The sequence below is a fragment of the Mycolicibacterium gilvum genome, assembly GCF_900454025.1.
Taxonomy (GTDB): Bacteria; Actinomycetota; Actinomycetes; order Mycobacteriales; family Mycobacteriaceae; genus Mycobacterium; species Mycobacterium gilvum.
In genome coordinates, this window is record NZ_UGQM01000001.1 from 1036693 (window position 1) to 1498065 (window position 461373).

General features: G+C 68.3%; 429 protein-coding genes, 3 tRNA genes, 10 pseudogenes and 3 riboswitches (1 of these 445 only partly in view). Of the genes and pseudogenes, 252 read left to right on the forward strand and 190 right to left on the reverse strand.

Going from position 1 to position 461373, the window contains the following annotated elements; translation table 11 throughout:
- Positions 1 to 26: 26 nt before the first annotated feature.
- Together DYE23_RS04885 and DYE23_RS04890 are read left to right on the forward strand one after the other, a co-directional pair.
- Positions 27 to 266, forward strand: coding sequence for an AbrB/MazE/SpoVT family DNA-binding domain-containing protein (locus DYE23_RS04885; RefSeq protein WP_115326654.1), 240 nt, complete (start codon positions 27 to 29; stop codon positions 264 to 266).
- Between the two features lie 6 nt (positions 267 to 272).
- A complete protein-coding gene (locus DYE23_RS04890) occupies positions 273 to 683 on the forward strand; it encodes a type II toxin-antitoxin system VapC family toxin (RefSeq protein WP_115326655.1) in 411 nt (136 codons plus the stop codon).
- A gap of 21 nt (positions 684 to 704) precedes the next feature.
- On the opposite strand, the gene DYE23_RS04895 is transcribed toward DYE23_RS04890, so the two are convergent.
- Positions 705 to 3227: an SEC-C domain-containing protein gene (locus DYE23_RS04895; protein WP_115326656.1), complete on the reverse strand. Its 2523-nt coding sequence runs from the start codon at positions 3225 to 3227 to the stop codon at positions 705 to 707.
- Between the two features lie 216 nt (positions 3228 to 3443).
- Here DYE23_RS04895 and DYE23_RS04900 point away from each other — a divergent pair, with 216 nt between their 5' ends.
- On the forward strand, positions 3444 to 4268 hold the full coding sequence (locus DYE23_RS04900) for a hypothetical protein (protein WP_115326657.1): 825 nt from the start codon (positions 3444 to 3446) through the stop codon (positions 4266 to 4268).
- 352 nt (positions 4269 to 4620) lie between these two features.
- Here DYE23_RS04900 and DYE23_RS04905 read toward each other — a convergent pair.
- Positions 4621 to 6048: pseudogene (locus DYE23_RS04905) on the reverse strand (ADP-ribosylglycohydrolase family protein); the annotation flags it as partial.
- 132 nt (positions 6049 to 6180) lie between these two features.
- Between DYE23_RS04905 and DYE23_RS04910 the strand changes: the two are divergent.
- The gene (locus DYE23_RS04910; RefSeq protein WP_235660331.1) at positions 6181 to 6483 is read left to right on the forward strand and encodes a hypothetical protein; all 303 of its coding nucleotides are present in this window, start codon (positions 6181 to 6183) and stop codon (positions 6481 to 6483) included.
- A 17-nt stretch (positions 6484 to 6500) separates the two neighbouring features.
- Here DYE23_RS04910 and DYE23_RS04915 read toward each other — a convergent pair whose 3' ends face one another.
- Positions 6501 to 7094, reverse strand: coding sequence for a hypothetical protein (locus DYE23_RS04915; RefSeq protein ID WP_235660332.1), 594 nt, complete (start codon positions 7092 to 7094; stop codon positions 6501 to 6503).
- A gap of 48 nt (positions 7095 to 7142) precedes the next feature.
- Positions 7143 to 7254, reverse strand: a riboswitch (SAM riboswitch).
- 45 nt (positions 7255 to 7299) lie between these two features.
- The gene (locus DYE23_RS04920; RefSeq protein ID WP_235660333.1) at positions 7300 to 8628 is read right to left on the reverse strand and encodes a plasmid pRiA4b ORF-3 family protein; all 1329 of its coding nucleotides are present in this window, start codon (positions 8626 to 8628) and stop codon (positions 7300 to 7302) included.
- 93 nt (positions 8629 to 8721) lie between these two features.
- Here DYE23_RS04920 and DYE23_RS04925 point away from each other — a divergent pair, with 93 nt between their 5' ends.
- Positions 8722 to 10374 carry an SWIM zinc finger family protein gene (locus tag DYE23_RS04925; protein WP_147292265.1) on the forward strand — a complete coding sequence of 551 codons (1653 nt, stop codon included), beginning with the start codon at positions 8722 to 8724 and terminating at the stop codon, positions 10372 to 10374.
- A gap of 28 nt (positions 10375 to 10402) precedes the next feature.
- On the opposite strand, the gene DYE23_RS04930 is transcribed toward DYE23_RS04925, so the two are convergent.
- Together DYE23_RS04930 and DYE23_RS04935 are read right to left on the reverse strand one after the other, a co-directional pair.
- Positions 10403 to 10984, reverse strand: a complete 582-nt coding sequence (locus tag DYE23_RS04930; RefSeq protein WP_115326660.1) for an ATPase — start codon at positions 10982 to 10984, stop codon at positions 10403 to 10405.
- A gap of 34 nt (positions 10985 to 11018) precedes the next feature.
- Entirely contained in the window at positions 11019 to 11408 is a 390-nt protein-coding gene (locus DYE23_RS04935; protein WP_115326661.1) for a TA system antitoxin ParD family protein, read from the reverse strand.
- Between the two features lie 260 nt (positions 11409 to 11668).
- Here DYE23_RS04935 and DYE23_RS04940 point away from each other — a divergent pair, with 260 nt between their 5' ends.
- The 6 genes and pseudogenes from DYE23_RS04940 to DYE23_RS04965 all read left to right on the forward strand — a co-directional run bounded on the left by DYE23_RS04940 (position 11669) and on the right by DYE23_RS04965 (position 17329).
- Complete coding sequence (locus DYE23_RS04940) at positions 11669 to 12472, forward strand: hypothetical protein (protein WP_115326662.1); 804 nt, start codon at positions 11669 to 11671, stop codon at positions 12470 to 12472.
- Between the two features lie 70 nt (positions 12473 to 12542).
- Entirely contained in the window at positions 12543 to 13400 is an 858-nt protein-coding gene (locus DYE23_RS31245) for a hypothetical protein (protein WP_235660334.1), read from the forward strand.
- Positions 13401 to 13482: 82 nt separating this feature from the next.
- Complete coding sequence (locus DYE23_RS04950; RefSeq protein ID WP_115326663.1) at positions 13483 to 13722, forward strand: AbrB/MazE/SpoVT family DNA-binding domain-containing protein; 240 nt, start codon at positions 13483 to 13485, stop codon at positions 13720 to 13722.
- Positions 13719 to 14153, forward strand: coding sequence for a PIN domain-containing protein (locus DYE23_RS04955; RefSeq protein WP_115326664.1), 435 nt, complete (start codon positions 13719 to 13721; stop codon positions 14151 to 14153). The genes DYE23_RS04950 and DYE23_RS04955 overlap by 4 nt, the downstream gene beginning before the upstream one ends.
- Before the next feature lie 64 nt (positions 14154 to 14217).
- Positions 14218 to 16442 (forward strand): annotated as a pseudogene (locus DYE23_RS04960) (S15 peptidase family protein).
- A 77-nt stretch (positions 16443 to 16519) separates the two neighbouring features.
- A complete protein-coding gene (locus DYE23_RS04965) occupies positions 16520 to 17329 on the forward strand; it encodes a DUF1206 domain-containing protein (RefSeq protein WP_115326665.1) in 810 nt (269 codons plus the stop codon).
- A gap of 8 nt (positions 17330 to 17337) precedes the next feature.
- On the opposite strand, the gene DYE23_RS04970 is transcribed toward DYE23_RS04965, so the two are convergent.
- The 4 genes from DYE23_RS04970 to DYE23_RS04985 form a co-directional block, all read right to left on the reverse strand.
- Entirely contained in the window at positions 17338 to 17751 is a 414-nt protein-coding gene (locus DYE23_RS04970; protein ID WP_115326666.1) for a PIN domain nuclease, read from the reverse strand.
- Complete coding sequence (gene vapB, locus DYE23_RS04975; protein WP_041800407.1) at positions 17742 to 17969, reverse strand: type II toxin-antitoxin system VapB family antitoxin; 228 nt, start codon at positions 17967 to 17969, stop codon at positions 17742 to 17744. Before vapB ends, DYE23_RS04970 begins: the two co-directional genes overlap by 10 nt.
- An 89-nt stretch (positions 17970 to 18058) precedes the next feature.
- Positions 18059 to 19036, reverse strand: coding sequence for an ERCC4 domain-containing protein (locus DYE23_RS04980; RefSeq protein ID WP_115326667.1), 978 nt, complete (start codon positions 19034 to 19036; stop codon positions 18059 to 18061).
- Between the two features lie 103 nt (positions 19037 to 19139).
- Positions 19140 to 19685, reverse strand: coding sequence for a hypothetical protein (locus DYE23_RS04985; protein WP_235660335.1), 546 nt, complete (start codon positions 19683 to 19685; stop codon positions 19140 to 19142).
- Positions 19686 to 19748: 63 nt separating this feature from the next.
- A riboswitch (SAM riboswitch) is annotated at positions 19749 to 19860 on the reverse strand.
- Between the two features lie 344 nt (positions 19861 to 20204).
- Here DYE23_RS04985 and DYE23_RS04990 point away from each other — a divergent pair.
- The gene (locus tag DYE23_RS04990) at positions 20205 to 21935 is read left to right on the forward strand and encodes a VanW family protein (protein WP_115326668.1); all 1731 of its coding nucleotides are present in this window, start codon (positions 20205 to 20207) and stop codon (positions 21933 to 21935) included.
- 127 nt (positions 21936 to 22062) lie between these two features.
- Positions 22063 to 23214: a CaiB/BaiF CoA transferase family protein gene (locus DYE23_RS04995; RefSeq protein ID WP_099962498.1), complete on the forward strand. Its 1152-nt coding sequence runs from the start codon at positions 22063 to 22065 to the stop codon at positions 23212 to 23214.
- Positions 23215 to 23220: 6 nt separating this feature from the next.
- Here the strand turns inward: DYE23_RS04995 and DYE23_RS05000 are convergent, their stop codons facing one another.
- Positions 23221 to 23523: a DUF732 domain-containing protein gene (locus DYE23_RS05000; protein WP_099962499.1), complete on the reverse strand. Its 303-nt coding sequence runs from the start codon at positions 23521 to 23523 to the stop codon at positions 23221 to 23223.
- A gap of 509 nt (positions 23524 to 24032) precedes the next feature.
- Here DYE23_RS05000 and DYE23_RS05010 point away from each other — a divergent pair.
- Both DYE23_RS05010 and DYE23_RS05015 read left to right on the forward strand, forming a co-directional pair.
- Complete coding sequence (locus tag DYE23_RS05010; protein WP_115326669.1) at positions 24033 to 25127, forward strand: hypothetical protein; 1095 nt, start codon at positions 24033 to 24035, stop codon at positions 25125 to 25127.
- 9 nt (positions 25128 to 25136) lie between these two features.
- Positions 25137 to 26057: a DUF732 domain-containing protein gene (locus DYE23_RS05015; RefSeq protein WP_115326670.1), complete on the forward strand. Its 921-nt coding sequence runs from the start codon at positions 25137 to 25139 to the stop codon at positions 26055 to 26057.
- Here the strand turns inward: DYE23_RS05015 and DYE23_RS05020 are convergent.
- Positions 26006 to 27064, reverse strand: coding sequence for a metallophosphoesterase (locus tag DYE23_RS05020; RefSeq protein WP_011896004.1), 1059 nt, complete (start codon positions 27062 to 27064; stop codon positions 26006 to 26008). The two genes, DYE23_RS05015 and DYE23_RS05020, sit on opposite strands and share 52 nt — an antisense overlap.
- Positions 27065 to 27084: 20 nt before the next feature.
- Entirely contained in the window at positions 27085 to 28041 is a 957-nt protein-coding gene (locus tag DYE23_RS05025) for an ADP-ribosylglycohydrolase family protein (protein WP_115326671.1), read from the reverse strand.
- Between the two features lie 69 nt (positions 28042 to 28110).
- On the opposite strand from DYE23_RS05025, the gene DYE23_RS05030 reads away from it, so the two are divergent.
- Both DYE23_RS05030 and DYE23_RS05035 read left to right on the forward strand, forming a co-directional pair.
- Positions 28111 to 28761 carry an NUDIX hydrolase gene (locus DYE23_RS05030; RefSeq protein WP_115326672.1) on the forward strand — a complete coding sequence of 217 codons (651 nt, stop codon included), beginning with the start codon at positions 28111 to 28113 and terminating at the stop codon, positions 28759 to 28761.
- Between the two features lie 170 nt (positions 28762 to 28931).
- Complete coding sequence (locus DYE23_RS05035) at positions 28932 to 30116, forward strand: PE-PPE domain-containing protein (RefSeq protein ID WP_115328869.1); 1185 nt, start codon at positions 28932 to 28934, stop codon at positions 30114 to 30116.
- Here the strand turns inward: DYE23_RS05035 and DYE23_RS05040 are convergent.
- On the reverse strand, positions 30113 to 31102 hold the full coding sequence (locus tag DYE23_RS05040; RefSeq protein WP_115326673.1) for a hypothetical protein: 990 nt from the start codon (positions 31100 to 31102) through the stop codon (positions 30113 to 30115). The two genes, DYE23_RS05035 and DYE23_RS05040, sit on opposite strands and share 4 nt — an antisense overlap.
- 15 nt (positions 31103 to 31117) lie before the next feature.
- Positions 31118 to 32038 carry a ribonuclease HI gene (locus DYE23_RS05045; RefSeq protein ID WP_115326674.1) on the reverse strand — a complete coding sequence of 307 codons (921 nt, stop codon included), beginning with the start codon at positions 32036 to 32038 and terminating at the stop codon, positions 31118 to 31120.
- Between the two features lie 114 nt (positions 32039 to 32152).
- On the opposite strand from DYE23_RS05045, the gene DYE23_RS05050 reads away from it, so the two are divergent.
- The 4 genes from DYE23_RS05050 (at position 32153) to DYE23_RS05065 (ending at position 38305) form a co-directional block, all read left to right on the forward strand.
- A complete protein-coding gene (locus DYE23_RS05050) occupies positions 32153 to 33808 on the forward strand; it encodes an NERD domain-containing protein (protein ID WP_115326675.1) in 1656 nt (551 codons plus the stop codon).
- Between the two features lie 152 nt (positions 33809 to 33960).
- On the forward strand, positions 33961 to 34383 hold the full coding sequence (locus tag DYE23_RS05055) for an organic hydroperoxide resistance protein (protein WP_115326676.1): 423 nt from the start codon (positions 33961 to 33963) through the stop codon (positions 34381 to 34383).
- 159 nt (positions 34384 to 34542) lie between these two features.
- Complete coding sequence (locus tag DYE23_RS05060; RefSeq protein WP_115326677.1) at positions 34543 to 36684, forward strand: EAL domain-containing protein; 2142 nt, start codon at positions 34543 to 34545, stop codon at positions 36682 to 36684.
- A 73-nt stretch (positions 36685 to 36757) separates the two neighbouring features.
- Positions 36758 to 38305: an IS1182-like element ISMgi3 family transposase gene (locus DYE23_RS05065; RefSeq protein WP_011892097.1), complete on the forward strand. Its 1548-nt coding sequence runs from the start codon at positions 36758 to 36760 to the stop codon at positions 38303 to 38305.
- Positions 38306 to 38461: 156 nt separating this feature from the next.
- On the opposite strand, the gene DYE23_RS05070 is transcribed toward DYE23_RS05065, so the two are convergent.
- The 3 genes from DYE23_RS05070 to ilvD all read right to left on the reverse strand — a co-directional run bounded on the left by DYE23_RS05070 (position 38462) and on the right by ilvD (position 41839).
- On the reverse strand, positions 38462 to 39046 hold the full coding sequence (locus DYE23_RS05070; protein WP_011895995.1) for a TetR/AcrR family transcriptional regulator: 585 nt from the start codon (positions 39044 to 39046) through the stop codon (positions 38462 to 38464).
- A gap of 74 nt (positions 39047 to 39120) precedes the next feature.
- On the reverse strand, positions 39121 to 39726 hold the full coding sequence (locus tag DYE23_RS05075) for a TetR/AcrR family transcriptional regulator (RefSeq protein WP_115326678.1): 606 nt from the start codon (positions 39724 to 39726) through the stop codon (positions 39121 to 39123).
- A gap of 271 nt (positions 39727 to 39997) precedes the next feature.
- Positions 39998 to 41839 (reverse strand): dihydroxy-acid dehydratase, encoded by a 1842-nt coding sequence (gene ilvD / locus DYE23_RS05080; RefSeq protein WP_115326679.1) that lies wholly within the window; start codon positions 41837 to 41839, stop codon positions 39998 to 40000.
- A gap of 78 nt (positions 41840 to 41917) precedes the next feature.
- On the opposite strand from ilvD, the gene DYE23_RS05085 reads away from it, so the two are divergent.
- Positions 41918 to 42760 carry a helix-turn-helix transcriptional regulator gene (locus DYE23_RS05085; RefSeq protein WP_115326680.1) on the forward strand — a complete coding sequence of 281 codons (843 nt, stop codon included), beginning with the start codon at positions 41918 to 41920 and terminating at the stop codon, positions 42758 to 42760.
- Here the strand turns inward: DYE23_RS05085 and DYE23_RS05090 are convergent.
- Positions 42739 to 43305, reverse strand: a complete 567-nt coding sequence (locus tag DYE23_RS05090) for a TetR-like C-terminal domain-containing protein (RefSeq protein WP_115326681.1) — start codon at positions 43303 to 43305, stop codon at positions 42739 to 42741. The two genes, DYE23_RS05085 and DYE23_RS05090, sit on opposite strands and share 22 nt — an antisense overlap.
- Before the next feature lie 99 nt (positions 43306 to 43404).
- Positions 43405 to 44421, reverse strand: coding sequence for a TerC family protein (locus DYE23_RS05095; RefSeq protein ID WP_115326682.1), 1017 nt, complete (start codon positions 44419 to 44421; stop codon positions 43405 to 43407).
- Positions 44422 to 44530: 109 nt separating this feature from the next.
- On the opposite strand from DYE23_RS05095, the gene DYE23_RS30775 reads away from it, so the two are divergent.
- Positions 44531 to 44677 (forward strand): hypothetical protein, encoded by a 147-nt coding sequence (locus DYE23_RS30775; protein ID WP_158022100.1) that lies wholly within the window; start codon positions 44531 to 44533, stop codon positions 44675 to 44677.
- Positions 44678 to 44703: 26 nt separating this feature from the next.
- On the opposite strand, the gene DYE23_RS05100 is transcribed toward DYE23_RS30775, so the two are convergent.
- A complete protein-coding gene (locus DYE23_RS05100; protein ID WP_011895989.1) occupies positions 44704 to 45729 on the reverse strand; it encodes an acyl-CoA dehydrogenase family protein in 1026 nt (341 codons plus the stop codon).
- Positions 45729 to 46877 carry an acyl-CoA dehydrogenase family protein gene (locus DYE23_RS05105; RefSeq protein ID WP_011895988.1) on the reverse strand — a complete coding sequence of 383 codons (1149 nt, stop codon included), beginning with the start codon at positions 46875 to 46877 and terminating at the stop codon, positions 45729 to 45731. The genes DYE23_RS05100 and DYE23_RS05105 overlap by 1 nt, the downstream gene beginning before the upstream one ends.
- 89 nt (positions 46878 to 46966) lie before the next feature.
- On the opposite strand from DYE23_RS05105, the gene DYE23_RS05110 reads away from it, so the two are divergent.
- Entirely contained in the window at positions 46967 to 47935 is a 969-nt protein-coding gene (locus DYE23_RS05110) for an NAD(P)/FAD-dependent oxidoreductase (protein ID WP_115328870.1), read from the forward strand.
- Between the two features lie 22 nt (positions 47936 to 47957).
- A complete protein-coding gene (locus tag DYE23_RS05115) occupies positions 47958 to 48494 on the forward strand; it encodes a YceI family protein (protein ID WP_115326683.1) in 537 nt (178 codons plus the stop codon).
- A gap of 1 nt (position 48495) precedes the next feature.
- Here the strand turns inward: DYE23_RS05115 and DYE23_RS05120 are convergent, their stop codons facing one another.
- Entirely contained in the window at positions 48496 to 50088 is a 1593-nt protein-coding gene (locus DYE23_RS05120; protein ID WP_115326684.1) for an MFS transporter, read from the reverse strand.
- Between the two features lie 55 nt (positions 50089 to 50143).
- Positions 50144 to 51169, reverse strand: a complete 1026-nt coding sequence (locus tag DYE23_RS05125; RefSeq protein ID WP_115326685.1) for a TIGR03617 family F420-dependent LLM class oxidoreductase — start codon at positions 51167 to 51169, stop codon at positions 50144 to 50146.
- Positions 51170 to 51364: 195 nt separating this feature from the next.
- Here DYE23_RS05125 and DYE23_RS05130 point away from each other — a divergent pair, with 195 nt between their 5' ends.
- The gene (locus tag DYE23_RS05130) at positions 51365 to 53539 is read left to right on the forward strand and encodes a molybdopterin-containing oxidoreductase family protein (protein WP_115326686.1); all 2175 of its coding nucleotides are present in this window, start codon (positions 51365 to 51367) and stop codon (positions 53537 to 53539) included.
- 197 nt (positions 53540 to 53736) lie between these two features.
- Positions 53737 to 56064, forward strand: a complete 2328-nt coding sequence (locus DYE23_RS05135; RefSeq protein WP_115326687.1) for an esterase-like activity of phytase family protein — start codon at positions 53737 to 53739, stop codon at positions 56062 to 56064.
- 77 nt (positions 56065 to 56141) lie between these two features.
- Here DYE23_RS05135 and DYE23_RS05140 read toward each other — a convergent pair whose 3' ends face one another.
- The 4 genes from DYE23_RS05140 to DYE23_RS05155 form a co-directional block, all read right to left on the reverse strand.
- Positions 56142 to 59564, reverse strand: coding sequence for an ATP-binding protein (locus DYE23_RS05140; RefSeq protein WP_115326688.1), 3423 nt, complete (start codon positions 59562 to 59564; stop codon positions 56142 to 56144).
- Positions 59557 to 60246: a DUF4194 domain-containing protein gene (locus DYE23_RS05145; RefSeq protein WP_013472784.1), complete on the reverse strand. Its 690-nt coding sequence runs from the start codon at positions 60244 to 60246 to the stop codon at positions 59557 to 59559. Before DYE23_RS05145 ends, DYE23_RS05140 begins: the two co-directional genes overlap by 8 nt.
- Positions 60243 to 61679 (reverse strand): DUF3375 domain-containing protein, encoded by a 1437-nt coding sequence (locus DYE23_RS05150; RefSeq protein ID WP_099962521.1) that lies wholly within the window; start codon positions 61677 to 61679, stop codon positions 60243 to 60245. Before DYE23_RS05150 ends, DYE23_RS05145 begins: the two co-directional genes overlap by 4 nt.
- A gap of 201 nt (positions 61680 to 61880) precedes the next feature.
- A complete protein-coding gene (locus tag DYE23_RS05155) occupies positions 61881 to 62834 on the reverse strand; it encodes an NAD(P)H-dependent flavin oxidoreductase (RefSeq protein ID WP_115328871.1) in 954 nt (317 codons plus the stop codon).
- 39 nt (positions 62835 to 62873) lie between these two features.
- Here DYE23_RS05155 and DYE23_RS05160 point away from each other — a divergent pair, with 39 nt between their 5' ends.
- Positions 62874 to 63617 carry an alpha/beta fold hydrolase gene (locus DYE23_RS05160; RefSeq protein ID WP_115326689.1) on the forward strand — a complete coding sequence of 248 codons (744 nt, stop codon included), beginning with the start codon at positions 62874 to 62876 and terminating at the stop codon, positions 63615 to 63617.
- Between the two features lie 13 nt (positions 63618 to 63630).
- On the opposite strand, the gene DYE23_RS05165 is transcribed toward DYE23_RS05160, so the two are convergent.
- The 5 genes from DYE23_RS05165 to DYE23_RS05180 form a co-directional block, all read right to left on the reverse strand.
- Complete coding sequence (locus DYE23_RS05165; RefSeq protein WP_115326690.1) at positions 63631 to 64539, reverse strand: quinone oxidoreductase family protein; 909 nt, start codon at positions 64537 to 64539, stop codon at positions 63631 to 63633.
- 95 nt (positions 64540 to 64634) lie between these two features.
- The gene (locus tag DYE23_RS30780; protein WP_013472780.1) at positions 64635 to 64799 is read right to left on the reverse strand and encodes a hypothetical protein; all 165 of its coding nucleotides are present in this window, start codon (positions 64797 to 64799) and stop codon (positions 64635 to 64637) included.
- Positions 64800 to 65096: 297 nt separating this feature from the next.
- Positions 65097 to 66110, reverse strand: coding sequence for a threonine aldolase family protein (locus DYE23_RS05170; protein ID WP_115326691.1), 1014 nt, complete (start codon positions 66108 to 66110; stop codon positions 65097 to 65099).
- Between the two features lie 77 nt (positions 66111 to 66187).
- Positions 66188 to 68527 carry an AAA family ATPase gene (locus tag DYE23_RS05175; protein WP_115328872.1) on the reverse strand — a complete coding sequence of 780 codons (2340 nt, stop codon included), beginning with the start codon at positions 68525 to 68527 and terminating at the stop codon, positions 66188 to 66190.
- A complete protein-coding gene (locus tag DYE23_RS05180; RefSeq protein WP_115326692.1) occupies positions 68524 to 69207 on the reverse strand; it encodes a TVP38/TMEM64 family protein in 684 nt (227 codons plus the stop codon). Before DYE23_RS05180 ends, DYE23_RS05175 begins: the two co-directional genes overlap by 4 nt.
- Before the next feature lie 39 nt (positions 69208 to 69246).
- Here DYE23_RS05180 and DYE23_RS05185 point away from each other — a divergent pair, with 39 nt between their 5' ends.
- Positions 69247 to 69867 (forward strand): hypothetical protein, encoded by a 621-nt coding sequence (locus tag DYE23_RS05185; RefSeq protein WP_115326693.1) that lies wholly within the window; start codon positions 69247 to 69249, stop codon positions 69865 to 69867.
- On the forward strand, positions 69867 to 72962 hold the full coding sequence (locus DYE23_RS05190; RefSeq protein WP_115326694.1) for a helicase HerA domain-containing protein: 3096 nt from the start codon (positions 69867 to 69869) through the stop codon (positions 72960 to 72962). Before DYE23_RS05185 ends, DYE23_RS05190 begins: the two co-directional genes overlap by 1 nt.
- Before the next feature lie 41 nt (positions 72963 to 73003).
- On the opposite strand, the gene DYE23_RS05195 is transcribed toward DYE23_RS05190, so the two are convergent.
- The 4 genes from DYE23_RS05195 to DYE23_RS05210 form a co-directional block, all read right to left on the reverse strand.
- Positions 73004 to 73765 (reverse strand): SDR family NAD(P)-dependent oxidoreductase, encoded by a 762-nt coding sequence (locus DYE23_RS05195; protein ID WP_013472774.1) that lies wholly within the window; start codon positions 73763 to 73765, stop codon positions 73004 to 73006.
- A 10-nt stretch (positions 73766 to 73775) separates the two neighbouring features.
- Entirely contained in the window at positions 73776 to 74789 is a 1014-nt protein-coding gene (locus DYE23_RS05200) for an acetamidase/formamidase family protein (protein WP_115326695.1), read from the reverse strand.
- Between the two features lie 123 nt (positions 74790 to 74912).
- Positions 74913 to 75953 carry an esterase family protein gene (locus DYE23_RS05205; protein WP_013472772.1) on the reverse strand — a complete coding sequence of 347 codons (1041 nt, stop codon included), beginning with the start codon at positions 75951 to 75953 and terminating at the stop codon, positions 74913 to 74915.
- Between the two features lie 63 nt (positions 75954 to 76016).
- Positions 76017 to 76709 (reverse strand): phytanoyl-CoA dioxygenase family protein, encoded by a 693-nt coding sequence (locus DYE23_RS05210; protein WP_115326696.1) that lies wholly within the window; start codon positions 76707 to 76709, stop codon positions 76017 to 76019.
- A 100-nt stretch (positions 76710 to 76809) separates the two neighbouring features.
- Between DYE23_RS05210 and DYE23_RS05215 the strand changes: the two genes are divergently transcribed.
- Positions 76810 to 77184, forward strand: coding sequence for a hypothetical protein (locus tag DYE23_RS05215; RefSeq protein ID WP_011895967.1), 375 nt, complete (start codon positions 76810 to 76812; stop codon positions 77182 to 77184).
- Positions 77185 to 77229: 45 nt separating this feature from the next.
- Here the strand turns inward: DYE23_RS05215 and DYE23_RS05220 are convergent, their stop codons facing one another.
- Positions 77230 to 79755, reverse strand: coding sequence for a glycogen/starch/alpha-glucan phosphorylase (locus DYE23_RS05220; RefSeq protein ID WP_115326697.1), 2526 nt, complete (start codon positions 79753 to 79755; stop codon positions 77230 to 77232).
- A 153-nt stretch (positions 79756 to 79908) separates the two neighbouring features.
- Between DYE23_RS05220 and DYE23_RS05225 the strand changes: the two genes are divergently transcribed.
- Complete coding sequence (locus tag DYE23_RS05225; RefSeq protein WP_099962529.1) at positions 79909 to 81837, forward strand: sensor domain-containing diguanylate cyclase; 1929 nt, start codon at positions 79909 to 79911, stop codon at positions 81835 to 81837.
- Here DYE23_RS05225 and DYE23_RS05230 read toward each other — a convergent pair.
- The 5 genes from DYE23_RS05230 to DYE23_RS05250 form a co-directional block, all read right to left on the reverse strand.
- Positions 81766 to 82788, reverse strand: a complete 1023-nt coding sequence (locus tag DYE23_RS05230) for an NAD(P)/FAD-dependent oxidoreductase (RefSeq protein WP_099962530.1) — start codon at positions 82786 to 82788, stop codon at positions 81766 to 81768. The genes DYE23_RS05225 and DYE23_RS05230 overlap by 72 nt on opposite strands.
- A complete protein-coding gene (locus DYE23_RS05235) occupies positions 82785 to 83297 on the reverse strand; it encodes an isoprenylcysteine carboxyl methyltransferase family protein (RefSeq protein ID WP_011895963.1) in 513 nt (170 codons plus the stop codon). The genes DYE23_RS05230 and DYE23_RS05235 overlap by 4 nt, the downstream gene beginning before the upstream one ends.
- Before the next feature lie 12 nt (positions 83298 to 83309).
- Positions 83310 to 84392, reverse strand: a complete 1083-nt coding sequence (locus DYE23_RS05240) for a type III polyketide synthase (protein ID WP_013472768.1) — start codon at positions 84390 to 84392, stop codon at positions 83310 to 83312.
- A complete protein-coding gene (locus DYE23_RS05245; RefSeq protein ID WP_115326698.1) occupies positions 84389 to 86644 on the reverse strand; it encodes an MMPL family transporter in 2256 nt (751 codons plus the stop codon). Before DYE23_RS05245 ends, DYE23_RS05240 begins: the two co-directional genes overlap by 4 nt.
- A 99-nt stretch (positions 86645 to 86743) precedes the next feature.
- Positions 86744 to 87427, reverse strand: coding sequence for a M15 family metallopeptidase (locus tag DYE23_RS05250; RefSeq protein WP_041788843.1), 684 nt, complete (start codon positions 87425 to 87427; stop codon positions 86744 to 86746).
- Positions 87428 to 87621: 194 nt separating this feature from the next.
- On the opposite strand from DYE23_RS05250, the gene DYE23_RS05255 reads away from it, so the two are divergent.
- Positions 87622 to 87843 (forward strand): hypothetical protein, encoded by a 222-nt coding sequence (locus DYE23_RS05255; RefSeq protein ID WP_013472765.1) that lies wholly within the window; start codon positions 87622 to 87624, stop codon positions 87841 to 87843.
- Here DYE23_RS05255 and DYE23_RS05260 read toward each other — a convergent pair.
- The 9 genes from DYE23_RS05260 to DYE23_RS05300 all read right to left on the reverse strand — a co-directional run bounded on the left by DYE23_RS05260 (position 87840) and on the right by DYE23_RS05300 (position 104882).
- Entirely contained in the window at positions 87840 to 89027 is a 1188-nt protein-coding gene (locus DYE23_RS05260; protein ID WP_172527711.1) for an LLM class flavin-dependent oxidoreductase, read from the reverse strand. The two genes, DYE23_RS05255 and DYE23_RS05260, sit on opposite strands and share 4 nt — an antisense overlap.
- 67 nt (positions 89028 to 89094) lie before the next feature.
- The gene (locus tag DYE23_RS05265; RefSeq protein WP_115326699.1) at positions 89095 to 90438 is read right to left on the reverse strand and encodes a trimethylamine monooxygenase; all 1344 of its coding nucleotides are present in this window, start codon (positions 90436 to 90438) and stop codon (positions 89095 to 89097) included.
- Positions 90439 to 90467: 29 nt separating this feature from the next.
- Complete coding sequence (locus DYE23_RS05270; protein ID WP_443678368.1) at positions 90468 to 92756, reverse strand: trimethylamine N-oxide demethylase; 2289 nt, start codon at positions 92754 to 92756, stop codon at positions 90468 to 90470.
- Between the two features lie 11 nt (positions 92757 to 92767).
- On the reverse strand, positions 92768 to 93142 hold the full coding sequence (locus DYE23_RS05275) for a cupin domain-containing protein (protein WP_011895955.1): 375 nt from the start codon (positions 93140 to 93142) through the stop codon (positions 92768 to 92770).
- Between the two features lie 178 nt (positions 93143 to 93320).
- A complete protein-coding gene (locus tag DYE23_RS05280) occupies positions 93321 to 95720 on the reverse strand; it encodes a lysylphosphatidylglycerol synthase transmembrane domain-containing protein (RefSeq protein ID WP_115326701.1) in 2400 nt (799 codons plus the stop codon).
- 181 nt (positions 95721 to 95901) lie between these two features.
- Complete coding sequence (gene recD / locus DYE23_RS05285; protein WP_011895953.1) at positions 95902 to 97569, reverse strand: exodeoxyribonuclease V subunit alpha; 1668 nt, start codon at positions 97567 to 97569, stop codon at positions 95902 to 95904.
- Complete coding sequence (gene recB, locus DYE23_RS05290) at positions 97566 to 100895, reverse strand: exodeoxyribonuclease V subunit beta (RefSeq protein WP_115326702.1); 3330 nt, start codon at positions 100893 to 100895, stop codon at positions 97566 to 97568. The genes recD and recB overlap by 4 nt, the downstream gene beginning before the upstream one ends.
- Positions 100895 to 104146: an exodeoxyribonuclease V subunit gamma gene (gene recC / locus DYE23_RS05295; protein WP_115326703.1), complete on the reverse strand. Its 3252-nt coding sequence runs from the start codon at positions 104144 to 104146 to the stop codon at positions 100895 to 100897. Before recC ends, recB begins: the two co-directional genes overlap by 1 nt.
- Positions 104147 to 104183: 37 nt before the next feature.
- On the reverse strand, positions 104184 to 104882 hold the full coding sequence (locus DYE23_RS05300) for a DUF3060 domain-containing protein (protein WP_013472758.1): 699 nt from the start codon (positions 104880 to 104882) through the stop codon (positions 104184 to 104186).
- 133 nt (positions 104883 to 105015) lie between these two features.
- Here DYE23_RS05300 and DYE23_RS05305 point away from each other — a divergent pair, with 133 nt between their 5' ends.
- Entirely contained in the window at positions 105016 to 106119 is a 1104-nt protein-coding gene (locus DYE23_RS05305) for an NAD(P)/FAD-dependent oxidoreductase (RefSeq protein WP_099962535.1), read from the forward strand.
- Here DYE23_RS05305 and DYE23_RS05310 read toward each other — a convergent pair.
- From DYE23_RS05310 to DYE23_RS05325, 4 genes are all read right to left on the reverse strand, one after another.
- Complete coding sequence (locus tag DYE23_RS05310) at positions 106097 to 107089, reverse strand: magnesium transporter CorA family protein (RefSeq protein WP_099962536.1); 993 nt, start codon at positions 107087 to 107089, stop codon at positions 106097 to 106099. The genes DYE23_RS05305 and DYE23_RS05310 overlap by 23 nt on opposite strands.
- 35 nt (positions 107090 to 107124) lie before the next feature.
- Positions 107125 to 107826 carry a crotonase/enoyl-CoA hydratase family protein gene (locus DYE23_RS05315; protein ID WP_013472755.1) on the reverse strand — a complete coding sequence of 234 codons (702 nt, stop codon included), beginning with the start codon at positions 107824 to 107826 and terminating at the stop codon, positions 107125 to 107127.
- A 148-nt stretch (positions 107827 to 107974) separates the two neighbouring features.
- Complete coding sequence (locus DYE23_RS05320; RefSeq protein ID WP_013472754.1) at positions 107975 to 109003, reverse strand: phospholipase effector Tle1 domain-containing protein; 1029 nt, start codon at positions 109001 to 109003, stop codon at positions 107975 to 107977.
- A 113-nt stretch (positions 109004 to 109116) separates the two neighbouring features.
- Positions 109117 to 109833 carry an MBL fold metallo-hydrolase gene (locus tag DYE23_RS05325; protein WP_011895945.1) on the reverse strand — a complete coding sequence of 239 codons (717 nt, stop codon included), beginning with the start codon at positions 109831 to 109833 and terminating at the stop codon, positions 109117 to 109119.
- A 145-nt stretch (positions 109834 to 109978) separates the two neighbouring features.
- Here DYE23_RS05325 and DYE23_RS05330 point away from each other — a divergent pair.
- From DYE23_RS05330 to rplA, 11 genes are all read left to right on the forward strand, one after another.
- Positions 109979 to 110051: transfer RNA gene (locus DYE23_RS05330), tRNA-Thr, on the forward strand.
- A 49-nt stretch (positions 110052 to 110100) separates the two neighbouring features.
- A tRNA-Met gene (locus tag DYE23_RS05335) sits at positions 110101 to 110174 on the forward strand.
- 36 nt (positions 110175 to 110210) lie between these two features.
- The gene (gene rpmG, locus DYE23_RS05340; protein WP_003929651.1) at positions 110211 to 110378 is read left to right on the forward strand and encodes a 50S ribosomal protein L33; all 168 of its coding nucleotides are present in this window, start codon (positions 110211 to 110213) and stop codon (positions 110376 to 110378) included.
- 67 nt (positions 110379 to 110445) lie between these two features.
- Positions 110446 to 110925, forward strand: coding sequence for a (3R)-hydroxyacyl-ACP dehydratase subunit HadA (gene hadA, locus DYE23_RS05345; RefSeq protein WP_011895944.1), 480 nt, complete (start codon positions 110446 to 110448; stop codon positions 110923 to 110925).
- Entirely contained in the window at positions 110912 to 111340 is a 429-nt protein-coding gene (gene hadB / locus DYE23_RS05350; protein WP_011895943.1) for a (3R)-hydroxyacyl-ACP dehydratase subunit HadB, read from the forward strand. Before hadA ends, hadB begins: the two co-directional genes overlap by 14 nt.
- Positions 111341 to 111349: 9 nt before the next feature.
- Positions 111350 to 111898: a (3R)-hydroxyacyl-ACP dehydratase subunit HadC gene (hadC, locus tag DYE23_RS05355; protein WP_115326704.1), complete on the forward strand. Its 549-nt coding sequence runs from the start codon at positions 111350 to 111352 to the stop codon at positions 111896 to 111898.
- 136 nt (positions 111899 to 112034) lie between these two features.
- Positions 112035 to 112107 (forward strand) — tRNA-Trp (locus DYE23_RS05360).
- A gap of 88 nt (positions 112108 to 112195) precedes the next feature.
- Positions 112196 to 112645, forward strand: a complete 450-nt coding sequence (secE, locus tag DYE23_RS05365) for a preprotein translocase subunit SecE (protein ID WP_172527712.1) — start codon at positions 112196 to 112198, stop codon at positions 112643 to 112645.
- A 61-nt stretch (positions 112646 to 112706) separates the two neighbouring features.
- Positions 112707 to 113531: a transcription termination/antitermination protein NusG gene (gene nusG, locus DYE23_RS05370; protein ID WP_115326706.1), complete on the forward strand. Its 825-nt coding sequence runs from the start codon at positions 112707 to 112709 to the stop codon at positions 113529 to 113531.
- A 34-nt stretch (positions 113532 to 113565) separates the two neighbouring features.
- The gene (rplK, locus tag DYE23_RS05375; RefSeq protein WP_011895939.1) at positions 113566 to 113994 is read left to right on the forward strand and encodes a 50S ribosomal protein L11; all 429 of its coding nucleotides are present in this window, start codon (positions 113566 to 113568) and stop codon (positions 113992 to 113994) included.
- A gap of 95 nt (positions 113995 to 114089) precedes the next feature.
- Positions 114090 to 114809 (forward strand): 50S ribosomal protein L1, encoded by a 720-nt coding sequence (rplA, locus tag DYE23_RS05380; protein WP_115326707.1) that lies wholly within the window; start codon positions 114090 to 114092, stop codon positions 114807 to 114809.
- A 248-nt stretch (positions 114810 to 115057) separates the two neighbouring features.
- Here the strand turns inward: rplA and DYE23_RS05385 are convergent, their stop codons facing one another.
- From DYE23_RS05385 to DYE23_RS05400, 4 genes are all read right to left on the reverse strand, one after another.
- On the reverse strand, positions 115058 to 115354 hold the full coding sequence (locus tag DYE23_RS05385; protein WP_115326708.1) for a hypothetical protein: 297 nt from the start codon (positions 115352 to 115354) through the stop codon (positions 115058 to 115060).
- A 189-nt stretch (positions 115355 to 115543) separates the two neighbouring features.
- On the reverse strand, positions 115544 to 116440 hold the full coding sequence (locus DYE23_RS05390; RefSeq protein ID WP_115326709.1) for a cyclopropane mycolic acid synthase family methyltransferase: 897 nt from the start codon (positions 116438 to 116440) through the stop codon (positions 115544 to 115546).
- 144 nt (positions 116441 to 116584) lie between these two features.
- Positions 116585 to 117487, reverse strand: coding sequence for an alpha/beta fold hydrolase (locus DYE23_RS05395; protein ID WP_115326710.1), 903 nt, complete (start codon positions 117485 to 117487; stop codon positions 116585 to 116587).
- The gene (locus tag DYE23_RS05400; RefSeq protein WP_115326711.1) at positions 117487 to 118851 is read right to left on the reverse strand and encodes an ABC1 kinase family protein; all 1365 of its coding nucleotides are present in this window, start codon (positions 118849 to 118851) and stop codon (positions 117487 to 117489) included. The genes DYE23_RS05395 and DYE23_RS05400 overlap by 1 nt, the downstream gene beginning before the upstream one ends.
- A gap of 125 nt (positions 118852 to 118976) precedes the next feature.
- Here DYE23_RS05400 and DYE23_RS05405 point away from each other — a divergent pair, with 125 nt between their 5' ends.
- Positions 118977 to 119582 (forward strand): TetR/AcrR family transcriptional regulator, encoded by a 606-nt coding sequence (locus tag DYE23_RS05405; RefSeq protein WP_115326712.1) that lies wholly within the window; start codon positions 118977 to 118979, stop codon positions 119580 to 119582.
- 9 nt (positions 119583 to 119591) lie between these two features.
- Here the strand turns inward: DYE23_RS05405 and DYE23_RS05410 are convergent, their stop codons facing one another.
- Positions 119592 to 120191, reverse strand: coding sequence for a DinB family protein (locus DYE23_RS05410; RefSeq protein WP_115326713.1), 600 nt, complete (start codon positions 120189 to 120191; stop codon positions 119592 to 119594).
- 31 nt (positions 120192 to 120222) lie between these two features.
- Entirely contained in the window at positions 120223 to 120747 is a 525-nt protein-coding gene (locus DYE23_RS05415) for a DinB family protein (protein WP_115326714.1), read from the reverse strand.
- Positions 120748 to 120808: 61 nt separating this feature from the next.
- On the opposite strand from DYE23_RS05415, the gene DYE23_RS05420 reads away from it, so the two are divergent.
- Entirely contained in the window at positions 120809 to 121762 is a 954-nt protein-coding gene (locus DYE23_RS05420; protein ID WP_115326715.1) for a helix-turn-helix transcriptional regulator, read from the forward strand.
- 12 nt (positions 121763 to 121774) lie between these two features.
- On the opposite strand, the gene DYE23_RS05425 is transcribed toward DYE23_RS05420, so the two are convergent.
- A complete protein-coding gene (locus DYE23_RS05425; RefSeq protein WP_115326716.1) occupies positions 121775 to 122128 on the reverse strand; it encodes a hypothetical protein in 354 nt (117 codons plus the stop codon).
- 166 nt (positions 122129 to 122294) lie between these two features.
- Between DYE23_RS05425 and DYE23_RS05430 the strand changes: the two genes are divergently transcribed.
- The 14 genes and pseudogenes from DYE23_RS05430 to DYE23_RS05495 all read left to right on the forward strand — a co-directional run.
- Complete coding sequence (locus tag DYE23_RS05430) at positions 122295 to 126419, forward strand: glycoside hydrolase family 38 N-terminal domain-containing protein (protein ID WP_115326717.1); 4125 nt, start codon at positions 122295 to 122297, stop codon at positions 126417 to 126419.
- Positions 126416 to 127012: a DUF7158 domain-containing protein gene (locus DYE23_RS05435; protein ID WP_115326718.1), complete on the forward strand. Its 597-nt coding sequence runs from the start codon at positions 126416 to 126418 to the stop codon at positions 127010 to 127012. The genes DYE23_RS05430 and DYE23_RS05435 overlap by 4 nt, the downstream gene beginning before the upstream one ends.
- A gap of 5 nt (positions 127013 to 127017) precedes the next feature.
- Complete coding sequence (locus DYE23_RS05440; protein WP_115326719.1) at positions 127018 to 127929, forward strand: ROK family protein; 912 nt, start codon at positions 127018 to 127020, stop codon at positions 127927 to 127929.
- Positions 127930 to 128208: 279 nt separating this feature from the next.
- Positions 128209 to 128745, forward strand: a complete 537-nt coding sequence (rplJ, locus tag DYE23_RS05445) for a 50S ribosomal protein L10 (RefSeq protein WP_013472734.1) — start codon at positions 128209 to 128211, stop codon at positions 128743 to 128745.
- 35 nt (positions 128746 to 128780) lie between these two features.
- Positions 128781 to 129173: a 50S ribosomal protein L7/L12 gene (gene rplL, locus DYE23_RS05450; RefSeq protein WP_011895923.1), complete on the forward strand. Its 393-nt coding sequence runs from the start codon at positions 128781 to 128783 to the stop codon at positions 129171 to 129173.
- Between the two features lie 170 nt (positions 129174 to 129343).
- Positions 129344 to 130432 carry an ABC transporter ATP-binding protein gene (locus DYE23_RS05455; RefSeq protein ID WP_011895922.1) on the forward strand — a complete coding sequence of 363 codons (1089 nt, stop codon included), beginning with the start codon at positions 129344 to 129346 and terminating at the stop codon, positions 130430 to 130432.
- Positions 130433 to 130527: 95 nt separating this feature from the next.
- A complete protein-coding gene (locus DYE23_RS05460; protein ID WP_115326720.1) occupies positions 130528 to 132252 on the forward strand; it encodes a hypothetical protein in 1725 nt (574 codons plus the stop codon).
- A 287-nt stretch (positions 132253 to 132539) separates the two neighbouring features.
- Positions 132540 to 136064, forward strand: a complete 3525-nt coding sequence (rpoB, locus tag DYE23_RS05465; RefSeq protein ID WP_011895920.1) for a DNA-directed RNA polymerase subunit beta — start codon at positions 132540 to 132542, stop codon at positions 136062 to 136064.
- A gap of 59 nt (positions 136065 to 136123) precedes the next feature.
- Positions 136124 to 140074, forward strand: a complete 3951-nt coding sequence (locus tag DYE23_RS05470; protein ID WP_011895919.1) for a DNA-directed RNA polymerase subunit beta' — start codon at positions 136124 to 136126, stop codon at positions 140072 to 140074.
- A gap of 113 nt (positions 140075 to 140187) precedes the next feature.
- Positions 140188 to 141171 carry a calcium/sodium antiporter gene (locus DYE23_RS05475; RefSeq protein ID WP_041788159.1) on the forward strand — a complete coding sequence of 328 codons (984 nt, stop codon included), beginning with the start codon at positions 140188 to 140190 and terminating at the stop codon, positions 141169 to 141171.
- 21 nt (positions 141172 to 141192) lie between these two features.
- Positions 141193 to 141945 carry a deoxyribonuclease IV gene (locus DYE23_RS05480; RefSeq protein WP_013472731.1) on the forward strand — a complete coding sequence of 251 codons (753 nt, stop codon included), beginning with the start codon at positions 141193 to 141195 and terminating at the stop codon, positions 141943 to 141945.
- Positions 141946 to 142762: 817 nt separating this feature from the next.
- Positions 142763 to 143224, forward strand: coding sequence for a PGRS repeat-containing protein (locus DYE23_RS31710; protein WP_264033008.1), 462 nt, complete (start codon positions 142763 to 142765; stop codon positions 143222 to 143224).
- 80 nt (positions 143225 to 143304) lie between these two features.
- Complete coding sequence (locus tag DYE23_RS05490) at positions 143305 to 144711, forward strand: IS1380 family transposase (RefSeq protein WP_016341434.1); 1407 nt, start codon at positions 143305 to 143307, stop codon at positions 144709 to 144711.
- A 211-nt stretch (positions 144712 to 144922) separates the two neighbouring features.
- Positions 144923 to 146485 (forward strand): annotated as a pseudogene (locus DYE23_RS05495) (PGRS repeat-containing protein); the annotation flags it as partial.
- Between the two features lie 102 nt (positions 146486 to 146587).
- Here DYE23_RS05495 and purU read toward each other — a convergent pair.
- The 3 genes from purU to DYE23_RS05510 form a co-directional block, all read right to left on the reverse strand.
- Complete coding sequence (gene purU, locus DYE23_RS05500; RefSeq protein ID WP_013472729.1) at positions 146588 to 147475, reverse strand: formyltetrahydrofolate deformylase; 888 nt, start codon at positions 147473 to 147475, stop codon at positions 146588 to 146590.
- A gap of 24 nt (positions 147476 to 147499) precedes the next feature.
- Complete coding sequence (locus tag DYE23_RS05505) at positions 147500 to 149140, reverse strand: glycosyltransferase (protein WP_235660337.1); 1641 nt, start codon at positions 149138 to 149140, stop codon at positions 147500 to 147502.
- 116 nt (positions 149141 to 149256) lie between these two features.
- On the reverse strand, positions 149257 to 150282 hold the full coding sequence (locus tag DYE23_RS05510; protein ID WP_081460750.1) for a class I SAM-dependent methyltransferase: 1026 nt from the start codon (positions 150280 to 150282) through the stop codon (positions 149257 to 149259).
- Positions 150283 to 150460: 178 nt separating this feature from the next.
- Between DYE23_RS05510 and DYE23_RS05515 the strand changes: the two genes are divergently transcribed.
- The 4 genes from DYE23_RS05515 to DYE23_RS05530 are packed head-to-tail and all read left to right on the forward strand — an operon-like array spanning position 150461 to position 154194.
- Positions 150461 to 151000, forward strand: a complete 540-nt coding sequence (locus tag DYE23_RS05515; RefSeq protein WP_013472726.1) for a DUF1090 domain-containing protein — start codon at positions 150461 to 150463, stop codon at positions 150998 to 151000.
- Positions 151001 to 151050: 50 nt separating this feature from the next.
- Positions 151051 to 152679, forward strand: a complete 1629-nt coding sequence (locus tag DYE23_RS05520) for an acyl-CoA dehydrogenase family protein (RefSeq protein WP_172527713.1) — start codon at positions 151051 to 151053, stop codon at positions 152677 to 152679.
- Between the two features lie 25 nt (positions 152680 to 152704).
- Entirely contained in the window at positions 152705 to 153427 is a 723-nt protein-coding gene (locus DYE23_RS05525; RefSeq protein ID WP_099962840.1) for a PaaX family transcriptional regulator C-terminal domain-containing protein, read from the forward strand.
- On the forward strand, positions 153424 to 154194 hold the full coding sequence (locus DYE23_RS05530; RefSeq protein WP_013472723.1) for a crotonase/enoyl-CoA hydratase family protein: 771 nt from the start codon (positions 153424 to 153426) through the stop codon (positions 154192 to 154194). The genes DYE23_RS05525 and DYE23_RS05530 overlap by 4 nt, the downstream gene beginning before the upstream one ends.
- 4 nt (positions 154195 to 154198) lie before the next feature.
- Here DYE23_RS05530 and DYE23_RS05535 read toward each other — a convergent pair whose 3' ends face one another.
- The 3 genes from DYE23_RS05535 to DYE23_RS05545 all read right to left on the reverse strand — a co-directional run bounded on the left by DYE23_RS05535 (position 154199) and on the right by DYE23_RS05545 (position 155819).
- Positions 154199 to 154891, reverse strand: coding sequence for a class I SAM-dependent methyltransferase (locus DYE23_RS05535; RefSeq protein ID WP_216701222.1), 693 nt, complete (start codon positions 154889 to 154891; stop codon positions 154199 to 154201).
- 212 nt (positions 154892 to 155103) lie between these two features.
- Positions 155104 to 155502, reverse strand: coding sequence for a DUF3060 domain-containing protein (locus tag DYE23_RS05540; RefSeq protein ID WP_099962558.1), 399 nt, complete (start codon positions 155500 to 155502; stop codon positions 155104 to 155106).
- A gap of 2 nt (positions 155503 to 155504) precedes the next feature.
- Positions 155505 to 155819 carry a DUF3060 domain-containing protein gene (locus tag DYE23_RS05545; protein WP_099962841.1) on the reverse strand — a complete coding sequence of 105 codons (315 nt, stop codon included), beginning with the start codon at positions 155817 to 155819 and terminating at the stop codon, positions 155505 to 155507.
- A gap of 130 nt (positions 155820 to 155949) precedes the next feature.
- Here DYE23_RS05545 and DYE23_RS05550 point away from each other — a divergent pair, with 130 nt between their 5' ends.
- The 10 genes from DYE23_RS05550 (at position 155950) to DYE23_RS05595 (ending at position 165180) form a co-directional block, all read left to right on the forward strand.
- Positions 155950 to 156507, forward strand: coding sequence for a DUF3558 domain-containing protein (locus DYE23_RS05550; protein ID WP_115326721.1), 558 nt, complete (start codon positions 155950 to 155952; stop codon positions 156505 to 156507).
- Position 156508: 1 nt separating this feature from the next.
- Complete coding sequence (locus DYE23_RS05555; RefSeq protein ID WP_011895903.1) at positions 156509 to 157039, forward strand: DUF3558 domain-containing protein; 531 nt, start codon at positions 156509 to 156511, stop codon at positions 157037 to 157039.
- Between the two features lie 57 nt (positions 157040 to 157096).
- Positions 157097 to 157675: a TetR/AcrR family transcriptional regulator gene (locus tag DYE23_RS05560; RefSeq protein WP_011895902.1), complete on the forward strand. Its 579-nt coding sequence runs from the start codon at positions 157097 to 157099 to the stop codon at positions 157673 to 157675.
- Positions 157676 to 157962: 287 nt separating this feature from the next.
- Positions 157963 to 158337 (forward strand): 30S ribosomal protein S12, encoded by a 375-nt coding sequence (gene rpsL, locus DYE23_RS05565; protein ID WP_003929602.1) that lies wholly within the window; start codon positions 157963 to 157965, stop codon positions 158335 to 158337.
- Positions 158337 to 158807: a 30S ribosomal protein S7 gene (gene rpsG / locus DYE23_RS05570; RefSeq protein ID WP_011895901.1), complete on the forward strand. Its 471-nt coding sequence runs from the start codon at positions 158337 to 158339 to the stop codon at positions 158805 to 158807. Before rpsL ends, rpsG begins: the two co-directional genes overlap by 1 nt.
- A 70-nt stretch (positions 158808 to 158877) precedes the next feature.
- The gene (gene fusA, locus DYE23_RS05575; RefSeq protein WP_011895900.1) at positions 158878 to 160980 is read left to right on the forward strand and encodes an elongation factor G; all 2103 of its coding nucleotides are present in this window, start codon (positions 158878 to 158880) and stop codon (positions 160978 to 160980) included.
- A gap of 164 nt (positions 160981 to 161144) precedes the next feature.
- A complete protein-coding gene (gene tuf, locus DYE23_RS05580; RefSeq protein WP_011895899.1) occupies positions 161145 to 162335 on the forward strand; it encodes an elongation factor Tu in 1191 nt (396 codons plus the stop codon).
- A gap of 299 nt (positions 162336 to 162634) precedes the next feature.
- Positions 162635 to 163426 (forward strand): cutinase family protein, encoded by a 792-nt coding sequence (locus DYE23_RS05585; protein WP_011895898.1) that lies wholly within the window; start codon positions 162635 to 162637, stop codon positions 163424 to 163426.
- A 26-nt stretch (positions 163427 to 163452) separates the two neighbouring features.
- On the forward strand, positions 163453 to 164280 hold the full coding sequence (locus DYE23_RS05590; RefSeq protein WP_115326722.1) for an SHOCT domain-containing protein: 828 nt from the start codon (positions 163453 to 163455) through the stop codon (positions 164278 to 164280).
- Between the two features lie 42 nt (positions 164281 to 164322).
- Positions 164323 to 165180: a mycofactocin-coupled SDR family oxidoreductase gene (locus tag DYE23_RS05595; protein ID WP_011895896.1), complete on the forward strand. Its 858-nt coding sequence runs from the start codon at positions 164323 to 164325 to the stop codon at positions 165178 to 165180.
- Here the strand turns inward: DYE23_RS05595 and rocD are convergent.
- A complete protein-coding gene (gene rocD / locus DYE23_RS05600) occupies positions 165177 to 166406 on the reverse strand; it encodes an ornithine--oxo-acid transaminase (RefSeq protein ID WP_272940048.1) in 1230 nt (409 codons plus the stop codon). The genes DYE23_RS05595 and rocD overlap by 4 nt on opposite strands.
- A complete protein-coding gene (gene ddaH / locus DYE23_RS05605) occupies positions 166379 to 167224 on the reverse strand; it encodes a dimethylargininase (protein ID WP_115328875.1) in 846 nt (281 codons plus the stop codon). The genes rocD and ddaH overlap by 28 nt, the downstream gene beginning before the upstream one ends.
- Positions 167225 to 167344: 120 nt before the next feature.
- On the opposite strand from ddaH, the gene DYE23_RS05610 reads away from it, so the two are divergent.
- Positions 167345 to 167791, forward strand: a complete 447-nt coding sequence (locus DYE23_RS05610) for an Rv2324 family transcriptional regulator (protein WP_013472714.1) — start codon at positions 167345 to 167347, stop codon at positions 167789 to 167791.
- 62 nt (positions 167792 to 167853) lie between these two features.
- Entirely contained in the window at positions 167854 to 169047 is a 1194-nt protein-coding gene (locus tag DYE23_RS05615; protein WP_011895892.1) for an NAD(P)/FAD-dependent oxidoreductase, read from the forward strand.
- A 65-nt stretch (positions 169048 to 169112) separates the two neighbouring features.
- Here the strand turns inward: DYE23_RS05615 and DYE23_RS05620 are convergent, their stop codons facing one another.
- Entirely contained in the window at positions 169113 to 169412 is a 300-nt protein-coding gene (locus DYE23_RS05620) for a hypothetical protein (protein ID WP_013472712.1), read from the reverse strand.
- A 156-nt stretch (positions 169413 to 169568) separates the two neighbouring features.
- Between DYE23_RS05620 and DYE23_RS05625 the strand changes: the two genes are divergently transcribed.
- Positions 169569 to 171089, forward strand: a complete 1521-nt coding sequence (locus tag DYE23_RS05625) for an HNH endonuclease signature motif containing protein (protein WP_115326724.1) — start codon at positions 169569 to 169571, stop codon at positions 171087 to 171089.
- A gap of 14 nt (positions 171090 to 171103) precedes the next feature.
- On the opposite strand, the gene DYE23_RS05630 is transcribed toward DYE23_RS05625, so the two are convergent.
- From DYE23_RS05630 to mftR, 3 genes are read right to left on the reverse strand one after another with little or no spacing between them, the layout of a single operon-like run.
- Entirely contained in the window at positions 171104 to 172369 is a 1266-nt protein-coding gene (locus tag DYE23_RS05630; protein WP_115326725.1) for a VOC family protein, read from the reverse strand.
- Complete coding sequence (locus DYE23_RS05635; RefSeq protein WP_115326726.1) at positions 172366 to 172920, reverse strand: RNA polymerase sigma factor; 555 nt, start codon at positions 172918 to 172920, stop codon at positions 172366 to 172368. Before DYE23_RS05635 ends, DYE23_RS05630 begins: the two co-directional genes overlap by 4 nt.
- Before the next feature lie 4 nt (positions 172921 to 172924).
- Entirely contained in the window at positions 172925 to 173551 is a 627-nt protein-coding gene (mftR, locus tag DYE23_RS05640) for a mycofactocin system transcriptional regulator MftR (protein ID WP_011895887.1), read from the reverse strand.
- Positions 173552 to 173655: 104 nt separating this feature from the next.
- On the opposite strand from mftR, the gene mftA reads away from it, so the two are divergent.
- The 7 genes from mftA to mftG all read left to right on the forward strand — a co-directional run bounded on the left by mftA (position 173656) and on the right by mftG (position 180093).
- On the forward strand, positions 173656 to 173748 hold the full coding sequence (gene mftA, locus DYE23_RS05645; protein WP_013472708.1) for a mycofactocin precursor MftA: 93 nt from the start codon (positions 173656 to 173658) through the stop codon (positions 173746 to 173748).
- 2 nt (positions 173749 to 173750) lie between these two features.
- Positions 173751 to 174041, forward strand: coding sequence for a mycofactocin biosynthesis chaperone MftB (gene mftB / locus DYE23_RS05650; RefSeq protein WP_011895886.1), 291 nt, complete (start codon positions 173751 to 173753; stop codon positions 174039 to 174041).
- Complete coding sequence (gene mftC / locus DYE23_RS05655) at positions 174038 to 175228, forward strand: mycofactocin radical SAM maturase (protein WP_011895885.1); 1191 nt, start codon at positions 174038 to 174040, stop codon at positions 175226 to 175228. Before mftB ends, mftC begins: the two co-directional genes overlap by 4 nt.
- 7 nt (positions 175229 to 175235) lie before the next feature.
- Positions 175236 to 176411, forward strand: coding sequence for a pre-mycofactocin synthase MftD (gene mftD, locus DYE23_RS05660; protein WP_099962567.1), 1176 nt, complete (start codon positions 175236 to 175238; stop codon positions 176409 to 176411).
- A 102-nt stretch (positions 176412 to 176513) separates the two neighbouring features.
- On the forward strand, positions 176514 to 177269 hold the full coding sequence (gene mftE, locus DYE23_RS05665; RefSeq protein ID WP_099962568.1) for a mycofactocin biosynthesis peptidyl-dipeptidase MftE: 756 nt from the start codon (positions 176514 to 176516) through the stop codon (positions 177267 to 177269).
- Positions 177266 to 178678 carry a mycofactocin biosynthesis glycosyltransferase MftF gene (gene mftF, locus DYE23_RS05670; protein ID WP_011895882.1) on the forward strand — a complete coding sequence of 471 codons (1413 nt, stop codon included), beginning with the start codon at positions 177266 to 177268 and terminating at the stop codon, positions 178676 to 178678. The genes mftE and mftF overlap by 4 nt, the downstream gene beginning before the upstream one ends.
- Positions 178675 to 180093: a mycofactocin dehydrogenase MftG gene (mftG, locus tag DYE23_RS05675; RefSeq protein WP_115326727.1), complete on the forward strand. Its 1419-nt coding sequence runs from the start codon at positions 178675 to 178677 to the stop codon at positions 180091 to 180093. The genes mftF and mftG overlap by 4 nt, the downstream gene beginning before the upstream one ends.
- Here mftG and DYE23_RS05680 read toward each other — a convergent pair.
- Complete coding sequence (locus tag DYE23_RS05680; RefSeq protein ID WP_011895880.1) at positions 180071 to 181645, reverse strand: MFS transporter; 1575 nt, start codon at positions 181643 to 181645, stop codon at positions 180071 to 180073. The genes mftG and DYE23_RS05680 overlap by 23 nt on opposite strands.
- Positions 181646 to 181741: 96 nt before the next feature.
- On the opposite strand from DYE23_RS05680, the gene DYE23_RS05685 reads away from it, so the two are divergent.
- Positions 181742 to 182365, forward strand: coding sequence for a TetR/AcrR family transcriptional regulator (locus tag DYE23_RS05685; protein ID WP_011895879.1), 624 nt, complete (start codon positions 181742 to 181744; stop codon positions 182363 to 182365).
- Here DYE23_RS05685 and DYE23_RS05690 read toward each other — a convergent pair.
- Together DYE23_RS05690 and DYE23_RS05695 are read right to left on the reverse strand one after the other, a co-directional pair.
- Positions 182331 to 183593: a cytochrome P450 gene (locus DYE23_RS05690; RefSeq protein ID WP_013472704.1), complete on the reverse strand. Its 1263-nt coding sequence runs from the start codon at positions 183591 to 183593 to the stop codon at positions 182331 to 182333. The two genes, DYE23_RS05685 and DYE23_RS05690, sit on opposite strands and share 35 nt — an antisense overlap.
- Before the next feature lie 74 nt (positions 183594 to 183667).
- The gene (locus tag DYE23_RS05695; protein ID WP_115326728.1) at positions 183668 to 184918 is read right to left on the reverse strand and encodes a cytochrome P450; all 1251 of its coding nucleotides are present in this window, start codon (positions 184916 to 184918) and stop codon (positions 183668 to 183670) included.
- Positions 184919 to 184991: 73 nt separating this feature from the next.
- Here DYE23_RS05695 and DYE23_RS05700 point away from each other — a divergent pair, with 73 nt between their 5' ends.
- The 26 genes from DYE23_RS05700 to sppA all read left to right on the forward strand — a co-directional run bounded on the left by DYE23_RS05700 (position 184992) and on the right by sppA (position 202299).
- Positions 184992 to 186536 carry a carboxylesterase/lipase family protein gene (locus tag DYE23_RS05700; protein WP_041800383.1) on the forward strand — a complete coding sequence of 515 codons (1545 nt, stop codon included), beginning with the start codon at positions 184992 to 184994 and terminating at the stop codon, positions 186534 to 186536.
- A 318-nt stretch (positions 186537 to 186854) separates the two neighbouring features.
- Positions 186855 to 187160 (forward strand): 30S ribosomal protein S10, encoded by a 306-nt coding sequence (rpsJ, locus tag DYE23_RS05705; protein WP_003883485.1) that lies wholly within the window; start codon positions 186855 to 186857, stop codon positions 187158 to 187160.
- A 27-nt stretch (positions 187161 to 187187) separates the two neighbouring features.
- A complete protein-coding gene (gene rplC / locus DYE23_RS05710; RefSeq protein ID WP_011895875.1) occupies positions 187188 to 187844 on the forward strand; it encodes a 50S ribosomal protein L3 in 657 nt (218 codons plus the stop codon).
- Positions 187844 to 188500, forward strand: a complete 657-nt coding sequence (gene rplD / locus DYE23_RS05715; protein WP_011895874.1) for a 50S ribosomal protein L4 — start codon at positions 187844 to 187846, stop codon at positions 188498 to 188500. The genes rplC and rplD overlap by 1 nt, the downstream gene beginning before the upstream one ends.
- Complete coding sequence (gene rplW, locus DYE23_RS05720; protein ID WP_011895873.1) at positions 188500 to 188802, forward strand: 50S ribosomal protein L23; 303 nt, start codon at positions 188500 to 188502, stop codon at positions 188800 to 188802. The genes rplD and rplW overlap by 1 nt, the downstream gene beginning before the upstream one ends.
- 36 nt (positions 188803 to 188838) lie before the next feature.
- Positions 188839 to 189678, forward strand: coding sequence for a 50S ribosomal protein L2 (gene rplB, locus DYE23_RS05725; RefSeq protein WP_011895872.1), 840 nt, complete (start codon positions 188839 to 188841; stop codon positions 189676 to 189678).
- Positions 189679 to 189690: 12 nt separating this feature from the next.
- Entirely contained in the window at positions 189691 to 189972 is a 282-nt protein-coding gene (rpsS, locus tag DYE23_RS05730; RefSeq protein ID WP_010908582.1) for a 30S ribosomal protein S19, read from the forward strand.
- 2 nt (positions 189973 to 189974) lie between these two features.
- Positions 189975 to 190418 (forward strand): 50S ribosomal protein L22, encoded by a 444-nt coding sequence (rplV, locus tag DYE23_RS05735; RefSeq protein ID WP_011895871.1) that lies wholly within the window; start codon positions 189975 to 189977, stop codon positions 190416 to 190418.
- Positions 190418 to 191254, forward strand: coding sequence for a 30S ribosomal protein S3 (rpsC, locus tag DYE23_RS05740; protein ID WP_011895870.1), 837 nt, complete (start codon positions 190418 to 190420; stop codon positions 191252 to 191254). The genes rplV and rpsC overlap by 1 nt, the downstream gene beginning before the upstream one ends.
- A gap of 2 nt (positions 191255 to 191256) precedes the next feature.
- Positions 191257 to 191673 carry a 50S ribosomal protein L16 gene (gene rplP, locus DYE23_RS05745; RefSeq protein WP_011895869.1) on the forward strand — a complete coding sequence of 139 codons (417 nt, stop codon included), beginning with the start codon at positions 191257 to 191259 and terminating at the stop codon, positions 191671 to 191673.
- Positions 191673 to 191906 carry a 50S ribosomal protein L29 gene (rpmC, locus tag DYE23_RS05750; protein ID WP_011895868.1) on the forward strand — a complete coding sequence of 78 codons (234 nt, stop codon included), beginning with the start codon at positions 191673 to 191675 and terminating at the stop codon, positions 191904 to 191906. The genes rplP and rpmC overlap by 1 nt, the downstream gene beginning before the upstream one ends.
- Positions 191906 to 192202: a 30S ribosomal protein S17 gene (rpsQ, locus tag DYE23_RS05755; protein ID WP_011895867.1), complete on the forward strand. Its 297-nt coding sequence runs from the start codon at positions 191906 to 191908 to the stop codon at positions 192200 to 192202. The genes rpmC and rpsQ overlap by 1 nt, the downstream gene beginning before the upstream one ends.
- A 124-nt stretch (positions 192203 to 192326) precedes the next feature.
- Positions 192327 to 194678 carry an arylsulfatase gene (locus tag DYE23_RS05760; RefSeq protein WP_115326729.1) on the forward strand — a complete coding sequence of 784 codons (2352 nt, stop codon included), beginning with the start codon at positions 192327 to 192329 and terminating at the stop codon, positions 194676 to 194678.
- A 13-nt stretch (positions 194679 to 194691) separates the two neighbouring features.
- Positions 194692 to 195576, forward strand: coding sequence for a formylglycine-generating enzyme family protein (locus DYE23_RS05765; protein ID WP_013472702.1), 885 nt, complete (start codon positions 194692 to 194694; stop codon positions 195574 to 195576).
- Between the two features lie 172 nt (positions 195577 to 195748).
- Positions 195749 to 196117 (forward strand): 50S ribosomal protein L14, encoded by a 369-nt coding sequence (gene rplN, locus DYE23_RS05770; protein WP_011895864.1) that lies wholly within the window; start codon positions 195749 to 195751, stop codon positions 196115 to 196117.
- Entirely contained in the window at positions 196117 to 196434 is a 318-nt protein-coding gene (gene rplX, locus DYE23_RS05775) for a 50S ribosomal protein L24 (RefSeq protein WP_011895863.1), read from the forward strand. The genes rplN and rplX overlap by 1 nt, the downstream gene beginning before the upstream one ends.
- On the forward strand, positions 196434 to 197000 hold the full coding sequence (gene rplE, locus DYE23_RS05780) for a 50S ribosomal protein L5 (protein ID WP_011895862.1): 567 nt from the start codon (positions 196434 to 196436) through the stop codon (positions 196998 to 197000). The genes rplX and rplE overlap by 1 nt, the downstream gene beginning before the upstream one ends.
- A 3-nt stretch (positions 197001 to 197003) precedes the next feature.
- Positions 197004 to 197189: a type Z 30S ribosomal protein S14 gene (locus tag DYE23_RS05785; RefSeq protein ID WP_011778599.1), complete on the forward strand. Its 186-nt coding sequence runs from the start codon at positions 197004 to 197006 to the stop codon at positions 197187 to 197189.
- 108 nt (positions 197190 to 197297) lie between these two features.
- On the forward strand, positions 197298 to 197696 hold the full coding sequence (gene rpsH, locus DYE23_RS05790; protein WP_011895861.1) for a 30S ribosomal protein S8: 399 nt from the start codon (positions 197298 to 197300) through the stop codon (positions 197694 to 197696).
- 13 nt (positions 197697 to 197709) lie between these two features.
- Positions 197710 to 198249 (forward strand): 50S ribosomal protein L6, encoded by a 540-nt coding sequence (gene rplF, locus DYE23_RS05795; RefSeq protein ID WP_011895860.1) that lies wholly within the window; start codon positions 197710 to 197712, stop codon positions 198247 to 198249.
- Between the two features lie 3 nt (positions 198250 to 198252).
- Positions 198253 to 198663, forward strand: coding sequence for a 50S ribosomal protein L18 (rplR, locus tag DYE23_RS05800; RefSeq protein WP_011895859.1), 411 nt, complete (start codon positions 198253 to 198255; stop codon positions 198661 to 198663).
- 25 nt (positions 198664 to 198688) lie between these two features.
- Positions 198689 to 199357: a 30S ribosomal protein S5 gene (gene rpsE, locus DYE23_RS05805; RefSeq protein WP_011895858.1), complete on the forward strand. Its 669-nt coding sequence runs from the start codon at positions 198689 to 198691 to the stop codon at positions 199355 to 199357.
- A gap of 3 nt (positions 199358 to 199360) precedes the next feature.
- A complete protein-coding gene (rpmD, locus tag DYE23_RS05810) occupies positions 199361 to 199546 on the forward strand; it encodes a 50S ribosomal protein L30 (RefSeq protein ID WP_011895857.1) in 186 nt (61 codons plus the stop codon).
- Positions 199543 to 199989, forward strand: coding sequence for a 50S ribosomal protein L15 (gene rplO / locus DYE23_RS05815; protein ID WP_011895856.1), 447 nt, complete (start codon positions 199543 to 199545; stop codon positions 199987 to 199989). The genes rpmD and rplO overlap by 4 nt, the downstream gene beginning before the upstream one ends.
- 145 nt (positions 199990 to 200134) lie before the next feature.
- The gene (locus DYE23_RS05820) at positions 200135 to 200482 is read left to right on the forward strand and encodes a DUF732 domain-containing protein (RefSeq protein ID WP_011895855.1); all 348 of its coding nucleotides are present in this window, start codon (positions 200135 to 200137) and stop codon (positions 200480 to 200482) included.
- A gap of 29 nt (positions 200483 to 200511) precedes the next feature.
- Positions 200512 to 202299 (forward strand): signal peptide peptidase SppA, encoded by a 1788-nt coding sequence (gene sppA, locus DYE23_RS05825; protein WP_115326730.1) that lies wholly within the window; start codon positions 200512 to 200514, stop codon positions 202297 to 202299.
- Here sppA and DYE23_RS05830 read toward each other — a convergent pair.
- From DYE23_RS05830 to DYE23_RS05840, 3 genes are read right to left on the reverse strand one after another with little or no spacing between them, the layout of a single operon-like run.
- Positions 202296 to 203219: a class I SAM-dependent methyltransferase gene (locus DYE23_RS05830; protein ID WP_011895853.1), complete on the reverse strand. Its 924-nt coding sequence runs from the start codon at positions 203217 to 203219 to the stop codon at positions 202296 to 202298. The two genes, sppA and DYE23_RS05830, sit on opposite strands and share 4 nt — an antisense overlap.
- Before the next feature lie 2 nt (positions 203220 to 203221).
- Positions 203222 to 204127 carry a class I SAM-dependent methyltransferase gene (locus DYE23_RS05835; protein WP_011895852.1) on the reverse strand — a complete coding sequence of 302 codons (906 nt, stop codon included), beginning with the start codon at positions 204125 to 204127 and terminating at the stop codon, positions 203222 to 203224.
- Positions 204128 to 204158: 31 nt separating this feature from the next.
- Positions 204159 to 205082: a class I SAM-dependent methyltransferase gene (locus DYE23_RS05840; protein ID WP_011895851.1), complete on the reverse strand. Its 924-nt coding sequence runs from the start codon at positions 205080 to 205082 to the stop codon at positions 204159 to 204161.
- A gap of 296 nt (positions 205083 to 205378) precedes the next feature.
- Here DYE23_RS05840 and secY point away from each other — a divergent pair, with 296 nt between their 5' ends.
- Genes secY through DYE23_RS05870 form a run of 6 tightly spaced genes read left to right on the forward strand, consistent with a single transcriptional unit; the run spans position 205379 to position 209871 of the window.
- A complete protein-coding gene (secY, locus tag DYE23_RS05845; RefSeq protein ID WP_011895850.1) occupies positions 205379 to 206716 on the forward strand; it encodes a preprotein translocase subunit SecY in 1338 nt (445 codons plus the stop codon).
- A gap of 14 nt (positions 206717 to 206730) precedes the next feature.
- Complete coding sequence (locus tag DYE23_RS05850; protein ID WP_013472699.1) at positions 206731 to 207276, forward strand: adenylate kinase; 546 nt, start codon at positions 206731 to 206733, stop codon at positions 207274 to 207276.
- Complete coding sequence (gene map / locus DYE23_RS05855; protein ID WP_011895848.1) at positions 207277 to 208077, forward strand: type I methionyl aminopeptidase; 801 nt, start codon at positions 207277 to 207279, stop codon at positions 208075 to 208077.
- 41 nt (positions 208078 to 208118) lie between these two features.
- Positions 208119 to 208634: a sigma-70 family RNA polymerase sigma factor gene (locus DYE23_RS05860; protein WP_115328876.1), complete on the forward strand. Its 516-nt coding sequence runs from the start codon at positions 208119 to 208121 to the stop codon at positions 208632 to 208634.
- Positions 208631 to 209335, forward strand: coding sequence for an anti-sigma factor family protein (locus tag DYE23_RS05865; protein ID WP_011895846.1), 705 nt, complete (start codon positions 208631 to 208633; stop codon positions 209333 to 209335). Before DYE23_RS05860 ends, DYE23_RS05865 begins: the two co-directional genes overlap by 4 nt.
- A gap of 38 nt (positions 209336 to 209373) precedes the next feature.
- Positions 209374 to 209871 (forward strand): MarR family transcriptional regulator, encoded by a 498-nt coding sequence (locus tag DYE23_RS05870; protein ID WP_041788141.1) that lies wholly within the window; start codon positions 209374 to 209376, stop codon positions 209869 to 209871.
- On the opposite strand, the gene DYE23_RS05875 is transcribed toward DYE23_RS05870, so the two are convergent.
- From DYE23_RS05875 to DYE23_RS05885, 3 genes are read right to left on the reverse strand one after another with little or no spacing between them, the layout of a single operon-like run.
- A complete protein-coding gene (locus DYE23_RS05875) occupies positions 209868 to 210938 on the reverse strand; it encodes a cytochrome P450 (protein WP_011895844.1) in 1071 nt (356 codons plus the stop codon). The genes DYE23_RS05870 and DYE23_RS05875 overlap by 4 nt on opposite strands.
- Positions 210935 to 212134 carry a GAF domain-containing sensor histidine kinase gene (locus DYE23_RS05880; protein WP_011895843.1) on the reverse strand — a complete coding sequence of 400 codons (1200 nt, stop codon included), beginning with the start codon at positions 212132 to 212134 and terminating at the stop codon, positions 210935 to 210937. The genes DYE23_RS05875 and DYE23_RS05880 overlap by 4 nt, the downstream gene beginning before the upstream one ends.
- Entirely contained in the window at positions 212131 to 212760 is a 630-nt protein-coding gene (locus tag DYE23_RS05885; protein ID WP_011895842.1) for a response regulator, read from the reverse strand. The genes DYE23_RS05880 and DYE23_RS05885 overlap by 4 nt, the downstream gene beginning before the upstream one ends.
- A 96-nt stretch (positions 212761 to 212856) precedes the next feature.
- Between DYE23_RS05885 and DYE23_RS05890 the strand changes: the two genes are divergently transcribed.
- The gene (locus DYE23_RS05890; protein ID WP_115326731.1) at positions 212857 to 213624 is read left to right on the forward strand and encodes an HAD family hydrolase; all 768 of its coding nucleotides are present in this window, start codon (positions 212857 to 212859) and stop codon (positions 213622 to 213624) included.
- Positions 213625 to 213639: 15 nt separating this feature from the next.
- Here DYE23_RS05890 and mmsB read toward each other — a convergent pair whose 3' ends face one another.
- Genes mmsB through DYE23_RS05905 form a run of 3 tightly spaced genes read right to left on the reverse strand, consistent with a single transcriptional unit; the run spans position 213640 to position 217219 of the window.
- The gene (gene mmsB, locus DYE23_RS05895) at positions 213640 to 214512 is read right to left on the reverse strand and encodes a 3-hydroxyisobutyrate dehydrogenase (RefSeq protein WP_115326732.1); all 873 of its coding nucleotides are present in this window, start codon (positions 214510 to 214512) and stop codon (positions 213640 to 213642) included.
- Positions 214513 to 214526: 14 nt separating this feature from the next.
- Positions 214527 to 215690: an acyl-CoA dehydrogenase family protein gene (locus tag DYE23_RS05900; RefSeq protein WP_115326733.1), complete on the reverse strand. Its 1164-nt coding sequence runs from the start codon at positions 215688 to 215690 to the stop codon at positions 214527 to 214529.
- An 8-nt stretch (positions 215691 to 215698) separates the two neighbouring features.
- A complete protein-coding gene (locus DYE23_RS05905) occupies positions 215699 to 217219 on the reverse strand; it encodes a CoA-acylating methylmalonate-semialdehyde dehydrogenase (protein ID WP_011895838.1) in 1521 nt (506 codons plus the stop codon).
- A 126-nt stretch (positions 217220 to 217345) separates the two neighbouring features.
- Between DYE23_RS05905 and DYE23_RS05910 the strand changes: the two genes are divergently transcribed.
- Both DYE23_RS05910 and DYE23_RS05915 read left to right on the forward strand, forming a co-directional pair.
- The gene (locus DYE23_RS05910; RefSeq protein ID WP_115326734.1) at positions 217346 to 218866 is read left to right on the forward strand and encodes an FAD-dependent oxidoreductase; all 1521 of its coding nucleotides are present in this window, start codon (positions 217346 to 217348) and stop codon (positions 218864 to 218866) included.
- Positions 218863 to 219468 (forward strand): TetR/AcrR family transcriptional regulator, encoded by a 606-nt coding sequence (locus DYE23_RS05915; protein ID WP_115326735.1) that lies wholly within the window; start codon positions 218863 to 218865, stop codon positions 219466 to 219468. Before DYE23_RS05910 ends, DYE23_RS05915 begins: the two co-directional genes overlap by 4 nt.
- Before the next feature lie 30 nt (positions 219469 to 219498).
- Here DYE23_RS05915 and rfbB read toward each other — a convergent pair whose 3' ends face one another.
- The 5 genes from rfbB to DYE23_RS05940 form a co-directional block, all read right to left on the reverse strand.
- On the reverse strand, positions 219499 to 220506 hold the full coding sequence (gene rfbB / locus DYE23_RS05920; protein WP_115326736.1) for a dTDP-glucose 4,6-dehydratase: 1008 nt from the start codon (positions 220504 to 220506) through the stop codon (positions 219499 to 219501).
- Between the two features lie 44 nt (positions 220507 to 220550).
- Positions 220551 to 221414 carry an LLM class F420-dependent oxidoreductase gene (locus DYE23_RS05925; protein WP_115326737.1) on the reverse strand — a complete coding sequence of 288 codons (864 nt, stop codon included), beginning with the start codon at positions 221412 to 221414 and terminating at the stop codon, positions 220551 to 220553.
- Positions 221411 to 222295: an LLM class F420-dependent oxidoreductase gene (locus DYE23_RS05930; RefSeq protein WP_115326738.1), complete on the reverse strand. Its 885-nt coding sequence runs from the start codon at positions 222293 to 222295 to the stop codon at positions 221411 to 221413. The genes DYE23_RS05925 and DYE23_RS05930 overlap by 4 nt, the downstream gene beginning before the upstream one ends.
- Entirely contained in the window at positions 222288 to 223748 is a 1461-nt protein-coding gene (locus DYE23_RS05935; RefSeq protein ID WP_115326739.1) for an ATP-binding protein, read from the reverse strand. The genes DYE23_RS05930 and DYE23_RS05935 overlap by 8 nt, the downstream gene beginning before the upstream one ends.
- Positions 223749 to 223835: 87 nt before the next feature.
- Positions 223836 to 225500, reverse strand: a complete 1665-nt coding sequence (locus DYE23_RS05940; RefSeq protein ID WP_011895831.1) for an NAD(P)/FAD-dependent oxidoreductase — start codon at positions 225498 to 225500, stop codon at positions 223836 to 223838.
- A 141-nt stretch (positions 225501 to 225641) separates the two neighbouring features.
- Between DYE23_RS05940 and DYE23_RS05945 the strand changes: the two genes are divergently transcribed.
- From DYE23_RS05945 to DYE23_RS05975, 7 genes are all read left to right on the forward strand, one after another.
- A complete protein-coding gene (locus tag DYE23_RS05945) occupies positions 225642 to 226493 on the forward strand; it encodes a universal stress protein (protein WP_115326740.1) in 852 nt (283 codons plus the stop codon).
- 345 nt (positions 226494 to 226838) lie between these two features.
- Complete coding sequence (locus DYE23_RS05950) at positions 226839 to 227522, forward strand: hypothetical protein (RefSeq protein WP_013472686.1); 684 nt, start codon at positions 226839 to 226841, stop codon at positions 227520 to 227522.
- Between the two features lie 32 nt (positions 227523 to 227554).
- On the forward strand, positions 227555 to 228364 hold the full coding sequence (locus DYE23_RS05955) for a ribosome hibernation promotion factor (RefSeq protein WP_115326741.1): 810 nt from the start codon (positions 227555 to 227557) through the stop codon (positions 228362 to 228364).
- A gap of 4 nt (positions 228365 to 228368) precedes the next feature.
- On the forward strand, positions 228369 to 229259 hold the full coding sequence (locus DYE23_RS05960) for a universal stress protein (protein WP_115326742.1): 891 nt from the start codon (positions 228369 to 228371) through the stop codon (positions 229257 to 229259).
- Positions 229260 to 229289: 30 nt separating this feature from the next.
- Entirely contained in the window at positions 229290 to 229877 is a 588-nt protein-coding gene (locus tag DYE23_RS05965) for an Rv1733c family protein (RefSeq protein ID WP_115326743.1), read from the forward strand.
- A gap of 27 nt (positions 229878 to 229904) precedes the next feature.
- On the forward strand, positions 229905 to 230951 hold the full coding sequence (locus tag DYE23_RS05970; RefSeq protein WP_115326744.1) for a zinc-dependent alcohol dehydrogenase family protein: 1047 nt from the start codon (positions 229905 to 229907) through the stop codon (positions 230949 to 230951).
- A complete protein-coding gene (locus DYE23_RS05975) occupies positions 230951 to 231691 on the forward strand; it encodes a universal stress protein (RefSeq protein WP_011895824.1) in 741 nt (246 codons plus the stop codon). Before DYE23_RS05970 ends, DYE23_RS05975 begins: the two co-directional genes overlap by 1 nt.
- Here the strand turns inward: DYE23_RS05975 and DYE23_RS05980 are convergent.
- The 6 genes and pseudogenes from DYE23_RS05980 to ppsA all read right to left on the reverse strand — a co-directional run bounded on the left by DYE23_RS05980 (position 231655) and on the right by ppsA (position 238316).
- Positions 231655 to 232521 (reverse strand): universal stress protein, encoded by an 867-nt coding sequence (locus tag DYE23_RS05980; RefSeq protein ID WP_115326745.1) that lies wholly within the window; start codon positions 232519 to 232521, stop codon positions 231655 to 231657. The genes DYE23_RS05975 and DYE23_RS05980 overlap by 37 nt on opposite strands.
- 4 nt (positions 232522 to 232525) lie before the next feature.
- Positions 232526 to 233509 carry an Acg family FMN-binding oxidoreductase gene (locus DYE23_RS05985; RefSeq protein WP_011895822.1) on the reverse strand — a complete coding sequence of 328 codons (984 nt, stop codon included), beginning with the start codon at positions 233507 to 233509 and terminating at the stop codon, positions 232526 to 232528.
- A 229-nt stretch (positions 233510 to 233738) separates the two neighbouring features.
- Positions 233739 to 234248: pseudogene (locus tag DYE23_RS05990) on the reverse strand (P-type ATPase actuator domain-containing protein); the annotation flags it as partial.
- Position 234249: 1 nt separating this feature from the next.
- Positions 234250 to 235131, reverse strand: a complete 882-nt coding sequence (locus tag DYE23_RS05995; protein ID WP_013472681.1) for a universal stress protein — start codon at positions 235129 to 235131, stop codon at positions 234250 to 234252.
- Positions 235132 to 235155: 24 nt separating this feature from the next.
- Positions 235156 to 235956, reverse strand: a complete 801-nt coding sequence (locus DYE23_RS06000) for a universal stress protein (RefSeq protein WP_115326746.1) — start codon at positions 235954 to 235956, stop codon at positions 235156 to 235158.
- Between the two features lie 77 nt (positions 235957 to 236033).
- Complete coding sequence (gene ppsA / locus DYE23_RS06005) at positions 236034 to 238316, reverse strand: phosphoenolpyruvate synthase (protein ID WP_115326747.1); 2283 nt, start codon at positions 238314 to 238316, stop codon at positions 236034 to 236036.
- A gap of 174 nt (positions 238317 to 238490) precedes the next feature.
- On the opposite strand from ppsA, the gene otsB reads away from it, so the two are divergent.
- The 3 genes from otsB (at position 238491) to DYE23_RS06020 (ending at position 245121) form a co-directional block, all read left to right on the forward strand.
- The gene (gene otsB, locus DYE23_RS06010) at positions 238491 to 242051 is read left to right on the forward strand and encodes a trehalose-phosphatase (RefSeq protein ID WP_115326748.1); all 3561 of its coding nucleotides are present in this window, start codon (positions 238491 to 238493) and stop codon (positions 242049 to 242051) included.
- An 80-nt stretch (positions 242052 to 242131) separates the two neighbouring features.
- Positions 242132 to 244177, forward strand: a complete 2046-nt coding sequence (locus DYE23_RS06015; RefSeq protein ID WP_172527715.1) for an erythromycin esterase family protein — start codon at positions 242132 to 242134, stop codon at positions 244175 to 244177.
- A complete protein-coding gene (locus tag DYE23_RS06020) occupies positions 244174 to 245121 on the forward strand; it encodes a 1-phosphofructokinase family hexose kinase (RefSeq protein WP_011895815.1) in 948 nt (315 codons plus the stop codon). Before DYE23_RS06015 ends, DYE23_RS06020 begins: the two co-directional genes overlap by 4 nt.
- Before the next feature lie 34 nt (positions 245122 to 245155).
- On the opposite strand, the gene DYE23_RS06025 is transcribed toward DYE23_RS06020, so the two are convergent.
- Positions 245156 to 245584 (reverse strand): DUF5709 domain-containing protein, encoded by a 429-nt coding sequence (locus DYE23_RS06025; protein WP_115328877.1) that lies wholly within the window; start codon positions 245582 to 245584, stop codon positions 245156 to 245158.
- Between the two features lie 188 nt (positions 245585 to 245772).
- Here DYE23_RS06025 and DYE23_RS06030 point away from each other — a divergent pair, with 188 nt between their 5' ends.
- From DYE23_RS06030 to DYE23_RS06055, 7 genes and pseudogenes are all read left to right on the forward strand, one after another.
- Positions 245773 to 246600 (forward strand): universal stress protein, encoded by an 828-nt coding sequence (locus DYE23_RS06030; protein ID WP_011895813.1) that lies wholly within the window; start codon positions 245773 to 245775, stop codon positions 246598 to 246600.
- 124 nt (positions 246601 to 246724) lie between these two features.
- Positions 246725 to 246997: a hypothetical protein gene (locus DYE23_RS06035; protein ID WP_011895812.1), complete on the forward strand. Its 273-nt coding sequence runs from the start codon at positions 246725 to 246727 to the stop codon at positions 246995 to 246997.
- Positions 246998 to 247195: 198 nt separating this feature from the next.
- A pseudogene (locus DYE23_RS31255) lies at positions 247196 to 247615 on the forward strand (AMP-binding protein); the annotation flags it as partial.
- Positions 247613 to 247813 (forward strand): annotated as a pseudogene (locus tag DYE23_RS31260) (acyl carrier protein); the annotation flags it as partial. The pseudogenes DYE23_RS31255 and DYE23_RS31260, both read left to right, overlap by 3 nt.
- 317 nt (positions 247814 to 248130) lie before the next feature.
- Positions 248131 to 249330, forward strand: coding sequence for an alpha/beta hydrolase family protein (locus DYE23_RS06045; protein WP_013472674.1), 1200 nt, complete (start codon positions 248131 to 248133; stop codon positions 249328 to 249330).
- A gap of 2 nt (positions 249331 to 249332) precedes the next feature.
- Positions 249333 to 250061, forward strand: coding sequence for a ZIP family metal transporter (locus DYE23_RS06050; RefSeq protein ID WP_011895808.1), 729 nt, complete (start codon positions 249333 to 249335; stop codon positions 250059 to 250061).
- Between the two features lie 31 nt (positions 250062 to 250092).
- Positions 250093 to 251364, forward strand: coding sequence for a hemolysin family protein (locus DYE23_RS06055; protein WP_115326750.1), 1272 nt, complete (start codon positions 250093 to 250095; stop codon positions 251362 to 251364).
- Position 251365: 1 nt separating this feature from the next.
- On the opposite strand, the gene DYE23_RS06060 is transcribed toward DYE23_RS06055, so the two are convergent.
- Positions 251366 to 252247: a universal stress protein gene (locus DYE23_RS06060; RefSeq protein WP_115326751.1), complete on the reverse strand. Its 882-nt coding sequence runs from the start codon at positions 252245 to 252247 to the stop codon at positions 251366 to 251368.
- A 77-nt stretch (positions 252248 to 252324) separates the two neighbouring features.
- Positions 252325 to 253689: a WS/DGAT/MGAT family O-acyltransferase gene (locus DYE23_RS06065; protein WP_172527716.1), complete on the reverse strand. Its 1365-nt coding sequence runs from the start codon at positions 253687 to 253689 to the stop codon at positions 252325 to 252327.
- Positions 253690 to 253871: 182 nt separating this feature from the next.
- Here DYE23_RS06065 and DYE23_RS06070 point away from each other — a divergent pair, with 182 nt between their 5' ends.
- The 10 genes from DYE23_RS06070 (at position 253872) to truA (ending at position 260707) form a co-directional block, all read left to right on the forward strand.
- A complete protein-coding gene (locus tag DYE23_RS06070) occupies positions 253872 to 254096 on the forward strand; it encodes a three-helix bundle dimerization domain-containing protein (RefSeq protein WP_011895804.1) in 225 nt (74 codons plus the stop codon).
- Between the two features lie 6 nt (positions 254097 to 254102).
- The gene (locus DYE23_RS06075) at positions 254103 to 255782 is read left to right on the forward strand and encodes a SulP family inorganic anion transporter (RefSeq protein ID WP_115326753.1); all 1680 of its coding nucleotides are present in this window, start codon (positions 254103 to 254105) and stop codon (positions 255780 to 255782) included.
- A gap of 223 nt (positions 255783 to 256005) precedes the next feature.
- Complete coding sequence (gene infA / locus DYE23_RS06080; protein ID WP_005140011.1) at positions 256006 to 256227, forward strand: translation initiation factor IF-1; 222 nt, start codon at positions 256006 to 256008, stop codon at positions 256225 to 256227.
- 71 nt (positions 256228 to 256298) lie between these two features.
- Positions 256299 to 256412, forward strand: a complete 114-nt coding sequence (gene rpmJ / locus DYE23_RS06085) for a 50S ribosomal protein L36 (protein ID WP_003879483.1) — start codon at positions 256299 to 256301, stop codon at positions 256410 to 256412.
- A 187-nt stretch (positions 256413 to 256599) separates the two neighbouring features.
- Positions 256600 to 256974: a 30S ribosomal protein S13 gene (gene rpsM / locus DYE23_RS06090; RefSeq protein WP_011895802.1), complete on the forward strand. Its 375-nt coding sequence runs from the start codon at positions 256600 to 256602 to the stop codon at positions 256972 to 256974.
- Positions 256975 to 256980: 6 nt separating this feature from the next.
- Positions 256981 to 257391 (forward strand): 30S ribosomal protein S11, encoded by a 411-nt coding sequence (gene rpsK / locus DYE23_RS06095; RefSeq protein ID WP_011895801.1) that lies wholly within the window; start codon positions 256981 to 256983, stop codon positions 257389 to 257391.
- Between the two features lie 20 nt (positions 257392 to 257411).
- Complete coding sequence (gene rpsD, locus DYE23_RS06100) at positions 257412 to 258017, forward strand: 30S ribosomal protein S4 (RefSeq protein ID WP_011778695.1); 606 nt, start codon at positions 257412 to 257414, stop codon at positions 258015 to 258017.
- Between the two features lie 83 nt (positions 258018 to 258100).
- Positions 258101 to 259165 carry a DNA-directed RNA polymerase subunit alpha gene (locus DYE23_RS06105; RefSeq protein ID WP_011895800.1) on the forward strand — a complete coding sequence of 355 codons (1065 nt, stop codon included), beginning with the start codon at positions 258101 to 258103 and terminating at the stop codon, positions 259163 to 259165.
- Positions 259166 to 259224: 59 nt separating this feature from the next.
- On the forward strand, positions 259225 to 259824 hold the full coding sequence (gene rplQ, locus DYE23_RS06110; RefSeq protein WP_011895799.1) for a 50S ribosomal protein L17: 600 nt from the start codon (positions 259225 to 259227) through the stop codon (positions 259822 to 259824).
- Positions 259825 to 259831: 7 nt separating this feature from the next.
- Positions 259832 to 260707: a tRNA pseudouridine(38-40) synthase TruA gene (gene truA, locus DYE23_RS06115; protein ID WP_115326754.1), complete on the forward strand. Its 876-nt coding sequence runs from the start codon at positions 259832 to 259834 to the stop codon at positions 260705 to 260707.
- Between the two features lie 5 nt (positions 260708 to 260712).
- Here the strand turns inward: truA and DYE23_RS06120 are convergent, their stop codons facing one another.
- From DYE23_RS06120 to DYE23_RS06135, 4 genes are all read right to left on the reverse strand, one after another.
- Positions 260713 to 261375 carry a cutinase family protein gene (locus DYE23_RS06120; RefSeq protein ID WP_011895797.1) on the reverse strand — a complete coding sequence of 221 codons (663 nt, stop codon included), beginning with the start codon at positions 261373 to 261375 and terminating at the stop codon, positions 260713 to 260715.
- Between the two features lie 28 nt (positions 261376 to 261403).
- Positions 261404 to 262021 carry a cutinase family protein gene (locus DYE23_RS06125; protein WP_115326755.1) on the reverse strand — a complete coding sequence of 206 codons (618 nt, stop codon included), beginning with the start codon at positions 262019 to 262021 and terminating at the stop codon, positions 261404 to 261406.
- Between the two features lie 75 nt (positions 262022 to 262096).
- Positions 262097 to 262774, reverse strand: a complete 678-nt coding sequence (locus DYE23_RS06130; RefSeq protein ID WP_011895795.1) for a cutinase family protein — start codon at positions 262772 to 262774, stop codon at positions 262097 to 262099.
- Positions 262771 to 263868: an EamA family transporter gene (locus DYE23_RS06135; RefSeq protein ID WP_115326756.1), complete on the reverse strand. Its 1098-nt coding sequence runs from the start codon at positions 263866 to 263868 to the stop codon at positions 262771 to 262773. Before DYE23_RS06135 ends, DYE23_RS06130 begins: the two co-directional genes overlap by 4 nt.
- Before the next feature lie 84 nt (positions 263869 to 263952).
- Here DYE23_RS06135 and DYE23_RS06140 point away from each other — a divergent pair, with 84 nt between their 5' ends.
- Both DYE23_RS06140 and eccB read left to right on the forward strand, forming a co-directional pair.
- Positions 263953 to 264504 carry a CGNR zinc finger domain-containing protein gene (locus DYE23_RS06140; RefSeq protein ID WP_011895793.1) on the forward strand — a complete coding sequence of 184 codons (552 nt, stop codon included), beginning with the start codon at positions 263953 to 263955 and terminating at the stop codon, positions 264502 to 264504.
- Between the two features lie 44 nt (positions 264505 to 264548).
- Positions 264549 to 265910 (forward strand): type VII secretion protein EccB, encoded by a 1362-nt coding sequence (gene eccB, locus DYE23_RS06145; protein ID WP_115326757.1) that lies wholly within the window; start codon positions 264549 to 264551, stop codon positions 265908 to 265910.
- Here the strand turns inward: eccB and mycP are convergent.
- Both mycP and eccD read right to left on the reverse strand, forming a co-directional pair.
- The gene (gene mycP / locus DYE23_RS06150) at positions 265882 to 267150 is read right to left on the reverse strand and encodes a type VII secretion-associated serine protease mycosin (RefSeq protein WP_235660555.1); all 1269 of its coding nucleotides are present in this window, start codon (positions 267148 to 267150) and stop codon (positions 265882 to 265884) included. The two genes, eccB and mycP, sit on opposite strands and share 29 nt — an antisense overlap.
- A 41-nt stretch (positions 267151 to 267191) precedes the next feature.
- Entirely contained in the window at positions 267192 to 268496 is a 1305-nt protein-coding gene (gene eccD, locus DYE23_RS06155) for a type VII secretion integral membrane protein EccD (RefSeq protein ID WP_115326759.1), read from the reverse strand.
- Positions 268497 to 268515: 19 nt separating this feature from the next.
- Between eccD and eccCa the strand changes: the two genes are divergently transcribed.
- The 6 genes from eccCa to DYE23_RS06185 all read left to right on the forward strand — a co-directional run bounded on the left by eccCa (position 268516) and on the right by DYE23_RS06185 (position 276371).
- Positions 268516 to 272067, forward strand: a complete 3552-nt coding sequence (gene eccCa / locus DYE23_RS06160) for a type VII secretion protein EccCa (protein WP_115326760.1) — start codon at positions 268516 to 268518, stop codon at positions 272065 to 272067.
- On the forward strand, positions 272064 to 273194 hold the full coding sequence (locus DYE23_RS06165; protein WP_115326761.1) for a type VII secretion-associated protein: 1131 nt from the start codon (positions 272064 to 272066) through the stop codon (positions 273192 to 273194). Before eccCa ends, DYE23_RS06165 begins: the two co-directional genes overlap by 4 nt.
- Before the next feature lie 90 nt (positions 273195 to 273284).
- Complete coding sequence (locus DYE23_RS06170) at positions 273285 to 273617, forward strand: WXG100 family type VII secretion target (RefSeq protein ID WP_011895787.1); 333 nt, start codon at positions 273285 to 273287, stop codon at positions 273615 to 273617.
- Between the two features lie 15 nt (positions 273618 to 273632).
- Positions 273633 to 273929 (forward strand): WXG100 family type VII secretion target, encoded by a 297-nt coding sequence (locus DYE23_RS06175; RefSeq protein ID WP_011895786.1) that lies wholly within the window; start codon positions 273633 to 273635, stop codon positions 273927 to 273929.
- A gap of 125 nt (positions 273930 to 274054) precedes the next feature.
- A complete protein-coding gene (locus DYE23_RS06180) occupies positions 274055 to 275374 on the forward strand; it encodes a helix-turn-helix domain-containing protein (RefSeq protein ID WP_011895785.1) in 1320 nt (439 codons plus the stop codon).
- 85 nt (positions 275375 to 275459) lie between these two features.
- Entirely contained in the window at positions 275460 to 276371 is a 912-nt protein-coding gene (locus DYE23_RS06185; RefSeq protein WP_115326762.1) for an alpha/beta hydrolase, read from the forward strand.
- On the opposite strand, the gene DYE23_RS06190 is transcribed toward DYE23_RS06185, so the two are convergent.
- A complete protein-coding gene (locus tag DYE23_RS06190; protein WP_115326763.1) occupies positions 276337 to 276885 on the reverse strand; it encodes a TetR/AcrR family transcriptional regulator in 549 nt (182 codons plus the stop codon). The genes DYE23_RS06185 and DYE23_RS06190 overlap by 35 nt on opposite strands.
- Positions 276886 to 277028: 143 nt before the next feature.
- On the opposite strand from DYE23_RS06190, the gene adh reads away from it, so the two are divergent.
- From adh to DYE23_RS06235, 9 genes are all read left to right on the forward strand, one after another.
- Positions 277029 to 278552 carry an aldehyde dehydrogenase gene (adh, locus tag DYE23_RS06195; RefSeq protein WP_013472656.1) on the forward strand — a complete coding sequence of 508 codons (1524 nt, stop codon included), beginning with the start codon at positions 277029 to 277031 and terminating at the stop codon, positions 278550 to 278552.
- A gap of 4 nt (positions 278553 to 278556) precedes the next feature.
- Positions 278557 to 279585: an alcohol dehydrogenase AdhP gene (adhP, locus tag DYE23_RS06200; protein ID WP_172527717.1), complete on the forward strand. Its 1029-nt coding sequence runs from the start codon at positions 278557 to 278559 to the stop codon at positions 279583 to 279585.
- Between the two features lie 172 nt (positions 279586 to 279757).
- A complete protein-coding gene (gene rplM / locus DYE23_RS06205) occupies positions 279758 to 280201 on the forward strand; it encodes a 50S ribosomal protein L13 (protein ID WP_011895780.1) in 444 nt (147 codons plus the stop codon).
- A 35-nt stretch (positions 280202 to 280236) separates the two neighbouring features.
- Complete coding sequence (gene rpsI, locus DYE23_RS06210; protein ID WP_041788828.1) at positions 280237 to 280713, forward strand: 30S ribosomal protein S9; 477 nt, start codon at positions 280237 to 280239, stop codon at positions 280711 to 280713.
- 293 nt (positions 280714 to 281006) lie between these two features.
- Positions 281007 to 281468 carry a hypothetical protein gene (locus DYE23_RS06215; RefSeq protein WP_115326764.1) on the forward strand — a complete coding sequence of 154 codons (462 nt, stop codon included), beginning with the start codon at positions 281007 to 281009 and terminating at the stop codon, positions 281466 to 281468.
- 128 nt (positions 281469 to 281596) lie between these two features.
- A complete protein-coding gene (gene glmM, locus DYE23_RS06220; RefSeq protein WP_011895777.1) occupies positions 281597 to 282934 on the forward strand; it encodes a phosphoglucosamine mutase in 1338 nt (445 codons plus the stop codon).
- A 42-nt stretch (positions 282935 to 282976) separates the two neighbouring features.
- Positions 282977 to 283282, forward strand: a complete 306-nt coding sequence (locus DYE23_RS06225; protein WP_011895776.1) for a type VII secretion target — start codon at positions 282977 to 282979, stop codon at positions 283280 to 283282.
- Between the two features lie 4 nt (positions 283283 to 283286).
- Positions 283287 to 284684 (forward strand): hypothetical protein, encoded by a 1398-nt coding sequence (locus tag DYE23_RS06230; protein ID WP_115326765.1) that lies wholly within the window; start codon positions 283287 to 283289, stop codon positions 284682 to 284684.
- A gap of 11 nt (positions 284685 to 284695) precedes the next feature.
- A complete protein-coding gene (locus tag DYE23_RS06235; RefSeq protein WP_099962594.1) occupies positions 284696 to 285310 on the forward strand; it encodes a diacylglycerol-binding protein in 615 nt (204 codons plus the stop codon).
- On the opposite strand, the gene DYE23_RS06240 is transcribed toward DYE23_RS06235, so the two are convergent.
- Positions 285285 to 286427 carry an acyl-CoA dehydrogenase family protein gene (locus DYE23_RS06240; RefSeq protein WP_115326766.1) on the reverse strand — a complete coding sequence of 381 codons (1143 nt, stop codon included), beginning with the start codon at positions 286425 to 286427 and terminating at the stop codon, positions 285285 to 285287. The genes DYE23_RS06235 and DYE23_RS06240 overlap by 26 nt on opposite strands.
- 35 nt (positions 286428 to 286462) lie before the next feature.
- On the opposite strand from DYE23_RS06240, the gene DYE23_RS06245 reads away from it, so the two are divergent.
- Positions 286463 to 287047 carry a TetR/AcrR family transcriptional regulator gene (locus tag DYE23_RS06245; RefSeq protein WP_172527888.1) on the forward strand — a complete coding sequence of 195 codons (585 nt, stop codon included), beginning with the start codon at positions 286463 to 286465 and terminating at the stop codon, positions 287045 to 287047.
- A 13-nt stretch (positions 287048 to 287060) separates the two neighbouring features.
- Here the strand turns inward: DYE23_RS06245 and DYE23_RS06250 are convergent, their stop codons facing one another.
- Together DYE23_RS06250 and DYE23_RS06255 are read right to left on the reverse strand one after the other, a co-directional pair.
- On the reverse strand, positions 287061 to 288098 hold the full coding sequence (locus DYE23_RS06250; RefSeq protein WP_011895771.1) for an LLM class F420-dependent oxidoreductase: 1038 nt from the start codon (positions 288096 to 288098) through the stop codon (positions 287061 to 287063).
- 81 nt (positions 288099 to 288179) lie between these two features.
- A complete protein-coding gene (locus tag DYE23_RS06255) occupies positions 288180 to 289034 on the reverse strand; it encodes a dienelactone hydrolase family protein (RefSeq protein WP_115326768.1) in 855 nt (284 codons plus the stop codon).
- A 56-nt stretch (positions 289035 to 289090) separates the two neighbouring features.
- Between DYE23_RS06255 and glmS the strand changes: the two genes are divergently transcribed.
- A complete protein-coding gene (gene glmS / locus DYE23_RS06260; RefSeq protein ID WP_115326769.1) occupies positions 289091 to 290959 on the forward strand; it encodes a glutamine--fructose-6-phosphate transaminase (isomerizing) in 1869 nt (622 codons plus the stop codon).
- 231 nt (positions 290960 to 291190) lie between these two features.
- On the forward strand, positions 291191 to 291565 hold the full coding sequence (locus tag DYE23_RS06265) for an STAS domain-containing protein (RefSeq protein ID WP_372516242.1): 375 nt from the start codon (positions 291191 to 291193) through the stop codon (positions 291563 to 291565).
- Positions 291566 to 291572: 7 nt separating this feature from the next.
- Here DYE23_RS06265 and DYE23_RS06270 read toward each other — a convergent pair whose 3' ends face one another.
- Entirely contained in the window at positions 291573 to 291938 is a 366-nt protein-coding gene (locus tag DYE23_RS06270) for a nuclear transport factor 2 family protein (RefSeq protein ID WP_115326770.1), read from the reverse strand.
- Positions 291939 to 291969: 31 nt separating this feature from the next.
- Here DYE23_RS06270 and DYE23_RS06275 point away from each other — a divergent pair, with 31 nt between their 5' ends.
- The 9 genes from DYE23_RS06275 to DYE23_RS06315 are packed head-to-tail and all read left to right on the forward strand — an operon-like array spanning position 291970 to position 300058.
- A complete protein-coding gene (locus DYE23_RS06275) occupies positions 291970 to 293382 on the forward strand; it encodes an NAD(P)H-hydrate dehydratase (RefSeq protein ID WP_013472651.1) in 1413 nt (470 codons plus the stop codon).
- A gap of 9 nt (positions 293383 to 293391) precedes the next feature.
- The gene (gad, locus tag DYE23_RS06280) at positions 293392 to 294798 is read left to right on the forward strand and encodes a glutamate decarboxylase (protein WP_099962597.1); all 1407 of its coding nucleotides are present in this window, start codon (positions 293392 to 293394) and stop codon (positions 294796 to 294798) included.
- A gap of 50 nt (positions 294799 to 294848) precedes the next feature.
- On the forward strand, positions 294849 to 295976 hold the full coding sequence (alr, locus tag DYE23_RS06285; protein ID WP_218566980.1) for an alanine racemase: 1128 nt from the start codon (positions 294849 to 294851) through the stop codon (positions 295974 to 295976).
- Positions 295973 to 297061: an alpha/beta fold hydrolase gene (locus DYE23_RS06290; RefSeq protein ID WP_011895763.1), complete on the forward strand. Its 1089-nt coding sequence runs from the start codon at positions 295973 to 295975 to the stop codon at positions 297059 to 297061. Before alr ends, DYE23_RS06290 begins: the two co-directional genes overlap by 4 nt.
- The gene (gene tsaE, locus DYE23_RS06295; protein ID WP_115326772.1) at positions 297054 to 297518 is read left to right on the forward strand and encodes a tRNA (adenosine(37)-N6)-threonylcarbamoyltransferase complex ATPase subunit type 1 TsaE; all 465 of its coding nucleotides are present in this window, start codon (positions 297054 to 297056) and stop codon (positions 297516 to 297518) included. The genes DYE23_RS06290 and tsaE overlap by 8 nt, the downstream gene beginning before the upstream one ends.
- Positions 297515 to 298147: a tRNA (adenosine(37)-N6)-threonylcarbamoyltransferase complex dimerization subunit type 1 TsaB gene (gene tsaB / locus DYE23_RS06300; RefSeq protein WP_099962845.1), complete on the forward strand. Its 633-nt coding sequence runs from the start codon at positions 297515 to 297517 to the stop codon at positions 298145 to 298147. Before tsaE ends, tsaB begins: the two co-directional genes overlap by 4 nt.
- Complete coding sequence (gene rimI, locus DYE23_RS06305; RefSeq protein WP_011895760.1) at positions 298144 to 298605, forward strand: ribosomal protein S18-alanine N-acetyltransferase; 462 nt, start codon at positions 298144 to 298146, stop codon at positions 298603 to 298605. The genes tsaB and rimI overlap by 4 nt, the downstream gene beginning before the upstream one ends.
- Positions 298602 to 299624: a tRNA (adenosine(37)-N6)-threonylcarbamoyltransferase complex transferase subunit TsaD gene (tsaD, locus tag DYE23_RS06310; RefSeq protein ID WP_011895759.1), complete on the forward strand. Its 1023-nt coding sequence runs from the start codon at positions 298602 to 298604 to the stop codon at positions 299622 to 299624. Before rimI ends, tsaD begins: the two co-directional genes overlap by 4 nt.
- Positions 299621 to 300058: a nuclear transport factor 2 family protein gene (locus DYE23_RS06315; protein ID WP_115326773.1), complete on the forward strand. Its 438-nt coding sequence runs from the start codon at positions 299621 to 299623 to the stop codon at positions 300056 to 300058. Before tsaD ends, DYE23_RS06315 begins: the two co-directional genes overlap by 4 nt.
- Here DYE23_RS06315 and DYE23_RS06320 read toward each other — a convergent pair.
- The gene (locus DYE23_RS06320) at positions 300055 to 301695 is read right to left on the reverse strand and encodes an HNH endonuclease signature motif containing protein (RefSeq protein ID WP_115326774.1); all 1641 of its coding nucleotides are present in this window, start codon (positions 301693 to 301695) and stop codon (positions 300055 to 300057) included. The two genes, DYE23_RS06315 and DYE23_RS06320, sit on opposite strands and share 4 nt — an antisense overlap.
- A 156-nt stretch (positions 301696 to 301851) precedes the next feature.
- On the opposite strand from DYE23_RS06320, the gene DYE23_RS06325 reads away from it, so the two are divergent.
- The 3 genes from DYE23_RS06325 to groL all read left to right on the forward strand — a co-directional run bounded on the left by DYE23_RS06325 (position 301852) and on the right by groL (position 304410).
- Positions 301852 to 302151 (forward strand): hypothetical protein, encoded by a 300-nt coding sequence (locus tag DYE23_RS06325; RefSeq protein ID WP_115326775.1) that lies wholly within the window; start codon positions 301852 to 301854, stop codon positions 302149 to 302151.
- Between the two features lie 243 nt (positions 302152 to 302394).
- A complete protein-coding gene (groES, locus tag DYE23_RS06330; protein WP_003929249.1) occupies positions 302395 to 302697 on the forward strand; it encodes a co-chaperone GroES in 303 nt (100 codons plus the stop codon).
- An 87-nt stretch (positions 302698 to 302784) separates the two neighbouring features.
- The gene (gene groL / locus DYE23_RS06335; RefSeq protein WP_115326776.1) at positions 302785 to 304410 is read left to right on the forward strand and encodes a chaperonin GroEL; all 1626 of its coding nucleotides are present in this window, start codon (positions 302785 to 302787) and stop codon (positions 304408 to 304410) included.
- A 260-nt stretch (positions 304411 to 304670) separates the two neighbouring features.
- Here groL and DYE23_RS06340 read toward each other — a convergent pair.
- Together DYE23_RS06340 and DYE23_RS31925 are read right to left on the reverse strand one after the other, a co-directional pair.
- Positions 304671 to 305661 (reverse strand): annotated as a pseudogene (locus DYE23_RS06340) (IS1380 family transposase); the annotation flags it as partial.
- A 76-nt stretch (positions 305662 to 305737) separates the two neighbouring features.
- A complete protein-coding gene (locus DYE23_RS31925) occupies positions 305738 to 305995 on the reverse strand; it encodes a PASTA domain-containing protein (RefSeq protein ID WP_353961823.1) in 258 nt (85 codons plus the stop codon).
- A 729-nt stretch (positions 305996 to 306724) separates the two neighbouring features.
- Here DYE23_RS31925 and DYE23_RS30560 point away from each other — a divergent pair.
- Positions 306725 to 306922 carry a hypothetical protein gene (locus DYE23_RS30560; RefSeq protein WP_147292266.1) on the forward strand — a complete coding sequence of 66 codons (198 nt, stop codon included), beginning with the start codon at positions 306725 to 306727 and terminating at the stop codon, positions 306920 to 306922.
- A 21-nt stretch (positions 306923 to 306943) separates the two neighbouring features.
- Here DYE23_RS30560 and DYE23_RS06350 read toward each other — a convergent pair whose 3' ends face one another.
- Positions 306944 to 307195 (reverse strand): hypothetical protein, encoded by a 252-nt coding sequence (locus tag DYE23_RS06350; protein WP_235660338.1) that lies wholly within the window; start codon positions 307193 to 307195, stop codon positions 306944 to 306946.
- Positions 307196 to 307440: 245 nt separating this feature from the next.
- On the opposite strand from DYE23_RS06350, the gene DYE23_RS06355 reads away from it, so the two are divergent.
- Positions 307441 to 308496, forward strand: coding sequence for a 3-deoxy-7-phosphoheptulonate synthase (locus DYE23_RS06355; protein WP_115326779.1), 1056 nt, complete (start codon positions 307441 to 307443; stop codon positions 308494 to 308496).
- Between the two features lie 41 nt (positions 308497 to 308537).
- Positions 308538 to 309488 carry a DUF4349 domain-containing protein gene (locus DYE23_RS06360; protein WP_011895749.1) on the forward strand — a complete coding sequence of 317 codons (951 nt, stop codon included), beginning with the start codon at positions 308538 to 308540 and terminating at the stop codon, positions 309486 to 309488.
- Here the strand turns inward: DYE23_RS06360 and DYE23_RS06365 are convergent.
- The 4 genes from DYE23_RS06365 to DYE23_RS06380 form a co-directional block, all read right to left on the reverse strand.
- Complete coding sequence (locus DYE23_RS06365) at positions 309427 to 309708, reverse strand: thiocyanate hydrolase (RefSeq protein WP_085978076.1); 282 nt, start codon at positions 309706 to 309708, stop codon at positions 309427 to 309429. The genes DYE23_RS06360 and DYE23_RS06365 overlap by 62 nt on opposite strands.
- 65 nt (positions 309709 to 309773) lie before the next feature.
- Positions 309774 to 310472: a thiocyanate hydrolase subunit gamma gene (gene scnC / locus DYE23_RS06370; protein ID WP_115326780.1), complete on the reverse strand. Its 699-nt coding sequence runs from the start codon at positions 310470 to 310472 to the stop codon at positions 309774 to 309776.
- A 25-nt stretch (positions 310473 to 310497) separates the two neighbouring features.
- Positions 310498 to 311337: an SH3-like domain-containing protein gene (locus DYE23_RS06375; RefSeq protein WP_011895746.1), complete on the reverse strand. Its 840-nt coding sequence runs from the start codon at positions 311335 to 311337 to the stop codon at positions 310498 to 310500.
- Between the two features lie 125 nt (positions 311338 to 311462).
- Positions 311463 to 311753 (reverse strand): WhiB family transcriptional regulator, encoded by a 291-nt coding sequence (locus tag DYE23_RS06380; RefSeq protein ID WP_011895745.1) that lies wholly within the window; start codon positions 311751 to 311753, stop codon positions 311463 to 311465.
- Positions 311754 to 312145: 392 nt separating this feature from the next.
- Between DYE23_RS06380 and DYE23_RS06385 the strand changes: the two genes are divergently transcribed.
- The 3 genes from DYE23_RS06385 to DYE23_RS06395 all read left to right on the forward strand — a co-directional run bounded on the left by DYE23_RS06385 (position 312146) and on the right by DYE23_RS06395 (position 314834).
- Complete coding sequence (locus DYE23_RS06385) at positions 312146 to 312964, forward strand: hypothetical protein (RefSeq protein ID WP_115326781.1); 819 nt, start codon at positions 312146 to 312148, stop codon at positions 312962 to 312964.
- A gap of 144 nt (positions 312965 to 313108) precedes the next feature.
- The gene (locus DYE23_RS06390) at positions 313109 to 313693 is read left to right on the forward strand and encodes a sigma-70 family RNA polymerase sigma factor (protein ID WP_011895743.1); all 585 of its coding nucleotides are present in this window, start codon (positions 313109 to 313111) and stop codon (positions 313691 to 313693) included.
- Positions 313686 to 314834, forward strand: coding sequence for an anti-sigma-D factor RsdA (locus DYE23_RS06395; protein WP_115326782.1), 1149 nt, complete (start codon positions 313686 to 313688; stop codon positions 314832 to 314834). Before DYE23_RS06390 ends, DYE23_RS06395 begins: the two co-directional genes overlap by 8 nt.
- A gap of 16 nt (positions 314835 to 314850) precedes the next feature.
- Here DYE23_RS06395 and DYE23_RS06400 read toward each other — a convergent pair whose 3' ends face one another.
- Positions 314851 to 315255 carry a DUF5319 domain-containing protein gene (locus DYE23_RS06400; protein ID WP_011895741.1) on the reverse strand — a complete coding sequence of 135 codons (405 nt, stop codon included), beginning with the start codon at positions 315253 to 315255 and terminating at the stop codon, positions 314851 to 314853.
- A 136-nt stretch (positions 315256 to 315391) separates the two neighbouring features.
- Between DYE23_RS06400 and guaB the strand changes: the two genes are divergently transcribed.
- On the forward strand, positions 315392 to 316945 hold the full coding sequence (gene guaB, locus DYE23_RS06405; RefSeq protein ID WP_115326783.1) for an IMP dehydrogenase: 1554 nt from the start codon (positions 315392 to 315394) through the stop codon (positions 316943 to 316945).
- Between the two features lie 29 nt (positions 316946 to 316974).
- Positions 316975 to 318123 carry a GuaB3 family IMP dehydrogenase-related protein gene (locus DYE23_RS06410; protein WP_011895739.1) on the forward strand — a complete coding sequence of 383 codons (1149 nt, stop codon included), beginning with the start codon at positions 316975 to 316977 and terminating at the stop codon, positions 318121 to 318123.
- Between the two features lie 4 nt (positions 318124 to 318127).
- On the opposite strand, the gene DYE23_RS06415 is transcribed toward DYE23_RS06410, so the two are convergent.
- On the reverse strand, positions 318128 to 318718 hold the full coding sequence (locus DYE23_RS06415) for a TetR/AcrR family transcriptional regulator (protein WP_115326784.1): 591 nt from the start codon (positions 318716 to 318718) through the stop codon (positions 318128 to 318130).
- Between the two features lie 84 nt (positions 318719 to 318802).
- Here DYE23_RS06415 and DYE23_RS06420 point away from each other — a divergent pair, with 84 nt between their 5' ends.
- On the forward strand, positions 318803 to 320539 hold the full coding sequence (locus tag DYE23_RS06420) for a GMC oxidoreductase (RefSeq protein WP_115326785.1): 1737 nt from the start codon (positions 318803 to 318805) through the stop codon (positions 320537 to 320539).
- Here DYE23_RS06420 and DYE23_RS06425 read toward each other — a convergent pair.
- Positions 320536 to 322725 (reverse strand): sensor histidine kinase, encoded by a 2190-nt coding sequence (locus DYE23_RS06425; protein WP_235660339.1) that lies wholly within the window; start codon positions 322723 to 322725, stop codon positions 320536 to 320538. The genes DYE23_RS06420 and DYE23_RS06425 overlap by 4 nt on opposite strands.
- 306 nt (positions 322726 to 323031) lie before the next feature.
- On the opposite strand from DYE23_RS06425, the gene DYE23_RS06430 reads away from it, so the two are divergent.
- Both DYE23_RS06430 and guaA read left to right on the forward strand, forming a co-directional pair.
- Positions 323032 to 323712 carry a response regulator gene (locus tag DYE23_RS06430; RefSeq protein ID WP_011895735.1) on the forward strand — a complete coding sequence of 227 codons (681 nt, stop codon included), beginning with the start codon at positions 323032 to 323034 and terminating at the stop codon, positions 323710 to 323712.
- Between the two features lie 178 nt (positions 323713 to 323890).
- Positions 323891 to 325459 carry a glutamine-hydrolyzing GMP synthase gene (gene guaA / locus DYE23_RS06435; protein WP_011895734.1) on the forward strand — a complete coding sequence of 523 codons (1569 nt, stop codon included), beginning with the start codon at positions 323891 to 323893 and terminating at the stop codon, positions 325457 to 325459.
- Here the strand turns inward: guaA and DYE23_RS06440 are convergent, their stop codons facing one another.
- From DYE23_RS06440 to DYE23_RS06450, 3 genes and pseudogenes are all read right to left on the reverse strand, one after another.
- Positions 325460 to 326323, reverse strand: a complete 864-nt coding sequence (locus DYE23_RS06440; RefSeq protein ID WP_013472641.1) for a MerR family transcriptional regulator — start codon at positions 326321 to 326323, stop codon at positions 325460 to 325462.
- A gap of 61 nt (positions 326324 to 326384) precedes the next feature.
- Positions 326385 to 326861 (reverse strand): annotated as a pseudogene (locus DYE23_RS06445) (NAD(P)/FAD-dependent oxidoreductase); the annotation flags it as partial.
- Entirely contained in the window at positions 326860 to 327786 is a 927-nt protein-coding gene (locus tag DYE23_RS06450; RefSeq protein WP_011895731.1) for a hypothetical protein, read from the reverse strand. The gene DYE23_RS06450 and the pseudogene DYE23_RS06445, both read right to left, overlap by 2 nt.
- Positions 327787 to 327953: 167 nt before the next feature.
- On the opposite strand from DYE23_RS06450, the gene imuA' reads away from it, so the two are divergent.
- Both imuA' and DYE23_RS06460 read left to right on the forward strand, forming a co-directional pair.
- Complete coding sequence (gene imuA' / locus DYE23_RS06455) at positions 327954 to 328661, forward strand: DnaE2-dependent mutagenesis accessory factor ImuA' (protein WP_013472640.1); 708 nt, start codon at positions 327954 to 327956, stop codon at positions 328659 to 328661.
- 1 nt (position 328662) lies between these two features.
- A complete protein-coding gene (locus DYE23_RS06460) occupies positions 328663 to 330258 on the forward strand; it encodes a DNA polymerase Y family protein (RefSeq protein WP_115326787.1) in 1596 nt (531 codons plus the stop codon).
- Here the strand turns inward: DYE23_RS06460 and DYE23_RS06465 are convergent.
- Positions 330249 to 331289: a nucleoside hydrolase gene (locus DYE23_RS06465; protein WP_099962609.1), complete on the reverse strand. Its 1041-nt coding sequence runs from the start codon at positions 331287 to 331289 to the stop codon at positions 330249 to 330251. The genes DYE23_RS06460 and DYE23_RS06465 overlap by 10 nt on opposite strands.
- Positions 331286 to 333301, reverse strand: coding sequence for an SDR family oxidoreductase (locus DYE23_RS06470; protein WP_218566995.1), 2016 nt, complete (start codon positions 333299 to 333301; stop codon positions 331286 to 331288). Before DYE23_RS06470 ends, DYE23_RS06465 begins: the two co-directional genes overlap by 4 nt.
- A gap of 54 nt (positions 333302 to 333355) precedes the next feature.
- Between DYE23_RS06470 and DYE23_RS06475 the strand changes: the two genes are divergently transcribed.
- The 4 genes from DYE23_RS06475 to DYE23_RS06490 all read left to right on the forward strand — a co-directional run bounded on the left by DYE23_RS06475 (position 333356) and on the right by DYE23_RS06490 (position 339483).
- Positions 333356 to 334231 carry a MaoC/PaaZ C-terminal domain-containing protein gene (locus tag DYE23_RS06475; RefSeq protein WP_011895726.1) on the forward strand — a complete coding sequence of 292 codons (876 nt, stop codon included), beginning with the start codon at positions 333356 to 333358 and terminating at the stop codon, positions 334229 to 334231.
- A 104-nt stretch (positions 334232 to 334335) separates the two neighbouring features.
- Entirely contained in the window at positions 334336 to 335496 is a 1161-nt protein-coding gene (locus DYE23_RS06480; protein ID WP_115326788.1) for a GGDEF domain-containing protein, read from the forward strand.
- Positions 335497 to 335527: 31 nt separating this feature from the next.
- Positions 335528 to 338827: an error-prone DNA polymerase gene (locus DYE23_RS06485; protein ID WP_115326789.1), complete on the forward strand. Its 3300-nt coding sequence runs from the start codon at positions 335528 to 335530 to the stop codon at positions 338825 to 338827.
- A gap of 14 nt (positions 338828 to 338841) precedes the next feature.
- A complete protein-coding gene (locus DYE23_RS06490) occupies positions 338842 to 339483 on the forward strand; it encodes a nitroreductase family protein (protein ID WP_115326790.1) in 642 nt (213 codons plus the stop codon).
- 9 nt (positions 339484 to 339492) lie between these two features.
- Here the strand turns inward: DYE23_RS06490 and DYE23_RS06495 are convergent, their stop codons facing one another.
- The gene (locus DYE23_RS06495) at positions 339493 to 339957 is read right to left on the reverse strand and encodes a tRNA (cytidine(34)-2'-O)-methyltransferase (protein WP_115326791.1); all 465 of its coding nucleotides are present in this window, start codon (positions 339955 to 339957) and stop codon (positions 339493 to 339495) included.
- A gap of 17 nt (positions 339958 to 339974) precedes the next feature.
- Here DYE23_RS06495 and DYE23_RS06500 point away from each other — a divergent pair, with 17 nt between their 5' ends.
- Positions 339975 to 340580 (forward strand): class I SAM-dependent methyltransferase, encoded by a 606-nt coding sequence (locus DYE23_RS06500; RefSeq protein ID WP_115326792.1) that lies wholly within the window; start codon positions 339975 to 339977, stop codon positions 340578 to 340580.
- Positions 340581 to 340621: 41 nt separating this feature from the next.
- On the opposite strand, the gene DYE23_RS30785 is transcribed toward DYE23_RS06500, so the two are convergent.
- Entirely contained in the window at positions 340622 to 340774 is a 153-nt protein-coding gene (locus DYE23_RS30785) for a hypothetical protein (protein ID WP_013472632.1), read from the reverse strand.
- A gap of 304 nt (positions 340775 to 341078) precedes the next feature.
- Between DYE23_RS30785 and DYE23_RS06505 the strand changes: the two genes are divergently transcribed.
- From DYE23_RS06505 to DYE23_RS06530, 6 genes are all read left to right on the forward strand, one after another.
- Positions 341079 to 343466, forward strand: a complete 2388-nt coding sequence (locus DYE23_RS06505; protein WP_115326793.1) for a HAMP domain-containing sensor histidine kinase — start codon at positions 341079 to 341081, stop codon at positions 343464 to 343466.
- Positions 343466 to 343879, forward strand: coding sequence for a roadblock/LC7 domain-containing protein (locus DYE23_RS06510; protein WP_115326794.1), 414 nt, complete (start codon positions 343466 to 343468; stop codon positions 343877 to 343879). Before DYE23_RS06505 ends, DYE23_RS06510 begins: the two co-directional genes overlap by 1 nt.
- A gap of 6 nt (positions 343880 to 343885) precedes the next feature.
- On the forward strand, positions 343886 to 344254 hold the full coding sequence (locus tag DYE23_RS06515; protein WP_115326795.1) for a DUF742 domain-containing protein: 369 nt from the start codon (positions 343886 to 343888) through the stop codon (positions 344252 to 344254).
- Complete coding sequence (locus DYE23_RS06520; RefSeq protein WP_099962616.1) at positions 344235 to 344813, forward strand: GTP-binding protein; 579 nt, start codon at positions 344235 to 344237, stop codon at positions 344811 to 344813. The genes DYE23_RS06515 and DYE23_RS06520 overlap by 20 nt, the downstream gene beginning before the upstream one ends.
- A gap of 3 nt (positions 344814 to 344816) precedes the next feature.
- Entirely contained in the window at positions 344817 to 345377 is a 561-nt protein-coding gene (locus DYE23_RS06525) for a pentapeptide repeat-containing protein (RefSeq protein WP_099962617.1), read from the forward strand.
- 122 nt (positions 345378 to 345499) lie between these two features.
- A complete protein-coding gene (locus DYE23_RS06530; protein ID WP_115326796.1) occupies positions 345500 to 346729 on the forward strand; it encodes a globin domain-containing protein in 1230 nt (409 codons plus the stop codon).
- On the opposite strand, the gene DYE23_RS06535 is transcribed toward DYE23_RS06530, so the two are convergent.
- Positions 346730 to 347293 (reverse strand): TetR-like C-terminal domain-containing protein, encoded by a 564-nt coding sequence (locus tag DYE23_RS06535; RefSeq protein ID WP_115326797.1) that lies wholly within the window; start codon positions 347291 to 347293, stop codon positions 346730 to 346732. It abuts the gene before it with no gap.
- A 70-nt stretch (positions 347294 to 347363) separates the two neighbouring features.
- Positions 347364 to 349973, reverse strand: coding sequence for an FHA domain-containing protein (locus DYE23_RS06540; RefSeq protein WP_115326798.1), 2610 nt, complete (start codon positions 349971 to 349973; stop codon positions 347364 to 347366).
- 337 nt (positions 349974 to 350310) lie between these two features.
- Between DYE23_RS06540 and DYE23_RS06545 the strand changes: the two genes are divergently transcribed.
- A complete protein-coding gene (locus DYE23_RS06545; protein WP_115326799.1) occupies positions 350311 to 350874 on the forward strand; it encodes a TetR/AcrR family transcriptional regulator in 564 nt (187 codons plus the stop codon).
- On the opposite strand, the gene DYE23_RS06550 is transcribed toward DYE23_RS06545, so the two are convergent.
- Positions 350858 to 352054 carry an NADH:flavin oxidoreductase gene (locus DYE23_RS06550; protein WP_115326800.1) on the reverse strand — a complete coding sequence of 399 codons (1197 nt, stop codon included), beginning with the start codon at positions 352052 to 352054 and terminating at the stop codon, positions 350858 to 350860. The two genes, DYE23_RS06545 and DYE23_RS06550, sit on opposite strands and share 17 nt — an antisense overlap.
- Before the next feature lie 59 nt (positions 352055 to 352113).
- On the opposite strand from DYE23_RS06550, the gene DYE23_RS06555 reads away from it, so the two are divergent.
- Together DYE23_RS06555 and DYE23_RS06560 are read left to right on the forward strand one after the other, a co-directional pair.
- Positions 352114 to 352968 carry a bifunctional methylenetetrahydrofolate dehydrogenase/methenyltetrahydrofolate cyclohydrolase gene (locus DYE23_RS06555; RefSeq protein WP_218566981.1) on the forward strand — a complete coding sequence of 285 codons (855 nt, stop codon included), beginning with the start codon at positions 352114 to 352116 and terminating at the stop codon, positions 352966 to 352968.
- A 14-nt stretch (positions 352969 to 352982) separates the two neighbouring features.
- A complete protein-coding gene (locus DYE23_RS06560; RefSeq protein ID WP_235660340.1) occupies positions 352983 to 353249 on the forward strand; it encodes a DUF3017 domain-containing protein in 267 nt (88 codons plus the stop codon).
- 91 nt (positions 353250 to 353340) lie between these two features.
- Here the strand turns inward: DYE23_RS06560 and DYE23_RS06565 are convergent, their stop codons facing one another.
- The 4 genes from DYE23_RS06565 to DYE23_RS06580 form a co-directional block, all read right to left on the reverse strand.
- Positions 353341 to 354081 carry a class I SAM-dependent methyltransferase gene (locus DYE23_RS06565; protein ID WP_115326803.1) on the reverse strand — a complete coding sequence of 247 codons (741 nt, stop codon included), beginning with the start codon at positions 354079 to 354081 and terminating at the stop codon, positions 353341 to 353343.
- A 7-nt stretch (positions 354082 to 354088) separates the two neighbouring features.
- Positions 354089 to 355216: a homoserine O-acetyltransferase MetX gene (gene metX / locus DYE23_RS06570; RefSeq protein ID WP_011895707.1), complete on the reverse strand. Its 1128-nt coding sequence runs from the start codon at positions 355214 to 355216 to the stop codon at positions 354089 to 354091.
- 10 nt (positions 355217 to 355226) lie between these two features.
- Complete coding sequence (locus DYE23_RS06575; protein WP_115326804.1) at positions 355227 to 356567, reverse strand: bifunctional o-acetylhomoserine/o-acetylserine sulfhydrylase; 1341 nt, start codon at positions 356565 to 356567, stop codon at positions 355227 to 355229.
- A gap of 40 nt (positions 356568 to 356607) precedes the next feature.
- A riboswitch (SAM riboswitch) is annotated at positions 356608 to 356727 on the reverse strand.
- A gap of 63 nt (positions 356728 to 356790) precedes the next feature.
- Positions 356791 to 357624: an epoxide hydrolase EphH gene (locus DYE23_RS06580; RefSeq protein ID WP_115326805.1), complete on the reverse strand. Its 834-nt coding sequence runs from the start codon at positions 357622 to 357624 to the stop codon at positions 356791 to 356793.
- A 71-nt stretch (positions 357625 to 357695) separates the two neighbouring features.
- Here DYE23_RS06580 and DYE23_RS06585 point away from each other — a divergent pair, with 71 nt between their 5' ends.
- A complete protein-coding gene (locus DYE23_RS06585; protein WP_115326806.1) occupies positions 357696 to 358520 on the forward strand; it encodes an exodeoxyribonuclease III in 825 nt (274 codons plus the stop codon).
- A 15-nt stretch (positions 358521 to 358535) separates the two neighbouring features.
- Here the strand turns inward: DYE23_RS06585 and DYE23_RS06590 are convergent, their stop codons facing one another.
- Positions 358536 to 359579 carry an esterase/lipase family protein gene (locus DYE23_RS06590; protein WP_115326807.1) on the reverse strand — a complete coding sequence of 348 codons (1044 nt, stop codon included), beginning with the start codon at positions 359577 to 359579 and terminating at the stop codon, positions 358536 to 358538.
- Positions 359580 to 359672: 93 nt separating this feature from the next.
- Between DYE23_RS06590 and trpS the strand changes: the two genes are divergently transcribed.
- A complete protein-coding gene (gene trpS / locus DYE23_RS06595; protein WP_011895702.1) occupies positions 359673 to 360686 on the forward strand; it encodes a tryptophan--tRNA ligase in 1014 nt (337 codons plus the stop codon).
- 28 nt (positions 360687 to 360714) lie between these two features.
- Positions 360715 to 361755 carry an inner membrane protein YhjD gene (yhjD, locus tag DYE23_RS06600; protein ID WP_011895701.1) on the forward strand — a complete coding sequence of 347 codons (1041 nt, stop codon included), beginning with the start codon at positions 360715 to 360717 and terminating at the stop codon, positions 361753 to 361755.
- A 5-nt stretch (positions 361756 to 361760) separates the two neighbouring features.
- Here yhjD and DYE23_RS06605 read toward each other — a convergent pair whose 3' ends face one another.
- A complete protein-coding gene (locus tag DYE23_RS06605; protein WP_115326808.1) occupies positions 361761 to 362984 on the reverse strand; it encodes a D-alanyl-D-alanine carboxypeptidase family protein in 1224 nt (407 codons plus the stop codon).
- Between the two features lie 142 nt (positions 362985 to 363126).
- On the opposite strand from DYE23_RS06605, the gene DYE23_RS06610 reads away from it, so the two are divergent.
- Both DYE23_RS06610 and DYE23_RS30790 read left to right on the forward strand, forming a co-directional pair.
- The gene (locus DYE23_RS06610) at positions 363127 to 364311 is read left to right on the forward strand and encodes a metallophosphoesterase (RefSeq protein ID WP_115328880.1); all 1185 of its coding nucleotides are present in this window, start codon (positions 363127 to 363129) and stop codon (positions 364309 to 364311) included.
- Positions 364312 to 364432: 121 nt separating this feature from the next.
- The gene (locus DYE23_RS30790) at positions 364433 to 364585 is read left to right on the forward strand and encodes a hypothetical protein (protein WP_172527718.1); all 153 of its coding nucleotides are present in this window, start codon (positions 364433 to 364435) and stop codon (positions 364583 to 364585) included.
- 52 nt (positions 364586 to 364637) lie between these two features.
- Here DYE23_RS30790 and DYE23_RS06615 read toward each other — a convergent pair whose 3' ends face one another.
- Positions 364638 to 366254, reverse strand: coding sequence for an AMP-binding protein (locus DYE23_RS06615; RefSeq protein WP_115326809.1), 1617 nt, complete (start codon positions 366252 to 366254; stop codon positions 364638 to 364640).
- On the reverse strand, positions 366254 to 367951 hold the full coding sequence (locus tag DYE23_RS06620; protein ID WP_115326810.1) for an AMP-binding protein: 1698 nt from the start codon (positions 367949 to 367951) through the stop codon (positions 366254 to 366256). The genes DYE23_RS06615 and DYE23_RS06620 overlap by 1 nt, the downstream gene beginning before the upstream one ends.
- Before the next feature lie 59 nt (positions 367952 to 368010).
- Here DYE23_RS06620 and DYE23_RS06625 point away from each other — a divergent pair, with 59 nt between their 5' ends.
- Positions 368011 to 368856, forward strand: a complete 846-nt coding sequence (locus DYE23_RS06625) for a LuxR C-terminal-related transcriptional regulator (protein WP_013472624.1) — start codon at positions 368011 to 368013, stop codon at positions 368854 to 368856.
- A gap of 168 nt (positions 368857 to 369024) precedes the next feature.
- Here DYE23_RS06625 and DYE23_RS06630 read toward each other — a convergent pair whose 3' ends face one another.
- From DYE23_RS06630 to DYE23_RS06645, 4 genes are all read right to left on the reverse strand, one after another.
- The gene (locus tag DYE23_RS06630; RefSeq protein ID WP_115326811.1) at positions 369025 to 369324 is read right to left on the reverse strand and encodes a hypothetical protein; all 300 of its coding nucleotides are present in this window, start codon (positions 369322 to 369324) and stop codon (positions 369025 to 369027) included.
- A 180-nt stretch (positions 369325 to 369504) separates the two neighbouring features.
- A complete protein-coding gene (locus DYE23_RS06635; RefSeq protein ID WP_115326812.1) occupies positions 369505 to 370512 on the reverse strand; it encodes an SMP-30/gluconolactonase/LRE family protein in 1008 nt (335 codons plus the stop codon).
- Positions 370513 to 370541: 29 nt separating this feature from the next.
- A complete protein-coding gene (locus DYE23_RS06640) occupies positions 370542 to 371930 on the reverse strand; it encodes an aspartate aminotransferase family protein (protein ID WP_115326813.1) in 1389 nt (462 codons plus the stop codon).
- Complete coding sequence (locus DYE23_RS06645; RefSeq protein WP_011895692.1) at positions 371927 to 372448, reverse strand: Lrp/AsnC family transcriptional regulator; 522 nt, start codon at positions 372446 to 372448, stop codon at positions 371927 to 371929. Before DYE23_RS06645 ends, DYE23_RS06640 begins: the two co-directional genes overlap by 4 nt.
- Positions 372449 to 372571: 123 nt before the next feature.
- On the opposite strand from DYE23_RS06645, the gene DYE23_RS06650 reads away from it, so the two are divergent.
- Complete coding sequence (locus DYE23_RS06650) at positions 372572 to 374047, forward strand: gamma-aminobutyraldehyde dehydrogenase (protein WP_115326814.1); 1476 nt, start codon at positions 372572 to 372574, stop codon at positions 374045 to 374047.
- A gap of 155 nt (positions 374048 to 374202) precedes the next feature.
- Here DYE23_RS06650 and DYE23_RS06655 read toward each other — a convergent pair whose 3' ends face one another.
- Complete coding sequence (locus tag DYE23_RS06655) at positions 374203 to 376818, reverse strand: helix-turn-helix transcriptional regulator (RefSeq protein WP_115326815.1); 2616 nt, start codon at positions 376816 to 376818, stop codon at positions 374203 to 374205.
- 133 nt (positions 376819 to 376951) lie between these two features.
- On the opposite strand from DYE23_RS06655, the pseudogene DYE23_RS06660 reads away from it, so the two are divergent.
- A pseudogene (locus DYE23_RS06660) lies at positions 376952 to 377422 on the forward strand (aldehyde dehydrogenase family protein); the annotation flags it as partial.
- Positions 377423 to 377557: 135 nt separating this feature from the next.
- On the opposite strand, the gene DYE23_RS30565 reads toward DYE23_RS06660, so the two are convergent.
- Positions 377558 to 378496 carry a M4 family metallopeptidase gene (locus tag DYE23_RS30565; protein ID WP_172527719.1) on the reverse strand — a complete coding sequence of 313 codons (939 nt, stop codon included), beginning with the start codon at positions 378494 to 378496 and terminating at the stop codon, positions 377558 to 377560.
- Positions 378497 to 378619: 123 nt separating this feature from the next.
- Here DYE23_RS30565 and DYE23_RS06670 point away from each other — a divergent pair.
- Positions 378620 to 379848, forward strand: a protein-coding gene (locus DYE23_RS06670; protein WP_109536170.1) for an IS3 family transposase whose coding sequence is annotated in 2 segments (ribosomal slippage) — positions 378620 to 378932 and positions 378932 to 379848 — 1230 coding nt in all. Because the reading frame shifts where the segments join, the coding sequence is not laid out codon by codon here.
- On the opposite strand, the gene DYE23_RS06675 is transcribed toward DYE23_RS06670, so the two are convergent.
- From DYE23_RS06675 to DYE23_RS06700, 5 genes are all read right to left on the reverse strand, one after another.
- Positions 379826 to 380707 carry a gluzincin family metallopeptidase gene (locus DYE23_RS06675; RefSeq protein WP_115326816.1) on the reverse strand — a complete coding sequence of 294 codons (882 nt, stop codon included), beginning with the start codon at positions 380705 to 380707 and terminating at the stop codon, positions 379826 to 379828. The genes DYE23_RS06670 and DYE23_RS06675 overlap by 23 nt on opposite strands.
- Positions 380708 to 380900: 193 nt before the next feature.
- Entirely contained in the window at positions 380901 to 382307 is a 1407-nt protein-coding gene (locus DYE23_RS06680) for an IS1380 family transposase (RefSeq protein WP_016341434.1), read from the reverse strand.
- An 80-nt stretch (positions 382308 to 382387) separates the two neighbouring features.
- A complete protein-coding gene (locus tag DYE23_RS06685) occupies positions 382388 to 385057 on the reverse strand; it encodes an Ig-like domain-containing protein (RefSeq protein WP_147292268.1) in 2670 nt (889 codons plus the stop codon).
- A 214-nt stretch (positions 385058 to 385271) separates the two neighbouring features.
- Positions 385272 to 386132: a universal stress protein gene (locus tag DYE23_RS06695; protein WP_115326819.1), complete on the reverse strand. Its 861-nt coding sequence runs from the start codon at positions 386130 to 386132 to the stop codon at positions 385272 to 385274.
- A 15-nt stretch (positions 386133 to 386147) separates the two neighbouring features.
- Positions 386148 to 387659 (reverse strand): APC family permease, encoded by a 1512-nt coding sequence (locus DYE23_RS06700; protein ID WP_013472616.1) that lies wholly within the window; start codon positions 387657 to 387659, stop codon positions 386148 to 386150.
- A gap of 122 nt (positions 387660 to 387781) precedes the next feature.
- Here DYE23_RS06700 and DYE23_RS06705 point away from each other — a divergent pair, with 122 nt between their 5' ends.
- The gene (locus tag DYE23_RS06705; RefSeq protein WP_115326820.1) at positions 387782 to 388678 is read left to right on the forward strand and encodes a sigma-70 family RNA polymerase sigma factor; all 897 of its coding nucleotides are present in this window, start codon (positions 387782 to 387784) and stop codon (positions 388676 to 388678) included.
- 17 nt (positions 388679 to 388695) lie between these two features.
- Here DYE23_RS06705 and DYE23_RS06710 read toward each other — a convergent pair whose 3' ends face one another.
- Positions 388696 to 389271 (reverse strand): carboxymuconolactone decarboxylase family protein, encoded by a 576-nt coding sequence (locus DYE23_RS06710; protein WP_115326821.1) that lies wholly within the window; start codon positions 389269 to 389271, stop codon positions 388696 to 388698.
- Positions 389272 to 389348: 77 nt separating this feature from the next.
- Between DYE23_RS06710 and DYE23_RS06715 the strand changes: the two genes are divergently transcribed.
- Positions 389349 to 390518: an AI-2E family transporter gene (locus DYE23_RS06715; RefSeq protein WP_013472613.1), complete on the forward strand. Its 1170-nt coding sequence runs from the start codon at positions 389349 to 389351 to the stop codon at positions 390516 to 390518.
- Here the strand turns inward: DYE23_RS06715 and DYE23_RS06720 are convergent.
- Positions 390515 to 391018: a CGNR zinc finger domain-containing protein gene (locus DYE23_RS06720; protein WP_115326822.1), complete on the reverse strand. Its 504-nt coding sequence runs from the start codon at positions 391016 to 391018 to the stop codon at positions 390515 to 390517. The genes DYE23_RS06715 and DYE23_RS06720 overlap by 4 nt on opposite strands.
- Before the next feature lie 85 nt (positions 391019 to 391103).
- On the opposite strand from DYE23_RS06720, the gene DYE23_RS06725 reads away from it, so the two are divergent.
- A complete protein-coding gene (locus DYE23_RS06725) occupies positions 391104 to 391967 on the forward strand; it encodes an alpha/beta fold hydrolase (RefSeq protein WP_099962629.1) in 864 nt (287 codons plus the stop codon).
- Positions 391968 to 392029: 62 nt separating this feature from the next.
- Here DYE23_RS06725 and DYE23_RS06730 read toward each other — a convergent pair whose 3' ends face one another.
- The 4 genes from DYE23_RS06730 to sdhC form a co-directional block, all read right to left on the reverse strand.
- Positions 392030 to 392800, reverse strand: a complete 771-nt coding sequence (locus DYE23_RS06730) for a succinate dehydrogenase iron-sulfur subunit (protein WP_011895680.1) — start codon at positions 392798 to 392800, stop codon at positions 392030 to 392032.
- A 31-nt stretch (positions 392801 to 392831) separates the two neighbouring features.
- On the reverse strand, positions 392832 to 394586 hold the full coding sequence (sdhA, locus tag DYE23_RS06735) for a succinate dehydrogenase flavoprotein subunit (protein WP_011895679.1): 1755 nt from the start codon (positions 394584 to 394586) through the stop codon (positions 392832 to 392834).
- Positions 394587 to 394600: 14 nt separating this feature from the next.
- Positions 394601 to 395020: a succinate dehydrogenase hydrophobic membrane anchor subunit gene (locus DYE23_RS06740; RefSeq protein ID WP_235660558.1), complete on the reverse strand. Its 420-nt coding sequence runs from the start codon at positions 395018 to 395020 to the stop codon at positions 394601 to 394603.
- 80 nt (positions 395021 to 395100) lie between these two features.
- A complete protein-coding gene (gene sdhC / locus DYE23_RS06745) occupies positions 395101 to 395529 on the reverse strand; it encodes a succinate dehydrogenase, cytochrome b556 subunit (protein WP_011895677.1) in 429 nt (142 codons plus the stop codon).
- Positions 395530 to 395746: 217 nt separating this feature from the next.
- Between sdhC and DYE23_RS06750 the strand changes: the two genes are divergently transcribed.
- From DYE23_RS06750 to DYE23_RS06760, 3 genes are read left to right on the forward strand one after another with little or no spacing between them, the layout of a single operon-like run.
- Entirely contained in the window at positions 395747 to 396169 is a 423-nt protein-coding gene (locus DYE23_RS06750) for a cytidine deaminase (RefSeq protein WP_115326823.1), read from the forward strand.
- Positions 396166 to 397497, forward strand: a complete 1332-nt coding sequence (locus DYE23_RS06755; RefSeq protein ID WP_115326824.1) for a thymidine phosphorylase — start codon at positions 396166 to 396168, stop codon at positions 397495 to 397497. Before DYE23_RS06750 ends, DYE23_RS06755 begins: the two co-directional genes overlap by 4 nt.
- A 10-nt stretch (positions 397498 to 397507) precedes the next feature.
- Positions 397508 to 398596, forward strand: coding sequence for an adenosine deaminase (locus DYE23_RS06760; protein WP_011895674.1), 1089 nt, complete (start codon positions 397508 to 397510; stop codon positions 398594 to 398596).
- Positions 398597 to 398606: 10 nt separating this feature from the next.
- Here the strand turns inward: DYE23_RS06760 and satS are convergent, their stop codons facing one another.
- The gene (satS, locus tag DYE23_RS06765) at positions 398607 to 399857 is read right to left on the reverse strand and encodes a protein export chaperone SatS (protein ID WP_115326825.1); all 1251 of its coding nucleotides are present in this window, start codon (positions 399855 to 399857) and stop codon (positions 398607 to 398609) included.
- A gap of 100 nt (positions 399858 to 399957) precedes the next feature.
- Here satS and DYE23_RS06770 point away from each other — a divergent pair, with 100 nt between their 5' ends.
- Complete coding sequence (locus tag DYE23_RS06770) at positions 399958 to 400827, forward strand: LLM class F420-dependent oxidoreductase (RefSeq protein WP_115328882.1); 870 nt, start codon at positions 399958 to 399960, stop codon at positions 400825 to 400827.
- A gap of 74 nt (positions 400828 to 400901) precedes the next feature.
- On the opposite strand, the gene DYE23_RS06775 is transcribed toward DYE23_RS06770, so the two are convergent.
- Both DYE23_RS06775 and DYE23_RS06780 read right to left on the reverse strand, forming a co-directional pair.
- A complete protein-coding gene (locus DYE23_RS06775; protein ID WP_115326826.1) occupies positions 400902 to 401990 on the reverse strand; it encodes a C40 family peptidase in 1089 nt (362 codons plus the stop codon).
- Complete coding sequence (locus DYE23_RS06780; RefSeq protein ID WP_115326827.1) at positions 401990 to 402298, reverse strand: type VII secretion target; 309 nt, start codon at positions 402296 to 402298, stop codon at positions 401990 to 401992. Before DYE23_RS06780 ends, DYE23_RS06775 begins: the two co-directional genes overlap by 1 nt.
- 51 nt (positions 402299 to 402349) lie before the next feature.
- Between DYE23_RS06780 and upp the strand changes: the two genes are divergently transcribed.
- On the forward strand, positions 402350 to 402973 hold the full coding sequence (gene upp / locus DYE23_RS06785) for a uracil phosphoribosyltransferase (RefSeq protein WP_013472606.1): 624 nt from the start codon (positions 402350 to 402352) through the stop codon (positions 402971 to 402973).
- A 12-nt stretch (positions 402974 to 402985) separates the two neighbouring features.
- On the opposite strand, the gene thpD is transcribed toward upp, so the two are convergent.
- From thpD to DYE23_RS06815, 6 genes are all read right to left on the reverse strand, one after another.
- Positions 402986 to 403834, reverse strand: a complete 849-nt coding sequence (gene thpD / locus DYE23_RS06790; protein WP_235660559.1) for an ectoine hydroxylase — start codon at positions 403832 to 403834, stop codon at positions 402986 to 402988.
- 56 nt (positions 403835 to 403890) lie between these two features.
- Positions 403891 to 404283, reverse strand: coding sequence for an ectoine synthase (locus DYE23_RS06795; RefSeq protein WP_115326829.1), 393 nt, complete (start codon positions 404281 to 404283; stop codon positions 403891 to 403893).
- A gap of 29 nt (positions 404284 to 404312) precedes the next feature.
- Complete coding sequence (gene ectB / locus DYE23_RS06800; protein WP_115326830.1) at positions 404313 to 405614, reverse strand: diaminobutyrate--2-oxoglutarate transaminase; 1302 nt, start codon at positions 405612 to 405614, stop codon at positions 404313 to 404315.
- Between the two features lie 24 nt (positions 405615 to 405638).
- Positions 405639 to 406235: a diaminobutyrate acetyltransferase gene (gene ectA / locus DYE23_RS06805; protein ID WP_115326831.1), complete on the reverse strand. Its 597-nt coding sequence runs from the start codon at positions 406233 to 406235 to the stop codon at positions 405639 to 405641.
- Between the two features lie 229 nt (positions 406236 to 406464).
- Positions 406465 to 408063, reverse strand: a complete 1599-nt coding sequence (locus DYE23_RS06810) for a phospho-sugar mutase (protein WP_115326832.1) — start codon at positions 408061 to 408063, stop codon at positions 406465 to 406467.
- Between the two features lie 115 nt (positions 408064 to 408178).
- Positions 408179 to 408568, reverse strand: a complete 390-nt coding sequence (locus DYE23_RS06815; protein ID WP_049777354.1) for a MarR family winged helix-turn-helix transcriptional regulator — start codon at positions 408566 to 408568, stop codon at positions 408179 to 408181.
- A 129-nt stretch (positions 408569 to 408697) separates the two neighbouring features.
- Between DYE23_RS06815 and DYE23_RS06820 the strand changes: the two genes are divergently transcribed.
- Positions 408698 to 409822 carry an AbrB family protein gene (locus DYE23_RS06820; protein ID WP_011895662.1) on the forward strand — a complete coding sequence of 375 codons (1125 nt, stop codon included), beginning with the start codon at positions 408698 to 408700 and terminating at the stop codon, positions 409820 to 409822.
- Here the strand turns inward: DYE23_RS06820 and DYE23_RS06825 are convergent.
- Entirely contained in the window at positions 409768 to 410562 is a 795-nt protein-coding gene (locus DYE23_RS06825; protein WP_115326833.1) for a purine-nucleoside phosphorylase, read from the reverse strand. The two genes, DYE23_RS06820 and DYE23_RS06825, sit on opposite strands and share 55 nt — an antisense overlap.
- Positions 410563 to 410606: 44 nt before the next feature.
- Here DYE23_RS06825 and DYE23_RS06830 point away from each other — a divergent pair, with 44 nt between their 5' ends.
- The 4 genes from DYE23_RS06830 (at position 410607) to DYE23_RS06845 (ending at position 417097) form a co-directional block, all read left to right on the forward strand.
- A complete protein-coding gene (locus DYE23_RS06830; RefSeq protein ID WP_115326834.1) occupies positions 410607 to 411785 on the forward strand; it encodes a M20 family metallopeptidase in 1179 nt (392 codons plus the stop codon).
- Positions 411782 to 412957, forward strand: a complete 1176-nt coding sequence (locus tag DYE23_RS06835; RefSeq protein WP_115328883.1) for an amidohydrolase — start codon at positions 411782 to 411784, stop codon at positions 412955 to 412957. Before DYE23_RS06830 ends, DYE23_RS06835 begins: the two co-directional genes overlap by 4 nt.
- Before the next feature lie 112 nt (positions 412958 to 413069).
- Positions 413070 to 416084 carry an MMPL/RND family transporter gene (locus tag DYE23_RS06840; RefSeq protein WP_115326835.1) on the forward strand — a complete coding sequence of 1005 codons (3015 nt, stop codon included), beginning with the start codon at positions 413070 to 413072 and terminating at the stop codon, positions 416082 to 416084.
- 125 nt (positions 416085 to 416209) lie between these two features.
- Entirely contained in the window at positions 416210 to 417097 is an 888-nt protein-coding gene (locus DYE23_RS06845; protein WP_115326836.1) for a type IV toxin-antitoxin system AbiEi family antitoxin, read from the forward strand.
- A gap of 103 nt (positions 417098 to 417200) precedes the next feature.
- Here DYE23_RS06845 and DYE23_RS06850 read toward each other — a convergent pair whose 3' ends face one another.
- On the reverse strand, positions 417201 to 417674 hold the full coding sequence (locus DYE23_RS06850) for a gamma-glutamylcyclotransferase family protein (RefSeq protein WP_115326837.1): 474 nt from the start codon (positions 417672 to 417674) through the stop codon (positions 417201 to 417203).
- A 94-nt stretch (positions 417675 to 417768) separates the two neighbouring features.
- Here DYE23_RS06850 and DYE23_RS06855 point away from each other — a divergent pair, with 94 nt between their 5' ends.
- From DYE23_RS06855 to DYE23_RS06875, 5 genes are all read left to right on the forward strand, one after another.
- A complete protein-coding gene (locus DYE23_RS06855) occupies positions 417769 to 419184 on the forward strand; it encodes an NAD(P)H-quinone dehydrogenase (protein WP_115326838.1) in 1416 nt (471 codons plus the stop codon).
- 118 nt (positions 419185 to 419302) lie between these two features.
- The gene (gene glpD / locus DYE23_RS06860) at positions 419303 to 421048 is read left to right on the forward strand and encodes a glycerol-3-phosphate dehydrogenase (protein WP_115326839.1); all 1746 of its coding nucleotides are present in this window, start codon (positions 419303 to 419305) and stop codon (positions 421046 to 421048) included.
- A complete protein-coding gene (locus DYE23_RS06865) occupies positions 421045 to 421905 on the forward strand; it encodes a pseudouridine synthase (RefSeq protein WP_115326840.1) in 861 nt (286 codons plus the stop codon). Before glpD ends, DYE23_RS06865 begins: the two co-directional genes overlap by 4 nt.
- A 462-nt stretch (positions 421906 to 422367) precedes the next feature.
- A complete protein-coding gene (locus DYE23_RS06870) occupies positions 422368 to 422661 on the forward strand; it encodes a hypothetical protein (RefSeq protein WP_235660561.1) in 294 nt (97 codons plus the stop codon).
- Positions 422661 to 423431, forward strand: a complete 771-nt coding sequence (locus tag DYE23_RS06875; RefSeq protein WP_011895651.1) for an SDR family NAD(P)-dependent oxidoreductase — start codon at positions 422661 to 422663, stop codon at positions 423429 to 423431. The genes DYE23_RS06870 and DYE23_RS06875 overlap by 1 nt, the downstream gene beginning before the upstream one ends.
- A gap of 72 nt (positions 423432 to 423503) precedes the next feature.
- On the opposite strand, the gene DYE23_RS06880 is transcribed toward DYE23_RS06875, so the two are convergent.
- The 3 genes from DYE23_RS06880 to DYE23_RS06890 form a co-directional block, all read right to left on the reverse strand.
- On the reverse strand, positions 423504 to 424709 hold the full coding sequence (locus tag DYE23_RS06880; RefSeq protein WP_011891383.1) for an IS30 family transposase: 1206 nt from the start codon (positions 424707 to 424709) through the stop codon (positions 423504 to 423506).
- A gap of 96 nt (positions 424710 to 424805) precedes the next feature.
- Positions 424806 to 425585, reverse strand: a complete 780-nt coding sequence (locus DYE23_RS06885) for an enoyl-CoA hydratase/isomerase family protein (protein ID WP_115326842.1) — start codon at positions 425583 to 425585, stop codon at positions 424806 to 424808.
- Between the two features lie 9 nt (positions 425586 to 425594).
- Complete coding sequence (locus tag DYE23_RS06890; protein WP_013472594.1) at positions 425595 to 426281, reverse strand: TetR family transcriptional regulator; 687 nt, start codon at positions 426279 to 426281, stop codon at positions 425595 to 425597.
- A gap of 69 nt (positions 426282 to 426350) precedes the next feature.
- On the opposite strand from DYE23_RS06890, the gene DYE23_RS06895 reads away from it, so the two are divergent.
- From DYE23_RS06895 to DYE23_RS06905, 3 genes and pseudogenes are all read left to right on the forward strand, one after another.
- Positions 426351 to 427415, forward strand: coding sequence for a ferredoxin reductase (locus DYE23_RS06895; protein ID WP_011895648.1), 1065 nt, complete (start codon positions 426351 to 426353; stop codon positions 427413 to 427415).
- A gap of 92 nt (positions 427416 to 427507) precedes the next feature.
- Positions 427508 to 428614, forward strand: a complete 1107-nt coding sequence (locus DYE23_RS06900; RefSeq protein WP_013472593.1) for a fatty acid desaturase family protein — start codon at positions 427508 to 427510, stop codon at positions 428612 to 428614.
- 86 nt (positions 428615 to 428700) lie between these two features.
- Positions 428701 to 429891: pseudogene (locus DYE23_RS06905) on the forward strand (IS30 family transposase); the annotation flags it as partial.
- Positions 429892 to 430050: 159 nt separating this feature from the next.
- Here the strand turns inward: DYE23_RS06905 and DYE23_RS06910 are convergent.
- Positions 430051 to 431445, reverse strand: a complete 1395-nt coding sequence (locus DYE23_RS06910) for an IS1380 family transposase (RefSeq protein WP_115326321.1) — start codon at positions 431443 to 431445, stop codon at positions 430051 to 430053.
- 289 nt (positions 431446 to 431734) lie between these two features.
- Here DYE23_RS06910 and DYE23_RS06915 point away from each other — a divergent pair, with 289 nt between their 5' ends.
- On the forward strand, positions 431735 to 432160 hold the full coding sequence (locus DYE23_RS06915; protein ID WP_013472592.1) for an MTB12 C-terminal domain-containing protein: 426 nt from the start codon (positions 431735 to 431737) through the stop codon (positions 432158 to 432160).
- A gap of 34 nt (positions 432161 to 432194) precedes the next feature.
- Here the strand turns inward: DYE23_RS06915 and DYE23_RS06920 are convergent, their stop codons facing one another.
- The 3 genes from DYE23_RS06920 to DYE23_RS06930 form a co-directional block, all read right to left on the reverse strand.
- Positions 432195 to 433118 carry a type IV toxin-antitoxin system AbiEi family antitoxin gene (locus tag DYE23_RS06920; protein WP_115326843.1) on the reverse strand — a complete coding sequence of 308 codons (924 nt, stop codon included), beginning with the start codon at positions 433116 to 433118 and terminating at the stop codon, positions 432195 to 432197.
- Between the two features lie 153 nt (positions 433119 to 433271).
- Positions 433272 to 434024 carry an endonuclease VIII Nei2 gene (gene nei2 / locus DYE23_RS06925; RefSeq protein WP_013472591.1) on the reverse strand — a complete coding sequence of 251 codons (753 nt, stop codon included), beginning with the start codon at positions 434022 to 434024 and terminating at the stop codon, positions 433272 to 433274.
- Positions 434024 to 438580, reverse strand: coding sequence for an ATP-dependent helicase (locus DYE23_RS06930; RefSeq protein WP_115326844.1), 4557 nt, complete (start codon positions 438578 to 438580; stop codon positions 434024 to 434026). The genes nei2 and DYE23_RS06930 overlap by 1 nt, the downstream gene beginning before the upstream one ends.
- A 142-nt stretch (positions 438581 to 438722) precedes the next feature.
- On the opposite strand from DYE23_RS06930, the gene DYE23_RS06935 reads away from it, so the two are divergent.
- Positions 438723 to 440876: a winged helix-turn-helix domain-containing protein gene (locus tag DYE23_RS06935; RefSeq protein WP_235660342.1), complete on the forward strand. Its 2154-nt coding sequence runs from the start codon at positions 438723 to 438725 to the stop codon at positions 440874 to 440876.
- A 21-nt stretch (positions 440877 to 440897) separates the two neighbouring features.
- Here the strand turns inward: DYE23_RS06935 and DYE23_RS06940 are convergent, their stop codons facing one another.
- Genes DYE23_RS06940 through DYE23_RS06950 form a run of 3 tightly spaced genes read right to left on the reverse strand, consistent with a single transcriptional unit; the run spans position 440898 to position 443799 of the window.
- Positions 440898 to 441917: a hypothetical protein gene (locus tag DYE23_RS06940; protein WP_115326846.1), complete on the reverse strand. Its 1020-nt coding sequence runs from the start codon at positions 441915 to 441917 to the stop codon at positions 440898 to 440900.
- Positions 441914 to 443236 carry a Dyp-type peroxidase gene (locus tag DYE23_RS06945; RefSeq protein ID WP_115326847.1) on the reverse strand — a complete coding sequence of 441 codons (1323 nt, stop codon included), beginning with the start codon at positions 443234 to 443236 and terminating at the stop codon, positions 441914 to 441916. The genes DYE23_RS06940 and DYE23_RS06945 overlap by 4 nt, the downstream gene beginning before the upstream one ends.
- Positions 443237 to 443244: 8 nt before the next feature.
- A complete protein-coding gene (locus tag DYE23_RS06950) occupies positions 443245 to 443799 on the reverse strand; it encodes a hypothetical protein (RefSeq protein WP_013472586.1) in 555 nt (184 codons plus the stop codon).
- A gap of 332 nt (positions 443800 to 444131) precedes the next feature.
- Here DYE23_RS06950 and DYE23_RS06955 point away from each other — a divergent pair, with 332 nt between their 5' ends.
- From DYE23_RS06955 to DYE23_RS06965, 3 genes are read left to right on the forward strand one after another with little or no spacing between them, the layout of a single operon-like run.
- On the forward strand, positions 444132 to 444500 hold the full coding sequence (locus DYE23_RS06955; protein ID WP_013472585.1) for a hypothetical protein: 369 nt from the start codon (positions 444132 to 444134) through the stop codon (positions 444498 to 444500).
- A gap of 23 nt (positions 444501 to 444523) precedes the next feature.
- Complete coding sequence (locus DYE23_RS06960; protein WP_115328884.1) at positions 444524 to 444844, forward strand: heme-binding protein; 321 nt, start codon at positions 444524 to 444526, stop codon at positions 444842 to 444844.
- A 34-nt stretch (positions 444845 to 444878) separates the two neighbouring features.
- The gene (locus DYE23_RS06965) at positions 444879 to 445220 is read left to right on the forward strand and encodes a heme-binding protein (protein ID WP_115326848.1); all 342 of its coding nucleotides are present in this window, start codon (positions 444879 to 444881) and stop codon (positions 445218 to 445220) included.
- Position 445221: 1 nt separating this feature from the next.
- Here DYE23_RS06965 and DYE23_RS06970 read toward each other — a convergent pair whose 3' ends face one another.
- A complete protein-coding gene (locus tag DYE23_RS06970) occupies positions 445222 to 445869 on the reverse strand; it encodes a TetR/AcrR family transcriptional regulator (RefSeq protein WP_115326849.1) in 648 nt (215 codons plus the stop codon).
- 48 nt (positions 445870 to 445917) lie between these two features.
- Between DYE23_RS06970 and DYE23_RS06975 the strand changes: the two genes are divergently transcribed.
- A complete protein-coding gene (locus DYE23_RS06975) occupies positions 445918 to 447300 on the forward strand; it encodes a cytochrome P450 (protein WP_172527720.1) in 1383 nt (460 codons plus the stop codon).
- On the opposite strand, the gene DYE23_RS06980 is transcribed toward DYE23_RS06975, so the two are convergent.
- The 3 genes from DYE23_RS06980 to hglS form a co-directional block, all read right to left on the reverse strand.
- On the reverse strand, positions 447292 to 448101 hold the full coding sequence (locus DYE23_RS06980; RefSeq protein WP_115326850.1) for an SDR family NAD(P)-dependent oxidoreductase: 810 nt from the start codon (positions 448099 to 448101) through the stop codon (positions 447292 to 447294). The genes DYE23_RS06975 and DYE23_RS06980 overlap by 9 nt on opposite strands.
- 89 nt (positions 448102 to 448190) lie before the next feature.
- Positions 448191 to 449732, reverse strand: coding sequence for an L-piperidine-6-carboxylate dehydrogenase (amaB, locus tag DYE23_RS06985; RefSeq protein WP_115326851.1), 1542 nt, complete (start codon positions 449730 to 449732; stop codon positions 448191 to 448193).
- Entirely contained in the window at positions 449729 to 450949 is a 1221-nt protein-coding gene (gene hglS, locus DYE23_RS06990; RefSeq protein ID WP_115326852.1) for a 2-oxoadipate dioxygenase/decarboxylase, read from the reverse strand. Before hglS ends, amaB begins: the two co-directional genes overlap by 4 nt.
- Before the next feature lie 23 nt (positions 450950 to 450972).
- On the opposite strand from hglS, the gene DYE23_RS06995 reads away from it, so the two are divergent.
- The gene (locus DYE23_RS06995) at positions 450973 to 451452 is read left to right on the forward strand and encodes an Lrp/AsnC family transcriptional regulator (protein WP_115326853.1); all 480 of its coding nucleotides are present in this window, start codon (positions 450973 to 450975) and stop codon (positions 451450 to 451452) included.
- Between the two features lie 49 nt (positions 451453 to 451501).
- Positions 451502 to 452854, forward strand: coding sequence for an L-lysine 6-transaminase (gene lat, locus DYE23_RS07000; RefSeq protein ID WP_011895629.1), 1353 nt, complete (start codon positions 451502 to 451504; stop codon positions 452852 to 452854).
- On the opposite strand, the gene DYE23_RS07005 is transcribed toward lat, so the two are convergent.
- Positions 452802 to 453395: a restriction endonuclease gene (locus tag DYE23_RS07005; RefSeq protein WP_011895628.1), complete on the reverse strand. Its 594-nt coding sequence runs from the start codon at positions 453393 to 453395 to the stop codon at positions 452802 to 452804. The genes lat and DYE23_RS07005 overlap by 53 nt on opposite strands.
- 110 nt (positions 453396 to 453505) lie before the next feature.
- Here DYE23_RS07005 and DYE23_RS07010 point away from each other — a divergent pair, with 110 nt between their 5' ends.
- From DYE23_RS07010 to DYE23_RS07020, 3 genes are all read left to right on the forward strand, one after another.
- A complete protein-coding gene (locus DYE23_RS07010) occupies positions 453506 to 453877 on the forward strand; it encodes a hypothetical protein (RefSeq protein ID WP_011895627.1) in 372 nt (123 codons plus the stop codon).
- A gap of 32 nt (positions 453878 to 453909) precedes the next feature.
- The gene (gene usfY, locus DYE23_RS07015) at positions 453910 to 454218 is read left to right on the forward strand and encodes a protein UsfY (RefSeq protein ID WP_011895626.1); all 309 of its coding nucleotides are present in this window, start codon (positions 453910 to 453912) and stop codon (positions 454216 to 454218) included.
- A 112-nt stretch (positions 454219 to 454330) separates the two neighbouring features.
- Positions 454331 to 455215, forward strand: coding sequence for a type IV toxin-antitoxin system AbiEi family antitoxin (locus DYE23_RS07020; protein WP_115326854.1), 885 nt, complete (start codon positions 454331 to 454333; stop codon positions 455213 to 455215).
- A 75-nt stretch (positions 455216 to 455290) separates the two neighbouring features.
- Here DYE23_RS07020 and mbp1 read toward each other — a convergent pair whose 3' ends face one another.
- Both mbp1 and DYE23_RS31715 read right to left on the reverse strand, forming a co-directional pair.
- Positions 455291 to 455527: a microaggregate-binding protein 1 gene (mbp1, locus tag DYE23_RS07025; protein ID WP_011895624.1), complete on the reverse strand. Its 237-nt coding sequence runs from the start codon at positions 455525 to 455527 to the stop codon at positions 455291 to 455293.
- A gap of 247 nt (positions 455528 to 455774) precedes the next feature.
- Entirely contained in the window at positions 455775 to 455903 is a 129-nt protein-coding gene (locus tag DYE23_RS31715) for a hypothetical protein (protein ID WP_013472573.1), read from the reverse strand.
- A 121-nt stretch (positions 455904 to 456024) separates the two neighbouring features.
- Here DYE23_RS31715 and DYE23_RS07030 point away from each other — a divergent pair, with 121 nt between their 5' ends.
- Together DYE23_RS07030 and DYE23_RS07035 are read left to right on the forward strand one after the other, a co-directional pair.
- On the forward strand, positions 456025 to 456459 hold the full coding sequence (locus tag DYE23_RS07030) for an ATP-binding protein (protein ID WP_099961034.1): 435 nt from the start codon (positions 456025 to 456027) through the stop codon (positions 456457 to 456459).
- Positions 456460 to 456518: 59 nt separating this feature from the next.
- Positions 456519 to 457244: an RNA polymerase sigma factor SigF gene (locus DYE23_RS07035; RefSeq protein WP_276051711.1), complete on the forward strand. Its 726-nt coding sequence runs from the start codon at positions 456519 to 456521 to the stop codon at positions 457242 to 457244.
- Here DYE23_RS07035 and DYE23_RS07040 read toward each other — a convergent pair.
- Positions 457215 to 457649 carry an STAS domain-containing protein gene (locus DYE23_RS07040; RefSeq protein ID WP_099962632.1) on the reverse strand — a complete coding sequence of 145 codons (435 nt, stop codon included), beginning with the start codon at positions 457647 to 457649 and terminating at the stop codon, positions 457215 to 457217. The two genes, DYE23_RS07035 and DYE23_RS07040, sit on opposite strands and share 30 nt — an antisense overlap.
- 252 nt (positions 457650 to 457901) lie before the next feature.
- On the opposite strand from DYE23_RS07040, the gene DYE23_RS07045 reads away from it, so the two are divergent.
- Both DYE23_RS07045 and DYE23_RS30795 read left to right on the forward strand, forming a co-directional pair.
- Positions 457902 to 458447 carry a nucleotidyltransferase family protein gene (locus tag DYE23_RS07045; RefSeq protein ID WP_115326855.1) on the forward strand — a complete coding sequence of 182 codons (546 nt, stop codon included), beginning with the start codon at positions 457902 to 457904 and terminating at the stop codon, positions 458445 to 458447.
- Positions 458448 to 458580: 133 nt separating this feature from the next.
- On the forward strand, positions 458581 to 458757 hold the full coding sequence (locus tag DYE23_RS30795; RefSeq protein ID WP_011895619.1) for a hypothetical protein: 177 nt from the start codon (positions 458581 to 458583) through the stop codon (positions 458755 to 458757).
- Between the two features lie 123 nt (positions 458758 to 458880).
- Here the strand turns inward: DYE23_RS30795 and DYE23_RS07050 are convergent, their stop codons facing one another.
- The 3 genes from DYE23_RS07050 to DYE23_RS07060 form a co-directional block, all read right to left on the reverse strand.
- On the reverse strand, positions 458881 to 459198 hold the full coding sequence (locus DYE23_RS07050; RefSeq protein ID WP_115326856.1) for a hypothetical protein: 318 nt from the start codon (positions 459196 to 459198) through the stop codon (positions 458881 to 458883).
- 7 nt (positions 459199 to 459205) lie between these two features.
- A complete protein-coding gene (locus DYE23_RS07055; protein WP_013472567.1) occupies positions 459206 to 461005 on the reverse strand; it encodes an acetyl/propionyl/methylcrotonyl-CoA carboxylase subunit alpha in 1800 nt (599 codons plus the stop codon).
- A gap of 67 nt (positions 461006 to 461072) precedes the next feature.
- Positions 461073 to 461373: the 3' portion of a GGDEF domain-containing protein gene (locus tag DYE23_RS07060; RefSeq protein ID WP_115326857.1), read on the reverse strand. It continues 866 nt past the right edge of the window; the window shows 301 of its 1167 coding nt (coding positions 867–1167); its start codon lies beyond the right edge, outside the window; it ends in the stop codon at positions 461073 to 461075.

Here is a 461373-nt window from a genome sequence, read left to right on the forward strand (position 1 = left end):
TGGGATTTCACTGGTAGCGTGGCCCCATGGAGGCTGTGATCGATTCCGGTGGTCGAGTGGTATTACCGAAGCAACTGCGGGACGCCTTAGGTTTGACCCCCGGCATGAAAGTGGACATTTCTGCCTACGGCGTTGGGCTGCAGATCGTTCCGGGCGGGCGAACCGCTCGACTGGAACGCGACGACGATGGTCGTCTCGTGGCGCAAGCCGACACCGTCGTCACCGACGAAATGATGTTCGCCATCATCGACTCCGGTCGGCGCTGATAAACGATGCCTGTCACAGCGGTTGATACGAGTGTCGCTGTACCGCTGCTCGTCGGCTCCCACCGGGAACACGCCGCCGTGGCGAGATGGGCAAAAGGCAAGACGCTGGGACTGAGCGGGCATGCGCTGACCGAGACGTACTCGGTGCTGACACGGCTACCCGGTGATGCGCGACTGCTCCCGCGGGATGCGGTCGCACTGATCGACGCCAACTTCACCGCATCCCTCACACTCGGCGCCCGCGTCGCACGTAGTGCGCATCGCGAGTTGGCTCGACGAGGAATCGGCGGCGGTGCGACTTACGACGGACTCGTTGCGCTGGCGGCGCGAGAACACGGGGTGGCGCTGGCAACTCGTGATGCCCGCGCCAGGGCGACTTACGAAGCCCTGGGTGTGGACACCGAAGTCGTTGCATGATGACGCCGAGCCGCTAGCCACTCACTCCAACCCCAACGCCGCCCGCAGCCGGTCCGCATTCATCCCGTGCCGGCCCGCGTCGGTGGGGAAGGAATCGAGAAGCCGGATCAGGTCAGGCCGACGGGTCGGGTCGTCGGCTGCCTGGCGCGGAGTGTGCCCGTCGAGCGCCGGGATCGATTCGTCGAGCCACTTCGCCTCGTAGTCCAGGATCATCGCGTCCAGCAGTGCGGCCACTTGCGGGTCGTCCGGGTCCACCGCGCCCTTCGCCGTTGCCGGCATCTGCGCAGCCATGTCGCGCGGGTCGTCCATCGGTGTGCGCGTGTCATCGACAACCTGCATCCCCGGGTCGAGCCGTTCCAGGGTCTCCAGCACCCGGTCCATCCGTTCCTCGCTGTTGGTCTCCACCCGCAACGTGTCACCGTCGAGCACCACCGTCGCGCGGATGCGCTCCGCGCCGTGGGTGGTGACATGCTCGAACCACTGCGGCAACTCCGCGTCCTCGACTCGGTCATAGGTGTCGTCGAGAGCCGCTTCGATGCGCGCCGAATCACTCACGCGGACAACCGCTTCGCAGATGATCAGCGGGTCGCCCTCGGTGTTGGTCAGCGTCGGCGGAGCGAACCGACGGCTCAGAAATGCCACGACCTCCACAGGGTCAGGTCCCTCGTCGAGTAATGCGATCAGCGCGCTGCGGTCATGCAGCCCCACGGGTTCCAACCCTCCGAAGAACTGTGCGGTGCCGTCACCGGCGGGCAGCACCCGGGTGCAGATCAGCTGTCCCGCCTTGAGCTGCCGGCTGGCAGTGCGCTCCTGAACCTCGTGGACGTCACCGGTGCGCACGTCGCGCACCGTCAGCCCGTGGCCGGGCCGCACCTGCCCGACCTCGAACAGCGATCGGTCGATCAGCAGCCACTGCTGGGCCAGGGACCGCTCGTCGTCGGGCAGCAGCGGCCCGCGGACGGCCAGGAAGTCCGCGAACGCCTCTCCCTCGAACAGCGCCGCATCGATCACCAGCGGGTCGATCATTTCATCGGGCGCATCCTGATGCCGGTGACGTTCAAAGTGCAGCTCGGCGACCAGGCCGCGCCACTCGCCGGCCAGCGTGTGCTGCGCGGCCTTGGCGTACAGCCACCCCACCCGCTCCGGCAGCGACAACTGCTCCCTGCCGAGATGGCACTTCTTGTATTTGCGACCCGAACCGCACCAGCACGGTTCGTTGCGACCCACGTCGGGGCGCGCCTCGGCCCGATGGCTGCGCAGCATCGTGAGCATCGGATCGTCCGGTGCGGCACCCGCACGGTGGAGCAGTGCCAACCCGCGCTCGACGTCTCCGCGGTCCGACGCGATCCGGGCCAGGTCATACAGCGGCAACGGCCAGTCGGTGTCCATGGTTTCAGCGGCCAGCAGCTCCCGCTCGGCGGCCTCGATGTCGCCGATACGCTCCAGCGCCACCGCGCGCAGCCAGCGGAATGCGACCCGGGCCCGGCGCGGCACCTGCGGCTCCAGTGTCTCGGCGAACAACCCCAGTGCCGCGGCGCCGTCGGGATTGCGACCCACCGTCTCCGCAAGCAACACCTCGGCCAGACGGGGATCGGCCAGCCCCGCCCCGAACTCGGCGACCAACTCTCGGTAACCCTCGACCGCCGGTGTCGGCGCGTCCCCGTCGGGCACCTCCTCGTCATCGGTTAGGGGCATCATGACCAGCTGCGACATCTGCTCATAGATCGACACCAGCGTGCGCAAGGCGAGCGCGGCATCCTCATCGATGTCGTACCGCCTGCTCAGCACCTCGCAGTCCAGGTCGAAGCGCCACCGGTCGTAGTCGAAGTCTGCGGGGGCGAGCAGGTCGAGCCGGCGCACCAGGTTGTGGTCGTCGGCGATCTCCGACAGCGGCGGCACCGGCTCGGTGAACAGCGACGGATCCGCCGAACACGCGCTCCACACCGCGGAATCGAACGGCGTGGGTTCGTCAGGGTCCAAGGTGGCCGCCAGCGCGGCCCCAACCTGCGGCGCCGGGCCCGCGGTCGCTTTCGACAGGGTGAGTCCCGCAGGCGCCAATCGCAGACCGACCAGGTCACCGGCCTCGAGGCCGAGGCCGCGCAGCGTGCCAGGCGGCAGGACCAGCGCGCCGCCGTCGTCGACCATGTCCAGCGGGACGTCCCGCTCGTCGAACACCTCGTCGAACGCTGGTAACGCCACGCTGACCGGGGTGCCGTCGGCCAGCTGCGCGTACTGCTCGAACTCGCAGAGGTGGGTGATCGGGTCGAGGTCCGGGGTGACGACCAGGATGTCGTGAGCCATCTCCTGGGCGTCGACCCGGTGTGTGAATATCCGACCGGCCAGCAGGGCGGGCAGCCATACCCAGCTCTCATCTGCTAAAGGAACTGCAGCACAATTGATCTCGTTCAACAACTGCGGCAGCACATCCTCCGCATCCGGGATGCCCGCCTCGTGCAGCCGTTGCGCGATGTCGTCCTCGTGCAGCGGGCCGTGTTCGACCAGGATTCGCGCAAGGACGTCGGTGGGGTCACGCTTCGCAGCCACCTGGCCACGGTAGGTGATCGAGCAGCCTCTCGGCGAGGGCCCCAGATGGTATTGGCGAATGACCTAGCAATGTGTCGGATGGTCCGATTAGCCTTCGGTGGGAGTGGCATGTTGGGGGACCGGTATGGGGTATTGGCCGATGAGGGGAAGCGGTTGGGTGTCGGGTGGCACGCAACGATCTGAAGTCGTGCGCGCCGAGTACGACTGGGCGTCGCGATGAGCAAGAAGAGCGCCGACGGCTCGAGCGCCATCGGCGCTCTCATTTTCTTCGCGGTCGTCCTGATCGCGATGGTCCCGAAACCGGTGTGGATCACCCTGGGCGTCATCGTCGGCGCCATCATCGTGACCTGGGTTGTATATCGCATCGTCGGGGCCGTGGAAGCGGGTCGTGCCGCCGAAGAGGAACGGCAACGGGTCGAGCGGGCACAGCGGGCTGCTGCCGAGAAACGCGAGCGCGACGAACGTCTACGCAGAGAGAAGCAACGGCGCATCGACACTCTCGGTAAGCAGAACGCTGCCCGGGTCGAATCCGCGCTGACAGCCATAAGGCAGGTCACGTCCTCCGAAGCAGCCCGCGCGGGATGGTTGGGCGACATCGACTTCGGCGCCGACCTCAAGAGCATCTCGGAGAACTTCGCGAAGGCGCACGCGCTGCAAGGTGTGACGAGCAAGCTCTCGGCTCTGGACAAGCCGAATGCCGACGACAAGAGAATCCTCGCCGAGGCCAAGGCGACGATCACCTCCCTCGAACGGACGGCGATCGAGCGGGTGACACTGATCGAAAGGTGCGCCACCGAAGCGAAACTCATCGACAAGTCACTCCAGGCGGAACGCGACGATGCCCGCGTCGCCGAACAGCGCGCCGAGTTGCACGGCGAGTTAAGTGCGATGCTGTACGGCATCGAGGCGGCACCGACCGCCACTCCGAGCGAATCGGCCGCCGACGCGATCATGGCCCGCGTACAGGCTTACCGCGAGATCAAGAACCAGATTCAACTGGCGCGGGACAACGGCCCTGACGGTGGGGTTACGCGCGCATGATCTTCCACAGGGTGCACGACTACGGCCGCGATGGCCTCAGATGACGCTCACTCTCCGCGCGACCTCCGTGCCGTTCGATGAGAACGTCAAACGGTGTCCGCCCCTTCGCATCTCGTAACGACCTCACCGCGCCGCGCCGAATCAACTCCGAGACGATGCCGGCAGGTGCGCCGTGCCACGCCGCCTGGTGCAGCGCGGTGAACCGCGCCGAGCCATCCGGACGCACCCCGTTGACGTCGACCTGCGTTCGCGGGTCGTCGAGCATCGCGAACACGGTCGCCCAGTCACCGACCTTCGCCGCGTCCGCGAACCGGTGCTGGGCCGCCTCTGCAAACGCAGAAGGCGGGCTGGGATGCAAGCGCTGCAACGCCTTTCGGAAAGCGGGGTTGGGGTGCGCGCCCGGCAGTGCTTTCTGGATGTCGGCCAGCGCCCGATCGACACCGACACCCCGAAGCCGTGCTCCGTACAGCGCGCCCACCGTGGGTGTGCGGCTGTACGCGCCGACGCAATGCACCAGCACGGTGCGTCCCTCGCGGCGTAGGCGCTCCACAGCGCGCACCGCATCGAGCAGGACGAAGTCGAGGTGCGGGTTCTCGTCGTCGGCGACCCGGTCGATCAGACGCACTTCGACGTGCGGCATAACCGCGGGGACGTCGTCGTCGGCCAGTCGGCACAGCGACATCACCGCGTCGACATCCGCCGGGAGTCGGCGCAGCACCCCGATACCGCCGAGCATCACACCGTCGTCGTACGGATGACGCGCGACCGCGTCGACCGAGGAACCGGGATAGGTGAAGTCGAACTGGTCCGGTTCACCACCACGGTGGATCGCCGACGCCACGCCAACGAGGTTGCGCGCCGTGACCCCTGGCCATCCGTGCAGCAATTCTCGCCACTGCACGGGCACCGCGGATGCCCCGTACGCCGCGCCGAGCAGTCCTCCCGCGATCGCGGCGACGGTGTCGGTGTCGTGGCCCGCCCGCACCGCGGCGTCGAGCGACAGCCGGAGATGATCAGCGTGAAACACCCCCGACGCCGGGTCGTCGACGGGCACGGGCGTGGTGCTGATCGCCGACCACGCCGCCTGCAGCGCGGCCACCACCCAGCCGTTGTGCGCGAACGACGACGGGCGTCCTGCCTCGGCCGCATCCAGCCGCTCCTGCCACACCTTGCGGCGGCTCCAGTCGATGTGGCGCAACCCGATTCGGACGTCGATCTGCGCGGTGAGCACTGCGTGCCGGATTGCGCAGCACCACAGCACGCACGCATCGCCGGCGTCGGGATCGAAATGGGTGAGCTCGCTCAAAGCCCGTGCCGCCTCGACCATCGCGTCCTCGTCGTCGAGGTAGGCGAGCGCCACCGGCGCGGTCCGCATCAGCGAACCGTTGCCCGCTGTGCGACCGGTGCGCGCGTGCAGTCTGGCTGCTGCTTCACGGGCGCGCGCTGCTGTGACGACACCCTCCTGCGCGGCGGCGGTGAGCACCGAGCGGGTCTGAACACCCACGTCCTTCGCCCGCCGCGACCATTCGTGCCAGCGCGCGACGACCGCGTCCTGGGCATCCTGCGTACGCAGGTCGGCACCGGTCGCGGCCACCTCGGCGACGGCGATCGCCATCGAGGTGTCGTCGGTCCACTCGCCGCGCTCCCAGATACCACCCCCGACCATCGCGACCTCGAGTTCGGGGCCACGCGGCGAGCCGAACTCGTACGGCGCGCCGAGCGCGTCACCGGCCGCGGTGGCCAGCAGGACACCCTCGATGCGGTCATGCAAAGACGTCATGACATCCCCCTCTACCCCGTTAGCGCATATTTGCGCTAATTACTTCTCACTGTACGCCGAGGTTCCGACAATGACTACACACCGTCCCGAGATGGCGGCGGGCAGAGGCTACGGATCACCCGAATGTTGTCGATGGGGGCACAGTCGTCAGCCCAGGGCGCGCGCATCCTGGAGATCTTTCTGGACCGAATGGTGTGGACCGCCGCCACGCAAAGCGCACTCGCGAGCGAGTACCTGTTGGACAAGCGTTATTCGAGCGGACTGTCCGATCCAGACGCTGCACTCCGGGACCTCGTGATCGCGATGACCGAAAAGGCAAGTGCCGAAGCGAAGTCGAGCAGCGGATGGACGCGAGTTGCCGACTGCTTGCGCAGCCTCGGAGCCGACGATGCGCTGATCACTGGCGTCGACTCGGATCGGTCGCACAGAAGTTGATCGTCGCCGGAGTCGGCCTACGGCAGTGGCAGCGGATACTCCGGGCCGATCAGCCGAGCGAAGGCGTCCCGCGAGGCACGTGGGCCAGGCGGAAGCTCCTGCTGCCATACCCGCAGAGGAACGTCGGCCTGCGGATCGAAGTGGCCCGCCAGCCGGCGGTACTCGTGCTTGCGCCATTTCAGTAGACGGCCGATACCGTCCGCGAAGTCTGTCAACCGCTCGATCTGCCGCTGTTGGACTTCCGGCGGGGCACCGGCCCGCACCCCGAACCCGTTCATCACGCTGTGCCGGCCCAGGGCGAAGGGACGAAAACCCCACGCGGCCTCCACCGCGGAGTTGACGGCCCGGCAGTCCTGGCACGCCAGCCACGACCAGCGTGAACGGCCGCCGGCCGTTGCCCGGAGGCAGATGATGCACAGGTCGCGTTCCCGCGAGACGTCGGCGTCTCCCCAGACAACTGGGTGGTTCTCATGTCGGCAGGACTGCCACCGCACCCCTCGGTCCGAAGGTGATCGTGTGGGCAGCTGAACCGGTCCGCGCAGCCCGCCGCACGGAATGTGCACGGACAGTTCGGTAATACGTTCGCGCAGAGCCGCATCGGCGGCGCTCACCTTTCGCTGGTACATCGTTCGCCGTTTCTCGCGACGCCGCACTCGGGCGTCCACCGCTTGCACGCAGGGCGTGCCCGCTCTTCCCCTGGGGCACCGTGCGGTGGTCGCGCGGTTGCCGGGACGACGGGCCAGGTACCCGAACAGTCGTCCGCTCGTGAGCTGAAGTCAGACTAAACCAACGCACCGACAAGATGGCGTACTGTCCTCAACCGCCGAGCGCCCTCCGTGCCAACGCGGCCGCTATCGGACTGACGATGTCACGCCGACGCCAGGTGGCGGGCTGATCGGTGACGTTGATCAGAACCTCGTATGCGGGGAGGTCGCGCACGACGGATCCGGTGACGGGAGTTCCGTTCGCGTGGCGCCACCCGAGTTCGGTGAGGATCGCGGCGATTGTGCTCAGCGGAAGTTGCTTATCCGGGGACGCCGCGGCGTAGGCGAGCATCACCAGGCTGGCCTGCACCTGGAACCTGTCGCCGGGCTTGGGGTTCGACCGACTGGCCAGGTGCTCCCATAACGCGTTGACATCGCGCTGGGCGGCTCGGCCGGCTTTCGTGAGCACCAGTGTGCCCTTGACCTTGCGGAGCAGTCCCAGATCCTGCACTGCCTCGCGGAATTGCAGCAGCGGGTAACAGTGCGCCTCGCGGTTCTTCGCTCCGATCCAATCCGCCATCACCGGAACCACTTTCGACGCCTCCACCACGTCTGCCGGTTTGAGGTAGCCCGCCCCGGTCAGCGGGATGCCGCCGTCTGCCGCCCGATCCAAGAACCACTGGAAGCCGCGCAGGTGGCCGACCAGATCCGCCGCCTCAAGCGAGATGGGTTCCCCGGTCAGCGCGAGCGCCGCCTGAGACAGGCTGTCGCCATGCGCGGTGTAGGCGAGCTGGTGAACCAGGTCGACCAGACGCGGGTCGACCTTCGCGTCGCGCAACACGAAGTACGGGCCGCGCAGCGCGTCGTTGATCCGATCCTGCTCGAAACGGGCGGGGTCGGGAAGCACCTCGGCGAGGCCTACCGCGTCGACCAGGTGCCCGCAGTCCTCCGGCGGGGCGGCCCGTTCACCGCCGACGACCAGCGCCACCGCGTACTCACCCTCGGCGGGCAGCACCTGCTCCAGGTGCAGCGTCAGCTCCCAGTTGTCGCCGTAGTCGTAGAGGTAGTGCAGCGCATCGCCAGGAGTAGTGAGGGTTTCGTCCAGACGGGTCTCGGCGGCAGGAACGCCGTCGTCCTCGAAGTCGGCCTCCTCGACGTCGTACGGGCACAGAAACAGTTGGCTGTCTCGGTCGAAGGCCCCGCCGCCGAGCGAGAAGCGGTGCAGATGGGAGTCGGTCCAGTCGAACGCCACCTGCAGGACCTGATGTACCACGTCCAACGTCAGATCCGAGCGAAAATCGATACACCGCCAGATCGGCGGATCGGCGTCGTCGATGTCCACCCTGACCCGGTACACGACGACATCACGTCGCCGCGGGTGCCGCAGATCGGGCCGCGACTCCAGGTCGGTCACCACACGCAGGTGCGAGCGGGTCGTCATCGGACCCGCATCGCAAGGCTCGCCGTGTTCATCCTGATCACTGTAGAGCCGTGCCGGTCGCGGGTGAATGTGCTCGTCGGGCACCATGACGCTATGCCGTTATCGGAGGCGATGCTGCTCAATGTGGCCGGCGAACGGGTCTTTGCCCGCGGTGGAGACTACGTCCGCTATGTCCGTGGTCTGCGGGTCGCCACCGACAAGGCACATGCGTCGGTCCAGGCCAAGAGTGTCTACACCGTCGAACTGGACTGGTCAGGTCCACTACCCGCCGGCTCCTGTACCTGCCTTCATCACGCCGACGGTCACTTCTGCAAGCATCTGGTCGCGGTCGGGCTCGCGGCGATCGCCCGCGGCGAAGGCAGCTTCGACATCACACCCGAATCTGCGGTGCGGGCAGCGGTGGACGCGATGGACGTCCATGAGCTCCGCGACCTCGTCATGACGCTCGCACGGCGTGACGGCGAAGTTCGCCGCATGCTGGAGGTACGTGCGACGGCTGAGTCCGGGGACGACGCCGCCGCCAAAGCCGACTTCGAGGACTACGTGCGAAATGCATTGCAATCCTACGGCTTCACCGACTATCGGGAATCCTTCGTGGCGGCCGAAACGGCGGGTCGGGTGCTCGACGAGCTGGAGAATCACCTCAACGATGGGGCCGCCGAGATCGTGCGGCCGGCCCTGTTGTCTGCGTTGACGCTGCTGCGCTCGATCACCGAGCATGCCGACGACTCGTCCGGAGCCATCGGGGGTGAATGCCAGCGGGCTGCCGAGCTGTACGCGCGGGCCTGTCGGGAGGGTGCGCCCGATCCGGTGGACCTCGCACTCTGGCTGGTGAAGTTCCGTGCGGACTCGCCAGGTTGGCCGGATGTGGCGTTGGCGGACTTTGTCGACGCGTTCGACGACCACGCGCTCGCTGCCTACCGTCGGGCGGTATCCGAACTCGACCACGAACTCGCAGAAGGCGATCGCTGGAGTCGCTTCCACGTCGACACCATGCTGCTGGAGCTCGCCGACCACGACGGCGACGTCGATCGGGCGGTCCAGCTGCTGAACGAGCGCGAACACCCTCAGTACGGGGCGATCATCGCCCGGTTGCGGGCAGCCGGGCGTGACGAAGAGATTCTCACGTGGATCGATCGCGCCGTGGCGGAGGGGCGCGTCAGCGGGCAGGGTGGCGGCACCGCGTACTGGCTCAGTCCCGTCGACGTCGCGCGAACCTACCAAGCACACGGCCGCGTCGTGGACGCGATCGGCGTCTTGCGCACCGACTTCGTCAGGCAGCCCTCGGTTCGTTCCTATCAGGCGCTGTGCGGCTTCGCCGCAGGCATCAAAAGCGCTGACACTGAACGCGAATGGGCGTTCGATCATGCGCGGCAGCTGGCGTCGGACCGTCCGGGTGGCGGTGCGGTTCTGGTTCTACTGTTGTTGAGCGAAGGTGACCTCGACGCGGCCTGGGAGGCCGCCGACCGGTATGGCCCCGGCGGGGCGTGGAAGGAGCTCGCCGACCGCGGCGCCGAGGCGCGGCCGGTGGCCGCTGCCGAGCTGTATCGGCCCCAACTCGAGGAGGATCTTCGATACGCCAACACCAGGCTCTATCCCGGTATCGCCGCGACCTTGGTGACCATGGCCGAGCTCTACGAACGTGGCGGGCGCAGCGACGATTTCGCGGTTCTCCTGGCGCAGATCCGCCAGGACTACGGTCGGCGACCGTCGCTGATGAAGGCGCTCAAGGCAAAAGGCCTCTGATGGCCAGATGTGCGGGACGGGTCCTCCGTCACCCGCCTGGCCAACGGTTGGCGAGCGGGGCCGGTGTCCAGTCGGGCCACAAGACCGAACCCACTGCGATGCCGGCAGTGAGCTGAGCGACGATGCGTGGACCCCGGATCGCGCTGTTGTCGTAGAACGTTGCCTCGTCCGCACGGTCGGCCGCGGTGGCGACCAGATCCCAGAGCCGTTGATAGCGCTGCCGGATCTTGGATTCGGGGACGTCATGGCCACCGGCCCGCACGCGATGTCGGACACGTTGCACGGCAAGGTCTTCCGGGATCAACACCGCGTGCAAGACGATCGTGTAGTCCGCGGCGTGGGCGATGTCGAGAAGTTCCAGTTTCGAGGGGTGGGAGAACACGGTCTCGGCGATGAAGGACTCGCCGAGTTCGATGAGCCGTGCGCGAGTGTTGGCGGCAATCCGCGCTGCCTCGTAGCTGTGCCCGGCGGGATCGTCGGGCCAGCGTCGCTTGGCGATCTCATCGGCGTTCACGAAGAAGCTGCGCGGCAGCAGCGGCGCGAGGGTCAGCTCGATGAACGTGGATTTGCCCGCGCCGTTGGATCCGACGACGAGGTCGAGGCGCTTCACGGTGCCGACGTCATGGCCGCAGCGAGAAGTTGCCTCACACGCCGCGGCCCAGCCGTACCGAACTGCCGTCCGGTGCGTACTGAACGATCTCGCCATCCTCGTCGAGCGCCACCGTGGTGACTCCTCGCGCGGCCAATACCGCGCCGTAATCGGCGCTCACGAGCCGTTCCTGGATCGCCGCGGAGATCTCGGCGTTGAAGACGACACCTTCCTCGTCGGTCAGATCCCGGAGGGGAACATCGCCGGCAAGGGCAGCTTCGACCTTGCGGCGCGCCACGCTGTGCTGAGTGGAGACCGCGCGTCCGACCCGCGCCCAGTGGTCCAGCTGCTGTTTCGCCGACCTGCTCTGACGTGCGCCTTCGGCGGCGGCGCTGTCCATCAGATCCGCGGCGACCCTGGTCACACGGTCGGCCGTGTTGGACATGGAACCCTCCGCTGTAGCAATGTGATACACCTGCAGCAGAATGCTACACCCTGGCCCGGCTGGCCGAGGCTAACCCGATCTCAGCGCCGCCGGTAGCCGCATGTGCCGACAATGTGTCGTAGGCGCCGTTTAGCCTTGGCAGAAAGCGCCGTCAGGGGGCGGCGCCGTAGGGCGGGGTGGGGACCTATGGCCAGGTATGAAGCTGACTGTCTGAGGTGTGTCGAGGAACGACGAGTCACCGAAGGCACGGTGATCTGCTGATGAGCAAGAAAGGCTCGTCGGACGGCTCGAGCGTCGTCGGCGGCTTCATCTTCGTCGTGATCGTCCTCATCGCGATGGTCCCGAAGCCGGTCTGGATCACCCTGGGTATCGTCGCCGCGGCGGTGCTCGTGACCTGGATCGTCTATCGCATCGTCGTGGCAGTGGAGGCACACCGCGCCGCCGAAGAAGAACGTGAACGCGTCGAACGCGCACAGCAGGCTGCCGCTCAGAAACGTGAGCGTGAAGAACGCGCGCGCAAGGCAAAGCAACGGCGCATCGACACCCTCGGCAAACAGAACGCAGCACGCGTGGAATCCACATTGAGCGCGGTCCAAAGGGTCAAGGCGTCCGAAGCAGCCCGCACGGGATGGCTCGGTGAGGTCGACTTCAGCGCCGACATCAAGAGCATCACGGAGAACTTCGAGAAAGCACACGCACTCCGGGCGGTGACGAGCAAGCTTTCGGCCCTGGACAAGCCCAACGCCGATGACAAGAAGATCTTGGACGAGGCGAAGACAGCGATAGCGGCCCTCGAAGGCGCCGCGATCGAGCGAGTAACACTGATCGAGAAGTGCGCCACCGAAGCGCAACTCATCGACAAAACGCTTCGGACGGAACGAGACGATGCGCGTATTGCCGCACAGCGCGCCGAGCTGCACGGAAAGTTGAGCGGAATGCTGTACGGCATCGAGGCGGCACCTCCCGCCGCTCCGAGCGATTCAGCGGCGGCCGCAGTAATGGCGCGGGTGCAGGCATACCGGGAGATCAAGAGCCAGATCGAACGGGCCCGAGAGGACGGATGAGCGCGCGAGAGCGCCGCCAATCGACGCTTCGCCGACCGTGAATTGTCATACCCCACTGAGATAATGGCTTGTGTCGCAAACGATCCACCACCGCCTCCACGTCCTGGAAGCCGCCGACTGGAAGGCCGGCGTCATCACGATCCTGGAGTCGGACTCGCCCTACCTGCCGTGGCGGTACGCCTTTGGTGAAGCCCGCCCGGGCGACTACGCGATGCTTGTGCTCGGCACCGACCCGGTCTCCGTCCTCACTGTGCTGGCCCGCATCGGCGACGACGGCGGCCTCGACACCGCCTTGCTGGACACGCGCCGGCATCGCGCCGACGTGGTCGACCTGGTCACCCTGGCGATGCTGCTCGACCTCGACGACGCCTTCACGACCTGGCGACTCGACGGCGCCGCCGCCGAACGGGTAATCCTTGCGTTGCACGAAAGCCCGGTCCACGGCCGACCCCGGAATCGGTGGGGCCACTCCTCGATGGTGGCGGCACGGAACCTGTTGGCCTTCAACGGGTACTGCCACGCCTGCGGAGACCCGATCGACCTGCGCGGCGACGACGCCCGCGACAACATTCATGTCCACACTGCGGATCCGCTACTGCGCCCCGATCCGCCCTCGCCGTTTCGCGCCCCGGACGGTCCCGGCCGTCGACGACCCCACATGTCGTTGACCCGCGAGTCGGCCACCGACTGGCCGGCCCTGCTGTGCCGCTTCTGCCATCACGGCATGCGCGACGGCGGGTTCACCTCATTCGTCGCATTCCAGTTCGCCCAACACCCAGAATGCCCGCAGTGCGGGGGCGGACGCACCCAGCACATCGGGTACGGCATGCCCAACGACCCCGAGGAATGGGGGCCCTGGTCTTACTTGGGTGGTTGTTGCCTGAAGGACGAGAAGTGGCACTGCACCTATTGCGGACACCGGTGGTGATCGCACCCGTTCGTGCCCTGCGAAGGCCAGGGTGGTCAGCACGCCGCACCGATGAATGGGATTAGATTGGTACCATAATCCCATGGAAGCTGTCATCGACTCGGGCGGTCGCATCGTCCTGCCCAAGCAACTACGAGATGCGTTGGGCTTAGTGCCTGGTTCGAAGGTTGACATCTCTGCTTACGGTGGCGGTCTGCAGGTGCTACCTGGTGGTCGGACCGCCCGGGTGGAGCGGGATGAGGACGGACGCCTGGTTGCCCGCGCGGAGACCGCTGTCACCGACGAGATGATGTTCTCCATCATCGATTCCGGTCGGCGGTGACGACCGCGTCCGTCGCGGCAGTCGATACGAGCGTCGCGGTGCCACTGCTCGTCGCTTCGCATCAGAACCACGGCCCGGTCGCGAGGTGGGCGAAGGGGCGGGTACTCGGACTCAGCGGGCATGCGCTGGCCGAGACGTATGCGGTTCTCACGCGACTGCCCGGTGATGCCCGTGTCGCACCCGCCGACGCCGCGATGCTGATCGACGAGAATTTCGCCGAGTCGTTCCCGCTCGGAGTTCGTGCTGCACGCGCCGCTCATCGCGAGTTCGCTCGACTGGGTATCGCCGGTGGCGCTACCTACGACGCATTGGTGGCGGTCGCAGCGCGCGAACGTGGCGCCGTCTTGTTCACCCGCGACGCACGTGCGCGGTGGACCTATGAAGCACTCGGTGTCCGCACCGCGATTTTGGCCGACGACCTGCACTCCTGATCAATCCGCATTCTCGCGCTCGATTTCCCGAACACCTCAAGCCGCCACCTCGAAGCCGGTAAGCATGATCCCTGTGCGCGCAGGTACATATGTGGGTCGGGTCGGCGGTCTCGCGGTCGCACTGGGAATCGGTGCCGCTGTCCTGGTCGGGGCAGGTGCGTCCGCGGCCGACGACGACACCGGGTCGTCGCAGTCCGAGACGTCCCAGTCCTTGAAGTCCGCGACCCAAGACTCGGACCCGGCACCAACCGGCAATACCGCCGACGATTCGTCCGAGGAAGCCTCAGAGGCAGACTCCACCGCCGCGTCATCTGATGATGACACCGCTGCCGAGGAAACCACCGAGGAGGACACCGTCGTCGACGACTCCGACGCTGAGCTGGTCACCGAAGATGATGCGGCAGAGCAGGATCCGGACGAACCGAAGCCCTCCAAGGTCACCACCGCGCGGCTCACCCGCACCACGGCCGTCGCCGAGGACACCGACCCCGAAGTCCCTGCCGCCCCCGCGGTCACCTCACTGCTCACCTCTGTCGCCGCCGCGGGCCGAGAGGCCACCCAGGAACCGTCCAGTGACCAGGCCGCCACCGCCGACGCCTCGCAGTACGAGATCCCGACCGACGTCGTCGTCACCGAATGGACCCCGCCGCTGGAATGGCTCCAGCAGATCCCGCTGTTCGGCCGCTTCGTGATGACCCCACTGGTCGGTCTGCTGCACAACATCCCGCTCATCGGCGACGTCCTTCACCCCGTGTTCGGCTTCCCGATCGACCATGACGCCCCACCCGGAACACCGCGGGCGCGCAGCTTCCGCGTCACCTCCTTCGACGGCACCCGCATCTTCGTCAACTTCATGCCCGCCAAGGGACTACAGGCCGGCGAGAGCGCGCCGACCATCCTCAACGGCCCCGGGGTGTCGCTGCCCGGATCCACCACGCTCGAACTCGACGTCGACAGCCTGCTGCCCGACGACGTCATCGGCATCGGCGCGCACGCACCGCAGGCTACAACGTCGTCACCTGGGACCCGCGCGGCGAATGGCGCTCCGAAGGCCGGATGCAACTGCAGTCCCCGGACTTCGAGGGCCGCGACGTCTCGCACATCATCAGCTACCTCGCCACCCTCGACGAGGTGCAGACCGTCGGCGGCGACCCGAAGATCGGCATGGTCGGCGCCTCCTACGGCGGTGGCATCCAATTGTCCACCGCGACAATCGATCACCGTATCGATGCGATCGTTCCGACCATCGCGTGGAACAGCCTGGCCCACTCCCTGTTCCCGAACGGCGCGGTCCGCAACGGGTGGGGGACCATCCTGAGCACGGCGCTGATCCTGACCTTGTCGCGGCCCAACGAGCGGGTGCTGCCGGCCACCATCGCCGGCGTACTGACCGGCAAGGTGCAGCAGTCCGACCTCGACATGTTCGAATCGCTGAACTTCGCCGACCGTCTCGCCAACATCACCGCGCCGACCCTGCTCGTCCAGGGCACCGTCGACACGCTGCTGCCGCTGTCGCAGGCCGACCTGAACGCCCGGGCGCTCCTCGCGGCCGGCACCACGACGAAGGTGGTCTGGTACTGCGGCGGCCACGGCGCCTGCCTGAGCAGCGTCAACAACGGCGACCTCGTCGTCGACCGCACTTTGGACTGGCTCGACCGCCACGTCAAGGGCGAGGACATCGACACCGGCGCCCAGTTCGAGTGGGTCGACCAGCACGGCGACTGGTACTCCTCGGACACCTACCCGGCGGCGCAGGACCCGACGCCGATCACCGCGCAGCGCTCCGAGGACCAGTCGATGCTGTACTTCCCGTTCGTCGGCGGCTCGGGGCCCAACCCGTCGATCATCACCCGCGGTCTGATCGCCACGCTGCTCGGCCTGCCGTCCGGGGCGCCCGCCGTCAACGCGGTGAACCTGACGGTGACCGCGCCCGACGACGCCGAGACCACGCACGTCGTCGGCGCCCCGGAGGTGACGCTGACCTATTCGGGCACCGGCACCGCCAAGCACGTCTGGGCGCAGATCGTCGACGACGAGACCGGACTCGTGCTCGGCAATCACACCACGCCCATTCCCGTCCAGCTCGACGGGCAGACCCACACCGTGACCGTCCCGCTGGAGCAGGTCGCGCACACGCTCGCGCCGGGGCAGACGCTGACGGTGCAGATCGTGACATCGTCCTTCGCTTTCCTGAACTTCTACTCCGGGGGCGCGATCACCATCGACGAGCTCAGCGTGCGACTGCCGACGCTGGCGGCCGGCGAGGCGTCGCAGACCGTCGCGGCGTAGAACGGGGCTCCCGGTTTCGGGAGCAGGGACGCGGGGTAACTGACGTCGGTGTTGCGGCGGGACCTGGTCACCAGGACATGAGTTTCAAGGGCGCGGTCAACCGGGCCACCGGTAGCCGCACCGTGGAATGGATCGCGCGCGCCGGCTACCCCGTCAACGGTCTGCTGCATCTGCTGATCGCCTACATCATCGCGAGGATCGCGTTCGGCTTCGCCGGCGAAGCCGACCAGACCGGCGCGCTGGCCACCCTCGCCGAGCAGCGGGGCGGAGCGACGTCGCTGTGGGTCGTCGCTCTCGGACTCGTCGCACTCGCGATGTGGCGGCTCGCCGAGACGGTGGTGGGTCTGCATCCCGGCGAGCACAGCTACGCCCACTTGCGCGACGCTCCACTCATCAACCGGCTCAAGGCCTTCGGGCTGGCACTGGTGTATCTGGCGCTGGCGTTCACCGCCGCGCAGTTCGCGCTCGGCGTGGGGAGAAAGGGCACCGAGCGGGCCGAGGGTCTGAGCGCCCGATTGATGCAGACCGGCGAGGGCAAGGCCGTCCTGGTGGCCATCGGCCTCGCCATCGGCGCGTTCGGCGCCTACTTCGTCTACAAGGGTGCGTGGCGGAAGTTCTACGGCGACCTCACGGTGCCGGGTGGACGGCTGCTCACCGTCCTCGGTGTGTGTGGACACGTCGCCGAGGGCGTGGTGCTGATCGCGGCCGGACTGTCGGTGATCGGCGCGTCGTTCCTGCGTGACCCGAGCCGGGCCACCGGTCTGGACGCCGCCGTCGAGGCGGTCGGGAGGGCGCAGTTCGGGCAGGTACTGCTGCTCGTGGCGGCGGCGGGGTTCGCCGCCTACGGGCTCTACCAGTTCGCGTTGACGCGGTACTCGCGGATGTGAGTGCGGGGTCACCCCATTCGCAGCGCCTCGACTGGTTGTCCGGTGGTGCCGGCAATCAGGTCGAAGTCCTTGTCGAGGTGGAGGACGGTCAATCCGGCCTGCTCTGCTGTGGCGGCGACGAGTAGGTCGGGAATCGATGGTGCGCGGTGCTTGCCGCGGTCGGCGAGGGTGAGTTGTACTTCCCGGGCGCGATCTTCGACGGTCGGTGTCATGTACTCGATGGGCATGAGTGTCAACGGCGGCGAAGCGACCTCGGAACGTGCCTGCTCCGCTGTGCGAAACGAATAGCCGATCTCAAGACGCGTGACCGTGCTGATGCGCACCAGCCCGCGGTCGATGCGCTCCATCCAGAGTTCGACGTCAGGTGACACAGCGAGCCGCGTGTATGCCGACTTGTCGATCAGCCATGGCCTCAGTGCCACGCGCCGTCCATCGCCTCGGGGTCGTCGAGGTCGGAGGCCGCAGCCGACGCGCGACGCAAATCGTCGATCGTCAACCGACCGCCGGAGTCGCTGCGCGGACGTTCGGCCTCGAAGCGCCGCCGGAGGTACTCCTGTCGCGATAAGCCCTGCGCCGCTGCGGCGGCATCGATATGCGCCACCGCTGCCTCCGACAGCCCTCGGATCAACACGTCAGCCATCCTATTGACCTCCTGATATCACAGATATCGTACGCCGTGACAGGAGTGGCCGGGAGCGGCAATCGCCCGGATGGCGCACTGGGCCGAGCTCACTCCGGGTGAGCGTCGCGCCATGCCTGCCAGACCTCAGGGCGCAGCCGGCCGCGACCGGGAACCGGTAACCCTGCGGAGCGGGCCCAGGCGCGCACGTCGGCGGTGCTTGGGCTGTCCGTCGGAGCCTGCACGGCGACGTCGATGCGTACCGGCGAAATACGCTGCAGCGCAGCAGCTTCAGTGACCGCCCAGGCATGGGCGGCGGCCAGGAAGCGGTAGGTCCACTCTTCGGCCAGGGGGCGGGTCTCGCAGAACACGATCGGTACGCTGTGCCACCGGACCTGCAATTCGGCCAGCCCGTCGGCGACCACGGCGGGACGGACCCGGTCGAGTTTGAACAGTTGCGAGTAGCGGTCCTCGACAACGATCGCCGCCCGCGGCAGTGCCGCCAGATCGGCGACCTGATAGCGCAGCCGGCCGGTGGTCAGGCTGGTCACCAGATCGGCCAGGGATTTGCGTTCGACGCTGGCGACCAGCGCACCGTCGACCTCCAGGCCGTAATCACCGCACGGCAGGGGCCTGGGCACGGTGATGCTCTGCTGGGTGGCGAACCGGTAGGCGTACCGCTCGTGGGTGTCGACGAGGATGTGCAACTGCTCCAGGCCTTGAGCGCGCGCGGTGGGCGTGCGCACATTCGGGCGGGCCTGCTTACGGGTGCGCGGTGACTGCCAGAACACCGCGTCGCGGCCCCGTGCGGTGGTGAACACCACTTGGGAGCGGTTCTCGCGGCCCCGCTGGGCGATCACGTCGATCGAGGCGCCCCGGCGTTGGCAGGACCGCAGCGGGATCCGTTCGACGATCTCCGGATCATCGGGCCATTCGTCAAGACCGACCGGGTGGCAGTACAGGGCCTTGACCCGCGGCCAGGTGTCCGACGTGCGAAACAGCAGGTCGCCGCCGGGCTGCGGCAGGCGCATCAAATAGTGCAGCCGGGATCCGTCGTCGGGGTTCCGCGCGATCAGCAACTCCACCACGCCCCGAGTGTGCCCGGTGCGGCGGGGTGTGGCACGCGGTTCCCGACGGCTTTCTGGCGGGCGAGGGGCCTCGCAGCCGCTGCGCTGATCGGCAGCCTTGTCGCTACAGCGGTGGCGGCACGAATTCCGGGCCGATCACGCGGGCGAAGGCATCCCGCGAGGCGCGCGGACCCGGCGGCCACTCCTGCTGCCATAACCGCAGCGGAACATCGGCCTCGGGATCGAATCTGCGTGCCAACCGCGCGAACTCGTCGTTGCGCCATTCCCGCAGCCGGCCGAAACCGTCCGCGAACCACGCCACCCGCTCGATCTGCTGCTGTCGGATATGGCGCGGGGCGCCGCACCGCACGGTGATCCCGTTCATGACGCTGTGCCGGCCTAGGGCGAACGGGCGGATTCCCCAGCCGGTCTCGACTGCTGAGTTGACGGCCCGGCAGTTCTCGCAGGCCAGCCACGACCAGCGCGACCGGCCGCCGGCTGTCGCCCGGAGGCAGATGACGCACAGGTCGCACTCCCGGGAGACGTCGGAGTCCGCCCATCGGACGGGACGCACCTCATCGCTGCAGGACTGCCACCGCACCTCCCCGGGTGCGTAGCGTCGCCCGCGCAGTTGAACGGGCCCGCGCAGCCCGCCGCACGGAATGTGCACGGACAGTTCGGTAATAGGTTGCTCTGACATCGTTCGCCGTTTCTGGCGACGCCGCATTCGGGCGTCCACCGCTTGCACGCACCGCGTGCCCGCTCTTCCCCTGGGGCACCGTGCGGTGGTCGCGCGGTTGCCGGGACGACGGGCCAGGTACCCGAACAGTCGTCCGCTCGTGAGCTGAAGCCAGAGTAATCCCGTGCTCCGACACGTTCGTCACTCACGCGACACCATCGACGCGCGGACCCCGAACGTCATCGCCAGATCCCACGGTGGGACACCCCACGTCGACGTCGACAGGGCCCCGCGGTCTGGGGTGCTCCTGCAATACCGATGCGGGTATACCCGCCCCAGGCTGCACCGACTCGCTCAGCAAAGGGGCGCACGCGAGCGACCGAGGGCCTTGGAGACGCCTGTAGCCAGGTCGCGGCCCGGCACCGTCGAGGACGAATCGGTACCCTGGCGAAGTGCGCTGTATGCCGTCGAGGGCAGGCAGCTCCATCGATGTGTTAAGGAACGAATGCCATGCGCGCCGACCGAGCGCAACCAAAGGTCATCACGGCGACCGCACCCGCCGGGCCGGCACGTCCCCGTCGCCGGCGGCTTCTGTGGACCCTGATCGCCGCGCCGTTCGCGCTGCTGGCCGTCGCCTACATCGGTGATCTGCTGTACAGCAAAGACCGGGTCGTCCGAGGCGTTACGGCCGCCGGTGTCCCGATCGGCGGGCTCACCCTGACCGACGCCGAGGACCGCCTGCGCGCTGAGGTCAGCCCGCGCGCGACGCGTCCGATCCCCGTCACCGCCGGTCCGGCCCGCGACGAGATCGATCCGGCATCAGCCGGTCTGACCGTCGACTGGCGCGCGACCGTCGAACAATCCGGCGCCCAACCGGTGAACCCGATCACCCGGCTCACGTCACTGTTCGAGACCCGCGAGATCGGCGTCGTCTCCACCGCCGACGACGACGCGCTCACCGCCGCCCTCGACCGACTCGACGAGACCATCGCGAAGGATCCGGTCGAAGGAACCGTGCGGTTCGACGGGCGCGAACCCGTCGCGGTCGACCCCGAGAACGGACTCCGCCTCGACGTCGACACCTCCGCAGACCTGCTCAAACGCGACTGGGCCACCGGCCGCACCATCGACCTGCCGATCGTCGAACCCGAGCCCGCCACAACGGCGTCCGACGTCCAGGAGGCCATCGACGACGTCGCCGCCCCGGCGGTCTCGGCACCGCTGGTCATCACCGGCGACGACGACACCCGCGCGACCGTCGACGAGGACGTCATCGCCGCGGCCATGACCTTCGACGTCGAGGACGGCGACATCCTGGCCACCGTCGACGAGAACGTCATCGTCGACGCCGCACGGCCCCAACTCGCCGACTCCGAGACACCGCGGCGCGACGCCACCCTCGACTTCGCCGTGTCCCCGCCGGCGAAGGTGCCGTCCGAAGACGGCCGTCGCATCGACTACGGCGAGACCCTCAACGACGTCATGGATGTGCTCACCAGCACCGACGACCGTGAGATCGCGGCGGTCTACGTCGACGACGCCGCGACGTTCACCACCGAGGACATCGCGAAGCTCGGCCCTGTCGAGGTCATCGGCGAGTTCCAGACCTCCGGATTCTCCGGTGCCTCCGGACGCAACATCAAACGTGCCGCCGAGGCGATCGACGGCATCGTCGTCGCGCCGGGGGAGACGTTCAGCCTCAACGGCGCCACCAACCCGCGCACCGCGGCCAACGGATACGTCGAGTCCGGCATCATCCTCAACGGCCGCCCGGACACCGGCGTCGGCGGTGGGGTGTCCCAGGTCGCCACCACCCTGTTCAACGCCGCGTACTTCGCGGGCATGGATCTCGTCGAGCACCAGGAGCACAGCTACTACATCAGCCGCTATCCGGCAGGCCGCGAGGCCACCGTGTTCGGCGACGAGATCGACGTGAAATTCCGCAACGACGGGCCGACGCCGGTGCAGATCCAGACCACATGGACGTCGTCGGCGATCACCGTGCAGCTGGTGGGGATCAAACGCTACGAGGTGTCCTCGGCACAGAGTCCCCGCTCGAAGCCGACCAGCCCCCGCACCATCACGATCCCCGCCGGTGAATCCTGCAGCGCCAGCGGCGGCGCGCCCGGTTTCACCATCACCGACACCCGCACGCTGCGCGACATCGTCACCGGGGACATCCGCACCGAATCCCACACCGTGCGCTACGACCCGATCCCCAAGGTGGTGTGCGGGGGCTGAGTACCCCTCGGGTGGCCGTCAACAAATGATGACGCAAGAAAAAGAAGACACCCCATGTTCTCCGGCGTTCCACTGAGCGCGCGACGCCCGTTTCGCTGCCAGACCGACCGTGCGTAAGGTTCCCGCCATGCCATCTGCGGGACCGCTGTCCGGAGTGAAAGTCGTCGACCTGACCGCCGTCGTCGCGGGGCCGTACTGCACCCAGATCATGGCCGACATGGGCGCCGACGTCGTCAAAGTCGAGGCGCCACAGGGGGATAACGCCCGCTACATCTCCGTCGGGCCGGAACCTGGCCTGAGTGGCGTGTTCACCAACGTCAACCGCGGCAAGCGCAGCGTCGTGCTCGACCTGCAGACCGACGCCGGAAAGGACGCCCTGCGTACGCTTGTCGCGCGCGCCGACGTGTTCATCCATTCGATGCGCGCCGCTGCGATCGCCAAGCTCGGCTTCGACTACGCGGCGGTCGCCGACCTCAACCCGTCGATCGTCTACACCAACTGTTACGGCTACGGCCGCACCGGACCCTATGCCGCCCGGCCCGCCTACGACGACACCATCCAGGCCGAGTGCGGACTGGCCGCGGTGCAGGAAGAGCTCACGGGCACAGCGGGTTACGTCGGTTCGATCATGGCCGACAAGATCTGCGGGCTGACCGCGGTGAACGCGACCATGATGGCGCTGTTCCACCGCGAGCGCACCGGCGAGGGCCAGGAGGTCGAAGTGCCGATGTTCGAGACCATGGCGGCGTTCATGTTGGTCGAACACGCCAACGGCGCCATGTTCGACCCGCCCCTGGGCCCTGCGCTGTACCCCCGCACCGTCGCGCGCAACCGCCGGCCCTACCAGACCAGCGACGGGCACCTCGCCGCGCTGATCTACAACGACAAGCAGTGGCAGGCGTTCATCGACGCGGTGAAGCCCGCCTGGGCCACCGACCGGTACGCGACCATGGCGGGCCGCGCCGCCGACATCGACACCGTCTACGGCCTGATCGGCGACGCACTGCGCGAGCGGACCACCGCCGAGTGGCTGGCGCTGTTCGACGAACTCGGCATCCCGGCCTCACCGCTGCGCAGCACCGGCGACCTGTTCACCGATCCGCACCTCGACGCGGTCGGATTCTTCGAGACCGTGCAGACCGGGCACGGCCCGGTGCGCTTTCCCGGTGTGCCCACCGGCTTTTCGCGCACACCCGGTCGGGTCCGCGGCGGCGCGCCCCGGCTCGGGGAGCACACCGCCGAAGTCCTCGCGGACTGGGGGCAGGAGCCGGTCAAGTAGGTCGGCTCACACGGGCGGGCAGTACGTCATGTTCGCGAGCACGACGTAGTCCGCGGCGGCTTCCCAGTCGAGGTCGGGATTGTCGCCCAACACGAAGCCGACGACCTGAGTGGGCGAGGTGCCGCGATCAAGTTCGCGGCACACGGCGTAGGCGTCATAGATCGTCGCGTACGGGTTGGAACTGGTGATTCCCACCTTCTGCAGCCGGTCGAGGAACACGGCATCCTCCGGCGAAGCCGAGGCGGGTGCGGCGAGTCCGACGGCAGCGACAGCCGCGATCCCCGCGGAGGCGGCACGTCGTGCGAACATCGCTCTGCCTTCCTCGTCGCGGACCTGAGGTCGACGGCCGGTAGCAAACGAACCTGCCGACCGAGGACCCTGCCTGTGCTGGGCATCCTAGCGCCGTCGGCCGACAGTGCCCAACCATGGCCGAGTGACTGACACAGCTAATTTTGCGGACGCAAGTATCCGGGAACGAATTTCGGCGCGGCCGTAACGTCGCGGACCTCGCCGACGACAGTAGTGATTGCAGTGACAATGCGGTTGTCCTGCGCCAGGGGGAATCGGGGATTCTCGGCCCGGTCGCCGTCTTCGTCGCGCTGACGGGGGTTGAGCGTGACGAATGTGGCTGAAGTGGCTGACCGGGCAACTGATGTTCGGTCGCCGGGCCAACGCGGGGTATCCCCGATTCCCTTTGTCGGTGGGCGAGCGCATCATCGTGACATGGGGTCGAAGCGACTGCCGTCAGGCAAATGTCGTGCAGACGCGGGGGAGCGCCGGGATCGCGGCGCGAGTGTTCGGCCGGTGGGGAATGAACGATGAGTGATGGATTCGACGGCGCGCCGATGGTGGTCTGCCCGCAAGGGCACCTCAACGCGTGGCACTACAAATTCTGCGGGCAGTGCGGGTCCCCGATCGGCGCTGTGGCCTTTCCCGACGACGACCCCGTGGAGGTCGAGCGTCGCCCACGACGTCGCGGTCTGCTGATCGGCGGGGCCGTCGCGACGGTCGTGGTGATCGCGGCGGCCGTGGCCGTCACCGTCTTGATGGCAGGGTCGTCCGGCGACGACGTCGCCGTCCCGCAACCCGGGGGTTTCGGTGCGGGGACGGTGGATCCGGCCGGCATGGTGCCCTCCTGCACGACGCCGCCGCTGGTTCAGGCCGAGTCGGTGGACATGACCGGCGACGGGATGACCGTCGACGCCGCGTTCATATCGCGCTGCGCGGGAGGCGACACCGAGGCCGCACCGTCAGCGAGGATCACCGTCGCCGACGGCGAACGGGATATCGCGGCCGGGATCTTCGACTTCTCCGCGGCGCCGCTGACCATGAAGCCGGGCGAGACCGCGCGGCGCACGCTGGTGTTCCCGGCGGGCATGTACTGGCGCACCACCGAGATGTTCTCCGGCGCTCCGCAACTGGTGTTCCACCCCGGTGAACAGGCTGACGCCACCACGGCGACGGTGTCCTCAGGCTCGGACCGGTTGGTCGCCCACGCAGTCGCCGAACCCGAGCACGGCAGCATCGACGGTGTCGCCGAGGCGGTGCTGCGTGAGTTGCGCGATGCCGACTACGGGTATGTGTCCGCATCGATCGCGAACCGATGGGTGCCCCAGATCAGTGCGAAGAAGGCCGGTCTGGTCGTCGACGGGGCGACGATCACCAGCGCCGACGTACTGCGCGATCACTACGACCTGAGGGCGAAGTACAGCGGCGCGCGCCTGGTGTCCTCGGCGCAGTGGAGTACCTTCGACTCGGACGACTTCTGGGTGACGGTGGTGGGGACGCCGAAACTGTCGCCCGCGGAGGCGAATGGGTGGTGCGATGCGAACGGGTTGGGCGTCGACGACTGTTTCGCGAAGTTCGTGAGCACGCTGTTCGGTGTTGAAGGCACCACGGCGTACCGGAAGTAGGTGGGACGGATGGGCTTCTGTGTGTTCTGCGGCGGTGCACTCACCGACGCGATGCGATGCCACTCCTGCGGTGCGGTGAACATCGCGGGCACCTGGCACGAATCCGCCTACTCCGGCGGGACGGGAGGCGGCTGGCAGCCCGACCCGACGGGTCGGCACGAGGGTCGCTACTTCGTCGGTGGCCAACCCACCGACCTCATTCGCGACGGCGGTGTCGAGGCGTTGGACCCGATGGGCAGGCACCAGCTGGAACCGGCCGGCGTTGACCATCTCCCGGTGTCGGCAGGCCGCCGCGGGCGGCGCGGCTGGATCGTGGCCGCCGCGGTGCTGGCCGTGCTGGCGATCGCCGGCGCCGGGGTGGGCGCGTACGCGTACGTCAACCGCGACCGCACGACCGTCGACGACCGCTACCTCGTGGCGCTCGAACAGTCGGGTTTCGCGGGGGAGTTCAACTCCGATGCGAACGCCGTCGCCCACGGCAAGCAGGTGTGCCGGGCGCTGGAGGGCGGCGGCCCGCAGCAGGGAATGCCGGCCGACGAGGTTGCGGTGCAGTACTTCTGCCCGCAGTTCGTCGAGGGCTTCCACGTGCTGGAGACGGCGACCATCACGGGCAGTTTCACGCTCAACGACGAGGATCCGAACCGGTACTCGCCGGCCATCGAGGTCGACGGCTCGTCGTGTGTGGGGGCGGGCGGCTACTCCGACGTCAACCCCGGAACGCCGGTGACGGTGAAGAACGGCAAGGGCGAAATCCTCACCACCACATACCTGGAGGACGGTCGAGGTGGTCGATTCCGGTGCACCTTCGGATTCACCTTCGAGGTGACCGAAGGCCAGGACCGCTACGTCGTCGCGGTCGGACGCCGCGGTGAGCTGAGCTATTCGTTCGACGAATTGCGGGCCGGCGGCGTGTCGTTGGTGCTGGGGTGAGCGGAGCCTGACCGCGGCGGGACCCCGACGTAGTGCTCCGGACGGATCGTCGGTTCACCCGACCAGCGGTACGCCGTCAGCGAGCCGCCCATCACCGCGCTGAAGTCCACGCACGCGGTGTAATCGGTCCAGTCGCCTCCGCGTTCGGGCTCACCGGAGCGCCAGTAGTGGCCGTAGAACACGGGAACCTGTGCGGTGTAGAGGTGCGGTGCACTCACAGCCGACACATCCAGGTCGGGCAGCGGCGGATAGGGCTTGTCGTCGACGGTGGTGTAGTTGCCCGCAACCTCCGACAGCTCGCGCAACGTGCGGGCGTCCCCGTTCCACCACCGCAACCGGGCGCTCTTTCGCGGGTGGCCGCCCTTGTCCTTGAACGGCTGCTGGCCGTGCGCCACCAAGCTGATCTCCGGACCCTTCAACAGCGTCTCCACCGCCGTGTAGAGCGGATCGCCCGGGGTGCTCGCCGCGATGAGATGCCGGACATCCGAAAACGGTGCGCTGGAACCGCATTCACGTTCCACCACCGCGATCGAGTCATCGTGCCAGCATGCGTGGACGATGCGCAGGCCACCGAGATCCAGCCACAATGGCAGGGTGGCGAACCACCGCAGGTAATGACTGCGCTCGGCGCCTCTGACCTGTTCCAGGAACGCCTGATGCTGGTCGGTGTTCTTCGCCGATCGCGGGTCGTCCGGGTCGTCGTGCGCCCGCAGGTACTTGCCGCTGCCGGGCGGCGACTCGGTGTGGTAGGCCAGGGCGTTGAATTCGTGGTTGCCCATCACGGCGTACGCACTGCCGCCGTCCACCATCGCCTTGACCACCTCAAGCGTGCGCACCTGCCCGGCGCCACGGTCGATGAGGTCGCCGACGAACACCGCCCGGCGCTGCGGATGGCGGTACTCGCCGCCTCGGCCGTCCTGTCGATAACCCAAGGTATGCAACAGCTTTTCCAGTTGTTCGGCACATCCGTGGATGTCACCGATGATGTCGTAGCCGCCGTCGGTCATGCGTCTCCCTTCGTTGATGTTCAGCGCGCCGCCGCGTGGGCGAGCTCCGCCAGTGCCGCCGCGTCGAGGCCGGGCCAGCCGTGCAACAGCTCGCGCCATGCCCGGGGTACCGCCGACGCGCCATGGACGGCGCCGAGCAGGCCACCCGCGATCGCCGCGACGGTGTCGGTGTCGAAGCCGGCGCGCACCGCGGCGTCGAGGCCACGGGGTAGATGGCCCGTCCCCGCCGCATCCGGATCTGCCTCGGAGCCGGCCGTTGTCGCGATCGCCGACCACGCGGCCTGCAATGCCGACACCACCCAGCCGTTTTTCGGAAAGTCGCGCGGGCGTGACGTCTCGGCGATGTCGAGCCGTTCCGACCACGTCACCCGGCTCTCGTCGCCGAGATGCCGCAGCCCGACCCGCACGTCGAGGTCGCCGGTCAGCACGCCGTGGCGGATGGCGCTGCACCACAGCACGCAGGCGTCACCCGCCTCGGGGTCGAAGTGGGTGAGCGCACTGATCGCGCGCGCCGCCTCCACCATCGCATCCTCGTCGTCCAGATAGGCCAGTGCCACCGGTGCCGTGCGCATCAGTGAGCCGTTGCCGCCGCTGCGACCGGACCTCGCGTGGTGCGCCCGGGACGCGTCCCGCGCCCGCGCCGCGGTGATCGCCGCCCCACGCGATGCCGCACGCAGCACCGAACTCGTCTGCACGCCAATGTCCTTCGTGTGGTGCGACCATTCGCGCCAGCGCGTGAGGATCGCATCCTGTGCCCGCTCGTCACACAGGTCGGCGCCGGTGGCCGCCACCTCCGCGATCGCGATGGCCATCGCGGTGTCGTCGGTCCACTCCCCGGGCTCCCACACGCCGCCGCCAGCCATCCTTACGTCGAGGTCCGGCCCGCGCGGCGGCTGGAATTCGTACGGCGCACCGAGTGCGTCCCCTGCTGCGGTACCGAGCAGCACCCCTGCGATCCGATCATCATGTGACGTCATCGTCCACCCCCTACGAACTAATTAGAGCATATCTGAGCTAATACGGCTAATGTAGCCTGTGCCACTGACATGAACGCGCGCGAGTACCGAGACAGCAGCCGCAAGAGGCTCACCGACTACCCCCGGCCATCGGTGGCGGTCGACTCGGCCGTGCTCACCCTCGACGAGCAGGGCGGCCTGGTCGTGCTTCAGGTGCGACGCGAGAACCGGCGCGGCTGGGGACTTCCCGGCACGTTCCTGCACCCGGGGGAGCGGCTGTCCGATGCGGTCAAGCGCTCGCTGCGGGTCAAGGCCAACGTCGAGGGTCTCGACCCCCGGCAGTTGTATGTGTTCGACGACCCCGACCGCGACGACCGCGGGTGGGTGCTGTCGGTGGCTCATGTCGACGTCGTCCGGCCGGAGCGCCTCGCCGACCGGTTCGCGGACTCGACGCGGCTGATGCCCGTCGGCAGCCCCGGACGGCTGAGCTTCGACCACGCCGACATCGTCGCGCGCGCGCTCAGCTACCTGCGCGACCGGTACGCGCGCAGCCCCGACCCCGACCATCTCCTCGACGACGAGTTCACCTTCCGGGAATTGCGCCTCGCGCACGAAGCCGTCGCCGGCGAGCCGTTGCAGCGCGACTGGTTCCGCCGCGCGATGGAACCGCAACTCGTCGCCACCGGGGTGATGACCAGCCGCGGGCGGGGCCGCCCCGCAGAACTCTTCCGCCGGCCCTAGGGGCGTGTCGCGCGATGCCACGCTGAAAGTGCAGTTCAGAGGCGGTCAAGGTCACGATAGTTTTACAGTCTTGATAATTTCTGGGGAAACCCCCGATTTCTATTGACGGAGCCGAAAATATGTTTCCTAGGTGGCCACGGGGGTGGTCCGCAATGGGGGGAGACATTTTCATGGGTTCTGCACGACATGTCGGACGGATCGGCGCGCTGGCACTTGCGCTGGGCATCGGTATCGGGCTGGGGAGTGCGGCGGGGACGGCGAATGCCGACGACTCCGCCGTCAGCAACTCGCGACGGGCCGCCGCGTCGGCGGACGCCGCCGGCGGCCCGTCCCGGGGACCCGCCACGAACAGCCCGGATCGCGACGAACCTGCCACGGCGCCGGCGGCGCGCACCAGGGCGCAGGCCAAGCCGTCCTCGTTGCGCGTCTCCGAGGCGCGCGCCCGCAAGTCCGACAAGCTCGACGACATCTCCGACGACGCAGCGGAGGAGTGGACGCCCGATGCCGATGCCGATGTCCCGGTGACGTCCGCCGCGAACAGTCCCGAACCACCTGCCCGGTCGACCTCCCTGTGGACGGTCCTGACGGCCGCGTGGCGCCAGCCCGGCCGATCCGGCACGGATGCGACGGCCGGAAGCCAGGTGACCGACCCTCGTAAGCCCACTGTCGACGATCCCGACACGCCGGCGACCGCCCCTCCCGAGGAGCCGGACAGCAGCCCGCTTCCGGTGCACAGTCCGACAGCCCCCGACGTCCCGTCCGAGACGCGGACCGTCGTCACGATCGGAGGGTTGGGATCCACGCCCGAGGAGGCGGGCGACTATCTGCAGGGCTACCCGAAATCCCCGGGGAACACCTGGATTCCGCTGGTCTACCCGGCGGCCGCGCGGCAGAGCTCGATCACGCAGGGCGCCGCCAACCTCGACCGGCTGCTGCGGTCGACCACGGGATTCGTCGACGTGATCGGGATGTCGCAGGGTGCCCAGGTCGTCGGGGAGTGGCTGTCGAGCTTCGCGCTGCACGCCGATGCTCCCGCGCCGGATCGGATCCGGTTCACGCTGCTGGGCAACCCTTCTCGCCGGCTCGGCTCCAACACGGACCTGATGGGGTGGGATTTCCGCCGCATTGCGTTGACCCCGGAGGACACCGCATACACCGTCCGCGACATCGCCAAGCGCTGGGACGGCTGGGCGAACTGGGAGAACTGGCCCAACGTCACCCGCGAAAGCGCCGCCGAACTGGTCCGGCTCTTCCTCGGGATGTTCACCGACCACCGGGGGTACGACGACGTCGACGTCAACTCCCTCGTGGTGCGTGCGGTCGTCGGGAACACGACGTATTACGTTGCGCCCTAGGCTCGTCGCGGAGCGGTGATCTCGTCGAGGCGACGCAGGATCCGTGAATGCAGCGTGTTGTCGATCGATATGTACAGCCCCAGACTGCCCAGATCGACGGGTCCGGACGCGTGGGGTAGCACCCGTGGAAGAGCCCTGATGACGGCGGCGAACTCGTCGATGAACTCCCGGTAGCTGCGCAGGGGAGCGTCGAGCATCCGAGCGCAGTCGGCCAGGATGTCGTCGTAATACGCCGGTGCGGATATGCCGCGGCATCGTTCCGAGAGTTCCAGCAGCCGTTCGTGATAATCCATGACGCGGTGGGCGATGTGCGCGATCGCCTCCGGGTCGGCGCCGTCTTCGTCCACGTCGTCCACGCCGCTGAACGCCGCCATGAACGCCGGCGCCATCATGAAGCGGTCCAGCTGCTGGATCGTTCTCATCATCTCGTCGAGCATGTGCACGACCGTGCTCGCGAGCTCGCCCGCCGACATGAGCCCGGAGGCGCCGGCCTCGGTGTAGCCGAGCTCGCTGTCCCGGAGCCGCGACGCCAGCGGAGCGGCCCGTTGCATCAGGATCGACGCGAACAGCGCCTGCTCCCAACCCTGTGGTCTGTCGCGTATCAGTGCGTCGAGCTCGGCCTTGGTGGCGGCCAGGGTCGCGATCGGCTCATCGGTGTCGGGCCCGCTGTCGGTGCCGGTGATGTCAGCCGTTGGGGCAGAACCCTTTTCACCGTAGACCGCGCGACTGTCGCCGATCATCGTCCAGCGGTGCTGCCGTTCCGCGAGGCGCGCCCGCTCGAACTCCCGCTCGGCCGCCAACTTCTCGTCGCACAACCGCCTCTCCTCGGCCTTGCGCGTCAGCACGACACAGAGGTAGACCACCCCCGCCAGCGCCGCAGCGCCGACCACCCACCAGATGTATTTGACGACCAGGCCGGCGATGATCACCAGGACGAAGATCGCGGCCGGCACCGACCCGTCGCCCGGAGAGGAATGGTCAGCCATCGGACACCGGACCCGTCAGGCGCTGCGTGCGCGCGTGAACTCGCGCGAGAACGTCACCGCGAGGTCGGATGCCCGACGGTGGTATTCGGTAGCATCAAGTGCGCTGTCGCCCAACGCATATCGTGAGGCCAGCCGGGCCAGCGCATCGGCGCCCTCGTTGAGCGGCTCACCCCGGTGACCTTTGACCCACAGCGGGGTGATCCGGGCGCGGTCCTCGAAGATCATCTGCCGGGCCCGCACCAGCCCGGGGGTCTTGCCGCTCTCGCGGTAGGCCAGGTATCCCTCAGGAAGCACGTCCTCGCCGTCCATCCAGCGCTTCACCATCCCGATGGCCGGCCTGCTGTCGCTGAGCACCGTGATGTCGCGGCCGCGCAGCCGCTGCACCGCGGCGCCGATGGCCCGCAGCTCGGCGACCAGCACCACCTGCGGGCCGATGAGCTTCGTCGAATGCCGAAATCCCTGCAGTCCGTACTCACCCGTGGACGCGAGCCACCCGTAGCCGGTGATCTTTCCCCGCACCGAACCGTCGGTGGCCACGCACACCGGAGCGGCCGCCATCACCTCCCGCAGACCCGACAGGGCGCCGCGCACCAGCGCCTCATCGGAGAACCTCGGCCGCTCGATCCACACCCCGGGCATCAGCAGCGCCACCTCGTCGCGCAGCGCCCACAGCGTGCTGCGCGCCGGCAGCTGCACCACGAACCGGATGCGCTCGGCGTCTGCCGCCGCATGGATCCGGCGGATCACGTCGAGGGTCGCGGTATCGGCCGACTCGGCATCGACGGTGCCGGACCAGCACTGCTGAGCCGAATTCGCCGAGTACGCGAACACCGACCTCGAGCGGGGTCGGACGGCGAGCGCCACCGACAGCATCGGACGCGAGCGTGCCGTGACGATGTCGAGCGGTCGTGTGCCGGCTACAGGTTTCGGTGCCATCGGTCCTCCCCAGCTGAAAGCGTGTGACGGCACTGTACGAAGACGGTCCGACAAGTTCGGTCCGCCGGCCGGGACCGCCGCTAGCATCGCGGTGACGAAGGGGAGGACGTCGACATGGCCATCACGCCCGACGAGACGCCGCGCTTGGCCAACAACGCCGAGCGCAAGGTCTACCAACTGCTGCTCGACCAGCTCGGCGACGGCGACCTCGTCATCCCCGGCAAGCGCGTCACCGACCACCTCAAGGACCACGAGATCGACTTCTGCGTCGCCCTCGAGGGCGCCGGCGTGCTGTGCCTGGAGGTTAAGGGCGGTGAGGTGTGGCACGACGGGAAGGGCTGGCGACAGCTGCGCGGCGGCCGCGAGGTCAGCATCGAGCCCGTCCGTCAGGCGCGGGAAGCGTGCTACGCGCTGCGCGACTTCGTCGAGAAAGACCCCCGCTGGAGTCAGCACCGACTTCGGTGGGACCACGTCGTCGTGCTGCCCAACACCGAACTGCCGCAGGACTTCGCGCTGCCCGAATGCCCGCGCTGGAAGGTCGTCGACCGCACCGATCTGGCGGACCTCGCCGCCAGACTGCGCCGCATCCTGCTGGACCAGGAACTCGACCGGCCGCTGCTGAGCGCCGCCGGAATCGGCCAACTCATCCGGGTGCTGGACGGGCGCGGGCTGCCGCAACGCAGCGTGGTGGCCCGCGCGCTGGAAAACGAGGACGCCGCAGACGTTCTCACCGAACAGCAGTCGGTGATCCTCGACGCCATCAAGCTGCTCCACCGCGTCGAGATCCGCGGCGGCGCGGGCAGCGGCAAAACCTTCCTCGCGATGGAGCAGGCCCGTCGGCTCGCCCGCGCCGGGCGGCGCGTCGCGCTGGTCTGCTACTCACACGGACTGGCGTCCTACCTGGAACGCATCACCGCCACCTGGAACCGGCGCCACCGCCCCGCCTACGTCGGTGAGTTCCACGACCTGGGCAAGCAGTGGGGTGCCCCCGCGGGGCCCGACGAATCGGTCCGCAACGACGAGACAGTCAGGTTCTGGGAGCACGACCTGCCGTCGCAGATGACCAGGCTCGCAACGCAACTCGACCCCGGCCACCGCTTCGACGCGATCGTCGTCGACGAAGCGCAGGACTTCGCCGACGCGTGGTGGGATCCGCTGCTCGCCGCGCTGAAGGACGACGAGACCGGCGGACTGTACGTGTTCAGCGACGAAGGGCAGCGGGTGTTCGACCGCTTCGGCGCACCCCCGGTGCCGCTGGTGCCGTTACTCCTGGACCACAACCTGCGCAACACCCGCCAGATTGCCGACGCGTTCCAGCCTCTCGTCGATCACCCGATGCGTGCGCTCGGCGCGGACGGCCCCGCCGTCAAGTACGTCCCCTGCTCGCGGGAGGACGCCATGGACACCGGCGACGACGAGGTCGAACTGCTGCTCGACCAGGGTTGGCGGCCCGAGGACGTCGCGCTGCTGACCACCGGGAGCCGCCACCCTGAACAGCGGGAACGCCAGGCCGCCGGCAGCGCCGCGTACTGGGACAGCTTCTGGGACGCCGAGCAGGTGTTCTACGGTCACGTGCTCGGCTTCAAGGGACTCGAACGACGGGTCGTCGTGCTGGTGGTCAACGAGGAGTCCGCGTTCGAGCGGTCCCGGGAGCGTCTCTACGTCGGGCTGTCCCGAGCCCGCGACCAGCTCGTGGTCTGCGGCGACCCGGAATTCCTCCGCACCGTCGGCGGGCCGGATCTCGCGCGGCGGCTCGACATCCCGCAATGACGCCTCGAACGTACGAATTCTGACGAGAAATCGCCGGAATCCGGTCATAAATCGTGCGTTCGGCGCTACCCGGCTAGATTGTGCACAATTAAATTGTGAGCTACTGTTGACCCCCATGTCCGCTGCCCGTCTCGACGACGAAGGGAACAACAATGAAGGCTCTCTACACCGCTGAAGCGCTGGCCACCGGCGAAGGACGCGACGGCCACGGCCGCACCTCCGACGGCAAGGTCGACGTCGAACTGAGCATCCCGAAGGAGATGGGCGGCTCCGGGACCGGCACCAACCCCGAGCAGCTCTTCGCCGTCGGCTACGCCGCGTGCTTCCACTCCGCGCTGCGGGTCGTCGCGCGCCAGCAGAAGGCCGACGTGTCCGACTCGGCCGTCGGCGCCAAGGTGGAACTCGGCTCGCTCGACGACGGCGGTTTCGGCCTGGCGGTCGAGCTCGAAGTCACGCTGCCCAACGTCGATCACGAGACCGCGCAGAAGCTCACCGAGGCCGCGCATCAGGTGTGCCCGTACTCGAACGCGACGCGCGGCAACATCGAGGTCACGCTGACAGTTACTGACGATTGAGTTCCGAATTTGCCCCGACCAAAGGTAGGCGTCATCCTGCGCGCCGTGAGCTGACGGAGCCGTCGGTGGCTGTGGGTGAATTTTTGCAGGCTGTGCCAAGTCCTGCGGCACGGACCAAAGTTGGGCACAGCCTGCACCCCGCGGTTTACTATCTTTGCTATGCACGTCGATGAGGTGACGGGACACCTCATGGAGGACCAGCCCGGCATACCTGCCGACCTGGTGCGCACGTTGCTGGGTGTGCTCAGGCAACGTCTCGGCCTCGATACCGCCTGGTTGTCGTCGTTCCAGGATGACACGCAGACCATCGAGGTCCTCGACGGAGACGCCGCCTCGTTCGGGCTGTCCCCGGGACTGCGGACACCGCTGTCGGAGTCCTACTGCGTGCGTGTCATCGACGGCCGCCTGCCCTCGGTCGTGCCCGATACGTCGCAGAACCAGACCACCCACGCGCTGGCCGCCACCGACGAGATGGGACTGGGCGCCTACGTCGGCGTGCCGGTGCCGGGCCACGCCGGGGCCACCTCGGGAATGGTCTGTCTGGTCAGCCAGGAACCCAAGCCCTATCTGGGAGACGACGACCTGCGCCTGGTCAAGCAGGCGGCCGAGCTCATCGGCACGCTCATCGAGTCGCCGGTCCGCCAGGCCGATTCGGTCGACCGTCGCAGCGCAATCCGGCGGGTGGTCTCGGAGCTCGACTTCGAGGTGGTCTTCCAGGCCATCCACGACGTCACCAGCGGCAGGGTCGTCGGAGTCGAGGCGCTCGCACGGTTCCCCTGCGAACCGTTTCGACCCGACGCGTTCTTCGCCGAGGCCGCGCAGCTGGGGATCGGCATCCAGCTCGAGACGGCCATCGTGCGCCGAGTGCTGTCGCTGTTGCCGCAACTGCCCGACGACGTGTTCGTCTCCATCAACATCTCACCCGCTGCGGCACTGGTGGCGCCGTGGAGCGAGCTGCTCGCCGACGTCGAACCGTCCCGGATCGTCCTGGAGATCACCGAGCACGACGCCGTGCCGAACTACGGTGCGCTCGACGACGTGCTCGAGGGGTGCCGTGCGCAGGGCGTGCGGGTGGCCGTCGACGACGTCGGCGCGGGCTTCGCGTCGTTCTCCCACGTCCTGGAGCTGGCCCCGGAGTTCGTCAAGATCGACCACTCGATCATCCGCCACATCGACGTCGACGACGCTCGACGGCGCCTGGCCCAGGCGATCGCCGAGTTCGCCGGTCAGTTCGGTGCGATGGTGATCGCCGAAGGTGTGGAGAGCCAGCGTGAACTCGACGCGGTGCGGGCCGCGGGCATCGGCTGTGCGCAGGGCTTCTTCCTGAGCCGGCCGAAGGCCCACGGGCACGGTTTCCCCGCCGCCACCGCGACCGCCGATCCGAGCGAGCCCCTACCGGCGGCCGTCGACCTGCTGGGGGAGCGGCGGTTCGAGCTCGCGCTGGCGCATTCGCCCATCGGCATGGCCGTCGTCGGCCTGGACGGCTCGTTCCTGCGCACCAACCGCGCGCTGCGCGCGATGCTCGGCTACAGCCGACGAGCCATGTCGGAGCTGACCTTTCAGGACATCACCCACCCCGACGACCTCGACCTCGACCTCGCCCTGGTCAACGAGTGCCTAGAGGGGCGCCGCCGTTCCTACCGCATCGACAAGCGCTACATCGCCGCCGACGGCAGCATCGTGTGGTGCGCGCTCACCGCGGTCATCGTGCATGCGCCCCGGGACCAGCCGCGCTGCTTCGTCTCTCAGATCGTCGACGTCACCGCCGACCGTCTGCGTGAGGCCGAACTGGTGCGCCGCGCCAGCACCGACCCCCTGACCTCGATCGCCAACCGGTCCGCGGCCTGGACCCGGCTGGAGCAACTCGACCAGAGCGGCGAAGGGTACGGCGTCCTGTTCTGCGACATCGAGAGGTTCAAGTCGGTCAACGACCGGCACGGTCACCACGCCGGAGATCAGCTCCTCGTCGAGGTGGCGCAACGGCTCCACGACACCCTGGACCCCTTCGACCTCGCCGCCCGCTGGGGAGGCGACGAGTTCCTGGTGATCACGCGCTGCGTCGAGGAACCGGCGCTGGCCTGCCTGGCCGACCGGATCATCGACCGGATGGACGGAACCCCGATCACCCTGCCCGGTGGCGCCGAGGAATCGGTCGCGATGACGATCGGCTTCGCCGCGCACCGGCCTGGCGACGGCCGATCCGTCGACGACGTCCTCGACCTCGCCGACCACCAGATGTGCGAGCAGCGACGACGCCGCCCACGGGTCCGCCGGCGGCTGGGTGTCTCGCGTCCCCGCTGAGCGCTAGGAGACTGCTGAATTATTCCCGCGTGGCGGGTGGGGTTGTCCTGGGGTTTTTGGGGATGATTGATGGGTGCAGGGTCGCTCTGATGATCAGCGTGAGTTCTTGGATGCGGAGTCGGTTGCCGGGCATCTTCTGAAGTCTGACAGCGTGTTTGCCTTCCTGGCGGCGTACCGCAGGCAGTTGTTTCCCGAGGAGATGTTCGCCGATCTGTTCCCGTCGCGGCGGGGCCGTCCCAGCGTGCCTGCCGAAGTGATGGCTTCGGTGATCACATTGCAGGCCTTGCACGGGCTCTCGGATAACGAGACCGTCGATGCAGTCACCTTCGACCTGCGGTGGAAAGCCGCCTGTGGGCTCCCGATCACCGCTGGAGCGTTTCATTCCACGACGCTGACGTACTGGCGGCGCCGGTTGGCTGCCTCGGATCGCCCGAACCGGATCTTCGAGGCGGTCAAGACGGTCGTGGCCGCCACCGGGGCACTGACCGGCAAGACGCGGCGGGCCTTGGACTCCACGATCCTCGACGACGCCGTAGCTACCCAAGACACCGTGACCCAGTTGATCGGCGCGATCCGCAGAGTGCGACGAGAGGTCCCCGGAGCGGGCGAGGTGGTGGCGTCCCAGTGCAGCGCCCACGACTACGACGACCCGGGTAAACCGGCCATCACCTGGGATGACGCTGCGGCCCGGGAAATGTTGGTCAACGCTTTGGTCACCGATGCCCATCGGCTGCTGGGTCATCTGCCTGACCAGGAACTCGGCGTCCGCGCCGCTGAGGCGGTGGCGTTGTTGGCGTTGATCGCCGGCCAAGACGTCGAACCTGTTGACGATTCTGATGGCACCGATGGGCGGTGGCGTATCGCCCAGCGAGTCGCCCAGGATCGGGTGATTTCCACCGTCGATCCCGATGCCCGCCACGCGCATAAAAGCGTGCACCGCCGCCAAGACGGATTCAAAGCCCATATTGCGGTCGAGCCCGATACTGGCCTGATTACCGACTGCGCCTTGACCAAAGCCGGTGGTGCCGGCACCCACGACGCGGCAGTGGCTCCGCAGTTGCTGGCTGGTGAAAGTGCACCAGTGACAGTGCTGGCTGATTCGGCCTATGGCAGTGGGGATTTCCGCGCTCAACTCAGGAAGTCACGTCATCGCGATCGGGTCAAACCCGCACCCCTGCGCGCCGCTGTGCCCGGCGGGTTCACCATCGATGACTTCACTGTTGATCACCGCGGCCATCGCGTGACCTGCCCAGCGGGAGTGGCTCGGAGCATCAGCGCACGCGGCAACGCCACCTTCGGGGCCGCGTGCCGGGGCTGCGCGCTACGCCCACAGTGCACCACCAGCATCGACGGCAGAAGCCTGAAAATCGGGCCCCACGACGCACTTCAACGCGCTGCCCGTAAGAGGTCACAAAAACCACGGTGGCTCAACGAATATCGTCAACACCGCCCGATGGTGGAACGCACCATCGCCTGGCTGACACGCGGCAACCGCAAAGTCCGCTACCGCGGGGTCACCCGCAACGATCAATGGCTGCATCATCGCGCCGCCGCGGTGAACTTACATCGCCTAATCACCCTGGGATTGACCCACACCGGCGCTGGCTGGGCCATCGCCTGACCCCGGCACAGCCGGGTCTTGGCTCACCGGGCACCACATGCACCCTCAACACGGCCGCGGTGACACTCGTAACTGTCGACTCCCGGGTTTGACTCAACCACGGCCCACAGAGCGCTCTGAGGCACCCGCCCCCAACACACCTAATTCAGCAGTCTCCTAGCGCGCCATCCGTTTGCTCAGGATCGTCAGCGAGTTCTCCAGCTCGGTATCCGGCATCGGGGTCTCGTGTGACGTCGCGATCAGCACACCGACGATCGCCCCGGCGATCACCCGTCGTTCCTCTGCGGCGGCGGGCGCATCCGGACGCGACACCATCGCCTCGGCGATCATCTCGATCAACCGGATGTACTCCGAGTAGATCAGCCCGCGGGCTTCCGGGATCCCGTACATCATGCGCTGGCCTGCGGCGGCGTCCTCGCGTTCCTCGGGGGTCAGGTCGGCGAACACCGTGGCGACGGCATGACGGTAGGCGTCCACGATCGGAAGATCCGGGGGAGCGTCGGCGAAGGCCTCGACGATCGGCGAGATCTGGTCATCGGAGATCAGCAGCGCTTCCTTCACCCCGAAATAGCGGTACAACGTGCGAGGTGAGACGTCGGCCGCTTCGGCGATCTGGTCGACGGTGGTGTTCGCATATCCCTGGGTGTCGAAGAGTTCGAACGCCGCTCGTCTGATGGCCAGCCGCGTCTGAACCTTCTTGCGCTCCCGCAGGCCGTGCGGTTGCGATTCGGACTCGGGCATCGACCCAGTTTGTCTGAGATCCGGCGGGTTCGCCAAAAAGTTCGCCGGGTGGCGTGGCGCCGATGCCGGGCCGATCAGCCCGGGCCGGCCCGCAGCGCGCGCTCGGCGAACGTCAGCACCGGGGCCTTCAGCGCGAGGATCGCCGCCGGATCGCCGTCGATCAGCGCGGTGGTGACCAGTGCGGAAATGGCCGCGACCAACGCCTTGCAGGCGAACTTGTCGGCTTTGCTGCGTGCCTTGAAGATCTTTGCGACGCCGTCGACGAACTGCTGCTGCAACTCGGCGCGACGGTGCATCGCGTCGGGCCCGGCGGAATAGACCTCCACCAGATAGAGCCTCGCGGTCGGTGGATCCAGCGCCATGAACCCCAGGTACCTGTCGAGCATGACGCCGAAGCGTTCCAGCGGGGTGGCGCCGGCCGGTGCGGCGAGGATCGCGTCGATGACGTGGCCCTGCATGCCGGCGAAACCGGCCATGAAGCAGTCCTGCTTAGAGTCGAACAACTCGTAGAACGTCGCGCGGGACACCCCGGCGTGCTTGATCAGATCGTCAACGCTGGAGTTGTTGTAGCCCTTGGTTCCCATCACGACGGCGAGCGCCTTGAACAATCGCTGCTTCTGGTGCGCGGCGACCTCGTCGCGGCTGAGGCGGTGCCGCCCGGCCGCGAGTCGCTCGGCCATGTTGGTCCCCTTCGATCACCTGCCCGAAGTATAAGGCGGGCCCGATATCCAGTTCAGGAAACCCTGAGCCACCAAACGAAACGGGGCCGGTCCCGAAATTCACGAACATGGGTGTTTGCGTACTATAAGTCCGGTTACGCGGTCGTCATCGCGGCCGGTGCGCTCATCGAGGGGTTGAGCGGTCACTCGGCCCGTACGCCCGGTTTCCGGCGATTCCCCAGGGGGGTGGAGCGCCGGAAGCCGGCGCGAGCGCCCGGGCCGCAGGCGATGCTCAGACCGCGCCGACATCACGTACCGCGCCCTTGTCCGCCGACAGCGCCAACGCGGCATAGGCGCGCAGCGCCGCTGACACCGGTCGCTCCCGGTGGCGGGGCCGATATCCGCCGCCCTCCAATGCCGCACGGCGCCGGTCCAATTCGTCGTCGGCAACGTCGAGCCCGATCGTGCGGCGCGGGATGTCGATGGTGATCCGGTCGCCGTCCTCGACGAGTGCGATGGTGCCACCAGCCGCCGCCTCGGGGGACACGTGGCCGACCGCGAGTCCCGACGACCCGCCCGAGAACCTGCCGTCGGTCACCAGCGCGCACACCTTGCCCAGCCCGCGGCCCTTCAAATATGAGGTGGGGTACAGCATCTCCTGCATGCCCGGACCGCCCTTGGGGCCCTCGAAGCGCACCACGACGACGTCGCCGGGCTGCACCCGTCCGTTCAGGATCGCGTCGACGGCGTCCTCCTGGGATTCGACCACCACCGCGGGGCCGGAGAATGTCCAGATCGATTCGTCGACGCCCGCGGTCTTGACGATGCAGCCGTCGCGGGACAGGTTGCCGCGCAGGATCGCCAGCCCGCCGTCCTCCGAATAGGCATGGCGCACATCGCGGATGCAACCCGTGGACGCGTCGGTGTCCAGCGACTCCCACCGCTCGGACTGGCTGAACGCCGACGCCGAACGGACACAACCCGGCGCGGCATGGAACAGTTCGATCGCCTCCTCGCACGCCTGCCCGCCGCGAACATCCCAGCGGCGCAACCATTCCGGAAGCGAGCCCGCATGCACCGAGTGGACAGTCTCGTGCAGGTGCCCCCCGCGCCACAGCTCACCCAGGATCGCCGGGATGCCGCCGGCGCGGTGCACGTCTTCCATCAGATAGTGGCCGTTCGGGGCGACCTTGCACAGACACGGGATCTGGCGGCTGCGCTTCTCGATGTCTTCGAGCGTGTAGTCCAGCTCCGCCTCCCGTGCGGCGGCCAGCAGATGAAGAATCGTGTTCGTCGAGCCACCCATCGCCATGTCCATCGCCATCGCGTTGTCGAACGCCTCGCGGTTCGCGATCGCGCGCGGCAGCACGCTGGTGTCGTCCTCGTCGTAGTAGCGGCGACACAGGTCCATCACCGTCGCGCCGGCGTTCTCGTACAGCGCGCGACGCGCAGTGTGGGTGGCCAGCACCGACCCGTTGCCGGGCAGCGCCAGCCCGAGTGCCTCGGTCAGGCAGTTCATCGAGTTCGCGGTGAACATGCCCGAGCACGACCCGCACGTCGGGCACGCCGACTCCTCGATCCGGGCCAGGTCCGGATCCGACACCCCGCTGTCGACCGCGTCGGCGATCGCACTGACCAGATTCAGCCGGGTGCGCACCGTGCCGTCGACCAGAACCGCGGTGCCACCCTCCATCGGGCCGCCCGAGACGAACACCGTCGGGATGTCCAGGCGCAGCGCGGCCATCACCATGCCCGGAGTGATCTTGTCGCAGTTGGAGATACACACCATCGCGTCGGCGCAGTGCGCATTGATCATGTACTCCACAGAGTCGGCGATGAGCTCCCGGCTGGGCAGGGAGTAGAGCATGCCGCCGTGGCCCATCGCGATGCCGTCGTCGACGGCGATCGTGTTGAACTCGCGCGGCACCCCGCCGGCCGCCCTGATCGCCTCCGACACGATCCGGCCCACCGGTTGAAGATGCGTGTGCCCGGGGACGAACTCGGTGAAGCTGTTGGCGACGGCGACGATCGGCTTGCCGATGTCGGCGCCGTCCACCCCCGCGGCACGCAGCAACGCGCGCGCTCCCGCCATGTTCCGACCGTGCGTGACCGTCCGCGACCTCAGCTCAGGCATGGTCTCCAGGGTCCGGTGAACCGGGGCCGGACGGAAGACGGCCTCGATACCAGTACTGGCAGTACTACTCTCGGCGGCGTGGACACACGCGCACAACGGCGTCTTGCCCTCGGGGAGTTCCTGCGGGCGCGCCGTGAGGCGATCCGTCGCGCGGATGTCGGACTGCCGGAGTTGCCGCGGGCCCGCACCGGCGGTCTGCGCCGCGAGGAGGTCGCCGTGACCGCCGGCGTCAGCGTTACCTGGTACACGTGGCTGGAGCAGGGCCGCGACATCAACCCGTCCAAGCAGGTGCTCGACGCGGTCGCCGACGCTCTGCGGTTGTCGCCGGCCGAGCACGAGTACGTGCTCGCCCTGGGCGGCTACGCCGTCGACGCGGCCGTCTCGCGAGGACCGATGCCGCCGCACATCCAGCACTTCCTCGATGCGCTGGAAGGGTATCCGGCGTTCGCGATCACACCGGACTGGGGGATCGCCGCCTGGAACACGACCTATGCGGCGCTGTACCCGAACGTCGAACGGGTACCGGAGACCGACCGGAACCTGCTGTGGCTGGTGTTCACCGATCCGTACATCCACGAGCTGCTACCGAACTGGGACACCGACAGCCGCCGCTTCCTCGCCGAGTTCCGTGCCGATGCGGGCCCGCGGGTGGGTGAGCCGTCCTACACCGCGCTGGTGTCGAGACTGTCCTCGGAGAGCCCGCATTTCGCCGCGGCATGGCAGGCGACGAGCATCGAACGGTTCACCTCGCGGGAACGGCTGTTCCGGCATCCGGCGGCGGGCGAACTACGACTCGAACACCACCAGGTGGCGCCGGTCGACGTGCCCGACATCCAGATAGTGGCGTACCTTCCGGTGCCCGACTCCGGTGCGTCCGAACGCCTTCGGATGTTGACGGGTCAGGCCGACACCGCGCGGTAGACCATGTCGGCGATCTGTTCGCAGTAGGCGTCGTCGATGTCCTCGCCGGTGTAGAGCGCTCGCATGTTGATCGGCGCGAACAGCATCTCCAGCGCCGTGATGTGATCGACCCCGGCGCGCAGTTCGCCGCGCTCGCGCGCCCGCTCGAACACGCCCGCCAGACTCGCCGCGCGCGCTCGCCAGGCCGAGCGCCGTACATCCATGCTGGCGACGAACGTGTCTGCGATCAGGTGCCCGCCGTGGAGCTTGCGGCCCTCGTCGGAGGTGATCAACGCGACCATCCGCTGGGCGAGGGCGATCAGATCGGTGCGCAGCGATCCGGTGTCGGGAAGAGACCCGTCGTCGCCGGGGCGCAGGGCCAGGGCGTGCAGCAGTAGGGATTCCGGATCGGGCCAGTGCCGGCGGATGGACGGCTCGTCGAGACCGTGCCGATGCGCCATCGCTCCGACGTCGAAGCGGTCGATACCCCACCGGGCGACCTCGTCGTGGACGGCCGCGACGATGCGGTCGTGGTCGTCAGCGGCAAGCGGACGCTCGGCCTGCATGTGTGTCCTCCCCCCGGAATTCCCTGGACAACCATGCCACAGCGGGCGGTGGATGATTCACACGAAAATGTGACGGTGCGGTCCTCAGTGCGCCACCGCTCACCCGGTGGCGTCGCGCTGCTCCTCGGGTCGCTTGCGGCTGGCGCGCAGCGAACCGGGATGGGCCTTCGCCGTCGGATCCTTGCGGGTCTTGATCAGGCTGGCAACCGTCACGATCGTCAGGATCCCGATGATCACCACCAGGCTCAGATACGTGTTGATCTCCGGGATCTGGGGGTTGATGTCCACATGACCCCAGTGCAGGATCAGCTTCACCCCGATGAACGCCAGGATGATCGACAACCCCGTCGACAAGTACACCAGGCGGTCCAGCAGCCCCTTCACGAGGAAGAACAACGCGCGCAAACCCAGCAGCGCGAACGCATTCGCGGTGAACACGATGTACGGCTCATTCGTCACCCCGAAGACCGCCGGGATCGAGTCGAGCGCGAAGAGCAGGTCGACGCTGCCGATCGCGATCAGCACCGCGAGCAGCGGGGTGGCCATCCGCCGACCCTCGCGGCGGGTCAGCAGCTTGCCCCCGTCGTAGTCGTCGCTGATCGGCAGGACCTTGCGGGTGGCCCGGATCATGATGTTGTTCTCGACGTCGGGATCCTCGTCGCGGTGCCGGAACAGCTGGATCGCGGTGTAGATCAGCAACAGCCCGAACAGCAGGAACATGAACGAGAACAACGACAACAGGGTCGCGCCGACGGCGATGAAGATCGCCCGCATGATCAGGGCGAGGATGATGCCGAACGTCAGCACCTTGTGTTGATGCTCCTCGGGCACCGCGAACGTCGTCATGATGATGACGAACACGAACAGGTTGTCGACCGACAGGCTCTTCTCGACGATGTAGCCGGCGAAGTACTCGGTGCCGAAGTCCCCGCCGTGCGTCATCGCGAACCACACGCCGAACCCGATCGCGACCGCGATGTAGAACACCGACCAGACGGTCGCCTCCCGGAACCCGACCCTGTGTGGCCGCAGCGCGGCCAGGATCAGGTCTATCGCGAGCAGGCCGACGATCACGCCGATCGTCACACCCCACGTCAACCCGCTGATCTCGAGCATGCGTCGGCGACTCCCAACTGTGTGGCGGTTGTGTTTGATTCCTTTGTACCGATAGTCCGCGGCGGCGAGTGGGTATGCCGACCTCGACCCATCGGATGAAGGAGACGTCGTGACCCAGCCCGACCACGCGGAGAACACCGGAGACAACCTGCGCCACGCCGCCGAGGTGCAGGAGCAGGCCCGCGAGGATCCGCGCACCGACGTCACCGACGAGAAGTCGGCACCGGTCGACGGTCTGCCGGACTTCAACACGTAGGCCGATCCCGCCGGGGGCAGGTCCCGTCAGGCGGTGATCAACGGCCAGAGGCCGTCGCGGCCCGCGGCGAGCGCCGCGGTCGTCAGCAGCTCATCCCAGTAGTGGACCGAGCCGAACTCCGACCGCCACGCCAACGCGGGCTGGGTGAACTCGTGGAGCCTGTGTTCCCGGGTGGTGCCGATCGCCCCGTGCACTTGATGGGCATTGCGCACCACCACCGACGTCGCATGTCCGGTGCACGAACGCGCCACGGCGACAAGGAATTCGAGATTGGTGCCCGACCATCCGGTGCGCACCGCCTCGGTGAGGGCGGCTTCGGTGGCCGCACGCGCCAGCGCGGCCTCGGCGGCGCTGTCGGAGACCAGGTTCTGGACGGACTGGAACTTCGCCAGCGGCCGGCCGAACTGTGTGCGATCGGTCGTGTGCGCGATCGACAGGGCCACGATCCGGTCCAGCGCCGCGCACACCTGCAGGCCGCGCACCAGAGCGCCCCGCAGCAACAACTGATCGATCAGCGCGTTCGGCACCGTGGTGCCGGTCAGTGCTGCGGGATCGGCGGCGACGGTGTCACGTGGTTCGCCGGCGAGGTTGGCCCCTGAGGTGACGGCGAGGTCGCCGGCGGCGACGTCGGCGACCTGAGCGGTCCCGTTCGTGCGCCAGACCACGACGATCCTGTCCGCCTCGGACGCCCACGGGACGCCGTGTGCGACACCGTCGTCGAGGACGCACACCGTACGGCGTGCGTCGTCGACGGGTAGACCGGCCGACTCGAGCAGCCAGCACGCCAGCAGGTCGTGCTCGGCCAGGGGAACCTGAACTCCGTTCTGGACCGCCGCGCGAAGCAGTTCGGCGCCTTCGCGCCAACCGGCGCCACTGCCGCCGGACTCCTCGCTGCCGGTCAGCCGCGTCAATCCCAGCTGGCCGAGGCGATCCCACAGCCCCGCGTCCCAGGTCGCGGCGGGCCGCTGGGCTCCGAGCTGTTCACGGTGGTCGGCGAACACCGCATCCAACATCTCGACGAGGTCGGGATCGACCGAGGTGGGTCCGGTCATCAGCGCATCCCCAATCCGCGGGCGATCACGCCGCGCAGGATCTCGTTGGTACCGCCCCGCAGCGTGAACCCGGGACGCTGGACGACCGCGTCGTCGAGCATCGCGCGGTACCCGCCGTGATCGGGTGCGCAGGCGTCGGTGAGCAGGTCGGCGAAGTCGGCGATGTCGCCCTCGGTGCTGGTGCCCAGAACCTTGACCACGGCCGCTGCGGTGTCGGCCGGTTCGTGCCGTTCCAGGGCCCCGGCGACCGCGGTGGACATCTGGTGCAGTCCGGCCACGCGTGCGACGTAACGGCCGAGATCGTTGTGCCGCGGCAGCCCGTCGTTCATCAGCGCGGCCAACTCGGCCAGCAGAGGGAACGTCGACAGGAAGCGCTCGGGCCCGCTGCGCTCGAACGCCAGCTCGGAGGTCACCTGCTGCCACCCGTCGCCGATGGCGCCGAACACCATGTCGTCGGCGACGAAGACGTCGTCGAGCAGGACCTCGTTGAAGTGGTGCCGGCCGTCCATCGACACGATCGGACGGATGTCGACCCCCGGCGAGCGCAGGTCGACGATGAACTGGCTCAGCCCGGCGTGGCGGTGCGCGGGGTCGACCGGTTCGGTGCGGGCCAGGCAGATGAAGGCGTCCGCCCTATGCGCCCCCGACGTCCACACCTTGGCTCCCGTGACCGACCATCCGCCGTCGACGGGTGAGGCCTTGGTGCGCACGCTGGCGAGATCGGAACCCGAGTCCGGTTCGCTCATGCCGATGCCGAAATAGCAACGGCCGGCGGCGATCTCGGGAAGGTAGCGGCGCTTCTGCGTTTCGGTGCCGTACTTGAGCAGGGACGGGACGATCTGGCGATCGGCGATCCAGTGGGCGCCCACGGGCGCGCCGGCGGCGAGCAGCTCCTCGGTGACGACGAACCGCTCCAGGAAACTCCGGCCGTGGCCGCCGTACTCCTCGGGGACCGTCATGCCCAGCCATCCCCGGGCGGCCAGCGCACGGGAGAAGTCCTCGTCCCAGCCCGTCAGCCAGGAGTCGACCTGACGGCCGATGCGGCCGGCGTCGCGCTGTTCGGCGACGAACTGCCGCACCTCGTCGCGCAACCCGTCCATGGCGTGCGGATCGTCCGCCACCGGCGGAACCAGTCTGGAAGTGTTCACGAGATGTGTCCTTCGGTTCGACGCCGTTGGGTTGTGCGAAGAATAGGACGCTGATCCGCCCGTCGAACCGCTGGGTGCTGCCGACCGGGATGCCTAACCGCGCCGATTCGGGGAACAGACCGTCGGTGGATTACGAATGTGCAGTGGTGGGCGCCGGCGCCGCCGGACTGAGCGCGGCCCTGGTGCTGGGCAGGGCGCGGCGCAGCACCGTCGTCGTCGACACCGCAGACCCGAGCAACCGGGCCGCGCCCGTGATCGGCGGGCTGCTCGGCTTCGACCAGCGGCCCCCCGACGAGTTGTACGAGACCGGCCGCGCCCAACTGCGGGCCTACCCGAGCGTCGAGTACCGGCACGGCGAAGTGCTCGCGGGCCGGGCGAGCGACCACGGGTTCGAACTCGACATCGACGACGGCCGGCAGATCCGCGCCAAACGGGTACTGCTGGCGACGGGGATGTCGTACTGCCCGCCACAACTGCCCGGTCTGGCCGAGCTGTGGGGCACCGCCGTCTTCCACTGCCCTTTCTGCCACGGCTGGGAGATGCGGGACCGGAAGCTGGCGGCGCTGGCCGCGGGGGACGCCAGCCTGCACGCGGCGTTGATGCTGCGCGGCTGGACCGATGACGTCGTGCTGCTGACCGACGGGAAGACCGACCTCACCCCCGACGACGAACGGGTCCTCACCGCCGCCGGCGTCCGGATCGACGACCGGCGCGTCGTCGAATTGCACGGTGACGACGGCGAATTGGAGAGCATCGCGTTCGCCGACGGTGACACGCTGGCCCGCGACGGGCTGCTGGTCGAGGCGCCGGTGCGGCAGCGCTCCGCACTGGCCGAACAACTCGGCGCGACCTGCACCCCCGGGCCGCTGGGCACCGAACCGCTCAGCGTGGACGAGATGGCCCGCACCAGCACCGGTGGGGTCTTCGCCGCCGGCGACGTGTGCACCGAACAACCACACATCTCCGGCGCGATCGCCGCGGGCTCGGAGGCGGCGATGATCATCGTGCAGAGCCTGCTGGCCGACGACTTCGGGCTGCCTTACCCTCCGGGGTCTTAGCCCGTCTGGATACGCTCGGCCGGTGACGACGTGGGAACTGGATCCGTCGGACGGTGAGCTCCTGCTGACCACCGGCGTGACGGGACCGGCGGCCAAGATGGGCCACCGGCTGACCATCGCGGTGCAGTGGCGAGCCACCGTGGAGTGGGACGGCGACCGGCCGGTGTCGGTGGAGATGACCGTCGACGTCGGCAGCCTCGAGGTGCTCGGCGGCGAGGGCGGTGTGACCGGGCTGTCCGCCCCGGAGAAGGCGCTGGCGCGCGCGAACGCCCTGAAAACCCTGCAGGCCAAACGGTTTCCGCAGATCGTGTTCCGGACGTCGTCGATCGAGCCCGCGGATCACGGCTACCTGCTGCACGGCACGCTGGACCTGCACGGCCGCAGCCGCGACCGCGTGCTCGAGGTGGAGGTCGAGGACCTCGGCGAGCAGTGGCAGATGGCCTGCCGCGCGTCGGTGAGCCACGCCGACCACGGCCTCAAGCCCTACTCGATGATGATGGGCGCGATGAAGGTCGCCGACGAGGTCGCGGTGTCGTTCACCGCGCGGCACCCGAAATAGGTCAGCGCGCGTCGCGCACCGCGAGATAGTGCTCGGCGACGGCGTCGCCTTCGGTGTACCGCTCGACGTCCTGCTCGATCAGCTGATCCTGCCCCGTGAGCCGGGTGTAGTGCTGGTGCATGTGCTCACCCCAGGAACGCACGATGAACGTCTCCACGAACGTCGACTCCTGCTCGATGCTGCGGAACAGCTGCCACATCGAGGCCCCGGTGCGCTGCCGCGACCGTCCCAGGCGGGCCATCGCGGCCATGAACGGCTCCTCGTTCTCCGGCAGCACCCGGTAGGCGGTGATCACCAGGACGGGCCCGTCGAGCGGCTCGGGCTCGAACAGCAACGTCGGCTCCGGCCAGTGTGAGGACGGGGTGAGGTCGAGGGTTCCGGTGCCGGCGTGCAGCGGCCACCACCACAGCGACAGCGCGCAGAAAATCAGCAGCGCGGCACTGACCAGCAGGCTGGTGACGCTGCTGGTGCCGCCCGCGAGAAGCCCCCACAGCAGCGAGCCGACGGCCTGACCGCCCATGAAGATCAGCTGGTACACCGACAGGCCGCGGGCCCGCACCCAACTCGGCAGGCTCAGCTGCATCGACGCGTTCAGCGTCGACAGCGTCAGCAGCCACGCGGCGCCCCCGATCACCAGCGCCGCCGCGACGACCGCGACGTTGTGGACGAGCGCGAGCACGGCCGTGGCCATCCCGAAGCCGGCCGCACCGGCGATCAGCAGCTTGTTCTGGCCGAACCGGGCCCGCAGCCGCGACAACGCGAACGCGCCGAGCACCGCCCCGACACCCAGTGCGCCGAGCAGTGCGCCGTAGCCGGCCGATCCCAGGCCCAGCTGGTCCCTCGCGATGACCGGGAGTAACCCCCACACCGCGCTGCCGGGCGCGATGAACAACACCGTGCGCAGCAGGATGCGCCGCACGATGGGGGAGCTGCGGATGTAGCGGCCGCCGGCACTGAGCGCGGCCAGCGCCCGCTCGGGCGGGTAGTCGCTGCGCACGGGCGGGCGCCGCCACCACACGAGCACCAGCACGATGCCCACGAACGACACCGCGTTGAGTGCGAACACGATCGTCGGGCCGGTCAGCGACACCAGAGCACCGGCGATCGCGGGTCCGATCGCCCTGGCCCCGTTCATGCTCATGCTGCCCAGCGCCGCGGCGGCGGGAATCTGATCCGACGGCACGAGATCCGGCTGGATCGCCTGCCAGGCCGGCGCGGTCAGCGCCTGCCCGCAGCCGATCACGAACAACAGCGTCAGCAGGACCGTCGGGGTGGTCAGCCCGGCACCGGTCAGCGTGGCGAGAAGACCCACGCCGGCGGCCATCGCGCCCTGCGTCGCGATCAGCAACCGGCGGCGGTCGACGAGATCGGCCAGCACACCCGACGGCAACGCCAGCAGCATCACCGGCAACGTGGTGGCCGTCTGCACCAGCGGCACCAGAACCGCGGCGGCCGGGTCGTCGACCAGCATCCACTGGGCGCCGACGGTCTGCATCCAGGTGCCGAGATTCGAGACGAACTGCGCGATCCACAGCGCGCGGAACACCGGCGACTGCAGCGGAGCCCAGGTGGAGGTCGATACCGGCGATGTCATCTGCCTCCCCTGTTCGGCTGTCGGGCCCCGGGTGCGTACCCGGTGCGGGGGTCGGCTAAGCCTGCTGTGCGTTCGAGAGACGCTGCGCGACAATGCCGTAGCGTTCGAACCGCTCCGGGTCGGCCAGCGCGTTGTACAGCACGATGCGGGTGGCGGTGCCGCCGTACCTGGCGCTCAGGGCGTCGGCCAGCCCGTCCCAGGTGGATTCGGTCGCGAACACGGCGATGTGCTCGTCGGTGATCTGCGCGGCCATGCCCTTGATGTCGCCGGCCTTCTGCTTCTCCCGGATCCGCGCCGTGGTCCCCTCGAAGCCGGCCTCGTCCCAGATGAACGCATAGTTGGGCGTGCTTCCGTAGAAGCTCATGCTGGCGCGGACCAGTTCGCGCTCGCGGTGGCGTTCCTCATCGGTGTCCCCCACGACCGTCATCACCGGCACGATCAGGGCGATCTCGGACGGGGAGCGTCCCGATTTCTGCGCTCCCTCGGCCACTTTCGGGATGACGTGGCGGGCGATGTAGCCGGGCTCGCCGAGCGGGTGCACGTGGACCCCGTCGGCGACCTCGCCGGCCATCCGCAGCATCCAGGGGTTGACCGCGGCGACGTCGACCTTCGGGTCGGGGGCGTCGATCGGTCCGGCGCTCCACTGCGGGGTGATGAAGTCCAGGTTGTAGAAGTCGCCGTGGTGGTCGAGGGTTCCGGTGCGGAACGCGCCGAAGCAGGCTTTGACCGCGAGCACGTAGTCCCGAAGTCGGGGGCCGGGGTGCTCGAACTCGACGCCGTAGCGGCGCACCACATGGGTGCGGACCTGGGTGCCGAGACCGAGCCGGAAGTTCCCGCCGGAGGCCTCCTGCAGTTCCCACGCCGAGGCTGCCGTGACGAACGGGCTGCGCGGAAACGCGACCGCCACTCCCGTCGACAACTGCAGTCCGGGCGCGGCCAGCGCCGCCGCGGCCGCGTTGAGGTACGCGGTACGGCCGGTCTCGGTGAACAACATGCCGTCGAAGCCCGCCTCCCGGGTGCGGCGGGCGAGATCGCCGGTCGAGCGCAGGGGTTGCGGGGTCGTCATCACGTCGACGTACATCGATCGCACCTTACGCCGCGCCCTATTCTCGCCGAACTTGCATTCCAGCAGGCGTCTTCTCGCACTTTGTCTGCGCGGACGCAATCTTGGCGAGGGGCGGCGCCGTCACGTCGCGTTAATGACGGCGAAATTGGGATGCCACACCCGCGTCGTTCACTGGGTACATCCTCCGCCGCCGTCGAAAAGGACCACCCCATGACCCTCGACGCCACACCGAAACCACTCACCATCGTGCGGGGGGCCTGCCCCCACGACTGTCCCGACACCTGCGCGATGCTCTACCACGTCGAGGACGGCAAACTCGTTGACGTCCAGGGAGATCCGAACCATCCGATGACCCGCGGCGGTCTGTGCGTGAAGGTCAAGAACTTCCACGAGCACCACTACCAGCCCGACCGCCTGCTCTACCCGATGCGCCGGGTGGGCGCGAAGGGCTCCGGCGAGTTCGAACGGATCACGTGGGACGAGGCGCTCGCAGAGATCAAGTCGCGGTGGACCGAGATCATCGACACCTACGGCAGCCAGGCGATCATGCCGCACGCCTACCTCGGCCACCAGGGAGTGCTCAACGGGCTCACGTCGGGCGACGCGTTCTTCAACCGGCTCGGGTCGACCGTCGCCGAGAAGACCTACTGCGAATCGGGGTCGTCGACCGCCTGGCACATGACCGTCGGCGGCTCCGGGGGCCTGGACGTCGAGTCGATGGCGCACTCGAAGTACATCATCGTGTGGGGCATGAACATGACCAGCACCAACCTGCACGGCTGGCCGTTCCTGCTCGAAGCCCGCAAGAACAACGGCGCGAAGATCGTCGTCATCGACCCCGTGAAGAATCGCACTGCGCGGCAGGCGGATTGGCACATCCCGATCCGGCCGGGCACCGACGGGGCGCTCGCGATGGGCATGATCCAGCAGATCATCGCCCAGGGCCTGGTCGACACCGACTACGTCGAGCGCTACACCGTCGGCTACGACGAACTCGCCGAACGCGCCGCGCAGTACCCGCCGGAACGGGTCGAGGAGATCACCGGCATCCCCGCCGACGACATCCGAAAATTGGCCTACGAGTACGCCACGTCGCAGCCCGCCGCGATCCGGCAGGGCGTCGCGCTGGAGCGCAGCCGCGGCGGTGGCCAGGCGATCCGGGCCATCACCTGCCTGCCCGCGCTCGTCGGCGCGTGGCGCCACGTCGGCGGCGGCACGATGGAGATGCCGATCTGGGAGTTCCCGACGAAGTTCGACGCGATCTGCAAGCCGGAGTGGATCCCCGAGGGCACCCGGGTTGTCAACGAACTCGACCTCGGCATGGCGCTGACCGGCGAGATGGAGCTCGACCCGCCGATCAAGTCGCTGTTCGTCTACAACTCCAACCCCGTGTCGCAGGGCCCGGCGCAGGAGAAGACCATGCGCGGCCTGATGCGCGACGACCTGTTCACCGTCGTCAGCGAGCACTTCGTCACCGACACAGCGAAATTCGCGGACCTGCTGCTGCCGGCGACCATGCAGGCCGAACAACTCGACATCATGGTCACCTGGGGACACCTCTACATCTCGCTGAACCAGCCGGCCATCGCGCCGCCCGGCGAATGCGTGCCCAACGTCGAGTTGTTCCGGCGGCTGGCGCATGTCATGGAGTTCGACGACGAATCCATGGCCTACTGGAACCGCACCGACCGTGAAATGCTCATCGACTTCCACGACTGGGACGCACCCGCCTTGGCCGGTATCACCTACGAGAAGCTCGAAGAGGTCGGCTGGATGCGGCTGGCCGTCGGCACTCCCGATGTGCGGGCGCCGCACGCGGAGGGGAACTTCCCGACCCCGTCGGGCAAATGCGAGTTCAAGTCCAGCCTGGCCGAGGGCGGCAACTTCGTCGTCCCGGTGTGGCGCTCGATGTACGAGGGTATGCAGCCCGGCGGCTACGTCGACCCGGTGCCCGACTACGTCCCGCCGTTCGAGTCGCCACAGTCCAATCCCGAACTGGCACAGCAGTACCCGCTGTCGATCATCTCACCCAAACCGCATGCGTTCCTCAACAGTCAGTACGGCAATGCCGCGGACAAGCAGAAGGTGCAGGGCGGGCAGCGGGTGTTCATCCACCCCGCCGATGCGGCCGAACGCGGTATCGCCGAGGGCGACGTGGTCCGCGTGTTCAACGATCGCGGATCGTTCCAGGGGCCGGCGGCCTACGACGACGGACTGATGGCCGGCCTGGTGATGGCCAACGTCGGGCACTGGCAGGGCAAGACGTCGGGGACGACGGTCAACGCGATCACCGCCGACCGGCACTGCGGTCTGGGCAACGCCGGCGTGTACGGGGACAACCTCGTCGAGGTTGAGAAGGTCGCCGAGGAGGCCTTCGCGAGCTGAGAGGCGCGGGCGCGCGGGGCGCGTTCGGCGGGCGCGAGCGCGCGCCGTTGTACGCGAGGGGCGGCGTGTCGCTGTGCAGACCCGCGCGCTCGGCCGGCTACCGAGCCGTCATCTGACATTCACGTGGTGATCGTGATCCGGTCACCTCGGCGCGCCAAGCTCAGCCGTCCCGCGACCACAACTGAAGAGGGTGACGGATGGCTGTCCACTGGACACCGAACTGGACGTGCGCGACGGCGACCGGCCTGACCGCGACACTGCTGCTGGCGGGGTGCTCCCGCGGTCCGGACGACGAGGGTGCGACGCCGATCCGCGAACGGGCGACGGCAGCCGTCGACTTCACCCTCCCCGACGCGCAGCGCTACCACCGCCTCGCCACCTACCCGGTGCACCTGAACAAGCCGGCCACTGACCCCGTCGACGCCGAGACCGTCGCCGAGATCTCCACCGTCACCCCGGACGGCAACACCGTGATCTACACTGATGCCGCCGGCAAGCGCATCGGCTTCCTCGACATCCGCGACCCCGCCAATCCCGTTGGGCTGGGCACACTCTCGCTGGCTGAACTCGGCCACGCCGACGACCAGCCCACCTCCGTCGCTGCCGTTGGCGAGTACGTGCTGGTCGTCGTCGACACCACCGGCGGCGACTTCGCGAACCCGTCCGGCCGGGTCGACGTCGTCCGGGTGGCCGACCGCACCCGCGTGCACAGCGTCGACCTCGGCGGCCAGCCCGACTCGATCGCCGTCGCGCACGACGGTTCGTTCGCCGCGATCGCGATCGAGAACCAGCGCGACGAGGAGTTCACCCCGCCCGGCGCCGAAGAAGGCGACCTGCCGCAGCCGCCGACCGGGTTCGTGCAGCTGCTCGACCTCGCGGGCGCACCCGACACCTGGGTACCCCGGCGGGTCGACTTCGACGTCGACGCCGCCCGTGCGGCGGGCCTGGACACCCCCGAGGACCTGGAGCCCGAGTACGTCAGTGTGAACGCTCGCGGCCAGGTCGCGGTGACGCTGCAGGAGAACAACGGCATCGCGATCATCGACGGCCGCACCGGCGCAGTGCAGAAGATCTTCAGTGCCGGAACGGAATCCGTCACCGGGATAGACACCGCCGAGGACGGCCGGGTCGAGCAGACCGGTTCGATCACCGACACCCCGCGCGAACCCGACGCCATCGGCTGGATCGACGACACCCACGTCGCCACCGCCAACGAAGGCGACTGGAAGGGCGGTACCCGCGGCTGGAGCATCTTCGACGCCGGCACCGGCGAGGTGGTCTGGGACGCCGGCAACAGCGTTGAACAGCTGGCGGTCCGGACCGGTCTGCACATCGAAAGTCGCGCCGAGTCCAAGGGTCCCGAACCCGAAGGTTTGGCGATCACCGAGATCGGCGGCCGTCCCGTCGCACTCGTGGCGTCCGAGCGGAGCAATTTCGTCGCCGTCTACGACGTCAGCGACGCCACCAACCCGCAGTTCCGGCAAATGCTGCCGGCCACACCCGGCCCCGAGGGCATCCTGCCCGTCCCGGCGCGCGACCTGCTCGTCATCTCCTCGGAGAGCGATGACGCCGAGGCACGGGTCCGCGCCACGGTCACCGTCTACGGCTTCGGCGAGCGCTACGCCGGGGCTCCGCCATTCCCGTCGATCGTGTCCGGTGACGTGGACGGCACCCCTATCGCGTGGGGTGCGCTCGGTGCGCTGAGCGCCGATCCGGCCGACGAGAACCGGCTCTACACCGCGCCCGACGTCGCCTACGGACCCTCGCGCATTCTCGGCGTCGACCTCACCCAGACCCCGGCGCTGATCGACACCGAGCTGCCCGTCACCGAGGCCGGTGAAGCGGTCACCCTCGACGTCGAGGGCGTCGCGGCGCGTCCCGACGGCGGGTTCGTGCTCGCCGTCGAGGGCGAGGAAGGCCCGGGCAACCAGCTGGTGTTCGTCGGTGCCGACGGGGCGATCGAGCGCCGGGTGTCGTTGCCTTCCGAGGTCGCCGCCGGACTCGGTGGGCAGGGATTCGAAGGCGTCGCGCTCGACGGGGACGCGGTGTGGGTCGCGGTGCAGCGGGAGGTGAAGACCGATCCGAGCGGAGTGGCCCGCCTCGGCCGCTACTTGCCGGACTCCGACACCTGGGAGTGGTTCGGCTATCCGCTGGAGTCGACCGACGTCGACGGCGACTGGATCGGACTGTCCGAGATCCAGGTGCACGACGGCGCACTGTTGGTGCTGGAGCGCGACAAGCTGAACGGGCCCGACGCCCGGGTGAAGGCGATCTACCGGGTGGCGCTGCCGACCGGTGCCGGGGCGACGGGTGCTGCGGCGCCGCCGCTGTTGCCGAAAGCGCTTGCCCGCGATCTGCTTCCGGACCTGCAGGCCACCCGCGGCTACACCCAGGAGAAGGTCGAGGGCTTTGCGATCGCCGGCAACGGGTCGCTCTATGTGGTGACCGACAACGACGGACTCGACGACGCCAACGGCGAGACGGTGTTCCTCGACCTCGGACCGGCAGGCGACGCGCTGCGGTAGCCCGCGAGCGCGCGGCGCTGCACGGCCCGACACGGAGTGTCGCCGTGCAGACGCGCGCGCTCGGCCGGCACGCTGAGTCAGACGCCCGCCGGGACCTTCGCCTCGGCGCGCATCGCGTGCCGCAGATCGGTGAACTCCGAGATGGTGCGGGTCGACACCGTCGCGACGGGGCGGGCGTTGCGTCCCGTCGCCTCGGTCTTGGACACCATCACCACGCTGTCGATGTAGGGCTGGATGGTCGTCGCGTTCTGCACGGTCGCGACGATCACCAGCTGGAACCCGAACTTGCGGAACGCCTGCAGCGCCTGCTGGGCGAACTGCGGGTCCGACTTCGAGAACGCCTCGTCGAGCATCAACTGCGCGAAAACCGGTCTGTTGTCCGAACTCTCGGGGGCCGCGAGGTTGAAGCTGAGCGCACCGGCGAGGCAGAACGCCATCAGCTTCTCCTGCTCGCCGCCGGAGTTGTCGCCGGCGTTGCTGTGCGTGCGGATCAACTCCTCGGTCGCCACATCCCATTCGGCGCAGTCGAACGTGAACCGGTTGCGCACATCGAGCGCGTCGCGCGTCCACGCCTTGTCCTCCGGCGCCGTCGACGCCAGCCGGTTGCGCAGCCGCAGGATGTCGGCGTACTGGTCCAGGATCGCCTGCTTGTCGCCGAGCCCGACCTCGGCGATGCGCCGCGAGATCGCCCGCACGATCTCGGTCAGCTCCGACACCGCCGTCAGGCTGCGCGGCGTCGCGCGCAGCGTCAGGCGGGTGCCGCGGTTGAACTCCACCGCCCCCAAACCCGTGTTGACACGGTCGATCTGGTCGCTGATCCGCCGCGCCTCCTGCTCGGCGACCCGGTGCAGCGTCAGGATCGCATCCGGTGCCTGCTCGGTGACCAGCCGCATCATCCGCTCGTAGGCCTCCGGCAGCTCGCGCTCGTCGATGTGACGGCACAGCGCGACGTAGTCGTGGACCCGCTCGTCGAAGTTCTCGGAGTCGTTCGGGATCGCGTCGGGGAACGACGTGTCGAAGGTATTGAGAATGCGGGCCAGTTCGTCATACGAGCGGCGGCGGCTCTCGCGCAGCTGCTCGCGCTCCTTCTTGATCGCGTTGAACAGCGCGTCGCGATGCGGTTCGGGCTCAAGGAGTTCCAGGCTGACCGGCAGCTGTCCGGCGTACCGGTGCAGCAGCTCGGTCAGCGGCTCCGACACGAACGCGGGCTGGAGCCGTTCGGCGAGTTCCAGCAGCCGGGTCCTGCGGTCGTCGAGCGCGTCGCGCCGGGTCTGGACCGCGCCGCGTCGCGTCATCAACTTCTGGATCTGCGACCAGCATTCGTCGGCGCGCGCATTGAGCGCCTCGATGTCGGGATGCTCGGCCAGCAGCAGCTCGTACTGCTCGCGCAGCCGGTCGGCGTGCCCGTCGGCGGTCTCGGTGTCGATCTGGCTCCACTGCGGGTACTGCTCGCAGATCGCCTTGCACGCCGCGGCCCGGTCACGCCACTGCTGGCGCTGCGCGGCGATGTCGTCGGCGACGCGGCGCGCCTTCTGGTAAGCCTCCTCGGCCGCCGCGAGATCGACGGTCAGCGCGTTGATCTTGGCCGACACGTCGCCCTGGTACAGATACTCGGACTGCTTGAGCGGGCGCCGGTCGTCCTTGATCGCCAGCCGGTCGGAATCCTTGTACAGGCCGGTGTCGGTGACCGCGCGGCGGAACCGGGCGAACACCTCGGGGGTGTCGACACAGATGTGGTCACCCGCGGCGGTCACGACGTCGACGGCCTCGGCCGCACACGGGTGCTCCGGATCGACCGCGAACAGCTTACCCGCCAACGTGTTCGGTTCCGGATCGACCGGGGTGGCGCCGAGGAACTTCGCGCGCACATGGTGCAGCTGCAGCCGTCCGCGCATATTGGTCTCGTTGACGAAGCGCAGCACCTCCGTCCAGTGCTGGTCGGGCACCATCAACCGCAAGCCGACCCCGCGCAGCACCTTCTCCACCGCGGTGCGCCAACGGGTCTGTTCGGCCTTGAGGTCCATCAGCTCGGCGACATACGGCAGGTCGGTGGCGTCCACCCCGACCGCCGCGCAGATCTGATCGCGCATCGTCAGCGCGAACTCGGGCAGCGCGGAGCCGACGTGCTCGACGCGTTTGAGTTCCTTGGCGGCCTCGTCGCGGACGAGCCGGGCGGACTTCTGCGCGTACTCCGCGTCGGTGGACGCCTCCCGGTTGCGTTCGACCTTGGCGAGCAGATCGGTGGCCTGCGCGAGAAGTTCCTCGCGCAGGTTCCAGAACGCGTCGGCGGTCTCCGGCGCGTCGAGACCCTGCGCGGCGAGCAAGTCCTCGTAGGCGTTGCGGCGCCGCGACACCTGCTCGGCCTCGGTCTCGGCGGCGGTCACCTGCGACTGCAGCGGACCGATGCTCGCACTCGAGCCGCTGATCTGCGCGTTGAGTGAATCTGCTTCCGCCTTGGCCAGATTCAGGCTCCGCGTGATGTCCTCGTGCTCGTTGTCGAGCTGATCGATGGTGGTGTCGAGCTGGCTGACCTGGGCCGGGCACTGGGCCAGCCGGACGTGGTCGGTGTAGGCCCGCACCATCGGCAGATCCACCAGGTCGATGATGCCCAGATCGGTGGACTCCGAGGCATACCGCTGCTGGATCTTCTCGATGTCACCGAGGATCTTGCGCTTCTTCTGCGCGACCGCGAGCAACTCGCGGGCTTCCACCAGCGGGTCGATCTGCTTGAGTGCCTCCGGCAGCCGGGTCACGCTCTCGGGTTCGTCGAGCATGAACTCCCGGACGAACTGCTCCAGCCCGCCAACGCTTTTCAGCGACTTCGCCTTGCCGAGCAGCTGCTGGGCCGCGTCCGAGGCGCGGATGCCGATGGTCGCATACAGCTGCGCCAGATACTGCGACTCGACCTTGGTCGTGAACCGCCAGCCTTGACTTCTCCCGTCGCTGCGCTCGCCCCGGTGACTTCTCCCGTCGCTCCGCTCGCCCTGGCCTTCCTTGAACACCCCGGTGTCGAAACGTCCTGCCGCCCAACGGTTGCAGACGTCCTCGATGTCGAGGTCACCGTCGCCGAGCACGAAGCGGCTCGACGAATCGTTGCGCGATTCGCCCGTCAGCCACTTCAGCACCAGGCCCGTCACGGTGCGTCCGGAATCGCTGGAGTAGGTGACCGCCACCGCCGACCAGGCGGTGCCGTCACCGCGCAGGTACATCACCCGGCTCGTGCCGCCGTCGCTGCGCTGCCCCCACGCACCGCGCACATACTTGTCGACGGTGCGCCGGCCCGCGCTCGACCCCGCGGCGGTGTTGTCGCCCGAGGCGTTGAAGTTACGCCGGTTGAACGGCAGGAAGCCCAGCGAGATCGCATCCAGCAGAGACGATTTGCCGCTGCCGGAGGCGCCGGCGATCAGCGCGCCGCCTTCACTGAACGGGATGTCGTGATAGCCGTCGAAGACACCCCAGTTGATGACCTGCAGCCGGGACAGGTGGAATTGCTCAGTCAAGATCGGTCTCTGCTTCCGCGGTCGCGCCGTTGATCAACAGTTCGAACTGCTGCTGCAATTCGCTGATCACGCTGGCCGTCATCACTGCCGTGATCACGGGGGAAATGGTGTAGCTGTCCTCGTCGTCGCGGCTCTTGCGCAGGATCTCCAGACCCGCGAGACGCGCGATCGCGGCATCGATGCGGCCCGCGAACGTGACCGCGTCGCGGTCGGTGTCGTTGAGCACGCCGGAGAAGAGCCCGTGCATCTCCTCGCGGCTGATCAACACGCTCTGCCCGCCCGCGGCGCGCATCATCTGCGCCAGGTGCAGCGCAAGGATCGAGTCGTAGGTGCCCAGCGGCTCGCGGCGCAGAAGCTTGATGCCCTTGGCGGATTCGTAGCGGGCCTGCTCGACGAACGCGACGTCGGTTCCGTCCACCACCCGCAGGATCAGGTCCAGCTCCGACAGCCGCGTCGAGAGCTGACTTCGGTACTCCAGAACCCACGCGTAGATGTCGGCGTCGGACTCGGCGCTGATGTAGCGGCGCGTCAGCAGATGTTGCAAGGCCCAGCAGGCCCGATCGGGTAGCTCGGAGACGTCGCCGTCGAAACGCGGCCGCCGCTGGTGCGGCGGTCGGGCGGTCTGGTCGACCTCGGGCAGCGCGGAGAACGCCGCGAAATCGGCTTCGGATTCGGTGGTCACTGCGCAACTCCGACACTGATCGGTTCGGTGAACATCAAACGGGGAACGGCCATTTCGCGATCCTTGCCGTCGAGCGAGCGGAACCGGACGGTCGCCGACCCGGGGGATGCCTCGTTGGGTTGTTTGAGCGCCCACGACCACAGCACGATCACGTGACCGAGGTAGGCGTTATCGACCATCGCCACCGCCTCGGGCAGGGACACCGCCCCGCGCGCGACCGCGGAGTTGAGCATGTCCGACATCGCGGGCGCATCGACCTGGGTGGTCAGTGCCGCGAAGCTGGCGAGATCCACGTCGCCCTCGGCGGGTTTCGCCGGCTTCGGGTTGGACAGGTCGCCGATCTTGAAGCTCAGCGCGCCGACGGAGCTGATCGCATGGCGGGCCAGCGGGAGTTCGAGGTCCAGGCGTGAGTCGATGAGGCTGGACTTCAGCAGGTTGCGGGCTGCGCCGATGGCCTCGTTGAGCTGACGCGCCACACCGCGGCTCTGCTCCAGCGTGCCGAACGCGGTGAACCGTTTGACCCGCTGTGCGCACCGCTGCTGGATGCGCTCGACCTCGTCGATCTGATGGCCGACGAGCTCGAAGAACCCGGCCATCACCTTGCGCAGCGCGGGGTCCAGCGCGGGCAGCGCATCGGCGACCGCGGCCACGTCGGCCTCGAACTCGGCGCGCTGGTCGGGGTCGTTGATCATCCGCAGGAACGCGCGGTGGCTGTCGCGGCCCTGCGAATCCCAGGCGGCCTGGTAGTCGGCGTACATCTGGCGCTGCCGGTCGCGGTAGGCGACATTGCTGTCGATCGGCTCGTCGAGCGCCGCGGTGGCCTGCTCGATCATCGAGCCGTACTGGCCGATGTCGGTGATGAGGCGTTCCATCTGCATCGCGATCGCCCGCGCCTCGTCGTAGGCGTCGGTCACATCGGGCTCCGGCCGCGCACCGTTGTCGAGCTCGTCGAGCTCCTCGTGCAGTGCGGCGATCTCGGCTTCGATGCTCTTGCGGATGCGCGCGGGGTCGTTGCCGACGCGGATCGCGACCTGCTTGAGCCGCGACGCGATGCCGTTGATGGAACCACCCGTGGCGAGGGTGTCCTGGCGGCGCATCCCGCGCAGGAAGTCCAGCGCTCGGCGCGCGTCCTGCGTCAGATAGCAGACGTTCTGATCGCTGCGGGGATCGACGATGCGGTGCAGCCAGCCCTGGGCGGCCCACGACTTGATCAGCGCGAGGCCGGACTGCGGATCGCCGAGGTCGTCGAGGTCGCGCTCGAGGCGCACCACCAGCTCGGTCTCGGGGACCACGCCGTCGGCGCAGTGGCGTTCCATCAGCGTCGCGTAGAGGCTCAGGTTGGTGGCGGCCAGCAGTCGGATCGCACGGGAACTCTGCAGCTCACGGTTGCGCTCGAGCAGGTCGGCGGCCGACAGTGTCGCGTTGTCGTCCACCGGGCTCCTGTTCTGTGTGTCGTCGCGTCCGTGCGGTCGCCGGAGGCCCCAACATAGGGCACGCCGGCGCCCCGGCTTCGGTGCGGGAGGGGAGTGTCGCGGGGTTTCCCGGCAAGCCTGTGACGCATGTGACCAGCGGGATTGCAGTGCGTTCTGGGGTTTCGCGAAACCGCCGCCACGGTAGTGGTGCGGGCGAGATCACTACCGTGTGGGCGGTCTCGCGAGGAGGCGGCGGGCGTCGTCGCACAGTCGGGCGATCACCACGGCCGCCGGCTCGACGGCGGTGATGTCGTCGACACCCTGACCGGCGTTGACCGGCGCCACCCGGAAGTCGTCGTCGGCGATCGCCTCGGCCAGCCGGGCGCGCGCGTCGTCGTCCGGGGTCCGGCCGTCCCAGGCGGCGGTGAACGCGTTGCGCAGCACGCGCTCGGGGAAGTGCGCGGGCCACGGGTAGCCCAGCGCGACGTCGAACACCCGGGTGGTCAGGGTGTCGGTCGCGTCGGCGGTGAGCAGCGCCCGGCGCGCCTCGTCGGGAAACAGCGACTCGGGGCACGTCGCGAACGCGGTCCCGATCCACGCCCCCGCCGCACCGGCTGCCAGCACCGCCGCCAGCGCGCGTCCGGACGCGATTCCGCCCGCCGCGAGCACCGGCACCTCGACGCGGTCGAGGATCGCGGTCAGCAACGGCAGCGTGGCGACGGCGGGGGTGCCGTGCCCGCCGGCTTCGGCGCCGCGGGCGACCAGCACCTGCACCCCGGCGTCGACAGCGCGCAGCGCGGCCTCCACGTCGGCGACCTGCGTCACCGACACGCACCCGGCGTCGCGGGCGCGCGCCACCCAGTCCCACTCCGTGCCGAAGCTGACCGACAGCACCGTCGGACGCGCGTCCAGCGCGGTCGTCAGCAGTTCGGGCTCCTTGCGGATCACCCAGTCGATCACGCCGATACCGAAGGGCCGCTTGAGTTCTCCGAGTTCGGCCAGCTGGGCGCGGAGTTGCGCGGCGGACGCGGAGCTGCCCATGCCGACCATCCCGAGACCGCCGGCGCGGCTGACCGCCGCCGCCAGCGTCCCGCCCGCGGCTCCGCCCATCGGCGCGTTCACGATCGGGACGTCGAGGCCCAGCTCGGCCGACCACGGTGTCGATAAGGTGTCCATCTCGCCGGCCATTATCGTCGCCCGTGCCAGGATGAGGTCATGACGGTCGTCTTCGTGCACGGTAACCCCGAAACCGCGGCGATCTGGGGTCCGCTGACCGCGGTGCTCGGAAGCGATGACGTCGTGCTGCTCTCACCGCCCGGATTCGGTGCGCCGCTGCCCGACGGCTTCGGGGCGACGTTCGTCGAATACCGCGACTGGCTCGAAGCCGAACTGGAACAGATCGACGGGCCCATCGACCTGGTGGGTCACGACTGGGGCGGCGGGCACGTCGTCAACGCGGTGATGCACCGTCCCGAACTGGTCCGCAGCTGGGCCTCCGACGTCGTCGGCCTGTTCGACCCCGACTATCAGTGGCACGACATGGCGCAGGTGTGGCAGACGCCCGGCGCGGGTGAGGAACTCATCGCGAACATGATGGGCGGCGGCCTCGAAGCGCGCACGGAACTCATGTCCTCCCTTGGCATTCCGGTCGATATCGCGGCCGCCATCGCCGAGCAGCAGAACGACGACATGGGCAGGGCGATCCTCGCGCTGTACCGGTCGGCGACCCAACCGGCGATGGCCGAGGCCGGACGGTCGCTGGAGGCGGCCGCCGCGCGCCCCGGACTGTCGCTGATGGCCACCGAGGATCCCTATGTCGGGGTCAACGACAACCGCCGCCGCGCGGCCGACCGGGCCGGGGCGCGCACCACCGTGCTCGATGGACTCGGGCACTGGTGGATGGTCGAGGACCCGCAGCGGGGCGCGGCCGCGCTGACCGAGTTCTGGGACAGCCTGTAGCGCCCGGCGCGTACTACGGCGCGATACCGATCTTGACGTGCGGGCTGTCAGCCTGTGCGTCCCAAGCCTTTTCGGCGTCGTCGAGGCTGTAGCGGGTGGTCTCGACGGTGAGGCGCTTTTCCGAGGCCAACCCGACGAGTTCCGCGTACGCCTGGCGCATCACACTGGCCGGCAGCAGGTTGTTCATGTGCCCGACGTGGGTGCGGCCCATCAACTTCGCGAACGGGATCGCGGGGGTGCCTGCCCCCTGCCCGACGGTGATGAGCGTCGCCCCGACGGTCGTCGCGTCCAGTGCCGCGAGGAACGGATCACCGTAGATCAGGTCGACGACGACGTCGTAGCCGTCCTTCACCTCGGACTTCAGCGCGGCCGCGTCGTCGTCGGTGCCCAGTTGCACCACAGCGTCGGCACCCAGCTCCCGCGCCTTCTGCAGTGCGGCCGCGTCGCGGCCCGCGCCGACCACCCGGCCGGCGCCGAGGATCTTGGCCGCCTGGATCGCGATGTTGCCGACGATTCCGGTGGCGCCGAGGATCAGCACCGACTGGCCCGCGGAGACATCGGCGTGACGGGTCAACGGCAGCCAGGCGGCCAGCCCGGCGATGCCGAGCGCGACGGCGAGATCGTCGTCGACATCGTCGGGGACCTCGAAGGCCAGATCGGGATCCAACTGCGCGAGCTCGGCCCACGAGCCGAAAGGTGAGACCGGGGAATCGAAGTACACGCGGGTGCCGTCGGCGGTGCGGCCGATGCCCTCCTTGCCGACGACGCTCGGTATCACGGGGTCACCCATCTCCCCGGACGCCAGGGCGAGATCGACCGGGTTGCAGCCGGCCAGGCTGACCCGCACCACGTCCCGGGTGGGTTCGTCGAATTCTCTGACCGTCGGCGCCTGTCCCACCGCTTCCAACACCGCTGCGCGCATGGCAGTCCTTCCGATTCGTCGGTGCCGTGCGGCTTACCCGAGGGGGTCCGATCGAAACAACAGGACCTCGCGGCGACGGGCTGTGGGACTCTGGTTCAGGCCGCTCCGATCGTGGCCCTCTGGGGTGGGCCCGGGTCGGGCGTGGTCGCGGGCTCCGGTGGGGTTTCGGGAACGTCGTCGGGGACGAGCCGTTCCGGCACCTCCACCGGGGCGAGCCGTTCAGGGGGTTCGGTGGGCGCAGTGTTGCGGTGCGTGGTCATGGGAGACGCGTACCCGGGGTCGATGCCCGGCAACCGTCACGCACCGCCGCGGTCTCGTGGTCGATGACTTCGGTGGCGGCCCAGTGGCGAGGGCGGGCCGGGCTCGACGGGCTCGACGGGCGCAAAAAGATTGCGCGGAAACATATCTGGTGACAGGAGGGACTGTGCCTCACAGCGCCCTCCTTGCCCATGGGGTCACTATCGGCGCTGTCGTGCCGCGCCGAGCGTGCGGAGAATCCGTACGACACGCCGGTGGGGAGTGTGCAGGCACGCGCGCTCGCGGTGCCCCGACCCGGGCTACCTCGTCAACGCGGCCAGGGCGTCGTCGACCTCGGCCTCGGTGGTGGCCCAGGACGTCACGAACCGCACCACAGGCTCGTTGTGGTCAGGCTGGTGGACAAGATAGGCCCGCGTCAGGTGCCCGAGCGCGTCGCCGTCGATCCGCACGAACACCTCATTGGACTCCGCAGGCGACGCCAGCTGATACCCGAGGCCCTGCAGACCCGCGCTGAGGCGACGGGCCATCGCGTTGGCGTGTTCCGCGTTGCGCAGCCACAGACCGTCGGTGAACAGCGCGACGAATTGCGCCGCGATGAACCTGTGCTTGCTGGCCAGGTGGCCGATCTGCTTCTGCACCCAGTGGATCCCGTCGAAATGCTCGGGACGCCGCACCAGGATCGCATCACCGAACAGCAGGCCGTTCTTGGTGCCTCCGACGCTGACGATGTCGGCATCGGCGATCGCCTCCACCGGTGAGATACCCAGAGCAGCAACGGCATTGGCGATACGGGCGCCGTCGACGTGGACGAGCAGGCCCAGCGCGTGAGCGTGGTCGACGAACTCCGCGATCGCGTCGGCCGTCCAGACGCGGCCGCTCTCCGTCGACTGCGTGATCGACACGATCCGCGGCTGAGAATGATGCACGGCGCCGCGTCCGCGCACCCTGCGCTCAAGGTCCTCCGGTGCGATGACGCCGTCGACGCTGGGCAGCCGGGTCAGCTGTGCGCCCGAGAGCCGAACCGGGCCGCCGGCCTCGTCGACCAGGACATGCGCGACGTCGCTGCAGAAGATCTCATGCCAGGGCCGGGTCGCCGACGCGAGGGCGATGGTGTTGGCCGCCGTGCCGGTGAACGCGAACAACACGTCGGCCCCGGGCGAGTCGAACGCCGTCCGGATCGCGTCGGCGGCCTGCGCGGTGACGGCGTCGTCGCCGTAGGACGGGGCGGACCCGTCGTTGGCGTGGTGCAGGGCGTCGAGGACCGACGGATGCGCGGGGGCGGCGTTGTCGGAGGCGAAGGCGGCGGACGGCACGCTGCCATTGTGCGCCCAGCGTGAAGCCAGGGCTGTGGATGGGGCGTTGATCGAAGCCCGGAATGATATTTCGCGGGTCAGGGTCCGTGCGCGGCGAGCCAGGCGAAGAAGTCGTCGGCGCACAGCACCGGCTTGCCGTACTCCAGCGCCTTGCGGGCCTTACCCGACTGCGTGCCCGCCTCCGCGGTCACCAGCACGTCGCAGCGGGTCTTCGTCACCGACTTCACCGGTACCAGACCCGCGGCGGTGGCCAGGCGTTCCATCTCATCGCGTTCAACCACCCGGCCGTCGGGATCCTGCGCCGTGCCGGTGAAACAGATGCGTGCGCCCGGGGCCAGGATCCCGTCGACATCAGGACGATCCAGAAGTTCGGTGCCCGAGAGTATTTCGACGCCGAGCAGCTCCTCGGCGGCGTGCAGGCGGGACAGCACCTCGTCGGTCAGCTGCACGCGGTTCGCCGCGACGCGCAGCTGATCGGCGACCGACTGCCGGGCACCGGCCTCCCAGCCGGTCGCATCGTCGCGCGGCGGCGCGGTGCCGCCCAACAGCACCGACCCGACGTCGCGGCTGATCCGCAGCAGCGCCGACAGACCCGGCAGATGATCGGCCACCGGCGTCGGCACCGACGCATCACGGCTCACCAGAAGTCCTGACAGTTCAACGGTTTCGGGATCGTCGAACGTCGAGGAACCGTCCTCGGCGTCGGCGGCGCGGTGTGCCTGCAATGCGGAGCGGGCGCGTTCCAGCGCGGTACGGCCCTGCGCCCGCGTGCCGCGCACCTCGACACCCAGCGGCATCGGCGTCACGAAACCCAGCCGCTTCAGCTCGAAGTCCAGCAGGCCGAGCGTCTCGTCCACGCCGGGGCCCACCGGGGTGGCGCCGGCCAGCATCGGCGCGATCACCGCCCACGCCTCACGCAGTGTCGGTGCCAACAGCACATCGGACACCGTGATACCGAACGCCGTTCGCGCATCGGCCAGATCGCGCTGCGGGTTCACCAGCGTGGTGACCGCAGTGCCGTCGTCGAACGCCACCGCGAGCTCGACGGGCCGCGGACGTGACATCCGTCCCTCGTCGCCGACGGTCAGCATGCCGATCGCGCAGTACCGCCGAGCCCCGGCAGCGCCGGAGGAGGTCCGCAGATAGCGGGTGACACGACGATCGGTTTTCAAATCCTTCGGCAGCACAGGGCGTTTCAGCACCAGGCCGGCCAGCGAGGTGCAGCGGCTCAGCGCCACATACAGCTGACCCGTCGAGAACATACCCCCGGTCAGGTCGACGACCACCCGCTCCAGCGTCTGTCCCTGGCTCTTGTGGATCGTGATCGCCCACGCCAGCTTGAACGGCAACTGCGTATACGCGCCGACGACCTCACGACTCAGCGACGACCCCGACATCACCGGGCGCGTCACCTCCCACGTGAACGGGGAGACGTCCGCACTGGTGCCGTCGGGAAACTCGACCTCGACGACCGCGCCGTACCGGTCGTAGCCGACCCCGACGACGCGCGCGACGGTGCCGTTGACCCACCGGTTGCCCTGGTCGTTGTTCAGCATCATCACCTGCGCGCCGACCTTGAACCGCAGCGTCTCCTCGACCGGCGCCTCGAACATCGCCAGGTCACCGGAAGCCTTGGCGTGGTGGGTGAATTCCTCACCAGGAAGGCGTTCCAGCTGCTGTCGGTTGCGTGCGGTGACGAGCCGGTTCGTCGGGGCCAGCGTCAGCCAGAACTCGTCCTCGGGTGGTACGAAGTCCTTGTCGGCGCGCGCGTTGAGCTGCTCCTGGGCATGCCCGAGGAGCACACCCTCGCGAATCTCGTTGAGAATGGCCGTCATCCGGTCGTCACCGAGTTGGCGGAACACCGTCGTCAACGACACCGTCGGGAAGTCATCGCGGTGAAACGCGTTCGCGGAGAAGAAGTACGGCGTCCCATACGTCGTAGAAAAATAGGTGGCCTCGTCCTCGCGGACCACCGGCGGGAGCTGGTACAGATCGCCGACCAGCACGATCTGCACCCCGCCGAACGGGGTGCCCGGCTCGGGCCCGAAGCGTTCCAGCGCCGCGGCCACCATGTCGAACACGTCGGCGCGCACCATCGACGCCTCGTCGATGATCAGCGTCTGCAACGCCGCCAGCGTCTTGGTGAACCGCCCCGGGCGATACTCGCCGGAGCGGACGTCGTCGAGCGTCGTCGTCGAGCGGAGGCCGAACATGCGGTGGATCGTGTAGCCGTCGACGTTGAGCGCGGCGATCCCCGTCGGCGCGACCACCACCACGTTGCGGTCGGTGTCCGCCATGAAGCGACGGATCAGCGTCGACTTACCGGTGCCCGCCTTGCCCGTCAGGAACACGTGCCGTCCCCCGGCGAGCAGGGCCAGCGCCTCACGGAACTCCTCGGTGAGGACCAGCGCGGTCATTGCCGCGCCCGCCACCGCCGCCAGCCGCGGTGCGCGGCGAACGCGCCGATCACCGCGGTCACGCACCACACCGCTGCCGCCGCGAACGCCAACGGGGCCGAGAACTCCCCGATCGAGGACCCCACCACCGTGTACACGAACGCCCGCGGCATCGACCCGATGAACGCGCCCGCCGCCATCTGCCACAGCGGAACACCGAACGCGCCGAACGCGTAGGACGCCAGTGAATCGGAGATCCCGGGTACGAAGCGCTGCCCGACGACGGCCCACAGGCCGCCACGCTCGATGAGCCGGTCGACCTGCTCGGCACGGGACGCGCCGAGCAGCGTGCGGGCGCTCTGCCTACCCGCGCGCCGGCCCACGTAGGCCGAGATCAGCGCATTGACGACCGTCGCGCCGAGCGTGACGACGGTGCCCACCACCGGGCCGAACAGGAACCCGCTGCCCGCTGCCAACAACGGGCCCGGCACCAGCAGCGCGCCCAGCACCGCCGAGACACCCACATAGGTCAGCGGCGCCAGCGGGCCCGTCGACTCGATCAGATCCCGCACCGCCTCGACATCGATGACACGCGCGATCGCGGTGAGATAAAACAGCACCGCCAAAACCGCGACGACCAGCGCGAGCCGGACGAGCGCGCGCCGTTTCGAGGTTTCGGGGGCGTCGGTGGGGTCGGTCATGTCGAACGCAATCCTGCCGCACCCCGTTAAGTTGGCAACGTGAGTGTGACGGCGGGGGAGCTGACGGGGACCGAACGTGCGGTGCTGCTCGTCCTGATGGCCGCGTCGCGCCCGGTGCCGAATCGGGAACTGGCGGTCATGGGCCCTGCGCTGGACAAAACCGGCCGTGACAAGCTCAATCGCCTGGGCCTGATCGAATCCGAGCGCGTCGGAAGCAGGTTCGTCCACGAGCTCACCGACCGGGGCTGGCGACTGTGCCGGGAGCTGATCGACGCAGGTCCGCCGCCCCGCTCCACCGGTCCGGCAAAAACTCTGTACACCGTGCTGGGTGCACTCGGGCGATACCTGGACGGTGCGGGCCTGAGTCTGGCCGACGTGTTCGGAGCCTCGCACGGCGGCCCTGCGCGCACCGAGGACCGCATCCGGACGGTCTACACCCGCCTCGCGGGCCGGCCCGGGGGCTGGGTGTCGCTGACCGCGCTGCGGGCCGAGCTGGACGCCCCCCGCGCCGAGGTGGACGCCGCGCTGGCCGTGCTGCACCGCACCCCCGGGGTCAGCGTGATCCCGCAGGAGGACCAGAAGCTCCTGACCCCCGAGGACCGCGACGCCGCGGTGATCATCGGGGACCGCCCCAAGCATCTGATCGCGATCGAGGACTGATGGACACACTGCAGCGCGAGGCACTGGCCTCGCTGAGGCTGACGTGGGCGCCGACGTCGGACGACCTGTGGCGCCCGCAGGCCGCGACCCACGTCACCGGGCTCAACGAGCACGCTGTCGACGACGTCATGGACGCGTTCGGCGACGCGCTGCGCGACGAGGCCTCCTCCCCGATGGGGGTGGTGATCCGGGGATCGGCCGGGTCCGGCAAGACCCATTTGCTCGGTCAGGTCCGCGAGCGCGTCCAGGCCGGCGGGGGCTACTTTTTCGTCGTCGAACTCCTCGATGCGGCCAGTTTCTGGCAGTCGGTGCGCAGCGGTGTGCTGGAGAGCCTCGGCCGGCCGGGCACGCAGCGGGAGACCCAGCTCAAAGATCTGCTGTGGGAGCTGTCGTCGCTCGCGCACGTGTCGCGGGCCGACCGGCGCGCGATCATCGGCGACGACGACCTGGACGCCGAGACGCTGTACCGGTTCATCAAGGCGTTGTCCGGGGTGGCGAAAGAGACTGTGCGGCAATGCCATCAGGTGCTGCGCGCACTGGTGCTGCTCGCCTCCAACGACTTCATCGCCCACGACATCGGCGAGGGGTTCCTGCAGGGCAGCGACGAGTTCAGCATCGCCGAACGCGGGCCGTGGGGGCTGCGCTCGGCGCCGGAGTCGGCGCAGATGTGCGTCCGCGACATCGTGCGGCTGGTCGCGCTCGCCGGACCGGCGGTGCTCGCGGTGGACCAGATCGACACGCTGCTGGCGCAATCGCTGGCGGGCACCGATGGCGACGGCGTGCTCGAACAGGTCGCCCACGGGCTGATGGCGCTGCGCCAGACGACGCGGCGCACCGTTCCCGTGGTCGCGTGCCTTCCCGCGGTGTGGGAGCACATCCAGGACCGGGCCGCGGCCAGCGTTGCCGACCGGTTCCGCGTCACGGGCATGCTGACACCACTGCCCAGCGCAGACATCGGCCGCGCGATCCTGGAGCGGCGATTCGCGGCCAGTTACCGCGCCGTCGGGTTCGACCCGCCGTACCCGAGCTGGCCGCTGGCGCCGTCCGCTTTCGAGGAAGCACCGTCCTACACGCCGCGGCAGCTGCTGATCCGCGCCGACACCCACGTCCGGGAGTGCCTCAAACGGGGCGAGGTCGTCGAGCTGGCACACCTGCGCGCCGATGCGCAGCCCGACTGGGACACGGTTTCCACCAACGGGAGTGGCGCGGTGTCGACCGCACTGGACCGCCGGTTCGCCGAGTACCGGCGGCGCGCCGTGCCCGCGGCGGCCGTGGCGCACGACGGCGAGGACGTCACGGTGCCCGAGCTGCTGTCGGCCGCGCTGACGGCATGGATCGCCGAGCGGGACGGCGAAGCGACGTTCGTCTGCGATCCGCCACCCGGAACCCATGTGATGCTGCACGCGCGACTGCGCGAGACGCTGGACAGCGCGACCGACGACGAGCGGCACTGGGCGTTCCGGGCGGTCGCGGGGACCAATGCCAGCGCCGTGCTGAGCCGGGTGCGGAAAGCGTTGACCGCCAGTGGTTTCGGATCCGGTGGTGATCGCAGGAGGCTGTTTCTGCTACGGAACTCGCCGTGGCCGAGCGGGAAGAAGACGACCGAGGAGATCGAGCTGTTCCACTCGGCCGGCGGGCGCACGCTCCCGCTGTCGGACGACGACATCCGGACGATGACCGCGCTGCGGGACCTGTTCGCCGACGACGACCCCGAGCTTGCGGCGTGGCTGCGGGCGCGCCGCCCGGCCCACGGGCTGACGCTGCTGCGCGAGGCGCTCGGCGGCGACTCGGAGTCTGCCGAACCCGCGGCGCCCGAGCCGGAACCCGATCCCGAGGACGAGGTCGTCGCCGACTACGACGTCTCGGCCGACGAGATCCCGCTCGGATTGGATCTTCAGGACGAAAAGCCGGTGACAGTGCAGCTTTCGGCGTTGCGCAAACACGTCGCCATCTTCGCCGGGTCCGGGTCGGGCAAGACGGTGCTGATTCGCCGACTGGTCGAGGAGTGCGCGCTGCGCGGCGTCTCGTCCATCGTGCTCGACCCGAACAACGACCTGTCGCGGCTCGGCACCGCATGGCCGCAGACCCCGGCCGGGTGGCGCCGCGGCGACGACGCACGCGCCGACGACTATCTGACCAACACCGAGGTCACGGTCTGGACTCCGCGGCGCACCAACGGCAGACCGCTGGCGTTCGCCCCGCTGCCCGACTTTGCCGGTGTGCTCGACGATCCCGACGAGTTCACCGAAGCGGTGGAGGCCGCCTGCTCGGCGCTGGAACCGCAGGCGCTGATCACCGGGAAGACGCAGAAGGCCACCCGGTCGCGCGCTGTGCTGCGGGAAGCGTTGCAGCACTACGGGAAAACGGAGTCGCCGACGCTGGGCGGGTTCATCAGACTCCTGGCCGACCTGCCCGAGGACGTCAGCGACATCGCCGGGGCGCACGCGATCGCCGGCGATCTGTCGCAGAACCTGCGCGCGGCGATGGTCAACGACCCGATGTTCGGCGGCGCGGGAACCCCCGTCGACCCGGGAGTGCTGTTGACCCCGTCCGACGGATACCGGGCCCGGGTGTCGGTGATCAGCATGATCGGACTGCCGTCGGACGACCAGCGGCAGAGCTTCGTCAACCAGCTGCAGATGGCGTTGTTCGCCTGGATCAAGCGCAATCCCGCCGGCGACCGGCCGCTGGGCGGTCTCCTGGTGATGGACGAGGCCCAGAACTTCGCTCCGGCACGGGGATTCACCGCGTGTACGCGCAGCACGCTGGCTCTGTCGTCGCAGGCCCGCAAGTACGGGCTCGGCCTGGTGTTCGCCACCCAGGCGCCCAAGGGGCTGAACCTGAACATCCCGGGCAACGCCGCGACCCAGTTCTACGGACTGCTCAACGCGCCCGCACAGATCGAGACCGCACGCGAGATGGCCCGCGCCAAAGGCGGTCTGGTGGACGACATCAGCCGACTGCGTGCCGGCAACTTCTACGTCGCGACCGAGGGCGAATCGTTCCACCGCATCGTCGCGCCGTGGTGTCTGTCCCATCACCCCGCCAGCCCGCCGTCTGCCGAAGAGGTGCTGAACCTGGCGACTTCGGTGTAGTTGGTCACGCTGAGGTTGACGAACTACACCGAAATCGCGGGTCAGAACTGCACGCCGCGGGTCAGGGCGCCGTCGACGAGCAGGTTGGTGCCGGTGATGAAGCTCGCCGCCGGGCTGGACAGGAACACCACCGCGTTGGCCACCTCCTGAGGTGTGGCCATCCGCCCGGTCGGGTTCAGTGCGAGCGCCGCGGCGAACAGCTGGGGGTCGTTCTCCTCGATCGACGTCCACACCCCGCCCGGGAAATACGTGTTGCCGGGGCTGACGGAGTTGGCGCGCACCCCCTGTCCGGCGTACTTGAAGGCCAGCCCCTGGGTGTAGTGGATGATCGCGGCCTTCATCGTGCCGTAGGGACCCGCGGCGAAGTCGACCTCGCGGCCGGACACACTCGAGACCGTCACGATCGATCCGGCGTCGGACTCCAGCAGGTACGGCATCGCCGCATCGACCATGCCGACCGTGCCCATCAGATCGACCTCGAAGGTGGTGCGCCAGTTCTCGTGCGTCTCCGGGATGGCCAGCGCGCTGACGTTGGCGACGACCCCGTCGAGGCCGCTGAACATGCCGGCGGCCTGGGTCACCCACGCTTCGACCGCCGCGGCGTCGCCGACGTCGACCACAGCCCCCGCGACGGCGGCACCGTTCGCGCTCAGCTCGGCCTGCGCCTGCTCGACTGCCGCCGGGGTGCGCGCGCAGAACGCGACCGACGCGCCCTCGGCGAGCAACCCCTCGACGACCGCGCGGCCGATGCCCCGGGTACCGCCGCTGACGACGAACCGCTTGCCGGAAAGTCCGAGATCCATACCTGTCTCCTCAGTAGTTGACTGTGCCCAGTGCGGCTGCAGCAGAGCGTAATTCGGAGTGCAGGCCACCGTATGCGGGCGCGGTGGGCAGCAGTCGTTTGTCGATCTTGGTGACCGTGCTGTAGTTGGTGTCGACGACGTTGGCGATCGGGCACAGCGAGATCTGGGTGAGAAGCTGATAGGCGTCGTGGCGGTCGAGGCCGTACAGCTCGCCCAGCCAGGTGATCATCTCCACCTGACTCGCGCGCCAGGCCTCCTCCATCGGGCGTCCGGAACCGACACACATCAGGTGGGTGTCGGTCTCCAGCCGCGGCCATGCCGAGTTCCCGCCCTTGATCAGGTCGACGATCGCCGTCACATGCATGGCGCCCTCGACAGCGGTGCCGCAGGACTCGCCCTCGCCCTGCCGGTAGTGCCCGTCGCCGAGGGAGAACAACGCACCCGGGACGTTGACACGGAGATAACACGTTGCCCCGGCTGCCATCTCGGGAGTGTCCATGTTGCCGCCGAAGATGTCGGGCACCAGTGCCGTGCGGACTTCGCGTCGGTCGGGGGCGACGCCCACCGTGCCCAGCATCGGGTTGGCCGGCAGCGCCACGCTGAAATCGCTGCCGTGCGCGTTGAACGCCAATGTCTCTGCTGCCGAGTCGTATTCGTAGATCCAGGTGCGCTCGGGAAGCGGGTCCTGCAGCGTCGGGCTGACCGGCACGCTGGTGAGCCCGCCGAAGAACGGGATCAGGGTGGACGCACCCCAGGTGCGGGCCGGAGTCAGGTCGACCAGGTGGATCGCCAGCGTGTCACCGGGCTCGGCGCCCTCGACGTGGAACGGTCCCGTCTGCGGGTTCAGATCCGGGGTGTCGAGCACCGCTGAGGCGACGTCGTCGGCGCTCGTGATCCGCCCGCCGTAGGCGTCCTCGGCCCACAGCGTCAGCACCGTCTGCGGCTTGATGCGCATCACGGGTTCCGCGCCACCGAAGGTGTACCGGTACTGATCGGGCGTGGGGATGAAGGTGACGTGCTCCATCCCGCCATCCTCGTCCTGTCGCGCCGCGTCCGCAGCGCGTTCCGGTCGCGAGCAGACGCGAAATCGCACGACGCGCCCGCGACACGCACGAGTATGCGTCTGCTCGCGGGAAAGGGGGCCGGGTCAGCGCGGAGCGGGCGGAGCGGGCGGCGGCGGCAGGGGTGCGCCCGGCGGCAGCGGTGCGCCCGGCGGCAGGGGCGCGGGCGGCGGGGGCGGCGGGGGATTGAGCAGCCGGACGATGTCGGGCTTCATCGCCTGCAACTGCGCACCCCAGTACCCCCAGCTGTGGGTGCCGTTGGGCGGGAAGTTGAAGATCGCGTTGCGTCCGCCCGCGGCGAGGTACTTGTCGCGGAACTCCTTGTTGGTCGCGATCGTGATGGTCTCCAGCGAACCGGCGCTGATGTTGACGCCCAGGTCCGTCCCGGTGTCGAGGTCGGAGGCGACCCCGTTGCCGCAGTACACCCACAGCGCGGTGCGGTTGGCCACCAGCCGGTTGATGTTGAGCATCGGGTCGGCGCGCAGCCACGCCGGCGAACCCGGCTTACCCCACATGTCGAACGAGTCGAAACCGCCCGCGTCCTGCATCGCGATGTCGATCAGCGACGGCCAGAACTTCTGCGACGGCGCGAGATACCCCGACAGCGACGCCGCGAACTTGTACTGACGCGGGTACCACGCCGCGAGTGTGAGCGCGGCGCTGCCCGACATCGACAGGCCCACAACGGCGTTGCCGAACGGGTCCTGGCCGCGGTGGGTCGCCAGCCACGTCGGCAGCTCGTTGGTCAGGAACGTCTCCCACTTGTAGGTCAGGGTCCCGTTGTTGTTCCTGGCCGGCCGGTACCAGTCGGCGTAGAAACTCGACTGCCCGCCGACGGGCATGATCACCGAGACGCCGGACTCGTAGAACCACTCGAAGGCCGAGGTGTTGATGTCCCAGCCGTTGAAATCGTCCTGCGCGCGCAGACCGTCGAGCAGCAACACCGAATGCGGTCCGCCGCCCTGGAATTCGACGCGGATGGTGCGGCCCATCGACGGCGACGGCACGTCGAGTTGCTCGATCGGCAGGCCGGGTCGCGAGAATGCCGCGGCCTGCGGCGACGGGGCCACCGTCAGCAGTCCGGCGGCCAGGAGCACCGCGACGGCGATGCGCGCGAAGAACGTCACGCGCGCGAAGTTACAAGCCCGACGCGCGACCGTACGGGGGCGCGCGCGGCGGTGACCGCGTTGTTATCGAGACGTTGCCCGGTGGACGCGGCCGGCATCGCGCAGCAGCACAGGCGTCTGGGCCATGAATCGCGGTGTCGAGCCCCGATGCTCGTCGGCGGCGTGCACGGTCAACGGGTGCACGAGGTACATGTCGCCGGGCTCCCCGGTCGCGTACCGCACCGGCCGGGCCCTGCTCACCTCATCGACCAGCGTGCCCGCCTCGACCGCGTCGAGATGCCCGTCACCGAGGACCGCGGCGGCATCGCGGTGCGAACCCGCCCGGATCCGTGTCGGGGCGTCGTCACGGGTCACCTCCGAGAGCAGTGTCAGGAGCAGCACCGTGTGCGGCCGTCGGCTGACCGCCCACGAACCGTCGGGCAGCGGGGTGTTCAGATCGACGTGCCAGCCGCGGTCGTCGGCCGGCGGTGACACCGGGAAGCGCACCGGGATGTTGCCCAGCGCCCCCGGGCGCACCCACGTGCCCTCACCGCAGATGTGGTCCAGCGCCGCGGCCAGTGCGGGACTGCCGCAGATCTCGCCGAACGGACCCTCGCCCGTCAGGTCCGCCGTCCAGCGCACCGGCTCGGTCCACGCCGCGCGATCCGCCGGGACGCCGAGTCGGGTCCACAGCGCTGCGCGTGCGGCGTCGGCGACATGACGCGGCACTGCGCGGGGGAGCCGGAGGAATCCGTCGGCGACGAAGGTTGCGAGCACATTGCGAGCGTGACACGGAGACGTCACTGCCCGCCAACGGTTTTCGACCGGACCGCGCCGAGAGCCCGCGCAAGTGCCGATCGTGCGTCATCGTTGACCCATGGCGAAACAGAAAGTGCCCAAACCCGGCGACATCATGGCCGCCGCGCAGGAAGCCGCCGAGGCCGCTCAGGCCGCCGCGACCAGCGCGCTGCGGATCCCGCCCGCGTCGCTCAAACTCGTGGCCGAAGTGCCCGACCTGATCGAGAACCTGGCCGTCGCCACCGAACGGTTGAACGTGGCGGTCGACCGGATGGAGCGGTATCTCGCGCTGGCCTCGCCGATGCTGCGGACCATGGACGCGCTGCTGCCCCAACTGGAAGCGCTCGTCGCGACCGGCAACGACGTCTACCGGGCGGTGTCGTCGGTGCCGGGAGTCTCGACCCTGGGTCGGTTCACCGGCCGCGGCCGCACCGAGGAGCCCGGCGAGAAGTGATTTCGGTGTAGTTGGTCAACCTGACATTGACGAACTACACCGAAATCACTCGAGGTCGACCGACATCGGGCGCACACCCCAGATCTCGTCGCAGTACTCCCTGATCGCGCGGTCGGACGAGAACTTGCCGCTGCGGGCGGTGTTACGGATCGACATCCGCGACCACGCGTCGCGATCCAGCCACGCGCGCGACACCTCGTCCTGGCAGTCGACGTAGGAGCGGTAATCGGCCAGCACCAGGAACGGGTCGTGGTGCACCAGGTTGTCGACGACCGGCCGCAGCACCTCCGTGTCGCCGTGGGTGAACTCGCCGTTGGCGATCAACTCCAGGACCCCGGCGAGCTCGGCGTCGTTCTCGACATGGCTCAACGGCCGGTAGCCGTCCGCCTTGACCTTCTCGACCTGACTCTCGGTGAGACCGAACAGGAAGAAGTTCTCCGCGCCCGCCTCCTGGCGGATCTCGACGTTGGCGCCGTCGAGCGTCCCGATCGTCACCGCGCCGTTGATCATGAACTTCATGTTCCCGGTGCCCGAGGCCTCCTTGCCCGCCGTCGAGATCTGCTCCGACAGGTTCGCCGCCGGATACACCAGATGGGCGTTCTTGACGTTGAAGTTCGGCAGGAACACCAGCTTCATACAGCGGTTCACCTCGGGGTCGGCGTTGATGGTGTCCCCGACCGCCGTGATCAATTTGATGATGCGCTTGGCCATGAAATAGCCCGGCGCGGCCTTGCCACCGAAGATGAACGCCCGCGGAGGGATCGTCAGCCCCGGGTTGTTCTTCAGCCGCTGATACAGCGCGATGATGTGCAGCACCATCAGGTGCTGACGTTTGTACTCGTGGATCCGTTTGACCTGCACATCGAACATCCATGTCGGGTCCAGCTCGATGCCGGTGATCGAATGCACGTACTCGGCCAGCCGGGACTTGTTGGCCCGCTTGACCTCCCGCCAGCGCAACCGGAACGCCGGATCGTCGACGAAGGACTCCAGGCCGTGCAGACGCTCCAGATCGGTCAGCCACCCGGGGCCGATGGTGTCGTCGATCAGCGCGCGCAGGCCCGGGTTGGACAGCGCCAGGAACCGTCGCGGCGTCACGCCGTTAGTGACATTGCCGAACCGCTCCGGCCACATCTCGTAGAAATCCTTGAGCACGCTCTGCTTGAGCAACTCCGAGTGCAGCGCCGCCACCCCGTTGACCGCGTGGCTGCCGACCGTCGCCAGATGGGCCATCCGCACGCTCTTGCCGCCGTCCTCACCGATCAGCGACATCCGACTCACCCGCTCCTCGTCCCCGGGGAAGCGGGCCCGCACCTCGTCGAGGAAACGGTCGTTGATCTCGTAGATCAACTCCAGATGCCGCGGCAGCGCCTCGCCGAAGATCCGCAGCGGCCACGTCTCCAGCGCCTCGGGCAGCAGCGTGTGGTTGGTGTAGCCGAACGTGCGCACCGTCAGATCCCACGCGTCGTCCCACGCCAGGTGGTGCTCGTCGATCAGCAGCCGCATCAGCTCGGCCACCGCGATCGACGGGTGGGTGTCGTTGAGCTGGATCGCCCACTTGTCGGGCAGCCGGTGCAGCGGCAGATGCGCCCGCTTCAGATGGATCGAGAGGATGTCCTGCAGCGAGCACGTGACGAAGAAGTACTGCTGCAGCAGTCGCAGCCGCTTGCCCGCCTCCGGCTCGTCGTTGGGATAGAGCACCTTGGACACCGTCTCGGAGACGACCTCCTCGTCGACCGCCTTGTAGAAGTCGCCGGTGTTGAACGCCTCGAGCGCGAACGACTCGACCGCCCGCGCGCTCCACAACGTCAGCGTGTTGCACGTGTTGACGCCGTAACCCTGCACCGGCGTGTCGTAGGAGACCCCCTGCAGCACGCGCTGCGGCACCCACCGCACCCGCAGCCTGCCGGTCACGTCCTCGTACTGCTCGGTGTGGCCGCCCCAGTTCACGACGTAGCTCGCGTCGGGCTTGTCGATCTCCCACGGGTTGCCGCGCACCAGCCAGTTGTCGGTCTTCTCCACCTGCCAGCCGTCGCTGATCTCCTGGCGGAAGATGCCGAACTCGTAGCGGATGCCGTAGCCGATCGACGGACGCTCGTGGGTGGCCAGCGAGTCGAGGTAGCACGCGGCGAGCCGACCGAGGCCGCCGTTGCCCAGGCCCGGCTCGCCTTCGCACGCCAGCACCTCGTCGAGGTCCTGGCCCAGATCGGAGAGGGCCTCCCGCGCCTGCTTCTCGATGCCGAGGTTGAGCAGGTTGTTGCCCAGCTGCGGACCCATCAGGAATTCCGCCGACAGGTAACAGGTCACCTTCGCCGACAGATCCAGCCAGTCCTGCGTCGTGGCCATCCACCGCTTCTGCATCCGGTCGCGCACCGCCAGCGACAGTGCGCGGTAGTAGTGCTCCGGCGTCAGCACGGCAGCCGGCCGGGCGATCGAGTACACCAGGTGATCGCGGACCGCGGCGCGCAGCGCGTCGGCGCTCATCCCCGACCGGGTCTGCCCCGTCGGTCCCACCGCCGAACCGTTCACCCCAAGGGATTCACCGGAGGTGGGATTCGCGAGATCGGTCACGGGCTCTCCTGCGTGGGGCAGCGGTCGAAAGGCATCGGACGGGTCATTCTGACGTCCGCGCGTTTCACGCCGGGGTCCGGTATGTGAACGGCGCGATGCCTTCGTCGGCGCGGCCTGGTTGCCACGACAATATTGACGGGGTTGACTGTCCGAATGGCGACGGGTGGGGACCACGGGGAAACGGTGCGCCCGTCCGACGCCGACTGGATGCCGCCGCTGTCCCGACTGCTCGCCTGGACGCTGGCCGTCGGCGTGGTGTGCTTCGTGGTCCGCGGCCTCGTGCATGCCGACAGCTGGTCCTACGCGATGGCGTGGCCGGCCATCGCGCCGCAACTGGTCGCGCTGCTGACCTCGCCGCGACGCCAGTGGCCGGTGTATCTGGCGTCGTTCGCGGCGGTCCAGATCATCCCGGCCCGGCTCGTGCTGGACTTCGCACCCGAGCTCGGCCTCCTGGCGACGATGACGACGGTCGTGGCCGCGGCGCTGCTGCTGCACCGCGATCAGGACTGGGTGCGCGGCCGCAGCGATTCGCTGCGCAGCTGGCTGCGGTTCCTCGTGCTCGCGTCGGCGGCGCCGCTGGCGGGCGCTCCCCTCGGTGTCGCCAGCCTGGTGCTCAACGGCGAGGTCGGCACCACCGGGTCGGAGCTGCTGAATGCGGCGATGGCGTGGTACCTCAGCGAGGCCGTCGGCATCGCGTTCCTCGTACCGCTGATGCTGCGGTGGGACCACTACCTGCGGCGGGGTCACAGCAGACGCGAGGTGCTGTGGTTCGCCGCGATGACCGCGCTGACCGCCGGGCTGTGCGCCGCCGCGATCACCGAGTCCAGTTTCGTCCTGATGTTCCTCAGCGGCCTGCCGTCGATGGCGGTGCTGATCCGGTCCGGGATCGCCGGGGCGTTCGCCGCCATGATCGTCGGCCCGGCGACCGTCCTCGGCGCCACCTTCGCCGGATACGGACCGTTCGCCGCGTCGCTGCCCACCCCCGGGCAGGCCATGATCTCGGCTCAGGTCTTCGTGCTCGGCGCGTTCACGATGGTCGTCATGGTCGCGGCCGCGCTCGAGGACCGCACGCGGCTCGCCGCGCTCGACAACGCGAGCTACAAAGCCTACGAACTGGTCGCCGAGCTGACCGGTGACGTCGTGATCCTGGTCGACGCCGAGGGCAACGTGCTGCGCAGGGCCTCGCCAGGCCACGAGATCCTCAGCCTCCCCGACGGCCCGCTCACCAAGGAGGCATGGCTGGATCAGGTCCACCCCGACGACCGGGCCAGCCGCGCCGACTTCCCGAAGATCAGCGGGCCCGGACCGTCGGACCCGTTCCGGATCCGCAAGAGCGACGGGACATGGGGGTGGTACGTCGTGCACAGCCGGCGCACCGAGGACGGGTTGACCGTCGCGGTGCTGCGCGACGTGACGCTGGAACGCGAAGTGCAGGAGTCGCTGACCGACATGGCGAACACCGACCCGCTGACCGGGCTGGCCAACCGGCGCGGCCTCGCCCAGCACGCCGCCGACCTGTGGTCGCGCGCCCGCGCCGCCGGCGAACAGGTCACCGCGCTGTTCATCGACCTGGACCACTTCAAGTCGTTCAACGATCTCTACGGGCATCAGGCCGGGGACGAGTGTCTGCGCCGGGTCGCCGACGTGCTCGCGCACCTGGCCGACGACAGCGTCTGTGTGGCCGCCCGTTACGGCGGCGAGGAATTCGCCGTCGTGCTGGTCGGCTGTGACGCGCCACAGGAGTTCGCCGACGGGCTGGCCGCGGCGATCCGCGCGCTGAGGATCCCGCACCTCGGGACGGACTCGGGAATGGTCACGATCAGCGTCGGCGTCGCGACACTGCGGCCCTGGCACACCACCGACTCCGACGCCGAGGCGGTCGTCGCCGAACTGCTCGACCGCGCCGACAAGGCCCTCTACGTCGCCAAGTCGAGGGGACGCAACGCGATCTCGATCTACGGCGACGACACCGCGCTCAGGGACGGCGCCGCGCTCAGGGACGGCGTCGTTTTACTCGGCGAGCAGGTTCACCACACCGCGAAACACCCGCGGGAGGCGGCAGGCGGCCGGCACGATGACTGACCGCAGCGGCGAGGTCCCCGCGCGCAGCACACCGGCCGTCATCACCCGGTACCGCCGCGTCGCCCGGCGCCACCGCGCCTCGTAGTCGCCGGGCCGGTCGGCGGCCACGCTGTCGACGAGCAGACGTGCCGCCGCGAACGCCAGGCCCAGACCCTCTCCGGTGAGCGCGTCGACGTAGCCGGCGGCGTCACCGACCAGCAGCACGCGGCCCGCGACACGGCGGCGCACCCGCTGGCGCAACGGCCCCGCGGCGCGGTCCGGTTCGTGGGCGAAACCCGCGATGCGGTCGCGCAACTCCGGGAACGCCGCCATGTGCTCGTCGAAGCCGCCCTGCCGCGACGTCAGCAGCGCGATGCCGACGCAGTCGGGCGCCACCGGCGTCACATAGGCCTCGCCGGAGCCGGGGTCGTCCGACCAGTACACCTCGACCATGTCACTCCATGGGGCCACCGCGATGTGGCGTTTGAGCCCCCAGCGCTTCGTCCCCGCCGTCGGCAGCTCCAGGCCGAGGCGGGCCCGGATCGGGGAGTGCAGTCCGTCCGCCGCGGCCAGATAGCGGGCACGAAAGCCGTTGACGCTGACCGAGTCCGCATCCTGGGTGAGCGGCCCGGCCTTCGCGTGCACCAGCTTCACCCCGGCCCTGTCCGCTTCGGTCAGCAGCGCCGCGTGCAGGGTCTTGCGGCGCACCCCGAGCCCGTGGCCGGAATCGAAGAGCGCGGTGACGGCGTGGTCGGCATCGAAGTAGGAGATGCCGCGAAACGCGATACCGGCGGGCTGCGCGCCGAGAAGCGCGAGCTGGCGCACCGCGTGGGGCATCAGTCCCTCGCCGCAGGCCTTGTCGATCGGTCCGGTGCGCTGCTCGATGACGACGGTCTCCAGCCCCGCCCGCGCCGCGTGGATGGCGGTGGCCAGACCCGCGGGCCCCCCTCCGGCCACCACCAGGTCGATCACCGGGCGGCTGTCAGGGTGCGAAGGGCCTTGTTCTCCACCGAGATCCGGGTCCACAGCAGTGCGGCATTGAGGACCGTGAACACCAGCGCGGTGATCCACGCGGTGTGCACCAGCGGCAGCGCGATGCCCTCGACGACCACCGCGACGTAGTTCGGGTGCGACATGAACCGGTACGGCCCGCCGGTCACGCGCCCGGCGTTCGGGACGACCACCACGCGCGTATTCCATTGCGGCCCCAGCGTCGTGATGCACCACCAGCGCAACGCCTGGGCGGCGATCGCGACCGCGAACATCGTCCAGCCGAGCGCCGGGATGAACTCGCGGTGCGACGCCTCGACGAGGCATCCCACCAGAAGCGCGGTATGCAGCACCACCATGACGGGATAGTGCCCGGCGCCGAACTCGACGCCGCCGCGGGCCTTGCTCCACTTCAGATTTCGTTGTGAGACGACGAGTTCGGCGAGGCGCTCCACCGCGACGGCGGCGATCAGCAGGGTGTAGGCGAACACGGGGTCGTCCTCTCAGTGCCAACGCAGCAGGACGAGCTCGGAGCAGAAGCCCGGACCCATCGCCATCAGGAGGCCGGGGGTGGCGGCCGGGGGTTTCTTGGCGATCGTGTCGCGCAGAATGTGCAGCACCGACGACGAGGACAGGTTGCCGATCTCGGCCAGTGAGCGCCACGACAATTCGAGGGCGTCGTCGGGCAGATCGAGCGCCGACGCGATCGCCTCCAGCACTTTGGGGCCGCCCGGATGTGAGACCCACGTGGCGATGTCGCCGATACCGAGATCGTGCTCACCGAGGAAACCGGCCATGTCGTCGGGCAGGTAGCGCTCGATGAGCGCGGGCAGCTCCGGGGACAGGACGAGCTGAAAACCGTTGTGATTCACCGACCATCCCATGATGTCGAGCGAATCGGGGTACATCCTGCTGCGCGAATCGAGCACGTCGGGACCCGAGGCCCGGATATGCCCGGCCCGCTCTTCGCCGACCGCGACCACCGCTGCGGCACCGTCGCCGAACAGCGCGCTGCCCACCAGGCTGCCGATGGTCGGCGCGAGCGCCGGGCGGGTCAGCGAGCACAACTCGACCGAGATCAACGCGGCGACGTGTCCCGGCGCCCCGCGCAGGTAGTCGTGCATGCGGGCGATGCCCGCCGCGCCGGCCACGCAGCCCAGGCCGAACAGCGGGACCCGGCGCACGTCGGGCCGCAGGCCCAGCTTCGCCGCGATGCGGGCGTCCAGGGAGGGCACCGCGATGCCGGTCACCGTGGTGGACATGATCACGTCGAGATCGGAGGGTGCCAGGCCCGCCTCATCCAACGCGGCGGTCAACGCCTGACAGCCGAGCTCGACCGCATGGTGGATGTAGAGGTCGTTGGCGTCCCCGAAGTCGAGCAGATCGGGGTACTGCTCCAGCGGTAACACCAGATGGCGGGCGTCGACCTTGGCGTTCGTGTGGAGGCTGCGCAGCAGATCGCCGACCTCGGCGAAAGCGGGTGCGGCAAGGAACGCGTCGGTGACCTCGGCCTGGCTGTAGCGGTGCGGTGGCAGGGCGCCCTGGACGCCTGCGATCACGCTGACGGGGGTGTGCACGTCGGTCATGACGGGACCTGCTCTGTCTGCTCGGTGGGGTGTGCGCGCTGGTGTGTCGGCGGGTCATCGCTGAAGCCGAGGCGCCGGTGGATCCGGGTGAGAAAGCGTGGCGCCCACCAGTTCACGCCGCCCATCAGGTGCATGAACGCCGGCACCAGCACCATCCGGACCAGGGTGGCGTCGACCAGGACCGCGAGTGTGAGGCCGAGGCCGAACATGCGCATGAACGACACGTTCGCGGCGATCAGCGCCGCGAACGAGATCGACATGATCAGCGCCGCCGCGGTGATGACGCGGCCGGTGTGGGCGATACCGAGTGCGACCGACTCGTCGTTACCGTGACCCTGCAGTCGGAACTCGCGGATGCGCGACACGAGGAACACCTCGTAATCCATCGACAGCCCGAACGCGATGCAGAACAACAACACCGGCATGTTCGCCACGAGTGTGCCGGTCGGGGTGGTCCCGAGCCCGGACAGGTGACCGTCCTGAAAGATCCACACCAGCGCGCCGAACGCGGCGGTCAACGAAAGCATGTTCAGCACAAGCGCTTTCAGAGGCACCACCACGCTGCCGGTGAGCAGGAACAGCAGCGCGAACATGATGATGGCGATAAGGCCGAGCACCAGCGGCAGCCGGGAGGTGATCGCGTCGACGCTGTCGCGGTTGATCTGGGCGGTGCCGGTCATCTGGACGTCCCGGCCGCCCGGGCCCGGTACCTCGTGCAGACGATCCAGCTGCGTCTCGGACGCGTCGGAGAACAACGGCGCCGTGCTCGTCACCGTCAGGAACGTGCTGCCGTCGCGTTCCCCGGCGGGCGCCGACGGGGGCCCGGCCTGCGCGCCGTCGACGAACGTCCCCGTCGGTGCGGAGACCGCGGGCACGTCGGGCACCTGGGAGAGTGCGGCCGCGTAGGCCGACAGGTCGGCCGGGCTCAGGCCGGCGCTGTCGGGCACGACGACCGCCACCCCGGTATCGGTGTTGTCGGCGAACTCGGTGCGCAGCTGGTCACCCACCTGGTGCGCCGACGCCGACCGCGGCAGCACACGTTCGTCGGGGAAACCCCACTTGACCCCGAGGAACGGCGCGCCCAGCACGAGCAGCAGCACGACGACCACCGTCCCGAGCGGCAGCGCCCGCCGCATCACCGTCGTCGCACACCGGTACCAGAACCGTTGCTCGACGGGTACCGGCACCGGTTCGGGACGCCGTAGGACGCGCCGCGCGAGCCGGTGCACGTCCAGCGAATCCAGCCGGTCGCCGAGCAGCGCGAGCGCCGCGGGGGTGACGATCACCGCCGCCGCGGCCGCGAACGCGACGGTGGCCACGCCGGCGTAGGCGAACGATTTCAGGAAGTGCATCGGGAACAGCACCATCACCGCCATCGACAGCGCCACCGTCGTCGCCGAGAAGATCACGGTGCGCCCGGCCGTCGCCATGGTGCGGGCGATGGCGTCGGGGCGGGACGCGCCCGCGGCCAGCTCGTCGCGATAGCGCGACAGGATCAGCAGCGTGTAGTCGATGGCCAACGCCAGCCCCATCGCGGTGGCCAGGTTCAGCGCGAAGATCGACACGTCGGTCGTGAACGTGACCAGCCGCAACACCGCCAGCGCCCCGACGATCGCCATGCCGCCGATCGCGACCGGCAGCGCGGCCGCGACCAGGCCGCCGAAGACCCATACCAGGACCAGGAAGCTCAACGGGATGGCCAGGCCCTCCATCATCAGCAGGTCGCGCTGGGACTGCTCGGTGATCTGGACGTTGACCATCGCGGTGCCGCCGGTGCGCACGGTGATGCCGTCCCGGTCACGGGTGACCCGGTCCGAGATGTCCTTGGCGTAGGTCTGCTGTTCGGCCTCGTCGCCGGTGATCCCCGCGACCACCAGCCCTGCGGTGCGGTCACGGCTCACCAGGTCGGCGGCGGCGCCGGGCGGGGACGTCCACGGAGACGACACCTCGGCGACGTGCGGGTCGGCGGTGAGGAGGTCGACGATGTCGGTGCCGACGTCGCGCACCCGCGGATCGTCGATCCCGTCAGGCGAAGACACCACGATGAGCATCTGCACGTCGCCCTGGCCGAACGTGTCGGTGAGCAACGCCGCGGCGTGGGCGGACTGCGAACCCGGGTCGGAGAAGCCACTGGGCGACAGGCTCTGGGCGACCGGAATGCCGAACACACCCAGGGCGACCGTCAGCACCGCCGCCGCCGCGAGGATGCGGCGGGGCGCGGCAATGGCCCACAGAGCGATTCGGTGAAGCAGCGGAGTCTCCGGTCCGAGAAGGAAGCGCCTTAATTTACGACACGGAAAACAGCCCTGTGGGGTTCACGTACGAAATTCGTTGTGTCTACACCGGGGCACTCAGCCGATTTCGAAATGCTGGTAATCCAGCGGAGATCGCCAGTGACCGCCCCACCGCCACCCGCGGTCGGTGAAGGCGAGCACCGCGGCGTCGCCGTCGTGCAGCATGCCGGGTTCGGAGCGGCTGCGGTCGACCCACGGCCCGGCGTTCGCGGGTTCGTGGACGCCGCTGCGCGGGACGTACGGGTTCAGCTTCGGGTTGACGTCGATCGCGCGGCCGTAGGCGTGCAACGACCAGCTGTCCGACCCCGGGATGCCACGGCAGTTGAACGCCGAGGTGTTGTTGTCGCGCATCGACAGCTCGTCGTCGGCGCCGGGATAGTTCTCGACGGTGCGCATCTTCTCGATCGGGTAGCGCATCTCCAGCAATCGGGCGAACACGTCGACCACGGCCTCGGCCACATCCCGGTGGACGACGAGCCGGCCGCGGTGGGTCTGCCCGTCGAAGCCCCAGTGGTCGAGCTCGACGAGCCGCAGTTCCTCCGGCCCCGCGGGACAGCCGGGCCGCCACGTCGCGCCGAGCTCGGCGGCGGTGACGGGACGGATCTCGGTGGGCGGGGGTGGCGGCGGCGCGACGGTGCGGAACGTCTCCGGCGGGAGTTGTCGGACAGGGGGCGGCGGGGGTTCCGGCGGCGGTGGGGCAGGACTCGATGCCGGTGCGCACTGCACCAGCACCGCTGTCATCGCCGCCGCCACGGCAGGCACCGCCACCCTCACCGACGCCAACGTACCAATGCCGATATCGCGGTTAGGCGCGCTAATCAGTTCTGTTAGTTGAGCTTTCGAAATTGACGGATAGATCACAAACTCGACGCCAATGATGTGATTCACATCATGGCCGGGTTATATTGTGGTCGTCATCACAGAGAGGACGTGTCATGGTTGGAATCGGTGACGGTGCGATGATGCCGCAGGCCGTCGATTCTCCCCGTTCGGCCCATGCCTCCGGGCAGGTCAACTGGATGCTGGCGCTGTTGATGCTGATGATCCTGGTCGGCGCGATCGCCGGCGTCGCGGTGGCGCTGTTCTCCGGAATGCCGACCATCGCGCTGGTCATCGCGCTGATCGCCGGCGCGATCTTCGCCGGGGTCGCCTGCTAGATCCGGCCGCGTCCCGTCCCTCCGACGAACGGGATGGACGCCGACGCAGCCTGTTTCGGGCCCGCCTCGAACAGCCCACGCTCGCGCAGCAGCGGCACCACTCCTTCGCCGAGCCAGTACAGCTCCTCGAGGTGCGGGTAGCCGGAGAAGATGAACTCGTCGATACCGACCTCCGCGTACTCGGCGATGCGATCGGCGACCTCGCTGTGGCTGCCCACCAACGCGGTGCCGGCGCCGCCGCGCACCAGACCCACCCCCGCCCACAGGTTGGGCGCCACCTCCAACGTGCGGGCGTCGTGCCAGCTTCCGTTCGCACGGTGTGCCTGATGCAACGCCGACATCCGCCTCTGCCCCTCGGACTGACTCCGGCCCAACCCTTCCTGCGCGTTCCGCACGGTCTCGTCGTCGAGCGCGCCGACCAGCCGGTCGGCTTCGGCCCAGGCCGCACCGGCGGTGTCGCGGGTGATGACGTGCAGCCGGATGCCGAACCGCAACTGCCTGCCCTGCTCGGCCGCCGCGCGCCGGATCCACTCCACCTTCTTCGCAACCGCGGCCGGGGGCTCACCCCAGGTCAGGTACACGTCGGCGTGACGCGCCGCGACGGGCCCCGCGGCGGCCGAGCTACCGCCGAAGTACAGCGGCGGCACCGGAGCGGGCACCGTGGGCAGCGACGCGTTCTCGACCCGGATGTGCTCGCCGTCCAGCGACACCGTCTGCCCGTCCCACAGCCGGCGCACCACGTCGAGGAACTCGTCGGCACGCGCGTAGCGGCCGTCCTTGTCGAGGTGGTCGCCGAACGAGCGCTGCTCGTGGGCCTCACCGCCGACGACGACGTTGAGCAGAAGCCGTCCCGGCGCGTGGCGGGCGAACGTCGCCGCCATCTGCGCCGACAGGGTGGGGCTGACGAGCCCGGGACGGAACGCGACGAGGAAGCCCAGCGTCGACGTCTCGCGTGCGAGAAGCGCGGCGGTGATGAACGCGTCCTCGCACCACGCCCCGGTCGGGACCAGGGCGCCGGTGAAGCCGAACGTCTCAGCCGCCCGCACGATCGAGGCCAGGTAGTCGATGGACGCGTCGCGGTCGCTGTGGGCAGACCCGGCCGGTGTGCCGTGCCCGCCGCCGACGATGTGGCGGCTGTCGCCGTAGGTCGGAAGGAACCAGTGCAGCTTGATCGCGTGGGTCACCGCGGGATAGTGCCCGTTTGTGCGGGCCGCTTCACGGGTTCGGATCAGCGCGATTCTTTGGCGGGTGTCAGCGCTGCAGGAAGCGAGCCAGGCCGTCGTCGAGTTCGTCCCACCACGTGGTGTGCGGCGCCGGGCCGACGGTCCCGGTGCACGGCGACGCGAACGACCTGTCGCGATAACCGGTGATGCTGTCCTCCTTGTCGTGTTCCCAGGTGACGAAGTGCTGCCGGACCATGTCCAGGTCGAAGCCCGGATAGTCCGTCATCGACATCAGGTCGCGCACGTAGTCGGTCTGGAAGTCGATCTGGCCCGGGACGTCCTCGACCGCCGCGTACCTGGCGAGCCATGCGTCGACATCCACCGCCATCGCGTCGGCACCGGGCAGCGGCACCCGGCCGAGCACCACGTCGCGGGCGACGAACGCCTGCGCGTCGAACATGGTGAACGTATAGAACTGGTCCTGCATCCCGAGGTAGATCAGCTTCGGGTTCGCCGTCCACACCACGCCCTTGTACAGCCCGGCCGGATACAGGTTGTTGGTGGTCGTCAGCCGCAATTCGGGGTCGATGAACGGGAAGTGGTGCTGATAGCCCGTGCACAGGATGATCGCGTCGACGTCGCGGCTGGTGCCGTCGGCGAAGTGGGCCGTGCGACCCGCGATGTGCTGCAGCGCAGGCACTTCGTCGATCCCATCCGGCCAGCCGAATCCCATCGGCGCGTTGCGGTAGGCGATGGTCACCGACCTCGCGCCGTACTTGCGTGACTGCAGCGCGATGTCCTCGGCCGAGTAGCTGCTGCCGAGGATGAGCAGGTTCTTCCCGGCGAACTCGACCGCGTCGCGGAAGTCGTGGGAGTGCAGGATGCGGCCCGGAAACGACGCGAAGCCGGGATACTCGGGCATGTTCGGGGTGGAGAAGTGCCCCGTCGCGACGAGCACGTAGTCGAAAGTCTCGGTGCGCACGGCACTCTCACCGGTCTCCCAGGACTCCAGCGCGAGACTGAACATCTGGGTCCGGTCGTCGAAGCTCACCCGCCGCACCGCGGTGTCGAAGGCGATGAACTGGCGCACGTTGCTCTTCTTCGCCCGCCCGGTGATGTAGTCGTAGAGCACCTCCCGCGGCGGGAACGACGGGATCGGACCGCCGAAATGCTCGTCGAAGGTGTAGTCCGAGAACTCCAGACACTCCTTCGGGCCGTTGGACCACAGATAGCGATACATGCTGCCGTGCACCGGATCACCGTGTTCGTCCAGTCCGGTGCGCCAGGTGTAGTTCCACAGCCCGCCCCAGTCGCTCTGCTTCTCGAAGCACACCACCTCGCCGACGTCGACGCCGTCGAGGCGAGCCTGTTCGAACGCGTGCAGCGCGGCCAGGCCGCACGGTCCGGCGCCGATCACTGCGATGCGGGTCATGGGTTTCTCCTCTGCTTGCGGGGCCGGTGTCATGAGCGCGGCCGGGTCTTGTCGGGGTCGTAGAACGGGATCGTGGTGACGGTCGCGGGGATGCGCTTGAGGTGACCGTCGAGCTTGCCGATCTCGACTCGTGTACCGGGTTCGCTGTGCTGAACAGCGATGCGGCACAACGCGATACTCGCACCGAGCAGCGGCGAGCGGGTGGCGCTGGTGACCACACCGACCTGTGTGCGTCCGAGGTGGACGCAGTCGCCGTGTGCCGTGGTCTCGTTGCTGTCCAGGCGCAGGCCCACCAGGGTGCGTTGCGGATGCGCCTTGCGTTCGACCAGCGCGGCCCGCCCGACGAAATCATCGGTCTTGGTCTTCAGCGGCACGGTGAATCCGATGCCCGCCTCGAAAGGGTCTGTCTGGTCGTCGAACTCGTGACCGCCGGCCACCAGGCCCGCCTCGATGCGCACCATCTCCAGCGCTTCGAGACCCAACGGCGTCAACCCGTGCGGGCGCCCCGCGTCCCACAGTCGGTCCCACAGCGTCTCGGCGTCGCCAGGATGCACCCATACCTCGTAACCCAACTCACCGGTGTACCCGGTCCGGGAGACGAGCAGTGGTGCGCCGTCCGGCCCGTCGAGGCGTCCTGTCAGGAAACGGAACCAGCCGAGGTCGCGCAGCGCCGGCTGCCCGGGCGGTGTCCAGATCAACCCGTCGAGCACGGCTCTGCTGGCCGGTCCCTGGACGGCGAGATTGTGCATCTGGTCGGTGGAGTCCTTGATCCACACCTGGTGAAGACCGAGTCGCTCGGCCTGCGTGCGCAACCACACACCGCCGTGAGGATCACCACCGATGAAACGGAAGTTGTTGTCGCCCAACCTGAGTACTGTGCAGTCGTCCACCACACCACCGGACTCGCCGCACATCGCCGAGTAGACGACCTGGCCGCGGGACAGTCGGCGGATGTCGCGGGTGAGCGTCGCCTGCAGCAGGGCTTCGGCGTCGGGTCCGAGTACCTCGAACTTGCGCAGCGCCGAGAGGTCCATCACCGCGACGCGTTCCCGGCACGCCCAGTACTCGTCGTGCGGACCGTGGTTCGCGTAGCTGTTGGGCAGCCAGTAGCCGTTGTATTCGGTGAAGTCGGTGGTCAGCGCTCCCGTGCGCCGGGCGAACGCGGTGGATTTGGTCAACACCGGCTCGGAATCCGGCGTCAGCCGATGTCCCACCGCCACAGAGAACCTCCTCGAGGAGTCATAGACCCGGACATGGATGTCGGTGGGCACCCAGCCGTTGGCGGGGTCGATGTCGTCCGGGCAGGCCGACGACGCGCACACCAGGTCCGCGCTGGCGCGGAACAGCACGTAGTCGCCGGCGCGCGACCACGGCTCGTCGGATATCAGCTGGTGTGCCGCGTCGAATGCGGTGTTGTAGAACAGGTTCAGTGCGGGCCAACCTTGGCGGCGGTCGACCCCGAACCGGGCCAGCGCCCCGTTGAAGTTGTCGGTGCAGTTGACGTGGCCGAGATAGCCGAGGTCGGCGTAGTACTTGGCCGTGCAGGCGAGCGCGAAGGTGTCGTGGCGGCCGACGGTGTCGCGGACGACCTCCACGAGCGGGCGGGCACGGGCGTCGAAGAACTTCCCGAACAGGCCCGGGCGGGGGTAGGCGGCACCGCCGATGGTGCGGGTGGTGGTGGCGTCGAGCCCGTACTCCCTGCCGTCGGCGAGCCCACGGGCGTCGAAGGCCAGGAAGTCCGAACACTGTCGGCCGGCAACGTCGATGATCTGGATGAACTGGCCCTCGCGCACCTCGTACGACGCGGCCGTCTCCGCATCGATGCGCAGGTCGAGCAGCGGTTCGGCCAGCGGCGGCGGCAGTTCCGGGGTGGCGGGGCGGCCGGGGTCGGCGCGGTACACCGCGACGCGCACCTCCGAGGGTGGATTCGGATCGTCGCTGTGCGGGTGCATCGGCGAGGCCGGGGCGGCGACCAGGACGACCGCGTCGGCATCGACGGTGAACGTGGCCCGGGACCCGGCGGGGGAGTGGTGCCCGAACAGTCGCGTCGCGACCGCCTCCTGCTGGTCGACGAGATGACCGGCCAGCAGCGACAGAATTCGTTGTGCCGCATAACCGTTCTCATCTGATCCGGGTATTAGGCTGCGCAGTACCGTCGCCGCGGTGTCGGGGGGTGCGTCGGCCACGGCGCGGGGATCGGCGGCGAGCACCGTCAACTCGGCGGGCTGACGTCCGTACTGGTCGACGATGTCGAACCGGTCGCCGCCGAACACCGGGACTGCGGTGACCGAACCGGGTGCCACGCGGAAGCGTTGCACCACAGGCGATGTCAGGGTGCGAATGAGCGGTAGCCGACGTAGAAGGCCAGTGCGCGGGTGGGCGTGGAGAACAGGATGCGCGATCCCTTCGGGAAGAAGATCGCGTCCTTCTCGCGGGCGATCTCGACCTGGCCGGTGTCGACGTTCTCCAACCGGAACTCACCTTCGAGGACGACCTTCATCTCGTCGTAATCGTAGTAATAGTCCAGCGGCGCATCGGTATTGCGCAACTCGAAATAGCCCGACGACATCGGCACACCGCTCGGGTTGGCGTAGACGTCGTCGATGAATCCTTCCGTTCCCGGGTACTGCTCGAGCGACATCTGCGGAAGCTTCTGCCAGAAGCCGGATGTCACCAGAAACGTCGGGGCGGCAATGCTCGTCATGGAGCCTCCAAGGCAATCTCTTAGTGTGAAACCGAGTCTGTTGTGAGGAAACCATGGCGGGGTTTCGGCCAGATTACTGCTGCGTTTCTCTTGGCCGGCGGCCGCGAGCGTGCGTGAAATGCCGAAAACGTGCGGCGTGTCGGCCGCGGACACGCACGCTCGCGGAAAAAAAGGGGGGTCAGACCATCTCGTTGCGCGTCAGCCACCGCATGATCGGCCAGCCGACGAACACCGGGAGCCAGCATGTCAGGATCCGGTAGAGCAGCACCGCGGGGACCGCGACCGCGGCCGGCACACCGAACGCCGCGAGACCGCCGATCAACGCCGCCTCCACCGCGCCGACACCGCCGGGCGTGGGTGCGGCCGCCGCGAGCGTGCCGCCGACCATCGTGACGATCGTGACGGTGATGAAGCTGGCGTCCCCGCCGAACGCCTCGATGCTCGCCCACAGCGCCAGTGCCGCGCCCAGAGTCGTTGTCGCACAACCCAATATGATGACAGCCAGACGCTTGGGTTCGCGGGCGAGCAGCTTGAGATCGTCGAGCACCTCTTTGAGCCGCGGACGCACCGCCGTCGCCAGCCAGTGCCGCAGCTTCGGCACGAACAAAGACACCCCGATCGCCCCCAGCACCACCCCGGCGATCAGGTACAGCACCGTCGTACTCGGCACGAACCGCCCCAGGTCCGCCGACGCGCCCGCCGCCGCGCTGAACAGGATCAGCAACGTGATGTGCGTGATCACCTGCACCGACTGCTGCAGCGCCACCGCGGTGGTCGCCCGCAGCGCGCCCAGACCCCCCTTCTGCAGGAAACGGGTGCTCAACGCCAGCCCGCCGACACCGGCCGGCGTCGTCGTCGCGGCGAACGTGTTGGCCACCTGCATGACCGTCAGGCTGCGGAACGTGACCATGCCGTCGGCGCAGGCCCACAGCGCCGCGGCCGCGCCCAGGTACTTCAACCCCGACACAGCCAGCCCGACGAGCGCCCACCACCAGTTCGCCGACCGCAGCTCCGAGAAGAACACCGGCGCCGAGCTGATGAACGGGTACGCGACATAGACGAGCGCGACCAGCAGCACCATCTGGATCACCTGGTTGCGGGTGAACCGGGTGATCGTCTCGGTCTTGATCTGGTCGGCGCCGGTCTGATACTTGACCTCGTCGCGCAGCTTCGCCATCGTCGCGCCCGCGTCGCGCACCGAATCGCGGACCGCCTTCGGCACCGCCGCCTTCGTGAGGCGTCGTGAGGCCGCGAGCACCGCGTCGTTGCCGAAGACGGTGATCGCCGCCGCGACCGCTTTCGGCGGACCGTACAGATCGGCGGTCGTCACCAGCAACTGCGCGATGTCGGTGTGCAGATGAGCGTCGGACGCACCGAACTCGGCGCGGCTGAACCCGCCGAACAGCGGCCTGCCGTCGACGACGGTGATCTCGCCGCGACGCAGATCGCCGTGGGAGATCTGCTGGCTGTGCAGCACGCCCAGCGAGTCCCACACCCGGGCGACGGGAGTCTCGTCGGCGCAGTCGGCCAGCGGGATGCCGCGCGCGGGCTTGTGCGCGTAGACCGTCCAGCCGCGGTCCAGCGTGGCGACCGCGATCGGCTGGGTGTTCGCCATGCCGAGGTTCCCGACCGCCAGCGCCATCAGTGCGCGGTGTTCGACGGCCCGGCGCATGGACGTCTGCAGCGGAGCGGTCTCGTCGTCGCGCAGCCGCAGCTTCCCCCAGAACTGCCGGAGGAACCCGACGCCGCGCTGATGCGGCCCGTACAGCTCGACCAGCGCGGTCTCGGGCCCGGAATCGGAGTCGGCCTCGGAATCGGACGAGGCCGTCGCGTCGAGCACCAGGGGACCCTCTCCGGCGGGCCGGAGCACCCGCAGCGCCGCAGGAGGGAAACCACGCCGCATCAACGCCCGCACCGCGCCGTCCAGCGGAACCTCGAGGGCGGGGGTACCGCTGACGAGGACCACCAGCGCCCCGACGAACCAGCCGACCGCCAACCCGAGCAGCGAGCGCGCCGGCACGACCGCGCTGACGACCAGATGGATCGGGACGAACGCGAGCAGCAGCGCCCACCACCAGCGTCGCCACCGGGCAGGCAGCCACGGCCCCGACACGGTCAGCACGGCGGCGAGCATCGCGATCCACCGCGGATCGTCGAGGAACTGCGACAGGACCGTGTCGAGGCGCACGGTCAGGTCGAAATGCCACTGCGGGGCGGCGATGCCGTTGCCGGTGATCGACAGCGCCAGGATCGCGATCACCCCGGCCGCGCCGTAGGCGCCGAGCAGCTTCCACTGCCGGGCCAGGATCAAACCGATCAGGATGAAGAACGGCAGCCCGAGGATCGCGACGCCGTAGATCAGGTACACCGTGTTGGACTGCGTCGGGCTCAGCACCCCGACGATCCCGGAGATCGACTTCTCCAGCGCCTCCCACTCGTACCGGGTGATCAGCGAACTGGTCACGACCACGACGAGGAAGATCCCGGCGAGCGACAACCGGAAGATGTCGTTGGTGCGCCGGGTCAGCGGCTGGAGCAGGCTGCCCGAAACAGCGACGTCCTGCCCGTCAACACGCATGAAGCCACGATCTCTTTCGATTGGTCGTTTCCGGCTACCGGCTCACCGACAAAATAGCGACTGTTCGGTGACGATCGGTATACACGGCTGCGCGGAGCGATCTCGGCGAGATTGCGTCGGCGCAGGGGAATGCCGAGTGGGGGCCTGCTGGAATGCAATTTCGGCGGGATCCGCGGGCGGGTCAGCGGGCGGTGCTCAAGCGCCGCGCCAGCCCCGATGCGCGCACCGCGCGGCGTCCGACCGCCGCCCGCACCGAGGCCTCGGTCCCGACGACCTGCACCCGTTCCTTGGCGCGGGTGACGGCGGTGTAGAACAACTCGCGGGTCAGCAGCCGGGAGTCCTGCGGAGGCATCAGCACCGTGACCTCGTCGGCCTGGCTGCCCTGACTCTTGTGGATCGTCATCGCGAACATCGTCTCGACCTCACCGAGGCGGCCCACCGCCAGCTCCCGCGACGACGCCGGCGTGCCGATGTGGGCGCGCAGCCCCTCCGGCGCGGCGACGACGACGCCCGTGTCGCCGTTGTAGACGCCCAGCCCGTAGTCGTTCGCCGTCACCAGCAGCGGACGCCCGGCGTAGGGCTGCGACCAGATCGACTGCCCGGTCCGCTCCGCGAGCCACCGCTCGATCTGCCGGTTCCAGTGGGCGACCCCGAACGGTCCCCGGCGGTGCGCGCACAGCAACCGGTGCCCGTCGAGAATGCGCAACGCGGTCTCCCCGTCGCCGAGAAGCGCCGCCTCGCGCAGGTCCGCGGCGCGGTCGACGAGCGGGCCGCGCAGCGCGTCGGCCGCGTCGTCGGTGTCGAGCCAGCCGATCGCGTCCCCGCCGGCGCGCAGCACCTCGACGGTCGCATCGGCGTCGCCGCTGCGGATCGCGAGCGCCAGCGCGCCGATCCGCTCGCCGAACCGGTGCGAGGTGGTCAACTCGACGACCCCGGCCTCACCGAGACCGTCGACCAGGTCGGCGAGCACGGCGCCGGCGTCCACCGACGCGAGCTGGTCGGGATCGCCGACGAACAACAGCCGGGTGTCGGGGCGCACCGCCTCCAGCAGCCGCGCCATCATCGTCAGCGACACCATCGAGGTCTCGTCGACGACGATCACGTCGTGCGGCAGCCGGTTGCCGCGGTGGTGGCGGAACCGCGACGACGTGTCCGGCCGGCTGCCGAGCAACCGGTGCATCGTCGTCGCGCGCAGCCCCGCGAGCCGGGCGCGATCGACCGCCGAGAGCCGGTCCACCTCGGCCTGCACCGCATCCTGCAGCCGCGCCGCGGCCTTGCCGGTCGGGGCGGCCAGCGCCATCCGCGGCGGTGGACCCCCGGCGAGCTCGGCCTGCTCGGCGAACGCGGCCAGCAGCCGGGCCACGGTCGTCGTCTTGCCGGTGCCCGGACCTCCGGTCAGCACGGTCAGCGACCGCGTCAGCGCCGCCTCGGCAGCCGCGCGTTGCTCCTCCCAGCCGGCCGGGAACAACCGTTCCAGGCCGGGCACCGCCGTCCGCGGCGGCGACGACAGCAGCGCCACCACGTCGTCGCGCACCTGCTCCTCCTCGCGCCAGTACCGGTCGAGGTAGAGCAGATCACCGTCGAGGCGCACCACCTTGTGCTCGGCGAGGGGACTGGCCCCGACGGTCGAGAGCCAGCCGTCCGGGTCCGGCCAGGGCAACTCGGGAACGCCGACCTGAGCGGCCACGGTCCGCAGATCCACGCACACCGAACCGCTGCGCACGGCCCGCACCGCCAGCGCCACCGCGAGCGCGACGGTCGGGTCGGAGTCCCGGCCGAGCTCGGTGAGACGTTGCGCCACATGGATATCGGCCGGCTCGAACACCTCGGCGAACGCGTCGAGGCTCATGCCGGCACCGCTCCCGCGTCGAGCAGATCCGACAGCTCCTCGATCAGCGCCGCCGGGGGCTGCCAGCTGAACACCCCGGCGGGATGTCCGTCGAGGACCGGGGTGTCGGGTCCGCACATGCCACGCACGAACAGGTACAGCACACCCGCGATGTGTCGCCGCGCGGAGTAGCCCGGCTGGCGCCAGCGCAGGAACCGGTGCAGCACAACGCAGTACAGCAGCGCCTGCAGCGGGTAGTCGGAGTGCAGCATGGCCTCGGCCAGCCGTGCCGGCGCGTAGTCCGCAGCGGTGAGCTCGCCGGCCGGATCGCCGAGCCAGTTCGTCTTGTAGTCGACCACGAGGTAGCGGCCGTCGACGCGCAGCACCGCGTCCAGCGACCCGTTCAGATACCCCTTCAGCGGCTGGCCGGCGAGCGCGCCCGTGGTGAGCCGGGCGGCGTACGGGGCGAGCGGATCGTCTGCGGGCAGGTGCGCGCGCAGCAGGCGCCCGACGTCGGCGAGCGTGATGTCGGGCGTGTCGTCGCGGCGGTCGCCCCCGGCGAGGGGGAACTCGAACTCCATCTCCCGCAACCGGTCCCGCAATCCGATGTCGCGCAGGGTGACCCCGGGAGCCAACGGGCCCAGCGGGGTGTCGTGCATGGGCACCAGTGCGGCGGCGAGCTCGGCCGGCGGCACGTCGACGGGCCACCACAGGGAGTGCTCCACGACGGCGGCCTCGAGTTCGGCCGCCAGGTCGACCGCGAACGGGTCCGCGGTCTCCAGGACGGCGTGCACCAGCGTCCCGAACTTCGCGCCCATCGGAAGCCCGGCCATCGGGGACGCCATGTCGACATCCGGTGTGGCAGGCTCGGTGTCAGGCCCCCGGAGCTCGGCGACCTCGTCGTCGAGCTCCACCACCTCCGGCTCGCTGCCGACCCCGGACTCCTGCTCGGCCGCCCGGATCAGCCCGGAGTACGAGGTGCGCCGCCACAACGGGTCGATGCGCCGGTGGAAGTGGCGGACCGCGAGAGTGTCCGGCGGAGCGGGCAATTCGACCTCGACCCGCTCGGCGATGATCGACTCCTCCAGCACGGGCCCGCCTTCGTCGTCCCACGCGCGCAGCCGCGCCATCGCCTCGGCGTCGTCGATGCGGGCCGGGTCGCAGCGATCCGGCACCACCGGGTCGCCGGGCGCCCGGCCGCGCAGCAGCCTGGACAGCCCGCCGTTGAGCTCGTCGCGCGACGGCGCCCACCACGCCACCACCTGCGACTGGGCGCGTGTCATCGCGACATAGGTGAGCCGGACATCGTCACCGGCGGCCTCGAGCCGTGCCTGCTGCGCGACCGCGGCGAAATCGGGGCTGGACTCACCGCCGATGTGCAGACAGCGGATGTCGCCGGCCCCGTCGGATGTCGCGGGTTCGTGGAAGACGACGACGTCGCGCGGCTGGACGTTGCGGTTGAACGCGAACGGCAGGTACACCACCGGGAACTGCAGACCCTTGCTGACCCACACCGTCATGATCTGCACCGCGGCGGCGTCGCTGTCGAGGCGACGGTTGCGTTCGACCGTGCCGCGCAGACCGCCCCGGTCGTCACGCTGGGCGCGCAGCCAGTCGCGCAGCGCGGGCAGGCTGTACTGCTCGCGGTGGGCGGTGTCGTGCAGCAGCTGGGTCAGGTGGGCCAGATCGGTCATGTGGCGTTCGCCGTCCACCCACCGCAGGACACGTGCGCCCATGCCGCGCAACTGGGCGGCCTCGAACACCGCCGCCACCCCCCGCTCACGCGCGAAGTCGGCCCACTGCCGCAGTGTCTCGGCGATCCGGTCGGTCAGCGAATCACCCTGCAGGGCCAGCGCTTCCGCGGTCTCGCCGAAGAACATCGTGGTGGCCGCCGCGCGCACCAGGCCCGACCGGTGCGGCTGGTCGAAGGCCTCCAGCAGGCACATCCAGTCGTCGGCGGCGGGGGAGGAGAACACATCCGAGTCGCCGGTGTAGACCGCGGGGATCCCGGCGTCGGCGAGCGCGGCGAAGCACGCGTGCCCGTCGCGGTGGCTCTCGACGATGACCGCGATGTGGCCGGGCGCAAGCTTCTCACCGCAGTGGGTGGCACCGGAGTTCAGCAGCGCGGCGATGTCGGCGGCCATGTCCTTCGGAATGTGGTTGCGCAGCACGTCGATCGGGATCATGCGGTCGGGCCGGACGCGGAACTGGTCGCGTGTGCACACCCGCAGGCGGAACGGCTCGTTGTGTGGTGCGCCCTGCAGCCGGTGCTCGCGGTGATGCGCGTCGACCCTGCGCACCACGATGCGGGGATCGCCGAGCTGTGCGTCGCGCATGACCGCCTGCAGGCCCTCGACCAGCGGTGCGTCGCTGCGGTAGTTGGTGCCCAGCGTCCTCTGCACGCCCGCCGTCGCCGCGGCGTGCAGATACGTCACGATGTCGCCGCCGCGGAACGCGTAGATGGCCTGCTTCGGGTCGCCGATCAGGATGAGGGTGGCGTGTCCGCGGAACGCGCGGTCGATCACCTGCCACTGCACCGGGTCGGTGTCCTGGAACTCGTCGACCATCACGATCGACCACCGGCGCTGCATCCGTGCCCGGGCCGGGGAGTCCGGCGCCTCCAGCGCGTCGGCCAGTCGCGAGAGCAGGTCGTCGTAGTGCAGGATGCCGAGTTTGCGCTTGCGCGTTTCCAGTTCGGCACAGACGGCTTTGGCGAACTCGACCCGGACCGCGGCATCCGAACCCGGCGCGGGGTCGCGCGGCCGCAGCTCGGTGTGCGCATTGCCGACGACCGCATGGGCGAGCCGCAGCGCGGACTCGTGGGTCAGCAACGGCTCGTCGCGGTCCTGTCCGAAGTGGGCGAGGTACAGATCGTCGACGATCTCGGCGACCAGGTCGTCGAGGCTCTCCACCAGCTCCACACCGGAATCGGTGTCGCCGGCCACCCCGAGCGAGCGCAGCACCAGCTGGCAGAACTGGTGGGTGGTCGCGATCGTCGCGGCGTCGAAGCCGGCCAGCGCGTCGCGCAACCGCCGCCGGCGGGCGTCGCACTCTTCGGCGTCGCCCGTCACCAGGTGGCGGACGACCTCGTTGTCACCGATGGCGGCCGGATCGTCGAAAGCCCGGAGTGCATCCACGATCTGTGAGCGCACCCGCTCCCGCAGCTCCTGGCTGGCGGCGCGGCCGAAGGTGATCAGCAGCATCCGGTCCAGGGTGGCCACCCCCTCGGCGACATACCGGGTGACCAGACCGGCCAGCGCGAACGTCTTGCCCGTCCCCGCGCTGGCCTCCAGCACCGTCGTGGTGCGCGGCTCGGGCAGGGCGCCCAGCAGATCGAACGGCTCCATCAGTGTGCACTCCTCTCGGCGCGCAGCATCGGCAGCCACAACCGCGCCGCGAAGTCGGGGAGTCCGGCGGCGACGAGATCCTCCAGCGGAAGGTGCGGTCCCCACACGCGGACGTGCGCGGGGTCCTGGTCCTCACCCGGGTACCGGCCCGTCTTCCACTTCCAGCCGGCCTCCCGCAGCGGCTGGCCGCGGTGGAAGTCCGTCTCGGCCCACGCGTAGGACGTCTTGAGCGGCAACGGGATCGGTGCGCGGCGGCCCGCGTCGTACATCGCGATCAGGTCGGCCAGGACCTCGGCGGCGGAGTCCGGCGGCCCCAGCAGCCGCTCCCTGGTGGGTCTGCCGCGGTCGCCGCGGCCGATGCACACCGCGGTCCAGTCGGTGCCGGGTCGGTGAGCGGTCAACGCCACCAGGCGAATCCACGATTCCAGCAGATGCCGGCCGGCCAGCTTCGAATAGGTGACCGCGACCATCCGCTCGCCGTACAGTCGCGGGACGGTGCCGGTGAGCCGTCGCGCGGGACCAACCGCGACGTCGATGTCGACGGCGTGCGGGTCGGGTGTGCGGTATTGCTGCGCGGCCGCCGCGAGCGCGGCCGAACGCGTGGTGATCTCCTGGGCCCTGCGCCAGCCCAGCCGTCCCGGCGGCAGCGAACCGCGGCGCCACTCGGCCTGCTGCGCCTGCGCCGGGGACATCCCGCGCTGCATGTCATCGAGCAACCGCTGGCCGATCTTCCACTCCTGCAACGCATCGACGTCGACGGGGATCGCATCGTCGAGGCCGTCGACGTCCCACGGCAACGTGAAATCGAGCGCCCGGAAGAATCCCTTCACCGGATCCCGGAAGAACCCGATCAGGTCGTCGAGGGCGACGTCGTCGGCAGGCGGTGCGGGCAGCGGTTCGGCCAGTAGCGGCCGGTGCTCCTCGCGGTCGCCGGTGGTGGCCCGTGCCGCGGTCAGTGTCGTGGGGTCGAAGGTGAAGGGTGTGCCCACCGGCATGCCGAGTTCACCGGGGGTGACGTTGGCGATGTCGAACGGCTGCAACGGATGTGAGGTGTGGACACGGTCGCGGACCGGAGAGGAGGTGGTCACGTCGAGGGTGTCGAGCAACTCGACGACAGGGACCGCCGGCGGCCTGCGCTGCCCGCTGTACTCGTTGGCGCCGGTATAGGTGATCACCAACTTCTCGGTGGCGGCCCCGATCGCGTCGAGCAGCAACTGCCGGTCCTCGGAACGGATGTCGCGTTCCCCGGTCATCGGATCCCGCGCCAGCGCGTCGTCCCCGTCGACGACACCCACCCGCGGGAACACGCCGTCGTCGAGGCCGACCAGGCACACCACCCGGTGCGGCACCGAGCGCATCGGCACCATCGTGCACACCGTCAGCGTGCCCGTCCGGAAGTTGGCGCGGGTCGGCCGTCCGGCGAGATGCCGGTCCAGCAGCGACCGGACGTCCGACAGGCGCAGTTCGGTGCCGGCGTGCACCCCCGCCGCGGCAGCGATGTCGGCGAGTTCGCGCTCCAACTGGCTGTGCTGCCACAGGTCGCTGTCGGGCACCGCGGTCAACTCCGACACCCCGGTGCGGATCCGCGCCAGCCAGTCGGCCAACATCGCTGTGCCGGTGAGGGATTCGACGGCATCGCGGAGCCGGTCGACGAACTCGGCGAGCCGGCCGGCGAGCTCGACCCGGTTGCTGCTGACGTCGTCGAGCGGGAGTGTGGTGTCGAGCCAGGCGCGCGAGTCGTCACTCATCGCGACCCCGGCGAGCACCCGGTCGATGCCGAAACGCCAGGTGTTCTGGACGAAGTCCACCCCGTAGGGACGGCGGTGGTCACGGTCGAAACCCCAGCGGATGTTCGACTCCCGCACCCAGGTGCCGACCGCGTCGAGGTCGTCGTCGGAGAAGCCGAACCGTGCCCGCACCGGTGCCGCCTCCGCGACGTCGAGCACCTCGCCGGCGGTGGCCCGGCTCCCCGCCAGCTCCAGCAGCCGGCGCGCGACCCCGAGCAGCGGATTGGTCTGGGTCAGCGCACGATCGGCGAGCTTGACCCGCAGCCGGTGCGCGGGATGCGCACCGGAGACGACATCCCCGAGGCCGAAGCCCGCGACGATCAGCGGTGCGTAGGCCTCGATGTCGGGGCACATGACGAGGATGTCGCGGGGCTCCAGCGTCGGATCGTCCTCGAGCATGCCCAGCAGCACTTCGCGCAGCACGTCCACTTGACGGGCCGGACCGTGGCAGCTGTGCACCTGCACGGATCGGTCACCGGCATCGTGGGTACGGCCCTCGGCGCGCACGCGATCGGCGCCGATGTCGGACTGCAGCCAACCCAGCAGCGTGTCGGGGCGGGCGACCGATCCCAGAGACTCGTCGGACACGGTGTCGGTCGGCAGGCAGCGCTGCAGCTCGCGCAGGTCGCGACCGAGGGTGGCCAGCAGCGGATGCCCGACCCGGCGGTGGGACGTGTCGTCGCGACGCGGGATCACGTCCCGCACGTCGCGCAGCGAGGTCCACAGCGCATCGCTGGGGTGGGGCAGCCACAGGTGCAGGTCGTGGTGTGTGGCCACCGCGGCCAGCAGCTCGATCTCGGTGACCGGCAACCGGGTGTGCCCGAACAACGACAGCCGTTCCGGGAGGTCCGTCGGCGAGTCGACAAGCCGCGCAACGGTTTCGGCGTGCCGGACGTGAGGCGGATCGGCCTGTACCCGATCGACGAGCGCACGGTACAGCTCGGGCTGCCACCGCAGGTCGGCATCGAGACCGTCGGTGCGGCCGGCCAGCCAGTCCTCGAGCAGCCGCGGCCGTTGCGTCGCATAGGAGGCGAACAGTCCGGCCAGGCGCCGCGCCACCGCGTACCGCCTGCCCTGCCGGAGCTCCCTCTCCTCACCGTCGGCGAAGTGGCCGAGGTGCGCGCCCAGCGTCGAGCACCACGGCTCGGCGAGGCAGTCGTCGATGACGGCCAGCAGCGGCCACACCATCGCGTCCGGTGACCACGGATCGTGCTCGCGGGTTCCGGTGAGCTCGGCGATCAGCGACCGCGGATGGCGGAACGTCACCCCCGCGCAGATCCCGTCCTGCCCCGACCCTCGCCCGAGCACATGCGACAGGCGTTGGCTCAGCCAGCGTTCGGTGCCGCGGGCCGACACCAGGACGAGGTCCTCGGCGAACGGATCGGCGGGCGGATCCGACAGCATCGCGCCGAGGCCGTCGGCGAGCAGATCGGTGCGGTCGGCCCGATGGAGGTGCAGGGCCATCGGCGCCCAGACTACGGCGTGCGCCGCGTCCCGGTGGTCACTGCCGTTCGATCACGTTGCCGCTGCCCGACGTCGAGGTCTGCGGATCGCCGGCCAGGAACGTCACCCGGTTGTGAAAACCGGACGCGCTGATCGTGCCCGCCGACTCGACGGTGACGGTGTTGTCGACGCCCGACACGGTCACCGACCCGCAGCGGCCCGTGACCTCGATCGTGTTGTTCACGCCGCTGATGCTGACCGTCCCCTCGTCGCAGACGATGGTCTGGTTCTTCTCGACACCGCCGATGCTGACGAACCCGCCGGAGTCGACGGTGATGACCTGTTCGGTGGAGTCGGTGCGGGTCTGCACCTGCGGCGGCAGCGGCGCATCGAGCGGGCCGCCGCCGCCCGAGACCGGCGGGGTGTAGGTGTAGCTGTCCGGGGTGCCCGAGCTGAAATACGCGACGATGCCGATGATGCCGGCGGCCAGCACCACGACGACCACGACCGGGATCAGCCACAGTGCGGTGTTCGAGCGCTTGTGCACGACCCGCTGCGGTGGGGCGTAGTACGGCGACCCGTACACCGGTGCCGGATGCTCGACGCCCGGCGGCATCGGCGGAAGGGCAACGTCCTGATACGGCGGGACAGGCGGCGCGCCGTAGGGGTGCGTACCGAGCTCGCTGGCCCTCGCGCGGTCGGCCAGCGGACGCTCGAGGTCCCTGATGCGGGCCTCAGGATCCCCGTTCGGTTCCATGCGCAGATGTTGACACACCGGCCACCGCCGCTCAACGGAACTCGACGAGGCCGTCCCAGCGAATCTGACCGAACGCTGACCACTGAGCCGAGGCCGCGATTGGCCGCCCTGTGAAGGTGGTACTCACGACGACATGGCGGCACCGGGATTCATCGCCGTCGGCAGTGGTCCGGCGGGGGTCAGCGCGGCGGAGACATTCCGTCGGCGCCACCCCCGCATCCCCGTGCGGATCCTGTCGGCAGACCCCGCGCTGCCGTACTCCAAACCTCCGCTCAGCAAGGAATTTCTCGGCGGCGGGCACACCAACCTCGAACTGCACAGCGTCGGCTGGTTCGCACGAAACGACATCGACCTGCACCTCGGCGTCACGGTCGACCACATCGACGTCGACACCCAGGAGGTCGTCACCGTCGGCGGCGCCCGCTACCGGTACTGGCACCTGGTCCTCGCCCCCGGGTCGGCCGCGGTGCCGCTGTCGGTGCCCGGCGGCGACTCGGCGCAGCCGCTGCGATCCTTCAGCGACGCCGTCGCCCTGAAGATGGCGGCGCGGTTCGCCGACACCGCCGCGGTGATCGGCGGCGGACTGGTCGGGTGCGAGACCGCGGCCCGCCTGGCCGGGATGGGTCTGTCCACGACGCTGGTGGTTCCGGAGCCGGCGCCGCTGTGCCGGCGCTTCGGCCCCGACGTGGGCGAGCGGGTGCACGAGATGCTCACCGAGGCGGGGGTGCGGGTGGTGACCTCGGCGACCGTGATCGAGGTGGGCTCGGACGGTGTCACCGTGGCGACGGGCGAGCGGATCGCCGGTGAGGTCGTGGTCGCCGCCACCGGGGTACGGCCCGACATCAGGCTGGCCGCCGAGGCGGGCCTGGCGACCGAGCGCGGGCGGGTCGTCGTCGACGCACACATGCGCACCTCGGCGCGCAACGTGTACGCCGCCGGCGACGTGACGCTGGCCCACAACGTCGCCGCCGGCCGCCCGGTGGTCGCCGAACACTGGCGCGATGCCGCCCAGCAGGGTCTCGTCGCCGGTCTGACCGCGGCCGGGGCGCCGGCGGTGTGGGACAAGGTGCCCGGATTCAGCGCCACGATAGGGACATTCACGCTGAAATACCGCGGATGGGGAGGCCGGCACGACACATCGGACCTGAGCGAGCGCGCCGGCGGTTTCACCGTGGCCTACCGGGCCGGCGGCCGTGTCGTCGGAACCCTGGACGTCACAGCCAATCCCGCGCCTTGAACGTCCAATACAGCACGATGACGAGCACGACGATGATCGACGTGCTGGTCACGAAGCCGCCGACGGTGTCGATCCCCGGGTAGTCCACGTTCTGGCCGTAGAAACCGGTGATCGCCGTCGGCACGGCGATGATCGCGGCCCAGCCGGTCAGCTTCTTCATCACGATGTTCAACCGCGCGTCCTGCAGGGACAGGTTCGTCTCGAACACGGTGGTGACCATGTCGCGCAACGACTCCGTCCACTCCGAGGCCCGCAGCACATGGTCGTACAGGTCGGCGTACACCGCGTCGAGTTCGACCGCGTTCCTGGCGTCCAGGCGGCGGTGCTGGAGCGCCGTGACGACCTCCCGCATCGGCAGCACCACACGGCGCAGCGAGACCAGGTCCTTGCGCAGCTGAAAAGTCCTGCGCTGCAGTCGACCTCGCAGTGGACGCTCGGCGAAGAGGTCGTCCTCAAGTGATTCGATCCCGTCGTCGAGCGACTGGACCGCGGCGAAGTGGCCGTCGACCACCACGTCGAGAAGGGCGTGCACCAGCGAACCGACCCCGTGCTCCTGCCCGCCGAGATCGTCGTAACGCCGGGACACCTTCTCCATGTCGACGTGCGGGGAGATCCGCACGGTGATCAGCCCGCGAGGCAGCACGAACCCGGAGATGCGGTGGATCTCCAGGGTGGACTCCGAGTTGTCCTCCGGCGCAGGGTCCTTCACCCAGACGTCGTACACGGTGAAGAACGTGTGCGTCTTGTAGACCACGGCCTTGGTCCGCTCGGCGTCGGCGATCGCGTCCTCGACCGCCCACTCGTTGAGGCCGATCTCCTCGGCGAGGCTCTTGAGCGTCGCGTGGTCCGGGTCGTAGATGTCACACCACAGCAGCGTGCCCTCGGTGGCGAGGTACTCCGAGATCGCCGAGAACTCGAAGTCGTCGGCGGTCTTTCCGTCCCGCCAGATCCTGCCGTGGACATGGGTCACCGGGCCATCATGGCACCGCGACGGCGCCGTCGGCGTCAGCCGAGCGTGAACTCCGTCGCGAGCCCGTCGATTCCGGCCCGGATCGCGTCGAGGGCGTACTTGCGCGCCTTGAGCTTGGTCGCGAGGTGTGCACCGGCGTGCAGCGTGGTCGCGGCCTCGGCCGCCACCTGCTGCGCGCGGGTGAGTACCTGATCGGCCTCGACGATCTCGTCGAGCCAGCCGGCTGCGACGGCGTCGTCACCGACGTAGGTCGAGGCCAGCGCGGCGCTGCGCTCGAATGCCGCGGGGGTCAGCCGGGCGCGCATGATCTCCAGCGCGGCGATCGGGATCGTCATGCCGATCGCGACCTCGATGGCCTGGCACCGGGTCTTCGGTTGCCCCACCCGGTGATCGCCCGACAGCAGCAGGAACGAACCCATCGCGATCGCCGGCCCCGTCGCGGCGATGATCACCGGCACCGGGAAGGTCAGCGTCCGCACCGACAGCTCGAAGCCGCCCGACAGCATGCCCAGCGCCGCGGCGGCGTCGCCGGACTGGAAGACCCCGAGATCGAAACCGCCGCTGAACACCCGCGAATTGCCCGCGAGGACGACGGCCTTGGCCTTGTCGGCCTCGGCCCGGTCGAGCGCGTCGTTGATCGCGGCCTGCATCGCGGGGCCGAGGACGTTCACCTTGCCGTCGTCGAGGGTGACGGTGGCGACGGAGTCAGCGAGGTCATAGGACACGGTGCCGGTCATGGGGACGAACGTAACAGCGGCGGGGTTCGGCCCGCGAAACGCGTAGTGGACTACGCGCGACTGCCGGCGCCACGGTTCCTACCGTGAGATCTGCGCGGTGTCACGAGGGGTTACCGCGCCTCGCTGCCGGCTTCCTTGCTGTGGGGGTTCAGGAAGCCGCGACGAGTGCCGGGATCTCCGCGGCGGGCGGGGGCGCCGCGGAGCCCGGCACCAGACGTTCCGAGCGGGCGTCCCAGTCCGGGTCCGCCCACACCACGCGCGACGGTAGGCGCCGCCAGTACGACGGATGCGCCCGCAGAAAACACTGCACGCTCGCGTGCACCGTCGCCTCCTCCGGAACTTTGCGGAAGGTCACCGCCGGGACGCCGCCGGCGAGCGCGTCGGCACCCCGGGTGGCGTACCGCTCGGGGCACTGCCGCAGCGCCGCACCGGCCCGCACCGCGCCGTCGAGCACCCAGTCCAGCGCGACGCCGGCCAGCCATGGTCGCGCGCCCCGACCGCCCGTGATATCGCCGTGGGTGCCGCGGAACCACACCTCCTCCACGCCGCCGCCCGCTGCGCCACCCAGCAACTGCGGCCCGGGATGCGGGTACCCGCCGTCGATCGCGACCGCATGGCGGGCCGAGCGCACCGTGGGCAACCGTCCCACCGCCCCCGCCCGCGCGAACCCCGCCGGCGCGACGCAGTCCCACAGACCCAGGAACGCCACCTCGACCGCCACGTCGTCACGATCCGACAGGCCCGCGACGACCCCGGCGATACGCCGCCAGTCAGCGGCGTCTCGCGGGGTTCGCGGCAACGCGTAGGTGGACAGCGCGTACTCACGGAAATCGTCGGTCGTCCATCCGGGGACGTCACCGTTGAGGACACCGACCGTTCCCAGCAGCCGGGCGAGCGCGTACGCCGACACCGCACCGCGGCCTGCACCGAACAGGAAGAGGCGGTCGCCCGGCGCCCATTCGTCGACCAGGAATCCGTAGGCCCCGGCAACGGCCGCGCGGGCCGCGTCGAGGGCGGTGTGTCCGGCACCGAACGCGCCCCGGCGGTGTCCGGGACACGTGGGGGACCACACGATCTGATCGGCCGACCTCTGGAGCAGCACCGCCGACACCGAGGCGTTGGTGGACTCCGCGACACCGTCGCGGTCACGGTCGAAGCACAGCGCGATGTTCTTCACGAAGACCCCCGACACGGGTTGCCGACAGCGCCGGGGTCGAGTTTGCCAGAATCGCCGACGACGAGGGCCTCTTTGCCGATAGTCGGGCCGACGGTCGGCCGGGGACTAGCGCGTCAGCCGCCCATCAGCATGCGCCACTGATCCAGGTTGCTCGCCCGGTACACGTAGTTGCTGCCGCGAACGTCGGACAGCGGTGCGCTCGGTTCGGCGGAGTACCAGTGACCGGGGAACACCGTCGGATCGCCGGGCAGCTGTGCCAGCGCCTGCAGGCTGCGGAACATGTCGTCGACGTCGCCGCCGGGGAAGTCGGTGCGCCCGCACCCCTCGAGGAACAACGTGTCGCCGGCGACCAGACGGCCGTCCAGCAGGAAGCACTGACTTCCCGGGGTGTGGCCCGGCGTGTGCAGCAGCTCGATGTCGATGTCGCCGATCGAGACCGTGTCGCCGTGCTGATGCGTGGTCAGCTCACTCGGCGCGATCCCGGTGACCTTCGAGACCCAGTCGGCCTCGTGAGCGTTGACATGGACCGGGACACTCACCCGTTCCAGCAGCTCGGCCAGCCCCTTGAGGGTGAAACCCATCATCGAACCGCCGACGTGGTCGGGGTGGTGATGGGTGACCAGCACCCCCGACAGGTGCATGCCGTCGGCCTCCAGCGCGTCCACCAGCTCGCCCGCCGCGTACGCCGGGTCCACCACGACGGCGTCGCCGGTCTCACGGTCGCCGATCAGATAGGCGAAGTTGCGCATCTGCTGGGCGATCATGTCTCCGGCGGCGAAGTCACGGCCCGAGAGCAGCTGTCGGAAGTAGAGACGGTCGGTGTCGGCCATGCGATTCAGAGTAGGCACTGCACGAGCGGTCGACGGGGCCGCGGTCGCCTTTTCGGCGGCGAACGGCCGGAATGACCAGCGGTTTGGCGCCGCAAACGGTGAGAATGTACCCTCTTTAAGGCTCGTGCCGGTTGCGCGAGAGAAGGCCCCCTTAGCTCAGTCGGTAGAGCGTTTCCATGGTAAGGAAAAGGTCAACGGTTCGATTCCGTTAGGGGGCTCGGTGGAAACCGGGGTGGCGGTTGCACGCTGCAGACCGGATCCGTCCGGGGCGGTGTAGCTCAGCTGGTTAGAGCGCACGACTCATAATCGTGAGGTCGGGAGATCGAGCCTCCCCACCGCTACAGAAACGCGAACGCAAAGAACGAAGGACGACTGACGTGGCCTCCAGTACCGACGTACGGCCCAAGATCACCTTGGCCTGCGAGGTGTGCAAGCACCGCAACTACATCACGAAGAAGAACCGCCGCAACGATCCCGACCGCCTCGAGATCAAGAAGTTCTGCCCCAACTGCGGCAAGCACCAGGCTCACAAAGAGTCGCGCTGAGCGACCCCCGACGAGGGCCGGCGCCGTCGATACACCGGCTGAGGTCGACCAGGTAGGTTCAATACTCGTGTCTTTTCTGGACGGATTCGTCGGGACGCACTTTCGTTATCCCGACCACTACGTCGTGGGACGCGAGAAGATCCGCGAGTACGCCGTCGCGGTCAAGAACTCCGACCCCGCATTCTTCGACGAGGACGCCGCCGCCGAGCTCGGACATGATGCGCTGCTGGCCCCGCTGACGTTCATCTCGGTGTTCGGCTACCAGGCGCAGTGGGCGATGTTCGCCGCGAACAACATCGGCATCTCCGACGCCAAGATCGTCCAGGTCGACCAGTCTCTGCGGTTCGTCCGCCCCATCAAGGCCGGCGACGAACTGTACTGCGACGTGTGGATCGATTCGATCCGCAAGGCCCACGGCACCGACATCATCGTCACCAAGAACATCGTCAGCAACGGAAACGGCGACGTCGTCCAGGAGAGCTACACCACCCTGGCGGGACGTAGCGAAGAAGACGGAGAGAGCGGCTTTTCAGATGGCATTGCGTGAGTTCAGTTCGGTCAAGGTCGGCGATCTGCTGCCCGAGAAGGTCATCCCGCTGACGCGGGCCGACCTCGTCAACTACGCGGGCGTGTCCGGCGACCTGAACCCCATCCACTGGGACGACGAGATCGCCAAGCAGGTCGGCCTCGACACCGCGATCGCGCACGGCATGCTCACGATGGGCCTCGGTGGCGGGTACGTCACCGAGTGGGTCGGGGACCCCGCCGCCGTCACCGAGTACAACGTGCGGTTCACCGCCGTCGTGCCCGTGCCCAACGACGGCAAGGGCGCGGAGATCGTGTTCAACGGACGCGTGAAGTCCGTCGACCCCGAGTCCCGGTCCGTGACCATCGCGCTGAGCGCCACGTCCGGAGGTAAGAAGATCTTCGGTCGCGCCGTCGCCATCGCGAAGCTCGCGTAAGGCACCTCGATGGCACTCAAAACCGATATCCGCGGAATGGTCTGGGAGTACCCGGACGTCTTCGTCGTCGCCCGCGAGCAGATCCGCCAGTACGCCAACGCCGTCAAGGCCAAGGATCCGGCCAGCCACGACGAGGCCGCGGCCGCCGAGCTCGGCCACAGCGCGATCATCGCGCCGCCGACCTTCATGTCGATCTTCGCGGTGATGATCCAGAACCACTTCTTCCAGCATGTCGACGTGGGTCTGGAGACGCTGCAGATCGTCCAGGTCGACCAGCGGTTCCTGTTCCGCCGTCCCATCAAGGACGGCGATCGCCTCCGTGGCGCACTGACCATCCTGACCGTCGACGAGCGGTTCGGCGCCGACATCGTCACCACCCGCAACGTGCTGACCGACGACGCAGGCGAGGTCGTGATGGAGTCCTTCACCACGCTGATGGGCCACGAGGGCGACAACTCGATCTCGGCCGGCTGGGATCCCGAGACGGGGCAGGTCGTGCGCAAGCCCGTCAAGCACGACACCGACGAGGACACCGCCGACACCGAAGCCGCCGGGTAGATCCGGATTAGTAACTCGGACCCGCGGCGCGCTACACTCGGGCTTCGGGGTTTTCCCAGTTAAGCGCGCTGTCCGTCGGCTCTGATCGACCGAACGGGGAGCGCGCAAATTGTGTGGGCCCTGCAGGGACCCCTGAAGGGGCGTAGCTCAACTGGCAGAGCAGCGGTCTCCAAAACCGCAGGTTGCAGGTTCAAGTCCTGTCGCCCCTGCGCAACTGAATACTCGACAAGTGTGGACACTCTTCAGTCTTGGATACTGGAGGGCGGACCACAAAGGACGAACAGACGGGAACATGCGGTGAGCGACGAGCGCGACGGTGTCAGCTCCGCGGACACCGACCACGGCACAGAGACCGACGACGGTGACAACCGCGGCCAGACCGCGGTGGTGACGCGGCCCCTGCGGCCGACCGGGAAGCGGTCACGACGTGCCGTGGAGGCCGACGACACCGACGACGAGTCACCCGAGACCGAGGCCTCCGGTTCCAAGGACGACGACGGCCGCGGCCCCAAAGCCAAGAAGAAGACGGCCAAGAAGCCCAAGGACCAGCCGTCGCGCAATCCGATCGCCTTCGTCGTCAACTACCTCAAGGAAGTTCTCGGCGAGCTGCGCAAGGTCATCTGGCCGAACCGCAAGGAAATGGTCGCGTACACGACGACCGTGCTGTTCTTCCTGATCTTCATGGTGGCGTTGATCGGTGGGGTGGATCTGGGCCTGGCGAAGCTCATCACCTGGATCTTCGCCTGACCTGCGCGCAAGGCCCAGAGGCGACGAGAGCCGCCGGAAAGTATTGAGAGAGGACTGACACGTGACTAGCTTCGACGGCGAGGCGCCTTCGGGCGACACCGTCGACACCATCGACGTCGACGACACCAACGCCGAGGCCGGTTCCGACGCTGTGCGCAGCGACGAGGATGCCGTGCCCGCCGAGGTCGCCGATGTCATCGAGGGTGCCGACGCCGGCGAGAGTGCCGACGAGACAGCTCCGGAAGAGCCCGAGGACGAAGACCCCGCGGTCGCGCTCAAGAAGGAGCTGCGTCTGAAGCCGGGTGACTGGTATGTCATCCACTCGTACGCCGGATACGAGAACAAGGTGAAGGCCAACCTCGAGACCCGCGTGCAGAACCTCGACGTCGGCGACTACATCTTCCAGGTCGAGGTGCCGACCGAAGAGGTCACCGAGATCAAGAACGGTCAGCGCAAGCAGGTCAACCGCAAGGTGCTGCCGGGCTACATCCTGGTCCGCATGGAGCTCAACGACGAGTCGTGGGGCGCGGTGCGCAACACCCCCGGTGTGACCGGGTTCGTCGGTGCGACCTCGCGTCCGTCGCCGCTGTCGCTCGACGACGTGGTCAAGTTCCTGCTGCCGCCCGCTGCGGCGAAGAAGCCCGGCAAGGCCGCTGCGTCGACTGCGGCAGCCACGTCCTCGGAGGCCGGCGGCATCGAGCGGCCCGTCATCGAGGTCGACTTCGAGGTCGGCGAATCGGTCACCGTCATGGACGGCCCGTTCGCGACGCTGCCCGCGTCGATCAGCGAGGTCAACGCCGAGCAGCAGAAGCTCAAGGTGCTGGTGTCGATCTTCGGTCGTGAGACACCGGTCGAACTGACCTTCAACCAGGTCGCCAAGATTTAAGTCTTCGTAGAGGAAAGAAAAGGAACGCACGACTATGCCCCCGAAGAAGAAGGTCACCGGGCTGATCAAGCTGCAGATCCAGGCCGGGCAGGCCAACCCCGCCCCGCCGGTCGGTCCCGCGCTCGGCCAGCACGGCGTCAACATCATGGAGTTCTGCAAGGCGTACAACGCCGCGACCGAGTCGCAGCGCGGCAACGTCATCCCCGTGGAGATCACCGTCTACGAGGACCGCAGCTTCACGTTCGCGCTGAAGACCCCGCCCGCCGCCAAGCTGCTGCTCAAGGCAGCCGGTGTGCCCAAGGGTTCCGGTGAGCCGCACAAGACCAAGGTCGCCAAGGTGACGTGGGATCAGGTGCGCGAGATCGCCGAGACCAAGAAGGAAGACCTGAACGCCAACGACATCGACCAGGCCGCGAAGATCATCGCCGGCACGGCGCGGTCCATGGGCATCACAGTCGAGTAGCTTGCGGATCGACCAGACCGCGGTCGAATAAGACCGATCACGTGGGAGAGCTGGCATCGGCTCGCAACCACAACTTCTGAACCGAGGAGACAACAATGAGCAAGAACAGCAAGGCCTACAAAGAGGCCGCCGAGAAGATCGACAGGGACCGCGTCTACACGCCGCTCGAGGCCGCCAAGCTGGCCAAGGAGACGTCGTCGAAGAAGCAGGACGCCACCGTCGAGGTCGCGATCCGGCTGGGTGTCGACCCCCGCAAGGCCGACCAGATGGTGCGCGGCACCGTCAACCTGCCCCACGGCACCGGTAAGACCGCCCGCGTCGCCGTGTTCGCCGTCGGTGAGAAGGCCGAGCAGGCCCTCGCCGCGGGCGCCGACGTGGTCGGCAGCGACGACCTGATCGAGAAGATCCAGGGCGGCTTCCTCGACTTCGACGCCGCGATCGCCACCCCGGACCAGATGGCCAAGGTCGGCCGCATCGCCCGCATCCTCGGCCCGCGTGGCCTGATGCCGAACCCGAAGACCGGCACCGTGACCCCCGACGTCACCAAGGCCGTCAACGACATCAAGGGCGGCAAGATCAACTTCCGCGTCGACAAGCAGGCCAACCTGCACTTCGTGATCGGCAAGGCGTCGTTCGACGAGAAGGCGCTGGCGGAGAACTACGGCGCCGCGCTCGACGAGATCCTGCGCGCCAAGCCGTCGTCGTCGAAGGGCCGCTACCTGAAGAAGGTCGTCGTCTCGACCACGACGGGCCCGGGCATCCCGGTGGATCCGACCGTGACCCGCAACTTCACGGAAGAGCCGGCGCAGAGCTGACCCGACCGACGAAAAACCCCGCCCATCGGGCGGGGTTTTTTGTGTCGGAAAGCTTTTGAGAGTGCTCCTCGGTCGCCGACTCTGACCCCGCCGGACCACCGTCCCCCACGAACGGTAGGTCAGACGCGCCGGTCAGAGGTCTACGGTATCCCCCTGGCGAACCGTGACGCGACGGCCGAAGAGCACCCTCGCGCAGCAACATAACACCGGCCGGTCGGCTTTTTCCGAAGATTCGCAGCACACGTCTGTCAGGCAGCGCCGGACGCGAAGCGGGTGAGGACATCGCAGGATAGCCGCTGCTGCGGGAAGCCTGCCCGCAGGCATGCCGCGATGACGGCCTCCGAGGACGCCGCGTCGAAGACACCGTAGAGCACCTCGTCCGACGGCACGGCCAGCGTCGCGACGAGCCGGATGGGCGCCCCCTCGGCGGTCGTCACCTCGGTCGCCGTCCGGATCCGGGTGGTGATGTCGTCGACGGTCGCCTCCGCCAGATCGGCCAGATACCACTCGGCGAGGAAGTTCGTCGCGCTGCGCCCGTCGCCCATGCCTCGACCGTATCGGCGCCGACGTGACGACGAATCGGGTGTTTCCCTATGAAATCCACGTGCGGTGACGGTCCGGGCAGCGATAATCGCCGCAGAGCCTCGTTCAGGCTTTGGCCTCAGGGCCATCATGGAGAATCCCCCGCATTCAGGCGTGCGGGGGATTCTTCGTCGATCGGGTGTCGATCGGGGTCAGGCGGCGACGGCCGGCTTCAGGTAGGTGACCAGGCTGACGTCGATGGACTCGTCGATGAAGTAGTACTGGCACCCCTTGAGGTAGCGCATGTACCGCTCGTAGTTCTCCTCATCGGTGGCGGCGATCGCCTCGTCCTTGCTGGCCTCGAGGCGGTCGGCCCAGATGCCGAGGGTCTTGATGTAGTGGTTGCGCAGCGACAGCGGCGGCGGCACCACGAAGCCGGCCTTCTCGCCGTGCTCGACCATCATCTGGGTGGTCGGGATGCGGCCGCCGGGGAAGATCTCGGTGATCATGAACTTCACGAACCGGGCCAGCTCGAAGGTCAGCTTCTTCCCGCGTTCTGCGAGGTCGTAAGGGTGGTAGCCGACGCTGCTCTGGATCGTCATCCGGCCGTCCTCGGGCAGCACGTCGAAGCACATCTTGAAAAAGTCGTCGTAGCGCTCGAATCCGAAGTGCTCGAACGCCTCGATGGAGACGATGCGGTCCACGGGGGAGTGGAACTGCTCCCAGCCCTCCAGCCGGACGTCGAAGGTGCGCTCGGAGTCGAGCTTGCCCAGCAGCTGGTCGCAGTACGCCTTCTGGTTCTTCGACAGCGTCAGGCCGATGACGTTGACGTCGTACTTCTCCATCGCGCGCTGCAGCGTCAGGCCCCAGCCGCAACCCACCTCCAGCAGCGTCATCCCGGGCTTGAGGTCCAGCGCGTCGAGATGCTGGTCGACGTTGGCGATCTGGGCTTCCGACAGCGTCGCGTTCGGTCCGGTGAAGAACGCGCAGCTGTACTTGCGGGTCGGATCCTGGAACACGCCGAAGAAGTCGTCCGACAGATCGTAGTGAGCCTGGATGTCCTCGAAATGAGGAGTCATATCCTTCGTGCCGGTGGAGTTGTCAGACATAGTTTCCCTGCTTCGCGCTGGTAGTCGTGGACCGTCGTTGTCAGATGTGGATGACGGTACCGAAGACGCCGCTCGCCCTTCTGCAAACACGCGTCCTGAAAGCCTCAGACTAGCGTCCGCCCGGTCGAACGATCCAATCCGCCGTCAGGGCGCTTCGGCGAATGTGGTCTTGAGCTCGCCGACGATGTCGTCCCACAGCGGTTCGGGCAGGTCGTGCCCCATCCCGTCGAACAGCACCAACCGGGCCCCGGGAATGGCCCGCGCGATCGCCCGGCCGCCGGACGGCCGCATCAGCTTGTCTGCCTTGCCGTGGATCACGACCGTCGGAGCGGTGATCTGGCGGTCGTAGCGGCGCAGACTGCCGCTGCCGAGGATCGCCGCGAAGTGCCTGCCGACCCCGGCGGGGTAGTAGCTGCGGTCGAAACCCTCGATCGCGTCGGTGCGCAGACGCTCCATCGGTGCGGGGTAGCCGGGGCTGCCGATGATCCGCGAGACACGGACCGCGTTGTCGACGATCGCGTCCCGGGTCGACCCTTTGGGCCGCTGCAGGATTGCGGCGAGTTGACGCGGTCCGGGCGGAGGCAGTGCGGCCTGGTTGTTGCTGGAGAAGATCACCCCGAGGGTCCTGGTGCGGGGGTGATGGCGCGCCGCGAACACCTGGGCGATCATCCCGCCCATCGAACCGCCGACGATGTGCGCCCGGTCGATCTCGAGATGGTCGAGCAGGGCGGCGGCGTCGTCTGCCATGTCTTCGAGCGTGTAGGGCGCGGGGCTGGGCAGGCCGGCGAGTGAGCGCGCCATCCGCGGTAGCAGCGGAGCCCCCGCGTGGTGGCCGGTGAGCTTGCTCGACAGGCCGACGTCGCGGTTGTCGAACCTGATGACGCGCAGACCCTGGTCGATGAGCTTCTCGCAGAAACCCTTGCGCCACAACAACAATTGCGCACCGAGGCCCATGATCAACAGGACGGCGGGATCGTTGCGGTCGCCCATGTCCTCGTAGTGGATCTCCAGTTCACCCGAGGGTGCGGTGCCCGTGCGGATCTGCACTAGGTGTCCAACTCTCCGTCGTGCTCGCGCGAGACCTCCACCATGAAGTTCGCGAAGTACCCGGTCAGCGCCGGATCGCTCATCATCTGCCACTTCGGGGCGAGCAGTTTCATGTAGCGCTCCACGTAGAGGAACTGCTTGCCGATCAGCACGAGCTCGCGGGGCAGCTTCACGTCGTAGGCGTCGGCCAGGGCCGACAGTTGCTTGCCGATCTCGGCATAACTCAAGTCGCCCAACGACTTCAGCGTCAACGGGGTGGCGAACCTCTCCAGGTCCCGGGCCGCCTCGGCCTCCGGGCGCACCGTGCCGACCGCCCCCATCAACACCACGATCTTGCCCGCGGCGGCGTGATCCTTCTTGACCAGCAGGGCGTAGACGAGTTCGCGCAGCAGCCAGCGCGTCCGAGGGTCGATGCGGCCCATGATCCCGAAGTCGAAGAACACGACCTTGCCGTCATCGTCGACGTACAGGTTGCCCGCGTGCAGGTCCCCGTGGAACAGGCCGTGCCGCAGACCGCCCTCGAACACGCTGAACAGCAGCGCCTTGACCAGCGTCTCGCCGTCGAAGCCCTTCTTGCGGATCGCGGCGACGTCGTCGATGCGCACACCGGTGATGCGTTCCATCGTCAGCACCCGCTCGCTGGTCAGATCCCAGTACACCTGTGGCACCCGGATGTTCTGTCCCAGCGGGGACGCGTGCATGTGGGCGACCCAGGCGTCCATCGACTGAGCTTCCAACCGGAAATCGAGCTCTTCGGCGAGGTTGTCGGCGAAATCGGCGACGACGTCCTGTGCGGAGAGGCGCTGTCCGAGCTTGGCGAACTCCACCAGGCGGGCGCCGCGCTTGAGGATCTGCAGGTCGGCGGCGACACGGCGGCGGATCCCGGGACGCTGGATCTTGACGACGACCTCTTCACCGGAGTGCAGCGTCGCGTAGTGCACCTGGGCGATCGACGCGGACGCGAAGGGCTTCTCGTCGAACGACTTGAACAGGTTCTGCGGCTCGTCGCCGAGGTCCTCACGGAACAGTTTGTGGACGGCGTCGGTGTCGGCGGGCGGAACCCGGTCGAGCAGCCCGCGGAACTCCCTGCTGAGCGGTTCGCCGAAGGCCCCGGGGCTCGAGGCGATGATCTGGCCGAACTTCACGTAGGTGGGCCCGAGGTCGGCGAAGGCCTTCGGGATCTGCCTGACGACCTTCTGCTGCAGATTTCCGCGGGTGGTCAGCGACGACAGAACGCGACCACCGGTGCGGGTGATCTGCCAGCCGGTGACTCCGATGCGGGCCGCCTCCATGGGCAGCGGGACACGGTCCAACCTGGCAACCGCGCGGTGTGGTGTTCGCTGGTTTTTCTGGGTGGAACTCATGTGTTGCAGTGTCTCAAAAGCCGCGCGCAAGGGAAAAAGTGTGTGCAGTGGCTCACAGCGTGCGCGAGGCGAACGCTGGCTACAGATGTGGCCAGATCTGCATCGGCACGGCTTACGCTGTAGCGATGACCAGTGCGGCCAATCCGACCCGGTGGGCGGGCGTGCCGCTGACCGACCGCCGGGCCGAGCGTCGCGCGCTCCTGGTCGACGCCGCGTACCGGCTCTTCGGCGACGGCGGCGAGTCCGCGGTGTCGGTGCGGTCGGTGTCGCGGGAGTGCGGTCTGAACACGCGTTACTTCTACGAGAGCTTCGGCGACACCGACGACCTGCTCGGTGCGGTCTACGACCGGGTGAGCGCGGAGCTCGCGGAGGTGGTCGCCGACGCGATGGACCACGCCGACGACTCACTGCGGGCCCGCACCCGCGCCGGTATGGCCGCGGTGCTGCACTTCAGCTCCGCTGACCCGCGCCGCGGCAGGGTGCTGTTCACCGACGCGCGGTCCAACCCGGTGCTGATTGCGCGGCGCGCCGCCACCCAGGATCTACTCCGCGAGGCCGTGCTGACCGAGGGCTGGCGGCTGCAACCCGACAGCGACCCGGTGGCCGCGACCATTGGCGCCGCGATGTACACCGGCGCGATGGCCGAACTGGCCCAGCAGTGGCTGGCCGGCAATCTCGGCGACGATCTCGACGTCGTGGTCGACCACGCGCTGCGCCTCGTGCTGCGCTGACCGGCGGGGTCAGGGCTGCGCCGGCGTGAACGGCGTGAGCCACTCCGTCGCGGGCCAACCCTCCAGGCCGGCCACCAGCTCGTACAGCGTTGCGCCGTCGATGCTCTCGCGGACGATGTCGCCCTGACCCGCGTGCCGGGCCAGTTCCTCGATCATGTGGAAGAACACCCAGCGCACCGACCAGGCGGGCACGTCCTTGGGAAACCACGGCACGTGCTGTGGAATCGGCACTGCCGCACCGAGATCGGCCGACTCCAGGAGTCGGATCGTCTCGTCGTTCTGGCGCTGGAACGCCGTGAGGATGTCGGTCAGCGTCTCGTCCGCACGCATCACGAACTGGTCGCCGTACTCGTCGGCCTGATCCTCCATCGGGCGGCGATCGCTCTCGCACAGCTCCGGTGCGGCGGCGACCCGCTCCATCCAGCCGCGCTGGCAGTGGGTGACGTGTTTGATCAGTCCGCCGATCGACAGGGCGCTGACCGACGGTGTCGAGCGGGCCTGCTCGTCGGTGAGCCCGAACGCGATGGCATGGAACGCATACTGCTGTGCGGCGAGGTACTCCCTGAGGCCGGCGCGCTCGTCGGCGACGGGTGGTGGCATGGCGGGCATGGTGTCGGGTTCCTTTCGGGTGGGTTTCCGGTCAGCGGTGGCTGGTGTGGGCGAAAAGGTCACGCAGCAGGGCGATCTCGGCTCCGTGGTGGATCATCTCCCGGTTGATGTGCAGAACCAGGGCGGTCATCGGCTCGGCGGCGTAAGGGCCCTCCGCGGGGCCGCAGGGTCTGGCCAGGTCGGCGTCGTCGAGCCCGCGCACCCCGGTCATCCAGCCCGCATACGCGTCGTCGAGCTGGCGCATCGCCGAGTCCGCGTCGGACGCGTAGTTCCACGTCTCGTAGTCCGCGGGCGGCCCGCCGAAATGTGAGTGCGTGCGCGCACCCAGGACGCCGACGATCAGATGCGCCAGCCGCCACGCGATCGTCGTCACCGGTTCGGGCTTCGGTGGCGGATAGGCGAAGTCGACGGTGCCGTCGCGGTGCACCGTCCAGCAGCCGGGCACCGGCTCCCAGAAGTATTCGTCGTCGGTCAGCCCGGCCAGGCGGGGGCGCAGTTGGTGCGTCCAGTGCCAGTCGAGTTGATCGGTGAGGAGGGAGACGAGGTTGTTGCCCATGTGCCCACCTTCGCACCCCTTTAGGACAGTTTCCGTCCTACAAGTGCGGCAGACTTGCGGCATGTCCGAGACGACCGGCCGGGTGCTCCAACTGCTCGGCCTCCTGCAGTCGCGGCGGGTGTGGAGCGGTGACGAGCTCGCCGCACGGCTCGGGGTGACCACCCGCAGCGTGCGCCGCGACATCGACCGGCTGCGCGAACTCGGCTATCCCGTGCACGCCAGCACCGGCCACGGTGGGGGATATCAGCTCGGCGCCGGCGCAGCGCTCCCGCCGCTGCTGCTCGATCCGGACGAAGCGGTGGCGATGGCGGTGTGCCTGCGGGTCGCGGCGGGTGGCAGCGTCGCCGGCGTCGGCGAGTCGGCGCTGCGCGCACTGAGCAAGCTCGACCAGGTGATGCCGTCGCGGTTGCGTTCGCAGGTGGCCGCGGTGCATGACACCACGGTGACCCTCGCCGGCGCCACCGACACCCCGGTCGAGCCCGAGGTGCTGATGACGCTGGCCCGGGCCAGCGGCGACCACGAGCACGTCACCGCCGGCTACACCGACGTGCGCGGCAACGTCACCGCACGCCGACTGGAGCCCTACCAGCTCGTCACGACCGGACGGCGCTGGTATCTGATGTGCTTCGACCGCGACCGCGACGACTGGCGCAGCCTGCGGCTGGACCGGATGGCGGACGTTCAGGCGGTCGGCACGACCTTCACCTCGCGCGAGGCGCCCGACGCCGCGTCCTATGTGCGCCGGGCCATCTCGTCGTCGCCGTACCCGTATGTCGCGCGCGTGCGCTACCGCGCCCCGGCCGACGTCGTCGCGCAGGTGTTCCCGGCGGCGTCGGTGGACGTCGAACCGGACGGACCCGACGCGTGCATCGTCACCGTCGGAGCCGACGATCCGCAGCGGATGGTGCCGTGGCTGGCGATGCCCGGCTGTGACTTCGAGGTACTCGAACCGCGCGAGGTCGTGGACGCGGTGCGCGTGGTGGCCGGGCGCATCGCGCGCGCGGCCGGGGATTGAGCGCGGCTCAGCTCACCACTCGCCGATCTTCGGCCCCAACGGGAAAATGCCCCGGAACGGCCTGGACTTCGAACCCTGAACCGCCTTGACGCTGTCGCGGACCTCGCCCTGGGCGTGCACCACCCCATGGGTGTCGCTGAGGCGCGCCTCCGAGATGCCCCGTGCGGCGCCCATGTCGTTGATCCGGACCACGGAGTTCTCCGATGCCTGGCGGCTCGTCACGATGGGCCGGGGCGGCATAGTCTTGACGTCCGCACCTGCGGTGCCTGCGCCGACACTGATGAACGCGACGGCGCCGACAGCGCCGACACTTGCGATTCCGAGCATCGCCGCAGATCGCGCGAGGATGCGGGAGGGGGCGGCCATAAGGTGTCTCCGTTCATCGACAGGGTTCCTCACTGGTTCCCTTGTCAAGATCTTATCACAGCCGGTGCGCCCGATGCCGCGAAGCTGGGAAATCGCTGTGAACATGCAGGCTCGCACCGGTTCCGATCCGCGACACGGCCGGGGGTGCGCGCCGTAGGGTGCTGGCGTGGACGTCCTCTCCGCCGCGTCGACGGAGCTGTTCACCGGACCGCCGGAAGCGCCGACGCAGGTGGTGCGGGTGACCTACCGTGACTGCGCACTGCCGACACCGGTGCGCGTGGAGGGGCCCGGACTGCGCACCGTCACCGAGTCCATGGCCGAACCCGGCGGCGTCTCGGTCGAGGTGTCCGTTCAGGTGGCCGACGCCGTCCCGGGGCGGCGTCGGGACGCGACCGTGGTCGCCGGAGACCGTTCGGCGGCGTTCGCGTTCGTCGACGCCGAACCGGGCTGGACCATGTTCATGGTCAGCCATTTCCACTACGACCCGGTGTGGTGGAACACCCAGGCCGCGTACACGAGCGCGTGGACCGAGGACCCACCCGGCCGGTGCCGCCAGACCAACGGCTTCGAACTGGTCAGCGCCCACCTCGACATGGCGCGGCGGGAACCCGAGTACAAGTTCGTGCTGGCCGAGGTCGACTACCTCAAACCGTTCTGGGACACCCACCCGTGGGAGCGCGCAGACCTCCGCAGGATGATCGCCGAGGGCCGCGTCGAGATCATGGGCGGTACCTACAACGAGCCGAACACGAACCTCACCAGCCCGGAGACCGCGATCCGGAACTTCGTGCACGGCATCGGTTTCCAGCGCGACGTACTCGGCGCGGCACCGGCGACCGCATGGCAGCTCGACGTGTTCGGCCACGACCCGCAGTTCCCCGGGATGGCCGCCGAGGCCGGGCTGACGTCGAGTTCGTGGGCGCGTGGCCCACACCATCAGTGGGGACCCATGGCCGACGGGGGAGATCCGCGGCGCATGCAATTCGCCAGCGAGTTCGAGTGGATCGCGCCGTCGGGCCGCGGACTGCTGACCCATTACATGCCCGCGCACTACGCCGCGGGGTGGTGGATGGACTCCTCGGCCACCCTGCAGGACGCCGAGGACGCGACCTTCGAGCTCTTCACGCAACTCAAGAAGGTCGCACTGACCCGCAACGTGCTGTTGCCCGTCGGCACCGACTACACGCCCCCGAACAAGTGGGTCACCGACATCCACCGGGACTGGAACGCCCGCTACACGTGGCCCCGCTTCCTCTGCGCGCTGCCCCGGGAGTTTTTCGGCGCGGTGCGCGCCGAACTCGACGCCCGCGGGGGCGCGGCATCGCCGCAGACGCGGGACATGAACCCGATCTACACCGGCAAGGACGTCTCCTACATCGACACCAAACAGGCCAACCGGGCCGCCGAGAACGCCACGCTGGAGGCCGAACAGTTCTCGGTGTTCGTCGGGGCGCTGACCGGGGCCACGTATCCGGAGGCGGCACTGGCCAAGGCTTGGGTTCAGCTGGCCTACGGCGCCCACCACGACGCCATCACCGGATCGGAGTCCGACCAGGTCTACCTCGACCTGCTCACCGGGTGGCGTGACGCGTGGCAGCTCGGCACGACAGCCCGCGACCAGGCCCTGACGCTGTTGTCCGATGCGGTGGACGCGTCGGTGGTGGTGTGGAACCCGTTGTCGCACAGTCGTTCCGACATCGTGACCGTACGACTCGAAGAGCCGTGGCCCGGAGGGGTGGTCGACAGGGACGGCAACGCCGTGCCGGTGCTGACCGAACACGACGGCCGGACGCTGACATGGCGGGCTCGCGACGTCCCGTCGCTGGGATGGCAGTCCTACACCTTCGTGCCGGGCGGCCACGACAGTGGTTGGGAGCCGTCGGAGGGCGACGCGATCGCCGGCGGCCGGTACCGCGTGCAGGTGGATCCGGCCCGCGGCGGCGGGGTCTGTTCGTTCCAGGCCGACGGTCGGGAGCTCATCGCAGAAGGCAGGGTGGGCAACGAACTCGCCGTCTACGACGAGTACCCGGCCCACCCGGTGGCCGGCGAGGGGCCCTGGCACCTGCTGCCCACGGGGCCGGTGACGTCGTCCTCGCAACACTCGGCCCTCTCCGTGCGCGGGTACCGCAGCGCGCTCGGGGAACGGCTCGTCATCGAGGGCGAGATCCCCGGAGTGCTCTCCTACACCCAGACATTGACGCTCTGGCACGGCGTCGACCGGCTGGACTGCCGCACCACCGTCGACGGCTTCACCGCATCGGACCGGCTCGTGAGGTTGTGCTGGCCGTGCCCGGTCGCCGGCGCGATGCCCGTCAGCGAGGTCGGCGACGCGGTGATCGGGCGCGGGTTCGCGCTCCTGCGCCACCCGGAGTCGGGCGAGTCCGTCGATGCCGCTGTGCATCCCCACACCCTTGACAATCCCGCCTTCGGATGGTTCGGCCTGTCCAGTGCGCTGCGGGTGAGGTTCCGCGGTGACGCGGTGCGCGCGGTGTCGGTGGTCGAGGTGATCTCGCCCACCGGCACGGAATCCGCGGTCCGCGACCTCGTCGCCGCGCTGGCCCGCGCCGGGGTCACCGCCACCTGCACCGCGGCCGATGCGCCGCGGTACGGCGACCTCTCCTTCGACTCAAACCTGCCCGATCTGCGGATCAGCATCGGGGGTGTCAACGAGAATTCTTTCACTGCAACGGTTCTGGGCGACGGCGAACACGATCGGCGGAGATGGATACCGGCCGCGCGTCCGCTACGGGACGTCTGGGTGCCCGGTGCCGATCTGCGCGCACCGACCGCGCTACCGGTGTTGGTGGTCGGCGCCGGCGGCGACGTCGACGAGGCCGTCGCCGCACTGGTCGACGATCTCGCCGACGCGGAGATCTTCGTCGACCAGGAGGTCGACGAAGACTTCGAGTCCTACAGCGTCGCCGTGATCAACCGCGGGGTACCGGGTTTCGCGGTCGAGGTCGACGGCACCCTGAACGCGTCGTTGATGAGGTCCTGCACCGGCTGGCCGTCCGGCACCTGGATCGACCCGCCGCGGCGCACCGCCCCCGACGGCTCCAACTTCCAGTTGCAGCACTGGACCCACACTTTCGACTACGCCGTCGTCGCCGGCGAGGGCGACTGGCGGGACCTCCGGATGCCCTCTCGCGCAGCCGAATTCAACCAACCGTTGCTGCCGGTGCTCGCCAGGCACGACCCCTCCCGCGGCGGACTGCCGGCGTGGGGCTCCCTGCTCGATGTGGCGCCCGAACGCGACGTGCGGGTGGCGGCACTCAAGGCGAACGGCAATCCGACCGCCCGCGGCAGCGCTCGCCGCGCCGGCCCCGACGACGGGATCACCGTGCGTGTCGTGGAGACCCTCGGACGGGACGCGCACGTGTCCGTGCAATCAGGGCTACGGCACATCGCGGCGCCGCAGCGGCTGAACCTGATCGAAGAACCCCTCCGCGGGCCCCACCGCAGCGCGCACCTGACGGGTTACGACATCGCCACGCTGCGAACGGAATTGAACTTCCCGCGGATACGCAACGCCGAGCAGGTGGCGCTGGCTCCCGACGCCGAACCCGTGCAGCCGCTCTACGCCCGCTACTGGTTGCACAACCGGGGCCCGGCACCGTTGGGCGGGCTGCCCGCCGTCGCCCACCTGCACCCGCATCGGCTCCGGGCCGTCGGCAGCGAGGTCGTGACGCTGCGGCTGACGGTCGCGAGCGACGCGACCGACACCGCACTGCACGGACGGGTCCGGCTCGTCGCGCCGCCCGGATGGGACCTCGGTGTCGGCGAACTGCCGTTCGTGGTGCCGCCGGGGGAGTACCTGGAGTCGGCGGTCGAGGTGCGCGTGCCTGCCGACGTGGCGCCCGGCCACTATCCGGTGCGTGCCGAACTGGCGCTGGCCGGCGGCGAGATCCCGGCGTCCTGGCACCAGACCGTCGAGGACGTCGCCGTGATCTCGATCGGTGAACAGGACGACCCGCTCGTGCACTGGGTCGCCGAACCGCGCGCGGTGCAGGTCGCTGCCGGAGAGGTCGCTCCGCTCGGCGTGGTCGTGGGCAGCGCCGCCCATGCCGATCTGACCGTCGAGGCGCACCTGATCTCACCGTGGGGGACATGGGAGTGGTTGCGGCCCAACATCCTCGGCGGGGCTCTGCCGGCGCAGGGGAGTCTCCCTCTCGATTTCGAGGTCGCCCCGCCCGCCGGCACCCCGCCCGGCCGGTGGTGGGCCCTGATCCGGGTCGCGTGCGCCGGGGAACTGCTGTACTCGCCGTCGGTGCCCGTGGTGGTGCGACCGTGACCGCGTGGGCCGCCACCGTCGGGGCGGACGTGATCACGGTCGCCGAGGTCGACGCCCGCGAGGACCGACTCAGGGCGGGCGACCGAGCGCACGCGCTCCCGAGACCCGGAACCGCCGAGGCGAGGCAGTTGCGCCGCTGGCTCACCCAGGTGCTCGTCGCCGAGCGGATCGTCGCTGCGTCCCCGGGCACCGACCCGGCCCCGTCCGCGCAGGACCTGCTGCTCGACGAGGTCGGCTACCGCGAACTCGGCAGCGTCGCGGCCGCCACCCTGGCCACCCCGCACGGCCGCGCCGTCTATGCCGGCGTCACCTCCGAGGTACAGGTCGGCGACGACGCCGTCGCCGACTACCACCACCGCAACCCCTACCGATTCGCCCGCGGGGACGCGCGCCCCGGCACGTGGCGCGGTCCGTCGTCGCCTCCCCAGTTCGACGACGTGCTCCCGCTGATCCGCGCGCATCTGCTGGCCGCCGCCCGTCGGCGCGAATACCGGCGGTGGCTGGACGCACGGTGCGCCGCGCTGGTCACGCTCGCCGGCGGGTACGAGCATCCGGGGGATCCGCGGCAGCCCGACAACACCCACCGGCACTGATCGGCATGAGCGCACTCACCTTGGCTCTCGACATCGGCGGAACCAAGCTCGCCGCGGGTCTCGTCGACGCCGACGGCAACCTCGTGCACCGCGCGCAGACCCCGACCCCCGACGGGGACCCCGAAATTCTCTGGGCCGCCGTCGCGTCATTGTTGACCGACGTCCGGTCGGCCGCCGAGGCGACCATCGGCGCGGTGGGCATCGCGTCGGCCGGCCCCGTCGACGTTCCCGCCGGAACCGTCAGCCCGATCAACATCACCGAGTGGCACCGGTTCCCGATCGTCGAGCGCGTCGAGACGGCGACCGGCCTGCCGGCGTACCTCGGCGGGGACGGCCTGTGCATGGCGATGGGCGAGTGGTGGCGCGGCGCGGGCAGAGGCCGACGATCCCTGCTGAGGATGGTGGTGTCGACCGGTATCGGCGGCGGACTCGTCCTCGACGGCGCGCCGTTTCACGGCAGGACCGGAAACGCCGGACATGTCGGCCACGTCGTCGTCGAACCCGACGGCGACGCATGTACCTGCGGTGGCCGCGGTTGCGTCGAGACGGTCGCGTCGGGTCCCCATCTGGCGCGCTGGGCCCGCACCCACGGCTGGGCGGGGGCCGACGCCCGTCAGCTCGCCGAGGACGCCGCCGGCGGTGACGAGGTCGCACTGCGCGCGTTCGCCCGGGGTGCCGACGCCGTCGCGCGCACGATCGCGTCGGTGGCGGCCGTGTGCGACCTCGACCTCGTCGTGGTCGGCGGCGGGGTCGCGAAGTCCGGGGCGCTGTTGTTCGACCCCCTGCGCGCATCGCTGCAGACCTATGCGGGGCTGGACTTCCTCCGGGGCCTGCAGGTGGTCGCGGCCGAACTCGGCGGCGACGCAGGTCTGGTCGGCGCGGCCGCGCTGGCCGCCCATCACGGCCGTTTTGGCTGATCGGTGGATGACGGGCTATTCTGGCCCGGTTCCACCGAAGACCGTCGGTCACCGATGAGCGCTTGCGCGAAGAGGATCTAACTCCTTCAGCGCATGCGAAGTCGGTTGAAGGTCCGGGATCATCCCGGCGGCCCACGCAGGAGGACGAGGCCAGTACGTCCCGACGTGCTCAGTACTTGTGAGAAGTGCGCCCCGACCTGTTGCGTCGGGGCGTTCGTGTTTTCCGGCCCCTCGTTTCCGTCGGTTGGTGGGCAACCCAACCATCACGAGGAGGCAAGCATGGCCAAGGCTGACAAGGCCACCGCGGTCGCCGACATCGCCGAGAAGTTCAAGGAGTCGACGGCCACCGTCGTCACCGAGTACCGCGGCCTGACGGTGTCCAATCTTGCCGAGCTGCGTAGGTCACTGGGTTCGTCGACGACCTACACCGTCGCCAAGAACACCCTGGTGAAGCGCGCCGCAGCGGAAGCCGGCATCGAGGGGCTCGACGAGCTCTTCGTCGGACCGACCGCGATCGCGTTCATCGAGGGTGAGCCGGTCGACGCTGCCAAGGCGCTCAAGAAGTTCGCCAAGGACAACAAGGCGTTGGTCGTCAAGGGCGGCTACATGGACGGACGCGCCCTGAGCGTCTCCGAGGTCGAGCGGATCGCCGACCTGGAGTCGCGCGAGGTGCTGCTGTCCAAGTTCGCCGGCGCCCTCAAGGCGAAGCAGTCCCAGGCCGCGGCGCTGTTCGCAGCTCCCGCGTCCCAGGTCGCCCGCCTGGCCGCAGCTCTGCAGGAAAAGAAGTCCGGCGCGGAAAACTCCGACGCCGCATAAACCACCCAAAGAAGTAACAAGGAAGGACCATCACCATGGCCAAGCTGTCCACCGACGAACTGCTCGACGCGTTCAAGGAAATGACCCTGCTCGAGCTCTCTGAGTTCGTGAAGCAGTTCGAAGAGACCTTCGACGTCACCGCTGCGGCCCCGGTCGCCGTTGCCGCCGCCGGCCCCGCCGCCGGTGGTGGCGCCGCCGAGGCCGCCGAGGAGCAGTCGGAGTTCGACGTCATCCTCGAAGGCGCCGGCGAGAAGAAGATCGGCGTCATCAAGGTCGTCCGCGAGATCGTCTCCGGTCTGGGCCTCAAGGAAGCCAAGGACCTCGTCGACAGCGCCCCCAAGCCGCTGCTGGAGAAGGTCAACAAGGAGGCCGCCGAGGACGCCAAGGCCAAGCTCGAGGCTGCCGGCGCATCGGTCACCGTCAAGTAGTTCGCACCACCAAGCTGTGGGGTCGGTCTGGCAAACAGACCGGCCCCACAGTTGTCTCTGTGGTCCGTGTGTGGCGGCAGGGGCAGGTAGGTTACAGTGACTCAAGCCACAGGCGAGAGAGCTGTGGTCTGGCTTTTTCGGTTGTGTCGCTCTTGGCGGGAGGAATTCGCGTGGGCATCGGTATTCAGGTTGAGGGACTGACCAAGTCCTTCGGGTCCCAGCGAATCTGGGAGGACGTCACCTTCGACCTGCCCGCTGGCGAGGTCAGCGTGCTGCTCGGACCGTCGGGTACCGGCAAGTCGGTGTTCCTGAAGTCCCTGATCGGTCTGCTGCGCCCCGAGCGCGGCAAGATCGTCGTCGACGGCACCAACATCATCGAGTGCTCGGCCAAGGAGCTCTACGAGATCCGCACCCTGTTCGGCGTGATGTTCCAGGACGGCGCGCTGTTCGGCTCCATGAGCCTCTACGACAACACGGCGTTCCCGCTTCGTGAGCACACGAAGAAGAAGGAATCCGAGATCCGCAAGATCGTGATGGAGAAGCTGGACCTCGTCGGTCTGGGCGGCGACGAGGACAAGTTCCCCGGCGAGATCTCCGGCGGTATGCGCAAGCGCGCCGGCCTGGCCCGCTCGCTGGTGCTCGATCCGCAGATCATCCTCTGCGACGAGCCGGACTCCGGTCTGGACCCCGTGCGTACGGCCTACCTGTCGCAGCTGCTGATCGACATCAACGCCCAGATCGACTGCACGATCCTGATCGTGACGCACAACATCAACATCGCCCGCACCGTGCCCGACAACATGGGCATGCTGTTCCGCAAGCACCTGGTGATGTTCGGCCCGCGCGAGGTTCTCCTGACCTCCGACGAGCCCGTCGTCAAGCAGTTCCTCAACGGTCGTCGTATCGGCCCGATCGGCATGTCCGAGGAGAAGGACGAGTCGACGATGGCCGAAGAGCAGGCCATGGTCGACGCCGGTCACCACGACGGCGGTACCGAGGAGATCGAGGGTGTGCCGCCGCAGGTCATGGCGACCCCGGGTATGCCCGAGCGCAAGGCGGTCGGTCGTCGTCAGGCTCGCGTCCGCGAGATCATGCACACGCTGCCGCCGGCCGCGCAGGAGGCGATCCGCGCCGACCTCGAAAACACGCAGCAGACCCAGCCGTACCCGGACGGCTACAGCGACGGGACCACCGCGCACCACGCACGTCACGACGACGAGACGCCCACCGGGCGCATCCCGGTGGCGGGCGAGCGCTAAGTAGCTCTTTTCTCGACTGTGGGGCCTGTGCACGCGAACAACGCGATTCGTGTGCACAGGCCCCACAGTCGTCGAGTGGCCTGAAGGGGTCTGAGATGGGCGATCGGCTGTCGGTTCTGATCGGGGCCGGGGTGCTCGCCGCCGGCATGTCGACGGCGGTCCTGACCGGGGCCGGGGTGGCGGTCGCCTCGCCCGACACCGCCTCGAGCACGTCAGCGACGTCAGAGACGTCAGACACGTCCGGGTCGGAGCGTGTGTCCGAGAAGCCGGCCGATCCGCGCGGGGAGAAGGCCGACGAGACGCCCGACGAGACCGAGGCGCCCGACTCCGTCGAGGACGTCGTGCAGGACCTCGACGACGAACCCGACGAGACTGACGATCGCGACGATGCCGCTACCGAGGCGGACCTCGACACGGACGTCGCGGTGGACGCCGACGAGGCCGACGAGGTGGCCGACGTCGAGGAACCGCAAGCCGACGTCGAGGTTCCGGCGGTCGAGGTTCCAGCCGTCGTCGATCAGCCCGCATCGACTGTCGCGGTCGAGGAACCCGTTGCTGCAGTCCTGGTGCCGGCGACGACGACCACGCCGATCGAGGCCCATGTCGCGCGTGCGTCGGCGTCAGAAGCGGCGACCCCGCCGCGGCGGCAGACGCTGCTCAGCGTGCTGGGCGCCGTCGTCTTCAACATCTACTCGGTCGCGTTGCGCGTCCTGGGCGGCCCGCCGATCCTGCCGCCGAACAGCACGGTGACAGTGCGCAGCTCAACGCTGACGATCGACTGCGGCGACGGCTACGAGGTTCCCGCCGACTGGTACGTGCCCGACGGGCCGACGCCCACCCGGCTGATCTACTTCCAGCACGGTTTCATGGCGGCCGGACCGTTCTACAGCTTCACCGCCGCCCGCCTGGCGGAGGCGACCCACAGCATCGTCGTCACCACCTCGCTGACCTCCAACTTCCTGGCCTGCGACGGATGCTGGGTGGGCGGGACCCCGATGCACCGGGCCGTGGCGGACCTGTTCGGCGACGGCAACAGCGCGCTCGGTGACAGCGCGGTGGCGGCCGGATACGCCGGCGCCCTCCTGGACGGAGTGGACAAGGTCGCCCTGATCGGCCACTCGGCGGGAGGCGGTCTCGCCGCCGGTGCGGCCGCCGCGATGACCGGCAACGGTGCGTTCGACCGGCTCGCCGGGGTGGTGATGCTCGACGGCGTCGGGTTCGGCGACGTCACCCCGCGGGCGCTGGAGAGGCTGCCGCTGGACTTCCCGATCTACAACCTCGCCGCACGCTCCTACTTCTGGAACATGTCCGGGACGACGAACACCGCGATGGAGACCTGGCGACCCGGCGGCTTCAACGGCGTCAAGCTCGACGACAGCTCCCACGGCGACGCAATGACCGGCGGCAACGTGTTCGTGCAGGTGGCGATGAACCTCGTCACCGGCTGGCCGAAGCCGGCGAACGCCCGGGCGGCCGAGCTGATCAGCGCGGGATGGCTCGACGACATGTTCACAGCAACGTCGGCGTCGGGCTTCTACGGTGCGCCGAACGCCACCTTGAGCATCGAGACGGCCAGCGGCGTCGCGACCGCACGGGTACTGCCCGGTCCCGCCGAGAAGCTGACGTTCATCGACCGGCTGTTCACCGCGGGATCGATGATCCTGTTCGGAATCGACTTCGCCACCTGCGCCGACACCGATGCCGGTCCGGAGGCGCAAATCGGCGAATCCGCCGGAATTGGCCGCCCAAACACCGCGTTATCTCTTGACGGACGGGCGAAAGCGGGCCAATCTATTGGCCAGCAATGTGTACACGGATGACATCGTTGAGGGCCGCCAGCCAGCGTCCGCAGTTCCGTAGCACACAGGCCTGCCTCTTGGGGTGAGAAACACTTGAGGAATACGTGGCCGTGCGCTATCGTTGGACGTTGCGCTGGCTGCGCCCTGCCCATCCTCATTCGCACAAACGCTGTGATCCTGTCTGAGTCCTGCTCAGAGATCTAGACGCGTGCCGTGTGTTCGAAATAGGCCTGGTCACGCCAGCCGAACCGACGCAGATAAGCGGCAAAGCAGATACCGGTATCCGGGTTTCGGCAGAGTCGCGTGAGGTGCTGGAAGGATGCATCTTGGCAGGGTCCCGCCAGATCGAGTCAACCACTAACAACTCCGTTCCCGGAGCACCAAATAGAATTTCTTTCGCCAAGCTCCGTGAGCCTCTCGAGGTTCCGGGGCTTCTCGACGTTCAGACCGAATCGTTCGAGTGGCTGATTGGTGCCGAGGATTGGTTCCAGCGTGCTGTGGACCGCGGAGATGTAGACCCCAAGGGCGGTCTGCAGGAGGTACTCGAAGAGCTCTCGCCGATCGAAGACTTCTCCGGCTCGATGTCGCTGTCGTTCTCCGATCCGCGCTTCGACGAGGTCAAGGCCCCGGTCGATGAGTGCAAAGACAAGGACATGACGTACGCGGCTCCGCTGTTCGTCACGGCCGAGTTCATCAACAACAACACCGGCGAGATCAAGAGCCAGACGGTCTTCATGGGTGACTTCCCGATGATGACCGAAAAGGGCACCTTCATCATCAACGGCACCGAGCGTGTCGTCGTGAGCCAGCTGGTCCGGTCGCCTGGTGTGTACTTCGACGAGTCGATCGACAAGTCCACCGAGAAGACGCTGCACAGCGTCAAGGTCATCCCCGGCCGCGGCGCGTGGCTGGAGTTCGACGTCGACAAGCGCGACACCGTCGGTGTGCGCATCGACCGCAAGCGCCGTCAGCCCGTCACCGTGCTGCTCAAGGCGCTCGGCTGGACCAACGAGCAGATCGTGGAGCGCTTCGGCTTCTCCGAGATCATGATGAGCACGCTGGAGAAGGACAACACCGCCGGCACCGATGAGGCGCTGCTCGACATCTACCGGAAGCTGCGCCCGGGCGAGCCGCCGACCAAGGAGTCCGCGCAGACCCTGCTGGAGAACCTGTTCTTCAAGGAGAAGCGCTACGACCTGGCCCGCGTCGGCCGCTACAAGGTCAACAAGAAGCTCGGGCTCAACGTCGGTCAGCCGATCACCAGCTCGACGCTGACCGAAGAGGACGTCGTCGCGACCATCGAGTATCTGGTCCGCCTGCATCAGGGTGACCAGACGATGACCGCGCCCGGCGGCTCCGAGGTGCCCGTCGAGGTCGACGACATCGACCACTTCGGCAACCGTCGTCTGCGCACCGTGGGCGAGCTGATCCAGAACCAGATCCGCGTGGGCCTGTCCCGCATGGAGCGTGTCGTGCGTGAGCGCATGACCACCCAGGACGTCGAGGCGATCACGCCGCAGACCCTGATCAACATCCGTCCCGTCGTGGCGGCGATCAAGGAGTTCTTCGGCACCAGCCAGCTCTCGCAGTTCATGGATCAGAACAACCCGCTGTCGGGCCTGACCCACAAGCGCCGCCTGTCGGCGCTGGGCCCCGGTGGTCTGTCTCGTGAGCGTGCCGGCCTCGAGGTTCGCGACGTGCACTCCAGCCACTACGGCCGCATGTGCCCGATCGAGACCCCGGAAGGCCCGAACATCGGCCTGATCGGCTCGCTGTCGGTGTACGCGCGGGTCAACCCGTTCGGCTTCATCGAGACCCCGTACCGCAAGGTCGTCGACGGCGTCGTCAGCGATCAGATCGACTACCTGACCGCCGACGAGGAGGACCGCCACGTCGTGGCGCAGGCCAACTCGCCGCTCGACGGTGACGGTCGTTTCGAGGAGGAGCGCGTCCTGGTCCGCCGTAAGGGCGGCGAGGTCGAGTTCGTCTCGGCGAGCGAGGTCGACTACATGGACGTCTCGCCGCGCCAGATGGTGTCGGTCGCGACGGCGATGATCCCGTTCCTCGAGCACGACGACGCCAACCGCGCCCTGATGGGTGCGAACATGCAGCGCCAGGCGGTTCCGCTGGTCCGCAGCGAGGCGCCGTTGGTCGGTACCGGCATGGAACTGCGTGCCGCGATCGACGCCGGCGACGTTGTCGTCACCGACAAGGCCGGCGTGGTCGAGGAGGTCTCCGCCGACTACATCACCGTGATGGCCGACGACGGCACCCGGCACACCTACCGGATGCGCAAGTTCGCCCGCTCCAACCACGGCACGTGCGCCAACCAGCGCCCGATCGTGGACGCCGGGCAGCGCGTCGAGACCGGTCAGGTTCTCGCCGACGGTCCGTGCACCGAGAACGGTGAGATGGCGCTGGGCAAGAACCTGCTCGTCGCGATCATGCCGTGGGAGGGTCACAACTACGAGGACGCGATCATCCTGTCCAACCGCCTGGTTGAAGAGGACGTGCTGACCTCGATCCACATCGAAGAGCACGAGATCGATGCCCGCGACACCAAGCTGGGCGCCGAGGAGATCACCCGGGACATCCCGAACGTCTCCGATGAGGTGCTGGCAGATCTCGACGAGCGCGGCATCATCCGCATCGGCGCCGAGGTCCGCGACGGCGACATCCTGGTCGGCAAGGTCACGCCGAAGGGCGAGACCGAGCTGACCCCCGAGGAGCGCCTGCTGCGCGCCATCTTCGGTGAGAAAGCCCGCGAGGTCCGCGACACGTCGCTGAAGGTTCCGCACGGTGAGTCCGGCAAGGTCATCGGCATCCGCGTGTTCTCGCGCGAGGACGACGACGAGCTGCCGGCCGGTGTCAACGAGCTGGTCCGCGTCTACGTGGCCCAGAAGCGCAAGATCTCCGACGGCGACAAGCTCGCCGGACGCCACGGCAACAAGGGCGTCATCGGCAAGATCCTGCCCGTCGAGGACATGCCGTTCCTCCCGGACGGCACCCCGGTGGACATCATCCTGAACACCCACGGTGTGCCGCGTCGTATGAACATCGGCCAGATCCTGGAGACCCACCTCGGGTGGGTTGCCAAGGCGGGTTGGAATATCCGGCTTGCCAGTGATGGAGCGGACGGCTCGACCGAGGTTCCCGCGTGGGCAGCCAAGCTGCCCGAGCACATGTTGTCGGCCCCGGCGGACAGCATCGTGGCGACCCCGGTGTTCGACGGTGCGCAGGAAGGTGAGCTGCAGGGCCTGCTCGGCGCGACGCTGCCGAACCGCGACGGAGAGACGATGGTCAACTCCGACGGCAAGGCGGTGCTGTTCGACGGCCGCAGTGGCGAACCGTTCCCGTACCCGGTGACGGTCGGCTACATGTACATCCTGAAGCTGCACCACCTGGTCGACGACAAGATCCACGCGCGTTCGACCGGTCCGTACTCGATGATCACCCAGCAGCCGCTCGGTGGTAAGGCGCAGTTCGGTGGTCAGCGTTTCGGCGAGATGGAGTGCTGGGCCATGCAGGCCTACGGCGCGGCCTACACGCTGCAGGAGCTGCTGACGATCAAGTCCGACGACACCGTCGGTCGCGTGAAGGTCTACGAGGCCATCGTCAAGGGCGAGAACATCCCCGAACCCGGTATCCCGGAGTCGTTCAAGGTGCTTCTCAAGGAGCTGCAGTCGCTGTGCCTCAACGTCGAGGTCCTGTCCTCGGACGGTGCGGCGATCGAAATGCGTGACGGAGACGACGAGGACCTGGAGCGCGCTGCTGCCAACCTCGGAATCAACCTGTCCCGCAACGAATCCGCCTCTGTCGAAGATCTCGCCTGATCTCGCCTGAACTCGCCCCGTAGTTAAGTTTCAACACCCGCAAGGGGAAAGGGAGTTACGTGCTAGACGTCAACTTCTTCGATGAACTCCGCATCGGTCTCGCGACCGCGGACGACATCCGCAACTGGTCCTTCGGCGAGGTCAAGAAGCCGGAGACCATCAACTACCGCACGCTGAAGCCGGAAAAGGACGGCCTGTTCTGCGAGAAGATCTTCGGACCGACTCGCGACTGGGAGTGCTACTGCGGCAAGTACAAGCGCGTCCGGTTCAAGGGCATCATTTGTGAGCGCTGCGGCGTCGAGGTGACCCGGGCCAAGGTGCGCCGTGAGCGGATGGGCCACATCGAGCTGGCCGCACCCGTCACGCACATCTGGTACTTCAAGGGCGTGCCCTCGCGTCTGGGCTACCTGCTCGACCTGGCCCCGAAGGATCTCGAGAAGATCATCTACTTCGCGGCCTACGTGATCACCGCGGTCGACGACGAGATGCGCCACAACGAGCTCTCGACGCTCGAGGCCGAGATGGTCGTCGAGAAGAAGGCCATCGAGGATCAGCGCGACGCCGACCTGGAGGCGCGGGCGCAGAAGCTCGAAGCCGACATGAAGGAGCTCGAGGAAGAGGGCGCGAAGTCCGACGTGCGCCGCAAGGTGCGCGACGGCGGCGAGCGCGAGATGCGTCAGCTGCGCGACCGGGCCCAGCGTGAGCTGGACCGGCTCGACGAGATCTGGACGACGTTCACCAAGCTGGCTCCCAAGCAGCTGATCGTCGACGAGCTGCTCTACCGCGAGCTGCAGGACCGCTACGGCGAGTACTTCGAAGGCGCCATGGGCGCGGAGTCGATCAAGAAGCTCATCGAGACCTTCGACATCGACGCCGAGGCCGATTCGCTGCGCGACACCATCAAGAACGGCAAGGGCCAGAAGAAGCTGCGTGCGCTCAAGCGACTCAAGGTCGTCGCGGCGTTCCAGACCAACCGGAACTCGCCGATGGGCATGGTCCTCGACGCCGTCCCGGTGATCCCGCCGGAGCTGCGCCCGATGGTCCAGCTCGACGGTGGCCGCTTCGCGACGTCGGATCTCAACGATCTGTACCGCCGCGTGATCAACCGCAACAACCGTCTCAAGCGACTGATCGACCTCGGCGCGCCCGAGATCATCGTCAACAACGAGAAGCGCATGCTTCAGGAGTCGGTGGACGCGCTGTTCGACAACGGCCGTCGCGGCCGTCCGGTGACCGGGCCGGGCAACCGCCCGCTCAAGTCGCTGTCCGATCTGCTCAAGGGCAAGCAGGGCCGGTTCCGCCAGAACCTGCTCGGCAAGCGCGTCGACTACTCGGGCCGCTCGGTCATTGTGGTCGGCCCGCAGCTGAAGCTGCACCAGTGTGGTCTGCCGAAGCTGATGGCCCTGGAGCTGTTCAAGCCGTTCGTGATGAAGCGTCTGGTCGACCTGAACCACGCGCAGAACATCAAGAGCGCCAAGCGCATGGTCGAGCGCCAGCGTCCGCAGGTGTGGGACGTCCTCGAAGAGGTCATCTCCGAGCACCCGGTGCTGCTGAACCGTGCACCGACGCTGCACCGCCTCGGCATCCAGGCCTTCGAGCCGCAGCTGGTGGAGGGCAAGGCCATCCAGCTGCACCCGCTGGTGTGTGAGGCGTTCAACGCCGACTTCGACGGCGACCAGATGGCCGTGCACCTTCCGCTGTCCGCGGAGGCGCAGGCCGAGGCCCGCATCCTGATGCTGTCCTCGAACAACATCCTGTCGCCGGCGTCGGGCCGTCCGCTGGCCATGCCGCGTCTGGACATGGTCACCGGTCTGTACTTCCTGACCACCGAGATCGAGGGCGACAAGGGTGAATTCACCCCGGCCGCCAAGGATCAGCCGGAGTCCGGTGTGTACAGCAGCCCGGCCGAGGCCATCATGGCGATGGACCGCGGTGCGCTGAGCGTGCGCGCCAAGATCCGGGTTCGGCTGACGCAGCTGCGTCCGCCCGCCGAGATCGAGGCCGAGCGGTTCCCCGACGGCTGGAACATGGGCGACGCCTGGACGGCGGAGACCACTCTGGGCCGTGTGCTCTTCAACGAGCTGCTGCCGCGGGGCTACCCGTTCGTCAACAAGCAGATGCACAAGAAGGTGCAGGCCGCGATCATCAACGATCTGGCCGAGCGCTACCCGATGATCGTCGTCGCGCAGACCGTCGACAAGCTCAAGGACGCCGGCTTCTACTGGGCCACCCGCTCGGGTGTCACCGTGTCGATGGCCGACGTGCTCGTTCCGCCGGAGAAGCAGGAGATCCTCGAGCGCTACGAGGCGGCTGCCGACAGCATCGAGAAGCAGTACCAGCGCGGCAAGCTCGACAAGGGCGAGCGCAACGAAGCGTTGGTGAAGATCTGGCAGGACGCGACCGAAGAGGTCGGTCAGGCGCTGCGCTCGCACTACCCGAAGGACAACCCGATCATCACGATTGTGGATTCGGGCGCGACGGGTAACTTCACCCAGACGCGGACGCTGGCCGGCATGAAGGGTCTGGTGACCAACCCGAAGGGTGAGTTCATCCCGCGTCCGATCAAGTCCTCGTTCCGCGAGGGCCTGACGGTGCTGGAGTACTTCATCAACACCCACGGCGCACGTAAGGGCTTGGCGGACACCGCACTTCGTACCGCCGACTCCGGTTACCTGACCCGTCGTCTGGTCGACGTGTCGCAGGACGTCATCGTGCGCGAGACCGACTGTGAGACCGAGCGCGGCATCACGGTCACGCTGGCCGAGTTGCAGGGCGATCAGCTGCTGCGTGATCAGCACATCGAGACGTCCGCCTACGCGCGGACGCTGGCCACCGACGCGGTCGACGCCAACGGCAACGTTGTCGTCGAGCGTGGTCACGATCTCGGTGACCCGGCGATCGATGCGCTGCTGGCCGCCGGCATCACCGAGGTGAAGGTCCGCTCCGTGCTGACCTGCGCCACCGGCACCGGCGTGTGCGCGATGTGCTACGGCCGCTCGATGGCCACCGGCAAGCTCGTCGACATCGGCGAGGCCGTCGGTATCGTCGCCGCGCAGTCCATCGGTGAGCCCGGCACGCAGCTGACCATGCGTACCTTCCACCAGGGTGGCGTCACCGGCGGTGCCGACATCGTCGGTGGTCTGCCCCGCGTGCAGGAGCTGTTCGAGGCCCGCATTCCGCGGAACCGGGCCCCGATCGCCGACGTCTCCGGCCGGATCCGGCTGGAGGAGAGCGACAAGTTCTACAAGATCACCATCGTTCCCGACGACGGGGGCGAAGAGGTCGTGTACGACAAGCTCTCGCGTCGTCAGCGCCTGAAGGTGTTCAAGCACGACGACGGCTCCGAGCGTCTGCTCACCGACGGCGACCACGTCGAGGTCGGCCAGCAGCTGCTGGAAGGCTCGGCGGACCCGCACGAGGTGCTGCGCGTCCAGGGCCCCCGCGAGGTGCAGATCCACCTCGTCAAGGAGGTCCAGGAGGTCTACCGCGCCCAGGGTGTGTCGATCCACGACAAGCACATCGAGGTCATCGTCCGGCAGATGCTGCGTCGCGTCACGATCATCGATTCGGGTGCGACGGAGTTCCTGCCCGGCTCGCTGACCGAGCGTGGCGAGTTCGAGACGGAGAACCGTCGGGTGGTCGCCGAGGGCGGCGAGCCCGCGGCCGGCCGTCCGGTGCTGATGGGTATCACGAAGGCGTCGCTGGCCACCGATTCGTGGCTGTCGGCGGCGTCGTTCCAGGAGACCACCCGCGTGCTGACCGATGCGGCGATCAACTGCCGCAGCGACAAGCTGCAGGGTCTGAAGGAGAACGTGATCATCGGCAAGCTGATCCCGGCCGGCACCGGCATCAACCGGTACCGCAACATCCAGGTTCAGCCGACCGAAGAAGCACGTGCGGCCGCGTACACGATCCCGTCTTACGAGGATCAGTACTACAGCCCGGACTTCGGCCAGGCGACCGGCGCCGCGGTGCCGCTCGACGACTACGGCTACTCCGACTACCGGTAGGCCGCAGCAAGTCAGTCCACGGAAAGGCCCCCGCTCCTCGACAGAGGGCGGGGGCTTTTTCGTGCTCCGGGGCTGCGCGGACGATGCGCGACCGAGCAGATAATCTGCCCGGGATGCTGATGAACGCGCTGTGGTTCGTGGTCGGGCTGCTGACGGTGATCGCCGGCGCAGAGGTCATGGTCAGGGGTGGGGCCGAGGTGGCGGCCCGGCTGGGTATCAGCCCGATCATCATCGGACTGACCGTGGTGTCGATCGGGACCAGCATGCCCGAGCTGGCGGTGGGGGTGGTGTCGGCGGCCGACGGCAGTGGTGCGCTCGCGGTCGGCAACATCGCCGGCACCAACGTCGTCAACATCCTGCTGATCCTGGGCTTGAGCGCGCTGCTGGTGCCGCTGGCGCTGGCGATGCGCACCATCCGGTTCGAGCTGCCCATGATGGCCGTCGCGGCGCTGCTGTTCTGGGGCCTGGCCGCCGACGGCAATCTGTCGCGACTCGACGGGGGCATCCTGGTCACCGCGGCCGTCGGTTACACCGCCGCGGTGATCTGGTCGGCTCGTCGCGAATCCCGGGCGATCGCCGCCGAGTTCGCCTCCGAGTTCGCCCCGGAGCCTGTCGCGACGACGACCGAGGTCCGGCGGCGGACGGCGACGCACGTGGCCATGACGGTCGGCGGGATCGTGGTGGTGGTGATCGGTGCCGACTGGCTGGTCGACGGCGCCGTCGGGATGGCCCGGCAGTTCGGGGTTACCGATGCGTTGATCGGCCTGACCGTGGTCGCGATCGGGACGTCGGCGCCCGAGCTGGTGACCACCGTGATGACCACCCTGCGCGGTGACCGCGACATCGCGATCGGCAACCTGATCGGCAGCAGCATCTACAACATCCTGCTGATCCTGGGGATCACCTGCCTGGTGCCGGCGGGAGGGTTGGCGCTGACCGAGGGTCTGGTCCGCATCGACATCCCGGTGATGGTCGTCGTGGGGCTGGCGTGCATCCCGATCTTCCTGTCGGGCCGGCGGGTGTCGCGGATGGAGGGCGGGATGATGGTCGCGGCGTATCTCGGCTATCTGGCGTTCGTGCTGAGCACACAGACGTAGTCGGCCTCTAGACTCGGCGGGGTGCTGATCGGTTCCCATGTTCACGGCGATGACCCCCTGGCCGCGGCAGAGGCGGACGGCGCTGACGTCGTCCAGTTCTTCCTCGGCAATCCGCAGAGTTGGAAGAAGCCGCCGCCGCGCGACGACGCTGACGTGCTGAAAGCGGCATCGATGCCGATCTACGTACATGCTCCGTATCTCATCAATGTCGCCTCGGCGAACAATCGGGTGCGGATCCCATCCCGAAAGATCTTGCAGGACACCTGCGATGCCGCCTCGGACATCGGCGCCACTGCGGTGATCGTGCACGGCGGTCATGCCGACGACAACGACATGGACGCCGGGTTCGAGCGCTGGGTGAAGGCGCTGGCGAGCCTCAAGACCGACGTCCCCGTCTATCTGGAGAACACCGCGGGTGGCGACCACGCGATGGCACGCCACTTCGACACGATCGCGCGGCTGTGGGACCACATCGGGGACATGGGCATCGGATTCTGTCTCGACACCTGCCACGCCTGGGCCGCGGGGGAGGCGCTGATCGATGCGGTCGAGCGGATCAAGGGCATCACGGGCCGGATCGATCTCGTCCACTGCAACGATTCGCGTGACGCCGCGGGATCGGGCGCGGATCGGCACGCGAATTTCGGGACGGGGCAGATCGACCCGCAACTGCTCGTTGCTGTGGTCACCGCCGCGGGCGCGCCGGTGATCTGCGAGACGTCGGACGACGGCCGCAAGGACGACATCGCGTTTCTGCGGGAGCACGTCAGCTAGTTGGTCCACAGGTCCGGCCCAGGAGACCTGCGTGCCGGGCCGGCGGGCCTTCCGCTGACCGCGGCACACCGCGAACTTGTCGCAATCCGGACGTCGAGCCGCGGTATACACGTCGGACGCCGTTCTTTTCGTTTTCTGCACTGGTGGGGGTGACTCCGGACCGGCAGGCAACCATGCCCGCGTGGCAGGAAGGTTTGCTGTCGGCCGGCGTCGCGCCGGCACCTCGACCTGCGGGATTCGGCTGGGCTCCATTGTCGCAAAACGGAATCGAGGGCACGGCTCCCTCGCGGTCACTGACGAACTGCGGCGTCCGGCACGTTGCGAGCAGCGCGGGTATTTCGCGGATCGCAACACCAAACCAATTTGCTCGAAAATCTCAGTTTGACGGGTGTCAAAATCTCCCCACGGTGCAGGCGGGATTGTTCGCACAATGCACGAGTCAGATGACTTGTCCATGGCCTGTGACCTGCCATTTCTCTACGGTTGAAGAGGGTGTCTAGCAAACTTACGGCAACGAAAATAGTTGCGTTTGCACATAAACGGCCGACGGTCTAGTTGCGAATGCAAGTACTGCGGAAATTCGTGTGCAGAAAACCTTCGAACAGCGATTTCCGGGTGCTAATTTCCGTGCGTCTGCGTTCCTGCAGGCTCCGATCGGGTTTCTCAGTAGGGGGTTGTTGGCCTTGTCCAATCGACGTAAGCAAAAGTCTGGCGGTACCAAGAGTGTGGTCCGCCCTGTAATCACAACCGGCCTTGCCGGTGCAGGCATGTTGGCTGCCGGGATGATGTTCCTGGCGCCTCCAGGGGCCCGGGCCCCGTGACCGCCGCCATTCAATTGACGTCGACGGGGTCGGATGCCTCCGAGCCGTGGTACGTGGTCAACTTCGGCGGAGGGGCGGCGCCGTCGACGAACGCGCTCGCCAACGCCGTCGACTACAGCCGCGCCTGCGGCCTGATCTGCAACGGCGCCGACGGCACCGCGGAGAACCCGAACGGCCAGGCCGGCGGCATCCTGTTCGGCAACGGCGGTAACGGCTGGAACAGCACCATCGCCGGCGTCGACGGCGGCAACGGCGGCAACGGCGGCCTGTTCGGCGGCAACGGCGGCAACGGTGGCAACGGCTACTGGGGTGTCGTCGGTACAGCCGGTGCGGTCGGCGCGCCCGGCGCGGCCGGTGCGGCCGGTGCGGCCGGTGCGGCCAGCGGCGTCGTCGGAGGCTGGGGCACGGCCGTTCCTAACCCGGATTTTTCGTGGAATGTTGACTGTGGGGGTGTGTAGATAAGCGAAAGTGCCTGTCCTGCAAGGAATAATTGGACTTCTCTACGGTTCAAAAACCCTGACGGGAAGGCACTTCGCAGGTGAAGAATATCGCGGCGGCATCGCCGGTGAAAGTTTCCGCCGACGGCCATGGCGTTGTGTCGCATGCCGGGATGGGCATGCTGCGTGAGCTTGCCGACCGGACCGGCTTATCGGCGCAGGTCACGGCCGCGTTGGCCGACACCTACCGCGGCCCGTGGGTGTATGCGCCTGGGGAGGTGTTCGCTGATCTGGCGGCCGCGGTCGCCGACGGCGCGGACTGCATCGACGCGGTCGGTCAGCTGTGCGGTGACCGGGAGCACGTCCTGGGGGCCAAGGCCTCAACGACCACCATGTGGCGGCTGATCGATGAGCGGATCGATGCCGCGCATCTACCCGGGGTGCGCGCAGCCCGAGCCGCGGCGCGGGCAGCGGCCTGGGCTGTCGGAGCCGCCCCCACCACCGGCGGCTGGCTGCATATCGACATCGATGCCACGCTGGTGATCGATCACTCCGACAACAAGGCCGGGGCTGCGCCGACCTGGAAGAAAACGTTCGGGCTGCACCCGCTGCTGGCGTTTCTGGACCGCCCCGACATCGCCGGCGGCGAAGCCCTGGCCGGGTTGCTGCGCAACGGTAACGCCGGCTCCAACACCGCCTCCGACCACATCATCGTCCTGCACCAGGCTTTGGCATCGCTGCCAGCGGCGTGGCGGCCCAACCCCGACGATCCCGACAACCCCGAGGCCCCGAAGGTGTTGGTGCGCTGCGATACCGCCGGATCCACCCACAAATTCGCCGCAGCGTGCCGGGCCGCCGGGGCCGGGTTCTCCTTCGGGTACCCCGTCGATACCCGCGTCCAGGACGCCGTGGACACCCTCAACCTCGGCGATTGCTGGTATCCAGCGATCGACACCGACGGCGGGATCCGCGACGGCGCGTGGGTCGCTGAAGCCACCGACCTGGTCAACCTGGCCTCCTGGCCCGAAGGGACCCGGCTGATCCTGCGTAAAGAACGCCCCCACCCCGGCGCGCAGTTGCGGTTCACCGACGCCGACGGCATGCGGGTCACCGCGTTCATCACCGACACACCACCGGGTGTCGTACCCGGTCAGGTCGCCGGTCTGGAACTACGGCACCGCCAGCACGCCCGCGTCGAGGACCGTATCCGCGAACTCAAAGCCACCGGGCTGCGTAACCTGCCCTGCCACTCCTTCTGGGCCAATGCTGCCTGGCTCGAAATCGTCCTGGCCGCCGCTGACCTGGTCACCTGGACCCGCCTCATCGGGTTCGCCAGCGATCGCGCTCTGGCCCGCGTCGAGATCACCACGTTCCGCTACCGGGTCCTGCACGTGGCCGCCCGTATCACCCGCGGCGCCCGCCAACTGCGGCTACGCATCGATGCCACCTGGCGCTGGGCGGCGGCGATCGCCGCCGCCTGGCACCGCGTCCGCACCGCCTTCGGATAACACCCCACCCCATCGGACCCATCAACGATGAAGGACCCACAGGCCCCAGGAAAGCCCGCCCCACCCGGCGACACGGGACAGCACCTCTACGCCACCACACGAAAACCACTACCCAACAACACAACTCGGCATCACACCGAACCCACACCAATTACCACGCAAAATCCGGGCTAACGGAGACCTGCCGGATCTGCCCGGCCTGCCGGACATCGGCGCCTCCGGCGCCGTGGGTGCCATCGGCACTCCGGGCACCGTGGGCAGCACTGGCGCCACGGGTGCGGCGGGCGCTGTGGGCACTGTCGGCGAGGACGGTGACGACGGTGCTTCCGGCGCGGCCGGTGCTCCCGGCGCCGCAGGCGCGGCGGGTGTGACCGGAAGTTCCGGCGGAAACGGCGGAGTCGGCTTCCTCGGTGGAGCGGGCGATGCGGGTGAAGCGGGCGGCGTCGGCGGAGTCGGTGCTACCGGCAAAGCCGGAAGCGTTGGCGGCACCGGTGGAGCCGGAAATCAGGGCGGTAACGGTGGCGCAGGCGCCACCGGTAACACCGGTCTGCAGGGCCTGCCGGGTCTGAAGGGTGGCAAGGGCCTGGCCGGTGGCGCTGGTGGCGTCGGCGGTGTCGGCGGTACCGGTTCGGCCTCGCTCAGCATCGGCGGTGCGGGCTCGACCGGCGGCGTCGGCAGCAAGGGCGGCAACGGCGGCAATGCCGGTCTGTTCAGCCTGTTCGGCAAGGGCGGCAACGCCGGTAACGGCGGCACGGGCGGCACGGGCGGCGCCGGCGGCGCCGGCGGCACGGGCGGCACGGGCGGCACGGGCGGCACCGGCGGCACCGGCGCCCAGGGCGGCACGGGCGGCACCGGCGGCACCGGCGGCACGGGCGGCACGGGCGGCACGGGCGGCACCGGTGGAACCGGTGGTCAGGGCGGCACGGGCGGCACGGGCGGCGTCGGTGGTACCGGCGGCGACGGCGGCACGGGCGGTACCGGCGGCAACGGCGGCAACGGAGGCACGGGCGGCGTGGGCGGTGCCGGTGGCACCGGTGGCGCAACCGGCACCGGAACCGGCGCCGGTGTCGGTGGCACCGGAGGCCAGGGTGGCACGGGTGGTACCGGCGGCGCCGGTGGAACCGGTGGCACTGGTGGCGCGGCCGGCCTCGGCGGCACGGGAGGCACCGGCGGTGTCGGTGGTGTCGGCGGTGCGGGCGGCACGGGCGGTGCAGGTGGCACCGGCGGTGCGCCTGGCGTCGGCGGCGCGGGCGGCGACGGTGGCGACGGCGGTGCCGGCGGTACCGGTGGCGCTGGCGGTGCCGGAGGCGCAGGTGGCCCCGGTGGCAGCACGGGTGGCGCAGGCGGCGCGGGCGGCCAGGCCGGCAGTGCCGGTAAGGGCGGTCTGTTCGGCGGCAACGGCAAGGCCGGCACCAACGGTGCGACCGGTGCGGCCGGCGCCAGCGGTGCGGCCGGTGCAACCGGTGCGCAGGGCGCTCAGGGTGCAACCGGTGCGGCCGGCAAGGCAGGCGTCGATTTCGGTGACGACGGTGCGACCGGCGCGGCCGGTGCCACCGGTTCGACCGGCAGCAACGGTGCCAACGGTGCCGGCGGCGCCGCTGGCAAGGCCGGCAAGGCCGGCGAGGCCGGCGAGGCCGGTAGCCCCGGTAGCCCGGGCACCGCAGGCAGCGGCACCACCGGCGGCGAAGGCGGCGACGGCGGCGCAGGTGGGTCCGGAGGCAGCGGCGGCGCAGGCGGCGCTGGTGGTTCCAACGGAGCCAGCGGCGACGACTAGTCGGTGAGTTGAACGGGATCGGCCCCCTCCTTCGGGAGGGGGCCGATTCATGTCACCGGGAAAGTCGTTGTGTGACGAGGGATCTCGGGTAGCGCTCCCGAGTCAGAGACGGATGGTCTGGTTTCCGAAGCGGATCACACGATCCTCACAGTGCCACAACACTGCGCGGGACAGGACGGCGCGTTCGACGTCCGCGCCCAGGCGCACGAGGTCGTCCACGCTGTGCCGGTGATCGACGCGTACCACATCCTGTTCGATGATCGGTCCTTCATCGAGGTCATCGGTGACGTAATGCGCGGTGGCCCCGACGAGTTTGACGCCCCGCTCCCGCGCCCGTCGGTATGGAGAGGCACCGATGAAGGCCGGAAGGAACGAGTGGTGGATGTTGATGAGGGGGCAACCGACCTGGTCGATGAAGGACGGGGTGAGGATCTGCATATAGCGAGCCAGCACGACGAGATCGACATTCCCGCGGAGTAGATCGAGCTGTCGCTGTTCGGCGCTCTCCCGGATGTCCTTGCGGGCAGGCACGTGGATGAACGGCACGCCGAATGGACGGACCTGGTCGGCGAGATCCGGATGGTTGGCGATGACCATCACCACCGACATGTCCAACTCGCCTCGACGGTTTCGCCACAGAAGATCGATCAAGCAGTGGTCTTCCTTGGACGCCATGATGGCCACGCGCTTCGGTTTCGCGGCCTCCGTGAGCCGGAAGTCCATACCGAACACGTCAGCGACCCTCTCACCGAAGTCGCGCTCCAGCGCATCCCGAGCCGCCGTCAGTCCCGGTAGGTGAAAGATGGTGCGCTGCATGAACGTTCCACCGGTCTGCTGCGTGGAATGCTGATCCAGCGAGATGATGTTCGCGCCGGCCTCGGCGAGAAACGTGCTGACCGCGGCGACGAGCCCGGGTCGGTCGGCGCACCGCAGAAGCAGCCGACCGACATCCTTGCCCATCTGGATGTCGTGCTGGACTGGTTCGTTCATCGTCTCACCCCTGCTCAGGCGTGTTCAGAGTTGCCGAGTGCACAGCACCTCGTCGAGGGTGGCGATCGTCAAACCGGTTTCATCGGCATGGCGGCCCAGCTCGGCGATGGTCACTCTCGAGTCAACATCCTTGGCCAGCGCGGAGTCCAGTCGCAGGCAATCGAACAGGGCCGGGCCACTGACGGGTGTGCCGGCGAGCACGTAGTGGCCCCCGGGCGCCTCGCGTCGCGCCGATTGTTCGGGCACCTGGCCATCGCCGAGCTTGTCCGCATCGCCGTAGTTGATACCGACCTGAACGAATTCAGCCCCTGACTCCACAACCCCTGCCAACCGTCCGATGAGATCGTCGGGAGCGAAGAACTGCCAGCCCATCCCCAGGTGAAGCCAGTACCGGGTCTCGACCTGGGCGCGGAGTTGCCGGAGGTCCAGATTCGGCGGTAACTTCCGAAACTCGACGAAAGGATACGAATCAGCAAGTAAAGCAACATCTTCCGGTTCCAGGCCGACGTCGACGATCAGCGTCCGCGCCAGCCGGGAAACATCGGTACAGCAATTGAGGAACGAGTTCAACGTCCGCTCGGTGGTCTCGCGGCTCCGTCCGGCGATCAGGGTGATGGTGACGTCGCCGCCGATCCGAACGCCCCATCCACGCACCGACGTCGCCGGGTAGGCCAGCGCGGCCTCGATCATCGGACCTGCGGAGCAGTCGCGATTCGCCGCGATTCGACGGCGATCCTCGTCGGAGATGTCGGCGCGGGCGAGCATCTGCCGACAGAGGGCGAAGGCCTCCTTGTGTTTACCGATCCACGATGCGCACACGGCCTGTTCGTCGACCGCACACCACTCGTAGACGGCGGTGTTCACGAAGAGCACGTCCTGTTCGGGCAGCGGTATCCGGGCGGCCCGCTCGGCGAAGAAGTATCCCAGCTGGTAGCGCTGATCGCTCCGGTAGTGGTGAGCGATCGCATGCAGCGGCTCGGCCCGGGTCGGACGGAACTCCCACGCGCGCAGATACGCATCCTGGACGTCCGGCCACGGCTCGCCGAGGCGGGCCATCGACTCTGCAACACGCTGGTAGGACGTGTAGAGCTCTTCGTCGAAGCCGGCGAGCTCGGTGCGGCGTCGATACCATCTCCGCGCGTTCTCGAAATCGCCGTAATCGTAGTAACTCTGAGCCAGGTAGAAGACCGACCGAGGATCGTCGGGATGGCGTTGGACCTCAGCCAGCAGGATCTCGGCGTCACGCGCGTACTTTTCCGGGTCGAGGTTGCGCCCGCCGAGGCGCCGTGACTCGATGTGGTAGTCGCCGGCCAGGCGTTCCTCGACGCACGGAACGTCGCAGTCGGCGTACTCATGGAGAACGCCGACGTAGCGCCACGGCAGCCCGTCGCGAAAGAGCTGACGTCGCCAGTAGGAGACGCCGGGGCCGTAGAGGAGCTGGTAGACATCGGCGGTCAGATTGCTGAAATCCGGTGTGCCCACTACCAGGTCGTCGGCGTCCATCACCCAGATGTAGTCCGCGTGCCCCTGCGCGAGGGAGATCGCCTCGGAGCGGTTATGCCCGAAATCGCGCCAGGGGCGCTCGTGCAGTTCTCCCCGAATGCCCAGAGCCGCCATGTGATTCCGGATCTTGTCCTGGGTGCCGTCATCGGAGCCGGTGTCCACTATGACCCAGGAGCTGATTTACGGGGCGACGGAGTCGAGCACCTCGTGGACGATGTGGGCCTCGTTGCGAACGATCATGTTCAGGCAGATCGTCGGCGTCCGTGCAGACACGAGTACTAACCGGTTTTCTGATAGACCAGCCAGCGCATCTCGACCGGCGACTGTTCCCGGGGGACGTCGAAGAGGTCGAGCCCGCTCACCCAATCCGCATACCAGCCCGTCGGAGGCCAGCACCCGGCCGGCAGATTCGCTTGCTCGTACTCGAACACCGAGTCGTTGGTGAGCAGGCGCAGAGGGAGGCCGGCCGACGCCGTATCGATCTCCTCGCCGGTGAATATGCTTGTGTAGACCTGCTGTCCGAATTCGCGTGCCGCATCCGCGAGCTCCCGGACTGCGTCATCGGACAGGAGGCCGGGGCGCGGCACGAACGTGTTGAAGACGAGATGTCCGCCCGGAGCCAGGCATTCCGACGCCAGCTCGAAGATGGCACGCAACTGCATAGCGTTCCGGAAGTCGGATACGACCTCGGACAGGATGACCAGTTGGTAGTCCTTGCGCAGATCATCCATGGTTTCGAAGACATCTCGGTCGATGACGCGGATGTTGAAGAGGTGCTTGTAAGCCTCGGCCCGGAGGATGTCGGCGAACTTGGAGGTCAGCTCCACGGCGTCGACAGGGTGGCCACGGCGGGCCAGGGCGAGCGCATTTCGGCCGGTCCCTGCGCCGATGTCGAGAACTCGTCCGGCCGCCGGATCGGCGATCTCGTTGGCGAGTGCCATGACCCGGGCGTCGGGGTTCGTGCCGAACAGCGGGGGTTTGCGCGTTGCGACCCAGTTGTCGTAGGTGTCGGCGAGTGACATCGCTTGCGGCTGAATGAAATAGTTCAGCGTGGTGCCGATCGGAGCGTCATAGCTGATGACGATGTTGGACCGGTTGGACCCCGCGAAAGCATTCGCCAGTTCCTTGGCCAGCAGTGACCGCAGGTGATCGAGTTCGTCCCTGGAGAACTTGCGGCCCAGCGCGGCGAAAATGTTGTTGCACATGGAAACGTATTGGTCCAGCATTCCCGGTACCGCCGGCAGGGTTATCTGGCCTGTCGAAGCGCCGCGCCGAAGCAGGCGCCGCGTCATGGCGTCGCGCATGTAAGCCGTATCTATGGACACAAGAACCCCTCGAAATACTGAAAATTCCCCCGCCGGCTGACAATACACAACACTTCTGTTGCGAAGGAACGAAACTTCCGGTGACGTTCGGGTCGCGATCTGCACCTATTTCGACATCACGCCCTGACGCGCGCTCGAATGCCCTTAACATCGCCACGTGGCCGATCCCAAAGAAGACGAACGCGACTCGAACGCCGAATCTCGAGTGTCGAGAGTTCCCCAGAAAGTCTCGCGCCAGACTTCGCCGCTCACCCCGATCGCCCTGGTGGTGTCGCTGATCGCGGTGGGTATCGCGGTGTGGGCACTCGTGAGTGCGCCCGAGCCGTCGTCGGTGTCGTCTGAAGGTGTGCCTCTGACGGGCGACCCCAAGGACCGTATCTGCACCGCGGGGCATGCCGTGGCCATGGCCGTTCAACTGCAGACGAACGCCAACGTCGGAGCCGATCCGGCCGCTATCGAAGCTGTGGCGGCCAACGCCCGCCTGGCCATGCTGGGCGGAGGCGACTACCTGTTGAGTCAGATCAGCGAGGACGCGCCGAAGGACGTCGCCGATACCGCCCGGTCGTTCGGCAACACATTGCAGCAACTCGGCCTGAACGCCTTGGCCGGTGTGGCGAACGACAACGATCTCCAGGCGGGTCGCTATCGCGAAGCCGAGGAAAGCCGCAACAAGCTCGCCCAGCTCTGCGTCAGATAGCGGGCATTACGGTTCTTGTGCGATTGTGGGAATGATGTAACAGTGTGTCTGTGCCTGACACCCATGCCGTCATCAATCAGGTCCCGCCGCTGGAGAACTTCAACCCCGCGTCGTCGCCGGTCCTCGCCGAGGCGCTGATCCGCGAGGGCGGTGGATGGGGCGCGGACGACGTCGCGGATCTGGGTGCACTTGCCGGCAGCGTCACCGCTGTGCGGTGGGGTGAACTCGCCGATCGCAACAGGCCGATGCTGCGGACCCATGATCGCTACGGGCACCGTGTCGACGAGGTGGAGTTCGATCCGTCCTACCACGAGCTGATGAACGTCGCGGTCACCCACGGATTGCACGCGGCACCGTGGGCCGACGACCGTGTCGGCGCGCACGTCGTCCGCGCGGCCAAGACCTCGGTGTGGACGCCGGAGCCGGGCCACCTCTGTCCGATCTCGATGACGTATGCGGTGGTGCCCGCGCTGCGGCACAATCCCGACCTGGCAGCGGTCTACGAACCGCTGCTCACCAGTCGCGTCTATGACGCTGAACTGCGGGTGCCGACGACGAAGCCGGGCATCACCGCCGGTATGTCGATGACGGAAAAGCAGGGTGGCTCCGACGTCCGGGCAGGTACCACCGAAGCCCGTGCCAATGGAGATGGAACCTATCGGCTCACCGGGCACAAGTGGTTCACCTCGGCGCCGATGTGCGACATCTTTCTGGTGCTGGCACAGGCCCCCGGCGGACTGAGTTGCTTCTTCCTTCCGCGAATCCTGCCCGATGGCACCCGCAATCGCATGTTCCTGCAGCGACTGAAGGACAAGCTGGGGAATCACGCCAACGCCTCCAGCGAGGTGGAGTACGACGGCGCGACGGCGTGGCTGGTCGGGGAGGAGGGGCGCGGTGTGCCGACGATCATCGAGATGGTCAATTTGACGCGCCTGGACTGCACCTTGGGCAGCGCGACGAGTATGCGCAACGGGCTCATGCGCGCCGTCCATCATGCTCAGCACCGCAAGGCCTTCGGCCGCTACCTGATCGATCAGCCTTTGATGCGCAATGTGCTCGCCGATCTCGCCGTCGAGGCGGAGGCCGCCACCATGCTCGCGATGCGGATGGCCGGTGCCACCGATCGCGCCGTGCGCGGTGACGAACGTGAAACGCTCTTGCGCAGAATCGGTTTGGCGGCAGCCAAGTACTGGGTCTGTAAGCGCGCGACCCCGCACGCCGCAGAGGCGATGGAGTGTCTCGGCGGCAACGGATACGTCGAAGATTTCGGGATGGCGCGCCTGTACCGGGAGGCCCCGCTCATGGGGATCTGGGAAGGGTCGGGCAATGTGAGCGCGCTGGATGCCCTGCGCGCGATGGCAACCCGGCCCGAATGTATCGAGGTCCTTTTCGGCGAGCTCGCCGAGACGGACGGGCAGGACCCGCGCCTGGACGCCCACGTACACCGCCTGCGGCTCGAACTCTCGGACATCGACGCCATCGAGTACCGGGCCCGTCGGGTCGCCGAAGACATCTCGTTGGCGCTGCAGGGCTCGCTGTTGGTGCGGCACGGGCATCCCGCGGTGGCCGAGGTGTTCCTCGCCAGCAGGCTCGGCGGCCAGTGGGGTGGCGCGTTCGGGACGCTGCCGGTCGGATTGGATCTGGCGCCGGTCATCGAGCGCGCGATGGTGAAGGCGTGAGCCTGCCGGTGATCTGCCGGTGGTGATCCGGCCGCTGACGGCCCGTTCCGTCGTGCTGAGCGTGCTGCTCGGCGCCCACCCCGCGTCGGCCTCCGCGGCTGAGTTGGTCCGGCTCGCCGGGGACTTCGACATCCGGGAATCCACGGTGCGGGTCGCGTTGACCCGCATGGTCACAGCGGGTGATCTGGTCCGTTCGAAGGACGGCTATCGGCTTTCGGACCGGCTGCTGGCGCGTCAGCGTCGCCAGGACGACGCCCTCAGCCCGCGGCGGACGGACTGGGACGGAATGTGGAGGACCGTCGTGATCACCAGCGTCGGCAACGATGCGCGAGCTCGATCAGCACTGCGGAACAGTCTGCAGGAGAAGCGTTTTGCCGAGCTCCGCGAGGGCGTGTGGATGAGGCCCGACAACATCGAGATCGCTCTCGATGCTGAGGTGATGTCGCGGGTGAGGATTCTGCGGGCCTGCGACGAGGACCCGGAGGAACTCGCACAGAAGCTGTGGGACCTACCGAAATGGGGCGCCATCGGCCACGACCTGCTCGGCGAGATGGCTGACGCTGCAGATGTCCCGGGCCGTTTCGTCGTCGCGGCCGCGATGATTCGTCACCTGTTGACCGATCCGGTGCTCCCCGACGCTCTGCTTCCGCCGCACTGGCCCGGGGCGGCACTGCGCAGCGCCTATGAGAACTTCGCCGCCGAACTGGTCTCGCGGCGCGACGGTATCGATCTGATGGAGGCGAGATGAGTGATTCCGGCGGGGTCAGGGTCGAGAAGCGCGGGCCGGTGACCACAGTGATCATGAATCGCCCTCACGCGCGCAACGCCGTTCACGGGACGGCGGCATCGGAGCTCTACGCGGCCTTCGACGCGTTCGACAAGGATGAGTCGGCGGCGGTGGCGGTTCTCTGGGGAGACAACGGAACTTTTTGCGCCGGAGCCGATCTCAAGGCCATCGGCACGCCGGAGTCCAATCCCACCCATCGGACCGGCCCGGGGCCGATGGGGCCGACCCGGATGGTGTTGTCGAAACCCGTGATCGCCGCGATCAGCGGCTTCGCTGTCGCCGGCGGCTTGGAGTTGGCGCTGTGGTGCGACCTTCGGGTCGTCGAGCAGGACGCGGTCATGGGTGTGTTCTGCCGGCGATGGGGTGTGCCGTTGATCGACGGTGGCACGGTTCGACTTCCGCGTCTGATCGGACACAGCCGCGCGATGGACCTGATCTTGACGGGCCGCCCTGTCGAGGCGGAGGAGGCTTTGGCGATAGGTCTTGCGAATCGCGTCGTGCCGAAGGGAGAAGCCAGACGGCACGCCGAGGACCTGGCAGCGGAGCTGGCGAGGCTGCCGCAGCAGTGTCTGAGGTCGGATCGGTTGTCCGTGCTCAATCAGTGGGGTCTGTCGGAAGCCGATGCGATGGACGCGGAGTTCGCCAGCCTGTCACGGGTGGCCGCCGAATCCCTGGTCGGCGCGAAGCGGTTCAGCGCGGGGGCGGGACGCCACGGCACGAGCGCGTGACCGCCTACGCCGTCGCGGCAAGGACCTCCATGCAGCAGCGGTAACGTTCGCTGATCGCGTAGTGGCGCGGCTCGAAACCGCTGTCGCGCAGCACGTCGTACAGCCGTTCCCGCGTGAAATTGTGATAGTGCTCGATCTCATGCCAGTACGGATTCTGGTCGGTCGCGTTCCAGTAATGCCACAGCGGCGCACTGGCGTTCGGCATGGAAATCAACAGCATGCCCGGCGAGCTGATGAGTTCGCGTGCGGTACGCAGCGTTTCGAGCGGGTACGGTTCATGCTCCACCACGTCAGCCATGCTGATCACCGAGGGCCGCGAGTTGAAGGTGACTTCCGACGCCGCCGACCGCAGGGTGCCGTGGTAGGCCGAAAAGCCGCAGGCATTCAGGTCTTCGACGTTCTTCTTCCTGAGATCGATACCGAAGACATCGAAGCCGAACTCCTTGGCTGTCATCAGCAGTGAGCCGTTGCCGAAACCGATATCCAGCCACAGCCGGTCGTTCGGCAAACCGAGTGCTTCCACGACGCGCTGCACCATCTTGGCGGAGATGTTCCGGTGGTACTCGATGTCGTTGCCGACGATCTGCATGTCCTGGGTGTTGCCGAACAAGACGTCCAGAGCCGCCTCGGTGAAGAACCCGTCGGTGAAGACGTGATCGCAGGTCCCGCACTGCATCCACGTGATGTTCGGCTCCAACGGTTCACGCCACATCGCGTGCCCGGTGCAGTTCACGGTCGCCAGGGCGGAGATCTCACCGGACTCGCACAACGGACAGGCGGCGTATTTGGTGCGTTCGTTCTCCATTCGCGCTCCCTCCCGACTCGGAAGGGTAGTGCGGAGTTAGCCAAAACGGCGCGGAAGTGCGAATTTCGTCGATGCGCGGGCGCCGGACGGCACGGCGCGAAAACTTAACCCTTGGTGATGGTGTTGTTGCTGCCGGTGTCGTTGACCTGCGGGTCACCGTCGCGGTAGGTGACGGTGTTGTTGAGCCCGACCACCGACAGTTCGGTCTCGACCCTCTCGAAGTCGATCTTGTTGTCCGCTCCGCCGATGTTGGCCTTGGCGCACGTGCCCTTGACCGTCAGCGTGTTGTTGGAGCCGCCCACGTTGACCGACTTGCCGTCGGCGCAGTCGATCTCCGCGGTCGTGCCGAACGACCCGTAGTTGATGGTGTTGCCGATCTCGACCTGCGCGCCCGACGTTCCGGCGGTGACCGTCGGATCGTCGCCGCCCCCGAAGCTGCACCCCGCGAGGGCCACCGCGGCGGCACCGAGAACACCGATCACACGAGCACGACACGACGTCATGGTCAGGCGGGTACCCGATTGATCTGGTTGGTCATCCCCAATTCGCGGCCGCGGTCCCAGACGAAGGGGGAGCCGTTCTTGTAGAAGACCTTCTGATCCCACCCGTACACCGTGATGTCGTTGGCGACGCTGTCGACGACGACGAGGTTCGAGGAGCCCTGCACCGTGACCGCGTAGCAGTTGCCGATCGCGAAGACCTGATTTCCGTTCCCGTTGACGAAAAGTGTGGAGTCCTTGCAGTCGATCGTGCGGACGACGCCGACACCGGTGATGTGGGTGTCGCCGTTCTCGGCCTGCGCCACCGGCGACGTCGACATCAGCGCGGCAGCTGCCGACAGCGCACTCACGGCCAGGACCCGTCCAGCGGCGGTTGCAGTCACACAGGCAGCCTACGACGTCGCTCGCTCGCACTGTCGGCGATCACGCAGACGGGTACCGTGAGCGGCGATGCTCCAGCGTGTGGACCGTGTGGCATTTCCTTTTCTGGTGGCGGTCTCGGCGGCGGCGACCGCGACGAGCTGCGCCCACACCGTCACCGGAACCGCCCAGAGCGCGCAGGCGAACGTCCCGGATGCCGACCGCAGCTACGGCTACGTCGACGACCGCTGCGGTCTGCTGGAGGACGGCACCGTGCAGGAACTGCTCGGCGCCGACGTGGTGACGCGGCCCTACAGCGGCGCCGTATGTCAGTACGTCCTGGCCCTGGAGTCCGCGCCGGACGCCACGACCATCGACGTCGTGTACTCCTGGTTCGACGCCGGCACGCTGCAGCGTGAGCGCGACATCGCGACCGCCCGCGGCGCCGTCGTCGAGGACACCGTCATCGAACGTCATCAGGCGTTCCTCGCGCGTCGCGACACCACCGGGGCGGCATGTTCGGCGACCGCCGCCGCGGGCAGCGGCGTACTGGCCTGGTGGGTGCAGTACCGCGGCCGGGAGTCGGCCGGCGACCCGTGCGCCGAGGCCGAGAAGCTGCTCTCGGCGACCCTACGCTCGGACATGTGACGTGACGGCCGGATCTGCCGCCCGCCTCGCGGCGGCGCTGAGCCTCGGCGCTCTGCTCGCCGGATGCGGCGCGCCCGACCGTCCGGTGACGCCGCCGTCGTCCCCGGCGGCGCCCGGGGACGGTTTCGAGAGCGCGGACTGCAACGGTGTCACCGACGCCGACGTCGCCAGAGCTGCCGGCCCGGGGATGTTCGCGCCGGCCGTCGTCAGCGATGTGGGGTGCTTCTGGCAGGAGGACACCATGATCGAGGACGTCGGAGCCGGGATGGGCATCACGACCTGGTGGTATCGCGGCAGTGACATGGACACCGAGCGGGACCTCGAACAGCTCGCCGGTCGGACCCTGACCGAGTGGTCGATCGACGACAACGAGGGTTTCAAGGCGTTCGACGACTCCGCGTGCAGCATCTACGTCGCCAAGGGCGGTGATGTGATCACGTGGTCGATCCAGACGATGAACTCGGCGACGATGCCCGACCTGTGCCCGGTCGTCGAACAACTGGCGCAGCTGAGCCAACAGCGGGTGAACTAGAGTGCTCGCTGTCCGGGCGCTGCCTGGGTGACCTGATCTATCGAGGGGGATGGGGACATGGCAGCTCGGCCGCCGCGTACGGCGAAGCTGAGCCGTGACTCCATCGTCAACGCCGCGCTGACGTTCCTGGACCGCGAGGGTTGGGACGCGCTGACGATCAACGCGCTGGCCAATCAGCTCGGCACCAAGGGCCCGTCGCTGTACAACCACGTGCACAGCCTCGACGACCTGCGCCGCACGGTGCGGATGCGCGTCGTCGGCGACATCATCGACATGCTCAACACCGTGGCGCAGGGCCGCAACCCCGATGACGCCGTCGTCGTGATGGCCAGCGCCTACCGCAGCTACGCCCATCACCATCCCGGCCGCTACTCGGCGTTCACCCGGATGCCGCTCGGCGGCGGAGACGATCCCGAGTTCACCGAGGTGACCCGTGCGGCCGCGGCGCCGGTGATCGCGGTGCTGTCCTCGTACGGCCTCGACGACGAGGCCGGTTTCTACGCGGCCCTGGAGTTCTGGTCGGCGATGCACGGTTTCGTGCTGCTGGAGATGACCGGTGTGATGAACGGGATCGACACCGACGCGGTGTTCACCGACATGGTGATGCGACTGGCCGCCGGAATGCAGACGCGCTGAGTCTTTTCCAGGGATCTGCAGGTCAGCGGGTTTTGTCGAGGTATGCCCGGCTGGTATTGTGGACGTTCGTGCCTGGCAGATAGGGCGCTTGTGTCCTCACCGGGGCATCAGCATGCCTGCACGCCGGGCAGAATCCGCCGTCCCGCCTCCGTGGGATGCCTTGGAAATTATCCGAGAAACGTCGGCGGCCGCCTGCGACACGCCCGGACGCGGGGGAGCGGGCGCGGGCATAACAGCAGTACAGAGAACTTAAGACGTAGCAAGACGAGCACAGAGAAAGCCGGTACATGCCAACCATCAACCAGCTGGTCCGTAAGGGTCGCCGCGACAAGATCGCCAAGGTGAAGACCGCGGCCCTCAAGGGCAGCCCGCAGCGTCGCGGCGTGTGCACCCGCGTGTACACCACGACCCCGAAGAAGCCGAACTCGGCGCTTCGCAAGGTCGCGCGCGTGCGCCTGACCAGCGCGGTCGAGGTCACCGCCTACATCCCGGGTGAAGGCCACAACCTGCAGGAGCACTCGATGGTGCTGGTGCGCGGCGGTCGTGTGAAGGACCTCCCCGGCGTGCGCTACAAGATCATCCGCGGCTCGCTGGACACCCAGGGCGTCAAGAACCGCAAGCAGGCCCGCAGCCGCTACGGCGCGAAGAAGGAGAAGAGCTGATGCCGCGCAAGGGACCCGCACCCAAGCGTCCGTTGGTCAACGATCCGGTCTACGGGTCGCAGCTGGTCACCCAGCTGGTCAACAAAGTTCTGCTCGACGGGAAGAAATCCCTCGCCGAGCGCATTGTCTACGGTGCGCTCGAACAGGCCCGGGAGAAGACCGGCACCGACCCGGTGGTCACGCTCAAGCGGGCCATGGACAACGTCAAGCCGTCGCTCGAGGTTCGCAGCCGTCGCGTCGGTGGCGCCACCTACCAGGTCCCGGTCGAGGTTCGTCCGGACCGGTCGGTGACCCTGGCGCTGCGCTGGCTGGTCAGCTTCTCCAAGGCCCGCCGCGAGAAGACGATGATCGAGCGCCTCGCGAACGAGATCCTCGACGCGAGCAACGGCCTCGGTGCCGCCGTGAAGCGGCGTGAAGACACCCACAAGATGGCCGAGGCGAACCGCGCCTTCGCGCACTACCGCTGGTGATGTCCGCGCCTGCGGGTGCCGGCGCAAACACCGATAGCAATCGAGCAAGCGAAAGAGTGGGTATTTAGCCGTGGCACAGGACGTGCTTACCGACCTGAGCAAGGTCCGCAACATCGGCATCATGGCGCACATCGATGCCGGCAAGACGACGACGACCGAGCGCATCCTCTACTACACCGGTGTGAACTACAAGATCGGTGAGACGCACGACGGTGCCTCGACGACGGACTGGATGGAGCAGGAGCAGGAGCGGGGTATCACGATCACCTCGGCTGCCGTCACCTGTTTCTGGAACCAGAACCAGATCAACATCATCGACACCCCCGGGCACGTCGACTTCACCGTCGAGGTGGAGCGGTCGCTGCGCGTTCTCGATGGCGCTGTTGCCGTGTTCGACGGCAAAGAGGGCGTGGAGCCGCAGTCCGAGCAGGTCTGGCGTCAGGCCGACAAGTACGACGTGCCCCGCATCTGCTTCGTCAACAAGATGGACAAGCTGGGCGCCGACTTCTACTTCACCGTGCGCACCATCGAGGAGCGCCTCGGAGCCCGTCCGCTGGTCATCCAGCTGCCGATCGGCGCCGAGAACGACTTCATCGGCATCATCGACCTGGTCGAGATGAAGGCGAAGGTGTGGCGCGGCGAGACGGCTCTCGGTGAGAAGTACGAGGTCGAGGAGATCCCCGCCGACCTCGCCGACAAGGCCGAGGAGTACCGCACCAAGCTGATCGAGGCGGTCGCCGAGACCGACGAGGCACTGCTGGAGAAGTACTTCGGTGGCGAGGAACTCTCGATCGACGAGATCAAGGGCGCGATCCGCAAGCTGACCGTGGCCAGCGAGCTGTACCCGGTGCTGTGTGGAAGTGCGTTCAAGAACAAGGGCGTGCAGCCCATGCTCGACGCCGTCATCGACTACCTGCCGTCGCCGCTGGACGTCGAGTCCGTGACGGGCCACGTGCCCAACAAGGAAGACGAGGTCATCAGCCGGAAGCCGTCGACCGACGAGCCCTTCTCGGCGCTGGCGTTCAAGATCGCCGTGCACCCGTTCTTCGGCAAGCTGACCTACGTGCGCGTGTACTCGGGCACCGTCGAGTCCGGCTCCCAGGTCATCAACTCGACCAAGGGCAAGAAGGAACGTCTCGGCAAGCTGTTCCAGATGCACGCCAACAAGGAGAACCCTGTCGAGCGTGCGTCGGCCGGCCACATCTACGCGGTCATCGGCCTGAAGGACACCACGACCGGTGACACGCTGTGCGACGCGAACCAGCAGATCGTGCTGGAGTCGATGACGTTCCCGGATCCGGTCATCGAGGTGGCCATCGAGCCCAAGACCAAGAGCGACCAGGAGAAGCTGGGTACGGCGATCCAGAAGCTCGCCGAAGAAGACCCGACCTTCAAGGTCCACCTGGATCAGGAGACCGGCCAGACCGTCATCGGCGGCATGGGCGAGCTCCACCTCGACATCCTCGTCGACCGCATGCGTCGCGAGTTCAAGGTCGAGGCCAACGTCGGCAAGCCCCAGGTGGCCTACCGCGAGACCATCCGCCGCAAGGTGGAGAAGGTCGAGTTCACCCACAAGAAGCAGACGGGTGGCTCCGGCCAGTTCGCGAAGGTGCTCATCGACCTCGAGCCGTTCAGCGGCGAGGACGGTGCGACCTACGAGTTCGAGAACAAGGTCACCGGTGGCCGCATCCCGCGTGAGTACATCCCGTCGGTGGACGCCGGTGCTCAGGACGCGATGCAGTACGGCGTGCTCGCCGGCTACCCGCTGGTGAACATCAAGGTCACCTTGCTCGACGGCGCGTTCCACGAGGTCGACTCGTCGGAAATGGCGTTCAAGGTGGCAGGCTCGCAGGTGCTCAAGAAGGCCGCGCAGGCAGCGCAGCCGGTGATCCTGGAGCCCATCATGGCCGTCGAGGTCATCACGCCCGAGGATTACATGGGCGATGTGATCGGCGACCTGAACTCCCGCCGTGGTCAGATCCAGGCCATGGAGGAGCGCAGCGGTGCCCGTGTCGTCAAGGCGCAGGTTCCGCTGTCGGAGATGTTCGGCTACGTCGGAGACCTTCGGTCGAAGACCCAGGGCCGGGCCAACTACTCCATGGTGTTCGACTCGTACGCCGAAGTTCCGGCGAACGTGTCGAAGGAGATCATCGCGAAGGCGACGGGCCAGTGAGCATCGAGGCGCGCCAGCGCCGAGGAGCGGAGCTGGACCGGAGTCGAGCCATCACAGGCGCGAAGGCGACCGGTCAGTAGCCGGTAAGTTCGCAGACCACACAACTGAACACATCAACACACCTGCTTAAGTAAAAGCACCAACAAGTCCAGGAGGACACAGAAGTGGCGAAGGCGAAGTTCGAGCGGACGAAGCCGCACGTCAACATCGGGACCATCGGTCACGTTGACCACGGCAAGACCACTCTCACTGCAGCAATCACCAAGGTGCTGCACGACCAGTACCCCGATTTGAACGAGTCGCGCGCATTCGACCAGATCGACAATGCGCCCGAGGAGCGTCAGCGCGGTATCACGATCAACATCTCCCACGTGGAGTACCAGACCGAGAAGCGTCACTACGCGCACGTCGACGCACCCGGTCACGCTGACTACATCAAGAACATGATCACCGGTGCCGCCCAGATGGACGGCGCAATCCTCGTGGTCGCCGCCACTGACGGCCCCATGCCGCAGACCCGCGAGCACGTGCTGCTGGCCCGCCAGGTCGGCGTGCCCTACATCCTGGTCGCGCTGAACAAGGCCGACATGGTCGACGACGAGGAGCTCATCGAGCTCGTCGAGATGGAGGTCCGCGAACTGCTGGCCGCCCAGGACTTCGACGAGGACGCCCCGGTCGTCAAGGTTTCGGCCCTCAAGGCGCTCGAGGGTGACGAGAAGTGGGTCAAGTCGGTCCAGGAGCTCATGGCTGCTGTCGACGAGTCCATCCCGGATCCGGTTCGCGAGACCGACAAGCCGTTCCTGATGCCCGTCGAGGACGTCTTCACGATCACCGGCCGCGGCACCGTGGTCACCGGTCGCGTCGAGCGTGGCGTGATCAACGTGAACGAGGAAGTCGAGATCGTCGGCATCCGCCCGACCGTCACCAAGACCACGGTCACCGGTGTCGAGATGTTCCGCAAGCTGCTCGATCAGGGCCAGGCGGGCGACAACGTCGGCCTGCTGGTCCGTGGCATCAAGCGTGAGGACGTCGAGCGTGGCCAGGTCGTGGTCAAGCCCGGCACCACCACGCCGCACACCGAGTTCGAGGGCAGCGTCTACATCCTGTCCAAGGACGAGGGTGGCCGCCACACGCCGTTCTTCAACAACTACCGTCCGCAGTTCTACTTCCGTACGACGGACGTGACCGGCGTGGTGACCCTCCCCGAGGGCACCGAGATGGTGATGCCCGGTGACAACACCGACATCGCCGTCAAGCTGATCCAGCCCGTCGCCATGGACGAGGGCCTGCGCTTCGCGATCCGCGAGGGTGGCCGTACCGTCGGCGCCGGCCGCGTCACCAAGATCATCAAGTGATCTAGGTTTCTGCCAACGTCAGTGGCGCTCACCCGAAAGGGTGGGCGCCACTGTCGTTTCCGGGTTTGGTCCTGTCGCACCGCGAGCGCGCGCGTCTGCACGGCGACGCGCCGCAATCCGTGGCACGCAGCGCGCGCTCGTCAGTGCTGTAACAGGTCGTTGCCATTCGCCGATGTATTTCGCGACGGCTGTCGAGGGGTCGGCCGCGAAGTAAGGGTTCGGTATTGAGAAACATCACGAGTCGCTTTCCCAAGGGCATAGCCGCAATCGCGGCAACCGTGTTCGCGGGTGGCGCAGCCATGATCGGTATGTCGGCAGGGGTTGCGACGGCACAGCCTGCGCAACCCGCCTGTCCGGACGTGCACTGGATCGGCGCCGCCGGTTCCGGTGAGCGTCTCGGCGCGGGTGCGGCCGACGGCGGGATGGGGCGTGTGATCGCCAAGTCCTACCGCGACTTCGCCGGCCTGATCCAGCAGAGCGGCCGAACCATCACCGCGGAAGCGGTCAACTACCCGGCCGTCGCGGTACCCGAAGACGGCGGCATCCTGGACTGGGCCGGTTTCATGGGCAGCGTCGACACCGGCACGGCCGCGCTCGGCCAGCAGTATCAGGCCTTCGTCGCGCAGTGCCCGACCTCGCAGGTGGTCCTCGCCGGCTATTCGCAGGGCGCCATGGTCGTGCACCGCAATCTGCACTCGCTCGACGCCAGCCCCAACCTCGCCGCCGCGCTGCTCGTCGCCGACGGCGACCGTCTGCCGCAGGATCCCACCGTCAACATCGGATCCGTGACGGCGGTACCCGGCGCGGGTAAGGGCGTCGCCCAGGACTGGCCCATTCTCGCGCACGCCCCCGCGCCTCTGCCGGTGACGATGGGCGCCCGCACGATCAGCGTGTGCAACCTCGGTGATGCGGTGTGCGACTACGACCCCGACGCCGAGGACGAGATGAACCCGGCCGCGGTCGCGGTGCACACCAGCTATGCCCGCAAGGCCGGCGCGATGGATTCGTGGACGGTCCCGTTGTATCAGCTCGTCACGCAGCGCCAAGCTCCGCTGCCGGCATACCCCGTGCAGGTAACTGCGGGTTCCTGAGCTGTTTTGGGGTCATAATCTGACCCATGTCGACGTTCTGGCGATATGTGAAGATTCAGGCCTTCGTGCTGTTGTGCGGCATCGTCGGCCCGATCTTCCTGGTCATCTACTTCGCCACCGGAGCCGATCCGCTGTTGGCGTGGATGTTCTGGACGGGTCTGCTGATCACCGCCGCCGATGTGCTGATCGCGTTGGCGATCACGGGTTTCGGTGCGCGGTCGGCCGCGAAGAAGCAGGCGCTGGAGGCCACGGGCGTCCTCGCGCTGGGGCAGATCGTGGGTATCCACGAGACCAACACGCGGATCAACGATCAGCCGCTGGTGAAGATCGACCTGCAGGTGTCCGGGCCCGGGATCACCCCGTTCTCGACCCAGGATCAGGTGGTCGCGTCGGTGAGCAGGCTGCCGATGATCACGAACCGCCAACTCGCGATGATGGTCGATCCGATCACCAACGACTACCAGATCGACTGGGAGCGCAGTGCTTTGGTGAGCGGGATGATGCCGGCGACCTTCACCATCTCCGAAGACAACCAGACTTACGACCTCACCGGGCAGACCGAACCGTTGATGGAGATCCTGCAGGTCCTCAAATCCCACGGCATCGGCGTCGACCACATGATCGACCTTCGTTCGAACCCGGCCGCCCGGCAGCAGGTGCAGGCGATCGTCCGGCGCGCGGTCGCGCAGCAGGCGCCACCGCCGCCCGTGCCGGCCGGCGCCCCGTATCTCGCCGCGGCGCCGGAACCGACCACTGCGCAACGGCTTCAGGAGCTCGAAACCCTTCGGGCCACGGGTTCGATCACCGATGACGAGTACGCGGCGAAGCGTGCCGAGATCATCGCCGAGCTCTGATGACCGGTTTCTAGAACGCGTTCTAGTTGTGCTGTTAGCCTGATGCCCATGTCCTCTGGAACACCCCTCGAAGGCCGCGTCGCGTTGATCACCGGGGCCGCCCGTGGTCAGGGTCGCGCGCACGCGATCAGGCTGGCCGCCGACGGCGCCGACATCGTCGCGCTCGACGTGTGCAAGCCGGTGTCGGAGTCTGTCACCTATCCGATGCCGACGTCGGAGGACCTCGCCGAAACGGTGCGACTGGTGGAGGAGACGGGTCGCAAGGTGCTGGCCCGCGAGGTCGACATTCGCGATCTCGCCGCGCAGCAGCAGCTGGTCGCCGACGCCGTCGAGCAGTTCGGCCGGCTCGACATCGTCGTGGCGAACGCGGGTGTGCTGAGCTGGGGCCGCATCTGGGAGATGTCGGAAGATCAGTGGGACACCGTCGTCGACGTGAACCTCAACGGAACCTGGCGCACCATCCGCGCCGCGGTGCCGGCGATGATCGAGGCGGGCAACGGCGGATCGATCATCATCGTGAGCTCCTCGGCGGGGCTGAAGGCCACGCCCGGCAACGCCCACTACGCGGCGTCCAAGCACGGACTGGTCGCGCTGACGAACGCGCTCGCGCTGGAGGCCGGTGAGTTCGGCATCAGGGTGAACTCCATCCACCCGTACTCCATCGACACGCCGATGATCGAGAAGGACGCGATGATGGAGATCTTCTCGAAGTACCCGACATTCCTGCACAGTTTCGCGCCGATGCCGTTCAAACCCGTTGCCCGCGATGGCAAGCCGGGTCTGCAGGAGTTCATGACGGTCGAGGAGGTCTCCGATGTGGTGGCCTGGCTGGCCGGTGACTCCTCGGCCACCATCTCGGGCTCGCAGATCGCGGTCGACCGCGGCACGATGAAGTACTAGGTCAGCACTTCTTCCAATCTGGCCACAGCCCAGTCGATTTCGTCGGCCGTGATCACCAGGGGCGGCGCGAAACGAAGCGTCGATCCGTGGGTGTCCTTGACCAGCACGCCGCGTTCGGCGAGCCGCAGGCTGATCTGCTTGCCCGTGCCGTGCGCAGGGTCGATGTCGACACCCGCCCACAGCCCCTTGCCGCGCACCGCGACGACGCCGCGACCCGTCAGCGCGGTCAGTCGTGCCTGCAGGTGCGCACCGAGTTCCGTTGCACGCTGCTGGAATTCGCCTCGTTCGAGGATGTCGACGACGGTGCGCCCGATGGCCGCAGCCAGGGGATTGCCGCCGAAGGTGGATCCGTGCTCGCCCGGGTGCAGCACGCCGAGGACGTCCCGGTCTGCCACCACCGCCGACAACGGCACCACGCCTCCGCCGAGCGCCTTACCGAGCAGGTAGACGTCCGGCACCACACCCCAGTGGTCGCAGGCGAAGGTGCGGCCGGTGCGCGCGAGGCCCGACTGGATCTCGTCGGCGATCATCAGCACGTCGTGTTCGGTGCACAGCGCACGCACCCGCGGCAGATAGTCGTCCGGCGGCACGATGATCCCGGCCTCGCCCTGGATCGGCTCGAGCAGGACGGCGACGGTGTTCCCGTCGATGGCCTGCTCCAGGGCATCGGCGTCGCCGAACGGCACCGACCGGAACCCGGGGGTGTACGGGCCGAAGCCGCGGCGCGCGGTGTCGTCGTCGGAGAAACTGATGATCGTCGTGGTGCGGCCGTGGAAGTTGTTGCGCGCCACGATGATGGTGGAGTCGGAGACGCCCTTGACGTCTGTGCCCCACTTCCGTGCCACCTTGATGCCGGATTCCACGGCCTCGGCGCCGCTGTTCATCGGCAGGACCATGTCCTTGCCGCACAGACCGGCCAGCGCCTCGGCGAACGGGCCCAGCTGATCGGAGTGGAACGCGCGGCTGACCAGCGTCACCGCGTCCAGCTGCGCGTGCGCGGCGGCGATGATCTCCGGGTTGCGGTGGCCGAAGTTGACCGCGGAATACGCGGCGAGACAGTCGAGATGGCGCCGCCCTTCGACATCGGTGATCCAAGCGCCCTGCGCGGAAGCTGCGACGACCGGCAACGGGGAGTAGTTGTGGGCGACATGGCGTGCCTCGGCGGCGATCAGCGCGTCGGTAGACGCGTGCACGGCTGTCACGGGAACACCTCCAGCGTGCAACATTTCACCGAACCACCGCCCTTGAGCAGTTCGGAGAGGTCGACACCGACCGGCCGGTATCCGGCCGCCCGGAGTTGCTCGGCGAAACCCGTCGCCGCGTCGGGCAGTACGACGTTCAGGCCGTCGGAGACCGCGTTGAGACCCAGGACGTAGGCGTCGGCGCTGGCGACCTCGATCGCGTCGGGGAACATCCCCTCGAGGGTGGCTCGGGAGTCCTGCGAGAACGCGGGCGGGTAGTACGCGACGGTGGCGTCGTCGAGGACGGCCAGCGCGGTGTCGAGGTGATAGAACCGCGGGTCGACGAGTTCCAGGCTCACCACCGGCAGACCGATGTGCCCGGCGACCTCGTCGTGGGCCCGACGGTCGGTGCGGAAGCCGAATCCGGCGAGGACGACGCCGCCGACGGTGAGCAAGTCGCCCTGGCCTTCGTTGACGTGTCGGGTCTCGAAGGCGTCGTACCCGTTGCGGGTCATCCAGTCGGCGTAGGCCACCGCTTCGCGGGCGCGCTCGGGGTGGGCGAAGCGGGCGACAACGGCCCGACCGTTGAGCACGGTGCCGCCGTTGGCCGCGTAGACCATGTCGGGCAGACCGGGGACGGGGTCTATGAGATCGACGCTGTGCCCGAGATCGAGGTAGGTCTGACGGAGCGTCTCCCACTGCGTGATCGCGCGGTCGGTGTCGACGACGACGGATGCGTCCATCCACGGGTTGATGACGTAGTCGACCGCGAAGAACTGCGGTGCGGTCATGAGGTAGCGGCGGGGACGGGCGGAGCGTGGGGTCGGAGCGTGGCGGAGTGGACGTGCTGCGGCGATGTCCATCGTCATGAACACCACGATAGGAAGCCGATTCTATGCAATCAATCGACGAATCTTGCGTGTCTGGCGTAACTTTGTTGCGTCACAGCGGAGATTTCGGTGTTCTGTTGCTTCAGGAGGATGATGGATCGGCTCGACGACACCGACGAGCGCATCCTCGCCGAGCTCGCGGACAACGCGCGCGCGACGTTCGCCGAGATCGGCCAGCACGTGAACCTGTCCGCGCCGGCGGTGAAAAGGCGCGTCGACCGCATGCTCGACAACGGTGTGATCAGGGGATTCACCACCGTGATCGACCGCAGTGCGCTCGGCTGGACCACGGAGGCGTACGTCCAGGTGTTCTGCCACGGCACCATCGCGCCGGCCGAGTTGCGGGCCGCGTGGAAGGACATCCCGGAGGTGGTCGGAGCGGCGACGGTGACCGGCACCGCGGACGCGATGCTGCATGTGCTCGCCCGGGACATGCGGCATCTGGAGGAGGCGCTGGAGCGGATCCGATCGAGCGCCGACATCGAACGCAGCGAGAGCATCGTCGTGCTGTCGAACATCATCGAGCGTTCACCGGGGTGACGCTGAGCGCGTGGTCGTGGGGTGGCGCGCATCATCGCCGCGCCATCGTGTAAAAAGCCCGAGTGGGCACATCAGAGGTTTCAGGCGGCTCCGGTGGCGTGGTGATCGTCGGTGGCGGACTGGCCGCCGCGCGCACCGCCGAGCAGTTGCGCCGAGCGGAGTATCCCGGCGCGATCACCATCGTCAGCGACGAAGACCATCTGCCGTACGACCGGCCGCCACTGTCGAAGGAAGTGCTGCGCGCCGAAACCGACGACGTCACGCTGAAGCCTGCCGAGTTCTACGACGAGAACAACATCACCGTGTTGCTGGGTAACGGCGCCAAATCGGTGGACACCGCGGCGCAGACGTTGACGCTGGCGGACGGCTCGACGCTCGGCTACGACGAGCTGGTCATCGCGACCGGTCTGGTGCCCAAACGGATCCCGTCCTTCCCGGATCTGCCCGGCATCCACGTCCTGCGCAACTTCGACGAGAGCCTGGCCCTGCGCCGCGAGGCCGCGTCGGCGAGCCGGGCCGTCGTCGTCGGCGCCGGCTTCATCGGGTGTGAGGTCGCCGCGAGCCTGCGCAAGCTGGGCGTGGAGGTCACGCTCGTCGAGCCGCAGCCGGCTCCGCTCGCGTCGATCCTGGGCCAGCAGATCGGCGATCTGGTGACCCGGCTGCACCGGGCCGAAGGCGTCGACGTCCGTTGCGGCGTCGGTGTTTCCGAGGTCAGCGGCGACGACCGGGTGCGCAAGGTGACGCTGGGTGACGGCACCGACGTGGAGGCCGACGTGGTCATCGTCGGGATCGGCTCGCATCCGGCCACCAGCTGGCTGGAAGGCAGCGGCCTGGAACTCGACAACGGCGTGGTGTGCGACGAGGCGGGCCGCGCGAGTGCCCCGCACGTCTGGGCGATCGGCGATGTCGCGTCGTGGCGCGACACGGTCGGCGGGCAGGTGCGCGTCGAGCACTGGAGCAATGTCGCCGATCAGGCTCGCGTGCTGGTCCCGACGATGCTGGGCCAGGAACCGCCGGCTGCGGTGTCGGTGCCCTACTTCTGGAGCGACCAGTACGACGTCAAGATCCAGGCTCTCGGTGAGCCTGAGGCGACCGACACCGTGCACATCGTCGAGGACGACGGCCGCAAGTTCCTGGCGTACTACGAGCGCGACGGTGCGGTGGTCGCGGTGGTCGGCGGCGGCTTCCCCGGCAAGGTCATGAAGACCCGTGCGAAAATCGCTGCGGGAGCGCCGATCTCGGATCTGCTCGGCTAAAGACTCGGAAAAAGACTCAGGGCCACCTCCTTGTGGGAGGTGGCCCTGAGCCGTTTCCGACGTCACTACTTCACGTTGACGTAGTAGATGTGGCCGGTGATGGTGTTCTGGTAGGTGCGGTCGTTGGCGTTGTCCTGGACGGTGCCGCGGATGGCGGGGCCGCGGTTGATGCCGACGACGCTGGCGTCGTCGAGGTCGACGTCGGCGAGCTTGTGGACGATGACCCGGTTGCCCTGGGCTTCCAGGGAGCTGATGGTGGCCTGGGCGTCGCCTCCGGTGGGGGCGGCCAGGGCCGGGGCGGCCAAGCCGAGGAACGCGGCGGACAGGGCGGCGGCTGCGGTGGTGGCGATCGTGAGGTTCTTCATGGTTCTCAACTTCTTCTTCTGTGGTGGTGGTTGTTCGTGGTGTTCTGATGGCTTAAACCCGCAGGTCAACCGGATAATTCCGGTGGCAGGAATTGATCGGTCGATGGCAGAAAATTGTGCCCGGACCTGTCGGACCGCGGTGGCATAATCGAACACATGTTCGACACCATGCATCGAGGGCTCGGCGAAGCGGACCTGCTCGCGGCCATCGAGCAGGCCGCGCGCGAGGAAGCCCAGGCCGGCGCGCGCAGGCTGGCCGCGATCGCCGAGTTGGTCGATCTCACTGTGGACGAGGACGACGAACGCGGTATGTGGGCCTTCGATCCGTGGAAGAACGCCGCGTGCCACATCGGGGCCGCCCTGTCGATCAGCGAGCGACGGGCCTCGGCCCAGATGTGCATTGCGACCGCCCTGCGCTACCGGTTACCTCAGATCGCGGCGCTGTACGTGCAGGGCCGGCTGTCCACCCGATTGATCTCCGAGATCACCTGGCGCACCGGCCTGGTCGCCGACGACGTGATCGCGACCGTCGACGCTGCCCTGGCCGGCAAGGCCGAGAAGTGGGGGCCCTTGTCTGAGGACAAGCTGATCGACGCGATCAACACCGTGATCGCACGCCACGACCCCGACGCGGTGCGGCGCACCAAAGAAGCCCTCAAGAAACGCGATGTGCACATCGGCGCCCACGAGGACACCGACGACGTCACCACCATCTGGGGGCTGCTGCTGCCGCCCGACGCCGCCGCCTACACCGCGCGCATCGCCGCCCTGGTCAAAGGCCTGTGCGACGCCGATCCCCGCTCCGCAGGCGAGCGGCGCTCCGATGCGATGGGCGCGATCGGGCGCGGCGAGAACCAGCTGGCGTGCCGGTGCGGATCCCCGAACTGCACCGCCAGCGGACCCTCGACATCGCCGGTGGTGATCACCGTGATCGCCGATCAGGCCGCCGTCGACACCGCACAGCAGTTGATCGCCGACCAAGACGCCGAGCAGCAGAACACCACCGCGACAACGGCTGAGCCGACGTGCACCAAGGATCCCGGATCCGCGCTGCTGCCCGGGGCGCAGATCCTGCCGATCCCGGTGCTGGCCGAGGCGATCCGCTCCGGTGCGAAGATCACACCGCTGTGGCTGCCCGGCCCCGATCCCGAACCGCACTACAGGCCCTCGGCGAAGCTGGCGGCGTTCATCCGCTCCCGCGACCTGTTCTGCCGCTTCCCCGGCTGCGACGTCCCGGCTGATCGCTGCGACATCGACCACGTCGTGCCCTACCCGTTCGGGCCGACCCACGCGTCGAACATGCATTGCAAATGCCGAAGCCACCATCTGATGAAAACGTTCTGGGGTGGCCCCGACGGCTGGCGCGAACGACAACTTCCCGACGGCACCGTCTTGTGGACAACACCAGCCGGCACGACCTACACCACCACCCCCGGCAGCCGGCTGTTCTTCCCCGCCTGGGACACCACTACCGCCGAACTGCCACCGATGACCACACCGCCGCCCGGGGCAGGCCGTGAAATCCAGATGCCCAAACGGCAGAGAAGCCGCGCCGCCGACAGAGCCGCACGCATCAAAGCCGAACGGGAACACAACGGCACCCAACGGAACCTCGAAGAACGCCCTCGGCGCGGGCAGCCCCCACCCGACTACGGCAACGACCCACCGCCGTTCTGACGCTGGGCTTTTGGTCAGAACTCCCCGAGGTAGAACCGGGCGCCCTGATCGTCGGTGCACAGCGCCGACTTCCCGTACGGCTGCTGCGAGGGTTCCTCGACGACGGTGCCGCCGGCCTCGCGTACCCGCGCGACCGCGGCGTCGATGTCGGCGACCGTCCACATCGGCACCGTCACCGCGTCGGCATGGCCGCCCGCCGCACCCGACATCGGATGCGTACCCACCACACCCCAGCCGTCATCGACCCTGCCGGGCTCATACGTCCAGAACAGCACCCGGCTGTAGAACGCCCTGAACTCCGCCGAATCCGGCACCTGGTAGGTGATGTAGGACAGCTCGCCCGGGCCGCCGCCGTTGAGCAGGGGCCGCGGCTCGTCGGGCGCCGGCCGGTACACGCCGAACTCGGCTCCCGCCGGATCGGTGGCGCCCAGCACGGAGCCGAAGTCGAACTCGACGACGTCGTCGACGGTGCCGCCGCCGGCCACGATGCTGTCCCGTGCGCCGTCGAGGTCGGTCACCGCGTAGCAGCAGAACAGGGTGTGCCGCCCGGGGGCCGTGGTGATCCCGATGCGCTGGCCGGTGTTGGTCACCCGCTGTGTCTCCGGGTCGAACACCCAACCCAGCAGGTGGCCGTAGAACGCTGCCGCGCGCTGCGTATCCGGCGTCCGCACCGACACGTAGCCGACGTCGCCGTGCCGGATCGGGACCGGCGCGCCGGTGATCGGGCCGGTCAGCATCCAGCGGTGGCCGAACGGATCGACGATCGCGGCGGTCCGGGCGCCGTGGTCCTCGTACGGCTCGCGCTGCACGAACGCACCCGCCGAACGCGCCCGCTCCAGTGTCCCGTCGACAGAAGTCACCGTGAGCATCATGCTCGCCGAGACATGCTGCGAGGAAGGGGCTTTCAGGCCGATCTCGGGATACTCGTCGGCCAGGTAGAGCGTCGCGCCCGACACGGTCAGCTCTGCGTGGCCGATCCTCCCGTCGTCCATGGTGATCGGAGCGCCGACGACCGATGCGCCCAGCACGTCGACGTACCAGTCGATCGCGGCTCGGGCATCGGTGACGGTCAGGTAGGGGATCAACCCACCGGAAGTGGGTTCGGTCAGCTCGGCGAGGACGGTGTCGGTGCCGCTCATGATGATGTCCTTCGTTCGATCGGGTTGCTGTTCAAAGAGATTCGCCGCCGTCTCCAGCCGCGAGCGCAGGCGGCGCGCGAACGCCGGATCGGGGTCGACGGGGAGGTCGCCGCCACGCAACGCGTCCAACGGGTCGGTCATGACAGTCCTCCTTCCGGTTCGGGGTACATGGCGCGGAACGCTCGTCGCGCCCGCACCAGCAACGCCTCGGTCGCGTGCACGGTGCGGCCGATCAGCTCGGCGCATTCGGGCACCGAGCAGCCGTCCATGTACCGCAGCACCAGTACGGCGCGGTGCTGGTCGCTCAGCCGGGTCAGCACCTGCTCGGCGACGATCCGGTTCAGTTCGGCGTCCCACTCGTCGGCCGGGTCCGCCGGTTCGGGGAGCTCCGCGACCGGGGTGGCGAACCGGTCCCGGCGCCGCCGGTAGTGGTCGGCCAACTTGTGCCGGGCCACCCCGATGAGCCACCGCACCGACAGGTCCGGCGGTGACGGTTTGCGCGCAGCGTCCATCGCCGCCAGGAAGGTCTCCGACGTGAGGTCCTCGGCCGTCCCCCGGTCCCCGCACCGCCTGACGAAGTACCCGTACACGGCGGGTAGAGCCTCGTCATACAGCGCGAGCAGTGCTGAGGGAGCGTCTAAGCCCTCTGGTACCGCGCCCTCTGATGCCGCGCCCTCGGAATCAGCGCTCACACCCCTATCGTCGCGCCCCGGGGGCGAACTCCGACACCCCCGATTCCAGACCGGACAGACCGGACGCCAGCAGGTCGAACGCTTCCCCCAGCGACGACTGCAGGCAGGCCGTCTCGTCGGCCAGCCAGTGCTCGTAGGCCGACAGGGACACGGCGAGCATGGTCCACGCGACGGTCTGCGGCCGCAGGTCGTCGCCGCCGACGCCGAGCCGGTCGGCCACGAACGCCGCGACGACGGCCCGCCACCCGGCGTACATCGTCATCGAATACGCCTGCAGCGCCTCCGTTTCGAGGATCAGCCGCATGCGTTGTCGGTGCCGGTCGGGATCGTCGAAATCGTTGAAGGCCAGCAGCGCGGTGCGCAGCGCATCACGGATCGGGACCTCGGGGTCGAGGTCGGCCAGCAGCGCGCGCATGTGGTCGAGGTGGGCGTCGAAGTCGCCCCACGGCAGCGCGCTCTTGGACGGGTAGTACCGGAACAGCGTCCTGCGGGCGATGCCCGCGGCGGAGGCGACGTCGTCGACGCTGACGTCGTCGAACCCGCGTGCCATGAACAGGTCGATGGCGACGTCGCTGATGTGCTCCCAGCTCGTCGACCGACGGCGTCCCACGCGCGGCCTGGCGGCGCTCATCGAAACCCCACTTCCGTTTAGGCACTCGATGCCATATTGTGGGCGACCTAGGTCACAATTGTCGAGACCCTCCCAGGGTCCGCTCTCCCGGAAAGGTGATTCACATGGATCAGAATCAGCAGGTCGGCGCCGAGGAACTGGTCACCGAGAGCCTGGTCGAGGAAGTCTCGATCGACGGGATGTGCGGGGTCTACTGACCATGGCCGCGCCGACCATCACGTTCGATGCCGACCGGAACTGGCGGTTGCACCCGCAGGTGGCGGTGCGGCCCGAACCGTTCGGCGCGCTGCTCTACCACTTCGGGACCCGCAAGCTCTCGTTCCTGAAGAACCGGACGATCGTCGAGGTGATCAACTCGCTCTCCGATCACCCCGACGCTCGATCCGCTTGCCGCGCAGCGGGAATCGACGATTCCCAGCTGGCGCCCTACCTCCACGCGCTGGGCGTTCTCGTCCAGTCGAACATGCTCGTCGCAGGAGAGAACCGATGACCCTTGCCGCCCCGGTGCCCCGGCTCGTCGACCAGTTCGAGCGCGGTCTGGACGCGCCGATCTGCCTCACGTGGGAGCTGACCTACGCGTGCAACCTGTCCTGTGTGCACTGCCTGTCCTCGTCGGGGAAGCGTGATCCGCGCGAGCTGTCGACCCAGCAGTGCAAGGACATCATCGACGAGCTGGAACGCATGCAGGTGTTCTACGTGAACATCGGCGGCGGCGAGCCCACCGTGCGCAGCGACTTCTGGGAGCTCGTCGACTACGCCACCGAACACCACGTCGGCGTCAAGTTCTCGACCAACGGCGTGCGCATCGACAAGACGGTGGCCGCCAAGCTCGCCGCGAGCGACTACGTCGACGTGCAGATCTCGCTCGACGGCGCGACCGCCGAGGTCAACGACGCCGTGCGCGGCCCCGGCTCGTTCGCGATGGCCGTGCGGGCCTTGGAGAACCTCAAAGAGGCCGGCTTCAAAGACGCCAAGATCTCGGTCGTGGTCACCCGCCACAACATTGATCAGCTCGACGACTTCAAGGCTCTCGCCGACACCTACGGCGCGACGCTGCGCATCACCCGCCTGCGCCCGTCGGGCCGCGGCGCCGACGTGTGGGACGACCTGCACCCAACCGCCGATCAGCAGGTGCAGCTCTACAACTGGCTGGTCGCCCACGGTGAGCGGGTGCTCACCGGCGACTCGTTCTTCCACCTGTCCGGGCTCGGCGAGCCCGGTGCGCTGGCGGGTCTGAACCTGTGTGGCGCCGGTCGCGTGGTGTGCCTGATCGACCCGGTCGGCGATGTCTACGCGTGCCCGTTCGCGATCCACGACAAGTTCCTGGCCGGAAACATTCTGACCAGCAACGGTTTTGAAGACGTGTGGCAGAACTCCGAGCTCTTCCGCGAGCTGCGCGAGCCCCAATCGGCGGGCGCCTGCAGTGGCTGCAACCACTACGACGCGTGCCGCGGCGGCTGCATGGCCGCGAAGTTCTTCACCGGCCTGCCGATGGACGGTCCCGACCCCGAGTGTGTGCAGGGATACGGCGAACCGGCCCTGGCGGCCGACCGCGACAAGCCCAAGTCCAGCGTGGACCATTCCCGCTCCGGCGGTCGTGGCAAGCCGAAAGGCCCGATCCCGCTCACCCTGCTGAGCGCCCCGCCGAAGAAATTCTGTAACGAAAGTCCGGTGTAGACCTCCCATGGCACGAGATACCTGGTTCGAGACCGTCGCGATCGCCCAGCAGCGGGCGAAGAAGCGTCTGCCGAAATCCGCCTATTCGTCGCTGATCTCGGCGAGCGAGAAGGGCGTGTCCGTCTCCGACAACGTCGAGGCGTTCGCCGAGCTCGGCTTCGCACCGCACGTGGTCGGGGCCACCGACAAGCGCGATATGGCGACAACCGTTATGGGGCAGGACATTCCGCTGCCGGTGATCATCTCTCCGACGGGTGTGCAGGCGGTGCACCCCGACGGCGAGGTCGCGGTGGCACGGGCCGCCGCGGCGCGCGGCACCGCGATGGGGCTGTCGTCGTTCGCGAGCAAGCCGATGGAGGAAGTGACCGCGGTCAACGACAAGATCTTCTTCCAGATCTACTGGTTGGGCAGCCGTGACGCGATCGCGGCGCGCATGGAGCGTGCCCGCGCGGCCGGCGCCAAGGGTCTGATCCTGACCACCGACTGGAGTTTCTCGCACGGCCGTGACTGGGGGAGCCCCAAGATCCCCGAGCAGATGGACCTCAAGACGATCCTGAAGATGTCGCCCGAGGTCCTGACCAAGCCGCGCTGGTTCTTCAGTTTCGCCAAGACGCTGCGCCCGCCGGACCTGCGGGTTCCCAATCAGGGCCGCCCCGGCGAGCCCGGTCCGACGTTCTTCGAGGCGTACGGCGAATGGATGGGGACACCGCCCCCGACCTGGGAGGATGTCGCCTGGCTGCGCGAGCAGTGGGGTGGCCCGTTCCTGCTCAAGGGCCTGGTGCGGGTCGACGACGCCAAACGCGCTGTGGACGCGGGTGTTTCGGCGATCACGGTGTCCAACCACGGCGGCAACAACCTGGACGGCACCCCGGCGGCGATCCGCTGCCTGCCGGCCATCGCCGACGCGGTCGGCGATCAGGTCGAGGTTTTGCTGGACGGTGGGATCAGGCGCGGCAGCGACGTCGTCAAGGCCGTTGCTCTGGGTGCCCGTGCGGTGATGATCGGGCGGGCCTACCTGTGGGGTCTGGCGGCCAACGGGCAGGCCGGTGTGGAGAACGTCCTGGACATCCTCAGCGGCGGCATCGACTCCGCCCTGCGGGGCCTGGGCAAATCCTCGATCCACGAGCTGACCCCCGAGGACATCCTGGTTCCCGAAGGATTCACCCGGACCCTGGGCGTCTGATACGGACGTGGCCACGGGGGCTGGCGTGATTTCCCGGCCGGCAAGCACACCGCGGCCGGGAAATCAACTGCTACCCGTGCGCCAACATTCGGCGCACGCCAGGTGAATTCGGCCTACCATCGTCGCGTGGTCTTCCCCCGTGAGCTCGGGAACTCGACGTCGAGGCAGTTGCATGACGCGCACGCCATCCACATGCCCACGCTTGTCGTCCCGGTCGGTTCTACCGAGCAGCACGGACCCCATCTGCCCCTCGACACGGACACCCGGATCGCCACCGCCGTCGCCGACGCCGTCGTCACGCGTCTGCGTGCCCGGGATGAATCCCATTGGGTGATGGCACCGGCAATTGCCTACGGTGCCAGCGGAGAACACGAGGGATTCCCGGGCACGATCTCGATTGGCACACCGGCACTGGCGGAACTGCTCGTCGAATTCGTCCGCTCGGCCTGCCGGTGGACGCCCCGGGTGGCTTTCGTCAACGGCCACGGCGGTAACGTCGACGCGCTGCGCCGGGCGGTCACCCAGCTGCGGCACGAGGGGCGTGACGCGGCGTGGTCCCCGTGTGTGGCCGGCAACGCCGACGCCCATGCCGGACACACCGAAACGTCGGTACTGCTCCACCTTTCGCCGGACGCCGTCCGGCAAGAGGAAAGGGTGCCGGGAAACCGCGCCCCGCTGGCGGAGCTGATGCCGCAGATGCTCCGTGGGGGAGTCGCGGCGGTGAGTTCGCTGGGGGTCCTGGGGGACCCCACCACCGCGACCGCGGACGAGGGGAGGAGGATCTTTGCCGAGATGGTGGACGCGTGCGCAGCGCGCGTCGTTCGGTGGGAGCCTGATCGCGGGGGGATGCTGACATGACAGGTCCGCGGCTTCCGGACGGCTTCGCCGTCCAGGTGGACCGGCGCGTGCGCGTCCTGGGCGAGGGGGCGGCACTGCTCGGCGGCTCGCCGACGCGACTGCTCCGGCTGGCCCCGGCCGCGCAGACCATGCTGCACGGAGGCAGGCTCGAGGTGCACGACGCCGTCAGCGCGCAACTGGCCCGCACGCTTCTCGACGCCACCGTTGCCCATCCCAGGCCGCTCAGCGGGCCGTCGCACCGCGACGTCACCGTCGTTATCCCGGTGCACAACAACGCAACTGGACTGACCCGGCTGGTGGCCGCGCTACGTGGACTGAAGGTCGTCATCGTCGACGACGGTTCCAGCAGGCCCGTGAACGAGGCGGATTTCGCGTCGGCCGCCTGCGATATCCGGGTGCTGCGGCACTCCAGGCGCAAAGGTCCGTCCGCGGCCCGCAACGCCGGGCTTGCGGTGTGCGCCACCGATTTCGTCGCGTTCCTCGATTCCGACGTGGTGCCCCGCAAGGGGTGGCTGGAGGCCCTGCTCGGCCACTTCTGCGACCCGGCGGTGGCCCTGGTGGCGCCGAGGATCGTCGCCCACGAGCCGTCCGACAACGTCGTGGCCCGCTACGAGGCCGTGCGCTCGTCGCTCGATCTCGGGTTGCGCGAGGCGCCGGTGATCCCGTTCGGGACGGTGTCCTATGTGCCGAGTGCCGCGATCATCTGCCGGCGCAGCGCCATCCTGGAGATCGGCGGCTTCGACGAGACGCTGGTCTCCGGCGAGGACGTCGACCTGTGCTGGCGGCTCAATGAATCGGGTGCCCGGCTGCGCTACGAACCGATCGCGATGGTCGGCCACGACCACCGCACCGAGCTCCGGAAGTGGTTCGCGCGCAAGTCTTTCTACGGCGGTTCGGCGGCACCGCTGACCATCCGGCACCCGGGGAAGACCGCACCGCTGGTGATCTCGGGGTGGATGCTGGTGGTCTGGATGCTCGTCGCGGTCGGGTCGGGCATCGGCTACGCCGCCTCGGTCGCCGTCGCCGCCGTCACGGGCCGGCGGATCGCGAAGTCACTGTCGACCGTGCAGACCGAACCCATGGAGGTGGCCGTGGTGGCCGCGCACGGGTTGTGGTCGGCCGCATTGCAATTGGCGTCGGCACTGTGCCGCCACTACTGGCCCATCGCGCTGGTCGCCTCGGTGCTGTCCAAGCGCTGCCGCCGGGTCGTGGTGGTGGCCGCGGTGCTCGACGGGGTGTTCGACTGGGTCACCCGCAACGGCAACGCCGACGAGGACACCAAACGCGTCGGCATCCTGACCTACATCCTGCTCAAGCGCCTCGATGACATCGCCTACGGGCTGGGTCTGTGGAGCGGTGTCGTCCGTGAGCGCCACGCCGGGGCCCTGAAGCCGCAGATCCGCGCTTGAGTGTCCTGATCGTCGGGGCCGGAAGCGCGGGTTCGGTACTGGCGGAACGGCTGTCGGCCGACCCGGGCTGCGAGGTGACGGTCGTCGAGGCCGGGCCCGGGCTGAGCGATTCCCGGGTACGGGATCAGATCAGCGACGGCCTGCGGTTACCGATCGGGGCGGCGAGTTCGGTGGTGCGCCGGTATGACACCGCGCTGACCGAGGAGCCCCGCCGTCACGCACGGATCATGCGCGGGGTGGTCGTGGGCGGCTCGGGAGCGGTCAACGGTGGATACTTCTGCCGCGCCCTGCCCGCGGACGTCGACGGCTGGGGAATGGACGGCTGGAGCTGGGACGACGTGCTGCCGCATTTTCGCGCCATCGAGACCGACCTCGACTTCGCGACCCCCGTGCACGGCGACACCGGCCCCATCACGGTCCGCCGGGTCGCCGAATTCGACGGTGCGACAGCCTCCTTCGTGGACGCCGCGCGCACCGCCGGTTTCGGGTGGGTCGAGGACCTCAACGGCGCCACCGCGGAGCATGCGGTGCCCGCCGGCATCGGGGCTGTGCCCCTGAACATCGACCGGGGAACCCGCGTCGGGCCGGGCGGCGCCTTCCTGCGGCCCGCGCTGGGACGTGCCAACCTCACCGTGCTGACCGACACCCGGGTGCTGCGGCTGACGTTCGCTGCAGGCCGTGTGACCGGGGTCCTGTGCGTCGGCCCCGACGGTCCCGTGACGGTGGGCGCGGACCGTATCGTGCTGTGCGCCGGGGCGATCGCGACGGCGCAGTTGCTCATGGTCTCCGGCGTCGGCCCACCTCCGGTGCTGCGCGCCGCAGGCGTGCCGGTCGAGATCGATCTGCCCGTCGGGGTGGACACCATCGACCATCCCGAATGGGTGCTGCCCGTGAGCTGGGCGCCGACCCACGGCGTGCCGCCGCTGGAAGCGGTCCTGACCACGGACGACGGCGTGGAAATCCGGCCGTACACAGTGGGATTCGAAGCGATGATGACCGGACGCCGTGACGACCCGACCGACCAGCCGCATCTCGGGGTGACGCTGATGCGGCCGCTGTCGCGGGGGCGGGTGACCATCTGCTCTGCCGATCCGGACGCCGACCCGGTGATCGAACACCGCTACGACAGCGCGCCCGCCGACGTCGCGCTGCTTCGCGAAGGGGCGCAGCTCGCGTCCGAATTGGCCGGCGCCACAGTGCAGTCCGAGCCGTCCTGGGCGACATCACAGCATCTGTGCGGCACTGCGAAGATGGGCGCGGTGGTCGACGAGCGGTGCCGGGTGTACGGGGTGGACAACCTCTGGGTGGTGGACGGCTCGATACTGCCCGACATCCCCAGCCGGGGTCCGCACGCGACCATCGTGATGGCGGGCCACCGCGCCGCGGAGTTCGTCAGTTCTTCCGCAGGCGCCTGACCACCGACCATTGCCGCCCGTCACGTCCGGGGGACCAGATCGCGACGAAGACCGCAGCGACCAGCAGCAGGAGAGACAGCACGAGCAGAGCCCGGTCGGCGGCGTGGATGAACGCATCCTGCGCGAGCTCGGACAGTCGGGCGCCCTGCGGACCCATCTGCTCGGAGATCGACAGGGCGTGCGCCAGTGAGTCGGTGGCGGTGGTGCGGATCTGCTCGGGGAAGTCGGCCAGCCTCGACGCCAACGACCTGTGGTAGACGGCGGCCAGGATCGATCCGGCCACCGCGATGCCGAGGGCGGCGCCGATCTCACGGGTCGCGTCGTTGACCGCCGACGCGACACCCTGCTTCTCGTCGGGGGCCGCGTTCATGATCGCCGATGTGGTTGGCGCCGTGCACAATCCGATCCCCGACGCGGCGAGCAGAAGCGGCCACATGATGTCGAGGAACGTCGCGTCCGCATCCAGGAACCTCATCAGGAACAGTCCGCCGGCGAGCAGCAGCAGACCGCCGGTGACCGCGAAGCGCAGACCCACCTTCGGGAGGTAGAGATGCAGCGTGCCGCCGAGGACGAGAACCGGGAAAGCAAGCGGCGCCAGAGCAAATGCGGTTTCCAGTGCGCTGTAGCCCATCACCAGCTGCATGAACTGCATCTCGATGAAGAAGAAGCCGAAGTTGGCCATGAAGAGGAAGGTGATCCCGACGGCGCCGGTGGCGAAGTCGGGGCGGGTGAACAGGCGGACGTCCAACAATGGGTGCTCGCGGCGCAACTGCACCATCGCGAAAGCCACCGCCAGCACCACCCCGGCTGCCAGGCACCCCAGCACGACGGGATCGGTCCACCCTCGTGCCGGCGCCTCGACGACCCCGAGCACGAACACCGCGATCGCGGTGCCGATCAGTGCGCCTCCCACCCAGTCGATCGGGGTGGCGGTCTCGTCGCGCGAGGAGCCGATCGTGCAGGTCGCGATGAACATCAGCAACGCCCCGGCGGCGAACATGTAGAAGATCGACTGCCACGAGAAGAAGTGCAGCAGGACGCCGGTCCCGAGGAACCCGAACACGGCCCCCGATCCGGCGACACCTGCCCAGATCCCGACGGCCTTGTTGCGCTCGGACTTCGGGAACGCCGACGTCAACAACGACAACGTCGCCGGCATGATCAGGGCTGCGCCCACGCCGGCGACCGCTCGCGCCACGATGATCTGGGTCGGGCTGTCCAGGAACACCGGCGCGAGCGACGCGAGGGCGAAGATCGCCAGGCCGACCAGCAGTGCGCCGCGCCGGCCGTACCGGTCGCCGAGGGCGCCGGCGGGGAGCAGCAGGCAGGCCAGGGCCAGTGTGTAGCCGTCGACGATCCATGTCAGCTGGGTCTGCGTCGCGGAGGTCTGCAGGGCGATGTCGGGCAGCGCGGCGTTCAGCGCCACCATCGACGAGATCACCATCAGCACATCGATGCTGGCGACCGCGAGCAGCCAGATCCGTCGGCGTTTCGAAAGGGTCATGACGGCCGCGTCGATATCCTGGTCGGAGCGAGGAAGGGTGTCGACCATGTCGGCGTCTCATTTCAGCAGGAGCCAGGTTTCGAGACTAACAGTCTCGTAGCGAGACTCCGGGTCTTGTTCCCCGTCCGGAGGTGGAGGAAACGTATGGCCGCCGTCAGTAGCGATCCGCGGCCGGCCCGCTCGCGGGCGCGGCTGCTGGATGCGGCCACCGCGCTGCTGCGCTCCGGCGGGCCGAGCGCGGTGACCATCGACGCGGTCACCCGCAAGGCCAACGTCGCGCGCGCGACGCTGTACCGGCACTTCCCGAGCGCGAACGACCTCGTCGCGGCCGCCTTCGTGGGGCTGATCCCGCCCCCGCCGATGCCGCCGTCCACCGGCAGCCTGCGGGAGCGCCTCCTCGCGATCGTCGTCGAATGGGCCGAATCGATCGCCGAGGCCCCCACGACGCTGACCGCGATGGCGTGGCTATCGCTCGGGCCCGACATCGAGCAGGTGCCCAGTGCGGGCGGCAGTCAGGTGGGGTCCCTGCGCGAGCGCATCGCCGAGCAGTACTCGGCCCCGTTCGACGCGGTCTTCGACAGCCCGGACGCGGCGGCCGAGTTGCGGCCCGTGGACCGCACCATGGCCTTCGCGCTGCTGATCGGGCCGTTGGCATTCGGTCGCATCAGCACGCTGACCGAGTTCGACTACCGGGCGGTGGCGATCGCCGCGGTCGACGGGTTCCTGAGCACGTTCAGCGCAACGAATACCGGACGGGAAGGTGCTTGAGTCCGCCGACGAACGTCGTCGCCGACAACTCGGCCTCTCCGGCCAGTTCGATCGAGTCCAGACGCGGCAGCAGCTCGGTGAACAGGCTGTTGATCTCCATGCGGGCCAGCGCCGCGCCGAGGCAGAAGTGCACGCCGTAGCCGAACGCCAGGTGCTTGTTGGGGTCGCGGCCCACGTCGAAGCGGAACGGGTCGGCGAACACCTCCTCGTCGCGGTTGGCCGACACGTAGGCCAGGTAGACCGACTCGCCCTTGGCGATCGGGACGCCGCGCACCGTGGTGTCCTCGGCAGCGGTGCGCATGAACTCCTTGACCGGTGTCGACCAGCGGATCATCTCCTCGACCGCGGTCGGCATCAGGCTGAGGTCGCCCTTCAGCCGGGCCAGCTCGCCGGGGTTCTCGATCAGCGCGTGCAGGCCGCCTGAGATCGCGTCCTTGGTGGTGTCGTGGCCGGCGCTGGCGACGATGACGTAGTAGGACAGCGTGTCCATGTCCGACATCGGCTCACCGTCGACCAGTCCGTTGGCGATCGCCGACGCGAGATCCTCTGTCGGGTGCTCGCGCCGGGACGCGGTCAGCGCCGCGAAGTAGTTGAAGAAGTCGGTCAGCACGGCCAGCTGTTCCTCGGGGGTGGTGCCGCGCTTGTACTCGTCGTCGTCGCCGCCGAACATCTCCTGGGTCAGCATGTGCATCCTGCCGAAGTCCTCCTCGGGCAGGCCGAGCAGCGACAGGATCACATACAGCGGGAAGTTCACGGCGATCTCGGTGACGAAATCGCACTCGGGCCCGATGTCGCGCATCCTGTCGACATAGCGCTTGGCGAGCTCGTCGACGCGCACCTTCAGGTCGCGCATGGCCTTCGGGCGGAACCAGTCCGCGCCGATCGCGCGCACCTTGCGGTGGTGCGGGTCGTCCATGTGGATCAGCGTGCGCAGCCCGATCCCGGCCTCCTGCTGGGACTTGCCCAGATCGTCGGCCTCGGCGGTCACCAGCAGCGGCCGGGGTGCGGACAGGAACAGGTCGTTGGCCCGCTCGATCGCCATGATGTCGGCGTGCTTGGTGATCGCCCAGAACGGCCGGTACGGCGGATGGTCGACCCACACGACCGGGTCGTTGGCGCGCAGGTACGACAGGGCCGAGTGCAGGCGGTCGTCGTCGGCATACGCCTTCGGATCGGCCAGTACCTTCGCGGCCTCCTGTGAATCCCGATCCATCGTCGGCGTGCTCATGCGTCTCCTCACCAGGGCTGAACTTGACGGGTGTCAAGCTCAGTCTATGTGATCGGCGCCACTGCGCGGTGGAATCAGCGCAGCGAGTAGCGGATCGGCAGGTGTTTGAGCCCGCCGACGAAGATCGTCGAGATGAACTCCGGGTCGCCGGCCAGTTCGATCGACTCCAGCCGCGGGAGCAGTTCGGTGAAGAAGCTGTTGATCTCCATCCGCGCCAGCGCCGCGCCGAGGCAGAAGTGCACGCCGTAGCCGAAGGACAGGTGCTTGTTCGGATCGCGGCCGACGTCGAAGCGCATCGGCTCGTCGAAGACGTCCTCGTCGCGGTTGGCCGACACGTAGGACAGCAGCACCGCCTCGCCCTTCTTGATCGGCACGCCGCGCACCTCGGTGTCGGCGGTCGCGGTGCGCATGAACTCCTTCACGGGGGCGGTCCAGCGGATGATCTCCTCGACCGCGGTGCCCATCAGGGACGGATCGGCCTTCAGCCGGGCCAGCTGATCCTGGTTCTCGATCAGCGCCAGCAGGCCGCCCGAGATCGCGGCGCTGGTGGTGTCGTGGCCGGCGCTGGCGACGATCACGTAGTAGGACAGGCAGTCGATGTCGTTGAGGTACTCGCCGTCGAGTTTGGCGTTCGCGATGGCCGAGGCCAGGTCCTCCGTCGGGTTCTCCCGGCGGTCGGCGGTCAGCTTGGTGAAGTACCGGAAGAAGTCGGTGATGACCTCGTGCAACTCCTCGGCGCTCTTGCCGCGGCTGAGCTCGTCGTCGTCACCGCCGAACATCTCCTGGGTGAGCTTGAGCATCCGGCCGAAGTCCGACTCCGGCAGGCCCAGCAGCGACAGGATCACGTACAGCGGGAAGTTGACCGCGACCTCCTGGACGAAGTCGCACTCCGGCCCGATCTCGACCATCCGGTCGACGTAGCGCTTGGCCAGTTCGTCGACGCGCTCCTTCAGGGCCCGCATCGCCTTGGGGCGGAACCAGTCCGCGCCGACCTTGCGGATGTCGCGGTGCAGCGGGTCGTCCATGTGGATCAGCGTGCGCAGGCCACCGCCGATGGCGAGGTTGGCCGCGGCGAGGTCGTCGGTGGCCTTGGTGTTGAGCATGGGCCGGGGCTCGTTGATCCAGAGCTCGTTGGCGCGCTCGATCGCCATGATGTCGGCGTGCTTCGTGACGGCCCAGAAGGGGTAGTAGTCGGGGACGTCCACATAGGCGACCGGGGCGTTCGCCCGCAGATGCGCCAGCGCTGCGTGCAGTCGCGGCTCCTCCGCATAGGCCCGTGGTTCAGCCAGAACCTTCGCTGCGTCATCGATAACCGGCGTGCTCATGTGCCCTCACTCGGAAGAGAAACTTGACGGGTGTCAAGAACAGCATATGTGACCGGCGCTACTCTCGACAATCGTGGTGGTCCGGGGTATCGCGGTGCTGGTCGCGCTGGTGGTGGCCGTCGCGTGCGGGTCGCAGGCGTCCCCGCAGCCAGCCCCCGATCCCGCGGTGGTCCAGACCTCGACGGGACCCGTCCGCGGCACGGTGGCCGACGACCACCGACTGTTCGCCGGAATCCCTTATGCCGCACCGCCTGTCGGCGCTCTGCGGTGGCAGGGTCCGCGGCCGGCGCCGAAATGGGACGGCGTGCGGGACGCGACCGCGTACGGGCCGCGCTGCATGCAGGACCTCGACGGCGACCTCGAGCTCGGGAGGCAGACCGACGAGGACTGCCTGAACCTCAACGTCTGGACACCGCCCGTCGCCGGTGACCGCCCCGAACCCAAGCCGGTGATGGTGTGGATCCACGGCGGGTCGTTCGTCGCCGGCAGCAGCGGCGTCTACGACTCACGGCGCCTGGTCGCCCGCGGCGACATCATCGTCGTCACCGTCAACTATCGGCTCGGCGCGCTGGGGTTCCTGGCCCATCCGGCGCTCGGCCCGCCCGGCGCCGTCGGCAACTACGGGCTCGCCGATCAGCAGGCCGCGCTGCGCTGGGTGCGCGACAACATCGCGAACTTCGGCGGCGACCCCGCCCGCGTGACGGTCGCGGGGGAGTCGGCCGGTGCGATGTCGGTCTGCGATCACCTGGTGGCGCCCGGCTCCGACGGACTCTTCGACGCGGCCATCGTGATGAGCGGACTGTGCCAATCGCAGGCCGACCTGCCGACCGCCGAGAAGCGCAGCCTCGACTACGCCGCGCAGGCCGGTTGTGGCGGCCCGGTGCCCGCCGAGTGCCTGCGGGGGCTCGACGCGAACGCGCTGCGCACACCCGTCTGGTACTACGACATCGGCGACGACCGGCTCAGCGGTCCGGTCACCGGATCGGCGGTGCTGCCCACCGCTCCGCCCGTCGCGTTCGGCGACGGGAAGGCGGCGCGGGTCCCGGTCCTGATGGGCACCACGCGCGACGAGTGGACGCTGTTCGTCGCCCTGCAGCACCTGCGCGACGGCAAGGACTACGCACCGCAGGAGTATCCGCGCCTGCTGGCCGACACCTTCGGCGCCGACGCCCCCGCCGTCGAGGCGCACTACCCGCTGACGGCGTTCTCCAGCGTCGCGCTCGCCTACGCCGCGACGGTCACCGACGGCGTCTTCGCGTGTGCGGGCCGACGCTGGGCGGGCGACCTCGCCGAAACCGCGCCGGTGTACTTCTACGAGTTCAACGACCGCGACGCGCCTGCGCCCGACCCGCTGCGGACGGTGCCGTTCCCGGTCGGGGCCAGCCACTCGCTGGAACTGCGCTACCTGTTCGACACCGGCGGAGCGCCGCCGCCGAGTCCGGCGCAGGTCCGGCTCGGCGAGCAGATGATCGACTACTGGGCGTCGTTCGTGAAGACTGGCGACCCCGGCTTTCCGGGTATCGACTCCGGGGTGATGTCGCTGCAGCCCGACGGAAGCCGGATGATCGAGGACTTCGACCGGGTGCACCAGTGCGTGTTCTGGGACGGTCTGGGGTAGCCCCTCAAAGAGCGGCTCGGAGCACTCCACCAGGGATTTGGAGCACGCCCGGATCTGAGGCATACTGTTCGGGTTGCCTTGAGCCGGGACGGTGTCTTTCACACTGCGCCGGCGCGGGCATGCGACCAGCGCCCTTAGCGGGGCGCATCCGGTCCCCACCTCGATCGCGGCGAACTCGGACGCGAACGAGTGTGCGCGAGGGCGACACGCCCGACCGCGGGGGTCGGTGAACCACAGACAGGTAAACAGCGGCGGCACAGCCAGGCCCATGTTTTTTCATGGACACCGTGGGCCCGTTAGTAGTGAGGTAGGAGAAGCGTGGCGGGACAAAAGATCCGCATCAGGCTCAAGGCCTACGACCATGAGGCCATTGACGCCTCTGCGCGCAAGATCGTCGAGACGGTCACCCGGACGGGAGCCAGCGTGGTCGGCCCGGTGCCGCTGCCCACCGAGAAGAACGTGTACTGCGTCATCCGGTCCCCGCACAAGTACAAGGACTCGCGGGAGCACTTCGAGATGCGTACGCACAAGCGGCTGATCGACATTCTCGACCCGACGCCCAAGACCGTTGACGCCCTCATGCGCATCGATCTGCCGGCCAGCGTCGACGTCAATATCCAATAGTCATCGCAGTAGGAGAAACCAGAAACCATGGCTAGAAAAGGCATTCTGGGCACCAAGCTGGGCATGACGCAGGTGTTCGACGAGAACAACAAGGTCGTGCCGGTGACGGTCGTCAAGGCCGGGCCCAACGTTGTGACGCGCATCCGCACCACGGAGCGCGACGGCTACAGCGCCGTGCAGCTCGCCTACGGCGAGATCAGCCCCCGCAAGGTGAACAAGCCCGTCACGGGCCAGTTCGCCGCCGCCGGTGTGAACCCCCGCCGCCACCTCGCCGAGTTGAGGCTCGCCGACAACGAGGATGCGGGCGCTCTCTACGAGGTCGGCCAGGAGCTGACCGCCGAGATCTTCGCCGACGGTGCGTACGTCGACGTGACCGGCACCAGCAAGGGCAAGGGCTTCGCCGGCACCATGAAGCGTCACGGCTTCAAGGGCCAGGGCGCGAGCCACGGCGCGCAGGCTGTGCACCGCCGGCCGGGCTCGATCGGTGGCTGCGCCACCCCGGGCCGCGTGTTCAAGGGCACGCGCATGTCGGGCCGGATGGGCAGCGACCGCGTCACGACCCAGAACCTGAAGGTGCACAAGGTCGACGCCGAGAACGGCGTGCTGTTGATCAAGGGCGCCATCCCCGGACGTAACGGTGGACTGGTGGTTGTCCGCAGCGCAATCAAGCGAGGCGAGAAGTAATGGCTAACAAGACAATTGACGTAGTGACGCCGGCGGGCAAGAAGGACGGCACGGTCGAGCTGCCCGCCGCGCTCTTCGACGCCGAGCCCAACATCGCGTTGATGCACCAGGTCGTCACCGCGCAGCTGGCCGCCAAGCGTCAGGGCACGCACGCGACCAAGACGCGTGCGATGGTCTCGGGCGGTGGCAAGAAGCCGTACCGGCAGAAGGGCACCGGCCGCGCCCGTCAGGGCTCGACCCGCGCGCCGCAGTTCACCGGTGGTGGCGTCGTGCACGGCCCGCAGCCGCGCGACTACAGCCAGCGCACCCCGAAGAAGATGATCGCCGCCGCACTGCGCAGCGCTCTCTCCGATCGGGCGCGCAACGACCGGATCCACGCGATCACCGAGGTCGTCGAGGGGCAGAGCCCGTCGACCAAGAGCGCGAAGGCGTTCCTGGCGACCCTCACCGACCGCAAGCAGGTTCTGGTGGTCATCGGCCGCGCCGACGAGACCAGCGCGCTGAGCGTGCGCAATCTGCCTGGCGTGCATGTGATCTCGCCGGATCAGCTGAACACCTACGACGTTCTCAAGGCCGACGACGTGGTCTTCAGCGTGGAGGCCCTCAATGCGTACATCGCTGCTGCTACGAAGACCACCGAGGAGGTGTCGGCCTGATGGCAAACGTGGTTGATCCCCGCGACATCATCTTGTCCCCGGTGATCTCGGAGAAGTCCTACGGACTGATCGAGGACAACGTGTACACGTTCATCGTTCACCCGGACTCGAACAAGACCCAGATCAAGATCGCGATCGAGAAGATCTTCAAGGTCAAGGTCGACTCGGTGAACACGGCCAACCGGCCGGGCAAGCGCAAGCGCACCCGCACCGGCTACGGCCAGCGCAAGGCCACCAAGCGCGCGATCGTGACGCTGGCCGCCGGAAGCAAGCCCATCGATCTGTTCGGAGCGCCGGCCTGATCGGCCGGACAGGACAAGAACAGGACTGAGTAGAAGATGGCTATTCGCAAGTACAAGCCGACGACTCCGGGCCGCCGCGGGTCCAGCGTCTCCGACTTCGCCGAGATCACCCGCGATCATCCCGAGAAGTCGCTGATCCGCCCGCTGCACGGCAAGGGTGGGCGTAACGCCCACGGCCGCATCACCACCCGTCACAAGGGCGGTGGCCACAAGCGCGCCTACCGCGTGATCGACTTCCGTCGCCACGACAAGGACGGCGTCGACGCCAAGGTCGCTCACATCGAGTACGACCCCAACCGCACCGCGAACATCGCGCTGCTGCACTACCTGGACGGCGAGAAGCGCTACATCATCGCGCCGCAGGGTCTCAAGCAGGGCGCGATCGTGGAGTCGGGCGCCAACGCCGACATCAAGCCCGGCAACAACCTGCCGCTGCGCAACATCCCCGCGGGCACGCTGATCCACGCCGTGGAACTGCGTCCCGGTGGTGGGGCGAAGATGGCGCGTTCGGCCGGTGCGTCGATCCAGCTGCTGGGCAAGGAGGGCACCTACGCCTCCCTGCGTATGCCCAGCGGTGAGATCCGCCGCGTCGACGTGCGCTGCCGCGCCACCGTCGGCGAGGTCGGCAACGCCGAGCAGGCCAACATCAACTGGGGCAAGGCCGGCCGGATGCGGTGGAAGGGCAAGCGCCCCACCGTCCGTGGTGTCGTGATGAACCCGGTCGACCACCCGCACGGCGGTGGTGAGGGTAAGACCTCCGGTGGCCGCCACCCGGTGAGCCCGTGGGGTAAGCCCGAGGGCCGCACCCGCAAGCCCAACAAAGCGAGCGACAAGCTCATCGTCCGTCGCCGGCGCACCGGCAAGAATAAGCGCTAGGAGTAGTCAGCGATGCCACGCAGCCTGAAGAAGGGCCCGTTCGTCGACGACCATCTGCTCAAGAAGGTCGACGTCCAGAACGAGAAGAACACCAAGCAGGTCATCAAGACCTGGTCCCGTCGGTCCACCATCATCCCCGACTTCATCGGGCACACCTTCGCCGTCCACGACGGTCGCAAGCACGTCCCGGTGTTCGTCACCGAGGCGATGGTCGGGCACAAGCTGGGCGAGTTCGCCCCCACCCGCACCTTCAAGGGTCACATCAAGGATGACCGGAAGGCCAAGAGGCGCTAATCATGACGACAGCGATTCAATACCCATCCGCTTCGGCGAAGGCCCGCTTCGTGCGCGTCTCGCCGACGAAGGCGCGGCGTGTGATCGACCTGGTCCGCGGCAAGAGTGTCGAGGACGCCCTCGACATCCTCCGCTGGGCCCCCCAGGCGGCCAGCGAGCCGGTCGCCAAGGTCATCGCCAGTGCCGCGGCCAACGCGCAGAACAACGAAGGCCTCGATCCGAGCACCCTGGTCGTCGCCACCGTCTTCGCCGACGAGGGCCCCACGGCCAAGCGCATCCGGCCGCGCGCGCAGGGTCGCGCCTTCCGGATCCGTAAGCGGACCAGCCACATCACGGTGATCGTCGAGAGCCGTCCCGCCAAGAAGCAAGGTGCTTCCGCATCCGCGGCCCGCGCACGCCGTGCCCAGGCCAGTAAGGCAGCCAGCCAGAAGGAGGGCTCGGAGTAGTGGGCCAGAAGATCAACCCGCACGGCTTCCGTCTCGGCATCACCACCGACTGGAAGTCCCGCTGGTACGCCGACAAGCAGTACGCGGACTACATCAAGGAAGACGTGGCCATCCGCAAGCTGCTGGCCACGGGCCTCGAGCGCGCCGGCATCGCCGACGTGGAGATCGAGCGCACCCGTGACCGTGTGCGTGTGGACATCCACACCGCGCGCCCGGGCATCGTGATCGGTCGCCGCGGCACCGAGGCCGACCGCATCCGCGCCGACCTGGAGAAGCTCACCAAGAAGCAGGTGCAGCTCAACATCCTCGAGGTCAAGAACCCCGAGAGCCGGGCGCAGCTGGTCGCCCAGGGTGTCGCCGAGCAGCTGAGCAACCGTGTGGCGTTCCGCCGCGCGATGCGCAAGGCGATCCAGTCGGCGATGCGTCAGCCCAACGTCAAGGGCATCCGGGTGCAGTGCTCCGGCCGCCTCGGCGGAGCTGAGATGAGCCGCTCGGAGTTCTACCGCGAAGGTCGCGTCCCGCTGCACACGCTGCGCGCCGACATCGACTACGGCCTCTACGAGGCCAAGACCACCTTCGGCCGGATCGGTGTGAAGGTGTGGATCTACAAGGGCGACATCGTCGGTGGCAAGCGTGAGCTGGCCGCCGCGGCACCCGCGGGCGCCGACCGTCCGCGTCGGGAACGTCCGTCGGGAACCCGTCCGCGCCGCAGCGGTGCGTCGGGTACCACCGCGACGAGCACCGACGCCGGCCGTGCCGCGACCGAGGAAGCGCCCGCGACCGACGCTGCCGCCACTGCACCCGCTGCAGGGCAGCCGGAAACTACGGAGAGCTAGTCATGCTGATTCCCCGCAAGGTCAAGCACCGCAAGCAGCACCACCCCCGTCAGCGCGGCATCGCCAGCGGCGGCACCTCGGTGAGCTTCGGCGACTACGGCATCCAGGCCATGGGCCATGCCTACATCACCAACCGGCAGATCGAGTCCGCTCGTATCGCCATCAACCGGCACATCAAGCGTGGCGGCAAGGTGTGGATCAACATCTTCCCGGACCGCCCGCTGACCAAGAAGCCCGCCGAGACCCGCATGGGTTCGGGTAAGGGTTCGCCGGAGTGGTGGGTCGCCAACGTCAAGCCCGGCCGGGTCCTGTTCGAGCTGAGCTACCCCGACGAGAAGATCGCCAGGGAAGCCCTGACCCGTGCCATCCACAAGCTGCCGATCAAGGCACGCATCGTCACAAGAGAGGAGCAGTTCTGATGGCTGTCGGTACCACTACCGGTGAACTGCGCGAGCTCAGCGACGACGAACTGACCGACAAGCTCCGCGAGTCGAAGGAAGAGCTGTTCAACCTGCGCTTCCAGATGGCGACCGGCCAGCTTGCCAACAACCGCCGGCTGCGCGTCGTCCGGCAGGAGATCGCGCGCGTGTACACCGTGCTGCGGGAACGTGAGTTGGGTCTGGCCGCCGGACCCGGAGGTGAGGATTCGTAATGGCAGATACCAAGGGCGAGAAGCACACGCCCCGCACGGAGGACAAGCGCGGCCGTCGCAAGACCGCCATCGGCTACGTCGTGTCGGACAAGATGCAGAAGACCATCGTGGTCGAGCTCGAGTCGCGTAAGAGTCATCCGTTGTACGGCAAGATCATTCGGACCACGACCAAGGTCAAGGCCCATGACGAGAACGAGTCGGCCGGCATCGGCGACCGCGTCTCGCTGATGGAGACCCGGCCGACGTCGGCGACCAAGCGCTGGCGCCTGGTCGAGGTTCTCGAGAAGGCCAAGTAAAGGCCAAGTAGAGCGTTGTGAAGGCTACGTAGTAAGCCTGTGACAGACCCCCGCACGCCGAGAGGCGGCGGGGGTTTTCGCATGTCGGCCGACGTCGGGGGAGCGCGCGAGGTAATCTCCGGACGTGACGACGGAGTTCAACGGCAAGATCGCGCTCGACATCCGCGATTCCGAACCCGACTGGGGCCCGTTCGCGGCGCCGACCGCGCAACCCGAGGCGCCCAACGTGCTCTACCTCGTCTGGGACGACATCGGCATCGCGACCTGGGACTGCTTCGGTGGGCTCGTCGACATGCCCGCCATGAGCCGCATCGCCGAACGCGGGGTGCGGCTTTCGCAGTTCCACACCACGGCGCTGTGCTCGCCGACCCGGGCCTCGCTACTGACCGGACGCAACGCGACCACCGTCGGCATGGCCACGATCGAGGAGTTCACCGACGGTTTCCCGAACTGCAACGGTCGGATCCCGTTCGACACCGCTCTGCTCTCGGAGGTGCTTTCCGAGAACGGCTACAACACCTACTGCATCGGCAAGTGGCATCTGACGCCGTTGGAGGAATCCAATCTGGCGGCCACCAAGAGGCACTGGCCGCTGTCGAGGGGGTTCGAGAGGTTCTACGGGTTCATGGGCGGCGAAACCGACCAGTGGTATCCGGATCTGATGTACGACAACCACCCCGTCGCGCCTCCCGCAACCCCGGAGGAGGGCTACCACCTCTCGAAAGACCTGGCGGACAAGACGATCGAATTCATCCGCGATTCCAAGGTCATCGCGCCGGACAAGCCGTGGTTCTCGTATGTGTGCCCCGGGGCGGGACATGCGCCGCACCACGTCTTCAAGGAGTGGGCGGACCGTTACGCCGGACGTTTCGACATGGGCTATGAGGCCTACCGGGAGATCGTGCTGGAGAACCAGAAGCGCCTCGGCCTGGTGCCGCCGGACACCGAATTGTCGGCCGTCAACCCCTATCTGGACGTCAAAGGTCCCGACGGCCAGGACTGGCCGGCGCAGGACACCGTGCGACCGTGGGATTCGCTGAGCGAGGACGAGAAGCGGCTGTTCGCGCGGATGGCCGAGGTGTTCGCCGGATTCCTGTCCTACACCGACGCCCAGATCGGCCGCGTGCTCGACTATCTCGAAGAGTCCGGCCAGCTCGACAACACCGTCATCGTGGTCATCTCCGACAACGGTGCCAGCGGCGAGGGCGGCCCGAACGGTTCGGTCAACGAGGTCAAGTTCTTCAACGGCTACATCGACTCCGCGGAGGAGAGCCTGAAGGTCTTCGACGAACTCGGTGGCCCGCAGACCTACAACCATTACCCGATCGGCTGGGCGATGGCGTTCAACACCCCGTACAAGCTGTTCAAGCGCTACGCCTCGCACGAGGGCGGGATCGCCGACACCGCAATCATCTCCTGGCCCAAGGGGATTGCCGCGCACGGTGAGATCAGGGACAACTACGTCAACGTCGCCGACATCACGCCCACGGTGTACGACCTGCTCGACATCACGCCGCCGGCCACGGTGCGCGGGGTCGCGCAGAAGCCGCTGGACGGCGTGAGTTTCAAAGTGGCGCTGGAGAATCCGAACGCGCCCACCGGCAAGGAGACACAGTTCTACACGATGCTGGGCACCCGCGGCATCTGGCACCGGGGGTGGTTCGCCAACACCGTGCACGCGGCGTCCCCGGCCGGCTGGTCTCACTTCGACGACGACCGGTGGGAGCTCTACCACGTCGACGCCGACCGCAGCCAGGTTCACGACCTGGCCGCGGAGTACCCGGAAAAACTCGACGAGCTCAAGGCGCTGTGGTTATCCGAGGCGCAGAAGTACAACGGGCTGCCGCTCGGTGATCTCGACATCTTCGAGACGATGTCGCGGTGGCGGCCGACGCTGTCGGGGGAACGATCCGCATACGTGTACTACCCGGGGACGGCCGATGTCGGCATCGGCGCGGTGGTGGAGCTGCGCGGGCGGTCCTTCGCGGTGCTGGCCGAGGTCGAGGTCGACCCGGGCGGTGCCAATGGTGTGGTCGTGAAACACGGTGGGGCGCACGGCGGTTACGTGATGTACCTGCAGGGCGGACGGCTGCACTTCTGCTACAACTTCCTCGGCGAGTACGAGCAGACACTGGCCGCGCCGGATCCGGTCCCGCCCGGCCTGCACACGCTCGGTTTCACCTACACCGTCACCGGCACCGCCGAGGGCAGCCACACCCCGATCGGTGACGCCGAGCTGTTCCTCGACACCGAGCGGGTGGCCAGCCTCGCCGAGATGCGTTCGCAGCCGGGCACTTTCGGTCTGGCCGGCGCGAGCCTGAGCGTGGGCCGCAACAACGGCTCGCCGGTGTCGGAGGCCTACCACCCGCCGTTCGCGTTCACCGGCGGCCGCATCGCGCGGGTGAACATCGACACCTCGGGCGCGCCGTACGTCGATCTGGAACGCGACTTCGCCCGGGCGTTCGCCAGGGACTGACTACCCTGGGCGCATGCTGACCGACCTCGTCGACCTCGAGGGCGGGTCCTTCCGGATGGGGTCCACACGCTTCTACCCGGAGGAAGCCCCGGCGCACACGGTCACCGTGGCCCCGTTCGCCATCGAACGGCACCCGGTCACCAACGCGCAGTTCGCCGAGTTCGTCGACGACACGGGATACCGCACCGTCGCCGAGCGTCCCCCGGATCCCGCGCTGTACCCCGGAGCGTCGCCGCACGACCTGGTCCCGGGCGCGCTGGTCTTCCGGCCCACCGCCGGACCGGTCGACCTGCGGGACTGGCGACAGTGGTGGGAGTGGACGCCCGGCGCCGACTGGCGGCACCCGTTCGGGCCCGACAGCTCCGTCGACGACAGACCCGAGCACCCGGTGGTGCAGGTCTGCTACTCCGACGCCGCGGCCTACGCCCGCTGGGCGGGGCGGCGGCTGCCGACGGAGGCCGAGTGGGAGTTCGCCGCCGGCGCCGGGTCGACCGCGGTGTACGCGTGGGGAGACGAGCCCGCGCCGGGCGGGCAGCTGATGGCCAACACCTGGCAGGGCGCGTTCCCGTACCGCAACGACGGCGCCCTCGGGTGGGCCGGAACCTCCCCGGTCGGCACCTTCCCGGCCAACGGGTTCGGCCTGGTCGACATGATCGGCAACGTCTGGGAGTGGACGACGACGCGGTTCGCCGGCCATCACCGCGTGAACCCGCCCCCGCCGCCGACGTGCTGCCCGCCCGCGGACCCCGATCCGGCCGTCAACCAGGCACTCAAGGGTGGTTCGCACCTGTGCGCCCCGGAGTACTGTCACCGGTACCGTCCGTCGGCGAGGTCACCGCAGTCGCAGGACAGCGCCACCACCCACATCGGTTTCAGGTGCGCCGCGAGCCCGGTCTGACCAGCGATTTGGAGCATTCGCCGAGCTCACCTAGTATGTAGGGGTTGCCTAGGGCAGACCTCGGTTCTCTCATGTCGTTACGGGAAAACCCTGCGTGCTCTTTGGGTGACAAAGACCGCGCACGTCCAGGTCGGTATCTGGCGTGCATACAAACCCAGGTCGAGGAGATCTAGTGATTCAGCAGGAATCGCGGCTCAAGGTCGCCGACAACACGGGTGCCAAGGAGATCTTGTGCATCCGTGTGCTCGGCGGCTCAGGCCGGCGATACGCCGGTATCGGTGACGTCATCGTGGCGACGGTCAAGGACGCCATTCCCGGCGGCAACGTCAAGCGTGGCGACGTGGTCAAGGCCGTGATCGTGCGGACCGTCAAGGAACGCCGCCGCGCCGACGGCAGCTACATCAGGTTCGACGAGAACGCCGCGGTGATCATCAAGAACGACAACGATCCGCGCGGTACCCGCATCTTCGGGCCGGTCGGCCGCGAGCTGCGTGAGAAGAAGTTCATGAAGATTGTCTCGCTCGCCCCGGAGGTGTTGTGATGAAGGTCCGTAAGGGCGACACGGTGCTCGTCATCTCGGGCAAGGACAAGGGCGCCAAGGGCAAGGTCCTGGTGGCCTACCCCGACCGCAACAAGGTCCTGGTCGAGGGCGTCAACCGGATCAAGAAGCACACCGCCGAATCGCGCACCGAGCGCGGCGCCGCCTCGGGCGGCATCGTCACGCAGGAGGCGCCGATCTCGGTGTCCAACGTGATGCTGCTCGACTCCGACGGAAAGCCGACCCGCGTCGGATACCGCAAGGACGACGAGACCGGCAAGAACGTCCGGATCGCCAAGAGCAATGGCAAGGACCTCTGATGACCAGCACTGAAACGAAGACCCTCCCGCGCCTCAAGCAGCGCTACCGGGAAGAGATCCGCGAGCAGCTGCTCAAGGAGTTCGGCTACGCGAACGTGATGCAGATCCCGGGCGTGGTCAAGGTCGTCGTCAACATGGGTGTCGGTGACGCCGCCCGCGACGCGAAGCTGATCAACGGCGCGGTCAACGATCTGATGCTGATCACCGGCCAGAAGCCGGAGATCCGCAAGGCGCGCAAGTCGATCGCGCAGTTCAAGCTCCGCGAGGGCATGCCGATCGGTGCGCGCGTCACGCTGCGCGGCGACCGCATGTGGGAGTTCCTGGACCGCCTGATCTCGATCTCGCTGCCCCGTATCCGCGACTTCCGCGGGCTGTCCGGCAAGCAGTTCGACGGCACCGGCAACTACACGTTCGGTCTGACCGAACAGTCGGTGTTCCACGAGATCGACGTGGACAGCATCGACCGTCCCCGTGGCATGGACATCACCGTCGTCACCTCGGCGACGAACGACGACGAGGGGCGTGCGCTGCTGCGGGCGCTCGGCTTCCCGTTCAAGGAGAACTGAGCAATGGCAAAGAAGGCTCTGGTCAACAAGGCCAACAAGAAGCCCAAGTTCAAGGTGCGTGGTTACACGCGCTGCAACAGGTGCGGTCGCCCGCACGCGGTGTTCCGCAAGTTCGGCCTGTGCCGTATCTGCCTCCGCGAAATGGCCCACGCCGGCGAACTGCCGGGCGTGCAGAAGTCCAGCTGGTAACCCAACGATGAGCGCTTGCGCGAAGAGCATCGACTTCAGAACCAACGAAACATGTTGCGGTAGGCCCGAGTACCTGGGAACCGCCGCGAGAAAGGTGAACCGGCTGTCATGACCATGACGGATCCGATCGCAGACTTCTTGACTCGTCTGCGCAACGCCAATTCGGCGTATCACGACGAAGTGACCTTGCCGCACAGCAAGATCAAGGCGAACATCGCCGAGATCCTGAAGTCGGAGGGGTACATCAGCGATTACCGCACCGAGGATGCTCGCGTGGGCAAGTCGCTGGTGGTGCAGCTCAAGTACGGCCCGAGCCGTGAACGCAGCATCGCCGGCCTGCGCCGCGTCAGCAAGCCCGGTCTGCGGGTGTACGCCAAGTCCACCAACCTGCCGCGCGTGCTCGGCGGGCTCGGTGTGGCCATCATTTCCACGTCGTCCGGCTTGAGGACCGACCGCCAGGCTTCCCGTGAGGGTGTCGGCGGCGAGGTTCTCGCGTACGTGTGGTGAGGGGTAGATAGACATGTCGCGCATTGGAAAGCAGCCGGTCCCGGTTCCTGCCGGGGTCGATGTGACGATCTCCGGACAGAACGTGTCCGTCAAGGGTCCCAAGGGGACGCTGACGCTCGATGTCGCTGAGCCCATTGAGGTTTCGCGCAACGACGACGGCGCCATCGTGGTCACCCGCCCCAACGACGAGCGGCGCAACCGCTCGCTGCACGGGTTGTCCCGCACGCTGATCGCCAACCTGGTGACCGGGGTGACCGAGGGCTACACCACCAAGATGGAGATCTTCGGTGTCGGCTACCGCGTCGTCGCCAAGGGCAGCAACCTCGAGTTCGCGCTCGGGTACAGCCACCCGGTGCTGATCAACGCCCCCGAAGGTGTCACCTTCGCGGTCGAGACGCCCACCAAGTTCTCGATCTCCGGTATCGACAAGCAGGCGGTCGGCCAGATCGCGGCGAACATCCGCCGTCTCCGTAAGAGCGATCCCTACAAGGGCAAGGGAATCCGCTACGAGGGCGAGCAGATCCGTCGCAAGGTCGGAAAGACGGGTAAGTAGTAAATGGCTACCAAGACGAACACCAAAGAGACCGGGCACTCCCCGGTCGGCAAGAACATCAGCGAGACGCGCCGCACCTCGCGGCTGCGCAGGCACGCACGCCTGCGCAAGAAGGTCTCCGGCACCGCCGAGCGTCCGCGCCTGGTGGTCAACCGGTCCTCGCGGCACATCCATGTGCAGCTCGTCGACGACCTGGCCGGCGTCACGCTGGCCGCGGCGTCCTCGATCGAGGGCGACGTGCGGGCGACCGACGGCGACAAGAAGGCCGCCAGCGCCCGTGTCGGTCAGCTGATCGCCGAGCGCGCCAAGGCCGCCGGCATCGAGGAGGTCGTGTTCGACCGCGGTGGGTACACCTACGGCGGACGGATCGCGGCACTGGCCGACGCCGCGCGTGAGAGCGGGCTGAAATTCTGATGACTGTCAACGAGAGGACTGCATAGTGGCCGAGCAGGCTGGCGCCGGTTCGGCGCAGGACAATCGCGGCGGCGGTCGCGACGATCGCGGTGGCCGTGGCCGCCGGGACGATCGTGGTGGTCGCGGCGGACGCGACGATCGCGAGAAGAGCAACTACCTGGAGCGCGTGGTCACGATCAACCGCGTCTCCAAGGTGGTCAAGGGCGGTCGCCGGTTCAGCTTCACCGCGCTGGTGATCGTCGGTGACGGCAAGGGCATGGTCGGTGTCGGTTACGGCAAGGCCAAGGAAGTTCCCGCCGCGATCGCCAAGGGTGTCGAAGAGGCCCGCAAGAACTTCTTCCGCGTGCCGCTGATCGGCGGGACCGTGACCCACCCCGTGCAGGGTGAGGCCGCGGCCGGCGTCGTGATGCTGCGTCCGGCCAGCCCGGGTACCGGCGTCATCGCCGGCGGTGCCTGCCGCGCGGTGCTGGAATGCGCCGGGGTGCACGACGTCCTGGCCAAGTCGCTGGGCAGCGACAACGCGATCAACGTGGTGCATGCCACCGTTGCCGCGCTGAAGCTGCTGCAGCGTCCCGAAGAGGTCGCGGCCCGCCGCGGCCTGCCGATCGAGGATGTAGCGCCCGCCGGCATGCTCCGGGCCCGCCGTGAGGCGGAGGCCCTGGCAGTCAGCGCCGCGCGTGAGGGAACGGCGTAAACAATGGCAGAGCTCAAGATCACCCAGGTGCGTAGCACCATCGGTGCACGCTGGAAGCAGCGCGAGTCGCTGCGGACGCTCGGGCTGCGCAAGATCCGTCAGTCCGTGGTCCGCGAGGACAACGCGCAGACGCGCGGCCTGATCAAGACCGTGCATCACCTCGTCGAGGTGGAGGAGGTTAAGGCATGAGTGACCCGATCAAGCTTCACGATCTGCGTCCCGCTCCCGGAGAGAAGACCAAGAAGACCCGCGTGGGTCGTGGTGAAGGCTCCAAGGGCAAGACCGCCGGCCGTGGCACCAAGGGCACCAAGGCCCGCAAGAACGTCCCCGTGATGTTCGAGGGTGGCCAGATGCCGATCCACATGCGGCTGCCGAAGCTCAAGGGCTTCCGCAACCGCTTCCGCACCGAGTACGGCGTCGTCAACGTCGGGGACCTGAACAAGGCCTTCCCCGAGGGCGGCACGGTCGGTGTGGACGAGCTGGTCGCCAAGGGCCTGGTCCGCAAGAACGTTCTGGTGAAGGTGCTCGGCGACGGCAAGCTGTCCGCCAAGGTCGACATCACCGCCCACAAGTTCAGCGGCAGCGCCCGCGAGGCGATCACCGCCGCAGGCGGTTCGGTCACCGAACTGTAGATCTGTCCTACGACGAGAACCCCCGCCCCGGCGGGGGTTCTTGCGTTGGTGGCGTGCGGTCGGTCACACGGAGCCCGCTCTGTAACGGCACAAAGTGCTGAGACGATCTAGACTTCGCATGCCCACACCCGCCCGAGGAGCCATCATGATTCGCCACCGTCGAACCATCGTCGCGATGGTCGCCGCCGGTCTCACGATGTTCGGGGGCGCCGCGACCGCGCAGGCCGAGACGCCCGACGAGCGGTTCGCGAATGTGGTCACCACACTGGGCATTCCGCACACACCCGACGAGGACCTCTCTGTGGTCGGTAAGCGGGTCTGCGACATGCTCACCGGCAGTCTGACGGGTAATCCCAACCCGGTCCCCGCGGTGCGCGGCGTGGTGAGCACGTTGTCCTCCAACGCGAACATCACCAAGCAGCAGGCGGTCGGCCTGATGCAGGCATCGACCTACATCTACTGCCCCCAGTGGGCAAGATTCACCGGGCGCTGACCACTCTCCGTCGTCGGTAGGCTCGAAGGATGCTCGCTCTGCTGTCCGGCGTGCCCGGGTTCGACGACGTCCGCCACTTCGCCCGCAAGCTCGACACCGCCCGCCATCAGGGTGTCCCGGACGGCTGCATTCTGGAGCTCGACCTGCAGAGCGCCCCGCCGGAGTCGGCCGGGTTCGACCCGGTCGCCCTGCTCAGCGGTGCGGGCCGCCCACTGCTGCTTCGCGAGGCGGTCTCTGCGCTGCACCGCGCCGCCGAGGATCCGCGGGTGGCCGGCCTGATCGCGCGGGTGCAGATCGACGCCGCCGCACCGGGGGCGGTGCAGGAGCTGCGCGAGGCCATCGTCGCGTTCACCGCGAAGAAGCCGTCGCTGGCGTGGGCGGAGACCTACCCCGGCACCCTGTCGTACTACCTGGCGTCGGCGTTCGGCGAGGTCTGGATGCAGCCGTCGGGCACGCTCGGCCTGGTCGGCTTCGCCACCAACGCCCTCTTCCTGCGCGACGCCCTCGACAAGCTCGGGGTGGAAGCCCAGTTCATCGCCAAAGGTGAGTACAAGTCGGCGCCCAACCTGTTCACCGAGGACCGCTACACCGAACCGCACCGCGAAGCCGACACCGCGCTGGTCAACGGCCTGCGTACCCAGGTCTGGGATGCGGTGGCCGCGTCCCGCGGCATCGATGTCGCCACGCTCGACGCGCTGGCCGACCGGGCGCCGCTGCTGCGCGACGATGCGGTGACGGCGGGGCTGATCGACCGGGTCGGGTTCCGGGACGAGGCGTACGCCCGGATCGCCGACATGGCGGGCGCCGACGGGGTGTCACCGGAGACCGGCAGCGGCGGGATCGATCCGGACGGGGACGACGCCCCGCCGCGGCTGTACCTGACGCGCTACGCGCGGGCCAAGCGCCCCACGGTGCCGGGCCTTCCCAACCGGCGTCGGATCGCCGTGGTCACCCTGCACGGGCCGATCGTCAGCGGTCGCGGCGGCCGGCAGATGTCGCCGCGGGGCGGCTCCAACGCCGGTGGCGACACGATCGCCGCGGCGCTGCGCGAGGCGGCCGCCGACGACGACGTCGCGGCGATCGTGGTGCGCGTCGACAGTCCCGGCGGATCGGTGACCGCGTCGGAAACCATCTGGCGGGAAGTGGTGCGGGCCCGCGAGAGCGGCACGCCGGTCGTCGCGTCGATGGGGTCGGTCGCCGCGTCGGGTGGTTACTACGTGTCGATGGCGGCCGACGCGATCGTCGCGAACCCGGCCACCATCACCGGGTCCATCGGTGTCGTGACGGGCAAGCTGGTGGCCCGCGACCTCAAGGAGCGTCTCGGCGTCGGGTCGGATTCGGTGCGCACCAACGCCAACGCCGACGCGTGGTCGATCAACGCGCCGTTCACCGAGGAGCAGCACGCGCAGGTCGCTGCCGAGGCGGACCTGTTCTACGACGACTTCGTCGCCCGCGTCGCCGAAGGTCGCGGGCTCAGCATCGACGCGGTGGAGCAGGTGGCCCGCGGCCGGGTGTGGACCGGTGCCGACGCGTTGGATCGGGGTCTGGTCGATGAGCTGGGCGGACTGCGCACGGCCGTGACCCGGGCCAAGGCGCTCGCCGGCATCGACGAGGACACCAAGGTGGAGCTGCAGATGCTGCCCGGTGCGTCGCTGCGGGATGTGCTGCGGCCCAAGCCTTCGTCGCAACCGGCGGCGGCGTCGCTGCCGGAGCTGCTGGGCGCGTTGGCGATTCAGTCGGTCGCGGGAGTGGTCGATAAGACGCAGCGGTCCCTGTCCGGGGTCAACGCGCTGTGGACGGGGAACCCCCGGTTCTAGGCGTCCGCTGCGAGCGTCGCACTCACGTAGACGATCTCGCCGAGCGGATCGGTGCCGTCGGCGTCTTGGGGGAGCGGACGACCGAACCGCGCGAAGAGTTCCGCGCGGGCGGTTCCGCTGACCTGCCAGCCCGCACCGCGCAGGTGATCCATCACGGGGGTGCGGGCGCCGGTGTACACCAGTGACGGCATGTCGATGTCGAGGCCGTGCTCACGCAGCGGTTCCGACAGAGCGCGGGCCTTCGCCCCGTCGAAGTCGACGATGCCGGGGACGTACTCCGTCGCGAGCGTGCTGCCCGGTGCCGACAGCGCGGTGACGGTGTCGAACAGCGCGTCCTGGGCCTCGGGCGGCAGGTAGATCAGCAGCCCTTCGGCCAGCCACGCGGTGGGCCGGGTCGCGTCGAAGCCGGCTGCCCGCAGCGCGGCGGGCCAGTCCTCCCGCAGGTCGACGGGCACCGGCCGCTGGGTAGCCGCGGGCTCGGCGCCGAGGTTGCGCAGCGTCTGGGTCTTGAACGCGATGACGTCGGGTTGGTCGAGCTCGTAGACCACGGTGCCGTCCGGCCACGGCAGCCGGTAGGTCCGGGCGTCGAGACCCGCCGCCAGGATGACGACCTGCCGCACACCGGCGGATGCGGCCGCGAGGCAGCAGTCGTCGAAGAACCGGGTGCGCACCGCCATCCCGTCGATCATCGCCTGCGCACGCTCGGGGGAGCTGTCGGGGAACACCGACAGGTCCAGCTCGCCGTCGAGCATTCGGGTGAAGAAGTCCAACCCGACCGCGCGCACCAGCGGTTCGGCGTACGGGTCGTTGATCAGCGGGTCCGGGTCCGCGCTGGCGACCGCGCGCCCCGCGGCGACCATCGTCGCCGTCGCGCCCACGCTGGACGCCAGGTCCCAGGAGTCGTCGGGGGTGCGGGCCATCGTCAGGGCCTCCAGGCGGTCAGGTAGCCGGAGTCGCCGATCATCGCGAGCAGATCGTCCCGGATCGGTCCGAAGCCGTTCGCGATGTACGCATCGTTGCTGGTCTGCACGGAGGTCTGCCAGCCCACCGCACCGAGGTGCTCGGTGGCCGACCTGCGTTCGCCGTTGTAGAACAGCTTCGTCAGGTCGATGTCGCTGCCGTGCCGGCGGGCCCTCTCGGTCATCGCCTTGGCCCAGTCGCCGGTCAGCGCCTTGGCGTCCATGTGTTCGGTCGCGAGGCGGCTGCCCGGTGCGCTGAGTGCGGTGATGCTGTCGAGCAGCCGGTCCTGGGCGTCGGGCGGCAGGTAGGGCAGCAGACCCTCGGCGATCCACGCGGTCGGGCGGTCCGGGTCGAAACCGGCGTCGCGCAGCGCTGTCGGCCAGTCCTCACGCAGATCGATACCGACGGTGCGCCGGTCGGCGGCGGGGGCGACGCCCGCGTCGGTGAGCACCGCCGTCTTGAAGTCGATCACCTCGGGTTGGTCGATCTCGTAGACGACGGTTCCCGCGGGCCAGTCCAGCCGGTAGGCGCGGGTGTCGAGGCCGGACGCGAGGATCACGGCCTGCCGGATCTGCGGCTCCCGTTGCCCGGCGTCGGTGAGGAAGTCGTCGAAGATGCGGGTGCGGACCACGATCTGGTTGATCGCCTGCTGTGCGCCGAAGAGCGGGTCGCCGTCGAAGTCGATCTCGCCGCGGGCGACCTTGACGAAATGCGGCAGGCCGACCGCCTCGACGAGCAGCCGCGCGTACGGGTCGTCGATCAGCGCGTCGGGGCCGCGGCTGGCGAAGGCGCGGGACGCCGCCACCGACGTCGCCGTCGCGCCCACGCTGGACGCCAGGTCCCAGGTGTCTCCGTCGGTGCGTGCCATGTTGTCCGTCCTCTCCGGGTTCTCGTGGGCGCTAGCGTGCCGCGTTGACGTAGACGACCTCGGCGAAACCTTCGTCGGTGTCGAGGGGCGCGAGCCCGTACCGCGTGAGCAGGTCGTTGGTCGGCGTCGCGGTGACGGCCCAGCCGCGCTCGCGCAGATAGTCGGGGACGTTCGCCCGCTCGCCGAGGAACACCAGCTCGGAGAAGTCGAGGTCGAAGCCGTGGCTGCGCCAGCGGTCGGTCGAGTCCTTCATTTTCTCGCGCATCTCGTCCTGATCGGCGGACTGCTGCGACGGCACCGACTCGACGGCGAGGCGGCTGCCGGACGCGCTGAGCTCGCCGATGGTGTCGAGCAGGCGGTCCTGGGCGTCGGGCGGCAGGTAGCCGAGCAGGCCTTCGGCGATCCACGCCGTCGGGACGGACGGGTCGAACCCGGCGTCGCGCAGTGCTGTCGGCCAGTCCTCGCGCAGATCGATCGCGACGGTCGCGAGGTGCGTCGACGGTGTCGCGCCGAGCCCGGCCAGCGTCGTGCGCTTGAACTCGATGACCTCGGGCTGGTCGATCTCGAACAGTGTCATGCCCTCGGGCCAGGTCAGCCGGTATCCGCGGGCGTCGAGGCCGGAGGCCAGGATCACCGCCTGCCGCACACCGGCCGCGCACGCGTCGGTGAAGAAGTCGTCGAAGAAGCGGGTGCGGGCGGCCATGCCGTCGGCGAAACGGCTCATGCCGACCGGGGACTCGTCGCCGCTCACGTCGAGATCCTCAGGGGTCAACTCGCCACTGGCGAGCTTGGCGAAGAAGTCGATCCCGACCGCGCGAACCAGGGGTTCGGCATACGGATCGTCGATGACCGGGTCCTCGGCGCGGGTGGCGACGGCGCGGGCGGCGGCGACCATCGTGGCGGTCGCGCCGACGCTGGAGGCGAGGTCCCAGGTGTCGTTCTCGGTGCGTGGCATCGCAAGTCCTTCAGTGTCTTTAGTTAGCTCAGTTAACAACTGTGGCCGACAGTACGCCGCAAAACTGAGCGCTCGCTGAATCGCGATTCGGGAGGTTGCGCGATTCGGGAGTGGCTGCGTGGCCCTGTTAGTCTCGTAGACTGTTCGAACGCGTGACTTGCGCAGGCTGTTCCGCCTGCTCGTGCCGTCGCGCCAACGACTCGACCCAGACCCGACCCAGACTTAACCACGACGCTGGTCACGCCAGCCACATGAGCACGCCGCGATCGATCAGCTCGGCCGTGCAGGAGGAAAGAGTGCTCTCGGCTTTCATCTCGTCCCTGCGGACAGTCGATCTGAGGCGAAAGATCCTGTTCACGTTGGGCATCGTGATCCTCTACCGGGTCGGTGCCTCCATCCCCTCACCGGGCGTCAACTACCCGAACGTGCAACAGTGCATCGCCGACGTGAGCGGCGGTGAGTCCGGGCAGATCTATTCGCTGATCAACCTGTTCTCCGGCGGCGCGCTGCTGCAGCTGTCCGTGTTCGCGGTCGGCATCATGCCCTACATCACCGCGAGCATCATCGTGCAGCTGCTCGGCGTGGTCATCCCGCGCTTCGAGCAGTTGCGCAAGGAAGGGCAGGCGGGCCAGACCAAGCTCACGCAGTACACCCGCTACCTGGCGATCGCGCTGGCCATCCTGCAGGCCACCAGCATCGTCGCGCTGGCCGCCAACGGCGGTCTGCTGCAGGGCTGCTCGCTGGACATCATCCAGGGCCAGAGCGAAGGCCTGAACGTCTGGACGCTCGCCGTCATCGTGATCGTGATGACCGCCGGCGCGGCGCTGGTCATGTGGATGGGCGAGCTGGTCACCGAGCGCGGTGTCGGCAACGGCATGTCGCTGATCATCTTCGCCAGCATCGCCTCGGCGATCCCGGGCGAGGGCAAGAACATCCTGGACAGCCGCGGTGGCATGGTCTTCACCCTGGTCTGCGTCGCGGCGCTGATCATCGTCGTCGGTGTCGTGTTCGTCGAGCAGGGCCAGCGCCGTATCCCCGTCCAGTACGCCAAGCGCATGGTCGGCCGCAAGATGTACGGCGGCACGTCGACCTACCTGCCGCTGAAGGTCAACCAGGCCGGCGTCATCCCGGTGATCTTCGCGTCGTCGCTGATCTACATCCCGCACCTGATCACCCAGCTGATCACCAGCGCCAGCGACAGCCCGAGCACCGGATGGTGGCAGTCGTTCGTGGCCGACTACCTGACCGATCCGAGCAGCCCGGTCTACATCGCGATCTACTTCGGCCTGATCATCTTCTTCACCTACTTCTACGTCTCGATCACGTTCAACCCCGAGGAACGTGCCGACGAGATGAAGAAGTACGGCGGCTTCATCCCCGGCATCCGCCCCGGTAAGCCGACCGCCCAGTACCTGAGCTTCGTGCTGTCGAGGATCACGCTGCCGGGCTCGATCTACCTGGGTGTCATCGCCGTTCTGCCGAACCTGTTCCTGGAGATCGGCAACACCGGCTCCGTGCAGAACCTGCCGTTCGGCGGCACCGCCGTCCTGATCGCCGTCGGCGTCGGCCTCGACACCGTCAAGCAGATCGAAAGCCAGCTGATGCAGCGCAATTACGAGGGTTTCTTGAAGTGAGAGAGGGTCCGAAGTTGAGAATCGTGTTGTTGGGACCGCCCGGCGCGGGCAAGGGGACCCAGGCCCAGAAACTGGCCGAGAAGCTCGCGATCCCGCACATCTCCACCGGTGACCTCTTCCGCTACAACATCAGCAACAACACCGAGCTCGGCATCGAGGCGAAGAAGTACCTCGACGCGGGTGACCTCGTCCCGGCCACCCTGACCAACGCACTGGTCGACGACCGGCTCGACGACGAGGACGCCGCGCAGGGGTTCATCCTCGACGGCTTCCCGCGGTCGGTCGAACAGGCCAAAGCGCTGGCCGAGATGCTGGAGAAGCGCGGCCTGACCCTCGACGCGGTCGTCGAGTTCCGGGTGCCCGAAGAGGAGCTCGTCTCCCGGCTCAAAGGCCGTGGCCGTGAGGACGACACCGAGGACGTCATCCGCAACCGGTTCAAGGTCTACCGCGACGAGACGGCCCCGCTGCTGGACTTCTACTCCGCCGACCTCAAGACCGTCGACGCCGTCGGCGAGCTCGACGAGGTCTTCGACCGGGCACTCACGGCGCTCGGCCGCTAGATGGTCTCCCTGCCCGGCCTGCGTAGCCGCAAAGTCGTCCCCCAGCGCACCGCGGGGGAACTCGATGCCATGGCGGCTGCCGGTGCGCTCGTCGCCGCCGCGCTCAAGGCGGTGCAGGCGGAGGCCGCGCCCGGGAAGTCGACCCTGGACCTCGACCGGGTCGCCGAAGCGGTGATCCGCGACGGCGGCGGTGTCCCGTCCTTCCTGGGCTACCACGGATTCCCCGCCACCATCTGCGCGTCGGTCAACGACCGCGTCGTGCACGGGATCCCGACGGCGGACGAGACGCTGGCGGCCGGGGATCTGGTGTCGATCGACTGCGGCGCCATCCTGGACGGATGGCACGGCGACTCGGCGCTGACGTTCGGCGTCGGCGACCTGATCCCTGCCGACGAGGCGCTCTCGGCGGCCACCAGGGAATCCATGGAGGCCGGCATCGCCGCGATGGTGCCCGGCAACCGGCTCACCGACGTCTCCCACGCGATCGAGCAGGGCACCAGGGCGGCCGAGGCGCGTCACGGCCGCAAGTTCGGCATCGTCGCCGGCTACGGCGGCCACGGCATCGGCCGCGAGATGCACATGGACCCGTTCCTCGCCAACGAGGGCGCACCCGGCCGCGGACCCTACCTGGCGCCCGGTTCGGTGCTGGCCATCGAGCCGATGCTGACGCTGGGAACCCGCAAGACCCTCATACTCGACGACGGCTGGACCGTCGTCACCGCGGACGGCACCCGTGCCGCGCACTGGGAGCACACCGTCGCCGTCACCGACGACGGACCCAGGATTCTGACAGCCCGCTGAACTAACCTCGTCTCACCGTCGTGTCGATGACGGAGGTCGGGATGGAGGATGCGGACGCCGCGATGATGCGGGTGCTCTACGACGAGCACGCCGCCGCGCTCTGGCGTTACGCGCTGCGCCTCACCGGCGACCGGGCCCGCTCGGAGGACGTCGTGCAGGAGACACTGCTGCGGGCCTGGCGTCATCCGGGCGTCATCGCCGACGTGGACCGGCCCGCGAGGGCGTGGCTGTTCACCGTCGCCCGCAACATGATCATCGACGAACGGCGCAGCGCCCGCTTCCGGCACGAGACCGGTGTCCCCGATCCCGAGCACGTCGCCGAGCCGGCCTCACCGGACGAGGCGGACCCCACTCTGGACCGGATCCTGCTGGGCACCGCGTTGCGTCAACTGTCCGACGAACACCGCGCCGTGGTGCGCCGGGCCTACTACCAGGGCTGGACCACCGGGCAGATCGCCGCCGATCTGCAGATCCCGGAGGGCACCGTGAAATCCCGGCTGCACTCCGCCGTGCGCGCATTGAAGCTCGGACTACAGGAAATGGGGGTGACTCGATGACGTCCGCAGACCACTACCGCACCTGGGATGCCGCCTACGTGCTGGGCGCGCTGTCGACCGACGACCGGCGCGAGTACGAAGGCCACCTGAGCGGATGCGGCGGGTGCCGGTCGGCGGTCGCCGAACTCGACGGCATGCCCGGGCTGCTGTCGCTGCTCGACCTCGACGAGGTGATCGCGCTCGACCACGAACAACCCGCACCGCCGCTGCGGCCGGAGGTGCTGACCTCGGTGATCGACCGGATGGGCGCGCGCAGACGGCGCGCGCGCCGGGCGACGGTGTGGGCGGTGGCGGTGGCCGCCGCGCTGCTGGCGCTGGCGATCGTGCTGGCCGTGCGCCCCGCGATCTTCGGGAGCGACGGCGGCGGCGAGCAGACCGCGCCGATGCAGAACATGGCCAAGGTGTCGGAGACGCCGATCAACGCCAGCATCGCGCTGACCGGGTACGGCTGGGGGACCCGGATCGACATGGCGTGCTCGTACGGCGACTGGGGTCAGAACCCGCGCGGCACGCCGCCCCAGAACCTCGGCATGGTGGTGATCGGGCACGACGGAAGCCGCTCGCAGATCGCCACCTGGCTCGGCCTGTCCGGCGCGACCGCCCTGCCCAGCGGCACGACTCCGATGCAGGTCGACGAAATCCGTGCCGTGCAACTGGTTTCGGCCTCCGACGGTGAGGTGCTGCTGGAAAAGCAGTGGTGATTCATACCGCCGGCGCGCCCGTGCGGTATGAAAGGTGCGTGGCATCCGACCGGCCCGACCCCATCGCCACCGCACGCGACAACTGGGAGCGCTCCGGCTGGCACGACGTCGCCGACGGCATGGTCGCGGTCACCTCGGTGATGCGGGCCCACCAGATCCTGCTGGCCCGGGTGGAGACCGCCCTGCGGCCCTACGACCTGAGCTTCTCGCGCTACGAGCTGCTGCGGCTGCTGGCGTTCAGCCGCACGGGCGCGCTACCGATCACCAAGGCCTCCGACCGGTTGCAGGTGCACGTCACCAGCGTCACGCACGCGATCCGCCGCCTCGAGGCCGACGGACTCGTCGAGCGGCTCCCGCATCCCACCGACGGGCGCACCACACTGGTCCGGATCACCGACCTCGGCCGCTCGACGGTCGAGGACGCGACGGTGACTCTCAACAAGGATGTCTTCGGTGACATCGGGATCTCCGGTGAGCAGTCGCGGGCGCTGGCCGACGCGATCGAGACGCTGCGCCGCAGTGCCGGGGATTTCTAGGTCCGGGACGAGAACATCAGCGGCAGCGTCGCGAAGCCGGCGGTGGGTGCGCTCGCCGGTTCTGCGGCCCGGTCCGGGTCCGGCGCGATGTGGGCGGTGCCGCGGAACAGCTCTTCGAGCACGACCCGGAATTCCATCCGCGCCAGTGGCGCCCCCGGGCAGACGTGAAGTCCCCTGCCGTAGAGCAGATTGTTCGACGGCTCGCGGTTTCTGCGGAATTCGGTGGCCTCGTCGAAGGCGTGCTCGTCGCGGTTGGCCTGCGCCCACAGGATGAGGACGGGATCACCGGCCGCCATCGTGCATCCGCCGAGGGTCACGGATTCGGTGGTGCGGCGGCGGTTGGTCAGCAGTGGGGCGTGCAGGCGCAGGATCTCGTCGGCGGCACTCTCCAGGTCGGTCGCGTCGCGGCGCAGCTGTTCCTGGACCGCGGGGTGGGTGGCCAGGAAATGAGCAATGATGCCGATGCCGGCGGCGATCGTGGCGAGTTCGCCGACGGTCCAGTTCCGCACGATGGACACGATCTCGTCGTCGGTCAGCGGCCTGTCGCCGACCGTGTCGCCGAGCAGTCGCGAGGTGGCGTCCTGCGGGGTGCCGCCGGTTCCGTCGCGGCGCGCGTCGAGCTGGGCCCGGATGTGGCCGTCGAACGCCGACGCCACGTCGGCCATCGCGGCCCGATCGCGGGCGCGGGTGGCCGCGTGGTTGCGCTTGACCCACTGCCGCAGCGGTTCGTGCAGGGAGGCGGGCCAGCCCATGAACGCGCACTGGGCGCGCGCCGCGAACGGCTCGGCGAACCACTCCATCACCTCGACGGTCCGTCCCCGTGGCAGCGCGGCGACGAGGTCGGCGGAGATCTGCCGCAGTGCGGGTTCTACGTCGGCCAGCCGCGACGGGGTGAAGTACCGGTCGACCACGGCGCGGAACGCGGTGTGCTCCGGCGGGTCCATCCCGTTGGGCACGGCCACATGCCGGGACACCACGTTGGAGAACGTCGCGGGGTGGTCGAGCACGTGGACCACGTCGGCGTGCGCGCCGACCAGCCAGGCGCCGGCGTCGTCGCGGTCGATCACGCGCCCCCCTGGTGCAGAGGGATGGTCGCGGTCACCGTCGTCCCGGACCCGGGCCGGGAGCGGATGTTGAGCCTGCCGCCGACGATCTCGGCCCGCTCGGCCATCGACAGCAGCCCGTAGCCGCCCATCTCGTCGCTGCCCAGCGGATGCTCGAAGGTGTCGAAACCCACTCCGTCGTCGGCGATCTCGAGCCGGGCGGTGTTGTCGTCCACGGCGAACGTCAGCCGGGCCGCCGACGCGCGCGCGTGCTTGACGACGTTCTGCAGGCATTCCTGCGCGATGCGGTACAGCGCGAGCTCGATGTGGTCGGCCAGCCGGGTGTCGTCGAGGTCGGTCTCGATGCCGATCTGCGGGATGGAGCGCGCCAGGCTGGCCAGCCCGCCCGCCAGCCCGAGGTCGTCGAGCACCGGGGGCCGCAGCCCGCTGATCGCCGCGCGCGCCTCCTGCAGCGTCAGGTCGGCCAGCTCGCGGGCCCGGTCGAGTTGTTCGGTCAGCGCGGCATGGTCGGCCGGCGACTTCGCCGCCTGTGCGGCGGCATCGAGCCGGTAGGAGAGCGTGACGAGGCGCTGGGAGATGCCGTCGTGGATGTCGCCCGCCAGCCGGCGGCGCTCCAGTTCCTGTGCCTCGATGACCTGTTCGACGAAGTTCTCGTGGGCCCGTTCGCGGGCCACCAGCTGGCGGTGCAGCCGGGCCTGGTGCATCGCCCCGGCGATGAGCCGCCCGATGACGAGGAGCAGTTCGACGTCGCGGTCGGTGAAGTCGCGTTCGGCCACCGTGTGCACGTTGAGCACGCCGACCAGTCCGCCGGGATCGGTCTCCATCGGTACCGACACCATCGAGGTGAAGTCGCGGCCCCGCAGCGACTGGAACGGCAGGTAGCGCGGATCGGACTCCTTGTCCCGGCGGATCACGACCGGCTGCCGGTGACTGGCCACCCACCCCGAGATGCCTTGTCCCAGAGGCAATCTGATCTTGCCCACCTCGGAGTCGAACGGTGGAGTGGCGCCTGCCAGGGTCAGGGACCTCTCGGTGTCGTCGAGGACGTGCACGAAGCACACGTCGCTGTCGGTGGACGCGGTGATCATCCGGGCCGACGCCGCCGCGAGCGGTTCGACGCCCGGTCCGCTGGAGGCGGCCTGGATCAGCTCGCGCAGCAGCGCAAGTTCCCGGTCGGCGGTCAGCAGCGGACGGGTCACTGGAAGATCCCTTCGCGCAGGGCGGTGGCGACCGCGGCGGTGCGGTCGCTGACGCCGAGCTTGCGGTAGATCGAGCTGAGGTGGGTCTTGACGGTCTCGTCGCCGATGATCAGCTTGGCCGCGATGGCGCGGTTGGACAGGCCGTTGACGACGAGGGCGAGGATCTCGCTCTCCCGCTGCGTGAGTCCCTGGCGCGCGCCGGGCCATTCCACCGCCCGCGCGGCCATGGTCGGGTCGATGGCGGTCTTCCCACTGTGCACGGACTCCAGCTGCTCCACCAGGTCCTCGCTGCTGATGCTCTTGAGCAGGTACCCGGAGGCGCCGACCCGCATCGCCTGGAACAGGTACTGCTCGTCGTCGTACACCGACAGCATCACGATCTTGCGGTCGGGATCGCGCCGGCGCAGCTGCTGACACACGTCGAGGCCGCTGGATCCCTGCATCCGCACGTCGCACAGCACGATGTCGGGGTCCAGGTCGGTGACCACACCCATGACCTGATCGGCGCCCACCGACTGGCCGACGACGCAGACCCGGTCGGCGAACGCCGCGAGCATCGCCTTGAGCCCTTCGATGACCATCTCGTGGTCGTCGACCAGCACGATTCGCACCGGCTCGGAGGACATGGCCCCCACCTTAGAGGCGGGTCACGGATGTCATCGGGAAGTTGGTGCGCTCAATCCCCCGCTCGGGGGAGGTGCGAAGGTGTGACGTAGGACACCATGAGATCCGTGCAGTCCACACAGCAGAAAGCATGGCGTGCCGGTCGGTTCTGGTGGGACTGGTCGGAAACCGGAGAGCCCGACGGCCGTTCCCTGACGACGTTGAGCGCGGTGATCTTCGACCTCGACGCCCTCGCCGACGTCGAGCGCACGGGTCACCGGCTGGCCTTCAACGCGGCGTTCGCCGAACTGGGGCTCGACATCTCGTGGTCGGAGACCCGGTACCGCCAACTGCAGGAACTCCCCGACGAACGCCGACGCGTCGCAGCCGAACTGCGCAAACGCGGCGTCAGCACCGAATGCGACGTGCTGGCCGAGCTGTTGGTCGACGAGATCTGCGCGACCAAGGAGATGATCCTCGGCGAGACGATCCTGGACGCCGACATCACCGCGCGACCCGGTATGGCGGAGCTCATCGCCGAGGCCTACGGCGCGGGCATCGCGGTCGGACTCGTCAGCTGCGGCAGCCACACGTGGGTCGAGCCGCTGGTGCGGCAACTGGTCGGCGAGGGCATGGTCGGGGCGATCGTCACCGTCGACGACGCACCCCGCGAGGACCTGTTCCGTGCCGCGCTCGCCGAGCTCGGCGCGCCGGCCCATGGTTCGCTTGCGTTCGCGGGGTCGCAGGGGAGCCGGCGGGCGGCCGTCGCCGCCGGGTTGCCCACGGTCCTCGTGGACGGCGTGGAAACGGCCCCGCTGCGCATCGCCGACTGTCAGCGCATCCACGACAGCTGGTGCGAGACGCACCCGCGGCCCACGGCCGCGTAGTCCGGGGCGCGCCCGTCAGTCGCGCAGGGCTTCGATGATTGCGCTGAAGTCCTTGGCGGCGTGCTCTTTCGCGAAGTCGCTGTAGATCTCGGCGGCGTGGGTGCCCAGCGGCGCCTTGGCCCCTGAGGATTCGACGGCGGCCATCGCCAGCCCGAGGTCCTTGTTCATCAGCGCCGTCGCGAAGCCCGGCTTGAAGTCGTTGTTGGCCGGTGAGGTCGGAACAGGCCCCGGCACCGGGCAATTCGTGTGCACCGACCAGCAGTTGCCGGTGGCGCCGGTGATCACGTCGAACAGCGACTGCGCGGGCAACCCCAGCTTCTCGGCGAGGACGAACGCCTCGCCGATCGCGATCTGCTGCACGGCCAGCACCATGTTGTTGCACAACTTCGCGGCCTGGCCCGCGCCGGACGCACCGCAGTGGATGATCTTGCCCGCCATCGGTTCCAGCACCGGCTTCGCGCGCTCGAATGCCTCATCGTCGCCACCGACCATGAAGGCCAGCGTGCCGGCCGTCGCCCCCTTGATGCCGCCGGAGACCGGGGCGTCGATCTGGGCCAGACCGCCGGCGGTGGCCTGCTCGTGGATGGCGCGGGCGTCGTCGACCGAGATCGTCGACGTGTCGATCAGCAGGGCGCCGGGCTTGGCCGCGGGCACCACCTCGTCGTAGACGGTCTTGACGACGGCCCCGTTCGGCAGTGACGTGACCACCACGTCGGCGTCGGCGACGGCGGCGGCTGCGCTGTCGAAGACGTTCGCGCCCTTGGCCTTCGCGGCATCTTTGAGCTCCGGCACCACATCGAACGCGTGCACGGTGTGCCCGGCGGCCACCAGGTTCGCCGCCATCGGGCCGCCCATGTTGCCCAGGCCCAGGAACGCGATCGTCGTCATCTTCTTCCCCTATGTCAGGATGCGCGGGCTCGGCTCGCGGCGGACCGCCCGATCACCACGCGCATGATTTCGTTGGTGCCTTCCAGGATCCGATGCACCCGCAGATCGCGGACGATCTTCTCCAGCCCGTACTCCCGCAGATAGCCGTAGCCGCCGTGCAGTTGCAGCGCCTGATCGGCGACCTCGAAGCACGCGTCGGTCACATACCGCTTGGCCATCGCGCACAGCTCGACACGGTCGGGATGGTCGTTGTCCAAAGCCGTTGCCGCACGCCACAACAGCGCCCGGGACGTCTCCAGCGCGGTGGCCATGTCGGCCAGCGTGAAGCGGATGGTCGGCTCGTCGAGCAGGGAACCCCCGAACGCCTGCCGGTCGGCCAGGTAGGAGACCGTCTTGTCGTAGGCCGCCTGTGCCCCGCCCAGCGAGCACGCCGCGATGTTGATGCGGCCGCCGTTGAGACCCTTCATCGCGATGCCGAAACCGGTGCCCTCGCCGTCGGGCCCACCCAGCAGTGCATCGGCCGGGACGCGGGCGCCTTCGAGGATGACCTGGCGGGTCGGTTGGGCGTTCCAGCCCATCTTGACCTCATCGGTGCCGAAGCTCAGGCCGGGGGTGTCCTTGGGTACGACGAACGCCGAGATGCCCTTCGGGCCGTCGCTGCCCGTGCGCGCCATCACGATGTAGACGTCGGACGTGCCCGCTCCGGAGATGAACTGCTTGACGCCGTCCAGCACGTACTCGTCGCCGGAGCGAACCGCCTTGGTGCGCAGGGCACTTGCGTCCGATCCCGCACCGGGCTCGGTGAGGCAGTAGCTGGCGATGGCGTCCATCGAGGCCAGCTTCGGCACCCACAGCTTGCGCTGTTCCTCGGTGCCGAAGCTGTCGACCATCCACGCGCACATGTTGTGGATCGACAGGAACGCCGCCACGGTCGGATCGGCGGTCGAGAGCTTCTCGAAGATCCGCACCGCGTCGATGCGCCGCAGCCCACTGCCGCCGGCGTCCTCACCGCAGTAGATCGCCGCCATACCGAGCTCGGCGGCCTCCCGGAGCACGTCGACCGGGAAGTGGTGCGTCTCGTCCCATTCCAGAGCGTGCGGGGCCAACCGCTTCTCGGCGAACGCGGCCGCCGTCTCGGCGATCACACGGTCATCGTCGTCCAGGCCGAAATAGTCCATCGGGCTTGCTATTTCATCGTCGGGATGACGAACTCAGCGCCATCCTTGATGCCCGAGGGCCAGCGCTCGGTGACGGTCTTGACCTTGGTGTAGAACTGGATCGAGGCCGGGCCGTGCTGGTTGAGGTCGCCGAAGCCGGAGCGCTTCCAGCCGCCGAAGGTGTGGTAGGCGACGGGCACCGGGATCGGGACGTTGACGCCGACCATGCCGACCTGGACCTTGGACACGAAGTCGCGGGCGGCGTCGCCGTCGCGGGTGAAGATCGCGACACCGTTGCCGTATTCGTGCTTGGTGGGCAGGCTCAGTGCTTCGTCGTAGTCGGCGGCGCGCACGATGCACAGCACGGGGCCGAAGATCTCGTCGGTGTAGATCGACATGTCGGTGGTGACGTGGTCGAACAGGGTGGGGCCGATGAAGTAGCCCTTCGACAGGTCCTGGTCGTCGAAGCTCAGTTCGTCGGTGGCGCGCTCGCGGCCGTCGACGACGAGTTCGGCGCCGGCCTCGACACCCTGGCCGATGTAGTCGCGGACCCGCTCGAGTGCGGCGCCGGTCACCAGCGGGCCGTAGTCGGCCTTCGGGTCGAGGCTGTGGCCCACGCGGAGCTGATTGACGCGCTCCACCAGGCGGTTACGGAGTCGGTTCGCGGTTTCCTCGCCGACCGGGACGGCGACGCTGATGGCCATGCAGCGCTCGCCCGCGCTGCCGTAGCCGGCGCCGATGAGTGCGTCGACGGCCTGGTCGAGGTCGGCGTCGGGCATGATGATCATGTGGTTCTTCGCGCCGCCGAAGCACTGTGAGCGCTTGCCGTGGGCGGCGGCGGTCGAGTAGATGTACTGCGCGATGTCGGAGGACCCGACGAAGCCGACGGCCTGGATGTCGGGGTGGGTCAGGATCGCGTCGACGGCTTCCTTGTCACCCTGGACGACCTGGAACACGCCCGCGGGCAGGCCGGCCTCGAGGAACAGCTCGGCCAGGCGCAGCGGCACCGACGGGTCACGCTCGGAAGGCTTGAGGATGAACGCGTTTCCGCATGCCAGGGCGGGGCCGGCCTTCCACAGCGGGATCATCGCGGGGAAGTTGAACGGGGTGATGCCGGCGACGACGCCGAGGGGCTGGCGGATCGAGTAGACGTCGATGCCGGTGCCGGCGTTCTCGGTGAACTCGCCCTTGAGCAGGTGCGGGATGCCGATGGCGAACTCGATGACCTCGATGCCGCGCTGGATGTCGCCCTTGGAGTCGGCGACGGTCTTGCCGTGCTCGATGGACAGCAGCTCGGCGAGCTCGTCGACGTGATCATTGACAAGCTGGATGAACTTCATGAACACGCGGGCGCGGCGCTGCGGGTTCCACGCCGCCCACTCCTTCTGCGCCTCGACCGCGGAGGCCACCGCGGTGTCGACGTCGGCGGCGCTGGCGAGCAGCACCTCGGACTGAACTTCGCCGGTGCTCGGGTTCAGCACGCCGGCGGTGCGCGTGGAGGCCAGCTCGCTGCGCTTTCCATCGATGAAGTGGGGGATGCGTGTGGTCATGACAAAGCCTTCCGAGCCGTAGATACTTGGACATCCTAGTAATTGCGCCGACGGTTTGGCAAGGGGTCAACAGCGTCTCGAATGGACCATCTTTACGTTACGAAGCCGTATCGTTAACATGGGGGCATGCCGGGCGCACACCGTTCTGATGTGGTCGTCGTGGGCGCCGGACCGACCGGTCTGACTTTCGCGTGTTGTCTTCGGTTGCACGGGGTTTCGGTGCGAGTGCTCGATGCGGCGGCAGGCCCCGCGACGACGTCACGCGCGAACTTCCTGCATGCGAGGGGTTCGGAGGTACTCGACCGCATGGGTGCGTTGGGCACTCTGCCGCAGGAGTCGTTGCGAGCTCTGCGCATCACCAACTACCTCGGTGACCGTCCGTTGGCGACGCTGGAGTTCGGCGACCCCGGTATGCGTACGGCCGCGCCGCCGATGGTGGTGTCCCAGGCCAAGGTCGAGGCCGCGCTGCGCGCCCGGTTGGCCGACCTCGGTGTCGAACCTGAGTGGGGCCGGAAGGTGATCGATGTGCGAGAAGACGCCGACGGTGTGGTGGCCGACCTCGCCGACGGTGCGAGAGTGCGCGGGCAGTGGTTGGTCGGGTGTGACGGCACCACGAGCGTGGTACGGCGACAGACGGGCATCGAGTTCCCCGGGGTCCGACTGTCCGAGCGGTTTCTCCTGGCCGACATCCACCTCGACTGGGCGGTCGACCGCGCCGGGACCACCGGCTGGATCCATCCCGACGGTGTGGTCGGCGCCATGCCGATGCCGAGTACGGACGGCCGCGACGACTTGTGGCGGTTGTTCGTCTACGACCCATCGCTGGACCGGAAGCCCACCGACAGCGAGATCCTGGACCGGATCAGCGAACTCGTGCCGTACCGGACCGGCCGCAGGGTCGAGATCGGTGACGCGGAGTGGCTGTCGATGTTCACGGTCCACCGCCGGCTCGCCGACACATATCGGCGCGGCCGCGTGCTGATCGCCGGGGACGCCGCGCATGTGCACGCTCCCTTCGGTGGGCAGGGAATGCTGACCGGCATCGGTGACGCCGAGAATGTGGGATTCAAGCTCGCGCTGGTGGTCCGCGGATTGGCCGCCGACGACCTGCTCGACACCTACGAGGCCGAGCGCAGGCCGCTGGCGACCCAGGTGCTGCGCGGAACCAGCGCGATCACCCGGGTCAATGTGGCCGGTAACCCCATCGTTCGATTCCTGCGTGATCGCGTGGCCCCGAGAGTCTTCGGGCTGCCCGCCGTGCAACGGTGGACCACCTACACGGCGTCCCAGCTGTGGGTCAGCTACCGCAACGGTCCTCTCGGCGGGCGTGGGAGTAAACCGCGCCCCGGCGATCGGATCGACGACGCGCCCTGTTCCCGACCCGATGGCACTGCGACCCGATTGCACGGTGAGCTCGGCGGGCGGTGGGCGTTGCTGTTGCCGCGTGGTGTGCCGGCCGTCGGCGCGGCGGCCGTCCGCGGGCCGGCCGGCTACCTGGCCGATCACGTTGTGACCCTGCACCACGACCGCGACGATGTGATGCTGGTCCGGCCCGACGCGCACCTCGCGTGGCGCGGAGCGCACGACGATCCGACAGGGCTCGACCGTTGGCTGGCAACGGCTTTGCATCCGGGCGGGACACAGTGACGGCGCCGGTGCGAGGCCGGCCGCGGGACCCCGACGCCGACCGCGCGATCCTGCAGGCCGCGCTGGATCTGTTCATCGAACGCGGCGTCGAGGGGTCCAGCATCGAACAGATCGCGAAACGGGCCGGTGTCGGCAAGCCGACCGTCTACCGGCGCTGGGGGACCAAGGAGGAACTGATCGCCGCCGCGATGGAGACGCTGGTCGCGGAGGAAGTGGGGTGGACATCGCCCGAGGCCATCGAGACGCGGTCGCCGCATGTGCTCGTCGAAGCCGCGATCGACAGCGCCGCCGCCGCGACAGCCGCGCCGTACTACCGGGCGTTGGTCGCGCGGGTGTACGGCTCTGCCGTCAGTCATCCGGAGCTGATGACCGTGTACTGGGACCGCTACATCCTGCCGCGACGCGTGCAGGCAACTCGTCTTCTGGAGCGCGCCCGCGAGCTCGGGACCGTTGCCGCGGACACCGATCTCGACGTGGCCATCGACATGATGGTCGGCGCCATCACCTTCCGCGTCCTACAGCCGAACCCTCCCGACGTCGACGAGATGCGGCGTTATCTGCGTGAGGTGTATCGGCAGACCGGACTGCTGCCCGCAGGGTAGAACTTCCACCGTCGACTCGGTGCGCCGGGGTCATTGGCCCCGCGACTGATATGCGGCCTCGACCGCGTCCTTGATGGGACCCCACCACGATCGGTTGTGGCGGTACCAGTCGATGGTGTCGCGCAGCCCGGCCTCGAAATCGCGGTGGGCGGGCCGCCATCCGAGTTCGTCGCGCAGCGGCGTCGCGTCGATCGCGTACCGCAGGTCGTGGCCCGCGCGGTCGGTGACGTGGTCGAAGTCGTCGGGGGAGCGGTCCATCAGTCGCAGGATCGTGCGCATCACCGTCAGGTTGTCGCATTCGCCGTCGGCGCCGATCAGATACGTGCGCCCGACCGCGCCGTGGGTCAGGATCTTCCAGACCGCGCTGTTGTGGTCCTCGACGTGGATCCAGTCGCGCACGTTGGCGCCGGTGCCGTACAGCTTGGGCCGGCGGCCGGTGAGGATGTTGGTGATCTGGCGCGGGATGAACTTCTCCACGTGCTGGAACGGGCCGTAGTTGTTGGAGCAGTTCGACAGCGTCGCGGTCAGCCGGTAGGACCGCACCCACGCCCGCACCAGCATGTCCGACGCGGCCTTGGTCGACGAGTATGGACTGGAGGGGTTGTACGGCGTCGACTCGGTGAACTTCGCGGGGTCGCCGAGCTCCAGGTCCCCGTACACCTCGTCGGTCGAAACATGGTGCAGCCGAACGGGTCTGGATGCAGCCGCGTGGCGAACCGCCTCCAGGATCGTGAACGTGCCGACGATGTTGGAGCGGACGAACGGTTCGGGGTCGGCCAGCGCGTTGTCGACGTGCGTCTCGGCGGCGAAGTGCACGACGGCATCGGACTCGCCGACCAGCCTGCCGACCAGGTCGGCGTCGGTGATGTCCCCCTGCACCAGCCGGATCTGCGTGTCGACCCCGGCCAGTGATTCCCGGCTGCCCGCATAGGTCAGCGAGTCCAGCACCGTGACCCGGACGTCGGGACGGTCCCGCACCGTCGCGAGCACGAAGTTGGCGCCGATGAAACCCGCCCCGCCGGTGACCAGCAACCGCATGAGCAGTGACCCTATCTAGCGCCCGACCGACGAGCGCGCCACGGTCAGTCCGCGGCCTTGAGATCCAGCGGGCCGGCCAGTTCCTCCAGCGTCGACAGCAACTCGTCGCCGCCGCCGAGCACCTGGATCGCGACGTGGTCGGCGCCGGCGGCCAGGTGCTCGCTCAGCCGTGCCGCGATCTCGTCGGGCGATCCGTAGGCGACGACGGCGTCGATGAAGCGGTCGCTGCCGGGGCGTTCCAGGTCCTCCTCGGTGAAGCCGAGGCGCTTCCAATTGTTCACATAGTTGGACAGCCCCAGATAGAAGTCGACGGTGCCGCGGCCGATCTCGCGGGCCTTCTCGGCGTCGTCGGTCAGCACCACCTTGTGTTCGGGAGCGATCAGCACCGTCGGGCCGAGCAGTTCGCGCGCCTGTCCGGTGTGCACCGGCGTCGTCAGGTACGGGTGTGCGCCGGCGCTGCGCTGCGCTGCGAGCTTGAGCACCTTGGGTCCGAGCGCGGCCACCACCATGCGGCTGGTGGGCACCTTCGCCGCATCCAGCTTGTCGAGATAGTCGACCAGTGCCTGGTAGGGCTTCGTGTACTCCTGTGTGTGCTCGGGGTGTCCGACACCGACACCGAGCAGGAACCTGCCCGGGAACGCCTTCTCGATGCGGTGATAGGACTCGGCGACCTCGTCGGCGTCCGCCGTCCAGATGTTGACGATGCCGGTGGCGACCTGCAGCGTCTCCGTCTTCTCCAGGATCGGCTCGACGAACGCCAGATCCGCCGCGGGCGAGGCGCCCACCCAGACCGTGCCGTACCCGAGCTTCTCGATCTCGACTGCCTGGTCGGGGGTGACCGGCTCGCCGGTCCACACGCCGAAACGGCCGAGCGCGGGCTTCAGCGACGGGCCCTCGGAGTTCGTCATCGTTGCTCCTCTGTGCTTTCGAGTCCCAGCGGGCCGGCCAACTCCGCCAGTGCGGGCACCAGCTTGTCGGAGCCGGTCAGCACCTGCACGGGCACGTGGTCGGCGCCTGCGTCGAGATGTTCTTTCAGACGCGCGGCGATCTGTTCGGCGGTGCCATAGGCGACCACGGCATCCACCAGACGGTCACTACCCGGTTTTGCGACGTCTTCATCACCGAATCCGAGACGTTTCCAACTGTTGAGGTAGTTGGCCAGGTCCAGGTAGATCTCCAGAGCTTTCCGGCCGACCTCGCGGGCCCGGTCGGGGTCGGTCACATGCTCCTCGCGCGAGCGCTCATCGGTCGTCAGCACCACCTTGTGCTCCGGGGCCAGGAACGCCTCCGGGCCGATCAGCTCCCGCGCCCGCGCGGTGTGTTCCGGTGTCGTCAGGTACGGGTGCGCGCCGGCGGCACGGTCCGCCGAGAGCTTCAGCACCTTCGGGCCCAGTGCGGCGACGACGCGCCGCCCGCGCGGGACGCCGTACTCGTCGAGCTTGTCCAGGTATTCGACCAGCGCGTCGATCGGTCGGCGGTACTGCTGGTGCGCCTCTGGATGGCCGACGCCGATGCCGAGCAGGAACCGACCGGGATGGGCCGACTCGATCCGGTGGAAGGACTCGGCGACCGGGCCGGCGTCGGCGGTCCAGATGTTGACGATGCCGGTGGCGACCTGCAGTGTCGTCGTCGCGGCAAGGAGAGGCTCGACCCAGTCGAGCTCGGCGGGCGGCGATCCGCCGACCCACACCGCGCCGTAACCCAGGGCCTCGATTTGCTGTGCCTGCTCCGGGGTGACCCCGCGGCCGAACGATCCGAAGCGGCCCAGATCCGGCGTGACGTCACTCATTGGACGGACCCGTCGGGGCGGGGGCCGCCAGCGGCAGGCAGATGACGAACCGGGTGTCGCCGGGCTGCGACTGCACGGTCAGGTTGCCCTTGTGCTTCTCGACGACGATGCGCCACGCGAGATCCAGGCCCAGGCCGGTGCCCTCACCGAACGGCTTCGTGGTGAAGAACGGCGTGAAGATGCGGTCGATGATGTCGTCGGGAATCCCGGGGCCGTCGTCGCAGATCTCGACGCGGATCAGGTCCTCGTTCTCCCGCATCGTGCGGATCGTCAAGGTGCCCTGACCGTCCATCGCCTGGATCGCGTTGTCGATGATGTTGGTCCACACCTGGTTGAGATCGCCCGGATAGCAGAGCAGTTCGGGAAGCGTCTTGTCCTTGTCCCACACCAGGTTGATCTTGTCCTTGCCAAGCTTGTCGCCGAAGATCGTCTTGACCGTGCTGAAGAGCAGTTCGTGGACGTTGACCTGTTGGTACTCGGCGCGGTCCATCTGGGAGTACTGCTTCGCGCCGGCCAGCAGCGCCGAGATGCGTTTGCTGGCCTCGGCGATCTGGTTCATCAGCAGCTCGTTGTCGATGGTGTACTTCAGCCAGCCGATCGCCCCCGGCAGGGTCGCCGAGCAGTCGACGTCGTCGATCGAGGCCTCGACCCGCTCCAGCCAGTCCACGTCGAGCCCCGCGTCGACGAACGTCGGCGCGTAGTCCCATGCCGCCGAGATGCCGTGTGCTTCGAGCCAGTCGCCGATCTGGTCCTCCCGGTCGGAGGTCTCGATCGCGGTGAGCTCCTGGGCCTTCGATTTGGCGACCTGCTCGGCGACCTCGTCCTGGATGCTGACCAGGACCCGCAGTGCCTCCGGGGTGAACTTGCCGTCGGCCAGCATGGCGAGCTTGTGGCGCATCTTGCCGACGCCCTCGCGCAGGTCGGCCACCGCGCGTGCGGTCGCCCCGGCCGGATTGTTGAGCTGGTGGGTCAGGCCCGCCGACAGCTGGCCGAGGGCGAGCAGCTTCTCCCGGGTGTCGATGATCTGGCGCTGCCGCATGCCGCCGACCATGTGGCCTTCCAGCAGATGCACGGCCATCGGGAACTCGCGCTGCATGAACGTCGCGAAGGCCGCCGCGTCGAGCACGAAGAACCGCGAGGGTCGGGTCACCCGCACCGAGGCCTGATAGGTCTTGTCCTCACCCGGCACGTAGGCCGACCACGCCCCGCAGTAGACGCCGCGCTGCGACGTGCGGTTGGTTTCGAGGTCGACGCCCCCGGAGCGCTTGGACATCACCAGTTCGCCGTCGATCATCACGTAGAAGCAGGTCGCCGGATCGCCCTCGGTGCAGATGGGGCCCGGTTCGAACGTCGCGATGTGGCCGTGGGCGCACAGGTCCTGCAGTTGGTCGTCGGTCAGCTTCTCGAACAGGAACAGGCTCCGCAGTTCGTCGGGCAGACACTTCTCACCCATGGGTGGGTCCTTCCTGTAGCGAGGTAGACAAACGCGTACCGCCGTGGATTGATTCCGCCACCTGCCCGGACATGGGGTCGCCGGTGCTCATGTCTCGGCGAGATACCGGTGCACGAGCATCACCGCCATCGATCCCTCACCGACGGCCGCGGCCACCCGCTTGGCCGAGTCTGCCCGGACGTCGCCGGCGACGAACACCCCGGGGACGCTGGATTCCAGATGGTGCGGCGGCCGGTCCAGTGTCCAGCCGCTGACGTCGCGCAGATCGGGCCCGGCCGGGATGAACCCGTGGTCGTCGCGCACCACGACGCCGTCGAGCCATTCGGTGCGGGGCTCCGCGCCGATGAAGATGAACATCCGCCCGCACGTCACCTCGTCGCGCTGTCCGGTCTGCGTGTTCTCCAGACAGATCCCTTCGAGGTGGCCGTCGCCCTTGACCGCGTGCACCACGGTGTGCGGCAGTTCCCTGATGTTGTCCTGTGCCCTGATCTGCTGGATCAGGTAGTGCGACATCGAGTCCTCGAGGGTGCGCCTGCTGACGATCGTCACCGTCTTCGCGGTGCGGGCCAGGTGCATCGCGGCCTGGCCGGCGGAGTTGGCGCCGCCGATCACGTACACCTCGTCGTCGTCGCAGTCGGCCGCCACCGACGCGGTCGCTCCGTAGTACACCCCGGCGCCGGTCAGATCCGCGCAGCCGTCCGCCGGAAGTTGCCGGTACTCGACGCCCATCGCGAGGATCACCGCGCGGGTGCCGATGGTGCGGCCGTCGGACAGGTGCACGGTGCGCGCGTTGCCGTCGACCTCCAGGCGGGTGACCTCGGCGGCGGTGATCAGCTCGGCCTCGAACTTCTCGGCCTGCCTGCGGGCGCGTTCGGCGAGTTGGGCGCCCGAGAGGCCGTCGGGGAAACCGAGGTAGTTCTCGATGCGGGAGCTCTGCCCGGCCTGCCCGCCGGTCGCGGTGCGCTCGATCAGCACGGTCCTGAGGCCTTCGGAGGCGCCGTAGACGGCCGCGGCCAGGCCCGCGGGACCCCCGCCGATGACCACCAGGTCGTAGAAGTCGCCCGACGGGGTCGTGGTCAGCCCCAGCGTCGAGCCCAGCTCCGCGTCGGTCGGGTCGACCAGCGTCTCGCCCTGCTCGGTGATGATCACCGGCAACGTCATCCCGTCCTGGCCCGCCGCCTCCAGCAGCGCGGCGCCCTTCGGCTCGTCGGAACGGAACCAGGTGTAGTACAACCGGTTTCGCGCCAGGAACTCGCGCACCTCCGAAGACCTCGCGTTCCACGGGTGACCGATGATCTTGGTGTGCGGGATCGCGCGGTCGCCGGTGGAGCGCCACGCGTCGAGCAGCGCGTCGATCACCGGGTAGAGCTTCTCCTGCGGCGGGTCCCACGGCTTGAGCAGATAGTGGTCCAGATCGACGACGTTGATGGCGTCGATCGCGGCGTGGGTGTCGGCGTACGCGGTGAGCAGCACGCGCCGGGCGAGCGGGAAGATGTCCATCGCGGCTTCGAGGAACTCGATGCCACTCATCTGCGGCATCCGGTAGTCGGCGACGAACACCGCCACCGTCTCACCGCGCAGCTTCAGTTCGTTCAGCGTCTCCAGCGCATCGGGGCCCGACTCCGCGCGCATGATCCGGTACTTCTCGCCGTAGTGCCTGCGGAGATCCCGGGCCACGGCGCGCGACACCGCAGGGTCGTCGTCGACGGTGAGGATCACGGGTTTTCGGGGCTGGTGCTCAGGTCCAGTCATCGCACCAAGTATGCGCCTGCTGTCCAGGGAATTCGTGGGCAGACGAAGAAGGGCATTAGGTCCCTACCGGCACGATCCGGGGCGGTCCTAGCCTCGACGGTGTTGATGGCTGCGTGGGCCCGACAGCAAGGGGGAGTGCGAATGCCGGCGAACGTGATGGTCGGATACGACGGTTCACCGGCGGCCTGCGCGGCCATCAACGCCGGCGCCGCGCTGTTCCCCAACGCGCACGCATGGATCGCCCACATCTGGCAGCCCCCCTTCGCCGGCAAGCGCCTGCGCCGCAGGCTGCGGGCCGCCGCGCGCACCGCCGACGAACTCGCCGAGCTGATCGAGCGCGAGGGCGCCCGGGAGGCGGACACCATCGCGTCCGCCGGGGTGGCCCTGGCCAAGGCCGCCGAGTGGGATGCCGAACCGGTGGTGAAACGCACGTACGGTTCCGACGGAATGCGGCTCTCGCAGTTGGCCGAACAGATGCACAGTGACGTCCTCGTGCTCGGGGACCGCGGCCTCGACGCCACCGACGCCGTCATTGGCAGCGTCGCCGACATGGCGGTGCACTACTCGACGGTCCCTGTGCTGGTGGTCCCGAATCCGTTGCTGGCCGAGGAGTTCGCCGCGCTGGCCCGCGGTCCGATCGTGGTGGCCTTCGACGGGTCGCCGGGCGCCGACGCGGCAGCCGAGAAGGCCCGCACCCTGTTCCCGGACCGGGAAGTGGTGCTCGCCGGGGTCCGCGACGAGGACGACGACCCCGCCGCCCGGCAGTGGCCCGACGATGTGGAAGTGCTCTCGACAAGCGAACCGAACTGGCTCGGACGCCCGCGCGACCGGGCGACCGCCGACGCGCTGATCGACTTCGCCGACCGTAGGGACGCCGCCGTGCTGGTGGTCGGTTCGCGCGGCCGCTCGGCGGTGCGTGAGGTGCTGCTCGGCAGCGTCGCCGTCGCGGCGGTCAACCGGTCACACCGGCCGGTCATGGTCGTGCATTCCTGATCAGATCGCGGCTGCTTCTCTCGGCGATATGGTGGCAGCGCGGTCGCTGGGCACGCTGCCTGATGCCCCGCAACATCTTCTGCTCCATGACGAAGTGGACGGTAGGATTGCCCACGGCGACCGGCGATTCTGCGGCACGACAACGTTGTTCATGTCTCCTCCTCGATTCTCGACAATCGGTGCTGCTCCTCGCATCCGACCACCGGCCACGCCCGGCGACTAGGGACTGAAGTCCTCCAGATCAGAGTCGTTCGTCCGGCGAGCACGGTGCAGCGGCCCTTACCGTGACGGATATGAGGACCACCGGCCCTAGTGCGTCCCCGCGGTCTGCGCGAAGGTGACGGCATGACCAAGCGGATGATCCGGGCTGCTGTGGCGGCAGCGGCGTTGTACGGCGCACGGCGCTACTTTCGTGACTGGGGCACCACCAAAGGAGAATCGTCGAGCGTGCTCGCCGGTGACGAGTTGCTGGGGCCCCCGGTCCTGCAGGCCACCGAGGGCGTCTCGATCGACGCGCCCGTCGACGCGGTGTGGCCGTGGGTGGTACAGATCGGCCAGGATCGCGGTGGCCTCTACAGCTTCGAAACCCTGGAGAACGCCGCAGGTTTGGACTACCACAATGCCGACTTGATCCACCCCGAGTGGCAGCACCTGGCTGTCGGGGACTCCGTACGGCTGGTGCCCCGAAAATGGTTCGGGCTGGCCGACGGGGTGGAGATGACGGTCGCGCGGATGACCGCGCCGCAGTCGATCGTGTTGCGAGCGGCGCCGCCGGGGTTGCCGTGGGAGATGGTGTGGTCGTTCCATCTGATCCCGCGCGGGGACGACCAATGCCGGCTGCTGATCAGATCCCGCCTGGCACTTCGGCATCCGGGAGAGGTCGTCGCGGCCGAACTGGTCGGGCCCGCGCGCGCGTTCGTCACGCGGGGCATCCTGCTCGGCATCAAGCGGCGCGCCGAAAAGGCTGTGAAGATGCCCCCTGTCCAGGGCTTTACGCCCGCCCACACGGCGGAGGACCTTCGGCCCTAACGCCGCGCTATGGGAGGGCGTACCAACAGATTATGAGCAACGGAGCAGAAGCGCCCCCGACTGTCGACGTCGACGTGACCACACACGGAGATTTTCCGGGTATCGCCGAATACGCACAGTCCAAGATCGGCGGGCTGACCCGCCTCGCCCGGCGGCCGGTCTCCTACGCGCGCGTCCGGTTGACCCGTCGGCACGACCCGGCCGTGGAGCGGCCGGTGATCGCCCAGGCGAACCTCGACGTCGGGGGCCGACCCGTACGTGCCCAGGTGGAGGCGGCGACCGCGCAGGAGGCCATCGACACGCTGGAATCGCGTCTGCGTCGCCGGCTGGAACACCTCCACGACCGCTGGGATACGCCGCGAGGCCCGGGTGCGGCGCCGCCGTGGCGGCACGACGACAAGGCCGAACGGGAAATCCGGTCGTTCGGAGGAACTCCGCGTGAGCCCAGGATCATTCGCCGCAAGTCCTACTCCATGGCGCCGTGCACGGTCGACGACGCGGTCGCGGAGATGGAACTGCTCGATTACGACTTCCATCTCTTCGCCGAGAAGGGTTCGGGGACAGCCGCTGTCGTCTACCGGTCAGAGCCGACGGGCTATCGGATCGCGCTCGTGGCGCCGTCCCTGGCCGGCGAGGTGGCGCCGTTCCAGGGACTCGTCACGATCAGCCCGCACGCGGTGCCGTGCCTGCGCGAGCAGGACGCGCTCGAACGACTGAGGCTTCTGGGCCTTCCGTTCCTGTTCTACGTCGATGCCGCACAAGGCCGGGCCAGCGTGCTGTACCGGCGCTTCGACGGCGACTTCGGGGTCCTCACCCCGGCCCCCATCACGAGTGAGAGGTGATCCGATGACCCTTCCCACGAACCGGCCCTACGGCGTGATCGCCGCAGTCGACGGCTCACCGAGCTCGCTGGCAGCAGCACAGTGGGCAGCACGTGAAGCCTCTCTGCGGGATGTGCCCGTCACGCTGGTGCATGTCAAGCCGACCGACGAGATCGGCCCGTGGTTGGACATGCCGGTGGTACCCGAGTACACCGCGGCGATCGATCGCCGCTGCGCCGAAATCGTCGCCGAAGCGGTCAAAGTCGTCTCCGCGGCCCTCCAGGACCGGCGTCAGGTTCCCGTCAAGGAGGTGACACTGTCCGGCCGGGTGAAGCCGATGCTCGTCGAGGCGTCCGGCGAGGCCGATCTGCTGGTGGTCGGGTGCCGCGGTCTCAGCGGACTGGGGCGCCTCCTGCTGGGATCCACCACTGCGGCAATGCTTCACCACGCGCGGTGCCCGGTCGCGGTGATCCACGACGAGGAAGTGGAGGAGGCCGCATCGTCGGATCCGGTTGTGGTCGGCGTCGATGCGTCGCCGGCCTCGGAGCCGGCGGTGGCGCTGGCTTTCGACGAGGCGTCGCGGCGCGGTGTCGGGCTGGTCGCCGTCCACACATGGATGAACAGCGCCGACTTCTACGTGGACGTGTCGGTTATCGACGTGGCGGCCCAGGCCGAGGAGGAACTGGCCCAGCGGCTGGCGGGCTGGGGCGAGCAGTACCCCGACGTCGAAGTCCGCCGAGTGGTGGCGCAGGACAATCCGACGCATCGGTTGATCGACGAATCCCGGCGCGCGCAACTGCTGGTCGTGGGCAGCCACGGCCGCGGCGGATTCACCGGGATGCTGCTCGGCTCGGTCAGCAGCGCGGTGGCGCAGGCGGCACGCCTACCCGTCATCGTGGTCCGCGGAGCGGGCTGAGGTCGGACGGACGCGATCTGGAGAACTGTGATGCAGACCTTCACGCTCGGTTTCGGGGTGTGGCTACGCCGGCTGGCGTCCCGTAGTCCGCTCGTCCGGTCGACCGACCGCGTCGAGGCGGCGGTGATGACGCTGATCGTCGTCGCGGGTGTGTGTGCCGTCCCGATCGCCGGGGCGGTCGGGACGGCGGAGTACGACCGGCTGACGAATTCCCTTGCCGCCGAACGCCTCACCCACAGGGAAGTCGATGCGACCGTCGTCCGGGACAGCCGGACGGTATCGGAGCCCTACGAGACGACGTATCTCACCGAGATCGGCTGGAATGTCGGCGGCGTCGCACGCACCGCCGAGATTGCAACCTCGCGCAAGAGTGCGGGCGACCGGCTGACGATCTGGGTCGACGACTCGGGAGATCTGGTGCGCAAGGGGCTGACCGACGGGGACGCCGCCACCCAGGCCGTCGTCGGGGCGCTCGGCGTGTGGTTCGCGGTGACGGGGCTCGGGGTGGCGACGTGGATGCTGCTGCGGCTGAGGCTCGACCACCTGCGGTCGCAGAACTGGGATCGGGAGCTCGACGACCTCGCGGACAACGGTGGCCGCAGCAACAACACGACCTAGACACCCGAACACCTGAGAGGGGCGATTATGAAGGCGATGGTCTACACGGGTCCGGGGCAGCGGTCCTGGCAGACGGTGCCGGATCCTGTCCTCGTGGACGCCACGGACGCGATCGTCCGCGTCGACACGGTGACGATCTGCGGTACCGATCTGCACATCCTCAAAGGTGATGTGCCGGAGGTGGAGTCGGGACGCATCCTCGGCCACGAAGCCGTGGGGACGGTGACCGCGATCGGATCCGCGGTACAGACCCTTTCGGTCGGTGACCGGGTGCTGGTGTCCTGTATCAGTTCGTGTGGTGCATGCCGGTACTGCAGGCAGGGTCACTACGGCCAGTGCCTCGGCGGCGGTGGATGGATCCTGGGACACCTCATCGACGGAACGCAGGCGGAGTATGTCCGGGTCCCGTTCGCGGACAACTCGACCCATAAGGTGCCGGCCGGCGTCAGCGGCGAGCAGATGATCGTCCTGGCCGACATCCTTCCGACGTCCTACGAAGTCGGCGTCCTCGCGGGCAGAGTCGGACCCGGAGACGTGGTGGCCATCGTCGGCGCCGGCCCGATCGGTCTGGCGGCCGTTCTCACCGCGAAGTTGTACAGCCCGAGCCATATCGTCGTGATCGACGTCGCCGACACGCGGTTGGAGGCCGCGAAGAAGCTGGGCGCCGACGTGACCGTGAACTCCCGCTCGCGACGGCCTCGCGACGTGATCGACGAACTCACCGGCGGTCTCGGCGCCGACGTCGTGATGGAGGCGGTGGGTCTTCCCGAGACCTTCGAGGAGTCGGTCGATCTGGTGCGGCCCTGCGGGCACGTCGCGAACATCGGTGTGCACGGCGCGCCCGCGACATTGCATCTGGAGCGGATCTGGATCAAGAACCTGACGATAACCACCGGGCTGGTGGACACCCACTCCACGCCGACCCTGATCTCGCTGGTCGCCAACGGCCGGCTCGACGCCGCCACCATGATCACCCACCGGTACCCGATGGACGAATTCGACACGGCCTACCAGGTTTTCGGCGATGCTGCGAACTCAGGAGCGTTGAAGGTCGTGCTGACGGCGACGTCGTGATGTCGGCGCTGCCGCTGCGCCACAAGCCGGTCGTCGTGGGTGTGGACGGATCCCGGGCGGCCGTCAACGCCGTCCGCTGGGCTGCGGCCGAGGCGCTCGCCCGGGAGGTGTGCCTGCGCCTCGTGCACGCCGTGGCGTCGCCGGCACCGGACGACGCGGTACTGGACAGGGCGAAGATCGCCGCCCTGGCTTCGCACGACTCACTCGAGGTGGAGGTGGTCTCGACAGTCGGTGAGCCCGGCCCCGTCCTGGTGCGGGAGTCCCGGGACGCGTCGATGATCTGTGTCGGGTCCCGACCGGTCGCGAGCGCCGACGCACCGACGATCGGACCGACCGCGCGAGCGCTGGCCGCGGGCGCGGACTGCCCGGTGGCCGTCATCAGGACCGGACGGGACGGTCTACCGCAGACCGCCGGAGCGATCGCCGTGGTTCTCTCCGATGACGACGACACCGACGCCACCGTCCATCTGGCGATGCACGAGGGCAGGCTACGGCATGCGACCGTACGTCAGATCGACAGACGCACCGACAGCTGGGTGCGTCGCTACCCCGACGTCCACGTCGAACTCGTGGCCGCGGGTACCGGTCGGCAGTATGCTCGAAATGACCTCGCCCCCAATGGGATCGGACTGGCGGTGGTGGGTCGCCGCGATGCGGTCGAACTGGCCGAGGTGGGCAGGAACAACTCCCATCCGATCCTCGGCTATCCGGATTGCTCGCTGCTGCTGGTCCGGTCGTGACGACGTCCCGGCGGGGCGTCGCAGATCAGGATGTCGAACTCGCAATCGACGCACGGAGCGAGCAACTCGGCCACATCGTCGGCGCGTTCGTGTGAGAGAACTGCCAGCCGGATCCCTTTCCGATGTCGGGCAAGATAGTTCAGGATGCTGCCCGGCGCCGCGGTGACGTGCGCATCCAGATCAGGGTGCTGTCGGCGCCTCGGCGCCAGCCAACGCTCCCACCGCGCCTTGACCAGCCGATTCTTCCTCGCCACCGCATGGTCGTCGTACATGTCCGGGTAACGGGAGGGCCAGGCCGCGACGATGCGCAGCGGAGCGCCCCGCAACAACGCCTCGTCGACGGCACGCGTTGACGTCGCGTCGTCCGACGGTGATGCACCGGCTTCCGCCACCACCCAGCGCGCACCGGGCGAGTGGTTGGCCGCAGGGTGGATGATCGCCACCGGACAGCGTGCCGAGGACGCGATCTCGGCGGCGGTGGATCTGCGCGCGCGGTGCCGCCCGGAGGCGCCGTCGGTGAAACCGAGGCAGAGCATGGCCGCATCATGCGACGCTGCACTCAGCGCGGGTGCTGTGGCCCCGCAGATGATCTGGGATTCGATCCGCACGGGCGCCCCCAGCGCCTCGACGGCGGTGACCGCGTTGTGCACGATGCGCCCTGCGCGGGCAAGGTCCTGCGCGTCGACCCGCCCGTCCCCCGTCGCGGTGACGGCGTGCACGAGGCGCAGCGGGAGGTCTCTGCTCGCAGCCTCCTTCACGGCCCACGCCGCGGCCGCGGCGCCGGTCGCCGATCCGTCGACCCCGACGAGCACCGCAGACGACCTGACCATGCCCTCAGTCCTCGAACCGAAGGATGTCGGAGGGCGGACGGCGCGGTGTCGGCGGTCCGGTTGCTCGGGAAGAGGGCGCAGTACCCACCCGGACCAGCAGTTGGGGTGAGTCCGGCGATCCGGTCAGCGCCGCCAGGGTCTTCCGGCTCTCGGGAACCTCGATGAGGTGGGACAGGGTGCACGTCGAGAGCCCTGCCAAGGTGGCGTCGAGCAGGAACGACGACAGCATCTCCCCACACGCCAGGAACACGGCGCGGCTGTCGTCCCCGGTCGACAGCACGACCACTCTGGCATGGTCCTCGGCGATCTCACCGCGCCGGTCGCCGTGACCGGCGGCCGGGAAGTCACGGGCGATGCCGACATGGGCGCTCTCGATCGGAGACAACAGTGCAGCAGACGGAATCCCCTCGGCGACCGCGACATCGGCGGTCCAGCCGATGAGTTCGGCGTGATAGTCGGAGTCGTAACGGCGGATCGTCCTGGTCAGTTCTGAGGCCTCGACGAGGGCGGCCCGCGACGCATCGGGGAGGACGTGAAGGGACACCCCCTGAGACGCCGAGAACGGGGTGAGCCCCCGCAGGAACCCGTCCCAGTGGGCCGGTTCGGCGAACGGCAGCCGGTCGGTGTGCCTGCGCGACACGGCGTCGGCGCGTCGGCGGTGTGCGTCGGTGACGAAGTCCAGTCTGCTGAAGCCGACCGTCGCCAGGTGGTCGAGGTTGTTCGGATTCGGGAACCGCTCGGTGTGCGATCGCCACCCGGCCGCCGCCATGGCCACCCGGAAGTGGTCGAGGACGGCCCCGCAGCTGATCACCAGCTCCCGTCCGGTCGGGTCGGTGTGCCGCGGCGCCGCGGCGTCGTCGAGAAACAGCATCACCGCGGTGGCATCGGCGACCCATCGCCACGGCTGACTGTTGTGCAGGGACGGCGCACGGGAAGCCAGCGCCACGGCGTCGGTGATGACCTCGATGTCCACGGCCGTGTCGTGCATCTGAAAACCTCCGTCCGGCCCCTCTACTGTCGCCCGGCCCCGTCGAACGGTCCAGGGCCAATGGTCCTCTGCTCCGTGGATCACCGATCGGGGTCTGTCTGGACCAGCGTGAAGTAGTTCTCCTCCTCCTGGACGAAGTGCAGCCGCAGCAGCGCGTGCAGACCGTAGAGGCAGGCCAGCAGGTCGTCGACCTGGTAGGGCTGGATGCCGCCGGAAGATTCGGCCAGGTGTCGAGCACCGCGACCGCGTCGACGACCCTGCCGTCCACCGGGACCACGTCTCCCGGCGCGATGACCAGGACGTCGTCCACGGCGACCTCGGCGATGGGCACCGTCTGGACCTCGGTGCCGGTACGCCGCCGGGCGAAGCGCGGGGCGCGTTCCAGCAGTGCGGTGAGGTCACGCGACGCGCGTCGCGAGGCCGCGGCGTCGAGAGCGCGGCCGCCCGCGAGCATCACCGCGATCAGGGCGCCCGCGAGGTATTCGCCGACCAGCAGGGTGCCGCCCAGTGACAGCACCGCGATCAGGTCCACCCCGAGGCGTCCGCTGCGCAGCGCGAGGATCACCCATGCCACGGCGGGCACGATCGCGACGGCCGTTCCGGCGGCCCAGCACATGTCGGCGATCCGGTCGGCCCCCGACAACCAGGCCACCGCGCCGGCGCCCAGCGCCCCGACCGTGAGGATCGTCAGCGCGGGTTCGAGGAGCGGGCGCCACCGGGTGTGACCGGAGCCGGCCACGTCAGCCGCGCACGACGGCGACCGGTGCGAGCGCCGATTCGGCGACGGTGGTGCTGACCGAGCCCAGGAGCAGACCCGCGATGCCGCCGCGACCGCGGCTGCCGACGACGACCAGCTGAGAGTGCCTGGACTCGTCGATCAGCCAGCGGGCCGGTGTGTCGCACACGATCCGGCGCCGGATGTGGACGTCGGGGTAGCGCTCCTGCCAGCCGGCGAGCCGCTCGGCCAGGATCTCGTGGCCCTCCTGCTCGTACTGGTGCCAGTCCATGCCGAGGATCGGGAAGACCGCGACGTCGCTCCACGCGTGCAGGGCCACCAGATCGGCGCCGCGACGGGAAGCCTCGTCGAAGGCGAACGCCGTCGCGTTCTCCGACGCGGGCGAGCCGTCGATGCCCAGCAGCACCGGCAGCGCACCGGCATCTCTGGGCACCACGCCCTCTTTGGCGATCACGGTCGGACAGTGCGCATGGTGCAGCAGTGCCCGGCTGACCGATCCCAGCACGGCACCACCGACGGGGCCCAGTCCCCGGCTGCCGAGCACCAGAAGGTCGGCGTGCTTGGAGGCCTCGGTGAACTCGGGCACGATGCCGTCGTGGCGCAGTTCGACGTTCACCGTCGGGGCGGTGGAGTCGGACACGGCGGCCGCGAGGGTCTCCTGGGACTGCTTGAGCACGCGCTGGGCGTTGTCCTCCTGCCATTCGTAGAAGTTCGCGACGACCGTGTCGATCGGCCAGGTCACCACGATCGGCGTGACGACGTGCATCAGCGTCACCGGACGGCGCCGCAGGACCGCCTCCTGTGCTGCCCACCGCACCGCGGCATGCGACTCGGGAGAGCCGTCGACGCCGACGAGGATCCCGAGGTCGGGGGAAGAGTCGGACATGCTGTCTCCTTGTGTTCGAAGGGATCAGGACCGGACGACCAGCGCCGAGGACGCGCCGTGCCGGAGCGCGGAACGGCCGTGGCCGACGATCTGGGCGACCTCGTCGGCCTCGTCGTCCCCGAGCACCGCGAGGAGCACCGGCTCGTCGTGCTTCTTCAGAAAGTGTGCGACGTCGGCCCGGTTCGCGGTCGGGTACACGTGCACCTGCGGATAGCGTTCGTGCCACGGCCGGATGCGTTGTTCGAGCACCTCCGCCGACGCCGCGGTCCGGCCGTCACCGAGAACCAGCACGGGAGCGTGGCGCAACGCCGCCTCCTGCAGGGCGTGCTCGACGACGGCGTCGTTGTGCGGCCGGTCGTTGACCGCCACGATGATCCAGTTGGGCGTGTCCACGCCGACCCTCGACTCGGGCCGGATCACCGCGACGGGACAGCGGGCCGCCGCGGCCACATCGGCCGCGGTGGAGCCGAGAATCGAACGGGCATAACGGCCGATGCCGACCGAACCGACACACACCATCTGCGCGTGCTCGGACAACGCGACCAGCGCCTGGGTGGCCGGCCCGTCCACGATCTCGGTTTCGACGTCGACGGACTCACCTGTCGATTGCACGAGAACCTGTGCCTCACGCAGACTTTGACGGCCATGCCGGACATCCTCGGCGTACTCGGCGGCGCTGCGGTCCGACGGTTTGGTCACGTAGACCAGCCGCAGCGTGGTCCCGCGTGCGGCGGCTTCGTCCACGGCCCACAACGCGGCACCCAGCGCCGCGGCGGATCCGTCGATGCCGGCGACCACCGGCATGTCGCTGTTCGCGGTTGTCATCGCGTTCTCCGTTCTGCCGGTGCCTCACTCACGCTAGGGAACCCCGGTGAGGGGGCCTAGGGTCATTGGTCCTCCGGTCAGGACCGGGCGGCGGCGAGCATGATGCGCCGCTCCGCCGCGGCGATCACCCTGCGGGTGGCGTCGACGGCGTCGGGGTTCACCGACACCGAGGTGATGCCGAGCCGCACCAGGTGTTCGGCGAAGGCCGGGTTGGTCGACGGCGCCTGGCCGCACAACGAGGAGGTGATGCCGAACTTGTTGGCGGTCTCGATGATCCGCCGGATGGCGTGCAGCACCGCCGGATCGGATTCGTCGAACAGCTCGGCGCACACGTCGGAGTCGCGGTCGACACCGAGCACCAGCTGGGTCAAGTCGTTGCTGCCGATGGACACCCCGTCGATGCCCATGCCGATGTACTCGGGCAGCCAGTGCACCACCGAGGGCACCTCGGCCATGACCCACCGGTGCAGACCCCGTTGGCGTCCCAGCGGACTCGCGTCGACCAGCGACAGGCACTCCTCGAGTTCCCAGCGGGTACGCACGAACGGGATCATCAACGCGACGTTCGGGGAGCGCTCGCGCACCCGGGCCAGCGCCTCCAGCTCGAGGGCGAACAGGTCGGGCTCTTTGATATAGCGGTAGCACCCGCGGAAGCCGATCATCGGATTGTGTTCCACCGGCTCGTATTCGGCACCGCCGGTCAGGCCGCGGAACTCGTTGCTGCGGAAGTCGGTGGCCCGGTACACCACAGGGCGGGGCGAGAACGCCGCGGCGATCCTGCCGACCGAATCCACCATCTTCTCGACCAGCATGTTCTGCTCGCCGCGCGCGATCAGATCACGGGGGTGGCGGCCGCCGAGCGCCTCGGTCAGCATGAACTCCGCGCGCAGCAGTCCCACGCCGTCAACCGGTTGGGCCGCAACGGTTTCCGCGCTCTCCGGCATGGCGAGATTCACATAGACCCGGGTTCCGGTGACCTCCGCGGTCACCGGTGCCGGGGCGCTGCGCGGCGAGACCGTCATCTGCGGGGCCGGCTCGGTGACTCCCGACGCCACCTCGCCGCGGGCGCCGTCGACGGTGACGGTGGTCCCGTCGTGCAGGTCCCGGGTCCCCGTGCGGGTACCGACGATGCACGGGACGCCGAGTTCGCGGGCGACGATCGCGGCGTGGCAGGTCATGCCCCCGGTATCGGTGACCAGCGCGGCGGCCCGCCGGATCGTCGGCAGCCAGTCGGGATTGGTCATCTGCGCGACGAGGATCTCGCCCTCCTGCAGGCGGTGCCCCTCGTCGGGTGTCTGCAGCACCCGTACCTTGCCCGATGCGATGCCCGGCGCCGCGGCGAGCCCGCGGGCCAGCACGACGTGTTCGGTCCGCGCCGGCGGAGTGGTGTGTCCGAGGGTGGTGATCGGCCGGGCCTGGACGAGGTAGGCGGCGCCGTCGGCGATGGCCCACTCGGTGTCCTGCGGGCAGCCGTTGTGGCGTTCGGTGGCGATCGCGAGCTCGGCGACGGAATGCAGTTCCTCGTCGGTCAGCACCCGGGACGCCGCGGTGGCGTCGTCGAGTTGCACGACCGTGTCGCTGCCGTCCTCGCCGCGCACGATCTTGAAGGTCTTGTTGCCCAGCCGGACGTCGATCGGTTCCATGGTCTCCTTGGACACCACGTAGGTGTCGGGTTCCACCGAGCCCGACACGACCACCTCGCCGAGACCGAACGCCGCCTCGATCACCACCCGGTCGCGGGCCCCGGTGCTCGGGTCGGCGGTGAAGGCCACCCCGGACTTCTCGGAGTCGATCATCTTCTGCACCACGACGGCCATCGCCGGCGTGCCGAGGAAGCCCCGGCTGGCCCGGTAGGTGATGACGCGCGGACTGAACAGCGACATCCAGCACCGTGTCACGGCGGTCACCAGGCCGTCGTCGCCGGTGATGTTGGTCAGGGTGGCGTTCATGCCCGCGAACGACGCGTCGGCACCGTCCTCGCCGGTGGCCGAGGACCGCACGGCGACGACAGCGCCGGGCCCCATCGCGTGGTAGGCCGCCAGCATGTCCGCGGCGGTGGCATCGTCGACGCCGGCCTTGCGCACCAGACCCTGCATGCGTTCACAGAGCTCGCCGAGTCGTGCGGTGTCGGCGACGTCGTCGAGCGCCTCCCGGTGCAAGCTCGCCAGCTCCGCGTCGACCCCCCCGGCGCGCATGGAGTCCCGGTAGCAGTCACGGAGCAGGACGAAACCGGGCGGTACCGGCAGCTTCGCAGCGACGAGTTCGCCCATGTTGGCGCCCTTGCCGCCGGCCTCCTCGGCGTCACCGATGGACAGGGCCGAGATGTCGCAGACGTGGGTGTTCCGGGTTCCTGATTCCATGGGGTCAAGCGTGCACCTCCGCAGGGGCCCGGCGGAACGTTCTGACGTCGCTTCTGGTCGGCCGAAGGTCCCGACTTCGAAAGGGCTTAAGTCCCTTGGCGGGCGGCGACACCCGGAAAAGGACTTCGTCCCCTTCCGGTATGGGTGCCGGGCCGCTGCCATGGAGGGATGGGAATGCCGGTGTTCATCGATCCGCGCCACCACGACGCGGTGATCTTCGAGGTCGACGATCCGGTGGCCGACGAAGTGGCGCTGTCCGCCTCGCAGGGGGATCTGGCGCGTCGGCTCACCGCAGCCGGAATCGGCGTCGGCTGTGCCGAGTCGGCGATGCTTCGGGAGACCGCACGACGTCTCGGGGTGCACCCGGGGCGCTGCGTCGTCGTCGCAGGGGGAGAAGCGGGGGTCAGGACCGCGCGCGCGGGTGGGTTCGCGCTGATCGTCGGCATCGACCGGGCGGAGCGCGCCGAGGATCTCCGGAGCTGTGGCGCCGACGTGGTGGTGCCCGATCTCGTCGCGGTGACGGTCCGTGACGGTTACCGACGGATGTCGGAGCTCGCCGATGCGCTGCAGTCCTACGGCGAGATCGTGCCGCTGGCCGAGACACGTACCCCCGTCGTACTGCTGGACTTCGACGGGACACTGTCCGACATCGTGGGCGATCCCGACACGGCCGCCCTGGTGCCCGGGGCGCGGTCGGTCCTCGACGCGTTGGCGGCGCGCTGCCCCGTCGCCGTGGTCAGCGGACGTGCGCTGGCCGACATCCGGGATCGCATCGGCGTCCCCGGTATCTGGTACGCCGGCAGCCACGGCTTCGAACTCTGTTCGCCCGACGGCGGGATCCAGGAGAACGAGGCGGGCCTGGAAATAGTGCGCGTACTCGCCGGCGCGCTGGCCGAGGTGCGTGAGCGGGTCGGCGCAGTAGATGGTGTGCTGATCGAGGACAAGCGGTTCTCGATCGCGGTGCACTATCGCAACGTCGCCGCGGAATCCGTCGACGAGGTCGTCACCGCGGTCCGGAACATCGCACAGTGCAACGGATTACGGGCTGATGGTGGGCGCAGGGTGGTCGAGCTGAAACCGGACACCGGTTGGCACAAGGGCCGGGCGGTCGAATGGATCCTCGACCGCATCGACGGCGACGAGCTTCTGCTACCCGTGTACATCGGGGACGACCTCACCGACGAGGACGGCTTCGACGCCGTGCGGCTGCGCGGGATCGGAGTCGCGGTGCGCAGCGCCGAATCGGGAGATCGCCGATCGGCCGCCCGGTTCGCCCTCGACAGTCCGGCGGCCGTCTGCGCCTTCCTTGCCCGGTTGTCGGACCAGCTCGCCGTCGAGCAGGACCTCACCAACGATCCGTGGACGCTGACGTTCGGCGGTTATCTGCCCGAAGACGAAAGGCTGCGGGAGGCGCTGTGCACGCTGGGTAACGGCTATCTCGCGACCCGGGGCGCCGCTCCCGAGTGCGACGCGAGCCGCCTGCACTACCCGGCGACGTATGTGGCCGGCATCTACAACCGGCTCTTCGACGAGATCGCCGGGACGACCGTCGACAACGAGAGCCTGGTGAATCTGCCCAACTGGCTACCGGTGACCTTCCGCGTCGACGGCGGGGCGTGGTTCGACATCGATGCGGTGGAATTCACGTCCTACGTCACCACGCTGGACCTGCGCCGGGCTACGCTGACGCGCGAGTTCGTGATGCGGGATCAGGCCGGCCGCATCACCCGGATCCGGCAGCGCCGACTGGTGGCGATGCACCGGCCGCACGTGGCGGCGATGGCGACGACCGTGCGTGCCGAGAACTGGTCGGGGAGGCTGCAATTGCGGTCCGTGCTCGACGGGGGTGTCGAGAATCTGGGTGTCGAACGGTACCGGGCGCTGTCGTCCCGGCACCTGACCGTCGACGCCATGCGCGAACTGTCCCGTGATGCCGTGCTTCTGCAGACCCACACGGGGGAGTCGCAGATCCAGATCGCCGTCGCCGCACGCCACCGCGTGACCGGCGGGGAACCGGAGTCCGTGGACCAGAGGGTATTCCGGGACGACTGCCGGATCGGGCACGACATCGAGGTCGTTGTCACCGCGGGGCAGGCGGTCACGCTGGAGAAGGTGATCGCGGTGTACACCGGTCGGGACCACGGCATGTCCGGGCCCGTGACGGCTGCCGAGCGCGAGATCGCCGGCGCGGACACCTTCGACCGGCTGGAGGACGGACATCGGCTGGCCTGGGCCCACCTGTGGGAGCGCTTCAACATCGACATGGGACACGACCCGAATCTGCTGCGTCTCGTCCGCCTACACCAGTTGCACCTGCTGCAGACCCTGTCGCCCCACACCGCGGACCTCGATGTCGGGGTGCCTGCGCGGGGACTGCACGGTGAGGCCTACCGCGGGCATGTCTTCTGGGACGAGCTGTTCGTCTTCCCCGTGCTGAACATGCGGTTGCCCAAGGTCACCCGGTCCCTGCTGCTGTACCGCTATCGGCGGCTCCCCGAGGCCCGGCGTGCCGCAGCCGAGGCAGAATACGCCGGGGCGATGTTCCCGTGGCAGTCCGGTAGCGACGGACGCGAGGAAAGTCAACGGCTGCACCTGAATCCGCGTTCGGGCCGGTGGAATCCCGACGCCAGCGCCCGCGCCCATCACGTGGGTCTGGCCATCGCCTTCAACATCTGGCAGCACTACCAGGTCACCGGGGACATCGGCTTTCTCATCGACTACGGCGCCGAGATGCTGGTGGAGATCACCAAGTTCTGGGTGAGTGCGGCGAACCTGGACCCGCACCGCGACCGATATGTGATCCGCGGTGTCATCGGACCGGATGAGTTCCATTCCGGTTATCCGGGAAGGGAATACGACGGAGTCGACAACAACGCCTACACCAACCTGATGGCGGTGTGGGTGATCGTGCGGACACTGGAGGCCCTCGAGCGGTTGCCGTTGTCCTACCGGCTGGCGCTTCTGGAGACGGTCGGCGTCGGAGACGAGGACCTGGCGCACTGGGAGGACGTCAGCCGCCGGATGTTCGTGCCGTTCCACGACGGGGTCATCACGCAGTTCGAAGGGTATGACCGACTGCGCGAACTCGATTGGGAGGCCTACCGCAACCGCTACGACGATCTGCAGCGGCTGGACCGCATCCTCGAAGCCGAGGGCGACAGCGTCAACAACTATCGGGCGGGCAAGCAGGCCGACACGTTGATGCTGTTCTATCTGTTGTCGGCCGACGAACTCTACGAGTTGTTCGACCGCCTCGGGTACAACTTCGCACCGGAACAGATTCCGGCCACCATCGACTACTACCAGAAGCGCACCTCACACGGATCGACCCTGAGCGCAGTGGTGCACTCCTGGGTGCTGGCCCGTGGTGACCGCCGTGAAGCCATGCACTACTTCCGCCGGGTGCTGGCCTCCGACGTCGTCGACATCCAGCGCGGCACCACCGCCGAGGGGATCCACCTGGCGGCGATGGCCGGCAGCATCGACCTGCTGCAGCGGTGTTTCACCGGGTTGGAGCTGCGCCGGGACCGGATCGTGGTCGGGCCGATGTGGCCCGAACCGCTCGGCAGGCTGGCCTTCACGTTCCGCTACCGCGGGCACCGGCTCCGGCTGACCGTGTTGGGACGGTCCTCGACCCTGAGCGCCGAGCCCAGCGAAGCCTCACCGATCCTCGTCGAATGCCGTGGTCAGGCACAGACTCTCGTCGCTGGTGGGACGGTCGAGTTCACCCGGTGACCGGAGTGGCCCTGGCGGCGGCCGAAGAAAGTGACTTTGTGCCACAGATTTCGGCACCGGGCCGCGAATACCGTGACTACATGACCACAGCGCGACGGGCCGCCAGCGACCAGCCGAGACGAGTGTTCCGCGACCGGCGCGAGGCAGGGCAGGCGCTCGCCGGTCTGCTCGGCGGATACCGCGGGCGAGAGAACGTCGTCGTCCTCGGGTTGGCCCGGGGCGGGATTCCGGTGGCCTGGGAGGTGGCTGCGGCACTGGGTGCGCCCCTGGATGCGTTCATCGTGCGCAAGCTCGGAGCGCCCGGTCACGACGAGTTCGCGATGGGCGCACTGGCGAGCGGTGGGCGGGTCGTCGTCAACGACGACGTGGTGCGCGCGTTGCGGGTCTCGCCTCAGCAGCTGCGGGACGTCGCTGAGCGTGAGGGTCGCGAACTGCTGCGCCGGGAGGCGGCCTATCGCGCCGGGCGTCCACCATTGGAGTTGGCCGGAAAGACGGTGATTGTGGTGGACGACGGGCTGGCCACCGGGTCGAGCATGTTCGCCGCCGTCCAGGCGCTGCAGGAGATGGATCCCGCCGAGGTCGTCATCGCGGTGCCCGCCGCTCCGGAATCGACGTGTCGAGAGTTCGCCGCCATCGTCGACGACGAGGTGTGCGCGTCGATGCCGACGCCGTTTCTTGCCGTGGGGGAGTCGTTCTGGGACTTCCGCCAGGTCACCGACGACGAGGTGCGCGAACTGCTCGAGACGCCGACGGTCGGTTTCGCCACGGCGCGGATCCGGTTGGCCGAGACCCCGGCCGAGGTCATCGACCGGTGCGCCGTCGACGCTCCTGCGGGAATCCCGCCTCTTGAGGCCCTCGACGAGCTCATCGGAGACGCGCGCATCGTACTGATCGGCGAGAGCTCCCACGGCACAGAGGAGTTCTACGCCGCGCGCGCGGAGATCACGAAGTGGTTGATCGAGGAGAAGGGTTTCTGCGGGGTTGCTGCCGAAGCCGACTGGCCCGACGCCTACCGGGTGAACCGCTATGTACGTGGCCAGGCCGGAGACGGCTCGGCCGAGGAGGCGCTGCGCGGATTCGAACGTTTCCCTGCCTGGATGTGGCGCAACACCGTGGTTCGAGATTTCGTCGCGTGGTTGCGGGCCCGCAACGCCGACCGCCGCGCGCAGGGCAGGCGCGAGGCGGGGTTCTACGGACTGGACCTCTACAGCCTGCACCGCTCGATGCAGGAGGTCATCGACTTCCTGGACCGCGTGGATCCGGATGCGGCACAGCGTGCGCGCGAGCGATATTCGTGCTTCGACCACTCCTCGGGCGACGACGGTCAGGCCTACGGCTTCGCGGCCGCGTTCGGGGCCGGCCTATCCTGCGAGCACCAGGCCGTGGAACAGCTCGTCGAAATGCACCGCAGCGCAGTGGAGTACGCACGTCGTGACGGACTGCTCGCCGAGGACGAACTGTTCTATGCCCAGCAGAACGCGCAGACGGTCCGAGATGCGGAGGTGTACTACCGGTCGATGTTCGGTGGCAGGGTCACCTCGTGGAATCTGCGCGACCGCCACATGGCCGAGACGCTGGAGGCGCTGCTGCGACATCTGGACCGGCAGGGCGGCAGCGAGCCGGCACGGATCGTGGTGTGGGCGCACAACTCCCACGTCGGGGATGCCCGGGCCACCGAAGTCGGAGCCGACGGTCAACTCACACTCGGACAGCTCGCGCGTGAGAAGTTCGGCGACCATGTCCGGCTGATCGGCTACACCACCTACACGGGGACTGTGACGGCGGCGAGCGAGTGGGGCGGGCTCGCCGAGCGCAAAGCGGTCCGGCCGGCGCTCAACGGCAGCGTGGAGGAGCTCTTCCACGAGGTCGATCGGCCCGCGTTCCTGGTGTCACCCCTGATCAGCCACGCGGCCGCCGAGCCGCTGGACGCCGTCCGCCTCGGGCGCGCGATCGGGGTCATCTACCTGCCCGCGACGGAACGGCAGAGCCACTACTACCACGTGCGGCCCTCCGAACAGTTCGACGGAATCATCCACATCGACAGGACGACCGCGCTCGAGCCGCTGGAGGTCACCAGCACCTGGGCGGCCGGAGAGACACCCGAGACCTACCCCACCGGCCTATGAGCGGCACGGCTGCGATCGTGACGTTGACGATGAACACCGCGCTCGACGTCACCGCCGATGCGGACAATGTCGTTCCGACGGAGAAGATCCGTTGTCGCGCAGAGCGATACGATGCCGGCGGCGGTGGGGTCAACGTGGCCCGCTTCGCCCACGCACTGGGCGCCCCGGTGTCGGCGGTGTTCACCGCCGGTGGATCCACCGGCGCCCGCGTGATCGACCTCGTGCATGCCACCGGGGTCTGCGAGATTCCGGTCCTCATCGAGGGTGGCACCCGGGAGAGCTTCACCGTCAACGATCGGGCCAGTGGTCGGCAGTATCGCTTCGTACTCCCCGGTCCCGTGCTCAGTCTCGGTGAACAGGCGCGGTGCCTGGAGGCGCTTCGACGCGCTGCGGGCACAGCCGGGATCGTCGTCGCGAGCGGAAGCCTTCCGCCGGGGGTGCCGCCCGACTTCTATCAGCGTGTCGCCGACATCTGCAGTGACGTCGGCGCAATGCTGGTTCTGGACACGTCCGGAGGCGGATTGCGCCACGTCACCTCCGGGGTGCACCTGCTCAAGCCGAGCATCCGGGAGCTTCGCGAATGCCTGGATCGGCCGCTGCACACGGAACCCGAACAAATCGCCGCCGCACGCGAACTCATCGACCGAGGTGCGGCCAAAGTTGTGGTGGTGTCTCTGGGCGCAGACGGGGCACTGCTGGTCACACCCGATGACAGCGAACGCCTTTCAGCCGTCCCGATGACCTCGGTCAGTTGTGTGGGCGCGGGCGATGCGCTGGTCGCCGGAGTCGCCGTCGGGCTTGCGCGCCGCTGGCCCCTCGGGCGGGCGGTGCGGTTCGGAATCGCCGCCGCCTCAGCGAAGCTGCAGACGCCGGGCACCGCGGCGTTCCACCGCGACGACGTCGAGCGCTATTTCGTCACGCAGGCGGCACATTCGGAGGCCTGACCCAGAGCGCGACGGTGGTCCAGATGCGGGCGGCTCAGTCACCGTCCTCGACGATGTCCTCGACGATGTGGACCGCGGCTTCCTCGGCAGAGGCCGCGCCACCGCTGATGCCGACGTCGTCGGCGATCAACTCGGCGTCGATGTCGGGGCCGAACCCCTGATCCGGCGCCACCAGACGCCCCGCCCGGCGGCCACCCACCTCGCGGTGCTCCGGGAACTCGGCCTCCCGCTCCGCGTCGTCCGAGCGTTGCAGCTCGGCATCGTCGAACAGAGAGTTCAAACGGGCTGCGGGGTCCTCTTCGTCGGCGAAATGCCCGCGTTCGTAGGCTCTTTCAGGAGGGGAGTAGCCCTCGTCCAGGACATCGTCGACACCTCGGTCCACGAGGGTGTCCTCGGGTTGGAGCTGGTTGTCGTCGTCGACGCTGTACTCGCCCTCTGCCGCAGCGAAATCCGATGTGCTCATCCCGTCGTCCATGCGGCCGGTTCCCCTCAGTGCGCTGTGTATCGGGCGTTTCCCGCTCACCTGGAGTCTGACCGCACGCCACCGGCGGTTCCAGAGGTCTTTTGGCATCAGATTCGAGTCCAAGGACTCCTCTTCTCGGTCCGCGACCGCCATACCGTCGGTGGATAACCCCTGTGAAAGGAGCCGGCATGACCGACGAAGCGGCACCCTACGGCATCGTCGTGGGGGCGGACGGCTCACCGTCATCCCTGTCAGCTGTGCGCTGGGCGGCCACCGAAGCAGGCCTCCGGCACCTTCGGCTCACCGTCGCCCACGTGCACGAGGGGTCGGGAGCGGATGAGGCGGACAGTGTGCTGGACGAGGCGACGGCAGAGGCACGGAACGCTGCGGGCGTCGACGGACCGGATGTCGAGGGCCGCCGGCTGACGGGTCAGCCGGCGGCCGAGCTCGTCGAGCTGTCCGGGGACGCGCAGCTGGTGGTGGTCGGCAGCCGCGGCCGGACGGGGCGATCCCCGGGTTCGGTCGGGCTGGGTCTTCTGCATCACGCCCGGTGCCCGGTGGTGGTCGTCCACGACGACCTCGCGCCGAGGAACCGGCCGGGGCGCAGGCCGGTCCTCGTCGGCATCGACGGTTCGAAGACTTCGCTGCACGCAGCGGCGATCGCGTTCGAGGAGGCATCACGACGGTCGGTCGATCTGCTGGCGTTGCACGTGTGCAAGGACGCGGACACCGGGGGCCCACACGACCATCGGATGACGATCCTGGAGGAAGAGGCCGCCGACTTCCTGCGCGAGACACTGGCCGATCTGCAGCAGCGGTTCCCGGAAGTGGTCGTGCGGCCGCTGATCCGTTTCGCGAATCCGACTCGGCAGCTGCTGGTTCAGGCGGAGCGCTCACAGCTCGTCGTCGTCGGTAGCCACGGCCGGGGCGCTATCGCCGGCAGGCTGCTCGGATCGGTGAGCGCGGCGGTCGCAGAAGGTTGCCGCATCCCGGTGATCGTCGCGCGGCGGACATAGGCGCCTGCATGCCTCTCCGCCACCGGCATCGGCACGTCTGCGCGCGATGGTGACTTTCGTCTCTATCGCCGACGGCGGCCTGTGGAACACGATGAGGTCGATCCACTTCCGGAGGAGAGCGACCATGCCCGCGACGTCAACCGATCACCTCGCCCTGACCCGGCGGCAACTCGATGACATCGCATGGCAGTTTCTGCGCTCGGAGTTCACCGGCGACATCTATGCGCAGTGGTCCCTGGACCGCAGCCTCGACGTCTTCCTCCTCCATCGCGGATTCCGCAAGCTGCACGACAACGGGTCCGCGTACAGCGCGCTGATGGAACGGGTGATGGCCAATCTCGGCACCGCTGCGCGTCTCGGGCTGCTGCGGCGGCCCAGCGTCGAGGCGAAGCCATGACCGTCATCCACAAGTCGCCCGAGGACTGGCGGGTCACCCCGAATCTCGTTGACTACGAAAACACCTGCACCACTTTTCGCTGGGACGCGGCACCCGACGTGTGTGCGGGTATGGGTGACGGACTGTGCAACATCGCTTACGCGGCAGTGGACCGTCACGCCGGGGGGGTCGGCGGGCGGACGCACCGCGCTGCGCTTCGTGTCGGAGTCCGCACTGACCGGCGAGACCAGTGTCCGTGATCTCGAATATTCTGAGTTAGCTTCTCTATCAAGCAGATTCACCGCCGTGCTGCGAGCGCTCGGCGTGGGCAAGGGCGACCGGGTCTTCACGCTCCTGGGTCGCTGCCCGGAGCTCTACGTGACGATTCTCGGAGCGCTGCGCAACGGCAGCGTGGTGTCGCCGTTGTTCTCCGCGTTCGGTCCAGAACCCGTCGCGACACGACTCAGACTCGGTGATGCACATGTGCTGGTCACGACCAGGGCGATGTATCGGAAAAAGGTTGCCGACAGCCGAAGTGCGTTGACCTCGCTCAAGCACGTCCTCCTCATCGACGAGGACATCGACGACGACATCGGTGAGGAGGAGGGGGCCACGGCGACGGGTTTCTGGCGGTGGATGGAGGCGACCCCCGACGGCGCCCCGATCGAGCCGACCACCGCCGACGACCCTGCGCTGTTGCTGCTCCGCGACCAGGTGGATCTCGATTCCATGGACTGGTTGAACTTCCTTGTCGGGATCCACAAGAGGCTTCATGTCGATATTCCCGAAGCCGACTATCGGAAGCTGCGCACGCTGGCCGACGTCGTCGGATACGTCGCGCACCTGCCCGCTCCCGACGCCGATCTGACCGCGGAACTCGAAGCCGTCGCGGCGGACGCCCATGATGCGGCGCACATGTGCCTGGCGGTGCTCGAACAATCCCTCAACAGCTACGACGCCGAATTCACCACCCGCGTCGACCAGGCGGACCGGCATCTGAAAGAGGCTGTGGCCGTCGTCAATCGCCAGCTGGCGCAGGAGTCCCGGTCGTCGCGTGGCTGACCGGCGGTCCTTCGGTGGGTGTGGACTTTGTCCCTTGCACTGGTGACCAAGGACCCCTGCTCGGCGTGCGACTCCGGCGTTAGCGTGGGGATGTGACACCGTCGCTGCGCGATACGTTCGGTCCTCTCACCAGGGTCGGTGGTTACTATGCGCGGTCGTGGCGGGATTACCTGGAAGGGGATTCCCCGCGCGTGCCGATTGCCCGCCCGACGGTGGGACTCGCTGTCGAGGCGTTGCGCGACGAGGTGGTTCTGTTCGGGTTGAGGGCTCGCCGACCGCTGAGTGATCCCGCGTCCTTCGAGAGGATCCACGACGAGGTCGTCGCGGCGCTGGACTTCTACGGCGGCCGTGGATGTCTGGCCGATCCCGCCCGATTCTTCACCACACCGGATGCGCTCGCCGACGTCGAGGTGACGCCCGTGCGCAGGCGCAACCACACCTATGCCCGGTTGCGTTGGGAGAGCGGCTATCACCCGCTCGCCGGCGAGCCCGGCGGCGACCGCTGGATGACCTACACCGCGAACCGCCGGGGTTACGCGCTCATGCTGCGACACCCGGAACCGCGACCCTGGTTGATGTGCATCCACGGCACCGAGATGGGGCGCGCGGCATTGGATCTGGCGCTCTTCCGGGCCTGGTATCTGCATGAGGAGCTGGGACTCAACGTGATGCTGCCGGTGCTGCCCATGCACGGGCCGCGAGGAAGGGGACTGCCCAAGGGGGCGGTGTTCCCCGGTGAGGATGTCCTCGACGACATTCACGCCACCGCGCACGCGGTGTGGGACATCCGGGCCCTGCTGGGCTGGATCCGCGCCGAGAACCCGGGTGCGGACATCGGGGTATACGGACTGTCACTGGGCGGATTCATCGCCGGGTTGCTGGCCGGCCTCGACGACGGTCTCACCTGCGCGGTGCTCGGCGTCCCCGTCGCCGATCTCATCGATCTGTTGAGCCGCCATTCGGGGCTCGGTCGCGACGACCCGCGGCGGCGGACGATCCTGCTCGCCGCTCCGCTCGGCCGGATGATCTCACCGTTGTCGTTGCCGCCCCTGGTTCCGATGTCCGGTCGTTTCATCTACGCGGGTCTGGCCGACCAGGTGGTGCACCCCCGTGAGCAGGTCGTCCGGTTGTGGGAGCACTGGGGCCGGCCGAACATCGAGTGGTATCACGGGGGACACACCGGGTTCTTCCAGTCCCGGCCGGTGCAGCACTTCGTCACCGATGCGTTGGTGCGGTCCGGCCTCGTCACCGGAATCGGCCGGCCGCAATCCCCGGACGCGGCCACGGGCTGAAAGTGCTGCTGTGGATCGTCGCGGCAGGGCTGGCGATGAGCGCGTTGGCGCTGGTGGGCAGCCTCGCTCTGCTGATCCCTGACCGGTTGTTCACGCGGGTGGTGCTGCCGTTGGTCGCGCTGGCGGCCGGGGCTCTGCTCGGCGGCGCCATGTTCCACATGCTGCCTGAGGCGATCGAGATCGTCGGTGACAGCACGACCGTCTTCGCGTGGTGCGCCGCGGGGATTGTCAGCTTCCACGTGCTGGAGCAGTTCTTGAACTGGCATCACTGCCACCGGCCGGTCAGCCGGCACCGGCCGCTGGGCTACCTGATCCTGGTGGCCGACGGGTTGCACAACCTCATCGGTGGTCTGGCGGTCGGGAGTGCGTTCGTCGTCGACATCAAGCTCGGCATCGTCACCTGGCTGGTGGCTGCGGCACACGAGATCCCCCAGGAGCTCGGAGATTTCGGAATCCTTGTGCACAGTGGCTGGACGCCGTCGCGGGCGCTGTTCTACAACGTGGTGTCCGCGCTGACTTTCCTGGTCGGCGCACTGCTGGCCTACGCCTTCGCAGGGCGACTCGACGTGGAGGTCCTCGTCCCGTTCGCGGCGGGCAACTTCATCTACATCGCGCTGGCCGACCTGCTGCCTGAGATCGCGACCACGCCGGCTCTGCGCGACAAACTGTTCTACAGCACGACTTTCGTCATCGGACTGATGCTGTTGTGGGCGGTCGCGCAGTCGGTCTGAGTGCCGTGTCTACGGAGAGGGGTCGCGGATCGTGGACGGGTACTGGCTCGACCTTGCGCTGGTCGCTGTTCTCGTCCTCGTCAACGGGTTGCTGTCGGGCAGTGAGGCGGCATTCATATCCCTGGGGGAGGGACAGCTGCGGGAGATGGAACGCCGGGGGACCCGACGCGACCGCATCGTGGTGGATCTCGCGCGGGAGCCGAACCGCTTTCTGGCGACCATTCAACTCGGGATCACGCTGGCGGGCTTCCTCGCGTCGGCCACCGCGGCGGTGTCGCTCGCCGAACCCGTGGAATCCCGACTGCAGTTTCTCGGCGGCGCCGCGGCAGCGGTGAGCATCGCCGCGGTGACGATAGTCGTCACCGCCTCGACACTGGTCTTCGGCGAACTCGCGCCCAAACGCCTGGGCATGCAGTACGCGCGGCGGTGGGCCGGGTTGGTGGCGCCGCTGCTGAGATTCCTGGCGATCGTCACGAAACCCGTCATCTGGGGTCTCGGGCAGTCGACCGACATCGCCGTGAGGGTTGTGGGCGGCGATCCCGACGTGGGCAAGAAGGAACCCACCTTCGGCGAGCTGCGGGAGTTGATCGCCGGCTACAGCGGACTGAACCCCGAGCAGCGCACCATCATCTCCGGAGCGCTCGAGATTCACGAGCGCGCACTGCGCGAGATCGTCGTGCCGAGGCCCCGGGTGTTCCGCTTGCGTGCGGATCTGCCTGTGCCACAGGCACTTCATGCACTGGCGGCATCGGGGCACACCCGGGCACCCGTCGTACCGGCCGGAGAGCTGGATGACGCCATCGGCGTCGTGCACCTGCGTGATCTGCTGGGTTCCGCGGGGACCGTCGCCGATGTCGCGCGTCCGGCGCTGCTGCTGCCCGACAGCCTGCGGGTCACGGCTGCGCTGAGCCGGCTGATGGACGAGCACGAGCAGTTCGCCCTGGTCATCGGGGAACGCGGGGGCGTCTCCGGCATAGTGGCCCTGGAGGACCTGCTCGAAGAGGTCGTCGGCGAGATCTACGACGAGCAGGACAAGGACATCCGCGCGGCGCGGCTGCTCCCCGACGGCAGCCGAATCCTGCCGGGCTCGTTCCCGGTTCACGACCTCGGCGATGTCGGTGTCGACGGGTCGCGCCTGCCGCGCGGGAACCACACCACGGTCGCGGGTCTGATCCTGGACAGCCTCGGACGCATCCCCGAGGGACCGGGGGACCGTATCGAGATCGGCGGCTACCGATGGGAGGTGACGGCGGTGGACGCACACGCCATCACCGAGGTGCGGGTCGTGCCGTCACCGCACTAGATCATGAGTCGCCCGGGCGCACCACCATCACCGGGGTGGTGGCCGCCTGCACGACGGCTCCACTCACCGAGCCGAGCAACGACCCCGTCACCGCGCCGTAGCCGTGGCTACCGACCACGAGAAGCTGTGCCGCCCCGGATCTCTCGACGAGCCGGCGTGCCGGTTGGTCGCGCACCACGACGAGTTCGACAGGTACGCCCGGATAGCGCCGCTGCCAGTCGGAGAGCTGACGCGATGCCTCCCGCTCGACGTCGGGCCGAACCTCTTCCCAGTCGAACTGCGGCATCTCGAACGCGCCCGGAGACCACCACGCGTGGACTGCGACCAGCCCCACACCCCGCTGGGATGCCTCCTGGAACGCGATCTCGACCGCGGGCGCGGCCGAGGCCGAACCGTCGAAGCCCAGCAGCACCGGTGCATCCGATGCCGGGGCGGACCCGTCGTCGCGCACCACCACGACCGGACAGTGGGCGCGGTGCACGAGGCCCATGCTGGTGCTGCCCAGCACCTTTCGTGCGAGGCCACCGCGTCCCCGGGAACCGACCACCACCATCCCCGCTGTGCGGGACTCTTCGACCAGTGCTGCGGTGGGGGTGGCGACGGCGAACTCCGCGGTCACCGGAATTGCGCCTGCGGTGAGTTTTTCGGCGATTTGTCGGGCGTCGGTGAGGATTTCCTGACCGATCTGGCGCTGCCAGTCGAGGAAGCCGGTCGGCACCGCCACGACCGGCCACGCTCCGATCGGCAGGGTGGCCGCGTACAGGATCACGAGTGGGACGCCGCGCCGTCCGGCCTCGGCGGCGGCCCACTCAAGGGCCGGCTGCGACGACGACAGATCGTCGACGCCGACGACCACCTTGGCGATGTCTGGGGTGAGGGCCATTCCTACTCCTGTGCTCGGGGCGGCAGCGGATCCGAAGCAGGCCGCGACATCAGGCTAGGGGGTCCAAGGCCGGGCCTCTAGAGAGGACGTGCGGCCACGGCGAGGGTGTCGACGGCCGCGCCGATTCCGGCGGCCAGGTCGTCGACGTCGGGGAAGGCGTCGAAATCGGTGGTGATCCCGAAGATCAGATCGTCGCCGTAGCTCAAGATCGCGACTGCTGTCCGCAGGCGCAGGGCCATCGGTGGTACGGGGAACATGCGGACGACCTCGCGACCCATCACCTGCAGTCGGTGTTGAGGTCCGGGCACGTTGGTCGCCAGGGTCACCACCCCGTGCTGCGGCAGCGAGGTCACCACGCGGATCGCCCGGGTCGCGAGCGCGAAGGGAATCAGCTTCACCACCGCCACCGCGGCGGTTCCCGCCTGACGCTGGCCGCTGGACTTGGCCCGGTTGAGACGTCGGTGCACGGTCCGCAACTGCTCCACCGGGTCCGGCTCGTCGACGGGCAGGTGCGGAAGCATCACCGACACCCGGTTGTCGAGCCGGTCCCTGGCATCATCGGAGCGCACCGAGACCGGAACCAGCGTGCGCAGCGAATCGCGGCGCGGTTCCTCCCCCCGGCGCTTCAGCGCGGAGCGGAAACTGTCGGTGATCGCCGCCAGTGCGACGTCGTTGAGGGTCACATCGAAGGCTTGACACACCGACGCGACCGTGGCCAAGGGCACCTGCACGGCGCTGTACCGGCGCATCGTGGTGACCGGACCGTTGAGCGAGGACTCCGCATTGCGGACCAGGCCGCTGAGGATCCCGATGGCTCCCTCGACGGTCATCGCGGCGGTGGCCGCCACTGCGGTCGTCGCGTTCCACCCGGCGCGCGCCCACCGCACGGGATTCAGCGTCGGTGACGGCAGCGCGGGGCGGGAGGCGCCCGCCTCGTGTGCGGCCCGGATCGCACCGGCATACGTCTCGCCTTCGCCGTCGTCGCTGAGACCGGCGAGCATGTGCATGGCGGCGATTCCGTCGGCGATGCAGTGGTGGACCTTCATCAGGATCGCCCACCGGTCGTCGGCCAGCCCCTCGATGATCCAGGCCTGCCACAGTGGACGCTCACGGTCCAGTCGGGGCTCCATCGCCTCGGCGGTGAAACGGAACAGCGCGTCGTCGTCGCCGGGATGAGGCAGGGCCGCGCGGCGGATGTGATGGGCGAGATCGAGCGTGGGATCCTCGACCCATTCCGGCGCACTGAGGTCCAGCGGTTGCCTGCGCACCACCTGGCGCAGCCGCGGAATCGTCACGATCTTCTCACCGATGGCGGCGACGATCTCGTCGAAATCCGGCATCGGACCGTCGACGACCGAGACCGCACCGACGGCCAGACTGACGTGCCGATCGGCGTCCTCGGCGTCGAGGAAACCGGCGTCGAAGGCAGTCATCCGCTCCACAGCACCACTGTCGGCCGTGCGGGTTCCCGATGCCAGAGTCCGAGGTCCCCGGCGGGCGGTGACCTGCGGCCCTACTCGGGCCGTGGCGGGTCTCCGGTGCTGGGGACTTCCGGCCCTGCCGCGGCCGCCGGGTCGGCCCATAATCTGGATCCGGACACGGTGATTCGGTCGGGAGGCAGGCGATGGGCGACGACAGCGGTGCGAAGCTGATCGATGACGAGCTGCGTGACGTCATCGCGACGCTGCGGGCCCGCTATCCGGACTGCCCGACAGGCGAGATCGAGGCCCTGGTCGCCGACATCTACGGTCGGCTGAACGCCAGTGCCACCGTGTCCGCGCACCTGATCCCGCTGACGATGAACCTCAGCCTGCGCGCGTTGCGCACGATGAGTCAGCGGCGCGGCTGACCCTCGGTGACGTCGAACTTCGGAGAGCTGCGGTCATACCGGCGCTCCGCGCTCCGCGACGACACCCAGGCGGGTTTGAGCGTCGCGGCCTATCTGGTGCCCCAGGCCCTCGCCTATGCGACGCTCGCCGGGCTCAGCCCGGCCGCCGGTCTGTGGGCGGCCCTGCCGCCGCTGCTGGTGTACGCGATCCTCGGATCGTCGCGACAGCTGTCCGTGGGGCCCGAATCGACGACGGCGCTGATGACCGCAGCGGTGCTGGCCCCGGTCGTCGGCGGCGACGACCCCGTCCGCTACGCGGCCAGCGCCGCGGTCCTCGCGATCCTGGTCGGGTTGGTGTGTCTGGGCGCAGGGATGCTGCGGCTGGGCTATCTCGCGAACATGCTGTCCAAGCCCGTTCTCGTCGGCTACATGCTCGGGGTCGCCCTCGCGATGGTCGCGGGACAGCTGGGCCGGATCGCCGGGGTCGAGGTCACCGGGGACACCGTGCCGGCGCAACTGGCCGCGTTCGCGGCGGCCGTCGACGGGGTGCACTGGCCCACGGCAGGCCTGGCCCTCGGCGTGCTGGTGCTCGTGCTGACGATGGAGCGGGTGGCCCCGACACTGCCCGCTCCGTTGATCGGCGTCGTCGTAGCGACCGTCGTGACGTGGGCGGGGGAGCTGACGCGGTTCGGCGTCGCGGTGGTCGGCGATGTCCCCGTCGGACTTCCCGCACCCGCGTTGCCCTGGCTGACCGTGGACCAGATCCAGGCGCTGATCGTGCCGGCGATAGGTATCTCGGTGGTGGCGTTCTCGGACAACATCCTCACCGCGCGGGCCTTCGCGTCACGGGCCGGTCAGAACATCGACCCCAACACCGAGCTGCGTGCGCTGGGCGTCAGCAATCTGGCCGTCGGTTTCCTGCGCGGCTTTCCGGTCAGCTCGAGCGCCAGCCGGACTGCGCTGGCGGCCGCGGCCGGGGCCCGGACCCAGATGTACTCGCTGGTGGTTCTCGCGGTGGTGGCCGTGGTCGTCGTGTTCGGTGGCGGCCTGGTGTCGCACGTGCCCGCGGCCGCCCTCGGCGGACTGATCGTCTACGCCGCGCTGAAACTGGTCGACGTCCGCAGCTTCCGGGCGTTGGCCCGCTTCCGCCGCAGCGAGGTGGTCCTGGCCGCGCTGACCGCGATCGCGGTGACCGTGTTCGGACTTCTCTACGGTGTGGGGATCGCGGTGGCCCTGTCGGTCCTCGATCTGCTCCGGCGCCTCTCCCACGCGCACGACAGCGTGCAGGGTCTGGTGCCGGGACTGGCCGGGATGCACGACGTCGACGACTATCCCGACGCCCGGATCGTTCCGGGCCTGGTGGTGTATCGCTACGACGCCCCGCTGTGCTTCGCCAACGCCGAGGACTTCCGGCGCCGCGCCCTCGAGGCGATCGACCAGATGGATCAACCCACCCGGTGGTTCGTTCTCAACGCCGAGGCCAACGTCGAGGTGGACATGACCGCGATCGAGGCCCTGGATCAGGTACGCCAGGACTGCCTGCGCCGCGGCATCGTGTTCGCGATGGCCCGGGTGAAGCAGGATCTCCGCGAGGCACTGGCGGCCGGCGGCGTCCTCGACGAGATCGGGCAGGACCGGCTGTACATGACGTTGCCGACCGCCGTCGCGGCCTATCAGGCCTGGGTCGCATCCGGAAACAAGGGCTGACGAGCACGGATTTTGGGCCCGGGCCTCGAGCGCGTACCATCGATCAACGGTGCGGCTTGCGCGCCGGCTTTTTGCGTGCCCCATCGGGATACCCGTGTGAAACCGGGAATGCCCCAGATCCGGCCCACGTTTTCAAGTCGGATCACGGCTGCGCCAACCCGGCCCACAAAGCCGAGCAGGCCAGGAAGCCGATACGAAACGAAAGCAAGGATCGTTACAGAGTATGGCCAAAAAAGACGGTGCCATAGAGGTCGAGGGTCGTGTCGTCGAACCCCTGCCCAATGCGATGTTCCGCATTGAGCTGGAGAACGGACACAAGGTTCTCGCCCACATCAGCGGCAAGATGCGGCAGCACTACATCCGCATCCTCCCCGAGGATCGCGTCGTGGTGGAGCTCTCGCCCTACGACCTGACCCGGGGTCGCATCGTGTACCGCTACAAGTGACGAGCGCTCGCGCGAATCACCGATAAGTACAGCAACACCTCAGAACCCCGAGAAGAAGGATCGACACAGCCGTGAAGGTGAACCCGAGCGTCAAGCCGATCTGCGACAAGTGCAGGGTGATCCGCCGGCATGGGCGGGTCATGGTGATCTGCTCCGATCCCCGCCACAAGCAGCGGCAGGGCTAGAGCGGAACTCCCGCAGATCGACAACTGAATGATGAACTCCCAGCACCACTGAGCGGCATACGGCCGCTTGATGAGCTCCCCGGTGAAAGCCGAGGACTCAGCACGTCCGGCACGGAGGCCGGACCCCGGCAAGAGTTCCGGGAACGGACTGGGATCAGACCTCCGCAGAACACGAGGAATGGCACACATGGCCCGACTTATGGGCGTCGATCTCCCGCGCGACAAGCGCATGGAGATCGCGCTGACCTACATCTACGGCGTCGGCCGTACCCGCTCCCAGGAAATCCTGGAAGCCACCGGAATCAGCCGGGACCAGCGCACCAAGGATCTGACCGACGACCAGGTCAGCCAGCTGCGCGACTACATCGAAGGCAACCTCAAGGTGGAGGGTGATCTGCGCCGCGAGGTTCAGGCCGACATCCGCCGCAAGATCGAGATCGGCTGCTACCAGGGCCTGCGGCACCGCCGCGGCCTGCCGGTGCGCGGCCAGCGGACCAAGACCAATGCGCGCACCCGCAAGGGTCCCAAGCGCACCATCGCCGGCAAGAAGAAGGCCAGGTAACCCCGGATGGCACAGGCAAAGAAGGGCGCCCCGAAGAAGGGGCAGAAGACCCGTCGCAGGGAAAAGAAGAACGTCCCGCACGGCGCCGCCCACATCAAGAGCACGTTCAACAACACGATCGTGTCGATCACCGACCCCCAGGGCAACGTCATCGCGTGGGCGTCGTCCGGACACGTCGGCTTCAAGGGGTCGCGTAAGTCCACCCCGTTCGCCGCGCAGCTCGCCGCCGAGAACGCGGCCCGCAAGGCGCAGGAACACGGCGTCAAGAAGGTCGACGTCTTCGTGAAGGGCCCGGGCTCGGGTCGTGAGACCGCAATCCGCTCGCTGCAGGCCGCCGGCCTCGAGGTGGGCGCGATCGCCGATGTCACCCCGCAGCCGCACAACGGTTGCCGTCCGCCCAAGCGGCGCCGGGTCTAGGAAAAAGGAGTTAGAGACTTATGGCTCGTTATACCGGACCCGTCACCCGCAAGTCGCGTCGTCTCGGCGTCGACCTGGTCGGTGGAGATCAGTCCTTCGAGAAGCGCCCCTACCCGCCCGGCCAGCACGGCCGCGCGCGGATCAAGGAGAGCGAATACCGCACCCAGCTGCAGGAGAAGCAGAAGGCCCGCTTCACCTACGGCGTGATGGAGAAGCAGTTCCGTCGCTACTACGAGGAGGCCAACCGCCTCCCCGGCAAGACCGGTGACAACCTGCTGCGCATCCTGGAAAGCCGGCTGGACAACGTCGTGTACCGCGCCGGCCTGGCCCGGACCCGTCGCATGGCGCGCCAGCTGGTCAGCCACGGCCACTTCACCGTCAACGGTGTGAAGGTCGACGTCCCCAGCTACCGGGTGTCGCAGTACGACATCATCGACGTCAAGGACAAGTCGATCAACACGCTGCCCTTCGAGGTCGCCCGCCAGACTGCCGGCGAGCGTCCGATCCCGGGCTGGCTGCAGGTCGTCGGCGAGCGTCAGCGCATCCTCGTGCACCAGCTGCCCGAGCGCGCCCAGATCGACGTGCCGCTCACCGAGCAGCTCATCGTCGAGCTCTACTCGAAGTAGTAATCCTGACCCCGGAATCCACCGGGGCTCAGGCCACCTAACGGCATCAAATAGCGGTTGCCGAGAAGGAGAACGAAAACACCATGCTGATTTCTCAGCGCCCCACCCTGAGCGAAGAGGTCGTTGCCGAGAACCGGTCGCAGTTCGTCATCGAACCGCTGGAGCCCGGATTCGGCTACACCCTCGGAAACTCGCTGCGCCGCACGCTGCTGTCGTCCATCCCGGGCGCGGCCGTCACCAGCATCCGCATCGACGGTGTGCTGCACGAGTTCACCACCGTCCCCGGGGTGAAGGAAGACGTCACCGACATCATCCTGAACCTCAAGGGCCTGGTCGTGTCCTCCGAGGAGGACGAGCCGGTCACCATGTACCTGCGCAAGCAGGGACCGGGTGAGGTCACCGCCGGTGACATCGTGCCGCCGGCCGGCGTCACCGTGCACAACCCGGACATGCACATCGCCACCCTGAACGACAAGGGCAAGCTCGAGGTCGAGCTGGTCGTCGAGCGGGGCCGCGGCTACGTGCCGGCCGTGCAGAACAAGGCCTCCGGTGCCGAGATCGGCCGCATCCCGGTCGATTCCATCTACTCGCCGGTCCTCAAGGTCACCTACAAGGTGGAGGCCACGCGTGTCGAGCAGCGCACCGACTTCGACAAGCTGATCCTCGACGTCGAGACCAAGAACTCCATCAGCCCGCGCGACGCGCTGGCCTCGGCCGGCAAGACGCTGGTCGAATTGTTCGGTCTGGCACGGGAACTCAACATCGAAGCCGAGGGCATCGAGATCGGGCCGTCGCCCGCCGAGGCCGATCAGGCCGCGCACTTCGCGCTGCCGATCGACGATCTGGACCTCACGGTGCGGTCGTACAACTGCCTCAAGCGCGAGGGTGTGCACACCGTCGGCGAGCTCGTCGCCCGCACGGAGTCCGATCTGCTGGACATCCGCAACTTCGGCCAGAAGTCCATCGACGAGGTCAAGATCAAGCTGCACCAGCTCGGACTGTCGCTCAAGGACAGCCCGGCCAGCTTCGATCCGTCCGAGGTCGCCGGCTACGACGTCGCGACCGGAACCTGGAACAGCGATGCCGGTTACGACTCCGGTTATGAGGCTGACGACAACCAGGATTACGCCGAAACCGAACAGCTCTAAGCAAGTCCGTCCCGGCCCTACCTCGTACGGGGGTCGGCCCCACATAGGAGATAGTCGCAATGCCCAAACCCACCAAGGGTCCTCGTCTCGGCGGGTCGTCCTCGCACCAGAAGGCGCTGCTGGCCAACCTGGCCACCGCGCTGTTCGAGCACGGCCGGATCAAGACCACCGAGCCGAAGGCACGGGCGCTGCGTCCGTACGCGGAGAAGCTCATCACCCACGCCAAGAAGGGCACGCTGCACAACCGGCGTGAGGTGATGAAGAAGATCCGCGACAAGGACATCGTCCACGTGCTGTTCGCGGAGATCGGGCCGTTCTACTCCGACCGCAACGGCGGCTACACCCGCATCATCAAGGTCGAGAACCGCAAGGGCGACAACGCCCCCATGGCCGTCATCGAGCTGGTGCGGGAGAAGACCGTGACCTCCGAGGCCAACCGTGCACGTCGCGCGGACGCGGCCCAGAAGGTAGCCGCCGCCGCCGCGCCGCAGGCTGCGGTCGAGCCCGAGGTGACCGAGGGTCCGAGTGCAGACGAGGCAGAGGCAGTGGCCGAGACCCCGATCGCCGACGAGGCGCAGGTCGAGGTCGAGGGCACCGAGTCCGTTTCGGAGGCCGAAGCTGACGAGGCCAAGGCTGACTCCGAGGATGAAGCCAAGTAGTCAACCCGTGAACGAACCCGCCACCGATTCCGGTGGCGGGTTTGTTCGTCTGCGGCTCGATATCGCCTACGACGGCACCGATTTCGCGGGGTGGGCCACCCAGGCCGGGCAGCGCACGGTCGCGGGGGTCATCGACGACGCGCTCTCGACCGTCTTCCGGACTCCGGTGCTCACCCGCGCCGCGGGACGCACCGATTCGGGTGTGCACGCCACCGGTCAGGTGGCCCATGTCGACATCCCGACCGATGCGCTTCCGCACGCGTACCCGCGGACCGTCCGGGCGGGCGAGCCCGAGTTCGGACCGTTGGTGCGGCGTCTGGGCCGGATGCTCACCGAGGATGTCCGGGTCCGCGGGATCGTGCGTGCCGCACCGGGATTCGACGCCCGGTTCTCGGCGTTACGACGCCACTACGTCTACCGGTTGACCACGGCGCCCTACGGGGTGGAGCCCGCCGAGGCACGATTCGTCACGGCGTGGCCCCGTCCGCTGGACGTCGACGCGATGGCGGGCGCTGCCCAGAATGTGTTGGGGCTGCACGATTTCGCCGCGTTCTGCCGGCACCGCGACGGCGCGACCACGATCCGCGAGCTGCAACGCCTGGACTGTGTCCGCGACGGCGACCGCATCTCGGTGCATGTGAGTGCCGACGCCTTCTGCTGGAACATGGTGCGCTCACTGGTCGGAGCCCTGCTGGCCGTCGGGGAACACCGCCGCGACGACACGTGGTGCGTGCAGCTGCTGCACGCGCGGCACCGCTCCAGCGATTTCGCCGCTGCGCCCGCGCGCGGACTCACGCTCGTCGGCGTCGACTACCCGCCCGATGACGAGCTGGCCGCCCGCAACCTGGTGACCAGGGATGTGCGGACGGCCGACGAACTCTAGAGCTCTCAGAGCCGGCCGACGATGAAGTCGGCGGCCTGGTTCACCATGCCCGCCCCAACATACGCGGAAGCCAGATGGGCGGGCCAGTTGTCCTGCCAGTTCTCCGGCGCGGTCGGGTTGCAGATCGGATCGTCGCCGTGGCACAGCTCCACGATGCGATCGCGAAGTGCGGGGTTGGTGAAGTTGGCGATCGGGCCGACCCACTGGCTGCCGTTGCCGAACAACGCGACGGCGGCGATGTGGCGATCCACGCCGTCGGGGAGCGGGTTCTTGAAACCGAACGCGGCGATCGGCACGGCGATCACGATGTCGGTGACCGCGGCGCCGAGCGAGTAACCCCCGAGCACCAGCCGCGTGTCCGGGCAGTTGCGGGCCATGTACTGGATCCGCTGGCTCATGTCGTTGGCGCCGATGTCGACCTCGGTGTCGGCCGGGTACTTGACCGCGTACAGGTCGATGTCCCTGCCGGTCTTGTTCCGCAGCGCGCTGGCCAGGGCATTGCCGATGACACCGGCACCGGGGGATTCGATGCGGCCGCGCGCGAAGATCAGCTCGGCTTGGGGGCACGCCTGCGCGGACGCGGCGGGCGGCAGGATCAGCGATGCCGCGCCGAAAAGGAGCGCGACAACGAGGTAAGGGACCCGGAGGTTTCGCAGCTGACGAATCACTTCGCCGATCCTATCTGTTGTCGCCGACTCAGAGGCGGCCTGCGGCAAAGCCGGCGGCCTGCCCGATCAACGGGGAACGTTCGTAGCTCGTGTGTGCGAACGGGTTTCGCCCGTCCGAACAGATCGGGTCGCCGTCGGCGCACAGGTCGAGTGCTTTGCCGGCGAACGATCCGCGTGCCGAGACGGGGTTTCCGAACTTGGTGGCCGGGTTGCCGAACACCGCGACGGCGGCGACGTTGCCGTTGAGCCCTCCGGGCAGAGGACGGGCCAGACCCACGTCGCCGATCCGGTTGCCCAGCGGGGGAACCCCGGCGAGCATGTCCACGACGGCAGCGCCCTGCGAATACCCGCCGAGCACGATGCGGGTGTTCGGGCACTGCGCCGCCATCACCGAGATCCGGTTGGTGGCGTCGGCCGCGCCGTCCCCGGAGGTGAAGAAGTCGTAGCTGGCCGGGTAGATCACGCCGTAGGTCCCGACCGTGCGGCCGCCCAGTTGATTGCGGAGTTGGTCGGCGAGCGCCTGACCGACCCGGCCGACGCCGGGGGGCTCACTGGTGCCACGGGCGAACACGACCTCGACGTCGGGACACGGCTGGGCGGACGCCGTGGTGGTGGGCATGACGGCCAGGGCGGCCATCGGGACCATCGCGGCAGCGGTTGCCGCGAGGATTCGGCGGCTCAGGCGATCGGAAAGCACAAGACACGGTAACGCATAGCTGAACTAAACGAGACCGGCGACGAACGCCGCGGCCTGGTCGGTGAACCCGGCCGGCCCGTAGTTGCTGTGCGCGGCGATGTCATCGCCCGCCGAGCACACCGGATCGGCGCCGTTGCACAGGTCGATGGACCGTGTCCCCCACACCGGGCTGGCGGTGATCGGCAGGCCCACCTTCGTCGTCGGATTCCCGAACAGCGCGATCGCGGCGATGAAGTCAGGGGCGTTCGGCGGCAACGGCCTGTCGAACCCGACGGCGGGGAACGGCACGGCCGCGATGACGTCGATGACGGCTGCGCCCTGCGAGTAGCCCCCGAGCACCAACCGGGTGCTCGGGCAGTTCGCCATCATCCACTGGATGTGGTTGCTCGCGTCATTGGCGCCGCCGGCCGCGGCGAGGAAGTCGAACGTCGCCGGGTAGGCGACCGCGTAGGACCCGACCGACCGTCCACCGACCCGTCCGCGCAGTGACTCGACGAAGGCGGAACCGACCCGGCCGAGGCCGGGTGGTTCATCGGTGCCGCGGGCGAAGACGACCTGGATGTCGGTGCAGCCCTGGGCGCCGGCGGCGGGTAGGGACCTCGGTGCGGCGACGGCCGGGGCGACGACGAGGACACCGGCGGCCACAGCCGCGGCGACGAGCGCCCTGACGCCGCGCGTGACGACTTCAAGATCGATCTTCACGGGTCGATGGTAGCGGGACCACCGCGCGCGACCGGGGTGGTTTGCGGCAGTGCCGTCGGGGTCACCGACGTTTCCCCGACGTTGGTTTCCCCGACGAGCTCACCCCGGTCGCCCTGGCGGGCCAGCGCGAGCCCGGCCAGCACGATCGCCCCGCCGATCACCTGTCCGGCCGCCATCCCCTCACCCAGCAGCATCCAGGCGGCGAGCACCGCGAACATCACCTCGGACAGTCCCACCAGCGACGCGAACCTGGGGCGCAGGCGGGCTATCCCGACGATGCCGAGCGTGTACGCGATCGCGGTGGGGATCAGCGCCAATGCGATGACGGGCACGATCCACGGTGTCGTGAAGCCGGCGACCACGGCGTCGTTGGCCGTGAAGGCCAGGGGCATCAGGCCGGAGAACCCGAGCGCGGCCACCGTCACGGCGCCGAACGCCAGGCCCGCGGCCGCGAGCGTGATCGGGTGCAGCGGGGGACGACCGTCGGCGACCTCCTTGTCCGACATGGCGCCCGCCTTGTCCGACATCAGGAAGTAGCAGGCCGCACACACAGCGGCGGCCAGACCCCAGCCGACGCCGACGAGGTTGATGTGCGCCGCGGCCACTCCGCCGGGCCCGATGATCCCCAGCACCAACGTGATTCCGCCGACGGCCAGCACGACACCGGCGAGGGTCATGCCGCTCGGACGATGCCGGGTGGTGGCCCACAACCAGCCGACGACCAGCAGCGGCGCGGTGTACTCCAGCAGCAGCGCGACACCGACCGACAGGTGCGCGACCGCGTTGAAGTAGAAGAGCTGGGCGCCGGCGATCGGCACGATCCCGTACAGCACGACGGTCCTCGCGTGGTGGCGTGCCTCGCGCACCCATCCCGGGCGCACGACGGTCGCGAAGACGGCCATCGCGAGCGCTCCGCCGGCCAGGCGTGCGGTGACCGCCGCGGTCGGGCTCCAACCCGCCGTCATCAGAGCCTTCGCGAAGGGGCCGGAGCAGCCGAATGCGAAGGCGGAGGCGAGTGCGAACAGAAGGCCCGAACGGAAGTGGTCGGCACGCGCCTGTGTGCGCGACGTGACCGATGAATCCAGCGCAGCCAACGCGCACCTCCGAGCGGGGAAACAGTGACATGAGTAAAATCAGCTTTGGTCGTGACGCTACCGTTCCGCAGAGTCAGGAGTCAAATGCTTTTCACCTATGACACCGAGCTCACTCTGCGGGCCGCGAGTGTGCTGATAAACACCGATCGCGTGGACGGGGAGCAGCTGGCGGACCTCGCCGCGCTCGACGAGTACCTCGACCACTTCGGCTGGACCGGTCGGCGCGACCACGATGCCGCGGAGCTGAAATCGGTCCACCAGCTGCGTGACCGGCTCGGCCGCATCTGGGCCGCCGCCGACGACGAGGAGCGCGCGGTCGGTCATGTGAACGCACTGTTGTCCGACACCCGGGCATCGCCGTGGCTGACCCGCCATCCCGAAATGCCCGAATGGCACCTGCACCTGGCCTCGATCCACGACCCGCTGTGGCAGCGGATGGGCGCCGAGATGGCGATGGCACTGGCCGACCTGATCCGCGCCGGGGAACTGCGCCGGCTCAAGCTCTGCGCCGCACCGGACTGCGAGGCCTCGCTGATCGATCTGTCGCGCAACCGGTCCGGGAAGTTCTGCGACACCGGCAACTGCGGAAACCGGCAACACGTCGCCGCCTACCGGGAACGCCGCTCCAACAAGTGATCTGACCCGTCCGTCCCCGCGGTTAGGCTGGCCGAGGGGTGGATATGGGGCAACCGGTGACTCGGCTGCAGATCAGCGGGCAGCGGTTCCTGACCCGTCGCATGGAGCACGCACTCGTGCGCGCCGACGCCCGGATGCTCGACGATCCTCTTCGCGCGCAATCCCTTTCGCTGGTCGTCGGTGCTGTTCTCGCGGCGATCGCCGTCGCGGTGTGCGCGGTCATCGCGGTGGTCCGGCCGGGTGGCACACTCGGCGATGCGCGGATCGTCGTCGTGCGCGAGTCCGGGGCGATGTTCGTCCGGCTCGACGACGTGCTGCACCCGGTGTACAACCTGGCCTCGGCGCGCCTGCTCCTGGGCAGTCCGGAGGTGCCGCGCGTGGTCGCCCAGCGCGCGATCGACGACGCCGAGCGCGGGGCGCGGCTCGGGATACCCGCTGCGCCGGAACAGATTCCCACGCCGCTGAGCGCCGACGAAGCGGCCTGGAGCGTCTGCGACGACGACCGCGGCGTGACCACGGTCGTGGCCGGCCCGCCGGCCACGGAGGGTATGACGGCCGAACGCCACGTCCTGGTGACCCCGCGCGGTCAGAGCGCGGCGGTGACCTATCTGCTGCACGGCGGCCGACGCTCACGGGTGGACCTGCGGCACCCGGCTGTGGTGCGGGCGCTCCGGCTCGACGGCGTTGTGCCCCAGCCGGTGTCGATGGAGCTTCTGGCCGCCCTCCCGGAAGCGCCGGCGATCGAGCCGCCCCGGATTCCCGGCCTGGGCGCCCCTGCGCCGGGAGCGCTGCGGAACCGCACGGTCGGCACCGTGGTGACGGTGGCGCATGCCGGCACAGGCTCACCCCGAGGGGCCGGCGACCATTTCGTCGTCCTCGCCGACGGACTGCAGCGTATCGGCGAGGTCACCGCGGACCTGATCCGCTTCACCGATGCCCGCGCCGGGGCCGAGATACCCGCGGTGTCCGCCGACATCGTCGGCGCGCTACCGGTGGTCACGTCGCTACCGGTGGCGACGTATCCGGATCGTGCAGATGTCACCACGGCCTCCGTCGTGTGCGCGACATGGGCGCCAACGGCCGGCGGACATGGTTCCCGCACCGAACTTCTCACAGGCCCGAAGCTGCCACCGGCGCCGCGGCCCATCGTGGTCGCGCCGGGTCGGGAGGTTGCCGTGCCGCCCGGACGGAGCCTGTACGTCCGGGCGGTCGGACTGACCGGTGGTGACCACAGCGGCGGATGGTTGTTCCTCGTCACCGACGCGGCGATCATGTTCGGCATCCGCGATGCCGACGCCGCCGCCGCGCTCGGCCTGGTGGGCGCGGGGGTGCCGGCTCCCTGGCCGGTGCTCGCGACGGTGCCCCGCGGACCCGAACTCAGCCGTGACGCCGCGACCGGGCGATGACGGCCGAAACCAGTGCGACACAGACGGTCAGCGCGACACAGATGAGTGCGCCCCGCACCGCGGTGGCGCCCTGTCGCTGCACCCTGGCCGGTGCCGGCGTTGGTGCGTCGACCGGCGGCGCGGCCGGTAACGCCGCGGGGTGTGAACCCGGTCCGCTGACCGCGGCCAGCGCGTCGACGACGCCGTGACCGACGACGGGATCCCATTCCGCCGATGACGGGCGGGCGGTGTCCTCGATGCGCTGCATCACCTGGCGCGCCGTCATCTCCGGGAAACGCGCACGCACGAGCGCCGCGACGGCGGAGACCACCGGGACGGCGTAGCTCGTCCCCGTGAGGGCCGCATCCGACGGCGACCGGTCCGCGAGGCCGTCGCCGGTCGCGGCCAGCGACACCACCCCTTCACCGGTCGCCGCGACATCCACCCACGGTCCGGCGAGGCTGAAGTCCGACGGCGAACCGTCGGTGCCCACCGACCCCACGGTGAGCACGTAGTCGTCGTACCAGGCCGGGCTGGCCACCGTGCGCACCTGGTCGGCGGCACCGACGTCCCGGGGATTGGGATCCTGGCACTGGCCGGGCCCCCCGACGTTGCCCGCTGCGGTCACCACGACGACGTTCTTGGCCTCGACCGCGTAGGACAGCGCGGCGCCGAGTGTCCTGTCGTCGAGACCGGCGGCAACGGGCAGACACGCCACCGTCGAGATGTTGATAACCGTGGCGCCAAGATCGGCCGCGGTGCGCACCGCGGCGGCCAGCGTCTCGACATCGCCGACACCACTGCCGCCCGGATCGTCCACGGCACGGAACTTGTTGCTGGACTGCCTGATCGACAGCAGCGACACGTCGGGTGCGATCCCGGTGAAGCCGCCGGGATCCGCAGCGTCGGGACTCGCGCCGATGATGCCGGCGACGAGGGTGCCGTGGCCGTCGCAGTCGTCGGTGCCGTCACGGTGGGAGACATAGTCACCCCCGGGGACGAGGTGGGGCAACCTGCGATGGCGGGCCGTCCCGGTGTCGATCACCGCGACCGTCTGCCCGGCACCGCGTGTCAGCGCCCACACCGTCGGCAGGTCCATCCCGGCGAGCTGGCCGGGGGCGGAGCCGGCCGCGGGGGGAGCGGCCACGCAGTCGGTGAACTGGACCGTCGGTTGTGCGGGCGCGGGAGGGCCTGCGGTGGGGAGCCTGAGCGTGTCGACGGGGGGAGGGCCGATCGCCCCGGCGGTGGGCGTGGTGTGCATCAGCGCGATCGCCGTCACCGCCGCCACCCGCCACGTCCGCGTCACAGCAGGCTCGCATCGCGAACCAGCCCGTAGACGCCGGACACCCAGAACGCCAACGGGATCACCGCCGCCAGCGCGACGTACTCGAGAACCTGGATCCCGTGACGCAGTGCCGGGTTCGACGGTTCGGGCCGCCCCGCCCGCAGCGCGCCGGCGACACATCCGCCCGCCACCGCGACGCTGAGCCAGAACGCCTGTGCCGGTGCGGCGTCGGCGACGGCCGGCACCGCCGCGGCGCACGCGATGAAGCCCGACGTGCCCAGCCAGAGCCGACGCACGCCGTCGGCGTGGGAGTTGCGGCGCAGGATCAGGACCACCCCCACCGCTACGCAGAGGCCCGCACACAGACCGGCGGAGGCGCCCGAGACGATCGTCGCCGCCGCGACCACGACGGCGCCCAGCGCCGCCGAGGACGACCACCCCGCGACCAGAGCCGTCAGCAGGGTGTGTGCCGCGGCAGCCTCCTCGCCGTCGACGGCCGGGCGCGAAGGGCCCAGGCGCGCAAGCGCAATGGTGATCCGTGGTGAGACGGCCAGACCCGCCAGGGACAGGACCACCAGGACTGCCCCCGCGGTCGTGAGCCGTGGTGCGGCGAGGTGGCTGAGCGCCGCGGCGGCCGTGACGGCGCTCGCCACCGCGCAGAACGCCGGCAAGTCCGCCGCGCCGGGACACATCCTCGCCAGGAGCGTGGACATCGCCAGCGCCGACGCCGCGGCCAACAGGGTCGCCGCGGGCCACGCCGCCGCTGGTACCGCGAGAAGGCCTGTCGCGGTGGCGAATACCACCGCGGCAGTGTTCAGCACCGCCGAAACTCGCCGATCTGCGCGTCCGAGTGCCACCGACATCGTCGCCGCGATCCCCGACAGGGCCGCGGCGCACCACAGGTGCCAGCCGCCCGGCGTCACCATCCCGGACCGGACGAGGGTCACGGCGGCCACGATGATTCCGGCGATGCACCACGGCGTCGCGCCGTGACCGGATTCCCGGTTCCCGCCGGCGAGCGCGACGGCCGTACACGCCTCGGTCGGTGAGATCCGGGGTGAGGGCACCCGCGATGCGGTGAGCATCACCATGTCTCCGTCGCCGATGTCGTTGTCCCGCAGGGACAGCGCGGGATTCAGCGGCGGGCCGGTGACCCGCGTCAACTGCCAGTGCTCCTGGCCGGCGGTGTCGCCGAAGATCGTGTCGACGAGTGAGGGCATCAGTTCGCCGAGCGGACACGCCGCGGGCAGGACCAGATCGACCGCGGCGGATTCGTCCGCCCCGACGACGTGGACGGTGAGCCTGCACAACGTATCCGGCACGCTGTCAACCTAACTCGGCATGGTGACCGTGCCCTGCGGCACTTTCTCGGCCTGTGGATGGAACGGCGCCGGGGTGCCGTGCGTCTACTCCTACGTGGACGCCGGCCGGATCGTGCTCGACGCACCCCCGACCCCGCCTGCCCCGACTCACACGAATGTGCTCGCCCGGCTGATGCCGGTCGCGATGGTCGCGGCGATGGGCGGTATGACGGTGCTGTACCTGACCTCGACCGACGCGACGTCGCGCAACCCCATGTTCCTGTTCTTCCCGGCCATGATGGCGGTTTCGCTGATCGGCACGCTCGCCTACGGCAGCCGTGGTGCGGGCCGTTCCGGTGAACTGGCCGCGCAGCGCGCCGAATACCTGCGATACCTCGACACCGTGGACGGTGCGCTCGCCCGTGCCGGCGAAGATCTGCACCGGTACCTGCACGCTGCGCATCCCGCGCCCGCCGTGCTGTGGACGCTGGCCGGCACCCCCCGGATGTGGGAGCGTGCCGAGGACGACCCGGAGTTCGGCATGATCCGCATCGGGATCGGTGAGCGTGCGGGCGCGACGGCCGTGGCCGCCCCCGGATGGGTGCCCGGCGACGACGCCGACCCGGTCACGACCGAGGCGGTCCAACGGTTGCTGGCCCACCGCGAAACGGTGGGCGACGTGCCGGTCACCCTGTCGCTGCGGTCGGTCCGGACCCTCGCGATCTGCGGCGAACCGGCCGCCGCACGGTCGGTGGCGCGGGCCCTGCTCTGTCAGATCGCGACGCTGCACCACCCCGACACGATGTCGATCTCGGCCGCGCCGGTGACGGACTGGGACTGGCTCAAATGGCTACCGCACCAGAGGAGTTCGCAGGAGGGCCGCCACCATGTCGTCGTCGCCGACGAGGGTGTGTCCGCACGGGACGGGACCACCCTGATCATCCTCACCGCCGGCAGCGGCGCTCCCACCGTGACCGCCGACGGGGTCCCCGTCGCGGCGGTCTGCGATCAGATGTCGGAGGCCGAGGCCGCGGCGTGTGCACGGCGGATCGCCCGTCACCGTCCCCGGCGACCGTCACGCTCGCTCAGACGTGACTGGCCCGCGCTGATGGGGATCGACGACCCCGACGCGCTCGACGTCGACGTGAGGTGGTCGCGCGATCTCGGATCGGACCTGCTGCGGGTCCCGATCGGCGTCGCCGACGACGGTTCCGTCGTCGAACTCGACATCAAGGAGGCCGCCGCCCACGGTATGGGCCCGCACGGATTGTGCGTGGGCGCCACGGGTTCGGGGAAGTCGGAGTTCCTGCGGACGCTGGTGCTCGGCATGGTCTGCGCACATCCACCCGGGCTGCTCAACCTGGTGCTGGTCGATTTCAAGGGGGGCGCGACCTTCCTCGGCCTCGAGGCCGTCCACCATGTGTCCGCGGTGATCACCAACCTGGCCGACGAGGCGCCGCTGGTGTCACGGATGCGAGACGCCCTCTCCGGCGAGATCACCCGCAGGCAGGAGATGCTGCGGGCTGCCGGCAACCTGACCAACATCACGCAGTACGCGCAGGCACGCGCTCGGGACGACACGCTGGCGCCCCTGCCCGCACTGCTCGTGATCGTCGACGAGTTCTCTGAACTGCTGACCCAACACCCCGATTTCAGTGAGGTGTTCGTCGCCATCGGCCGGCTGGGTCGGTCTCTGGGGATCCATCTGCTGTTGGCCACCCAGCGCCTGGACGAGGGCCGGCTACGCGGGCTGGAGACACATCTGTCCTATCGCGTGTGTCTCAAGACGTTCTCGGCCGGCGAATCGCGGGCGGTGCTCGGCGTCCCTGACGCCTACAGTCTGTCCTCACAACCGGGCGCGGCGTATCTGAAAACCGCTTCGGGTGTCCTGACAAGGTTCCAGACGGCCTACGTCTCCGGCGGGTACACGCCCGCGTCGCGACCGCGGTCGCAGCCGCTCACCGTACGACCGTTCACGTCGTCCGACCACGACGTGGCATCGGAGAGCACGGTGTCCCAGCGACCGTTGCTCGGCGCGGTGCTCACGCGACTGGCCGGCCGGGGAGCGCCGGCGCATCGGGTGTGGCTGCCACCGCTGACGTCCGCGCCGAGGCTGGCGGACCTGCTGCACGGCACCCCGGGTCGGCGACTTCAGGTGCCGATCGGAGTGGTGGACTGCCCGTTCGAGCAGCAGCAGATGCGCCATGTCGTCGACCTGTCCGGCCCAGCAGGCAATCTCGCGGTGGCCGGTGCGCCCCGGTCGGGAAAATCGACGGTGCTGTCCACCGTGATGACCGCGTTGGCCGCCACCCATGACGCCGCGGCGGTGCAGTTCTACTGCCTCGACTTCGGTGGCGGGGAACTGACAGGACTGCAGCACCTGCCCCATGTCGGCTCGGTCGCCTCGCGGCACGAGGGCGAACTGTGCCGTCGCATCGTCGCGCATGTGGAGTCCGTTGTGCGGCACCGTGAGTCGGCGACGGACGAGACGTGGAACGGCCATGTGTTCCTGGTGGTCGACGGCTGGGCGACACTGCGCCAGGACTTCGACGGCCTGGAGCCGGCCATCACCGCGCTGGCCGGCAGGGGCCTGGCCTACGGCGTCCACGTGATGATCGCCGCATCCCGGTGGGCCGATCTCCGGCCGGCGTTGAAGGACCAGATCGGTAGCCGGATCGAGCTTCGTCTGGGCGACCCCGCGGAATCCGAGATGGACCGCAGGCGAGCCCGCGATCTCGCCGACCGTCCGCCCGGCCGCGCGCTGACCCGTGAGGGTCGTGAGATGGCGATCGCACTGGCCGATCAGCGCCTCCCCGTCCGCCGGGACGGGCCGGGCGCAGCACCGGTCGAGCTGCTGCCCGCGCACGTCGACCGGTCGGCCATCGCGGCGCCGGTACCGCGCCGGGGAGAGGTGCTGCTGGGGCTGGGAGAGCGCGAGCTGTCTGCGGTGTCGCTCGATCTCACCGAGCATTCCCATCTGATGGTGCTGGGGGAGAACCAGTGCGGTAAGACCGCGTCGTTGCGGCTGTTGTGCGCCGAACTCGTTGCGGCACCGCAGGAGGCGCGTCTGGAGATCGTCGATTTCCGCAGAACCCTTCTCGGTGCCGTCGACAGTGATCGCCTCACCGGCTACGCCGTCACCCCGGCCGCGGTGACGTCGCGCGTGGCCGCGATAACCGGGGTTCTGGCCGACAGGATGCCGGGCGAGGACGTCACGCAGCGCCAGCTCCGCGACCGCTCCTGGTGGCACGGCCCGGAGATCTACGTCGTGATCGACGATTACGACCTGGTGGCCGGCGCGACGGGCAACCCGCTGACCCCGCTCGCCGATTTCCTCCCGCACGCCAGGGATCTCGGCCTGCACGTCGTGGTCGCCCGCCGCTCCGGCGGCGCCGCGAGGGCGATGTTCGATCCGCTGCTCGCACGGATGCGGGACATGGGTTGTGCCGGGCTGATGATGAGTGCGAACGCCGAGGACGGCGTGCTGCTCGGTGCGGTCAGGCCCGTTCGGCTGCCACCGGGGAGGGGGACGCTCATCGCCCGGGGCAGACCCGACGAGCTCATCCAGGTCGCCTGGACAGACCCGCCGTGACCCTCGCCGTCGTCGAGGCCGGGCCGCACACGGTGCGAGGACCGGGCCTCGTCCCCGACAGTGCGGCGGCGGCACTGGAGTTCATCGACGATCCGATCGCACTGGTCGGCGACGAACCGGTCGACACCGTGGAGCTGTGGCGGGACGTGCTGCGCGTCGCGTCGGGCGGCGCCCGCGAGGTGGTGGTGGTCGTCCCGACATGGTGGCCGGGGCAGCGCGTCGACGTCATCGTCGCGGCCGCGACCCGTTTGCCGCCCGGGACGGTGGTGCGGCACCGCTCCGCGGTGCTCTGCGGGACCGCGTCGGCGGTGCTGGAGCTCTCCGCCGAGTACGCCGTGCTGACGCAGCCCGACGGCGACCCGGTGGTGACGACCCGGGGGACTCCCGGGATGGCGGCGCAGCTGCAGACATCGCATACGCTGCTGATCGACACCCCTGAGGGGGTCCAGATCCTGTCGGCGGACGTCGCGGCGGATCTACGGCGAGCGGGAATCCCGTTCGTGCACAGCACCTCTGAACGGATGCGCCGGGCAGCGGCGCAGTCGGTCGCGGAGCGGGCGCCGGTCGAGGCGGGGTCGTCGCGACGCCGCGGGGGTGGACGCGCGGTCGCCGTGGTGGCCGGCATCGCGGTGACGGTCACCGCGGCGGCCGGGGGATGGGCGGCGCAGACCTTCTCGGCGGTGCCGCGCCCGCAGATGGCCACGCGCACGTTGATCGAGGGCCGGGTCGCACTGCAGGTGCCCGCCGAGTGGACGGTGGAACGCGTGACCGGGGACGCCGGTTCGGCACGGGTGCGGGTCGCCGCACCCGGCGGGTTGCCCGCACTCCACGTCACGCAGTCGCTCGGCGCGGCTACCGTCCCGCTGGCGGAGGTGGGCGAATCGCTGCGGGCGGCTTTGACATTGGAGACCGACGGGGTGTTCGTCGATTTCGATGCTGCCGGCAGCCGAGCCGGCCGTCCCGCGGTGACCTACGTCGAACGGCGTACGGCCACCCTGACGAGGTGGGCGGTGATCGTCGACGGCCCGCTGCGCATCGCCATCGGCTGTCAGCACGAGCCCGGCAACCGTGACTCGGTCGAACAGATCTGCGCCGAGGCAGTCGGCTCTGCGCATGCCCTTCCGTGAGCCGGCGCAGATCTCCGTTGCGGGGGAACCGAATCCGGGTCCGGTGCGTCCAACGTGTAGATGGCTTGAGAGTTCGAGGAAAGGAACGACATGTCCACACCGTCAGGGGCCCACGGGTCCGCACTGGCCACCGACTTCGACCTCATGGTGTCGGTGGCGGGCAGGACCGAGGCCCGCAACGACGAGATCCGGTCGATGCTGAGCTCGTTCATCGGCGCGATGAGTAGCGTGCCTCCGTCGGTGTGGGGCGGCGTCGCCGCCGTCCGGTTCCGTGAGGTCGTCGAACGGTGGAACGCGGAGTCGGTGAAGTTGCACTCCGCACTGCAGCGCATCGCCGAGACCATCCGCGACAACGAGCGCCTCCTGCGGGACGTGGCCGAGGGCCATTCGCAGCGCATCGCGTCCGCCGGCACCGGTCTGTAGGGGAGGAGCAGTCGCATGAATGAGACCCTCTCGTACGACTTCGGGGAGATCGAGTTCACGGTCCGCCAGGAGATCCATTCCACCTCAGCGCGTTTCAACGCCGCACTGGAGGACCTGCGCGCGCAGATCGCGCCGCTGCAGGCGACATGGACCCGGGAGGCCGCCGAGGCCTACCGCGTGGAGCAGGCCCGCTGGGAACAGTCCGCCGCGGCGCTCAACGACATCCTGGTCAACCTCGGCAACGCGGTCCGCGACGGCTCCGACGACGTCGCGGCGACCGACCGCAGTGCCGCCAACGCCTGGGGCGCCTGACGCCCCGCCCCGAGACTGTGCGGCCCCCGCGAGGAGGGGAGCCGAGCGGGGGCCGCACAGTTCACGCCGCACGTCGGCTCGACTAGGGTGGGGGTACGTGTGATGGCGGACACAAAGGAACGCCGGTGGCAGCATCGAAACCCTCAGCGCGACGGGCATCGCCCCCGCCCCCGACCCCTCCGTCGGCTTCGCGGCTGCAGGCCGTCCACGAGTTGTTCGTCGCCGGCGAGGTCGATACCGGCTACCTGAATTCTCACGCGGTGCGGCCGGTGGTCGCCCAGAGCTGGGAGCGCAGCCGGGCCGGTGGTGTCGACCCCGACATCGGGGCGGCCCGGAGCGCGGCCGCTGCGGCCGCGGTCGACCGGCTGCGGGAGACCCACCCGCTGGCACCTGCGCTGCCGGTCATCCGCCGGCTCCTCGTCGAGGATGCGATCGGCTCGGGAGTCGTCGTCGCGGTCAGCGCCGCGGACGGGACGCTGCTGTGGGTGGAAGGCGATCCCGGGGCCTGCCGCAGGGCCGAGGCGATGAATTTCGTGCCCGGCGCCGATTGGAGCGAACGCAGCGCCGGCACCAACGCACCCGGCACCGCGCTCACGCTGGGCCGCGAGATGCAGATCCACGGCTCCGAACACTTCTCCCGTGTCGTCCAGCCGTGGAGTTGCACGGCCGCGCCCGTCCACGACCCCACCACCGGGGCTCTGCTCGGCGCGATCGACCTCACGGGGGGCGGCCAGGTCGCGACGTCGCAGACCCTCGCGCTGGTGCGCGCCACCGCCGTCGCCGTCGAGAACCACCTGGCGCTGCTGCGTCTGGCCGGTGCCGGTGCCGAACCCGCCGCACGCAAGCCGCACCTGGTCGTCCTCGGCGGGGACCGGCCCCGCTGGGTCACCACCGACAGCGTCGGACACCTGCAGATCACCCACCTCACCGGTCGGCACGCCGACATCCTGGTCCTGCTCAGCCGCCACCCCGAAGGGCTGTCGGCCGATCACCTCGCCGTGCTGCTCGACGACAAGGACCTCGACGTCGTGACCGTGCGCGCCGAGATGTCGCGGCTGCGCAAGGTCATCGGCGCCGAGAACCTGGGATCGCGGCCCTACCGGCTGCTGACGTCGATCACCAGCGACCTCGGTGAGGTTTACGAGGCGCTGGACGCAGCCGATGTCGAGACCGCGCTGGACCGTTATCCCGGCCCGCTGCTGACGCAGTCGGTGTCCCCGGCGATCGCACGCCTGCGCACCCAGCTGTCGGCAACCCTGCGCGCCGCCGTGCTCGCCGAGAGCGCCCAGGGCCGGACGGATCTGCTGCGCCGCTGGCTCGAGCAACCCGAAGGCCGCGACGACCGCGACGGATGGCAGGCCCTGCGGGACAGCGCCGGGCTCACCCCGGTGGCGCGGGCCCGGGCACGCGGGCATCTCGCCGGGTTGGACTTCGAACTCGGCTGAAACCTGAGCAGCCCGGCAAAAGCCCTGTTCGGCGGCGGTGGGAAAGCGAGTTGCCAACGCCCACTACGGGATTGACGATGACAGTATGGACATCGACAGTTACGCCCGGTTCCTCCCCGAGACCTACACCGCCTCGTGGACCCGGCCGGTCAGCACCTGGTGGCCCTGGCGGGGACACACCGTCCACATCGCGCGCGCACCGGTTCCCGACGCGTCGGTGCGCGTCATGATCGTCCACGGAGGCGGCGGCTACAGCGGCGCGCTCTGGCCCGGCGCGTCCGTCGCGTCGGGGGAGGGCGTCGAGGTGCTCGCGCCGGATCTACCGCTCTACGGCGACACCGTCGAACCCGACCCGGCCGGGGTGCGCTACGACGACTGGGTCAGGCTGCTGTGCGACCTGGTGAACGCCGAACGCGCTGCTGATCCGCGCCCGCTGATCCTGTTCGGCGCCAGCATGGGCGGCATGCTCGCCTACGAGGTGGCCGCCCGGACCGGGCAGATCTCCGCGGTGATGGCGACCTGCCTGCTGGACCTGTCCGACCCGCAGGCCCGGGCGGCGGCGACCCGGTTCGCCTGGATGGGCCGTCCCGCGCCGACGCTGCTGCGCGCCGTCGAACCCGTCCTCGGGCGCGTCCGGGTACCGATCCGGTGGCTGGCCGACATGCGCGCGATGAGCACCGACCCGCGGCTGTCGCGGCTGTGCGCGTCCGATCCGCGCGGCGGCGGGGTCCGCGTTCCGCTGGGCTTCCTGGCCGATTGGATGAACTATGCGCACACCGCACCCGAGGCCTACACCGGCGCGCCCGTCACCCTTGTCGCGCCGGCCGCCGACACGTGGACTCCTCCCGAACTCAGTATCCGCTTCCTGCAACGGATCTCGGCGCCGACAGAGCTGGTGATGCTGGAGAACTGCGGGCACTTCCCGATCGAGGAGCCCGGCCTCGGTCACCTGCGTGACGCGTTCACGGGTGTGGCGGCGCAAGTCGGTCAACGGTGACCATCAGCGCGTCCGTGGCGGCCCCGACGTCGAACCCGTCGCGGCTCAGCACCCGGTGCAGTTGCGCGTCGACGGCGTGCACCAGCGTCCGCGCCGTCATCTCCACGTCGTCGCCGCCCCGGTCGCAGCGCTTGAGGTGAAACGCGACCTCGTCGCAGATACGATCCTCCAGAGCCTGCACGGTCTCCAGATCACGGGCGTCCGCCGGCACCATCCGGTGGAGCAGCGCGTGCAGCCTGCCGCCGCCCGCATGCACCGCGACCACAGCCTCGAGCACCGCCCGCATCGTCGCGTCGAACGGGGGCGCCTCGGTCCGCAGCGCGGCGAACACGGCGGTCAACTCGCGGTCGGCGTCGCGCACATGCCTCTCGGCCACCGCGCGCAGCAGGGCGAGCTTGTCCGGGAAGTACTGGTAGAGCGTGCCGATCGACAACCCGGCGCGGTCGGCGATCCGGTTGGTCGTGGCGGTGAGGCCCTCTCGGGAGAACACCTGGGCGGCGGCGTCGACCAGCATGCTCACCGTCTGGCGGGAGCGCTGCTGGCGCGGTGTGCGGCGTGGTTGGTCGATGGCCGCAAGTCTGGCCGACGATGCAACGGTGGTGCAACGGTCGCGCGCGTAGGTTTGGTGACGCAGACCACACGAGCAGGAGACTGACCATGACTGTGTACGCCCGCCCCGGCGCCGACGGTTCGCTGATGTCGTTCAAGCCGCGCTATGACAACTTCATCGGCGGCCAGTGGGTCGCACCCACCGCCGGTCGTTACTTCGAGAATCCGTCTCCGGTCACCGGCCAACCGTTCACCGAGGTCGCGCGGTCCGACGAAGCGGACATCGAGAAGGCCCTCGACGCCGCCCACGCCGCGGCGCCGGCCTGGGGCAAGACGTCGGCCGCAGAGCGTGCCGTGATCCTCAACAAGATCGCCGACCGCATCGAGGAGAACCTCGAGTCGATCTCGCTGGCCGAATCCTGGGACAACGGCAAGCCGATCCGGGAGACGCTGAACGCGGACCTGCCGCTGGCGGTCGATCACTTCCGCTACTTCGCCGGGTGCATCCGCGCGCAGGAGGGTTCGCTCTCGGAGGTCGACGCCGACACCGTGGCCTACCACTTCCACGAGCCGCTCGGCGTGGTCGGCCAGATCATCCCGTGGAACTTCCCGATCCTGATGGCCGTCTGGAAGCTCGCCCCGGCACTGGCGGCGGGCAATGCGGTGGTGCTCAAGCCCGCCGAGCAGACGCCGGCGTCGATCCTGTACCTGATGGAGGTCATCGGCGACCTGCTGCCCGCCGGGGTGGTCAACGTCGTCAACGGTTTCGGCGTCGAGGCGGGCAAACCGCTCGCGTCGAGCAACCGGATCGCGAAGATCGCGTTCACCGGCGAGACCACGACCGGCCGGCTGATCATGCAGTACGCGTCGCAGAACCTGATTCCGGTGACGCTGGAACTGGGCGGCAAGAGCCCGAACATCTTCTTCAACGACGTGCTCGCCGCCAGCGACGACTATCAGGACAAGGCGCTGGAGGGCTTCACGATGTTCGCGCTGAACCAGGGCGAGGTGTGCACCTGCCCGTCGCGGTCGCTGATCCAGGCCGACATCTACGACGAGTTCCTGGCGCTGGCCGCGATCCGCACCAAGGCCGTGCGCCAGGGCGATCCGCTCGACACCGAGACGATGATCGGTGCACAGGCGTCCAACGATCAGCTCGAAAAGATCCTGTCCTACATCGAGATCGGCAAGAGTGAGGGCGCCAAGGTCGTCACCGGCGGCGAGCGTGCCGAGCTCGGCGGCGACCTGAACGGCGGATATTACGTTGCGCCAACGATTTTCACCGGCAACAACACGATGCGGATCTTCCAGGAGGAGATCTTCGGACCCGTCGTCGCCGTGACGTCGTTCACCGATTACGACGATGCGATCTCGCTCGCCAACGACACCCTCTACGGCCTCGGGGCCGGGGTGTGGAGCCGCAACGGCAACACCGCCTACCGGGCCGGGCGCGACATCAAGGCCGGGCGGGTGTGGACGAACTGCTACCACCAGTACCCCGCGCACGCGGCGTTCGGCGGCTACAAACAGTCCGGCATCGGCCGCGAGAACCACAGGATGATGCTCGACCACTACCAGCAGACCAAGAACCTGCTGGTGAGCTACAGCGACCAGGCCCTCGGATTCTTCTGAGCCGATGACCGAGACCAGGATGCAGGCCGCTGTCGTCACGGCCTTCGGTGAACCGCTGGTGGTCGAGGAACGGGATCTGCCCGCACCGGGCCCCGGCGAGGCTCTGGTGAAGCTGGTGACCTCGGGTGTCTGCCACACCGATCTCCATGCCGCGCACGGGGATTGGCCAGTGAAGCCGTCCCCGCCGTTCATCCCCGGCCATGAGGGCTACGGCACCGTCGTGGCTGTCGGGGACGGGGTCGACGACCTGTCGGTCGGGGACATGGTCGGCAACGCGTGGCTGTGGTCGTCGTGTGGCAGGTGCGAGTACTGCCGGACCGGCTGGGAGACGCTGTGCGAACAGCAGCGCAATGGCGGCTACAGCGTCGACGGGAGCTTCGGCACGTACATGCTGGTTGACGCCGCCTATGCCGCGCGCATCCCCGACGGGGTGGACCCGGTCGAGGTCGCCCCGATCCTGTGCGCCGGTGTCACCGTCTACAAGGGTCTGAAGGTGACCGACACCCGACCGGGTCAGTGGGTGGCGATCTCCGGCATCGGCGGGCTCGGGCATGTGGCGGTGCAGTACGCCCGTGCGATGGGCCTGCGGGTGGTCGCGATCGACGTCGATGACTCCAAGCTCGACCTGGCGACCGGGCTCGGCGCGGAGGTGGTGGTCAACGCCCGCACCGCGGATGTGGTGGCCGAGGTGCACCGCGCCACCGGCGGGGTGCACGGGGTGCTGGTGACCGCCGTGCACCGGGACGCGTTCGGTCAGGCGATCGGGCTGGCGCGCCGCGGCGGCACCATCGTCTTCGTGGGGCTGCCGCCCGGTGACTTCCCGGCCCCGATCTTCGACATCGTGCTCAAGGGCCTGACGATCCGCGGTTCCATCGTCGGCACCCGGCAGGACATGGTGGAGGCTATCGACTTCTTCGCCCGCGGACTCGTGCACCCGACCGTGCACACCACGCGTCTGGACGACATCAACGACGTGTTCGACCGGATGGAACGCGGCCAGATCGACGGCAGGGTGGTCATCGACTACCGGTAGGTGTTTTGACCTGCGGTGACAGCCGCGGGTAAGCTCCCTCGTTGGCGTGCGCCGGCTTGTCGGGAACCTTGGGTCTCCGCTGGTCGCCGAGGCAAACCGAGCGCGTATGCCACGACCGGTACCTGGGATTCTCGTCCCCGGGATCCAACCCGAGAAAGAAGTAGGTAACGCTGTGTCTACGTACACGCCGAAGGCGGGTGACACCACGCGCTCGTGGTACGTCATCGACGCCACCGACGTGGTGCTCGGCCGGCTCGCCGTCGAAGCAGCGAAATTGCTGCGCGGCAAGCACAAGCCGACATTCACGCCCAACGTCGACGGTGGTGACTTCGTCATCATCATCAACGCCGACAAGATCTCCCTCAGCGGCGACAAGCTGACCAAGAAGTTCGCGTACAGCCACTCGGGTTATCCCGGCGGTCTGCGCAAGCGCGCGATCGGGGACCTGCTGGCCAAGCATCCGACCCGCGTGGTGGAGAACGCGATCACCGGCATGCTCCCGCACACCAAGCTCGGCCGTCAGATCCAGAAGAAGCTGAAGGTCTACGCCGGTCCCGAGCATCCGCACACCGCGCAGCAGCCGGTTCCGTTCGAGATCAAGCAGGTGGCCCAGTGACCGAGACCGAATTCACCGACACCGAGGGCACCGAGGTGGCCGAGGCTGTGGAAACGCAGGTCGCCGAGACCGAGACCGAGACCGCTGCCGACGAGTACGCGGCTCCCCGCGAGCCCGTCATCATCGACCGGCCCATCCAGACCGTTGGCCGCCGTAAGGAAGCTGTCGTCCGGGTCCGCCTGGTTCCGGGCACCGGCCAGTTCCACCTGGACGGCCGCTCGCTGGAGAGCTACTTCCCGAACAAGGTGCACCAGCAGCTGATCAAGGCTCCGCTGGTGCTCGTCGACCGGCTCGAGCAGTTCGACATCTACGCCCATCTCGACGGCGGCGGCCCGTCGGGCCAGGCCGGCGCACTGCGCCTGGCCATCGCCCGCGCGCTGATCCTGGTGCAGCCGGAGGACCGGCCCGCACTCAAGCGTGCCGGGTTCCTGACCCGCGACCCGCGTGCCATCGAGCGCAAGAAGTACGGCCTCAAGAAGGCCCGTAAGGCGCCGCAGTACAGCAAGCGCTGATCGATCCACCGCCGACGCCCGGTCTACTCGCCCCGCGAGTGGCCGGGCGTCGGTCTTTTCTTCTTCACTGTGGCCCGTCACACACCGGCTTTTCAGGCAATCCACCCGGCGCCGTGCTCTGGGAAAAGGCTCCGTCAGTTACTTAGGGCGGTTCGACATCCGGCGTTGTGCCGGGCGGGCGGGTTGAATTCGCCGGCGGACCTACGCAACCCTCGAATCCGAAGCCAGGACGCCGTGATGCGTCGGCAGGAGATTCCTGCCTCATGGCTTCGTGAGAAGCAAAGGAGTGATTGATGAGCTTCGTCAAGAACGCCGCAGCGGGTGCCGTCCTCGGAGGGTCGCTGCTTTTCACCGCCGGACTCGGAATGGCGCAGGCGCAGCCTGTCGACGCCCCCGATGGTCTTGTGAATCTCACGGTCGGCGACCTGACGCTGCTGGAGAGCGTGTCCGCCGACACCGCCGCCACCGCGGCGAGTGCCCTGTGCGGCGCCGAGGCGACCGATATCAGTGCGCTGGCCTCGCAGGTCGACGGCGAGGGTGCCCCGCAGACCGTGTGCTCGGGTCTGCCGGGCGGCGACTTGGTGGTCGCGCAGAACGTCTCGTCGCAGGCCCCGCTGCCCGCGGCGCCGTTCCCGGCCGAGGACGCGGCTCCGGCCGAGCAGGCTCCCGCCGCCGACAGCGGCAGTGCCGGGGAAGGCGCCGGTGAGGGCGCCGACGCGCCCGCTGTGCCGGGTGCCGAGGAATCCGAAGGGTAATCGACGTCACTCACCGCCCGTATCCCACGCCGGGGTGCGGGCGGTGAGCCGTTTCCGGGCCGGAACGGGCGATAATCGCGCCGGGCCGCAATTAGCTCGCGGGCCCCAGCGTGTGAGAGGTTGTCACGATGGCTCGACTGTTCGGCACCGACGGTGTGCGCGGTGTCGCAAACCGGGAGCTCACTCCGGAGTTGGCGATGGCGCTGGGTTCGGCCGCGGCGCGCCGGCTCGGCAGAGCCGGCGCCACCCGCAGGCGCGTCGCCGTGGTGGGACGTGATCCGCGGGCGAGCGGGGAGATGCTCGAGGCCGCGGTGATCGCCGGGATCGCCGGCGAAGGTGTGGACACCCTGCGGGTCGGGATCCTGCCGACACCGGCGGTGGCATATCTGACCAGCGCATACGACGCCGACTTCGGCGTGATGATCTCGGCCTCCCACAATCCGATGCCCGACAACGGCATCAAGATCTTCGGCCCCGGTGGCCACAAGCTCGACGACGCTACCGAGGACCGCATCGAAGAGCTCGTGCACCAGGGCCCCGGCGAGCGCCCCACCGGTGCCGGCATCGGCCGTGTCGTCGACGCCGAGGACGCGCTGGAGCGCTACCTGCGCCACGTCGGCAAGGCGGCCACCACCCGCCTCGATCCGCTCACCGTGGTGGTCGATTGTGCCCACGGGGCCGCCTCGGTCGCCGCACCCCGGGCGTACCGCGCGGCCGGTGCCAACGTCATCCCGATCCACGCCGATCCCGACGGCCTCAACATCAACGACGGCTGCGGCTCGACGCACATGGAGTCGCTGCGGTCCGCGGTCGTCTCCTACGGCGCCGATCTGGGTCTGGCCCACGACGGTGACGCCGACCGCTGCCTGGCTGTGGACGCGCACGGGCGGGTCATCGACGGCGACGCGATCATGGTGGTCCTTGCCCTGGCGATGCAGCAGTCCGGTGAGCTGGTGTCCGACACGCTCGTCGCGACCGTGATGAGCAACATGGGCCTGCACCTGGCCATGCGATCGGCGGACATCGAGGTGCGCACGACCGGCGTGGGTGACCGGTACGTGCTGGAGGAGTTGCGGGCGGGGCAGTTCTCGCTCGGCGGGGAACAGTCCGGTCACATCGTGCTCCCGTCCTTCGGCACCACCGGCGACGGCATCGTCACCGGTCTGCGGCTGATGGCCCGTATGGCGCAGACCGGGCGCAGTCTCGCCGACCTGGCCCAGCCGATGCAGACCCTGCCGCAGGTGCTGATCAACGTCGAGGTCGCCGACAAGACGACCGTCGCCGACGCGCCTTCGGTGCGCGACGCGGTGGCTCAGGTCGAGGCCGAACTCGGCGACACCGGCCGGATCCTGTTGCGGCCCTCCGGGACCGAGCAGGTGGTCCGGGTCATGGTGGAGGCCGCCGACGAGGACACCGCGCGCCAGATGGCGGTCCGGGTCGCGGATTCGGTCAGCGCCGAAAGCTGACCGCCGGGGAACCGTTCGGGCCCGCGCGGCGTCCAACCTGATATGGGAACGGTAGGCGCGGCCCGCGTCGATTCAGCTGCAGTGCGCGCCATCGCCCGCGAGTACGACGCGGTGTCGTCGATCGTGGACGGTGCCGTGCGACAACACTTCGGCGACATGGACTTCGGTGGCGCATCCGCCGGGCGGGCATACGTCGAGCGGGGAGAGGCGCTGCGCGCCACGGTGGCCGAGTTGGCCGTCGGGCTACGGCAGTGGTCGCGTGCGGCCACCGAGATCGCGGTCGCGTTGCGCGCGTCGGCAGACCGGTATCGGGACGCCGACGAGCGCGCCGCCGGGCGCGTCGGGTAGCGCGATGCCGGATGACCTCGACGTCGGCGCCCGGTTGGCGCAGGGACGTCCCGCGGCCGACACCCTGCAGCGCTACGTCGCGGCCTGCCGGCAACTGGGCTACGAGCATCGCGACCTGACCCTGCACCCCGCGCAGGTCACCGACTGGTACGGCACCGAGGACGGCATGGACCTCGCAGCGTTGCACCGCTGCTGTGTGGCGCTCGACGCGGTCGGGCGCGCAGCACAGGAGGCACTGGCCGTGCAGGAGCGGCAACTCGGGGAGTTGTCGGCGGCGTGGGAGGGCGCCGGGGGTGACGCGGCCCGGATATTCCTTGCCCGACACGGTGATTCGTCGGCCGTGGCGACGGCAGCGGTCCGTACCGCCGCGGAGGCGCTGGTATCGCTGCGCGAGGAGTTGTGGCGGGTCGTCGGTGGGAAAGTCGACTCGACGGTCTCCGCCGAAGGTCGCGCCGCGGGTGCGCAGGCGCAGTGGTCGGCGGCGGCCACATCCGTGACGACGGGGGCCGGTGACACGGCGACGGCGGGTGAGATCGTCGAGCAGTCGGTGAAACCCTTCGTGGACAGCGTGATTCGCGACCAATGGCTCCCCGCGATGCGGGACACGGTGGCTGCCGTGACCGCGGCGTACGACGGGGCGATCGCCGAGATCGGGGCTCAACGCACCCCGACATTCGACGTTCCGGGTGATCTCGGGCCGAGCTGTCCTGAACCGCACCGTATTTGCGACGACGAGGGGCAGTCCGGCCGGGCAGCCGTCGCGGCGAGCCCACCGGCGGCAGCCACGTCTGCGGCATGGAGTCCGCCGGCCGGGACGCCGGCCGCCACGGCACCCTCCGCGTGGAGCCCGCCCGCCGCGCCGGCGCCCGTCCCCCCTGCGCCCGCCGCGCCTTCACCTCTCGCGCCTGCACCTCTCGCCGCGCCTGCACCCGAGGCGCCCCTGCCGTCGCCCGGCTCCCTGGGATCGGGCATGCCCGGTCTCGGTGGCGGACCGTCGGGTTTCGGTCAGCACTTCGCCGACGCGTTGAGCGGTCTGCTCGGTGGTGGCCTCGGGGGAGACGCGCTCGAATCCCCGGACCTGGACCTGGAAGAGCCGGCGTTGGACGAGCCCGGGGTTGAGGAGCCGGAGCTTGAGGAGGAGGAGAACGAAGAAGACGCGGAGCTTGAAGAGGACGACGAAGCAGAGGAAAAGCCGGAATCCGTTGTGGCTGCGGACCCGGTCTTGCCTGAGGAGCCCTGCGACCCGCCCCCCGAGCCGGCGGCGACGGTCGCGGCACCCGAGCCGCCTGCGCCGCCCCCGCCCGCCGAGCCGGTGCCTGCGGCCGAGCCGGCGTCGGATGAACAGACTCCCTGTGAGATCGCCGCCGGTGAAGTGCCGCAGGTCGGCGAGTCGGCGGGGTAGCGTCACCCGGTGTGAGGCTGCGTATTCCGGAAGTGGTCGTGCTGTTCACACTCGGCGGGATCGCCGCGCTGATCGGCGACCACAGCCACGTCGCCACCGGCACCACCGCCTATGACACCGACGCGGTGCCGTTTATCTGGAGCAGCCCGATCTGGTTCCCGGTGCTCGTCGGCGGTGCCACGGTGATCCTCGCCGAACTGCGGCTGCACTTCCCCGCGCTGCGGGACGGTGTGAGCGCCCGGCAGGCGGTGGCCGGGGTCGCCGCCGTCGTCGGGCTCTACGTCACGACGGCTCTGGTGCACGACGGGCCGGTGGTTCCGGTGACCGCGCTGATCGCGGCCGGGGCGGTCATCGTGTGGTGCGTGCTCGGCGACGGGCCGGCCGCCGTGTGCGGCGCCGTCATCGCCGTAATCGGTCCGGCCGTCGAGATCGCACTGGTGCACCTCGATGTGTTCGCCTACCACCCGGACGCGGATCAGCTCTTCGGGGTCGGGCCGTTCCTGGTGCCGCTCTACTTCGCGTTCGGGGTGGTCGCCGCGCTGCTCGGTGAGCTCACGGTCGCGCGGCGGCCGGTCGATGCCCGTCCGGTGTGCGACACGGTCAGCCGCGGGTCAGGTGCCGACTGATCACCAGCCGCTGAATTTGGTTGGTGCCCTCGAAGATCTGGGTGATCTTCGCCTCGCGCATGTAGCGCTCCACGCGGTAATCGCGGGTGTAGCCGGCACCGCCGAGCACCTGGACCGCGTCGGTCGTGACCTTCATCGCCGCGTCGGTGGCGACGAGCTTGGCCACCGACGCATGCCGCGAATACGGCAGGCCCGCATCCCGGCGACGCGCAGCGTCGAGGTAGGTCGCGCGCGCCGAATCCACGGCAGCGGCCATGTCGGCCAGCAGGAACGCCAGGCCCTGATGATCGATGATCTTGCGGCCGAAAGTGGTTCGCTCCTGGCTGTACGCCACGGCCTCGTCGAGGGCGGCCTGTGCCAGCCCGACGGCCACCGCCGCGATCCCGAGGCGGCCGGAATCCAGTGCGCTGAAGGCGATCTGCAGCCCCTGGCCCTCGGTGCCGATGCGCCGGTCGGAGTCGAGGTACGCATCGTCGTAGTGGGCGGCCGTGGTCGGTACGGCATGCAGGCCCATCTTTTCCTCGGGCTTGCCGAACGTCAGACCCTCGGTGTCCCTGGGCACGAGGAAGCACGAGATCCCCTGCGAGCCTTCGCCGGTACGCGCGAACAGGTTGTAGAAGTCGGCGATCCCGCCGTGGGTGATCCACGCCTTCGATCCGGTAATGCGGTATCCGCCGTCGACCTCGGTCGCTCTGCACGTCAATGCGGCGGCGTCGGAACCCGCCTGCGGTTCGGACAGGCTGTAGGCGCCGATCGTCGAGCCGCCCAGCATGTCGGGCAGCCAGCGCTGCCGCTGTTCGTCGCTGCCGAAGCTCATCAACGGATGACACGACAGGCTGTGCACGCTGACCGCGACCGCGACCGCCGCCCAGCGGGCGGCCAGTTCCTCCAGCACCTGCAGGTAGACCTCGTACGGCTGCCCGCCGCCGCCCCACTCCTCGGGGTACGGCAGGCTCAGCAGTCCCGCTTCGCCCAGGGTCGCGAAGACGCCCTCGGGGTAGGTCTCGTCCTTCTCGTGTCGATCGACGATCGGGTCGAGCGCCTTGTCGGCGATCTGGCGGACCAGTTCGACCAGATCGCGGGCGTCGTCGGTAGGAAGGAGACGGTCCACAGGCATACGAATGACAGTACTACAGGACTTTCGGCAGTACTATCGATGGTGTGACCAGGCCCGCCTTCGCGACCCGCCGCCAGACCGAGCTGTTCGACGCGCTGGTGACGCTGTTCCTGTCGGAAGGCTTCGCCCACCTCACGCTCGACGAGATCGCCGCGCGACTACGGTGCTCGAAGTCGACCCTGTACACGCTTGCGGGCAGCAAGGAACAACTCGTCCAGGCGGCGACCGTGCACTTCTTTCGCACCGCGACCGCGACGGTCGAGGCGGACGTCGCCGCGGTCACCGGGGCGCGGGAGCGCATCGCGGCCTATCTGGCAGCCGTCGGCGCCGCGCTCGATCCCGCCTCGGACCGGTTCATGGCCGACCTCGACGCGTTCGCACCCGCACGTGCCATCTACGAGAAGAACACCCGGATCGCCGCGGGCAGGGTGCAGGAGCTGATCGCCGAAGGTGTTGCGGCAGGCGAATTCCGGGACGTGCATGCGGCGTTCGCCGCCGACCTGGTCGCGACGGCGATGGTGCGGATCCAGCAGCGGATCGTCCGCGACAGCACAGGCCTGGACGACGCCGCCGCCTACCGTGAGCTGGCGGCGATCCTGACCGGGGGCATCCAGGCCTGAGGTGCGCGCGGCGTCAGAGCAGCCCCTGCAACTGCTCGACGAAACGGACACGTTCGGCGGCGTCGACACCCATCGGGTGGACGAGCAGCGTCGTCACCCCGGCTTCGGCGAACGCCGCGAGGCGTTCCTTGACGAAGCCCGCCGGCCCGACCAGTGACACCTGGCGGACCAGCTCGTCGGGCACCGCGTCGATGGCCTCGGCCTTTTTGCCGGCGAGGTACAGGTCCTGGATGTGGTCGGCCACCTCGCCGAACCCGTACCGGGTGGCCAGGTTGTGATAGAAGTTCTTTCCCCGCGCGCCCATGCCGCCGATGTAGAGCGCCAATTGCGGCTTGCCCCAGGACAATCGGTCATCGACATCGTCGCCGATGGCCAGCGTCGCACTGACCATCACGTCCAGCGGTCCCAGCGCGGGGTCGCGCCGCGACGCGCCGGCGCGCAGCGCGTCGCCCCAGACCTCGTCGGCCTTCTCCGGGTAGAAGAACACCGGCTGCCAGCCCTCGGCGATCTCGGCGGTCAGCTCGACGTTCTTGGGTCCGAGCGCGGCGATGGTGATCGGGATGTTCTCCCGCACAGGGTGATTGATGAGCTTCAGCGGCTTGCCCAGCCCGGTGCCCCGCTCGGCCGGCAGCGGCAGCTGGTAGTACTTGCCGTCGTAGCTGACGCGCTCGCGGCGCCACACCTTGCGGCAGATCTCGACCACCTCGCGTGTACGCCCCAGCGGCGCGTCGAAGGGCAGGCCGTGGAAGCCCTCGATCACCTGCGGGCCCGAGGTGCCCAGGCCGAGGCGGAAGCGGCCGTCGGAGACGTAGTCGACGCCCGCGGCGGTCATCGCCATCAGGGCCGGGGTGCGCGTGTAGATCGGCACGACGCCGGTGCCCAGTTCGATCCGCGACGTGCGGGCCGCCAGGAATCCCAGTTGGCTGATCGCGTCGTAGGAGTAGGCCTCGGCCACCAGGGCGATGTCGACCCCGAGCTTCTCGCACTCGACGACTTCGTCGACGGCTTCGAGAAACCCGCCGGCATAGCTGAGGAAGATCCCGGTCCGCATCGGCGTCGCTGCATTCTGCACTGCCCAGGTATAGCAGCCAACCGGTTGGTTGGGAAGTTGGGGCTGGGGTTTCCAGAAGAGCTAGGGCTTCAACAGAGCGACGACTTTGTTCTCCAGATCGACCGGATCGTCGGCGAACGGGTCCATCACCTCCGCGCGCGGCAGTTCGGCGTCCGCGTCGGCGAAGTCACGGTAGGTCTTGTCGCCGGCTAGCAGATGCAGCAGATAGCCCGTCATCAGCGCGCGGACGATCTTCTGCGTGCCGCGGTCCGCGCCCGGCAGACCGACGACCTTGGCCAGGGTGCGCCCTTCGACCAGTCCGCCGGACTTGGTCTTCGACGTGGCGCGCAGTGTCGCCGGCTTCCATGCCCGCGCCAGTTCCACCGCGTTGGACCGCAGGGACATCGGGTCGCCGGGATCGACGAGGATCAGCCCGGGAACGGTCAGGCCGGCCGCGGGCTGCTCCGCGGCGGGGCTGGAGACCGTCGGATAGGCGGCCACCACCGCTTTGGGGGCGTGCGGGGCGCTGCTGAGCCCCGCGGCCGCGAACACCGCGGCCGATCCGCCGAAACCGTGGCCGACCACCCCCAGCTTGCCCGGGTGCACGCTGATGGCGCCCTCGCCGAGCCGGACCCCGGCGATGATGTCGAGCGTCGTCCCCAGGTCGTAGGCCATGTTCAGCACCGACGGCGCCAGCCCTGTCTCGGTGTTCGGGGCGGCCGCGACGATCCCCCACGACGCCAGGTGCTCCAGGGTGCCGTCATAGCGGCGGGCCGATGTGATCCAGTCGTGGGCGAACGCCACACCGGGCAGATTCCTGCCCTCGGCGGGCGTGTAGAGGACGCCGGGCTGACCGGCAAAGGCCAGGTCACCGCGCAAAACCTTGTGGGGTCCGCGCCGGGTCAACGCGGTAAAGAGCTTCTTCGTGCTGGCCACCCGATGACCGTAGCCCAACCGGGTCGGGGGCGTCTTCTGCCGTACCCTGGATGGCTATGTGTGGAATCGTCGGCTACGTCGGGCAACGCCCTGCCTGCGACATCGTCGTCGACGCGCTTCGCCGCATGGAGTACCGCGGGTACGACTCCTCGGGTGTCGCGCTGGTCGACGGTCACGGCGGGCTCACCGTCCGCCGCAAGGCGGGCAGATTGGCCAACCTGGAGGCTGCGCTCGCGGAGGCGGGCGCCGAGAGCCCCGCGGGTGCGACGGGGCTCGGGCACACCCGGTGGGCCACCCACGGCCGTCCGACCGACCGCAACGCCCACCCCCACCGGGACTCCTCGGGCAAGCTCGCCGTCGTCCACAACGGCATCATCGAGAACTTCGCCGCGCTGCGCGCTGAGTTGGAGGCCGTCGGCGTCGAGTTCGCCAGCGACACCGACACCGAGGTCGCGGTGCACCTCGTCGCCCGCGAATACAACCACGGCGACACCGCGGGTGACTTCCCGGCGTCGGTGTTCGCGGTGCTCCCTCGTCTGGAGGGCCACTTCACGCTGGTCTTCGCCCACGCCGACGACCCCGGCACGATCGTCGCCGCGCGCCGCTCGACCCCGCTGGTGCTCGGCGTCGGCGACGGCGAGATGTTCGTCGGCTCGGATGTCGCGGCGTTCATCGAGCACACCCGCGAGGCCGTCGAGCTGGGCCAGGACCAGGCCGTGGTGGTGACCGCCGACGGCTACCGGGTCACCGATTTTTACGGCAACGACGACGCCGCCAGCGCGCGGCCGTTTCACATCGACTGGGATCTGTCGGCGGCCGAAAAGGGCGGCTACGAGTACTTCATGCTCAAGGAGATCGCCGAGCAGCCTGCCGCCGTCTCCGACACGCTGCTCGGGCATTTCGTCGACAACCGGATCGTCCTCGACGAGCAGCGGCTGTCCGACCAGGAGCTCCGCGACATCGACAAGGTCTTCGTGGTGGCCTGCGGCACGGCCTACCACTCGGGGCTGCTCGCCAAGTACGCGATCGAACACTGGACGCGGCTGCCCGTCGAGGTCGAGCTCGCCAGTGAGTTCCGCTACCGCGACCCGGTGCTCGACAGCCACACGCTCGTCGTCGCGATCTCGCAGTCCGGCGAGACGGCCGACACGCTGGAGGCCGTCCGGCATGCGAAGGAACAGAAGGCCAAGGTGCTGGCCATCTGCAACACCAACGGCAGCCAGATTCCGCGGGAGTGCGACGCGGTGCTCTACACCCGCGCCGGGCCGGAGATCGGTGTCGCGTCGACCAAGACCTTCCTCGCCCAGGTCGCCGCGAATTACCTTGTCGGACTTGCCCTCGCGCAGGCGCGCGGGACCAAGTACCCCGACGAGGTGGCCCGCGAGTACCACGATCTGGAGGCCATGCCGGACCTGATCTCGCGGGTGCTGGCGTCCTCGGAGCCGGTGGTCGCGCTGGCCAAGCAGTTCGCGACGTCGCAGACCGTGCTGTTCCTGGGCCGCCACGTCGGCTATCCGGTGGCGCTCGAAGGTGCGCTCAAGCTCAAGGAGCTCGCCTACATGCACGCCGAGGGTTTCGCGGCGGGTGAGCTCAAGCACGGTCCGATCGCGCTGATCGAGGACGACCTGCCCGTCATCGTGGTCATGCCGTCACCGAAGAACTCCGCGACGCTGCACTCCAAGCTGCTGTCGAACATCCGCGAGATCCAGGCCCGCGGGGCGGTGACCATCGTGATCGCCGAGGAGGGCGACGAGACGGTACGGCCGTATGCGGACCACCTCATCGAGATCCCGGCGGTCTCGACGCTGTTCCAGCCGTTGCTGTCGACCATTCCGATGCAGCTGTTCTCGGCCGGTGTGGCGCAGGCGCGCGGCTATGACGTGGACAAACCCCGCAACCTCGCGAAGTCGGTCACCGTCGAATAGCGCCGGACGGCACCCGGTTCTGGGAGAGATGTGCCGAAATTGATAACACTTCGCGTGACACGGCCGATAAACCGGGTAATGAACCGTTGTGCAGCAACGGTCCGAGCCGCCACGGGACAGAAGAGCGTCTTCCGTCGGAATGGCTGTGTGTGCAGGGCTTCCAACAGAGCGAGCCCGCCGCCTCGCAGGTAATGCGCGTTGCTGCCGTAACAGAGCCGGGGGACGGCGATGATGATGATCTCGACTGACCAGACGCGTAGTGGCAAGTTCACGGTGACGCCGCGCCGCGACGGTGACCTGCTGGTCCTACACGTGACCGGTGATTTGGACGTCTTGACGGCGCCCACGCTGAGCACCCACCTCGACATCGCCCTCGCCGATGCCCCGCCGGTGGTGATCGTCGACATCTCCGACGTGTCGTTCCTGTCGTCCGCCGGCATCGGCCTGCTCGTCGAGACCCACCGTCTGACCGAGCGCGGCGGCATCTCGCTGCGGGTCGTCGCCGACGGCGCAGCCACCAGTCGCCCGTTGCGCATGATGCGCATCGACGAGGTGATCGACCTCTACGCGACGACCGACGAGGCCAAAGCCGGACGCCCGGCCTGACGGTTCGTCAGCTCTTCTGCGACTGCTGATACAGCGCCAGCGCCCACCCGTCCGCGGTGCGGTGGTACACCGAGGACATGGCGCCGACGAATGGCTCGTCCTGCCCGTCACGCCAGCCCGTGCCGGTGTACACGAGCGCGGCGGTGTTGTCGTCGATCTCGATCACCCTGACGTCGTCGATCTCGTACCGGGCCCACGGTGGTGATTGGCCCAATGCAGAGACCACGGTCGGCCGGTCCATGACCATGCCGTTGGCGAGGACCATGACGGCGTCGTCGGTCATCAGATCGCCGTAGAACGTGTCGCCGGTGCCGTCGCACAAGGACTTCCAGCCGGCGTGTTCGAGTTCGAGGAGTTCGTCGCGCAGCGCCATAGGTGAGGAGTACCCACGTACCGTGAGTCGAATGCGGTACTTCTACAGCGCCGATGCCATTCGCGACGCCGAGGCGCCCCTGCTGGCGTCGCTGCCCGACGGTGTGCTGATGCGCCGGGCCGCGTACGGCCTGGCCACCGCGATCGCGGCGGAACTCGGCACCGTGTCGGGAAAGTCGGTGTGCGCGGTCGTCGGCTCCGGCGACAACGGCGGCGACGCGCTGTGGGCGGCGACGTTTCTGCGCCGGCGGGGTGCTGGCGCGTGTGCAGTGCTGCTCGACCCTGAACGGGCCCATGAGAAAGGTCTCGCCGCGTTCCGCCGTGCGGGCGGACGTATCGTCGAAACCGTTCCGCCCACAACAGATCTGGTGATCGACGGGGTGGTCGGCATCTCGGGCAGCGGTCCACTTCGGCCCCACGCCGCCGAGATTTTCGCCGCCGTCGACGTCGCCGGCATCCCGGTGGTCGCGGTCGACCTGCCCAGCGGTGTCGACCCGTACACCGGTGCCGCGGACGGCGCACACGTGACGCCGGCGCTGACCGTCACGTTCGGCGGATTCAAACCCGTCCACGCGTTCGGTGACTGCGGCCGCCTCGAACTGGTCGACATCGGTCTGGACCTGGCGCCCAGCGACGTCGGCGCCCTCGACGCCGGGGACGTCGCGGCGTGCTGGCCGGTGCCGGGCCCGGACGACGACAAGTACACCCAGGGTGTCACCGGCGTGATGGCCGGCTCGGCGACCTATCCCGGCGCGGCCATCCTGTGCACCGGCGCCGCCGTCGCCGCGACTTCCGGAATGGTGCGCTACGCGGGAACCGCTGCGGGAGAGGTCGTTTCGCATTGGCCCGAGGTCATCGCCACATCGACCCCGGCGAGCGCCGGACGTGTGCAGGCCTGGGTCGTCGGACCGGGCCTCGGCACCGACGAAGTGGCCGCCGCGGCGCTGGTGCACGCGCTGGAGACCGATCTGCCGGTGATCGTCGACGCGGATGGCCTGACGATCCTGGCGGCGCACCCCGAGATCGTGCAGGGACGGACGGCGCCCACGGTCCTGACCCCGCACGCCGGGGAGTTCGCACGCCTTGCCGGCTCCTCGCCCGGGGCGGAGCGGGTCGCCGACACCCGTCGGCTGGCCGACCGGTTCGGCGCCACGGTGCTGTTGAAGGGGAACGTGACGGTCGTCGCCGAACCCGACGGGCAGGTCTATCTCAATGCCGCGGGGAACTCGTGGGCGGCCACGGCCGGCTCCGGTGACGTGCTGTCGGGCGTGATCGGCGCGCTGCTGGCGGCAGGGCTGCCGACGGGACAGGCGGCCGCGGCTGCGGCCTACGTCCACTCCCGTGCCGCCGATCTGTCGGCCCGCGACCCGGGCCCCGCCGCGGCGCCGACATCGGCGTCGCGCATCCTGGCGCATCTGCGAACGGCGTTGGCTTCGATCCTCTAGAAAGGACGCATGCCCAATGTTTCGCGTCACTCGTCGCTGGCCCCGGCCTACACCGGCCGAATGTCCATGTCGCCCGTCCCGGCGCTGCGCCTGCCCGACGAGTCGATGGAACCCGAGCAGGCATACCGATTCATCCATGACGAGTTGATGCTCGACGGCAGCTCGCGGCTGAACCTCGCGACGTTCGTGACGACGTGGATGGACCCCGAGGCCGGGCAGCTGATGTCGGAGACGTTCGACAAGAACATGATCGACAAGGACGAGTATCCGGTCACCGCCGCGATCGAGCAGAGATGCGTGTGCATGGTGGCCGACCTGTTCCACGCCGAGAACCTGCGCGACGACGATCCGTCCACGGCGATCGGGGTGTCGACCGTCGGCTCCAGCGAGGCCGTGATGCTCGCGGGCCTGGCGATGAAGTGGCGTTGGCGCGACAAGTTCGCCGGCAAGGACGGCGACGGCTGGAAGGGACGCACGCCGAACCTGGTGATGGGGTCGAACGTGCAGGTGGTGTGGGAGAAGTTCTGCCGCTACTTCGATGTCGAGGCGCGCTACCTGCCGATGGAGAAGGGCCGGTACGTCATCACCCCGGAGCAGGTGCTCGACGCCGTCGACGAGGACACCATCGGCGTCGTCGCGATCCTGGGAACGACGTTCACCGGCGAACTGGAACCGGTGGCCGAGATCTGCGCGGCGCTCGACGATCTCGCCGCCGGCGGCGGGTGTGACGTCCCGGTGCACGTCGACGCGGCCAGCGGCGGGTTCGTGGTGCCGTTCCTGAACCCTCTGCTCGTGTGGGACTTCCGGCTGCCGAGGGTGGTGTCGATCAACGTCAGTGGCCACAAGTACGGCCTGACCTATCCCGGCATCGGGTTCGTGGTCTGGCGCAATGCCGAGCATCTGCCCGAGGACCTGGTGTTCCGGGTGAACTACCTGGGCGGCGACATGCCGACCTTCACGCTGAACTTCTCCCGGCCCGGCAACCAGGTCGTCGGCCAGTACTACAACTTCCTGCGTCTGGGGCGCGATGGCTACACCCAGGTGATGCATGCGCTGGCGGACACCGCGCAGTGGCTGGCCCGTGAGCTGGAGGGGATGACCGGTTCCGATCACAAGCCGGTGTTCGAGGTGATCACCGACGGGTCGGCCATCCCGGTCGTGGCGTTCCGGCTGACCGAGGGTGCGAAGTTCACCGTGTTCGACATCTCGGCGCTGCTTCGCGGCTACGGGTGGCAGGTGCCGGCCTACACGATGCCCGAGGACGCCACCGACATCGCGGTGCTGCGGATCGTGGTGCGTGAGGGGTTCTCGGCGAACCTGGCCCGCGCGCTACGCGACGACCTGCGCGAGGTGCTGGGCAAACTCGACAAGGTGGGCATCGGTGGCTTCTCCGACGAGGAGCATTTCGCCCACTGAACCGGCGCCTGGGACAATCGGGGGCGGTGACCACAACCGAGAACAGGCTCATGAACACACCCAGCGCGGTGATCGACCTCGACGCCATCGCCCACAACGTGGGTGTTCTGCGCGATCGTGCCGGTTGCGCTGCGGTGATGGCCGTCGTGAAGGCGGACGGATACGGGCACGGCGCCACCGCGGTGGCCCGGGCCGCGCTGGCCGCGGGGGCCACGAACCTGGGGGTCGCGACCCTCGACGAGGCGCTGTCGCTGCGCCGCGACGGCGTCACCGCGCCGGTCCTGAGTTGGCTGCACCCGCCCGGCACCGACTTCACACCGGCGGTCCAGGCAGACATCGAGGTCGCGCTGTCCTCGCGCCGACAACTCGACGATCTGCTACGGGCGGTGGCACGGACCGGACGCACCGCGACGGTGACGGTGAAGGCCGACACCGGCCTGAGCCGCAACGGGGTCAGCCCCGCCGATCATCCGGGTCTCGTGTCCGCGTTGGCCCGTGCGCAGACCGACGGTGCAGTCACGGTGCACGGCCTGATGTCCCACCTGGCGCACGGGGACGTCCCGGACCATCCGTTCAACGACGAGCAGGCACGCCGCCTCACCGAGATGGCGTCGGAGGCCCGGTCCGCGGGCGTCGCCTACGACGTGGTGCACCTGTGCAATTCGCCGGCCGCGCTGACCCGTCCGGATCTGGCGTTCGACATGGTGCGGCCCGGTATCGCGGTGTACGGGCAGACACCGATCCCCGAGCGCGGCGACATGGGGCTGCGCCCGGCGATGACGGTGAAATGTCCGGTGGCCCTGGTGCGTTCGGTTCGTGCCGGGGACGGCGTGTCCTACGGGCACACCTGGCTCGCGCCGCGCGACACCACCCTGGCGCTGATCCCGGCCGGGTACGCCGACGGTGTGTTCCGCGCGTTGAGCAACCGCTTCGAGGTGACGATCAACGGCCGGCGTTACCCGAACGTGGGCCGGGTGTGCATGGACCAGTTCGTCGTCGATCTGGGACCCGGTCCCGTCGACGTCGCCGAGGGTGACGACGCGATCCTCTTCGGGCCGGGCGCCGACGGTGAGCCGACCGCGCAGGACTGGGCGGACCTGCTGGGCACCATCAACTACGAGGTGGTGACGAGCCCGCGCGGCCGGATCGTGCGCGGCTACGTCGGAGGTGCGCAGTGAGCCGGGGTGCGGGCTGGCTGGCGGGGGCAGCGGGCGTCGCGGCGGTCGGGTCGGCCGCCGGTGTCTCCATGGCCAGGTCGCTGCGGCGCAGGGTCACCGACGAGGACCCGCACCGCGACGAGGACTTCGAGCTCCTCGACGCCGACCGCAGCTGCGTGGTGACCACCTCCGACGGGGTGCCGCTGGCGGTGCGCGAAGTCGGTCCCGAAGATGCGCCGCTGACAGTGGTTTTCGCCCACGGCTTCTGTCTGCGCATGGGCTCCTTCCACTTTCAGCGCGTCCGTCTGACCGAGCACTGGGGCGCTCAGGTGCGGATGGTGTTCTTCGATCAGCGCGGCCACGGGCAGTCCGGGGACGCCCCGCCGGAGACGTACACGGTGGAACAGCTCGGCCGGGACCTGGAGGCGGTCCTGGCCGTGATGGCGCCGAAGGGGCCCGTCGTGCTGGTCGGCCACTCGATGGGCGGCATGGCGGTGCTATCCCATGCCCGCCAGTATCCGCAGCGCTACCCGACGCGGGTGGTGGGTGCAGCCCTGATTTCCTCTGCGGCAGAGGGTGTTGCGCGATCACCCGTGGGTGAGATCCTGAAGAATCCGGCGCTGGAGGCGGTCCGCTTCACGGCGCGGTATGCGCCGAAGCTGGTGCATCGCGGGCGGGGTGCCGCGCGCTCGGTCATCGGGCCGATCCTGCGCGCAGCGTCCTACGGAGACGAGAAGATCAGCCCCAGCGTCGTCGCGTTCTCGGAGAGGATGATGCACGACACCCCGATCGCCACGCTGGTGGAGTTCCTGCACGCCCTCGAGGTGCACGACGAGACCGCCGGCCTGGAAACCCTGCGCAGGGTCCCGACGCTGGTGGCCTGCGGGGATCGCGACCTGCTCACCCCGAAGGAGTATTCACAGGAGATGGCCGATGTGTTGGCGAAGTCCGAGCTCGTGATCGTGCCCGGCGCAGGGCATCTCGTGCAGTTGGAGTGCCCCGAGGTGATCAACGACGCGCTCGTGCGGCTGGTGGAGCGGGCCACGCCGTCGAAGCTGACGGCGTTGACACGGCGGGTCACGCAGCGGGTGCGCTCCGATGACTGACCGCGCGGGCAGTGCCGAGCTGCTGACGGCCGAGGACACCGTCGCGTTGGGTGCGACGCTGGGCCGCGAGCTGCGGGCCGGCGACGTGGTCGTGTTGTCGGGTCCGCTGGGTGCCGGTAAGACTGTGCTGGCCAAGGGGATCGCCGAGGCGATGGAAGTCGAGGGCCCGGTCGTCTCGCCGACGTTCGTGCTGGCCCGTGTGCACCGTGCCCGTCGCGAGGGCGCGCCGGCGATGGTGCACGTCGACCTGTACCGGCTCCTGGATCAAAGCTCGGTCGACCTGCTCGCGGAATTGGATTCACTGGATCTGGACACCGATCTCGATGACGCCGTCGTCGTCGTCGAATGGGGTGAGGGAGTGGCGGAACGGTTGTCGGACAGCCATCTCGACATCCGGCTGGAGCGTTCGTCGGACACCGACGCACGCACCGCGATCTGGACATGGAGTCGGCCGTGAGCCGGCTGGTATTGGCGGTCGACACCGCAACGCCCGCCGTCACCGCCGGCATCGTGCGTGTCGACGGGGATGCGATCGAGGTGCTCGCCGAGCAGGTCACCGTCGACGCCCGGGCGCACGCCGAGCAACTGACCCCGAACATCGTTGCCGCACTGGGTGATGCAGGTACCGATGCGAGCCGGCTGGACGCGGTGGTCGTCGGTTGCGGGCCCGGCCCGTTCACGGGGCTGCGGGTCGGGATGGCCACCGCGGCGGCGTTCGGGCACGCGCTCGGTGTTCCCGTGCACGGCGTCTGCAGTCTCGACGCCATCGCGGCGGGAACCACCGGTGATGTGCTGGTGGTGACCGATGCGCGTCGTCGGGAGGTGTACTGGGCGCGCTACCGCGACGGACGCCGCGTCGACGGGCCGGCCGTGAATTCCGCCGTCGACGTTCCGGCTGGCGCCGCAGCGGTGGCGGGTTCGCCGGAGCACACGGCGCTGTTCGAGCTTCCGCGGCTCGCTCCGGTCTATCCCAGTGCCGCGGGACTCGTTGCCGCGGTGCGGGACTGGGATGCCGATCCCGCGCCGCTGGTGCCGTTGTACCTGCGCCGGCCCGACGCGAAGCCGTCGCAGGCGGTGAAGCGGTGAGTGCCGAGTACGGCCCGCTGCAGACCACGGACGCGCTGCGGTGCGCCGAATTGGAGGCACAGCTGTTCGACGGCGACGACCCCTGGCCGGAGCGGGCCTTCCTGGCAGAGCTGGCGGCCAAACACAATCACTACGTCGGTGCGCGGGTCGACGACAAGCTGGTCGGCTATGCCGGGATCGCGCGGCTGGGCCGCTTCAAGCCGTTCGAGTACGAGATCCACACCATCGGTGTCGATCCCGCGTATCAGGGGCAGGGGATCGGCAGGCAGATGTTGCACCGGCTGTTCGACTTCGCCGACGGAGCACCGATCTTCCTCGAGGTGCGCACCGACAATGCGGCGGCGATCGCGCTGTACGAAAGTGAGGGCTTCGTGAAGATGGGTGTGCGCAAGCGCTATTACCGGGTCAGCGGCGCTGACGCGTACACCATGAAACGTGAGAAGCGGGAGCGTCAATGATCATCCTGGCCATCGAGAGTTCCTGCGACGAGACAGGTGTCGGTATCGCCGAGCTCGGCGACGACGGATCGGTGACGTTGCTGGCCGACGAGGTCGCCTCCAGCGTCGACGAGCACGCCCGGTTCGGTGGAGTCGTGCCCGAGATCGCGTCCCGCGCACACCTGGAGGCGCTGGGGCCCACGATGCGCAGGGCGCTGGCGACCGCCGGCGTCGACAAGCCCGACGTCGTCGCCGCGACGATCGGGCCGGGGCTGGCGGGTGCGTTGCTGGTCGGCGTCGCCGCCGCCAAGGCGTATGCGGCGGCGTGGCAGGTGCCGTTCTATGCGGTCAACCACCTCGGCGGGCATCTGGCCGCCGACGTCTTCGATCACGGTCCGCTGCCGGAGAGCATCGGTCTGCTGGTGTCCGGAGGTCATACCCATCTGCTGCATGTGCGGTCGCTGGGTGAACCGATCATCGAGCTCGGCTCGACTGTCGACGACGCCGCCGGTGAGGCGTACGACAAGATCGCTCGTCTGCTCGGCCTGGGGTATCCGGGCGGTCGGGTGCTCGATGAGCTTGCGCGCGAAGGTGATCCGAAGGCGATCACGTTCCCCCGTGGAATGACGGGCCCGCGTGACGAACCGTATGCGTTCAGCTTCTCGGGGCTCAAGACGGCTGTCGCGCGGTACGTCGAGAGCCACCCCGAGGCATCGCAGGCGGATGTGGCCGCGGGGTTCCAGGAGGCGGTGGCGGATGTGCTGACCGCGAAGGCGGTGCGCGCGGCCGGAGATCTCGGGGTGTCGACGTTGTTGATCGCCGGGGGAGTGGCGGCCAATTCGCGGTTGAGGGAACTGGCGGCGCAGCGATGTGAGGCGGCCGGGATGACGCTGAGAATTCCGCGGCCGCGACTGTGCACAGACAACGGCGCCATGATCGCGTCGTTCGCCGCACATCTGATCGCCGCGGGTGCGGCACCGTCGCCGCTGGACGCGGCCAGTGATCCGGGTCTGCCCGTGGTGCAGGGACAGGTCGCGTGAGTACCGCCGACAAGCTCGCGGTCACCGAACTGCTCTACAGGTACGCGGAATTGATCGACGCCGGGGACTTCGACGGTGTGGGGTCGCTGTTGGGCCGCGGCGATTTCATGGGCGTCGCAGGCGCCGAGGCGATTTCGACGTTGTTCGCCGCGACGACCCGCCGGTTCCCCGACCACGGCAACACACCTCGCACCCGACATCTGGTGCTGAACCCGATCGTCGACGTCGATGGGGAGGTCGCCTCGGCGCGGTCGACCTTCTGCGTGGTGCAACGCACGGACACCGTTGCGCTGCAGCCGATCGTGGTGGGTCGCTACCGCGACACGTTCGCGCGGGACACCGACGGCTGGCATTTCACCTCGCGCACCGTCGACGTGGAGATGATCGGTGATGTATCCGACCATCTGATGATGGACCCCAGCCGTCTGGGTTAAAAGGGCGGTGGGTCGTTGCCGTAGTCGGGCTCGTGTCCGGCCGGCCGGAACGTGTATTCGTCATGAGAGTTTTCGGCCCGATAGGTCTGCCTGCTGGCGACAGGTCGGACCTGTGATGCGCGCAGAGCGGCGTTGCGCATGCGTTCGGCCTTGATCCGCGCGGCACGATTCTGTGCGCGGGAGCGCCGCCGGGTCGGCAACTTGAGGTGCCGTCCGACTGACGGTTGCGTCGCCTGCGCGGGCGGTGGCGGAGATTCCGCGGCGGTGTCCCACCCGGGAAATATGAGTCCGCTCAACGGCTTTGTGCTGTAGGCATGTCCTGTGGGGGTGGTGACGACCACTGTCCCGTCAGGGTGTTGGGCGTCGGAGAATCCGGGCCAAAACGTCTTGATCAAATGATGCAGACGGCAGTAGCACTTGCAGTTCGCGGAGTGGGTGACGCCGCACGGCCACGCGGTGGTGTGGTCGATGTCGGCGTGAGCGGCGGGGCGGTCGCAGCCGGGGAAGCGGCACGTGATGTCGCGGGAACGGATGAATCGCTGGAGCGCAGTCGATGGCCGGTAGTGGTCTTCGGCGCCGGTGGGGTCGCCGACGAACCGGATGGTGGCACCCTGCGCGATCAACTCGGCGAGCATCGCGGGCGGCAGGATCGCATTCCTGGCGGCGGGAATCAGGGCCGCCTTGCGCCGAGGTTCGGTGGTGGTTTCGGTGTGCTCGGTGGTCTTGGTGTGCTTGGCGGGACCGCGGCCCTCGGCGGTCTCGCCGTCCTTGACATCGTCGCCGTGGAGGAGGGGGTCCTGCGGCGCGTCGAGGGATTCGCGGTCGGCGATGACATTGATGACGAAGGTGGAGCCACGTCCGTCGTCCACCTTCGCTGTGCAGTCAGGGTTGTCGCAGGCGCAGGCGAGAAACATGGAGCCGGCGTGGATGGCGCCGATCGCAGCGGAGCGGCGCTGGTCGAGTGTCCGCGGGTCGTCTTCGCAGACATTGCGAGCCATCGAGGCGATCCGTTGCTCCATGATCGCGGCGTCCGCGTTGGAGACGCGGCCGTGGACCGTGGTGGTGCCGTCGGCGTTGTCAGAGCCCGAGCCGACGGTGAAGTAGCAGCCCCGGCTGCTGCTGCGGGTCCGCTTGACCGCGTCAGGGTCGAAGCGGTCGACCCACACGTCGAGCGCCTTCTCCAGCGAGTACTTGGTCAAGGATCCCCACGCCACGGCGCGCTCGGACAGCTTGGAGTCGAGTTGCGCCAGCGCTCGTTCATCAGTGACGAGTTCGGTGCGGGCCAGGATCGACGTGACCGTCGAAATCGGGATGTCGCCGGCCAGGAACTTCGCCCCCACTTTGGGGAATCGGTGTCGCATGGCTGTGGCCAGCTCGATCTGCGACAACGCCCTGCCGTGGTTGATGGTCAAGGCACACGACAGTTGCGCGGCGAGGGCGTCGCAGTCATCGCAGACCCAGAAAGCATGGGTGGCAGCCGCATCTGTGCACAGACGCTGATGAAGTTCGGCGATCGCGGCGACCTTGCGAGCTTCGGCGGCGGCGCTGGCGCGCGCCCAGCCGGTCACCGCGTCGATGAGCTCGCCGTCAGACAGCCTGGCGAGGCGGCCGGGGTCCGGAAGCGATCCATCGAACATGTGTTCGATTATAAGGGGCTGCACCGACAGGTCGGTGCACCAGTTTCTGCCATCGACCGATCAATTCCTGCCATTGGAATTATCCGGTTGACCTGCGGGTTCAAGCGATCAGAGCACCACGAACAACCACCACCACAGAAGAAGAAGTTGAGAACCATGAAGAACCTCACGATCGCCACCACCGCAGCCGCCGCCCTGTCCGCCGCGTTCCTCGGACTGGCCGCCCCGGCCCTGGCCGCCCCCACCGGAGGCGACGCCCAGGCCACCATCAGCTCCCTGGAAGCCCAGGGCAACCGGGTCATCGTCCACAAGCTCGCCGACGTCGACCTCGACGACGCCAGCGTCGTCGGCATCAACCGCGGCCCCGCCATCCGCGGCACCGTCCAGGACAACGCCAACGACCGCACCTACCAGAACACCGTCACCGGCCACGTCTACTACGTCAACGTCCGCTGAGTACTCCCAAAAAGGGGCGCCCCTGACCAGGGGCGCCCCTTTTTCGTTTGATGGACAGGCCGCGGTGTCTTTCGCCCACGACGAAACAGTGCGCCCCCACCCTTGAGTGCTAGCACTCTCGTGTATAGAGTGCTAGGCGGCAGGTCGGTTCACCCCTGTGTCGGCACCCGCGACGACGGCGCAAGGGTAGGCACCGGCCAACCGCGTACATACACCTAACAACAGAAGTGAAGGGGCTCCATCGTGGCGAGCGTGAACATCAAGCCACTCGAGGACAAGATCCTCGTTCAGGCCAACGAGGCCGAGACCACGACCGCTTCCGGTCTGGTCATCCCCGACACCGCCAAGGAGAAGCCGCAGGAAGGCACCGTCGTCGCAGTAGGCCCCGGCCGCTGGGATGAGGATGGCGAGAAGCGGATTCCTCTGGACGTGTCGGAGGGCGACGTGGTCATCTACAGCAAGTACGGCGGCACCGAGATCAAGTACAACGGCGAGGAGTACCTGATCCTGTCGGCTCGCGACGTGCTGGCTGTCGTCTCCAAGTAAGAACCGTGACTCCGCCCCGGACGTACCCGTTGATACGGGTGACGTCCGGGGCGGTGCGCATTCCACCCGTTCTAGGGAAAGACATTCATGAGTAAGCAGATCGAATTCAACGAAACCGCGCGCCGCGCCATGGAGGCCGGCGTGGACAAGCTCGCCGACGCGGTCAAGGTGACGCTGGGTCCCCGTGGCCGCCATGTGGTGCTCGCCAAGTCCTGGGGCGGGCCCACCGTCACCAACGACGGCGTGACCATCGCCCGAGAGATCGACCTCGAGGACCCCTTCGAGAACCTCGGCGCCCAGCTGGTGAAGTCGGTGGCCACCAAGACCAACGACGTCGCCGGTGACGGCACCACCACCGCCACGGTGCTGGCCCAGGCACTCGTCAAGGCCGGCCTGCGCAACGTCGCCGCGGGCGCCAACCCCATCGCGCTCGGCGCCGGCATCGCCAAGGCCGCGGACGCCGTCTCCGAGGCGCTGCTGGCCTCGGCCACGCCGGTCAAGGACGCGAAGTCCATCGGTCAGGTCGCGACCGTGTCGTCGCGTGACGAACTCGTCGGCGAGCTCGTCGGCGAAGCCATGACGAAGGTCGGCACCGACGGCGTCGTGACGGTCGAGGAATCCTCGACGCTGAACACCGAACTCGAGGTCACCGAGGGCGTCGGCTTCGACAAGGGCTTCATCTCGGCCTACTTCGTCACCGACTTCGACTCGCAGGAAGCAGTCCTCGAGGATGCCCTCGTGCTGCTGCACCGCGAGAAGATCAGCTCGCTTCCCGACCTGCTGCCGCTGCTGGAGAAGGTCGCCGAGGCCGGCAAGCCGCTGCTGATCGTCGCCGAAGATGTTGAGGGCGAAGCGCTTTCGACCCTCGTGGTCAATGCGATCCGCAAGACGCTGAAGGCCGTCGCGGTCAAGGCGCCGTTCTTCGGCGATCGCCGCAAGGCATTCCTCGACGATCTGGCGGTCGTCACCGGCGGCCAGGTGGTCAACCCCGACGTCGGCCTGGTCCTGCGCGAGGTCGGCCTCGAGGTGCTCGGCACGGCGCGTCGCGTCGTCGTCGACAAGGACAGCACCGTGATCGTCGACGGCGGCGGCACCCAGGACGCGATCGAGGGCCGCAAGGGTCAGCTGCGTGCCGAGATCGAGGTCTCCGACTCCGATTGGGACCGCGAGAAGCTCGAAGAGCGGCTGGCGAAGCTCGCCGGTGGCGTCGCGGTGATCAAGGTCGGCGCGGCCACCGAGACGGATCTGAAGAAGCGCAAGGAAGCCGTCGAGGATGCCGTGGCTGCGGCCAAGGCCGCGGTCGAGGAGGGCATCGTCATCGGTGGCGGTGCGGCCCTGGTGCATGCCGGCAGCGCGCTCGACTCCCTGCGGTCCGAGCTCAAGGGCGACGAGCTGCTCGGTGTCGAGGTGTTCGCCTCCGCACTGTCCTCGCCGCTGTACTGGATCGCCACCAACGCCGGACTCGACGGTGCCGTCGTGGTCAACAAGGTCTCCGAACTCCCCGCGGGACAGGGCTTCAACGCCGCCACGCTGGAGTACGGCGACCTGATCGCCGACGGTGTCATCGACCCCGTGAAGGTGACGCGCTCCGCAGTGGTCAACGCGGCGTCGGTGGCCCGCATGGTGCTCACCACCGAGACCGCAGTTGTCGAGAAGCCTGCCGAGGCGGAGGACGACGGCCACGGCCACGGTCACGGCCATCACCACCACTAGGAACTGAAGTCGAGACGCCCCCGGTCCACACACGGACCGGGGGCGTTCTCTTGAAAATTGCGCGGCCGGAATATAGACAGGTCGCTTAGCCTCGATTTTTCATCGAAGGTGATGGTGGTGGAGCTGGGCGGCCGGGCCGGGGCTGAGTTGAGTTTTGTGGCTGGTGGGCGTGCTGGGGTAGTCCCGTGTCGCCGGGTGGGGCGCGCTTTCCCGGTGCCAGTGGGTCTTTCGTGGTCGGTCGGTCAGATTGAGTCGTTTGGTCATCCGAAGGCGGTGCGTAGGTGTTGCCAGGCGGTCGCGATCTGGGCGGCCCATCGCCAGGTGGCATCGATACGGAGGCGAACCTGGCGGGCTCCGCGAGTGATACGGGCAGCGACGTGCAGGATCCGGTAGCGGAAAGTGGCGATCTCGGCGCGGGCCAGTGCGGGGTGGTTGCGGAAGCCGATCAGCTGGGCCCAGGTGACCAGATCGGCGGCAGCCAGCACGATTTGCAGCCAGGCTGCGTTGGCCCAAAACGACTGGCAGGGGGGGGTTGCGTAACCCGGTGGCTTTCAGTTCGCGGATGCGGTCTTCGACGCGGGCGTGCTGGCGGTGGCGCAGCTCCAATCCGGCGATCTGAACAGCAATGACGCCGGGTTCGGTGTCGGTGATGAATCCGGTGACCCGCATGCCGTCGGTGTCGGTGAATCGCAGTTGCGCACCCGGGTGGGGCCTCTCTTTGCGCAGGATCAGCCGAGTACCAGCGGGCCACTTGCTCAGGTTGATCAGGCCGGTGGCCTCGGCGACCCAGGCGCCGTCGCGGATGCCGCCTGCGGTGTCGATCGCCGGATACCAGCAGGCCCCGAGGTTGAGGGTGTCCACCGCGTCCTGAACACGGGCATCGACGGGGTAGCCGAAGGAGAACCCCACCCCCGCATCACGGCAAGCGTCGGCGAATCGGTGGGTGGCTCCACGGTGTCACAGCGCACCAGCACCTGCGGTCGGTCGCGATGATCGCCACTACTGGGGTCGGGTCGCCACCCCGCGGGCAGTGCGGCCAGCGCCTGGGGCCAGGACGATGATGTGATCGCTGGCGGTGTTGGAGCCGGCGTTACCGGTGCGCAGCAGCCCCGGCCAGCGCCTCCCCACCGGCGATCTCGGGACGATCCAGAAACGCCAGCAACGGATGGTGACCACAGGTTTCTTCCAGGTCGGGGTGGCGCCGGTCTTGTTGTCAGAGTGATCGATGACCAGGGTGGCATCGATGTCGTTCCAATTATTCCTTGCAGGACAGGCACTTTCGCGTATCTACACCCCGAAAATCACAACACTTCGCGAAAAATCCGGGCTAAGCCCCGAAACGGAGTGTTATTACAGTTTCACTGTCTATCCGGGTGCCAGCGGGGGGGTCTTGCATGATTATTCGATTCGAATTCTCGGGTCCAGCAGCAGAGCTAGGTAATTTCTCCAACGTTCCAGACCACCCCTCATTTACTAGCTCAGGATAGGCATCCGTCCAGTACTGGCCCACTAACGATGGCATGACAAATCCCGGTTCTTCAGCGGGCGGCTCAGATGAAGAGCACGCAACCGCATTGACGCACATAATTGCGAAAGCAAGGCCTAGTAATGGTTTGCGCTCCCCCAGCACTTTCCTGTATTTGACCACCACTCGACCCTCCCAGATTTCACGAGTACGGCGTCAGAGTACAGCTTGTACAGGATCAAGCGTGATAGTCCGGAGGGGAGTTCCGTTGGGGAAGCCACTCGAGGGACTTGGAAGTAAGCCACTGCCCGACAGCCAAACCTTCAGTGTCGAAGTCACGGTGTAGGTGGTATTGCCAGTCCAGTTGGCGTCGGTGCGAAACTTCTGACTACCGAATAGCTGCGTGTACGGACTGCCGCCCAAATAACCTCTGGTGTAGCTCCCGCTCCACGATCTCGTTCCATTGGAAATCGTGACGAGCCACTCTAGGAACGGTGGCCCGTCGCATCTAACGCGGAGAGTTGCTTGGACCGCGTTGCGGTCATTATTGTCCTTCGTCTTAATCGGTGGATCAGGCTCGAAGTGATCGCAGTATGTTGGTTCCGCCATAATGGTTGGATAAGCGTTTGCGATCGAAGTTGTTGCAGTTGCAAAGAGATTTGCGATAATTGCCGCACAGCCCGCGATAGTACAGACATACGGATTTTCATAAAAGCCCCCCAGTCCTTTATTGACATGAATATTACCCACGACTGGGGCTTTGGAGTGGTGCGACACACCCGCGATGCATTTCTTGCTGAGAACATTGCCTAGCTAGCGTGGTTGTAAGTGCAAATACACGCTTCGTATTTGGGGTCCGCTGTCCCCGGCGCCCCTGGCATCGACATCGCCCAGAAGCCCCATCATGACGATTGGGAGGTCCTCGATGGCGACGGGCCCTGGCGGGGGCACGGCCGGTGGGGCGGCGGCGGTTGGTATCCCGACGTCAATGCCTGCATCAGCGCGACCGGGCCCTACGGGTACGTCACCGGATTTGTCTGGATCTGACTGGTACCGCCACGTGGGTGCCTACCCTGGTTTGCCCGCGGGATCGATTGGCGTGTAGGAGAATTCGCCATCGATCTCGTTGCGCCACGCGAGCCCCATGACGACCAGGTCGTCGGCCGCCGCGAGATGCTCTTCGGGAAGCTCGGCGCGGTGCGCGAGCACCTCCGCGGCAGCCAGATGACGTTGATCGGTGCGGGAGTCCTCGGCGACCGCTGAGAGCCACCGCTGCCGAGCCGTGTCTTCGTTGTCCGTGTCCTCGGGTGCGTCGGTCATCTCCCCATTGTGCGCTCTCGCCGACCGCGGTTTGCTCCGTCGAGGCTCCCGGTATAGCCTGTCCGGCGTGACCATCGGTGTGCGCGCCTATTGGCGCTTTATCGAGGCTCCGGGCGGAGCCGATAAAGCGCAGCGTTAAGCGTCGCATCCACCCGGAGCCCAGGCAGTGACCATCAGGTCGCTGCCTTTCGTCATTCAGGGCGCCGGACAACCACGAGCGGTGCCCGTACCAGAAAGGCATCACCGTGACCCTGGCGCAGACCGCCACCTCGCAGGAGACCTCCGACCGCAGGATCCGGCGCTTCAGTGAGATCCCCAGCCCGCACGACGTCCTCACGGAGTTCCCGCTGGGATCCCGTCGCGCCGAGCGGGTCGCGCGGGACCGCGAGGAGATCGCCGACATCCTCGCCGGCCGGGACGACCGCCTGCTCGTCGTCGTGGGGCCGTGCTCCGTCCACGACCCCGCCGCGGCGCTCGACTACGCGAGCCGGCTGGTGAAGGTCGCCGACGACCTCGGCGACCGGCTCAAGGTCGTGATGCGCGTGTACTTCGAGAAGCCGCGCACCACGACCGGGTGGAAAGGGCTGATCAACGACCCGGGGATGGACGGCAGCTTCGACGTGGCGCGCGGGCTGCGCACCGCCCGGCAACTGCTGCTCGACATCATCGACATCGGCCTGCCGGTCGGATGCGAGTTCCTGGAGCCCACCAGCCCGCAGTACATCGCCGACGCGGTCGCGTGGGGTGCGATCGGCGCCCGCACCACCGAATCCCAGGTGCACCGGCAGCTGGCGTCGGGCCTGTCGATGCCGGTCGGCTTCAAGAACGGCACGGACGGCAACATCCAGGTGGCCGTCGACGGCGTGAAAGCCGCTGCGGCACCGCATGTCTTCTTCGGCATGACCGACATGGGCCGCGGCGCGCTGGTGAGCACCACAGGCAACCAGGACTGCCACGTGATCCTGCGTGGAGGCACCGACGGACCGAACTGCGATGCGGCGTCGGTGACGGTCACCGCGGAGAAACTGGTCACAGCGGGCCTGCCCGGACGGGTCGTGATCGATTGCAGCCATGCCAATTCCGGCAAGGACCACATCCGCCAGGTGCAGGTCGCCAAGGACGTCGCACAGTTGGTTCGCGACGGACTTCCGATCAGCGGCGTCATGCTGGAAAGCTTCCTGGTGGCCGGAGCGCAGGCGCCGGAAGCTCAGCCGCTGACCTACGGCCAGTCCGTGACGGACAAGTGCATGGATTGGGGTGCAACCGATCTAGTGCTGCGGGAGCTCGCAAACCACGGCTGATTCTCAGCTTTCGCGGCGCCGACCGGCAGTAGATTTCCAGCATGAACAAGATCGCGCGCCCGCTGGCGCTGGCGGTCTCCGGCCTCGCCGCGCTGGGGATCGTGACGGCCTGCGCCGGGTCGTCGGGCCCGGCGCGGGAGGGCCCGGCCACCCAGACCGCGCCCGGCGGCAGCGCGGCGATGGATGCGGCCGGCCCGGCGCCGGAGTTCGGACCTCCGCAGGCCCCACCGACGGTGGAGAAACGCGACGTGGTCAGGACCGCGGCGATGACGGTGATGGTCGCGGACCCGTCGAAGGCCGCCGACGAGGCCGCGGTGATCGCCGAACGTGCCCAGGGGCGGGTCGACAGCCGCACCGAGGATGCGGGCTCGGGCAGCGGTCGTGCGTCCACGACGGTGACGCTGCGCGTCCCTGTTGCCGAACTCGACGCAACCGTGCGCGAACTCAAGACGCTCGGCACCGTGGAGACCGCATCCACCACCGCCGAGGACGTCACCGCGCAGCGCGTCGACCTGGACGCCCGGATCGAGGCGTTGCAGGTCTCGGTGGACCGGTTGCTCGCCATCATGAGAGATGCCCGCGACCCCGAGGCGCTGATCGCCGCCGAGGAGGCGCTGTCGCAGCGTCAGGCGGATCTCGACAGTCTGCGGGCACAACGCGACGCGCTCGGTGATCGCATCTCCTACAGCACCGTCGACGTCGCCTTCTTCGCCGAGCAGGTCGGCGGGCCGGCGCCGAAGAAGTACGAAGGCTTCTTCGGCCAGGTGCAGCGCGGGTGGGATGGACTGGTCGCCGTCGTCAGTGGCGCGGTTCTGCTGTTCGGTTTCCTGCTGCCGTGGCTGGGCGTGCTGGCGGTGGTCGGTGTCGTCATCTACGGGCTCATCCGATGGAGCCGGGCGCGCACCGCGCCGCCACCACCGGCCCCGGACCTCACGCCTCCAGACGAGCCCGCACCGCCGCCATCCGCCGAGCCAGCGTCTCCTCGTCGATGACGCCGCGCGCCAGCAGCGAATGGGCCAGCGCCACGAGCTGGTTCTCCGGGTAGGGCAGATCCGCGTACAGCGTGGCCGCCAACGCGTCCTCCTCGTCGCGGCGTTCCTTGAACGTCGGGACGGCAGCGGTACACGACGCGTGATCGAGCGCGTCGCAGAATCCGTCGAGGCTGGTCTTCCACGGCGGCACCGGGTTCTCGACGCCGTACTTGGCCGCCATCCGGGGCCACACCTGGTTGCGCTCGACGATGTGGTCGAGGGCGGCGACGCGATCGGGCGAGGACGTCACGGATGCACCGCCGGCCGGGTGTCGACGATGACGTTCGTCGTGACGCCGGGCTTGGGTAGAGCGACGCCGATCAGGCAGTCCCGGGTGATGATCTCGGCCAGCTGTTCCTCGCTCCAGCCGTCGGTACCGGCGGGCCGCATCGGCATCACCATGTACCGGTGCTTCTGGTTGGAGTCCTGTACCCGCACGTCGACGCCCTCGGGCAGGGACAGGCCGAACTCCGAGAGGACCTGGCGGGGCCAGCGGACCATCCGGCGGCGGTAGTTCGGGGTGCGGTACCACTCGGGCGAGTTGCCCAGAATCGGCCGCGGATAGCACGAGCACAGCGCGCACACGATCACGTTGTGCAGCGTGGGGGTGTCGGCGAGGATCTCGAAAGCGGTGAAGTCGCTGGGTGTCCCGAAGCCCGTCGGCTCCATCCAGTCGACACCGACCTCCTTGCTGGCCGTCATCGGCTCGGTGCGCGCGAGTTCTGCGAAGTCGGGGTCCAGCCACGCCCTGGCGACCAGTGTCGCGGCCGGCGTCGGGCCGATCTGCTCGGCGTATTCGGTGAAGCGGCGGTGCTCCTCGGCGGTGAAGATGCCCTTCTCGATGCACAGTTCACGCAGCGCGATCTCCAGGACCTCGAAGTCGGTGATCTCGTCGACCATGGGCTTGACCGTCCGGTCGTGGTCGTGTTCATGATCGTGGGACATGTGACCTCCTGTCGCGCGATGCGTGTCAGTGCGCGGCTTCGAGCCAGCGCTGCGGGATCTCGGTCCGCAGGATGTCGGTCGACGGACCGGTGTAGCCGTGCCACAGGTCGGCCATCATGAACTTCACGATGTAGAACCATTCCGGGGTGGCGTCGGGGCGGTCCCACGTTTCGTCCTCGGCGGCCGGGCTTTCATACGCGACGGTGTCGATCTCACCGACCGCGCCGCGGACGTACTCCGGGGTGCGTGTGTAGAACAGCACGGGCAGCTCGCGGACGACCACGGCGTCTCCGACCGCGAACCGCGGTTCGCCGGCCCGTCCGGCATACACCTGCGGATCACCCTTGCCGACAGCGTGAAGGTGGTGGGCGTTGCGCCGGACATCGGCTCCATCGCCCACTGATTTCGGTTGCGCCTCAAGCTTTCTGCCGGCCAGACCGTCGGGGTAGCGGGCAGCCACCTCGGCCATCCGTTCGGACAGTTCGGTGAGGCCGATGTGGTGTTTCTCCACCAGGACACGCGCGACGGACAACAACCACCGCCCGTAGTAGGGCAGGCCCAGGTATTCGGCGCGTCCGACATCGACGTTTCCGATGCGCCGTCGTTCCTCCGACAGCCAGATCCCGCGCCAGGCGAGCACTTCGCAGATGACGTAGGTCATCTCTTCCCATTGCTCGTACTGCTTGTTCTCGTACTTCATCGGGGCGTCGGGCTCGCCGCCGACATCGTGAACGGGCTTGAGGTAAGCCGTGATTCGCGCGTGGTCGAGCAGGTCCGGGGTCGGAGCGTCGGGAAGCTCCGGAAACGCGGACTTCAATCGCGCGACCAGATCGAGTTGGGCTGCGCGTTCCGCCGCCGTGCTCATCCCACAGATTGTGTCACCCGCTGTCCGAGGACGGCGGGATTCGCCGGTATCCGTATCGAATTGGTGGGGAATGCAAAGAACCCACCCCGATCGGCGACCTCCGGGGTGGGTTCTTCGAAGCAGTGTCAGGCGGTGCGGCGGATACCGCGCTTGAGCAGAAGCTCACGCTCGGATTCGCTGAGTCCGCCCCAGATGCCGTACGGCTCGCCGACGGCGAGTGCGTGGGAACGGCACTGCGCGATCACCGGGCAACGACGGCACATCTCTTTGGCGCGCATCTCACGCTGGGCGCGGGCGCGGCCGCGTTCGCCATCGGGATGGAAGAACATGGCCGAGTCGACACCGCGGCAAACGCCCTGCATCTGCCAATCCCAGATGTCGGCGTTCGGACCCGGAAGCTGTTGCGGCTGTGGCATTGGAGAAACCTTTCCGTCAGACCCGGTGCGCATCACTGTGGAGCGTGAGTCGTGGAACAAATCCGAGCACAGTCGCCGATGACCACTCGTGCACACAACGTAGAAGGGCTTCCGATTTACCGTCAATAGCCCCGCGGTGTGCCGAACCACATATTGGCCGGTCGAGAATTTACATCACGTTCATCAAAGTGTCGTTTGCGCAACGGAACTGGTGATAGGTGCCGTGCGGGGCGACGACGGTGACCCGCTGTTTCGGGCGTGAACTCACAGAAATCGTTGACAAGGACCACTCTTTGTCCGCATGCCAGTTGATGTGGCGGTAACACGTGATGCGCCAACTGTTAACTAACGTGATATTCAAAACACGGCGGGATTGATACCGTCGCGGTCCGATGGACACCACACCCGCGGTTTCGGCAAACGATCTGAGCAATGCCGCGTTCGGCGGCAACCCCGGGTTGTGGCCCCTTCCGCCGGCCTCCGGCGCGCACGACCTGTGGGTGCGGGCCGTCGCCGCGGGCGGTCAGGGCCGCTACGCGAGTGGGTTCGCCGATCTGGATCGGTTGGAGCGGTTGCCGCGGTCGGCAACCACGTCGTCCTTGGCGCTGAGTACCCGGGCGTCGTTCCTGCGTCAGCTCGGCTGGCACACCGTCGCGCGGGGGTGGGACGGGCGGGCAGCGGCCGTCGCCGCGGGATCGGCGGAGCCCGGTGCAGCGGACGCGGGCGCGGATGCCCTGATCGGCCTGGCCGCCGACGCTCTCGGCGTCGGGAGGTTCGCCGCGTCGGCTCGGGCGCTGGAGGGCGCGGCGGAGTTGATCGGGGCCGCGGCGACGTCCCGGCCCGCCGTCCGCATGGGATGGGTGTCGGCGGAGCTGGCGATGTTCCGCGGCGACGGAACCACCGCCGTCGGTCACGCGCGGCGCGCGGTGGACCTGGCGGCGGGCTTCGGCTCGGTCCGGCACCGGGTCAAGTCGCATGTCGTTCTGGCCGCCGCGTTGTGCAGCAGCGGCGACCTCGACGCGGCGCGGCAGGAAGGAGACCTGGCGCTGGCCGACGCGACCCGATTCGGTCTGGTGCCGCTGCAGTGGGCGGTTGCCTGTCTGCTCGCCGACATCGGGTCGCAGGCGTACCCGGCGGCCCGGATTCGGGCGGTTCGGGACGCCTCCGCCGAAGCCGTGACCAGATGGGGCGGCGTGTGGCGTCCGAGGTAACCGGGTTGTGCCCCTCTCTGTCGTTATTGTTTAGCTGAGCCGGCGCCGCCTGGTACCGGCCCGATATCGACCAGATATCGCCTGACACGGCCACCTCCCGTCCGGGACGTGACCCCCGACGTAACGCTGGAGACCCTGTTCACGATGACAATTTCGGGAGAACGTCTCGATGCTGTCGTCGCTGAAGCGGTGGCAGGCGATCGGGGCGCACTCCGGGAGGTGCTGGAGACCATCCGCCCCCTCGTCGTCCGGTACTGCCGGGCGAGGGTGGGGACCGCGGAACGCAGTGGTCTTTCAGCTGATGACGTAGCTCAGGAGGTGTGCTTGGCCGCCATAACGGCGCTGCCACGTTACAGGGATCAGGGACGACCGTTTCTGGCCTTTGTGTACGGCATTGCAGCGCATAAGGTTGCTGACGCGCACCGGGCAGCTGGTCGCAACCGGGCCGATCCGATGGATGTGGTCCCGGAGCGACTCTCCGGTGAAGCCGGCCCCGAGCAGATGGCGATCGATTCCGAATCGTCGGCCCGGATGGCGACGCTGCTGAAGGTGTTGCCCGAGAAGCAGCGCGAGATCCTGATCCTGCGCGTCGTCGTCGGCATGAGCGCCGAAGAGACCGCGGAGGCGGTCGGCAGCACCGCCGGTGCCGTGCGCGTCGCCCAGCATCGGGCGCTGTCGCGGCTGAAGGCCGAGATCACTTCGACGGGGCAGGGGCGCGACTATGCCTGACTTCGGACGTCGCGACCCAGGCGGCGGCGATCCATCCCTGACCGACATCAACCGCACCGACCAGTTCCTCGATGCGTTGGCTGCTCAGCAGCAGCCCTTCGTGACCGACCGCGACGACGTCGAGCTGGCCCAGTTGCTGGCCGGCTGGCGCGATGACATCCGCGAGACCCCGATGGGCCACGTGGTGACACCGTTGCAGGCAGAAGCGGCGCTGAACCGTGTCACGCGGCCTGCCGCACCGCGGCGCCGGTTCTCGCTGGCGGTCGTGGGTTCGGCCGCGGCGGCGGTCCTGGCGATCGGCGGCTTCGGCGCCGTGGTCGCCGGATCGGGTCCCGGTGACGCTCTGTACGGCCTGCGCACGATGCTGTTCGGCGAGCAGGTGCAGATGCGCGACGACGCGGTGATCCTGGCCGCACAGACCGAGATGCAGCAGGTGCAGCAGCTGATCGAGCAGGGCGACTGGCAGCAGGCGCAGGCCAAGCTCGAAGCCGTCACCACGACGGTCGCGACCGTCGACGACGTGGCGCAGAAAGAAGAACTGATCGCGCAGTGGCAGGAGCTGACCGTCAAGGTCGAGGCTCAGGATCCGGTGGCGACGGTGCCTCCGGGCGCGCCGCTGCCCACGTTCCCGGAGCTGCCCGCCGCGGTGCTCGACCAGGCCACGACGTCGTCGGAGACGACGGCGGGCACGACCTCGGACACCACCGCGCCGTCCTCGGAGACCACCGCGCCCTCGTCGGAGACGACCGGACCTTCGTCGGAGACGACGACCGCACCGTCGGAGACGACCGGACCTGCGCCGACGACGACTGCTCCGACGTCTGCGCCGACCACCACGGCTCCGGCACCGTCGACCACACCCACCACGTCGGTGGGCCAGACACGGTCGTCCGCCGCGCCGTCGACGCCGCCGTCTTCGGCGCCGACGTCCACGACGGTGGTGCTGCAGTCGACGACCACGTCTGCGGCCGCGCCGACGACCTCAGCGGCACCGACCACGGCTGCGCCGACGACTCCGAGTGCTGTCGAGACGACGCCGACCGCTGTGCCGACGACGCCGGCGGTGGAAGAGGAGACTCCGCCGTCACCGGTGGCGCCTGTGACGACCACCACGCCGGTGCTGCCGCTGCCGGGGGAGTAGAGCCGCAGTTCAGCTATCAGCGATAGCCGTCGGACTCCGAGGCGGCTTCGTTGAGTGAGGCATCGGCGTAGCCCCGGCAGTAGTCCCAGGTGACGTACGCGTCGGGCTCGGGATCGTAGGCCGGCTCGTGCGGGCGGACCGTGCCGTCGACCAGCAGCTGCAGCAGGTTGGCGCGCAGCATGTCCCAATCGTGGTAGTGGTCCTGCTGGCATTCGTCACAGCAGACGACCAGACCGCGAATTCCCTTGTGCGCCAACAGCGCTTCGTAGACAGCCAGGTCGGCCAGGTCGGCCTCCACGGCGGTGCGCTCCTGTGGATCCAGCGGCTGGCCAGGCTCGAGCGCATCGAGCGCCGCCGACGGATCGCTCGGATCGTCAGCGAACGGGTCGGGCGGCAATCCTGGTGGCAGGTGGTCTCGCACGCCCCCAGACTACGCAGCCTCCCAGGCATCGCGCCAGCGCTCACCCGGCATGCCGCGGCGAACTCAAACGGCGAGATCCGAGCCGGTCGGCATGCCGATAGGATGGACTTTTCCAGGTGTACGGGAGGCTTCATACATGTCGATCGCCGAAAGCAGCATCCCCATCGCCGTGCCGGTGCCCACCGGCGGTGATGATCCCACCAAGATCGCGATGCTCGGGCTGACCTTCGACGACGTTCTGCTCCTGCCCGCCGCATCCGACGTGATCCCCGCGACGGCCGACACATCGAGTCAGCTCACCCGCCGGATCCGCCTGAAGGTGCCGCTCGTCAGCTCCGCGATGGACACTGTCACCGAATCCCGCATGGCCATCGCGATGGCCCGCGCCGGCGGCATGGGCGTGCTGCACCGCAACCTTCCCGTCGCCGAGCAGGCCGGTCAGGTCGAGACCGTCAAGCGCTCGGAGGCCGGCATGGTCACCGATCCGGTCACGTGCTCCCCGGAGAACACCCTCGCCGAGGTCGACGCGATGTGTGCACGCTTCCGGATCTCGGGCCTGCCGGTCGTCGACGACAAGGGCTCTCTTGTCGGGATCATCACCAACCGCGACATGCGCTTCGAGGTCGACCAGTCCAAGCCGGTCACCGAGGTGATGACCAAGGCGCCACTGATCACCGCGCAGGAAGGCGTGTCCGCGGAGGCGGCCCTGGGTCTGTTGCGCCGCAACAAGATCGAGAAGCTGCCGATCGTCGACGGCCACGGCAAGCTGACCGGGCTGATCACCGTCAAGGACTTCGTCAAGACCGAACAGTTCCCGCTGTCCACCAAGGACAGCGACGGTCGGCTGCTCGTCGGTGCCGCGGTCGGCGTCGGAGAGGACGCCTGGACCCGAGCCATGACGCTGGCCGACGCCGGCGCCGACGTGCTGATCGTCGACACCGCCCACGCGCACAACCGCGGCGTGCTCGACATGGTGCACCGCCTCAAGCGGGCGGTCGGTGAGCGCGTCGACGTCGTCGGCGGCAACGTCGCGACCCGGGCCGCGGCCGCCGCGCTCGTCGACGCCGGCGCCGACGCGGTCAAGGTGGGCGTCGGTCCCGGCTCGATCTGCACGACGCGCGTGGTCGCCGGCGTGGGCGCCCCGCAGATCACGGCGATCCTGGAGGCCGTGGCCGCCTGCGCACCGCACGGGGTGCCGGTGATCGCCGACGGCGGGCTGCAGTACTCCGGCGACATCGCCAAGGCGCTGGCCGCCGGCGCCTCCACCGCGATGCTCGGCTCGCTGCTGGCGGGCACCGCCGAATCCCCGGGCGACCTGATCTTCGTCAACGGCAAGCAGTTCAAGAGCTACCGCGGCATGGGCTCGCTCGGCGCGATGCAGGGTCGCGGCGCGACCGGAAACCTACGGGGCTCCTACTCCAAGGACCGCTACTTCCAGGACGACGTGCTGTCGGAGGACAAGCTGGTGCCCGAGGGCATCGAGGGCCGGGTGCCGTTCCGCGGCCCGCTGTCGACCGTGATTCACCAACTCACCGGCGGTCTGCGTGCGGCGATGGGCTACACCGGCTCGGCGAGCATCGAGGCGCTCCAGCAGGCGCAGTTCGTCCAGATCACCGCGGCGGGGCTCAAGGAGAGCCATCCGCACGACATCACGATGACGGTCGAGGCCCCGAACTACACGACCCGCTAGGGTCTACGGGGCCAAACAGGGGAGTCAACATGCGAGACATGGTGGAAATCGGCATGGGCCGGACCGCCCGTCGCACCTACGAACTCGGCGACATCAACATCGTCCCGTCGCGACGTACCAGGTCGTCGAAGGACGTGTCGACGGCGTGGCAGCTCGACGCCTACCGCTTCGAGATCCCGGTGCTCGCGCATCCGACCGACGCGCTGGTGTCGGTCGAGTTCGCCATCGAGCTCGGCCGGCTCGGCGGACTCGGTGTCCTCAATGGCGAGGGCCTGATCGGCCGGCACGCCGACGTCGAGGACAAGATCGCCCGTGTCGTCGAGGTCGCCGAGAAGGATCCCGACCCGGCGGCGGCCACCCGCTTGCTGCAGCAGCTGCATGCCGCCCCGCTGGACCCCGAGCTGCTCGGGGCCGCGGTCAGCCGCATCCGCGAGGCGGGTGTGACGACCGCGGTGCGGGTCAGCCCGCAGAACGCGCAGGCGCTGACGCCGACGCTGGTCGCGGCCGGCATCGACCTGCTGGTCATTCAGGGCACGATCATCTCGGCCGAACGCGTCGCCAAGGACCACGACGGCGAGGGCGAGCCGCTGAACCTGAAGACCTTCATCTCCGAACTCGACGTGCCCGTGGTGGCCGGCGGCGTGCTCGACCACCGCACCGCCCTGCACCTGATGCGCACGGGCGCGGCCGGCGTCATCGTCGGCTACGGGTCGACCTCCGGAGTCACGACGTCCGACGAGGTGCTCGGCATCAGCGTGCCGATGGCCACCGCGATCGCCGACGCCGCCGCGGCCCGCCGCGAATACCTCGACGAGACCGGCGGACGGTATGTCCACGTCCTGGCCGACGGCGACATCCACACCTCGGGCGATCTGGCCAAGGCGATCGCGTGCGGCGCGGACGCCGTCGTGCTCGGCACCCCGCTGGCGATCTCCGCGGAAGCCCTTGGCGGAGGCTGGTTCTGGCCGGCCGCCGCCGCGCACCCGTCGCTGCCGCGCGGCTCCCTGCTGCAGGTGGTCGACGAGGAGCGGCCGTCCCTGGCGCAGGTGCTCAACGGTCCGTCGGACGACCCGTTCGGTTCGCTGAACCTCGTCGGCGGGCTGGCCCGGTCGATGGCCAAGGCCGGCTACTGCGATCTCAAGGAATTCCAGAAGGTCGGGCTCACCGTCGGGTGCTGACGCGTCACTGCAGGCTGCGCAACGTCCTGGTCAGGTAGTCGGCGACGAGTTCGGACCTGCCGGTCGACTCGTCCGTCGTGACCAGCAGCGCATACAGGCCGAGCAGGAAGTAGATGGCGCTGTTCATCGGCGTCACGTCCGCCGCCGTCTCGCCGCGCTGCCGGGCGTGCTCGATCTGGGCGGCGACGAGCACGACCACCGGGTGGTCGCCGCCATGTTCGGCCGGCGGCCGGGTGGGCGAGAAATGCAGCGCGAGAAAGTCTTTGAACAGCACGACGCCCAGTCGCCGCTCCAGTCCCAGCACCAGGTCGGCGGCTTCACGCAGAACCGCGCTGAGGTCGTGATGAGTCTTGGTGAACGTCGCGAAGCGCTTCGCGATGCGGTCCTCCTCGCGGCGCTCCAGCTCGAGGAGTACGTGCTCCTTGGTGGGGAAGTGGAAGAAGAAGGTGCCGTGGGCGACCCCGGCCGCGCCGACGATCGTGCTGACATCGGCCTCGGCCATGCCGGCGCGTTTGAACTCGGCGATCGCGGCCCCCAGCAGTCTTTCCCTGGTCTGGAGGCGTTTCGCCTCGCGCGCCGTGATCCCGTCCGCCACGCCATGACAGTAGACGAGAACCGAAAGCTGACATTAGGGTCGCCTCGCTGGCATGTTACCGACGGGTAAGTTCATACTGGTCAGATGAGGCCTGACTACGACGTGCTGATCATCGGTTCGGGGTTCGGCGGCAGCGTCAGCGCGCTGCGACTGACCGAGAAGGGTTACCGCGTCGGCGTGCTGGAAGCGGGTCGCCGCTACGCCGACGACGAGTTCGCGAAGACCTCGTGGAACCTCCGCAAGTTCCTGTGGGCGCCGCAGTTCGGCATGTACGGCATTCAGCGCATCCATCTGCTGCGCAACGTGATGATCCTGGCCGGCGCGGGTGTCGGTGGCGGATCTCTGAACTACGCCAACACGCTTTATGTTCCGCCGGAGCCGTTCTTCAACGATCCGCAGTGGCGTGACATCACCGACTGGCGGGCCGAGTTGATGTCGCACTACGACCAGGCGCAGCGGATGCTGGGCGTGGTCACCAACCCGACCTTCACCGACGCCGACCGCATCATGAAAGAGGTCGCCGACGACATGGGTGTCGGCGACACGTTCGTGCCGACGCCGGTTGGGGTGTTCTTCGGGCCCGACGGCGAGAAGACGCCCGGCAAGACCGTCGCCGACCCGTACTTCGGCGGTGCCGGTCCCGCCCGCACGGGGTGCATCGAGTGCGGGTCCTGCATGACAGGCTGCCGGTACGGCGCGAAGAACACCCTGGTGAAGAACTATCTGGGGTTGGCGGAGAAGGCCGGTGCCCGGGTGCACCCGCTGACCATGGTGACCGGGTTCGAGCAACGGCCCGACGGTCTGTGGGAGGTGCACACCGCCCGCACCGGCAGCAAGGTGCGCCGGCGCCGCAAGACCTTCACCGCCGAGCACGTCATCCTGGCCGCCGGCACGTACGGCACCCAAAAGCTGCTGTTCAAGATGCGCGACCGCGGCAAGCTGCCCAAGCTCTCGGACAAGCTCGGTGTGCTGACACGCACGAACTCCGAGTCCATCGTCGGCGCCGGACGCTTGACCGTCGGTGACGACCTGAACCTGACCCACGGTGTGGCGATCACGTCATCGATCCACCCCACCGCCGACACCCATGTCGAGCCGGTGCGCTACGGCAAGGGTTCCAACGCGATGGGTCTGCTGCAGACGCTGATGACCGACGGCACCGGCCCCGAGGGCACCGACGTGCCGCGGTGGCGGCAGCTGCTCGACACCGCGCGCCACGATCGCAAGGGCACGCTGCGGCTGCTCAACCCGCGGCGCTGGAGCGAGCGCACGATGATCGCGCTCGTCATGCAGCACCTCGACAACTCGATCACGACCTACACCCGCAAGACGAAGTTCGGGTTCCGCATGCTCGACAGCAAGCAGGGCCACGGTGAGCCCAACCCGAGCTGGATCCCGGCCGGCAACGAGGTGACCCGGCGCATCGCCGAGAAGATCGACGGCGTCGCGGGCGGCACCTGGGGAGAACTGTTCAACATTCCGCTCACCGCGCACTTCCTCGGCGGCGCGGCGATCGCCGACTCCCCGGAGCGCGGTGTCATCGACCCGTACCAGCGGGTGTGGAACTACCCGACGCTGTCGGTGATGGACGGCGCCGCGGTCTCGGCGAACCTCGGGGTGAACCCGTCGCTGTCGATCACCGCGCAGGCCGAGCGCGCCGCGGCGCTGTGGCCGAACAAGGGTGAGGAGGATCTGCGGCCCGAGCAGGGGCAGCCCTACCGGCGGCTGTCGCCGATCGAGCCGAAGAATCCGGTGGTGCCCGGGGACGCTCCGGCTGCGTTGCGGCGGATCCCGATCGAACCGGTGAATTCGGCCGGCTAGCTTTTCTGCGCCCCGCCGGCGATCAGGCACCACAACTCGCGCCCGCTGACGATCACCTCGGCGCCGTCCAATGCGGTCGGTGGCGTGCCGGTGTCGGTGAGATCGATGACCACGCTGATCTCCACCTCGCCGTCGGCCCCGGTGACCACGATGCGCGCCGAGGTCGACGCGCGGTCGAGGACCTCGGTGACCGGGGTGACCAGCGCGGAGATCTGCTCGTCATCGAGCTCTGGAAGCGTGCCGGACACGTCGATGGCGACGTCCACGCGTCGTCCTTCGGCCGCGTCGATCAGGGGACGGATCCGCTGCATCAGCGGGTGGTCGAAGGTGCTCGCCTGGTCGAAAAGCGCGCGCAGACGCCGGCATTCGGCCCGGGCCCGCAATTGCATCGCGGTGTCGATCTTCTCGCCTCGGGTCAGGGCTTCGAGCAACGGCACGACGCTGGCGACGATGGTGGCGTAGCGGCGTTGGTATTCGGAACGCAACGCCTGCGAGACCCGGTCGCGGGTCAGCAGACGCTGCCGGGCCGCGTTCTCCGTCTCCACCGCCGTGGCCGCGTCGCGCATCAAACCGTTGAACACCAACGCGAACAGTTGGACTCCGAGGATGCTCGCGGTGCCGAAGCCGATGTTGACGAGAATGGCGGACGACGGGTCTCGGATCACGAGCACGAGGCTGTTGCACACCCAATAGCCGATTACCAGCGCGGCGCCGGTGCGGGTCGGCAGCGCGAGCATCAGCGGCAGCACGCACCAGCCGATCGCGCCCTGGGCCCAGTGCGGGTAGCCGAGCAGTTGGTCGGCGGGCAGCAAGGCGGGTTGGGCGATCGCGACGACCAGGGCCGCCAGCATCGCCGGCCATGCGAATAGCCAACGCTGCCAGATGATTCCGGGAACCGCGGCGAGGGAGGTCAGCGTCGCGAGGATCCCGAGGACCGCCTCGGACGCCGGCACGGTGATCGCGAGGTTCACCAGTGAATAGGCGGTCAGCGCGAGTCCGTAGCGGATCCGGGTGCGGTCGATGAGCCGGTCGGGATCGACCGCCGGTGGTGTTATCGCCGGGGGTGCGGACGGCACCCACGACAGTTCGACGACGGTGCCGGCTCCGGGCGAGGAGGTGATGTGTGCGTCACCGCCGGCGCGGGCCATCCGGCCGATGATCGAGTCGTCGACGCCGTGGCCGGTGCGCGGGTGGCCCAGATCGAATCCGATACCGTCATCGGCGAGCCGCACGCACGTCTCGGTCACCGTGATCCGCAGCAGCTCGGCGCGCGCATGGCGGTCCACATTGTTCATCGCCTCTCGGGCGGCGGCGATCACCGGGTTCGCGGTCGCGCCGGCCACCCACAGGCGCTCCCGACCGTCGAACTCCACCGGCGTGGACAGGTGAGCGGTGCAGTCCCGCAGCGCCGCAACGAGTTCGACGCGCGGCGGTGGCGCCTCCCAGCTGCCGGCGCGAAGCAGGTGGAGGTCGCGGCGGGCCTGGGCGGCCATCCGTTCGGGCGGCAGGGAGACACCCTGGCCGACCATCATCAGCGTGGAGGCGGCCGTGTCGTGGAGCAGGGCGAGTTGCTCGCGTTCGTAGTCACGCACCGCGTCGGTGACCCGTTCGGCGACTTCGGCTTCCGCGCGTTCCCGGCGCGCCTGATCGATCGCGCCGGCGACGCGCAACAGCATGAAGCGGATGATCGATGCGGTGCCGCACTGGACGGCGAAGTAGTACAGCGCCATCACCGAGAGCACGTTCTCCCACCCGATCACGCTGGCGGCGCCGGCGGCGTAGGCCGCGGCGATGCCGACCGCCATCGGCACGCAGGCAGCCACGCGCACCGCCACCGAGAAGCTGATGACGGCGGTACCGGCGATCGCCTGCGGGGCGGTGTTGAAGGTGTGGAAGTCCGTGACGGGCACGAGCAGCGGAACCGCCAGACAGACGGCGAGGACGAGTCCGTAGTCGACGGCGAGCAGCGCGGTGGCGCGCGACCGGGTCGACAACCGGTACAGAGACCACACCGCGAGCACCGCCAGCAGCCACCTGCCGGCCGGCAGCGCCGTCGACAGCGGATCGGCGAGCGCGATCAGCGACACCCCGAGGTTGATGGTGGAGCGCATCAGCAGCCCGACGTCGGCGGCCCGGGTCATGAGTTGATGCCGGGCCGCGGGCCCGCCGGTGCCGTTCGTCGCCACAACCCTCCCCAGCGAAGTCGACGCTTCGTCGGCGAACGGCGCCCGCGCGAAGAGCTCAGTGCATCGATACGTTAGTCGGCGCGCGGCGTCGGGGCGTCGACCGGCGTTGTCAGTCGAACGTATGAATTCCGCGAGATTGCCGTGTCCGCCCGGTCGGGAGTCGCTCGCGGTCAGCGATGGTGACGCGATGACACTTTCGCAACTCCACGGAGCTTTTCTGTCGCGCCTCGGTCAGGGCTGAGATTAAATACCGACTGGGGTGCGGGTTTTTGCCCGCTGGAACGTAGGTGGGGGAGGTACGGGGGGATGTCCCGCGAGGATGACACGCGGCGGCCGGTGCGAATCGCGATCATCGACGATCACGACGTCGTGCACGCGGGGATACAGGCGTGGTGCGCCGAAGCGGATCCACCGATCGATCTGGCGGACAGCTTCCAGCGCCCGGACGAATACTTCGCCAAGTATCCCGACGCGGCCGACGACGTCGACGTCGTGCTGCTCGATCTGCAGATCGAGGGCAACCGGCCCGACTTCGACGCGCTGTCGAAACTGGCGGCGTCGGGACGGCGCGTGATCGTCTATTCGCACATCACCGCCGACGAGGTGATCCTGACCTGCCTGGAGCTGGGGGCGGTGACCTACCTGGTCAAGTCCGAGGGCAAACGCCATCTGATCGAAGCGGTCCACTCCGCGCACACGTCCACGCCGTATGTCGGGCCGCGCATGGGCAAGGCGATGCTCAACGACAGCACGATGGGGCGCATCAAACTGACCGACCGCGAGAAGCAGGTCCTGATCGCGTGGTTCCAGACCGAGAGCAAGGACCTCGTCGCCGAGCGCCTGTTCATCGCCCCGACCACCGTGCGGACCCATCTGCAGCGGGCGCGCGCGAAGTACGCGGGTGTCGGCCGCCCGGCGTCGACGAAATCGGCGTTGCTCGCGCGCGCGATCGAGGACGGAATCCTGAGCTTGAAGGATCTCTACTAGACAAGTCGTTCGTTCGACCGACAGACAGTGGTGAAGCGCGGCAAATAGCATGTGCAGTGCTCGGGGGAGCCGATGTGGTCGCCGGTAGCGTTGCAGTGTGGTCGGTGGCCAGGGGGTTCGCCGAATCGCCGCGCGCTCCGGCGATCACGTCGCCCCGGAAGCTCACTAGACTGACCCGGTGGAATCTGCTCATCCCCGCCCCGTGTTGATCGTCGACTTCGGCGCGCAGTACGCCCAGCTCATCGCCCGGCGTGTGCGCGAGGCCCGGGTCTTCTCGGAGGTCATCCCGCACACCGCGAGCATCGAGGAGATCAAAGCCCGCGACCCGCGGGCCGTCGTCCTCTCCGGTGGCCCGTCCAGCGTCTACGCCGACGGCGCCCCGCAACTGGACCCCGCGCTGTTCGACCTCGACATCCCGGTGTTCGGAATCTGCTACGGGTTCCAGGCGATGGCGCAGGCGCTGGGCGGCACCGTCGCCCGCACCGGAACCAGCGAGTACGGCCGTACCGAGCTGAAAGTCGCTGGCGGAGAACTTCATTCGGACCTGCCGGAGGTCCAGCCGGTGTGGATGAGCCACGGCGACGCGGTGACGGAGGCCCCGTCGGGGTTCGAGGTCGTCGCCACCAGCGTCGGCGCACCCGTCGCGGCGTTCGAGAACCGCGCCCGTCGACTGGCCGGTGTGCAATATCACCCCGAGGTGATGCACAGCCCCCACGGTCAGCAGGTCCTCAGCCGCTTCCTGCACGAATTCGCCGGTATCGATGCGGCCTGGACGCCGGCCAACATCGCCGAGGCGTTGGTCGAGCAGGTGCGCAACCAGATCGGCGACGGGCGCGCCATCTGCGGTCTGTCCGGCGGTGTGGACTCGGCGGTGGCGGCCGCGCTGGTGCAGCGTGCCATCGGCGACCGGCTCACCTGCGTGTTCGTCGACCACGGCCTGCTGCGGGCGGGTGAACGGGCACAGGTTCAGCGCGATTTCGTCGCGGCGACCGGCGCGAATCTGGTCACCGTCGACGTCGCCGACCGCTTCCTGGAAGCCCTGTCGGGGGTTACCAATCCCGAGGGCAAGCGCAAGATCATCGGGCGCGAGTTCATCCGCGCGTTCGAGGGCGCGGTGCGTGACACGGTGGAGCGCTCGGACGGCTCGGATGTGCCCGTGGAGTTCCTGGTCCAGGGCACCCTCTATCCCGACGTGGTGGAGTCGGGCGGCGGGTCCGGCACCGCGAACATCAAGAGCCACCACAATGTCGGAGGCCTTCCCGACGACCTGAAGTTCGCCCTCGTGGAACCGTTGCGGCTGCTGTTCAAGGACGAGGTGCGCGCCGTCGGTCGGGAACTCGGTCTGCCCGAGGAAATCGTTGCGCGCCAACCCTTCCCGGGTCCGGGACTGGGCATCAGGATCATCGGCGAAGTCACCTCGGACCGGCTCGACACGCTGCGGCGCGCGGACGTCATCGCCCGCGAGGAACTCACCGCTGCCGGGTTGGACCACCAGATCTGGCAGTGCCCGGTGGTTCTGCTGGCCGATGTCCGCTCGGTCGGAGTGCAGGGCGACGGGCGCACCTACGGCCATCCGATCGTGCTCCGACCGGTGTCGAGCGAGGACGCGATGACGGCGGACTGGACGCGGGTGCCTTACGAAGTGCTGGAACGGATCTCGACCCGGATCACCAACGAGGTGCCCGAGGTGAATCGGGTGGTGCTCGACATCACCAGCAAGCCGCCGGGCACCATCGAATGGGAGTGACTACTCACCGGCGGCCTCGGCGCTCTTACTGATCAGGTCCCCGAGCAGTTCGGCGACCACCGATTCCACCTGCGCTTCGATGGAGAACGCCAGGGTGGCGCCGACGGCCGACACCGCGTGGGTGCGGAAGCGGACCAACGTGGTGATCAGTTCGGCGACCTCGACGTCGTCGGGCATGGCCGCACCGGGGTTGATCTTGTCGAGCACCTCGTCGAGGCCGGCCTGCACCAGGATCGCGCCGATCTGATCCAGCAGCGGTGTTACCTGCTCGTGGACGTCGATCAGCTTGTCCAGTGCCACGCCGTGCCGGCGGATCTCGGTGAACGCCTCGACCAGGGTCGGGCGCACGATGGTGGCGTGGTCGTCCTCGAGGCGGATGATGCCGAGGCCGACCAGGCGCTCGAAGCCGGCCGGGTCGTCGATCAGTCTGCGCGCTTGGGCCGTCAGCATCCGCTGGGGTTTCTCGACGGCCCAGCTTCCCGCGATCGCCGACTCCAGGCCGAGCATGTCGCCGAGATCTTTGCCCTGCTCCCATGCCGAGAGCATCTCGTCGACGTGGGCGAGGTTGTATCCGCGGTCGAGCATCGAGGTGATCAGGCGCAACCGGGTCACGTGGGTGTCGTTGAACAGGGCCACGCGGCCCACCCGCAGCGGCGGGTGCAGCAGCCCGCGGTCGCGGTACACCCTGATGTTGCGGGTCGTGGTTCCGGCCAGCCTGGCCAGTTCCTCGATGCGGTATTCACCGGACTCGGCGTTGTCGTGCGGTTGCACCGCGGCATCGAACAGCTGCGACACCGCGTTCTCGATGACGTCGCGGGACCCTCGGCGCAGCCGGCGCAGGATGGTCTGGATCGGGCCGGACATATCAGCGAACATACTGCCTGTCGTGGCACGCGGCATCGTCCCCGGACCCGATGGTGTGCCCGAACACGATGGCATCCAGGTGGTGTTCGACGCCGTCGCTGGTGCGGACGCCGACCGGGCTGAGAGTGGCGATCGGCCAGTCGATCAGCTTGCAGTTGTCCCGCTGCAGCGCCGCGTAGTACCCGCCGGACACCAGCGTGTGGGTGCGTTCGGGCGCGGCGTCGGGTGTCAGCTGGCGGCGCAGCCACGGATCTCGGACCTGGGTACGCAGGTAGGCCTTGGCAAGCCGCGCGATAATCGCTTGCGGGGCAGGAACTTCAGCCAACAGCTGCGGCAGCACCCAACGTGGGACGTCCTGGAACACCTTGACGAAGCCGGCGTGCTCGACGAGTTCGGGAATGATCCGCACCGTGAGGGAGTCGATGCCGATCACCGCGACGCGTCGGCCCGCGAAATCGTGGTGGTCCGACCATTTCTCGGCGTCGATGCGGCGGCCGCGGTAGGTGTCGACGCCGCGAAGGGCCCGGGGCGGCACGTCAGGCCGCCGGTTCGTGGGTGAGTTCTTTGAACCAGCTCGGGATCGGGCGGAGCAACCTCCTGGGGTAGCGTTCGGAGACCCACACCAGCGAGTTGGCGAGCAGGTGGTAGGGATGGTCAGGGTTGACGACTGCCGCGGCATGCCGTTTGAGCACCTGGTAGGTGGGCACCCGGTGGCTGAATTCTCCTCGCTCACCGAGGCTTTGGAACCTCTTGACCGCGTTGTACAGGCGCTCGGGCTCCAGGCCCATGCCCACGATCTCGTTGCGGATCCGGTTGAGCAACGGGATGTACATGATCGCCCCGATGATCAGTCCGGGGGTGGCGACGCTGCCGACGAACTCGATGGCCAGGCGGCGGGCGTCGGCATGGCCGATCATGTTCAGCACCTCGAAATCGACGGCGATGTGCCGTGATTCGTCGTTGTTGATCTTCTCGAAGACCTGGTGGCAGACTGGGTCGTCGACCTCTTCGAGGAGGAACTTCAGCAGCGCGCCGTCGAGTGCGACCTCCAGCATCGGGATCACCGTGCCCAGGATGGACAGCGACATGTCGTCGGCGTAGGTGTCGAGCCAGTCCATCGCCATCCGGATGTTGACGTTCGGTTCGGGGAGCTCTCCGCTCGCCTCGTCGAGCATGCCCCACCGCTTCATCAGCGCCAGTTCGGCATTGGCGTGCCGCTGTTCCTCGGCGTGGAAGTAGCGGTAGATCTCGGCGATGGTCGGGGTGGGCGCCTTCTTGGCCAGGGCGGCGAAGCCACGAGCGCCGATGTTCTCGATCCAGCACAGGTCGGCCATGAACGCCTTGAGTTTGGGCCGCTGTTCGTCGGTGATCCTGTCGGCGCCCGGCGCCGTCCAGTCGATGTCGGCCAGGGCCCACTGTCGATCCTTGATCTTCGCCAGCATCGCATCCATGTCGATCGCCATCTGTCGGATGCAACTCCTAATGGTGACATTTGTCAATGTCACCATTTGATGATGGAACTCTGGGCGGTCCCCGTCTTGTTGACGCTTGTCGGTGCCGAGGTGTTTACTGGCGACATCGAACAAAGTTTCGAACAGTGCGTGGGTCAGATGGTGTGAAAGGTGCAGTTGTGGCGACACCGCAGAGTGTGGGGCGATGCTCTGTCACACGTGCTGAACAGGTAGAACAGCTCCGCAAGCAGATGGCGGCGGTGTCGGGGAAGGTTGGCGGAAGTCGACGCGCGGTGGCGCCGGTGCCGCAGCCGACGCCGGTTTCCGAGACTCCGGATTCTTTGCTGCCGATGCCTGATTCGCTGGCAGAACTGCTTCCGGATTCGTTGCCGCGCGGGACCGTGGCGGTGGTTTCGGGGGCCAGGTCGCTACAGCTGAGCATGGTGGCGGCCGTGACGGCGCAGGGCGGTCATGTGGCGATCATCGGCCAGCCGGACGTCGGGCTGCTGGCTGCGGCGGAGATGGGCGCCGACCTGAGCAGGGTCGCGGTGATCCCGGAACCCGGGGCCGATCCGGTGGAGGTGGCGGCGGTCCTGATGGACGGGATGGACCTGGTGGTCCTCGGTCTGGGCGGACGGACGGTGCCGGCGACTCGGGCCAGGTCGGTGGTGGCCCGGGCCCGGCAGCGGGGATGCACACTGCTGGTGACCGACGGCGACTGGCAGGGCGCCTCCGCGCGATTGGACGCCCACGTCAGCGGCTACGAGATCGCCGGTGGACAGGGCGGGGTGCCCACCCCCGGCTGCGGCCGGATCGGCAGGGTGCGGTTGGCCATGCGCGCCAGGGGCCGTTCGGTCGGGCCTTCGGCGCGTGTCGTGGGCGGTTGAGATGGCGGGCAGGGTGCTCGCGCTCTGGTGCATGGACTGGCCCGCCGTCGCCGCGTCGGCAGCGGCCGAGCTGCCGCCGACGACGCCGGTCGCCGTCACGCTGGCCAACCGGGTCATCGCGTGTTCGGCCGCGGCGCGTGCGGCCGGGGTGAGGCGGGGCTTGAGGCGGCGGGAGTCCCAGGCCCGCTGTCCCGAGCTGCACGTGGCTGCCGCCGATCCGGCCCGAGACGCAAGGCATTTCGAGAATGTCACGCTCGCGGTCGACGAGCTGGTGCCCAGGGCGGAGGTCCTGCGGCCCGGCCTGCTGGCACTGTCGGTGCGGGGCGCTGCGAGGTACTTCGGATCTGAAGTCGCCGCCGCGGAGCGTCTGGTCGATGCGGTGGCCGCGGTCGGTGCCGAATGCCAGGTCGGCATCGCCGATCAGTTGCCCACGGCCGTCTTCGCGGCGCGGGTGGGCAGGATCATCGACCCCGGCGGGGACGGGCCGTTCCTGGCGGAATTGTCCATCCGGCAACTGTCCGGCGAACCGAGCCTCGCGTCCGCCTCTCGCGAGGAGCTGGTCGATCTCCTGTGGCGCATGGGAATCCGCACGATCGGCCAGTTCGCCGAGCTGTCCCGCAGCGATGTCGCGTCCCGGTTCGGGGCCGACGGCGTCACCGCGCACCGTATCGCCCGCGGGGAACCGGCCCGCGGCCCGTCCGGACGCGAACCCGAGGCCGAGCTCGATGCGGTGATGAACTGCGACCCGCCGATCGACCGCGTCGATGCGGCAGCGTTCGCGGGCCGGTCGCTGGCCGGCGTGCTGCACCGCAGCCTGGAGGCCGCAGGGGTGGGTTGCACCCGGCTGGCCATTCATGCGGTGACCGCCAACGGTCAAGAGCTGGAACGTGTCTGGCGATGTGCCGAGCCGCTGACCGAGGACGCCACCGCCGACAGGGTGCGGTGGCAGCTCGACGGCTGGCTGAACCGGCGCAATCCTGACCGGCGGGCAGGAGCGAAGCGACCGGGGGATGGATACGGCCGGCCCGGCGCGCCCATCACCGTGCTGCGTCTGCGTCCCGTCGAGGTCGTCTCGGCAGAAGCTCTGCAACTTCCGCTCTGGGGTGGGGTGGGGGAGCAGGACAGGCTGCGGGCGCGCCGGGCGCTGGTCCGGGTCCAGGGTCTGCTGGGTCCCGAGGCCGTCAAGGTGCCGGTGCTCAGTGGCGGCCGGGGTCCCGCGGAACGGATCACCTTGACCCCGTTCGGCGACGAGCTTGTGCCGCAGGCGAATCCGGACCAGCCGTGGCCCGGACGACTTCCGGAGCCGTCGCCGACCGTGCTGCTCGACGACCCGGTCGAGCTGTTCGACGCCGAGGGGAACCCGGTGCGGGTCACCGGACGCGGGCTCTTCTCCGCCGAGCCGTCCCGGCTCCATGCCCCCGGCCGGTCGGGGCAGCTGTCGTGGTGGGCCGGGCCGTGGCCGGTCGACGAACGGTGGTGGGACCCTTCATCCAAGAGTGGCAGAACGGCGCGAGCGCAGGTCCTGATCGACGAGACGCAGGCGCTGCTGCTGTGTTACCGGCAGAGGAGGTGGTACCTGGAAGGGGTTTACGAGTGATCCAGCGCGGCGGCGAAGGCGCCCACGCGCGCGATGAACCGGTCGAAGAACACCGCAGGGTCGACCTCGACACCGATGAGTGCGTTGGGTTCGCGTCCCCAGTGCCCACTCCAGTCGGCGATCGTCATCCCCCGTGTCAGGGTGCCGGTCAGCTCGACGTCCACCGGTGCGGACCGGTATCGCACCAGGGTGGTGTCCAAGGCGACCGCGGCGGCGAGCGGATCGTGCACATGGGCCAGATAGCCCTCGCCCTGATCGTGGTGGAACTCGAAATAGAACCGCATCGCGTCCTCGAGGACCCGGATCAGCGGGTTGGACGCCGTCGACGCGGTACCGCGGACGTCGGACACCGACATCTGCGTCGACGTGGACCCGGCAGCTTCGGCGAGGCGGCGCAGCAGCTCCGGTGTCATCTCGGCGTGCTCGGTGAGGTTGAGCCCCAACACGATCGGGAGATGCTCGGCGCCCGACCGGCTCCACACCGAGAACGTCTCGGCGGCCGACTCCGGGTCGACGCTGACATTCCATTCGGCCACCGGCGTCGTGTTGCCCCGGTAGTCGAACGCGCCGCCCATGATCACCAGTCGCTTCAGCAGTCGGGGCAAAGCAGGTTCGGCCCGCAGCGCGAGCGCCAGGTTGGTCAGCGGCCCGGTGGCGATCCCGATCAGCTCGCCCGGATGGTCGTGGGCGGCACGCACCCAGGCCTGAGCGGCGTCGTGGTCGGTCAGCGTCGTCGTCGGCTCCGGCAGTCGCGCGTATCCGAGCCCCCGTGGGCCGTGGGTGTCCTCCGCGGTGCGCAGCGGCGCGACCAGTGGGGTCGCCGACCCTCGCGACACCGGAATCCCGGTGGTGCCGCACAACTCCAGCAGTGCCAGGTTGTTCCGGCAGACATCGTCGACGCCGACGTTTCCCGCCGTCGAGGCGATGCCGACAACATCGGCCTCCGGGCTGGCGAGCAGGTAGACCAGAGCCATCGCATCGTCCACACCGGTGTCGACGTCGAGGAAGACAGGGTGGCTGTCGCCGCTCACCAGTGCACGCCGGGAACCAGTCGGATTGCCTGCTTGACCGCCGAGGGGATGCGCACTGACGGCACGGGACGCCTCGGCGGCCAGGGCTCGCGCTCCGGGGTGCGGGTTGCGGAGTGCACCCGGTCATTCTCGGCGATTCCTTGTGCGGCAGCCGAATCGGGGAAGCCCAGATAGAGCTGGTGCAGGACGCGGCGGGCGAGCTTCGGGGTCAGGTACATGCCGAGGTCGGCGACCGTCCCGATCGGGGTGTCGATACGCGCGGGCTTCTCGACCAGTGCGCGGACCACCATCGCCGCCGCGTGCTCGGGGGAGATGGCAGGGGCGGGGTTGAGCCGGCCCGAGGGTGCGATCATCGGCGTCTTCACCAGCGGCATGTGGATGTTGGTGAAGGTGATGTGATCCGAAAGCGTCTCGGCGCCAACCACTTCGGAGAACGCATCGAGCGCCGCCTTGGACGGGATGTAGGCGCTGTAGCGGGGGTTGTTGGCCTGCACCCCGGCGCTGGAGACGTTGACGACGTGTCCGAACCGGCGTTCACGCCAGTGCGGGAGCAGAGCCAGCACCATCCGCACGGCGCCGAAGTAGTTGACCGCCATCACCCGTTCGTAATCGTGGAACCGGTCGGTCGACGCCGTCACCGAGCGGCGGATCGAACGTCCCGCGTTGTTGACCAGGTAGTCGACGTGCCCGAAGCGGCCGAGGATGTCCTTGACCGTGTGCTCGACAGCTGAGGGATCGGTCACGTCGCAGGTGAACGCGTGTGCGTCGCCGCCGGACTCGCGGATCTCGGCGATCAGGTCGTCGAGGGCTTCGGCGTTGCGCGCCAACGCGAAGACGGTCGCGCCGCGGGCCGCTACCGCGACCGCCGACGCGCGTCCGATGCCACTCGACGCCCCGGTGATGACCACGTGCCTGCCGACGAGCGGCCCGGCCGGGTCGTCCTGGCGCGCGCGGTTCGGGTCGAGGTGCTCGGCCCAGTACCGCCACAGCCCCGGGGCGTACGACGCGAACTCCGGCACGCTGATCCCACTGTCGCCCAACGCCTCGTCGGTGTGTTCGGAGGTGAACGTCGGCGCGAGCTCGACGACGTCGAGGACCTCGCCGGGAATGCCCAGCTGCGTGGCGGCCATGTTGCGAATCGCCTTGGCATGCCCGGACGCCTGCAGCAGCGGTGCGGCTGCCGCACGGGGGAGCACCCCGACGAGCGGGGGTAACCCGGCGGCGCGGGCGACGCCGCGGTAGATGCCCCGCAGCCCCGTGTTCTTCGGTGCGGTCAGGTGGAACGTCTGGCCGTCGCGACCGTCGGCGTGCATCAGCGCGTCGAGCGCGTCGACGACGAAGTCCACCGGCACGAGGTTGGTGCGTCCGACATCGGGCAGCATCATCGGTGTGAAACGGGGCAGCGCCGCCAGAGCCGACAGGACGCCGAAGAAGTAGTACGGACCGTCGATCTTGTCGATCTCCCCGGTGCGGGAGTCCCCGACCACCACCGCGGGCCGATAGATGCGGAACCTCAGCCCGTCGGCGGCTCGCACGAGCTGTTCGGCCTCGAACTTGGTGCGGTGATAGGGCGTCGGCAGCTCCTGGCCGACGTCGACGTCGTCCTCGGTGAAGACCCCCGGATGGGTCCCCGCCACGGCGATCGAGGAGACGTGGTGCAGGGTCGCGCCGAGCCGCCGGGACAGCGCGATGACCGCCCGGGTGCCCTCGACGTTGGCCGCCCGCTGGCGGTTCTCGGGAGCGGTCATGTCGTAGATCGCCGCGCAGTGCACCACGTGGTCGACGGGTCCGAGCTCGGCGACCGTCGCATCGGTCAGGCCGAGGTCAGGGTCGGTGAGGTCGCCGACCAGAGCGTGTACCCGGTCGTCCCAGTCGCGGGCCAGCCGCTCGAACCGGCCGAGAGAGCCGCGACGGACCAGCACGTGGACGGCGGTCACGTCCGGGCGGGCGAGCAAGCGTCCGATGAGCCGGCTGCCGATGAATCCGGTACCGCCGGTAACGACATAGCGCATGCCGGACATGCTGACCTGCCGCGGGGTGTCAGTCAACACGGTTACTGTCGCGCCATGCCGATCGATCCCGGCGCCCTCGGCGCGAGCACACCGCCAGCCATCTTCCGCTGGACCGACCGCGACACCCTGCTGTACGCCCTCGGCGTCGGCGCGGGCACCGACGATCTCGCGTTCACCACGGAGAACAGCCACGACGTCACCCAGCAGGTCCTGCCCACCTACGCCGTGATCGCCTGTTCGCCGTTCGCGGCGATCACGAAGATCGGGTCCTTCGACTTCAGTCGGCTCCTCCACGGCTCGCAGCGCATCCGCGTCTTCTCCCCGCTTCCTGCCGCGGGGGCGCTGAGCGTGGTCAGCGAGGTGGCCGACATCCAGGACAAGGGTGAGGGCAAGAACGCGGTGGTGATGCTCAAGGGGACCGGCCGCGATCCCGACACCGGGGCCGTCGTCGCCGAAACGCTGACCACGCTGGTGCTGCGCGGGGAGGGCGGTTTCGGCGGGCAGCCCGGCAGCAGGCCGACGGCGCCGCCGGTGCCCGATCGCGAACCCGACGCCCGGGTTTCTCTGCCCACCCGCGAAGACCAGGCGCTGATCTACCGCCTGTCGGGTGACCGCAACCCTCTGCACAGCGATCCGTGGTTTGCTCAACTCGCCGGATTCCGCCGTCCGATCCTGCACGGGTTGTGTACGTACGGTGTCGCGGGCCGCGCCCTGGTGAGCGAACTCGGCGGCGGTGACGCCACCAGGATCACCGCGATCGCGGCCCGTTTCGTCGCGCCGGTGCTGCCCGGCGACACGCTGACGACCTCGATCTGGCGCGTGGAATCGGGTCGCGGGGTGTTCCGCACCGAGGCGGCGAACGCTGACGGATCGGACTCCCGGTCGGTTCTGGAGGACGGGGAGGTGGAATTCGTCGACAATCAGAGGTGACCGGCGAGTATTCTTGCTGGGCAATTGTTTGCTGGGCTGATAGCGTTTCGCTGGGCGCGGGGGGTTGTGCAGTCCGGTTCGGTGTACGGGACGGGGTGGGTCGGATGTTCGAGGGTTTGCGGAGGCTGTCCGCCAATTCCCTCGCGCCTGCGGTCTGGCGGTTCGACCAGTACTACTGGTTCACCGCGATACTGACCGCGCGTGGGTTCCAGACGGCGACAGGTCGGCTGGTCGCGGCGTGTATCGCCGCGTTCGGGCTGCTTCCTCTCGGCGTGATCGCCGGCGTGTTCGGTCCTCAGTCGCTGGTCGCGCAGATCCTCGCGGGCATCGTGGTGATCGCTTCGCTGGCGATGGCGATGCTGTGGCTGCGTGAACACTGGCCCACCCGCGCGCAGTCGTTGGCGTGTGTCGCGGCGGGAGCGCTCGGCATCGGGATCTCCTCCCTGTTGGTCGCCGATCCGTTCGCCGGGTTTCTCGGCACCGCGGCCTTCGTGCCGCTGACCATCTTCATCGTGTGCTTCCACGCTGCGAGGGTGCTGGCGCTGAGCTGGACGGTCGGCGCGCTGGTGCTCGCGGTGCTGGTGGTCCGGATGGGGTCGACCGACCTCGCGGTGGCGCTCACCGGGCTGGTCATCGCGGTTCTGATCAACGTGTTCGTGGCGATCTCCTGCCGCACCGTCATCAGACTCCTCAAGCCCGACGCGCACCACCGCGACATCGAACAGCTCACCGGGCTGCTGCACCGGGATGCGTTCTACAACTCTGTGGCAACTCTGCTGGCCTCGCGGAGTCGCAGCGACGACCAGTACCTGGTGTTCGTCGCGGTGAACATCGACAGCTTCTCGTTGTTGCTGGGTCTGTCCGGTTCGGGCGGTGGCAACCGTGCACGCGTCACGGTCGGGCAGGCGCTGCGCGAGACGGTGCGCCACAACGCGATCGTCGCGCACGTCTCCGACGACGATTTCGTGATCGCCGATACGTTCACGACCTCCGATGCGTCTCCGTTGGTGGAGCGGATCCGGGGTGCGATCGCCGCGACCCCGCAACGCCTGACGGCGAGCATCGGCGTGGTGGTCACGCCGCTGCCACCGCTGGCGGCCGAGCCCCCCGACGAGGTCCTCGACAAGCTGATCGCAATCTCGCAGCAGGCCATCGAGCAGGCGCGGATGGCCGGCGGAAACCAGGTCCGCTATGTGCTGAGGCCCGACCTCGGTGAGGGTGACGACAACGGCGACGACTGGCCGGAGCAGAACAGACCCGCCTGACAGTCGAACGGATGTTCGATAAGCTTTCGGCATGGGTTGGCACACCGGTCCGCCGAGCTGGGGCGAGATGCGTCGCGTCCTCGAAGGCAAGCCCCGTCGCGCCGGTTGGCCCATCGACGCACAGGTCGGCGACGGCGGGGACAGTCCAGCCTGGTCGAGCAAGCGGGGGCAGTACCGGGCGCCGGAGTCGAGGGGTCCCGCGACGGGGCGTTCGGTGCCCTACGCCGAGCTGCATGCCCACTCGGCCTACAGCTTTCTCGATGGCGCGAGCACTCCCGAGGAACTGGTGGAGGAGGCGTCCCGGCTGGGTCTGCGGGCCCTCGCGCTGACCGATCACGACGGGCTCTACGGTGTGGTGCGCTTCGCCGAAGCGGCCAAGGAGCTCGACGTGGACACGGTCTTCGGGGCCGAACTGTCCCTCGGTGGGGGAACCCGCACCGACGTCCCCGACCCGCCCGGCCCGCACCTGCTGGTGCTCGCTCGCGGGCCGGAGGGCTACCGGCGACTGTCGCGGCAGCTGGCCGCGGCGCATCTGGCCGGTGGTGAGAAAGGGGTGCTGCGCTACGACTTCGACGCGTTGACCGAGGCCGCGGGCGGGCACTGGCAGATCCTCACCGGATGTCGCAAGGGTCATGTCCGCCAGGCGCTGTTGCGTGGAGGCGAGAGTGCTGCCGAGGCCGCGCTGGCCGATCTGGTGGACCGGTTCGGCCGCGAGCGGGTGACTGTCGAGCTCACCCACCACGGCCATCCGCTCGACGACGAACGCAATGCCGCCCTGGCCGCGCTGGCGCCGCGGTTCGGCCTCACCGTCGTCGCCACCACCGCCGCGCATTTCGCCGAGCCGTCCCGGGGCAGGCTCGCGATGGCGATGGGCGCGATCCGGGCCCGGAACTCGATCGACGAGGCAGCGGGTTACCTTGCCCCGCTGGGTGGTTCGCATCTGCGGTCGGGGGAGGAGATGGCACGGCTGTTCGCCCACTGCCCCGAGGTGGTGACGGCCGCCGCCGATCTCGGTGAGCAGTGCGCGTTCGGCCTTGCGCTGATCGCCCCGCAGTTGCCGCCGTTCGAGGTCCCGGCGGGGCACACCGAGAACAGCTGGTTACGGCATCTGGTGATGCAGGGCGCCCGCGAACGCTACGGCCCCCCCGAGCGCGCGTCGCGCGCCTACGCCCAGATCGAGCACGAACTGCGGGTCATCGAGCAGTTGAACTTTCCGGGTTATTTCCTTGTGGTGCACGACATCACCCGGTTCTGTCGGGAGAACGCGATCCTGTCCCAGGGTCGGGGGTCGGCGGCCAACTCGGCAGTCTGCTACGCGCTCAAGGTCACCAACGTCGACCCGATCGCCAACGGGTTGTTGTTCGAACGTTTCCTGTCCCCGGCCCGCGACGGGCCACCCGACATCGACATCGACATCGAATCCGACCTGCGCGAGAAGGCGATCCAGTACGTCTACGAGCGCTATGGGCGCGAGTACGCCGCCCAGGTGGCCAACGTGATCACCTACCGGGGACGCAGCGCGGTGCGCGACATGGCCCGTGCGCTGGGATTCTCGCAGGGGCAGCAGGATGCCTGGAGCAAGCAGATCAGCCAGTGGGGCAATCTGGCCGACGCCACCCATGTCGAGGACATCCCGGAGCCCGTGATCGACCTGGCCATGCAGATCTCCAACCTGCCCCGGCACATGGGGATCCACTCCGGCGGCATGGTGATCTGCGACCGTCCGATCGCCGACGTGTGTCCGGTCGAGTGGGCGCGGATGGAGAATCGCAGCGTCCTGCAGTGGGACAAAGACGACTGTGCCGCAATCGGTTTGGTCAAGTTCGATCTGTTGGGGCTCGGTATGCTCTCGGCGCTGCACTACGCGATCGACCTGGTGGCCGAACACAAAGGCCTTGAGGTGGATCTGGCCAAGCTCGACCTCTCGGAACCGGCGGTGTACGAGATGCTGCAGCGGGCCGACTCCGTCGGGGTGTTCCAGGTGGAATCCCGGGCGCAGATGGCGACCCTGCCCCGGCTCAAGCCCCGGATGTTCTACGACCTGGTGGTCGAGGTCGCGCTGATCCGGCCCGGCCCCATCCAGGGTGGCTCGGTGCATCCCTACATCAAGCGGCGCAACGGTCAGGAGCCGGTCACCTACGAGCATCCCTCGATGGAGCGGGCACTGCGAAAAACGTTGGGGGTGCCGCTGTTCCAGGAGCAGTTGATGCAGCTGGCGGTCGACTGCGCGGGCTTCTCGGCGGCCGAGGCCGACCAGCTGCGCCGGGCGATGGGCTCCAAGCGCTCGACGGAGAAGATGCGCCGGCTGCGCGGGCGGTTTTTCGAGGGCATGGCCGAGCTGCACGGCATCAGCGGAGACGTCGCGCGCAGGATCTACGAGAAGCTGGAGGCGTTCGCGAATTTCGGTTTCCCCGAGAGTCATTCGTTGAGCTTCGCGTCGCTGGTGTTCTACTCCTCGTGGTTCAAGTTGCACCATCCCGCGGCGTTCTGCGCGGCACTGCTGCGCGCGCAGCCGATGGGCTTCTACTCGCCGCAGACGCTGGTCGCCGACGCCCGCAGGCACGGCGTCGACGTGCACGGGCCGGACGTGAACGCCAGCCTCGCGCACGCCACGCTGGAGAACCACGGACTCGACGTGCGACTCGGTCTCGGCAGCGTCCGCCACATCGGCGAGGAGTTGGCGCAACGTCTGGTGGAGGACCGAAATCTCAACGGCCCCTTTGTGTCTCTGACCGATCTGACCAGGCGGGTGCAGCTGACGGTCCCGCAGACCGAGGCGCTGGCGACCGCGGGTGCACTGGGATGCTTCGGGATCACCCGGCGGGAGGGTCTGTGGGCGGCGGGCGCGGCTGCTACCGAACGGCCGGATCGGCTCCCGGGGGTGGGTTCGTCCTCGCAGGTGCCGTCCCTGCCCGGCATGACGGAACTGGAGCTGACGGCCGCGGACGTGTGGGCGACCGGGGTGTCCCCGGACCGCTACCCGACGGAGTTCCTGCGTGAAGACCTCGACGCGATGGGCGTGGTGCCCGCCGACCGGCTGTTGTCGGTGCGCGACGGCACCCGGGTGCTGGTGGCGGGGGCGGTGACGCACCGGCAGCGGCCCGCCACCGCGCAGGGGGTGACGTTCATGAACCTCGAAGACGAGACCGGTATGGTCAATGTGCTCTGCTCCCAAGGCATCTGGGCCCGGCACCGCAAACTGGCGCAGACCGCGTCGGCGCTGGTGGTCCGCGGCATCGTGCAGAACGCCACCGGGGCCGTCACGGTGGTCGCCGACCGGATGGGTCCGATCAACATGAAGGTCGCGTCGAAGTCGCGCGACTTCCGCTGAGTAGTCTCGGGACGATGACGCTCAACCTCTCTGCCGACGAAGTCCTGACGACGACCCGTTCTGTGCGCAAGCGGCTGGACTTCGACCGGCCCGTGCCGCGCGAGGTGCTCAACGAATGCCTCGAGATCGCGCTGCAGGCACCCACCGGCTCCAACGCGCAGGGCTGGCAGTTCGTGTTCGTCGACGACCCCGAGAAGAAGAAGGCGCTGGCCGACATCTACCGGATCGCCGCCGACCCGTACCTGGAGGCCGAAAAGCCCACGTTCGGTGACGTGCGCGACGAACGCACGCCGCTGGTCGTCGACTCGGCGAAGTACCTGGCCCAGCACCTGCACGAGGCGCCCGTGATGCTGATCCCGTGCCTGGAGGGCAGGCCGGACGGCGCACCGGCCGGGATGTCCGCCGGCTTCTGGGGGTCCCTGCTCCCGGCGGTGTGGAGCTTCATGCTCGCGCTGCGCTCCCGGGGGTTGGGGTCGGCGTGGACCACGCTGCACCTGATCGGCGACGGCGAGAAGCAGGCCGCCGAGGTTCTCGGGATCCCGTTCGACAAGTACTCCCAGGGCGGGCTGTTCCCGATCGCCTACACCAAGGGCACCGAATTCAAGAAGGCCAAGCGACTGCCCGCCGAGCAGCTCACCCACTGGAACACCTGGTAGCGCCTGCTGTCAGACGGCGCCGGCGAACCCGTGCTGGCGCCACGCCTCGTACACCGCGACCGCGGCGGCGTTGGACAGGTTCAGCGAGCGGCGGCCGCTCAGCATCGGGATGCGCACCTGCTCGGTGATGTGCGGGTCGGCCAGCGTGGCCTCGTCCAGGCCGGTCGGTTCGGGCCCGAACATCAGCACGTCGCCGGGCTCGTAGCCGATGCCGGCGAACGACGTCGTCGCGTGCGCGGTGAACGCGAACACCCGCGCCGGCATCAACACCGACCACGCTGCGTGCAGGTCGGCGTGCACGGTGACCGACGCCAGATCGTGGTAGTCCAGACCCGCGCGCCGGAGCTTCGGCTCGGACAGGTCGAAGCCGAGCGGCTCGACCAGATGCAGCGCGCATCCGGTGCCGGCCACCATGCGAATCGCATTGCCGGTGTTGGGTGCGATCCGCGGCGAGTAGAACAGCACGTTGAACACAACGGGATAATGCCAGCATGGCCGAAACGAGTCTGTGGATGCAGAAGGTCGCCGCCGATCCCGGGCACTCCCGGTGGTACATCGAGCGTTTCCGGGCCATGGCCCGCGCCGGTGACGACCTGTTCGGTGAGGCCCGCTTCGTCGATGCGATGGTGCCGCGCGGGGCGCGGATCCTCGATGCAGGTTGTGGGCCCGGCCGGCTGGGTGGATACCTGGCCGCCGCGGGTCATCACGTCGTCGGTGTCGACGTCGATCCGGTGCTCATCGAGGCGGCCGAGCAGGACCACCCCGGTGCGACGTGGCTCGTCGGCGACCTGGCCGAACTCGACCTGCCGGCCCGCGGTATCGCCGAACCGTTCGACGTGATCGTCTCGGCGGGCAACGTCATGACGTTCCTCGCCCCGAGCACCCGCGGTGAGGTTCTGCGGCGGCTGCGGACGCACCTCGCGGCCGAGGGTCGCGCCGTGATCGGCTTCGGCGCCGACCGCGACTACGACTTCGCCGAGTTTCTCGACGACGCGGCCGGAGCCGGGTTCGTGCCGGACCTGCTGTTGTCGACGTGGGATCTGAGGCCGTGGCGGGAAGACTCCGGGTTTTTGGTCGCGGTTCTACGGCGCATGTAGACGGCCGTTCTACGGCGCAAGTAGCCGGCCGTTTTACGGCGTCAGTCCAGGGATGTCTCGTAGCTGGCGATAGAGATCAGGCCGTCGAGCGTGTCGAGGTCGACGACCTCGCTGCTCATGGCTCGCATCAGGGGGGAGTCACCGATTTCCGAGGCGTCGGCCAGCACGGCCACCTCGACACCGTTTCGAACCATCTTCGCACCTCCGTTGTGCGGGCTGGTTACCCTTCGGGAGCGCCGCCAATCGCGGCTTACTCGATCCATTGTTCCTCGTCGCGCGCACCGCCCAGCGTCGGAGGGATAACGATCGACTCTCGGTTCGGCCTCCGCGACCGGTGTTTGCCGCGCCGCGAAACCACGGGTCTATCAGCTTGTTTGCCGGTCGGTGCCGGCGTCCCGAGCGGTGGTAGCCGGGCAGCGCGACTGGCATACTCGTCGGGTTGCCAGGCCCAGCATCCACGCCCGACGCGGCGTGCCCCCGCAGGAAGCCCCACGAACGATGGCTCGATCATTGAGACCCGACCAGCGCCCGTCGCGCTGGGCGCCGCCGAATTGGCCGGTGCGGGTGAAAGTGCTGGCGCTGGTCACGGTGCCGCTGGTGTTGGCGTGTGTGTTCGGTGGGCTGCGGATCTCCGCGAGCACTGTCGAGGCACGAGAACTGGCCCACGCGGCAGACCGCGCCCAGATGGTGCCCGCCGTCGTCGACTACATGGCCGCGCTGCAGAACGCGATGGTCACGGCCGGCGGAGGCGGCAATCCCGCGGCGGCGCTGGGCGAGTTCGACTTCCGCAAGGCCGAGTTGTCGCGGGTGCTCGAGGGCGCCGATGTCGACGACAGCGTGCGTCTTGCCACCAACACCCTGCTCGAGTACGGACAGAACCTGCTGGACAGGATCGGCGCCGCGGAGATGGATCTGCGCACCCAGGTCATGACGTTCGGGCCGCTCCTCATCACCGCGCAGACCGCGCTCACCGGATCGGTCGGTTCGGACGAGGATTCGGTGCGCACCGAAGCCGACGTGCTCTCCCGCGCGGTGGGAGCACGGGGCCAGATGGCCATGCAGGACATGCTCGTCACCCGGGGCGGCGAGCTTCCCGAACCGCTGCTGCGCTCGGCGATGGTGACGCTGGCCGGAACCGAACCCGCCACCGTGACCGCGATGGGTACTTTCCTCGGCGGCGCCAGCGACCGTGCGGACGCCCTGCGCTCGCAGATGGTCCGGCGCATGTCGCTGCTGTCCGATCCCGCCGTCGTGCTGGTCGGCAATCCCGAACTGCTGATGTCGCAGAAGATCACCGCCGATATCGCCCAGAGCCTGATCAACCGGATCGCCGACGAGATCCCGGCGCGGGTGTCGCGGCAGGCCGACGACGCGCGTACCGCGGCGATCCGGGACTCCGTGCTCGTCGGAGCCGCGATCCTGGTCGCTCTGATCCTGGTGCTGTGGGTGGCGCGTTCCCTGGTGCGGCCGTTACGCACCCTGCGTGACAGCGCGTTGCGGGTCGCGCACGACGACCTCGGCCGCGAGGTCGAGCGGGTGCGCGACGACGGCAAGGAGTTCGCGGTCGACCCGATTCCGGTGCACACCACCGAGGAGGTCGGGCAGGTCGCCCACGCCGTGGACGAACTGCACCAGCAGGCCCTCGTGCTGGCCGGTGCGCAGGCCCGGCTGCAGCTGCAGGTCACCGACATGTTCGAGACGCTGTCGCGGCGCAACCGGTCGCTGGTCGAGCAGCAGCTCTCGCTGATCGACGGCCTGGAGCGCGACGAAGAGGATCCCGACCGGCTCCAGAGCCTGTTCCAGCTCGACCATCTCGCGGCACGGATGCGACGCAACGGCGCGAACCTGCTGGTGCTGGCCGGTGCCCGGATCTCCCACGACCGCGCGGAGCCGGTGGCGGTCGCGGCGATCGTGAACGCCGCCGCGTCCGAGGTCGAGGAGTATCCCCGCATCGTGACCGGCGACCTGCCCGACAGCGAGGTGGCCGCGAGCGCGGCCGGTGACCTCGTGCATCTGCTCGCCGAACTGCTCGACAACGGGCTGCGGTACTCACCGCCGCACACCCAGGTGCGGGTCTCTGCGGTGCCGACCGACAACAACGGTCTGGTGATCGAGGTCAGCGACACCGGCCTGGGAATGACGGAGGCCGACCTGCGGGTCGCCAATATGCGGCTGGAGTCCGGCGGCGAGGTCAACCCGTACACCGCCCGGCACATGGGTCTGTTCGTGGTCAGCCGCCTGGCCGCCCAGCACGGCCTCGTCGCGAGGTTGCGCAGTACGGTTGCCGGACAACCCGATTCGGGGACGACCGCGGGGGTGTACATCCCGGCGCGGCTCCTGGTCCGTCGCGCGGCGCCGCCGGTGCAGGCCCGCGACGTCCGTCCGGCTGCGCCGGCACCCGCACCGACACCGGCGCCGGCACCGCCCCCGCCTCCGGCGCCGGTTGTGCCGCCCGCCGACGTGCTGCCCCAGCGTCGTCCCGAGCCGCCGCCACCCGTCGAGCCGCCGCCACCCGTCGAGACACCGCGGCCCGGGCACGCCGACATCGACCACGACGACGCGATCTATCAGAAGATGCTCTCCGAGTGGCTCGTCGACCCGCACGAGCTGTCCCACAGCAGCGATCTGAACTGGAAGTCGGTGTGGGACAACGGCTGGTCGGCGGCCGAGGCCGCCGACGCCGCGCCGGTGCGCCACCGCACCCCCGAGGGCCTGCCGGTCCGCCGGCCCGGGGCGCGCCTGATCCCGGGGCACGCCGACACCGAGAACGGACATCCGCTCCCGGTGCGCGATCCGGACGCGGTCCGCGCGAGCCTCGGCGGCCACTTCGGCGGCGTCCACGCCGGGCGCCGTCATGCGCGGGAAGCCGCGGGAGACGACCGCTGATGAATCTGCAACCGCCACAACCGGACTCGTCGCTCGACTGGCTCGTCGCGAGGTTCGCCCAGGACGTCGCGGGTGTCACCCACGCGATCCTGGTCTCGGCCGACGGTCTGCTCATGGCGGCCAGCGGGCACATCCCGCAGGAACGCGCCGATCAACTCGCCGCGGTGGCGTCCGGGTTGGCCAGCCTGTCCACCGGCGCCGCGCAGCTCGTCGACGGCGGCCACGTCCTGCAGTCGGTCATCGAGATGGAACACGGCTACCTGCTGTTGATGCGCGTCGGCGACGGTTCCCACCTGGCGACGTTGACCGCCCGCAACGGCGACATCGGCCAGATCGGCTATGAGATGGCGATCCTCGTGGAGCGGGTCGGCGCCGTCGTCCAGGCGCCGCGGCGCCCCCGTCAGCACCAGTAGCGCCGCATGGGCGCGCACGAACGCAAGGATCCGGCCCCCAGTCTGGTCCGTCCCTACACGCTGACCTCGGGCCGCACCGAGAGCGGCGTGACGCTGCCCCTGGAGGCGTCGGTCGGTCTCGCGAAGTCCGCGCCGCCGCCGGTATGGCCGGCCGGCGACGTCCGCAGCCGGATCGTCGCGCTGTGTGACGCACGTCCCTCCGTCGCCGAGATCGCCGCACATCTCTCGGTTCCGCTCGGCGTGGCGCGGGTACTGGTCGGAGACCTGGTGCTGCAGGGTTATCTGCAGGTCCATGCCACCCTGGGGGAGGCTGCGACGCCAGACGAACGACGAGCACTCATCGGAAGGACACTGCGTGGTCTCAGGGCACTCTGACTCCCGCGGACGGGCGTCGACCAAGATCGTCATCTCCGGCGGCTTCGGAGCCGGCAAGACGACGTTCGTCGGCGCAGTGTCAGAGATCGTCCCGCTGCGCACCGAAGCGCTGGTGACGACCGCGTCGACCGGTCTCGACGGACTGGCCGCAACCCCCGACAAGACCACCACGACCGTGGCGATGGACTTCGGGCGGATCAGCCTCGACGACGACCTGGTGCTCTATCTGTTCGGCACGCCGGGGCAGCGGCGGTTCTGGTTCATGTGGGACGACCTGATCCGCGGCGCGATCGGCGCCGTCATCCTCGTCGACGTCCGACGGCTGGAGGACAGCTTTGCCGCGGTCGATTTCTTCGAGGCGCGCAAGCTGCCGTTCCTGATTGCCGTCAACGACTTCGACGGCGCCCCGCGGCACCCGCTGCCCGCGGTGCGCGAGGCATTGGCGCTTGCCGAACACGTCCCGGTGATCTCCGTCGATGCCCGCAGTCGCGAGTCGGCGAAGTCGGCGTTGATCGCGGTGGCCGAGTACGCGCTGAGCCGGCTCGCGCCCGCGGGCTGACGCGTGGACAGCACACACCCCCGCGAGGCCGACCGCGAGTTCGACGGGCACGACTTCCGCGACGCTGACCTCAGCGGTCTGCGCACCGAACGCGTCGTCTACACCGAGTGCGACTTCACCGGTGCCGACCTGTCGGACTCCGACCACACCGGATCGGCCTTCCGCAACTGCACATTCCGTCGGACATCGTTGTGGCACAGCACGTTCCGGCACTGCAGCTTCCTGGGCTCGACGTTCACCGAATGTCGCCTGCGCCCGCTGACGCTGGTGGAGGTCGACTTCACGCTCGCGGTGCTGGCCGGGGTGGACCTGCGCAAGACGGATTTGTCGGACTGCCGGTTGCGGGAGACCAGCCTGGTGGGCACCGACCTGCGTGAGGCGGTGCTGGCGCACGCCGATCTGACCGGCGCCAGGGTGCAGGACGCCAAGTTCGACGGTGCCGACCTGCGCGGCGCCCGTGTCGACCCCACGTTCTGGACCACCGCCAGACTGCGTGCCGCGAAGGTCGACCTCCCCCAGGCGCTCGCGTTCGCCGCGGCCCACGGCCTCGATATCGGCGGCTGACGCCCATCGTCGCTGGTCAAAAAACCGCACGTCGTCGCGTGTTTGACCCCATAGCCGGAAAAGTCGCATCCCGTATGCGGAATTTACTAGCGTCGGTGACAGTCCAAGTGAAAGGAATTCCGATGGCCCCCAACGTCACCGCCGCCCCCGCCGAACTGGAAGCCGCGCACGCAGAGATGATCGCCGCGACGCTCCCGTTGGTCGGCGCGCACATCGACGAGATCACCACGGAGTTCTACCGGCGGATGTTCGCCGCCCATCCCGAACTGCTGCGCAATCTGTTCAACCGCGGCAATCAGGCCCAGGGGGCGCAGCAGCGCGCACTGGCGGCGTCCATCGCGACGTTCGCGACCCACCTGATCGATCCGGACCTGCCGCACCCCGCGGAGTTGCTGTCGCGGATCGGGCACAAGCACGCCTCGCTGGGCGTCACCGCCGACCAGTATCCGATCGTGCACGAGCATCTGTTCGCCGCGATCGTCGAGGTCCTCGGCGCCGACACCGTGACCGCGGATGTGGCGGCGGCCTGGGACCGGGTGTACTGGATCATGGCCGACACGCTGATCGCCCTCGAGCGTGACCTGTACAAGGCGGCCGGCGTCACCGACGGCGACGTGTACCGCCGGGCCACCGTGGTGTCCCGCGTCGACGACCCGTCGGGCGTGGTGCTGATCACCGTCCGTCCCGAGGGCCGTCCGTTCACCGGTTCGATTCCGGCGCAGTATGTGTCGGTCGGCGTGACCCTGCCCGACGGCGCCCGCCAGCTTCGTCAGTACACCCTCGTCAACGCTCCCGGCACCGCGGATCTGACGTTCGCCGTCAAGCCGGTCGGGCCGGTCGCCGATGCCCCCGCGGGGGAGGTGTCGTCGTGGATCTCGGCCAATCTGTGCGTCGGTGACATCGTCGACGTGACGGTGCCCTTCGGCGATCTGCCCGCGCCCGACGGCGCTGCGCCGCTGGTCCTGATCTCGGCCGGTATCGGCGTCACGCCCATGATCGGGATCCTGGAGTACCTGGCCGCGTCGGCGCCCGAGGCATCAGTGCAGGTGCTGCACGCCGATCGCAGCGATCGGGTGCATCCGCTGCGGGAGCGTCAACACGAACTCGCCGAGGCGCTGCCCAACGCGCGTCTCGACGTCTGGTACGAGGACGGCGTGACCGCCGGCGCACCGGGGGCGCATGCCGGGCTGATGAACCTGTCGGCGATCGACCTGCCCGCCGACGCGCACGTATACCTGTGCGGGAACAACGGTTTCGTGCAGGCGGTGCGCGGTCAGCTGACCGATCGGGGATTCACCTCCGAGCGGGTGCACTGCGAGCTGTTCTCGCCGAACGACTGGCTGCTCGGCTAGTCAGTCGGCACGGATCGCGCGGGCCACCAGATCGGCGATCGTGCGGCAGTACTCCGGGGGGATCGGATCCTCGGAGTACAGCGCGAAGGTGTGCAGCGGAGAGGTGAGCAACTGCAAGGCGACGATGTGTCTCACATCGTCGCGCAGTTCTCCCCGCTCGGCTGCGCGACGGAAGATGTCCTCGACGATGGCCCGGCGTACCGTCCAGAAGCGGGCCCGGGTGTCGCGGTCGACGGCCTGAGACTTGCTGTCGATCACGAGCATCCGGGAGATCCGCCGGCCCACCGGCTCGTTGAGATAGTCGGCCAGGGCCAGCGCCAGCCCGGTGAGATCACCGTGCAGAGAACCGGTGTCGGGCAGCTCCATCATGGCCTGGCTGTAGCTCAGGAGGGCCTCGGCGATGAGTTCGGTTTCGCTGCCCCAGATCTGGCGGACGTAGTCGGGGCTGAGTTTCGCCCGGTGCGCGACCCCTTCGAGCCGGAATCGATCGACACCCCACTGCTGAACCTCGTCCAGCGCCGCTTCGATCGCAGCCGCGCGACGCGATTCGTCGTTATCCGACAACTCAATCCCCCCATGGTCCCGAGGGCGAGCGTACGGACATCGTCAGCAGAAGCTGTGCGATTCAACCAATTCAGCCGGCGGACTTGAGGCGGATGCGCCATCGCACCAGGGCGAGGTAGCCGACGCTGATCAACGCGAGCATCCCCATGTCGAACAGCCAGGTGCCCGGCGTGTGCTCCCAGTGTCGGTCCTGCGGTGTCAGCGGGCCCGGCACCAGCCGGATCAGGTCGACCGTCGACGCCGACGCGGCAAACCCCCACCGCGCGGGCGTGAACCACGACATCTGATCGAGCACCAGGCGGTCGGTCACCGGGATCATGCCGCCCGAGAACACCAGCTGGCTCATGATCGCGACCACAAGAAGCGGCATGATCTGCTCGGCGGACTTGGCCAGCGCCGAGAGCGCCAGACCCACCATCGCCGACGCCACACAGGTCACCGCGATGTCGAGGAACAGTTCGATGCTGCGGTCACCGACCACGGCACCGCTGTCGACCGCGCCGGGGCCCCACCCCTTGCCGATGATCGCGATGGTGGTGACGATCGCGGCCTGCACGATCGCGAACGCGGTGAACACGACGACCTTGGCCAACAGGTAGGCGGAGGTGGACAACCCGACCGCCTGCTCACGCCGGAAGATCGCCCGCTCACCGATCAGCGCGCGGATCGTCAGCGCCGTACCCATGAAGATCGCGCCGACGTTGAGCATCACCAGGATCTGGCCCGGCTCGTTGGGGGCCTCACCACCCTCGAGCGCGGTCTTGGGGACGCCGAACCCGACGTCGCCGGGCACCGACAGCGAGAGGATGCCCATGATGAACGGCAGCAGCATCAGGAACGCGAAATAGCCGCGGTCGGAGATGACCAACCGGATCTGGCGGCGCGCGATCGTCGAGAGCTGCCGTCGCAGGCTGGTGCGGGTCGGGTTGCCCAGTTCCGACGGTGTCAGGGCCGGCGGTTGCGGCGGCGGCGGCCCGTTCTGCGACAGGTAGCGGGCCGCGGCGGCCTCAGGGTCGCCGGCCACAGAGCTGAAGATGTCGGCCCAGTTGGTGGTGCCCATCGCAGAGCCGATCTGGCTGGGTGGGCCGTAGAAGGCGGTCTTGCCGCCCGGCGCCAGCAGCAGCACCTGATCGCATACGTCGAGGTAGGTCAGTGAGTGCGTGACGACGAGCACGACGCGGCCCGCGTCGGCGAGCTGGCGCAGCATCGTCATGACCTGCCGGTCCAGCGCGGGATCGAGACCCGAGGTCGGCTCGTCGAGGATCAGCAGCGACGGGCCGGTCAGCAGTTCCAGCGCGACCGAGGCGCGCTTGCGCTGGCCGCCGGAGAGCTTGTCGACGCGGGTGTCGAGATGTTTGGTCATCTCCAGCTCTTCGAGCACCTCGTTGACGACCTTCTCGCGGTCGGCCTTGGTGGTGTCCGGCGGCAGCCGCAGCTCGGCGGCGTACATCAGCGCCTGGCGGACGGTGAGCTGGCCGTGTACGACGTCGTCCTGGGGGACCATCCCGATGCGGGAGCGCAGCGAGGCGTACTCGGCGTGCACGTCGTGGCCTTCGAACGACACCTGACCGGTCGTCGGGTGCGTGTAGCCGGCGACCAGCCGCGCGAACGTCGACTTTCCCGCTCCGGACGGGCCGATGATGGCGGTCAGCGTGCCGGGCCGCGCCGAGATCGAGATGTTCTCCAGGAGGGTCTTGTTGTTCTCGATGGTCCAGGTGACGCCGTGGACGTCGAGGCCGCCGGTGGCCGTCGCGGCCGCGGTCTCGGTGCGGCGGACCAGCTTGCCGTCGCGGAACGACAGGTCGACGTTGCCGATGGTGACGGTGTCGCCGTCGGTGAGGATCGCGCTGTCGACCCGCGACCCGTTGACGAACGTGCCGTTGATGCTGCGGTTGTCGCGGATCTCGGTGCCCGCGGGCGTCGGGACCAGCGTCGCGTGGTGGCGGGACGCGAGCACATCGGGGATGACGATGTCGTTGTCACTGGACCGGCCGATCTTGATCGAGCCGGCCGGAACGTCCGCGGGTCGACCGGGCCGCAGGATCCTCAGCATGCTGGTCGCGATGTTGCCGTCGCTGCCGCTGGAACGGGGCGCCGCGGCCGGACCCATCACGGTGACGGGGTCCATCGCGGGCGCCGAGATGGGCTGCTGGACGTGCGCGGGGCGCGACTGCGCCGCCGGTGGGGGCGGTGCGGGGACGGGCCGGGGGCCGCCGGGCGGGTACGCACCGGCTCCGGGGTAGGGCCCGGTGGGCGGGCGTTGCACCGGCGGGCGTCCCGTCGGGCCGGAATGCTGGGCGGGCCAGGTCGCGCTGGAGCGTCCCGGGACGGGGACGGCGGTGGTGGACGGCGGAGTGCCCGCCAAGCCCTGGTGGCGGCCCACCTCGAACGTCAGCAGCGGCCCGTCGGGGTTGCCGATGTGAAGTTGGCCCCCGTCGGAGATGTCGGCGGCGGGGACGCGCCTGCCGTTGACGTACATGCCGTTGAGGCTGCCGTTGTCGATCGCGATCCAGCGGCCCTGGTCGAATCTCAGGACCAGGTGGGCACGTGAGATCAGCGGGTGGGCGATCCGGACGTCGGCCCGGAGGTCGCGGCCGACGACGACGTCGTTGCCCGCCGCGAAGGTGTGGGTGGATCCGTCGTAACGAACGGTCAGCGCGGGGGATCCTGGGCGGCTCACGGAGCCGCTCCGGCGGCGACATTGGACATCGCGCCCAACTGTATCGGTAGGTCGGCATCCCGGTGGCCGCCACCTGACGGTGTCGATGATCTGTTGCAGCGCTGTTATCTGCCCGTTCTCCGGGGGAACGGGGCGCGCGACACGCCGATGGGCGGCGAGGACTGCGCCGGATCACACGGTGGCGCGGACGGACCCGCTGAAATCGGCTGTGAACACAGCGGATAGCGCGGTGGTACCCGCAGTGGAACGAGCGTGCCAGAACGCGGGTCGGTGGTCGGGGGTCGATCGGCGGCGTCCGAGGGTTATTGGAGATCTATCGCTATTTTAGGGTGGAGCAATGCCGCGGCCCGCCCGATACACCGTCGATGTCCTGCTCGATGCCGCCGCGGAACTGCTTGCCGCCGAAGGTCCTGCGGCAGTGACGATGTCGGCGGTGGCGCGCAATACCGGCGCGCCCAGCGGTTCGGTCTACCACCGTTTCCCCACCAGGGCCGCGCTGTGCGGGGAGCTGTGGGTGCGCACCGAGGGGCGGTTCCAGGAGGAGTTGCTCGAGGCGCTCTCCGGTGACGGCGATCCGCAGAATCGCTGCGTGGCCGGGGCGCTGCGCACCGTGCAGTGGTGTCGCGACAATCCGGTCGAGGCCCACGTGTTGCTCGCCGGTCCCGACCAGCTCGACATGGGGGAGTGGCCCGACACCGTCGCAGGGCGTCGGAAACGTTTGCAGCGCAAGCTCCGTAAGGTGCTCGCAGAGATCGCCGGGGACCACGGGCGTGTCGCGGCCGCGGTCATGGATGTTCCCGCCGCGATCGTGCGGCGTCATCTGAGGGCGCGTCAATCCATCCCGGCGGCGGCCGACGACATCGTCGCCGACTGCGCGCGGGCGCTCATCTGCCCGAGCTGACCGGGGACGGCGAACCGGTACGCACGCAGTAGGTGTGGTTGTAGATCGTCGGCATGCACAGGTTGCAGTGGTCGCAGATCGACTTCACCGAGCTGTCGGCCCTGATCCGGTTCAGCAGGTCGGGTTCGGCGAGCAGCGCGCGTCCCATCGCGACGAAGTCGAAGCCCTCGGCCATCGCGCGGTCCATGGTCTCGCGGTTGGTGATGCCGCCGAGCAGGATGATCGGCAGCGTCAGCTCGTCGCGGAACTTCTTCGCGTCGCGCATCAGGTAGGCCTCTTCGTACGGGTACTCCCGCATGAACTTCTTGCCGGTCATCCGCATGCCCCACGACAGCGGCGGCTTGAAGTTGCGGGCGAACTCCTTGATCGGGGCACCGCCGCGGAACAGGAACATCGGGTTGAGCAGTGAGCTGCCGGCTGTCAGCTCGATGGCGTCGAGACCGCCGTCTTCTTCCAGCCATTTCGCGGTCTGCAGGGACTCCTCGATCGAGATGCCGCCGCGGACACCGTCGGACATGTTGAGTTTCGCGGTGACCGCGATCCGGTCGCCCACCGCCTCCTTGACCGCCAGCACCGCGCCGCGGGCCACCTTGGCGCGGTTGGCCAGCGACCCTCCGAACTCGTCGGTGCGGCGATTGATCAGCGGCGACAGGAACGAGCTCGCCAGGTAGTTGTGGCCGAGGTGGATCTCGACCGCGTCGAACCCGGAGTCGATCGCCAACCGGGCGGCGTTGGCGTGGGCCTCGGTGACCTCGCGGATGTCGTCGGCGGTGGCCTTCCTGGCGAACCGCATCGACAGCGGGTTGAAGAACCGCACCGGGGCCAGCGCCGTGGCCTTGTTGGTGCGCGCGTTCGCCACAGGTCCGGCATGACCGATCTGAGCGCTGATCGCCGCGCCTTCGGCGTGCACGGCATCGGTGAGCCGGCGCAGTCCCGGCACGGCCTCGGGGCGCATCCAGAGCTGCCAGCCGTCGGTGCGTCCGCCGGGGGCCACCGCGCAGTAGGCGACGGTGGTCATGCCGACGCCACCTGCGGCGGGTAGCCGGTGATAGGTGATGAGGTCCTCGGTGACCAGCGCGTTGGGCGTCGACGCCTCGAACGTGGCGGCCTTGATGATGCGGTTGCGCAGAGTCAGCGGGCCGAGCTTGGCCGGACTGAACACATCATGTGGGACTGTCATGTCGCCGAGCTTGCCACGGGGCCGGATCGAAAGCACGCGACCCTGTCAGAATGATGCGCGTGGGTGCGATTACTTTGGACGGCAAGGCCACGCGCGACGAGATCTTCGTCGATCTTCGAGAACGGGTGGCGCGTCTCACTGCGGCCGGCAGGACGCCCGGGCTGGCGACGGTGCTGGTCGGAGACGATCCCGGGTCCCACGCCTATGTGCGCGGCAAGCACGCCGACTGCGCGAAGGTCGGCATCAACTCGATCCGTCGCGACCTGCCCGCCGACATCAGCCAGGCCGTCCTCGACGAGACGATCGACGAGCTCAACGCCAACCCGGAGTGCACCGGCTACATCGTGCAGCTTCCGCTGCCCAAGCACCTGAACGAGAACGCCGCACTCGAGCGCATCGACCCGTCCAAGGACGCCGACGGGCTGCACCCGACCAACCTGGGCCGGCTGGTGCTCAACGAGCCTGCTCCGCTGCCGTGCACCCCGCGCGGCATCGTGCACCTGCTGCGGCGCTTCGAGGTCGAGATCGCCGGCGCGCACGTAGCCGTGCTCGGCCGCGGAGTGACCGTCGGACGTCCGCTCGGGCTGCTGCTGACGCGCCGCTCCGAGAACGCGACGGTCACGTTGTGCCATACCGCGACCCGCCACCTGCCGGAGATCACCCGCGAGGCCGACATCATCGTCGCCGCCGCGGGGGTGCCGCACATGGTGACCGCCGACATGGTGCGTCCCGGCGCGGCCGTCGTCGACGTCGGGGTCAGCCGCGACGACGCGGGCAAGCTCGTCGGCGACGTGCACCCCGGTGTGTGGGACGTCGCCGGGCACGTGTCACCGAACCCGGGTGGGGTCGGGCCGCTGACGCGCGCGTTCCTGCTGACCAACGTCGTCGAGCGCGCCGAGGCTCTCACAACGTGAGGTTCGCCCACAGGGTGTTCGCAGGTCAGTGGCCCATCCTGGTGGTCGGGTTGTTCCTCGCCGGGGCTTTCGTTTTGGTGGCGGCGGGTTACTGGCGACGCGGCGCGCTCGTTATGGCGATCGGCGTCGCGGTCGCGGCAGCGCTGCGGACGGCGCTGCCCGAGGACAGGGTGGGGCTGCTCGCGGTGCGCACCCGCACGGTGGACATCGTCACCACCGCGTCGGTCAGCGCCGCAATGCTCTACATCGCGTGGACGATCGACCCGCTCGGCACCAGCTGACCGTCGGCGGTCGTCTCGCGAGAGTGACGCCAGGGTCGTGAAATCCGCGCAATCACGACCGTGAGCGCACTCTCGCGAGAAACAGCCGGCCTCAGCTCGGCGTCGCCCGCACACACACCGTCACATACGGCAGTGCGAGCCCACTGCTGTTGGCCAGCGCCGGATGCGTGGTCAACAGCTCCCGCACCCGGTCGAGCGTGCGCGCACGCACGCGTTCCGGCGAGGTGATGCAGTACGAGCGCGAGGCGACCAGATCGATCAATGCCTGCGGCGTCAGGTAACTCGTCCACTCGACCTGATGGCGCTCGACGCCGGTGAACGGTGCGGGCAGCTCCACCGACTGGCTCCAGGGGTCGCCCTCGTGGCCGATGATGTCGCCGAGGTCCTTGACCCAGCCCAGCCGTTCGTCCCGGTTGTTCCACACCAGGCCGAGACTGCCGCCGGGTCGCAGCACCCTCGCTATCTCCTTGACCGCCCGGGTCTCGTCGAACCAGTGCCACGCCTGGGCGACCAGCACCGCGTCGACGCTGTCGTCGGGCAGCGGGATCTCCTCGGCTGTGCCCAGCAGCGCCGGGGTGTCGGGCAGCGAGGTGCGCAGCAGGTCCAGCATCTCGGGGATCGGGTCGACCGCGACGACGTCGAGGCCACGCTCGACGAGCCGGGTGGTCAGCTTGCCGGTACCCGCCCCGAGATCGAGGACCTCCAGTCGGCGTGAGCCTGAATCGGCGAGCAGCCAGTCGATCGCCTCCGGCGGGTAGGACGGCCGGCCGCGCTCGTAGGCGGCCGCCTCCGCACCGAACGACAGTGAGCGGCGGTCGGATTCGGCGGTCACCGCGCGCTCATTTGCCCGCGAGGTCGAGCGTGCGCCTGATCAGCTTGCCGACTGCGTCGGTCTCGACGAGGAATCCGTCGTGCCCGTAGGCGGATTCGACGACGTCGAGCGCATCGCAGCCGGGCAGCAGCTCGGCCAGCTCCGCCTGCAGACGCAACGGATACAACCGGTCGGAGGTGATCCCGCCGACGACGGTCGGCACCGGGCAACCGGCGAGTGCGGCCGCGATGCCGCCGCGTCCGCGTCCCACGTCATGGCTCGACAGCGCGTCGGTGAGCAGGACGTAGGTGCCGGCGTCGAAGCGTGCCAACAGCTTTCGACCCTGATACTCCAGGTAGCTCTGCACCGCGTACCGGCCGCCGGTGGTCGGGTCTTCGCCGGTCTGGGCGTCGTTGCCGAAGCGGTCGTCGAGCTCGGCCTCGCCGCGGTAGGTCAGATGCGCGAAGCGCCGGGCGATTTCGAGTCCGGCATCGGGGGAGCGGCCGGTGTCGTGGTAGTCGCCGCCGGCCCAGTTCGGATCCGCCTTGATCGCCGCCACCTGGGTGCTCTGCGTGCCGATCTGGTCCGCGGTCGCCCGCGCCCCCACGGCGAGGACCAGTGCGGAACGCACGCTGTCGGGATAGGTCACCGCCCACTCCAGCGCCCGCGCGCCACCCATCGAACCGCCGATCACCGCCGCCACCTCGGTGATGCCGAGGCGGGCGAGCGCGGCCACGTCGGCGGCCACCTGATCGCGCACCGTGATCACGGGAAACCGTGAGCCCCAAGCCTTTCCGTCCGGCGCGGTGGAGCTGGGCCCGATCGAGCCGCGGCAGCCGCCAAGGACGTTGGTCGAGATCGCGCACCACGTGTCGGTGTCGATCGGTGCGCCCGGGCCCGCGACGCCGTCCCACCAGCCCGGCGTCGGGTGATCGGGCCCGGCGGGGCCGGTGATGTGGGAATCGCCGGTCAGCGCGTGCAGCACCATCACGACGTTGTCCCGGTCGGGCGACAGTTCGCCCCAGCGCTGCACCGCGATGAAGGCGTCCTCGATCACCTCGCCGCTCTCCAGGGTGAGCGTGCCGATGTCGACGATGCCGATCTCACCCTCGGGGGGCAGCGCGACGCGTTCGGAGAGGATGTCCACGATTGTCACGTCACAACCCTCAGAACGACGCTACGGCGTTCGGATCGGTGGCCGCGGCAGAGGGTTTCGCGGCGGCGAAACCCAACTCGAGGTCGGCGAGGATGTCGTCGATGCCCTCGATCCCGACCGCCAGGCGGACCAGCCCCGGTGTCACGCCGGAGGCGAGCTGCTCCTCGGGTGAGAGCTGCTGATGGGTCGTGGACGCGGGATGGATCACCAGCGAGCGCACATCGCCGATGTTGGCGACATGGCTGTGCAGCGAGAGCGCGTTGACGAACGCCTTGCCCGCGTCGATCCCACCGCTCAGCTCGAACGCGAGCACCGCACCGGTTCCCTTGGGCGCCAGCTTCTTTCCGAGGCCATACCACGGTGAGGACGGCAGCCCGGCGTAGTTCACCGACACCACGTCGGGATGGGCTTCCAGGAACTCGGCGACGCGCTGTGCGTTCTGCACGTGCCGCTCGATGCGCAGGCTCAGCGTCTCCAGACCCTGGGCGATGAGGAACGCGTTGAACGGCGCGGCGGCGCTGCCCAGATCACGCAGCAGCTGCACGCGAGCCTTCAGCGCATAGGCCGGCGGGCCCAGTTCGGCGAACACGACGCCGTGGTAGCTCGGGTCGGGCTCGGTGAAGCCGGGGAACCGGCCACTGGCGGTCCAGTCGAAGGTGCCTCCGTCGACGATCACCCCGGCGATCGCGGTGCCGTGGCCGCCGAGGTACTTGGTCGCCGAGTGCACGACGATGTCGGCGCCGTGGCTCAGCGGCTGGATCAGGTACGGGGTGGCGATGGTGTTGTCGACGATCAGTGGCACGCCGATGTCGTGTGCGACGCCCGAGACACCGGGAATGTCGAGCACATCGATCTTCGGGTTCGAGATCGTCTCGGCGAAGAACGCCTTGGTGTTCGGTCGCGACGCCGCGCGCCAGGACTCCAGGTCGTCGGGGTCCTCGACGAACGACACCTCGATGCCCAGCTTGGGCAGCGTGTAGTGAAACAGGTTGTAGGTGCCGCCGTAGAGGCGCGGGGACGACACGATGTGGTCTCCGGCGCCGGCGATGTTCAGGATCGCTAACGTCTCGGCGGCCTGGCCCGAGGACAGGAACAGCGCCGCGACACCACCTTCGAGCGCGGCGATGCGCTGCTCGACCACGTCCTGGGTCGGATTCATGATCCGGGTGTAGATGTTGCCCGGCTCGGCCAGCCCGAACAGGGCCGCGGCGTGGTCGGTGCTGTCGAAGGTGTAGCTGGTGGTCTGGTAGATCGGCAGGGCCCGGGCGTTCGTCGCGCTGTCGGGGGTCTGGCCGGCGTGCACCTGCTTGGTCTCAAAAGCCCAACCAGCAGTCAGATCGGGGTCGGTCATCGAAAGTCCTCCGTGAAACAGGGGGCCCGTTTCATCAGCGGACCCGCGCTTGCCTTATAGCCGTGTTCGGCTACTCAACCTGGTCGTCTCCCGGGGCACCCCACCGCGGTTGGAGGGTTGCCGGCCAGCAAGCCGGGGCTTGTCGCTGGCGCTCATGACCGAGACGAACTCTATCTCACCCGCGTCGGGAACTGCCACCGGCGGCTGAGGCGACGCGCTGACCTCAGCCGATGGCTTTGCCGGACGGGGCCGAGTGGTCGTCGACGAAATCGGCGATCAACTCGGTGACCGCACCCGGGGCTTCGAGCATCGGGATGTGGCCGACGCCGTCGAGCCGGACCACCCGGGCCTCGTCGGGAAGGTGGGTGAGGAAGTAGCGATTGCCGCGCGGGGTCGGGAAGACGCGGTCCTTCTCGCACAGCACCAGCTGGGTCGGGGCGCCCAGCGCCGCGAGTTCCAGCAGGCCGGGCATCCGCAGGGTCTTGACCAGCAGCTGGAGGTAGGCGTGGCAATGGGTGGCGTCCTCGACGAGATCGGCCAGGTCGCGTTGGGAGGGGCCGTCGGCAGGTCCGCTGACGGGAAGGGTGGCGAGACGGCGCGCGCCCGGCACGTTCAGGATCCGCGGACCCAGCAACCGGGCGGCGATCAGCGCGGGTCCGCCCATGATGAACTTCAGCACAGTCTCGTACTTCGACAGCGAGTGGTGGGGCCACCCGCCGGCAGGCGCGATCGCGGTCAGCGTGCGGGCACGTCCGCGGCGTTCCAGCTCGAAGGCGACCCAGCCGCCCAGGGAGTTGCCGACGATGTGGGCGGTATCCCATCCGAGCTGGTCCATGCGGTGCTCGATGTCATCGACGAGCACTTCGGTGTGCAGCAGCCAGGTGGGCGATTTCGGGCCGCCGTGGTGCCCGACCATCGTCGGCGCGAACACCTCGAAGCGTTCGGTGTCGGCGAGCTGATCGGCCACTGTGCGCCACACGTTCTGCGAACACAGGAACGGGTGCAGCAAAACAATCGGTTCCCCGGTCCCGCGATGGATCGGCTCTCGTGGTGCCATGGGCCGACGATATGGCGATACCGGCGGTACCGCAAGAAGCCCGTGTCCGGATTCGGTTAGGGTCTGCGACCGTGACGCGTCCCGTAACGGTAAGCACGATCAACGTCAACGGCATCCGCGCCGCGATCAAGCAGCGATCACCGGAGAACCTCGGCATGCTGCCGTGGTTCAAGGAGACGGCCGCGGATGTGGTGTGTCTGCAGGAGACCCGCGCCGACGACGCGCAGCTCGCCGAGGCGCTGGCCCCGGTGCTGGCCGACGGCTGGCATCTGGCGTCTGCGGAGCCGTCGATGAAGGGCCGCAACGGGGTGGCGGTGCTGTCACGCGAACCCATCGACGAGTTCCGGATCGGGTGCGGCGCCGAGGAATTCGCCACCCACGGCCGATATCTGGAGGCCGACACCGCCGGCGTCACGGTGGCCAGCGTGTACTTCCCGACCGGCGAGGCCGAGACGGATCGCCAGCGTGAGAAGGAGCGGTTCATGGCCGCGGTCGCGGCGCGGATGGCGGCGTTGCTGCAGCGTTCGGTCGTCGACGGGCACGAGTCGGTGCTGTGCGGCGACTGGAACATCGCCCACACCGAGAACGACATCAAGAACTGGAAGGGCAACGTCAAGAAGGCGGGTTTCCTGCCGCAGGAACGGCAGTGGCTCACCGAGGTGCTCGGCACCGGGTGGGTGGATGTGGTCCGGCAGGCCCATCCCGACGTCGCGGGGCCGTACGCGTGGTGGTCCTGGCGCGGCAAGGCGTTCGACAACGACGCGGGATGGCGGATCGACTATCACCTCGCCACGCCGGGCCTGGCCGCGCGCGCCACCTCGGTGCTCACCGAACGGCCCGCCGCCTACGCGCTGCGCTGGTCGGACCACTGCCCGGTCACGGTCCACTACGCGTGATTTCGGTGTAGTTCGTCAGCGTAAGCGTGACGAACTACACCCAAGCCGCTCGTCCAGCGTGCCGTCGATCGCGCCGCGGACCACGTCGTGCACCCGCGGATCCCACGTCAGCCCGGTCTCCCAGGGCAGGCCCGCGGCGTCGGAGACGAAGATGCTGTGCGTGTCGTCGAATGTGAAGCACTGACGCCGGGGCAGGAACACGCGCTCGCTGACGTCGACGGCCAACGCGCTCGACGTGGCGACGAGGCCGTCGTTGGGCCACACCGACGGATTGGCCGGCTCCGACGGTGCGGTGAAGCGGTTTCCGGCGATGAGGGTGACCGGGATGTCGTCGAGGACGCCGGCCTGGTATTCGTTCCAGCCTCCGGGGCCCATCAGATAGGCCTGGTTGACCTCGCGGCCCGACCCGGCGACCAGCCGGTCGACCTCGGCTTTCAGGTCGTCCATCGCTGCTTCGCAGAAGCCGTCGCCGAGGCAGTCCGACTTCGGGGTGAGGCCGTGGGCGTAGTCGGACAGGTAGGTGCCCTGCCACGGGGTTCCGATCGTGGTCAGCGACCGGATCCGGATCGGCGAGCCGAGGCTCTGCAACACCCGGAACGCGGCGCGTGAATACAGCCCACCCATCGAGTGCCCGACGACGTCGAGTTCGGAGACGTCGTAGACGTCGTGGAGATGGGTGAAGAACCGGGCGAGATGCTCACCGGCGGTGTCGATGCTGCCGGTCGAGTCGACGGTCATGATCTCGGGCAGTGTGATCGGGCAGTCGCCGAACGCGCCGAAGCCGTCCTGATCGACCACCGGTCCGCGCCCGGCCATCGCGGGGGAGGTGAAGACCCGGTAGCCGTGGTCGAGCAGATCCTGACGTAGGGCGGTGTCGGTGTTGCCGGCTGCCAGCCCCGACGCGCACGCCTGCTCGGGCGTGGTGAACGGGCTGGTCGCATTCCCACCCGAGACGACGACGACGGCGCGGCCCGCGGGTTGTGGTGCGGCGTGGGCGCTTCCGGCGCCGAAGAACGACGCGACCACGAGCATGGCGAGGCTTACCGACAGTGGACGCACGGCTCTCCTGACGCAGCGGAAAGTGTTCGGCGCATGGTAGCCGGGCGGGACGCGATCGGCGGGGACATCGCTTCTGAGAAGATGGGTGTCACCATGAGCAACACCACCAGGCCCGTCGTCTTCTCGGGCGCGCAACCCACGTCCGACTCCCTGCACCTGGGCAACGCGCTGGGAGCCGTCAGTCAGTGGGTGAGCCTGCAGGACGGGTACGACGCGTACTTCTGCGTCGTCGATCTGCACGCGATCACGGTCGCGCAGGATCCCGCGACGCTGCGCAGGCGCACCCTCGTGACCGCAGCCCAGTACCTGGCCCTGGGCATCGATCCGTCCCGCGCGACCGTCTTCGTGCAGAGCCATGTACCGAGCCACGCCGAATTGGCTTGGGTGCTGGGGTGTTTCACGGGCTTCGGGCAGGCCTCGCGGATGACGCAGTTCAAGGACAAGTCGCAGAAGCAGGGCGCCGAGGCCACCACGGTCGGACTGTTCACCTACCCGGTGCTGATGGCGGCCGACGTGCTGTTGTACGACACCGAACTGGTGCCGGTCGGGGAGGATCAGCGACAGCACCTCGAGCTGGCACGCGATGTGGCACAGCGCATCAACGCGCGGTTCCCGGACACGTTCGTGGTGCCGGAGGCGATGATCCCGAAGGCGACCGCGAAGATCTTCGATCTGCAGGACCCGACGGCGAAGATGAGCAAGAGCGCCGAGAGCGATGCGGGCCTGATCAGCCTTCTCGACGACCCGGCCAAGACCGCCAAGAAGATTCGGTCGGCGGTCACCGACAGCGAGCGCGAGATCCGTTTCGACCGGGAGGCCAAGCCCGGGGTGTCGAACCTGCTCACCATCCAGTCGGCGGTGACGGGGACCGACATCGACAAGCTCGTCGAGGGCTACGCGGGTCGCGGCTACGGCGATCTGAAGAAGGAGACCGCCGAGGCGGTGGTCGAGTTCGTGACGCCGATCAAGTCCACGGTCGACGACCTGCTCGGTGACCCCGCCGAACTGGAGGCGGTGTTGGCCCGCGGCGCCGAGCGTGCCCGCGAGGTGTCTGGACAGACGTTGCGACGGGTATATGACCGGCTAGGGTTCCTGGCGTCGCGATAGCCGGGATCGCAGCCACAGAGGGGGTCGGATGACGACGCAGTCCGCGACGGCCGACCCCGAGGACAAGCCCGGATTCCTGGACCGGCAGCGGGCACGCCGGCCGTGGTTCGACCACGTCATGCGCGCCCAGGAGCGCTACAAGGACTCCAAGGGCGACTTCTATGCCGCCGGAATCACCTATTTCACGATCTTCGCGTTGTTTCCGCTGCTGATGCTCGGCTTCTCGGTCGCCGGTTTCGTGCTGGCCAACCAGCCCGAGCTGCTGCAGGACGTGGAGGAGCGCATCCGGTCGACGTTCAGCGGCGACCTGGGTCAGCAGCTCGTCACGTTGATGGATTCGGCGATCGAATCGCGCGGCGCCGTGGGCCTGATCGGTCTGGCGACCGCCGCCTGGGCCGGACTGGGGTGGATGGCCAACCTGCGCGAGGCGCTGAGCCAGATGTGGGGGCTGTTCCGCGGCGAGACTCCCGGCTTCGTCAAGACCAAGCTGTCGGATCTGGTGGCGCTGTTGACCACGTTCGTCGCGATCATCGTCACCCTTGCGTTGTCGGCACTCGGCAACTCGTCGCTCGTCGAGAACATCTTGACCCGGATCGGTTTTCCCGATTCCCCGGTGCTCACCGTGGTGCTGCGGGCGTCCTCGATCACGGTGTCGGTGCTGGTGTCGTGGCTGTTGTTCACCTGGATCATCGCCCGACTGCCCCGGGAGCGGGTGGGTTTCCGCAGCAGTGTGCGTGCGGGGCTGATCGCGGCGTTGGCTTTCGAGGTGTTCAAGTTGGTGGCCTCGATCTACCTGCGGTCGGTGCTCACCGGCCCCGCCGGGGCGACGTTCGGGCCTGTGCTCGGCCTGATGGTGTTCGCCTACATCACTTCTCGGCTGATCCTGTTCTCGACGTGCTGGGCGGCCACGACGCCGGAGAACATGCGCGAGAACGAGATCCCCGCGCCCCCACCGGCGGTGATCAACAACCGCGTCATCGCGCGGCCCGGCCTGCAGATCTGGCAGGGTCTCACCGCGGCGGCCGTGGGAGCGATCGGTGCGCTCAGTCTGTCGCGGCGCCGCCGCTGACGCCGCTAACGCGCCGGACGGCGGTTCAGCGCGCGGGCGCCCATGATCAGCGTCAGCACGATGACCGCACCGATCACGCCGACACCGATCCGTACCGGCATCGCGTCGACGTCGGGCAGCACCGCGTTGGCGTTGGCGTTCGTCTTGGTCAGGGCCGCCACGGCGGGGTCGGCCCGGTCGACGCCGAGCGACGGGTCGGGTTCGATCAGGGTGCCCACCTTGGTGCCCGGCGCGGTCGCGAAACCGTAGTCGAGCAGGCGCGCGGCCTGTTCCCACGGCGCGATCGGCTGCCGCGTCCCGCGCATCAGCACCGCGACCAGGCGGCGGCCGTCGCGTTCGGCGGCGCCGACGAACGTCTGTCCGGCGTCGTCGGTGTAGCCGGTCTTGCCGCCGAGCGCGCCGGGGTAGTTCGCGAGCAGCTTGTTGTCGTTCTCGATCGGGTAACCGGCACCCTCGCGTCCGGGGAACTGGGTGGCGCGGGTCGCGACGATGTCGGCGAACACCGGGTTGTGCCACGCGTACCGGTAGAACAGGCCCATGTCGTAGACCGACGTGCTCATGCCCGGACCGTCGAGACCCGACGGGGTCGCCACGCGGGTGTCGCGGGCGCCCAGCTTCTGGGCCAGCACGTTGATCTTGTTCAGCGCGGTGTCCATACCGCCCATCTGCATGGCCAGCGCGTGTGCGGCGTCGTTGCCGGAGTACATCAACAGGCCGTGCAGCAGGTCGTTGACCGTGTACACGCCGCCTTCGCCGACGCCGACCTTGGTGCCTTCCTGTGCGGCGTCCTCGGGGGTGCCGGGCACCGTCTTCATCAGCGGGAGGTCCCGCAGCGCCTGCATCGCGGTCAGCACCTTGATGATGCTGGCGGGGCGGTGCCTGCCGTGCGGATCGCGGGCGGCGATGACGTCTCCGCTGTCGAGGTCGGCGACGAGCCAGGCCTCGGCGGACACGTCGCCCGGGACCGGCGGGGTGCCCGGTGCGGTGATGACACCGCATCCCGACAGCGCGTCGCCACCCATCGGTTTGGCGGGCACGGGAAGCGGGCCGGGTGTCGGGTCGCCCGGCTTGGGGACCTCGGACGCGTCGACGGCGGGCGGGGTGGTGACCCGGTAGGGGCACGGGTCGGCAGCGGGCGCCGGTTGGGCGGCAGCGACCGGCGCCAGTACCAGCATCGAAGCTGTGACCAGCGCGGATGCGCGCAGCAGGGTGGTGCGTAAGGTCGCCATCGTCTGCGCAGATTAAGCGATCGGCGCGCTTCGATCGGGGAGCCACGCGGTGACGGATGAGGTCAGAGTTTCCTGTGTGACTCAGCATCCTGCGCGTCGAACTAGGGTGGAGGAACTGCCGAACCTGCTGAAGGGCTCCCCGTTGTTTCTTGTCGTTCTGGGCTCGGTGCTGGCGTTGATGCACTTCTACGTCTGGAAGAGGACGGTCAAAGACACCTCGCAGGGGCGTGCCCGGCGGTGGTCGAGCGCCGCCCTCGTGGTGCTGATGCTGATGCTCGTCGCGGCGCTGGTGGTGCCCCGGACGGTCGGCGTCCCCGAATCGCGGTGGATCGCCTGGCCGGGGTATCTGTGGTTCGGCGTTCTGGTCTACCTGTTCCTGGTGCTGCTGGCGCTGGAACCGGTGCGGCTGGTGCTGCGGCGCTGGACCCGCCCCGCTCCCACACCCGCACCTGCCGACGCCGAGACGGCTGACCCCGAGACGGCGCCGGCCGTCGATCGCCGAGTGTTCCTCGCCCGCACCGCCGCGGTGACCGCCGGTGCCGCGGCGGTCGGGCTGACCGGCTTCGGGGCCGCGCGCGCTCTCGGGCCGCCCGATGTGCTGCGCGTGCCGGTCCGCTTGTCCCGGTTGGCGCCGGCGTTCGACGGCTTCCGCATCGCGGTGGTCTCCGACATCCACCTCGGCCCGTTGCTCGGGCGTGCGCACACCGAACGCATCGTCCGGATGATCAACGAGGCCGAACCCGATCTCGTGGCCGTGGTCGGTGATCTCGTCGACGGCACGGTCGAGGAGCTGGGTGCCGCCGCCGAACCGTTGCAGGACCTGGTGGCCCCCGAGGGTGCCTTCTTCGTGACCGGCAACCACGAGTACTTCGTCGACGACACACCGGCGTGGCTGCGTGAGCTGGAACGGTTCGGGCTCGACGTGTTGAGCAACGAGAACACCCTGCTCACGCGCGGTGGCGCCGGGCTGCACCTGGCCGGGGTCAACGACATCGCCGGGGAGTCCCGGTCCGATCCGCCCGACTTCGACCGTGCCCTGGCCGGGGCGGGCGCGCGGGGCCCGACCGTGCTGTTGGCCCACCAGCCGATCGAGGTCGAGAAGGCGGCCGACCGCGGGGTCGACCTGCAGTTGTCGGGTCACACGCACGGTGGCCAGATGTGGCCTTTCCACTACGCGGTGGAGCTGGCCCAGCCGACGCTCGCGGGACTGTCCCGCGTCGGGGACACCCAGCTGTATGTGACCCGCGGGGCCGGTTTCTGGGGTCCGCCGTTGCGGATCGGCGCCCCGCCGGATATCAGCGTGCTGACTCTGCGGAGCGGCGACTGACGTTTAAGTCGATGCGGGGGCGGGCATTTCTTATCAACTTCACGGCCTCCTCTGACGTTCACGCTCAGGTGCGGCCAGCACTCTTAGAGGACAAGTCCAGTTCAAGAGAGGGGCGTTGATGATGACGACGAAACCAGGCGCCGTTGTTGTTCGACTCGACACCCACCCGGCTTGGCAGGTTCCGGACCGCCGTTCGCGGGAGTACCAGGAGGCCATGCGCAGGCACCCGTCCTACCAATCGCGCACGCTGGCACCACCGCTGCGGGTGGTGTAGACGCGCGGACAAAGGGGCGCCCTTGTGGTGGGGGCGCCCCTTTTCTCTGCGTTCACAACCCGAGAAGCCGGGCGCTGACCTCCCGCATCTCGACCTTGCGGATCTTGCCCGTCACCGTCATCGGGAACTCGTCGACCACGTGCACGTACCGCGGGATCTTGTAGTGGGCGAGCCTGTTCGTCGCGAATTCCCGCACCGCCGCGGCGTCCAACGCCTCGCGCCCCGGGCGCATCCGGATCCACGCACACACCTCTTCGCCGTAGCGCTCGTCGGGAACACCGATCACGTGTGCGTCCTCGATATCGGGGTGGGTGTAGAGGAACTCCTCGATCTCACGGGGATAGATGTTCTCGCCGCCGCGGATCACCACGTCCTTGATCCGGCCGACGATGTTGCAGTAACCGTCGGGACGCATCACCGCCAGATCCCCGGTGTGCATCCAACCGTCGGCATCGATCGCCTGGGCGGTTTTCTCGTCCTCGCGCCAGTAGCCCAGCATCACCGAGTAGCCGCGCGTGCAGAATTCCCCGGGTGTTCCCCGCTCGACGATCTCGCCGGTCTCCGGGTCGACGATCTTGATCTCGACGTGAGGGTGGACGCGGCCGATCGTCGACGTGCGGCGCTCCAGGTCGTCGTCGATGAGGGTCTGGCAGGACACCGGGGAGGTCTCGGTCATCCCGTACGCGATGGACATCTCGGTCAGGTGCATCTCCTCGACGCAGCGCTTCATGACCTCGACCGGGCACACGGCACCCGCCATGATCCCGGTGCGCAGGGTCGACAGGTCGCGTTCGGCGAAGTCGGGGTGGTTCTGCATGGCGATGAACATCGTGGGCACGCCGTAAACGGCCGTGCACCTTTCGGTTTCGATCGCACGCAGGGTCAGGCCGGGATCGAATGCCGGCGCGGGGATGACGATCGTCGCGCCATGGGTCGTGCAGCCCAGATTCCCCATCACCATGCCGAAGCAGTGATAGAACGGCACCGGAATGCACAACCGGTCCCCGGGCTGCAGGCGGATCTGCTCGGTGACGAAGAAGCCGTTGTTGAGGATGTTGCGGTGCGACAGCGTCGCGCCCTTGGGGAAACCCGTTGTGCCCGAGGTGTACTGGATGTTGATCGGGTCGCGGTTGGACAGTGCGCCGCTGCGGCGTCGCAGGTCGGCGTCGTCCACACCGGACCCGGCGGCTCGCAGGGTGTCCCAGTCGGCGGTGCCGATGAACAACACACGTTGCAGCGCAGGAACATCCGGTCGCACCTCGTCGACCATCGCGACGTAATCCGAGGTCTTGAACTGTGTGGCCGAGATCAGCGTCGCCACCCCGGACTGCTCGAGCACGTAGCGCAACTCGTGGGTGCGGTAGGCGGGGTTGATGTTCACCAGGATCGCGCCGATCTTCGCGGTCGCGTACTGCACGATCACCCACTCGGGGCAGTTCGGGGCCCAGATACCGACCCGGTCGCCGCGCTCGACACCGATCGCCATCAGACCCCTGGCGACAGTGTCGATCTCGGCATCGAGTTCGGCGTAGGTCCAGCGGCGTCCGCCCGCGACGTCGACGAGTGCATCGCGCCCGGGATGGGTCCGGGCGATGCGCGCGAAGTTCGCGCCGATCGTCTCTTCGAGGATCGCGACATCGGTCGGGCCGGCGTCGTAGGAGCCGGTCATCAGTTCACCAGATCCTCGTAGCGGTACTCGGATTCGATCGGCGCACCGGAGCGGTGCGCGTCCTCCTCGCGGCGACGCAGTTCGACACGGCGGATCTTGCCCGAGATGGTCTTGGGCAGGTCGGCGAACTCCAGCCGCCGCACCTTCAGGTACGGGGCGAGATGGTCGCGCGAGTGCTCGAGGATCGCCTTGGCGGTGCTCTCGTCGGCCGACCATCCGTCGGCCAGCGCGATGTAGGCCTTCGGCACGGCCAGGCGGGTGTCGTCGGGCTGGGGGACCACGGCGGCTTCGACGACCGCGGGATGCTCGATGAGCACGCTCTCCAACTCGAACGGAGACACCTTGTAGTCCGAGGACTTGAAGACGTCGTCGGTGCGTCCGATGTAGGTGATGTAGCCGTCGGCGTCGCGGCCGACGACGTCGCCCGTGTGGTAGTAGCCGTCGCGCATCACCTGGGCGTTGCGTTCGTCGTCGCCGAGGTAGCCGGTCATCAGGTTCAGCGGGGTCTGGCTCAGATCGAGGCAGATTTCACCTTCGTCGGCGAGCTCTCCGGTCAGCGGATCCACCAGCACGACAGGCACGCCGGGCATTGGGCGACCCATCGAGCCGGCCTTGACGGGCTGGCCGGGGGTGTTGCCGATCTGCAGCGTCGTCTCGGTCTGGCCGAACCCGTCGCGGATCGTGAGCCCCCATGCCTGTTCGACCGCGCTGATCACCTCGGGATTGAGCGGCTCGCCGGCGCCGAGCAGTTCGCGCAGACCTTCGGGGCGCTCGCCGAGGTCGGACTGGATCAGCATGCGCCACACCGTCGGCGGCGCGCAGAACGTGTTCACCCCGGCGCGCCGGATCTGGTCCAGCAGGGCCGGTGCCTGGAAGCGTCCGTAGTTGTAGACGAAGATCGTCGCTTCCGCGATCCACGGCGCGAAGAAGCAGCTCCACGCGTGTTTGGCCCAGCCGGGCGCGCTGATCGCCAGATGGACGTCGCCGGGCCGCACGCCGAGCCACGCCATGGTCGTCATGTGCCCGACCGGATAGCTGATCTGGGAGTGCTCGACGAGTTTGGGCTTGCTGGTGGTGCCGGAGGTGAAGTAGACCAGCAGCGGGTCGCCGGCGGTGGTCTGCGGGTCGTGGGTGTGGGCGTCGGCGTGGGCGGAGTCGGCGTAGGTGTGCCAGCCGTCTGCGCCGCCCCCGACGGCGATGCGGACGTAGTCGCCGTCGACGCCGTCGAACTTCGGCGCGTCGGCCGCATTCGCGATGACGTAGCCCGCGCCGCCGCGCCGGATCCGGTCGGCGAGGTCTTCGGAACCGAGGGCTCCGGTCGTCGGCATGATCACCGCGCCGAGCTTGGCGACGGCGAGCATCGACTCCCACAGCTCCACCTGATTGCCGAGCATCAGGATGACGCGGTCACCCTTGCCGACGCCGAGACCCTGCAGCCAGGTCGCGACCTGGTCGGAGCGGTGCGCCATCTGGGCGAAGGTGACCTTCTGCTCACGGCCGTCCTCCTCGACGATCCACAGCGCCGGACGGTCGGCGGACGCCGGGTCTGCGGCGATCGCGTCGAACCAGTCGGTGGCCCAGTTGAACGACCCGGCGATCCGAGGCCACTCGAAGGTGTCGAGCGCCTTGTCGTAGTCGGCCATCACGTCGACCAGGTGGTCGCGGGCGCTGCGAAAGAGATCGGTGTTGGTCGCCATGCCTAATAGGATCCAGGTCACAGTTGTCCGTCCACCACCCCCGAAAGTGGGTACTGCCGATGTCGGCCGCCTCGCCGCTGCTCCGCCCCCGGGACGGCGATGCGCTGCGCGCGGAACTGCGGCGGGTGGCGGCCCTCGGCGGTGTGCCGGTGCTGTTCGGCGGTGAGATCCACGAGGACACGCTGCTGATCAGCGAGTATTACGGGCTGCGCACCGCGGGGCTGCGGGGGTTGGCGGTGCGTTCGAGCTCAGGACTCGGCGGCGCCAGTATGGTGGCCGGTCGGCCGCTGGCTGTCGCCGATTACCGCAACGCCTCGTCGATCACCCACGACTATGACGGCCCGGTGCTCTCGGAGGGCATCCGGTCGGTGCTGGCGGTGCCGGTGCTCGTCGACGGGCAGGCCCGGGCGATGCTCTACGGCGCGTACCGCACGGGCGCCCCGTTCGGTGGGCGGGCTGCCGACCTCGTGGTGGAATCGGCACGTCGTCTGAGCGAGGAGTTCCGCATCCGTGATGAGGTGGACCGACGGCTGAGGATGCGGGACGCGCAGTCGGCCGGCGGTCAGGTCAGCGACGAGCAGATTCGGGAGGTGCACGCCGAGCTGCGATTGCTCGCCGTCACCGCCCCGCCGCCGCTGCAAGACCGGTTGCGGGCACTGGCGGACACCCTCAGCGGAACCGGCACCGAACCCGGCGCCGGGCCGGGCGCCGCGACGCTGGCTCCGCGCGAGCTCGACGTGCTGGCGCAGGTGGCGCTGGGATGTACGAACGCCGAGGCGGCGCAGCGGCTTTCGCTCAAGCCAGAGACCGTCAAGAGTTATCTGCGCAGTGCGGCAACGAAACTCGGGACCCGGACCCGCTACGAGTCGGTGTCCAAGGCGAGGCGGCTGCACCTCATTCCCTGATGATCTGCTGCTGTCATGGCAGAGCAAAGGGGCACCTCCAGCGGGGGGAGTAGGAGGTGCCCCTTTGGGTCTTCACTCGCGGTGGATCTTTCTTCGCCGAACTTGCATTCCAGCAGGCCTTCGGCCGGCTTTCGCCTGCTGGAATGCAATTTCGGCCCCACCACAGGGTCAGCGAATATTCACGTAGTAGACCTTGCCCGTGATCGTGTTCTGATACGTGCGGTCGTTGGCGTGATCCTGCACGGTGGACCGGATGTCGGCGCCCGGGCTGATGCTGACGACGTCGGCCTGCGCGAGCGGCGTATCCGAGAGCCGGTGGACGATGACCCGGTTGCCCTGGGCTTCGAGTGCGGCGATGGTGTCCGTGGCGTCACCGCCGGCGGGTGCCGCGGCGGCGGGTGCGGCCAGTGCGAAGAATCCTGCGGCGAGTGCGGCGGTGGTGGTGGTGGCGATGGTGAAGTTCTTCATGTCGGTTCCTGCTCTTCCCTGTGCGTTCCTGTTGGGTGAAACCCGCAACCCGCGAAGTTCATTTCAGGTGGCAGAAATTGATCGGTGACTGGCAGTAATCACACCGGGACCGCCGCCGAAATTGCATTCCAGCAGGCCCCGTCTCGACATTCCGCTGCGCCGACGCAATCTCGGCGGATTCTACGGTGCCGTCGCCGCCAGATCGACCGACGCGAGGTACGGGCCGCCGATGCTGCCGAGCCACAGTCGCCCGCCGGATTCGACGAGACCCGTCGCCATGCGGAACTCGGGATGCGTCGTGCGGAACCCGGCGACGGCGTCCCCGCTGTCCGGGTCGAAGGCGACGGCCCACGCGACGGCCTCGGGCTTGGGTTGGAGCCGGGCGGGCAGACGCCACACCAGCTTGCGCAGCACCGGTGGCCCGGCGGCGAGCCGGTCGGCGACCGGATTGGCGGGAGTGACCATCGCGCACCAGATCCGGCCGTCGGCACCCGTCGACAGGTTGTCGGGCATCGCGGGCAGGTTCACCGCCAACGGCGTGACCGAACCGGCGCTCGGACCGGTCAGCCAGTACTTCGAGAGGCGACGCCCCTGCGTCTCGGCGAACACCAGCGCCGACCCGTCGACGGTCGGTGTGACCCCGTTCGCGAAGTACAGACCGTCGACCACGGTGGTGACGCGTCCGTCGGGGTCCAGGCGGTGCAGGGCGCCGCGGCCCCGCGCCTCCAGGATCGCGCCCAGATACTGGTCGATGGTGAACGCGCTGGTGGACTCGGTGAAATACACTGTGCCGTCGCTGGTTTCGGTGACGTTCGAGCAGAACAGCAGCGGGCGACCGTCGATGGAGGTCACCAACGTCTCGAACGCACCGGTGTCGACGTCGAGCGCGAGCAGCCCGCGCGGACTGTCGCACACCAGCAGCCGGCCGTCGCGGGCGAACGCGAGTCCCAGTGGCCGGCCCCCGGTGTTCGCGACGACCTCCGGTGCGGTGCCGTCGGGCCGCAGCCGCACGATCGACCCGTCGAGCGCGCCGGTCCACAGATACCCGCGCGCGTCGACGACCACGTCCTCGGGTTCGCCGCCCGGTATCGGTGTCAACGTCAGTGCGGCCGAACCGAACTCGGGTAGCAGATCAACCGGCGGCGCCTGCCACCGCACCGGATCGATGGGCCGTTTGAACCTGGGCATGGTGTCGACGCTAGTCCCCGCCACCGCGCCTACATCCGCGCGGACGCCTCGGTGAGCACGCTGCGCAGGATGTCGTAGATCGCGTCGAATTCGGCCTGCCCGCTGATCAGCGGCGGCGCCAGCTGCACGACCGGGTCACCCCGGTCGTCGGCACGGCAGTACAGTCCGGCGTCCCACAGTGCAGGAGTGAGGAATCCACGCAGCAGCCGCTCGGATTCCTCGTCGCTGAACGTCTCCTTGGTGGCCTTGTCCTTGACGAGTTCGATGCCGTAGAAGTACCCCTCGCCGCGGACATCGCCGACGATCGGCAGCTCGAGCAGCTGCTCCAGCGTCGCGCGGAACGCCGGGGCGTTCTGCTTGACCCGTTCGTTGAGGCCTTCCCGTTCGAAGATGTCGAGGTTGGCCAACGCGACGGCCGAGGACACCGGGTGCCCGCCGAAGGTGTAGCCGTGCCCGAACACCGTCGAACCATCGTTGAACGGCTCGAACAGCCGGTCGCTGGCGATCATCGCACCGATCGGAGAGTAGCCCGATGTCAGGCCCTTGGCGCAGGTGATGATGTCGGGGACGTAGCCGAAGTCTTCACACGCGAACATCGATCCGATGCGGCCGTAGGCGCAGATCACCTCGTCGGAGACCAGCAGTACGTCGTACTCGTCGCAGATCTCGCGGACCCGCTCGAAGTATCCGGGCGGCGGCGGGAAGCAGCCGCCGGCGTTCTGCACCGGCTCCAGGAAGACGGCGGCGACGGTCTCGGGTCCCTCGAACTCGATGGCCTCGGCGATGCGATCGGCGCAGTAGCGGCCGAAAGCCTTTTCGTCGTGGGCGTATTCGGCGGGTGCCCGGTAGAAGTTGGTGTTCGGGACGCGGAAGCCGCCGGGAACCAGCGGCTCGAAGGGCGCCTTGAACGCCGGGATACCGGTGATCGACAGGGCGCCCTGCGGGGTGCCGTGGTAGGCGATCGAGCGCGACACGACCTTGTGCTTGCCGGGCTTGCCGGTCAGCTTGAAGTACTGCTTGGCCAGCTTCCAGGCACTCTCGACGGCCTCGCCGCCACCGGTGGTGAAGAAGACGCGGTTGAGGTCACCGGGCGCGTAACCCGCGAGGCGCTCGGCCAATTCGACCGCCGTCGGGGTGGCGTAGGACCACAGCGGGAAGAAGGCGAGCTGCTCGGCCTGCTTGGCGGCGGCCTCGGCGAGCTCCTTGCGTCCGTGGCCGACCTGCACGACGAACAGACCGGACAATCCGTCGATGTAGCGCTTGCCCTTGTCGTCGAAGATGTGCACACCTTCACCGCGGGTGATGATGGGCGGCGTGATGCCGGCGCCGTGGCGGGCGAAGTGCCCCCACAGGTGGCGGTTGGCCTTGGCGCCCAGCTCGGACGCGGTGGCCTGCTCGGTTTCGGAGATGATCGTCATCGTGTACCCCAATTGTATTGCTGCTTAACAAGTTTCAAATAAACAAGGGTTTCGGTGGCTATCACTCCCGGCAGGGCGCGGATCTGGGTGTTGAGAAGTTCGAGCAGGCTGTCGTCGTCCTCGCAGACGACCTCGACGATGGCGTCGAAAGAACCCGCCGTCAGCACGACGTAATCGACCGACGGAAGCTCGGCGAGCTTCTGGGCGACTTTCGTGGTGTCGCCGGTGCACTTGATGCCGATCATCGCCTGGCGGGCGAACCCGAGCTGCATCGGGTCGGTGACGGCGACGATCTGCATCACCCCGGCGTCGACCATGCGCTGGACGCGCTGGCGCACGGCGGCCTCGGACAGGCCGACCGCCTTGCCGATACCTGCATAGGAGCGGCGGCCGTCCTGCTGCAGCTTCTCGATGATCGCTTTGGACAGTTCGTCGAGCTGGAACGCGGCCCCGGGGCGGGACTCATTGACACGGAAGGAGACGGGACCGACGGCATGCGGTAACCCCGGGTTGGCCATGCCTGAGATTGTGCACGGAATCCGTCGCCGCAGGCAACCATCACAGCGAAATCACTTGTTCGGGGTGGTTCGCGCTGACGTAATACGTAGCTTCCTGGGGCGGGGCGCGATAAGTTTGGCCCCATGACCGTCGCAAGCAGCTGGATCGACGGCGCCCCGGTGAAGACCGGAGGCGCGCAGCACACCGTGATCAATCCCGCGACCGGCGAGTCCGTCGCCGAGTTCGCGCTGGCACAGCCCGGCGATGTGGACCGGGCCGTCGCGTCGGCACGGGCGGCGCTGCCCGGCTGGAAGGGCGCGACCCCGGCCGAGCGGTCCGCGGTGCTGGCCAAGCTCGCGAAAATGGCCGACGACGCGACAGCGGACCTGGTGGCCGAGGAGGTCAGCCAGACCGGTAAGCCGGTGCGGCTGGCCACCGAGTTCGACGTCCCGGGCAGTGTCGACAACATCGATTTCTTCGCCGGCGCGGCGCGGCACCTGGAGGGTAAGGCGTCGGCGGAGTACTCGGGCGATCACACGTCGTCGATCCGGCGTGAGGCGGTCGGGGTGGTTGCGACGATCACGCCGTGGAACTATCCGCTGCAGATGGCGGTGTGGAAGGTGATCCCGGCGCTGGCGGCGGGTTGTTCGGTGGTGATCAAGCCGGCGGAGATCACGCCGTTGACGACGCTGACGCTGGCGCGGCTGGCGTCGGAGGCCGGGCTGCCCGACGGGGTGCTGAATGTGGTGACGGGGTCGGGCGCGGACGTCGGTGCCGCGTTGGCCGGGCATGCGGATGTGGACATGGTGACGTTCACGGGGTCGACGCCGGTGGGGCGGCGGGTGATGCTGGCGGCGGCCGAGCACGGGCACCGGACGCAGTTGGAGCTCGGCGGCAAGGCGCCATTCGTGGTGTTCGATGACGCGGATCTGGACGCGGCGATCCAGGGGGCCGTGGCTGGGGCGTTGATCAACACCGGGCAGGACTGCACGGCGGCGACGCGCGCGATCGTCGCGGAGGGTCTGTACGACGACTTCGTCGCGGGTGTGGCTGAGGTGATGTCAAAGGTGGTGATCGGCGATCCTGCCGATCCGGACACCGATCTGGGACCGCTGATCTCTGCTGTACATCGGGAAAAGGTGGCCGGGATGGTGGAGCGCGCGCCGGGGGAGGGCGGTCGGGTCGTGACCGGCGGTGTCGCGCCGGACGGGCCGGGGTCGTTCTACCGGCCGACGCTGATCGCGGATGTGGCTGAGTCCTCAGAGGTGTGGCGGGATGAGATCTTCGGTCCGGTGCTGACGGTGCGGTCGTTCACCGACGACGACGATGCGATCCGGCAGGCCAACGACACCAAGTACGGTTTGGCGGCGTCGGCGTGGACGCGGGATGTGTATCGCGCACAACGGGCTTCACGCGAAATCCACGCCGGCTGTGTGTGGATCAACGACCACATCCCGATCATCTCTGAGATGCCCCACGGCGGTTTCGGCGCCTCGGGCTTCGGCAAGGACATGAGCCAGTACTCGTTGGAGGAGTACCTGTCGATCAAGCATGTGATGAGCGATATCACGAGCGCGGTCGACAAGGACTGGCACCGAACGATTTTCACCAAGCGCTAGCGCGTCGGGTGGCGCGGTGCAACATCACACGTTGGCGGATGCGGCTGTCACGGTGAGCAGAATGGGGCTGGAATCGCCGGCTTCGACGGAAGATTCGGCGACTACTGAGGTTTACGCCGTCACCGCGGTGTTCTTGCCGTCTGGGAAGCGGCGATTCAGTTGACGAGGTCGCGGATCGCGTCGGCGAGCGCCGAACGGCTCGTTAGCCCAGCTTTGTTGCTCGCGTTGTAGATATGGCTCTCGACGGTCCGTACCGACAGCGACAGCGCTTGGGCGATGTCCCGATTCGACAGCCCGCGGGCGACCAGGATCGCAATCTCACGCTCGCGGCGAGTGAACTGCGGAGCGAAGACCGCAGCGGCAAGCGCCGGGCTGGTGGCGCCGCCGCAGACCGCGGCGAGGCGACGGGCCCGTGCCGCCGCTGCCATCGCACGGTCGGCCTCGCCGGCGCGATGGTAGGACGTTGACGCCTGCGCCGCCGCGTCGGCCGCGGCCAGCAGATCACCCATGGCTTCGAAGTCGACCGAGGCCTGATGCAGACCGCCGGCGTCGTCAGCACTGACCGCCGCTGCATAGCGGGCCGCCACCGCGACTCTGGGACCCTTGACGAACGTCGCCAACTCTGCCAACCGCACCGCGGCGTGCGTGTCGTCGAATTGCGCCGCGGTCTGCAGACACCACACTTCGCGGGCCCGTTGATCGTGCTCACGGGCCTTTTCCGCCGCAGTGCGTGCAAGTCGACGCGCCTCGACGAGCTGCTGGCGCGCTGCCGCCACCCAGGCCTCAGTGAGCGGTTCGGTCGACTCGACATAGACGTACGAGGGGTGCCGATGTGCGCGTGCCGTCTCCAGTGCCTCCGTGGCCGCATCGACTGCACCGGACCGGGCGAGTGCCTGGGCGCGCAGCAGATGGAACCGGTAAAAGCTGCTGGCGACCCAATAGCTGTTGCTCACCGCGAGATCTGGATCGTCACTCATGAACTGCGCGGGCAGATGTCTTAAGGCTCCACCGAGATTGCCTGCGGCCAACGCCGCCATGCCGAGAATCTCTGACGCCACAGCTTGGGCCGACGCGGGCTCGCCTCGCTGACCCTCGACGTAGTCCTCGGCCACATCGACGGCTTCGCCGATGAATCCCGCCGCGGTGAGTGCGAACGTTTGGAACTCGACCAACGGCTGGCGGAGGAATCGGTTCTGGTCTGTGATCTCCGCGACGCGGAGGCCCTCGATGGCCTTCGACACCGCTTTGTCGGGCTGCCCGAGTTCGGCGAACGCCAACGTTTCCGCGCACAAGCCGACCGTCGTCCCGAACGCATCGAGTTCGGAATAGTCGATGCCTTCCACGACTTCCAGGACATCGACGGGCCTGGCGGCCAGAGAGAGTTGACTGGCGCGGAACACCAATAATTGGTGACGCCGGGCGCCGGTAGCATCCACGAGCGCTTCGTCGATGACCCGCGAGGACTCCTCGGGAGATCGCAACGGCCACAGCAGGTTCGCCGCGCGCATGATCACATCGTTGATGAAGGCGGACCGCGAGGTCTCAGCGGCATCAATGCTGTCGATCACCTCCGAGGCGACCTGACCCTTCTGCAGCATGAACAGGTTGTAGGCCAGGTTGACCCGAGCGTTCGCGCCACCGCCGGCGTCGGCGGCCGCAGTCAGTAGCCGCTCGGCGGTGTCGAAGTCGAGCAGTGAACTCGCCGCATTGGCCGCCGCCAACAGCACGTCCGGGTCGGGCGGTAGGTCCGACTCCAACCAGAGGAGTCCTCGCCGCACGGCGTTGGCGCTACCGCTGCTGTCCTTCATGGCCTGTGCGATCTGGCCGCGTAATCGGCGTAGCCGCGACGGCCCGCACCGGTTGCGACGAACCTCTCCGTACATCGGATGACCGATGTAGACCGCGTCGTCGGTGGTGCGGATCAGTTCGCGCTGTTCGGCTTCCTCGACGGCGGCCTGATCGGCGAGCAGTCGAAGCGTGTGCCATTCGAGGGGTTCGGCCACGGAGACGAAATCGACGACGTCGCGCACGCTGTCGGGGATGGCGCCGATCTGGGAGTCGACGAGTTCGGCGAGCGACGAGGACACGGCGAGATTTCCGAGCCAACGGGCGGCGCCGTCGCGAGTGATCATGCGGACCGCCCGCGTCTCCTGCTCGACCACCTGGCGCATGAACAGGACGTTGCCGTGGGTGAGGTGCCAGAGCCGGTCGCTGCAGTGGCGATCTGGTGCGGCGCCGAGTACCGCGGCGAGCAGGGTGTCTGTCTGACGGTGGGACAACGGTTGAAGTTCGCGCCGCTGCAGCAGGCCGTCCTTCCATAGCGCGCTGACGGCGTCCGGTGCTCGCTCGCCGGTCCGAATGGTCACGATCGCGGTGGCCTGCTCGGTCTGGACGAGCTGGTGCACCACCAGTGCGGACAGGTCGTCGAGCAGGTGGGCGTCGTCGACGAATACCAGCAACCGGTCGGACTCGGCGCCGGCGGTCAGTGAGGCGATGACCTTGCGCGCCAACGCCAACGGTGCCCCTTCGAAGTCCTCGGCCCACTGCGCGAAGGCGCCGAGCGGGATCGAGCGACTCGTGGCCGTGGCAGAGGCCCGCCGGACAGTCCAGCCGTCACAGGAGAGGGCCTGCACCACCTCGCGGGCCAGCCGTGACTTACCGACCCCGGGCTTGCCCGTCAATGTAATTCCCCGGTACGCGCGAGCGCTGATGAGACTGACGGCCTCGTCCAATTCGTTGGCTCTGCCGATCAGGGGCCAGTGATCGAGCACGCCAGAAAGATTAGTAGATCGAATCTAATTTGGTCGGGAGAATCGGGGTGGCGGCCTCGGGCGATGTGCTCGGGAAGTTGTTTTCACGCGATTCGTCGAACGCGGTTGTTGCCACGTCTCAAACTGCGGTAAGCCCACTCCTCACGCGGCACCGCTATCCGGGTACATCCACCGCGAGAATCCGCGAGTCGTCGACCCCGAGGAAGGGTATGGCGGGCTTCGAGGAGGTGTCGCGCCGGAGGGGCCGGGCTCGTTCTACCGGCCGACGTTGATCGCGCATGTGGCAGTCCTCAGAGGTGTGGCGGGATGACGAAGCGATCCGGCAGGCCAACGAGACGACGTATAAGTTGGCGGCGTCGGCGTGGACGCGGATGTGTATCGCGCACAACGGGCTTCACGCGAGATCCACGCCGGCTGTGTGTGGATCAACGACCACATCCCGATTATCTCCGAGATGCCGCACGGCGGTTTCGGCGCTTCGGGGTTCGGTAAGGACATGAGCCAGTACTCGCTCGAGGAATACCTGTCGATCAAGCATGTGATGAGCGACATCACCGGCGCGGTCGACAAGGACTGGCACCGAACGATTTTCACCAAGCTGTAGGGGCCGCGAGCGTGTACTCACGGTAGTTGTCAACCGGGTTTCACTACCGTGAGTACACGTTCGCGGACGGATCCGAGTAGGGCGCCTGTGCTGCATTCAGTTCTGATATCGGGGCGGAGCCGCTTCGAGACAGCCTCAGAACTCGGGAAGTATCAACTGCCCAACAGCAGCCGGACTCGATTCGAAGGAGTACTGGTTGATGGACGAAATGGTTGGATTGTTCGGATTATCCGCGGGTATCGTCAGTTTGAACACCGTCCATAAGGTCCCGCTGCTTTCATTGTCTGCCTGGAACGTCGTTGGCGCGGTGCCCAGAATCGAGCCGAACAGAAAGCCCAGGAGGCCCTGATCCTCGGATTGGTTGGGCTTGTACACCTTCACCGTTGCGCCCGACTGACTCATTGCGCTGGAACTGCTCGATCCGCGGTTGCTGTAATCGTGGACGTAGAAGTAGTAATCGCCCGCGACGAGGTTGCGGATGGTGGTCGACTCTGGACCGTACGAGGACGTGTCATCGTAATCGAGGTCGGCAGAGAGTCGTCGATCCGACGAGCTATACGATCCATCTTGGAAATAGCTCCGCTGGGCGTAGAACACATGGAATCGTGGCCCATTTTCTACGGACGGCGGCCCTGTCAAGTGCGAGTCCAGATCACTCGGGGTTGCTCCCCAGGTGAGAACGATCTTCACCTGGGGGAACGTGCTGATACCGACTTCGTCGAAAGCCTCGGCGATCGCTTTCTGCTGAGCAGCGTTCAGACCTTGAACGTGCGCAGAAGCGATTACCGCGTTGCGCGCGTGTTTGAATGTGGCGTCCGAGGGGAGTCGTTTCATCGACGTATAGAAGATTCGTGCCCAAGTTTCCTTCGAAACGTTTGCGGTTCTGGAGTCCGTCATCATGAGATGCGCTGCACGATCGAAGATCGTCGCTCGCTCATGCCCGTCGTTACCGGGATCGACTCTCCGCATGTCGCGCAATGAGCCGACTGCACTATCCTCGCCAATCTGCCAGCGGCCCTCGCCATCCTTGTTTTCAAGGAGGCTCCCGAGGATGTCACCGTAGGCCTCGTCCAACGCGTCGCCATCTGTGCCTGAGAACCCACCGGTTCGCAGAATCGAGCGAATGGGACTTGACCCCGTGTGTTGGACACGCTCAATCCCAGGAATGTGCTGGGGGAAGCGAGATGATCCAACCCGATGGCAAGGAAAAATTACCCCGATGAGTTCAAGCGTGACGCGGTCGCGCTCTACCGGGACACCGAGGGCGCGACGATCGCCCAGATCGCTGCCGAGCTCGGTGTCAGCGAGGCCACGCTCTCGGCGTGGTGCAAGTCGGCCGGGGTGCCGATTCGGCACCGCCGCGGTGTCGTAGTGGCCGAGCCTGTGCCAGGGGCCGAGAGCCCTGAGCAGGAGCTGGCCCGCCTCCGCAGTGAGGTCAAGGCGTTACGCGCCACCGAGGCGCGGTTGTCCACCGAGCGTGACATCTTGCGGTCGGCGGCCAAATATTTCGCCGGGGAGACGAACTGGTGAGCCGCTTTCAGTTTGTCGCCGACCACCTGCACGCCTTCGAGGTGAAGTGGCTCTGCGCAGTCGTCGAGGTTGCGCGTTCGTCGTTCTACGCGTGGTTGGCCGGTGCTGACGGACGAGCGGCCCGTCGGGCTGCTGACGAGGCGCTGGCCGAGCGTATCCGCGCCGTCCACGACGAGGACAACACCTACGGGGCGCCGCGGATCACCGCCGAGCTCAACGACGGTGCGCCCGAGGGGCAGCGGGTCAACCACAAGCGGGTGGCTCGGGTGATGCGCGGCGCCGGGATCGCCGGTTATCGACGCCGACGTCGGGTCAAGACGACCGTGGCGGACCCGGCGAACCAGAAGGTCCCCGACCTGCTCAAACGGGATTTCACCGCCGCGCAGGTCAACACCCGTTACGTCGGCGACATCACCTACTTGCCATTGGCGACCGGCGCCAACCTGTACCTGGCCACCGTGATCGACTGCTGTTCACGGCGGGTCGCCGGGTGGGCGATCGCCGATCACATGCGCACCGAACTGGTCATCGATGCGCTCAAAGCCGCTGCTGCACTGCGGGGTTCACTGGCTGGTGCAATATTCCATGCAGATCATGGAAGTCAGTACACCTCAAGGGATTTCGCGAATCTCTGCCGCGATCTGGGGGTCGTCCAGTCGATGGGTGCGGTGGGGTCAAGTGCCGATAACGCGTTGGCCGAATCGTTCAACGCCGCCCTCAAGCGCGAGATTCTGCAAGACCGTAACTGCTGGCCGGACGCGGCGATCTGCCGCCGTGAGGTCTTTCGGTGGCTGGCCCGCTACAACACCACACGACGGCACTCCTACTGCCGTCATTCCAGCCCCGCGACCTACGAAAGGAACCTGACACCGGCTACGCTGCCCGAAGCCGCATAACCACAAATCCCGTGTCCACTACATGGGGGCAAGGCCCAATCACGGCGTGTGTGTATTCGTGGCCAACTATGTCAAGCGCCGCTTCGCTGTCTTCGCCGAAAACGAAGTTCGAGCCAGCGAACTCGGGAATGCCCACGCTCCCGTCTTCGCCAACGTAGGCAAGAGTCGTACGCGCTCCGTTGTTCCATTGTGCTACCCCATATATCTCATCGATGAGGCCCACCTGGATTCCGTACCCGGGATACTCGGCGTTGAATTCCCAGCCAAGATTCTTGAAATACTCGTACGCCTTGGCCATATTGTGCATCGCCGCCACCGCCGACGGATCCCATCCCGACGACGACTTCTCCACGATGTTGCCGAGCAAACCGTACTCAACGCGTTCGCCGTCCGACCGCGTTGCCTCGATTGCTCTTGCACGATGAATAGTGATGTTGCGAGAGACGTCGATCATTCTCGATACGCCGCCGTCCTGCTGATAAGTGATAGTGCAGGTACGGGGACTGCACCCCGGAGCCAGTCCCAGCTCGCTCGTCGTGGTTGATGCCGCGGCGTTCAGCACTGCGTCATCGGAAGCGAGGAGCATGCCCGCATTCGCGCCGTTGGCGTAGACATAGAACGTGGAACTGACGAAAGGTATGTCAGGGTCTGATGGCGTCGTCGCGTCCGACGCGGTGTGAACATTGACCAGCCACGCGAGCGCCGGCGGCACGGCCGGATCTCGACCGTAGATCACCAACTCGTGGTCGAAGCTCAAGCTAGCAAGAAATGCGGCGAGTTCATCATCATCGAGGGCCTCGGAAAAGCTGTCCACAAGTATTTCGCTGGCTGCCGCAGTCACTTCAGAAGTCTCGTCCACCGATGAGGCTGCTGTCGTATTAACCCGGATTTTGCGTGGTAATTGGTGTGGGTTCGGTGTGATGCCGAGTTGTGTTGTTGGGTAGTGGTTTTCGTGTGGTGGCGTAGAGGTGCTGTCCCGTGTCGCCGGGTGGGGCGGGCTTTCCTGGGGCCTGTGGGTCCTTCATCGTTGATGGGTCCGATGGGGTGGGGTGTTATCCGAAGGCGGTGCGGACGCGGTGCCAGGCGGCGGCGATCGCCGCCGCCCAGCGCCAGGTGGCATCGATGCGTAGCCGCAGTTGGCGGGCGCCGCGGGTGATACGGGCGGCCACGTGCAGGACCCGGTAGCGGAACGTGGTGATCTCGACGCGGGCCAGAGCGCGATCGCTGGCGAACCCGATGAGGCGGGTCCAGGTGACCAGGTCAGCGGCGGCCAGGACGATTTCGAGCCAGGCAGCATTGGCCCAGAAGGAGTGGCAGGGCAGGTTACGCAGCCCGGTGGCTTTGAGTTCGCGGATACGGTCCTCGACGCGGGCGTGCTGGCGGTGCCGTAGTTCCAGACCGGCGACCTGACCGGGTACGACACCCGGTGGTGTGTCGGTGATGAACGCGGTGACCCGCATGCCGTCGGCGTCGGTGAACCGCAACTGCGCGCCGGGGTGGGGGCGTTCTTTACGCAGGATCAGCCGGGTCCCTTCGGGCCAGGAGGCCAGGTTGACCAGGTCGGTGGCTTCAGCGACCCACGCGCCGTCGCGGATCCCGCCGTCGGTGTCGATCGCTGGATACCAGCAATCGCCGAGGTTGAGGGTGTCCACGGCGTCCTGGACGCGGGTATCGACGGGGTACCCGAAGGAGAACCCGGCCCCGGCGGCCCGGCACGCTGCGGCGAATTTGTGGGTGGATCCGGCGGTATCGCAGCGCACCAACACCTTCGGGGCCTCGGGGTTGTCGGGATCGTCGGGGTTGGGCCGCCACGCCGCTGGCAGCGATGCCAAAGCCTGGTGCAGGACGATGATGTGGTCGGAGGCGGTGTTGGAGCCGGCGTTACCGTTGCGCAGCAACCCGGCCAGGGCTTCGCCGCCGGCGATGTCGGGGCGGTCCAGAAACGCCAGCAGCGGGTGCAGCCCGAACGTTTTCTTCCAGGTCGGCGCAGCCCCGGCCTTGTTGTCGGAGTGATCGATCACCAGCGTGGCATCGATGTCGATATGCAGCCAGCCGCCGGTGGTGGGGGCGGCTCCGACAGCCCAGGCCGCTGCCCGCGCCGCGGCTCGGGCTGCGCGCACCCCGGGTAGATGCGCGGCATCGATCCGCTCATCGATCAGCCGCCACATGGTGGTCGTTGAGGCCTTGGCCCCCAGGACGTGCTCCCGGTCACCGCACAGCTGACCGACCGCGTCGATGCAGTCCGCGCCGTCGGCGACCGCGGCCGCCAGATCAGCGAACACCTCCCCAGGCGCATACACCCACGGGCCGCGGTAGGTGTCGGCCAACGCGGCCGTGACCTGCGCCGATAAGCCGGTCCGGTCGGCAAGCTCACGCAGCATGCCCATCCCGGCATGCGACACAACGCCATGGCCGTCGGCGGAAACTTTCACCGGCGATGCCGCCGCGATATTCTTCACCTGCGAAGTGCCTTCCCGTCAGGGTTTTTGAACCGTAGAGAAGTCCAATTATTCCTTGCAGGACAGGCACTTTCGCTTATCTACACACCCCCACAGTCAACATTCCACGAAAAATCCGGGTTAACCTGGTAGATAGCCGGGTTGATGCCGCTGTATGCTCCGGTCGCGGTGCCGTCCACAAGGGTAGTTAGGATCACCTCGCTGCCCAGAACGCGAATCCCGTTGATTCTTTGAAAAAGCCGGTAGACATTCTCTGATACGCCGCCAGATCCGGCGCCAAACTCAGTGGACTGTTCAACGATTTCTCCCTGCAAGCCGTATCCAGCTCCTAGAACAGCCGCGATTCTGTTCAGCGCTGCCAGGGCGTCGTCGACGTTGTGCACGTCGTCGTCAGTGAATTCGCCGACGACGGCGATTATCGTCCCGTCCTCGTTCTCCGAGACCCCCACCACGCCGAGCGCCGCCAGGGTGTCTAGTTCGTCGAGATCCAGGATGCCGTCGTCGTCGGGGTGCAACGGGACGACCGCCAAGGTGTGTCTGAGACTGGTGGTGTGCTCGCCATCGGAGGCCGTAACCGTGAATGTGATGCCGGCGCCAGATTCGGTCACTGCGGCATTGAACCGGGCGAGTTCGGTTGGTGAGAAGACGAACTCACCTGTTTCTGCATTCAACACGAGGGTCGCGTACACCGGATCCAGCGTTGCCGCCAGCCCGTACATCACCGAATCTCCCTGTGGGTCCGTCGCGACGAATCGGCCGGTAGTCACCCCGTTGCTCTGTACTGACAGGTCTACGACGGAAGGTTCGGCGAATAGCGGCGCGACGCTGATTGGAACGCTGATTGAAAGCGTGGCGGTGTCCGTTAGCGATCCGTCACTGACTGTGTAGGTAAGGGTCTCAGTTCCTGCGAAACCTTCGGTGGGGGTGTAGGTAACCGTTCCGCCGGAGAATGACGCCGCTCCGTTGATCGGTGCGGTGACTCCGGTGACGGTCAAGGTATCGCCATCCGGATCGGTGTCATTGGCGACTACGATCACGGACACCGAGGTTTCCCCGACGGACATTTCTACGGTGTCGTCGACCGCAACCGGGGCATCGTTGACCTGCGTGATCGTGACCGTAACGGTGCCGGTGGCCGACTCGGTTCCGTCGGACACGGTGTAGGTGAAGCTCTCGGTTCCGAAGTAACCGGTCACCGGCGTGTAAGAGATTGTCCCGTCGGCATTGATGGCCGCTGCGCCACCGCCGCTGGGGATTCCGACTGCAGTCACGCTCAGTGAATCACCGGAGTCAATATCGGTGTCGTTGGCCAACACTGCGATACTGGTACCGACAGAATTCTCTGCGACAGTCGCCGTGTCATCCCCGGCCACCGGCGTATCGTTGACAGGCGTTACGGTCACGGTCACCGTCGCCGTCGCGGTTTGGGTACCGTCGGAGACGGTGTAGGTGAAGGTGTCGTCGCCGTTGAAATCCGCCGTCGGTGTGTAGATGATGACACCGTCTGGATTGACGGTGACGGCGCCGCCGTGGGTGGCTTCGCCGACACCGGTGACGGTCAGTGCGTCGCCATCGCTGTCGCTGTCATTGCCCAGCACATCGATGACGTTGGCAGTGGAGTCCTCGACGACGGTTGCAGAATCGTTGATAGCTGTAGGCGCTGCGGTAACGGTGATCGTGACGGTCGCGGTCGATTTGTGGCTGCGCGAACTGCTGAATAACCCGTGAGTGTGCCAGGCACTGGCTTCGTCGGAGATGGTGTAGGAGAAGGTGTCGGTGCCGCTGAATCCGGCGGTGGGGGTATAGGTGAAGCTGCCGTCGGCGTTAAGTTCGACGACTCCGTTGGCGGCCTGGGTGAAGTCGGTGACGGTCAGGACATCACCGATATCGGGATCGGTGTCGTTGTCCAGCACTGAAATTCGTGTCGGAAGGCCCTCGGAGGTGCTGGTCGAGTCGGCGACGGCGGTGGGGGAGCTGTTGAAGAAGGTTCGCTGAATCTCGCGGCGTACGAATGCCAGCACGCCCAGAAGCAGCGGCGGGTCGCCGGGCACGGTGGGGCTGGGGTTGAACAGCATGTGTAGTGCTTTGGCGGCGATGTCGAGCATTGCCGCCGGTCCGCCGAGGATGACCCCGATCGGGCCCCGGGGCTGACGGACCAGTGGTGCTGGGGCAGGTTCGACGGGGGGCGCGGTTACGGCCGACGCGTAGCTGGGTGGCGCTGGTGCGTCGGTGATCTCGGCGCTGGAAGGCTCGGGGTCCTGATCCGGCGCGGTGGACGCCGGGGTTTCGCCGACGGGCGATTCGGATGCGGACGTCCTGTTGTCGTCGGACTGGACCGTCGCGGAAGGCAAGTCCACCTCGGGCGCAACGGAAGCGGAGTAACCGTCATCGGCGTCGGACTCCTCGACGCCCTCGTCGACAAGCGGTGGTGTGTCCTCAACTGCGTCGGTCTCGGGGGCGATCTCGACGTCGGACTCGTCCTCAATGGCGTCGTCGTCGCGTTTACCGTCGGCGGGGGTGGTGCTGCCGTCGGAGTCGGACGTGCCCGTCGAATCTCCGCTGCTGGCGGCCTCGCCGGACACCGCAGGCGAGGTACGTCGAGAGGACGGCTTCTGCGAAGACTCGCTTGCCGAGGATGCCGACTCATTGCCGCTGGGCGCTTCCGCCCACGCGGGCGTGGCCACCGCCGTACCGATGCCCAACGCGAGCGCCAATGCTCCGACCCGCCCGACGTACTTCGAATAGCCCACTGCCGGCCCCCCGGTGACGTGTGACCCACTGTGGTCAACTGAGCGCAGACAGTAGCATTCAGCAATGTGAAAGCGCGCGCCAAAACCGACGCTAAATTACGAAGTAGTTAATTAAGGAAACGCTTGGGCCTGTGATGATGCGAACAGGCTGAGAATATTCAGACGTTCGGACGACGCCCTGCAGGGCAGGATTGATTGCTATAGCAAACAACGGCTACCCCTCCCGTGGCACCACAATCACCGGTACATCCACCCCCGCCAGAATTCGCGAGGCCGTCGACCCGAGGAAGATCCGCTTCGGCGCGGCGAAGCGCGACGACCCGACCACCAACAGGTCCCCGTCGTCCCACTTCAGTTTCTTCAGCGCGGACTCCAGCGTCATCCCGTCAGCGACCAGCGACTCGATGTCGGGCGCCTCGGGCAGTTCCCGCGCGGCGACGGCGAGGTTCTCCTCGGCGGCGGCACGCTGCAGTGCCCTGACCTCACGGGCGCTGCCGGCCTCGGCCAGATTCTCCGCCGACACCAACGACAACATCCGAATCCGCAACTGCGCCAACGCCGCCAGCCGAATCGTGAACGGCAGCGGATTGTCGTCCCCAGGGCGTGTGGGCACCGCGGCCGTCAACGCCTCGATCGTGTCGTCGGGATCCTCGGCATATCCGCGCGGCGCCAACGCCACCGGAATCGGCGAAATATGCAGCAGCGCACCGGTTACCGGACCGATAGTGTGCCGTCCGAAGAACCCGTCGCGCGCACCGCCGACCACGATCAGATCCGACGCCTTGCCCTCGGCGAACTCGACGAGCGTCTGGGCGAACGACTCGCCGACGATCACGGCCGACCCCGCGGCCACCCCGTCGGCCGCCAGTGCCGCGACCGCCTGGGCGACCCACTCCTCGCCGCGCCGGATCAGCATCTGTTGGTACTCGGCGCGGCCCGGATGTCCGTCGGGCAGTTCCGCGCGGACGACGATCACCACGTCCACCGTCGCGTTGAAGGTCTTGGCGAGCGCGCTCGCCAGGGCGATCCCATCGTCGCCGGTCGGTGTCGCAAGGTAGCCGACGGTCAAATGCATTGCAGGACCTCTCGTTCAGAAGGTGTCCGGAACCTTGACTTCGGTGCGGGCATTCAGCGTCTCGCCGCGGAAGAACCGCTTGGTGCCGAACGCGAAGCACGCCAGCATCAGCGGAATGCCGAGTACGAGCATCCCGACGCCCAGCACGAACACGCCGCCGATGGGCCCGAACGCCGTGTATCCGTAGTCGGGCTGGATCATGTCCTTGGCGCTGATCCCGAACGCGGCCAGCATCGACAGTCCACCGAGGAGTGGAAACACACCGCGGAAGAACAGGTTTCGTGCCGAGGAGAACAGCGTCCGGCGGAAGTACCACACGCAGGCGAACGCGGTGATGCCGTAATAGAACGCCACCGCCAGACCCAGTGACGCCACCGAGTCGAGCAACGCGTTCTCCGACAGCGTCTTGAGCACCAGGTAGAAGCACAGCGCCGATATGCCCATCACGATGGTGCCGAACGCCGGTGTCATATAACGCGGATGCACGCTCGCGAACCGCCGCGGGATCGCCTCGTAGACCGCCATCGACAGCGTCCCGCGGGCCGTCGGCAGGATCGTCGTCTGGGTCGACGACAGCGCCGACACCGACACGGTCAGCAGCAGCGCCGACGCGGCGATGGCGCCCGCCACGGGCTCCCCGAGCACGGTCAGGACGTCGTCGGTGTTGTTCGCGTTGTTCAACCCGATGCCCACATAGCCGAAGCCGGCGAACGACTGCAACGCATACGCGACCAACACATACGTGCAGACCAGGATCACCGTCGTGATCAACGCCGCGATGCCGGGCGTCTTGCCCGGATCCTTCGTCTCCTCACCGACGGCCAAGCAGGCGTCCCAGCCCCAGTAGATGAAGATGCACAGGATCACCGCCGCGGCGATCGACGACACGTCCAGTCCGCTCGGCCACAGCCACGAGAACTCCGGCATGACGGCCTGCGCGCCGGCCGTGCCGCTGAACACGCGGACCAGCGCGATGACGCTGACGGTGATCAGCACGCCGAACTGGATCGCGATCAACACGTTCTGCACCCGCTCGCTCACGACGATGCCGCGCGCGGACACCAGCGTCATCGCGATGATGAAGAAGCAGCCGAGAGCCACCGTCGCCGGCACACTCTCCGCCAGGGCGGTGAGGCCGAGGAAGTTGTAGAGGTAGATGGCCGCGATCTCAGAGACGTTGGCCAGCACGATGATCGCCGACACGGCCAGCCCCCAGCCGCCGATCCAGCCGATCCACGGACCGAACGCCTTGGTCGCCCACGTGAACGTGGTACCGCAGTCCGGGGTGTCCTGCGACAGCTCCTTGTAGGCGAACGCGACGAGCAGCATCGGGATGAACGCCAGCACGAACATCGACGGCGCTTTGTCGCCGACGGCGAGCACGACGTAGCCCAGCGTCGCTGCGAGGCTGTACGCGGGAGCCACCGCGCCGAGGCCGATGACGACGTTGCCGACCAGGCCGAGGGCCCCGGCCTGAAGCCCTTTACCGCCGACCGCGGGAGTCGCCGGATCCTCGGTGATAGCCATGGCCGCAATATACGGTTCGGGTGGTGTGCTCAGCGCCTTTCAGCGGAATTCGTGGAGTAGCGCGGATTCTGCGACGGAATCCGGCTCGACCTGCGCTGCATGGACGGTTCTAGACTCGGGGCATGACCGCGAGCGCGCGCGTCGGGGATTTCGAACAGATGCGTCCGCATCTGCTGTCGGTGGCCTACCGGCTCACCGGGACGGTGGCCGACGCCGAGGACATCGTGCAGGACGCGTGGTTGCGCTGGAACGCCCACCGCGGCGACGCCGTCCACGACCTCAAAGCGTGGTTGACGACGGTGGTGAGCCGGCTTGCGCTCGACAAGCTGCGGTCGGCTGCGCACCGGCGGGAGACGTACGTCGGCGAATGGCTACCCGAGCCGGTGGTGACGGGGTTCGACGGCGACGACCCCCTCGCCGCGCTGGTGGCCGGTGAGGACGCCCGATTCGCGGCGATGGTCGTGCTGGAGAACCTGACTCCCGATCAGCGGGTCTCCTTCGTACTGCACGACGGTTTCGGGGTGCCGTTCTCGGATATCGCAGACGTGCTCGGGTCCTCGACGGAATCAGCCCGCCAGTTGGCCTCCCGGGCACGTCGCACGGTGTCGGCCGCGCCGCCGCCGGCAGCCGACCATGCCGAGGTGGTCGGAAAACTGTTGGTGGCCATGGCCTCCGGCGATCTGGAAGCGGTGGTGTCGCTGTTGCACCCGGACGTCACGTTCACCGGAGACGCGAACCGGCGCGCGCCGACCGCCGCGCGTGTCATCCACGGTCCGGACAAGGTGGCGCGCTTCCTGCTCGGTCTGGGCGCCAAGTACGGTCCGCAGCGCCTGCTGGCCGGAAGCGAGCTCGGCCTGGTCAACGGCGAACTCGGGGTGTACTCGCGGGGCGCCGACGCGACGGACGACGGACCACGCATCTCCCCGCGCATACAGGCGCTGAGTGTGCGCGACGGGTTGGTGGTCGCGATCTACGACGTCGCGAACCCGGACAAGTTCACGGCGTCACCGCTGAAGTAGCCCGTCACCGCGGCTGATCACTGCGTCCAGGGCACCCGGCACGCGTCGCCAGAGCTGAAGCCCTGCTCGGTGATGCCCAGTGCGGCGTTCATGCGCGCCCGCATGTTCTCCACGCCGACCTGATAGGTCAGCTCCATCACACCCTTGTCGCCGAAGCGTTCCCGCAGGTCCTCGACCTGCTCGTCGGTGACGGTGTGCGGGTCGGTCGTCATCGCCGCCGCGTAGGCGATCGCGGCCCGTTCGTCGTCGGAGAAGCTCGGCGACGTCGCGTAGTCGTCGATGTCCTTGAGCCGCAACAGATCCAGGCCGTCGAGGCGCATCAGCATCGCACCGAAGTCGACACACCAGGAGCAGCCGATCTGACGGGCCGTCCAGTACACCGCGAGCTCGCGGACATTCGCCGGCAGCGTGGTCGACGCCCGCTCCAGCATCCCCTCGTGCAACGCGCCCGCCATCATCACACCGGGGTGGTGCGCGTAGATCGCGAACGGTTCGGGCACTTCGCCGAAGCGCCGCTTGGCGTAGCGCCACATCAGGCGGGTCATCAGCGATGCGCGCTGCGGGGATACCGGGTCGATTCGTGTCGTGGTCATACTCTCCAGACGAAACACGGGCCCGAAACGTGACGATTCGGCACGTTGAATCCGCCGACTGCGGGTAACAAGGGGGAGTGCAGGAGAAGACGACGACGCAACCCGGTCGCGGGACGATCTACGCCGGCCACCTTCGCTCGACCGCGACGGTGGCGGTGCAGCTCGTCGCCGTCGCCGCGATGCTGTGGGGGTTGGCGTGGGTGGTCGGCAAGGCGTGGGTGATCGTCCTGCCGGTCGTGCTCGCGCTGATCGCGTGCACGGTGCTGTGGCCGCCGGTGCGGTGGCTGCGGAACAAGGGGGTGCCGCCCGCGGCAGCGGTTCTGGTGGTGCTGCTGCTGGCCGTCGGCGTCCTCGCCGGCGTGGTCGCCGCGGTGGCGCCGGCGATCGTCGAGCAGTCGCAGGAACTCGCCGAACAGGCCTCCGCCGGTATCGTCCAGGTACGGGACTGGCTCGGCGGCCCGCCACTCAACATCAGTGAGGCGCAACTGAATTCCGGAGTCGCCGCGATCACCGATCGGTTGAACTCCAGCAGTGCCCAGATCGCGTCGGGTGTGTTCACCGGTGTGGGGGCCGCCACGTCGGCGCTGGTCACCCTGTTCGCCGCGATCGTCGTGACGTTCTTCTTTCTCAAAGACGGCCCGGGATTCATTCCCTGGTTGCGTCGCACCGTCGGCCAACCGGCGGCGCCCCACCTGGCCGAGGTCCTCGACCGTGTCTGGACGACGCTCGGCGGATTCATCCGGACCCAGGCACTCGTCAGCTTCGTCGACGCGGTACTGATCGGCATCGGGCTTGTCGTGCTGGGGGTGCCGTTGGCCTACGCGTTGGCGATCATCACGTTCATCGGCGGTTTCATCCCGATCGTCGGCGCGTTCGTCGCAGGCGGTCTCGCGGTGCTGATCGCGCTGGTGTCCAACGGTCCGGTCGACGCGTTGATCGTGCTGGGCATCATCGTGGCGGTGCAGCAGTTGGAGGGAAATGTGCTGCAGCCGTGGCTGCAGTCCAAGTCGATGAAGCTGCACGCGGTGATCGTGCTGCTCGCGGTGACCTTGGGTGCGTCGACGTTCGGCGTCATCGGCGCGTTCCTGGCCGTCCCGGTCGCGGCCGCAGCGGCGGTGATGATCCGGTACTACGGCGAGCAGGTGGGTCGCGCGGCCGGTGAAGACCCGCCGCCGGAAGCCGCTGAGGACGAGAACACGGAGGACGAGAACACGGAGGACGACGGCGCAGCGGTGGTGAAAACCTAACCGCGCGAACGCTGATAGTGGCGGCGGGCTTTCATCCTGTTGCCGCAGATCGCCATCGAACACCAGCGCGCGTTGTTCGGCTTGCTGCGATCGATCAGGAACAATTGGCATTCGGTGTTGGCGCAGGGGCGGAGCCGACCGGGGCTGGTGATGCGTAGACCGTCCCAGGCCAGCACGGCACGTGCCGCCCCGTCCGTGCCGTCGAGGGTCCAGTCGACCCCACCGTCGGTGGCTGTCGGGGTCAGGTGAACCCCGTCGAGGAAGCGCTGCAGGACATCCGGTGTCGCCTCGCCGCGCACCACGGCCTGCAGGGCTGAGCGTGCGTCGATCAGCACTCGCCGAGCCTTGTCGGTCGCACCGACTCCGTGCGACGACATCCATTCGGCGGCGGTTGCTTTGTCAGCCAGAACATCGGTGGGGACGCCCTCGACCACCGGCGTCGTGTTCAGCAGGTCCAGTAGGAACGCCTCGTCATCCGCAGACGCCACACCGACATCCATTCCTAACCTCCAAAAGTCTATTGACAGGTTACACGATCGGCGGTTCACTGGAGCTAACCAGTAAAACAACGATTGGAAGTTAGTTATGACTGTTGTGCACCACCGGGTCGACACCGTGGACGGGCATCAGGTGTTCTACCGGGAGGCGGGTGATCCCGATGCCCCGGTCATCGTGTTGCTCCACGGGTTTCCGACCAGCTCCTTCATGTTCCGCAACCTGATCCCCGAACTCGCCGACCGCTACCGCGTCATCGCGCCCGATTACCTGGGCTTCGGGTACTCGGATGCGCCGACGGTCGAGGATTTCGACTACACCTTCGACGCACTGACCGACTCCGTCGCCGGCCTGCTGACGCAGCTCGGCATCCGCCACTATGCGATCTACGTCCAGGACTACGGCGCGCCGGTCGGGTGGCGGCTCGCGTTGCGCGATCCGGCGGCGATCACGGCGATCATCACCCAGAACGGCAACGGCTACAACGACGGCTTCGTCGCCGAGGGCTGGCAGCCGGCCTGGGATTACCAGCGGGAGCAGACGCCGGAGACCGAGGCGGCGCTGCGCGGCATCCTGACCTTCGAGACCACACGGATGCAGTACACCGCCGGGGTGCCCGACCCATCCGTCGTCAGTCCCGACACCTGGCACCACGATTTCGCGCTACTGTCCCGGCCCGGCAACGACAGAATCCAGCTGAAACTCTTTCTCGACTACTCCACCAACCCGAAAATCTATCCCGCGCTGCACGACTATCTGCGGGCGAGCGGGGTTCCGCTGCTTGCGGTGTGGGGTGACAAGGACCCGTTCTTCGGTCCTGACGGCGCGCGGGCGTTCGCCAAAGACGCCGTCGACGCCGAGATTCACCTCATCGACGGAGGTCACTTCCTGCTGGAGAGCGAGCTCACCCGTGTGGCAAACCTGATCCGCGACTTCCTGGAGCGTCGGCTCTGACGAAATCGGGCGCGCAAAACGACGTCCAGCGTCGCAAAGCACGCCCGATTCGGGGGCAAGAACTAGCGGGCGAACATCAACGCGCGCTTGACTTCCTGGATCGCCTTCGTCACCTGGATGCCACGCGGGCACGCCTCGGTGCAGTTGAACGTGGTACGGCAGCGCCACACCCCGTCGATGTCGTTGAGGATGTCCAGCCGTTCGGCGGCGGCTTCGTCACGCGAATCGAAGATGAACCGGTGGGCGTTGACGATCGCCGCGGGACCGAAGTACGACCCCTCGCTCCAGTAGACGGGACACGACGTGGTGCAGCACGCGCACAGGATGCACTTGGTGGTGTCGTCGTAGCGGGCGCGGTCGGTCTGGCTCTGAATCCGTTCGCGCGTCGGCTGATTGCCCGACGTGATCAGGTACGGCTTGACCGCGCGGAACGCGTCGAAGAACGGCTCCATGTCGACGACGAGGTCCTTCTCCACGGGCAGCCCGCGGATCGGCTCGATCGTGATGGTCAGCTGCTTGTTCGGGTTCTTCGGCAGCATGTCGCGCATCAGCACCTTGCACGCCAACCGGTTGACGCCGTTGATCCGCATCGCGTCCGAACCGCACACCCCGTGCGCGCACGACCGGCGGAACGTCAATGTGCCGTCCAGGTACCACTTCACGTAGTGCAGCAGGTTCAGCAGCCGGTCCGACGGCAGGCACGGCACCCGGAAGCTCTGCCAGCCGGCGTCGTCCGGGGACTCGGGGTTGAACCGGGCGATCTTCAGCGTCACCATCACCGCGCCCTCGGGCACGGGGGGAGTGTCTTGCTTGTCCAGAACAGGCGCGCTCATCGGTCCTCACTCTTCGCGCAAGCGCTCATCGTCAGTACTTCCGTTCCATCGGCTCGTAACGCGTCATCACGACGGGTTTGTAATCCAGGCGGATGTCACTCAGAAGGTCCGAACCTTCTTTGTAGGCCATGGTGTGGCGCATGTAGTTGGTGTCGTCGCGGTTCGGGTAGTCCTCGCGGGCATGTCCGCCGCGAGACTCCTTGCGGTTCAACGCACCGACGACGGTGACCTCGGCGAGCTCGAGCAGGAAGCCCAGCTCGATGGCCTCGAGCAGGTCGCTGTTGTATCGCTTGCCCTTGTCCTGCACCGTGATTCGCGAGTAGCGCTCCTTGAGTGCGTGAATGTCGGTCAGCGCCTGCTTCAGCGTCTCCTCGGTGCGGAACACCGCGGCGTTGTTGTCCATCGACTGCTGCAGTGCGCCCCGGATGTCGGCGACGCGCTCGTTGCCGTGCTCGGAGAGGATGTCGCCGACCCAGCCGACCACCATCTCGGCGGGGCTCTCCGGCAGCTCGACGAAGTCATGTCCCAGTGCGTAGTTCGCGGCGGCGATGCCGGCGCGACGGCCGAAGACGTTGATGTCGAGCAGCGAGTTGGTGCCCAGCCGGTTGGCTCCGTGCACCGACACGCACGCGCACTCGCCGGCGGCGTAGAGGCCCGGCACCACGGTGGTGTTGTCCGAGAGCACCTGGCCGTTGACCGTCGTCGGGATGCCGCCCATGACGTAGTGGCATGTCGGGTAGACGGGCACGAGTTCCTTGACGGGGTCCACGCCGAGATAGGTGCGGGCGAACTCGGTGATGTCGGGAAGCTTGGCCTCCAGCACGTCCTCGCCGAGGTGGCGCACGTCGATGTAGACGTAGTCCTTGTTCGGTCCGGCGCCGCGGCCCTCGAGCACCTCCAGCACCATCGAGCGCGCGACGATGTCACGCGGCGCGAGGTCGACGATCGTCGGGGCGTAGCGCTCCATGAAGCGCTCGCCGTCGCCGTTGAGCAGACGACCGCCCTCGCCGCGCACGGCCTCGGAGATCAGGATGCCCAGCCCGGCCAGACCTGTCGGGTGGAACTGGTGGAACTCCATGTCCTCCAGGGGAAGTCCCTTGCGGAAGATGATGCCCAGGCCGTCGCCGGTCAGCGTGTGCGCGTTCGACGTGGTCTTGTACATCCGGCCGGATCCACCGGTGGCGAACACGATGGCCTTGGCGTGGAAGACATGAATGTCCCCGGTCGCCAACTCATAGGCGACGACACCGGTCGCGACCGGCCCGGACGGGGTCTCGGTCATCGTGATGTCGAGCGCGTAGAACTCGTTGAAGAACTCGACGTCGTGCTTGACGCAGTTCTGGTACAGCGTCTGCAGGATCATGTGTCCGGTGCGGTCGGCGGCGTAGCACGCGCGGCGCACGGGGGCCTTGCCGTGGTCGCGGGTGTGCCCGCCGAACCGGCGCTGGTCGATGCGTCCCTCGGGGGTGCGGTTGAACGGCATCCCCATCTTCTCCAGGTCGAGCACCGCGTCGATGGCCTCTTTGGCCATGATCTCCACGGCGTCCTGGTCGGCGAGGTAGTCGCCGCCCTTGACGGTGTCGAAGGTGTGCCACTCCCAGTTGTCCTCTTCGACGTTGGCCAGCGCGGCGCACATGCCGCCCTGGGCCGCGCCGGTGTGCGACCGGGTCGGGTACAGCTTGGTCAGCACCGCGGTGCGGACGCGGGGTCCGGCCTCCACGGCGGCACGCATGCCCGCGCCACCTGCGCCGACGATGACGACGTCGTAGCGGTGTTCAACAATCATTGGGCTTCTCCGTTTCAGGAAATCGACGCGTCGAACGTCAGCAGCACGTACGTCCCCAGGACCAGCGTGAACGCCATCGACAGCGCGAGCAGAGTATTGAGCCAGAACTTCGTCGAGTCCTTGCGCGTGTAGTCGGCGATGATCGTGCGCATCCCGTTGCCGCCGTGCAGCTGGGCCAGCCACAGCAGCAGCAGGTCCCAGGTCTGCCAGAACGGCGACGACCAGCGCTGCGCGACGTAGTTGAAGTCGATGCGGTACACACCGTTCTCCCACATCAACATGATGAAGAGGTGGCCCAGGGCGAGAAACATGAGCACGATGCCCGAGAACCGCATGAACAGCCAGGTGTACTTCTCGAAGTTCGGCATCCCGCCGGCGCGGCGCGGCGCGCGCGGGTTGTCCAGCCCGGCGGGGCGGTCGAAGCTGCGCTGCATCACCGGGGCGGGTCCGCCGCGATCGGAGATGTGGTCGTACGCGTTTTCGGCCCGGCCGGAGGCCGGACGGCTTGCCTGAGTCACAAGAACCTCTCCGCCATGTGCATGCCGATCACGCCCAGGCCCGCGGTGAACAGGACGATGAAGATGCCGGCGATGATCCACAGCATCTTGCGCTGGTGACGCGGACCCTCGGACCAGAAGTCGATGAGGATGATCCGGATCCCGTTGAGAGCGTGGTAGAGCACCGCCGCGACGAGGCCGATCTCCATGAGCCCGACGATCGGGGTCTTGTAGGTCTCGATGACCTCGTTGTAGGCCTGCGGGCTGACCCGCACCAGCGCGGTGTCGAGCACATGGACGAACAGGAAGAAGAAGATCGTCGCACCGGAGATGCGGTGCAGCAGCCAGGACCACATGCCCGGGTCGCCGCGGTAGAACGTGCGGCGCCGCGTCGGCTTAGATCGCGGCTCCGGCAAATCGGTATCGGCTGATGTCGCCGTACTCATGTGACCCTCCAACGCCATCGGTGGACGCCCAGAGCTCGGTCCTGCTTACCGGGCCCCAAACCTCGGGGCGACTCTAATCCCCTTCGTACTCTTGAACGAACTAGCGTGAGGCGGTATGCCCTTCTCCAAGGCTAGAAGTTAGGGTGCCCTACCTGGGACTTCGGGTCACGGGTCAGGGTGTTCGGAATGGATTCAGAGTGACCACGAGCGGCTCGTCATGACCAGCGATATCGATTGGAATCTACTGCGCCGCAAGGCGATTGACGTATCTCAGCACGCATACGCGCCGTACTCGGGGTTCCGCGTCGGCGCTGCGGCCCTCGTCGACGACCATCGGATGGTGGCCGGCTGCAATGTGGAAAATGTCTCATATGGCGTAGGTCTCTGTGCCGAGTGCGCAGTGGTGTGCGCCCTACATTCCAGCGGCGGCGGACGCCTCGTCGCACTGACGTGTGTGGGTCCCGACGGGGAGGTTCTGATGCCCTGCGGCCGCTGCCGGCAGGTCCTCTTCGAGCACGGCGGTGGCGACCTCCTGATCGATCATCCGCTGGGTCCGAAGCCGCTCGGTGAGCTGCTGCCCGACGCGTTCGGACCGGCTGATCTCGACCGGCGGCCCTACCCGGTCGAGGAGACGCCGTGAGCTTCGACGCCGCCGGCCCCATCTCGCATCTCGATGCTCCGTCGGTGATCCGGACGAAGCGCGACGGCGGAACACTGTCCGACGAGGCCATCGACTGGGTCATCGACGCCTACACGCGCGGGGAGGTCGCCGAGGCGCAGATGTCCGCGCTGCTGATGGCGATCTTCCTCCGGGGTATGACCGGCCATGAGATCGCGCGGTGGACCGCGGCGATGATCGCGTCGGGCGAGCGACTGGACTTCAGCGACCTGCGCCGGGACGGGAAGCCGCTCGCGCTGGTCGACAAACACTCGACAGGCGGTGTCGGGGACAAGATCACGATCCCGTTGGTGCCGGTCGTCATGGCGTGTGGCGGCGCGGTACCGCAGGCGGCCGGGCGTGGACTCGGACACACCGGTGGCACGCTCGACAAACTGGAATCCATCCCGGGGTTCACCGCCGAGATCACCAAAAGCCAGATCCGGCAACAACTCTGCGATCTCGGGGCGGCGATCTTCGCCGCCGGGGAATTGGCGCCCGCCGACCGCAAGATCTACGCCCTGCGCGACGTGACGGCGACGACGGAGTCGCTGCCGTTGATCGCGAGCTCGGTGATGAGCAAGAAGATCGCCGAGGGGACGAAGGCGCTGGTGCTCGACTCCAAGGTCGGGTCGGGTGCGTTCCTCGACAGTGAGGCCGAGTCGCGGGAGTTGGCTCGCACCATGGTCGAGCTCGGCGTCGAGCACGGTGTGCAGACCCGCGCGCTGCTCACCGACATGCAGACCCCGCTGGGCCGGACCGTCGGCAACGCCGTCGAGGTCGTCGAGTCCCTGGAGGTGCTCGCCGGCGGCGGGCCCGACGATGTCGTCGAGCTGACCCTGGCGTTGGCGAGGGAGATGTGCGACGTCGCAGGGCTCGACGGCGTCGACCCCGCGCAGACGTTGCGCGACGGGACCGCGATGGACCGGTTCCGCGACCTGGTCGCCGCCCAGGGTGGCGACGTGGGCAGTCTCGATGCCGCGATGTTGCCACTCGGTCAGCACACCGAAACCATCAGTGCCCCGCGCAGTGGCACGATGGGAGACATCGACGCGATGGCGGTGGGTCTGGCGGTGTGGCGGCTCGGAGCGGGACGCTCGGTACCCGGCGAGCAGGTGCAGTTCGGCGCGGGGATGCGGATCCATCGCAAACCCGGCGAGGCCGTCGCCGCCGGCGAGCCGCTGTTCACCCTCTACACCGAGACCCCGCACCGGCTTGCCGCCGCGGCGTCCGAACTCGACGGCGCCTGGAGCGTCGGCGACCACGCACCGCCCACGCGTCCACTCATCATCGACCGGATCAGCATGTAGGAGGTTTCGCGTGACGACGCCGTTGACGCTGGAGAACATCCGCCGCGCCCCCAAGGCGCTGCTGCACGATCACCTCGACGGCGGACTGCGGCCGTCGACGGTCCTGGAACTGGCCGAGCAGTACGGCTATGACGATCTGCCCGCCCACGACGCCGACGAGTTGGCCGAGTTCTTCCGGACCGCGGCCCACAGCGGCTCGCTGGTGCGCTACCTCGAACCGTTCGCGCACACCGTCGGCGTCATGCAGAACCACGACGCCCTGCACCGCGTCGCCCGTGAATGCGTCGAAGACCTCGCCGACGACAACGTCGTCTACGCCGAGATCCGGTTCGCCCCCGAACTGCACATCGACGGTGGCCTGTCGCTGGACGCCGTCGTCGAGGCGGTGCTGGCCGGTTTCGCCGACGGGGAGAAGGCTGCGGCCGCCGCGGGACGGACGATCACGGTGCGCTGCCTCGTCACCGCGATGCGTCACGCGGCGCGCTCCCGCGAGATCGCCGCGCTGGCGATCCGATTCCGGGATCAGGGCGTGGTCGGTTTCGACATCGCCGGCGCCGAAGCCGGCTATCCGCCGTCGCGACACCTCGACGCGTTCGAGTACATGCGGAGCAACAACGCGCGGTTCACCATTCACGCCGGCGAGGCGTTCGGTCTGCCGTCGATCCACGAGGCGATCGCGTTCTGCGGCGCCGACCGGCTGGGCCACGGCGTCCGCATCGTCGATGACATCGACATGGACGCCGAGGGCGGCCCGAAGCTCGGCCGGCTCGCGGCGCTGTTGCGGGACAAGCGGATTCCGTTCGAGATGTGCCCGAGCTCCAATGTGCAGACCGGTGCGGTCGCCAGCATCGCCGAGCATCCGTTCGACCGGCTGGCCCGGCTGCGGTTCCGGGTGACGGTCAACACCGACAACCGGTTGATGAGCGACACCACGATGAGCCTGGAGATGCTGCGGCTGGTGGAGGCGTTCGGCTACGGGTGGAGCGACCTCGAACGGTTCACGATCAACGCGATGAAGTCGGCGTTCATCTCGTTCCCCGAGCGGCTCGCGATCATCGACGAGGTGATCAAGCCGCGCTACGCGGTGCTCGTGGGCTGACCCCGCCGAGCTACGTCTCGCTGCGCAGCCGGGACTCGACGAACCGCTCCAGCGACTCCCACTGCGTCACCGCGTCGGCGAACGGGGCGTTCGGCCGCGCGACCTTGCCCGGCTCGAGCACGTGGAAGATCACGCGGCCCAGCGCCGTGTCGGGCGCGAGCTTGGTGTCGACCGTCGCCTCCTCCGAGTAGTCGCCGATGTCGCGCAGAAGCTCCACGGCCAGTTCGATCTGGTCGTGGTCCAGCGCATCGGGGCCCTCGGCGAGGTCGTCGACGATGTCGGTCAGCACGTAGACGTTGTCGTCGGTGACGTCGACGCGCAGCGAACCGTCGGTCGCGGCGGTCCGGATGTCGTCGTAGGTCGCCAGGTCCGACAGGTCGTGGTCGTGTTCGTCGGCCAGGTAGCGGGCCAGCGCGCGCTCGGACGGGAACACGCTGATGCGGCCGTTGCGGCCGAGGAAGATCGGCCGGTCGTCGAAGTAGCAGCGCAGCGTGAAGTAGGTCCCGCCGGTCATCATGATGCGGATCGGGTCGATGCCGACGCGCTCCCAGAAGTCCTTGTCGCTGCCCAGCACCTTGGTCTCGGCCTCGGCGGCGAGGTCGTCGGACTCCTCCGGGGTGTCGACGACGTCATCGATGACGAGCTCTTCGTCGGGCTCGGGAGCGTCCGCGTCGAGCTCCGCCTGCGCCTTCGCGACGGCGGCGCTGTCGACCTCGGGGATGGTGATGATCTCGTCGAGCGCCTCGATGACTTTGTCCCAGCCCCTGGCGATGATCTTCTCGATCTCCGCCCACCGCTTCTTGCCGGCGCGACCGGCGAACGCCTCGACCCCGCCGCCGACGGTGCCCAGGACGGGGTTTCCGTTGAAGAACTTGGTGACGGCGGGAAGCTCGCACACCGACCCCATCGACGACACCACCGCGAGCGCGCCGTACAGGGCGCTGACGCCGGCCTCGGTGGGCTTCTGCGCGAGCAGTTCCTCCAGCACGACCAGGTCGTGGGTGTTCGACTCGGTGGGAGTGAGGCGGTGTGCGTTCGCCTCGGTCAACTTCGTCCAAGCCGGATGGTCGACGAGATCGTTGTCGTTGTTGGTACGCACGAAGGCCGCCAGGTCAGCGACCGATTCGAGGACGTAGAGGTCTTCGTCCTTACCGAGGAACGCCTCCCACTCGTCACCGTCCGCGCGCCACCGGGGCGCCCACAACGTGTAGACGTCGCCCTTGGTCAGCGTCAGCCCGATGGGCACGATGTCAGCAGCCATGCGGCACAGCCTAACGACCGTCTCGGCCCGCACACCGTTGCCGTACCGCAACCCGTTCGTCGCTTCCGGTGTTCGTCAAGCCTGTCATGATCGCCGGATGATCAGACTCGGCCTTCACGGCCTCGGGATCGGCGCGGGTGCGCAGCGCACCGTGATCGATGCCGTCGCCGCGTCGGCCGAACGGTCGGGCTTCGAGACGCTGTGGTTCGGTGACCAGGTCGTGATGGCCGACGAGGAGGGTCCGCACCATCCCTACAGCGACGACGGGGAGATCCCCGCGTCGGCGCAGACCGACTGGTTGGACCCGTTGATCGCGCTGAGTTTCGCCGCTGCGGCCACCAACCGGATCGAGCTGGCCACCGGGGTGCTCGTGCTGCCGGAACGCAACCCGGTCATCACGGCCAAGCAGGCGGCGTCGCTGGACCGTATGACCGGCGGACGTCTGACGCTCGGCGTCGGGGTCGGGATCTCGCCACAGGAGTACGACGTGCTCGGTGTCCCGTTCGCGGACCGGGGCGGTCGCCTCGCCGAGTACGTCGGGGCGATGCGGGCGCTGTGGCGCGACGACGTCGCATCCTTCGCGGGTCGGTATGTGGCCTTCGACGGGGTGCGGGCGAACCCGAAACCGCAGGGCCGGTCGATCCCGGTGGTGCTGGGCGGTAACTCGGATGCGGCGCTGAGGCGTGTCGCCGAGTGGGGTGACGGTTGGTACGGCTTCGACCTCGCCGACGTCGAGGAGGCCGCGTTCCGGGCGTCGAAGCTGCGGTCGATGTGCCGGGAGGTCGGCCGCGACCCGACGGAGTTGAAGCTGTCGGTCGCGTTGCACGATCCGGTGCCGGCCGACGCGGTCCGGCTCGCCGACGCCGGAATCGACGAGCTGGTGCTGGTGGCCGGGCCTCCCGCGGACCCGATCGCCGCCGAAGCGTGGATCGCCGACCTGGCGGGGCAGTGGATGCGGGTGCGCACGTAGTCCTTGCCGAAATTGCATTCCAGCAGAGGAAGTTCGAGTAAAGCCCTGCCTGGACGCAATCTCGGCGGTGATCCTCATACCGTCGGGCGCCAGAATCCCTGGAACCCCTGCCCCGCATTGGCGGTCCGGATCGGGGACAGCTGGACCGGGTCACCTGCTTCGACCATCAGTCCGTCACCCACGACCATCGCGACGTGGCCGTCCCACACCGCGAGATCGCCCGGTAGCAGCGAGCCCCCCGACACCGCGCCGCCGATGTCCTGCTCCTGGGCCAACCGGGGTATGTCGAGTCCCGCTTCGCGGTACGCCCACTGCGTCAGACCGCTGCAGTCCAATCCGACGCCCGGCGTCGTCCCACCCCACTGGTAGGGCACTCCGAGCTGGGTCAACGCGTGCCGGACGGCGTTGGCGGCGACCGCGTTCGGTGCGACGACGACGGTGCCGTCGGGAAGTCGCACCGCGACGCCCTCCCCGAACTCCGCGGCGTCCGGCGTGTCCGTCCCGTCCGGCCGGGTGAAGACCGCCATCTCGCCCGTCGCCCCGGAGCTTCCGAAACCCCCTGATCCAGGGGCGAATCCGCCACCCGGCCCTCCGCCTGTGCCGCTGCCGGACTGCCACCCCGCCGGCGTCGTCGGCGTCGTCGGCGGAGAACCGGCCGGCGCGGCGCTGTCGACGATCCGCGCCTGCCTGTCCAGTTCGGCCTGGAGCTCCTCGACCACGGCGATGGCCTCGCCCAGCGCGTCGCGTGCTGCTGTCAACAGTTCACGCGCCACCCCGGGATCGTCGAGACGCTGCTCCAAAGCCTGTGCCTTGCTCTCGAATTCGTCGACGATCTGCTGGAGGCGACGGTGGGCGTGCGCGACGGCCGCGGCGGCGTCCTCGGCGGCCACGCCCAACCTGCCCGCCCGGTCGGCCGCGTCGTCGATGGCCGCGGTGGTGGCGGAGGCGAAGCTCGCGGCCGCGTCGGCGCCTGCCCCCGACCAACTGTCGTCGACGGTCCGCCACGCGTGTCCCGCGGAGCCGGCCACGTCGCTCAGCATCTGCCGCACCCCGGCCAGAGCCCCGGAGGGGTCGGCGGCCGGATCCCCGGACCACCCGGGACCGACGAGTCCCTGCACCCGGCGGATCGGCGCGGCCAGCGCCTCGACCGTCGCGCTCGGCATCAGATGGACCCGGCCAGACGCGAGGCGGCGTCGCCATCGGAGAGGTCGTAGGCCTGCGCACACGACGTCGCTGCGGCTCTACCCGCGTCGACGGACGTGCTGAGCCTGCCGAGCGCCGCGGATTCCGCCGCGACGGCGCGGGTCAGCGACGCGAGGAACGGCGCGCCGACCGGACCGAACGCGGCCGCCGCGCCGGCGGCGACACCGCGTAGGCATGCCGCGGCGGCGTCGAGGTCGGCGGCGTGCGTCGCGCAGGCGACGCCGTAATCGTGAACCAGACCGGTCTCTACCGACAGGTGAGCAGGCATATGGTTAGGACGCCGCGAATCCCGGTTCGGTTCCCGTTAAGGTCTGGATCCATGGATGTGCGCGTTGTGGATCACCCGCTGGCCGCGGCTCGGCTGACCACCCTGCGCGACGAGCGCACAGACAATGCCGGATTCCGGGCGGCGTTGCGGGATCTCACGCTGATGCTCGTCTACGAGGCGACCCGCGAGCTCGCGACGCACACCATCTCGGTGCGCACACCGGTGGCCGAGACTGCCGGTACGAAGCTGGCCACGCCGCCGCTGCTGGTGCCGGTGTTGCGCGCCGGGCTCGGCATGGTCGACCAGGCGCACGAACTGATCCCCGAGGCGCGGGTCGGCTTCGTCGGGGTGGCCCGCAACGAAGAGACCCATCAGCCGACCCCGTACCTGGAGTCGCTACCCGACGACCTGAGCCGGCAGCCGGTGATCGTGCTGGACCCGATGCTGGCCACCGGCGGCTCGATGGTGCACACCTTGGAGCTGCTCTACTCCCGCGACGCCGTCGACGTCACCGTGATCTGCGTCGTCGCCGCTCCGGAGGGGCTGGCCCTGGTGGAGAAGACGGCCCCGGAGTTGCGCCTGTACACCGCGGCGATCGACTCCGGCCTCAACGACATCGCCTACATCGTGCCGGGTTTGGGCGATGCGGGTGACCGCCAGTTCGGCCCGCGCTGACCCCGGAACCCGCTACGTCAGTACCGGTTCGTTGAAGGGCCGGAACGTGCGCGCCGCCAGGTATTCGGGGCGTGGCGTCTCCGCGCGATACGGCGAAACCAGCTGATTCTGCACCGAATTGAACACCACGAAGATATTGGACCGCGGGTACGGCGTGATGTTCGACCCGGACCCGTGCATGATGTTGCAGTCGAACCACAGTGCGGTGCCCGCCGGACCGGTCACCTGGTCGATACCGTGTTGGGCCGCAGCGTCGGTGAGGGTCTGGCGGCTCGGGACGCCGATCTCCTGCCGCACCAACGACGACGCGTGGTTGTTGCGCGGGGTGGCGCCGACGCACGGATAGAACGTCCGGTGGGATCCGGGCATCACCATCAGCGAACCGTTGAACGGGAAGTTCTCCGTCAACGCGATCGAGCACGACACCGCGCGCATCGCCGGCATCCCGTCTTCTGCATGCCAGGTCTCGAAGTCCGAATGCCAGTAGAAGCCGCCACCGGTGAACCCGGGCATCATGTTGATGCGCGCCTGATGCACGTAGACGTCGCTGCCCAGCAGTTGCCGTGCCACCGGCAGCACGGTGTCCATGGTGAGCACCTCGGCCAGCACGTCACTGAGGATGTGCGGTTCGAAGACCGATCGGATGCCGCCGTCGCGCTCCCGGATGACGCGCGGGTCGTCCGGGGCGACCTCGCCCGCCATGCGGCCCAATTCCGCTGTGAGCGTGGGCAACCAGGCCTCAGGCATTGTGCCGGGCCGGACGAGGTATCCGCGGTCGCTCATCGACTGCAGGTCCGAATCGGTCAACGGACCGGCGGAATCACCCCATACCGTGGGTTCTTCTCGACGGATGGGATCCATCGGCTCGGGCAGCCGGGTCGGGTAACGATCCTCGCGGGAAAGTGTTGTTGCCGAACTCAACTGGCCTGCACCGCCGGGGGGTACGCGCCGGTCTCGTCGTGGATCTCCTGCCCCGTCACGGGCGGATTGAAGACGCACAGCATGCGCATCGTCGTGTCGCACGTGACCCGGTGCCGTTCGTGACCGTTGAGCAGGTACATGGTGCCGGACCGAAGCGGATGCTCTTCGCCGGTCTCATGATTGGTCAGCGTGCCGGTTCCCTCGACGATCCACACCGCCTCCACGTGATGGCGATAGTGGAACTCGCTGACCGAATCGGCATCGATCGTCGTCTCGTGAAACGAGAAGCCGACGGCGTCGTCAGCCAGCACGATCCGCTTGGATCTCCAGTTGGCGGCGGCCACGTCGCGGTGGGTGCCGGTGATCTCGTCGGTGGTGCGGACAATCACAGCCGCAACTCCTTTCCGGTTGGGGTCAGTCAGGACACGGTCGTCGCGACGGCCTCGGCCAGGATGTCGAGCCCGGCGTCGAGGTCCTCTGTGGAGGTGGTCAGCGGGGGCAGCAGCTTGATGACCTCGTCGGACGGGCCGCTGGTCTCCATCAGCACGCCGCGCTCGAACGCGGTGGCGCAGATCGCCGCGGCAAGATCCTTTTCCTCGCATTTGAGGCCCTGCGCCATCCCGCGACCGCGTGCGCTGATGCCCTCGTGGGCCGCGGCGATGCTCTCCAGCCGGTCCCTGACGTGTTGACCTTTGGCAGCCGTGTTCTCCGCGAACGTTGCTGATTTCCAATAGGTTTCGAGTGCCTTGGTGGCGGTGACGAAAGCGGGGTTGTGACCGCGGAAGGTGCCGTTGTGCTCGCCGGGTGCCCACACGTCGAGGTCGCGACGGAACAGGGTCAATGCCATCGGCAGTCCGTAGCCGCTGATCGACTTCGACAGTGTCACGATGTCGGGGACGATGCCGGCTTCCTCGAAACTGAAGAACGCGCCGGTCCGGCCGCAGCCCATCTGCACGTCGTCGACGATCAGCAGGATGTCGCGACGTTGGCACAGTTCGGCGAGCGCCCGCAGCCATTCCATTCTGGCCACGTTGAGGCCGCCCTCACCCTGCACGGTCTCGACGATGACGGCCGCGGGATGGTTGAGTCCGCCGCCGGAGTCGTCGAGCACGCGCTCGAACCAGTGGAAGTCCTCGGTGATGCCGCCGAAGTAGTTGTCGTACGGCATCGGGGTGGCGTGCACGAGCGGAATGCCGGCACCCGCTCGTTTCATCGAGTTTCCCGTCACCGACAGCGCACCCAGGGTCATTCCGTGGAATGCGTTGGTGAAGTTGATGATCGACTCACGACCCGTGACCTTGCGGGCCAGTTTGAGTGCCGACTCGACCGCATTGGCGCCGGTCGGCCCTGGGAACTGCACCTTGTAGTCGAGGCTGCGCGGTCGCAGGATGAGGCGTTCGAACGTCTCGAGGAACTCCGTCTTCGCAGCTGTCGCCATGTCCAGCGAGTGCACGATCGAGTCCTGGCTCAGGTAGTCGATCAGCGGAGCCTTCAGAACGGGGTTGTTGTGCCCGTAGTTGAGAGCGCCTGCGCCCGCGAAGAAGTCGAGGTACTGCCGCCCTGAGGTGTCGGTCACCCAGGACCCGCGGGCGCTTGCCATGGTGGCGGGCCAATTGCGGCAGTAGCTGCGCACTTCGGACTCGACACGGTGGTAAACCTCGGGCAGCGCCGCGTCGTGAACAGGATCGGTGGGCGGTGGGGTGACTACGGTTGCGGTCATGTGTCCTTTTCGAATGAGTGGTGGTCAGGCGTCGTGAGAGGTAACGATCGGACCGATACGCAGGATCGGTTCGTCTTCGTGCGCGCCGGCGGAGTCGAGTTGGGCGGCGGTGAAGTGCGGTCGTTCCACCAGCGGTACACCGTGTCGCCGGGCAAATCCGCCGAAGAGGGCCCTCGATGCCGAATTGCTGGGCGCCACAGTCGCTTCCACCGTGACCGGATGGCCACACCGCGCGCGGTGGACGCGGCCGACCAGGCTGTCGAGCATGGTTCCCGCGAGGCCGGTGCCTTGGGCGGATCGCGCCACCGCCACCTGCCACACGAAGAGGACATCGGGACGGGTGGGCGGGTGGTAACCGGTGATCAGGCCGCACAGGTCGCCGTCGCGATCGGCGACGATCGTGGTGTCAGCAAAATCGGTCGCCATCAGAAGGTACGTGTAGGTGGAATTGAGATCTAGCACCTCGGTGTCGGCCACCAGCTTGTGCATCGCCAGGGCGTCGGTGCTTTCGGGGCGGCGCAGGAATGGGCCCCATGAATTACGGTGCACCACAGAATCTTTCGACGCCAGCGTCCACTCGGGAGGCGCTGCGACGCCGGTCTCGGACAGGGAAGAACTCACTTACGATCACCACCGAACAAAATTTCGAGTATCAATTAGCAACGTCATCGGCGAACTGAACGTATTTGGGCAAAGTATGTCGCGCAAGTAACGAACCGGCCGTTCACACCGCGAGGTTCGGCGGCGATCGGGCGGTTCACCAGTGATGATCGCGCTGACGCCAGAGCGAAACGGGTCGATCGGTCGTTACCAGATCGTTATCAAAGTCACACCGGTTGCGAGTGGGCTGCTAACGCCAGGTCGCGATGGCGGCGGCGACGGCGTCCTGGACGTCGGCGGCGTGTGACCTCCCCGTAGCGACCTCGCCGGTGCAGCGAATTTCGATGTACGACTTCAGCTTCGGTTCGGTCCCCGACGGGCGCATGACGACCCGCACCGATGTGGCGCTGTCCCCGCCCGAGAAGATCAGGGCATCGGTGCGGGGCATCAGATCGGTCACCGTGACGGCGAAGCCGGCGATCTCCTCCGGTGGTGCGGCGCGAAGGCGGGACATCATCGCCGCCGCGTCCTGCGGTGAAAGCACCCTGCGGGTGACCGCCGTGGTCGTGTGCACCCCGTGGCGGCGGGCCAGGTCGTCGAGCGCGTCGAGTAGCGTCCGGCCCTGCTCGCGCAGCGACACGACGAGATCGCATGCCAGCACGGCGGCACTGATGCCGTCCTTGTCCCTGACGGCCCCGGGGTCGACGCAGTGCCCGATGGCCTCCTCGTAGGCGTAGACCAGTGTGGCGTCCAGACCCTCGTCGGCGCGCGCCAGCCATTTGAATCCCGTCAGCGTCTCGACATGCCGGGCCCCGTGCGCCGCGGCGATGCTCGCCAGCATCCGGGACGACACGACGGTGCTCGCCACCACCGCGTGTGTCGGATCGGCATGTGACAGCACGTAATCGCCGAGCAGCCACCCGGTTTCGTCGCCGCTGAGCATTCGCCAGCCGGTGGGCGTGGGTACGCCGATCGCGCAGCGGTCCGCGTCGGGATCCAGGGCGATCGCGATCTCGGCGTCGACCCCGGCGGCCAGCGCCAGGAGTGCGTCCGACGCGCCGGGCTCCTCCGGATTGGGGAAGGCTACGGTGGGGAAGTCCGGATCGGGCGCAAACTGCTCCTCCACCACGTGCACGTCGGCGAAGCCTGCCAAAGCCAGTGCGTCGAGCGCGAATTCGCCGCCGACCCCGTGCATGGGCGTCAGCGCGATGCGTGCCGAACCTGCGGCATGCCGCACGCTCGCGGCACGCTCGAGGTAGGCGCGCAGCTCGTCGGCGGCCGGGACCTCGACAGGTGCGCGGGGAATCTCGTCGGCGGGTGGGGCCGCCGCGATGGCCGCTTCGATCTCCCGGTCGGTGGGGGAGACGATCTGCAGCCCGCCGGTGACGTAGACCTTGTAGCCGTTGTCGGTGGGCGGGTTGTGGGACGCGGTGATCTGCACCCCCGCCGCCGCGCCCAGGTGCCTGACCGCGAACGCCACCGCCGGCGTAGGCACCGGACCGCTCATCAACTGCACGGTGAATCCCTGCGCCGCAAAGACTTCGGCGGCGGCGCGACCGAACTCGGCGGAGCGGTGCCGTGCGTCGTAGCCGACGACCACCTGCGAGGAGGCAGGTGATCGATCCGTCAGCACCCGGGCCACCGCCCACGTCGCGCGGATCACGACCGCGAGGTTCATCCCGTTCGGCCCGGCCCGCAGCGGCCCCCGCAGTCCCGCCGTGCCGAAGGTCAACGTGTGTGCGAAGCGCTCGGCGAGTTCGTCGTCGTCGCAGGCGGCCAGTTCCGCGGCGGACTCGGGATCGGGGTCGTGGGCGAGCCATTCCTCGACGGCCGTGTGCAACGCGGTCACCCGGTCATTGTGCCCGGCCGCCGCGGCCCTGCGCGGTGGCCGCCGAATGTTCGGTCTATGACGTGAAATCGCCGCGGATCCGTCATGAATCGTGCGCTCGGCGCGTCACCCGGTATCAACGGGTATCGGAGTCGGCGAGCTTGCGCAGGATCGGCGCCACCAGCATCAGCAGGTCGAACTCCAGGTCGGTGAGGGTGTCGCGCATGGTGTGGTGCAGCCAGGCGTCGCGTTCGGCACGGTCGTCGTCCAGCAGCGCGGTGCCCTCGGGCGTCATCTCGACGAGCTGCCGGCGCCGATCGGTCTCGTCGGGGCGCCGGCCGATCAGCCCCCGGCTCTCGAGCTCGTTGAGGGAGTCGGTGAGCGACTGGACCCGGACGTGCATCCGCACGCCGAGTTCGGCCGGCGTCGTAACCCCGGCCCTGCTGATCTCGCCGAGCAGCTGCATCTGGCTCAGCGTGAGCCCGTTGTCGGGCCGGTGGCGGCGCAGCTGCCGCGCGACGGCCATCAGCGATTCCCGCAGCTCGGTGGCGGCGGGCTGTTCTATTGACAAGGAAAACCTTGGTAACAGGGACCCATGTGAGCCGTACACCTCCGGTTGAGATCTTGAATTGGTAAGAGCATACTTGCCATCAGGATGAAGTGGTGGCGATCGATACTCCGGTGGACGTGTCTTCTCGCGGTGACCGGTGCGGTCACCGTGCCGCTGACGCGGGTCGGTGTGCCGTCGGCCGCGCTGTTCGCCGCACTGGCCGTCGGGATCGTGTTCGCGTTGACGGTGGGCGGACCGGCCCGCGTCCCGCGCAGACTCGGCATCGCCGCCCAGGGGGTCCTCGGCGTCTACATCGGCACGATGGTCCACCGGGACGCGTTGTCGGCGCTGAAAGGCGACTGGGTGATCGTCCTCGCGGTGGCGGTCGGCACGTTGCTGCTCAGCGTCCTGGCCGGGGCGCTGCTCGGCATGCGCCGCGACGTCACACCGCTCACCGGATCTCTGGCTCTGGTCGCCGGCGGCGCATCCGGCCTGGTCGCCATCGCCCGCGAACTCGGCGGCGACGACCGCGTCGTGGCCGTGGTGCAGTACCTGCGCGTCGCGCTGGTCACCGCGTCCATGCCCGTCGTGGTCACACTGATCTATCACGCCGACCGCTCCCGCGCCACCACCCAGATTGCCGAAACCCCGGCGGCGCCTTGGTATCTCAGCGTCGCGATCATGGCCGCACTCGTGGTGGTCGGCGCGGTCGGTGGCCGGCTCATCCGGTTGCCCGGCGCGGGACTGCTCGGACCCCTCGCGCTGACCGTCGCGCTCGAGGTCAGCGGTCTGTCGTTCGGTCTGTCGGTGCCGATGCTCCTCGTGCAGGCGGGCTACATGCTGATCGGCTGGCAGGCGGGGCTGGCCTTCACCCGCGCATCCCTGCGCAGTGTGGGCCGGCTCCTGCCGACCGCGCTGGCCCTGATCGTCTTCATCGGGGTCGCGACGGCAGGGCTGGGGGTTCTGCTTGCGCGCGTCGCCGGCCTGACACCGTTGGAGGGGTATCTCGCGACCAGCCCCGGCGGTGTCTATGCGGTCCTGGCCACCGCGGTCGAGACGGGCTCCAACGTCACGTTCGTCATCGCGGCCCAGGTGGTGCGGATCCTGTTGATGCTGTTCACCGCGCCGCTGCTGGCCCGCGCAGTGGTCTGGGCCAGCCGGAAGCTGAGCCCCGATCAGAGTCCGGCGATGACCGCCGACAGCAGGGAACCCATCCGCGTCGCCGACTGACGACCCGCCGCGAGGACCTCCTCGTGGCTGAGGGGCTGACCGGTCATCCCCGCGGCCAGATTGGTCACCAACGACACCCCCAGTACGGCCGCGCCGCACGCGCGCGCCGCGATCGTCTCGTGCACGGTCGACATCCCGACCAGATCCGCGCCCAGCGTGCGCAACATGCGGATCTCGGCGGGTGTCTCGTAGTGCGGACCGGGCAGCCCCGCATACACGCCCTCGGTCAGCGACGGATCGATGTCGCGCGCCAGGGCGCGCAGAGCAGGGGAGTACGCGTCGACCATGTCGACGAACTGCGCACCCACCAGCGGAGAACGCGCCGTCAGGTTCAGATGGTCGCTGATCAGCACCGGCTGCCCGACCGTCATGTCCTCGCGCACCCCACCGGCGGCGTTGGTCAGGACGACGGTCCGCGCCCCGGCCGCGCACGCGGTCCGCACCGGATGCACGACGTGGCGCAGGTCGTGGCCTTCATAGGCGTGGATGCGCCCGAGCAGGACCAGCACCCGGTGCGGACCGGCGCGCAGAGACAGCACCTGCCCGCCGTGGCCCTGCGCGCTGGGCGGGGTGAAACCCGGAAGGTCGGCCATCGGGATCGCGGCGTCGGGTTCGCCGAGCGACGTCGCCGCGGGCGCCCAGCCGGATCCGAGGACGACGGCGACGTCATGCGTATCGACCCCGGTGCGCCGCCTGAGCTCGTCGGCCGCCTGCTTCGCGAGCACCCCCGGATCGTCCACAGGCGCAGCCTAGTGCGGGTTTGCGCAGTGGGATACTGACCGTCATGTCCAGTGCCGCCGCGTCGACCAGCGTCGAGGACGCCGTGAACCGTCGCCGCAGCGACCTGATCGAGCTGTCTCATTCCATCCACGCCGAGCCCGAACTCGCGTTCGCCGAACACCGCAGCTGCGCCAAGACGCAGGCGCTGGCCGCCGAGCGTGGATTCGAGGTCTCCGAGGTGGCCGGCCTGGACACGGCGTTCCGTGCGGTCTACGGCAGCGGTCCGCTGGTCATCGGTGTCTGCGCGGAGTACGACGCCCTGCCCGGGATCGGTCACGCCTGCGGCCACAACATCATCGCCGCGTCCGCGGTGGGCACGGCGCTGGCGCTGGCCGAGGTCGCCGACGATCTCGGGCTGACGGTGGTGCTGCTCGGGACACCGGCCGAGGAACTCGGCGGGGGCAAGGCGCTGATGCTCGACGCCGGCGCGTTCGACGACATCGCCGCGGCGGTGATGCTGCATCCGGGGCCGATCGACATCGCGGCGGCACGCTCGCTCGCGCTGTCGGAGGTCACGATCGGCTACACCGGCCGCGAGTCGCACGCCGCGGTGGCCCCGCATCTGGGCGTCAACGCCGGTGACGCCGTCACCGTCACCCAGGTCGCGATCGGTCTGCTGCGTCAGCAACTCGCACCGGGTCAGATGGTGCACGGCATCGTCACCGACGGCGGGCAGGCGTCCAACGTCATCCCGGCCCACACCGAGCTCCGCTACACCATGCGCGCGACGAACTCGGAGTCGTTGCACGAGTTGGAATCCCGGATGGCCGGGTGTTTCGCCTCGGGCGCGGTGGCCACCGGTTGCGAGCACGTCGTGTCCGAGACCGCACCCGCCTACGCCGAACTCGCGCCGGACCCGTGGCTGGCCGAGCGCGTGCGCGCGGAGATGCTGCGGAGGGGCAGGACGCCGGTGCCCGCCGAGCTGGAGGCCGAGTTCCCACTGGGCAGCACCGATATGGGCAACGTGACGCAGGTGATGCCGGGCATCCATCCGATCGTCGGCATCGACGCCGGCGGTGCGTCGATCCACCAGCCGGCGTTCACGGCCGCCGCGGTGAACGCCAGTGCGGATGCCGCGGTGGTCGACGGTGCGATCATGTTGGCTCGTACCGTCGTGGCGCTGGCCGAATCCGACGTCGAAAGGGACCGCGTGCTGGACCTGTGGCAGAAGCGGGCGTCATGAGCGTCCTCAGACACGCCGCGGCGCGCTGGCTCAGCGAGCACTACGACGACCTCGTCGGGTGGCGCAGGCACATCCACCGGCACCCCGAACTCGGCCGGCAGGAGTTCGCGACGACGCAGTTCGTCGCCTCGTTGCTCGCCGACGCCGGGCTGAACCCGAAGGTGTTGCCCGGCGGCACGGGGTTGACGTGTGACTTCGGTCCGGAGGACGGGCCGCGCGTCGCGTTGCGCGCCGACATGGACGCGTTGCCGATGTCCGAACGCACCGGTCTGCCGTTCTCGTCGGAGGTCGCCGGTGTCGCGCACGCGTGCGGGCACGACGGGCACACCTCGGTGCTGCTCGGCGCGGCGCTGGCGTTGGCGTCGGCGCCCGAACTGCCCATCGGTGTCCGGTTGATCTTCCAGGCCGCCGAGGAGTTGATGCCCGGGGGAGCGATCGACGCGATCGCCGCCGGTGCGCTGACCGGGGTGTCACGGATCTTCGCGCTGCACTGCGATCCGCATCTGGCCGTCGGGCAGGTGGCGGTCAAGGCGGGGCCGATCACGTCCGCGGCCGACCACATCGAGGTGACGCTGCACTCGCCGGGCGGTCACACGTCGCGTCCGCACCTGACCGGCGACCTCGTCTACGGCATGGGCACGCTGATCACCGGGGTGCCCGGGATCCTGTCGCGGCGCATCGATCCGCGCAACAGCACGGTGATGGTGTGGGGCGCGGTGCACGCGGGGGTCGCGGCCAACGCGATCCCGCAGACCGGCGACATGGCCGGCACCATCCGCACGGCCAGCCGCGAGACGTGGCTGACGCTGGAGGACATCGTCACCGACGCGGTCGCCTCGTTGCTGGCCCCGCTGGGGATCGAGTACGTGGTGCAGTACCGCCGCGGGGTGCCGCCGGTGGTCAACGAAGAGGCGTCGACCCGGATCCTGACCCACGCCATCGAGGCGATCGGCCCCGACGTGCTCGCCGACACCCAGCAGTCCGGGGGCGGTGAGGACTTCTCCTGGTATCTCGAAGAGGTCCCGGGCGCGATGGCCCGTCTCGGGGTGTGGAGCGGACAAGGTCCGCAACTGGATCTGCACCAGCCGACCTTCGATCTCGACGAACGTGCGCTCGGGGTCGGGGTGCGGTTGCTGGTGAACCTCGTCGAGCAGAGCGCGGTCGTCCCCTAGTGGCGACGCTGTGGGCGCCGTCACGTCGGCGGCGGCCCGGGGAGCACGTCACTGCGCGACGACGGGGTTGGCCAGATCTGGGCCCGTACGATAGGTTAGCTCTACTAATCGCATGTGTCGCCGCGCAACCGGCAGCGCCATAACGACTTTCGGCCGTAACAACTTCGGACTGAACAACTTCGGATTCAACAACTTCGGATTGAACGCTGTGGAGGATCGCACGGTGCACGGGGACAAGCCGCACTTCTACGGCATCGCCCGGGTCATCCGTGCCGCCTCCATCCCGATCATCCTCATCTGGGTCGCCATCGCCGCGTTCCTGAACGTCTCCGTCCCGCAGCTCGAAGAGGTCGGCAAGCTGCGGTCGGTGTCGATGAGCCCCGACGACGCACCCGCCGTCATCTCGATGCAGCGCATCGGTGAGGTCTTCGAGGAATACGAATCCAACAGCTCGGTGATGATCGTCCTCGAGGGCCAGGAACCCCTCGGCGACGACACCCGCGCCTACTACTCCGAGCTGATCGCCGACCTCGAAGCCGACACCAAGCACGTCGAGCACATCCAGGACCTGTGGAGCGACCCGCTGACCGCGGCCGGCGCCCAGAGCGCCGACGGCATGTCGACCTACTTCCAGGTCTATCTGGCCGGCAACCAGGGCGAGGCGCTGGCCAACGAGTCGGTGCGCGCGGTCCAGGAACTGGTGGCCGAGAGCCAGCCGCCCGACGGCGTCGCGGCCTATGTCACCGGCGCCTCGGCACTGGCCGCCGAGCAGGAAGAGGCCGGCCACAGCAGCATGCGCTTCGTCGAGGCGCTGACGTTCCTGGTCATCACGATCATGCTGGTGCTGTTCTTCCGTTCGATCGTCACCACGCTGCTGATCCTGGTGATGGTCGGCCTGAGCCTGATGACGGTGCGGGGCGCGGTCGCGTTCCTCGGATTCCACGACATCATCGGCCTCTCGACGTTCGCCACCAGCCTGCTGGTCACGCTCGCGATCGCGATCGCGGTGGACTACGCGATCTTCCTGATCGGCCGCTATCAGGAGGCCAAGGGGACCGGAGCGACCTCCGAAGAGGCGTACTACACGATGTTCGGCGGCACCGCGCACGTCATCGTCGGCTCTGGTCTGACCATCGCCGGTGCGACGTTCTGCCTGAGCTTCACCCGGTTGCCGTACTTCCAGAGCCTCGGTGTGCCGCTGGCGCTGGGCATGCTGGTGCTCATCGCGGTGGCGATGACGTTCGGGCCCGCGGTGGTCACCGTCGCGAGCAGGTTCGGACTGCTGGCGCCCAAGCGCGACATGCGTGTCCGCGGCTGGCGCAAGGTCGGCGCGGCGACGGTGCGCTGGCCCGGGGCGATCCTGGTGGCCAGCGTGGCGGTGTCGCTGATCGGGCTGCTGGCCCTGCCGGGCTACCAGACCAGTTACAACGACCGCAAATACCTGCCCGCCGACATCCAGTCCAACATCGGCTACGCCGCCGCGGAACGGCACTTCTCCCCGGCCCGGCTCAACCCCGAGGTGCTGATGGTCGAGACCGACCACGATCTGCGCAACCCGGCCGACTTCATCGTGATCGAGAAGATCGCCAAGGCGCTGTTCGCGGTCGAGGGCATCGGCCGGGTGCAGACCATCACCCGTCCGGACGGCAAACCGATCGAGAGCACCTCGATCCCGTACATCATGAGCCGCCAGAACACGACCCAGCAGCTCAACGAGAAGTACATGCTCGACCGCATGGACGACATGCGCGCCCAGGCCGATTCGCTGCAGACCACCATCAACGTGATGGAGAGGATGCAGGCGTTGATGACCCAGATGTCGGCGATCACCACCAGCATGGTTGGCAAGACCAGGACCATGACGGCCGACATCACCCAATTGCGGGACCACATCGCCGATCTCGACGACTTCGTGCGGCCGATCCGCAACTACTTCTACTGGGAACCGCACTGCTACAACATCCCGGTCTGCCATTCGATGCGCTCGCTGTTCGATCTGATCGACGGCACCAACCTGCTGACCGAGAACACCCAGGAGCTGCTGCCCGACCTGGAGCGGATGGCTGCGATCATGCCCGAGTTGATCGCGTTGATGCCGTCGCAGATCGAGTCGATGAAGTCGCAGCGCGACAACATGCTGACCCAGTACCAGACCCAGAACAGCCAGCTCGAAGCCGGCGCCGAGATGTCGGTCGACTCCGGCGCGATGGGTGACGCGTTCAACGACGCGTGGAACGCCGACACGTTCTATCTGCCACCGGAAGCGTTCGAGAACAAGGACTTTCAGAGCGGTATCGAACAGTTCATCTCGCCCAACGGCCATGCGGTGCGGTTCATCATCGCCCACGAGGACGACCCGTTGTCCCCGGCCGGCATCGAGAAGATCGACGGCCTGAAGACCGCGGCGAAGGAGGCGATCAAGGGCACTCCGCTGGAGGGTGCGCGGGTCTATCTCGGCGGTACCGCGGCCACCTTCAAGGACATGGCCGACGGCACGCGTTACGACCTGCTGATCGCCGGAATCGCCGCCATCGGACTGATTTTCATCATCATGCTGATCCTGACGCGGGCCGTCATCGCCGCGGCGGTGATCGTCGGGACGGTGGTGCTGTCGCTGGGTGCGTCCTTCGGACTCTCGGTGCTGGTATGGCAGCACTTCGTCGGCATCGAGCTGCACTGGATGGTGCTGCCGATGGCGGTGATCATCCTGTTGGCGGTCGGGGCGGACTACAACCTGCTGGTCGTCTCCCGGCTGAAGGAGGAGATACAGGCCGGGGTGGGGACCGGCCTGATCCGGACCATGGGCGGCAGCGGCTCGGTGGTGACCGCCGCCGGCATGGTCTTCGCGCTGACGATGATGACCATGGCCGTCAGCGATCTGACGATCATCGGACAGGTCGGGACCACCATCGGGATGGGGTTGATCTTCGACACGCTGGTGATCAGGTCGTTCATGACGCCGTCGATCGCCGCGCTGCTGGGCCGCTGGTTCTGGTGGCCGCAGAAGATCCGCACCCGGCCGGTCCCGGTGCCCTGGGGCGCCGGTGCCAGTGGCGGCGGCGACGGCGACGGCGACGGCGACGATGGTGGTGGCGGAGCACCGCGAGCGCGCGCGTCTGCACAGTGACACGCCGCCGCCAGCGGTATTTCACGCGCGCTCACCGGGATCGAGATATGCACAAAGTCTGTTTCATCCCCAGATAGCCGATGAGGCCTGTCCGGTGACGCCATCGGCGTCGCAGCATCGCTGTCATGGACGACGAGTTGTTGGCGCTCTTCGATGCTCAGCGTGGCGTGGCCCTCAGCGGCCAGATCCTCAGCCCCGTGCCGCGCAGGCGGTTCGAACAGTGGCTGAACACCGGTGTGCTGGAACGGATCTGGCAGGGTGTCTACTGCCTGGGTGAAGCCGACGACGCGTTGCGACTGGCGGGACTGGACCTCTCGTCAGGTCGGCGCGTCGCGGTCTGTCTCGGGACCGCGGCCGCGATCTTCGGATTCGACACCGAGCAGCCGCGCGACCTTCACGTGCTGAACCCTCCCGGATGCGCGCTTCGCGACGCGGACGGCCTGGTGGTGCACCGGCGCGACGGCGCTCCGCTGGTGACCGTGGAAGGTCGCCGCGCCACGTCACCGGCGTGGACGGCGATCGAGGTCGCCCGCAGTCTGCGGCGGCCGCGCGCGCTGGCGACCCTGGACGCGGCGTTGCGCAGCGGTACCTGCACCCGTCCCGACCTGTGGCGCGCCGCGATCGAACAGAAGGGCCGGCGCGGCATCGTCGCGGTGCGCAACCTGCTGCCGTTGGCTGATGCGCGCGCGGAGTCGCCGGGGGAGAGCGCGGCGCGGCTGGCGATGCTCGATGCCGACCTCCCCGTTCCGCACCTGCAGTACGAGTTCGTCGACGGCAACGGCGACCTGCGCCGATTGGACTTCGCGTGGCCCGAGGCCGGGGTCGCTGCGGAGTACGACGGAGTCGACTGGCATTCGGGCCCGGACGCGATGCAACGCGACCGGCGACGGTATTCGGCGCTGCTGGCGGTGGGAATGGTCGTCATCCCCATCGTGGCCGAGGATCTGCGCGACGGTGGATGGGAGATGGCCTCCCGCATCCGTGATCAGTTACGGCGGGCTCGGGCGGCGTGAGCGCGCGCTGAGTGCCGCGAGTGGCGGCGTGTCGCCGTGCAGACCCGCGCGCTCGCGGAGCAACAGTCAGGCTCGCGGAGCAACGGGGCTCGCGGAGTGACAGTCAGGAGCCCGGGCCGACGTTGCCGGCCGGGCGGGTCCGCAGATCGTGCACGTATTCCGGTGGCGCCCCGGCGATCTCGGCGGCATCCGCCATCACCCCGAGATAGCGCGCCGACGGGATACCGCCCTCCCAGGCGTCGAGCACATAGAGCCACGCCAACACGGGGTCGGTCGTGGTGTCCGACGACGTGCGGTGCACCCGGCAGCGGATCTTCTTGTGGAAGCCGAGCTCGGAGCCTTCCCAGCGGTCGAGGTTCTCCTCGTCCTCCTTGGTCACGTCGTAGAGGACGACGAAGACCTTCGAGTTCGGGTCCTCGACGATGGTGGCGAGCGCGCCCTCCCACGCGATGTCGGCGCCGCCGAACGTCAGGCGCCACCCGTGCAGCCAACCCGTCCCCGCCATCGGAGAGTGTGGAGCCCGTTCCAGCATCTGGTCTGGATCCATATTCGATCCGTAGGCGGCGTAGATCGGCACGCGAGAAGCTTAAACGCATCGTGTTGCGACGGCTGCCATCCGGAGGGACCCGAGTCCCGGCGCCATTGCGTGGCCGGTGCCCTAGGTTGGAGCCGTGGTAACGCGCATCGTGATCATCGGCGGAGGACCGGCGGGCTACGAAGCGGCTCTGGTGGCGGCCGGCCTGGGGCGCGAACTCACCCAGGTGACGGTCGTCGACTCCGACGGTCTCGGCGGAGCGTGCGTCCTCTACGACTGTGTGCCGTCAAAGACGTTCATCGCCTCGACCGGCGTGCGCACCGAGCTGCGCCGTGCGCAGGGCATGGGCTACGACATCGGTATCGACGACGCCCCGATCTCGCTCCCGAAGATCAACAACCGGGTCAAGACGCTGGCGGCGTCCCAATCCGCCGACATCGGCAGCCAGCTGCTCAACCAGCGGGTCACGATCATCGGCGGGCGGGGGGAACTCGTCGACGACGTCGCCGGCATGGCGCACCACCGCGTCAAGGTCACGACACACGACGGCAAGGTCGGCGTCCTCAAGGCCGACGTGGTGCTGATCGCCACCGGAGCCAGCCCGCGGGTGCTGCCCAACGCCGTGCCCGACGGTGAGCGGATCCTGACCTGGCGGCACGTCTACGACCTCGAAGAGCTACCTGAGCACCTGATCATCGTCGGTTCGGGTGTGACGGGCGCGGAGTTCTGCAACGCCTACACCGAGCTGGGCGTGACGGTGACGGTGGTCGCCAGCCGCGATCAGATCTTGCCGCACGAGGATTCCGACGCCGCCGCCGCGCTTGAGCAGGTCTTCAATGAGCGCGGTGTGACGCTGATCAAGAACGCCCGCGCCGAATCGGTCACGCGCACCGACACCGGGGTCCGGGTCACGATCGCCGACGGGCGTGTCGTCGAGGGCAGCCATGCGCTGATGACGGTGGGATCGGTGCCGAACACCTCGGGCCTGGGCCTGGAGCGCGTCGGCGTCGAGCTCAACCCCGGCGGCTACATCCCCGTCGACCGGGTGTCGCGCACCCCGGCCCCCGGCGTGTACGCCGCCGGCGACTGCACCGGCCTGCTGCCGCTGGCCTCGGTGGCGGCGATGCAGGGGCGCATCGCGATGTACCACGCACTCGGCGAAGGGGTGGCGCCGATCCGCCTGCGCACGGTCGCGTCGGCGACGTTCACGCGGCCGGAGATCGCCGCGGTCGGCATCCCGCAGTCCGCGATCGACGACGGCAGCGTGCCGGCGCGCACCCTGATGCTGCCGTTGAGCACCAATGCCCGCGCCAAGATGTCGCTGCTGCGGCACGGCTTCGTGAAGATCTTCTGCCGACCCGCCACCGGCGTGGTGATCGGTGGTGTGGTGGTGGCCCCCATCGCGTCGGAGCTGATCCTGCCGATCGCGCTGGCCGTCCAGAACCGGATCTCGGTGACGGATCTGGCCCAGACGCTGTCGGTGTATCCGTCGCTGTCGGGGTCGATCGTCGAAGCGGCCCGACGCCTCATGGCTCACGACGATCTCGACTAGATCCGGCTACATCCTCTGGCCGAACTCCTCAACGCGGCTCGTTCCTCGCCGCTTGATCGTCGTCCGGCTAGCCTGGAGTCGACACCCGTACTGACGAGTAACCAAGGAGTCGGCCAACGTGAGTGACCCGATCCCCGCGCCAGGCAACGGGGAGACGTTCCTGGGACCCGACGAGCGTGCCCGTGCATGGCAGCGGCTGGGCAGCGAGCAGTTCGACGTGATCGTCATCGGCGGCGGCATCGTCGGTGCGGGCGCGGCGCTGGATGCCGCCACGCGCGGATTGAAGGTCGCGCTGGTGGAGGCCCGTGACTTCGCGTCGGGCACGTCGAGTCGCAGCAGCAAGATGTTCCACGGCGGGCTGCGCTACCTCGAGCAGTTGGAGTTCGGACTGGTCCGCGAGGCCCTGCACGAGCGCGAGCTGTCGTTGACGACGCTGGCCCCACATCTGGTCAAACCCCTGCCGTTTCTCTTTCCGCTGACCAACCGGGTGTGGGAGCGTCCCTACATCGCCGCGGGCATCTTCCTCTACGACCAGCTCGGCGGTGCGAAATCGGTTCCGCCGCAGAAGCATCTGACCCGTGCCGGCGCGCTGCGCCTGTCGCCCGGGCTCAAGCGGAGCTCGCTGATCGGCGGAATCCGCTACTACGACACCGTCGTCGACGACGCCCGCCACACGATGACCGTCGCCCGCACAGCCGCGCATTACGGTGCGGTGGTCCGGACCTCCACGCAGGTCGTCGCGCTGCTGCGAGAGGGTGACCGGGTCACCGGCGTGCAGGTGCGCGACTCGGAGGACGGGCGGGTCACCGATGTCAGGGGTCACGTCGTCGTCAACGCCACCGGGGTGTGGACCGACGAGATCCAGGCACTGTCCAAGCAGCGCGGGCGTTTTCGCGTGCGCGCCTCCAAGGGCGTGCACATCGTGGTGCCCCGTGACCGCATCGTCAGCGAGGTCGCGATCATCCTGCGCACCGAGAAGTCGGTGCTGTTCGTCATTCCCTGGGGCACGCACTGGATCATCGGAACCACCGACACCGACTGGAATCTCGACCTCGCCCACCCCGCGGCCACCAAGGCCGACATCGACTACATCCTCGGCCACGTCAACAAGGTGCTCGCCACGCCGTTGACCCATGACGACATCGACGGCGTCTACGCGGGGTTGCGTCCGCTGCTGGCCGGGGAGAGCGAGGAGACCTCCAAGCTCTCGCGCGAGCATGCGGTGGCGGTGCCGTCCCCGGGTCTGGTCGCCATTGCGGGCGGTAAGTACACGACCTACCGGGTGATGGCCGAAGACGCGATCGACGCGGCCGCGGAGTTCATCCCGACCCGCGTCGCGCCGTCGATCACCGAGAAGGTGCCGCTGATGGGCGCCGACGGGTACTTCGCACTGATCAATCAAACCCAAAGTGTCGGTACATATTACGACCTCCACCCGTACCGCGTTCGGCATCTGCTGGACCGCTACGGGTCGCTGATCGGCGAGGTCCTCAAGCTCGCCGAGGACGACCCGGATCTGTTGAACCCGATCACCGAAGCGCCGGTGTACCTGAAGGTGGAAGCGGCCTACGCCGCGGCAGCCGAAGGCGCGCTGCACCTCGAGGACATCCTCGCGCGACGCATGCGGATCTCGATCGAATACCCGCACCGCGGCGTCGACTGTGCCCGCGAGGTCGCCGAAGTCGTTGCGCCCATTCTCGGTTGGTCTCCCGAGGACGTCGATCGGGAGGTGTCGACGTATCTGGCTCGCGTGGAAGCCGAAGTGCAGTCGCAGACCCAGCCCGACGACGCGTCGGCCGATGCGCTGCGCGCGGCCGCCCCCGAGGCGCGCGCCGAGATCCTTGAGCCGGTGCCGCTGAATTGAGACGTCCACCGCCGCTGCCTGTGCGTGACGGTCTCGGCCCCGCGCGGGTGCGGGTGCAGGGCGGTCTGCTGGTCGAGGAGTTCCAGCGCCGGTGGGGGACGGGCGCGAAAGTCGTTGACGGCGAGGTGTTCTGCGCGGACGGGACAGTGGCTGATGACAGCACGGTGTTGCCGCCCGGTGCGCACGTGTACCTGTACCGCGACCTGCCCGACGAGGTGCCGGTCCCGTTCGACATCCCGGTCCTGCATCGCGACGACGACATCGTCGTCGTGGACAAGCCGCACTTCCTGGCCACGATGCCCCGCGGCAGCCATGTGGCCCAGACAGCGTTGGTGCGGCTGCGTCGCGAACTGGACCTGCCGGAGCTGAGCCCCGCACATCGTCTCGACCGGCTGACGGCGGGGGTGCTGCTGTTCACCGTGCGCCGCGAGGTACGCGGGGCCTACCAGACGTTGTTCGTGCGCGGCGAGGCGGCCAAGACCTACGTCGCGCACTCGTCGCACGCGACCGATCGCGAGTTCCCCATGACGATCCGCAACCGGCTCGTCAAGCACCGGGGAAGTCTGCAGGCCGTGGAAGAGCCCGGCGAACCCAACGCGGAGACCGTCGTCGAGTACCTCGGCGAGGGGATGTACCGTCTGACGCCCCGCACCGGTCGCACGCATCAACTCAGGGTGCACATGGCGGGGCTGGGCATTCCGATCACGGGGGATCCGCTCTACCCCGACGTGGTCGACGTCCCGCCCGGCGACTTCGGCGCGCCGCTGCGGCTGCTCGCTCAGGCGTTGGAGTTCACGGATCCGATCTCAGGGGAGCTGCGCCGGTTCACCAGTGGCCGGACGTTGGCCGGAGAATAGTGTGCGCTCAGATCGCGACTCCCCTCGGCGATCACTCATCGCGATCTGGGCGCACACCGGAATCGCGTTTCGCGCGGCATTCCGTCTCCATGCAAACACGGCCCCGACACCGTGTACAGGCAGGGTATAGCATCGGCGAACTGTTCGCTGCGCGATTCGCCGTTGACGTCAATACGCCCTCTGACTAGCGCGTGTATCGACCAGTCGTTTGTATGGGGTCTTTGCGTGCGATGGCTACGGATATTGCCTGCGAAAGCGCACTGCCTTCTGCGCCCAGATGCTGTACAGATGTCGCGCGGGCCGGCGTCGCGGGCGCTTTACAGCAAATCCGAATGCCGGTGCGCGGGCACATATTGGGCCGTTGGACCCCGGGCCGTCCGGGTGGGCTGCCACAATCACCACAGTTGCTTACGAATCTCAGGAGTGGCCTTGCGTGGAAGTGTGATCGTCGCGTCGGCGGCGATGTTCGTGGCCGGCGCGCTGGGTGCGGCCCCGGCAGGGCATGCCGCCGTGTGCGGCTCGGTCGGCGGTGTGCACGTCGACGTCAGCGGCTGTGCCGACCCGCTGTACGAGCTCAATGACGCGCTGGCGCCGCCGCCCCCACCGCCGCCTCCGCCGCCTCCGCCGGGGGCTCCGCCGCCGCCGCCCCCGCCGCCTCCGCCGCCACCCCCGCCGGTCTACATTCCGCCGCCGTTGCCGAACGTCAACGTGTGCGCCGACGTCGGTCGCCGGATCAACGTGAGTGGGTGTATCTGATGGATCGGGCGTCCTTTGACCGGTTGTTCGACATGACGGACCGGACGGTCGTCGTCACCGGCGGAACCCGGGGTATCGGCCTGGCGCTGGCCGAGGGCTACGCGTTGGCCGGCGCGCGGGTGGTCGTCGCGAGCCGCAAGGCCGACGCCTGTGAGCAGGCGGCGCACCATCTGCGGGAACTCGGTGCGCAGGCCATCGGGGTACCCACCCACCTGGGGCAGGTCGACGATCTCGGCGCGCTCGTGGAACGCACCGTCGCCGAGTTCGGAGGCCTCGACGTCCTGGTCAACAATGCGGCCAACCCGCTCGCGCAACCGTTCGGGCACATGACCGTCGACGCGTTGTCGAAGTCCTTCGAGGTCAACCTGCAGGGACCGGTCATGCTGACCCAGGAGGCCCTGCCGCATCTGAAGGCCAGCGATCACGCCGCGGTGCTGAACATGGTTTCGGTGGGCGCGTTCATCTTTGCGCCGATGCTGTCGATCTACGCCTCGATGAAGGCCGCGATGATGTCGTTCACCCGGTCGATGGCCGCCGAGTTCGTGCACGACGGCATCCGCGTCAACGCGCTCGCTCCGGGACCCGTGGACACCGACATGATGCGGAAGAACCCGCAGGAGGCCATCGACGGCATGGTGGGCGGAACTCTGGTGGGCCGCTTGGCATCTGCCGACGAGATGGTCGGCGCCGCGCTGCTGTTGACCTCCGATGCCGGCAGCTATATCACCGGCCAGGTCATCATCGCCGACGGTGGCGGCACGCCCCGCTAGCGCCCCCACTTCCGCCGAAATTGCATTCCAGCAGGCCTCTTCTCGCGCAAAGTCAAGCGGCTAGCGCCACGGCTATGCGGCTTGGCTAAGTAGGGCGGCCATGCGCTGTGCGGGTGTGTCGAGGTCGAGGGTGGGTCGCGGTCGGTTGTTGAGTTTCGCCGCGACGATGTTGAGGTCGTCTCGTGTGTGCACGCTGAGGTCGCTGCCCTTCTCGAACCAGAACCGCAGGAGCCGGTTGGTGTTCTCGTTGGTGCCGCGCTGCCACGGCGAATGAGGATCGCAGAAGAACACTGGCGAGTTCAGTTGCATCTGAATGTGTTTCCAGCTGGCCATCTCGCTACCCCGGTCCCAGGTGATCGAGCGCCGTAGATGGGCGGGCAGTTCGCCCATAGCCTCGATCATCGCTGCCGCCACCGATTGGGCGGTGTGATCGACCGGCAGATGCAGCAAGATCACAAACCGGGTGGAACGCTCGACCAGGGTGCCGATGGCGCTGCCATGACGAGCGCCCAGGATCAGATCACCTTCCCAATGGCCAGGCACGGCCCGGTCATTGGCCTCGGCCGGGCGGTCGCTAATGGTGAAGATCGTGTCCGGGTCATAAACCCCGGTGCGGCCACGATGCCCTCGCGGGCTACGGGCCTGACGTTTCGTTGAGAGACATTTATGCAGGTCAGCGCGCAACTGGCCGCGCGTCTGCACGTACAAGCATTGGTAGATGGTCTCGTGACTCACCTGCATCAGCTTGTCACCGGCGTAGACCTCGGCCAACACCTGCGAGATCAGTTTGGGGCTCCACCCCTCATCCATCCACCCCGCGATCAGCGCACACAACACGGGGTTGTCGAGCTTGAACGTCTTGGGCCGGCGGGCTTTCTGGCTGGCAGCCGCATGGGCCATCAGTGCGTGGTAACGACCGTCGGGCAGACAGTTCCGCTTGACTTCCCGGGCGATGACCGAGCGGTCGCGGCCCAGCTCACGGCCGATCTCGGCATAACTGCGTCCTGCCTGCAAGCCGCGATCGATCTCAAAGCGTTCCGCGAAGCTGAGTCTGCGCCCGCGCCCACCCGGACGTTCCAAATCGCCGGCATCGGCCAAACCGCCGAGCCCATCACCACCTTTGCGTAATTTCATCCCGCCAGCCTGGCGCCACCAGAACCATCCAGTCCGTCGCGACACACCCACCGCCAGCGATGCCTCGGTCGTAGGCATCCCGTCACAGACCAGATCAAAGAACTCCCGCTTCACCGGCCACCCAACAGCCACTCCCGACGGCATAGCAACTCCTCCATTCAACGGATGTTGCACTGACCGTATGAATCCGCCTCGCACTTTGTCTGCTGGAATGCAAGTTCGGCGAAGCGGGCCAGGGGGTCAGCCCTTGCGCAGGATCTTCGCCGCCAACTCGCGCATCTCGCCACTGGTGGACGCCAGGATCTGGCTGCGGTTCTCCAGGTGCAGCGCGGCCTCGAGGCTCGACGCCTCGATGTTCGCCCACAGCACCTGCTTGGTCGACTCCACACCGAATTTCCCGTAATTGCACAGGGTTTCGGCGATCGCCAACGCCTCGTCGACAGGAGTGTCGCTCACCCGGGACACCAGCCCGAGTCGCAGTGCCTCGTCGGCGGCCACCGTGCGCGCCGTCAGGATCATGTCGAACGCCACTCCCGCGCCGACGATGCGCGGCAACGTGTAGCTCACCCCGATGTCGCATCCGCCGAGACCGAGCTTGATGAACTGCGTGCAGAACCGCGCCGTCGGCGCCGCTACCCGAATGTCGCATGCTGCCGCGATGCCGAGCCCGCCGCCGTAGGCCACACCCTGGACCGCCGCGATCACGGGCTGGCGCAGTCGGTGGATCTTCGCGGTGAGGTCGGCGATGCGCTCCTGCCACCGCATCCCGGACCGCGGGAACTCGGTGCCGCCGCCGGTCTCTTCCGGATTCGGGGCGCTCAGATCCAGCCCGGAGCAGAACCCGCGGCCCGCACCCGTGAGGACCACGGCGCGGCAGGCGTTGTCCCGGGCGAGTGCGTCGAGTTCGGCATGCAGTGCCTCGACCAGCTCATAGGACAGCGCGTTGAGCTTGTCGGGCCTGTTCAGGGTCAGGACGGCGATTTCAGGCGTGGGCCGGGCGACTTCCAGTACCGAGGACATGCCGCCACGTTAACCGCTGCGCCACCCGGCCACGCCGACAGTGATCATTCGCAGTTGTTTGACCGCGGTGCGGCGGATTTCGTCGACGCTGGCGGTGTCGGTGACGTCCTCCAGCTGCTCGGCGATCGCGATCATCGAGTTGACGAACACGCTGGCGAGGATGTTGAGGTCTTCGCTGCTCCACGTGTTCAGGGCGGGGAAGCGGGCCAGGTCGATCGCCAATTCTGAAGTGATCAGCCGGATTTCGGTGCGAATCGCGTACCGCAGGACGGTGACACCGGTGGAGCGTTCCCGTCCGATGAAGCGCCAGTGCTCACGGCGCTGTTGAACACCGTCGATGAGGATGTCGACGGACGATTCGATGACGCGGTTCGGATCGAGCTTGCCGGCGCGCGCGCCGCGCAGCATCTCACGCAGGCTGCGGAACGATTCGTCGATCAGGACGAGGCCGAGCGCCTCCATCGAGTCGAAGTGTCGGTAGAAGGCGGCGGGGACGATGCCGGCCTCGCGCGTCACCTCGCGAAGGCTCAGAGCGCTGAAGCCACGTTCGGCCAGTAGGTGCAGGGCGGCGTCGACGATCGCGCGCCGGGTCGCTTCCTTGCGTTCCTCGCGCGACAGCGTTTCCCGCGAGTTGCCGTCTTTCGAGCGAGAACGGCTCGAATGCCCCCTTCGTGAGCTGGGCGTACGACTGTTCACTGTGTGAAACCTACCACACGCTGCGGAGATCTCTTGACGGGACCCCACCGCGGCGCGCACGGTGTACACATGTTCACTGAAGTTCTGACCAAGCGCTCGCGACGTTTCGCGCTGCTGGACCTCCTCACGGGTCCGCACGGCGTCGACCGCTACACCGAGCTGGTCGACCCCACCTGGACGCGCGGAAATGCGCGCGCCAAGGTCGTCGGGGTGCGGCGCTCGACGCCGCGAAGTGTGACGCTCACTCTTGCCCCCAACCGGGCCTTCGACGGCTTCCGCGCCGGCCAGCACATCAACGTGTCGGTCGAGATCGACGGACGTCGCCGTACCCGCCCGTATTCGCCGGCCAACGCCGAAGGTGAGGCCAACATCGAGCTCACCATCGGACGCCATGACGGCGGGCTGGTGTCGACCTACCTGTTCGACCACGCTCGGCGCGGAATGGTCGTCGGTCTGGACTCGGTCGGCGGCGATTTCGTTCTGCCCGCCCGTCCGGCGGAGAACATCCTGTTCGTCTCGGGCGGCAGCGGCATCACCCCGGTGATGTCGATGCTGCGCACCCTGCGCGCCCGGCGCCACGCCGGCCAGGTGACGTTCGTCCACTACGCACGGTCGGCGGACGAGGCCTGCTACCGCGCCGAACTGGCTGTCATCGCCCGCGAAATGCCCAATGTGACCGTGCTGCACGGCTACACCCGGGTGGCGACGGACAGTGACCTGGACGGCCGCTTCGGTGCGGGGCAGTTGCCGGCCGGCGTGACCCACGCCGACGCGGTGTACGCATGCGGGCCGCCGGCGCTGGTCGACGCGGTTCGGGAACTTCACCCGCACGCCGAGTCGGAGAGCTTCGTCCCGCCGGTGTTCACCGCGGACGAATCCGGCGGTGGCACCGTCAGTTTCACCACCGCAGGGGTTGACGTCGTCGATGACGGGCGACCTCTGCTCAACCAGGCAGAAGATGCCGGCCTGGCTCCCGAGAGCGGATGCCGTATGGGGATCTGCTTCTCGTGCACCCGGCGCAAGACCAGTGGCGTCGTACGCAACGTCGTCACCGGTGCCGTGTCGTCGACGGAAGAGGAGGACGTGCAGATCTGCGTGTCCGCCGCCGTCGGTGATGTCGACATCGACCTGTAACCCCAACCCCCGCCGAAATTGCATTCCAGCCGCGGATTTACGAGAGAACCCCGTCGCACACGCAATCTCGACGACATCGAGAGGAGCAAGGCATGACCGAGTTACTCGAAACCACACCGCAGCGGACGATCTCCAAGACCGTCGCGGGCAAGACGATCACGATGACACCCGACCAGCTCGACGCGTTCGGGAAGGAACTCGACGCTCTGAAAGAGAGCGTCATCGCCGACCTCGGCGAGCGTGACGCCACCTACATCCGCCGGATGATCAAAGCCCAACGCGGACTGGAGATCGGCGGGCGGGCACTGCTGTTCGGCGGCATCTTCCCTCCGTTCTGGCTCGCCGGCACGACGATGCTGGGGTTGTCGAAGATCATCGACAACATGGAGATCGGCCACAACGTCATGCACGGCCAGTACGACTGGATGGGCGACCCGGCGATCTCCAGCAAGGGCTTCGAATGGGATACCGCGTGCCCGGCCGACCAGTGGCGGCACTCCCACAACTACATGCACCACACCTACACCAACATCGTCGGGCTGGATCGCGACATCGGCTACGGCATCCTGCGGATGAGCTCCGACCAGAAGTGGCGCCCGTACTACCTCGGTAACCCGGTGTATGCGTTCCTGCTGATGGTGCTGTTCCAGTACGGCGTCGCGCTGCACGAGATGGAGAGCGAGAAGATCGCCGCGGGCGAGATCACGCTCACCGACAAGCGGGAGATCCTGCGCGAGATCTGGGCCAAGACGAAGCGTCAGACGCTCAAGGACTACGTGGCCTTCCCGCTGCTGGCCGGTCCGTTCGCGCCGTGGGTGTTCGCCGGAAACCTGACGGCCAACCTGATGCGCAACGTGTGGTCGTACATGATCATCTTCTGCGGCCATTTCCCCGAGGATGTGCAGGAGTTCTCGATCGAGGAGACCAAGGCCGAGACCCGCGGACAGTGGTACTTCCGGCAGGTCCTCGGATCGGCCAACCTGACGGGAGGAAAGCTCTTCCACATCCTGTCCGGCAACCTGTCCTTCCAGATCGAGCACCACCTGTTCCCGGACATCCCGGCGTTCCGCCATGCGGAGATCGCGCCGAAGGTCCGCGAGATCTGCGAGAGGTACGGCGTGCCCTACAACACCGGACCGCTGCCGCGTCAGTTCGCGTCGGTGGTGCGCAAGATCGTCAAGTTCGCGCTGCCGTTCTGATCTTCCGCCGAAATTGCGTTCCAGCACGCCTCTTCTCGGGCGGATTCATACGGTCAGTGCAACATCCGTTGAATGGAGGAGTTGCTATGCCGTCGGGAGTGGCTGTTGGGTGGCCGGTGAAGCGGGAGTTCTTTGATCTGGTCTGTGACGGGATGCCTACGACCGAGGCATCGCTGGCGGTGGGTGTGTCGCGACGGACTGGATGGTTCTGGTGGCGCCAGGCTGGCGGGATGAAATTACGCAAAGGTGGTGATGGGCTCGGCGGTTTGGCCGATGCCGGCGATTTGGAACGTCCGGGTGGGCGCGGGCGCAGACTCAGCTTCGCGGAACGCTTTGAGATCGATCGCGGCTTGCAGGCAGGACGCAGTTATGCCGAGATCGGCCGTGAGCTGGGCCGCGACCGCTCGGTCATCGCCCGGGAAGTCAAGCGGAACTGTCTGCCCGACGGTCGTTACCACGCACTGATGGCCCATGCGGCTGCCAGCCAGAAAGCCCGCCGGCCCAAGACGTTCAAGCTCGACAACCCCGTGTTGTGTGCGCTGATCGCGGGGTGGATGGATGAGGGGTGGAGCCCCAAACTGATCTCGCAGGTGTTGGCCGAGGTCTACGCCGGTGACAAGCTGATGCAGGTGAGTCACGAGACCATCTACCAATGCTTGTACGTGCAGACGCGCGGCCAGTTGCGCGCTGACCTGCATAAATGTCTCTCAACGAAACGTCAGGCCCGTAGCCCGCGAGGGCATCGTGGCCGCACCGGGGTTTATGACCCGGACACGATCTTCACCATTAGCGACCGCCCGGCCGAGGCCAATGACCGGGCCGTGCCTGGCCATTGGGAAGGTGATCTGATCCTGGGCGCTCGTCATGGCAGCGCCATCGGCACCCTGGTCGAGCGTTCCACCCGGTTTGTGATCTTGCTGCATCTGCCGGTCGATCACACCGCCCAATCGGTGGCGGCAGCGATGATCGAGGCTATGGGCGAACTGCCCGCCCATCTACGGCGCTCGATCACCTGGGACCGGGGTAGCGAGATGGCCAGCTGGAAACACATTCAGATGCAACTGAACTCGCCAGTGTTCTTCTGCGATCCTCATTCGCCGTGGCAGCGCGGCACCAACGAGAACACCAACCGGCTCCTGCGGTTCTGGTTCGAGAAGGGCAGCGACCTCAGCGTGCACACACGAGACGACCTCAACATCGTCGCGGCGAAACTCAACAACCGACCGCGACCCACCCTCGACCTCGACACACCCGCACAGCGCATGGCCGCCCTACTTAGCCTCGATCCACCGGTGAGCTGTCGGTGTGAAGTCGATTTCGATTGTGTGCGTTGGGCCCGGGGTGTGCCGTGAGGTGGGTGTGTGTGATGGCCCGATCTCGGTATCGGCTTGTTCCTGTGGGTCTTTCGTCTCGTGCGGGCGGTTGGGGTTGCTCTGTTAGGCCAGCAGTGGCCGGTTTCGGCCAAACAGACTGTGGAACAGGGTGTTCCACGCGGTTTCCCAGGGCCAGTTGCGTGGCAGGTGCAGGGTCAGGCGTCGGGCCGAGGAGGCGATGCGTGCCGGCACGCTGATCAGGGTGCGGCGGATGGTGCCGGTGCGGGCTTTGGCCAGCGCTGGTCCGGTCAGGGTGGCCGCGGCGCGGGTGAGGTTGAACGCCATCGCTGCGCACACCAGCCAGGCGGCGTTGGCGCCGAATCGCCCCGAGGGCAGATGGGCCAGAGCAGAGTCTTTGAGGTCGGCGTGGACCTGCTCGATGAGCGCGTGGCCGCGGTGGGTCTTGTCGGCGGTGACGGTATCGAGGTCGGTGGTGGTGAAGAAGGCATGGAAGCGCCAGGTGTCGAACAGGGTGGTCTGCCCCTCGCCGCTGGCGGGGTTGAGGTCGGGGATGCGCCGCACCACCAGCCTGCCGGGGATCTGCTCGCTGGTTTTGCGGGAGCTGAACGCGGTGAAGTCGATCTCGGCGACCTCGGCGCGCGAGATCCAGCGCTGGGTGTTCTCGTCGTAGATCGCGTCGGTGTACTGGATCGGGATCCAGGCGTCCTCGGGTATGGCGGCGATGGCGGCTTTGACTTTTGGGTCCAGGCGCACGGTGATCGACACGTCGGCACCACCGCGCAGAGCAGCCGCCACGGTTGGGTAGCCGTAGAACGCCGAGTCGGCTCGCAGCAGCGGCCGGGTGGCTGCCGCCGAAGAGCGCAGTCGTGTCACGGTGGCCAGCGTGTCGCCGACGATGCGGGCAGCTCCACGTGCTGATCCGCAGGCGCCTTTGCGTAGGCGTTGGCCGCAGATGATCGGTGCACCATGCTCAGTGGTGAGCGTGGCGATCAGCGCATTTAACCCACGGACCCCGGAGTATCCGTAACCAGATCCCTGTTTGGTGTAGCCGTGCACTTCGATGATGGTGTCATCGAGATCAACACACACCGGACCGTCAACACCGGCCAGCACCGGAGTGCGTTCGTGCAGACCGGCCAGCAACCGCGCCGCCACGGCGTCGAGTTGGCGGACATGACCGAAGCTGAATTCGCGCAGGAACGATCCCAGCGTCGACGGGGCGTACGGGCGGTCGAACACGGTGCCCATCGCGCCGTGGCGCAGCAAGGCCATGTCATCGATGCTGTCAGCACCAGCTACCATGCCCGCGACCAGCGACAAGACTTTCGCCCCGGCGTTGGCGCCCTTGTCGGTCGGCACCGTGATGTGCTCATCAGCCAGGCTGCTCAACCCGCACTGATGAGCCAGAGCGGCCATCGGGACCAGCCCGGCACACGACACCAGATTGGGGTCATCAAAGCGGGCTGACGCCACAGGACGAGTGTGAGATAGTTGCATCTACGAGATGCCCTTCGTTCTGACCGAATGTGATCCTAGACAAATCCCATTCTTTCACCGCGACAGGGCATTTCGTTTTTACAACCCGCCCCAACTCCTATTCGATCGGTGGATCAAGGCTTAGCCAAGCCGCATAGCCGTGGCGCTAGCCGCTTGACTTTGCGTCGCACTTCGCCTGCTGGAATGCAATTTCGGCGGGTGAGGGGGCCCGGGACGTAGGCCTTGTGGCGGGGGTCGCCCCGTGGTGAGGTGTCCCGTGGGTCGGGACCTCTGTACGGAAGGAACGTTCATGCGTGCTGCGTTGGCGGCGATGTCGGTAGTGGCTGCGGGTGCTGTGGGTGGAATGGGTGTCGCGTGGGCCCAGCCGCCGGTGCCCAGCGCCGGGGAGTTGACCTCCGAGCTGCAGCAGGTACTGAACACCGGGACGCCGACGGAGGTGCGCGCGGCGAAGCTCGCCGGCGGTGACGCCGCCGTGCCCACCGCGGACAACATCGCCAACAGGCTGAACACCTACGGCGGCATGATCAACTGGCGGGTCGAGAACCCGGTGCTCAACGGCGACCAGTTGGACGCCCAGATCGCCGTCACCATCCCCATCTGGGGGACCAAGACGCACAACATCTACTGGGTCGAGCAGGACGGCGCATGGAAGCTGTCCAACCCGTCGGCGTGCGTCATCGCCCGCGACGTGGCCGGAGTCGACTGCACGGTCTAGCCCGGTTTCGCCGAACGTGCATTCCAGCAGGCCGTTACTCGCACTTTTCCTGCCTGGACGCAATCTCGGCGCGGAATCTCGTGGTGTACGCGTACCGCGGGATCTGGATGCTGCCGCGCCAGCCGCGGGCCCGCATCGCGGCGCTCAGAGTCTGGATGACCGCGACGGGATCGTCTTCCTTGACGACGGTGGTGACGTGCCAGCCCAGGCGGCGTAGCGCGGGCATCACCCGACGGTCCTTGAGGTATTGCGCGCGGTCGGACTGGTGTTGGTCACCGTCGTATTCGACCGCGACGTTCGGGCCTTCCCATCCGAAGTCGAGGGTACGGACGTGGTATCCGTTCTCGTCGACGACGGGGATCTGGGTGCGTGGTGGCGGGAATCCGGAGTCGAGAACGAGTTTGCGCCAACAGGATTCGCGGGGTGACTGCGCGCCGCCGTCGACGAAGGGCAGCAGAGCCTTGAGCCGGGCGACGCCTCGTGCGCCTTTGTAGCGTTTGGTGAGCAGCAGGACGTCCTCGACCGAATGCGGACGCACCGCCATCAGCGCATCCAGGCGGGCGAGCGCATCGTGCTCGGGTCGATAACGTCCGAGATCGAACGCCGTCCGCGCCGCAGTCGCGACGGGAAGGCCGTCGATCGACTGCCACTCGTCCGGATCGATGCGGTCGTTGCGGGCAACAATGCCGCTGGGGGGTCGCGGGCATTTGTAGATCAGCTCGATGTCGACATCGGCGTCGATCCAGCGTGATCCGTGCAGCGCCGCGGCGGCCAGTCCGGTGACGATGCCGTGGCGCTTGGAGTACAGCCAGGCGCCGACGGCGCGGTCGCCCAGCGTGGGGGCAGGGCCCCGCGGAGCGTGGATGTTGGTGAAGATCGGTCGGTACCAGCGTTGCAGTTGGTGTCGGGTGACGGTGCCGTTCGCGACGGCTTCCGTGCCGATGATGATGTCTCCCATGGCCGAATGATCGTCGGGGGCTCTGACGAAACCTGGACTTCGTCGGCACGTTATCCACAACCCCGGCCGAGGTTGCGTCTGTGCAGCCGTCTACTCGCACTTTGTCTGCTGGAATGACATTTCGGCGGGAGGGGGCGCGCGGCGAGATGAGGCTCAGCGCTGGCAGGTGGGGCACCAGTAGGTGACCCGCTCGGTGTTCTTGTCGGTCTCGATCGGGGTGCCGCAGCGACGGCAGGGCAGTCCAGCACGGCCGTACACCCAGACGTCTTGGCCGGGCCGGGTGTTGCCGGTGGTGGTCCGGTTCACTCGTAATCTGTTGAGCCACAGCATCTGCTGGGCCCGGTTGGCCACGCGCAGCGGATCGGTCAGCTCGCCGACCGGGGTTCCCGGCCGTAGCCCGAACACGAAGCTCAGCTCGTTGGCGAACACATTGCCCACCCCGGCCATCACCCGCTGATCGAGAAGCGTTTCGGCCAGCGGGCGTTCCGGATCGGCCACGAGGTTCGCGGCGGCGACCTCGGCTGACCAGTCCTCGCCGAGAAGATCCGGCCCGAGGTGTTCCACCGCCTCCATGTCGGTGGCCCGGTCCAGGACCTCGAGCACGCCCAGGTCGACCCCGGAGGCGCGAGAGTTCGCCGTCTCCAGCACGATTCGGATCTTGTAGGTCGGCACCCGGACCCGTCCGATGACCCATGCCCCGTCCATCTTCAGGTGCGAGTGGATGCTGGCCTGACCGACCCGGATGAACAGGTGCTTACCGCGGCTGAGGACCTCGTCGACCACCTGACCGGACAGATCCACCGCCGCATAGCGCGGAACGCGGATGTCGCACCGGATCAGTTCCCGGCCTTCCAGGGCATCCCGCAGTTTGGCGGCGGTGCGGTAGACGGTGTCGCCTTCGGGCATCAGCGCAGCCGCAGCCCACGGGGAGTGCGGGAGAACCCCGCGAGGATCAGAGCCTCGACCATCACCGACTCCCGCGACTCCAGCACCGGGACACCGTCGATCCGTTCCACCAGCAGTGCCGGAACCCGGTGCCGCGTCACCAGTTCCGCCAGTGCCGCGGCCGCCGCGTTCGCGGTCTCGGCGTCGTCGGTGAAGCTCAGCAGCGACCGTCCGCCCCGCTCGACGAACCATGTCAGCTCACCGTCGATGAGCACGACGAGTGCCCCCGCTTTGCGGCCGGGACGGTGCGCGGTGTCACCGTCGGCGCCGCGCGACGGCCACGGCAGCGCGGCGCCGTACGGATTGGCGGGATCGGTCGCCGCCAGTGCGACCGCGCGGAGCTTCTGCTGTTGGTCGTCGATGCTGTCGGCGTGGCTGCGTAGCCGGTCGACCGTGCTCGCCGTCGCGAACTGGGCGCCGCCGAGGGATTCGACGAAGTAGCCGCGCTGACACCGCCCGGCGTCCTCCATGGTGGTGAGCACCTTGTACATCGCCGCGAATCCGCCGGGGATGTTCCCGCGGAAATTCTCACTGGCCACGGCGCCCTTGGTCAGCACACCGTGCCGGGCCAGCAGTTGGTCGGCCTGGTAGTGCGCCCGCACCGTGGTGTCGACCTCGGCGGTGGGCAGCGCCGACCAGCGCCCCGCCACCGTGGGGTCGGAATCGCGATGTGCGCTCAGGCTGGACGTACTCAGGCTGTAGCGGCTCAACCGTGGGGCACGGCGATGCCGGTGTGACGGCGCGGCAGCCCGTCTGCTGCCGGGGCCTTTGGTCCCGGCGAGCAGCGCGCGCACCGGCGCGAAGGTGTCGCCGCCGACATAACCGGCCCAGATCAACTGCCACAGCGCCTCTTTCAGTGACTCCGACGAGACTCCGTCGAGTGTCAGCTGGCGGAAGAAGTAGGCGCCACCACCGGCGAGCGCCGCGAGGATCTGATGGTGGACGTCGGTGAGGTCGAGGTCGCCGGGCGGCGCCAACGACAAGGGCGCGGTGTCGGCGGGGTGAAACGACACCCAACCGTCGGCGGCCGACAGGGATCCGGCGCCCGACCACAGCACTTCGCCGGAGGCGAGCAGCTCGTCGAGCATGCCCGGCTGATAGTCGCGGACCCGCTGCCCGAGGATCAGCGGCTCGACGGCCGACGCGGGAATGGGGACACCGGCCAGTTGGTCGATCACCGACGCGAGGCCGTCGACACCGGACGCCGAGTCCGCGCCGACCATCTGCCACGCCGGAAGGAAACGTCCGAAGGCGCCGGTGCTGACCGGTTCGATCTGCGCGCGCAGGGCAGCCAACGACCGTCGACGCAGAATCCGCAGCACCTCGGCGTCGCACCACTGCTCGGCTCCACCGGAATCTGCGGGCAAATCGGTGAACTCACCGCGAACCAATTTGCCATCGGCGGTCAGCCGGCCCAGCACGTCGGCGGCGACCCGCACACCGAGGCCGAACCGGGTCGCAGCCTCCATCGTGTTGAAGGGTCCGCGGGTGCGCGCGTAGCGGGACAGCAGTTCGCCGAGCGGGTCGACGATCGGCTCGAGGAAGGCGATCGGAACTCCGACCGGCACGGCGACACCGACGCCGTCGCGCAGCCTTCCGATGTCCTCGATGGCCGCCCACCACGTCTGGCCCGCGAACGACAGCGTGACCACCCGTTTGGAGGTGAGCAATCCTTCGAGCCACCCGCCGATGTCGGGCTGCACGCACCGTTCGGCGATCTCGTCGACGGTCAGCGGCCCGAGCAGCCGCAGCAGGTCCGCCACCCCTTCGGCGTCGCGCGCGGCGCGTTCGGGCGTCAGGTGCTGCAGCTGGCGGGTGGTGTTGGCGATGACGTCCGGATCGAGCAGCTCGCGCAGCTCGACACGCCCGAGAAGCTCGGCCAGCAGCGTGGGATCCAGCGCCAGCGCGGCGGCGCGCCGCTCGGCGAGCGGACTGTCGCCCTCGTACATGAACGCACCGACGTACCCGAAGAGCAGGGATGCCGCGAACGGCGACGGGGTGGGGGTCTCGACTTCCAGGATGCGCACCCGGCGCTGGGCGATACGGTCCATCAGCGCGGTGAGGGCGGGCACGTCGTACACGTCCTGCAGGCATTCCCGGACGGCCTCGAGCACGATGGGGAAGTCGGGATAGTTGCGGGCGACGTCGAGCAGCTGCGCGGCGCGCTGACGTTGATGCCACAGGGGCGAACGCTTCCCCGGGTGGCGGCGCGGCAGCAGCAACGCGCGTGCTGCGCATTCGCGGAACCGCGAGGCGAACAGTGCCGAGCCGCTGACCTCAGTGGTCACCAGGGGCTCGATCTCGTCGGCGTCGAACACGAAGATGTCGGCGCCGGGCGCGGTGTCGTCGGTGTCGGGCAGCCGGACGATGATGCCGTCGTCGGACGCGGTCGGTTTCTCGTCGATGCCGAAGCGTTCGTAGAGCCGCTTGCCGACCGCGAGCGCCAGCGGGCCGTGCACCCGCAAGCCGTACGGGGAGTGCAGGATCACCCGCCAGTCGCCGAGCTCGTCGCGGAACCGCTCCACCACCAGTGTGGTGTCCGACGGCACCGACGAGGTCGCCTCGCGTTGCTCGGAGATCAGCTGCCACAGATTGTCGGTCGCGAAGTCGTCGAATCCGACGTCGCGGCAGCGGGATTCGAACGCCGGCCGGTCCAGCCGGGCCAACTCGCCGTTGAACGCGCCGATCGCCGCACCGAGCTCGACCGGGCGGCCGACGCCGTCGCCGCGCCAGAACGGAAGGCGCGCGGGTTCGCCCGGGGCCGGGATCACCAGTACGCGGTCGTGGGTGATCTCGGTGATGCGCCAGCTCGTCGCGCCGAGGGAGATCACGTCGCCCGGCCGGGACTCGTAGACCATCTCCTCGTCGAGTTCGCCGACCCGGGAAGGCTTTTCGGACTCGGCGCTCGACGCCAGGAACACGGTGAACATGCCCCGGTCGGGGATCGCGCCGCCCGAGGTGACCGCGAGGCGCTGCGCTCCGGGGCGCGAGGTCAACATGCCGTTGTCGCGGTCGTAGACGATGCGGGGGCGCAGTTCTGCGAACTCGGTCGACGGATACTTCCCCGACAACAGGTCCAGCGTCGCCTCGAAGGCGCTGCGCGGCAGCGTCGCGAACGGCGCGCTGCGACGCACCGTGTCGAACCACGCGTCGGCGTTGATCGGCTCCAAAGCCGAGGCGGCCACCGTGTGCTGGGCCAGCACGTCGAGCGGGTTGGCCGGCACCCGCATGGTCTCGATCTGACCGGCCAGCATGCGCTGCACGCTGACGGCACAGCCGATCAGGTCGGTGCGGTGCTTCGGGAACAACACCCCCTGGCTGATCTCGCCGACCTGGTGTCCGGCGCGGCCGACCCGTTGCAGCCCGCTGGCCACCGAGGGCGGCGTCTCGACCTGGATCACCAGATCGACTGCGCCCATGTCGATGCCGAGCTCGAGGCTCGACGTCGCGACAACCGCCTTGAGCCGCCCGCTCTTCAGCGCGTCCTCGACGTCGGCGCGGGCCTCCTTGCTGACCGAGCCGTGGTGTGCCCGGGCGAGCACCGGCTCCGCGCCGTAGGTCTGGCCGCTGCCCATCAGGTGCGCGGGTGCGCCGCCGGCGACGCCCGGGTTGTGCGCGCCCAGCTCGATACCGGTGCGCTCGGCGTGGATCTCGTTGATGCGGGCGGTCAACCGCTCGGCGAGACGTCGCGAGTTGGTGAACACGATCGACGAGTTGTGCGCCTCGATCAGGTCGACGATGCGCTCCTCGACATCGGGCCAAATAGAGCCAGTGTTCGGCGCCGCCATATCGGGCACCGGGACCTGGACCGTCAGGTCGAAGGTCTTGGCCGCCGGCGGCGCGACGATGGTCGTCGGCGATGCCCCGGACAGGAACCGCGCCACCTCCTCGGGCGGGCGCACCGTGGCCGACAACCCGATGCGCTGCGCCGGCTTGGGCAGCATCGCGTCGAGGCGCTCCAGCGACACCGCGAGGTGTGCGCCGCGCTTCGTCGCGGCGACGGCGTGCACCTCGTCGACGATCACCGTCTCGATGTCGGACAGACTCTCGCGGGCGGCGGAGGTGAGCATCAGGAACAGCGACTCGGGAGTGGTGATGAGGATGTCGGGAGGCTTGGTGATGAGTTCGCGGCGCTTACTCGGCGTGGTGTCACCGGAACGCACGCCGACGCTGATGGCCGGTGGCTCCTCGCCGTTGCGTTCGGCGATGCGGGAGATGCCGGTCAACGGGGTGCGCAGGTTGCGCTCGACATCGACGGCCAGCGCCTTGAGCGGGGAGACGTAGAGCACCCGGGTGCCGCGTTCGGCCCTCGGTTCGCGGGCCAGGCCGTCGATCGCCCACAGGAATGCCGCCAGGGTCTTGCCCGAGCCGGTCGGCGCGATGACCAGCGTGTTCTCTCCTGCGGAGATCGCGTTCCAGGCCTGTGCCTGTGCCGGGGTCGGCTCGACGAACGTGCCCCCGAACCATTCACGCGTCAGCGTGCTGAACCGTGACAGCGGATCGGTCTTCGCGGGCATGTGTCCATGGTGCCCGCAGGCACCGACAAGCCCTTCGGTCCTTGCATCAGGTATTTCGCATTTTGGACTGGCCGATCGGCGCGAAGCCTACGATCCGTATGTGGTGGCAGGGGACTGGCGGCCTCAAGTTCCGGCCGTCACGATGGGACGGCCGAGAATCGCCGACCGTGTCGTCCCTCGTCCTGACCTGCTCAAACGGCTGGAATCGTCGGCCGGTGGCGACCTGGTCGTCCTCACCGCACCCGCCGGGTACGGCAAGACCACCGTCACGGCGATGTGGGACGCCGAGGACCGCCGGCAGTTCGCCTGGGCGCGCATCGATCATCTCGACGACGATCCGGGACATCTGCTCCTGCACATCGCCACAGCCGTCGTCCGTCTCGGTGCGGGCGACGACCACCTGCTGAACTATCTGCGTGGTCCCGGTCGTGAGCCCGAGCACCTGCTGCCCGCAGTGGTCCGGCTCCTCGAAGAATTCGGGCCGATCGTCGTCATCCTCGACGACGTGCACAAGCTCTCGACGCCGCAGTCCATCAGCGCGCTGCACGCTCTCGTCGATGCCGCTCCGTTGACGACCACCGTGGCGTTGCTCGGACGCTTCCTGCTGCCGCTCGACATCGCGCGGCGCAGGCTGGCGGGAAATCTCGTCGCGGTCGACCAGGACGCTCTGCGCCTGTCCGCGGAGGAGACCGTCGCAGCCGTGGAATCCGTGCGCGGTCCCAGCGACGACGCGACGGTGGCCACGGTCATCGACCTGTGTGAGGGGTGGGCGGCCGGGGTGATCCTGACCGCGATGGCGTTGCGTGACGGGACGGCCCCGGAGGCACTCGCCGGACGTAACAACCTCGTCGTCGAGTACGTCGTGGAAGAGGTCATCGATCGCGTCGACGACGACACCAGATCCTTTCTGCTGGAGTCGGCGATGCTGGATCGCTTCACCGCCGAACACCTCGATGCCGTCCTGGGGCGCGTCGACGCGGCGCGGATGCTCGAGCAGCTCGCGACATCGGGCAATCCGTTCCTGATTTCCCTGGACAGTTTAGGGGATTCATTTCGCTATCACCATCTCTTCGGTGACGTTCTGCGTGCGCGGCTGCGCGCGTCGGAGCCCGCGCGATTCCGCGAATTGGCCTCGCGCGCAGCCGATCTGCTGGAGCGCGAAGGGGACATCGACGGTGCGTTGGTGCATGCGCTGGAGGCCGGGGACAGGGCCCGCGCCGCGGCGCTGGTGGGTCGCGAAGCGGTGCGGTTGGGCTTCGACGGCCGGGCCGGCGTGCTCGCCCGCAGGCTGGGCATGCTCGACGCCCGCACCTTCGCCGAACAGTGTGACGCTGCGGTGGCACGAGCATGGCTGGGGGTCACGACGGCCGATGCCGAGTTGATCCAGCGCTCACTGATGTTGGCGCTGCACAGCGACCACGGAGGGCCGCTCGCCGACGGCACACCGTCGGTGAGTGTGGCTGTGGCGCTGATCAGTTCACTCGTCGGCGTCGGGGGAGTGGCCGAGGTGATCCGGCACGCCGACGCCGTGCGAGCAGCCGGGGACAACCTGGTCAATCCCTGGTGGGGTGCGGCCACCGTGATGAAGGGTGCCGCGGAGGCGATGCGGGGCCAGGGCGGCAGGGCGCGGCTTCTGCTGGAATCGGCGCTGCCGGTGATCGAAGACCTGCCCGGGTTCCATGCCGCGGCCCTGGCGCATCTGGCGCTGCTCGACCTCGCCGCGGGGGACGACGAAGCAGCCGTCGAGCGATGCGACGCGGCCCGCACGCTCGCCGACAAGTACGACCTGTGCGACGTCGTCCCGATGATCGTGGTGTATTCCACGAGCGCGGTCATGTCGGCGCGCGTCGGTGATGTCCCAGCCGCGCTGCACGCCGTGCAGATCACGCAGACGCTGTTGGAGCGGTTGGGAAACCTGTCAGCACGCACGGCGCTGCTCGGGCACGGTCTGCTCGCATGGACCGCTGCGGCGCTGCAGGATCGGGCGCTGCTCAGCCGTCACCTCACCGCCGCAGAGCGCGTCCGCCATCGTGAACCTGACGCCGTGGCACTGGTGCAGCGCGTCGAGCGCGTCAAAGCCATGGCCGTCGGCGGGACGCGTCCACTTACCGCCGCCGAGCTCCGGCTGCTGCCGCACCTGGCCACGCATCTCTCGCTCCAGCGGATCGCCGAGGAACTGGTGATCGGCCGCGAAACCGCCAAGAGTCAAGCGACATCGATCTACCGCAAGCTCGGAGTCTCGTCGCGCGGCCAGGCGGTGTCCGAAGCCATCAGGATCGGGCTGCTCGCGGACTGACGACCAACCGTCGCCGACGGGCTATCGGTCGCAACCCATCCGAGTAAGGTTCCGCCACAGATTCTGCAGGCTTTCGGTGCCGCCGAACAACGTCGTGAAGTGCGTGGAATCGATCAGGAGGATGTCACCCGCACGGTCGCCGTCGGGCGGCATCCAGATCACCGCGGTGAACTCGCTGTCACCTGCTGCGGTGAACGGGTGGGGTCTGGTGAGATCGACGGCTTGGCGGGCCAGCACCCGTAGCGTCGCGCCCTCGGGCGCGGTGAGTTCATAGTGAGGGAGATGTTGGTGGAAGCTCAGAGTCGACACCGAGTCCAGAAGGTCTATTTCGTCGTAGTCCTGGAACCTGTTCAGCGGGAGAGGGTCTCGGGTGCCCGGTTGCAGAGCGGGGCGCAGCCCCCAGATGTTGTGCACCGGCACGCCCAGTGCGCGCATCAGCGAGCGGGTATATCGGCTGAACCGCTGTTGTCGGGGCACCAGTCGATCGCCGTGATGCTCGAATTCGACCTGTCGCTGGGCGAGGTCATCGGTGAACCCGACATCGTGGTGAGGTGCCAGCAGCAGGCACGTATCCTCGCGGCGCAGCCACTCGCGGATCGCGTCGACCTCGTCGCGATCGGCGTCCAGCCCTGAGTCGAGGTGATCGAGGCCGAATACCATCAAAGTATCGGTGTCGGCGAGGATCCGGTCATCGATCGGCTGCCGGTAGCCCGCCTGGTCGACACGCTGGAAGACGGCGACCGGATGTCCGGTGAGTTCCCCGACCAGATCCTGGAACGTCAGCGTCGACCGGTGGAAGAGCTCGAGCGTTCCGGCAATGCCCTGCAGGAAGTTGTCGGCTTCGAACTCGGGCGTCTCATAGGTCGGGTAGACGACGTTGCGGACCTCGGTGAGAGTGGAGAACCGATTCGACATGGATGCGGTATCCCGTTGTGCTTCCCAGGGATAACTCCACATCCAGTAGATGCTGATCCGCCGCCGGCCGTTGTGTGGGCGGGCGACGTGATTCTGGTTGTACGTGCGCGCTTGTCGGCGACTCATCGGAGACCGCCGGCGAGGTAGCGCAGGGCATTGATACCCGGCAGGAAGAAGTATGCACCGCCGCGCAGCGTGGTGAATGCGGGTATGCCTTTGTGCACCGTGCGGATGGGCCGTTTCGGAACGGTGAAATCCAGTGTCCCGTCCTGTGTTCCGCAGATCGGGTCATGCTCGTTGCCCAGCTCGTGGAACGCCGTGTCGTTGATCCACACGTTCTGTGCGAATTCGAACTGCCGGACCAGGCTCGCACAGATGATGAATGCGGCGATACCCCGGTCGGTGCCGTCTTCCGGGGCCCCGTCGGGCAGCGCGGGTCCGTAGGTCGCTCCGCGGCGGATCATCCTGCGCCGGTTCATGTTGTGGGCGGTGTCCCGCGGATTCAGCCTGCGTGCGTGCGAACCGAGCGGACATGCGTATCCGAACGGGTCCATCTCCTTGTAGTTGAAGTTGTTGTTGCGCAACGGGTCAGCACCCAACTCGGGGTCGTCCACGTCGGGAGACAGCACCAGGGGCGCACCGCTGCGCCAACGCCCCATGAACTTCGCGGCCAGCAACTCTTGCTCGTCGGGAGTTCCGGCGTGGTCGGCCAGGTAGGAACGAAAAGCTCCGACGTGCTCTTGCAGGCGGCGGTAGGCCATGTAGCTTCCGTTGCGCGCCAACTCATCCGGCTGGGGGATCTCCGGCGTCGCGGTGAATTCGTCCGGATAACCCAGAATGAACTCTCCCGGTTTCAGCGGTGCGCCGGACCCCGGCGTCGGCTTCTCGCCCGAGCCTTTGATCACCGGTTGGGACAGCCGGTCCCGGAAGCCGAAATGGTCATGGGCGTAGTTGAACGGCGGGCTCGCGTTGAGGTCGAGATACGAAACCGTGCGCACCCCGTCGCAGCGCGCCACCAGCTTGTCGTGCTCTCCCACACATCGCCGGTGTTCGTCGTCGTCTCTGGCGAACAGGATGGCGATGGCATGGACGTCGTCGCCGGCGAGTCCGTCTACCCAGTTCTGCGGGGCATTGGGGCCGGTGTCGCCGAGGATGTCAGCGCGCGCCGCCATGCCCTCGCGAAACTCGTCCGGGAACGTCGCCAGCGCATCGTCGGGGACACCGAGCGCGCGTAGCCCGGTCCACGTGAACGCCAACGTGATCCAGCGTTGGGACGCATCCATCGTCGCGACGGCGTCGGATGCCGACTGCACCCGGTCGAGCAGCTCTGTCAGCCACGCCCGGCCACCGTCGGCCCTGTCGAACGTCAGGAACTCGTACCGGCCGGTGATGGCCGGTGTGCGGGTCAGCAGGATGTGCTGGATGTCGTCGAGGTCGAGCGTCATCTACTGGATCACTGCATCTGGTCCAGCATTTCGGAGAACGCCGCCTTCAACCTCAGCGCCTTCTTGATCTCGAGCGCCGTCACGTAGGGATACTCGCCGTATTCGAGAAAGCTCGGCACCTGGTGCTCGCGGACGAATGTGATGAACGCGTCCGGATTGGTCTGCCAATCCTCCGGGAAACCTTCGAGATTGGTGAAGACGGTGGTGATCCCGGTGGTGCTGAAGAGCCGCACCGCGTCCTCGGTGTATTTGTCGAAGTCGGTGTCGAAGATGCCCTGATACTGGAAATGCAGTCCGGACCCGACGTCGAACAGTATCCAGCGCAGGTAGTGCAAACGTAACGGCTCCAGGACGTCGGGGCTGGCCGCCACGGCCTCCTCGATCTGCTTGCCGTAGGCGCGGACCGCCTCCTCGCGGCCCTCCTTCACTTTCGCGATGATGGAGAACCCGTGGCAGGCAGGCGTGCGCGGAAACAGCGGACCGTAGCGACCGCGCTCCAATTCGAAGTACCCCTCGCGGGGAATGGCCACTGCAGCCGGTGTGGTCCAGGTGTGGTCCGCCATCGCAGCCTCCAACTCGCGTCGCTTGGGATGCTACGACCGCACAGGAAAGGGTGTCCTCCCCCTAAACGGGTGAACGAAGCGAACCCGAGGCTTAAGGCACTGCGACGGGCCCGTTGCTACGGCTGCGTCGCGTGGGACTGAGGAGACTGTTGAGGCCTGGGGTCACGCCGGCGGCGTGGCTGCTAGGGACAGCCGAAGAGGCCTGACCCCAGGCGAATTCGACGATACCCGCCGCCTCGCGCCGCATCGGTGTTTCCGCAAACTTCCCCCTGAGTGGGGGATGTGGCGACGGCAGGCGCTGCTTAGTGTGCTGTCAAGCAGAGGAGCCGGCGATGCACACGATTGCGGTGGTGATGACGCCCGTCGTCTCGCTGGCGACGGCGGTGGCAGTCGCAGCACCGGCAGCGGCCGACTGCACCACGGCCGGTGCCACCACGATCTGTTCTCAGGGCGACGTGCGCGGTACGAACTCGGGCACGGGGCCCGTCGGATCGTCGGGCCCGTACGTTCCGTACCCCTGCGACGTGAACTACTACAACTGCGACGAATGGTGGGGTGTCGACTTCGACGTCGACCTCGATCCCGGCCGTCCCGGCATCGGTGGACCCGGCGGTCCCGGTGGGCCCGGCATCGGCGGTCCCGGTGGCCCCGGCCGGCCTGGGGGCGGGGGCGGCGGTCGTGGTGGTGGCGGTCGACGATGACACGTGCAACGAAGGAGAACCGCATGTCGCTTCGTAGGTTGGCCCGCGCGGGGGCGGTCCTCGGATGTATCGGCGTCCTCGCCGCGGCACCCGCCGCGGCGCAGCCGCCGCCGAACTGCACATCAGCCGATCTCACCGGCACGATGACCGGCGTGATGGCGGCGACCACGGCGTACCTCTACACCCATCCACAGGTCAACGAGTTCTTCTCAAGCCTGCAAGGGCGTTCGCCGGAGGAGCGCAGGGCGGCGCTCGAAGAGTTCCTGACCGCCAACCCGCAGGTGCAGGCCGAACTTCAGGGCATCCGCCAACCGATGAAGGATTTCCGGAACCGCTGCGGCTGACTCAGCCTACGATCGCCGTGTGCTCTCACTCTCCATGCGGCGCATGCTCGCCGCGGCTCTCGGTACCGGTGCCGCCCTGATCGCGGTCGCCGTCCCCGCCCAGGCTCAGCCCGCACCGCCGAACTGCACCGCAGCCGACCTCGCGGGCGTGGCCACGGGCGTCAGCGCGGCGACGTCGGCGTATCTGTTCACCCGGCCCGCGGTCAACGAGTTCTTCACGTCGCTGTTCGCGATGGACGCCGAGCAGCGCAAGGCCGCGGTCACCACGTACATGGACGCGAACCCGCAGGTCGCCTCTGAGCTGCGGGGTATCCGCCAGCCGCTGGCTGATCTGCGGCACCGCTGCGGCTTTCGGCACCACCCACACCACGAGTAGGTCAGCGCCGGTCCGGCGCGACGGCCTCGGCGAGGTCCGCCGGGATCCCGGGGACCCGTGCGAGCGCATCCATCAGGGCATGCGCGCACAGGTCGCCGATGTAGTCGGCGTCGAGTGACGCGTCCATCAGGCGCTGGCGGCACATCTCGAAGGTGAAGGCCAGCCAGCCGTACACCGCGGCGCGCAGGTCGCGTTCGACCTTGGCATCGAGGGGCTCGACGCCGGCGGTCACCCGGTCGATGATGCGATTGGCCTGACGATCGTTGTCGTGATCGTCGATGCCCCGAAGCACGGGGTCGGAGCGGCTCATTCCCATATAGGCGGCCCAGGCGCCGTGCGGATGGAGTTCGTCGTAGTGCAGGTAGGCGAGCACGCCGGCGCGCACCTGGGTGAACAACGTCTGTCCGGGCTGGGCCGGGGTATTGGTGGCGTCGAAGAGCCGCTCGCTCTCGGCGCGCACGACGGCGGCGAAGAACGCCCGCTTGTCGGGGAAGTAGTGGTACATCAGGGCGCGGGAGACGCCGGCCCGTTCGGCGATCTCGTCGATGCGGACCTCGTCGTAGGGTCGTTGCCCGAAGACCTCGGCGCCGAGGGCCAGCAGTTCGTTGCGGCGGTCGTCAGGGGAGAGCCGGCGGCGTGCTTCAGCCATGAGCACATACTACTTGACACATGTATAACAGCGGCGCACGCTGAACACATGGCCATGGTCGACCACCGACAGCCGTTTCCGCCGCTGCCACACCCGCCGCGTCGGGTGCCCGTCGTCGGTGATGTGTTCGGTTTCAGCGCCGACATCCTCACCCGGCCGCCGTCGGACCCCGGACTCGGCCCGGTCTTCGAATTCCGTTTCCTGGGAGCGCGATACGTGGTCGCCGCGAGTGCGGCCGCCGTCGCCGAGGTCAACGACGAGCGCCGTTTCTGCAAACACGTCGGCCCCGACATCGACGCACTCCGGATCATGGGTGGCGACGGGCTGTTCACCGCGTACAACGACGAACCGAATTGGCAACGGGCCCATGACCTTCTGATGCCCGCGTTCAGTCAACAGGCGATGCGGGGCTATCACTCGGCGATGCTGGACGCGGCCGACGGACTGGTCGCCCGCTGGGATGGCAAAGCGCGCACCGGCACATCGGTCGACGTCCCGGCCGACGCGACCCGGGTGACGCTGGAGACCATCGGACAGTGCGCGGCGGGTCATTCCTTCGGATGCTTCGACACCGAGGATCCCCACCCGTTCGTCGAGCACATGGTCGCCGGGCTCAAGGGCTCCGACTGGGTGGGAGTGCTCCGGGAGACGTTCCTGCCGAACTTGTTTGCGCGCCGTGCCGAACGTCGGGTGCGACGCCACGCGGTGCAGATGCACCGCATCGCCGACGAGATCGTCTCCGAACGCCTTCGCGACGGACTCGGGCACCACGATGATCTTCTCGAGCTGATGCTGACCTCTGACCTGGATCCGGCCAACATCCGCTACCAGCTGATCAACTTTCTGGTCGCGGGGCACGAAACAACTTCGGGTGCAATGTCTTTCGCACTGTACTTCCTGTCCCGGCATCCCGAGGTGGCGGACAGGGCGCGTGCGGAGGTCGCCGAGGTATGGGGTGACGACGAGCGTCCCGGGTTCGAGTTGATCGCCAAACTGCGCTATGTGCGAAGGGTGCTGGACGAGGCGCTGCGGCTGCAGCCGACCGTGCCGGGGTACTACCGCGAGGCGCGTGAGGACACGGTGCTGGCCGGCGTGCATCCGATGCGCCAGGGCGACTGGGTGCTGGCGATGACGATGGCGCTGCACCGGGATCCGCAGTGGGGCGGCGATCCGGATGCGTTCGATCCCGACCGGTTCGCACCCGACCGGGTCCGCGCACGTCCGGCGGGTCTGTACAAACCGTTCGGTACGGGGCCGCGATCGTGCATCGGCCGGCAGTTCGCGCTCCACGAAGCGGTGCTGCTGCTGGCGGTGCTGCTGCGCAGGTACGACCTCGTCCCCGAGCCGGGCTATCAGCTCCAGGTCGCGCAGCGGCTGACGTTGATGCCCAAGGACTTTCGCCTCACACTGCGCCGGCGACGGTCAGAGTGAGCGCAGAGTCCGCTGATAGCGGCGCATCCCGCTGATCCAGCGGTCGTAGTCGCCGCCCTTGCGCCGGTACATCTCGAGCAACTCCGCGTGCGGCAACACCAGGAACCGCTCTTCCCGGATCGCCTCGACGGTCACCGTGGCGACGTCGGCCGCGCTGATCACCCCCGCCGACTGCTCGATGGACGACGCCCCGAGCTTGGCATCCGGATCGTCGATGCCCCGGATGCCTTGCAGCAGCGGTGTTTCCACACCGAGCGGGCAGACACAGCTGACGCCGATGCCGTCGTCGCCGTAGGTGACGGCCAGCCACTCGGCGAACCCGACGGCGGCGTGCTTGCTCACGGCGTAGCCGGCGGCGCCGAGCTGGGTCAGCAGCCCGGCCGCCGACGCGACCGACACGAAGTATCCCGAGCCCACGGACTGCCAGTGGGGGACGAGCAACCGTGCGGCCCGGACGTGCGCGCGCAGGTTGACGTCGAGGATGACGTCCCAGTCGGACTCCGTTCCCAGACCGGGCTTTCCAATCACTCCGGCATTGGCGACGTAGATGTCCACCGGTGCGAACTCCCGACTCGCGAGGGTGATCAGCGCCTCGATGTCGGCGACCGACGATGCGTCGGCACGTAAGGCGGCGGCTGCCCCGCCATCTGCCCGGATCGCCGAGGCCGTGGCGTGCGCGCCGTCGTCGTCGAGGTCACCGATGACGACGCTGACACCGCGGCGCGCAAGCTCGGTGGCCAGTGCCGCGCCTATGCCCGATGCCGCGCCGGTGACGATCGCTGTCCTGCCCGCAAGTTCCATGGGTCGAGTGTGCCGCGAACGCGCGCGAATGTACGCCCGGCGCGGCGTGTCGGCGGGCAGACCCGCGCGCTCGCCGAGAAAGGAGACCCTCAGCCGAACTCGACGCCCTGGGCCAGCGGCAGGTCCGAGGAGTAGTTCACCGTGTTCGTCGCGCGCCGCATGTAGGCCTTCCAGGAGTCCGACCCGGACTCCCGCCCGCCGCCGGTCTCCTTCTCGCCGCCGAACGCGCCACCGATCTCCGCGCCGGAGGTGCCGATGTTGACGTTCGCGATACCGCAGTCCGACCCGTCCGCGGCGAGGAACCGCTCCGCCTCGCGCATGTCGAGGGTGAAGATCGACGACGAAAGACCCTGCGGTACGGCGTTGTTCAACGCGATGGCCTCATCGAGCGTGTCGTAGGTCAGCACGTAGAGTATCGGGGCGAACGTCTCCTGATGCACCACCGCGCTCTGCTCGGGCATGCGCACCACGGCGGGCGTCACGTAGAACGCGCCCTCGTCCCCGACGTCGACACGTTCCCCGCCGATCACCTCGCCGCCCTCGGCCTGCGCCTGCTGCAGCGCACCGACCATGTCCCGGTAGGCCCTGGTGTGGATCAGCGGCCCGACCAGCGTGCCGCCGCGGAACGGATCGCCCACCGGCAGCTGCTCATAGGCCTTGACGATCCGCGACACCAGCTCGTCGACGATCGACGAGTGGACGATCAGGCGCCGCAGCGTCGTGCACCGCTGACCGGCCGTGCCCGCCGCGGAGAACACGATGCCGCGTACCGCGAGATCGAGATCGGCCGCCGGCGTCACCACCGCGGCGTTGTTGCCGCCGAGTTCCAGCAGCACGCGACCGAACCGCGCCGCGACCCGCGGGCCGACCTCGCGGCCCATCCGCACCGACCCGGTCGCCGACACCAACGACACCCGTGGATCGTCGACCAGCTTCTCGCCGACCTCCCGCTCGCCCAGCACCAACCGGCCCACGGCGGGGGGCGCGCCGACGTCGGCGCAGGCGCGCTCCAGCAACGCCTGGCACGCGACCGCGGTGAGCGGCGTCAACTCCGACGGCTTCCACACCACGGTGTTGCCGCAGACCAGCGCGACCGCGGTGTTCCACGCCCACACCGCGACCGGGAAGTTGAACGCGGTGATGACGCCGACGACGCCGAGCGGATGCCAGTTCTCCATCAACCGGTGCCCGGGGCGTTCGGACGCAATCGTGCGCCCGTACAGCTGGCGTGACAATCCGACCGCGAACTCGCAGATGTCGATCATCTCCTGCACCTCGCCCAGCGCCTCGGAGGTGATCTTCCCGGCCTCGATGGTCACCAGCGACGCCAGCGCCGACTTGTGCTCGACGAGCAACTGGCCCAACCGTGCGACCAGCGCGCCCCGTACCGGCGCGGGCGTGGTCCGCCACGTCGAGAACGCGTCGGCCGCCTCACCGACGGCGGCGTCGACGTCCGCGGCGGACGACGCGGGCACGGTGAACAGCACGTCGCCGGTGATCGGGGTGCTGGCGGGCAGTCCGTGCGCGGTCGGCTCACCGAGGGCGATCCGGGCCCCGACGGCGGCCAGCGCGTCGCGCACGCGGGTACGTAGTTTCTCGGCGGTGGGCAGGGCGGTGACGGCGGTGCTCATGAGTGGGCGACTTTCTCGTAGAGGTCATACGGGTCGTGGATGTGGTGACCGATGCGGCCGGCCATCCAGTCCTGGCAGTACTCGGTGGTGTCTCCACCTTGGACCGCGGCGGACGCGGTGTCGAGATTGGAGCGGAAGATCCCCGCCGCGGAGGCGGGCAGGAAATCCTCGTAGACAACAGGTCTGGACGGGTCACCGTCGACGTAGTACGCAAGACCGGACGCGGCCATCTCCGCGTCGGTGGCCGGGAAGTGCCGGTGCCACACCGCGGCCGGGTCCGGCGCGGACATCGCGGCGTCGTAGCGTTCGCGTCCCGCCCGCGTCAACGCGACACCGCGCTGCTCGACCTCGCCGAAGCGCACCCGCAAGGTGCCGTCCGTCACCTCACCAGACGGTGAGCGGAACCGTCGCGGTTCGGCCAGCGCGCGAAAAGACGTCTGCCGCAACAACACCTGCGGGCCGTCCACTCGCGGCGGGCCCTGGATGCGGTCGATCATCGTGATGCCGCGCTCGGTCATGGCCTGCTGGAGTGCGTCGATGTCGAGGACGCGCGGTGTCAGGTGGTTGATGTGTGTGGAGGTGACGCCGGCGATGTCGGCGGCGACGGCCGAGACGGCGGAAAGCTCGTCATACCAGGCCCGGTCGATCGGTTCGCGCGACAGGGCGAACGCGGACACCGCTGCGGTGACGAACCCGGGCGCGTCGCCCGCCGGGCAGCCGCCGGCCGCTGCGATCCGTTGTGCGGACGCGATCAGCGCGGGGTCGAAAAGCTGCCGGCTGTCGAGGAAGCGTTGCACCCGCGTGCGCAGGTCCGCGCTGAAGAATCGGCCGTCGGCCACGGTCAGCATCGAGGTGAAGACGCGGAACGGGTTGCGTGCCAACTCGTCCTGACCGATCGGCCGGAATGCGGTGGACACGACGGGGATCGGGGAAGCGGCCTCCCGTAGGTCGTAGTAGCCCACGGGATACATGCCGAACGCCGAGAACAGGTCGGCCACCTGCGCGAGCTCGGCGGCGCTGCCCACCCGGATCGCGCCGTGCCGCTCTGCGGTGACACGCTCCAGCGAACCGAGCCGCAACGCCCCCGGGAACGCGGTGTTGACCAGCGAGCTGACCTCGACCAGCGTGTGATAGGCGGGCACCTCGGCGCCGTACATCCGGGACAGCCCGGCGGCGAATTGCGCGCGTAGCTCGCAGCTTTCGACGAACTCAGCCATGAGCCCTCCGATACAGTGCGCGCATGACGGTTCCCGACGACCCCCAGCCCCCGGCGCCGCTCGACGAGATCGACCGCGTGCTGGCGCGTGAACTGGTCGCCGACGGCCGGGCGACGTTGGCGCATCTGGCGGCCACCGCCGGGCTGTCGGTGTCGGCCGTGCAGTCGAGGGTGCGCAGGCTGGAGTCGCGGGGGATCGTGACCGGGTACACGGCGCGCATCGACCCGGAAGCGCTGGGCAGCAAGCTGTCGGCGTTCGTCGCGATCACCCCTCTCGATCCCTCTCAACCCGATGATGCACCCGCCCGGCTGGAGCACATCCCGGAAATCGAGGCGTGCTACTCGGTGGCCGGCGAGGACAACTACATGCTGATCGTCCACGTGGAGTCGGCCCGTGCCCTGGAGGGCCTGCTGCAGAAGATCCGGACCGCCGCCGACGTGAAGACGCGAAGCACGATCATCTTACATAAGTTTTACAGCGACAGGCGCTATGTACCGGAGTAATCAGGCCTAGAAGCGGTCCAAGTAGTAAATATTCCGTTATGATGGCGGAATGACCGCAGTACTTTCGCGAGCTGACCGCACCGCCGTGATCGTCCCGGCCGACGTCCGCACGGTGCTGTCGCGCAGCATCCTCGCCGACGGCCTGGACCTGGTTCTCGACCTCGAGCGATCGCACGGCTCGTACCTGGTCGACGCCCGCACCGGGCGCGGCTACCTCGACATGTTCACGTTCTTCGCGTCGTCCGCGCTGGGGATGAACCATCCCGCGCTCGCCGACGACCCTGACTTCCGCGCGGAGCTCGCGGCCGCCGCGGTGAACAAGCCGAGCAACTCCGATGTGTACAGCGTCCCGATGGCGCGTTTCGTCGACACGTTCTCCCGCGTCCTCGGCGATCCCGCGCTGCCGCACCTGTTCTTCGTCGACGGGGGAGCGCTGGCGGTCGAGAACGCCCTCAAGGTCGCCTTCGATTGGAAGAGCCGCCTCAACGAGGCGCAGGGCCGCAGCCCCGACCTCGGCACGAAGGTGCTGCATCTGCGCGGTGCGTTCCATGGCCGCAGCGGCTACACGATGTCGCTGACCAACACCGATCCCAACAAGGTCGCGCGCTTCCCGAAATTCGACTGGCCGCGCATCGACGCGCCCTCGGTGCGGTCCGGCGCGAATATCGAAGCGCTGGAAGCGGAGTCGCTGCGGCAGGCCCGCGCGGCGTTCGAGGCGCACCCGCACGACATCGCCTGCTTCATCGCCGAACCCATCCAGGGTGAGGGCGGCGACCGACATCTCCGTCCGGAGTTCTTCGCCGCGATGCGTGAGCTGTGCGACGAATTCGATGCGTTGCTGATCTTCGACGAGGTGCAGACCGGTTGCGGCATCACCGGAACCGCGTGGGCCTACCAGCAATTGGGTGTACTGCCCGATGTGGTCGCGTTCGGCAAGAAGACCCAGGTGTGCGGCGTCATGGCCGGAACCCGCGTCGACGAGGTTCCCGACAACGTGTTCCGTACCAGTTCGCGGATCAACTCCACGTGGGGCGGCAACCTCGTCGACATGGTCCGCGCGCGCCGCATCCTGGAGGTCATCGAGCGCGACGGGCTGTTCGACAACGCCGCGCAGCGCGGACGGCATCTGCGCGACGGTCTCGCCGGATTGGCCGTCGAATTCCCGGGCTTGGTGCGCGACGTCCGCGGCCGCGGCCTGATGTGCGCGTTCAGCATGCCGTCGGCGCGTCAGCGCGACGAGTTGCTCGCGCGGCTGTGGGAGTGCGGCGTCATCATGCTCGGTTGCGGCACCGACAGCGTCAGATTCCGCCCGGCGCTGACGGTCAACGACGACGAGATCGACGCGGCGCTCACGGCGGTGGCCGCGGTGCTGAGGACGATGGCGGTTCCGCAGGCCGGGTAAGCCGGCGGATCGTCGACCGCAGCCGCGGGAGATCGGCTCCGCCGACCAGCGTGCACCCGTGCAACTCGGCGAGTTTGCGTGCCGCGGGCGTGAACTCGTGGTTGGTGACGACCATCGTCTGGGTGCAGTCCTGCATCGGCGCGCCCGCGACCACCTCCTGGACGGCGCCGGCCCCGACGGGACGCGACAGGCGTTTGCACTGCACGGCGAGCCGATGCGGGCGGTGGCCGACGATCAGGTCCACGCCCCAGTCGCCGGTCATCGACGTCATGATCACCGGCACCCCGCACGTGCGGGCGATCCTGGCGACGTAGTCCTCGAACTCGGTGCCCGACATGTCGGCGTCGACGGGATTCTCGCGCGGGCCCGGGGTGGCCGCCCCCGCGACGACCGACCGCACGAAGGACGGGGCCGCGACCACGAGCACGGGGGCCAGCAACCCCGCGAGGACGGTCCACAGCCATCCGGCGCCGGAGAGGTGGGCGGTGGCGCCGGCTGCGATCGCGAGCGCCGCGTAGAGCCGCCACCTGAGCGTTGTCACCGCCGCATCGTAGAGCGCGCCACCGACATCACGGGTTTATCACGATCGGGTCGCGGGAACCCACCGCAAACCACATACCGGCTCTGGATCGTGAAAACGGAGACCCCGCGATGGCCGATCTGTCCCGCAACACCGAGCTACGCCGCAGCACCGGCGTCGGCGATCCTGGTGTGCGTGACGCGATCCGCACAGGCGTCGGGATCTCGGTGGCGGCTCTGGTGTTCCTGTTCGTCGCGGACATGTGGAACGGGACGTGCACCGGATCGCTTGCTCAGGCGATCGGCTGCGCGCCGTCCCAGCAGGCGGCCCTGACGTTGGGGGCACCGGCGATACTGTTGGCCGGCGGAATCTGGTCGATGGCGCGGGGCTTCCGGGTGCGCGCCGGCCATTCGGCGATGGCCTGGCAGGTCGCGGGCTGGACGTTGTTCACGCTCGCGGTGGCGTGCGCGGTTTTGAGTCTTCCGTCGCTGCCCGGGCGGTAGCACACTGGAGGGGTAGTTCTAAGGAGTTACCCATGAGGGGTCCATCAGATCCTGTCGACCACGTGCGCACCACACGACCGCATGCCGGAGAGTCGATGAAGGACAACAAGATCATGCCCGGGCTCGTGGTGATCGGGCTGTCACTGGTCAGTTTCGTGGCGATGCTCTCGGCGTTCGCCACCTCCCATCACGATGTCGGCGTGATGCTCGGCGCGATCGCGGCCGCCGGCTTCGTGCTGGGTGGCGGTTGGCTGTTCATCGAGCATCAGCGGGTCCGGCGGCTCGAGGAACGCTGGTACGCCGAACACCCCGGCGCGTGGCGTCAGCGCCCGAACAGCTGAGCTGTGCGCCGAGATTGTGCTCAGGGTCGTGATCGCGAGTTATCCACAGCCCTGAGCGCAATGTCGATGCTCCGCGGGCCGATGTGTCGGCGCCCGGGTCGAGCATCGCGGTATGCGGAGACCGTTCGTGGGCAGCGAGGCGCTGGCGTCAGGCGCCCTGACCCGGTCGGCACTGCGGTGGAACTACAGAAGAATCTTCCCCGACGTCTACCTCCCCGTCGACGTCCGGCCGACGCTGTACGACCTCACCGTCGCGGCGTGGCTCTGGTCCGGACGCCGGGGTGTCATCGCCGGAGCAGCCGCGTCAGCACTGCATGGTTCGCGATGGGTCGTGCCGACGGTACCGATCGAAATGATCTGGCAGAACGGTCGCCCACCGCCGGGCATTGTCGTGCGCAACGAGCGGATCGACGGTGACGAAACCTGCGTGAGGGGCGGGACGCTGGTGACGACGCCGGAGCGGACGGCGTTCGACCTGGCCCGGCACCTGCGACGCGACCAGGCAGTGGCGCGGCTGGATGCACTCGCCAACGCGACCGAGGTCAAGGCGGTCGACGTCCTGGCCCTCGCGGAGCGTCATCCCGCGGCCCGCGGGATCCGTCGGGCGGTCGCGGCACTGAGCCTGATGGACGGCGGCGCGCAATCGCCGCGGGAGACGTGGCTGCGTCTGCTGTTGGTCGACGAATGGCTTGATCCGCTGAGGACTCAGGTGGAGGTCGGCGATGGCCGGACGACGGTGCATCTCGACCTTGGGTATGACGAGCCGAGGATCGGTCTGGAGTACGAGGGATCGCATCACAGCGAGGACCGCCGAACCTATGTCCACGACATCGGACGGACGGAGTTCATCGAGCGGCATGGATGGCTTGCCATCAAGGTCGTCAAAGAGCATTCGCCGGAGTTCATCAGATTCCGGGTGAGAGAGGCCTTTGCGCGCCGCGGTGTGACGCCGAGATTGCGCTCAGGGTCGCGGAACAGGCGACGGCCACGGCCGTGAGCGCAATTTCGGCGCCATCCACACAAACGTCGAGCCCGACCGGAGAACCGGTCGGGCTCGATCGCGGAAAGCGAATTACTGGTTGGCTTCCTGGCGCTTCTCGGCAGCCTTGGCACCGGCGCGGGCCGACTCGGCCTCGGCTTCCTTCTCGGCGACCTCACGCTGTGCGTCGGCCTTGTCCTGCTGGGCCTTGCCCTCCTGGACCATGTCGTCGCGGCCGGCGACGGTGCCGATGGTCTCCTTGGCCTTGCCCTTGACGTCCTCGACGACGCCCTTGATGCCCTCTTGGGGACCGCTGTTCTTCTCAGTCATGGTGTACCTCTCGCTCTGGGGTGTTCGGGTCGTAGGGGCCCGCCTTGTTGAGCCATCCCAAGGCTTCCCGGGCCCTCCGACTGCTAAACGGGTGACCCGTGTCTCATCGAACGTCATTCAGCGCCAACGATTTTGCCGGGTTAGGCGCATTTGCCTGGGGGTACGGGACTCTCATGCATTTGCTGACGACAGGGTTTGGCGGTCACCGGCCCGGGGGTATGGGAGCGCCACCATGAACTCACCCGCATCACTGCATCATCGGCGCCAGCAGCAGGAACGCTCCGGCATAGATCGCGACTCCGATGAGGATCATGATCGCCAGTACGGTCGCGGCGATCACCAGTATGCGGCGCAGGGGCTTGGCGTTCTGGTCCATTCTCGTCGGTTACCCGGCGCGGGGTGGGCATTAACAAATGCACTCGTCAACGCCCGGAGCGCCCATGGATAGTGGGGATAAAGCCTGGGGTAATCTCGCTTCGAAGTTTCCGGGAGGTCAGATGGCCGATGTCGCGAGCCACAGCAATGGACAGCGTCTCAGCCCGCAGTCGGTAGAACTACGGGTCGCGGCGGCGCTGGAGAATTTGGCGGTGCTGCGGACGCTGGTGGCCGCAATCGGCACGTTCGAGGACCTCGATTTCGACGCGGTGGCCGATCTGCGGCTGGCCGTCGACGAGGCCTGTACGCGGCTGATCAGGTCCGCCGTGCCGGACTCGACGCTGCTGGTGGTGGTGGACCCGCAGCCGGACGCGCTGGTGGTCCACGCGTCCACAACCTGCGACAGCACGGACATCCTCGCGCCGGGCAGCTTCAGCTGGCACGTGTTGAGCTCGCTGACCGACGAGGTCACGACGTTCTCCGACGGACAGGCGGCCGACGACGGCGAGGTATTCGGTATCTCCATGACGACGAGGCGAGCGAGTTCGTTGCAGTGACCCGGTCGTCGTCGCAGGGTTCTTCGCGCTCGAACTCTGAATACTCCGACGTTGCCGACATGTTCCGCGAGTTGGCCGAACTCGAGGAGGGGTCGGCGGCGTTCCAGCGGCAGCGTGATCGCATCGTCGAGCGGTGCCTGCCCCTGGCCGATCACATCGCGCGCCGCTTCGACGGCCGGGGCGAACCCCGCGACGACCTCGTGCAGGTCGCCCGCGTCGGCCTGGTCAACGCCGTCATCCGGTTCGATGTGACGGCGGGTTCGGACTTCGTGTCGTTCGCGGTGCCGACGATCATGGGTGAGGTCCGCCGGCATTTCCGGGACAACAGCTGGTCGGTGAAGGTTCCGAGGCGCCTGAAGGAGCTGCATCTGCGGCTCGGCGCCGCGACCGCCGAACTGAGCCAGAGGCTGGGCCGCGCCCCGACGGCGACCGAGTTGGCGGCCGAGCTGGAGATGGACCGCGACGAGGTGATCGAGGGCCTGGTCGCGGGGAGCTCGTACAACACGCTGTCGATCGACAGCGGGGGCGGCAGCGGCAACGAGGACGCCCCCGCGATCGCCGACACCCTCGGCGACGTCGACCTGACGCTGGATCAGATCGAGAACCGCGAAGCGTTGCGTCCGCTGCTGGCGGCGCTGCCGGAGCGGGAGCGCACGGTGCTGGTGCTGCGGTTCTTCGAGTCGATGACGCAGACACAGATCGCCGAGCGGGTCGGCATCTCGCAGATGCACGTCTCGCGGCTGCTCGCGAAGTCGCTAACGCGTCTTCGTGATCAGCTCGAATGACCGCGGCGGGTCTTCCTGCACCGCGACGAGCGCGGCGGGCACATCGGGGCAGATCGGCAGCGCCGAGTCGGGGTCGCATATGCGCAGCACCCGGTGGACCGCCGTACCCGGGACCAGTGCCCAGCGGATGTCTTCGCCGACGCACTGCACGTTGAGGGTGTGCAGCGCGGAGAAGCCGGCGGTCGAGAAGAACGACAGCCCCGACAGGTCGATGACCAGCCACTGGGTCTGCTCGGCATGGCGGAGCGCGTAGTCCACGAAGCGGATGCCGTTGGCGGCGTCGACTTCACCTTTGCCCGCGACGATGGCGGTTGCCGGGTCGGTCCAGGTGGTGTCGAAGCGTGCGGTGTGACAGATCAGGCTGTCGGGGACGGGGGCCGTGGGAGGGCCGGGGACGTGAGGCACGGTGACTCCGTTCGAGAGTGCGGTATTCGTGCTGTGGTTCACGCCAAGGTGGCCCTAGGGTCTCAAAGCCTGCGCGGAGCCTTCTGCTCCCCGTGACGATGACGTTTCTTCGAAAGGCTGTTGAACTCAACCCTGTCTGGACCCTACCCCGCTGTTGTGATATCAGACAACGATTGTGAGAGGTTGTTAACAAATCCTCAGCTGCCGCCGACCGCGGTGGCATCGTCACGGAACAGCGGAGCGAACAGCACTGTGGGACAGCGACTTTCGACGACCGGGGTGGTTCTGGCCGCCGGCGCGGGAACCCGGTTCGGGATGCCGAAGGTGCTCGCCGACGGCGGGGAGTGGCTGCGGCGCAGCGTGGCCGCGCTGTCCGACGGCGGCTGCGACGACGTGGTGGTGGTGCTCGGGGCGGCGGTGGTCGACGTCCCGGTACCCGCCCGGGCGGTCGTCGCCGACGACTGGGGTGACGGCTTGAGCGCCTCGGTCCGGGCCGGCGTCCGGGCGGCCTCCGGTGCGGATTTCGTCGTGCTGACGACCGTCGACACCCCGGACGTCGGCGCCGCGGCGGTGCGGCGGGTGCTGACCGCTGCGCGAGAGTCGACGTCGGGACTGGCCCGCGCCCGCTACGACGGCAGACCGGGCCACCCCGTCGTGATCGCTCGCCGGCATCTGCCGCAGATGCTCGACAGCCTGTCGGGGGACGACGGCGCCGGGCCGTTCCTGAAGGCCCGCGCCGACGTCGTCGCCGTCGAGTGCGGCGACCTGAGCAGCGGCCGCGACATCGATACCCGCTGACTGTCCACCGATCGGGGGACAGCAGATTCCACCGGTCGCGGTCCGATCGCCCGACAGACGGTCCGCCGTCGGTGCGCGAGAGTTATCTCATCGCCGGGATGACCGGCGCCGGACACGATCGAGAGGCTCCGAGATGACCCGCTTCAGCCGCTTCCTCGCCACACCCCTGCTGTCCGCGGCGATCTTCGGCGCGACCCTCGGCATGGCGGGCACCGCGACCGCGATGGGTGTCAACGAGAGCAACATGGCGCCCGACACGCACTCGCGCACCTACTACCAGTTGCTCACGGAATCCCGCTACGGGTTCTGATGCCGCTGCGTGGCCCGGGGGAGTCGCTGAGCACCGTCGAGAAATGTGCGGTGCACCCCGGGTCGCAGCCACGGCCCGTCCCGGTTCGAGTCCCGAATCTCGGACCGGGGCGGGCCCTCTTCGTCAGCCCAGCATGGCCGCGGCGAACCGGCCCACGGCGTCGGCACCGGTCCCGGCGGCCTGCTCGTGTCCGGGCCTGCTGCGGGTGGCGATCGCACCCGTCGCGGGATCGAGTGTCACCTCGGCCAGCAGTTCCCCGGTGGTCGGCTCACAGATCGCCCACGAATACAGCGTCCCCGAATCCCAGTGCGCGGCACGCCGATTGACGAAACCGGCGTCGTGTTCACCGAGATCGGCCAGCGCCGGTCGGTCATCGACCCGGTCGTCGGCGCGCAGCGCCCGCAGATACCAGGCGCCCGCGTTGATCTCGACGGGTTCCACGCGAGGGCTACTCGGCGTCTTTGAGCTCCGCGATCACGGTGCCCTGGGTGATGGCAGCGCCGGGCTCGACCGACAGGCCGGTGACGACACCGTCCTTGTGGGCGGTGACCGGGTTCTCCATCTTCATGGCTTCGAGCACCACGACGAGGTCGCCGGCGGCGACGGTCTGGCCCTCTTCGACCGCGACCTTGACCACGGTGCCCTGCATCGGCGCCGTCACCGCATCACCGGACGCGGCGGCACCGCCGCCCCCGCCACGCTTGCGCGGCTTCGGCTTCTTGCGGATCGCGCCGTGCGCGGGGGCTCCGCCGCCGACCGCGAGGTCACCCGGCAGGGACACCTCGAGGCGACGGCCGCCGACCTCGACGACGACGGTCTGACGCGGGATGGTGTCTTCCTCGTCGATCGGGTCACCACCGGTGAACGGCTCGACGGTGTTGTTCCACTCGGTCTCGATCCACCGGGTGTGCACGGTGAACGTCTCGCCGTCGCCGATGAAGGCGGGGTCGGCGGTCACGGCGCGGTGGAACGGGATGACGGTGGCGAGGCCCTCGACATTGAATTCGGCCAGCGCGCGGCGCGAGCGGGCCAAGGCCTCTTCGCGGGTGGCGCCGACGACGATCAGCTTGGCGAGCATGGAGTCGAACTGTCCGCCGATGACCGAGCCGGATTCGACGCCGGAGTCCATCCGGACGCCGGGGCCCGTCGGCGGCTCGAACTTGGTGACCGGGCCGGGCGCGGGCAGGAAGCCACGGCCGGCGTCCTCGCCGTTGATGCGGAACTCGAAGGCGTGTCCGCGCGGCGTCGGGTCCTCGGTGATGTCGAGGGCTTCGCCGTTGGCGATCTTGAACTGCTGCAGCACCAGGTCGATGCCGGAGGTTTCCTCGGTGACGGGGTGTTCCACCTGCAGGCGGGTGTTGACCTCGAGGAAGCTGATCAGGCCGTCCTGACCGACCAGGTACTCGACGGTGCCCGCGCCGTAGTAGCCGGCTTCCTTGCAGATGCGCTTGGCGGACTCGTGGATCTCTTTGCGCTGCGCGTCGGTCAGGAACGGCGCGGGCGCCTCCTCGACGAGCTTCTGGAAGCGGCGCTGCAGCGAGCAGTCGCGGGTGCCGGCGACGACGACGTTGCCGTGGGTGTCGGCGATGACCTGGGCCTCGACGTGGCGCGGCTTGTCGAGGTAGCGCTCGACGAAGCACTCACCGCGGCCGAATGCGGCGACGGCCTCGCGGGTGGCCGAGTCGAACAGCTCGGGGATCTCTTCGATGGTGCGGGCGACCTTCATGCCGCGCCCGCCACCGCCGAAGGCGGCCTTGATCGCGACGGGGACGCCGTACTCCTTGGCGAACGCGACGACCTCGTCGGCGTCCTTGACCGGATCCGGGGTGCCGGGAACCAGCGGCGCGTTGGCGCGCGCGGCGATGTGGCGGGCGGTCACCTTGTCGCCGAGGTCGCGGATCGACTGCGGGCTGGGCCCGATCCAGATCAGCCCGGCGTCGAGGACGGCCTGGGCGAAGTCGGCGTTCTCGGAGAGGAAGCCGTAGCCGGGGTGGATCGCGTTGGCGCCGGACTTGGCGGCGGCGTCGAGCAGCTTCTCGAACACCAGATAGGACTCGGCCGAGGTCTGGCCGCCGAGGGCGAACGCCTCGTCGGCGAGCCGCACGTGCGGTGCGTCGGCGTCGGGCTCGGCATAGACCGCCACACTCTGAAGTCCGGCGTCCTTGGCTGCGCGGATCACCCGGACGGCGATCTCTCCACGGTTGGCGACGAGCACCTTGGAGATCTTCGAGCTGGCGTGACTGGCCACTGCGCCTCCTGATGGCATGTTCTTTAAGAGATTCGTAAAAGAAGATATCTCGGGCAGTTTAAGGGGCTCAATCCGAGGTGCGGCGAGCCGGTCGGTTACCCGTCGGTAAGTTGTCGGACCCGGTCACCGGGATCGCTGGTAGATCGATCACGGTGTGCCGGATCTGGTTGCCGCCGGCGCGCTTGGCCTCGTACATGGCGCGGTCGGAGCGTCGGAACAGCGTGACGACGAGGTCCTGGAAATCGTCGGTGGGCACATCGTTGATCGACGCGACCGCGGTGCCGACGCTGCCGGTGATGTGTTGCGGCAGTGCGGCGATGGCGGCGCGGAGGCGTTCGGACAGGCCGGTGTCGTGGGCGGTCTCGCAG

Coding starts and splice junctions, on each gene's coding strand:
- DYE23_RS04885 (WP_115326654.1), top strand. CDS start 27: ATGGAGGCTGTGATCGATTCCGGTGGTCGAGTGGTATTACCGAAGCAA.
- DYE23_RS04890 (WP_115326655.1), top strand. CDS start 273: ATGCCTGTCACAGCGGTTGATACGAGTGTCGCTGTACCGCTGCTCGTC.
- DYE23_RS04900 (WP_115326657.1), top strand. CDS start 3,444: ATGAGCAAGAAGAGCGCCGACGGCTCGAGCGCCATCGGCGCTCTCATT.
- DYE23_RS04910 (WP_235660331.1), top strand. CDS start 6,181: ATGGGGGCACAGTCGTCAGCCCAGGGCGCGCGCATCCTGGAGATCTTT.
- DYE23_RS04920 (WP_235660333.1), bottom strand. CDS start 8,628: ATGACGACCCGCTCGCACCTGCGTGTGGTGACCGACCTGGAGTCGCGG.
- DYE23_RS04925 (WP_147292265.1), top strand. CDS start 8,722: ATGCCGTTATCGGAGGCGATGCTGCTCAATGTGGCCGGCGAACGGGTC.
- DYE23_RS04935 (WP_115326661.1), bottom strand. CDS start 11,408: ATGTCCAACACGGCCGACCGTGTGACCAGGGTCGCCGCGGATCTGATG.
- DYE23_RS04940 (WP_115326662.1), top strand. CDS start 11,669: ATGAGCAAGAAAGGCTCGTCGGACGGCTCGAGCGTCGTCGGCGGCTTC.
- DYE23_RS04950 (WP_115326663.1), top strand. CDS start 13,483: ATGGAAGCTGTCATCGACTCGGGCGGTCGCATCGTCCTGCCCAAGCAA.
- DYE23_RS04965 (WP_115326665.1), top strand. CDS start 16,520: ATGAGTTTCAAGGGCGCGGTCAACCGGGCCACCGGTAGCCGCACCGTG.
- vapB (WP_041800407.1), bottom strand. CDS start 17,969: ATGGCTGACGTGTTGATCCGAGGGCTGTCGGAGGCAGCGGTGGCGCAT.
- DYE23_RS04990 (WP_115326668.1), top strand. CDS start 20,205: ATGCGCGCCGACCGAGCGCAACCAAAGGTCATCACGGCGACCGCACCC.
- DYE23_RS04995 (WP_099962498.1), top strand. CDS start 22,063: ATGCCATCTGCGGGACCGCTGTCCGGAGTGAAAGTCGTCGACCTGACC.
- DYE23_RS05000 (WP_099962499.1), bottom strand. CDS start 23,523: ATGTTCGCACGACGTGCCGCCTCCGCGGGGATCGCGGCTGTCGCTGCC.
- DYE23_RS05010 (WP_115326669.1), top strand. CDS start 24,033: ATGAGTGATGGATTCGACGGCGCGCCGATGGTGGTCTGCCCGCAAGGG.
- DYE23_RS05015 (WP_115326670.1), top strand. CDS start 25,137: ATGGGCTTCTGTGTGTTCTGCGGCGGTGCACTCACCGACGCGATGCGA.
- DYE23_RS05020 (WP_011896004.1), bottom strand. CDS start 27,064: ATGACCGACGGCGGCTACGACATCATCGGTGACATCCACGGATGTGCC.
- DYE23_RS05025 (WP_115326671.1), bottom strand. CDS start 28,041: ATGACGTCACATGATGATCGGATCGCAGGGGTGCTGCTCGGTACCGCA.
- DYE23_RS05030 (WP_115326672.1), top strand. CDS start 28,111: ATGAACGCGCGCGAGTACCGAGACAGCAGCCGCAAGAGGCTCACCGAC.
- DYE23_RS05035 (WP_115328869.1), top strand. CDS start 28,932: ATGGGTTCTGCACGACATGTCGGACGGATCGGCGCGCTGGCACTTGCG.
- DYE23_RS05040 (WP_115326673.1), bottom strand. CDS start 31,102: ATGGCTGACCATTCCTCTCCGGGCGACGGGTCGGTGCCGGCCGCGATC.
- DYE23_RS05045 (WP_115326674.1), bottom strand. CDS start 32,038: ATGGCACCGAAACCTGTAGCCGGCACACGACCGCTCGACATCGTCACG.
- DYE23_RS05050 (WP_115326675.1), top strand. CDS start 32,153: ATGGCCATCACGCCCGACGAGACGCCGCGCTTGGCCAACAACGCCGAG.
- DYE23_RS05055 (WP_115326676.1), top strand. CDS start 33,961: ATGAAGGCTCTCTACACCGCTGAAGCGCTGGCCACCGGCGAAGGACGC.
- DYE23_RS05060 (WP_115326677.1), top strand. CDS start 34,543: ATGCACGTCGATGAGGTGACGGGACACCTCATGGAGGACCAGCCCGGC.
- DYE23_RS05070 (WP_011895995.1), bottom strand. CDS start 39,046: ATGCCCGAGTCCGAATCGCAACCGCACGGCCTGCGGGAGCGCAAGAAG.
- DYE23_RS05075 (WP_115326678.1), bottom strand. CDS start 39,726: ATGGCCGAGCGACTCGCGGCCGGGCGGCACCGCCTCAGCCGCGACGAG.
- ilvD (WP_115326679.1), bottom strand. CDS start 41,839: ATGCCTGAGCTGAGGTCGCGGACGGTCACGCACGGTCGGAACATGGCG.
- DYE23_RS05090 (WP_115326681.1), bottom strand. CDS start 43,305: ATGCAGGCCGAGCGTCCGCTTGCCGCTGACGACCACGACCGCATCGTC.
- DYE23_RS05095 (WP_115326682.1), bottom strand. CDS start 44,421: ATGCTCGAGATCAGCGGGTTGACGTGGGGTGTGACGATCGGCGTGATC.
- DYE23_RS05100 (WP_011895989.1), bottom strand. CDS start 45,729: ATGACCGGACCCACCTCGGTCGATCCCGACCTCGTCGAGATGTTGGAT.
- DYE23_RS05110 (WP_115328870.1), top strand. CDS start 46,967: ATGCCTAACCGCGCCGATTCGGGGAACAGACCGTCGGTGGATTACGAA.
- DYE23_RS05120 (WP_115326684.1), bottom strand. CDS start 50,088: ATGACATCGCCGGTATCGACCTCCACCTGGGCTCCGCTGCAGTCGCCG.
- DYE23_RS05125 (WP_115326685.1), bottom strand. CDS start 51,169: ATGTACGTCGACGTGATGACGACCCCGCAACCCCTGCGCTCGACCGGC.
- DYE23_RS05130 (WP_115326686.1), top strand. CDS start 51,365: ATGACCCTCGACGCCACACCGAAACCACTCACCATCGTGCGGGGGGCC.
- DYE23_RS05135 (WP_115326687.1), top strand. CDS start 53,737: ATGGCTGTCCACTGGACACCGAACTGGACGTGCGCGACGGCGACCGGC.
- DYE23_RS05155 (WP_115328871.1), bottom strand. CDS start 62,834: ATGGACACCTTATCGACACCGTGGTCGGCCGAGCTGGGCCTCGACGTC.
- DYE23_RS05160 (WP_115326689.1), top strand. CDS start 62,874: ATGACGGTCGTCTTCGTGCACGGTAACCCCGAAACCGCGGCGATCTGG.
- DYE23_RS05165 (WP_115326690.1), bottom strand. CDS start 64,539: ATGCGCGCAGCGGTGTTGGAAGCGGTGGGACAGGCGCCGACGGTCAGA.
- DYE23_RS30780 (WP_013472780.1), bottom strand. CDS start 64,799: ATGACCACGCACCGCAACACTGCGCCCACCGAACCCCCTGAACGGCTC.
- DYE23_RS05175 (WP_115328872.1), bottom strand. CDS start 68,527: ATGACCGCGCTGGTCCTCACCGAGGAGTTCCGTGAGGCGCTGGCCCTG.
- DYE23_RS05180 (WP_115326692.1), bottom strand. CDS start 69,207: ATGACCGACCCCACCGACGCCCCCGAAACCTCGAAACGGCGCGCGCTC.
- DYE23_RS05190 (WP_115326694.1), top strand. CDS start 69,867: ATGGACACACTGCAGCGCGAGGCACTGGCCTCGCTGAGGCTGACGTGG.
- DYE23_RS05195 (WP_013472774.1), bottom strand. CDS start 73,765: ATGGATCTCGGACTTTCCGGCAAGCGGTTCGTCGTCAGCGGCGGTACC.
- DYE23_RS05200 (WP_115326695.1), bottom strand. CDS start 74,789: ATGGAGCACGTCACCTTCATCCCCACGCCCGATCAGTACCGGTACACC.
- DYE23_RS05215 (WP_011895967.1), top strand. CDS start 76,810: ATGGCGAAACAGAAAGTGCCCAAACCCGGCGACATCATGGCCGCCGCG.
- DYE23_RS05225 (WP_099962529.1), top strand. CDS start 79,909: ATGGCGACGGGTGGGGACCACGGGGAAACGGTGCGCCCGTCCGACGCC.
- DYE23_RS05240 (WP_013472768.1), bottom strand. CDS start 84,392: ATGACCGACGTGCACACCCCCGTCAGCGTGATCGCAGGCGTCCAGGGC.
- DYE23_RS05250 (WP_041788843.1), bottom strand. CDS start 87,427: ATGACAGCGGTGCTGGTGCAGTGCGCACCGGCATCGAGTCCTGCCCCA.
- DYE23_RS05255 (WP_013472765.1), top strand. CDS start 87,622: ATGGTTGGAATCGGTGACGGTGCGATGATGCCGCAGGCCGTCGATTCT.
- DYE23_RS05265 (WP_115326699.1), bottom strand. CDS start 90,438: ATGACCCGCATCGCAGTGATCGGCGCCGGACCGTGCGGCCTGGCCGCG.
- DYE23_RS05275 (WP_011895955.1), bottom strand. CDS start 93,142: ATGACGAGCATTGCCGCCCCGACGTTTCTGGTGACATCCGGCTTCTGG.
- DYE23_RS05280 (WP_115326701.1), bottom strand. CDS start 95,720: ATGCGTGTTGACGGGCAGGACGTCGCTGTTTCGGGCAGCCTGCTCCAG.
- recD (WP_011895953.1), bottom strand. CDS start 97,569: ATGAGCCTCGACGCGTTCGCCGAGGTGTTCGAGCCGGCCGATATCCAT.
- recB (WP_115326702.1), bottom strand. CDS start 100,895: ATGGAGCCGTTCGATCTGCTGGGCGCCCTGCCCGAGCCGCGCACCACG.
- recC (WP_115326703.1), bottom strand. CDS start 104,146: ATGGCCCTGCACCTCCATCGGGCCGACCGCACCGATCTGCTCGCCGAC.
- DYE23_RS05300 (WP_013472758.1), bottom strand. CDS start 104,882: ATGGAACCGAACGGGGATCCTGAGGCCCGCATCAGGGACCTCGAGCGT.
- DYE23_RS05305 (WP_099962535.1), top strand. CDS start 105,016: ATGGCGGCACCGGGATTCATCGCCGTCGGCAGTGGTCCGGCGGGGGTC.
- DYE23_RS05315 (WP_013472755.1), bottom strand. CDS start 107,826: ATGACCGGCACCGTGTCCTATGACCTCGCTGACTCCGTCGCCACCGTC.
- DYE23_RS05325 (WP_011895945.1), bottom strand. CDS start 109,833: ATGGCCGACACCGACCGTCTCTACTTCCGACAGCTGCTCTCGGGCCGT.
- hadB (WP_011895943.1), top strand. CDS start 110,912: ATGGCATTGCGTGAGTTCAGTTCGGTCAAGGTCGGCGATCTGCTGCCC.
- hadC (WP_115326704.1), top strand. CDS start 111,350: ATGGCACTCAAAACCGATATCCGCGGAATGGTCTGGGAGTACCCGGAC.
- rplK (WP_011895939.1), top strand. CDS start 113,566: ATGCCCCCGAAGAAGAAGGTCACCGGGCTGATCAAGCTGCAGATCCAG.
- rplA (WP_115326707.1), top strand. CDS start 114,090: ATGAGCAAGAACAGCAAGGCCTACAAAGAGGCCGCCGAGAAGATCGAC.
- DYE23_RS05385 (WP_115326708.1), bottom strand. CDS start 115,354: ATGGGCGACGGGCGCAGCGCGACGAACTTCCTCGCCGAGTGGTATCTG.
- DYE23_RS05390 (WP_115326709.1), bottom strand. CDS start 116,440: ATGTCTGACAACTCCACCGGCACGAAGGATATGACTCCTCATTTCGAG.
- DYE23_RS05400 (WP_115326711.1), bottom strand. CDS start 118,851: ATGAGTTCCACCCAGAAAAACCAGCGAACACCACACCGCGCGGTTGCC.
- DYE23_RS05405 (WP_115326712.1), top strand. CDS start 118,977: ATGACCAGTGCGGCCAATCCGACCCGGTGGGCGGGCGTGCCGCTGACC.
- DYE23_RS05410 (WP_115326713.1), bottom strand. CDS start 120,191: ATGCCCGCCATGCCACCACCCGTCGCCGACGAGCGCGCCGGCCTCAGG.
- DYE23_RS05415 (WP_115326714.1), bottom strand. CDS start 120,747: ATGGGCAACAACCTCGTCTCCCTCCTCACCGATCAACTCGACTGGCAC.
- DYE23_RS05420 (WP_115326715.1), top strand. CDS start 120,809: ATGTCCGAGACGACCGGCCGGGTGCTCCAACTGCTCGGCCTCCTGCAG.
- DYE23_RS05425 (WP_115326716.1), bottom strand. CDS start 122,128: ATGGCCGCCCCCTCCCGCATCCTCGCGCGATCTGCGGCGATGCTCGGA.
- DYE23_RS05440 (WP_115326719.1), top strand. CDS start 127,018: ATGAGCGCACTCACCTTGGCTCTCGACATCGGCGGAACCAAGCTCGCC.
- rplJ (WP_013472734.1), top strand. CDS start 128,209: ATGGCCAAGGCTGACAAGGCCACCGCGGTCGCCGACATCGCCGAGAAG.
- rplL (WP_011895923.1), top strand. CDS start 128,781: ATGGCCAAGCTGTCCACCGACGAACTGCTCGACGCGTTCAAGGAAATG.
- DYE23_RS05460 (WP_115326720.1), top strand. CDS start 130,528: ATGGGCGATCGGCTGTCGGTTCTGATCGGGGCCGGGGTGCTCGCCGCC.
- DYE23_RS05475 (WP_041788159.1), top strand. CDS start 140,188: ATGCTGATGAACGCGCTGTGGTTCGTGGTCGGGCTGCTGACGGTGATC.
- purU (WP_013472729.1), bottom strand. CDS start 147,475: ATGAACGAACCAGTCCAGCACGACATCCAGATGGGCAAGGATGTCGGT.
- DYE23_RS05510 (WP_081460750.1), bottom strand. CDS start 150,282: ATGCGCGACGCCATGACGCGGCGCCTGCTTCGGCGCGGCGCTTCGACA.
- DYE23_RS05530 (WP_013472723.1), top strand. CDS start 153,424: ATGAGTGATTCCGGCGGGGTCAGGGTCGAGAAGCGCGGGCCGGTGACC.
- DYE23_RS05540 (WP_099962558.1), bottom strand. CDS start 155,502: ATGACGTCGTGTCGTGCTCGTGTGATCGGTGTTCTCGGTGCCGCCGCG.
- DYE23_RS05545 (WP_099962841.1), bottom strand. CDS start 155,819: ATGTCGACGTCGCCGGTGGCGCAGGCCGAGAACGGCGACACCCACATC.
- DYE23_RS05550 (WP_115326721.1), top strand. CDS start 155,950: ATGCTCCAGCGTGTGGACCGTGTGGCATTTCCTTTTCTGGTGGCGGTC.
- DYE23_RS05560 (WP_011895902.1), top strand. CDS start 157,097: ATGGCAGCTCGGCCGCCGCGTACGGCGAAGCTGAGCCGTGACTCCATC.
- rpsL (WP_003929602.1), top strand. CDS start 157,963: ATGCCAACCATCAACCAGCTGGTCCGTAAGGGTCGCCGCGACAAGATC.
- rpsG (WP_011895901.1), top strand. CDS start 158,337: ATGCCGCGCAAGGGACCCGCACCCAAGCGTCCGTTGGTCAACGATCCG.
- DYE23_RS05585 (WP_011895898.1), top strand. CDS start 162,635: ATGATCGGTATGTCGGCAGGGGTTGCGACGGCACAGCCTGCGCAACCC.
- DYE23_RS05590 (WP_115326722.1), top strand. CDS start 163,453: ATGTCGACGTTCTGGCGATATGTGAAGATTCAGGCCTTCGTGCTGTTG.
- DYE23_RS05595 (WP_011895896.1), top strand. CDS start 164,323: ATGCCCATGTCCTCTGGAACACCCCTCGAAGGCCGCGTCGCGTTGATC.
- rocD (WP_272940048.1), bottom strand. CDS start 166,406: ATGTTGCACGCTGGAGGTGTTCCCGTGACAGCCGTGCACGCGTCTACC.
- ddaH (WP_115328875.1), bottom strand. CDS start 167,224: ATGGACATCGCCGCAGCACGTCCACTCCGCCACGCTCCGACCCCACGC.
- DYE23_RS05610 (WP_013472714.1), top strand. CDS start 167,345: ATGGATCGGCTCGACGACACCGACGAGCGCATCCTCGCCGAGCTCGCG.
- DYE23_RS05620 (WP_013472712.1), bottom strand. CDS start 169,412: ATGAAGAACCTCACGATCGCCACCACCGCAGCCGCCGCCCTGTCCGCC.
- DYE23_RS05625 (WP_115326724.1), top strand. CDS start 169,569: ATGTTCGACACCATGCATCGAGGGCTCGGCGAAGCGGACCTGCTCGCG.
- DYE23_RS05630 (WP_115326725.1), bottom strand. CDS start 172,369: ATGACCGACCCGTTGGACGCGTTGCGTGGCGGCGACCTCCCCGTCGAC.
- mftR (WP_011895887.1), bottom strand. CDS start 173,551: ATGAGCGCCGCCAGGCCGCGCGTGGGACGCCGTCGGTCGACGAGCTGG.
- mftA (WP_013472708.1), top strand. CDS start 173,656: ATGGATCAGAATCAGCAGGTCGGCGCCGAGGAACTGGTCACCGAGAGC.
- mftB (WP_011895886.1), top strand. CDS start 173,751: ATGGCCGCGCCGACCATCACGTTCGATGCCGACCGGAACTGGCGGTTG.
- mftC (WP_011895885.1), top strand. CDS start 174,038: ATGACCCTTGCCGCCCCGGTGCCCCGGCTCGTCGACCAGTTCGAGCGC.
- mftD (WP_099962567.1), top strand. CDS start 175,236: ATGGCACGAGATACCTGGTTCGAGACCGTCGCGATCGCCCAGCAGCGG.
- mftF (WP_011895882.1), top strand. CDS start 177,266: ATGACAGGTCCGCGGCTTCCGGACGGCTTCGCCGTCCAGGTGGACCGG.
- DYE23_RS05680 (WP_011895880.1), bottom strand. CDS start 181,645: ATGGTCGACACCCTTCCTCGCTCCGACCAGGATATCGACGCGGCCGTC.
- DYE23_RS05685 (WP_011895879.1), top strand. CDS start 181,742: ATGGCCGCCGTCAGTAGCGATCCGCGGCCGGCCCGCTCGCGGGCGCGG.
- DYE23_RS05690 (WP_013472704.1), bottom strand. CDS start 183,593: ATGAGCACGCCGACGATGGATCGGGATTCACAGGAGGCCGCGAAGGTA.
- DYE23_RS05695 (WP_115326728.1), bottom strand. CDS start 184,918: ATGAGCACGCCGGTTATCGATGACGCAGCGAAGGTTCTGGCTGAACCA.
- rplC (WP_011895875.1), top strand. CDS start 187,188: ATGGCTAGAAAAGGCATTCTGGGCACCAAGCTGGGCATGACGCAGGTG.
- rplD (WP_011895874.1), top strand. CDS start 187,844: ATGGCTAACAAGACAATTGACGTAGTGACGCCGGCGGGCAAGAAGGAC.
- rplW (WP_011895873.1), top strand. CDS start 188,500: ATGGCAAACGTGGTTGATCCCCGCGACATCATCTTGTCCCCGGTGATC.
- rplB (WP_011895872.1), top strand. CDS start 188,839: ATGGCTATTCGCAAGTACAAGCCGACGACTCCGGGCCGCCGCGGGTCC.
- rpsS (WP_010908582.1), top strand. CDS start 189,691: ATGCCACGCAGCCTGAAGAAGGGCCCGTTCGTCGACGACCATCTGCTC.
- rplV (WP_011895871.1), top strand. CDS start 189,975: ATGACGACAGCGATTCAATACCCATCCGCTTCGGCGAAGGCCCGCTTC.
- rplP (WP_011895869.1), top strand. CDS start 191,257: ATGCTGATTCCCCGCAAGGTCAAGCACCGCAAGCAGCACCACCCCCGT.
- rpmC (WP_011895868.1), top strand. CDS start 191,673: ATGGCTGTCGGTACCACTACCGGTGAACTGCGCGAGCTCAGCGACGAC.
- rpsQ (WP_011895867.1), top strand. CDS start 191,906: ATGGCAGATACCAAGGGCGAGAAGCACACGCCCCGCACGGAGGACAAG.
- DYE23_RS05765 (WP_013472702.1), top strand. CDS start 194,692: ATGCTGACCGACCTCGTCGACCTCGAGGGCGGGTCCTTCCGGATGGGG.
- rplX (WP_011895863.1), top strand. CDS start 196,117: ATGAAGGTCCGTAAGGGCGACACGGTGCTCGTCATCTCGGGCAAGGAC.
- rplE (WP_011895862.1), top strand. CDS start 196,434: ATGACCAGCACTGAAACGAAGACCCTCCCGCGCCTCAAGCAGCGCTAC.
- DYE23_RS05785 (WP_011778599.1), top strand. CDS start 197,004: ATGGCAAAGAAGGCTCTGGTCAACAAGGCCAACAAGAAGCCCAAGTTC.
- rpsH (WP_011895861.1), top strand. CDS start 197,298: ATGACCATGACGGATCCGATCGCAGACTTCTTGACTCGTCTGCGCAAC.
- rplF (WP_011895860.1), top strand. CDS start 197,710: ATGTCGCGCATTGGAAAGCAGCCGGTCCCGGTTCCTGCCGGGGTCGAT.
- rplR (WP_011895859.1), top strand. CDS start 198,253: ATGGCTACCAAGACGAACACCAAAGAGACCGGGCACTCCCCGGTCGGC.
- rpmD (WP_011895857.1), top strand. CDS start 199,361: ATGGCAGAGCTCAAGATCACCCAGGTGCGTAGCACCATCGGTGCACGC.
- rplO (WP_011895856.1), top strand. CDS start 199,543: ATGAGTGACCCGATCAAGCTTCACGATCTGCGTCCCGCTCCCGGAGAG.
- DYE23_RS05820 (WP_011895855.1), top strand. CDS start 200,135: ATGATTCGCCACCGTCGAACCATCGTCGCGATGGTCGCCGCCGGTCTC.
- sppA (WP_115326730.1), top strand. CDS start 200,512: ATGCTCGCTCTGCTGTCCGGCGTGCCCGGGTTCGACGACGTCCGCCAC.
- DYE23_RS05830 (WP_011895853.1), bottom strand. CDS start 203,219: ATGGCCCGCACCCCCGACGACTCCTGGGACCTGGCGTCCAGCGTGGGC.
- DYE23_RS05835 (WP_011895852.1), bottom strand. CDS start 204,127: ATGGCACGCACCGACGGAGACACCTGGGACCTGGCGTCCAGCGTGGGC.
- DYE23_RS05840 (WP_011895851.1), bottom strand. CDS start 205,082: ATGCCACGCACCGAGAACGACACCTGGGACCTCGCCTCCAGCGTCGGC.
- map (WP_011895848.1), top strand. CDS start 207,277: ATGGTCTCCCTGCCCGGCCTGCGTAGCCGCAAAGTCGTCCCCCAGCGC.
- DYE23_RS05860 (WP_115328876.1), top strand. CDS start 208,119: ATGGAGGATGCGGACGCCGCGATGATGCGGGTGCTCTACGACGAGCAC.
- DYE23_RS05865 (WP_011895846.1), top strand. CDS start 208,631: ATGACGTCCGCAGACCACTACCGCACCTGGGATGCCGCCTACGTGCTG.
- DYE23_RS05885 (WP_011895842.1), bottom strand. CDS start 212,760: ATGTCCTCCGAGCCGGTGCGAATCGTGCTGGTCGACGACCACGAGATG.
- DYE23_RS05890 (WP_115326731.1), top strand. CDS start 212,857: ATGAGATCCGTGCAGTCCACACAGCAGAAAGCATGGCGTGCCGGTCGG.
- mmsB (WP_115326732.1), bottom strand. CDS start 214,512: ATGACGACGATCGCGTTCCTGGGCCTGGGCAACATGGGCGGCCCGATG.
- DYE23_RS05900 (WP_115326733.1), bottom strand. CDS start 215,690: ATGGACTATTTCGGCCTGGACGACGATGACCGTGTGATCGCCGAGACG.
- DYE23_RS05905 (WP_011895838.1), bottom strand. CDS start 217,219: ATGACCACACGCATCCCCCACTTCATCGATGGAAAGCGCAGCGAGCTG.
- DYE23_RS05910 (WP_115326734.1), top strand. CDS start 217,346: ATGCCGGGCGCACACCGTTCTGATGTGGTCGTCGTGGGCGCCGGACCG.
- rfbB (WP_115326736.1), bottom strand. CDS start 220,506: ATGCGGTTGCTGGTCACCGGCGGGGCGGGTTTCATCGGCGCCAACTTC.
- DYE23_RS05925 (WP_115326737.1), bottom strand. CDS start 221,414: ATGACGAACTCCGAGGGCCCGTCGCTGAAGCCCGCGCTCGGCCGTTTC.
- DYE23_RS05930 (WP_115326738.1), bottom strand. CDS start 222,295: ATGAGTGACGTCACGCCGGATCTGGGCCGCTTCGGATCGTTCGGCCGC.
- DYE23_RS05935 (WP_115326739.1), bottom strand. CDS start 223,748: ATGGGTGAGAAGTGTCTGCCCGACGAACTGCGGAGCCTGTTCCTGTTC.
- DYE23_RS05940 (WP_011895831.1), bottom strand. CDS start 225,500: ATGACTGGACCTGAGCACCAGCCCCGAAAACCCGTGATCCTCACCGTC.
- DYE23_RS05945 (WP_115326740.1), top strand. CDS start 225,642: ATGCCGGCGAACGTGATGGTCGGATACGACGGTTCACCGGCGGCCTGC.
- DYE23_RS05950 (WP_013472686.1), top strand. CDS start 226,839: ATGACCAAGCGGATGATCCGGGCTGCTGTGGCGGCAGCGGCGTTGTAC.
- DYE23_RS05955 (WP_115326741.1), top strand. CDS start 227,555: ATGAGCAACGGAGCAGAAGCGCCCCCGACTGTCGACGTCGACGTGACC.
- DYE23_RS05960 (WP_115326742.1), top strand. CDS start 228,369: ATGACCCTTCCCACGAACCGGCCCTACGGCGTGATCGCCGCAGTCGAC.
- DYE23_RS05965 (WP_115326743.1), top strand. CDS start 229,290: ATGCAGACCTTCACGCTCGGTTTCGGGGTGTGGCTACGCCGGCTGGCG.
- DYE23_RS05970 (WP_115326744.1), top strand. CDS start 229,905: ATGAAGGCGATGGTCTACACGGGTCCGGGGCAGCGGTCCTGGCAGACG.
- DYE23_RS05975 (WP_011895824.1), top strand. CDS start 230,951: ATGTCGGCGCTGCCGCTGCGCCACAAGCCGGTCGTCGTGGGTGTGGAC.
- DYE23_RS05980 (WP_115326745.1), bottom strand. CDS start 232,521: ATGGTCAGGTCGTCTGCGGTGCTCGTCGGGGTCGACGGATCGGCGACC.
- DYE23_RS05985 (WP_011895822.1), bottom strand. CDS start 233,509: ATGCACGACACGGCCGTGGACATCGAGGTCATCACCGACGCCGTGGCG.
- DYE23_RS05995 (WP_013472681.1), bottom strand. CDS start 235,131: ATGTCCGACTCTTCCCCCGACCTCGGGATCCTCGTCGGCGTCGACGGC.
- DYE23_RS06000 (WP_115326746.1), bottom strand. CDS start 235,956: ATGACAACCGCGAACAGCGACATGCCGGTGGTCGCCGGCATCGACGGA.
- ppsA (WP_115326747.1), bottom strand. CDS start 238,316: ATGGAATCAGGAACCCGGAACACCCACGTCTGCGACATCTCGGCCCTG.
- otsB (WP_115326748.1), top strand. CDS start 238,491: ATGCCGGTGTTCATCGATCCGCGCCACCACGACGCGGTGATCTTCGAG.
- DYE23_RS06015 (WP_172527715.1), top strand. CDS start 242,132: ATGACCACAGCGCGACGGGCCGCCAGCGACCAGCCGAGACGAGTGTTC.
- DYE23_RS06020 (WP_011895815.1), top strand. CDS start 244,174: ATGAGCGGCACGGCTGCGATCGTGACGTTGACGATGAACACCGCGCTC.
- DYE23_RS06025 (WP_115328877.1), bottom strand. CDS start 245,584: ATGAGCACATCGGATTTCGCTGCGGCAGAGGGCGAGTACAGCGTCGAC.
- DYE23_RS06030 (WP_011895813.1), top strand. CDS start 245,773: ATGACCGACGAAGCGGCACCCTACGGCATCGTCGTGGGGGCGGACGGC.
- DYE23_RS06035 (WP_011895812.1), top strand. CDS start 246,725: ATGCCCGCGACGTCAACCGATCACCTCGCCCTGACCCGGCGGCAACTC.
- DYE23_RS06060 (WP_115326751.1), bottom strand. CDS start 252,247: ATGGCCCTCACCCCAGACATCGCCAAGGTGGTCGTCGGCGTCGACGAT.
- DYE23_RS06070 (WP_011895804.1), top strand. CDS start 253,872: ATGGGCGACGACAGCGGTGCGAAGCTGATCGATGACGAGCTGCGTGAC.
- infA (WP_005140011.1), top strand. CDS start 256,006: ATGGCCAAAAAAGACGGTGCCATAGAGGTCGAGGGTCGTGTCGTCGAA.
- rpsM (WP_011895802.1), top strand. CDS start 256,600: ATGGCCCGACTTATGGGCGTCGATCTCCCGCGCGACAAGCGCATGGAG.
- rpsK (WP_011895801.1), top strand. CDS start 256,981: ATGGCACAGGCAAAGAAGGGCGCCCCGAAGAAGGGGCAGAAGACCCGT.
- rpsD (WP_011778695.1), top strand. CDS start 257,412: ATGGCTCGTTATACCGGACCCGTCACCCGCAAGTCGCGTCGTCTCGGC.
- DYE23_RS06105 (WP_011895800.1), top strand. CDS start 258,101: ATGCTGATTTCTCAGCGCCCCACCCTGAGCGAAGAGGTCGTTGCCGAG.
- rplQ (WP_011895799.1), top strand. CDS start 259,225: ATGCCCAAACCCACCAAGGGTCCTCGTCTCGGCGGGTCGTCCTCGCAC.
- DYE23_RS06125 (WP_115326755.1), bottom strand. CDS start 262,021: ATGGTCCCGATGGCCGCCCTGGCCGTCATGCCCACCACCACGGCGTCC.
- DYE23_RS06140 (WP_011895793.1), top strand. CDS start 263,953: ATGCTTTTCACCTATGACACCGAGCTCACTCTGCGGGCCGCGAGTGTG.
- eccB (WP_115326757.1), top strand. CDS start 264,549: ATGGGGCAACCGGTGACTCGGCTGCAGATCAGCGGGCAGCGGTTCCTG.
- mycP (WP_235660555.1), bottom strand. CDS start 267,150: ATGCACACCACGCCCACCGCCGGGGCGATCGGCCCTCCCCCCGTCGAC.
- eccCa (WP_115326760.1), top strand. CDS start 268,516: ATGGTGACCGTGCCCTGCGGCACTTTCTCGGCCTGTGGATGGAACGGC.
- DYE23_RS06170 (WP_011895787.1), top strand. CDS start 273,285: ATGTCCACACCGTCAGGGGCCCACGGGTCCGCACTGGCCACCGACTTC.
- DYE23_RS06175 (WP_011895786.1), top strand. CDS start 273,633: ATGAATGAGACCCTCTCGTACGACTTCGGGGAGATCGAGTTCACGGTC.
- DYE23_RS06185 (WP_115326762.1), top strand. CDS start 275,460: ATGGACATCGACAGTTACGCCCGGTTCCTCCCCGAGACCTACACCGCC.
- DYE23_RS06190 (WP_115326763.1), bottom strand. CDS start 276,885: ATGCTGGTCGACGCCGCCGCCCAGGTGTTCTCCCGAGAGGGCCTCACC.
- adh (WP_013472656.1), top strand. CDS start 277,029: ATGACTGTGTACGCCCGCCCCGGCGCCGACGGTTCGCTGATGTCGTTC.
- adhP (WP_172527717.1), top strand. CDS start 278,557: ATGACCGAGACCAGGATGCAGGCCGCTGTCGTCACGGCCTTCGGTGAA.
- DYE23_RS06215 (WP_115326764.1), top strand. CDS start 281,007: ATGAGCTTCGTCAAGAACGCCGCAGCGGGTGCCGTCCTCGGAGGGTCG.
- glmM (WP_011895777.1), top strand. CDS start 281,597: ATGGCTCGACTGTTCGGCACCGACGGTGTGCGCGGTGTCGCAAACCGG.
- DYE23_RS06225 (WP_011895776.1), top strand. CDS start 282,977: ATGGGAACGGTAGGCGCGGCCCGCGTCGATTCAGCTGCAGTGCGCGCC.
- DYE23_RS06230 (WP_115326765.1), top strand. CDS start 283,287: ATGCCGGATGACCTCGACGTCGGCGCCCGGTTGGCGCAGGGACGTCCC.
- DYE23_RS06240 (WP_115326766.1), bottom strand. CDS start 286,427: ATGCCTGTGGACCGTCTCCTTCCTACCGACGACGCCCGCGATCTGGTC.
- DYE23_RS06250 (WP_011895771.1), bottom strand. CDS start 288,098: ATGCGGACCGGGATCTTCCTCAGCTATGCCGGCGGGTTTCTCGAAGCC.
- glmS (WP_115326769.1), top strand. CDS start 289,091: ATGTGTGGAATCGTCGGCTACGTCGGGCAACGCCCTGCCTGCGACATC.
- DYE23_RS06265 (WP_372516242.1), top strand. CDS start 291,191: ATGATGATCTCGACTGACCAGACGCGTAGTGGCAAGTTCACGGTGACG.
- DYE23_RS06270 (WP_115326770.1), bottom strand. CDS start 291,938: ATGGCGCTGCGCGACGAACTCCTCGAACTCGAACACGCCGGCTGGAAG.
- DYE23_RS06275 (WP_013472651.1), top strand. CDS start 291,970: ATGCGGTACTTCTACAGCGCCGATGCCATTCGCGACGCCGAGGCGCCC.
- gad (WP_099962597.1), top strand. CDS start 293,392: ATGCCCAATGTTTCGCGTCACTCGTCGCTGGCCCCGGCCTACACCGGC.
- alr (WP_218566980.1), top strand. CDS start 294,849: ATGAACACACCCAGCGCGGTGATCGACCTCGACGCCATCGCCCACAAC.
- tsaE (WP_115326772.1), top strand. CDS start 297,054: ATGACTGACCGCGCGGGCAGTGCCGAGCTGCTGACGGCCGAGGACACC.
- tsaD (WP_011895759.1), top strand. CDS start 298,602: ATGATCATCCTGGCCATCGAGAGTTCCTGCGACGAGACAGGTGTCGGT.
- DYE23_RS06320 (WP_115326774.1), bottom strand. CDS start 301,695: ATGTTCGATGGATCGCTTCCGGACCCCGGCCGCCTCGCCAGGCTGTCT.
- DYE23_RS06325 (WP_115326775.1), top strand. CDS start 301,852: ATGAAGAACCTCACGATCGCCACCACCGCAGCCGCCGCCCTGTCCGCC.
- groL (WP_115326776.1), top strand. CDS start 302,785: ATGAGTAAGCAGATCGAATTCAACGAAACCGCGCGCCGCGCCATGGAG.
- DYE23_RS31925 (WP_353961823.1), bottom strand. CDS start 305,995: ATGTGCGTCAATGCGGTTGCGTGCTCTTCATCTGAGCCGCCCGCTGAA.
- DYE23_RS06350 (WP_235660338.1), bottom strand. CDS start 307,195: ATGACCGACGCACCCGAGGACACGGACAACGAAGACACGGCTCGGCAG.
- DYE23_RS06360 (WP_011895749.1), top strand. CDS start 308,538: ATGAACAAGATCGCGCGCCCGCTGGCGCTGGCGGTCTCCGGCCTCGCC.
- DYE23_RS06365 (WP_085978076.1), bottom strand. CDS start 309,708: ATGGCGGCCAAGTACGGCGTCGAGAACCCGGTGCCGCCGTGGAAGACC.
- scnC (WP_115326780.1), bottom strand. CDS start 310,472: ATGTCCCACGATCATGAACACGACCACGACCGGACGGTCAAGCCCATG.
- DYE23_RS06375 (WP_011895746.1), bottom strand. CDS start 311,337: ATGAGCACGGCGGCGGAACGCGCAGCCCAACTCGATCTGGTCGCGCGA.
- DYE23_RS06380 (WP_011895745.1), bottom strand. CDS start 311,753: ATGCCACAGCCGCAACAGCTTCCGGGTCCGAACGCCGACATCTGGGAT.
- DYE23_RS06385 (WP_115326781.1), top strand. CDS start 312,146: ATGGACACCACACCCGCGGTTTCGGCAAACGATCTGAGCAATGCCGCG.
- DYE23_RS06390 (WP_011895743.1), top strand. CDS start 313,109: ATGACAATTTCGGGAGAACGTCTCGATGCTGTCGTCGCTGAAGCGGTG.
- DYE23_RS06395 (WP_115326782.1), top strand. CDS start 313,686: ATGCCTGACTTCGGACGTCGCGACCCAGGCGGCGGCGATCCATCCCTG.
- guaB (WP_115326783.1), top strand. CDS start 315,392: ATGTCGATCGCCGAAAGCAGCATCCCCATCGCCGTGCCGGTGCCCACC.
- DYE23_RS06410 (WP_011895739.1), top strand. CDS start 316,975: ATGCGAGACATGGTGGAAATCGGCATGGGCCGGACCGCCCGTCGCACC.
- DYE23_RS06420 (WP_115326785.1), top strand. CDS start 318,803: ATGAGGCCTGACTACGACGTGCTGATCATCGGTTCGGGGTTCGGCGGC.
- DYE23_RS06430 (WP_011895735.1), top strand. CDS start 323,032: ATGTCCCGCGAGGATGACACGCGGCGGCCGGTGCGAATCGCGATCATC.
- DYE23_RS06440 (WP_013472641.1), bottom strand. CDS start 326,323: ATGTCCGGCCCGATCCAGACCATCCTGCGCCGGCTGCGCCGAGGGTCC.
- DYE23_RS06450 (WP_011895731.1), bottom strand. CDS start 327,786: ATGGCGATCGACATGGATGCGATGCTGGCGAAGATCAAGGATCGACAG.
- DYE23_RS06460 (WP_115326787.1), top strand. CDS start 328,663: ATGGCGGGCAGGGTGCTCGCGCTCTGGTGCATGGACTGGCCCGCCGTC.
- DYE23_RS06470 (WP_218566995.1), bottom strand. CDS start 333,301: ATGCGCTATGTCGTTACCGGCGGTACCGGATTCATCGGCAGCCGGCTC.
- DYE23_RS06475 (WP_011895726.1), top strand. CDS start 333,356: ATGCCGATCGATCCCGGCGCCCTCGGCGCGAGCACACCGCCAGCCATC.
- DYE23_RS06480 (WP_115326788.1), top strand. CDS start 334,336: ATGTTCGAGGGTTTGCGGAGGCTGTCCGCCAATTCCCTCGCGCCTGCG.
- DYE23_RS06485 (WP_115326789.1), top strand. CDS start 335,528: ATGGGTTGGCACACCGGTCCGCCGAGCTGGGGCGAGATGCGTCGCGTC.
- DYE23_RS06490 (WP_115326790.1), top strand. CDS start 338,842: ATGACGCTCAACCTCTCTGCCGACGAAGTCCTGACGACGACCCGTTCT.
- DYE23_RS06500 (WP_115326792.1), top strand. CDS start 339,975: ATGGCCGAAACGAGTCTGTGGATGCAGAAGGTCGCCGCCGATCCCGGG.
- DYE23_RS30785 (WP_013472632.1), bottom strand. CDS start 340,774: ATGGTTCGAAACGGTGTCGAGGTGGCCGTGCTGGCCGACGCCTCGGAA.
- DYE23_RS06505 (WP_115326793.1), top strand. CDS start 341,079: ATGGCTCGATCATTGAGACCCGACCAGCGCCCGTCGCGCTGGGCGCCG.
- DYE23_RS06510 (WP_115326794.1), top strand. CDS start 343,466: ATGAATCTGCAACCGCCACAACCGGACTCGTCGCTCGACTGGCTCGTC.
- DYE23_RS06515 (WP_115326795.1), top strand. CDS start 343,886: ATGGGCGCGCACGAACGCAAGGATCCGGCCCCCAGTCTGGTCCGTCCC.
- DYE23_RS06530 (WP_115326796.1), top strand. CDS start 345,500: ATGGCCCCCAACGTCACCGCCGCCCCCGCCGAACTGGAAGCCGCGCAC.
- DYE23_RS06545 (WP_115326799.1), top strand. CDS start 350,311: ATGCCGCGGCCCGCCCGATACACCGTCGATGTCCTGCTCGATGCCGCC.
- DYE23_RS06550 (WP_115326800.1), bottom strand. CDS start 352,054: ATGACAGTCCCACATGATGTGTTCAGTCCGGCCAAGCTCGGCCCGCTG.
- DYE23_RS06575 (WP_115326804.1), bottom strand. CDS start 356,567: ATGACCGACCCCGATCTGACTGCTGGTTGGGCTTTTGAGACCAAGCAG.
- DYE23_RS06580 (WP_115326805.1), bottom strand. CDS start 357,624: ATGGCACCACGAGAGCCGATCCATCGCGGGACCGGGGAACCGATTGTT.
- trpS (WP_011895702.1), top strand. CDS start 359,673: ATGAGCAACACCACCAGGCCCGTCGTCTTCTCGGGCGCGCAACCCACG.
- yhjD (WP_011895701.1), top strand. CDS start 360,715: ATGACGACGCAGTCCGCGACGGCCGACCCCGAGGACAAGCCCGGATTC.
- DYE23_RS06605 (WP_115326808.1), bottom strand. CDS start 362,984: ATGGCGACCTTACGCACCACCCTGCTGCGCGCATCCGCGCTGGTCACA.
- DYE23_RS30790 (WP_172527718.1), top strand. CDS start 364,433: ATGACGACGAAACCAGGCGCCGTTGTTGTTCGACTCGACACCCACCCG.
- DYE23_RS06615 (WP_115326809.1), bottom strand. CDS start 366,254: ATGACCGGCTCCTACGACGCCGGCCCGACCGATGTCGCGATCCTCGAA.
- DYE23_RS06620 (WP_115326810.1), bottom strand. CDS start 367,951: ATGGCGACCAACACCGATCTCTTTCGCAGCGCCCGCGACCACCTGGTC.
- DYE23_RS06625 (WP_013472624.1), top strand. CDS start 368,011: ATGTCGGCCGCCTCGCCGCTGCTCCGCCCCCGGGACGGCGATGCGCTG.
- DYE23_RS06630 (WP_115326811.1), bottom strand. CDS start 369,324: ATGAAGAACTTCACCATCGCCACCACCACCACCGCCGCACTCGCCGCA.
- DYE23_RS06635 (WP_115326812.1), bottom strand. CDS start 370,512: ATGCCCAGGTTCAAACGGCCCATCGATCCGGTGCGGTGGCAGGCGCCG.
- DYE23_RS06640 (WP_115326813.1), bottom strand. CDS start 371,930: ATGACGATCATCTCCGAAACCGAGCAGGCCACCGCGTCCGAGCTGGGC.
- DYE23_RS06645 (WP_011895692.1), bottom strand. CDS start 372,448: ATGGCCAACCCGGGGTTACCGCATGCCGTCGGTCCCGTCTCCTTCCGT.
- DYE23_RS06650 (WP_115326814.1), top strand. CDS start 372,572: ATGACCGTCGCAAGCAGCTGGATCGACGGCGCCCCGGTGAAGACCGGA.
- DYE23_RS06695 (WP_115326819.1), bottom strand. CDS start 386,132: ATGCATTTGACCGTCGGCTACCTTGCGACACCGACCGGCGACGATGGG.
- DYE23_RS06700 (WP_013472616.1), bottom strand. CDS start 387,659: ATGGCTATCACCGAGGATCCGGCGACTCCCGCGGTCGGCGGTAAAGGG.
- DYE23_RS06705 (WP_115326820.1), top strand. CDS start 387,782: ATGACCGCGAGCGCGCGCGTCGGGGATTTCGAACAGATGCGTCCGCAT.
- DYE23_RS06710 (WP_115326821.1), bottom strand. CDS start 389,271: ATGACCACGACACGAATCGACCCGGTATCCCCGCAGCGCGCATCGCTG.
- DYE23_RS06720 (WP_115326822.1), bottom strand. CDS start 391,018: ATGGATGTCGGTGTGGCGTCTGCGGATGACGAGGCGTTCCTACTGGAC.
- DYE23_RS06725 (WP_099962629.1), top strand. CDS start 391,104: ATGACTGTTGTGCACCACCGGGTCGACACCGTGGACGGGCATCAGGTG.
- DYE23_RS06730 (WP_011895680.1), bottom strand. CDS start 392,800: ATGAGCGCGCCTGTTCTGGACAAGCAAGACACTCCCCCCGTGCCCGAG.
- sdhA (WP_011895679.1), bottom strand. CDS start 394,586: ATGATTGTTGAACACCGCTACGACGTCGTCATCGTCGGCGCAGGTGGC.
- DYE23_RS06740 (WP_235660558.1), bottom strand. CDS start 395,020: ATGCAGCGCAGCTTCGACCGCCCCGCCGGGCTGGACAACCCGCGCGCG.
- sdhC (WP_011895677.1), bottom strand. CDS start 395,529: ATGAGTACGGCGACATCAGCCGATACCGATTTGCCGGAGCCGCGATCT.
- DYE23_RS06750 (WP_115326823.1), top strand. CDS start 395,747: ATGACCAGCGATATCGATTGGAATCTACTGCGCCGCAAGGCGATTGAC.
- satS (WP_115326825.1), bottom strand. CDS start 399,857: ATGGCTGCTGACATCGTGCCCATCGGGCTGACGCTGACCAAGGGCGAC.
- DYE23_RS06775 (WP_115326826.1), bottom strand. CDS start 401,990: ATGCCGAGCGCGACGGTCGAGGCGCTGGCCGCGCCGATCCGCCGGGTG.
- DYE23_RS06780 (WP_115326827.1), bottom strand. CDS start 402,298: ATGCCTGCTCACCTGTCGGTAGAGACCGGTCTGGTTCACGATTACGGC.
- upp (WP_013472606.1), top strand. CDS start 402,350: ATGGATGTGCGCGTTGTGGATCACCCGCTGGCCGCGGCTCGGCTGACC.
- thpD (WP_235660559.1), bottom strand. CDS start 403,834: ATGGATCCCATCCGTCGAGAAGAACCCACGGTATGGGGTGATTCCGCC.
- ectB (WP_115326830.1), bottom strand. CDS start 405,614: ATGACCGCAACCGTAGTCACCCCACCGCCCACCGATCCTGTTCACGAC.
- DYE23_RS06815 (WP_049777354.1), bottom strand. CDS start 408,568: ATGGCCGTCGCGCGGCAGCTGCGCCGCCACCGGCCCGACAACGGGCTC.
- DYE23_RS06820 (WP_011895662.1), top strand. CDS start 408,698: ATGAAGTGGTGGCGATCGATACTCCGGTGGACGTGTCTTCTCGCGGTG.
- DYE23_RS06830 (WP_115326834.1), top strand. CDS start 410,607: ATGTCCAGTGCCGCCGCGTCGACCAGCGTCGAGGACGCCGTGAACCGT.
- DYE23_RS06835 (WP_115328883.1), top strand. CDS start 411,782: ATGAGCGTCCTCAGACACGCCGCGGCGCGCTGGCTCAGCGAGCACTAC.
- DYE23_RS06840 (WP_115326835.1), top strand. CDS start 413,070: ATGTGTCGCCGCGCAACCGGCAGCGCCATAACGACTTTCGGCCGTAAC.
- DYE23_RS06845 (WP_115326836.1), top strand. CDS start 416,210: ATGGACGACGAGTTGTTGGCGCTCTTCGATGCTCAGCGTGGCGTGGCC.
- DYE23_RS06870 (WP_235660561.1), top strand. CDS start 422,368: ATGTTCGTGGCCGGCGCGCTGGGTGCGGCCCCGGCAGGGCATGCCGCC.
- DYE23_RS06875 (WP_011895651.1), top strand. CDS start 422,661: ATGGATCGGGCGTCCTTTGACCGGTTGTTCGACATGACGGACCGGACG.
- DYE23_RS06880 (WP_011891383.1), bottom strand. CDS start 424,709: ATGCCGTCGGGAGTGGCTGTTGGGTGGCCGGTGAAGCGGGAGTTCTTT.
- DYE23_RS06885 (WP_115326842.1), bottom strand. CDS start 425,585: ATGTCCTCGGTACTGGAAGTCGCCCGGCCCACGCCTGAAATCGCCGTC.
- DYE23_RS06895 (WP_011895648.1), top strand. CDS start 426,351: ATGTTCACTGAAGTTCTGACCAAGCGCTCGCGACGTTTCGCGCTGCTG.
- DYE23_RS06900 (WP_013472593.1), top strand. CDS start 427,508: ATGACCGAGTTACTCGAAACCACACCGCAGCGGACGATCTCCAAGACC.
- DYE23_RS06910 (WP_115326321.1), bottom strand. CDS start 431,445: ATGCAACTATCTCACACTCGTCCTGTGGCGTCAGCCCGCTTTGATGAC.
- DYE23_RS06915 (WP_013472592.1), top strand. CDS start 431,735: ATGCGTGCTGCGTTGGCGGCGATGTCGGTAGTGGCTGCGGGTGCTGTG.
- DYE23_RS06920 (WP_115326843.1), bottom strand. CDS start 433,118: ATGGGAGACATCATCATCGGCACGGAAGCCGTCGCGAACGGCACCGTC.
- nei2 (WP_013472591.1), bottom strand. CDS start 434,024: ATGCCCGAAGGCGACACCGTCTACCGCACCGCCGCCAAACTGCGGGAT.
- DYE23_RS06930 (WP_115326844.1), bottom strand. CDS start 438,580: ATGCCCGCGAAGACCGATCCGCTGTCACGGTTCAGCACGCTGACGCGT.
- DYE23_RS06935 (WP_235660342.1), top strand. CDS start 438,723: ATGGGACGGCCGAGAATCGCCGACCGTGTCGTCCCTCGTCCTGACCTG.
- DYE23_RS06940 (WP_115326846.1), bottom strand. CDS start 441,917: ATGAGTCGCCGACAAGCGCGCACGTACAACCAGAATCACGTCGCCCGC.
- DYE23_RS06945 (WP_115326847.1), bottom strand. CDS start 443,236: ATGACGCTCGACCTCGACGACATCCAGCACATCCTGCTGACCCGCACA.
- DYE23_RS06950 (WP_013472586.1), bottom strand. CDS start 443,799: ATGGCGGACCACACCTGGACCACACCGGCTGCAGTGGCCATTCCCCGC.
- DYE23_RS06955 (WP_013472585.1), top strand. CDS start 444,132: ATGCACACGATTGCGGTGGTGATGACGCCCGTCGTCTCGCTGGCGACG.
- DYE23_RS06960 (WP_115328884.1), top strand. CDS start 444,524: ATGTCGCTTCGTAGGTTGGCCCGCGCGGGGGCGGTCCTCGGATGTATC.
- DYE23_RS06965 (WP_115326848.1), top strand. CDS start 444,879: ATGCGGCGCATGCTCGCCGCGGCTCTCGGTACCGGTGCCGCCCTGATC.
- DYE23_RS06970 (WP_115326849.1), bottom strand. CDS start 445,869: ATGGCTGAAGCACGCCGCCGGCTCTCCCCTGACGACCGCCGCAACGAA.
- DYE23_RS06975 (WP_172527720.1), top strand. CDS start 445,918: ATGGCCATGGTCGACCACCGACAGCCGTTTCCGCCGCTGCCACACCCG.
- DYE23_RS06980 (WP_115326850.1), bottom strand. CDS start 448,101: ATGGAACTTGCGGGCAGGACAGCGATCGTCACCGGCGCGGCATCGGGC.
- amaB (WP_115326851.1), bottom strand. CDS start 449,732: ATGAGCACCGCCGTCACCGCCCTGCCCACCGCCGAGAAACTACGTACC.
- hglS (WP_115326852.1), bottom strand. CDS start 450,949: ATGGCTGAGTTCGTCGAAAGCTGCGAGCTACGCGCGCAATTCGCCGCC.
- DYE23_RS06995 (WP_115326853.1), top strand. CDS start 450,973: ATGACGGTTCCCGACGACCCCCAGCCCCCGGCGCCGCTCGACGAGATC.
- lat (WP_011895629.1), top strand. CDS start 451,502: ATGACCGCAGTACTTTCGCGAGCTGACCGCACCGCCGTGATCGTCCCG.
- DYE23_RS07010 (WP_011895627.1), top strand. CDS start 453,506: ATGGCCGATCTGTCCCGCAACACCGAGCTACGCCGCAGCACCGGCGTC.
- usfY (WP_011895626.1), top strand. CDS start 453,910: ATGAGGGGTCCATCAGATCCTGTCGACCACGTGCGCACCACACGACCG.
- DYE23_RS07020 (WP_115326854.1), top strand. CDS start 454,331: ATGCGGAGACCGTTCGTGGGCAGCGAGGCGCTGGCGTCAGGCGCCCTG.
- mbp1 (WP_011895624.1), bottom strand. CDS start 455,527: ATGACTGAGAAGAACAGCGGTCCCCAAGAGGGCATCAAGGGCGTCGTC.
- DYE23_RS31715 (WP_013472573.1), bottom strand. CDS start 455,903: ATGGACCAGAACGCCAAGCCCCTGCGCCGCATACTGGTGATCGCCGCG.
- DYE23_RS07030 (WP_099961034.1), top strand. CDS start 456,025: ATGGCCGATGTCGCGAGCCACAGCAATGGACAGCGTCTCAGCCCGCAG.
- DYE23_RS07035 (WP_276051711.1), top strand. CDS start 456,519: ATGTTCCGCGAGTTGGCCGAACTCGAGGAGGGGTCGGCGGCGTTCCAG.
- DYE23_RS30795 (WP_011895619.1), top strand. CDS start 458,581: ATGACCCGCTTCAGCCGCTTCCTCGCCACACCCCTGCTGTCCGCGGCG.